Source organism: Ferrimonas gelatinilytica (genome assembly GCF_039544205.1).
In the GTDB taxonomy this organism is placed as follows: domain Bacteria; phylum Pseudomonadota; class Gammaproteobacteria; order Enterobacterales; family Shewanellaceae; genus Ferrimonas; species Ferrimonas gelatinilytica.
Map to the genome: position 1 here is coordinate 1 of NZ_BAABLF010000005.1, position 461,373 is coordinate 461,373.

Annotated in this window: 408 protein-coding genes, 8 tRNA genes, 2 pseudogenes and 2 riboswitches (1 of these 420 only partly in view); of the genes and pseudogenes, 227 read left to right on the forward strand and 191 right to left on the reverse strand. The window is 59.4% G+C overall.

The window, feature by feature from the left end; translation table 11 throughout:
• The first annotated feature begins 424 nt into the window (after positions 1-424).
• The 9 genes from ABD997_RS02370 (at position 425) to ABD997_RS02410 (ending at position 8,939) form a co-directional block, all read left to right on the forward strand.
• Positions 425-919, forward strand: coding sequence for a glutathione S-transferase family protein (locus ABD997_RS02370; protein WP_345315416.1), 495 nt, complete (start codon positions 425-427; stop codon positions 917-919).
• 147 nt (positions 920-1,066) lie between these two features.
• Entirely contained in the window at positions 1,067-1,336 is a 270-nt protein-coding gene (locus tag ABD997_RS02375; protein WP_345315417.1) for a hypothetical protein, read from the forward strand.
• Positions 1,337-1,643: 307 nt separating this feature from the next.
• Positions 1,644-2,450, forward strand: a complete 807-nt coding sequence (locus tag ABD997_RS02380) for a phosphate ABC transporter substrate-binding protein (RefSeq protein WP_345315418.1) — start codon at positions 1,644-1,646, stop codon at positions 2,448-2,450.
• A 95-nt stretch (positions 2,451-2,545) separates the two neighbouring features.
• A complete protein-coding gene (gene pstC / locus ABD997_RS02385) occupies positions 2,546-3,460 on the forward strand; it encodes a phosphate ABC transporter permease subunit PstC (RefSeq protein ID WP_345315419.1) in 915 nt (304 codons plus the stop codon).
• A gap of 2 nt (positions 3,461-3,462) precedes the next feature.
• Complete coding sequence (gene pstA, locus ABD997_RS02390; RefSeq protein ID WP_345315420.1) at positions 3,463-4,308, forward strand: phosphate ABC transporter permease PstA; 846 nt, start codon at positions 3,463-3,465, stop codon at positions 4,306-4,308.
• 23 nt (positions 4,309-4,331) lie between these two features.
• The gene (pstB, locus tag ABD997_RS02395; protein ID WP_345315421.1) at positions 4,332-5,081 is read left to right on the forward strand and encodes a phosphate ABC transporter ATP-binding protein PstB; all 750 of its coding nucleotides are present in this window, start codon (positions 4,332-4,334) and stop codon (positions 5,079-5,081) included.
• A gap of 308 nt (positions 5,082-5,389) precedes the next feature.
• Positions 5,390-6,553 (forward strand): dicarboxylate/amino acid:cation symporter, encoded by a 1,164-nt coding sequence (locus ABD997_RS02400; protein WP_345315422.1) that lies wholly within the window; start codon positions 5,390-5,392, stop codon positions 6,551-6,553.
• Positions 6,554-6,769: 216 nt separating this feature from the next.
• Positions 6,770-7,399 (forward strand): YchE family NAAT transporter, encoded by a 630-nt coding sequence (locus tag ABD997_RS02405; protein ID WP_345315423.1) that lies wholly within the window; start codon positions 6,770-6,772, stop codon positions 7,397-7,399.
• A gap of 160 nt (positions 7,400-7,559) precedes the next feature.
• On the forward strand, positions 7,560-8,939 hold the full coding sequence (locus ABD997_RS02410) for an FAD-binding oxidoreductase (protein WP_345315424.1): 1,380 nt from the start codon (positions 7,560-7,562) through the stop codon (positions 8,937-8,939).
• A gap of 57 nt (positions 8,940-8,996) precedes the next feature.
• Here the strand turns inward: ABD997_RS02410 and ABD997_RS02415 are convergent, their stop codons facing one another.
• The 9 genes from ABD997_RS02415 to ABD997_RS02455 all read right to left on the reverse strand — a co-directional run bounded on the left by ABD997_RS02415 (position 8,997) and on the right by ABD997_RS02455 (position 16,163).
• Positions 8,997-9,224, reverse strand: coding sequence for a hypothetical protein (locus tag ABD997_RS02415; protein ID WP_345315425.1), 228 nt, complete (start codon positions 9,222-9,224; stop codon positions 8,997-8,999).
• A 173-nt stretch (positions 9,225-9,397) separates the two neighbouring features.
• The gene (locus ABD997_RS02420; RefSeq protein WP_345315426.1) at positions 9,398-10,768 is read right to left on the reverse strand and encodes a DUF4397 domain-containing protein; all 1,371 of its coding nucleotides are present in this window, start codon (positions 10,766-10,768) and stop codon (positions 9,398-9,400) included.
• Between the two features lie 66 nt (positions 10,769-10,834).
• Complete coding sequence (locus ABD997_RS02425; RefSeq protein WP_345315427.1) at positions 10,835-12,169, reverse strand: anti-phage deoxyguanosine triphosphatase; 1,335 nt, start codon at positions 12,167-12,169, stop codon at positions 10,835-10,837.
• A gap of 10 nt (positions 12,170-12,179) precedes the next feature.
• Positions 12,180-12,791, reverse strand: a complete 612-nt coding sequence (gene yfbR / locus ABD997_RS02430; protein WP_345315428.1) for a 5'-deoxynucleotidase — start codon at positions 12,789-12,791, stop codon at positions 12,180-12,182.
• Positions 12,792-12,834: 43 nt separating this feature from the next.
• On the reverse strand, positions 12,835-14,049 hold the full coding sequence (locus ABD997_RS02435; RefSeq protein WP_345315429.1) for a pyridoxal phosphate-dependent aminotransferase: 1,215 nt from the start codon (positions 14,047-14,049) through the stop codon (positions 12,835-12,837).
• A 204-nt stretch (positions 14,050-14,253) separates the two neighbouring features.
• The gene (fldA, locus tag ABD997_RS02440; RefSeq protein ID WP_345315430.1) at positions 14,254-14,775 is read right to left on the reverse strand and encodes a flavodoxin FldA; all 522 of its coding nucleotides are present in this window, start codon (positions 14,773-14,775) and stop codon (positions 14,254-14,256) included.
• A 46-nt stretch (positions 14,776-14,821) separates the two neighbouring features.
• Positions 14,822-15,100, reverse strand: coding sequence for a LexA regulated protein (ybfE, locus tag ABD997_RS02445; RefSeq protein WP_345315431.1), 279 nt, complete (start codon positions 15,098-15,100; stop codon positions 14,822-14,824).
• A 16-nt stretch (positions 15,101-15,116) separates the two neighbouring features.
• A complete protein-coding gene (locus tag ABD997_RS02450; protein WP_345315432.1) occupies positions 15,117-15,332 on the reverse strand; it encodes a DUF2788 domain-containing protein in 216 nt (71 codons plus the stop codon).
• Positions 15,333-15,365: 33 nt separating this feature from the next.
• Positions 15,366-16,163, reverse strand: coding sequence for an alpha/beta fold hydrolase (locus ABD997_RS02455; RefSeq protein ID WP_345315433.1), 798 nt, complete (start codon positions 16,161-16,163; stop codon positions 15,366-15,368).
• A gap of 148 nt (positions 16,164-16,311) precedes the next feature.
• Between ABD997_RS02455 and seqA the strand changes: the two genes are divergently transcribed.
• Both seqA and pgm read left to right on the forward strand, forming a co-directional pair.
• Positions 16,312-16,881, forward strand: a complete 570-nt coding sequence (gene seqA, locus ABD997_RS02460; RefSeq protein ID WP_345315434.1) for a replication initiation negative regulator SeqA — start codon at positions 16,312-16,314, stop codon at positions 16,879-16,881.
• A 37-nt stretch (positions 16,882-16,918) separates the two neighbouring features.
• Complete coding sequence (gene pgm, locus ABD997_RS02465) at positions 16,919-18,556, forward strand: phosphoglucomutase (alpha-D-glucose-1,6-bisphosphate-dependent) (RefSeq protein WP_345315435.1); 1,638 nt, start codon at positions 16,919-16,921, stop codon at positions 18,554-18,556.
• A 60-nt stretch (positions 18,557-18,616) separates the two neighbouring features.
• Here the strand turns inward: pgm and ABD997_RS02470 are convergent, their stop codons facing one another.
• Positions 18,617-18,997: a MaoP family protein gene (locus tag ABD997_RS02470; protein ID WP_345315436.1), complete on the reverse strand. Its 381-nt coding sequence runs from the start codon at positions 18,995-18,997 to the stop codon at positions 18,617-18,619.
• 263 nt (positions 18,998-19,260) lie between these two features.
• Between ABD997_RS02470 and ABD997_RS02475 the strand changes: the two genes are divergently transcribed.
• Positions 19,261-20,838 (forward strand): MltF family protein, encoded by a 1,578-nt coding sequence (locus ABD997_RS02475; protein ID WP_345315437.1) that lies wholly within the window; start codon positions 19,261-19,263, stop codon positions 20,836-20,838.
• Here the strand turns inward: ABD997_RS02475 and ABD997_RS02480 are convergent.
• From ABD997_RS02480 to rmuC, 7 genes are all read right to left on the reverse strand, one after another.
• The gene (locus ABD997_RS02480; protein WP_345315438.1) at positions 20,759-22,777 is read right to left on the reverse strand and encodes a transglutaminase TgpA family protein; all 2,019 of its coding nucleotides are present in this window, start codon (positions 22,775-22,777) and stop codon (positions 20,759-20,761) included. The two genes, ABD997_RS02475 and ABD997_RS02480, sit on opposite strands and share 80 nt — an antisense overlap.
• A complete protein-coding gene (locus ABD997_RS02485; RefSeq protein WP_345315439.1) occupies positions 22,774-23,736 on the reverse strand; it encodes a DUF58 domain-containing protein in 963 nt (320 codons plus the stop codon). The genes ABD997_RS02480 and ABD997_RS02485 overlap by 4 nt, the downstream gene beginning before the upstream one ends.
• Entirely contained in the window at positions 23,733-24,644 is a 912-nt protein-coding gene (locus ABD997_RS02490; protein WP_345315440.1) for an AAA family ATPase, read from the reverse strand. Before ABD997_RS02490 ends, ABD997_RS02485 begins: the two co-directional genes overlap by 4 nt.
• A gap of 35 nt (positions 24,645-24,679) precedes the next feature.
• Positions 24,680-25,477: a slipin family protein gene (locus ABD997_RS02495; protein WP_345315441.1), complete on the reverse strand. Its 798-nt coding sequence runs from the start codon at positions 25,475-25,477 to the stop codon at positions 24,680-24,682.
• Positions 25,474-26,841 carry an NfeD family protein gene (locus tag ABD997_RS02500; RefSeq protein ID WP_345315442.1) on the reverse strand — a complete coding sequence of 456 codons (1,368 nt, stop codon included), beginning with the start codon at positions 26,839-26,841 and terminating at the stop codon, positions 25,474-25,476. The genes ABD997_RS02495 and ABD997_RS02500 overlap by 4 nt, the downstream gene beginning before the upstream one ends.
• A 63-nt stretch (positions 26,842-26,904) precedes the next feature.
• On the reverse strand, positions 26,905-28,884 hold the full coding sequence (locus ABD997_RS02505; protein WP_345315443.1) for a transglycosylase SLT domain-containing protein: 1,980 nt from the start codon (positions 28,882-28,884) through the stop codon (positions 26,905-26,907).
• A 189-nt stretch (positions 28,885-29,073) separates the two neighbouring features.
• The gene (rmuC, locus tag ABD997_RS02510) at positions 29,074-30,363 is read right to left on the reverse strand and encodes a DNA recombination protein RmuC (protein ID WP_345315444.1); all 1,290 of its coding nucleotides are present in this window, start codon (positions 30,361-30,363) and stop codon (positions 29,074-29,076) included.
• A 166-nt stretch (positions 30,364-30,529) separates the two neighbouring features.
• Here rmuC and msrP point away from each other — a divergent pair, with 166 nt between their 5' ends.
• From msrP to fadD (ABD997_RS02560), 11 genes and pseudogenes are all read left to right on the forward strand, one after another.
• Positions 30,530-31,540, forward strand: a complete 1,011-nt coding sequence (msrP, locus tag ABD997_RS02515; protein WP_345315445.1) for a protein-methionine-sulfoxide reductase catalytic subunit MsrP — start codon at positions 30,530-30,532, stop codon at positions 31,538-31,540.
• Positions 31,530-32,189 (forward strand): protein-methionine-sulfoxide reductase heme-binding subunit MsrQ, encoded by a 660-nt coding sequence (gene msrQ, locus ABD997_RS02520; RefSeq protein WP_345315446.1) that lies wholly within the window; start codon positions 31,530-31,532, stop codon positions 32,187-32,189. Before msrP ends, msrQ begins: the two co-directional genes overlap by 11 nt.
• Before the next feature lie 136 nt (positions 32,190-32,325).
• A complete protein-coding gene (locus tag ABD997_RS02525) occupies positions 32,326-32,883 on the forward strand; it encodes a hypothetical protein (RefSeq protein WP_345315447.1) in 558 nt (185 codons plus the stop codon).
• Between the two features lie 141 nt (positions 32,884-33,024).
• Positions 33,025-33,480: an energy transducer TonB gene (locus ABD997_RS02530; protein WP_345315448.1), complete on the forward strand. Its 456-nt coding sequence runs from the start codon at positions 33,025-33,027 to the stop codon at positions 33,478-33,480.
• Between the two features lie 306 nt (positions 33,481-33,786).
• Positions 33,787-34,221 (forward strand): annotated as a pseudogene (locus tag ABD997_RS14960) (tetratricopeptide repeat protein); the annotation flags it as partial.
• A 382-nt stretch (positions 34,222-34,603) separates the two neighbouring features.
• On the forward strand, positions 34,604-36,514 hold the full coding sequence (gene yoaA, locus ABD997_RS02535) for a DNA repair helicase YoaA (protein WP_345315449.1): 1,911 nt from the start codon (positions 34,604-34,606) through the stop codon (positions 36,512-36,514).
• Complete coding sequence (gene tsaB, locus ABD997_RS02540; protein ID WP_345315450.1) at positions 36,514-37,203, forward strand: tRNA (adenosine(37)-N6)-threonylcarbamoyltransferase complex dimerization subunit type 1 TsaB; 690 nt, start codon at positions 36,514-36,516, stop codon at positions 37,201-37,203. Before yoaA ends, tsaB begins: the two co-directional genes overlap by 1 nt.
• Positions 37,204-37,334: 131 nt before the next feature.
• Complete coding sequence (locus ABD997_RS02545; RefSeq protein ID WP_345315451.1) at positions 37,335-38,189, forward strand: alpha/beta fold hydrolase; 855 nt, start codon at positions 37,335-37,337, stop codon at positions 38,187-38,189.
• Positions 38,190-38,279: 90 nt separating this feature from the next.
• Positions 38,280-39,953, forward strand: a complete 1,674-nt coding sequence (fadD, locus tag ABD997_RS02550) for a long-chain-fatty-acid--CoA ligase FadD (RefSeq protein WP_345315452.1) — start codon at positions 38,280-38,282, stop codon at positions 39,951-39,953.
• Positions 39,953-41,080 carry a ribonuclease D gene (rnd, locus tag ABD997_RS02555; protein ID WP_345315453.1) on the forward strand — a complete coding sequence of 376 codons (1,128 nt, stop codon included), beginning with the start codon at positions 39,953-39,955 and terminating at the stop codon, positions 41,078-41,080. The genes fadD (ABD997_RS02550) and rnd overlap by 1 nt, the downstream gene beginning before the upstream one ends.
• 187 nt (positions 41,081-41,267) lie before the next feature.
• Positions 41,268-42,938 (forward strand): long-chain-fatty-acid--CoA ligase FadD, encoded by a 1,671-nt coding sequence (gene fadD / locus ABD997_RS02560; RefSeq protein ID WP_345315454.1) that lies wholly within the window; start codon positions 41,268-41,270, stop codon positions 42,936-42,938.
• A gap of 78 nt (positions 42,939-43,016) precedes the next feature.
• Here fadD (ABD997_RS02560) and ABD997_RS02565 read toward each other — a convergent pair whose 3' ends face one another.
• The 5 genes from ABD997_RS02565 to minC form a co-directional block, all read right to left on the reverse strand.
• Complete coding sequence (locus ABD997_RS02565) at positions 43,017-44,573, reverse strand: phospholipase D family protein (protein ID WP_345315455.1); 1,557 nt, start codon at positions 44,571-44,573, stop codon at positions 43,017-43,019.
• Positions 44,574-44,646: 73 nt separating this feature from the next.
• Entirely contained in the window at positions 44,647-45,840 is a 1,194-nt protein-coding gene (gene metC / locus ABD997_RS02570) for a cystathionine beta-lyase (protein ID WP_345315456.1), read from the reverse strand.
• Positions 45,841-45,902: 62 nt separating this feature from the next.
• Positions 45,903-46,160, reverse strand: coding sequence for a cell division topological specificity factor MinE (gene minE / locus ABD997_RS02575; RefSeq protein ID WP_345315900.1), 258 nt, complete (start codon positions 46,158-46,160; stop codon positions 45,903-45,905).
• 2 nt (positions 46,161-46,162) lie between these two features.
• Positions 46,163-46,972 carry a septum site-determining protein MinD gene (minD, locus tag ABD997_RS02580; RefSeq protein WP_345315457.1) on the reverse strand — a complete coding sequence of 270 codons (810 nt, stop codon included), beginning with the start codon at positions 46,970-46,972 and terminating at the stop codon, positions 46,163-46,165.
• A gap of 14 nt (positions 46,973-46,986) precedes the next feature.
• Positions 46,987-47,649: a septum site-determining protein MinC gene (gene minC, locus ABD997_RS02585; protein ID WP_345315458.1), complete on the reverse strand. Its 663-nt coding sequence runs from the start codon at positions 47,647-47,649 to the stop codon at positions 46,987-46,989.
• Between the two features lie 128 nt (positions 47,650-47,777).
• Here minC and ABD997_RS02590 point away from each other — a divergent pair, with 128 nt between their 5' ends.
• The 3 genes from ABD997_RS02590 to ABD997_RS02600 all read left to right on the forward strand — a co-directional run bounded on the left by ABD997_RS02590 (position 47,778) and on the right by ABD997_RS02600 (position 49,583).
• Positions 47,778-48,065, forward strand: a complete 288-nt coding sequence (locus ABD997_RS02590) for a YcgL domain-containing protein (protein WP_345315459.1) — start codon at positions 47,778-47,780, stop codon at positions 48,063-48,065.
• A gap of 14 nt (positions 48,066-48,079) precedes the next feature.
• Positions 48,080-49,057 carry a lytic murein transglycosylase gene (locus ABD997_RS02595; RefSeq protein ID WP_345315460.1) on the forward strand — a complete coding sequence of 326 codons (978 nt, stop codon included), beginning with the start codon at positions 48,080-48,082 and terminating at the stop codon, positions 49,055-49,057.
• Positions 49,058-49,121: 64 nt separating this feature from the next.
• Entirely contained in the window at positions 49,122-49,583 is a 462-nt protein-coding gene (locus ABD997_RS02600; RefSeq protein WP_345315461.1) for a YcgN family cysteine cluster protein, read from the forward strand.
• A gap of 86 nt (positions 49,584-49,669) precedes the next feature.
• On the opposite strand, the gene dsbB is transcribed toward ABD997_RS02600, so the two are convergent.
• Together dsbB and nhaB are read right to left on the reverse strand one after the other, a co-directional pair.
• Positions 49,670-50,203 (reverse strand): disulfide bond formation protein DsbB, encoded by a 534-nt coding sequence (dsbB, locus tag ABD997_RS02605; protein ID WP_345315462.1) that lies wholly within the window; start codon positions 50,201-50,203, stop codon positions 49,670-49,672.
• Between the two features lie 62 nt (positions 50,204-50,265).
• Entirely contained in the window at positions 50,266-51,834 is a 1,569-nt protein-coding gene (gene nhaB / locus ABD997_RS02610) for a sodium/proton antiporter NhaB (protein ID WP_345315463.1), read from the reverse strand.
• 274 nt (positions 51,835-52,108) lie between these two features.
• Here nhaB and fadR point away from each other — a divergent pair, with 274 nt between their 5' ends.
• Positions 52,109-52,828, forward strand: a complete 720-nt coding sequence (gene fadR / locus ABD997_RS02615) for a fatty acid metabolism transcriptional regulator FadR (RefSeq protein ID WP_345315464.1) — start codon at positions 52,109-52,111, stop codon at positions 52,826-52,828.
• Between the two features lie 11 nt (positions 52,829-52,839).
• Here fadR and ABD997_RS02620 read toward each other — a convergent pair whose 3' ends face one another.
• The 4 genes from ABD997_RS02620 to sodB form a co-directional block, all read right to left on the reverse strand.
• A complete protein-coding gene (locus ABD997_RS02620; protein ID WP_345315465.1) occupies positions 52,840-54,342 on the reverse strand; it encodes a SpoVR family protein in 1,503 nt (500 codons plus the stop codon).
• Positions 54,343-54,362: 20 nt separating this feature from the next.
• Positions 54,363-55,634 (reverse strand): YeaH/YhbH family protein, encoded by a 1,272-nt coding sequence (locus ABD997_RS02625; protein WP_345315466.1) that lies wholly within the window; start codon positions 55,632-55,634, stop codon positions 54,363-54,365.
• 18 nt (positions 55,635-55,652) lie between these two features.
• A complete protein-coding gene (locus tag ABD997_RS02630; protein ID WP_345315467.1) occupies positions 55,653-57,587 on the reverse strand; it encodes a PrkA family serine protein kinase in 1,935 nt (644 codons plus the stop codon).
• A gap of 381 nt (positions 57,588-57,968) precedes the next feature.
• Entirely contained in the window at positions 57,969-58,550 is a 582-nt protein-coding gene (gene sodB, locus ABD997_RS02635; protein ID WP_345315468.1) for a superoxide dismutase [Fe], read from the reverse strand.
• A gap of 209 nt (positions 58,551-58,759) precedes the next feature.
• Between sodB and ABD997_RS02640 the strand changes: the two genes are divergently transcribed.
• Positions 58,760-59,098, forward strand: a complete 339-nt coding sequence (locus ABD997_RS02640; protein ID WP_345315469.1) for a Grx4 family monothiol glutaredoxin — start codon at positions 58,760-58,762, stop codon at positions 59,096-59,098.
• Positions 59,099-59,162: 64 nt separating this feature from the next.
• On the opposite strand, the gene speB is transcribed toward ABD997_RS02640, so the two are convergent.
• The gene (gene speB, locus ABD997_RS02645) at positions 59,163-60,092 is read right to left on the reverse strand and encodes an agmatinase (RefSeq protein ID WP_345315470.1); all 930 of its coding nucleotides are present in this window, start codon (positions 60,090-60,092) and stop codon (positions 59,163-59,165) included.
• 186 nt (positions 60,093-60,278) lie between these two features.
• Here speB and ABD997_RS02650 point away from each other — a divergent pair, with 186 nt between their 5' ends.
• From ABD997_RS02650 to ilvN, 5 genes are all read left to right on the forward strand, one after another.
• Entirely contained in the window at positions 60,279-61,379 is a 1,101-nt protein-coding gene (locus ABD997_RS02650; protein ID WP_345315471.1) for a hypothetical protein, read from the forward strand.
• Between the two features lie 270 nt (positions 61,380-61,649).
• Positions 61,650-62,288 (forward strand): hypothetical protein, encoded by a 639-nt coding sequence (locus ABD997_RS02655; protein WP_345315472.1) that lies wholly within the window; start codon positions 61,650-61,652, stop codon positions 62,286-62,288.
• A complete protein-coding gene (locus ABD997_RS02660) occupies positions 62,275-62,937 on the forward strand; it encodes a GDSL-type esterase/lipase family protein (protein WP_345315473.1) in 663 nt (220 codons plus the stop codon). The genes ABD997_RS02655 and ABD997_RS02660 overlap by 14 nt, the downstream gene beginning before the upstream one ends.
• Before the next feature lie 270 nt (positions 62,938-63,207).
• Positions 63,208-64,923, forward strand: coding sequence for an acetolactate synthase 3 large subunit (locus ABD997_RS02665; RefSeq protein ID WP_345315474.1), 1,716 nt, complete (start codon positions 63,208-63,210; stop codon positions 64,921-64,923).
• Positions 64,920-65,420 (forward strand): acetolactate synthase small subunit, encoded by a 501-nt coding sequence (gene ilvN / locus ABD997_RS02670; protein ID WP_345315475.1) that lies wholly within the window; start codon positions 64,920-64,922, stop codon positions 65,418-65,420. The genes ABD997_RS02665 and ilvN overlap by 4 nt, the downstream gene beginning before the upstream one ends.
• A gap of 95 nt (positions 65,421-65,515) precedes the next feature.
• On the opposite strand, the gene asnS is transcribed toward ilvN, so the two are convergent.
• From asnS to pabB, 7 genes are all read right to left on the reverse strand, one after another.
• Complete coding sequence (gene asnS, locus ABD997_RS02675) at positions 65,516-66,916, reverse strand: asparagine--tRNA ligase (RefSeq protein WP_345315476.1); 1,401 nt, start codon at positions 66,914-66,916, stop codon at positions 65,516-65,518.
• Positions 66,917-67,028: 112 nt separating this feature from the next.
• Positions 67,029-67,625, reverse strand: a complete 597-nt coding sequence (locus ABD997_RS02680; RefSeq protein WP_345315477.1) for an NUDIX hydrolase — start codon at positions 67,623-67,625, stop codon at positions 67,029-67,031.
• Positions 67,626-67,714: 89 nt separating this feature from the next.
• Positions 67,715-68,602: an FAD:protein FMN transferase gene (locus ABD997_RS02685; RefSeq protein ID WP_345315478.1), complete on the reverse strand. Its 888-nt coding sequence runs from the start codon at positions 68,600-68,602 to the stop codon at positions 67,715-67,717.
• 1 nt (position 68,603) lies between these two features.
• Positions 68,604-69,896 carry a DUF3570 domain-containing protein gene (locus ABD997_RS02690; RefSeq protein ID WP_345315479.1) on the reverse strand — a complete coding sequence of 431 codons (1,293 nt, stop codon included), beginning with the start codon at positions 69,894-69,896 and terminating at the stop codon, positions 68,604-68,606.
• A gap of 44 nt (positions 69,897-69,940) precedes the next feature.
• The gene (locus ABD997_RS02695) at positions 69,941-70,180 is read right to left on the reverse strand and encodes a DUF4266 domain-containing protein (protein ID WP_345315480.1); all 240 of its coding nucleotides are present in this window, start codon (positions 70,178-70,180) and stop codon (positions 69,941-69,943) included.
• Positions 70,180-70,701, reverse strand: coding sequence for a TlpA family protein disulfide reductase (locus tag ABD997_RS02700; protein WP_345315481.1), 522 nt, complete (start codon positions 70,699-70,701; stop codon positions 70,180-70,182). Before ABD997_RS02700 ends, ABD997_RS02695 begins: the two co-directional genes overlap by 1 nt.
• A 121-nt stretch (positions 70,702-70,822) precedes the next feature.
• A complete protein-coding gene (gene pabB, locus ABD997_RS02705) occupies positions 70,823-72,259 on the reverse strand; it encodes an aminodeoxychorismate synthase component I (RefSeq protein WP_345315482.1) in 1,437 nt (478 codons plus the stop codon).
• Positions 72,260-72,451: 192 nt separating this feature from the next.
• On the opposite strand from pabB, the gene folD reads away from it, so the two are divergent.
• Positions 72,452-73,321, forward strand: coding sequence for a bifunctional methylenetetrahydrofolate dehydrogenase/methenyltetrahydrofolate cyclohydrolase FolD (folD, locus tag ABD997_RS02710; RefSeq protein ID WP_345315483.1), 870 nt, complete (start codon positions 72,452-72,454; stop codon positions 73,319-73,321).
• Positions 73,322-73,381: 60 nt separating this feature from the next.
• Here the strand turns inward: folD and ABD997_RS02715 are convergent, their stop codons facing one another.
• The 4 genes from ABD997_RS02715 to ABD997_RS02730 form a co-directional block, all read right to left on the reverse strand.
• Positions 73,382-73,861, reverse strand: a complete 480-nt coding sequence (locus tag ABD997_RS02715; protein WP_345315484.1) for a DUF6691 family protein — start codon at positions 73,859-73,861, stop codon at positions 73,382-73,384.
• A gap of 12 nt (positions 73,862-73,873) precedes the next feature.
• The gene (locus ABD997_RS02720; RefSeq protein ID WP_345315485.1) at positions 73,874-74,263 is read right to left on the reverse strand and encodes a YeeE/YedE family protein; all 390 of its coding nucleotides are present in this window, start codon (positions 74,261-74,263) and stop codon (positions 73,874-73,876) included.
• A gap of 85 nt (positions 74,264-74,348) precedes the next feature.
• Complete coding sequence (locus ABD997_RS02725) at positions 74,349-76,001, reverse strand: FAD-dependent oxidoreductase (RefSeq protein ID WP_345315486.1); 1,653 nt, start codon at positions 75,999-76,001, stop codon at positions 74,349-74,351.
• 193 nt (positions 76,002-76,194) lie between these two features.
• Positions 76,195-77,556 carry a DEAD/DEAH box helicase gene (locus tag ABD997_RS02730; protein ID WP_345315487.1) on the reverse strand — a complete coding sequence of 454 codons (1,362 nt, stop codon included), beginning with the start codon at positions 77,554-77,556 and terminating at the stop codon, positions 76,195-76,197.
• Between the two features lie 339 nt (positions 77,557-77,895).
• Between ABD997_RS02730 and ABD997_RS02735 the strand changes: the two genes are divergently transcribed.
• The 14 genes from ABD997_RS02735 to ABD997_RS02800 all read left to right on the forward strand — a co-directional run bounded on the left by ABD997_RS02735 (position 77,896) and on the right by ABD997_RS02800 (position 89,870).
• Entirely contained in the window at positions 77,896-78,390 is a 495-nt protein-coding gene (locus ABD997_RS02735) for a PaaI family thioesterase (RefSeq protein ID WP_345315488.1), read from the forward strand.
• A gap of 1 nt (position 78,391) precedes the next feature.
• Positions 78,392-78,823: a PaaI family thioesterase gene (locus ABD997_RS02740; RefSeq protein ID WP_345315489.1), complete on the forward strand. Its 432-nt coding sequence runs from the start codon at positions 78,392-78,394 to the stop codon at positions 78,821-78,823.
• 9 nt (positions 78,824-78,832) lie between these two features.
• Positions 78,833-79,222 carry a YcfL family putative periplasmic lipoprotein gene (locus tag ABD997_RS02745; RefSeq protein ID WP_345315490.1) on the forward strand — a complete coding sequence of 130 codons (390 nt, stop codon included), beginning with the start codon at positions 78,833-78,835 and terminating at the stop codon, positions 79,220-79,222.
• 105 nt (positions 79,223-79,327) lie between these two features.
• Positions 79,328-79,696 (forward strand): hypothetical protein, encoded by a 369-nt coding sequence (locus ABD997_RS02750; RefSeq protein WP_345315491.1) that lies wholly within the window; start codon positions 79,328-79,330, stop codon positions 79,694-79,696.
• A gap of 185 nt (positions 79,697-79,881) precedes the next feature.
• Positions 79,882-80,040 (forward strand): hypothetical protein, encoded by a 159-nt coding sequence (locus ABD997_RS02755; RefSeq protein WP_345315492.1) that lies wholly within the window; start codon positions 79,882-79,884, stop codon positions 80,038-80,040.
• Between the two features lie 97 nt (positions 80,041-80,137).
• Positions 80,138-80,246: riboswitch (TPP riboswitch) on the forward strand.
• A 49-nt stretch (positions 80,247-80,295) separates the two neighbouring features.
• Positions 80,296-82,428: a TonB-dependent receptor gene (locus ABD997_RS02760; protein WP_345315493.1), complete on the forward strand. Its 2,133-nt coding sequence runs from the start codon at positions 80,296-80,298 to the stop codon at positions 82,426-82,428.
• Between the two features lie 9 nt (positions 82,429-82,437).
• Positions 82,438-82,698 carry a hypothetical protein gene (locus ABD997_RS02765; RefSeq protein WP_345315494.1) on the forward strand — a complete coding sequence of 87 codons (261 nt, stop codon included), beginning with the start codon at positions 82,438-82,440 and terminating at the stop codon, positions 82,696-82,698.
• Entirely contained in the window at positions 82,682-83,323 is a 642-nt protein-coding gene (gene pnuC, locus ABD997_RS02770) for a nicotinamide riboside transporter PnuC (RefSeq protein ID WP_345315495.1), read from the forward strand. Before ABD997_RS02765 ends, pnuC begins: the two co-directional genes overlap by 17 nt.
• A complete protein-coding gene (locus tag ABD997_RS02775) occupies positions 83,316-84,170 on the forward strand; it encodes a phosphotransferase (RefSeq protein ID WP_345315496.1) in 855 nt (284 codons plus the stop codon). Before pnuC ends, ABD997_RS02775 begins: the two co-directional genes overlap by 8 nt.
• Positions 84,171-84,197: 27 nt before the next feature.
• Positions 84,198-85,034 (forward strand): DUF6279 family lipoprotein, encoded by an 837-nt coding sequence (locus ABD997_RS02780; RefSeq protein WP_345315497.1) that lies wholly within the window; start codon positions 84,198-84,200, stop codon positions 85,032-85,034.
• A 119-nt stretch (positions 85,035-85,153) separates the two neighbouring features.
• Positions 85,154-85,750 carry an HvfX family Cu-binding RiPP maturation protein gene (locus ABD997_RS02785; RefSeq protein ID WP_345315498.1) on the forward strand — a complete coding sequence of 199 codons (597 nt, stop codon included), beginning with the start codon at positions 85,154-85,156 and terminating at the stop codon, positions 85,748-85,750.
• Positions 85,751-85,771: 21 nt separating this feature from the next.
• Entirely contained in the window at positions 85,772-86,239 is a 468-nt protein-coding gene (locus tag ABD997_RS02790) for a methylated-DNA--[protein]-cysteine S-methyltransferase (RefSeq protein WP_345315499.1), read from the forward strand.
• 49 nt (positions 86,240-86,288) lie between these two features.
• Positions 86,289-86,837, forward strand: a complete 549-nt coding sequence (locus ABD997_RS02795) for an NAD(P)H nitroreductase (RefSeq protein WP_345315500.1) — start codon at positions 86,289-86,291, stop codon at positions 86,835-86,837.
• A 135-nt stretch (positions 86,838-86,972) separates the two neighbouring features.
• Positions 86,973-89,870 carry a DUF748 domain-containing protein gene (locus ABD997_RS02800; protein ID WP_345315501.1) on the forward strand — a complete coding sequence of 966 codons (2,898 nt, stop codon included), beginning with the start codon at positions 86,973-86,975 and terminating at the stop codon, positions 89,868-89,870.
• Positions 89,871-89,984: 114 nt separating this feature from the next.
• On the opposite strand, the gene ABD997_RS02805 is transcribed toward ABD997_RS02800, so the two are convergent.
• From ABD997_RS02805 to ABD997_RS02825, 5 genes are all read right to left on the reverse strand, one after another.
• Positions 89,985-90,061, reverse strand: a tRNA-Pro gene (locus ABD997_RS02805).
• 69 nt (positions 90,062-90,130) lie between these two features.
• Complete coding sequence (locus tag ABD997_RS02810) at positions 90,131-90,499, reverse strand: hypothetical protein (RefSeq protein WP_345315502.1); 369 nt, start codon at positions 90,497-90,499, stop codon at positions 90,131-90,133.
• A 397-nt stretch (positions 90,500-90,896) separates the two neighbouring features.
• Positions 90,897-90,973 (reverse strand) — tRNA-Pro (locus tag ABD997_RS02815).
• Positions 90,974-91,057: 84 nt separating this feature from the next.
• Entirely contained in the window at positions 91,058-92,851 is a 1,794-nt protein-coding gene (locus ABD997_RS02820) for a DUF3413 domain-containing protein (RefSeq protein ID WP_345315503.1), read from the reverse strand.
• 78 nt (positions 92,852-92,929) lie between these two features.
• Positions 92,930-93,151 carry a YejL family protein gene (locus ABD997_RS02825; RefSeq protein ID WP_345315504.1) on the reverse strand — a complete coding sequence of 74 codons (222 nt, stop codon included), beginning with the start codon at positions 93,149-93,151 and terminating at the stop codon, positions 92,930-92,932.
• A 74-nt stretch (positions 93,152-93,225) separates the two neighbouring features.
• On the opposite strand from ABD997_RS02825, the gene yejK reads away from it, so the two are divergent.
• From yejK to ABD997_RS02840, 3 genes are all read left to right on the forward strand, one after another.
• Positions 93,226-94,269, forward strand: coding sequence for a nucleoid-associated protein YejK (yejK, locus tag ABD997_RS02830; protein WP_345315505.1), 1,044 nt, complete (start codon positions 93,226-93,228; stop codon positions 94,267-94,269).
• A gap of 55 nt (positions 94,270-94,324) precedes the next feature.
• Entirely contained in the window at positions 94,325-94,894 is a 570-nt protein-coding gene (locus ABD997_RS02835; RefSeq protein WP_345315506.1) for a cysteine hydrolase family protein, read from the forward strand.
• A 147-nt stretch (positions 94,895-95,041) separates the two neighbouring features.
• On the forward strand, positions 95,042-96,391 hold the full coding sequence (locus ABD997_RS02840) for a YjiH family protein (RefSeq protein WP_345315507.1): 1,350 nt from the start codon (positions 95,042-95,044) through the stop codon (positions 96,389-96,391).
• Between the two features lie 372 nt (positions 96,392-96,763).
• On the opposite strand, the gene ABD997_RS02845 is transcribed toward ABD997_RS02840, so the two are convergent.
• Both ABD997_RS02845 and fadE read right to left on the reverse strand, forming a co-directional pair.
• Positions 96,764-99,601: a TonB-dependent receptor gene (locus ABD997_RS02845; RefSeq protein ID WP_345315508.1), complete on the reverse strand. Its 2,838-nt coding sequence runs from the start codon at positions 99,599-99,601 to the stop codon at positions 96,764-96,766.
• A gap of 336 nt (positions 99,602-99,937) precedes the next feature.
• Positions 99,938-102,385, reverse strand: a complete 2,448-nt coding sequence (gene fadE / locus ABD997_RS02850; RefSeq protein ID WP_345315509.1) for an acyl-CoA dehydrogenase FadE — start codon at positions 102,383-102,385, stop codon at positions 99,938-99,940.
• A 235-nt stretch (positions 102,386-102,620) separates the two neighbouring features.
• Here fadE and ABD997_RS02855 point away from each other — a divergent pair, with 235 nt between their 5' ends.
• The gene (locus tag ABD997_RS02855) at positions 102,621-103,397 is read left to right on the forward strand and encodes a class II glutamine amidotransferase (RefSeq protein WP_345315510.1); all 777 of its coding nucleotides are present in this window, start codon (positions 102,621-102,623) and stop codon (positions 103,395-103,397) included.
• A gap of 6 nt (positions 103,398-103,403) precedes the next feature.
• Here the strand turns inward: ABD997_RS02855 and ABD997_RS02860 are convergent, their stop codons facing one another.
• Positions 103,404-104,114, reverse strand: a complete 711-nt coding sequence (locus ABD997_RS02860) for a DUF3108 domain-containing protein (protein WP_345315511.1) — start codon at positions 104,112-104,114, stop codon at positions 103,404-103,406.
• Between the two features lie 8 nt (positions 104,115-104,122).
• The gene (locus ABD997_RS02865; RefSeq protein ID WP_345315512.1) at positions 104,123-104,491 is read right to left on the reverse strand and encodes an MGMT family protein; all 369 of its coding nucleotides are present in this window, start codon (positions 104,489-104,491) and stop codon (positions 104,123-104,125) included.
• A 143-nt stretch (positions 104,492-104,634) separates the two neighbouring features.
• Here ABD997_RS02865 and fghA point away from each other — a divergent pair, with 143 nt between their 5' ends.
• The 4 genes from fghA to ABD997_RS02885 all read left to right on the forward strand — a co-directional run bounded on the left by fghA (position 104,635) and on the right by ABD997_RS02885 (position 110,798).
• Entirely contained in the window at positions 104,635-105,483 is an 849-nt protein-coding gene (gene fghA, locus ABD997_RS02870; RefSeq protein WP_345315513.1) for an S-formylglutathione hydrolase, read from the forward strand.
• 149 nt (positions 105,484-105,632) lie between these two features.
• Positions 105,633-106,304, forward strand: coding sequence for a translesion DNA synthesis-associated protein ImuA (gene imuA / locus ABD997_RS02875; RefSeq protein ID WP_345315514.1), 672 nt, complete (start codon positions 105,633-105,635; stop codon positions 106,302-106,304).
• Positions 106,304-107,710, forward strand: coding sequence for a Y-family DNA polymerase (locus ABD997_RS02880; RefSeq protein WP_345315515.1), 1,407 nt, complete (start codon positions 106,304-106,306; stop codon positions 107,708-107,710). Before imuA ends, ABD997_RS02880 begins: the two co-directional genes overlap by 1 nt.
• On the forward strand, positions 107,697-110,798 hold the full coding sequence (locus ABD997_RS02885) for an error-prone DNA polymerase (RefSeq protein ID WP_345315516.1): 3,102 nt from the start codon (positions 107,697-107,699) through the stop codon (positions 110,796-110,798). Before ABD997_RS02880 ends, ABD997_RS02885 begins: the two co-directional genes overlap by 14 nt.
• 26 nt (positions 110,799-110,824) lie before the next feature.
• On the opposite strand, the gene ABD997_RS02890 is transcribed toward ABD997_RS02885, so the two are convergent.
• Entirely contained in the window at positions 110,825-111,442 is a 618-nt protein-coding gene (locus ABD997_RS02890) for a GNAT family N-acetyltransferase (protein WP_345315517.1), read from the reverse strand.
• A 325-nt stretch (positions 111,443-111,767) separates the two neighbouring features.
• Positions 111,768-113,726 carry an acetate--CoA ligase gene (gene acs, locus ABD997_RS02895; RefSeq protein WP_345315518.1) on the reverse strand — a complete coding sequence of 653 codons (1,959 nt, stop codon included), beginning with the start codon at positions 113,724-113,726 and terminating at the stop codon, positions 111,768-111,770.
• A gap of 155 nt (positions 113,727-113,881) precedes the next feature.
• Here acs and ABD997_RS02900 point away from each other — a divergent pair, with 155 nt between their 5' ends.
• Together ABD997_RS02900 and ABD997_RS02905 are read left to right on the forward strand one after the other, a co-directional pair.
• Positions 113,882-117,301 carry a hybrid sensor histidine kinase/response regulator gene (locus ABD997_RS02900; RefSeq protein ID WP_345315519.1) on the forward strand — a complete coding sequence of 1,140 codons (3,420 nt, stop codon included), beginning with the start codon at positions 113,882-113,884 and terminating at the stop codon, positions 117,299-117,301.
• A gap of 115 nt (positions 117,302-117,416) precedes the next feature.
• Positions 117,417-118,238, forward strand: coding sequence for a pirin family protein (locus ABD997_RS02905; RefSeq protein WP_345315520.1), 822 nt, complete (start codon positions 117,417-117,419; stop codon positions 118,236-118,238).
• A gap of 63 nt (positions 118,239-118,301) precedes the next feature.
• On the opposite strand, the gene ABD997_RS02910 is transcribed toward ABD997_RS02905, so the two are convergent.
• Positions 118,302-118,799: an MOSC domain-containing protein gene (locus tag ABD997_RS02910; RefSeq protein WP_345315521.1), complete on the reverse strand. Its 498-nt coding sequence runs from the start codon at positions 118,797-118,799 to the stop codon at positions 118,302-118,304.
• A 105-nt stretch (positions 118,800-118,904) separates the two neighbouring features.
• Positions 118,905-121,124 (reverse strand): catalase/peroxidase HPI, encoded by a 2,220-nt coding sequence (gene katG, locus ABD997_RS02915; protein ID WP_345315522.1) that lies wholly within the window; start codon positions 121,122-121,124, stop codon positions 118,905-118,907.
• A 306-nt stretch (positions 121,125-121,430) separates the two neighbouring features.
• On the opposite strand from katG, the gene ABD997_RS02920 reads away from it, so the two are divergent.
• Positions 121,431-122,108: an HAD family hydrolase gene (locus ABD997_RS02920; RefSeq protein WP_345315523.1), complete on the forward strand. Its 678-nt coding sequence runs from the start codon at positions 121,431-121,433 to the stop codon at positions 122,106-122,108.
• 101 nt (positions 122,109-122,209) lie between these two features.
• On the opposite strand, the gene ABD997_RS02925 is transcribed toward ABD997_RS02920, so the two are convergent.
• Together ABD997_RS02925 and ABD997_RS02930 are read right to left on the reverse strand one after the other, a co-directional pair.
• On the reverse strand, positions 122,210-123,751 hold the full coding sequence (locus ABD997_RS02925) for an MFS transporter (protein ID WP_345315524.1): 1,542 nt from the start codon (positions 123,749-123,751) through the stop codon (positions 122,210-122,212).
• 188 nt (positions 123,752-123,939) lie between these two features.
• The gene (locus ABD997_RS02930; RefSeq protein ID WP_425557034.1) at positions 123,940-124,314 is read right to left on the reverse strand and encodes a winged helix-turn-helix transcriptional regulator; all 375 of its coding nucleotides are present in this window, start codon (positions 124,312-124,314) and stop codon (positions 123,940-123,942) included.
• Between the two features lie 146 nt (positions 124,315-124,460).
• Between ABD997_RS02930 and ABD997_RS02935 the strand changes: the two genes are divergently transcribed.
• Positions 124,461-125,042, forward strand: a complete 582-nt coding sequence (locus ABD997_RS02935; protein WP_345315525.1) for an NAD(P)H-dependent oxidoreductase — start codon at positions 124,461-124,463, stop codon at positions 125,040-125,042.
• A 60-nt stretch (positions 125,043-125,102) separates the two neighbouring features.
• Entirely contained in the window at positions 125,103-125,666 is a 564-nt protein-coding gene (locus ABD997_RS02940) for a redoxin domain-containing protein (protein WP_345315526.1), read from the forward strand.
• A gap of 80 nt (positions 125,667-125,746) precedes the next feature.
• Here ABD997_RS02940 and ABD997_RS02945 read toward each other — a convergent pair whose 3' ends face one another.
• The 3 genes from ABD997_RS02945 to ppsR all read right to left on the reverse strand — a co-directional run bounded on the left by ABD997_RS02945 (position 125,747) and on the right by ppsR (position 128,553).
• Positions 125,747-126,397 carry a response regulator gene (locus ABD997_RS02945; protein WP_345315527.1) on the reverse strand — a complete coding sequence of 217 codons (651 nt, stop codon included), beginning with the start codon at positions 126,395-126,397 and terminating at the stop codon, positions 125,747-125,749.
• 124 nt (positions 126,398-126,521) lie between these two features.
• Positions 126,522-127,589 carry a 3-deoxy-7-phosphoheptulonate synthase gene (locus tag ABD997_RS02950; RefSeq protein WP_345315528.1) on the reverse strand — a complete coding sequence of 356 codons (1,068 nt, stop codon included), beginning with the start codon at positions 127,587-127,589 and terminating at the stop codon, positions 126,522-126,524.
• A gap of 151 nt (positions 127,590-127,740) precedes the next feature.
• On the reverse strand, positions 127,741-128,553 hold the full coding sequence (gene ppsR, locus ABD997_RS02955) for a posphoenolpyruvate synthetase regulatory kinase/phosphorylase PpsR (protein ID WP_345315529.1): 813 nt from the start codon (positions 128,551-128,553) through the stop codon (positions 127,741-127,743).
• A 129-nt stretch (positions 128,554-128,682) separates the two neighbouring features.
• Between ppsR and ppsA the strand changes: the two genes are divergently transcribed.
• From ppsA to ABD997_RS02980, 5 genes are all read left to right on the forward strand, one after another.
• Positions 128,683-131,070: a phosphoenolpyruvate synthase gene (gene ppsA / locus ABD997_RS02960; protein ID WP_345315530.1), complete on the forward strand. Its 2,388-nt coding sequence runs from the start codon at positions 128,683-128,685 to the stop codon at positions 131,068-131,070.
• Positions 131,071-131,185: 115 nt separating this feature from the next.
• Complete coding sequence (ydiJ, locus tag ABD997_RS02965) at positions 131,186-134,242, forward strand: D-2-hydroxyglutarate dehydrogenase YdiJ (RefSeq protein WP_345315531.1); 3,057 nt, start codon at positions 131,186-131,188, stop codon at positions 134,240-134,242.
• Between the two features lie 9 nt (positions 134,243-134,251).
• Positions 134,252-134,815 carry a DUF1285 domain-containing protein gene (locus ABD997_RS02970; protein WP_345315532.1) on the forward strand — a complete coding sequence of 188 codons (564 nt, stop codon included), beginning with the start codon at positions 134,252-134,254 and terminating at the stop codon, positions 134,813-134,815.
• A 142-nt stretch (positions 134,816-134,957) separates the two neighbouring features.
• Positions 134,958-135,908 carry a DNA-binding transcriptional regulator DsdC gene (gene dsdC / locus ABD997_RS02975; RefSeq protein WP_345315533.1) on the forward strand — a complete coding sequence of 317 codons (951 nt, stop codon included), beginning with the start codon at positions 134,958-134,960 and terminating at the stop codon, positions 135,906-135,908.
• 82 nt (positions 135,909-135,990) lie between these two features.
• Positions 135,991-136,830, forward strand: a complete 840-nt coding sequence (locus ABD997_RS02980; RefSeq protein ID WP_345315534.1) for a MaoC family dehydratase — start codon at positions 135,991-135,993, stop codon at positions 136,828-136,830.
• Between the two features lie 93 nt (positions 136,831-136,923).
• On the opposite strand, the gene ABD997_RS02985 is transcribed toward ABD997_RS02980, so the two are convergent.
• The 5 genes from ABD997_RS02985 to ABD997_RS03005 all read right to left on the reverse strand — a co-directional run bounded on the left by ABD997_RS02985 (position 136,924) and on the right by ABD997_RS03005 (position 141,922).
• Positions 136,924-138,612, reverse strand: a complete 1,689-nt coding sequence (locus ABD997_RS02985; RefSeq protein ID WP_345315535.1) for an NAD-dependent malic enzyme — start codon at positions 138,610-138,612, stop codon at positions 136,924-136,926.
• A gap of 122 nt (positions 138,613-138,734) precedes the next feature.
• Positions 138,735-139,439: a hypothetical protein gene (locus tag ABD997_RS02990; protein ID WP_345315536.1), complete on the reverse strand. Its 705-nt coding sequence runs from the start codon at positions 139,437-139,439 to the stop codon at positions 138,735-138,737.
• Positions 139,440-139,530: 91 nt separating this feature from the next.
• Entirely contained in the window at positions 139,531-140,130 is a 600-nt protein-coding gene (locus ABD997_RS02995; RefSeq protein ID WP_345315537.1) for a DUF3501 family protein, read from the reverse strand.
• A gap of 15 nt (positions 140,131-140,145) precedes the next feature.
• Positions 140,146-141,492, reverse strand: a complete 1,347-nt coding sequence (locus ABD997_RS03000) for a (Fe-S)-binding protein (protein ID WP_345315538.1) — start codon at positions 141,490-141,492, stop codon at positions 140,146-140,148.
• Between the two features lie 10 nt (positions 141,493-141,502).
• Positions 141,503-141,922, reverse strand: a complete 420-nt coding sequence (locus ABD997_RS03005; RefSeq protein ID WP_345315539.1) for a rubrerythrin family protein — start codon at positions 141,920-141,922, stop codon at positions 141,503-141,505.
• 183 nt (positions 141,923-142,105) lie between these two features.
• On the opposite strand from ABD997_RS03005, the gene ABD997_RS03010 reads away from it, so the two are divergent.
• The 5 genes from ABD997_RS03010 (at position 142,106) to ABD997_RS03030 (ending at position 149,545) form a co-directional block, all read left to right on the forward strand.
• Positions 142,106-143,446: an MFS transporter gene (locus ABD997_RS03010; RefSeq protein WP_345315540.1), complete on the forward strand. Its 1,341-nt coding sequence runs from the start codon at positions 142,106-142,108 to the stop codon at positions 143,444-143,446.
• 136 nt (positions 143,447-143,582) lie between these two features.
• Entirely contained in the window at positions 143,583-144,689 is a 1,107-nt protein-coding gene (locus ABD997_RS03015; protein ID WP_345315541.1) for an efflux RND transporter periplasmic adaptor subunit, read from the forward strand.
• A 3-nt stretch (positions 144,690-144,692) separates the two neighbouring features.
• Positions 144,693-147,833: an efflux RND transporter permease subunit gene (locus ABD997_RS03020; protein WP_345315542.1), complete on the forward strand. Its 3,141-nt coding sequence runs from the start codon at positions 144,693-144,695 to the stop codon at positions 147,831-147,833.
• Positions 147,830-149,251, forward strand: coding sequence for an efflux transporter outer membrane subunit (locus ABD997_RS03025; RefSeq protein WP_345315543.1), 1,422 nt, complete (start codon positions 147,830-147,832; stop codon positions 149,249-149,251). The genes ABD997_RS03020 and ABD997_RS03025 overlap by 4 nt, the downstream gene beginning before the upstream one ends.
• An 81-nt stretch (positions 149,252-149,332) precedes the next feature.
• A complete protein-coding gene (locus ABD997_RS03030) occupies positions 149,333-149,545 on the forward strand; it encodes an acetyltransferase (protein ID WP_345315544.1) in 213 nt (70 codons plus the stop codon).
• A gap of 129 nt (positions 149,546-149,674) precedes the next feature.
• On the opposite strand, the gene ABD997_RS03035 is transcribed toward ABD997_RS03030, so the two are convergent.
• Positions 149,675-150,358 carry a CAP domain-containing protein gene (locus tag ABD997_RS03035; RefSeq protein ID WP_345315545.1) on the reverse strand — a complete coding sequence of 228 codons (684 nt, stop codon included), beginning with the start codon at positions 150,356-150,358 and terminating at the stop codon, positions 149,675-149,677.
• Positions 150,359-150,626: 268 nt separating this feature from the next.
• On the opposite strand from ABD997_RS03035, the gene ABD997_RS03040 reads away from it, so the two are divergent.
• The 5 genes from ABD997_RS03040 (at position 150,627) to ABD997_RS03060 (ending at position 158,288) form a co-directional block, all read left to right on the forward strand.
• Positions 150,627-151,145 (forward strand): MgtC/SapB family protein, encoded by a 519-nt coding sequence (locus ABD997_RS03040; RefSeq protein WP_345315546.1) that lies wholly within the window; start codon positions 150,627-150,629, stop codon positions 151,143-151,145.
• A 125-nt stretch (positions 151,146-151,270) separates the two neighbouring features.
• Positions 151,271-155,143, forward strand: coding sequence for an ATP-dependent RNA helicase HrpA (hrpA, locus tag ABD997_RS03045; protein ID WP_345315547.1), 3,873 nt, complete (start codon positions 151,271-151,273; stop codon positions 155,141-155,143).
• Between the two features lie 99 nt (positions 155,144-155,242).
• A complete protein-coding gene (locus tag ABD997_RS03050; protein ID WP_345315548.1) occupies positions 155,243-156,697 on the forward strand; it encodes an NAD(P)-binding protein in 1,455 nt (484 codons plus the stop codon).
• A 93-nt stretch (positions 156,698-156,790) separates the two neighbouring features.
• Positions 156,791-157,264 carry an Hsp20/alpha crystallin family protein gene (locus ABD997_RS03055; RefSeq protein WP_345315549.1) on the forward strand — a complete coding sequence of 158 codons (474 nt, stop codon included), beginning with the start codon at positions 156,791-156,793 and terminating at the stop codon, positions 157,262-157,264.
• A 130-nt stretch (positions 157,265-157,394) separates the two neighbouring features.
• Positions 157,395-158,288, forward strand: a complete 894-nt coding sequence (locus ABD997_RS03060; protein WP_345315550.1) for a L,D-transpeptidase family protein — start codon at positions 157,395-157,397, stop codon at positions 158,286-158,288.
• 70 nt (positions 158,289-158,358) lie between these two features.
• Here ABD997_RS03060 and ABD997_RS03065 read toward each other — a convergent pair whose 3' ends face one another.
• The 4 genes from ABD997_RS03065 to ABD997_RS03080 all read right to left on the reverse strand — a co-directional run bounded on the left by ABD997_RS03065 (position 158,359) and on the right by ABD997_RS03080 (position 160,850).
• Positions 158,359-158,622, reverse strand: a complete 264-nt coding sequence (locus tag ABD997_RS03065; RefSeq protein WP_345315551.1) for an Lpp/OprI family alanine-zipper lipoprotein — start codon at positions 158,620-158,622, stop codon at positions 158,359-158,361.
• 185 nt (positions 158,623-158,807) lie between these two features.
• Positions 158,808-159,446: a PAQR family membrane homeostasis protein TrhA gene (gene trhA, locus ABD997_RS03070; RefSeq protein ID WP_345315552.1), complete on the reverse strand. Its 639-nt coding sequence runs from the start codon at positions 159,444-159,446 to the stop codon at positions 158,808-158,810.
• 43 nt (positions 159,447-159,489) lie between these two features.
• A complete protein-coding gene (locus ABD997_RS03075; RefSeq protein WP_345315553.1) occupies positions 159,490-160,053 on the reverse strand; it encodes a GNAT family N-acetyltransferase in 564 nt (187 codons plus the stop codon).
• A gap of 77 nt (positions 160,054-160,130) precedes the next feature.
• Entirely contained in the window at positions 160,131-160,850 is a 720-nt protein-coding gene (locus ABD997_RS03080) for a metallophosphoesterase (protein WP_345315554.1), read from the reverse strand.
• A 158-nt stretch (positions 160,851-161,008) separates the two neighbouring features.
• On the opposite strand from ABD997_RS03080, the gene ABD997_RS03085 reads away from it, so the two are divergent.
• Positions 161,009-162,346, forward strand: coding sequence for an alkaline phosphatase (locus tag ABD997_RS03085; RefSeq protein WP_345315555.1), 1,338 nt, complete (start codon positions 161,009-161,011; stop codon positions 162,344-162,346).
• 26 nt (positions 162,347-162,372) lie between these two features.
• Here ABD997_RS03085 and ABD997_RS03090 read toward each other — a convergent pair whose 3' ends face one another.
• A complete protein-coding gene (locus tag ABD997_RS03090; RefSeq protein WP_345315556.1) occupies positions 162,373-163,185 on the reverse strand; it encodes a M90 family metallopeptidase in 813 nt (270 codons plus the stop codon).
• Between the two features lie 316 nt (positions 163,186-163,501).
• On the opposite strand from ABD997_RS03090, the gene nrdD reads away from it, so the two are divergent.
• The 3 genes from nrdD (at position 163,502) to ABD997_RS03105 (ending at position 167,041) form a co-directional block, all read left to right on the forward strand.
• Positions 163,502-165,619, forward strand: a complete 2,118-nt coding sequence (gene nrdD, locus ABD997_RS03095; RefSeq protein ID WP_345315557.1) for an anaerobic ribonucleoside-triphosphate reductase — start codon at positions 163,502-163,504, stop codon at positions 165,617-165,619.
• A gap of 77 nt (positions 165,620-165,696) precedes the next feature.
• On the forward strand, positions 165,697-166,164 hold the full coding sequence (gene nrdG, locus ABD997_RS03100) for an anaerobic ribonucleoside-triphosphate reductase-activating protein (RefSeq protein ID WP_345315558.1): 468 nt from the start codon (positions 165,697-165,699) through the stop codon (positions 166,162-166,164).
• Between the two features lie 157 nt (positions 166,165-166,321).
• The gene (locus ABD997_RS03105) at positions 166,322-167,041 is read left to right on the forward strand and encodes a Rossmann-fold NAD(P)-binding domain-containing protein (protein WP_345315559.1); all 720 of its coding nucleotides are present in this window, start codon (positions 166,322-166,324) and stop codon (positions 167,039-167,041) included.
• 88 nt (positions 167,042-167,129) lie between these two features.
• Here ABD997_RS03105 and ABD997_RS03110 read toward each other — a convergent pair whose 3' ends face one another.
• The 7 genes from ABD997_RS03110 to ABD997_RS03140 all read right to left on the reverse strand — a co-directional run bounded on the left by ABD997_RS03110 (position 167,130) and on the right by ABD997_RS03140 (position 173,092).
• Positions 167,130-169,952 carry an FAD-binding and (Fe-S)-binding domain-containing protein gene (locus ABD997_RS03110; RefSeq protein WP_345315560.1) on the reverse strand — a complete coding sequence of 941 codons (2,823 nt, stop codon included), beginning with the start codon at positions 169,950-169,952 and terminating at the stop codon, positions 167,130-167,132.
• 176 nt (positions 169,953-170,128) lie between these two features.
• Positions 170,129-170,836 carry a murein L,D-transpeptidase catalytic domain family protein gene (locus tag ABD997_RS03115; RefSeq protein WP_345315561.1) on the reverse strand — a complete coding sequence of 236 codons (708 nt, stop codon included), beginning with the start codon at positions 170,834-170,836 and terminating at the stop codon, positions 170,129-170,131.
• A gap of 153 nt (positions 170,837-170,989) precedes the next feature.
• Positions 170,990-171,316: a TusE/DsrC/DsvC family sulfur relay protein gene (locus ABD997_RS03120; RefSeq protein WP_345315562.1), complete on the reverse strand. Its 327-nt coding sequence runs from the start codon at positions 171,314-171,316 to the stop codon at positions 170,990-170,992.
• A 4-nt stretch (positions 171,317-171,320) separates the two neighbouring features.
• Positions 171,321-171,611 carry a sulfurtransferase complex subunit TusB gene (gene tusB / locus ABD997_RS03125; RefSeq protein WP_345315563.1) on the reverse strand — a complete coding sequence of 97 codons (291 nt, stop codon included), beginning with the start codon at positions 171,609-171,611 and terminating at the stop codon, positions 171,321-171,323.
• Positions 171,608-171,964: a sulfurtransferase complex subunit TusC gene (gene tusC / locus ABD997_RS03130; RefSeq protein WP_345315564.1), complete on the reverse strand. Its 357-nt coding sequence runs from the start codon at positions 171,962-171,964 to the stop codon at positions 171,608-171,610. Before tusC ends, tusB begins: the two co-directional genes overlap by 4 nt.
• A gap of 21 nt (positions 171,965-171,985) precedes the next feature.
• Positions 171,986-172,375: a sulfurtransferase complex subunit TusD gene (gene tusD, locus ABD997_RS03135; RefSeq protein WP_345315565.1), complete on the reverse strand. Its 390-nt coding sequence runs from the start codon at positions 172,373-172,375 to the stop codon at positions 171,986-171,988.
• 60 nt (positions 172,376-172,435) lie between these two features.
• Entirely contained in the window at positions 172,436-173,092 is a 657-nt protein-coding gene (locus ABD997_RS03140) for a Bax inhibitor-1/YccA family protein (protein WP_345315566.1), read from the reverse strand.
• A gap of 200 nt (positions 173,093-173,292) precedes the next feature.
• On the opposite strand from ABD997_RS03140, the gene ABD997_RS03145 reads away from it, so the two are divergent.
• Positions 173,293-173,383: transfer RNA gene (locus ABD997_RS03145), tRNA-Ser, on the forward strand.
• Positions 173,384-173,437: 54 nt separating this feature from the next.
• Here ABD997_RS03145 and ABD997_RS03150 read toward each other — a convergent pair.
• The gene (locus tag ABD997_RS03150) at positions 173,438-175,264 is read right to left on the reverse strand and encodes an SLC13 family permease (protein WP_345315567.1); all 1,827 of its coding nucleotides are present in this window, start codon (positions 175,262-175,264) and stop codon (positions 173,438-173,440) included.
• A 110-nt stretch (positions 175,265-175,374) separates the two neighbouring features.
• On the opposite strand from ABD997_RS03150, the gene ABD997_RS03155 reads away from it, so the two are divergent.
• Positions 175,375-177,174 carry an ABCB family ABC transporter ATP-binding protein/permease gene (locus tag ABD997_RS03155; RefSeq protein WP_345315902.1) on the forward strand — a complete coding sequence of 600 codons (1,800 nt, stop codon included), beginning with the start codon at positions 175,375-175,377 and terminating at the stop codon, positions 177,172-177,174.
• Here ABD997_RS03155 and ABD997_RS03160 read toward each other — a convergent pair.
• Together ABD997_RS03160 and ABD997_RS03165 are read right to left on the reverse strand one after the other, a co-directional pair.
• The gene (locus ABD997_RS03160) at positions 177,154-178,056 is read right to left on the reverse strand and encodes a DNA replication terminus site-binding protein (RefSeq protein WP_345315568.1); all 903 of its coding nucleotides are present in this window, start codon (positions 178,054-178,056) and stop codon (positions 177,154-177,156) included. The two genes, ABD997_RS03155 and ABD997_RS03160, sit on opposite strands and share 21 nt — an antisense overlap.
• 274 nt (positions 178,057-178,330) lie before the next feature.
• The gene (locus ABD997_RS03165; RefSeq protein ID WP_345315569.1) at positions 178,331-179,236 is read right to left on the reverse strand and encodes a manganese-dependent inorganic pyrophosphatase; all 906 of its coding nucleotides are present in this window, start codon (positions 179,234-179,236) and stop codon (positions 178,331-178,333) included.
• Positions 179,237-179,962: 726 nt separating this feature from the next.
• Between ABD997_RS03165 and ABD997_RS03170 the strand changes: the two genes are divergently transcribed.
• Both ABD997_RS03170 and ABD997_RS03175 read left to right on the forward strand, forming a co-directional pair.
• Complete coding sequence (locus ABD997_RS03170; protein ID WP_345315570.1) at positions 179,963-180,736, forward strand: LytTR family DNA-binding domain-containing protein; 774 nt, start codon at positions 179,963-179,965, stop codon at positions 180,734-180,736.
• 199 nt (positions 180,737-180,935) lie between these two features.
• Positions 180,936-181,026, forward strand: a tRNA-Ser gene (locus ABD997_RS03175).
• Between the two features lie 65 nt (positions 181,027-181,091).
• On the opposite strand, the gene ABD997_RS03180 is transcribed toward ABD997_RS03175, so the two are convergent.
• On the reverse strand, positions 181,092-181,442 hold the full coding sequence (locus ABD997_RS03180; protein WP_345315571.1) for a DUF2750 domain-containing protein: 351 nt from the start codon (positions 181,440-181,442) through the stop codon (positions 181,092-181,094).
• A 145-nt stretch (positions 181,443-181,587) separates the two neighbouring features.
• On the opposite strand from ABD997_RS03180, the gene ABD997_RS03185 reads away from it, so the two are divergent.
• The gene (locus ABD997_RS03185; RefSeq protein WP_345315572.1) at positions 181,588-182,868 is read left to right on the forward strand and encodes a hypothetical protein; all 1,281 of its coding nucleotides are present in this window, start codon (positions 181,588-181,590) and stop codon (positions 182,866-182,868) included.
• Between the two features lie 323 nt (positions 182,869-183,191).
• Here the strand turns inward: ABD997_RS03185 and ABD997_RS03190 are convergent, their stop codons facing one another.
• The 6 genes from ABD997_RS03190 to ABD997_RS03215 all read right to left on the reverse strand — a co-directional run bounded on the left by ABD997_RS03190 (position 183,192) and on the right by ABD997_RS03215 (position 186,749).
• Positions 183,192-183,593, reverse strand: a complete 402-nt coding sequence (locus ABD997_RS03190; protein ID WP_345315573.1) for a DUF3069 domain-containing protein — start codon at positions 183,591-183,593, stop codon at positions 183,192-183,194.
• 307 nt (positions 183,594-183,900) lie between these two features.
• A tRNA-Val gene (locus ABD997_RS03195) sits at positions 183,901-183,977 on the reverse strand.
• Positions 183,978-183,994: 17 nt separating this feature from the next.
• Positions 183,995-184,071, reverse strand: a tRNA-Val gene (locus tag ABD997_RS03200).
• A 67-nt stretch (positions 184,072-184,138) separates the two neighbouring features.
• Positions 184,139-184,215: transfer RNA gene (locus ABD997_RS03205), tRNA-Val, on the reverse strand.
• 103 nt (positions 184,216-184,318) lie between these two features.
• Positions 184,319-185,413, reverse strand: a complete 1,095-nt coding sequence (locus ABD997_RS03210) for a DUF3080 family protein (protein ID WP_345315574.1) — start codon at positions 185,411-185,413, stop codon at positions 184,319-184,321.
• A complete protein-coding gene (locus ABD997_RS03215) occupies positions 185,391-186,749 on the reverse strand; it encodes an MATE family efflux transporter (RefSeq protein WP_345315575.1) in 1,359 nt (452 codons plus the stop codon). The genes ABD997_RS03210 and ABD997_RS03215 overlap by 23 nt, the downstream gene beginning before the upstream one ends.
• 44 nt (positions 186,750-186,793) lie before the next feature.
• Between ABD997_RS03215 and ABD997_RS03220 the strand changes: the two genes are divergently transcribed.
• The gene (locus ABD997_RS03220; RefSeq protein WP_345315576.1) at positions 186,794-187,408 is read left to right on the forward strand and encodes a riboflavin synthase subunit alpha; all 615 of its coding nucleotides are present in this window, start codon (positions 186,794-186,796) and stop codon (positions 187,406-187,408) included.
• Here the strand turns inward: ABD997_RS03220 and ABD997_RS03225 are convergent.
• Genes ABD997_RS03225 through ABD997_RS03235 form a run of 3 tightly spaced genes read right to left on the reverse strand, consistent with a single transcriptional unit; the run spans position 187,402 to position 189,237 of the window.
• Positions 187,402-187,608 carry a CPXCG motif-containing cysteine-rich protein gene (locus tag ABD997_RS03225; RefSeq protein ID WP_425557036.1) on the reverse strand — a complete coding sequence of 69 codons (207 nt, stop codon included), beginning with the start codon at positions 187,606-187,608 and terminating at the stop codon, positions 187,402-187,404. The genes ABD997_RS03220 and ABD997_RS03225 overlap by 7 nt on opposite strands.
• A gap of 14 nt (positions 187,609-187,622) precedes the next feature.
• Positions 187,623-188,381: a pteridine reductase gene (locus ABD997_RS03230; RefSeq protein WP_345315577.1), complete on the reverse strand. Its 759-nt coding sequence runs from the start codon at positions 188,379-188,381 to the stop codon at positions 187,623-187,625.
• Positions 188,374-189,237 (reverse strand): fructosamine kinase family protein, encoded by an 864-nt coding sequence (locus ABD997_RS03235; protein WP_345315578.1) that lies wholly within the window; start codon positions 189,235-189,237, stop codon positions 188,374-188,376. Before ABD997_RS03235 ends, ABD997_RS03230 begins: the two co-directional genes overlap by 8 nt.
• Positions 189,238-189,581: 344 nt before the next feature.
• Here ABD997_RS03235 and thrS point away from each other — a divergent pair, with 344 nt between their 5' ends.
• From thrS to rplT, 4 genes are all read left to right on the forward strand, one after another.
• The gene (gene thrS, locus ABD997_RS03240; protein WP_345315579.1) at positions 189,582-191,510 is read left to right on the forward strand and encodes a threonine--tRNA ligase; all 1,929 of its coding nucleotides are present in this window, start codon (positions 189,582-189,584) and stop codon (positions 191,508-191,510) included.
• Positions 191,511-191,513: 3 nt separating this feature from the next.
• On the forward strand, positions 191,514-192,059 hold the full coding sequence (infC, locus tag ABD997_RS03245; RefSeq protein ID WP_345315904.1) for a translation initiation factor IF-3: 546 nt from the start codon (positions 191,514-191,516) through the stop codon (positions 192,057-192,059).
• Between the two features lie 90 nt (positions 192,060-192,149).
• A complete protein-coding gene (gene rpmI / locus ABD997_RS03250; RefSeq protein WP_345315580.1) occupies positions 192,150-192,344 on the forward strand; it encodes a 50S ribosomal protein L35 in 195 nt (64 codons plus the stop codon).
• 24 nt (positions 192,345-192,368) lie between these two features.
• Entirely contained in the window at positions 192,369-192,728 is a 360-nt protein-coding gene (gene rplT, locus ABD997_RS03255) for a 50S ribosomal protein L20 (protein WP_345315581.1), read from the forward strand.
• Positions 192,729-192,811: 83 nt separating this feature from the next.
• Here rplT and ABD997_RS03260 read toward each other — a convergent pair whose 3' ends face one another.
• Both ABD997_RS03260 and ABD997_RS03265 read right to left on the reverse strand, forming a co-directional pair.
• Positions 192,812-193,660, reverse strand: coding sequence for a DUF1853 family protein (locus ABD997_RS03260; RefSeq protein WP_345315582.1), 849 nt, complete (start codon positions 193,658-193,660; stop codon positions 192,812-192,814).
• A 31-nt stretch (positions 193,661-193,691) separates the two neighbouring features.
• A complete protein-coding gene (locus ABD997_RS03265; RefSeq protein WP_345315583.1) occupies positions 193,692-193,991 on the reverse strand; it encodes a hypothetical protein in 300 nt (99 codons plus the stop codon).
• Between the two features lie 280 nt (positions 193,992-194,271).
• Here ABD997_RS03265 and ABD997_RS03270 point away from each other — a divergent pair, with 280 nt between their 5' ends.
• Positions 194,272-195,261 carry a 2-hydroxyacid dehydrogenase gene (locus tag ABD997_RS03270; protein WP_345315584.1) on the forward strand — a complete coding sequence of 330 codons (990 nt, stop codon included), beginning with the start codon at positions 194,272-194,274 and terminating at the stop codon, positions 195,259-195,261.
• Positions 195,262-195,276: 15 nt separating this feature from the next.
• The gene (locus ABD997_RS03275) at positions 195,277-196,032 is read left to right on the forward strand and encodes a Nif3-like dinuclear metal center hexameric protein (RefSeq protein ID WP_425557043.1); all 756 of its coding nucleotides are present in this window, start codon (positions 195,277-195,279) and stop codon (positions 196,030-196,032) included.
• On the opposite strand, the gene ABD997_RS03280 is transcribed toward ABD997_RS03275, so the two are convergent.
• Together ABD997_RS03280 and metG are read right to left on the reverse strand one after the other, a co-directional pair.
• Complete coding sequence (locus ABD997_RS03280) at positions 196,029-197,831, reverse strand: cation:proton antiporter (RefSeq protein ID WP_345315586.1); 1,803 nt, start codon at positions 197,829-197,831, stop codon at positions 196,029-196,031. The genes ABD997_RS03275 and ABD997_RS03280 overlap by 4 nt on opposite strands.
• Before the next feature lie 177 nt (positions 197,832-198,008).
• Positions 198,009-200,063, reverse strand: coding sequence for a methionine--tRNA ligase (metG, locus tag ABD997_RS03285; protein WP_345315587.1), 2,055 nt, complete (start codon positions 200,061-200,063; stop codon positions 198,009-198,011).
• 206 nt (positions 200,064-200,269) lie between these two features.
• Here metG and apbC point away from each other — a divergent pair, with 206 nt between their 5' ends.
• The 9 genes from apbC to ABD997_RS03330 all read left to right on the forward strand — a co-directional run bounded on the left by apbC (position 200,270) and on the right by ABD997_RS03330 (position 207,247).
• A complete protein-coding gene (apbC, locus tag ABD997_RS03290) occupies positions 200,270-201,382 on the forward strand; it encodes an iron-sulfur cluster carrier protein ApbC (RefSeq protein ID WP_345315588.1) in 1,113 nt (370 codons plus the stop codon).
• Positions 201,383-201,424: 42 nt separating this feature from the next.
• The gene (gene udk, locus ABD997_RS03295) at positions 201,425-202,069 is read left to right on the forward strand and encodes a uridine kinase (protein ID WP_345315589.1); all 645 of its coding nucleotides are present in this window, start codon (positions 201,425-201,427) and stop codon (positions 202,067-202,069) included.
• Positions 202,070-202,097: 28 nt separating this feature from the next.
• Entirely contained in the window at positions 202,098-202,682 is a 585-nt protein-coding gene (dcd, locus tag ABD997_RS03300) for a dCTP deaminase (RefSeq protein ID WP_345315590.1), read from the forward strand.
• Positions 202,682-203,494 carry an aminodeoxychorismate lyase gene (gene pabC / locus ABD997_RS03305; RefSeq protein WP_345315591.1) on the forward strand — a complete coding sequence of 271 codons (813 nt, stop codon included), beginning with the start codon at positions 202,682-202,684 and terminating at the stop codon, positions 203,492-203,494. The genes dcd and pabC overlap by 1 nt, the downstream gene beginning before the upstream one ends.
• On the forward strand, positions 203,485-204,498 hold the full coding sequence (mltG, locus tag ABD997_RS03310) for an endolytic transglycosylase MltG (RefSeq protein WP_345315592.1): 1,014 nt from the start codon (positions 203,485-203,487) through the stop codon (positions 204,496-204,498). The genes pabC and mltG overlap by 10 nt, the downstream gene beginning before the upstream one ends.
• Positions 204,498-205,133: a dTMP kinase gene (tmk, locus tag ABD997_RS03315; RefSeq protein WP_345315905.1), complete on the forward strand. Its 636-nt coding sequence runs from the start codon at positions 204,498-204,500 to the stop codon at positions 205,131-205,133. Before mltG ends, tmk begins: the two co-directional genes overlap by 1 nt.
• Positions 205,130-206,023, forward strand: a complete 894-nt coding sequence (gene holB, locus ABD997_RS03320) for a DNA polymerase III subunit delta' (protein WP_345315593.1) — start codon at positions 205,130-205,132, stop codon at positions 206,021-206,023. Before tmk ends, holB begins: the two co-directional genes overlap by 4 nt.
• 49 nt (positions 206,024-206,072) lie before the next feature.
• Positions 206,073-206,399, forward strand: a complete 327-nt coding sequence (locus ABD997_RS03325; RefSeq protein ID WP_345315594.1) for a PilZ domain-containing protein — start codon at positions 206,073-206,075, stop codon at positions 206,397-206,399.
• Between the two features lie 83 nt (positions 206,400-206,482).
• Positions 206,483-207,247 (forward strand): TatD family hydrolase, encoded by a 765-nt coding sequence (locus tag ABD997_RS03330; RefSeq protein ID WP_345315595.1) that lies wholly within the window; start codon positions 206,483-206,485, stop codon positions 207,245-207,247.
• Between the two features lie 254 nt (positions 207,248-207,501).
• Here ABD997_RS03330 and rsmF read toward each other — a convergent pair whose 3' ends face one another.
• Positions 207,502-208,914 (reverse strand): 16S rRNA (cytosine(1407)-C(5))-methyltransferase RsmF, encoded by a 1,413-nt coding sequence (rsmF, locus tag ABD997_RS03335; RefSeq protein ID WP_345315596.1) that lies wholly within the window; start codon positions 208,912-208,914, stop codon positions 207,502-207,504.
• Positions 208,915-208,974: 60 nt separating this feature from the next.
• On the opposite strand from rsmF, the gene ABD997_RS03340 reads away from it, so the two are divergent.
• A complete protein-coding gene (locus ABD997_RS03340) occupies positions 208,975-210,201 on the forward strand; it encodes a nucleoside recognition domain-containing protein (protein WP_345315597.1) in 1,227 nt (408 codons plus the stop codon).
• 61 nt (positions 210,202-210,262) lie between these two features.
• Here the strand turns inward: ABD997_RS03340 and ABD997_RS03345 are convergent, their stop codons facing one another.
• Genes ABD997_RS03345 through ABD997_RS03355 form a run of 3 tightly spaced genes read right to left on the reverse strand, consistent with a single transcriptional unit; the run spans position 210,263 to position 214,059 of the window.
• Positions 210,263-212,875 (reverse strand): MlaD family protein, encoded by a 2,613-nt coding sequence (locus ABD997_RS03345; protein WP_345315598.1) that lies wholly within the window; start codon positions 212,873-212,875, stop codon positions 210,263-210,265.
• Entirely contained in the window at positions 212,865-213,470 is a 606-nt protein-coding gene (locus tag ABD997_RS03350) for a paraquat-inducible protein A (RefSeq protein ID WP_345315599.1), read from the reverse strand. The genes ABD997_RS03345 and ABD997_RS03350 overlap by 11 nt, the downstream gene beginning before the upstream one ends.
• Complete coding sequence (locus ABD997_RS03355; RefSeq protein WP_345315600.1) at positions 213,451-214,059, reverse strand: paraquat-inducible protein A; 609 nt, start codon at positions 214,057-214,059, stop codon at positions 213,451-213,453. The genes ABD997_RS03350 and ABD997_RS03355 overlap by 20 nt, the downstream gene beginning before the upstream one ends.
• A 183-nt stretch (positions 214,060-214,242) precedes the next feature.
• Between ABD997_RS03355 and ABD997_RS03360 the strand changes: the two genes are divergently transcribed.
• The 18 genes from ABD997_RS03360 to rmf all read left to right on the forward strand — a co-directional run bounded on the left by ABD997_RS03360 (position 214,243) and on the right by rmf (position 243,942).
• Positions 214,243-214,719 carry a GAF domain-containing protein gene (locus ABD997_RS03360; protein ID WP_345315601.1) on the forward strand — a complete coding sequence of 159 codons (477 nt, stop codon included), beginning with the start codon at positions 214,243-214,245 and terminating at the stop codon, positions 214,717-214,719.
• A complete protein-coding gene (locus ABD997_RS03365; protein WP_345315602.1) occupies positions 214,716-215,015 on the forward strand; it encodes a hypothetical protein in 300 nt (99 codons plus the stop codon). Before ABD997_RS03360 ends, ABD997_RS03365 begins: the two co-directional genes overlap by 4 nt.
• Positions 215,005-215,685, forward strand: coding sequence for an RNA chaperone ProQ (gene proQ / locus ABD997_RS03370; RefSeq protein ID WP_345315603.1), 681 nt, complete (start codon positions 215,005-215,007; stop codon positions 215,683-215,685). Before ABD997_RS03365 ends, proQ begins: the two co-directional genes overlap by 11 nt.
• A 35-nt stretch (positions 215,686-215,720) precedes the next feature.
• The gene (prc, locus tag ABD997_RS03375) at positions 215,721-217,766 is read left to right on the forward strand and encodes a carboxy terminal-processing peptidase (protein ID WP_345315906.1); all 2,046 of its coding nucleotides are present in this window, start codon (positions 215,721-215,723) and stop codon (positions 217,764-217,766) included.
• A 126-nt stretch (positions 217,767-217,892) separates the two neighbouring features.
• Positions 217,893-219,266, forward strand: coding sequence for a sodium-dependent transporter (locus tag ABD997_RS03380; RefSeq protein WP_345315604.1), 1,374 nt, complete (start codon positions 217,893-217,895; stop codon positions 219,264-219,266).
• Between the two features lie 169 nt (positions 219,267-219,435).
• Positions 219,436-222,030: an aminopeptidase N gene (pepN, locus tag ABD997_RS03385; protein ID WP_345315605.1), complete on the forward strand. Its 2,595-nt coding sequence runs from the start codon at positions 219,436-219,438 to the stop codon at positions 222,028-222,030.
• Positions 222,031-222,571: 541 nt separating this feature from the next.
• On the forward strand, positions 222,572-224,725 hold the full coding sequence (locus ABD997_RS03390; RefSeq protein WP_345315606.1) for a DUF1302 domain-containing protein: 2,154 nt from the start codon (positions 222,572-222,574) through the stop codon (positions 224,723-224,725).
• 15 nt (positions 224,726-224,740) lie between these two features.
• Positions 224,741-226,105 (forward strand): DUF1329 domain-containing protein, encoded by a 1,365-nt coding sequence (locus ABD997_RS03395; RefSeq protein WP_345315607.1) that lies wholly within the window; start codon positions 224,741-224,743, stop codon positions 226,103-226,105.
• A gap of 51 nt (positions 226,106-226,156) precedes the next feature.
• A complete protein-coding gene (locus ABD997_RS03400) occupies positions 226,157-227,179 on the forward strand; it encodes a WD40/YVTN/BNR-like repeat-containing protein (RefSeq protein ID WP_345315608.1) in 1,023 nt (340 codons plus the stop codon).
• An 8-nt stretch (positions 227,180-227,187) separates the two neighbouring features.
• Positions 227,188-229,599 carry an efflux RND transporter permease subunit gene (locus tag ABD997_RS03405; RefSeq protein WP_345315609.1) on the forward strand — a complete coding sequence of 804 codons (2,412 nt, stop codon included), beginning with the start codon at positions 227,188-227,190 and terminating at the stop codon, positions 229,597-229,599.
• A 416-nt stretch (positions 229,600-230,015) separates the two neighbouring features.
• Positions 230,016-234,863: an NAD-glutamate dehydrogenase gene (locus ABD997_RS03410; protein ID WP_345315610.1), complete on the forward strand. Its 4,848-nt coding sequence runs from the start codon at positions 230,016-230,018 to the stop codon at positions 234,861-234,863.
• A 60-nt stretch (positions 234,864-234,923) separates the two neighbouring features.
• The gene (pyrD, locus tag ABD997_RS03415) at positions 234,924-235,955 is read left to right on the forward strand and encodes a quinone-dependent dihydroorotate dehydrogenase (RefSeq protein ID WP_345315611.1); all 1,032 of its coding nucleotides are present in this window, start codon (positions 234,924-234,926) and stop codon (positions 235,953-235,955) included.
• A gap of 312 nt (positions 235,956-236,267) precedes the next feature.
• Positions 236,268-236,807 carry a cell division protein ZapC gene (locus tag ABD997_RS03420; protein WP_345315612.1) on the forward strand — a complete coding sequence of 180 codons (540 nt, stop codon included), beginning with the start codon at positions 236,268-236,270 and terminating at the stop codon, positions 236,805-236,807.
• 452 nt (positions 236,808-237,259) lie between these two features.
• Positions 237,260-239,362, forward strand: a complete 2,103-nt coding sequence (rlmKL, locus tag ABD997_RS03425) for a bifunctional 23S rRNA (guanine(2069)-N(7))-methyltransferase RlmK/23S rRNA (guanine(2445)-N(2))-methyltransferase RlmL (protein ID WP_345315613.1) — start codon at positions 237,260-237,262, stop codon at positions 239,360-239,362.
• Positions 239,352-239,585 (forward strand): glutaredoxin family protein, encoded by a 234-nt coding sequence (locus tag ABD997_RS03430; protein WP_345315614.1) that lies wholly within the window; start codon positions 239,352-239,354, stop codon positions 239,583-239,585. The genes rlmKL and ABD997_RS03430 overlap by 11 nt, the downstream gene beginning before the upstream one ends.
• The gene (uup, locus tag ABD997_RS03435; protein ID WP_345315615.1) at positions 239,582-241,492 is read left to right on the forward strand and encodes an ATP-binding cassette ATPase Uup; all 1,911 of its coding nucleotides are present in this window, start codon (positions 239,582-239,584) and stop codon (positions 241,490-241,492) included. Before ABD997_RS03430 ends, uup begins: the two co-directional genes overlap by 4 nt.
• 9 nt (positions 241,493-241,501) lie before the next feature.
• Positions 241,502-243,565: a DUF3466 family protein gene (locus ABD997_RS03440; RefSeq protein ID WP_345315616.1), complete on the forward strand. Its 2,064-nt coding sequence runs from the start codon at positions 241,502-241,504 to the stop codon at positions 243,563-243,565.
• A gap of 200 nt (positions 243,566-243,765) precedes the next feature.
• The gene (gene rmf / locus ABD997_RS03445) at positions 243,766-243,942 is read left to right on the forward strand and encodes a ribosome modulation factor (RefSeq protein ID WP_345315617.1); all 177 of its coding nucleotides are present in this window, start codon (positions 243,766-243,768) and stop codon (positions 243,940-243,942) included.
• A gap of 113 nt (positions 243,943-244,055) precedes the next feature.
• On the opposite strand, the gene fabA is transcribed toward rmf, so the two are convergent.
• The 3 genes from fabA to ABD997_RS03460 all read right to left on the reverse strand — a co-directional run bounded on the left by fabA (position 244,056) and on the right by ABD997_RS03460 (position 247,290).
• Positions 244,056-244,592, reverse strand: coding sequence for a bifunctional 3-hydroxydecanoyl-ACP dehydratase/trans-2-decenoyl-ACP isomerase (gene fabA / locus ABD997_RS03450; protein WP_345315618.1), 537 nt, complete (start codon positions 244,590-244,592; stop codon positions 244,056-244,058).
• A gap of 78 nt (positions 244,593-244,670) precedes the next feature.
• Positions 244,671-246,383 carry a S16 family serine protease gene (locus tag ABD997_RS03455; RefSeq protein ID WP_345315619.1) on the reverse strand — a complete coding sequence of 571 codons (1,713 nt, stop codon included), beginning with the start codon at positions 246,381-246,383 and terminating at the stop codon, positions 244,671-244,673.
• Between the two features lie 214 nt (positions 246,384-246,597).
• A complete protein-coding gene (locus ABD997_RS03460; protein WP_345315620.1) occupies positions 246,598-247,290 on the reverse strand; it encodes a site-specific integrase in 693 nt (230 codons plus the stop codon).
• Positions 247,291-247,999: 709 nt separating this feature from the next.
• On the opposite strand from ABD997_RS03460, the gene ABD997_RS03465 reads away from it, so the two are divergent.
• The gene (locus ABD997_RS03465) at positions 248,000-248,227 is read left to right on the forward strand and encodes a hypothetical protein (protein ID WP_345315621.1); all 228 of its coding nucleotides are present in this window, start codon (positions 248,000-248,002) and stop codon (positions 248,225-248,227) included.
• Here ABD997_RS03465 and ABD997_RS03470 read toward each other — a convergent pair.
• The 3 genes from ABD997_RS03470 to ABD997_RS03480 form a co-directional block, all read right to left on the reverse strand.
• Entirely contained in the window at positions 248,224-248,625 is a 402-nt protein-coding gene (locus ABD997_RS03470) for a hypothetical protein (protein WP_345315622.1), read from the reverse strand. The genes ABD997_RS03465 and ABD997_RS03470 overlap by 4 nt on opposite strands.
• Before the next feature lie 381 nt (positions 248,626-249,006).
• Positions 249,007-250,308 carry a tyrosine-type recombinase/integrase gene (locus tag ABD997_RS03475; RefSeq protein ID WP_345315623.1) on the reverse strand — a complete coding sequence of 434 codons (1,302 nt, stop codon included), beginning with the start codon at positions 250,306-250,308 and terminating at the stop codon, positions 249,007-249,009.
• Between the two features lie 1,317 nt (positions 250,309-251,625).
• Positions 251,626-251,889 (reverse strand): hypothetical protein, encoded by a 264-nt coding sequence (locus ABD997_RS03480; RefSeq protein WP_345315624.1) that lies wholly within the window; start codon positions 251,887-251,889, stop codon positions 251,626-251,628.
• A 423-nt stretch (positions 251,890-252,312) separates the two neighbouring features.
• Here ABD997_RS03480 and ccoN point away from each other — a divergent pair, with 423 nt between their 5' ends.
• From ccoN to ttcA, 11 genes and pseudogenes are all read left to right on the forward strand, one after another.
• Positions 252,313-253,746 (forward strand): cytochrome-c oxidase, cbb3-type subunit I, encoded by a 1,434-nt coding sequence (gene ccoN / locus ABD997_RS03485; protein ID WP_345315625.1) that lies wholly within the window; start codon positions 252,313-252,315, stop codon positions 253,744-253,746.
• Positions 253,747-253,758: 12 nt separating this feature from the next.
• On the forward strand, positions 253,759-254,370 hold the full coding sequence (ccoO, locus tag ABD997_RS03490; RefSeq protein ID WP_345315626.1) for a cytochrome-c oxidase, cbb3-type subunit II: 612 nt from the start codon (positions 253,759-253,761) through the stop codon (positions 254,368-254,370).
• Positions 254,371-254,380: 10 nt separating this feature from the next.
• Positions 254,381-254,545, forward strand: coding sequence for a cbb3-type cytochrome oxidase subunit 3 (locus ABD997_RS03495; protein WP_345315627.1), 165 nt, complete (start codon positions 254,381-254,383; stop codon positions 254,543-254,545).
• A gap of 6 nt (positions 254,546-254,551) precedes the next feature.
• A complete protein-coding gene (gene ccoP / locus ABD997_RS03500; protein ID WP_345315628.1) occupies positions 254,552-255,505 on the forward strand; it encodes a cytochrome-c oxidase, cbb3-type subunit III in 954 nt (317 codons plus the stop codon).
• Positions 255,506-255,687: 182 nt separating this feature from the next.
• On the forward strand, positions 255,688-256,164 hold the full coding sequence (locus tag ABD997_RS03505; RefSeq protein ID WP_345315629.1) for a FixH family protein: 477 nt from the start codon (positions 255,688-255,690) through the stop codon (positions 256,162-256,164).
• A 9-nt stretch (positions 256,165-256,173) separates the two neighbouring features.
• Positions 256,174-258,552: a heavy metal translocating P-type ATPase gene (locus tag ABD997_RS03510; RefSeq protein WP_345315630.1), complete on the forward strand. Its 2,379-nt coding sequence runs from the start codon at positions 256,174-256,176 to the stop codon at positions 258,550-258,552.
• The gene (ccoS, locus tag ABD997_RS03515; protein WP_345315631.1) at positions 258,549-258,704 is read left to right on the forward strand and encodes a cbb3-type cytochrome oxidase assembly protein CcoS; all 156 of its coding nucleotides are present in this window, start codon (positions 258,549-258,551) and stop codon (positions 258,702-258,704) included. Before ABD997_RS03510 ends, ccoS begins: the two co-directional genes overlap by 4 nt.
• Positions 258,701-259,390: a sulfite exporter TauE/SafE family protein gene (locus ABD997_RS03520; RefSeq protein ID WP_345315632.1), complete on the forward strand. Its 690-nt coding sequence runs from the start codon at positions 258,701-258,703 to the stop codon at positions 259,388-259,390. The genes ccoS and ABD997_RS03520 overlap by 4 nt, the downstream gene beginning before the upstream one ends.
• 37 nt (positions 259,391-259,427) lie before the next feature.
• Positions 259,428-260,171, forward strand: a pseudogene (fnr, locus tag ABD997_RS03525) (fumarate/nitrate reduction transcriptional regulator Fnr); the annotation flags it as partial.
• A gap of 109 nt (positions 260,172-260,280) precedes the next feature.
• Complete coding sequence (gene uspE, locus ABD997_RS03530; RefSeq protein ID WP_345315633.1) at positions 260,281-261,210, forward strand: universal stress protein UspE; 930 nt, start codon at positions 260,281-260,283, stop codon at positions 261,208-261,210.
• Between the two features lie 122 nt (positions 261,211-261,332).
• Positions 261,333-262,268, forward strand: a complete 936-nt coding sequence (gene ttcA / locus ABD997_RS03535) for a tRNA 2-thiocytidine(32) synthetase TtcA (protein ID WP_345315634.1) — start codon at positions 261,333-261,335, stop codon at positions 262,266-262,268.
• A gap of 67 nt (positions 262,269-262,335) precedes the next feature.
• On the opposite strand, the gene ABD997_RS03540 is transcribed toward ttcA, so the two are convergent.
• Genes ABD997_RS03540 through ABD997_RS03550 form a run of 3 tightly spaced genes read right to left on the reverse strand, consistent with a single transcriptional unit; the run spans position 262,336 to position 264,538 of the window.
• On the reverse strand, positions 262,336-262,989 hold the full coding sequence (locus ABD997_RS03540; RefSeq protein WP_345315635.1) for a DUF2987 domain-containing protein: 654 nt from the start codon (positions 262,987-262,989) through the stop codon (positions 262,336-262,338).
• A 26-nt stretch (positions 262,990-263,015) separates the two neighbouring features.
• Positions 263,016-263,804 carry a glucosaminidase domain-containing protein gene (locus tag ABD997_RS03545; RefSeq protein WP_345315636.1) on the reverse strand — a complete coding sequence of 263 codons (789 nt, stop codon included), beginning with the start codon at positions 263,802-263,804 and terminating at the stop codon, positions 263,016-263,018.
• A 5-nt stretch (positions 263,805-263,809) separates the two neighbouring features.
• Positions 263,810-264,538 carry a hypothetical protein gene (locus tag ABD997_RS03550; RefSeq protein ID WP_345315637.1) on the reverse strand — a complete coding sequence of 243 codons (729 nt, stop codon included), beginning with the start codon at positions 264,536-264,538 and terminating at the stop codon, positions 263,810-263,812.
• A gap of 314 nt (positions 264,539-264,852) precedes the next feature.
• Here ABD997_RS03550 and potA point away from each other — a divergent pair, with 314 nt between their 5' ends.
• From potA to ABD997_RS03575, 5 genes are all read left to right on the forward strand, one after another.
• Positions 264,853-265,956, forward strand: coding sequence for a spermidine/putrescine ABC transporter ATP-binding protein PotA (gene potA, locus ABD997_RS03555; RefSeq protein WP_345315638.1), 1,104 nt, complete (start codon positions 264,853-264,855; stop codon positions 265,954-265,956).
• Complete coding sequence (gene potB, locus ABD997_RS03560; protein ID WP_345315639.1) at positions 265,949-266,797, forward strand: spermidine/putrescine ABC transporter permease PotB; 849 nt, start codon at positions 265,949-265,951, stop codon at positions 266,795-266,797. Before potA ends, potB begins: the two co-directional genes overlap by 8 nt.
• Positions 266,797-267,570 carry a spermidine/putrescine ABC transporter permease PotC gene (gene potC, locus ABD997_RS03565; protein WP_345315640.1) on the forward strand — a complete coding sequence of 258 codons (774 nt, stop codon included), beginning with the start codon at positions 266,797-266,799 and terminating at the stop codon, positions 267,568-267,570. Before potB ends, potC begins: the two co-directional genes overlap by 1 nt.
• A gap of 41 nt (positions 267,571-267,611) precedes the next feature.
• On the forward strand, positions 267,612-268,643 hold the full coding sequence (locus ABD997_RS03570; protein ID WP_345315641.1) for an extracellular solute-binding protein: 1,032 nt from the start codon (positions 267,612-267,614) through the stop codon (positions 268,641-268,643).
• A 121-nt stretch (positions 268,644-268,764) separates the two neighbouring features.
• On the forward strand, positions 268,765-269,718 hold the full coding sequence (locus ABD997_RS03575) for a zinc transporter ZntB (protein ID WP_345315642.1): 954 nt from the start codon (positions 268,765-268,767) through the stop codon (positions 269,716-269,718).
• A 42-nt stretch (positions 269,719-269,760) separates the two neighbouring features.
• Here ABD997_RS03575 and ABD997_RS03580 read toward each other — a convergent pair.
• From ABD997_RS03580 to cydH, 5 genes are all read right to left on the reverse strand, one after another.
• Positions 269,761-269,834, reverse strand: a tRNA-Cys gene (locus tag ABD997_RS03580).
• A 493-nt stretch (positions 269,835-270,327) separates the two neighbouring features.
• Positions 270,328-271,518 carry an amino acid aminotransferase gene (locus ABD997_RS03585; protein ID WP_345315643.1) on the reverse strand — a complete coding sequence of 397 codons (1,191 nt, stop codon included), beginning with the start codon at positions 271,516-271,518 and terminating at the stop codon, positions 270,328-270,330.
• Positions 271,519-271,633: 115 nt separating this feature from the next.
• Entirely contained in the window at positions 271,634-272,824 is a 1,191-nt protein-coding gene (locus ABD997_RS03590) for a methyltransferase (protein ID WP_345315644.1), read from the reverse strand.
• Between the two features lie 52 nt (positions 272,825-272,876).
• Entirely contained in the window at positions 272,877-274,229 is a 1,353-nt protein-coding gene (gene pssA, locus ABD997_RS03595) for a CDP-diacylglycerol--serine O-phosphatidyltransferase (RefSeq protein WP_345315645.1), read from the reverse strand.
• Between the two features lie 234 nt (positions 274,230-274,463).
• Complete coding sequence (cydH, locus tag ABD997_RS14965; protein WP_425557037.1) at positions 274,464-274,556, reverse strand: cytochrome bd-I oxidase subunit CydH; 93 nt, start codon at positions 274,554-274,556, stop codon at positions 274,464-274,466.
• A 79-nt stretch (positions 274,557-274,635) separates the two neighbouring features.
• On the opposite strand from cydH, the gene dacB reads away from it, so the two are divergent.
• Both dacB and ABD997_RS03605 read left to right on the forward strand, forming a co-directional pair.
• A complete protein-coding gene (dacB, locus tag ABD997_RS03600; RefSeq protein ID WP_345315646.1) occupies positions 274,636-276,036 on the forward strand; it encodes a D-alanyl-D-alanine carboxypeptidase/D-alanyl-D-alanine endopeptidase in 1,401 nt (466 codons plus the stop codon).
• Between the two features lie 240 nt (positions 276,037-276,276).
• Complete coding sequence (locus ABD997_RS03605) at positions 276,277-276,591, forward strand: hypothetical protein (protein ID WP_345315647.1); 315 nt, start codon at positions 276,277-276,279, stop codon at positions 276,589-276,591.
• 15 nt (positions 276,592-276,606) lie between these two features.
• Here ABD997_RS03605 and ABD997_RS03610 read toward each other — a convergent pair whose 3' ends face one another.
• The 11 genes from ABD997_RS03610 to gyrA all read right to left on the reverse strand — a co-directional run bounded on the left by ABD997_RS03610 (position 276,607) and on the right by gyrA (position 289,986).
• Entirely contained in the window at positions 276,607-278,349 is a 1,743-nt protein-coding gene (locus ABD997_RS03610) for an acyl-CoA dehydrogenase (protein WP_345315648.1), read from the reverse strand.
• A gap of 242 nt (positions 278,350-278,591) precedes the next feature.
• On the reverse strand, positions 278,592-279,293 hold the full coding sequence (pyrF, locus tag ABD997_RS03615; RefSeq protein WP_345315649.1) for an orotidine-5'-phosphate decarboxylase: 702 nt from the start codon (positions 279,291-279,293) through the stop codon (positions 278,592-278,594).
• Between the two features lie 18 nt (positions 279,294-279,311).
• Positions 279,312-280,472, reverse strand: coding sequence for a lipopolysaccharide assembly protein LapB (gene lapB / locus ABD997_RS03620; RefSeq protein ID WP_345315650.1), 1,161 nt, complete (start codon positions 280,470-280,472; stop codon positions 279,312-279,314).
• Positions 280,465-280,740, reverse strand: a complete 276-nt coding sequence (locus ABD997_RS03625) for a LapA family protein (protein WP_345315651.1) — start codon at positions 280,738-280,740, stop codon at positions 280,465-280,467. Before ABD997_RS03625 ends, lapB begins: the two co-directional genes overlap by 8 nt.
• A 111-nt stretch (positions 280,741-280,851) precedes the next feature.
• Positions 280,852-281,133 carry an integration host factor subunit beta gene (gene ihfB / locus ABD997_RS03630; protein WP_345315652.1) on the reverse strand — a complete coding sequence of 94 codons (282 nt, stop codon included), beginning with the start codon at positions 281,131-281,133 and terminating at the stop codon, positions 280,852-280,854.
• 72 nt (positions 281,134-281,205) lie between these two features.
• Positions 281,206-282,876 carry a 30S ribosomal protein S1 gene (gene rpsA / locus ABD997_RS03635; protein ID WP_345315653.1) on the reverse strand — a complete coding sequence of 557 codons (1,671 nt, stop codon included), beginning with the start codon at positions 282,874-282,876 and terminating at the stop codon, positions 281,206-281,208.
• A gap of 92 nt (positions 282,877-282,968) precedes the next feature.
• Positions 282,969-283,661: a (d)CMP kinase gene (gene cmk, locus ABD997_RS03640; RefSeq protein ID WP_345315654.1), complete on the reverse strand. Its 693-nt coding sequence runs from the start codon at positions 283,659-283,661 to the stop codon at positions 282,969-282,971.
• A 117-nt stretch (positions 283,662-283,778) separates the two neighbouring features.
• Positions 283,779-285,068, reverse strand: a complete 1,290-nt coding sequence (aroA, locus tag ABD997_RS03645) for a 3-phosphoshikimate 1-carboxyvinyltransferase (protein ID WP_345315907.1) — start codon at positions 285,066-285,068, stop codon at positions 283,779-283,781.
• Between the two features lie 16 nt (positions 285,069-285,084).
• Positions 285,085-286,188 carry a histidinol-phosphate transaminase gene (hisC, locus tag ABD997_RS03650; protein ID WP_345315655.1) on the reverse strand — a complete coding sequence of 368 codons (1,104 nt, stop codon included), beginning with the start codon at positions 286,186-286,188 and terminating at the stop codon, positions 285,085-285,087.
• 37 nt (positions 286,189-286,225) lie between these two features.
• A complete protein-coding gene (gene serC, locus ABD997_RS03655; protein ID WP_345315656.1) occupies positions 286,226-287,290 on the reverse strand; it encodes a 3-phosphoserine/phosphohydroxythreonine transaminase in 1,065 nt (354 codons plus the stop codon).
• A gap of 59 nt (positions 287,291-287,349) precedes the next feature.
• Positions 287,350-289,986, reverse strand: coding sequence for a DNA topoisomerase (ATP-hydrolyzing) subunit A (gene gyrA, locus ABD997_RS03660; RefSeq protein ID WP_345315657.1), 2,637 nt, complete (start codon positions 289,984-289,986; stop codon positions 287,350-287,352).
• Between the two features lie 189 nt (positions 289,987-290,175).
• Between gyrA and ubiG the strand changes: the two genes are divergently transcribed.
• The 5 genes from ubiG to ABD997_RS03685 all read left to right on the forward strand — a co-directional run bounded on the left by ubiG (position 290,176) and on the right by ABD997_RS03685 (position 295,604).
• Complete coding sequence (ubiG, locus tag ABD997_RS03665) at positions 290,176-290,892, forward strand: bifunctional 2-polyprenyl-6-hydroxyphenol methylase/3-demethylubiquinol 3-O-methyltransferase UbiG (protein ID WP_345315658.1); 717 nt, start codon at positions 290,176-290,178, stop codon at positions 290,890-290,892.
• Positions 290,889-291,560 (forward strand): HAD family hydrolase, encoded by a 672-nt coding sequence (locus ABD997_RS03670; RefSeq protein ID WP_345315659.1) that lies wholly within the window; start codon positions 290,889-290,891, stop codon positions 291,558-291,560. Before ubiG ends, ABD997_RS03670 begins: the two co-directional genes overlap by 4 nt.
• A gap of 365 nt (positions 291,561-291,925) precedes the next feature.
• Complete coding sequence (gene nrdA, locus ABD997_RS03675) at positions 291,926-294,208, forward strand: class 1a ribonucleoside-diphosphate reductase subunit alpha (RefSeq protein WP_345315660.1); 2,283 nt, start codon at positions 291,926-291,928, stop codon at positions 294,206-294,208.
• A gap of 8 nt (positions 294,209-294,216) precedes the next feature.
• A complete protein-coding gene (gene nrdB / locus ABD997_RS03680; RefSeq protein ID WP_345315661.1) occupies positions 294,217-295,353 on the forward strand; it encodes a class Ia ribonucleoside-diphosphate reductase subunit beta in 1,137 nt (378 codons plus the stop codon).
• A complete protein-coding gene (locus tag ABD997_RS03685) occupies positions 295,236-295,604 on the forward strand; it encodes a 2Fe-2S iron-sulfur cluster-binding protein (RefSeq protein WP_345315662.1) in 369 nt (122 codons plus the stop codon). Before nrdB ends, ABD997_RS03685 begins: the two co-directional genes overlap by 118 nt.
• Positions 295,605-295,610: 6 nt before the next feature.
• Here ABD997_RS03685 and ABD997_RS03690 read toward each other — a convergent pair whose 3' ends face one another.
• Positions 295,611-296,096, reverse strand: coding sequence for a hypothetical protein (locus ABD997_RS03690; protein WP_345315663.1), 486 nt, complete (start codon positions 296,094-296,096; stop codon positions 295,611-295,613).
• Between the two features lie 333 nt (positions 296,097-296,429).
• Positions 296,430-298,448, reverse strand: a complete 2,019-nt coding sequence (locus ABD997_RS03695) for an oxidoreductase (RefSeq protein ID WP_345315664.1) — start codon at positions 298,446-298,448, stop codon at positions 296,430-296,432.
• Between the two features lie 152 nt (positions 298,449-298,600).
• Between ABD997_RS03695 and sppA the strand changes: the two genes are divergently transcribed.
• A complete protein-coding gene (sppA, locus tag ABD997_RS03700; RefSeq protein WP_345315665.1) occupies positions 298,601-300,433 on the forward strand; it encodes a signal peptide peptidase SppA in 1,833 nt (610 codons plus the stop codon).
• A gap of 104 nt (positions 300,434-300,537) precedes the next feature.
• Entirely contained in the window at positions 300,538-301,557 is a 1,020-nt protein-coding gene (ansA, locus tag ABD997_RS03705; RefSeq protein WP_345315666.1) for an asparaginase, read from the forward strand.
• Between the two features lie 62 nt (positions 301,558-301,619).
• Here ansA and ABD997_RS03710 read toward each other — a convergent pair whose 3' ends face one another.
• The 5 genes from ABD997_RS03710 to ABD997_RS03730 form a co-directional block, all read right to left on the reverse strand.
• Complete coding sequence (locus ABD997_RS03710; protein WP_345315667.1) at positions 301,620-301,892, reverse strand: YeaC family protein; 273 nt, start codon at positions 301,890-301,892, stop codon at positions 301,620-301,622.
• Positions 301,892-302,215 (reverse strand): zinc ribbon domain-containing protein, encoded by a 324-nt coding sequence (locus ABD997_RS03715; protein ID WP_345315668.1) that lies wholly within the window; start codon positions 302,213-302,215, stop codon positions 301,892-301,894. Before ABD997_RS03715 ends, ABD997_RS03710 begins: the two co-directional genes overlap by 1 nt.
• Positions 302,216-302,285: 70 nt before the next feature.
• Positions 302,286-302,783: a TlpA family protein disulfide reductase gene (locus tag ABD997_RS03720; RefSeq protein WP_345315669.1), complete on the reverse strand. Its 498-nt coding sequence runs from the start codon at positions 302,781-302,783 to the stop codon at positions 302,286-302,288.
• A 95-nt stretch (positions 302,784-302,878) separates the two neighbouring features.
• A complete protein-coding gene (locus ABD997_RS03725) occupies positions 302,879-304,303 on the reverse strand; it encodes a glyceraldehyde-3-phosphate dehydrogenase (RefSeq protein ID WP_345315670.1) in 1,425 nt (474 codons plus the stop codon).
• A gap of 167 nt (positions 304,304-304,470) precedes the next feature.
• Positions 304,471-304,731, reverse strand: a complete 261-nt coding sequence (locus ABD997_RS03730; protein WP_345315671.1) for a hypothetical protein — start codon at positions 304,729-304,731, stop codon at positions 304,471-304,473.
• Between the two features lie 363 nt (positions 304,732-305,094).
• On the opposite strand from ABD997_RS03730, the gene gap reads away from it, so the two are divergent.
• Positions 305,095-306,105, forward strand: a complete 1,011-nt coding sequence (gap, locus tag ABD997_RS03735; RefSeq protein WP_345315672.1) for a type I glyceraldehyde-3-phosphate dehydrogenase — start codon at positions 305,095-305,097, stop codon at positions 306,103-306,105.
• A 153-nt stretch (positions 306,106-306,258) separates the two neighbouring features.
• Here gap and ABD997_RS03740 read toward each other — a convergent pair whose 3' ends face one another.
• From ABD997_RS03740 to zwf, 4 genes are read right to left on the reverse strand one after another with little or no spacing between them, the layout of a single operon-like run.
• Positions 306,259-306,906, reverse strand: a complete 648-nt coding sequence (locus ABD997_RS03740) for a bifunctional 4-hydroxy-2-oxoglutarate aldolase/2-dehydro-3-deoxy-phosphogluconate aldolase (protein ID WP_345315673.1) — start codon at positions 306,904-306,906, stop codon at positions 306,259-306,261.
• A 6-nt stretch (positions 306,907-306,912) separates the two neighbouring features.
• The gene (gene edd / locus ABD997_RS03745) at positions 306,913-308,718 is read right to left on the reverse strand and encodes a phosphogluconate dehydratase (RefSeq protein WP_345315908.1); all 1,806 of its coding nucleotides are present in this window, start codon (positions 308,716-308,718) and stop codon (positions 306,913-306,915) included.
• Positions 308,719-308,720: 2 nt separating this feature from the next.
• Positions 308,721-309,410: a 6-phosphogluconolactonase gene (gene pgl, locus ABD997_RS03750; protein WP_345315674.1), complete on the reverse strand. Its 690-nt coding sequence runs from the start codon at positions 309,408-309,410 to the stop codon at positions 308,721-308,723.
• Positions 309,411-309,413: 3 nt separating this feature from the next.
• On the reverse strand, positions 309,414-310,886 hold the full coding sequence (gene zwf, locus ABD997_RS03755; RefSeq protein ID WP_345315675.1) for a glucose-6-phosphate dehydrogenase: 1,473 nt from the start codon (positions 310,884-310,886) through the stop codon (positions 309,414-309,416).
• Positions 310,887-311,138: 252 nt separating this feature from the next.
• Here zwf and ABD997_RS03760 point away from each other — a divergent pair, with 252 nt between their 5' ends.
• Both ABD997_RS03760 and pyk read left to right on the forward strand, forming a co-directional pair.
• On the forward strand, positions 311,139-311,993 hold the full coding sequence (locus tag ABD997_RS03760) for a MurR/RpiR family transcriptional regulator (RefSeq protein ID WP_345315676.1): 855 nt from the start codon (positions 311,139-311,141) through the stop codon (positions 311,991-311,993).
• A 144-nt stretch (positions 311,994-312,137) separates the two neighbouring features.
• Positions 312,138-313,574, forward strand: coding sequence for a pyruvate kinase (pyk, locus tag ABD997_RS03765; RefSeq protein WP_345315677.1), 1,437 nt, complete (start codon positions 312,138-312,140; stop codon positions 313,572-313,574).
• A gap of 165 nt (positions 313,575-313,739) precedes the next feature.
• On the opposite strand, the gene serS is transcribed toward pyk, so the two are convergent.
• From serS to lrp, 6 genes are all read right to left on the reverse strand, one after another.
• Complete coding sequence (gene serS, locus ABD997_RS03770; protein ID WP_345315678.1) at positions 313,740-315,029, reverse strand: serine--tRNA ligase; 1,290 nt, start codon at positions 315,027-315,029, stop codon at positions 313,740-313,742.
• Between the two features lie 207 nt (positions 315,030-315,236).
• Entirely contained in the window at positions 315,237-315,611 is a 375-nt protein-coding gene (gene crcB, locus ABD997_RS03775) for a fluoride efflux transporter CrcB (RefSeq protein WP_345315679.1), read from the reverse strand.
• On the reverse strand, positions 315,604-316,932 hold the full coding sequence (locus ABD997_RS03780; protein WP_345315680.1) for a replication-associated recombination protein A: 1,329 nt from the start codon (positions 316,930-316,932) through the stop codon (positions 315,604-315,606). Before ABD997_RS03780 ends, crcB begins: the two co-directional genes overlap by 8 nt.
• Positions 316,929-317,534, reverse strand: a complete 606-nt coding sequence (gene lolA / locus ABD997_RS03785; RefSeq protein ID WP_345315681.1) for an outer membrane lipoprotein periplasmic chaperone LolA — start codon at positions 317,532-317,534, stop codon at positions 316,929-316,931. Before lolA ends, ABD997_RS03780 begins: the two co-directional genes overlap by 4 nt.
• Positions 317,534-319,984, reverse strand: coding sequence for a DNA translocase FtsK (locus ABD997_RS03790; protein WP_345315682.1), 2,451 nt, complete (start codon positions 319,982-319,984; stop codon positions 317,534-317,536). The genes lolA and ABD997_RS03790 overlap by 1 nt, the downstream gene beginning before the upstream one ends.
• A gap of 163 nt (positions 319,985-320,147) precedes the next feature.
• On the reverse strand, positions 320,148-320,657 hold the full coding sequence (lrp, locus tag ABD997_RS03795; RefSeq protein WP_345315683.1) for a leucine-responsive transcriptional regulator Lrp: 510 nt from the start codon (positions 320,655-320,657) through the stop codon (positions 320,148-320,150).
• 181 nt (positions 320,658-320,838) lie between these two features.
• Between lrp and ald the strand changes: the two genes are divergently transcribed.
• The 4 genes from ald (at position 320,839) to cydC (ending at position 326,428) form a co-directional block, all read left to right on the forward strand.
• Positions 320,839-321,957, forward strand: a complete 1,119-nt coding sequence (ald, locus tag ABD997_RS03800) for an alanine dehydrogenase (protein WP_345315684.1) — start codon at positions 320,839-320,841, stop codon at positions 321,955-321,957.
• 107 nt (positions 321,958-322,064) lie between these two features.
• On the forward strand, positions 322,065-323,024 hold the full coding sequence (trxB, locus tag ABD997_RS03805; protein WP_345315685.1) for a thioredoxin-disulfide reductase: 960 nt from the start codon (positions 322,065-322,067) through the stop codon (positions 323,022-323,024).
• A gap of 46 nt (positions 323,025-323,070) precedes the next feature.
• On the forward strand, positions 323,071-324,762 hold the full coding sequence (gene cydD, locus ABD997_RS03810; RefSeq protein WP_345315686.1) for a heme ABC transporter permease/ATP-binding protein CydD: 1,692 nt from the start codon (positions 323,071-323,073) through the stop codon (positions 324,760-324,762).
• Positions 324,755-326,428, forward strand: a complete 1,674-nt coding sequence (gene cydC, locus ABD997_RS03815) for a heme ABC transporter ATP-binding protein/permease CydC (protein WP_345315687.1) — start codon at positions 324,755-324,757, stop codon at positions 326,426-326,428. The genes cydD and cydC overlap by 8 nt, the downstream gene beginning before the upstream one ends.
• Before the next feature lie 9 nt (positions 326,429-326,437).
• Here cydC and ABD997_RS03820 read toward each other — a convergent pair whose 3' ends face one another.
• Positions 326,438-326,908, reverse strand: a complete 471-nt coding sequence (locus ABD997_RS03820) for an outer membrane lipoprotein (RefSeq protein WP_345315688.1) — start codon at positions 326,906-326,908, stop codon at positions 326,438-326,440.
• A 48-nt stretch (positions 326,909-326,956) separates the two neighbouring features.
• Between ABD997_RS03820 and aat the strand changes: the two genes are divergently transcribed.
• From aat to infA, 3 genes are all read left to right on the forward strand, one after another.
• A complete protein-coding gene (aat, locus tag ABD997_RS03825) occupies positions 326,957-327,676 on the forward strand; it encodes a leucyl/phenylalanyl-tRNA--protein transferase (RefSeq protein WP_345315909.1) in 720 nt (239 codons plus the stop codon).
• Positions 327,663-328,364, forward strand: coding sequence for an arginyltransferase (locus ABD997_RS03830; protein WP_345315689.1), 702 nt, complete (start codon positions 327,663-327,665; stop codon positions 328,362-328,364). The genes aat and ABD997_RS03830 overlap by 14 nt, the downstream gene beginning before the upstream one ends.
• 72 nt (positions 328,365-328,436) lie before the next feature.
• Positions 328,437-328,655 carry a translation initiation factor IF-1 gene (infA, locus tag ABD997_RS03835; RefSeq protein WP_013345495.1) on the forward strand — a complete coding sequence of 73 codons (219 nt, stop codon included), beginning with the start codon at positions 328,437-328,439 and terminating at the stop codon, positions 328,653-328,655.
• Positions 328,656-328,717: 62 nt separating this feature from the next.
• Here infA and clpA read toward each other — a convergent pair whose 3' ends face one another.
• Together clpA and clpS are read right to left on the reverse strand one after the other, a co-directional pair.
• The gene (clpA, locus tag ABD997_RS03840; RefSeq protein WP_345315690.1) at positions 328,718-331,003 is read right to left on the reverse strand and encodes an ATP-dependent Clp protease ATP-binding subunit ClpA; all 2,286 of its coding nucleotides are present in this window, start codon (positions 331,001-331,003) and stop codon (positions 328,718-328,720) included.
• A 24-nt stretch (positions 331,004-331,027) separates the two neighbouring features.
• Entirely contained in the window at positions 331,028-331,342 is a 315-nt protein-coding gene (gene clpS / locus ABD997_RS03845) for an ATP-dependent Clp protease adapter ClpS (RefSeq protein WP_345315691.1), read from the reverse strand.
• A gap of 193 nt (positions 331,343-331,535) precedes the next feature.
• Here clpS and cspD point away from each other — a divergent pair, with 193 nt between their 5' ends.
• Complete coding sequence (gene cspD, locus ABD997_RS03850) at positions 331,536-331,745, forward strand: cold shock domain-containing protein CspD (protein ID WP_345315692.1); 210 nt, start codon at positions 331,536-331,538, stop codon at positions 331,743-331,745.
• A 64-nt stretch (positions 331,746-331,809) separates the two neighbouring features.
• Here the strand turns inward: cspD and icd are convergent, their stop codons facing one another.
• Together icd and ABD997_RS03860 are read right to left on the reverse strand one after the other, a co-directional pair.
• Positions 331,810-333,063, reverse strand: a complete 1,254-nt coding sequence (gene icd / locus ABD997_RS03855) for an NADP-dependent isocitrate dehydrogenase (protein WP_345315693.1) — start codon at positions 333,061-333,063, stop codon at positions 331,810-331,812.
• 148 nt (positions 333,064-333,211) lie between these two features.
• On the reverse strand, positions 333,212-335,470 hold the full coding sequence (locus tag ABD997_RS03860; protein ID WP_345315694.1) for an NADP-dependent isocitrate dehydrogenase: 2,259 nt from the start codon (positions 335,468-335,470) through the stop codon (positions 333,212-333,214).
• A 147-nt stretch (positions 335,471-335,617) separates the two neighbouring features.
• On the opposite strand from ABD997_RS03860, the gene rluE reads away from it, so the two are divergent.
• From rluE to purB, 5 genes are all read left to right on the forward strand, one after another.
• Entirely contained in the window at positions 335,618-336,265 is a 648-nt protein-coding gene (rluE, locus tag ABD997_RS03865) for a 23S rRNA pseudouridine(2457) synthase RluE (RefSeq protein ID WP_345315695.1), read from the forward strand.
• The gene (locus ABD997_RS03870) at positions 336,262-336,723 is read left to right on the forward strand and encodes an NUDIX domain-containing protein (protein WP_345315696.1); all 462 of its coding nucleotides are present in this window, start codon (positions 336,262-336,264) and stop codon (positions 336,721-336,723) included. Before rluE ends, ABD997_RS03870 begins: the two co-directional genes overlap by 4 nt.
• An 83-nt stretch (positions 336,724-336,806) precedes the next feature.
• The gene (gene mnmA / locus ABD997_RS03875) at positions 336,807-337,910 is read left to right on the forward strand and encodes a tRNA 2-thiouridine(34) synthase MnmA (protein WP_345315697.1); all 1,104 of its coding nucleotides are present in this window, start codon (positions 336,807-336,809) and stop codon (positions 337,908-337,910) included.
• A gap of 10 nt (positions 337,911-337,920) precedes the next feature.
• Positions 337,921-338,535: a high frequency lysogenization protein HflD gene (gene hflD, locus ABD997_RS03880; RefSeq protein ID WP_345315698.1), complete on the forward strand. Its 615-nt coding sequence runs from the start codon at positions 337,921-337,923 to the stop codon at positions 338,533-338,535.
• Between the two features lie 28 nt (positions 338,536-338,563).
• Positions 338,564-339,931, forward strand: coding sequence for an adenylosuccinate lyase (gene purB / locus ABD997_RS03885; RefSeq protein ID WP_345315699.1), 1,368 nt, complete (start codon positions 338,564-338,566; stop codon positions 339,929-339,931).
• Between the two features lie 109 nt (positions 339,932-340,040).
• Here the strand turns inward: purB and ABD997_RS03890 are convergent, their stop codons facing one another.
• Complete coding sequence (locus ABD997_RS03890) at positions 340,041-340,460, reverse strand: DUF4826 family protein (protein ID WP_345315700.1); 420 nt, start codon at positions 340,458-340,460, stop codon at positions 340,041-340,043.
• Between the two features lie 202 nt (positions 340,461-340,662).
• Between ABD997_RS03890 and ABD997_RS03895 the strand changes: the two genes are divergently transcribed.
• The 4 genes from ABD997_RS03895 (at position 340,663) to ABD997_RS03910 (ending at position 343,535) form a co-directional block, all read left to right on the forward strand.
• Positions 340,663-341,697 carry a Glu/Leu/Phe/Val dehydrogenase dimerization domain-containing protein gene (locus tag ABD997_RS03895; RefSeq protein WP_345315701.1) on the forward strand — a complete coding sequence of 345 codons (1,035 nt, stop codon included), beginning with the start codon at positions 340,663-340,665 and terminating at the stop codon, positions 341,695-341,697.
• A 224-nt stretch (positions 341,698-341,921) separates the two neighbouring features.
• On the forward strand, positions 341,922-342,410 hold the full coding sequence (locus tag ABD997_RS03900; RefSeq protein ID WP_345315702.1) for a YbjN domain-containing protein: 489 nt from the start codon (positions 341,922-341,924) through the stop codon (positions 342,408-342,410).
• A 388-nt stretch (positions 342,411-342,798) separates the two neighbouring features.
• Entirely contained in the window at positions 342,799-343,218 is a 420-nt protein-coding gene (gloA, locus tag ABD997_RS03905) for a lactoylglutathione lyase (protein ID WP_345315703.1), read from the forward strand.
• Positions 343,215-343,535, forward strand: coding sequence for a DUF1294 domain-containing protein (locus ABD997_RS03910; RefSeq protein ID WP_345315704.1), 321 nt, complete (start codon positions 343,215-343,217; stop codon positions 343,533-343,535). Before gloA ends, ABD997_RS03910 begins: the two co-directional genes overlap by 4 nt.
• Before the next feature lie 92 nt (positions 343,536-343,627).
• On the opposite strand, the gene ruvB is transcribed toward ABD997_RS03910, so the two are convergent.
• Together ruvB and ruvA are read right to left on the reverse strand one after the other, a co-directional pair.
• Positions 343,628-344,635, reverse strand: a complete 1,008-nt coding sequence (gene ruvB, locus ABD997_RS03915) for a Holliday junction branch migration DNA helicase RuvB (RefSeq protein WP_345315705.1) — start codon at positions 344,633-344,635, stop codon at positions 343,628-343,630.
• 10 nt (positions 344,636-344,645) lie between these two features.
• Complete coding sequence (gene ruvA / locus ABD997_RS03920) at positions 344,646-345,257, reverse strand: Holliday junction branch migration protein RuvA (protein ID WP_345315706.1); 612 nt, start codon at positions 345,255-345,257, stop codon at positions 344,646-344,648.
• 223 nt (positions 345,258-345,480) lie between these two features.
• On the opposite strand from ruvA, the gene ABD997_RS03925 reads away from it, so the two are divergent.
• A complete protein-coding gene (locus ABD997_RS03925; protein WP_345315707.1) occupies positions 345,481-346,611 on the forward strand; it encodes an S-(hydroxymethyl)glutathione dehydrogenase/class III alcohol dehydrogenase in 1,131 nt (376 codons plus the stop codon).
• Positions 346,612-346,658: 47 nt separating this feature from the next.
• On the opposite strand, the gene ABD997_RS03930 is transcribed toward ABD997_RS03925, so the two are convergent.
• From ABD997_RS03930 to ABD997_RS03950, 5 genes are all read right to left on the reverse strand, one after another.
• A complete protein-coding gene (locus ABD997_RS03930; protein WP_345315708.1) occupies positions 346,659-346,967 on the reverse strand; it encodes a hypothetical protein in 309 nt (102 codons plus the stop codon).
• A gap of 120 nt (positions 346,968-347,087) precedes the next feature.
• Positions 347,088-348,035 carry a toxin-antitoxin system YwqK family antitoxin gene (locus tag ABD997_RS03935; protein ID WP_345315709.1) on the reverse strand — a complete coding sequence of 316 codons (948 nt, stop codon included), beginning with the start codon at positions 348,033-348,035 and terminating at the stop codon, positions 347,088-347,090.
• A 124-nt stretch (positions 348,036-348,159) separates the two neighbouring features.
• A complete protein-coding gene (folE, locus tag ABD997_RS03940; RefSeq protein WP_345315710.1) occupies positions 348,160-348,798 on the reverse strand; it encodes a GTP cyclohydrolase I FolE in 639 nt (212 codons plus the stop codon).
• 254 nt (positions 348,799-349,052) lie between these two features.
• Complete coding sequence (locus ABD997_RS03945; RefSeq protein ID WP_345315711.1) at positions 349,053-349,217, reverse strand: hypothetical protein; 165 nt, start codon at positions 349,215-349,217, stop codon at positions 349,053-349,055.
• 595 nt (positions 349,218-349,812) lie between these two features.
• Positions 349,813-351,873 carry a S9 family peptidase gene (locus ABD997_RS03950; RefSeq protein ID WP_425557038.1) on the reverse strand — a complete coding sequence of 687 codons (2,061 nt, stop codon included), beginning with the start codon at positions 351,871-351,873 and terminating at the stop codon, positions 349,813-349,815.
• Positions 351,874-352,194: 321 nt separating this feature from the next.
• Here ABD997_RS03950 and ABD997_RS03955 point away from each other — a divergent pair, with 321 nt between their 5' ends.
• The gene (locus tag ABD997_RS03955) at positions 352,195-352,374 is read left to right on the forward strand and encodes a hypothetical protein (protein WP_345315713.1); all 180 of its coding nucleotides are present in this window, start codon (positions 352,195-352,197) and stop codon (positions 352,372-352,374) included.
• A 104-nt stretch (positions 352,375-352,478) separates the two neighbouring features.
• Here ABD997_RS03955 and ABD997_RS03960 read toward each other — a convergent pair whose 3' ends face one another.
• Entirely contained in the window at positions 352,479-353,990 is a 1,512-nt protein-coding gene (locus ABD997_RS03960) for a fumarate hydratase (protein WP_345315714.1), read from the reverse strand.
• A gap of 246 nt (positions 353,991-354,236) precedes the next feature.
• Here ABD997_RS03960 and ABD997_RS03965 point away from each other — a divergent pair, with 246 nt between their 5' ends.
• Positions 354,237-354,875 (forward strand): hypothetical protein, encoded by a 639-nt coding sequence (locus ABD997_RS03965; RefSeq protein ID WP_345315715.1) that lies wholly within the window; start codon positions 354,237-354,239, stop codon positions 354,873-354,875.
• 169 nt (positions 354,876-355,044) lie between these two features.
• Here ABD997_RS03965 and ABD997_RS03970 read toward each other — a convergent pair whose 3' ends face one another.
• From ABD997_RS03970 to aspS, 4 genes are all read right to left on the reverse strand, one after another.
• On the reverse strand, positions 355,045-356,673 hold the full coding sequence (locus tag ABD997_RS03970) for a hypothetical protein (RefSeq protein ID WP_345315716.1): 1,629 nt from the start codon (positions 356,671-356,673) through the stop codon (positions 355,045-355,047).
• Between the two features lie 602 nt (positions 356,674-357,275).
• Positions 357,276-357,797, reverse strand: a complete 522-nt coding sequence (ruvC, locus tag ABD997_RS03975) for a crossover junction endodeoxyribonuclease RuvC (RefSeq protein ID WP_345315717.1) — start codon at positions 357,795-357,797, stop codon at positions 357,276-357,278.
• A 9-nt stretch (positions 357,798-357,806) separates the two neighbouring features.
• Complete coding sequence (locus ABD997_RS03980) at positions 357,807-358,553, reverse strand: YebC/PmpR family DNA-binding transcriptional regulator (protein ID WP_345315718.1); 747 nt, start codon at positions 358,551-358,553, stop codon at positions 357,807-357,809.
• A 99-nt stretch (positions 358,554-358,652) separates the two neighbouring features.
• The gene (gene aspS, locus ABD997_RS03985) at positions 358,653-360,419 is read right to left on the reverse strand and encodes an aspartate--tRNA ligase (RefSeq protein WP_345315719.1); all 1,767 of its coding nucleotides are present in this window, start codon (positions 360,417-360,419) and stop codon (positions 358,653-358,655) included.
• Positions 360,420-360,716: 297 nt separating this feature from the next.
• Between aspS and cmoA the strand changes: the two genes are divergently transcribed.
• From cmoA to ABD997_RS04010, 5 genes are read left to right on the forward strand one after another with little or no spacing between them, the layout of a single operon-like run.
• Positions 360,717-361,448, forward strand: a complete 732-nt coding sequence (gene cmoA, locus ABD997_RS03990) for a carboxy-S-adenosyl-L-methionine synthase CmoA (RefSeq protein ID WP_345315720.1) — start codon at positions 360,717-360,719, stop codon at positions 361,446-361,448.
• Complete coding sequence (cmoB, locus tag ABD997_RS03995) at positions 361,448-362,419, forward strand: tRNA 5-methoxyuridine(34)/uridine 5-oxyacetic acid(34) synthase CmoB (protein WP_345315721.1); 972 nt, start codon at positions 361,448-361,450, stop codon at positions 362,417-362,419. Before cmoA ends, cmoB begins: the two co-directional genes overlap by 1 nt.
• A 22-nt stretch (positions 362,420-362,441) precedes the next feature.
• Entirely contained in the window at positions 362,442-363,200 is a 759-nt protein-coding gene (locus ABD997_RS04000; protein WP_345315722.1) for an ATP-dependent zinc protease family protein, read from the forward strand.
• Between the two features lie 12 nt (positions 363,201-363,212).
• The gene (locus ABD997_RS04005) at positions 363,213-364,712 is read left to right on the forward strand and encodes an inactive transglutaminase family protein (protein ID WP_345315723.1); all 1,500 of its coding nucleotides are present in this window, start codon (positions 363,213-363,215) and stop codon (positions 364,710-364,712) included.
• Positions 364,712-365,662 carry an alpha-L-glutamate ligase-like protein gene (locus ABD997_RS04010; protein WP_345315724.1) on the forward strand — a complete coding sequence of 317 codons (951 nt, stop codon included), beginning with the start codon at positions 364,712-364,714 and terminating at the stop codon, positions 365,660-365,662. Before ABD997_RS04005 ends, ABD997_RS04010 begins: the two co-directional genes overlap by 1 nt.
• Before the next feature lie 127 nt (positions 365,663-365,789).
• On the opposite strand, the gene ABD997_RS04015 is transcribed toward ABD997_RS04010, so the two are convergent.
• Positions 365,790-366,389: an FMN-dependent NADH-azoreductase gene (locus tag ABD997_RS04015; protein ID WP_345315725.1), complete on the reverse strand. Its 600-nt coding sequence runs from the start codon at positions 366,387-366,389 to the stop codon at positions 365,790-365,792.
• Positions 366,390-366,488: 99 nt separating this feature from the next.
• Between ABD997_RS04015 and ABD997_RS04020 the strand changes: the two genes are divergently transcribed.
• The 5 genes from ABD997_RS04020 to ABD997_RS04040 all read left to right on the forward strand — a co-directional run bounded on the left by ABD997_RS04020 (position 366,489) and on the right by ABD997_RS04040 (position 374,170).
• Positions 366,489-367,385 carry a LysR family transcriptional regulator gene (locus tag ABD997_RS04020; protein WP_345315726.1) on the forward strand — a complete coding sequence of 299 codons (897 nt, stop codon included), beginning with the start codon at positions 366,489-366,491 and terminating at the stop codon, positions 367,383-367,385.
• Positions 367,386-367,524: 139 nt separating this feature from the next.
• Positions 367,525-368,904, forward strand: a complete 1,380-nt coding sequence (locus tag ABD997_RS04025) for an alanine/glycine:cation symporter family protein (RefSeq protein WP_345315727.1) — start codon at positions 367,525-367,527, stop codon at positions 368,902-368,904.
• Positions 368,905-368,991: 87 nt separating this feature from the next.
• A complete protein-coding gene (locus tag ABD997_RS04030) occupies positions 368,992-369,894 on the forward strand; it encodes a hypothetical protein (RefSeq protein WP_345315728.1) in 903 nt (300 codons plus the stop codon).
• A gap of 376 nt (positions 369,895-370,270) precedes the next feature.
• Complete coding sequence (locus ABD997_RS04035) at positions 370,271-370,933, forward strand: hypothetical protein (RefSeq protein ID WP_345315729.1); 663 nt, start codon at positions 370,271-370,273, stop codon at positions 370,931-370,933.
• A gap of 129 nt (positions 370,934-371,062) precedes the next feature.
• On the forward strand, positions 371,063-374,170 hold the full coding sequence (locus ABD997_RS04040) for a purple acid phosphatase family protein (protein ID WP_345315730.1): 3,108 nt from the start codon (positions 371,063-371,065) through the stop codon (positions 374,168-374,170).
• Between the two features lie 129 nt (positions 374,171-374,299).
• Here ABD997_RS04040 and ABD997_RS04045 read toward each other — a convergent pair whose 3' ends face one another.
• From ABD997_RS04045 to ABD997_RS04055, 3 genes are read right to left on the reverse strand one after another with little or no spacing between them, the layout of a single operon-like run.
• Positions 374,300-375,445: an ABC transporter permease gene (locus ABD997_RS04045; protein WP_345315731.1), complete on the reverse strand. Its 1,146-nt coding sequence runs from the start codon at positions 375,443-375,445 to the stop codon at positions 374,300-374,302.
• Positions 375,442-376,371, reverse strand: a complete 930-nt coding sequence (locus ABD997_RS04050) for an ABC transporter ATP-binding protein (RefSeq protein ID WP_345315732.1) — start codon at positions 376,369-376,371, stop codon at positions 375,442-375,444. Before ABD997_RS04050 ends, ABD997_RS04045 begins: the two co-directional genes overlap by 4 nt.
• Complete coding sequence (locus ABD997_RS04055) at positions 376,368-377,330, reverse strand: HlyD family secretion protein (protein WP_345315733.1); 963 nt, start codon at positions 377,328-377,330, stop codon at positions 376,368-376,370. The genes ABD997_RS04050 and ABD997_RS04055 overlap by 4 nt, the downstream gene beginning before the upstream one ends.
• Before the next feature lie 342 nt (positions 377,331-377,672).
• Here ABD997_RS04055 and ABD997_RS04060 point away from each other — a divergent pair, with 342 nt between their 5' ends.
• From ABD997_RS04060 to fusA, 9 genes are all read left to right on the forward strand, one after another.
• Positions 377,673-378,470: an SDR family NAD(P)-dependent oxidoreductase gene (locus tag ABD997_RS04060; RefSeq protein WP_345315734.1), complete on the forward strand. Its 798-nt coding sequence runs from the start codon at positions 377,673-377,675 to the stop codon at positions 378,468-378,470.
• A 143-nt stretch (positions 378,471-378,613) separates the two neighbouring features.
• Positions 378,614-381,037: an endopeptidase La gene (gene lon, locus ABD997_RS04065; RefSeq protein ID WP_345315735.1), complete on the forward strand. Its 2,424-nt coding sequence runs from the start codon at positions 378,614-378,616 to the stop codon at positions 381,035-381,037.
• A gap of 136 nt (positions 381,038-381,173) precedes the next feature.
• On the forward strand, positions 381,174-381,680 hold the full coding sequence (locus ABD997_RS04070) for a YgjV family protein (RefSeq protein ID WP_345315736.1): 507 nt from the start codon (positions 381,174-381,176) through the stop codon (positions 381,678-381,680).
• Between the two features lie 60 nt (positions 381,681-381,740).
• Positions 381,741-382,172: a hypothetical protein gene (locus ABD997_RS04075; protein WP_345315737.1), complete on the forward strand. Its 432-nt coding sequence runs from the start codon at positions 381,741-381,743 to the stop codon at positions 382,170-382,172.
• A gap of 146 nt (positions 382,173-382,318) precedes the next feature.
• The gene (locus tag ABD997_RS04080; RefSeq protein WP_345315738.1) at positions 382,319-382,972 is read left to right on the forward strand and encodes a transglycosylase SLT domain-containing protein; all 654 of its coding nucleotides are present in this window, start codon (positions 382,319-382,321) and stop codon (positions 382,970-382,972) included.
• Positions 382,973-383,079: 107 nt separating this feature from the next.
• The gene (locus ABD997_RS04085) at positions 383,080-383,802 is read left to right on the forward strand and encodes a pseudouridine synthase (RefSeq protein ID WP_345315739.1); all 723 of its coding nucleotides are present in this window, start codon (positions 383,080-383,082) and stop codon (positions 383,800-383,802) included.
• Positions 383,803-383,982: 180 nt separating this feature from the next.
• Positions 383,983-384,363, forward strand: a complete 381-nt coding sequence (locus tag ABD997_RS04090) for a septal ring lytic transglycosylase RlpA family protein (protein ID WP_345315740.1) — start codon at positions 383,983-383,985, stop codon at positions 384,361-384,363.
• Positions 384,364-384,630: 267 nt separating this feature from the next.
• A complete protein-coding gene (locus tag ABD997_RS04095; RefSeq protein ID WP_345315741.1) occupies positions 384,631-385,665 on the forward strand; it encodes a Vgb family protein in 1,035 nt (344 codons plus the stop codon).
• Positions 385,666-385,963: 298 nt separating this feature from the next.
• Positions 385,964-388,054, forward strand: coding sequence for an elongation factor G (fusA, locus tag ABD997_RS04100; RefSeq protein ID WP_345315742.1), 2,091 nt, complete (start codon positions 385,964-385,966; stop codon positions 388,052-388,054).
• 85 nt (positions 388,055-388,139) lie between these two features.
• Here fusA and ABD997_RS04105 read toward each other — a convergent pair whose 3' ends face one another.
• A complete protein-coding gene (locus tag ABD997_RS04105) occupies positions 388,140-388,850 on the reverse strand; it encodes a rhomboid family intramembrane serine protease (protein WP_345315743.1) in 711 nt (236 codons plus the stop codon).
• A 222-nt stretch (positions 388,851-389,072) separates the two neighbouring features.
• Between ABD997_RS04105 and fdhF the strand changes: the two genes are divergently transcribed.
• The 5 genes from fdhF (at position 389,073) to ABD997_RS04130 (ending at position 398,288) form a co-directional block, all read left to right on the forward strand.
• Positions 389,073-393,197 carry a formate dehydrogenase subunit alpha gene (gene fdhF, locus ABD997_RS04110; RefSeq protein WP_345315744.1) on the forward strand — a complete coding sequence of 1,375 codons (4,125 nt, stop codon included), beginning with the start codon at positions 389,073-389,075 and terminating at the stop codon, positions 393,195-393,197.
• Positions 393,198-393,384: 187 nt separating this feature from the next.
• A riboswitch (Lysine riboswitch) is annotated at positions 393,385-393,556 on the forward strand.
• 97 nt (positions 393,557-393,653) lie between these two features.
• Positions 393,654-395,048, forward strand: coding sequence for a lysine-sensitive aspartokinase 3 (gene lysC, locus ABD997_RS04115; RefSeq protein WP_345315745.1), 1,395 nt, complete (start codon positions 393,654-393,656; stop codon positions 395,046-395,048).
• A gap of 97 nt (positions 395,049-395,145) precedes the next feature.
• Complete coding sequence (locus ABD997_RS04120) at positions 395,146-395,916, forward strand: 2,3,4,5-tetrahydropyridine-2,6-dicarboxylate N-succinyltransferase (protein WP_345315746.1); 771 nt, start codon at positions 395,146-395,148, stop codon at positions 395,914-395,916.
• Positions 395,916-397,124, forward strand: coding sequence for a PLP-dependent decarboxylase (locus ABD997_RS04125; RefSeq protein WP_345315747.1), 1,209 nt, complete (start codon positions 395,916-395,918; stop codon positions 397,122-397,124). The genes ABD997_RS04120 and ABD997_RS04125 overlap by 1 nt, the downstream gene beginning before the upstream one ends.
• An 18-nt stretch (positions 397,125-397,142) precedes the next feature.
• Positions 397,143-398,288, forward strand: a complete 1,146-nt coding sequence (locus ABD997_RS04130; protein WP_345315748.1) for a M14 family metallopeptidase — start codon at positions 397,143-397,145, stop codon at positions 398,286-398,288.
• A gap of 133 nt (positions 398,289-398,421) precedes the next feature.
• Here ABD997_RS04130 and hinT read toward each other — a convergent pair whose 3' ends face one another.
• Positions 398,422-398,775, reverse strand: a complete 354-nt coding sequence (gene hinT, locus ABD997_RS04135) for a purine nucleoside phosphoramidase (protein WP_345315749.1) — start codon at positions 398,773-398,775, stop codon at positions 398,422-398,424.
• A 172-nt stretch (positions 398,776-398,947) separates the two neighbouring features.
• Here hinT and ABD997_RS04140 point away from each other — a divergent pair, with 172 nt between their 5' ends.
• Together ABD997_RS04140 and ABD997_RS04145 are read left to right on the forward strand one after the other, a co-directional pair.
• A complete protein-coding gene (locus ABD997_RS04140; protein ID WP_345315750.1) occupies positions 398,948-400,708 on the forward strand; it encodes a M61 family metallopeptidase in 1,761 nt (586 codons plus the stop codon).
• Positions 400,709-400,779: 71 nt separating this feature from the next.
• Entirely contained in the window at positions 400,780-400,959 is a 180-nt protein-coding gene (locus ABD997_RS04145) for a hypothetical protein (protein ID WP_345315751.1), read from the forward strand.
• A gap of 605 nt (positions 400,960-401,564) precedes the next feature.
• On the opposite strand, the gene can is transcribed toward ABD997_RS04145, so the two are convergent.
• Positions 401,565-402,206: a carbonate dehydratase gene (gene can / locus ABD997_RS04150; protein WP_345315752.1), complete on the reverse strand. Its 642-nt coding sequence runs from the start codon at positions 402,204-402,206 to the stop codon at positions 401,565-401,567.
• Positions 402,207-402,294: 88 nt separating this feature from the next.
• Positions 402,295-404,454, reverse strand: coding sequence for a diguanylate cyclase (locus ABD997_RS04155; RefSeq protein ID WP_345315753.1), 2,160 nt, complete (start codon positions 404,452-404,454; stop codon positions 402,295-402,297).
• Positions 404,455-404,602: 148 nt separating this feature from the next.
• Here ABD997_RS04155 and ABD997_RS04160 point away from each other — a divergent pair, with 148 nt between their 5' ends.
• A complete protein-coding gene (locus ABD997_RS04160; protein ID WP_345315754.1) occupies positions 404,603-404,986 on the forward strand; it encodes a GNAT family N-acetyltransferase in 384 nt (127 codons plus the stop codon).
• Between the two features lie 24 nt (positions 404,987-405,010).
• Here the strand turns inward: ABD997_RS04160 and pdxH are convergent, their stop codons facing one another.
• Entirely contained in the window at positions 405,011-405,649 is a 639-nt protein-coding gene (pdxH, locus tag ABD997_RS04165; RefSeq protein WP_345315755.1) for a pyridoxamine 5'-phosphate oxidase, read from the reverse strand.
• A 274-nt stretch (positions 405,650-405,923) separates the two neighbouring features.
• Here pdxH and ABD997_RS04170 point away from each other — a divergent pair, with 274 nt between their 5' ends.
• The 3 genes from ABD997_RS04170 (at position 405,924) to ABD997_RS04180 (ending at position 410,215) form a co-directional block, all read left to right on the forward strand.
• A complete protein-coding gene (locus ABD997_RS04170) occupies positions 405,924-406,820 on the forward strand; it encodes a DMT family transporter (protein ID WP_345315756.1) in 897 nt (298 codons plus the stop codon).
• Between the two features lie 200 nt (positions 406,821-407,020).
• Complete coding sequence (locus ABD997_RS04175) at positions 407,021-409,084, forward strand: M13 family metallopeptidase (protein ID WP_345315757.1); 2,064 nt, start codon at positions 407,021-407,023, stop codon at positions 409,082-409,084.
• Between the two features lie 255 nt (positions 409,085-409,339).
• Positions 409,340-410,215 carry an MliC family protein gene (locus tag ABD997_RS04180; RefSeq protein WP_345315758.1) on the forward strand — a complete coding sequence of 292 codons (876 nt, stop codon included), beginning with the start codon at positions 409,340-409,342 and terminating at the stop codon, positions 410,213-410,215.
• On the opposite strand, the gene ABD997_RS04185 is transcribed toward ABD997_RS04180, so the two are convergent.
• Positions 410,212-410,766, reverse strand: a complete 555-nt coding sequence (locus tag ABD997_RS04185; protein WP_345315759.1) for a lipocalin family protein — start codon at positions 410,764-410,766, stop codon at positions 410,212-410,214. The genes ABD997_RS04180 and ABD997_RS04185 overlap by 4 nt on opposite strands.
• 180 nt (positions 410,767-410,946) lie before the next feature.
• Here ABD997_RS04185 and ABD997_RS04190 point away from each other — a divergent pair, with 180 nt between their 5' ends.
• Positions 410,947-411,786: an endonuclease/exonuclease/phosphatase family protein gene (locus ABD997_RS04190; protein WP_345315760.1), complete on the forward strand. Its 840-nt coding sequence runs from the start codon at positions 410,947-410,949 to the stop codon at positions 411,784-411,786.
• Positions 411,787-411,858: 72 nt separating this feature from the next.
• A complete protein-coding gene (cls, locus tag ABD997_RS04195; protein ID WP_345315761.1) occupies positions 411,859-413,319 on the forward strand; it encodes a cardiolipin synthase in 1,461 nt (486 codons plus the stop codon).
• 95 nt (positions 413,320-413,414) lie between these two features.
• Here the strand turns inward: cls and ABD997_RS04200 are convergent, their stop codons facing one another.
• From ABD997_RS04200 to ABD997_RS04210, 3 genes are all read right to left on the reverse strand, one after another.
• Positions 413,415-413,762 carry a zinc ribbon domain-containing protein YjdM gene (locus ABD997_RS04200; RefSeq protein WP_345315762.1) on the reverse strand — a complete coding sequence of 116 codons (348 nt, stop codon included), beginning with the start codon at positions 413,760-413,762 and terminating at the stop codon, positions 413,415-413,417.
• Positions 413,763-413,956: 194 nt separating this feature from the next.
• Entirely contained in the window at positions 413,957-415,063 is a 1,107-nt protein-coding gene (locus tag ABD997_RS04205) for a M20/M25/M40 family metallo-hydrolase (RefSeq protein ID WP_345315763.1), read from the reverse strand.
• 143 nt (positions 415,064-415,206) lie between these two features.
• Complete coding sequence (locus tag ABD997_RS04210) at positions 415,207-415,947, reverse strand: GTP pyrophosphokinase (RefSeq protein WP_345315764.1); 741 nt, start codon at positions 415,945-415,947, stop codon at positions 415,207-415,209.
• 258 nt (positions 415,948-416,205) lie between these two features.
• Between ABD997_RS04210 and ABD997_RS04215 the strand changes: the two genes are divergently transcribed.
• Entirely contained in the window at positions 416,206-416,691 is a 486-nt protein-coding gene (locus ABD997_RS04215; RefSeq protein ID WP_345315765.1) for an Mpo1 family 2-hydroxy fatty acid dioxygenase, read from the forward strand.
• A 173-nt stretch (positions 416,692-416,864) separates the two neighbouring features.
• A complete protein-coding gene (locus tag ABD997_RS04220) occupies positions 416,865-418,007 on the forward strand; it encodes an iron-containing alcohol dehydrogenase (protein WP_345315766.1) in 1,143 nt (380 codons plus the stop codon).
• Positions 418,008-418,131: 124 nt separating this feature from the next.
• On the opposite strand, the gene ABD997_RS04225 is transcribed toward ABD997_RS04220, so the two are convergent.
• Both ABD997_RS04225 and ABD997_RS04230 read right to left on the reverse strand, forming a co-directional pair.
• Positions 418,132-418,398: a hypothetical protein gene (locus tag ABD997_RS04225; RefSeq protein ID WP_345315767.1), complete on the reverse strand. Its 267-nt coding sequence runs from the start codon at positions 418,396-418,398 to the stop codon at positions 418,132-418,134.
• Positions 418,399-418,619: 221 nt separating this feature from the next.
• On the reverse strand, positions 418,620-419,546 hold the full coding sequence (locus ABD997_RS04230) for a LysR family transcriptional regulator (RefSeq protein WP_345315768.1): 927 nt from the start codon (positions 419,544-419,546) through the stop codon (positions 418,620-418,622).
• A 210-nt stretch (positions 419,547-419,756) separates the two neighbouring features.
• Here ABD997_RS04230 and nfsB point away from each other — a divergent pair, with 210 nt between their 5' ends.
• Positions 419,757-420,410 carry an oxygen-insensitive NAD(P)H nitroreductase gene (gene nfsB, locus ABD997_RS04235; RefSeq protein WP_345315769.1) on the forward strand — a complete coding sequence of 218 codons (654 nt, stop codon included), beginning with the start codon at positions 419,757-419,759 and terminating at the stop codon, positions 420,408-420,410.
• Positions 420,411-420,503: 93 nt separating this feature from the next.
• Here the strand turns inward: nfsB and ABD997_RS04240 are convergent, their stop codons facing one another.
• Together ABD997_RS04240 and ABD997_RS04245 are read right to left on the reverse strand one after the other, a co-directional pair.
• Complete coding sequence (locus ABD997_RS04240; RefSeq protein WP_345315770.1) at positions 420,504-420,743, reverse strand: GlsB/YeaQ/YmgE family stress response membrane protein; 240 nt, start codon at positions 420,741-420,743, stop codon at positions 420,504-420,506.
• Positions 420,744-420,821: 78 nt separating this feature from the next.
• Complete coding sequence (locus tag ABD997_RS04245) at positions 420,822-421,673, reverse strand: hypothetical protein (RefSeq protein ID WP_345315771.1); 852 nt, start codon at positions 421,671-421,673, stop codon at positions 420,822-420,824.
• A gap of 255 nt (positions 421,674-421,928) precedes the next feature.
• Between ABD997_RS04245 and ABD997_RS04250 the strand changes: the two genes are divergently transcribed.
• From ABD997_RS04250 to hisIE, 11 genes are all read left to right on the forward strand, one after another.
• A complete protein-coding gene (locus tag ABD997_RS04250) occupies positions 421,929-422,210 on the forward strand; it encodes an HU family DNA-binding protein (protein WP_345315772.1) in 282 nt (93 codons plus the stop codon).
• 352 nt (positions 422,211-422,562) lie between these two features.
• Positions 422,563-423,306 carry an AAA family ATPase gene (locus ABD997_RS04255; RefSeq protein ID WP_345315773.1) on the forward strand — a complete coding sequence of 248 codons (744 nt, stop codon included), beginning with the start codon at positions 422,563-422,565 and terminating at the stop codon, positions 423,304-423,306.
• Entirely contained in the window at positions 423,266-423,622 is a 357-nt protein-coding gene (locus ABD997_RS04260) for a hypothetical protein (RefSeq protein WP_345315774.1), read from the forward strand. The genes ABD997_RS04255 and ABD997_RS04260 overlap by 41 nt, the downstream gene beginning before the upstream one ends.
• A 465-nt stretch (positions 423,623-424,087) precedes the next feature.
• On the forward strand, positions 424,088-424,984 hold the full coding sequence (gene hisG, locus ABD997_RS04265) for an ATP phosphoribosyltransferase (RefSeq protein ID WP_345315775.1): 897 nt from the start codon (positions 424,088-424,090) through the stop codon (positions 424,982-424,984).
• Positions 424,985-425,001: 17 nt separating this feature from the next.
• Positions 425,002-426,294: a histidinol dehydrogenase gene (gene hisD, locus ABD997_RS04270; protein WP_425557044.1), complete on the forward strand. Its 1,293-nt coding sequence runs from the start codon at positions 425,002-425,004 to the stop codon at positions 426,292-426,294.
• Positions 426,291-427,439 carry a histidinol-phosphate transaminase gene (gene hisC, locus ABD997_RS04275; protein WP_345315777.1) on the forward strand — a complete coding sequence of 383 codons (1,149 nt, stop codon included), beginning with the start codon at positions 426,291-426,293 and terminating at the stop codon, positions 427,437-427,439. The genes hisD and hisC (ABD997_RS04275) overlap by 4 nt, the downstream gene beginning before the upstream one ends.
• A complete protein-coding gene (hisB, locus tag ABD997_RS04280; RefSeq protein ID WP_345315778.1) occupies positions 427,436-428,503 on the forward strand; it encodes a bifunctional histidinol-phosphatase/imidazoleglycerol-phosphate dehydratase HisB in 1,068 nt (355 codons plus the stop codon). Before hisC (ABD997_RS04275) ends, hisB begins: the two co-directional genes overlap by 4 nt.
• 23 nt (positions 428,504-428,526) lie before the next feature.
• The gene (gene hisH, locus ABD997_RS04285; RefSeq protein WP_345315779.1) at positions 428,527-429,129 is read left to right on the forward strand and encodes an imidazole glycerol phosphate synthase subunit HisH; all 603 of its coding nucleotides are present in this window, start codon (positions 428,527-428,529) and stop codon (positions 429,127-429,129) included.
• Complete coding sequence (gene hisA, locus ABD997_RS04290; protein ID WP_345315780.1) at positions 429,126-429,863, forward strand: 1-(5-phosphoribosyl)-5-[(5-phosphoribosylamino)methylideneamino]imidazole-4-carboxamide isomerase; 738 nt, start codon at positions 429,126-429,128, stop codon at positions 429,861-429,863. Before hisH ends, hisA begins: the two co-directional genes overlap by 4 nt.
• A complete protein-coding gene (gene hisF / locus ABD997_RS04295; protein ID WP_345315781.1) occupies positions 429,845-430,618 on the forward strand; it encodes an imidazole glycerol phosphate synthase subunit HisF in 774 nt (257 codons plus the stop codon). Before hisA ends, hisF begins: the two co-directional genes overlap by 19 nt.
• Positions 430,615-431,235 carry a bifunctional phosphoribosyl-AMP cyclohydrolase/phosphoribosyl-ATP diphosphatase HisIE gene (gene hisIE / locus ABD997_RS04300; protein WP_345315782.1) on the forward strand — a complete coding sequence of 207 codons (621 nt, stop codon included), beginning with the start codon at positions 430,615-430,617 and terminating at the stop codon, positions 431,233-431,235. The genes hisF and hisIE overlap by 4 nt, the downstream gene beginning before the upstream one ends.
• Before the next feature lie 75 nt (positions 431,236-431,310).
• On the opposite strand, the gene deoD is transcribed toward hisIE, so the two are convergent.
• From deoD to ABD997_RS14970, 3 genes are read right to left on the reverse strand one after another with little or no spacing between them, the layout of a single operon-like run.
• Positions 431,311-432,024: a purine-nucleoside phosphorylase gene (gene deoD, locus ABD997_RS04305; RefSeq protein WP_345315910.1), complete on the reverse strand. Its 714-nt coding sequence runs from the start codon at positions 432,022-432,024 to the stop codon at positions 431,311-431,313.
• Positions 432,025-432,033: 9 nt separating this feature from the next.
• A complete protein-coding gene (locus tag ABD997_RS04310; RefSeq protein ID WP_425557039.1) occupies positions 432,034-433,032 on the reverse strand; it encodes a nucleoside transporter C-terminal domain-containing protein in 999 nt (332 codons plus the stop codon).
• Positions 433,033-433,042: 10 nt separating this feature from the next.
• Entirely contained in the window at positions 433,043-433,489 is a 447-nt protein-coding gene (locus ABD997_RS14970) for a Na+ dependent nucleoside transporter N-terminal domain-containing protein (RefSeq protein WP_425557040.1), read from the reverse strand.
• 517 nt (positions 433,490-434,006) lie between these two features.
• On the opposite strand from ABD997_RS14970, the gene ABD997_RS04315 reads away from it, so the two are divergent.
• On the forward strand, positions 434,007-434,660 hold the full coding sequence (locus ABD997_RS04315; RefSeq protein ID WP_345315783.1) for a pyrimidine 5'-nucleotidase: 654 nt from the start codon (positions 434,007-434,009) through the stop codon (positions 434,658-434,660).
• 108 nt (positions 434,661-434,768) lie between these two features.
• On the forward strand, positions 434,769-435,344 hold the full coding sequence (locus ABD997_RS04320) for an NAD/FAD-utilizing enzyme (RefSeq protein WP_345315784.1): 576 nt from the start codon (positions 434,769-434,771) through the stop codon (positions 435,342-435,344).
• Positions 435,345-435,470: 126 nt separating this feature from the next.
• On the opposite strand, the gene ABD997_RS04325 is transcribed toward ABD997_RS04320, so the two are convergent.
• The 7 genes from ABD997_RS04325 to ABD997_RS04355 form a co-directional block, all read right to left on the reverse strand.
• Positions 435,471-435,797, reverse strand: coding sequence for a cytochrome C oxidase subunit IV family protein (locus ABD997_RS04325; protein ID WP_345315785.1), 327 nt, complete (start codon positions 435,795-435,797; stop codon positions 435,471-435,473).
• Positions 435,798-435,807: 10 nt separating this feature from the next.
• Positions 435,808-436,476: a heme-copper oxidase subunit III family protein gene (locus ABD997_RS04330; protein WP_345315786.1), complete on the reverse strand. Its 669-nt coding sequence runs from the start codon at positions 436,474-436,476 to the stop codon at positions 435,808-435,810.
• Between the two features lie 38 nt (positions 436,477-436,514).
• Positions 436,515-437,180, reverse strand: coding sequence for a cytochrome c oxidase subunit 3 (locus ABD997_RS04335; RefSeq protein WP_345315787.1), 666 nt, complete (start codon positions 437,178-437,180; stop codon positions 436,515-436,517).
• On the reverse strand, positions 437,177-438,976 hold the full coding sequence (ctaD, locus tag ABD997_RS04340; protein ID WP_345315788.1) for a cytochrome c oxidase subunit I: 1,800 nt from the start codon (positions 438,974-438,976) through the stop codon (positions 437,177-437,179). Before ctaD ends, ABD997_RS04335 begins: the two co-directional genes overlap by 4 nt.
• On the reverse strand, positions 438,966-440,453 hold the full coding sequence (locus ABD997_RS04345; RefSeq protein ID WP_345315789.1) for a c-type cytochrome: 1,488 nt from the start codon (positions 440,451-440,453) through the stop codon (positions 438,966-438,968). Before ABD997_RS04345 ends, ctaD begins: the two co-directional genes overlap by 11 nt.
• A 326-nt stretch (positions 440,454-440,779) precedes the next feature.
• Positions 440,780-441,901, reverse strand: coding sequence for a hypothetical protein (locus ABD997_RS04350; RefSeq protein WP_345315790.1), 1,122 nt, complete (start codon positions 441,899-441,901; stop codon positions 440,780-440,782).
• Between the two features lie 154 nt (positions 441,902-442,055).
• A complete protein-coding gene (locus ABD997_RS04355; protein ID WP_345315791.1) occupies positions 442,056-442,358 on the reverse strand; it encodes a hypothetical protein in 303 nt (100 codons plus the stop codon).
• Positions 442,359-442,631: 273 nt separating this feature from the next.
• Here ABD997_RS04355 and ABD997_RS04360 point away from each other — a divergent pair, with 273 nt between their 5' ends.
• Positions 442,632-443,264: a deoxynucleoside kinase gene (locus ABD997_RS04360; RefSeq protein WP_345315792.1), complete on the forward strand. Its 633-nt coding sequence runs from the start codon at positions 442,632-442,634 to the stop codon at positions 443,262-443,264.
• 398 nt (positions 443,265-443,662) lie between these two features.
• Here the strand turns inward: ABD997_RS04360 and ABD997_RS04365 are convergent, their stop codons facing one another.
• A complete protein-coding gene (locus ABD997_RS04365) occupies positions 443,663-445,315 on the reverse strand; it encodes a peptidoglycan DD-metalloendopeptidase family protein (RefSeq protein WP_345315793.1) in 1,653 nt (550 codons plus the stop codon).
• 495 nt (positions 445,316-445,810) lie between these two features.
• Here ABD997_RS04365 and ABD997_RS04370 point away from each other — a divergent pair, with 495 nt between their 5' ends.
• The 3 genes from ABD997_RS04370 to ABD997_RS04380 are packed head-to-tail and all read left to right on the forward strand — an operon-like array spanning position 445,811 to position 451,349.
• Entirely contained in the window at positions 445,811-449,509 is a 3,699-nt protein-coding gene (locus tag ABD997_RS04370) for an ATP-binding protein (RefSeq protein ID WP_345315794.1), read from the forward strand.
• Entirely contained in the window at positions 449,506-450,138 is a 633-nt protein-coding gene (locus ABD997_RS04375) for a hypothetical protein (protein ID WP_345315795.1), read from the forward strand. Before ABD997_RS04370 ends, ABD997_RS04375 begins: the two co-directional genes overlap by 4 nt.
• On the forward strand, positions 450,135-451,349 hold the full coding sequence (locus tag ABD997_RS04380) for a phosphoenolpyruvate carboxylase (RefSeq protein WP_345315796.1): 1,215 nt from the start codon (positions 450,135-450,137) through the stop codon (positions 451,347-451,349). Before ABD997_RS04375 ends, ABD997_RS04380 begins: the two co-directional genes overlap by 4 nt.
• A gap of 15 nt (positions 451,350-451,364) precedes the next feature.
• On the opposite strand, the gene ABD997_RS04385 is transcribed toward ABD997_RS04380, so the two are convergent.
• Complete coding sequence (locus tag ABD997_RS04385; protein WP_345315797.1) at positions 451,365-452,120, reverse strand: MBL fold metallo-hydrolase; 756 nt, start codon at positions 452,118-452,120, stop codon at positions 451,365-451,367.
• 325 nt (positions 452,121-452,445) lie between these two features.
• On the opposite strand from ABD997_RS04385, the gene ABD997_RS04390 reads away from it, so the two are divergent.
• A complete protein-coding gene (locus tag ABD997_RS04390) occupies positions 452,446-454,362 on the forward strand; it encodes a hypothetical protein (RefSeq protein WP_345315798.1) in 1,917 nt (638 codons plus the stop codon).
• A 182-nt stretch (positions 454,363-454,544) separates the two neighbouring features.
• Here ABD997_RS04390 and ABD997_RS04395 read toward each other — a convergent pair whose 3' ends face one another.
• Entirely contained in the window at positions 454,545-455,321 is a 777-nt protein-coding gene (locus ABD997_RS04395) for a methyltransferase domain-containing protein (protein ID WP_345315799.1), read from the reverse strand.
• 147 nt (positions 455,322-455,468) lie between these two features.
• Here ABD997_RS04395 and ABD997_RS04400 point away from each other — a divergent pair, with 147 nt between their 5' ends.
• Together ABD997_RS04400 and cspE are read left to right on the forward strand one after the other, a co-directional pair.
• Positions 455,469-456,659, forward strand: a complete 1,191-nt coding sequence (locus tag ABD997_RS04400) for a class I SAM-dependent methyltransferase (protein WP_345315800.1) — start codon at positions 455,469-455,471, stop codon at positions 456,657-456,659.
• A 369-nt stretch (positions 456,660-457,028) separates the two neighbouring features.
• On the forward strand, positions 457,029-457,238 hold the full coding sequence (gene cspE / locus ABD997_RS04405) for a transcription antiterminator/RNA stability regulator CspE (RefSeq protein ID WP_345315801.1): 210 nt from the start codon (positions 457,029-457,031) through the stop codon (positions 457,236-457,238).
• 60 nt (positions 457,239-457,298) lie between these two features.
• Here cspE and ABD997_RS04410 read toward each other — a convergent pair whose 3' ends face one another.
• Complete coding sequence (locus ABD997_RS04410; RefSeq protein WP_345315802.1) at positions 457,299-457,754, reverse strand: putative ATP-dependent zinc protease; 456 nt, start codon at positions 457,752-457,754, stop codon at positions 457,299-457,301.
• Here ABD997_RS04410 and ABD997_RS04415 point away from each other — a divergent pair.
• Positions 457,753-457,893, forward strand: coding sequence for a hypothetical protein (locus tag ABD997_RS04415; RefSeq protein ID WP_345315803.1), 141 nt, complete (start codon positions 457,753-457,755; stop codon positions 457,891-457,893). The two genes, ABD997_RS04410 and ABD997_RS04415, sit on opposite strands and share 2 nt — an antisense overlap.
• 28 nt (positions 457,894-457,921) lie before the next feature.
• Here the strand turns inward: ABD997_RS04415 and ABD997_RS04420 are convergent, their stop codons facing one another.
• Positions 457,922-458,275 carry a hypothetical protein gene (locus ABD997_RS04420; RefSeq protein ID WP_345315804.1) on the reverse strand — a complete coding sequence of 118 codons (354 nt, stop codon included), beginning with the start codon at positions 458,273-458,275 and terminating at the stop codon, positions 457,922-457,924.
• Between the two features lie 193 nt (positions 458,276-458,468).
• Between ABD997_RS04420 and yfcE the strand changes: the two genes are divergently transcribed.
• Together yfcE and ABD997_RS04430 are read left to right on the forward strand one after the other, a co-directional pair.
• A complete protein-coding gene (yfcE, locus tag ABD997_RS04425) occupies positions 458,469-459,014 on the forward strand; it encodes a phosphodiesterase (protein WP_345315805.1) in 546 nt (181 codons plus the stop codon).
• Positions 459,011-459,619: a VOC family protein gene (locus ABD997_RS04430; protein ID WP_345315806.1), complete on the forward strand. Its 609-nt coding sequence runs from the start codon at positions 459,011-459,013 to the stop codon at positions 459,617-459,619. The genes yfcE and ABD997_RS04430 overlap by 4 nt, the downstream gene beginning before the upstream one ends.
• A 74-nt stretch (positions 459,620-459,693) precedes the next feature.
• On the opposite strand, the gene ABD997_RS04435 is transcribed toward ABD997_RS04430, so the two are convergent.
• Together ABD997_RS04435 and ABD997_RS04440 are read right to left on the reverse strand one after the other, a co-directional pair.
• Complete coding sequence (locus tag ABD997_RS04435; protein WP_345315807.1) at positions 459,694-460,860, reverse strand: MalY/PatB family protein; 1,167 nt, start codon at positions 460,858-460,860, stop codon at positions 459,694-459,696.
• Positions 460,861-460,882: 22 nt separating this feature from the next.
• A protein-coding gene (locus ABD997_RS04440) for a M23 family metallopeptidase (protein WP_425557041.1) crosses the window boundary here: on the reverse strand, positions 460,883-461,373 show its 3' portion. The gene runs 334 nt beyond the window's last position; 491 of the gene's 825 nt are visible here — the last part of the coding sequence; the start codon falls outside the window, past its right edge; the stop codon is at positions 460,883-460,885.

Below are 461,373 nucleotides of genomic sequence, written 5' to 3' on the forward strand. Positions count from 1 at the left end.
CACTCCGCCATTATTTCGATAAACCCAGCCTAGCGGCTGGGTTTTTTCGTTTGGGCGTATGAGTGCTCGAATGGTTCGGTGTTTTGTGAGGCCGCGCTTCGTGAGTGTGTGTTGCGAACAACACTTCCCTGAGGCAGCCGCTTCGGCGTTGCGGGGAAGGGGCTCTGCGCCGGCTCCGCCATGCTTTTTAGAACGCCTCATCCTTGGATGAGGCGTTTTTTGTTGTGGTCCGTAAATTGTGCGGTTGGGTGAATGGGAGCGTCCTAATTGATGACTCAGGTTGTTCCGCCACCCCGAAAATAGGGCTGCAGGTTTTAACGCGCTCAGTTTCATCAGGCACCCACGTTTTTGTACAGCCTGCGCTCCATAATGCCCGAAGCTCATCGCGGCTAAACTTGCGAACAGTCGGAGAGGAGGTGGAACTATGTTGCCGATCAGCCTGCATGGACGGATTACCGATCATCGTGTCTCTGCGCTGGCGCTTTGCTGTGAGGAGAAGGGCGTTGGCTATTGCCTGTTAGACGACTCAATTACCGAGAGTAAAACGGGACGACCCTTGCTCACTCATCAAGGGCAGAGCCTAACGGAGCCACTTGCGGCGCTTTACTACCTAAATGAGGGGATGCCGGGGCCGGATCTGATGCCTGACTCCCCCTGGTCAAGGGCATTGGTGCTTCAATTGTGTCAGCGTCTGCTTGCTTCGCATCCCCCTGAGGCAAGTGAGATACCCGAGTGGTGCACTTTGCCACTGCCGAGTGAGGTCGGCTTTGTTGTTGATGACCACCTGACCCTGGCAGATCTATCTCTTTTCGCCTGGAGCACGGCTTGCGGTATCACGGTATTGGAGGGGCCAATGGATCTGTGGTGGGCGGCGATGCGGCAACGCGAGAGTGTAAAGGCGATCTGGGGGCCCAATTGAGGCAGCGGATACACTTTTTCTTCGTTGGGTCAGGTACACTAGTGGCAGCTTGGTAAGGGGAAGTGCATGCTGCTTAAGGTTTTGTTTACACTAGCGTTGATCGCGTCTGTGCTTTGGTTCGTGCGTCGACGCCAAGGTAATAGCTTGGTGACCAGCCCGACTCCGGCCTTCGGGAACGGACGCTTCGTCTCGTTGATCGTAGGGGTTTTTGTCACCGCGGTGGTGGCAATGATCGGGTATCGTGTTTACGATGCCCAACAGCGTATCCGGGTGGTGGTTGTGGCTCCTAATGGGGATACCCAAAGCTACATCGTGAAAAAAGGTGACATCGACCGGCGCCGATTCGTAACGGAAGCGGGATTGGAGATCCAACTTGGTGCCGAAGACCGCCTCGAGCTGCGGCCCGTAGACCCCTGAGCCGAATGGCACCTTTACTGGTCTCCATCACCCCGACATCTTTTCTCCCCCCTTTTTTAGCTTGGTCTGTCCGCTGTGTTCCTTTGGCGTCAGCCCATCGTCGTGTTTTTTCATCTCTCACTCGTCATTGCCTCCACTTGATGGCCTTTTTGTCGCCTTAAAGAGCCGCATCAGTGTGTTCCTTACTCGTTGGGGACGCTGACACATTACTGGCATTAAAGTGAAATACCCCTGTCATCTCATCTTGGCCTAATGGCGTCGTCCCCCGGAAAGGGCGACAAAAACAAGGACAATTTGGGGTTTACCAATGAAAAAATTTGCTGCCGGTGCACTGGCACTGATCTCCGCCTTCAGTGTGAGTGCCGCTGAAACCATTACCGTCTCAGGTTCCAACTCCATGACCAGCCTGATGGAGGTGTTGGCGGAAACCTACACCAAGAAAACCGGGTACTTTGTTGAGGTTCAAGGGCCTGGCTCTTCCGCTGGTATTCGTGCAGCGAACCAGGGCACCTCTCACATCGGTATGGCCTCCCGTGCGGTTGCTGATAGTGAGATCGAAGCTGGCGTTGAGCGAATCACCATCGCCAATGACGGGATCGCTGTTGTCGTTCACCCGAGCAATAAAGTTGAAAACCTGACTACTGAGCAAGTCTCCGCCATCTACCGCGGTGAAATCAAAAACTGGGGTGAAGTCGGTGGGGAAAAAGGCCCGATCGTTGCGGTGACTCGTGATACCGCTTCCGGCACCCGTGCCGGTTTCGAGGATGTGCTGGGTCTTAAACAGAAGATTAACGGCATCAAGGTTTCTGCTATCTCCCCTCGTACCCAAGTGGCCAACGGTAACGGTATGGTGAAAACCACCGCCGGGCAAAACCCGAACGCCATCGGTTACATCTCCCTGGGTACCGTTGACAACACCGTCAAGGCTCTGGATATCAATGGTGTCGATGCTCTCGTCGGTAATGTCCAAAGCGGCAGATACCCAGTAGCTCGCTCATTCGTGCTGATGACCGGCCCGACTACGCCTGAGTACGCTAAGGCCTTCATCGACTGGATCCTGTCTGACGAAGGTCAGTCCATCGTAGCCAAGAAAGGCTACGTACCGGCGAAGTAAGCTGACGGCTCAATCGCAAGATTGAGCAAAATAATGGACAGGCTGTGGCAGGGGTGCCGCAGCCTGTTTGCGGGTTTAGTAGGGTTTAGAGTTTTATGTCAATTGTGAACGTCATTGTGCAGGCTGAGTCGACCGCAGAAGCACTGAAAAGTTCGCGTCGTCGTGATGTCATCGAACACGCGTTTCATGCACTGTTTATGCTCAGTGCGTTTATCGGTGTGCTGTCCGTCATTACCATCGGCTTCTTCCTGGTCAAGGAGAGTGCTCCTGCCTTTGCTGAAGCCGGTGTGGGTGGCATGGTCTTTGGCACTCATTGGTTGCCGCCAGCGTTGTATGGCCTGGCACCGATGATCGTCGGCTCCCTGATGGCGACTGCCGTCGCCGTTGTCTTGGGGGTGCCGGTTGGGATCCTCACCGCCATCTTCCTGGCTGAAATCGCGCCCGAGCGGGTGGTTAAGATCATACGCCCGGCCATCGAGCTGCTGGCTGGGATCCCCTCGGTTGTATATGGCTTTTTCGGCTTGGTGGTAATCGTCCCGTTGATCGAGCAGGTATTCGGTGTCGCCTCTGGGGCCAGCATTCTGGCTGGCGCAATCGTACTGGCCATTATGATCCTGCCGACGGTGATCGCAGTAACTGAAACCTCGTTGCGTGCGGTACCGAAGCAATATAAAGAGGGCTCTTTGGCACTGGGCGCGTCCAAGATCTACACCATCTTCAATGTGCTTATTCCCGCCGCACGCTCTGGCATTCTAACCGGTGTGATCCTCGGTATGGCCCGAGCCATTGGCGAGACAATGGCGATCATCATGGTGATGGGCAACACCCCGGCAATGCCTCAAGGGATCTTGGATTCGGCTATCACCTTGACCGCGAACATTGCCCTGGAGATGTCCTACGCCACCGGCGTTCATGCCAGCGCCCTTTACGCCTCTGGCGTTGTTCTGCTGGTCTTTGTGATGCTGCTCAACGGTACTTTGATGTACCTCAACCGTGAGAAGGCGAAATAACCATGTTCACCAACGACATCAAAGATAGGGTTCTCACCGGCATGATCTGGTCCTCCGCTGTGCTGACCATGGCCTTTCTCGCTTGGATCCTGTTCTACATCGTCAGCAACGGCCTCGCCTACGTGGACTGGAGTTTCATTACCGACAACTACACCCGTACCGGTGACGAGGAGGGGATTTGGCCGATGATCGTGGCCACCCTGTATATGGTGCTGCTGTCCATCGCCATCGCGGCCCCCGTGGGGATCATGACCGCCATCTACATGACGGAGTACGCCAGGCCCGGAAGCAAGATCGTCAAGTTGGTGCGTTTTTGCACCGAAGCCTTGGCAGGGATCCCCTCCATTGTGTACGGCCTGTTCGGCATGACCTTCTTCGTAGTGGCCCTGGGCCTGGGCTTCTCTGTTTTGTCCGGTGGCTTGACCCTGGCGATCCTGATCTTGCCGGTGATTATCCGCACCACAGAAGAAGCGATCATCGCCGTACCCATCTCTTACCGTGAAGCCTCCTTTGGCCTGGGTGCCTCACGCTTATACACCATACGTCGGGTGATCCTGCCCGCAGCCATGCCGGGGATCGTCACCTCGTTGATCCTTTCTATCGGTCGTATCGTTGGCGAGTCCGCCCCGGTATTTCTGACCGCCGGTATGGTTGCGCGGATCCCGGAGTCGGTGTTTGACTCCGGGCGAACCCTGACCGTGCACCTATATATGTTGACCACCGAGCTGTATACCCAGCACGACTGGAATATGGCCTTTGCGACGGCCACCGTGCTGGTTCTCGTGGTCCTTGGGATCAATCTGACCACCAAGTTCATCTCCAACAAATTCAGTAAAGCGACTTACTAAGCAGGCTTTTGCGGTAAATGATTATGAACACTTTTGAAATTAACGATCTGGACCTCTACTACGGCGACACCCAAGCGCTGAAATCCATCGAATTGGTGATTCCGCGCAACCAGGTGACTGCCTTTATCGGCCCCTCTGGCTGTGGTAAGTCGACGCTGCTACGCACGCTTAACCGAATGAATGATCTGATTGCCGGAGTGAAGATCAGCGGTGAGGTTAAGATGGACGGTGCGGATATCTACGCTGATGTGGATGTGCGCAAACTGCGGATGCGTTGTGGCATGGTGTTTCAGAAAGCCAACCCCTTCCCCATGAGCATCTACGAGAACGTAGCCTATGGGCAGAAAGCGCAGGGGTTGAAGGACAAGTTCCAACTCGACAGCATTGTGGAGGAGGCGCTGCGTAAGGCTGCGCTCTGGGAAGAAGTGAAGGATCGCCTGCACAGCCACGCCTTCGGCCTCTCCGGTGGTCAGCAACAAAGGTTGTGCATCGCCCGGACCATCGCCATGCGGCCGGACGTGATCCTGATGGATGAACCGACCTCCGCGCTGGACCCCATTGCCACCGCCCGTATCGAGGAGTTGATGGAAGATCTGCGTCGAGACTTTACCGTGGTGATCGTGACTCACTCCATGGCACAGGCCCGGCGGATCGCCGATAAGACCGCGTTCTTCCTGATGGGGGAACTGGTTGAGCACGGTGACACTGAGCAGATCTTCAATGCGCCGCAGGATAAACGTACCCACGGTTACATTACCGGAGACTTCGGTTAAACCCACCCGCAAGTCAAAGCACTCTTCGGAGTGCTTTTTTTGTGCCCGGTGTCAGCCGTTATTGAAGGGCTGCCTATAGGAACGCGGGCGGTGCCCTTACGGATGAGATGCGGGCGGGAATGCACAAAGGTTTCGTGAGTGTGAAGCGGATGCTGCTTCAGTGTTGGTGTTTATTGTCGGCGTTGGTCTGCATCTATTTTATTTATCAACTTAATGTTCTGTGAGGCTGGTCTCGTGTAGCGGAATTACGTAGTATCCCTCGGGCAAGAGTACCAATAAAAACAATATGCTCTCAGAAGGAATCTGTTATGAAACTGATTGTTCGACTCTTGGTTGGAATCTTGGTTGGCCTCCTGGCCGGTCTCTATGCACCGGATCTCTTGGTGCGATTGCTGCTGACGGTGAAGATGGCCCTTGGCCAGCTCATCAGCTTTGTCATTCCACTTATCATTCTCTTTTTTATCGCCTCGGGGATCGCCAACCTCAAAGCCAATGGTGGCCGGTTGTTGGGACGTACCCTCTCCATCGCCTATGGGTCAACCTTGCTGGCCGGCGTTCTGGCCTACCTGGTGGCTTCGATCCTGGTACCGGCCCTGGTGGAATCCCGGCCGCTGCAAGAGGTGGCAGGAAACAGTCTCACCCCCTTTGTTGTGATTGAAGTGCCTGCGCTGTTTGGCGTGATGAGTGCCCTGGCCGCTGCTTTCATTATCGGTCTTGGGATCTCGGTAACCGGGGCGACCAACCTGAAGAAGGTTGTGGACGAGGGTAAGGGGATCATTGATGTTGTGCTGGCCAAGGTGATTATCCCTGTCCTGCCGATCTACATCGCCGGTGTCTTCGCGGGCTTCGGTGCCGATGGTTCCGTATTTGAGACCCTGAAGACCTTTGGTATCGTGCTGGTACTGGCCATCCTGATGCACTGGTTCTACATCAGCTTGCTCTACATCCTGACCGGCCTGCGCAACGGCCGCTCGCCATGGGCCCTGATCCGCACCATGCTGCCGGCTTATGTCACGGCCCTCGGCACCATGTCCAGTGCGGCGACCATTCCGGTGACCCTTCGCCAGGCCAAGGCGAATGGGGTTAACACTGAAGTGGCGAACTTCTCCATTCCGCTGTTTGCTTCTATCCACCTGGCGGGCTCCACCATCACCCTGACAACCTGCTCCATCGCCGTCATGCAGATGATGCCGGATATGGGCATTCCAGGCCTGATGGAGATGCTGCCCTTCATCATGATGCTGGGTGTCGTGATGATCGCCGCACCGGGCGCGCCGGGTGGCGCAGTGATGTCTGCGTTGGGTCTGCTCACGGCGATGCTCGGATTTGGTGAAGCCGCCGTTGCCCTGATGATCGCCCTCTATATGGCGCAGGACAGTTTTGGTACGGCGTGTAACATCACCTGTGATGGGGCGCTCTCGATGTGGGTGGATGGCGCTGAAACGACCGAGGCGGTTCAAGCCAAGGCTTAATCGAGTAAATCTCATGTTATCAACGGCCTGCCATATGCAGGCCGTTTTATTTTTAGGCACTATACTTCATTCGTGTCCGCCCTTGGTGCAGTGAGCTAGCATTAGGATTTCTAATCCATCGCGGGCTCGGAATCAGGAAAAATTTCATTATTCCGTGACCGGGAATTACCGTAAAGTACGCCTGAATTTTTGACCCACTATCGAGGCAAATGTGCTGTGGATCTGACCCTATACCTCCAGTTTTTCTTGGGCTTGGTAGCAATCGTAAACCCCATCGGCTTGTTGCCGGTCTTCGTCAGTCTTACCAGTCACCAGAGTGATGCCGAGCGGCAACGCACCAATGCGGTGGCGAACTTTGCGGTGCTGGTGATCCTGATTGTGACCCTGCTGGCAGGCAATCATATCCTCGATATGTTCAGCATCTCCCTGCCGGCATTCCGTATCGCCGGGGGCACCCTGATTGTGGTGATTGCGATGTCGATGCTGCAGGGGAAGTTGGGCGAGGTGAAACATAACAAGGCGGAAGACCGCGAAGCCGCGGTGAAAGAGTCCGTGGCGGTGGTGCCGTTAGCACTGCCTCTGATGGCAGGCCCCGGGGCGATCAGCTCGGTGATCGTTTACGGTGCCGAGTACACCGGGGTGGTGAACCTGATGGGCATGATCGCGGCCATCCTGACCTTCGCGTTGATGAGCTGGGGGATCTTTCGGCTGGCCCCGGCAATCTTCCGCCTGCTGGGACAGACCGGCATCAACGTCATCACCCGGATCATGGGTCTGTTGATGCTCTCCATCGGCATCGAGGTGGTCGCAGCCGGGATCAAGGGACTCTTCCCGACCCTGGTGTAGAGGGAGTTTCCCACAGCTTGAAAAACCGGAGTCTTGGGCTCCGGTTTTTTTGTGTTTGCGCGTCGGCACAGAGCCGGGCGCGGAATGCCACCTTTATGGCAGTGTGCCACCTTGCGGGAGGCGATACTGACCGAACAGCGATCACCTGGGACTTAAAATCATGGAACAAAGGGATAGGGATCTTATCGCCCAGATTGAGGCGATTGTCGGGCCCAAGGGACTCTTACTGGGTCGGGATGTCACCGCCCGACCACACCTCAGCTGGGGACGGGGCCAGTGTCCCGCCAAGGCGATTGTCCGGCCCGGCAGTACCTCGGAGCTGTCACAGGTGATGGCTCTGTGTCATCGGTGGGGGCAGAGCGTGGTGCCCTGGGGCGGCATGTCAGGGCTGGTCAACGGGGCCCAGTGTGAGGCCGGGGATCTGGCCCTGTCGCTGGAGCGGATGAACAGGATCGAGCAGCTGGAGAGTGATGCGGGGGTGATGACGGTCCAGGCCGGCGCGGTACTGCAACAGGTGCAACAGGCGGCGGAGGAGGCGGGCTGGCAGTTTGCCGTCGATCTGGGGGCGCGGGGTAGCGCCCAGATCGGGGGCATGGTGGCCACCAATGCTGGGGGCAACAGCGTGGTTCGCTACGGCATGATGCGAGAACAGGTGCTGGGTCTGGAGGTGGTCCTGGCCGATGGTACCGTGCTCTCCTCCCTCAACGAGATGCTGAAGAACAACGCCGGTTATGATCTCAAGCAGATGTTTATCGGCAGTGAGGGCACCCTGGGGATCGTCACCCGGGCGGTGTTGCGACTGCGTCCCCGCTGCAGCTCGGTGCAGACCGCGCTGGTGGCACTGAGCCGGTTCGAGGATGTGGTTACGCTGCTTCGGCGTCTGGGGGGCGAGCTGGATGGTAAACTCACCGCCTTCGAGGTGATGTGGCAGAGTCATTACCACTGCCTGGTTGCCGAACTGGCCAAACATCCGGCGTTCCTGCCGACCGAGTATCCCTTTTATGTGCTGGTCGAGGCCAGCGGCAGCGATCCCAAGCGGGATGAGGCGCACTTCATGACCTTGCTGGAGTCCTTGCTGTCGTCGGGCACGATCCTGGATGCGGTGATCGCCCACGCCAGTGAGCAAGCGGCTCAGTTGTGGGCCCTGCGGGATGATGCAGAGAGTCTGATCAAGCACCTCGGTCCGGTGGCCGTGTTTGATATCAGCTTGCCGATCCGAACGATGGAGGCGTACATCACTCAGTTGGAACAGCGGCTGGCGGAGGATTATCCCGCGTCCCGTCTTATCACCTTTGGTCACCTTGGTGATGGCAACCTGCACCTGGGGATCGGGCCGGTTGAGGATAAAACGGGGGTCGAGTCCCTGGTCTACCGGAGCTTGTCAGAGGTGAACGGCTCCATCTCGGCGGAGCACGGCATCGGGCTGGAGAAAAAACCCTATCTGCATCGTTCGCGCAGTGAGGTGGAGATCCAACTGATGAAGAAGTTGAAGGCACTGCTGGATCCCAAGGGCGTCCTCAACCCCGGTAAGATCTTCTGAGCGCTTTTGCGTAAAAAGGCACCCTTGGTGGGTGCCTTTTTTTCACGCTCTCGAAGGTTAGGCGAGCCCAGAGTGCAGGGCTGCCTGGATCAGCGGGGCCAACAGCATGATGATGACGATGGCTACGCAGGTAAAGCGCACCCAATGGTCCTGCAGCTCATTGAGCCGCTCCTCCCGCTCACGTCCGTCAATGGTACTGTCCCCCTCAGCCTGGTGATATCGGTACCACCAGTAGAGATTGCCCGCCACCATGATCAGCAGGGCAATAAGTAAACGTGACTCCATCGCCTCTCTCCCTGAGTTGAACTTCACCTAAAAGATACACCAAGTTAACAAGCTGGTGGGCAATGCAGGCGCAGGTGGAAGCGTTGTCGCCAGGGGGATACTTGGCCTCTGTCCTGATGGCAAAAAAGGCGCTGACTTTCGTCAGCGCCTGGGTCTTCCTGAGGATTAAGTTTTTACTGCTGAGCGATGAAGTCATCCAGGAGAATGACGCCCAGGGGCAACCCACCCCCGACTTCATCTCGAGCGACGGCGGTGTAGAGCTTGCCGGCTTCCAGTTCCAGCATCAGCGGACCGATGGCACCCTCTTTGGTTCCCGTCGGGGCAACCGTAACGTAGTAGGTGCCTGCGGGCAGTGCCACACGTCCGGTTTCCGCGCCGATGGGAACGGCGGTGAAGGCTGGCTCCTCGTCACTGATGTCGTTGTCGGCGCCAACATAGATGTCCACCTCACCGGCAGTGGGCGAGGCATGGATCAGGCGCAGGCCCACCTCGGTAGCGATGCGGCGGCGATCATCGGTCAGCACCAGGGGCGCAATGTTGGCCACCTCGTTGATGGCGAGCACGGTGTAGGCGGTGTTCTTTACCAGCTCCACATCGGCATCGATGACATAGGTACCCGGGGCAGCGGAAGGTTCCACCTTCACGTTGTGGGCACCTTCAGCCAAACCTAGGTAGCCACTGGCTGCAGGGAAGGGCACGTCGGTCAGGGCAACCGCGTCATCCACCAAAACGTTCACCGCCGGGGCATCGGGCGAGGCGTGAACGACACGAACCTCGCTGCCGGACTTGACATCACTCACCAGGGCAACGCCCTCGCTGGACCAGGCCACTACGTTGATGGGTGAGGCGCCGGTCAGGGTGTTGTTGATGGCAACAAGCATCAGGTCGGTTCCGGCCTCGAGAGTGAGAGCCCCGGTATCGAATACGGGCTCTTTGCTGTCGGGCAGGGTGACCCGCACCTGGTAATCCCCGGAAGCTACCTCAATCAGGTCGCTGCTGGCTTTAAAGGGTACTGCCGCCAGGGCCGGGTCCATCATGCTGATGTCATCGCCGGGTGCAGTGAGATAGATATCAACGGCAGGGGCGTCCGGGCTGGCATGCAGCACCTGGAGGCGAATATTACCGGCGCCAAAGTCCGCCTTGGGTCGGGAAAGGATGAGCGGCTCGAGGGTGCCATCGCCAGCCTTGCCGACCGCGACCACAGAGTACTCGGTGTCGGCATCAATCGGGATGGAGGCGGGACCGACCACCGTGGTGGTGTCACCACCGGGAAGAATCGCATCGACCGCAATCTCATAGCTGTCTTCTTCAAGCGCGATGAAGCCACTGCCAACGGCGTAATCCACGGCTTCGAGTGCGGCGGCGCCATTTACCATGACGTTAACTTTCGGCGCATCCGGGGAGGCGTGGAGCACACGAACATAGCCCGTTCCCGGAGATGGGGTGGGCGGAGTGGTAATTACGACATCATCATCACTGTCGCTGCAGGCGGTGATTGCCAAGGAGGCAAAAGCTACTGCGACCAGTCTCTTAGCTGCGTTCATAGTGGTTCTCCATTAGGGTTTCGGAGAGGTTGAACGTGGCCTTTTGCGACATGGATCACATAAAAATCACAATCTTGACTGCAGCTCGAACAGGTTACCGCTGCCGGCGCCGAAGAGGTTGCCATGCAGGCGGGCGGCGAAGTCATCGGTGAGCCCGGAGATGTAATCGGCGATGACCCGGTTGCCCGAGGCGCCCTCGGCCACGTGCTGCTGCCAAAGTGTCGCCGTTGGTCGCGGTAGCAGCCGTTTGGGATCGGAACCAAAGGCCTCGAACAGCTCCATGACGATCTGCTGTCCCTTGAACTCCAGCAGTTGCACCTCCGGTTTCTGCACCACGTTTCGCAACACAAACCCTTTGAGCACCTTCAGCAGCACCCGGTAGTCATCGTCAAGGACCGCCCGCTGAGCCAGCAGTGGCGCACTCAGCCCCGGTTGTGGCTTGAGGGTGACGGCGCAGACCAGGCCGTTGACCAGGGTTCCGATCGCCTCTTTACGACGATACTGCTGGGGGCAGAACAGATCCCGGCTGAGCCGCTCAAGGGTCGGCGGGTCGAAGGGGCCGCGGGACTCGAGCTCGGTGACCACCTCCTCCTGCCAGAGGTCCGGCTGGAGGATCCCGAGCACGATGGCGTCTTCAAGATCGTGCACCGAGTAGGCGATGTCATCCGCCAGCTCCATGATGGAGCAGTCCAGAGAACGGTAACGAGCTCGGCGGTGGCCATTCTCTCCCGGGTGTTGACTGATGCTCTGGAACAGGGCTTTTTGTTCAGCTTCCAGGGGCGCTAGCACCCAATCGAGGATGTCGCTGTCTTCGTCAAACACCGCCTTGGCCGGCAGCCAGTCACTGGCCTTGAGCTGGCGGAAGTTGGCCGGTAGGCTGTGGCCCCCCTTGCTGGCGACCCGTCCATGCAGCACCGGATACTTGAGTACGCCCAGCAGGGTACGCCGCGTCAGGTCCATGCCGTAATCCTGGGTGTAGGGCTCCAACTGGGTCAGGATCCGGAACGTTTGCCCGTTGCCTTCGAAGCCCCCGTGCTCCCGCATCATGAAGTTGAGCGCCACTTCCCCGCCGTGACCAAAGGGGGGGTGGCCGATATCGTGGGCCAGGCAGAGCGCTTCGATCAGCGGGTCATCCAGCAGCGGGGCCACTTCCGGGTGCTTATCCCGCAACTGCGCGTTGAGCCCGGTGCCGATCTGCGCCGCTTCGATGGAGTGAGTGAGCCGGGTGCGGTAGAAGTCGTTCATCCCGACGCCGAGCACTTGGGTTTTCGACTGCAGGCGGCGAAAGGCTGCGGAGTGGAGCACCCGCCCCTTGTCCCTCTGGAACGGGGAGCGGCGGTCATCCTGGCGCTGGGTGCCACCGAAGCGCCGTTGCTGCCAAAGTGGATCGGTACTGATCATCCCTGCCTCCTTACGCTCTATGGCCGGTCTCTGCCAGGCTGTCCAGGGTCGAACCACAGGATGCCAGGAACACATCGAGAAAGTAGTCCACTTCCGGCTGCTGTCGTAACTGTGCGAGCCGGGGTTCCAGCTTCTCCACCACGTGACGAAACTCGTGGTTATGGTGGGCGAGCTCATCCATCGCCTTCAGGTAGGCGCAGATCACGTCAGCGGCCTTCACCACCTCGGCATAGGCCGGTGGCACTTCGCTCTGTACCAGCAGGGGCGCAAAGACCGACTGCAGCTCCGTTGGCAGGCTGGCCAGGCACTGCTGCTCCGCCGCCGCTTCCAGCTGTTTGAACTCCCGGGTCAGATCGGGATTGGAGTATTTCACCGGGCTGACGATGTCGCCGAGCCAGGTTTCTGAGCACTCGTGGTAGAGGGCGATGGTGGCGGCGCGCTCCGGCACCAGATCGCCGCCGAATTTCTGGTTTTTGATTACCGCCAGCAGGTGGGCAACGATAGCGACCTGATGGCTGTGTTCGGCCACGTTCTCCGATTTGACGCAGTACATCAGTGACCAGCGCCGGATCAGCGGCATTCGAAACAGCCAGGCGAGGAACGGGCTTGAAGGGGTATCCATGAAACCTCCTACATGGGTATTGAGGGGCGCTGGCGCCCGCAAGTCACTGGCGGTAACGGCTGAGGAAAGCGTCAAACTTGTCCATCGCCTTGTTGAGATCCTCGATGTGGGGCAGGAACACCACCCGCACGTGATCCGGCTCCGGCCAGTTGAAGGCGGTGCCTTGAACCAGCAAGATCTTCTCCTGCATCAGCAGGTCCAGCACCAGCTTCTGATCGTCCACCAGGTTGAACTTATTGATGTCGAGTTTGGGGAAGGCGTACATCGCCCCCTTGGGTTTGTAGCAGGAGACGCCGTCGATGGCATTGAGCCGCTCCACCACCAGGTCCCGCTGTTGACACAGCCGCCCGCTGGGCAGCAGCAGCTCGTTGATCGACTGGTAGCCGCCGAGGGCGGTCTGGATACAGTGCTGCATCGGTACGTTGGCACACAGGCGCATGGAGGCGAGCATCTCCAACCCCTCGATGTAGCCCTTGGCATGGTTACGATTACCGGACAGCATCATCCAGCCGGAACGGAAACCCGCCGCCCGGTAAGCCTTGGAGAGGCCGTTGAAGGTGATGATAAAGAGGTCATCCGCCAGTGAGGCGGTGGGGATGTGGCGCACCCCATCAAAGAGCACCTTATCGTAGATCTCATCGGAGAAGACGATCAGGTTGTGCTCCCGGGCGATCTGCAACAGCGCCAGTAGCATGGCGCGGCTGTAGACGGCGCCGGTGGGATTATTGGGGTTGATGATCACCAGGCCACGGGTTTTGGGCGTAATTTTGCGGCGGATGTCCTCCAGGTCCGGCATCCAGTCCGATTGTTCGTCACAGAGATAGTGACGGGCAACCCCGCCGCCCAAGTTGACTGCGGCGGTCCAGAGGGGGTAATCCGGCGCTGGCACCAGTATCTCATCGTCATTGTTCAGCAGGCCCTGCATCGCCATCACGATCAGCTCTGAGACCCCGTTACCGATGTAGATATCATCCACATCGACGTCGCGTAACCCATAGGGCTGGTAGTGCTGCATCACCGCCTTGCGCGCCGAGAACAGTCCCTTGGAGTCGCAGTAACCCTGGCTTTCCGGGATGTTGTGGATCATATCCCGGATGATCTCCTCCGGAGCATCGAAGCCAAAGGGCGCAGGGTTGCCGATGTTGAGCTTGAGAACCCGGTGCCCCTCCTCCTCCAGCCGCTTTGCCTCACGAGCCACCGGACCACGGATGTCGTAACACACGGTGTTGAGCTTGCTGGATTTGTTGATGGCGACCATGGCGTCCCTTACTGCTTGATATAAAAAAGAGAAGAATACCACCTTAGCCAAAAGCCGGGGGGCAGGGAAGGGGCTTGAGGTGGGATTGCGCGGTGTGGGGGGCACTCAACAGCCACGCGACATCGCGTTGGCACTTTTTGAGCTGGGTAAAAACAAAACAGGCTCCCCGTGGGGAGCCTGTTTCTCAGTGCGGGGTCGAAGGGGTTAACCCAGTTCGGCCAGGCACATCTCGTCGTAGATCTGTTTGACCCAGGCGTCGACACGGGCTTCGGTGAGCTCCGGTTGGCGGTCTTCATCGATGCCCAGCCCGATGAAGGTGTTGTCGTCCACCAGGGCCTTGGACGCTTCAAACTCGTAGCCTTCGGTGGAGGTGTGGCCGACGATGATGGCGCCGCGATCCCGCACGATGTCGCCCACCTGACCCATGGCATCGAGGAAGTACTCGGCGTAATCTTCCTGGTCACCGCAGCCGAAGATCGCCACCAGTTTGTCGTTGAAATCCAGTTGTTCCAACTCGGGGAAAAAGTCATCCCAGTCGCACTGGGCTTCACCGTAGTACCAGGTCGGGATGCCGAAAATCAGCAGGCTGAACTCGTCGATCTCCTCTTTACTGCTCTTGGCGATGTCTTTCACCTCGACCAGTCCACCAAGTTTCTTCTGGATCATCTTGGCAACGGCTTCGGTATTACCGGTGTCGCTGCCGAAGAACAGACCTACGCTTGCCATTCGTATACCTATGTTCTGTTAGAGAAAGCCGTGCTTACTAGGCACGTTAGGAGTCGAGATCAAACTGCGCCAGCAGGATCGACTCTATCAATTGACTGCGGGTGATATTACTGTCCAGGGCGCGGTCATTCAAGGCATTGTAGAGCCGTTCTGAGACCTTAAACTCAATACGCTTAAGCCCCTTGGACTTGTCCCGACGGATCTGGTTGCGCTTGTTGACACGCAACTGTTCCTCTCGGGGCAGGGGATTGGTTCTCGGACGGCCACGGCGCTTATCCGTGGCAAACATGTCCAGGGTGGTTCTGTCGGATTTTTCGATAGCCATGTGCGTAACGGTGGGCTCAGGCCTGGCCTTCCCAAAATAGTTGGATAACGCCTTTGGCGATGAAGCCGGCACAGCCTAAAAACAGTACTAACCAAACGATAAAGCGCCCAAAGGGGGGCACGTTACCCTGCTTGAGAACGTCCCTGATTGACATGCCGATAAGAAAAAAGATGGCCGCAAAAAACAGGTTGAGCCCTAGGGCTTCGAGCTGTTCAAAATGGCTGTTCAACATGCTTCAACCTTCCTGGCACCAATGGGGCGCGCACTATACCACAGCCGTTTGGGTGTCGCCATGTGGATGATGGGCACGGAAAAATTCAGCGGCAAGGCGGTTGAACTGGACCGGTTTCTGAGCGTGCAGCCAGTGGCCGGCGCCGAGCAAAATCTTCATCTGCGCCTCAGGAAAGCGGGCCTGAATATCATCTCGGTGGCGCGATTGAAGGTAGTCTGAGTAGCCCCCTTTGAGAAACATCACCGGGCCCAAATAGGGCGGTGCCTCGGGGATCGCATCGATCAGGCTGGGATAGGCATCGATGATCGCATCTAGGTTCAGGCGCCAGTAAAATCCGCCCGCCTCCAGAGGACGCAGATTTTTGACCAGGAAGGCGGCAGTGGGCAGATCGATGCCCGCTTGCGCCAGCTGTTGCTGGGCCTGTTGGCGGTTGTTCAGTGTCGCCGGCTCAAGTTGGCGCAGGGCAGTGAAGACGGTGTCGTGGCGTCTCGGGTAGGCGCCCGGGGCGATGTCCGCCACCAGCAGGCCCCAGCAGTGCTCGGGATGGGCCTGGGCATAGGCCATGGCCACCTTGCCACCGAGACTGTGGCCCAGCAGTGCCCAGCGTGAAATCGACAGCTGCCGGCGCAGCCGTTCGAGATCCTCGGCCATCTCCGGAAAGCTCATGGTCGCTTCGGGCGGGTTGCCCCCGTGGTTACGCAGGGAGAGGCGCAGGGTCTGGAACCCCTGTTCACGCAGGGCACGGGCACAGCCGGCGAGGTTGTCCAGGTCACCAAAAAGTCCGTGGATTAGCACGATCACCGGTCCGCTGCCCTCTAACTGGTATTGCATCAGCTACTCCCCCTGTTGCCTGCCGTTTCTGCGATGGGCGGCCATTGTCGCTGGCGGATCCGCTCCTTGGCAAGTTTTGACATGGTGGTGTCTTGAGGCTGGCGTTATAATGGCGCTGATTTAGTACAGGAAAATCACCCGAGCCGATATGAAATACATCGAAATAGACGACGAGCTGTACCGCCACATTGCCCGTAACACGCAACATATCGGGGAAAGTGCCTCCGATATTCTTCGCCGAATGCTCGGCCTTGAGCAGTCCGCGTCAACCCAAGCGGCTCCGGTGACCATCAGCCAGCCCAGCCTGGAACGCCCCGCGGTGGAGCAACCCGCAGAACAAGAGTCGACACCGGTTGCGGTGCGCTCCTCCATGGCGGAAGCGGGGGTCTTCGAGGAGCTGCTCGATGATCCCATGCTGAATCAGCAGAAGGGGGCAGTGGGTCGGTTCCTCTACCTGCTCGATTGCCTCTACCGTCAGCATCCGAGTGCCTTCAACCGGGTGCTGGAGATCCGCGGTCGGGATCGTCTCTATTTCTCCACCGATAGGGAAGCCCTGCTCGAGGCCAGTAAAACCGCCAACCCTAAGCAGATCGGTGACAGTCCCTACTGGGTCACGGCGAATAACAACACTCGAAAAAAACAGGCCATCCTTGATGAGGTGCTGGTGCAACTCGGCTGTCCGGGCGATCTGGCCAGCCGGATCACCCAGCGGGTCTGAACGTCCAAAGACAAACTCACGTTATTAAAGGTCACCCATGAGCCTTCACCCTCGCGCAGGTACTCTCGCTCAATCTGCTGATCTGGTGGATATTCCTCACTTGATCAGCGCCTACTACACCCACTCGCCCCGGGCCGACAAGCCCGGTGAAGCGGTGAGCTTTGGTACCTCCGGCCACCGGGGCAGTGCCCTGGCCAGAAGCTTCAACGAGAGCCACATTCTCGCCATCACTCAGGCGGTGGTGGACCACCGTCGGTCGGCGGGGATCACCGGCCCCCTGTTGCTGGGTTTCGATACCCATGCCTTGAGTCAGCCGGCGTTTTACTCCGCCCTTGAGGTGCTGGCGGCGAACGGGGTGCAGGTGCGGATCCAAAAAGATCATGGCTTCCTGCCGACCCCGGTGCTCTCCTTTGGCGTGATCCGCCACAATCGGCAGCATGCGACCCAGGCGGATGGGCTGATCCTTACCCCCAGCCACAACCCACCCCAGGACGGCGGCATCAAGTACAACCCCCCCCATGGCGGACCTGCCGATACCGACGTGACGGATTTCATTGCGCAAAGAGCCAATGCCTACCTGGCTTCCGGCCTGGACGGGGTTCGACGGGTCAATCGGGATGTGGCGCAAGCCACCGGGTTGATTACCCCGGTGGATCTGATCGGCGATTACGTCGAGGCGCTTTGCGAGGTGGTGGACATGGCGGCCATTGCTCGTTCCGGGTTGAAGCTGGCGGTGGACCCCCTCGGCGGGGCTGCGGTGTCGGTATGGTCCCGGATCGCCCAGCGTTATGACCTGGATCTGACGGTCATCAATGATCGGGTCGATGCGGCGTTTGGTTTTATGGCGTTGGATCGGGATGGCAAGATCCGCATGGATTGCTCCTCCGCCTGGGCGATGGCGCCGCTGCTGGATCTCAAGTCGCGGTTTGATCTGGCGCTGGCCAACGACCCCGACGCTGACCGTCACGGCATCGTTTGCCGCGATGGTGGCCTGATGGATCCCAACCACTACCTGGCGGTGGCCATCGATTATCTGCTGGCCCACCGTCCACATTGGCCCTCCGAGAGTGCTATCGGTAAGACCCTGGTTTCCAGCGCGATGATCGATAAGGTGGTCGCCAAGCACCAACGGCCTCTGATGGAGGTGCCGGTGGGCTTTAAATGGTTCGTACCTGGTATGGCCAGCGGTGAACTCGCCTTTGGCGGAGAGGAGAGTGCCGGTGCCAGTTTCCTGGACTTCAACGGCGAAGCCTTCTCCACCGACAAGGACGGTTTTATCCTGTGCTTGCTGGCAGCGGAGATCCAGGCGGTAACGGGGCAATCACCCGCTGCACGCTACCAGGCTCTGGAAGCGGCGTTTGGCCAGCATCACTATCGCCGTGTGGATGCGCCTGCCAACGACAAAGTGCGCGCGGCGCTCAAGGCACTGAAGCCTGAGGACCTGGACTCCGGCACCCTCGCCGGTGAGCCGATCAGCGCGACGCTGACATCGGCACCGGGCAATGGCGCGCCCATCGGTGGGTTGAAGGTGGTGACTGAGCACGGGTGGTTTGCTGCCCGCCCCTCCGGCACTGAGCCCATCTATAAGATCTATGCGGAGAGTAGTCTTACTCCAGATCACCTGGCGCAACTGCTTGAGGATGCTCAGGCGTTGATCAGCTCAATCACGCGTTGACTGCCTAGGTGATAAAAAACGGGTGCCCTCGGGCACCCGTTGTTGTTTCAGCTTCAGCGATCAATCTTCATCGTCCAGCAACTCGATATCATCGTCATCGGAGCCGGCACTGGTGCTATGGCTGGTAAAGGGCCTTGAGGTCAGCGTGTAGCTGCGCCGCTGCAGGGTTTTCTGGTACTTCATCCAGACCTTTTCGTGAGGCGTTTCGGCCTCCGCCAAGCCGTGTGCGACCTGAACGAAGTGGCGCTCCTCCTCGTTCACCGGCTGACGGGCACCGGTGGAGAGCGCCTGGTAAGCCTCACCGAACTGTTCCAGACGTTGGGCTTCGCTGATGGTAAAGCTGCCGCTGCGGGAGAGTCCGCGCGGATAGCGAGGGTCGTTGAAGAGACCATGAGCATGGAAACTTTCAAAGTTTGATGTGGTTGCAGTCGCAGTAGTCACGGAGTCGCTCCTGAGTCGTGGGCGTTTTCGCGTAATATAGGCCAGCTTTCTTTTCAGAGATAAAAAATTATATTGGCCTCGACAACAAAAATATTTAATCCACATTTGGTCGGATCTGGCATGGCTCGGTTCTTGTGATTGCCCATGCAGCGCATCTCTGTGGGCGGTCGACAGGAGGGACCCATTGAGGCCCTGGGGTCTACACTGAACCCCATGAATCGCTCACTAATGCTGCGGTGGTGATAACTGCGGCTGGAGTCTCCATGACGCGTTCCGTTTTCTTAATACTGCTCCTATCGATGTTGGTGGTCGCCTGCTCTCCAGCCCCCCCCGAGAAGGGCGCCGAGGCCACCCCGGACGAGCTGCCGGCGGAGCAGTCGGTGCCAGCGAGTAAACCCGGGGGTGCGAAACGTCATGTTTACCGGGATGTCTGGCCGGTCCTGTCCAAGCCCAAGGGGGGTGACCTGCCTCAGATGCTGGAGCGGGGCGAGATACGCCTGCTGACCAGTTTTACCCTCGGCTGGTTCTACATCGATGGCGGCCAACCTTCGGGGATCACCTATGAAAGTTCCCGCCTGCTTGAGCGTTTTGTTCGTCAAACGTACGGCGATAAGGCGGACCACCTCAAGGTGACGGTGATCCCGGTCCGGCGCGATCAACTGATCTCCCACCTGCTGGCGGGCCACGGCGACCTGATTTTTGCCAACTTGACCATCACCCCCCAGCGGGCTGAGCAGGTACATTTTTCCCGTCCCGTGGTCGATGACGTGAGGGAGCTCGTGGTGACCAGCGACAGCATACCGCGGGCGCAACGCCTGTCGGATCTGGTCGGGACGCCGATTGTGGTCAGAGAGGAGTCCAGCTACTTCCAGAGCCTTGAGGCGATCAATGCCCAACGCCGGAGCAATGGTCGGGATCTTTTGACGGCAGAGTTGGCGGATCCCCGGCTAGAGGATGAGGATCTCCTCGAGATGGTCGCCTCTGGGATCATCACGGCCACCGTCGTGGATGACCATAAGCTGTCCGCCTGGTTAGAGGTGCTGCCCAATCTTCGTGCTCATGAAGCGGTTCCGCTGCGGGAAAATGGCCAGCTGGCGGTGGCGATGCGACCGGACAGTCCGGAGCTAGAAGCCTTGATCAATGACTATATCGCTGCTTACCCGGTGGGCGGCAAGACGGCCAACCTGGTGATCCAGCGTTACCTTGAGAGTCACCGCTGGATCACCCGGGTGATGCAGGAGGAACCCTTTGAAAATGCGGACACCCTGATCCCCCTGTTCAAAAAGTATGGCGAGCGCTACCAGTTTGACTGGGTGCTGCTGATGGCGTTTGCTTTCCAGGAGTCCCGGTTTGATACCGGTGCCCGCAGTTCGGTGGGTGCGGTGGGGGTGATGCAGGTGATGCCGGATACTGCCCGGGATAGGCGCATCAACATTGATGACATCGACCAGGATGAGAACAATATCCACGCCGGTACCAAGTACCTGGCCCTGTTGCGGGATACCTACTTCGATGAACCCGGGTTGTCGGAGTTTAACCGGATGATCTTTGCAATGGCCGCTTACAATGCTGGCCCCAATCGTCTCAACCGCATGCGACGTGAAGCAGAGCGGCGGGGATTGGATCCCGATGTCTGGTTTGGCAACGTCGAGCATGTGGCCGCCGCACAGATCGGCAGCGAGACGGTCAACTACGTGGCCAATATCTATCGCTACTTCGTCAGTTACAAACGGGTGATCTCGGAGCAGAAGGATAGGGAGATCATTCGGGACCGGCTGGAGCAGGCTTCCGGCGACGCAGAGCCCGGTGAAATCGCCGACGATGGTGTCGAAACGCCTTAAGCTGCTGCTCTACATCACCCTTATCGTCGGTGCTATCGGTTTCATATCGCAGTGATACAAAAGCCTGGCAAAGCGGTGCCAGCGCCGCTGCCAGCTCGGGATGGCCTCGACGCAGCCGTGCCAGGTGCGTCAGCGGCCCCTCGCCGGGCAGGATCCCGGCGCCGAGCCGTTCAAGGCGTTTAAGCGTTTGCCGATAGAGTCGAACCGGGGTTTCAACCCGGGGCGGGCGCTGACGCCACAGGGTTAACGCTAACTGACCCAGTGCCAGCAGAACCAGCGCGGCAAGGATCACACCCACCCCTTTGAGCAGTGACAAGCCGCCCAGCCAGCGCTGCCACAGCGCCAGCTGGCGGTGCTCATCAAAGCCCATGACCCATTGACTCCACTGGTAATCCAGTTGTGCCAGCCAACCCCGTATCTGAACGGACCAGGCACTGCCTCGCCCACTCAGCCAGGCGTCCTCTGAAAGCAGGTGCGCCTCCTCCCCCAGAGCCGCCTCCGGCCCCTGTTCGATCCGCGCCGGGGCGACGGCGGCGGTGGGGTCGATCCGCTGCCAGCCGGTTTGCTCCAGGTAGACTTCGGTCCAGGCGTGGGCGTTGAATTGATACACAGAGAGCAGCTGACCGCTGGGGCTGAGCTCGCCGCCCTGGTACCCGCTGACCATGCGTGCCGGGATCCCGGCCGCGCGGGCAACGAACACCATTGCCGAGGCGTAGTGGGCACAGAATCCGGCCTGATGGTCAAACAGGAAGCCGTCGATGGGATCTGGCCCCAGGGCAGGGGGCTTCAAGGTGTACCGAAACGGTGCCTGTGAAAACGGCGCCATGATGGCGTTCAGGCGCGCATTGGCGTCGGGGTATTGATCCCTGAGCTTTTCAGCCCAGGCGCGGGCCCGGGGCTCTCCCTCCGCGGGCAGTTGCAGCAGCCGCTGTCTGGCCGCCTCGGTGAGCGGCGGTGCCTGAGCGGATGTTGATGGCCACAAAAGAGCGATGGCGGTGCGACTGTGTCGGGGCACCCGCCAGTTCAGAAGCTGATCCTCCAAGGCAATCACCTGGGGATCTTCGCTGATACTGCCTTTGAGCGATGGTAACCAAGGGTTGGGGTTCGGCTCCACCAGGAGCTGGTACGCCTGCCACGGTGTGTCTGGCCCGCCGGAGGGCCAATGTTCGAGGTCGGGGCGTGACCCGGTTCGAGGTGGCGGCGTATTGGCTTGCCAACGTGTACCGTCATAGTGCTCCAACACCAGGGCGCGCCAGTAACGTGCCTCCGGCGGCGGTGGCGGGCCGTCGAAGCGGGCGCGAAAGACGAGACGGTCGGAGCGGCTAAGCTGCGCCAGGTCGCCCAGTGCCAGGCTGTCGGAGAGTCCGGTTCGGGCCAGTGCGGGAGACTGGATCTGCCAGATGGGCGACAGTCTGGGCACCACCATGAACAGCAGCAGTGCCAGGGGCAGGCTCATCAGGATCATCACCATCGCCTGCCGGACGACCCTGAGGGGCGTATCCGGTCGGTATTGGGCCAGCAGCGGCGTGGTATTGAGCACGGTCAGCAGGATCAGTTGCAGGGCGATGGCGGGGTTGAATTGATGGATAAGCTGCATGCCGATCAGGAAGTAGCCGGTGATCACCACCACGGTAAGATCGGCCCGGGTGGTGCTCTCAATCGCCTTCAGGGCATAGGCCAGCAGCAGTAGGTTGATCAGCGCCGACATGGTCCCGAGGGATTCCATGACCCCCACCAGGGTCAGGATGGCGCCGAGACCCAGCAGGTTGATCAGAGCTCGGGGCGGACGGGCCACGCGCCCCAGGTAGATCCCGACACGCCAGAGCAGGCAAAGCGCGAAGATCCCCAGGGTCCAGGGGGGAGTGTGATGGGCCAGGGGGAGTACTACCCCAAGCTGGCTTACCAGCAACCACCCCTGGGCGGGGCGGTTGAGGGTCATGGGGCCCTCCGGTGGCGGGCCAGGGAATCCAGGCAGCGTTTCAGGTGACTGGCGCCCTGGGCCATGGGCAAGCGTGCGTCGGCCAGCGTCAGACTGTAGGGGGTACCCTGGGCTTCCAGGGTCTGAAGTTCCGCGGCCAGAGCGCTTAAGCCGGTTTCCAGCGGAACGCTCTGGGCGAGGGCCAGGTGGCAGGGCTGCCCCTGGGGCGAACAAAACGCCTTGCTCTGCATCTGCCCGGTCTGCGCCAGCTGTTTCCAGGCGATGCGGCTGCGTCCATGGCCAGGCTGCCAACGCGCCAAGCCATGAAAGTCTTCCAATCCGGGCTGGGAATGCCGGCTGTGCTCTGTCTGGCCCTGCAGCTTAGTCTCCTTTCGCACGGTACCCGGTACCGCTCGGGGCCACACCAGGGCACTCTGAGTCAGATCCAGGTGGGACCAGACCCGACAGAGCCCCAAGGGGTAGCGACTTTCAATGCGGATCCGCCCGGGACGCAACACGCCACGCCGTTGGGTCGGGTGCAGCAGTTGCAGCTTGGAGGCCTCCGGGCGCACCCGCTCCAGGCGCCGGGCGGGACCCTCTGCGTATCTCAGGCTGATCTGGTAAAGAGGACGGGGCGCGCTGACGCTCAGGTCAAAGGGGACCGGGGACCCCGCATGGCGGTGATGGCCATCGCCTGCGGCCAGCGTCAGTCCCGCAAGGTTACGAAATGCCAGCAGCAGGGCGGTGTTGAACAGACTTAGGAGCAGGAAGGCCAGGATCAGGACCAGGTTGTTTTGGTAGTTGGTGCCGAGCAGAAAAAGCATCAGCGCCATCGCCAGGAACCCCATCCCGCCTTTGGTCGGCAGGATAAAGATGCTGCGGTGGCTGAGGGTCTGCCGTGGTGAGGGCGGCAATCTTCGCCGCAGCCAGCGCAGGTAAAGGCGTTGCCCGAGACCGCTTGTTGGCGGGTTGGTACTCATTGAATGGGGTTGATCTGGGCGAGGATGTGGTCGGCGTGCAGGCTGCCGTCGCTGGGCTGTCCTGCGCTGAGTCGGTGCTCGGTTACCGCTGCGAACACCGCCTGGATGTCATCGGGAACCAGGTAGTGTCGGCCGCTGAGACAGGCCCAGGCCTTAGCGGCAGCGAGCAGAGCCCGGCTGGCCCTGGGAGAGAGGGGTGCACTGCGGCGCTCCTGACGTCGCGAGTAGTGGACCAGCGCCAACAGGTAATCCAGTACCGCATCGGACACCTTCACGCTGGCGACCTCCTGCTGCAGCCGGGCCAGCTGTTGTCCCTCCAGGCAGGGGGTGAGTTCGCTGACCCGGTCCGCACGGTGATCCCCCTTGAGCAGGCGCCGCTCCGCATCCAGGCCGGGGTAACCGAGGCTGAGTCGCATCATGAAGCGATCCAGCTGCGATTCAGGGAGGGGAAAGGTGCCGGATTGTTCGCTTGGATTCTGGGTGGCGATAACGAAAAAGGGGGAGGGCAGAGGGTGGGTGGTGCCATCGACGCTGATCTGCTGCTCCGCCATCGCCTCCAGCAGGGCGCTCTGGGTCTTGGGACTGGCCCGGTTGATCTCATCGGCCAGCAGCAGCTGGCAGAAGATGGGACCGGCGTGGAAGCGAAACTGCTGCTCACCGGGATCGAAGATATTTACGCCGATAAGGTCCGTCGGCAACATGTCAGCGGTGAATTGAACCCGCTGATAGCTGAGCCCCAAGGTCCTGGCCAGAGCGGCTGAGAGGGTGGTTTTGCCCATCCCGGGCAGATCCTCCAGCAGCAGGTGGCCGCCGGCGAGCAGGCAGGCCAGGGCCAGTTGCAAAGGCTGTGGTTTGTCCAGCAGGACCTGCCCCAGTTGGTCTAACACTGCCCTGTGTTCGTTCGCCATAAAAAGTCCGCTTTAAATACATTGATTATGCACAACTATTGGTGATCTTCCGGCTTGTCGCCAGCTGGGCTTTGGGTCGCCGCTGGCGTCTTGCTGGCAAACCGGCTGATGAGGTCCATCGGGACCGGGAAGATCAGGGTGTTGGTGCGGTCGCTGGCCACCTCGGTCAGGGTCTGCAGGTAGCGCAACTGCAGGGCATTGGGCTGGCGGGCCAGCACCTCAGCGGCTTCGGAGAGCTTGCGGGAGGCTTCCAACTCGCCGGTGGCGTGGATCACTTTGGCTCGCCGCATCCGCTCCGCCTCCGCCTGCCGGGCCATCGCCCTTACCATCGACTCGGAGATATCTACATGCTTGATCTCTACGTTGGCGATCTTTATCCCCCAGTTGTCGGTATGTTGGTCCAGGATCGCCTGTAGATCCCGGTTGAGGGTTTCCCGCTCAGACAACAGTTCATCCAGCTCATGCTGACCCAGCACCGATCTCAAAGTGGTTTGGGCCAGCTGTGAGGTGGCCTCCAGATAGTTTTCGACGTTGTTAATCGCCATCTCCGGATCCAGTACCCGGAAATAGACCACCGCATTGACCCGCACCGATACGTTGTCCCGGGTGATCAGATCCTGAGTCGGGACATCCAGTACGATGGTGCGCAGGTCTACCCGAACCATCTGCTGAACCACGGGGATGATGATGATCAGCCCAGGCCCCTTGACCGCCTGGAATCGGCCGAGCATGAACACAACGCCGCGCTCATATTCGCGCAGGACCCGGAACATGCTGACCAGCAGTGCTATGACAAGGACGGCGATACTCAGCAGGGTGTATGTGGTGATCATGACTCCTCCTCGGTGGGGGCAACGTGCAGGGTGACACCGTCACGGCGGATCACGGTGACTTTTTGTTGGGGTTTGAGCGGGTCCGGGCAGTGGGCCTGCCAGATCTCGTTGGCGAAGCGGACCCGCCCGGTGCCGGGAAAGCCATCCAGCACCCAAGCCTGGCTCTGCTGGAACTGTTGGTCGCCGGTGCTGACCGGCCGTTTTCGCACCTTGAGCAACAGGCTTAGCACCAGGGTGAAGAGGCCCAAGGAGGTGATGGAGAGGGCAAGGATCAGCGGCAGGGCGATCTGATAACCGGGCAGGTCGGAATCCATCAGCAGGGTGGAGCCCAGTGCGAACGCGATGACACCACCAATCCCGAACAGCCCGAAACTGGGACTGAGGGCCTCGAGGATCATCAGGGTGATCCCCAGCAGCATCAGCCCCAATCCGGCATAGTTGATCGGCAACATCTGCAGGGCGTACATCGCCAGCAACAGGCAGATCCCCCCAAGGACGCCGGGTAGGCCGACTCCCGGATTGTAAAACTCCAGGATCAGGCCGTAGATCCCCACCAGCATCAGGATGTAGGCGACGTTGGGGTTGGTCAGCACCGCCAGCAGGCGATAGCGCCAGTCCGGTTCACGCTCGATGGTGGCACCGGTGACCTCTAACCGTTCGGTGCGGCCTTGAAGTTGAATCTCACGTCCCTGAAGCTGGCGGATCAGGTCCGCGCGATCCGTGGCGATTAGGTCGATCACCCCCTGTGCCAGTGCGTCGCTGGCCGCAAGGCTGGCGGCCTCGCTCACCGCGGTTTCCGCCCAGTCAGCGTTGCGGCCATGAAGCTCGGCGAGGGCACGGATGTAGGCGACAGCGTCATTGAGTGCTTTCTTCTCAAGGGTAGTGGTGGCCTTGACCCGCTTGTCCTCGTCGGCCTGGCCCGAGCTGGGTTGATCCGTGGTCGCATCCGGTCGCTCACTGGGCTCCTGCGCTGGCGCTGGGCCAGGTCCACCGATGGCAACAGGGCTGGCGGCACCGAGGTTGGTTCCCGGGGCCATGGCGGCAACGTGGCTGGCCATCAACAGGAAAGTGCCGGCGCTGGCCGCGCGGGCTCCAGAGGGGGTGACGTAGGTCGCCACAGGAACCGGGGACTGGGTGATCGCCTGGATCATGCTGCGCATGGCACCGTCGAGGCCGCCAGGGGTATCCAGCTCGATGATGATGACCGAGGTATCTTGCTGCTGGGCCTGCTCGAGCTCACTGACCAGGTAGTCGGCGCTGGCGGGACCGATCACTCCCTTGATGGGGATCACCCAGACATCGGCGCGAAGGCCGGACGAGAGGCCGATAAAACTGAGCAACAAGATGGTCAACGCGATGCGCATGAACGCTTCTCCATATACCCGCCTGAAGTAACTGTAGTTCAGGGGCGTGGCCCCGTTTTGGCCTCAGTAGCGACGCTCATGCTCCGACTCCGTCATCAGGGGCAGGCTGCGCTGGTTCAGGTGGGCGTAGATCAGCTGGTAACTGAGGATCGCCTGGACATATTCCCGGGTCTCACGGTAGGGGATGGTGGCGACGAAGCGCGGCGCATCCAGTTGCCCGTCGGCGCGTTGGAGCCAGCGCTTCACTCGGTGAGGACCGGCGTTGTAGGCCGCACTGGCGAGCAAGCGGTTGCCATCGTAGTCTCGGGAAAGTTGTTGATAATAGGCGGAGCCGAGCTGGATATTGCGTTTCGGCTGGTAGAGATCCCGAAAATCCCGGTAGGGGGCGCCAATACGGCGGGCGGTGCTCTTGGCGGTGCTGGGCAGCAGTTGCATCAGGCCGTGGGCGTTGGCGTGGGAGTGGGCGGCGGGGTAGAGGGCGCTCTCGCGCCGGGCGACTGCCTGCAGCAGCGCCGGATCCAGTCCACGAAGCTTGGCGAAGTGCTCAAACAGCTCCTGATGGGCGTTGGGAAAGCGCCAGGGCAGCGCGTCCCACATCTGGGCGGCGATGGTGCCCTCCACGGTCAGGAAGTGCCACTGTTGCTGGTGGCAGTGGGCCAACAGGGCGGCCTGCTCGGACCGCTCAAGTCTGGGCATCAACCAGCGGATCTCCGCCCTGGCATCGGACCATTTATCCAGGGCCATCAGTTCGGTGAGACGAGCGGTGGCGGGAAGGGCCTGGACCGCATCGCGTGTTGCCGCGTCACTGGTGGGCAGTGTGGCTTGCAGGGCATAGGGAGCATTCAGATGCTGTGCCGCTAGGAATCCGTAAAAGTTTCTGCGTTTGGCGAGTTTGGCGTAGATCTGCTGGGCGGTATTTTCCTGGCCCAACTGCATGGCACTGTAGCCTTTCCAGAAGCGCCACTCACTCTCGTTCTGGCGGCTGTCGCTCAACAGGGCAAGGTAGGTCTGCAGGTGCGCCCAGTCCCCCTCAAAGATGGCCCTGCGGACCCTTAGGATCACCAGGTCGTCTGTGGGTAGGGTCAGCAGCAGGTTCTCCTTGTCACTGCTCCATTGGTTGTCCAGCAGCGCCTGGAACAGCAGATCCTGACCGACCGTCTCCCGATGATCGCCCAAGTGGGCCTCCCAGCGTTGCCATTGACGCCAGGCAATCTCGATATCCCGACGGGCCTGGCGCCGGATCACTACGGCGGCGATGGCGCTGCCCGGCTCCCCGGCACGCAGCAGTCGTGCCCGGGCGCTGTGCAGCTCCCGGGGATGTCGGTAGAGGCGCAGCAGGAGATCCCCAGCGCCGCGATAGCTCGGTCCCAGCAGGCTGTTGAGGTAGTTGAGCAGGCCGGACTGCCCGGCTTTATAGGCCAGCAGCATCCGCTGAAAAACCAGGGCGTCGCTGCGTTGTCCGCTCTTGTGCCAGGCATCGAACAGGGGATCGCAGGCATCATCACGGCTCTTGCCATGCAGCCAGAGTGTTTCGGCACCCTCCCAAGCCTCTTCGGTTTCTCCTTGCGCCAGGCGGGCGCGGTAGTAGTAGCAGCGCAAGTGTTCTGAGTTGGGCGACTCTGGACTGATGACCAGAAAACCAGGCCAATCCTGACGGCGCCCGCGATCGGTGAGGTAGTGGTGTTTGAAACGTTGGTAGAGCGGGGTATCGGAGAGGCGCTGCAGAACCTCGACGGCCTGTTGAGCGGAGAGCTGGGACAGTTGGCCGCGGCGGTAATGGTAATCAAGGTAGGGTGTTAGGGGGTAGTGTTCCAGCTTGCGCCTCAGGGCGTAGAACTGGTCCTGATTTCCCCTGGCCAGCGCCGAGCGGGCGTCCTGGTACCAGCGTTGCTGCTCGCTCAAGCTTTCCGATGCCAACGCCGACGGGGAAACCGCAAAGGAGCAGAGCAGCCAGGTGAGCAGGCAAAGCCTGAAAAAGGCTGTCCGGGGCTGCATCCACTTCGGTTGGCGGGCCACATCGTTGTCGGCGATCTGCGCTGTCATGAACCGGCCCCCTCCTTGTTTGCTGTGAGGGATCCCGCGCTGAAGCAACGCCACTCTGGTTACCGTTGTGGGTCGGTTACCGTTGCGCGCTTTCGGATGGTCAGAGCCGGATCCCGGATATTCAGCTTAGCAAGGGGAAGGTCCGCCGGGTGGGAGGGGCGGATAATTTTGCCGCGTTTTTGCCCCGCCTTACTCCTCGGTCTCCATCGCTTTTTTTATCAGGGTGGCGTCGGCCTGCTTGCTGCTCTCAATCCCCAGTTGGCGCATCTGCTCGCCCTGTCGAAGCAGGTTGCCGCGGCCCTCAGAGAATTTGCCCATGGCGCTGTCGTAGCTGTTTTGTGCCGTTTCCAGGGCCCGGCCCACCTTCTGCAGATCCGCGGCGAACCCTATCAGCTTGTCGTAAAGTCGGCCGGCCTGGAGGGCGATCTTCTGCGCGTTCTGGCTCTGATGTTCGAAGCGCCACAAATTCTGGATGGTACGCAGGGCCACCAGCAAATTGGTGGGGCTGACCAGCAGGATGTTGTGGTCCAGTGCTTCGTTGATCAGGCTGGGGTCCTGGTCCACCGCGGTGAGAAAGGCCGGTTCCACTGGGATAAACAGCAGTACGTAGTCCAGGCTGCGGACCCCCTCCAGCTTGTGGTACGCCTTCTGGCCCAGGCCGCGGATGTGCCCCCGCACCGAGGCGACATGCTCGGCCAACGCCTGCTGCTGAAGTTTGGGATCCTCGCTGTTGAAGTAGCGCTCGAAGGCACGCAGAGAGACCTTGGCGTCGATGATCACATCTTTGCCATCCGGCAGTCGGACAATCACATCCGGTTGGTACCGCTTGCCACTGGCCTGGGTCAGGCTGGTCTGGATCTCATACTCCCGCCCCTGGCTTAGCCCGCTCTGCTCCAGCAGCCGGGTCAGGACCACTTCGCCCCAGTTCCCCTGGGCCTTATTATCCCCCTTGAGGGCACGGGTGAGGTTGACGGCGTCTTCGCTCATTTTGAGGTTCAGCGCCTTGAGATCGAGCAGCTGCTGCGCCAGGGCACTGCGCTGTTTGACCTCCTCGGTGTGGCTTTGCTGGACCTGCTGGCGAAACTGCTCCATCTGCATCCTGATGGGGGAGAGCACCGCGTCCATATCTTTCTGGCTCTGCTGAAGGAAACTCTGCTGTTTCTGTTCGAAGATGCGGTTGGCCAGGTTCTCAAACTGGGCCTGAAGCCGTTGTTCGCTGGCTTTCTGCTCGTTGAGTTGTTGCCGCAGCAGCTGCTCCTGGCTGCGCAGTTGCCCGAGGGCACCGTGCAGACGGTTAAGCTCTTGTGCCCTGATCGCCAGCTCGGTGTTTAGGGTGTCGTTGTGCTCGCGCTGCCACCGCTCTGCCGTAACAGTGGTCTCCAGGCGGCGATGAAGCTGGTTCAGTCTCAGGATCAGGACCAGGCAAACGAAGCTGACTGTGGCGGCACCCAGCACGGCGATCCAAAAAGGGGTGAGCATAGTAAAAAGAGTTCCAAATGAGGCCGATAACGCAAGCTTGTCACCGCCATCCCTGCGGCGCAAGAGGGGAGCCGGCGAGTGCTCAAAGTGGATGCGGTGAAAGATTAACCGGCCTGTGCGGTTCCAGTAACAGGGAACCTTGATATCGACAGCGAGGAGGCACGTCATGGGCAAAGGCCTGGGGAAAAACGAGAAATGGCAGCTGCCCAACGAGGCGGTGACTCCGGAGGCGGTGTTTCGGCAGCGTCGACGTATCCTGCAGTGCCTTGGACTCTCTGCCATCGGCGCCAGTGTGCCCCTTGGGGTCCAGGCGGGGTTGTCGGAGTGGTTCGGCAAGCCAGCCCAGGCCGAGCGCAAAGCCCTCACCTACGAGGGAAGTCGGCGCTTCGGGATCCGCGATACGCTGACGCCGGAGGATAAGGTGATCAGTCACAACAACTTCTACGAGTTCGGCACCGCCAAGACCGATCCTCAGCGCTATGCCCAAGAGCTTCAAACCGATCCCTGGTCGGTGGAAGTCAGCGGTGAGGTGGAGCGCCCCGGGACCTGGACGGTGGAGAGGTTGTTGCAGCGTTTTCCGCTGGAGGAGCGGATCTACCGTCTGCGCTGCGTGGAAGCCTGGTCGATGGTGATCCCCTGGTTGGGGTTTGAACTGCGGCAACTGCTGGAGCAGGTGCGACCCACCGGCCGGGCCCGTTACGTGGCATTCCAGACTCTCTATGACCCAAAGCAGATGCGGGGGCAGAGCAGCCGCGCCATCGGCGGCGGCATCGATTACCCCTATGTGGAGGGGTTGCGGCTGGATGAGGCGATGCACCCCCTGACCATCCTCAGCCTGGGGCTCTACGGCAAAACCCTGCCGCCGCAGAACGGCGCCCCCATCCGCCTGGTGGTGCCCTGGAAGTACGGATTCAAGAGCATCAAGTCCATCGTTCGGATCCACCTCACCGAGCAGCGCCCTCCCACCACCTGGAATCAGTTGGCCAGTCATGAGTACGGCTTCTACGCCAATGTGAACCCTGCGGTGGATCATCCCCGCTGGTCGCAGGCCAGTGAGCGCCGGATAGGCGAGGGGGGACTGCTCTCTGCCCGACGTATCGCCACGGAACCCTTCAATGGCTATGGGGAGTGGGTCGAAGGACTGTACCAGGGGATGGATCTTCGCCGTGACTACTGAAGCGAGGAAGCGTCGTCCCTGGGGGCTGTGGGGGTTGAAGAGTGCGCTTCATCTGGCCTGTGGCGTGCCACTGCTCTATCTCTGGGCCAAGGTGGCGGCGGGCGCCGCCGGAGGGGATCCGGTCCAGTACATCATCCACTTTCTTGGCATGGGGATCCTCCATACTCTGGCGGCCACCCTGCTGGTTTCACCCCTGGCGAGGTGGCTTCGGGCCGGCATCCTGATCCGCACCCGTCGCCTGCTGGGCCTGTGGTGCTTCACCTACGCCGTGTTGCATCTCACCGCCTTCGCGACCCTGGATCTGCTGGGGGATCTCTCGTTGCTGGGGTCGGAGATCCTCAAGCGTCCCTACATCACCGTCGGTATGGCGGCCTTCGTTATCCTGCTGCTGCTGGCGTTGACCTCCACCCGCGGGATGCAGCGCCGTCTGGGGCGCCGATGGCAGCGGTTGCATCGCTGGGTTTACCTTGTGGCCGTGTTGGGGCCGGTGCACTTTTGGTGGTCGGTGAAATCCGGCAACCTGGAACCGGCACTTTACCTCGCAGCCTTCCTGGCGTTGCTGTCACTGCGCCCCTCCTTGAACCCTGCAGCGCTGTGGGCGCAGTTTCACCAGCAGCGGGCTCAATTTCGGCAGGGAAAGCGCAGATAAAGGACCGTTAAGCGATTGATTTAGCTGGGTTCGCCTGATAGCTTGGTCATACTTTCACCGGTATTAGTGCGAATTCTCGATTTCACCCTGTTATTCGGAATTCGCACTAATACACTGTTAAATGGCTCTCAGGAAAATGCGTAACCTAATAGTTTCTTTAGTTATTTTATTCTCTTTCGCTGTGAAGGCTGACACAGATCCATGTGATGTTGATAGTTACCCAATAAAAGGTGAGAAAGTATTACATCATGCAAAATCCTTTTCACTACCAGCCATTTATTATAAGCAAGGCAATGTTAGGGTAATTATTTCCAAGGAAAAGGCGATCGATTTTGTTAATAATAACATGACCGACAGTAAAGCTTATTTAGCTAAGGCCAAAAGTCACATCATCAATTCATTAATGAATATAAGTGACTCTGAAATGGTTGATCAGTCAAGTTTACAAATACCATTGGAAGGATTGGTCTCTGCAGAGCTAAATGTTGGAATTCATGTCATGGCGGGTTACCAAGGGCTTTTCGAAGGTGTATTGTTTAATAACGAGGCCGTTGTGGAAGTAGATAAAAAGCTAGTTCCTGAAACAACAGCGACTTACATGGTCGGCGAAGATCCTCAGCCCATTGATGAGTTTAAAGTGGTTCACAAGCTTAAAGTTGTTTATAAAAGTAGCCTTGTGTTAGAAAATTGTTAGCTTGACGTGAAGTAGCCATTTAACAAGCCAAGTCAATGAGACAATGTTAAGCTGGCTCCCGTCGCTTCGCTCCTAATTTTAGCCAGCTTAAAATTAGCTCCTGCTTGGGGCGTTATATTTCTTAATGAAAAGGAGGTTTCTATGAGACTTGTTTCAATAATTACATCATGCCTACTTCTTTTGGGTATCCCGACCTATGCATCTGAGCAACAAGAGCTATTAAACGTCGGATATTTTGAAAAGCTATCCTACTGGCAGCCTGTAAAGAATATTAGATTAACTAGAAGTGCGCAGAATATTCGAAAGAAAATTCATAAGAAAATTCATAAGTCGGGTGGTGTACTAATTTATAGCTACGACATCGGTTCGAATGGCGAAACTAAAAATATCACTCTTATTAAAACAATACCTGAAAACTTAATAGACAAAGAGGAATTGATTAAATCTAAGCTCATTTATAATAGGTTTAAGCCTGCAGAGGACAATGCTAAAAACAAGCCTGTTAAAGTGACTGAGCGTATTATTTTCCAAGGTGGAGGGCTGGCCATACCGCCAGATGATATGACTATTGAAGAGTACTTCAATGGTTCTAAATGATGGCAGCTTAAATTATCATTGTAGAATATAACCAGCAAGTTAAGCGAGACAACCAAAACGCTGCCTCGCTTGCTATCACCGAAATTTTAAATCAAGCTCAGGCAGCTTATTTGTCTGTCCCTTACTTGAGACGTTAGCTTTCAGAGGAAACTGATGCGAGTCTTACTATCGGAATTGATATTGGTTGCACTGCAATCTGGATGCAGTATTACGCTAGGTGACGCGGCATGAAATAGCGGGCACCCAGAGCATGCCGCTGATCTTTATCGGAAAGGCGCGGAACAGGGGGATTCCGTTGCTGCATTCAAACTCGCTGCAATGCTGGAGGATGGCGCGGTTTCGGTTGCGAAATACGGAGCCGCCGGAAGCTGGTACAACAAAGCCTGTCGGCTCGGTAATACCGTAAGTTGCCACAATGCCGGCGTTGGGTATGAGTATGGGAAACTCGGGTTGGAAAAAGACTACGAGAAAGCGCGTGATTCTTATCAACGCGCTGCGGAGCGCGGTTACATGCAGTCCCAATACAATCTCGGGTCGCTCTATTCGAATCAATATTTTTCCGACGACGCGGAGGGATTAAGGTGGCTTCTCGCGTCACAGGCCAAAGCTAGGGAATGTGCTAAGGAACCTCTGTGCAGGTGGATTCTCGAAGATCCGCTTGGTCACATAGCAAAACTAAAAGCGCGGATGTCCCATGAAGATTTAAAAAATGTGGACTCATTACCAGTGGAGGAGAAATGAAAGCTAATAACAGCACCAAGCGTGGGCCCTTGTGCTGGGCGTTAGCTGTACAAGGAGTTCCATTTAATTTTAACCACCTTTTGCCTATTTATTCCATACAGCATTTTCTTTCCTGCTTGGCTTTTTGAGTACCTGAACGTTTGGGAAAGAACTCCCGATTACACAATGATGTTCTTGTTACTTGGTGCAGGGGTGCTTTTAACGTCGATGTTAAAGGCCGGTTCGATTGAGTCCACGTCATAAGGCGCGACAGCCGATCATAAAGCGCCTCGGTGGTCATGGAGGGCGCAAAACGACCAGCCAGGTTAGACGAAGCTATTTAGCGCGTCGTCTGGCTGGGGCGCTTATGCCATAATGCCTGCCGCATCAGGTTGGGAGTGGCATGAGTCGATTAGAGAAAGAGGTGGCACTGGCGCTGGGCAGCGAAGGGCTGCTGGCCGAGGGGCTGCCGGGGTTTCGTCCCCGGGCTGTCCAGCAGCAGCTTGGCGCGGCGGCCGCCGCCAACATTCAACAGGGGGGCACCCTGGTCGCCGAGGCGGGCACCGGCATCGGTAAAACCTTTGCCTACCTGCTGCCGGCGCTGCTCAGCGGTAAAAAAGCGCTGATCAGTACCGGCAGTAAAAACCTCCAGGACCAGCTGTTTTTCAAAGATCTGCCCACCCTGCTGGCGCTGATGGAGCGGCCTCCCAGCGTGGCCCTGCTTAAGGGGCGCAACAACTACCTCTGTCACTACCACCTCAATCGCCGTCTGGCGGATCTGCCTGCGGATCCCGAGCTGGTGGATCACCTGATGCGGATCCGCGCCTGGTCCAGCGGGTCGCACTCCGGGGACTTTGCCGAGTTGACCTCGGTGCCCGAGGACAGCCTTGCCCTGAGCATGGCGGGCTCCCGCCACGACAACTGCCTGGGCCAGCGCTGCCCGGAATTTGACCGCTGTTGCCTGCATCGCGCCCGTAACCGGGCCGCCGAGGCCGACCTGGTGGTGATCAATCACCACCTGTTCTTCGCTGACATGGCGCTCAAGGAGACCGGCTTTGCCGAGATATTGCCCAGCGCCGACCTGTTCGTGTTCGACGAAGCCCACCAACTGCCGGACATCGCCCTGGGCCACTTTGCCGAAACCCTGAGTACGCGCCAGCTCAATGACCTGGTTCGGGAGATGCGCCGCGCCTACCAGGGGCCGCTGCGGGATTGCCGTCAGCTGGAGAGCGCCGCGGCCCGGGTGCAAGCTGCGGCGGCGGATCTCTACGAGGTGGTGGCGCAGCATGGAGGACGAGACTGGGCCGCGATGCGCACTCTGGCGCCGGTGGCCTCGGCCCTGGCCAGCCTGGAGGAGGCTTTACGCTTTGCTCAGCGGGTCTTGGTCGGTCAGCTGGGCCGGGATGAGATGCTGGATCGGGTGTTCGAGCGTCTCGATCCGATGCTGGCCAGGCTGCAACTCTTTATGGTACCCGGTCATCACTCACTGACTGTGGAGTGCCACCGCGGTCAGCTGACCCTGCGCGCCTGCCCCCTGTCGGTTGCGGAGCGCTGCCAAGCCTTTTACCGTCGCCTGAAAGGAAGCTGGCTTTTTACCTCGGCCACCCTCACCGTGGCGGGCCGGTTTGAGCACTTTAATCGTCAGCTCGGACTGACCTCCCCGGTAGAACTGGTACTGGACTCCCCCTTTGACTATGGCCGCCAGGCGTTGCTCTGCGTCCCCCGCGGGTTGCCGCAGCCCGGCGAGCCGCAGCTGCCCGAGGCCCTGGCTCGTATCGCCCAGCAGCTGGTGGAGGCGGCGGATGGGCGCACCTTCCTGCTGTTTACCAGCCACAGCATGATGCAGGCGGTGGGCGCGCTGCTGAGCCGCCGACTCAGCCAGCCTCTGCTGATGCAGGGGATGGGATCCAAGCGCAGCCTGTTGCAACGCTTTAGTCGTTACGGCAATGCCGTGCTTCTGGCCACCGCCAGTTTCTGGGAGGGGGTAGACGTTAGAGGGCGTGCGCTGGTGTGTGTTATGATCGACAAACTTCCTTTTGTTTCCCCGGAAGATCCCTTGCAAAAAGCCCGTTGTGACGCCGTTACCCTGCGGGGGGGCGATCCCTTTAATGAGGTGCAGTTGCCCCTGGCGGTGATTGCGCTGAAGCAGGGGGTGGGGCGGTTGATCCGCGGGGAGCAGGATCGGGGGGTGATGGTGATCTGCGATCCCCGCCTGGTGCATCGTCCCTACGGCGGCCTTTTCCTGGCCAGCTTACCGCCGATGTCCCGAACCCGAGATCTGGGCCTCGCCCTAGCTAGATTGAGAGAGCTGTAATGTCTGAAAAGATCCTGGTGATCGATACCGCCACCGAAAACTGTTCGGCGGCCCTTCTCCACAACGGTCGCATCACCGAGCAGTCGGTTGAAGCCCCCCGTGAACACAGTCAGCGTATCCTGCCGATGGTGGCCTCCCTGCTGGAGCAGGCCGGACTGGCCCTGGATGATCTCGACGCGGTCGCGTTCGGTCGCGGCCCCGGCAGTTTTACCGGGATCCGGATCGGCACCTCCATCATGCAGGGGCTGGCCTTGGGTGCCGACCTGCCGGTGCTGCCCATCTCCAATCTCGCCGCCATGGCCCAGGGGGCCATTGAGCAGGGGGCCAGCGAAGTGGCGGCCGCCATCGATGCGCGCATGGGCGAGGTCTATTTTGGCCACTTTGTTGCCGAGGATGGTCTGGCGCAGCTCCAGGGCGATGAGCAGGTTCTGGCGCCGGAGGCCCTGATGCAACAGTGGCAGCTCGGCAGCGACGTGGTCGCGGTGGGCACCGGGTTTGAGACCTACCCCCAGCTCGCCCAAGCCCAGAACCTGCGCCTGGAGCCCAGCTGTCGCCTGCCCACTGCGGCGATGATGGTGCCGCTGGCGCTGCAGATGTGGCGGTCGGGCGCTGCGCGGTCGGTCACCGAGGTGGAACCGGTCTACCTGCGAAACACCGTGGCCTGGAAGAAGCTGCCGGGTCGGGAGTAGAGCGGTTGCGCGCAGCCCCTTGTACCTTACCCCGGATCGGCGCGCTCTCCCCTTAACCTTACCGCAACTGGCCTTACCAGCAGGACGGCGGTGACAAACTGTGAAGCGAGACCGGAAAGATGCACTCAGCTATGGCACCCTTGCCGCCCTTGATGGATAGGCGGTTCACCCTCGATGGCCTTGAGCTCGCGGCTCAGCAGTGGGGAGAACCCTCGGCGCCGCAGATCCTGGCCCTCCATGGCTGGCTCGACAACAGCGAAAGCTTTGCCCCACTGGCCCGGGCCCTGACGCCGCTGGGCTGGCAACTGCTGGCGCCGGATTGGCCTGGACACGGTCACTCCGGCCATCGTGGCGCAGCCAGCGATTACCACTTCCTCGATTACCTGTATGAGTTGCACCAGCTGATTGAGCAACTGGGGGACCGGCCGGTGATCCTGCTGGGCCACTCCATGGGCGGGATCCTGGCGACCCTCTATGCCGGTGTCTACCCCGAGCGGGTATCGGCCTTGATCTCTATCGAGGCGCTTGGGCCCCTGACGGCCGGGGCGGAGGAGACCGCCGAGCGCCTGCGTCAGGGGTTCGCCAGTCGCCGTCCCGTGGTGCCCAAGCCGGTCAACCTGGCGGCAGCGCTGCGGGCACGCAGCCGCATCAACGAGCTGGATCAAGCGATCTTGGAGCCGATGGTGATGCGGAACCTTCGGGCAACCGAAGCCGGTTGGTACTGGCGTTCCGATCCCCGGGTCAAACGGCTCAGTCCCTGGCGGATGAGCCCGGAACAGGGTGAGGCGATCCTGAACGCCATCACCGCCCCAACCCTGGTGATGTTGGCGCAGAAGGGGTTTTCTACACTCAAGGAGCGCTGGCAGCATCGACCCGCCGGGCTTGCCGGGGCAACGCTGGTGAATGCGCCCGGGGGCCATCATGGCCATATGAGTGCGCCAGAGGCGTACGCATCGGCCATCCACAGATTTTTGCGTCCCGATTAAGTCGGGGCCTGGTTTACCGGGGGAGTTTCCCCCAACACAAGATGTTTGCAGTACCCCATATGCAGTACTGTTCCAACTAAGGAGAACAGAGTGGACAAACCCTGGCTAAACAGTTACGCCGAAAACGTACCGGCAGAGATCGATCCGGACCAGTATGACAACCTGCTGGAGCTGTTTGAACAAAGCTGTCGAGACTATGCGGATCAGGTGGCCTTCATCAACATGGGCGCTGTATTGACCTTCCGACGTCTCGAGGAGCAGAGCCGAGCCTTCGCCGCTTACCTTCAGGACGAACTGAAATTGCAGCCGGGCGAGCGGGTGGCCCTGATGATGCCCAACCTGCTCCAATACCCCATCGCCCTGTTTGGGATCCTCCGGGCGGGACTGGTGGCGGTGAACGTCAATCCCCTCTATACCCCCAGGGAGTTGAAGCACCAACTGCAGGATGCCGGTGCCAGCGCCATCATCGCGGTCACCAACTTCGGTTCCAGCCTGCAGAAGGTGGTGAATGAGACTCCAGTGAAGCATGTGATCCTGACCAAGATTGGTGACCATCTCTGGGCGCCTAAACGCACCTTGGTCAATTTCGTGGTCAAGTACGTCAAAAAGATGGTGCCCAAGTACCACCTGCCTGGGGCGGTGTCGATGCGCCGGGCCCTTAGCAAGGGAAAGTACCTTCAGTACGTAAAACCGCGGCTCAAGGGGGAGGATATTGCCTTCCTGCAGTATACCGGTGGCACCACCGGGGTGGCCAAGGGGGCGATGCTGACCCATCGCTCACTGGTGGCTAACATGCTGCAGTGTGAAGCGTTTTATGGCCGCGCCCTGACGCCAGGTGCCGAGATGATCGTCACGCCGTTGCCGCTCTACCACGTCTTTGCCAACACGGTAAATCTGCTGCTGTTCCTGCGTCTGGGGGCGCAGAACCTGCTGATCACCAACCCGCGGGACCTGAATGGCTTCATCGGCGAGCTAAAGAAGTATCCTTTCACCGCCCTGACCGGCGTCAACACGCTGTTCAACGCCATGATCAACCACCCGGAGTTTGCCCAGCTGGACTTCAGCCAGTTCAAGCTCACTGTGGGGGGCGGGATGGCGGTTCAGCGCGCGGTGGCCGAGAAGTGGAAGGCGATCACCGGCGTGCCCCTGGTGGAGGGGTATGGTCTCACCGAAGCCTCACCTGTGGTGGCTGGTGGACGTCATGATCAACAGGAGTACACCGGTGCCATCGGTTTGCCCCTGCCCTCCACCGAGGTGCGTGTAGTCAGTGAAGAGGGCGAGGTACTGCCCCAGGGCGAGATCGGCGAACTCCAGGTCCGGGGCCCGCAGGTGATGAAGGGTTACTGGCAGCGTCCGGAGGAGACTGCCAAAACCATGGACAGCGACTGGTTGCTCACCGGCGACATCGGCTACATGGATGAACTGGGCCAGTTTTTCATCGTTGACCGCAAAAAGGATATGATCCTGGTCTCCGGTTTCAACGTCTTCCCCAACGAGGTAGAGGATGTGGTGGCCCTGCACAACAAGGTGCTGGAGGTGGCGGCGGTGGGGGTACCCCACGAGGTGTCCGGTGAATTGGTGAAGATCTTCGTGGTCAGAAAAGAGGCGGGCTTGACCGAGAAGGAGCTGATCAGCCACTGCCGTAAACACCTGACCGGTTACAAGGTGCCCAAGCTGGTGGAGTTTCGGGATGAACTGCCCAAGTCCACCGTGGGCAAGATTCTGCGACGTGAACTGCGAGACGAGAGTAAGGAGAGCGCTTGATGACGATGCCCCCGTGGCAATGGATCGATTCTGAGGCGGCGTTGAAGACGCTGTGCGAGCAGTGCCAGCAACGGGAGTACGTGGCTCTGGATACGGAGTTTGTCCGAACCCGCACCTACCATGCCCAGCTGGGATTGGTGCAACTCTATGACGGTGACACCCTGGCGTTGATCGACCCGAAAGCGATCAACGACATGGGGCCTTTTTGGCGTCTGTTGCTGGATGAGCGGGTGGTCAAGGTGCTGCACTCCCCGAGCGAAGATCTGGAGATCTTTGCGCATCTTGGCGGGGTCACGCCGAAGCCGCTGTTCGACACCCAGGTGGCGGGGGTTTTGCTTAACCTCGGTGGCGCCATGGGGTATGGCAAACTGATCCAGCACTACCTGGATATCGAGCTGGATAAAGGCGAGTCCCGTACCGACTGGCTCAAGCGCCCGCTGTCGCCACAGCAGCTGAGTTACGCCGCGGCGGATGTCTACTACCTGCACCAGATCTACCCACGGATGCGCGAGGCGATCGAGCAGTCCGGGCGCCTCACCTGGTTGTGGCAGGAGGGGGAGCGGGCCTGCCGCGGCCGGTTGAGCCCGGAAGATCCCGCCAAGGCCTACCTGAAGGTGAAGAACGCCTGGCAGCTCAAGCCGATACAGCTTGCGGTGCTCAAGGAGCTGGCGGCCTGGCGGTTGGGCGTGGCCCAACAGCGGGACTTGGCATTAGGGTTCGTAGTGAAAGATGCCCTGCTGCTGAACCTGGCTCGCCGTGCACCGCGCTCCATGGCATACCTTTCCAAGCTGGAGGGGATGGATGAGCGCACCCTGGGTCGCCATGGGCGCTCCATTCTGCGCTGCATCGAGCGAGCAGACGTGGACAATCCGCCGCCGGCGATCGATCCCCTGGGGCAGGATCCTGAGTTCCGTGAGTGCCTGGCCGAGGCCCGTGCGGTGCTGCTCAAGGTCGCGGAAGCTCAGGAGGTGGCGCCGGAGTTGATGGCTTCCAAACGTCTGGTCAACCAATACCTGACCTGGCTATGGAACGACCAATTCGGGGAAACCCCGGAACTGCTTCGTGGCTGGCGTGGCGAGCTGTGTGCCGATGCGCTGTCCCAAGCGTCGCTTCGCCCGCACCGGTGAGGTGGCTCACCCTGTGAAGCCCGGCCCTTGAGGCTGGGCTTTTTTGTTTCAATTGTTTGGGATTTGTGACCCCCCTCTTTTCTGATCCACAAGTTCGTGACATAGTACAAAAGCTCTATTCAAACATCTGTTTAGCACTACCCGAATTAAGGAATGACCCTTCGCAGAAAGGGCACAAGGAGAGACCATGGATAAGCGCTGGCTTAACAGCTACCCGGACGATGTTCCCCATGAAATCGACGCGGATCACTACGCCTCACTGGTGGATTTGCTGGAACGCAGTGTCGAACGTTTCGGCGACCGGCCGGCCTTTACCAGCATGGGCAAGACCCTGACCTACAGGACCCTGGATACCCTGAGTCGGGATTTCGCCGCCTACCTCCAGGAGGATCTGGGTCTGGTCCAGGGAGACCGTGTCGCCCTGATGATGCCCAACCTGCTGCAGTACCCGGTGGCACTTTTTGGAGTCCTGCGAGCCGGTATGGTGGTGGTAAACGTCAACCCCCTCTATACCCCCCGTGAGCTGGAGCATCAGCTCAAAGACTCCGGCGCCAAGGCGATCGTCATCGTTTCCAACTTTGCCCACACCCTGGAGCAGGTGGTCGACCATACCCCGGTGGAGCATGTGATCCTGACCGGCATGGGGGATCAACTCTCGCTGCCCAAACGCACCCTGGTGAACTTCGTGGTCAAACACGTCAAGAAGTTGGTGCCCAAGTACCACCTGCCCCACGCCCGCTCTTTCCGGGCGGCCCTGGCCAAGGGCAAACACCTTCAGTATGTCCGCCCCACGGTGAAGGGGGAGGACCTGGCATTTTTGCAGTACACCGGGGGGACCACCGGCGTTTCCAAGGGGGCGATGCTGACCCACCGTAACCTGGTGGCGAACTTGGAGCAGGTTTGCGCCATCATCGGCCCGATCCTCAAAGAGGGGGAGGAGACGGTGATCACCGCGCTGCCTCTCTACCATATCTTCGCCCTGACGGCGAACTGCCTGCTGTTTATGAAGCTCGGTGGCAACAACGTGCTGATCGCCAATCCCCGGGATATGCCGGGCTTCGTCAAAACCCTCGCGCAGCATCCCTTTACCGCGATCACCGGGGTCAACACCCTGTTTAACGGCCTGCTCAATACCCCGGGCTTCGAACAGCTGGAGTTTAGCCAGCTGAAGGTGGCCCTCGGTGGCGGCATGGCCACACAACGCTCGGTGGCTGAGCGGTGGCAGTCGGTGACCGGCACCCGCCTGCTTGAAGGGTATGGGCTGACCGAGTGTGCTCCGGTGGCCTCCATTGCGCCCTACACCAGCAAAGGGTTTGATGGCACCATCGGCCTGCCGGTGCCCTCCACCGAGATGCGACTGGTGGACCCCTACGGAGAGGTGGTGCCCCTGGGGGAACGCGGTGAGTTGCAGGTGAAGGGGCCACAGGTGATGTTGGGTTACTGGCAGCGGCCGGATGCTACCGAGAGCACCATCAAGGATGGCTGGCTCAGTACCGGCGATATCGGGATCCAGGACGAGCGAGGCTACTTCACCATCGTGGATCGACTCAAGGACATGATCCTGGTCTCCGGCTTCAACGTCTTCCCCAATGAGATTGAGGAGGTGGTGGTGGCACACGCCGGCGTCTGTGAAGTTGCTGCAGTGGGGGTGCCCGATGAGCGTTCCGGCGAAGCAGTGAAGATCTTCGTCGTCCGCCAGGACCCGAAGCTCGACAAGGAGACCCTGCTGGCGCACTGCCGTGACAACCTAACCAACTACAAGGTGCCCCGCTTTATCGAATTCCGGGAGGAGTTGCCCAAGACCAACGTGGGCAAGATCCTGCGCCGGGCGTTGCGGGAGGAGAGCCGGGCGGCCTGAGTCGCTGGCGTTTGGCATTGAGTCCTGTGAGCTAAAAAGGGAGCCCAAGCGGCTCCCTTTCTGTTTTATTCAAGGGGGTTACAGCATCCGTTCAGGGACAAACCAGGAGAGGATGCGTGCCTGGGCCCGCTGCCACCAGCCGGTGTTGGGTTCATGACGGTAGACTACCGCCTCGCCATCCTCCTGTCCGCGCCAGCGCAGCCGCCCATCCACAAGGGTGACCTGGTAGGCGAGGGCAGGCAGATTACGATCAAATGCCTCCGCCAGCAGCCTGGCATGTTCGGGGCTCTCAAAAATCACGCCGATCTCCGTATTGAGCAGCGCCGAGCGGGCATCCAGGTTGAAGGAGCCGATGAAGAGGTAGCGCCGGTCAACACCAAAAGCTTTGGCATGCAGGCTGGCTTTGGAGGCACCCAGCTTGCGCCCCTCGCGCCGGTCGTTGTTCTCATTCATCACCTTGTATTCGTATAACTCCACCCCGGCTTCGAGCAGCGCCTTGCGGTAGCGCATGTAGCCCGCGTGGACCATGGGAACGTCGTTGGCTGCCAGAGAGTTGGTGAGGATCCGTACCCGGATCCCCTCTGAGACCAGTTGGCTTAACCGTTCCGTCAGTTTTTTTCCCGGGACAAAATAGGGGGAGACGATCACCAGTTCCGATTGGGTCTGGGTTAATGCCTGGGCCAGTAACGGAGCCAGGTGCGTACGGGGGGAGACCTTGTCCCGGGCGATCTTCGCCGGCTTATCCACCAGCAGCCGCCAGTCGCTCCAGACGTAATCCAGATCAGAGAGCCGCTGGTGCGCGACCAGAGGGGAGGTTTTGAGGGCTTCGGCGTAGTCGGTTTTCTGAGCCTGCGCCAGAGCCTGCTCGGAGCGCTGACGGTAAGTGGCCAGGGCGCTGTCGCTTACTTGCTCCGCCAGATCCGAGAGCGGCCAGCTGTGCTCACTGTTCCAGTACTGGTCAAAGCTGACGGAGATGTCAAAGACCACGGGGCCGATGGCAATGACATCCGCATCACCGAAGGCCACTGTCTCGGTGGCGTTGAAATACTCGTCACCGATGTTGCGGCCGCCGAGAATGCTGGCGCGGTTATCGGCGGTGAGGGTCTTATTGTGCATCCGGTGGTTCACCCGCGACAGGTCGGTGACAAAATCCCCCGCACGGCCGTCCCGGTCGGTGAAGGGGTTGAAGAGCCGGATCTCGATATTGGGGTGGTGGTCCAGGGCCCGCAGGATCTCGCTCTTGCCGGTGGTGTCGAGATCGTCCAGCAATAGCCTGACCCGTACCCCGCGATCAGCCGCCTGGAGCAGGCGGTTGTGCAGCGTCTGACCGGTCAGATCGTCGTGCCAGATGTAGTACTGCAGATCCAGGCTCAGCTCGGCCCGTTCGATGAGGCTGTAGCGGGCCACGAAGGCGTCTTTACCGTCGTTCAGCAGATAAAAACCGGAATGCCGGGGATGGGTCAACAGCAGCGGGTCAATCTGCTGGGCCAGGGTAGTGGCGGTGGTGTCGGTCAGCTGGTAGCTCTCAGTAGCCTGACGTGGAGGGAGGCTCTGGCAGCCCGCCAACAGCAGCAGGGAGGCCAGCAGCAGGGCGCTGGTGCGGGAGAGGGCGCGGTGTAGTGGGTTGGCGATCATAGGTGTCACAGCGAAACAGGTGTACGGAAAAGGTAGCTTACGGCGACGCCTTTGCCTGCACCGCCGAGTGAGGTCAGCTTGCCCCGATGCGGGCAAAGCCATCGGCCAAGTCGGCAATGAGATCCGAGACATCCTCAAGCCCGATATGCAAACGGACCAGGGTGCCCTCGAATGCCACCGGGCCAGCCGGTCGTATGGCGTTGAGTTCCTCGGGCTGATTGGCCAGGATCAGCGATTCGTATCCGCCCCAGGAGTACGCCATGGCAAAGTGACGGAAATGATCCAGGTAGTGGGCCAGCTGCCGATCACTGAGGCGCTGCTTAAGGACAAAGGAGAACAGGCCACTGGCGCCGTGAAAGTCACGCAAAAAGATCTCGTGACCCGGACACTGGGGGAGGGCAGGGTGGTTGACGGTCGCAACTTGGGACTGTTGTGACAGCCAGTTTGCCACCTGCAAGGCGTTCTTCCCCTGTTGTGCCAGGCGCACAGCCAGAGTCCGTAATCCCCGGCTCGCCATGTAGGCGGTATCCGCATCCACCATCTGGCCCATCAGGTAGGAGTGTTCCCGAAGTGCGGCCCAGCAGCGCTCGTTGGCGACGGCGGTGCCGAGCATGTAGTCGGAGTGACCGATGAGATATTTGGTACCGGACTGGATGGTGATGTCGACGCCATGTTGGAGCGGCTTGAACAGGATGCCGCCGGACCAGGTGTTGTCCATGATGATCACCGCATCCGGTGCCGCTTCGCGGATGGCGTCGACGATGGCTGGCACATCCTGGATCTCCATGGTGATGGAGGAGGGGGACTCCAGAAACACCACCTTGGTGTTGGACTTAACCTGCTGGGCGATGTTGCCCCCGACTCGGGGGTCATAATAATCGGTCTGCACGCCGAGTTTGGTCAGTACCTGATCGCAAAATCCCTGGGTGGGCTCGTAGGCCGCCCCTGTCATCAGCAGGTGATCGCCGTTGCCGATAAAGGCGAGGATGGCGTTGCTGATGGCGGCCGCACCGCAGGGGTAGAGGACACAGCCGGCGCCCCCCTCCAGTTCCGTCAGCGCCTGTTGCAGGGCGAAGTGGGTCTCGGTACCCCGTCGACCGTAAAACAGGGCGCCCTCGGCCCGACCCGCTGTGGCGGTGCGTTTGTGTGCCAGGGAGTCGAAGATCAGGGAGGAGGCCCGTTGAACCACAGGGTTGACGGCGCCATGGCCGAAGGCGTTATGGCGTCCGGCCTGAACCAGTCGGGTTGCGAGTTTCTCTTTGCTCATGCAGACATCCTGTCGCAGCGGGTAAGGGGAGTTAGGCTTTTAGTTTGTGCGGCGTCGCCGGCTCAGCGATCCGACAGGGTTACGTTCACCTCAAGAACCGCCAGCTCGCCGTCGTTGTGATCGATCTGGATCTGGACCTGGTCGGGCTCGATCGACACATACTTGCTTATCACCGCCAGCAGATCCTGCTCCAGTTGGGGCAGGTAGCTGGGCCCGCTGCGGTGGCTGCGCTCATGGGCTACGATGATCTGAAGCCGCTCCTTGGCGGTTCGGGCACTGTCGCCTTTGTTATCCCGCTTAAAGTAGTCGAGCAGTGACATCATTAGCCTCCAAACAGTTTTTTCAGCCAGCCCTTGCGCTCTTCACTGACAAAGCGCAGCGGGCGCTCTTCGCCCAGCAGCCGGGCGACGGTATCGGCGTAGGCCTGACCGGCGGGGCTGGTTTCATCCAGGATAACCGGCGTACCGCCGTTGGAAGCCTTGAGTACGGAGCCGCATTCGGGGATCAGGCCAATCAGGGGGATCGCCAGGATCTCCGTGACGTCCTCCAGGCTCAGCATGTCGCCGGCATCGACCCGGCTGGGAACGTAGCGGCACAGCAGCAGGTGCTCCTTGACCGGCTCCAGCCCCTGTTCGGCCCTTAGGGAGCGGCTTTGCAGCATTCCCAGGATCCGGTCGGAATCCCGTACGGACGAGACCTCTGGGTTGGTGGTGACGATCGCCTCGTCGGCAAAATAGAGTGCCATCATGGCGCCGTGTTCGATCCCGGCGGGGCTGTCGCAAAGGATGAACTCAAACTGCGTTTTGAGCTGGTCCAAAACGCTTTGTACCCCTTCGATGGTCAGCGCATCCTTGTCCCGGGTCTGGGACGCGGGAAGGATGTAAAGGTTATCGCAGCGCTTGTCCTTGATCAGAGCCTGGTTCAGGTTAGCTTCACCATTAACCACGTTGACGAAGTCATAGACCACCCGGCGCTCGCACCCCATCACCAGGTCCAGATTGCGCAGGCCTATGTCGAAGTCGATGACTACGGTCTTGTGGCCGGATTTCGCCAGCCCGGTGGCGATAGAGGCTGATGTGGTGGTTTTCCCGACTCCGCCTTTACCGGAGGTCACGACGATAATTTTGGACATCTACTGTTAGCTTCCTATTCGAATGGGCGGAGCAGGCTGTGACAAAGACGGTTTTGCTCCAGTCGGATCATGGTGGGCTTACCCCAGAATTTTGGATCCCGCTCCTCCGCCAGGTGGTAGGTGCCGGCGATCGCCAGCAGCTCCGCCTGCAGGTCATGGCAGAAGATCCGGGCATCGCTGTTTCCGGTCGCCCCGGCGAAAGCACGACCCCGCATCGGGCCGTAGACGTGGATGCTGCCATCGGCAACCAGTTCGGCGCCGGCGCTGACGCCCGCCATCACCACAAGATCCCCGTCTTTGCCATAGACTTGTTGCCCGGAACGGACCGGCTGCTCAATGACTGTGGTTCGGCCGTGTCGGCTCGGCGTATGACGATGACCGCGGATGCAGGGCAGCGCCAACTGCTCCGCCTGCTGACGGTAAGGAGCAGCAGGGTCCAACACTCCCATGGGCGTCAACTGGCTGGCCTGAACCTGGGACAGGACCTGTGAAAGCGAGAGGTTTGACGGATCCAAGGCGCTGAGATCCAGCAGCACTGGCATCTGGTGGAACAGCCTAGGTGCCCTTTCCACGTGGGAGTTGAGTTGCTGCTTGAGTTGGTCCAGAGTGTGGCCGCTGAGTTTCAGCACCGACAGGGTAAAGCTGGCGCCTTTGAATTCGACACTTGGACGTTGCATGAAGGCCTCGAACAGCTGGAACAAAGCGCTTTTTTGCGCCCCGTTCAGGATTTATTTCACTCTCTGGCATGGTATAGTCGGCCACAGTATGCCGCAACCGCTAAATGGCGTTAAGTAGTTAAATAACCATGATTTGTGCAGTATATAAAAGCACCCGCAAAGCGGACACTTACCTTTATGTGAATCGTCGTGACGACTTCTCGGCGGTGCCGGAATCCCTGATGGCGATTTTTGGCAGCCCGAAATTCGTCATGGTGTTACCACTGGCCAAGCTGACCCATCTGGGTCAGTCGGATCTGGCCAAGGTGAAAGCGGCCCTGGCCGACCAGGGTTTCTACCTGCAGCTGCCACCGCCGCCGGAAGACCTACTGAAACAACACCGTGCCCAGCTTGGGCATGACAACGAGAATCAATAGTGCGAGGAGCCTCCATGCTCAAAAGGACTTTACTGTCAGCCATTCTGATGGCAGCCGCCAGTACCGCCCAAGCCGACCAGAATGACGATTTCAACACCTATGTAGAAACGCTGAAGGGGGAGGCCATCGAAGCGGGCATCGCCCCGGCCACCGTTGAGGCCGCGTTCAAAGATGTGAAACTGTTTAAGCGGGCGATTGCGGCGGACCGTAGTCAGCCGGAGCAGGTGAAGACCCTGGACACCTATCTGCCCCAGGCAGTACCTCAGTGGAAAGTGGATAAGGCGATCCGACTCTACAGGGAGCATGAAGCTCTGCTCACCGAGGTGGGGGAAGCTTATGGAGTTCAACCCCGTTTCATCGTTGCCCTGTGGGGGATCGAAACCAATTTTGGCAGCTACACCGGGAACTACTCGGTGATCGGTGCCACCGCATCACTGGCGTTTGAAGGACGGCGTGAAGCCTTCTTCAAGGAGCAGCTGATGGCGGCGCTGAAGATCATCGAGCAAGGGCATGTGGCGCCCAAAGATATGAAGGGCTCCTGGGCCGGGGCGATGGGTCAGACCCAGTTTATGCCCACCTCCTTCTTGAACTACGCCGTGGACTACGATGGCGATGGTCGCAAGGATATCTGGGGAACTCTGCCGGATGTGTTTGCCTCGGCGGCCAACTACCTCCAGCAGGTGGGTTGGCGCGACGACCAGACCTGGGCCCGTCAGGTGACAGTGGCGGAGTCCATCGACCCGGCTTTGACCGGGCGTGAAGTGAAGAAGTCCCTCTCAGAGTGGCAGTCACTGGGTGTCCGTCGTTTCGATGGCAGCGCGCTGCCGGAGCGGGACGATATCACTGCATCCTTGGTCTATCCGGATGATGTGTCCGGTCGGATCTACCTCACTTACGACAATTACGACGCTCTGATGCGCTGGAATCGCAGCAACTACTTCGCGGTTGCGGTGGGCTACCTGGCAGACCGAATCAAGTTCACTGACGGTTGAGGCCAGATCGGGTATAATGTGCGCCCCCAAGTATTGGGGGCGCATTGGATCTGGAGAGTTGTTGATGACCGAGCCGACGCCGTTTTGGCACAAACCCCTGACCGAGATGAGCGACGCCGAGTGGGAAGCGTTGTGTGATGGCTGTGGAAAGTGCTGTCTGAATAAGCTCATCGATGATGACACCGAAGAGGTGCATTTCACCAACGTTGCCTGCCAACTGCTTAACCATAAAAGCTGTCAATGTACCCGCTATCCGGACCGCTTCAAGTACGTGCCCGAGTGCTACAAGGTGACGGTTGAACACCTGGATGAGCTTTACTGGTTCCCGCCCAGCTGTGCTTACCGTCGGCTCCATGAGGGACGCGGATTGCCGAGCTGGCACCCCTTGCTTACCGGCAGCGCCTCCGCCATGCATGCGGCCGGGATGTCGGTACGAAACAAGGTTCTGGATGAGCGAGACGTGGGCACGGATAGCCAGATCTTGATGGGATGCATTGTCTCCTGGCCGGCGAACGAGATTGACTGAGCCGGAATAGGATCAAAAAAGGGAAGCCGACAGGCTTCCCTTTTTGTTTGTCACGGGAGGTACACCTTGGTATTGCCCGGGAGGGCTCAGTGCGGTTGGCGTGAGGCCACAGTGCGGGCAAGGGCGAATAAAAGGGCCAAGGCCAGATAGAGGGCGAACACCCCAACCATCCATTGCGCCATGGTCACACCCAGCCACTGCCAGGCCTCATCGGAACACTGTCCTTGGGGTTGAAACAGCGCCGGCCACCACTGGTGCAGTGGCATCCAGGCCGGGAAGTTGGGAATGTAATCGCAGCTGGCGCCGAACAGCCCAGTGGGCGCGTTGCCAGATTGCTTCTCCACCAACTCCAGGGCGAGCCAGAGGCCCCAGGCTGCGCTGACGATCCAGCTGACAAAGCTCAGCCAGGCGGTTATCAGGGTTCTTGGCTGCAAAAGCCCTATCAACGCGGAGAGCGCCACGGCAATAACAGCAACCCGGATATAGATGCAGTAGAGGCAGGGCTCCAGCGCCATGCCGTGTTGGAAGTACAGCGCAATGGCAAATAGGAGGACGCATGAGAGGAGCAGCAGTGACCAGCTGCTCCTGTGTTGACTGAATTGTGAAAGCACTTGCACCACGGGGAACTCCTGTTCCTTTGAGACGCGGCGCCAGGGGCGCCTCGTCGGGAATGATATCCTGATCAGTGTCCCGGGATCGGGACTGCATGGTCAAAGAGGAGGCCCATCTCGTGCATCGATTCTGTTAACTCAGAGAGGATACCGAACTCAATCATTGCGAGGCCTACCAGGGTCATCACTATGGTGTAGGGTAAAGCGTGCCAGACCATCTTGCCATAGGAGAGGCGGATCAGTGGCGAGATTGCGGAGGTCAGCAGGAAGAGGAATGCGGCCTGACCGTTGGGTGTCGCCACTGAAGGCAGGTTGGTGCCGGTGTTGATAGCCACTGCCAGCATCTCAAACTGAGCCAGGGTGATCTCGCTGGCCAGCAGTGCGGACTTCACTTCGTTGATGTATACCGTGCCAACAAACACGTTATCGGACACCATTGAGAGCAGGCCGTTTGCCAGGTAGAACATCACCAGCTGGTTATTGCCTTCGAACTGGAGCACCCAGGCGATAACAGGATGAAACAGCTGCTGATCAATGATCACACCCACAACGGCAAAGAAGACCGCCAGCAGCGCGGTGAAGGGCAGGGCCTCCTCGAACGCTTTGCCGATCGAGTGTTCATCGGTGATGCCGTTGAATGAGGTACAAAGAATGATGACCGACAACCCAATGAGACCCACCGCCGCCAGGTGGAAGGCGAGGCCAGCGATCAACCAGATCCCTACCAGGGCTTGGACGATCAGCTGCAGAGTCTCTCTCGGCGTACGTTTGCTGTCTTCGTAGCGGGCAAACTGCAGCAGGATGGCATGCACCGGCTCCGGCAGGGGGGCACCGTAACCAAACCAGCCGAAGCGCTCCACCAGGTAACAGGTGGTCAGGCCGGCGACCAGAACGGGCATGGTGATGGGCGCCATGCGCAGGAAAAACTCACCAAAGTCCCAGCCAGCCTGTGCAGCGATGATGAGGTTCTGGGGCTCTCCAACCAAAGTGCAGACCCCCCCTAGGGCGGTGCCCACCCCGGCGTGCATCATCAGGTTACGCAGGAAGGCACGAAACTGCTCCAGATCCTCCTTCCCCACTTGGATCTCGTTGTCTTCGTTGTAGTTGTGCTGCTGGCCGAAATCCTTGCCGGAGGCCACCTTGTGGTAGATGGCGTAGAAACCCACGGCCACACTGATCACCACGGCAATCACCGTCAGGGCATCAAGGAAAGCGGAGAGAAACGCGGCTGAGGCACAAAAAGCCAGTGAAAGCAGACGCTTAGATTTTAGCTTCGTGATCAGCTTGGTAAAGGCAAACAGCAGCAACTGCTTCATGAAGTAGATACCGGCCACCATAAAGATCAGCAGCAGTAACACCTCCATGTTGGCCTCTAGTTCATGCAAAACCTGGTCCGCCGAGGTCATACCGATGGCCACTGCCTCAATGGCGAGCAGGCCACCGGGTTGAAGCGGATAACATTTGAGTGCCATCGCCAGAGTGAAGATAAACTGGATCACCAGCACCCATCCGGCAATAAAGGGGTCGGCATAGAAAAGGAAGGGGTTGATCAACAGGAAGATCAAAATGGCCGCTTTGTACCACTTAGGGGAGTTTCCTAGGAAATTGTGGAGAAATGCTTGCCGTAGCGTTAGCGCCATAGCGTCCTCGATTTTTACTCTACACCAGCCGTTGGGTAACAGCGGGTTAACAACGGTGTCGGGGATTTTAACCACCCCGAATGAGAGCGCAAGCGACAATTTCAGAATCTGTAGATTCTTTTGTGTAATGACTTAAGTCGAAGGAGATTTTGTCATCGAATAGATACATTAGGGGGAGTTAGCAGCACAATTGCGTGACTTTCTATTTCAGGGGGCTCTGGTATGATCAGCCGACAACTATAAAGTGATAACAAGATGCACAGGCGAGCGCTGAATGATTATTAAAGCCCAAAGTCCGGCTGGATTTGCCGAGGAATATATCGTCAAGTCCATCTGGAATAACAAGTTCCCTCCGGGTTCCATTCTTCCGGCAGAGCGTGAGCTGTCCGAGTTGATTGGCGTTACCCGCACCACTCTGCGTGAAGTGTTACAGCGCTTGGCCCGAGATGGCTGGCTAACGATCCAGCACGGAAAACCAACCCGGGTGAACAATTTCTGGGAAACCTCCGGCTTGAACGTGCTGGAGACCATTGCTCGCCTCGATCAGGACGGTGTGCCGGAATTGATGGACCAACTGCTGGCCGCTCGGACCAATATCAGCGGGATCTACACCCGTTCCGCCGTGCGCAATAACCCGGCAAAGGTTCGGGAACTGCTCGCCCAGGCAGAGGAGGTTCCGGAGGAGGGCGCGGCATTTGCGGATTACGACTACCGCTTGAATCACTCGTTGGCCTTTGCCTCCGGCAATCCTATCTACTCCCTGATTCTCAATGGCTTTAAGGGACTCTATTCAAGAGTTGGTCGTTACTACTTCAGCAACCCGGAAGGTAGGGCGGTGGCGCGGATCTACTACCGAGATCTGGACCAACTGGCCCGGACCGGAGATGTGGATGCTGTGCTGCCGCTGGTACGTCGTTACGGCGTCGACTCTGGCCGACTCTGGCAAGAGATCCGCAGCGACATGCCTAAGGATATCGCTGAAACCAAGATGTGAGCGCACCCCGTTCACTCACCGAGGGGGCAACGGGCGAGCAGTTCGACGTTGCCGTTCTCCTTCTCCTCCTCCAAACGCACATCGAACCCCCAAAGCCGATGCAGGTGTTTCATCACTTCGTGATGGCTCTCCGCTAGGGGGGTTCGATCCTGCGGTACGTAACGCAGGGTCAAGCTACGGTCACCTCGGACTTTCACATCCCAAACCTGAATATTGGGCTCCAAATAGCTTAAGTTGTACTGCTTCGCCAAGGCGGAGCGAACCTCCCGATAACCGGTCTCATCATGGATGGCGCCGACCTCCAAGTAGTTTTTCCTATCATCGTCACGAATGTGGAACAGTCTGAACTGGCGCATTAATCGTGGCGACAGGTACTGGGCGATGAAGCTTTCATCCTTGAAATTCGCCATGGCGAAATGCACGGCGTCCAGCCAATCGGTGCCGGCCAAGTCGGGAAACCACTCGCGGTCTTCATCGTCGGGATCTTCACAGATCCGGCGAATATCCTGAAACATGGCAAACCCCAGTGCATAGGGATTGATGCCGTTGTAGTAGGGGCTGTTGTAGGCAGGTTGGGCGACCACGTTGGTGTGACTGTGGAGAAACTCCATCATGAAACGGTCGGTGACCCGCTTCTCGTCGTACAGGTGGTTCAAGATGGTGTAGTGCCAGAAGGTGGCCCAGCCCTCGTTCATCACCTGTGTCTGTTTCTGCGGGTAAAAGTACTGGCTGATTTTGCGCACAATGCGCACCAGTTCACGCTGCCACGGCTCCAAAAGTGGGGCGTTCTTCTCGATAAAATAGAGCAGGTTCTCCTGGGGTTCCTCCGGAAACCGCTTGGCTTCCGACTCCGACTTCTCCTGCTGCTGCCGAGGCAGGGTGCGCCAGAGATCGTTGACCTGGCTCTGCAGGTACTCCTCCCGCTCCTTCTGTCGCTGTTTCTCCTCCCTCAGGGAGATCTCACTGGGCCGTTTGTAGCGGTCCACTCCGAGATTCATCAGGGCGTGACAGGAGTCCAAGATCTCCTCGACCGCGTCGATGCCATGTTGTTGTTCGCACTGAGCAATGTAGTTCTTGGCGAATACCAGGTAGTCGATGATGGAGCCGGCATCGGTCCAGGTTTTAAACAGGTAGTTACCTTTGAAAAAACTGTTGTGGCCGTAGCTGGCGTGGGCCATTACCAACGCCTGCATGGTGATGGTGTTCTCCTCCATCAGGTAAGCGATGCAGGGGTCGGAGTTGATCACGATCTCGTAGGCCAGTCCCATCTGACCGCGCTTGTAGTGACGCTCGGTTTCAATAAATTTCTTGCCAAAAGACCAGTGGGCGTAACCGATGGGCATTCCCACGCTGGCGTAGGCGTCCATCATCTGTTCCGCAGTGATCACCTCTATCTGGTTGGGATAGGTATCAAGCCGGTAATGCGCGGCAATCCGGGCGATCTCTTTGCGATAGGCTTCCAGCAGGGGAAAGGTCCAGTCCGGTCCATCGGACAGCACGGTGTGTTCGGTCATGCGGGCCTCCCAAAAATTGGTTACGCCGCCTGCTGCTTTTTGAACAGCTCGCGGAAAACCGGGTAGATATCTTCGATGGAACGGATATGTTGCATGGCGAAGTGGGCGTTTCCGGCGGCAAGGGATTCATACTCACGCCACAGGGTCTGGTGTGCCCGGTTGGTGATCTCGATGTAGGTGTAGTAGCGGCACACCGGCAGGATGCTTTTCTCCATCAGTTGACGGCACTGGGGGGAATCATCTGCCCAGTTGTCACCATCAGAAGCCTGCGCGGCGTAGATGTTCCACTCGTTGGCGGGGTAGCGTTCAGCCTGGATCTCCGCCATCAGTTTGAGTGCGCTGGAGACGATGGTCCCGCCGGTTTCCTGGCTGTAGAAAAATTCGTGTTCGTCCACCTCCTTTGCCTGGGTATGGTGACGAATAAACACGACGTCCAGGGACTTGTAGGTCCGGGTGAGGAACAGGTAGAGCAGGATGTAGAAGCGTTTCGCCATATCCTTGGTGGCCTGATCCATAGAGCCGGATACATCCATCAGGCAAAACATCACCGCTTTCGAGGTGGGTACCGGCCTCTTACAGAAGGCGTTGTAGCGAAGGTCGAAGGTGTCGATGAAGGGGACGGCATCGATTTTCCGCTTCAGTTCCAGGATCTCCTCCTTAAGCTGCCCAATCTGCTCTGCGCTGGATCCCGGGGTGTCTTCAAGCTCAGTCAGCTGCGTTTCCAGCAGCGCCAATCTCCGCCGTTTGCTGGCGCTCATTGCGGTGCGCCGGGCCAGGGACTGGCGCAGTGAACGGACGATATGGATGTTGGCGGGGACGCCGTCGGTGGTGACCCCGGCACGGAAAGTTTTAAACTCCACCAGCTTATCGAGACTGTTTCTCTGCAGGTTCGGCAGCGCGAGATCGTCGAACAGCAGGTCGAGGTACTCGTCCTTGGAGATGTCGAAGACGAAATCGTCATGACCTTCGCCGGAGTTGGAAGCCTGCCCCTGACCGGCTCCCTGTCCCCCACCGGCCGGAGGCCTATCGATGCGATCCCCACGGATAAATTGGTCGTTGCCCGGATGGACCCGCTCCCGATCACCGCCTTTGCCGTGGTGGAACACGGGTTCGGTGATGTTTTTTGCCGGTATGCTGATCTTCTCACCGCTGGTGACGTCGGTGACGCTGCGCTTGGTCACCGAGTCGGACACCGCTTTTTTGATCTGCGACTTGTAACGGCGCAGGAAGCGCTGCCGATTAACGGTGCTTTTCCCCTTGGAGTTGAGTCGTCGGTCGATAAAATGCGCCATACCTACTCCTTGCCCGGATCAGCTGGATTTGCGTACGCGCAAATACCATTCAGAAAGCAGACGGACCTGTTTACGGGTGTAGCCCTTCTCCATCATACGATCCACGAAGTCGTCATGTTTCTTCTGTTCATCGGCGGAGGTCTTGGTGTTAAAGGAGATCACCGGCAACAGGTCTTCGGTGTTGGAGAACATCTTCTTCTCAATCACCGAGCGCAACTTCTCGTAGCTGGTCCAGTTGGGATTCTTGCCGCCGTGGTTGGCCCTAGCCCTCAGTACGAAATTGACGATCTCGTTGCGGAAGTCCTTGGGATTGCTTATCCCGGCGGGCTTCTCAATCTTCTCGAGCTCGGAGTTGAGGGCCGCCCGGTCAAACAGCTGGCCGGTCTCTGGATCGCGGTACTCCTGGTCCTGGATCCAGAAATCCGCGTAGGTCACGTAACGGTCGAAGATGTTCTGGCCGTATTCAGAGTAGGACTCGAGGTAGGCGGTTTGTATCTCCTTGCCGATAAACTCGACGTACTTGGGAATGAGGTAGCCCTTGAGGTGCTCAAGATACTTCTCCGCCTGTTCCGCTGGGAACTGCTCGCGCTCGATCTGTTTCTCCAGCACGTAAAAGAGGTGCACGGGGTTGGCGGCCACCTCGGCGTGATCGAAGTTAAATACCCGCGACAGGATCTTGAAGGCAAAGCGTGTCGAGAGGCCGCTCATCCCCTCGTCCACACCGGCAAAGTCCCGGTACTCCTGGTGCGACTTGGCCTTGGGATCCGTGTCCTTAAGGGTTTCACCGTCGTAGACCCGCATCTTCGAGTAGATGGAGGAGTTTTCCGGGTCCTTCAAGCGGGACAGCACGCTGAACTGGCTGAGGATGTTGAGTGTGCCCGGGGCACATTGGGCATTGAACAACTCGGAGTTTGACAGCAGCTTCTCGTAGATTTTGCGCTCCTCTGAGAGACGCAGGCAGTAGGGCACCTTGACGATATAGACCCGGTCCAAGAAGGCTTCGTTGTTCTTGTTGTTACGGAAGCTCTGCCACTCCGACTCGTTGGAGTGGGCCAGGATGATGCCGCTAAAGGGGAGGGCGGAAAGGCCTTCGGTGCCGTTGTAGTTACCCTCCTGGGTTGCAGTCAACAGGGGGTGGAGCACCTTGATCGGGGCCTTGAACATCTCTACGAACTCCATGATCCCCTGGTTGGCTTTACAGAGTGCGCCGGAGTAGGAGTACGCGTCGGCGTCATCCTGGGAGAAGTGTTCAAGTTGCCGAATATCCACTTTACCCACCAGCGAAGAGATGTCCTGGTTGTTCTCATCCCCGGGCTCGGTCTTGGCAACGGCGATCTGGTCGAGGACTGAGGGGTAGACTTTGGCAACGCGGAACTGGCTGATATCGCCGCCGAACTCGTGAAGCCGCTTGGCAGCCCAGGGTGACATCACGCTTCGTAGGTAGCGTTTGGGAATGGAGAACTCACTGTTGAGGATCTCCCCATCCTCCTCCACGTCAAAAAGGCACAGCGGATGGTCATTGACGGGGCTGCGTACGCCGTTGGCGGTCAGGACGTAGATGGGAACTTTGCAGATCAGTTTTTTGAGTTTCTCTGCCAGTGAGGATTTACCCCCGCCCACCGGGCCCAGAAGATAGAGGATCTGCTTTGACTCTTCGAGTCCCTGCGCGGCGTGCTTCAGGTAGGAGACGATCTGCTCTATCGCATCCTCCATGCCATAGAACTCGGAAAAGGCGGGATACCGGGCGACGACCCGATTGCTGAAGATACGGGAGAGCCGGGGATCGAGCGCGGTATCGACCATCTCAGGTTCGCCGATGGCCATGAGCAAGCGCTCGGATGCGGTCGCGTAAGCGCTGCGATCCTGCTTGCACAGCTCCAGAAAGTCCTGAAGGCTGTAGTCCTCGTCTCGGGTTTGCTCATATCGATGTTGATAATGATCAAAGATGCTCATTGGCTACCCCCAAAATTCGTTTTGTCTGGTGCGAAGATGACCGCCAACAGCCCCTTCACAATCAAGCGTAGTCGCAAAAACTCCTAAAAGAATCAAACGATACGAAAAGTGTCGGCCCCTTTCGGCCCCCTGGATCCTCGAACAGAACGGCTACTGTCGCCGCCATCCCAATTGACCCTTTTTTACGCTCATCGGTTTCATTTAGATCCAATGAGCCTGGCAAATGAATCCACCCATGACTCCTACTATTGCGCGTTTTAGCGACAGAATTCCAGTGGAAAATCGCTGGGAGGGCCGTGCGAGTTTGGATCCGCGCGGTGGCAATTTGGGAAAGAGGCAATAAAAAAGGAGCCTTTCGGCTCCTTAGGGTCGTCCGTGGGATCAGCCAGCGAAGTTGGCGTTCACGAAGTCCCAGTTGACCAAGTTCCAGAACGCTTCCATGTAGTTCGGACGCGCGTTACGGTAGTCGATGTAGTAGGCGTGTTCCCACACGTCGACAGTCAGCAGCGGAGTGACGCCGTCGGTCAGGGGGGTGCCGGCGTTGGAGGTGTTAACGATGGCAACGGAGCCATCGGCTTTTTTCACCAGCCAGGTCCAGCCGCTGCCGAAGTTGTTGACGGCAGAGTTGGTGAACTCGGTCTTGAATGCGTCGAATGAGCCGAACGCTGCGTTGATCGCCTCGGCAACGGCGCCGGAGGCTGCGCCGCCACCGTTGGGGCTCAGGCAGTGCCAGTAGAAAGTGTGGTTCCATACCTGAGCGGCGTTGTTGAAGATGCCGCCGTCGGAGCTTTTCACGATCTCCTCAAGGGACTTACCGGCAAACTCAGTACCCTCGATCAGACCATTCAGCTTTACCACGTAGGTGTTGTGGTGTTTGCCGTAATGAAACTCCAGAGTCTCGGCAGAGATGTGGGGCTCCAGTGCGTCTTTGTCGTAAGGCAGGGCAGGTAGTTCAAAGGCCATTGCTCGTCTCCTATTATGCTCGTAACAAGTTGTTTTTAGATTCATGTGACGAGGCTCAGTCTACCTGACCAAATCGTGATAAGCATCCGTTTTGCCCCGTTTGGGCGCCCCAAGCGGTTAAATTTTTACCCCTACAAAACTTGGTGTTTTGTGACAGACCTCGGATGACGTAAAATGGGGCCACGACATGAATATGAGACAAGCGATCCATGGAAACGATTGAAAAAATCAAGAGTCAGATCGAGCAGAATCCCATTCTTCTTTACATGAAAGGGTCACCGAAACTGCCCAGCTGTGGTTTCTCCTCCCAAGCCTCCCAGGCCCTAATGCAGTGTGGCGAGAAGTTTGCCTACGTGGATATCCTGCAAAACCCGGATATTCGCGCTGAGCTGCCGGCATATGCAAACTGGCCGACCTTTCCCCAGCTGTGGGTGGATGGTGAGTTGGTTGGTGGCTGCGACATCGTGATGGAGATGTTCCAGCGCGGCGAGCTGCAGCAGTTGATCAAGGAAACAGCGGCGAAATACGCCTCGGAAGATGAAGCCTGATCCCACTGCAAGTAGGGAATAGGTTTGGAACAGAAAAGGCGGAGCCCGAGGGCTCCGCCTTTTTTTAGCGCTGCTTTAGTCTCAGTGCCGCCTGGAGGTGCAGCATCTCCGTCGCCAGGGTTGCGCCGGCCAGGGCGGTGATGTCCGCGTGATCATAGGCCGGTGATACCTCTACCAGGTCCATCCCGACGATGTTGAGCCCCTGCAGGCCACGGAGGATCTTCATCGCTTTGTCGGTGGAAAGGCCGCCACATACCGGGGTGCCTGTACCCGGCGCGAAGGCGGGATCCAAGCAGTCAATGTCGAAGCTCAAGTAGACCGGGAGGTCACCGACTCGGGCGCGGATCGCTTCAACGATAGCGGCGGCTCCGAGGTCATTGGCTTCGTCCGCTTCAATCACCTGGTAGCCATGGTTTTGCCGGACGTACTCGGTGCGGATCCCGATCTGGATTGAGTGGTTGGGATCTACCAGCCCCTCCTTCGGTGCATGATAAAACATGGTGCCGTGATCGTAGCGGCTGCCGGCACTGTAGGTGTCGGTGTGGGCGTCGAAATGCACCAGAGCCAGCTGGCCAAAGTGGCCCGCGTGCGCGCGCAGCAGCGGCAGGGTGATGAAGTGATCGCCGCCAAAGGTCAGCAGCGATTTGCCCTGGGCCAGCAGGCTCTGGGCATGCTGGGTAAGGCCCGTCATCATCTGTTCGGCATCGCCGCAATCGAACACCAGGTCGCCGCAGTCAACCATTTTCAGCTCATCTTGGAGGTCGAACTCCCAGGGCCAACGGTTGCCCTCCCAGGCCAGGTTGACGGAGGCCTTGCGCAGCGCTTCAGGACCGTGACGGGCGCCGCTGCGTCCCGTGGTCGCCAGATCGAAGGGGACACCGGTGATCACCAGGTCGGCATCGCTCTCCTGGGGGCGAAAATCCAGGGGTAAACGCAGGAAACCAAAGGCATTGGCATACAGAGAGTAATCGGGCTTATCGGCTAAGGTGGCCATAACACTCCAGCACAGGTCAGTGCAAAGGGTTGAAGAACGGCGCGTATTGTCGCCTGCACCGGGTCCTTTGTCATCCATCTCCTTGGATAAGTGTAAATGTCATCCGGCAGATTGCTCATTGGACAGATCCCGGGCCAAGGCATAAGGTCAAAAGATTGACGCCGTCACGAATTGGACGCCATGCCTATGCGTAAGTTTCTTTTTGTACTCCTGCTGTGCGGCTGCGCATCGGTTCCAACCCATACGGTCGATAGGTCTGATACGGCACCCTCTGACCAGGTTCTGCGTTTGACCCGGGCGTTGAATGATGGTGATCTCGCCCTCCTGCAGAGCGTATTCCAGCCCTCCCATCCCTTGGCCGAACTTGGCCCAAGCTTCGCTAACGAGGCTAACTGGCATGCGCTGAGCCGGGAGTGGATGGCGGATCTGCTTCTCCATAGTCAATATGGCCACTGGAATCTGCGCCATGTCCGTCCATTGTCCGCTGGTGGAGACCGAGTGGAGTACCGGCTTGTTCATGAGGATTACAGCGTCGAGTATTTCTACTTTGACCTGGTGACCCAAGCGGGTGGACTTAAAATCGACGATATGGGTAACCGGCTTTTCGTGCTCAGTCAGGTCGGACTGATGGAGGCCCTCTACCGGCGCCTGATTTTGCCGCCCAACATGGAGGACTTGGTGTTTGCTGAGTTCTTTACCCAGTTGGGCCCCTTCAACCGGGGGGAGATCTCGCTGGAGACCCTGTTAAGCGATTACCTGGCACTGTCGGAGTCGCTGCAGCGGGATGGTTTGACCCGGGACCTGCTCCTGCGGGCGCTGATGGCGCAAGGGGGGAATTGGTCTTCGCTGATGCCGCCGTTGTCCGCCTCCCGCCTGGTGGGAACCGATTATCCCCTGTTGGATGCCACGCTTTGCCTGCAGCAGTTGGCGAAAGATTGTGATCGTGAGTTCCAGCGGTTGCCGGAGGATCTCAAGCAGGATATCGCCCTCCAGGCAGAGATGGGGATCCGGGCGCTGCAGCGCCATGACATCAGTCGTGCCCGCCGTTTCGCTGCATTGGCACTGGTCAATGATACGGATTACTTTCCTGCCTACTGGTTGCAGATGCAGCTTGGGATCGTCAGTGGTGACCATCAGATCGCCGTCGATGGACTCGACAGCCTGGTGCAGCGCTTCGACGTGCCCATCGACAAGCAGATGCTACTACAGCTCTACCCGGAGCAGGGGCAGGCGTTTTTGCAATCCGCCCAGTTCCGGCGCTGGGCAGAGCAGTTTCCCGAGGAGTAGGGGGCCTGGTCTCTTGACTGCCCTCTAAGCCTAAGGCGACAGACTTTCATTTAGCGTGTTCTGCGGGAACACCGCGATGCCCATCCCAACGTCTGCTTTGTACTTTTTCGGGGTGGTATTTTAACTGCACCTTCCCTCGCGTTACGCCGGTTTCGGATCCGGTTGCCGATCTGGGACTCTCACCGATAAGATGGACCGCCAGCGGGGAGGAAGCTGAGTCGTCGGACGGTGACTGCTCCCCAGGCACAGATCCCCTCAAAGGATGAATGGATGCAGTTGAACCTGAAAACTTTTTTCACTCCCATCGCCCTGACTCTCGCGGCGTGTAGCAGCGAGCCGAACAAGGCCGAAATCCCCCCTGTCACTTATCTGCTGGAGTGCGACACCTTTGAGTATGTTGCCCGGTCAGATGGTGAGAGGCTCTGGCTGTTTTTGCCTGGCGAAACCCTGGCACTGCCAAGGGTGTCTCAGGGCCGATACCAAAACGAGGATCTGGCCTGGCAGGCGGAGGGGGAGGCGTATCGGCTCAGTGGCTGGCAAGGTGTCGATCATCTCTGTCGCAATAATCCCCGCAAGGCGATCTGGGAGCATGCCAAGCTCAACGGTGTCGATTTTCGTGCAGTGGGTCAGGAGCCGCCCTGGGTGCTGGAGATGAGCGGAACGTCGGTCCACCTTTGGCAGGGCTACGAGCGCACCGAGCGGGTGCTGCGGGTGATGGAGCAGACCCAGAGTAGTGCCGAGCGGCCACAGACCCGCTACCGGCTCGAAGATCGCGACGGGCAGACCTGGCTCCTACGTCTTTCACCCGGGCATTGCGCGGATCCCATGAGTGGCGAGCGCTTCGAAACACGGGTCGAGCTTGAAACCGAGGGGACGCAATATGCGGGGTGTGGCCATGCCCTGCATTGATTCGCAGCGACGCGGGCGAGGCCTGCTGCTCATGGGAACCGCCAGGTTCTGGTGCGTCGGTTTGCTGTTTGGACTTCTTCTGCTCAGCGGGTGCTCCAAGGCCCCGCTACCACCCTTGCCCAGTGATGGCGTAATTCTCGCTTTCGGTGACAGCCTGACCGCTGGCGTGGGCGCTGGCCCGGCACAGGACTACCCCAGTGAGCTGGCCCGCCTGACCGGATTGGCGGTGGTGAATGCCGGAGTCTCCGGGGAACTGGCACAACAGGGGCGACTGCGACTGCCGGAAGCGCTGGCGCGCCATCGGCCAGACCTTCTGGTTCTGCTGATGGGGGGGAACGATATCCTCAGGAATAGGCCGGAGGCGGCGATTAAGGCAGACCTGGCTGCCATGATTGAGCAGGCAAGGGGTACCGGTGTGCCGGTGCTGCTGGTGGGGGTGCCGAGTAAGCGTATCCTGCTTCGCACCTCACCCATCTACCGGGAGCTGGCGGATCAGTACGGCGACGGCGTGGTGCTGGTGGAGGACCCCCTCACGGAGCTGTTGCGATCCCCGAGCCACAAATCCGATGCGGTACATCTCAACGCGGATGGGTATCGACGCCTGGCACAGGCACTGCATCAGCGCTTGATCGAGACCGGCGCGCTCTGAATCGCTGTTTCCGGAGAGCCGGTATCACGCCGAGACCGGCTTCCTCATAAGCAATCAACAAATTCGCATAACTAATTCTTCTTTTGTGGCGCTTTTGCCACGAAAACTGCGCAGAAATGCACCCCTTCCACTATCGACTTTTGTTTCGAGAGGGTAGTCTGGAAAGACCTCCTTTCGGAGGTGGGATTTGGCGTGGTCAGAGCAAGAAAGGCCAAGCCTCTTAATCAGTTAGGCTACGAATAAGCCCTAAATGTATGTCTTGGAGGCAGCATGGAGCAGTTGTCAGGTGCGGAGATGATTGTCCGCTCGTTGATCGATCAGGGGGTTAAGCACATCTTTGGCTACCCCGGCGGGTCGGTATTGGATATTTATGACGCGTTGCACGAGAAAAGCCACATCGAGCATGTGTTGGTTCGACACGAGCAGGCCGCGGTTCATATGGCAGATGGCTACGCCCGGGCCACCGGGGAGGTCGGTGTGGTGCTGGTTACCTCAGGACCGGGTGCCACCAATGCCATCACCGGCATCGCCACGGCCTATTACGACTCCGCCCCGCTGGTGGTGTTATCGGGACAGGTGATGTCACACCTGATTGGGAACGATGCTTTCCAGGAGTGTGACATGGTGGGGATTTCCCGCCCGGTGGTGAAACACAGCTTCCTGGTACAGGACCCAGCCGAGATCCCAACCATTCTGAAAAAGGCGTTCTACCTGGCGGCCAGCGGCCGTCCCGGCCCTGTGGTGGTGGACCTGCCCAAGGATATGCTCAACCCCGCCAACCGTTACCCCTATCAGTATCCGGATGCCATCAGTCTGCGCTCCTACAACCCGAAGCAGCAGGGCCATAAGGGTCAGATCAAGCGGGGGCTTCAGGCCCTGCTCGAGGCTAAACGGCCGGTGCTCTACGTCGGTGGCGGCGCCATCATCTCCCGCAGCGAAGCGCAGCTGCTTGAGCTGGCGAAGCGATTGCGTCTGCCGGTGGTCTCTACCCTGATGGGGCTGGGTGCCTTTCCCGGCAGCCATCCGCAGTCGCTTGGGATGTTGGGGATGCACGGCACCTACGAAGCCAACATGGCGATGCATCATGCGGATCTGATCTTCGGGGTCGGGGTACGTTTCGATGATCGCACCACCAATCACGTGGCCAAGTACTGTCCCGATGCCACCATACTCCACATCGATATCGACCCCTCCTCCATCTCCAAGACCATCAACGCTGATATCCCCATCGTGGGCTCTGCAGAGAAGGTGCTCAGCATGATGCTGTCGATGATGGCGGAGCAGTCCGAGACGGATCGTCTGGCCCCCTGGTGGGACGAGATCGCCACCTGGCGTGCCCGGGAGTGCCTGCGTTACGAGTCTGATGGCAGCAGGATCAAGCCCCAGCAGGTGATCCAAGCCCTCTACCGGTTAACGGAGGGGGATGCCTACGTGGCATCGGACGTGGGCCAGCACCAGATGTTTGCTGCGCTCTACTACCCCTTCGACAAGCCCCGGCGCTGGATCAACTCCGGAGGCCTCGGCACCATGGGGTTCGGTTTGCCCGCTGCAATGGGGGTGAAGTTTGCACTGCCGGACGCCCAGGTGGTGTGCGTGACCGGCGATGGTAGCATCCAGATGAACATTCAGGAGCTGTCCACGGCGCTTCAGTACGCCATCCCGGTTAAAATCATCAACCTTAACAATCGTTTCCTGGGGATGGTAAAGCAGTGGCAGGATATGATCTACCAAGGCCGCCACTCTCACTCCTACATGGACTCGGTACCGGATTTTGCTGCCATTGCCGAAGCCTATGGCCACGTCGGGGTGCGGATCTCGGATCCCAACACCCTGGAGTCACAGCTGGAGGCGGCACTGGCGATGAAGGATAAACTGGTGTTCGTGGACATCAGCGTGGATGAATCGGAGCACGTTTACCCGATGCAGATCCGCGGTGGCGGAATGAACGAGATGTGGCTGAGCAAAACCGAGAGGACCGAATCATGAGACGCAGTATCTTATCTGTCCTACTGGAAAACGAGTCCGGCGCTCTGTCCCGTGTGGTGGGTCTCTTTTCACAGCGGGGGTTTAATATCGAGTCGCTGACGGTGGCGCCGACGGATGATGCAACCCTGTCGCGACTGACCATCACGACTCAGGTGGTGGATGATGCTGCCTGTGAGCAGATCGAGAAGCACCTTCATAAGCTCGTGGATGTCCTCAAGGTTAGCAACATCAGCGAGGCGGCCCATGTGGAGCGGGAACTGATGCTGGTGAAAACCAAGGCGGCGGGCAGTTTCCGGGCCGAGGTGAAGCGGATGGTGGATATCTTCCGCGGCCAGATCGTGGATGTCACCGCCACGCTCTATACGGTGCAGCTTTCCGGGGACAGCGACAAACTGGACGCCTTCCTTCGTGCCCTGGCGGAGGTATCCGAAATCGTAGAGGTGGCCCGAAGCGGGGTGGTGGGGATCGCCCGGGGGGAAAAGGCATTGCGAGCCTAGCGTCGCCAACTGTCCAGCCATGAAAAAGAAAACCGGCCGCTCCCAAAGGAGCGGCCGGTTTCATAATCCCGCCACGGTGGGCGTGTGCCGATGGCTTAGAAGCTGGCGGAGCGCGGTGCGCGGGGGAAGGGGATCACGTCACGGATGTTGGAAACACCGGTGACGTAGCTGACCAGGCGTTCGAAGCCGAGGCCAAAACCGGAGTGGGGGATGGTGCCGTAGCGACGCAGGTCGCGGTACCAGTACATCTCCTCTTTCGGCAGGCCCATCTCCTCCATCCGCTGATCCAGCACCTCGAGGCGCTCTTCACGCTGGGAGCCACCGATGATCTCGCCGATCCCCGGCGCCAGTACGTCCATTGCGGCGACGGTTTTGCCATCGTCATTGAGGCGCATGTAGAAGGCTTTGATATCTTTGGGGTAGTTCTTTACTACCACCGGGGCCTTGAAGTGCTCCTCCGCCAGATAGCGCTCATGCTCGGAGGCGAGGTCGATACCCCACTCCACCGGGAACTCGAAACGCTTGCCGCAGTTTTTCAGGATCTCGACGGCGTCGGTGTAATCCACCTGGGCAAAATCTGCCGCGACGAAGTCCTGCAGGCGCTGGATGACGGTTTTGTCGACCCGTTGGGCGAAGAACTCCAGGTCATCCATACGCTCCTCCAGTACGGCATTGAAGCAGTATTTGAGCATCACTTCGGCCAACTTGGCGTTATCTTCCAGATCGGCGAAAGCCACCTCGGGCTCCACCATCCAGAACTCCGCCAGGTGGCGGGAGGTGTTGGAGTTTTCAGCACGGAACGTGGGGCCGAAGGTGTACACCTTGCTCATGGCGCAGGCGTAGGTTTCGGCGTTCAGCTGGCCAGAAACGGTCAGGAAGGTCTCCTTGCCGAAGAAGTCCTTGTCGTAATCCACCTCGCCGTTTTCCAGCCGCGGCAGGTTGTTCATATCCAGGGTGGAGACGCGGAACATCTCACCGGCGCCTTCACAGTCGGAAGCGGTAAGGATCGGGGTGGAGACCCAGATAAAACCGTTCTCATGGTAGAAGCGGTGGATTGCCTGGGAGAGGCAGTTGCGCACCCGCATCACCGCACCGGTGATGTTGGTACGGGGGCGCAGGTGAGCCACTTCCCGCAGGAACTCGATGGAGTGGCGCTTGGCGGCCATCGGGTAGGTGTCGGGGTCTTCCACCCAGCCGACCACGTCGACGCTGGACACCTTGAGTTCGAACTTCTGCCCCTTGCCGGGGGACTCCACCACTTCACCGGTCATGATGACGGAGCAGCCCGCGGTCAGGCGAAGCACTTCATCGCTGTAATTGGGCAGCTCATTGGGGACCACGCCCTGGATCGGGTCAAAACAGGAGCCGTCGTACACGGCCAGGAATGAGATGCCAGCCTTGGAGTCGCGGCGCGTGCGGATCCAGCCGCGCACGGTCACTTCGCTGCCGACAGCGTGAGCGCCCTTGAGGACGTCAGCAATGGTTGCCAGGGTCATACTTGGAATGATCTCCAATGAGTCGAATAGTTATCACTTTTCGGCGTTTGCCGGGAACCCGTCATCTTACCGTGAACCGCCATTTTCTCAAGGGTTCCGTGCGTTTCTTGGCTTAGGGGCCCGGCGGTGCGGCACCAAAGCCAAGCTGGCGCACCAGCTGTTCGATCATAGCCGCTGTCGCTCCCCAGACCCGGTGGGGCATGAAGTAGACCCCTTGGGTGGTCTGCATCCGCCGAACCTGCAGCTGCCAGCGTCCGCGATGATCGAAAAAATCCTCCAGCGGCGCATAAAACATCCTGGCGACCTCCCGCTCCGACAGCACAGGCACAAAGGGCTGGGTGATGAGGGCGATCTGCGGGAAGATCCGGAACCGGGTGATGGTATGGAACACCGGCAGGGCACCGAGACGCTCCACTTGTGAATCACGCAGGCCGATCTCCTCCCAGGACTCGCGCAGGGCCGTATCCCAGGGGGTGGCATCACCAGGATCCATCTTGCCACCGGGGAAGGCGATCTGTCCGGCGTGGGTCGGCAGCCCGGCGGTACGCTCGGTCAGTAACAGGTGCAGCCGGCCCTCGATCTCCTGCAGGCCTATCAGGACAGCGGCATCCCGCAACTGGGGGTGGTTGCCCAGCTCCGCCGCCAACTGGTCCATGGGGTCCGGCGGCGCAGCCAGCAAAAAGCGGGTAACAAACTCCTGACGATCCATAACTCTCAATTCAGACGGTGACTTCAGCACCAGATTGCCAGATTTCGGGGGGGTAAGGCCAGCGCCAGACCTCCTGCGCGCACGGTCGATCAGGGCTGGATCCAGTAGGGAACCTGCTGGGCCCGGATAAAGGCCTCGGCCTCGGTCTCATGGAGCAGGGCTAGGGTCGCCAGGAGCCCCGCCTGGAGGCAGCTTTGTCCCGCCACCGTCACCTGCGCCGGGCCGCTCCGGGTGGCCCAGCCGGTCTTGGGGTTGAGAATGTGGCTGTAACGGACCCCGCCATGACGCAGGAAGCGTTGGCTGTCACCGCTGGTGGCCAGGGCACCGTGGCGCAGGGTAAGGGGATAGCTAGCCTGTGTCGGCTTAGAGGGGGTGGCTATGCCCACCTGCCAGGGGGGGCGCTCAGGGGCTCGGGGCACCGAGATCGCGATGTCGCCGCCGAAGTTCACCAGCACCGACAGTGACGGTGCCTGCCGGGCCAGCTCGGCTGCCACCTGGTCCACCGCGTACTCTTTGCCGATACCGCCAAAATCCAGCTCCATCCCCGCCGGCAGCGAAAGCGTGCTGTCGTCATAGCGCACCCGCTCCCAGCCGATCAGCGGCAGCAGGGCATCGATCTCGCCCTGGCTGGGCAGCCGGTCACAGCCGTCGAAGCGCCAGGCCCGTCGCAGCACCCCAGAGGTGAGATCGAACAGCCCGTCACTGAGCCGGTAGCAGTGATCGGCAAAGGTCAACAGCGACAGGGTTTCACCATCGATGGCAACCGGCTTCCCCTCGGCTCGATGCAGCCTGGCCACCAGGTTGTCCTCTCGATAGCGGCTGTATTTCTGTTCGATGGCCCGGACCCGGCGCTCAGCCGCCACCAGCAGTGCCCGGGCCCGGGATTCGGGGCAGGGATCGATTAGCAGTTCACAGTCGCTGGCCATGGCGATGAAATGACCGCGCCAGTAATCGGGATGGCGTGTCAGGGAAGTCATGTCAGAAGCGGTAGCCCAGCTGCAGCATCAGGGCTTCCAGCCGGGGGTAGAGGTTGAGCCCTGCCAGCTCCCCCGGGCCGCCTGGTCCCTCGGGGTTTTGTACGTAGTAGGCGATGCGGGCGGAGGCGGAACGGGCCCCGGTCAGAGGGATCCGGTATCGAAAACCCAGGGTGTAGGTGGTCATCTCGGCCAGGCGGTAATCGGCGCTGGCGTAGGTCGGTGTCTCCTGCTGCAGGTAGGGGCGGTAAAAGTCCGCGGCAGATTGATGGTAGAGGCGCAGCTGGGGTTCCAGGGTGTGGCCGGAAGGGAGCATCAGGTTGAGCCGCAGCTCCAGGGTATGGGAGTCGATCCCCCAGTCATCGTGCATGAAACGGTAGGCACTCTCCAGCACCGGGGCTCCGAAATGCATCTTGGTCTGCCAGAAGAGTGCCTGTTTACGCCGACGCTCTGGCCGGGACTCATAATTTTGTGCAATGGCCCGCCCCTGGGCATCGATGCGGCTGACCAGTTTGAAAGGGTCGCTTTGGTACCCGCTGACCTCTGCATAGCTGTAGTTGAGCAGCATCAGGGTTCGGCGATTGATCACCTGAGTGATCCCCAGTTGCAGCTCGGCGGTGTCCTTGTGCTCCTTCGCAGCCCCACGGGTGGCATTGAACGCCTGGATGAAGGCTTCTTCATCGGGGTAGTCGCTGCGCAGCGGCATCACCGCAAGAGGCAGGGGGATCTGACCCTCAGGCTCGATACTGTCGGCGTAACCGGCCAGACCCAACCTCAGGGTGGTGTTGTTCCTATCCAGGCTGTGGGACAGAGCACCGCTCACTCCCAGCGAGAGATAATCGTACTCCTTGGAGAGGTGTGCCCCCACCTCGAAACCGCTGTTATCCCCAAAGGGGGCAGCCCAGCCAGCATTGATCTGTACCCGAGTGTCCCTGAAGGTGTCGTCCAGTGGGGTTTGGCCCGCCGCGGTGGTGTACTCGCCAAGGCCGGAGGGGCGGGTGAAGGTCTGTGCCCTGCGCTGAGGAACGGCCCCGGTGGCGGAGGCACCGGTGAGGGCATCGAAGGTGAGCATCAGGCTGAGTCGCTGGTCGTCACCGTCGCTGCGCACCCCTTGAATACTGCCCTCCAGGGCTTTGACCCGGTCGCCGCTCTCTCCGTAAGCCAGCAGGGCAGTATCAAACTGCCACTGGTGTTGGGATGGGGGAGCTTCCTGGGCGTTTATTGGTGCAGCGATAAGGGCGCTGCTGGCCACCGCAAGGGCGGCTGAGATGTTGGTAAAACCCGTGTTTTTCGGCACAGGTGGGCCAGGTGTGGAAGTGTCCGGCAACGATGGACGATGGCTCAGTTGCATCCACATCCCCCGCCGGCGCTGCCCCGGCCGCCACTGCTCGCCTCCTTGGAAAAGTAGACGTGGTCATCCACCCGTTTATCGGTGGCATCGGACTCCGGGGCCATGCGGGGATCCGCCAGTTTTTCCCGTTGCCAGGGTTCTACCCCCAGGGTGCCGCAGCCGCTCAGCCCCACGACCGTCAAGAGCAGCAGTCGGTGGGCCCAGCGGCATTGCCAGATTGGGCGAGTCATCACTCATCCTTGAGCAGGTGCTGGGCGATGGCGGCCTTGAGCTCCTCCGCCTGGCTGGCGCGAAAGCCGATATGGCGCTCGATGATCTGCCCCTGATGGATCAGGTAGCTGGTGGGCATGCCGGGTACAGCGTACGCCTCAGCGATCTTGCCATCCGGGTCGTAATGGATGGGGAACTGGGCCGGATACTTCTCCAGGAAGGGGAGGGCATCGGCGGGCTCAACATCCACATTCACGGCGATGATCGCCAGCCCCTGGGGGCCCAGCTCCGCCTGGAGCGTATTCATAAAGGGGAAGCTGTAGCGGCAGGGGCCGCACCAGCTGGCCCAGAAATCCAGGTACACCCACTGCTGGTGAGAGAGTGCCACCAGGGATTGGCCGGACTCCAAGGTGAAATCCGGTGCGGGCTGGGCCAGGCTGCGGGCGCTGGGCAGACTCCAAAGCAGCAGCACCAGCAGGGCGGCGCGTAGTGAAATGGGCGGGGTTCCACGACGCAGTTTGGCAGGTTCTCGCCTCGACACAGGTGCACTCCTTATTTTGGCAATCAATCCCTTTCTCTTTGCAGTAATACCCTAACCGGGACCGATTGAGAACAGCTTGTTGCGAAAAGGTGTTGCCCTTGTGTTGTTTAAGTCGATGCCATTACGTCGTGGGGGATTCAAGCAGCGGCAGGATCCGGCTGATCTTATCGAAGCACTCCTGGTACTCCTCGTCACAGTCGCTGTCCGCTACGATGCCGCCGCCGGCCCAGCAGTGGATCGCTCCCTGTCGGGCCACCAGCGAGCGGATGGTGATGGAGGTATCCATCTGGCCATCCTGGCTCAGGTAGCCGATGCTGCCGCAATAGAGGCTACGTCGTGCCGGTTCAAGCTCTTCGATGATCTCCATGGCCCGGATCTTGGGAGCACCGGTGATGGAACCACCGGGGAAGGCGCCCCGAAGCAGATCCAGAGCAGAGCGATTCGGCGCCAGAGTGGCGGTCACGGTGGAGACAAGGTGATGGACTGCGGGAAAACTCTCCACCGCAAACAGGCTTGGCACCCGGACACTGCCGGGGGCCGCCATCTTGCCCAGATCGTTGCGCAGCAGATCCACGATCATCAGGTTTTCCGCCCGGTCCTTCTGAGCATTTTTCAGGGCCGCCTTGGCGGCACGGTCCTTGAGGGGATCCTGGTGGCGGGGACGGGTTCCCTTAATTGGCTTGGTCTGGATGCTGGAACCGCGAACTTGCAAGAAGCGCTCCGGTGAAAGTGACAGCAATGCCGCATCGGGAAGACGGATGAACGCGGAGAAGGGGGCCTGGTTTTTGGTTCGCAGTCTCTGGTAGGCCTGCCACTCATCCCCACGGTAACCGGCGCTGAAGCGCTGAGTCAGGTTGATCTGGTAACAGTCGCCGCTGCGAAGGTACGCCTGCACCCGTTCGAAGCGGTCGCGATAGGCGGCTTGACTGAGCTGGTGCTGCCAGGGAGTGGTCAGTGCAAAGGGCTCTATCTGTCGCGTTTTTTGCTCGGGGCTAACGTGATCACGCAGCCAGTTACGACGCCGTAGCCAGGCGGCTTCATCGCCGCGAACCAGCAGAAAGAGTCTCTGGCGTTGGTGATCCAGCATCAGGGCCCAGTCGAAGATCCCCACCGCCATCTGCGCCAGATCGATATCATCCTCCGCCTCGCTGGGGAGACGCTCGAAGCGGCGGCCGAGATCGTAGCTGAAGTGGCCCAAGGCACCGCCGGTGAAGGGTAGCCCGGTAGCCCTGGCTGCGCTGTACGCATCTTTTGGGCCGAGCAGGCGGCGTTGCAACTGTTCCAGCAGGGCCAGCGGGTCGGCGTCGCTCAGTGTTGGCGCCTCGGAGCGGATCTGACACTGGGTATGAGACCCCCGGGTGGTGAGGGTGGCCATGGGGTCGGCCACCAGGATGTCGAACCGGGCATCCGGGTGGCGTGTGTCGTCGTGACAGGCGGAGTCCAGCAGCATCGCCCAGGGCCGCTGCGCGAGCGGGGCAAAGAGGGCGAGGGCGCAGGTCGGAGTCTCAGTGGGGTAGCCCAGCTGAGCGGGCGTGACGGTACGGCAGATCAGGGCCATGAAGCAGTGCATCGAACAGCGATTGGGGCGGCCAGAATAGCACAACTGGCGGCGGGTGTGCCTCCGCCACCGCCAAACCGATAACCAGGCAGGGGCATTGTCCTCGCCCTAAAAGGAGTTGGAGCTGCTGGGCAAAAGTGCGCCCGGTGACTTACCCTGAAGGCCAACCGATCTCTTAGTGAGGAGGGCGCGATGCAGGCGACCCTGATCGATGGCAAGGCGTTGGCCGCTGCCGAGCTGGCACAGATTAAGCGTGAGGTAAATGCCTTGGAGGAGTCGGGGGCACCGACGCCCTGTTTGGCGGTGATCCTGGTGGGGGAGGATCCCGCCAGCCAGGTGTATGTGCGCAACAAGTTGCTTAAGTGCGAACAGACCGGGATCCGCTCTCACTGTTACCGCCTGGACTCCGGCGTTGAACAGGGAGAGCTGCTGGGGTTGCTGGCACGGCTGAACGCCGATCCCGCCGTCCACGGGATCCTGGTGCAACTGCCGTTGCCGGAACAGATCGATGAAGCTGCGGTCATCGCTGCCATTGATCCGGACAAGGACGTCGATGGCTTTCACCACGAGAATATGGGACGGCTGCTCGCCGGCGATCCCGATGTTTTGGTGCCCTGTACCCCCCTGGGCTGTCTCCTTCTGCTGAAGTCTGTCCTTGGCGACAGTCTGGCCGGACAGCACCTGGTGGTCGTGGGACGATCCAATATCGTCGGAAAGCCTGCCGCGCTCCTGGCCCTGCAGCATCACTGTACCGTCACTATCGTGCACTCCCGGACCCAGGATATTGCTGCGGTCTGTCGCCGGGCGGATATTCTCATCGTGGCGGTGGGTCGGGCTCGGATGGTGACCGAGGACTGGGTCAAGCCCGGTGCGGTGGTGCTGGATGTGGGGATCAACCGGGTGGAGCATGAAGGTCGCGCCCGTCTGGTGGGAGATGTGGACTTTGATTCAGTGGCGAAGGTAGCCGGCGCGATCACGCCGGTACCCGGTGGGGTGGGCCCAATGACCATCGCCTGCCTGCTGCGCAATACCCTGCAAGCCTACCGTCATCAGCGGGGATGAACCCACATGTGACGGTGGCTTGGTACGACAGGGGGAGCTGCTTGAGGATCGTTGTACGGGTCAGTTTGCCTGCACAGACTCGGGGGTCGCTTCGCGGGGCTTCAGCGCACAGCCGGTTTTTATGCCGACCAGCATCGCAGCCACAAACAGCAGAACCGACAGGCTGCCGCTGCCCAGGTTAGCCAGGGCCGGGCCGGGGCAGATCCCGGCAATTCCCCAACCGAGGCCAAAGAGGGCCGAACCCGACAGCAGACGCCGGTCGATGCGGGTACGACGGGGCAGGTGATAGCTCTGCGCCGCCAACGGGGCGGCCTGGGCCGCCAGGCGAGGTTTCACCAGGAAGTGGAAGCCCGGAAGATAGACCGCCAGGGCGCCGGCCATCACCAGCATCAGTGAGGGGTCCCAACGACCGTCGAAGAGGCCGGTGAGATCCAAAAAGCCGATCACCTTGGCGGGATCCGCCATGCCGGACAGGAAAAAACCGGCGCCGAACAGGATGCCGCTCAGTAGCGCGACCACAAAAGCCAACAGGGATTTCATCTGTACACTTCCTTAACCGTGAAAGAGGATGGCGGTTAGCACGGCGGTCGCCATGAAAACGGCAGTAGCGGCCAGGGAGCGTGTTGAGAGGCGCCCGAGGCCGCAGATCCCGTGACCACTGGTGCAGCCGTTACCCAGGTAAGCACCGAGGCCCACCAGGAATCCGGCGATCAGCATCAGTGGTGTGGAGGTGGTCAGCTCGGGGCGGGTGACCCAGCCCAGCGTCGTCAGGGTGAAGCCGCTGCCGATCAGGCCGAGCAGGAAGGCGAAACGCCAGCCGTCTCCGGGACGGGGCTTAAGGGCACCGGTGAGGATCCCGCTGATCCCGGCGATGCGCCCGTTGACCAGCATTAAAATCAGGGCAGCGAAGCCAATCAGCATGCCACCGAACAGGGCGTTCATGGTGAACTCCTTCAAGAAAGGTTAACGAAAGTTCGCACCCCGCCGGATCCGGCGGGGTGTCAGGACACTGGGCCGCTCAGTCCGATCAGAAGCGGGCGGTGGCAGCCAGGTAGGTTTTGTAACCCCCGGTCAGGTTTTGGGCGCTAAAGCCGTGGTTGACCAGCATGCGGTAGGCCACGTGTCCCCGTAACCCCACCTGGCAAAACACCAGGATCTCCTTGTCTCGGGGCAGCTCATCAAGCCGGTCACGAAGTTGGTCCACGGGGATGTTGATGGCGCCCTCCAGGGTGCCGGTTTTGCTCAGCTCCCCGGGGTTGCGAACATCCAGCAGCAGCTGGTCGGCGGTGGGGTTGGCCACCTGCTCGCTGTGGCAGAGACGAACGTCGCCCTTGAGCAGGTTACTGGCGAGGAAACCGGCCTGGTTGAGCACGTCCTTGGCGGAGCCAAAGGGCGGCGCGTAGGTCAGCTCCATATCCTGCATGTCGAACACCGTGAGACCGGCCCGGATCGCGACGGCCAAAACGTCGATGCGCTTATCGACACCGTCCCTGCCCACCGCCTGGGCACCGAGCAGCTTACCGCTGTCCGGCGCAAACAGCAGTTTCAGGGAGACCGGATGGGCCCCCGGGAAGTAGCTGGCGTGGCTGGCGGCGTGGACGTAGACCTTCTCGAACGGGATCTTAGCGCGCTGAAGGCGCTTCTCGTTGAGCCCGGTACTGGCCACGGCGAGATCGAAGACTCGGCAGATGGCCGTCCCTTGGGTGCGGTTGTAGCTGTCATTGGCCCCGAAGACGTTATTCGCCGCGATGCGTCCCTGGCGGTTGGCGGGGCCAGCCAGTGGGATTAGCATCGGCTCACCGGTGATCAGGTCCACCTCCTCCACGGCATCGCCGACTGCGAAGATAGCGGGGTCTGAGGTGCGCATCTGCGGATCCACCTGGATGCCGCCCAGTTCGCCGATGGCGAGTCCGGCATCGACGGCCAACTGGATCTCCGGTTTGACGCCGATGGCACTGATCAGCATGCCGGTGGTCAGGGTGTCGCCGTTGCTGAGGCTAAGCTGCAGTCCCTGTTCGGTGTTTTCTACCGATTGCAGGCCACAGTTCAGGCGCAGATCCACGCCATGACCCACGATGGTTTCATGCACCATGTTGGCCATCTCGAGATCCACCGGGGCCATCACCTGGTCGGAGAGCTCAAGCAGGCTGACGGCGATGCCGCGTTCCCGCAGTGCTTCCATCATCTCCAGGCCGATAAAGCCGCCGCCCACCACGGTGGCGTGAGTGGGCTTGTTCTGGTCCAGCGCTGCGATGATGCGGTCCATGTCCGGCAAGTTACGCAAAGAGAATACGCCGGGGCTTTCGAGTCCCGGGATCGGCGGACGCACCGGGGCTGCCCCCGGGGAGAGGATCAACGCATCGAAACTCTCTTCGTAGGTTTCGCCGGTGACGCGGTTTTTCACCCGCACGCATCGTTGCTGGCGGTCGATGGCCAGGACCTCGTTGTGCAGGCGCACATCGACGTTAAAGCGGGCTTTGAAACTCTGTGGGGTTTGCAGTACCAGGGCATCCCGGTCGGCAATCTCACCGCTGACGTGGTAGGGCAGGCCGCAGTTGGCAAAAGAGATGTACTCTCCGCGCTCAAACAGGACGATCTGCGCCTCTTCATTCAAACGACGGGCACGGGCGGCGGCAGAGGCGCCCCCGGCGACCCCACCAATGATCACGAGTTTCTTCACTTTGTCACCTCAGAAGCAATGGGACGGCACCCCGGGATCTCCGGAGTGGGGTCGCTAATTTAGCACTGGCTAAATTAGGACTCAATGGGAGTTATCTCCGGCTGGGGGGCGGCTCACAGTTTGGGTGCAGGAGTGTGGCAGGGGCGGGGGAGAGAAAAAACACCGCAGCCTCGGGGGCTACGGTGTCAGTCGGTCAGCTGTTGCTGGGCTTGCGGTTGCCCGACGGCCGGCGTCGACGGCGTCCGGGTTGCCCATCGGCACGACCGGCGCCCTGGCCGCGGCGCTCACTGTTTCGGTGCTGCTGGTCTGCACCGTGATCACGGACGCCGCGTTGACCATCCTGATGTTCGGAGTCGGCCCTGGGCTTCTTCGGCTTCTTGGGTTTGCGGGGAGCCCTGATCGGCTTGGACTCCGGCAGCGGGTGGGCCATCGGGTAGGTCTCGACCGCAACCCGATCCAGATGGCGCTGGATCAGCTGTTCGATCTTAACCAGCAGCTCATGCTCATCGGCACACACCAGGGAGATCGCCTTGCCCGTGGCACCGGCCCGGCCGGTACGTCCGATACGGTGGACATAGTCCTCCGCCACCTGGGGCAGTTCATAGTTGACCACCTGGGGCAGCTGGTCGATATCCAGGCCACGGGCCGCAATATCGGTGGCCACAAGGACGCGGATGCTGCCGTCTTTGAAGTTGGCCAGCGCCTTGGTCCGGGCCCCCTGGCTCTTGTTGCCATGGATGGCGGCGGCGCTGATCCCCCCCTCGTCGAGGTAGCGGGTCAGCCGGTTGGCACCGTGCTTGGTCTTGGTGAATACCAGGACCTGCTGCCACTGGTTGTCGATGATGAGATCCGTCAGCAGCTTCGGCTTCTGTTTCTTGTCCACCGGGTGCAGCCACTGCTCGACGGTGTTGGCGGTGGCGTTTCGCGGCGTTACGGAGATCTCAACCGGGTCGTTTACCAGCCCTTTTGCCAGGGCGCGGATCTCATCTGAGAAGGTGGCGGAGAAAAGCAGGTTTTGTCGCTGCTTAGGCAAGAAAGCCAGGATCTTCTTGATGTCGCGGATAAAGCCCATATCGAGCATGCGGTCCGCTTCATCCAGGATCAGCACTTCAAGCTGATCAAAGCGGACGGCGTTTTGCTGGTAGAGATCCAGCAGTCGGCCCGGGGTGGCCACCAGGACGTCGACGCCGTTGCGCAGGGTCTGCATCTGGGGGTTGATCTTGACTCCACCGAAGACCACGGCGCTGCGCAGCGGCAGGTTCTTGCCGTAGACCACGACGCTTTCGCCCACTTGGGCGGCCAACTCCCGGGTCGGAGTCAGCACCAGCGCGCGGGCCTGGTTATGGCGTGGCCTTGGGCCATCGGCGAGGCGCTGAAGCAGCGGCAGGGTAAAGCCCGCGGTTTTACCGGTGCCGGTCTGTGCCGCTGCCATCACGTCCTTGCCCGCCAGGACAGCAGGGATCGCCTGGGCCTGGATCGGGGAGGGGGTGTCGTAACCTTTCTCGGCCACGGCGGACAGGATGGGGGCGGACAGGCCCAGCTGATTAAAGTGCATAGAGGGTCTCATCTGATGAACGGCGACAGGCCGTTAACGGGGGGCGCAGCGTACCCTATCGACCCGGGCAGTGCAAACCAGGAGGCGGCTGGTCAGGCCCGACGAGGGTATAGATCTCGGCTTCAGAAGGAGAGAGCGGGCGTGACGGTCGCTTAAGAATGGTCCGCCCTTCACTCATTAGGCGATTAAACTCACTGTCCGTGTGGAGTTTTCTCTACAGGGCGATCGTTGGCGGGCGGATGAGGCTGGCCAGAGAAAGGCGTACAATTTTGCCGCCCCGGCATTCGACATCGAGACTGCTCAGTGAACCGGGGCCTCAGAGGCTGGATGTGAACAATAATGAAACCTGATAATCGAGACTTTTTTCCGTTAACCGCCTTCGCCAAACGGTTCGTTGATCAACTGGCTCAGTGCCGTGAACTCGGGGTGAATACCCTGGAAGCCAGTGAGCATCATGTGTTGCTTGAGTTGCCCTATAACCCCCAGGTGATCGGTTACCCCGACAGCGGGGTGATCCACGGTGGTGTGATCACCACCCTGATGGATACTGCTTGCGGCGCGGCGGTGATCACCGCCATTTACCACCAAAGTGGTGAAGTGGAGCTCAGCCCGACGCTGGACCTTCGGGTTGATTACATGAAATCCGCGACCCCTGAAAAGCCGGTATTCGGTTTTGCCGAGTGCTTTAAGCTGAGTTCCAGCGTGGCTTTCGTTCGTGCTATCGCCTACCAGGATTCCATGGATGCCCCCTTGGCGCAGGCGGTTGGGTCCTTTATGCGGATCGGATCAGAACTGATGACCGACGAGTTTCGTCGCGTGATGGAGGGAAACTGAGATGAGCGTAGCCAATGAAGTGGCCGCCGCCGCGGCCCGTAACGATTATGCCGGTGTCCTGGCCCGGGTTCCCTATGCCCAGTTCATCGGGATGGAGTGCGAACGTTTCGGCGATGAACTGGTGTTTCGCCTGCCACCCAAGAAGAGCAATTTAGGTAATCCGATGTTGCCGGCACTGCATGGGGGGGTGATCTCCGGTTTCATGGAGATGGCGGCCAGTGTTCAGTTGATGGTGATGATGCAGGTTACGCGGGTTCCCAGGATCGTCGATTTCTCCGTGGATTATCTGCGGGCAGGGTACGCTCGGGAAGCCTATTGTGAATGTAAGATCACCCGGCAGGGGCGGCGGGTTGCCAACGTGAGCATCAGTGCCTGGCAGACCAACCGCAAGCAACCTATCGCCACCGCCCGGGCCCATTTTCTGCTCGATTAGGGGGTTCCCATGAAACGGGGTATCACTTTACTTTGCGTCCTGACGCTTTGTGGCTGCTCGGCGATGACCGCCGGGATCGCGGCTCGGTCCGATGAGCCCAACCTGAGGGTGGACTCCACCTCAGTAGCGCGGCAGGTCAGCATTGAGCAGGTGCGTAAGCGCCGGCTCAATGATCGTCTGCAGGGCTCGGCACTGCTGGTTTCCCGCATCACCCGGGACAGCTACCTGCAATACAAATTTACCTTCTTCGACCGGGAGGGCCTGGTGGTGGAGGGGGAGAGCAGCAGCTGGCGCCCCGTCAACCTGCACGGGGGGGAACAGCGCCAGGTCACGGCGACCGCGCTGCGACCGGAAGCGGTGGAGTTTGAGATCGCCTTGCGAAGAGTGACGGACGAATAGGCTTTACTCCAGGGTGGCCCCTTTCGGGGCGGCGGCCAGCCGTGGTTGCCAACGGCGTTCCCTATACTGTTTTGGAGATGGGATCGCCCTTGCGCGGAGGCCGTGATGAAGCTCAAAACGGTGTGTCTGGTGTTGTTGTGCACCCTGCTGCTGACCCATTGCCGAATGCTGCGCCGGACGACGGAGGTGTCGAGGGAGCAAAGGTTTGAGATGCCGAAGTCGGGGATTGTCTATTACGTGGTGGTGCCCATGGAACAACTCCCACTACTGGGGTGTGAGGCGCATGCCATGGGGTGCGCGATGGGGATCGGTACCAACAGGGTTACCCTGTATATCGGGGATGGTGGGTGGCCGGATGAGACCAAACATTGGGCGGAACACGAATTCAACCACGTTGTGTACGGTCCGCTGCACACCCGAAGAAGCGAAAGGGCGGCTGGTACGGTGAACGCGCTCGAGGACACATGTCATTAGCGACGGATGATGCCGCGACAGGGACGCCAACAAAAAGCTTGACCTCTCAGCGAAGGAGAGTGGTAAGGATTGTGATCGGGATCGGCGTACGTCCGTACAATTTACGTACAATGCGTCGCCAGTAACGGCCTTCATGGATGCACGTTTCGCTTGGCCGATCCCCATTTCCCGTTTGGAGTCCGACAATGACTGACCTGATGTTTGAAATCTATCCGGCCCTGTTTTCCACCCCCGTGATGCACACCGTAGTGACCGGTATGTTGACGGTCGGTTTGGCGTTTTGGCTGATGCTGGCCATCGACTATGTGCGGCTGGAAAAATCCGAGAAACTTTGGAAGCGTTAATGCCCGGCGGGCGTTGAAATCGGCTCGGAAACGGGGCCACTCCTCTTGGGAGTGGCCCCGTTTTTTGTGGACTCGCTCACGGATATGGGTATACTCGAACGCTGCCACGGGGTGTCATTGCTTACCGCAAAATGACTGAGATCCAAAGGAAACCCGTTGAACCTGATCCGGATCGTACCGGCGTAGGGATGGCCAAACCTGCCTATCGCTGCCCGTCCGATCGCATGATTCTCACTTAGGAAGAGATTGAGCACAGTGCGTCGACATGTCTTATCCCTGGCCACCCTGGCCACGTTGCCCGTGATGGCCGAAGCGCCCATCGAAACCCTTACCGTGACCGCAGACTTGCGCCAAAGCGCGTTGGAGCGTCTGCCCACCTCCGCCACCGTCCTCTCGGTCGATGAACTCAAAGATGAGGGAGCGGAACACCTGGAGCAGGCCTTGGGGCGCATTGCCAACCTCAACTGGTCCGGCGGCAGCTCCCGTCCCCGTTATTTCCAGATCCGCGGTGTCGGTGAGCAGGAGGAGTATCGCGGGGCCCCCAACAGCTCAGTTGGTTTTATTGTCGATAATATCGATCTTTCCGGTATTGGCATGGCCGCGAGCCTCTACGACATTGCTCAGCTCGAAGTGCTGCGCGGCCCCCAGGGGACACGCTACGGGGCCAATGCCTTGGCGGGATTGATCTACGTAAAAAGCCAGGACCCGACCGAGCTGTTTGAAGCCGGTACTGAGCTGAGTTTTGGCGAGGATAACCAGCAGACTTATGCCGGCTATGTTTCCGGCGCCGCGGACGAGGACGCCCGCTGGCTCTACCGCTTCTCGGTCCAGCAGCATAGCCAGGATGGTTTTCGTGACAACCTCTACCTGGGCCGAAGCGATACTAACCAGCGTGATGAGTTGACCCTCAGGGCGAAATGGCGCTGGCAGCCCAGTGAGCAGTTCCAGGCGGATCTCGCCTTTTTGCATGCGAACCTAGATAACGGTTACGACGTTTGGACGCTGGATAACAACGGCTTCGATACCCTGACCGATGAGCCCGGTGTGGACAGTCAGCGCACCAATGGCGCCTCGCTGGATCTGCAGTGGGCGATCAACGACCGGGTCAGCCTGCAGTCGATCACCAGCTGGGCCAACACCCACGGGCGCCATGCTTACGATGGCGACTGGGCCAACGATGAATACTGGCAGGGGCGGGAGTGTCCGCTGTACGATGAAAACTGGAATGTCATCGGCACCGGCCCCTGCGAATACAGCTACTTCTGGGATAAAAGCGCCAAGCGCGATACCCTCACCCAGGAGTTGAGGCTGGCCTCTGCAGACGCGGGCCGGATCTTTGCCGACACCACGGATTGGCTGGTGGGGATCTACTTCAACGAGCTTCAGGAGGGGAATGATCTGGATAGCCGCTACAACGGTTGGCCAGACCAGGTGCTCAAGAGCGATTACCGGGCTAAGAACCTGGCACTCTTTGGCCAGTTGGACCTCAACAAGGGGCGCTGGGATGCTTCCGCGGGTCTGCGCCTTGAGCGTCGGCAGTCGGACTACCGTGACGATGCTGGTGAGGCGTTCAGCCCCGATGAGAACATGTGGGGTGGCCACCTTTCCCTGGGTTACCAGCTCAGCGACAGTCAGCACGGCTACCTGCGCCTCGCGCGGGGCTACAAGGCGGGGGGATTCAACATGGGGTTGCCTGAGGTGCTCAAACCCCATGCCCAGTTCGATACTGAGACTCTCTATAACCTTGAGCTTGGGTTGCGCGGCCGCTGGCTGGAGGGACGGCTGCGATCCGACCTGGCGCTGTTCTACATGGACCGCCGGGATCAGCAGGTGGAGGCTTCGTTGCAGGACCCGGATAACCCGCAGCGTTTCTTCCTCTACACCAACAATGCCGGCAGCAGTGACAGTTATGGCCTGGAGTGGGAGCTGAACTATCAACTCAGTACGGTCTTGGAGCTCTACGGCAGCCTGGGCCTGCTCAAAGCCCGTTACAAAAGCTACCGGGTGACCGAAGCGGATGGCAGTGAAACCGATCTCTCCGGCCGTGAGCTGGCCCATGCCCCCAACTTCCAGTATGCGCTCGGGGCGACCTACCGAGGCGAACAGGGGCTTTTTGCTAACCTCAACCTCAATGGCAAAGACGCCTTTTACTACTCAGACAGCAACGACTCCCGCTCCGACGCTTACGCCACGGTCAACGCCAAGATAGGCTACGAAGCAACCCGGTGGGCACTCTACCTTTGGGGGCGCAACCTCACGGATGAACGCTACGGGGTGCGGGGGTTCTATTTCGGCAACGAGCCGGATCTGGACTGGGCCCCCAAGCAGTACGTTCGCTACGGCGATCCGCGCCAGTTGGGGATCACCTTCAACTACGACTTCTATTAAGGAAACGCGATGCAACTCTCTGTTGAAATTAGCCTCTACCCTTTGCAGGACAACTACCTCTCGATCATCAAGTGGTTTATCGGCCGACTGGATCAGTACCCGGATATCCAACGGATCACTAATGGGATGAGCACCCAGATCGGCGGCGACTACGATACCGTGATGGCACTGCTGGCCACCGAGATGAAAGCATCCCATGAGAATTGGGGGCGTGGCGTGTTCGTCTGTAAATTCATACCCGGCGGCGTGAATCTTGACCACAGTGAGTGAGTTTCTTTCTGGAGTGTGGGCCGATGCCCACGCTCTCACCGGCTGGGAAGCGCTGGCGGTGGCGTTGGCGGTGGCTTACCTGCTGCTGGCCATGCGCCAAAGCCAGTGGTGCTGGGCCTGCGCGGCGCTCAGCACACTCATATTCACCGGGCTGTTCTGGCATGTCTCCCTGTTGATGGAGTCCCTGCTTAACCTGTTCTACCTGGTGATGGCCGCTTACGGTTATTGGCAGTGGCGCAGCGGTGGGGAGAATGGGAACGGTGTTGCCTTGGTGCGTTGGTCCTGGCGGCGCCATGCAGTGGTGATCAGTGCCACCGCAGGATTGGCCTTGCTGATGGGGTACCTGATGGATACCCATACCCATGCGGATTTGGCCTACCTGGACGCGATGACAACCTGCTTCGCCGTGGTGACCACCTTCATGGTGGTGCGCAAGGTGGTGGAGAACTGGCTTTATTGGATCGTCATCAATAGCGCCTCCATCTACCTCTATCTCAGTAAAGGCCTGGCATTGAGCAGCGGCCTCTACCTGCTCTACGTGGTTCTGGCATGGATAGGGTATCAACAATGGCGCCAGCAGTTTAGGCTGCAGCCGTGCCCCTCTTTGGCGAAGCGCAGTGCCTGATAGTGAGCCTGAAGACGCGTTGCTGTTTCACTGTCTCCGACAGGCGGGCTGGGATCCTGCCCAGTGCCGACTGGTGCCGATCCCCGGTGCGACCGTTAACCGGCTTTTCCGGGTGCACCGCCGCGGCGGTGACGGGGTGCTGCGCCTGCATGGGCAGGTGAGCAACTTTTCTGTCTCCCGGCCGCAGGAGGCTCGGGCCTGGCGGGCGGCCGCAGGCATTGAACGCGCTCCGGCATTGATCCACTGGGCACCGAATCACCGTTTCTGTTTAAGTGCCTACGCGAAAGCTGCCCCCTCCATGATTCAGACGGAGCCCTTGGTGGCGCTGCTGGTGGATCTGCACCGACTTCCAGTCAAGCTGCCAGAGATAAGGCCTGAGGAGAGGATCGAACGGTACCTGGCGGGGCGCCAGCCGAGGGAACTTCGCCTCTTCCTTCCTCTCATACCGGTATGGAGCCTGGCGTTGCAGCGCAGTGCGCTGCCGCACAGTTTCTGCCATCATGATCTGCACCGGGGTAACCTGCGACAGAGTGAGAGTGGGCACCTGGTGGCGCTGGATTTCGAGTACGCTGGGCTCGGCCACCCATTGATAGACCTTGTCGGCGCCGGTCACTGTGTGCCGGACTCTGATGTGCTGTGGCGCGGTTATCTGGATCGACGCGGCGTGCGAGCCGATGACCGGGAGCGCCAGGCTTGGCGTGCGGCCCATGGGTTGAGTGCGATGATGACCCTGGCCTGGCTGGTGAGGATCCACGCGGGGGAGCTGCCCGATAGCCCCGAACGACTGGCGCCGTGCTGGCGTCCTTGGTGGAGTTGGGCGATGGGCGTCTTACGGGACTTGGCGTAAGACAAGGTTGGTTGAGCGGGAGGTATGATGCGACGGTTCATCTGGATTGGTCTCATGGTGCTGGCGTTAAGCGCTTGCTCCACCCGTATGCTCTACAACTGGCTCGATTGGCTCATCCCCTGGGAGGTCTCCGATTACGTTACCCTGACCCCCGCCCAGGAGCGCCAGCTCGACAGCCTGGTGGCTAAGGCGTTGGCGTGGCACAAAGCGGAGGAGCTGCCCCGATACGTGGATCACCTTGAGTCCCTCAATGGGGAGGTGGCTCGCCCCATGACCGCGGAGCAGGTCCGCGCCCACTTCGACCGCAGCCATGCCCACTGGGATCGTCTTTTCACGGAACTGATCCCGATGATGGTGCCCTTCATTCAGTCCTTCTCCGATGCCCAGGTTAATGAGCTGCTCGCTGAGGCGCGTAAGCAGGAGCGGGAGCGACGTGAAGAGTACGCTTCGCTGACCGAAGAGGAGCGGGTTGAAAAGGCCAACGAGCGGATCGAAAAATCGATCAGAAAGCAGATCGGGCCGCTGACATCGGAGCAAAAAGCGATCATCGACAGGTACAACCGGGACCGAAATCAGACCCTGGAGCAGTGGCTGGCGTACCGGAATATCTGGTTGGCCCAGCTTCGGGACGCCCTGTTGATGCGGGCCGATACCGAGCAACTGACGGCGGCACTCCATCGGTTGCTGGTCTCTCCCGATACGCTCAAATCAGAACAGTACCTGACGCTTATCGAGGAGAACCGGCAGAGTTTTGCCCTGGGTATGGCCCGGATCCAGCAAAGTATGACCTCCAGACAGAGACAAAAGCTCCACACGGCGTTGGGCAAGCTGCAATCCGACTTTGATGCCCTGGCTAAGGGGTAGGAGCCTCAAGCGACGGTTCTCCATAAGGTTGAAAGGGGAGGAGGCGACCGCCGGTCCTCCTTGGCATCGTTCGACAAGGGCGTCCTAAGGGCCCCAAGGTGATAGGTAAAGGAGCTTTCATGTTGACCGAAGCGATCGCCCTGTTTCAACGAATTTACCGTGCCACGACGGTGGTGGAGGGGGTCGCACCGCTGCTAATGCGCCTCTATCTGGCGCCTGTCTTTCTGCAGGCGGGTTGGACCAAGTGGCAGAGTTTTGATGATACCGTGGCCTGGTTTGGCAATCCCGATTGGGGCTTAGGCCTGCCTTTTCCTTTGCTGATGGCCTCCCTGGCGGTGGCCTCCGAGTTGATCGGCGGGGCATTGCTGTTGCTGGGTTTGGCCACCCGCCTCGTGTGCATTCCCCTGATGATTACCATGGCGGTGGCTGCCTGGACGGTCCATTGGCAGCATGGCTGGCTGGCGATCGCCGACAGCAGCTCCTGGCTGGCCAATGACCGGGTGCTGGCGGCCTCGGAAAAATTGGAGCGTGCACGCGCCATCTTGACCGAGCATGGCAACTACGAATGGTTGACCAGCTCTGGCAACCTTGTGATCCTCAACAACGGGATTGAGTTTGCTGCTACCTACTTCATCATGCTGGTGGCGCTCTATTTTCTCGGCGGTGGGCGCTATACCAGCCTCGATCACTGGTTACTGTCACGCTTATCCCACTGACCGAAACCGAGGTTACTGTTCATGTTTTACCGTCAAATTGATTCGCCCCTTGGCCGCCTGCTGCTTGCGGGTGACCGACAGGGGCTTCGCTACCTTGGGCTTCAGGAGGGCGCACAGCCGGTTGAGATCAGAGAGGATTGGGAGAGGCAGGAGCGTGCCTTCGAGGATGTGGTAGCCCAACTCGGCGAGTACTTTGCGGGCCAGCGGTATTGCTTTAGCCTGTCTCTTGTCCCGGAGGGCACCCCGTTTCAGCGTGAGGTTTGGCGGGCCCTGGCTACGATCCCCTACGGAGCGACCCGCAGCTATGGTGAGATCGCTCGGCAGATAGGCCGCCCCCGGGCAGTGCGGGCCCTCGGCGCAGCCAACGGGCGTAATCCACTACCTGTCCTTTTGCCCTGCCATCGGGTTATCGGTGCAAAGGGTCAATTGACCGGCTACTCAGGTGGCTTGGAGATAAAGACGCAGCTGTTGGCTCTGGAGCAGCGTTGATCGCCGCTTTAGACTGAGTCAAAATATAAAAAACAAGGAAATCAGATAAATGGATATTGAGCAGTTCCTTCTCTCCCGCCACTCCAATCCCCGTTTGACCCAGCCAGGGCCCAGTTCAGAGCAGCTGGAACTCCTATTCCAGGCCGGGTTGCGCGCTCCGGATCACGCCAATCTCAAACCCTACGAATTTGTGGTGGCAGAAGGGCGCGGCCTCGAGCGCCTGGGTGAGATTTTCTTCGCCGCCGCCCGGGAAGATGGGGCCGAGGGAGAGGCCCTTGCCCGGGCAAAGCTGCTGCCGACCCGGGCTCCCATGGTGATCACCGTAATTGCCCGCTGCAAGCCTCACCCTAAGGTACCCGCCATCGAGCAGCACCTTGCGGCGGGGAGCGCGCTGCTGATGATGCAGCAGATGGCACAAGCGATGGGGTTGGGGGGGATCTGGCGAACCGGGTCCTACGCCCGCCACTCCAGAGTGTGTGAGGCGCTCGGGGTTCACGGAGAGGATGAGATTGTCGGCTTTCTCTACCTGGGCACGCCAATCAAGGCGGTGACACCCCAGCGTCAGATAGACAGCAGCGCGTACGTCCGTTTCCTCTGACCGAATAGAAGCGGACCCTCTGCAGAACAGCCGGAATAGGGGCGGGGCTCGTTAATTTTTTCCGTGCTTTACCCCACAAAGTGCAGGTTTAGTGGTTACGCTTTTTACTTCTTAGGTTTGAGGGAACAGGCTGCAATGACCCCCATTTTATCGCGCCGCTGGATTCGTAACTCTCTCATCGTTATCGGTGTTTTCATTCTCTACCTGTTGCTGGCGGGCTTGGCCCTGCCGGCATTACTGCAATCCCAGGCACCCAAGTGGGTGGCAAAGACGCTGGATGGGGAGTTACGACTGGGCGAGGTGCGATTCCATCCTCTTCGCTGGGTGCTCACCCTGGAGCAGCTGAGCCTGCTTCAGTCCGGCGAAGTGATGGCCGGGGCTGAGCGGGCGATGGTGGATCTGGATCCCTGGCGCTCCCTCTTTGCCTGGGAAGGGCGGTTTCATGACGTGGAGGTGGATGGCCCGGTATTCCATTATCGGGAGTACAACGATGGCAGCTCCAATGTGGTCCGCCTCTTGGCGCCCCTGCCGGCCGCCGATGCGGAGCAAGGTGGGGAGTCCGATGAGGGGATGGGGGCACCGGCTCTGAGGTTTCGCGAGATCGCGATACGAAATGGGGAGTTGGCCTATCACGTCGAGGAGCAGGTGGTGCTGGACTTCGACGATCTTTCTCTCGACTCGCGCGATCTCTACCTGGCGGGGGAGGACAACCGCATACAGTTGGCTCTCACCGGTCCCGGCGGTGGACGATTGACGCTGGATCTCTCCGCCAGTTTCCATCCCCTGGCGCTGCAAAGCCAGATTGATCTAAAGCAAGCGCACTTGACCCGCTATTGGCCCCTGTTGGCTTCTCAGTTTGCGTTTGACCTCACGGACGGAAAGCTGGATTTCAGCACCGAGCTGCGCATGCGTGCTGAGGCGGATGCGCCGCTTCAACTGGCGCTCCAGGGTAGCCAGATCCGGTTTACCGATCTGGCCCTGAACCATGATCGCCAGCCCCTGCTGGCTCTGGCACAACTGAGCCTGTCACCGGTGGATCTTTCCCTTGAAGGGCGCACCCTGAAGGTGGGCAAGGTGGCTCTGGGGCCGGGTAGGGCGGATCTCACCCTCAACAACGGCCAACTGGACTGGGTGGGCATTTTTACCCCTCGCGGAAACGATGGGGCCACCCAGGTTGACGAGGCGGTGCCCAGTGAACCCTGGCAGTGGCGCGTCGACCAGATTAGCGCCGAGGAGTTTCAGTGGCAGCTGACAGACACCACCCTGACGTCGCCAGTGATCTGGCATCTGCATCTGAGCGAACTCACCGCAGGACCCGTGAGTCAGGATCTGAGTCAACCTCTGCCTCTGAGCCTGGAAGCCGTGCTGGCCGAACAGACCCGCTTCTCCCTGAGCGGCGAGCTGGTGCCCGAGACGCTCACCGCCCAGTTGGAGCTGGCATTAAGGGATTTTGACCTGATGGATGCCAAGCCCTATTGGCAGGACCATGTGCCTGTCGCGCTGGAGCAGGGTCTGATCAGTACCTCAGGCAGCCTTGTCCTTAATCAGCTCACGCCGCTGGATCTCACCTATGAAGGGAACTTTCAGTTCAATGAACTCCGCGTGGATGATCCCACAGCCGATGACGCACTCTTTCAATGGCAGCAGCTGCTGGCTGAGCCACTCAGGCTGACGACAGAGCCGATGGCGCTCAGTATCGAGCGGATCCTGATCAGCGAACCCTTCGCCCGGGTGATCATCAACGAAGATGGCACGACCAACCTTGGCAGCGCAGCCACCGGGCCACAGGACTCTTTGCAGGCAAATGCAAGCCCCCAGGGCGAGGAGGGCACCATCCCGGCGATCTCGGAAGCGCCAGAGGTGGAGGCGGCTCAGGGGCTGCCACTGGCGCTGGAGATCGGGGTGATCGAGATAGAACAGGGGACGGCGTTTTTTGCTGACAACACCCTCATTCCGAAATTCGCCACGGATATCGAGCAGCTGTCAGGCGAGGTCCAAGGGCTGAGTTCGGCACCGGAGGCCATTGCACGGGTCGATATCCGGGGCCAGGTGGATCAATATGCGCCGGTCAGCCTGCGGGGCGAGCTGCAGCCTCTGGCTGCCGCGCCCTATCTGGATTTGGCCCTCAATTTCGATAATGTGGAGCTGACCTCGCTCAACCCCTATTCGGGCACTTACGCCGGCTATTTTATTGATCAGGGCCAGATGGACCTGGCGTTGAAGTACCGGCTGGAGGGCACTCAGCTCGAGGGGAACAACAAGGTGGTGCTGGACCAGCTCAAGCTGGGTCAGCGCAGTGACTCCGAACAGGCGACCAGTTTACCGGTGTCCCTGGCCGTGGCGCTGCTCAAGGACAGCAATGGGGTGATCGATCTGGAGCTTGGGATCAGTGGTGATCTGGAGGATCCGGACTTCTCCATCGGCGCCCTGGTGTTCCAGGCCTTGGGGAACGTTATTACAAAGATAGTCACCTCCCCCTTTACCCTGCTGGGGAACCTGTTGGGGACGGACCCGCCGGATAACAAGGTCACCTTTGCCGCCGGTTCGGTGGAAATTGCGCCGGAACAAAAGCAAAACATGGCGCAGATCAGCCAAGCCCTGGCCCAGCGTCCCGGACTCACGGTCAGTATTCTCGGCGGAGTAGGGCCCAGCGATGAAGCCGCGCTGCGGCACCAGGCCCTGGAGCAGTGGCTGGGCGGTGAACTGGGCGCAGTCGATAACCTGGGCGATCCACAGAGGGCACTGCTGGCCCGTCGTTACGATGAACAGTTTGGCGAGGGGAAGTCAGAGCGTCTGATGGCACAGATAGCGGACCCCCAAACCCAGCTGGCGACCCTATACCAGGCGCTACTGGGTCAGGTGACAGTGCCGCAAGACGCCCTGGCAACCCTGGCGGTTAACCGGGCCGCGGCGGTGAAAGAGGCCCTGACCCAGGAGTTTGGTCTCTCTGCCGAGCGGGTGTTTCTCCGTGAGAGTCGTGTCGAGCTGGCACGCGGTGGCGCACAGGCGACGCTGGAACTGGGGGCGGATTGAGCCCCGGGCGTTGATAGGCTTGATCAATGAGTAGGCATAAAAAACCTCCGCTTAAGCGGAGGTTTTTTGCTTCAGCGCGTGGGGTACGCATGAATGGCTGAAGCTGAATCGATATGGTCGGCCAGAGAGGATTTGAACCTCCGACCCCCGACACCCCATGACGGTGCGCTACCAAGCTGCGCTACTGGCCGACAACGGAGCCCATTCTATGCAGAACCGCCTGACATGCAACTCTTTTTGGCCAGAAGATCTCTGACTGACTAGGCATTAACCAAAATGGCGCTATTGCGTTCGGGTTGCGCTTTTCTGGCCCGCTTCACCGCACAGCGACAGAGTCCCTTGTCCAGCGCAGGGCAGCCCTTGCAGGGCTTCTCCTTGAGAGGTCGGTCAAAGTCGAGGGCGGTGTCTTGATAGAGCGGGATCACGTTGTCGGACTGGCCCAGGTACTGCGTGGCCCACTGTTTCGCCAGCGCCTTTCGCTGCGCCTTGGTCAGAGAGGGCGCCTGGTCATTCGCCTGGCTCGGGATCTGCTGTGCCAACTCCTTGGCAAGGGACTTAAACAGCTGCTTCAGTGCCTTCTGATGCTGCTTGTCGACCTTGCCGTACTGTTTCTTCTCTGACTTGGACATCTACCACTCCACGCTTACCGGACTTCGGCGCCAAGGCCCAGTCGATTACTGTGACCTATCATAGAGCAGTTTAACCTAAATGAGAATGGATACCATTGCTGTTCCACTTCCGATTGCACGTTGTGTGATCGGAGGCAAATTTGCTGACCGGCAACGCCGCAATGAACAGTGCGAAATCACACGCTAAAGAGATGGTGCCGGGCTGGGTAAGACTGAGTGTGAAAGGTTTGTAGGGGAGGTTACAGAGAGGCTGGGTGTTAAGGTTTGGGAGGCATCCTGCTGTGAGGGTGGCGAGAGGGCAACAAAAAACCTCCGCTTGGCTTGGACAGGGGACTGTCCGGCAAACGGAGGTTTCTGCGCTTCAGCCTGGGATGCGATGGCTGAAGCAGAGTGAATATGGTCGGCCAGAGAGGATTTGAACCTCCGACCCCCGACACCCCATGACGGTGCGCTACCAAGCTGCGCTACTGGCCGACTACGGGGCTCATATTACTGCGCCCCGCGTTAATTGCAAGTCACCGCAGGTTCAACCGTTGGTTCTTTGCGCAAAGGTCGCGATCATTGGCTGCGAAATCGCCGCCCCTCCTCCATCATACCGAGCAGGGTCGGGACATCCAGGCTGACATCCCGCTGCCGTTGATAGGTGGGACCGAAAACCCGGAACTCTCCGGCGTCGTTAATCACCGTCGTCCCCTCATCGTTGCGGATGGCAAAGCTGTGCCCATTCCCCATAACCAGGTAGGGCAGCGCCTGGGGCTGGAACAGACTCTCCCCAAGGCTGTATTGGCGGATAGGGTTGTGACAGTTGAGCAGGTCACTCATTAGGGCCGGCACCAGGCCATAGTGGCTGGTTGGACGATTGAAGCGACGGGCTTTCGCACCGGGCCAGTGGATCACCAGGGGCACCTGGACGGCTGGCTGGGAGTAGTTGTCGTGATTACCGCGCCCCATGTCCGTGGTGAAGACCTTGCCGCGACTGCCGGTGAGGATCACCAGGGTCTGCTCATCGGTCCCGGCCAGCAATCGCGCCAGCTCCTCGTCCAGGAAGGAGAGGGATTGGCGATACTGGTTGTATAGGATCTGCTCAGCGTAGTTGAGCTGGCTCTCTGGGCGGGTCGTGGGGATCCCCAGGTAGCCGACCGGGGTGCTGTAGAGCGCCGGAGAACGGTAGGTCACCAGCCGGAACTGGGGATCCGTGTCGGCAATCATGTCGGCGAGGACCTGGTTGGTGGTCGCGATATCCCGCTCTGCGGCCACATCACTCTCCGGAGGCAGCTTCTGATCAAAACCGCTGAACAGGGCCACCATATGACGGCCACCGCTGAGCTCGTGATCCCCGTACAGGGTCAACCGGTAGCCCGCCTGCTGCAACTGCTGATTGAGAACCGGTGGCTTGAGGTCGGCGCTCAGGGAAGGCTCGTAGCTCGGCAGCATGCTGTAAAGCAGGGTGAAAAGTCCGTAGTGAAACTCGTTGCTGCCGCTGTAATGCTGGCTAAACCACTGATTTTTTTCCCCGTATGCCAGCAACCTGGGCATGGTGGTGTTGTCCACCAGGTCAGCCCGCCACCCGTCGACGACCACCATCAGGATATCGGGACGCTGCTGGGGCCGGCACTGAAGTGGGGCGGTCGGGTAGTTGAGCTGGTGCGTTGGCGCTGCGGTTAACTCCCGCTCGGTAACGCTTTCGTCGTCGAGCAGCCCCTGACGGGCCATGAAGCGCTTGGCCGTGAACGGGTAGTGCAGCGGGAAGATCTCATCCTGAGTCGTGATGGGACGGTATACCGTGGCATCTGCCCAGGCGTGAACCAGGTGGGAAAAGCCGAAACAGCACACCAACACCGTGGTCACTTTACTGCCGATCCGGCGGCGCTGGAAACGTTTCAGACGTTTCCAGAGCCCGTTGGCGATCAGTAACTGCAACGCCATGATGGCGACGGGAACCAGAAGCAGTACCGGATTTTTCAACAGGGCGTTGAGATCATTGGCCGCCAGGTCAAACACGAAAGGGTTGAGGTGGAGCCGGTAGTGCGCGAACACCTGGGTGTCGAACAGCAGCGCGCTCTGGGCCAGGGTCGCGATCGTCGCCCCGTAGCCGCGCAGGATCCGAGAGTAGGGCAGCAGCAGCGTGACAGGGAACAGGGCGATGAGGTAGGTGATAAATCCAAGGAAGGCAAAATGGCCTATCCAGTTGGTTACCATGTAAACCTGGCCCAGCGGAGTGTCTGGCCAACCCTCGGCGACGAGGTAGCGGCTGGCCACCAGCATCGCCAGCAAAATGTTGATAAACGTGAACCAGTGCCCCCAGAGGACCAGAGGAGACACGGGATCTTTACTGATGTCGTTGCTGTTCATTGAAAGGCTTTTGGGCCGAATGGATGCCCCTATCGTAAGGGGTTGAACGCGACTTAGCCAGCCTGTTAGTTCAGCGGCTTAGGCTTTGGTTTCGATGGAGGCGGCCAGGGCCTTGGCAAACTGCTGGGCCAGGGTAGCTCGATGCTCCGGCGCGATCTTGCCATTAATGATGACAGTGGCGGCGTTACCCAGAGCCATCAGTGCCAGATCGGTGTTGGCGTGATGCTTTTCCAACACCCCAAGCAGATCACTCATCAGGGTTTCCACCTGCTCATTGCTGTACTTCGATACGATAGCCATTGTATTTCCTGTGATGTTGAAAATTGGGCGGCATATAATAGCGACTTTTCCCCCTAACCACTATTGCAGAAGCCATGAGTATTAAAATAGAACAAGCCATTATCCATGCGGTACGCCAGGGCCAGGATGGGCAGCTGGAGTGTCGGCTGCGTCCCCAGCCGCTCAACCACTCCGTTGCTCTGGATGACCTGGTGGGTGAGCTGCACCGGCTCTATACCGCCAAGGCGGGTAAAGGTTACGGCCACTTTGGGGTGCCGCTCAATGCCGAGGGCGAGCCGGACGGGGAGGCCAACGAAGCCTTCCTAAACGCCATGACCCGGTGGCACAAGGGGGAGCTGGGCTTCGTGGAGTTTTCCGCCCAGGCTGGGGAGCTGCTGGGCCAGGAGCTCAGCAAGTACGATTTTGCCACCGGCGGCTACCTTCTGCTGGCCTCCTACAGCCACATCGCCACCCAATATCTCTTTGTTGCCTTGCTGGCGCCCAAGCCTTCAGTCAGTGTGTCCGACGAGATGGAGGTGCTGGGGACTGAGCACCTGGACCTGTCCAATATGCAGCTGGCCGCCCGCTTGGATCTGACCGAGTGGCAAGCAGACCCCACTTCGAAAAAGTACCTCTCTTTCGTCAAGGGGCGGGCAGGGCGCAAGGTGGCGGATTTCTTCCTCGATTTCATGGGGTGCGTTGAGGGAGTAGACCCCAAGACACAAAACCGTCAGCTAATGAAAGCGGTCGAAGACTACGTGGGCCAGGAATCCCTGGATAAGCATGAAGCCCAGGAGGCCAGGGAGGCGCTGTTCGACTACTGTAAGTCCCAGCACGATGCGGGCAGCGCCATCGCCATGAAAGATGTGGCCGATGAACTGGCTGACAAGGGTCTGGAGAGCTTCTACCAGTTTACCAGTGAGGGGGACTATGGGTTGGAGGAGACCTTCCCAGGGGACCCCTCGACCCTGCGCCAGTTGAAAAAGTTCAGCGGTACCGGCGGCGGTGTCTCGGTCAGTTTTGATGCGGCCCATTTGGGAGAGCGGGTGGTCTGGGATCCGATTAAGGACACACTGACCATCCAGGGCGTACCGCCTAACTTGCTGGATCAGCTCCAGCGGCGGGCGGGCAAGGCCTGATCCGATCTGCCCACCGAGGTCCGTTCGGCTCCCTGCGGCTTAGTTAGGAGACACTATGAAAACCGCGTTCATCGGTCTGGATTACATCGTCGATATCATGCATCCCTCGGGGAAAATTGCCCGCAGCGCCGAGCACGCGCGCGAGCGGGAGATCATCCCGGTGGCTAACCGCCTGCTGGCACATGCCAAGGCCCAGGGGTGGCTGTCGATCCTGGTCAAGGTGGGGTTTTCTGCCGGCTACCAGGAGCAGCCCAAGGGGTCGCCGATGTTTGGTCGGGCTCACGAGTTTGGGGCGTTGCGACTGGATGGTCCGGGCTGTGCCTTCCATCCTGATCTGGTCGTGCCCGATGGTACGGTCGAGCTGCACAAGCCCAGGGTCAGTGCGTTTTACGGCACGATTCTGGAGCCGCTGCTGCGCGCCAACGGGGTCGAACGGGTGGTGCTGGCCGGTGTCAGCAGTGTCTGGGCGTTGCAAAGCACCGCCCGGGATGCCCATGACCGGGACTACCAGGTGGTGATCGTGGAGGACGCCTGTGCGGCCGCCAACCAGGAGGAGCACCAGGCGTCGATAACGATGCTGGAGACCATCGCCGAGGTGGTCAGCGCCAAACAGCTCGGCGCCTGAGATTTCACCGGTTCTGCGCACGTGCTCCGTGGGCGCCTTGTTGTTGCTCCCGAGCGAAGGTAGGATGTGCCGCTAAGATCTGAGCGGCAATGTCCGCGTCCATGGGTGTCGGCTGGATGCCGGCCACAAACAGAGAGCCTCGATTCGATGCCAGTACACTCCGCCAGTCGAAATGCCTGGGTTTTTTTGCTTCCCTCCCTGTTGGGGATTTTCCTCTTCATGACGCCGGTGCCCTTTGAGGGCAATGTCACCATCCCTATTGCCATCATGGCGAAGTCGCTCCTGGCACACCTTGGGGATCATGCGGTGCCGTTGATCACCGGCTTGGTGGTGCTCTCCGCGCTGTTGACGATCCTGACTAAGCTGTTGCGCCCGGCGTTCGTGATGAAAAGCCCGGTGCTCCAGGGTCTGTTTAACCCCTCCTGGCTCTGGAGCCTGACCCGCATTGCGGGGGCGTTGGCCATGGTGCTGACCTTCACCCAGGTGGGGCCGGCGATCATCCACTCGGAAAATACCGGTGGCCTGGTGCTGAACGACCTGTTGCCGACCCTGTTGTGCGTGTTCCTCTTCGCCGGTTTGCTGCTGCCGCTGCTGATCAATTTCGGCCTGCTGGAGCTGATCGGGGCGCTGCTGACACGCCTGATGCGTCCGCTCTTTAACCTGCCGGGACGGGCAGCGGTGACCAGCTTTGCCTCCTGGCTGGGGGATGGTTCCGTCGGCGTATTGATGACCTCCAAGCAGTATGAGCAGAATCTCTTTACCGAGCGCGAAGCGGCGGTGATCGGCACCACCTTTACGGCGGTATCGGTGACCTTCTCCCTGGTGGTGATCAGCACCGTTGGCCTGGAGGCCTATTTCCTGCCCTTCTACGGCACCGTTTGCCTGGCTGGCCTGGTGGCGGCCATCATCGTACCGCGCCTGCCGCCGCTCTCCCGCAAGGCGGATCGTTTTGCCGATGGCCGGCTGCGTGAGGGGGACGATGAGGTGGTGCCGGCGGGGCAGAGCAGTGTGGGCTACGGCTACCGCATGGCGTTGGCCCGGGCGGACCAGATCAAGGGGGCCAAGGGGGTCGTCAAGGAGGGGGTGATCAACGCCGCGGACATGATTCTGGGTGTCCTGCCGGTGGTGATGGCCATCGGCACCCTGGCTCTGATCATTGCCGAAACCACGCCCCTGTTCCAGTGGCTGGGAGCCCCCTTCGTTCCGCTGCTGGAGTTGTTGCAGATCCCCGACGCCCACCAGGCCAGCACCACAGTGGTGGTGGGTTTTGCCGACATGTTCCTGCCCGCCATCATGGCCGCCAGTATTGACAGCGAGTTGACCCGCTTCGTGATTGCTGCCCTGTCGGTGAGCCAGCTGATCTTTATGTCGGAAACCGGTGCGCTGATGCTTGGCTCCAAGGTGCCTGTTACCCTGTGGGAGCTGTTCCTTATCTTTATCCTGCGCACCCTGGTGGTGCTTCCGGTCATCGCCCTGATGGGGCATTGGCTGTTCTAGCGGTCGAACGTCGCAATCAAACAAAAAACCGGCCCTGGCCGGTTTTTTTGTGGGTTGTCTCCCCACTTTGTGGCGCATTCATAGGTGCCAAGCCAAGCCAAGCCAAGCCAAGCCAAGCCAAGCCAAGCCAAGCCAAGCCAAGCCAAGCCAAGCCAAGCCAAGCCAAGCTACTGACTATAAAACGGCGGATAGTTTCACCCGAGAGAGTGACGAAGTCCGCACAAGCTGGCGCGGGTTTGATGGAGTGGGCGCCGGTTAGGGTTCTCATGCTCAGGGCCGGGTGTTGCACAGTGGCAGCGTCCTTCGTGTTTCTCAGGCACGAAAAAACCGCCCCGAGGGGCGGTTTGCTGATTACCTGGCCAGATGGCGCAATTACATGTCGTAACGCAGGCTCAGGTAGTAGAAGCGGCCGATGTTGTCGTAGGCGGCGCTGCCGGTGCCAGTACCTGTGGTGTTGGCCGGCAGATCCCGGTCAAAGACGTTATCGACACCCAAGTCAATGCTCAGACCCATGTCGAAGGTGTAGCCAAACTGCACATCGGAGACGGCGTAGCTGCCGTACTTCATGATGTTGGAGTAGGGCTTGTCATAGTTTTCGCGGAACTGCTTAGTGTAGAGATCCACGTCAGACAGGTAGCGAGTCTTCCAGTTAACGCCCCAGCCATCGATGGCGTAGCCCAGGTTCAGCAGGCCCTGCCACTTGGACTCACCCACGGTGCCGGCGTACTCCTCGACCTCGTTGTTATCGTCCTGGAAGGGGTACTCGTTACGCTCGATCAGGTAGGTCCCGATCAGGCTGGAGGTGAAGTCACCGCGGCCGATGCCGGTATCGTAACCGATCTCGAAATCCACCCCGGAGGCTTCCTGCTTGGCCACGTTCTGCATGGTCTGAACGATGTTGGTGATCTCAAAGTTGCTGGGATCCCGGGTGATCAGGCCACAGTACTGGTTGTTGATCCCGCTCGGCGAGTCCACACAGCGATCGATGATGTCCTGGGCGCCGATGTAGGCGATGGCATCCTCGATCTCGATGTCCCAGTAGTCGACGGTGAAGCTCAGGCCATCGACATAGCCGGGCTGGTAGACGAAGCCCACGGTGAAGCTGTCGGACTCCTCCGGATCCAGCTCCGGGTTACCGCCGGACAGGCCGGACAGAGTGGCGCTGTCGTAGTCGGAGTCGAAGTCCGCCGGTACACCCAGGGCGGCACAGTTGGCTCCCCGGATGGCGCGCTGCTCTTCGGTCAGATCCGCCAGGTTGGAGGCTTTACAGCTGTCGTCAACGCGGAAGAAGTTCTGGGACTGGGCACCGAACAGCTCGCCGATGTTGGGAGCGCGCAGGGCGGTGGAGAGGGTGGAGCGGAAACGCAGGTCGGAGAACAGGGTCCAGTCCAGGCCCACTTTCCAGCTGGTGGCATCGCCGATGGTGCTGTAGTCGGCGTAGCGTACCGCACCGTCGAGCACCAGCTCATCAAACAGCAGCACGTCGGAGATCAGCGGCAGGGAGAGCTCGGCGTAGATCTCTTTCACATCGAAGTCACCGCTTTCGCTCTGGATGGCGTTGAAGAAGGTGTTGCCTTCAGCGGCGAAGGGATCCTCTTTAGTCGCGCTCTTCTCTTTGCGGTACTCAATACCGAAGGCGCTGCCAGCATACCCGGCGGGCAGCTCAAACAGGGCGCCGTTGGAGACGGAAGCACCGGCGACGTACTGCTCGATGGTGGCCTTACCCACGGTGGTGCGGGTGAAGTAGTCGGCGGCGGCGTCGTTGATGGCGCCGTGGCCAAACAGGCTGGTGGCGATACAGCCTTCCGCCTGGGCATCGGCATCGCGGCAGACGATGTTGCCGTTGCCGTCGTCTACGGCATCGATGGAGTTGTAGAAGTTGTCGATGATCACATCATTGAGGTTGGAGCGGGTCAGATCGGTTTCGCCGTAGAGAGCGTAAGCGTCCAGGTCCCAGTCCTGGGCGATGATTCCCTCGACACCCAGTACGTAGCGCTGGGTTGTCCGTTCGTTCTCCTCGATGCGGGGACCTACATCGCTGAGGAAGCGAGACATCACCAGGTAGGGGGCACCGGCGTCATCCATCAGCTGGCCCAGGTCGTCGCCGATAAAGGCGTTGTCGCGCATCAGGGCGATGCTGCCAAAGAAGAAGGCAGGTTGACCTTCGGTCTTGGCGTTGGTTTCAGACCACTTGGCCTGGAAGTAGCCGTTGAGGTCGTCGGTCAGCTGGTAGTTGACCTTGAAGTTGGCGGTGGTGCGGTCAAACTCTGGCTGCAGCTCTTCCCACTGACGCAGGTTGATGTAGTCACAGGGGCCTTCACACTTGAGGCCGTTGGTGTTGTCACCAAATTCAACGGGACGGGCGTTACCATTCTCATCGAAGGTGTACGGGCGACCCAGGGGATCCCAGACGCCAACCACGCCGGCGTTGGTGATGCCCCAGTAGCCAGCGTTGGGCAGCAGGCTGATTACTGTGTCGGCATCCCGGCCATTGTTGAAGGAGGTCCAGGAAACGGCGGTGCGGTCACGCTCCAGCATCCCCAGGGAGGACTGACGGTTGTGCTCCACGGAGATGGCGGCGTTGCCCTTGTCTCCGTTGAAGTTGCTGCCGTAGGAGAAGGTGTAGCGCTGGTTGTTGTAGTCGCTATCTTCCGCGGTGCCGCCGGTGGCGGAAACGCTCAGGCCGGTGATCTCGCGCTTGAGGCGGAAGTTGACCACACCGGTCACGGCGTCCGCACCGTAGACGGCGGAGGCACCACCAGTGATGATCTCAACGCTCTCCAGCCACTCGGTGGGAATGGTGTTGATATCCACGGCGGCGGAGCCGGGGCTTGAGGCCACGTGGCGCTTGCCATCCACCAGTACCAGGGTACGGGAGGTACCCATGTTGCGCAGATCCAGCATGTTCAGGCCGGCGGTGCCGATGTAGTTGCCGGAGTTGGACAGCGACAGGGTGTTACCCAGTGCGGGCAGCTCGTTGAGCACCTCACCCAGGTTAACTGCGCCAGTCTTGGCGAGGGTTTCTGCGGAGATGACAGTCACCGGTGAGGGCGCGATGGCGCCTTCACGCAAGATGCGGCTGCCGGTCACTTCAACGCGTTCAATGTTGCTGTTGGTTTGCTCTTCTGCCCAGGCCGTGCCGGAAGCACTGGCGACACCGGCAAAGAGTGCCACGTGTATAGCCTGGGATATCCTTTCCTTGGTAAACATAAACCTCTCCTGCATATAGTTTGCAAGTTGATTGTTTTTGGAGTTGTGTTGGGTTGCCTGTCTTTGCGCTCGGGTCAGGGCGCCGGGGCAGGTTGACGTTAACTCGTTGTTACTTCGTTGTAAAGTATCGAGGTCGAGATTGTTTATGCCTGAAAGGTATCTGTGCCCAGTTTGTGCCTTTTAAGTTAATGGTCATTGGGCGGGGCACTGTCTGCGGGTGTCGGGGAGGGGAGCGGTCGCCAGTATCGGGAGGGTTCGGAAGGTGAGAGGGAAATAAAAAAGCCAGTCACAATGTGACTGGCTTTTTCGACGTCTTAACGCGGCAGTAATGGGCGATTAGGCCGCTTTACTCTTCTTGGCTTTGACCGCAGGCCGGCTTGCCTTCAGTTCATCGGAGTCGAAGTCGCTGACGTTGATCGCCTTCAGGCGGCCCTGCTCGGCGTCGCGCAGCAGCTGCGCTTCCTCTTCGCTGATGGCGCCTAGGGTCAGGCCACGCTCGGCGACCTTGTCCAGGAAGATGAAGGGCAGCTTTTCGCCGCTGGCCTTGCAGACTTTGTCGAAGATCGGCTCTGCCGCAAGGATCAGTCCCAGCGTATGCTCCAGCTGGCCCAGCGCGTTGTTGGCATGGTTCTCCAACCACTGACCCTCGATAAGACGGTCGCGTGCGGCGCAAGGGGTCTGCAGGATGCGGGCAACCTTATGATCCAGCACGTCGGAGGGACGCTTCATCGGCAGTCCAACCGGGAACAGCAGGAATTTCAGTACGCCACCGAAGGCGGGGAAGTTGTCCAGCAGCTCGACCAGTGCGGTTTGCAACTTGTGCAGGGAGTCTTCAACGGCCCACTGCAGCAGCGGCAGGTCATCGCTCTGACGTCCCTCATCGTGGAAGCGCTTGAGGGCGGCAGAGGAGAGGTAGAGCTGGCTAAGCAGATCACCGAGACGTGCGGATACCCGCTCCTTGCGCTTGAGGCTGCCGCCGAGCAGACCCATGGCCAGGTCAGACAAGAGGGCCAGGTTGGCGGCAAAGCGGTTCATGTGCTGGTAGTAGCGCTTGGTCTTATCGCCGAACGGGCTGGCGGAGAATCGTGACGAGGTCAAACCCAGCCAGAAGCTGCGAACCAGGTTGGAGAACACGAAGCCCACGTGGCCCCATACAGCCTTATCAAACTCCTTCAGGCCCCGCTGACGGTCGCTATCAAACGCCGCTTCCATCTCCTTCAGGACGTAGGGGTGGCAGCGAATGGCACCCTGGCCGTAGATGATCATGGAGCGTGTCAGGATATTGGCCCCTTCCACGGTGATGGCGATCGGCGCCCCCTGGTAACCGCGGCCGATGTAGTTATCCGGGCCCAGGCAGACACCTTTACCACCATGGATATCCATGGCATCGATCAGGCACTTCTGCATCCGGTCGGTCAGATGCATCTTGACGATGGCGGAGATAACGGAAGGCTTTTCACCCAGGTTCAGACCGGTGGTGGTCAGGGCGGTGGCGCCATCCATCAGGTAGGCGTTGCCACCTAAGCGTGCCAGCGGCTCTTCGATCCCCTCCATCTTACCGATGGGGAGTTTGAACTGACGGCGGATCCGAGCGTAGGCACCGGTCGCGCCAGCGGCGGTTTTGATCCCACCGGCGGAGTTGGAGGGCAGGGTGATGCCACGGCCAACGGAGAGGCATTCCACCAACATGCGCCAGCCCTGGCCAGCCATCTTGGCCCCACCGATGATGAAGTCCAGCGGCAGGAACACCTCTTCGCCCCGGGTTGGCCCGTTCTGGAAGGTGCTGTTCAGCGGGAAGTGGCGGCGGCCGATCTCCACGCCGGGGATCTGGGTCGGAACCAGGGCACAGGTGATACCCAGCTCCTCCTTGTCGCCCAGCAGGTGGTCAGGGTCACGCAGCTTAAAGGCCAGACCCAGTACCGTGGCGACGGGCGCCAGGGTGATGTAGCGCTTGTTCCAGGAGACCTTCATGCCGAGGGTCTCTTTGCCTTCCCACTCGCCCTTACAGACAATACCGAAGTCCGGGATGGCGCCAGCATCGGAGCCAGCTTCCGGAGAGGTCAGGGCAAAACAGGGGATCTCGTCGCCAACGGCCAGGCGCGGCAGATAGTAGTCTTTCTGCTCTTTTGTGCCGTAGTGTTGCAGCAGTTCGCCCGGACCCAGAGAGTTGGGAACGCCGACGGTGGAGGCGAGCACGGTGGAGTGGCCAGCCAGCTTCTGCAAGATGCGTGACTGGGCATAGGCACTGAACTCCAGGCCGCCGTACTGCTTCTTGATGATCATGGCGAAGAACTTGTTGTCCTTCAGGAACTGCCACACCTCTTGGGGCAGGTCCGCCAGCTCATGGGTCACCTCGAACTCGTTGACCATGCGCATCACCTCTTCTACCGGGCCATCGAGGAAGGCTTGTTCCTCATCGGTCAGGGTAGGTTTGGTGTAGTTGTGCAGGGTGTTCCAGTCCGGAGCACCGGAAAACAGCTGCGAATCCCACCAGGTGGTGCCGGCTTCGATAGCGTCTTTTTCGGTTTCAGACATCTCCGGCATGATGCCGCGGAACGTCTTGAGGATCGGCGCGGTCAGCAGTGCCTTGCGAACCGGCGCGATGTTGAGGGGGGCGAAGATCAGGACAAAGGCCGTCCAGGCCAGTTCTCCGGTGATCCCCAGTACCGAGCCAACCACCATAAAAGCGGCAGTGACGGCGGTAAAGATGAACAGCGATGCGCGCTGATAGAGCAGCGCACTTAAAACTATGATGGCCGCGAGGCTCCAAATCAGAGTTGTCACGAGCATTCTCCTTGTCGTTTCCGGGCTCGCCATCCCAGTGGTCGGATGTGCGATGGATCCCAGTTTACGCAGAATTGGTCGGGCCTGTCACGATTTTTTTAAACGCCCGTTTTATTTTTCCCGAGCGGTGGTGAGACAGGGCTAATGGACGCCGAGGTAAAGGCATACTTGGGGTGATCGGCGTAACTCGCTATCCTGTTGCCTCAAAGGGTTTAACGGGTAAAAGAATCCCCTCATGTGTGAATTGCTGGCGATGAGCGCCAATGTACCGACGGATATCGTGTTCAGTTTTACCGGCTTGGTGGAGCGGGGCGGAAAAACCGGTCCCCATAAGGATGGCTGGGGGATCACTTTTTATGACGGTTGGGGCAACCGGACGTTTAAAGACAGCGATCCCAGCTGCCACTCCGAGGTGGCGAGCCTGCTCAAGGCGTATCCTATCCGGTCGAAAACCGTGATCAGCCATATCCGCCAAGCCAACCGGGGCAAGGTCTCGCTTGAGAACACCCACCCCTTCGGCCGTGAACTGTGGGGACGGAACTGGAGCTTTGCCCACAACGGGCAGCTCTCCGGCTACAAGGAGAAATTGACGCCGCTGCGCTTCCTTCCGGTGGGGGCAACCGACAGTGAACTGGCGTTTTGTACCCTACTGGACAAGTTGGCGCAGAAATATCCGACCCCGCCGGCGCGCCGCACCACGGCGTTTCGTTTCCTGGCCCGGGAGGGCAAGAAGCTGCAGAAGTTGGGGGTGTTCAATATGCTGATCTCCGATGGGCGCTACCTGCTGGCGCTGTGTGGCAACCACCTGCACTGGATCACCCGCCGGGCTCCCTTTGGCGAAGCCCGTTTAATCGATACTGAGATGGTGATCGACTTCCAGAAAGAGACCACCCCCGATGACGTGGTGACGGTGATCGCCACCCGGCCACTGACCAGCAACGAGCATTGGCACCGGATGGCACCGGGCAGTTGGTGCCTCTTTAAAGATGGCGAGGTGGTGGCAAAGGGATGAGCGGCCCTAGGGCTCGAACTCCACCTGCTTAAGCTGCATGTCGGCTTTGAGTTTCCCCTCTTCGAAATGGGCCAGCCGTGCCACGATGTAGTCCAGCTCCGGCACCAACCAGAAGATGGTCTCTTTCTCGCTGTTGGGGTCACGGATCCGTTCGATCTTCACCGTCTCCAGTGTGCCGAAGGGCAGCTTGAGGGTTTCGGTACCGGTCACCTTGAAGTGGTATTCCCGGCGACCGGTTTTCTGGATGAAGGGGTAGTACATCTCGGTCACGCCGTTGGCCACATCCAGGCGCAGCTGCTGCTGGTAGAGCAGGGAGTCGTAGATGGGGGGCGTCAGTTCGAACTCCGCCTGGCGTTTCTTGTACTGGGCGTGGATGTTGTCGCTGCCGTGATCGAAGGTGATCTCGGCGCCGAAATCTGGTCCGCTGCCGCTGCGCTCCATGCGGTAGTGCTGGGGCATCAGACCCTCATCCGTGACGGTAAATTCCGTATGTTCGGTGCGCTTGTCGGAGAGGAAAAGGTACTTCACCGCACTTTCATACCCCAGCCGGTAACGGTTTTCGGCCAGCTTTTCCAGCTCATAGCGGCCGCCCCCCAGGGAGCTTGAGCCGTGGTACACCTCGTACTGGGCCTGGAAGGGAGTGTAGAGATCCGCCCGGGCCACCGCAGAGGCGGCCAGGGCGCAGGTGCAGAGCAGGGTTACCAGGATAGCGCGCATGAGTTTCCTTAATAGTCCAGTTGCCAGAGTAGCTCGGCCAGATCCGGCTGCCACTGATATTCCGACATTTTTACCCGCCCTTGGTTCACCGTTACCCCCTCATTGCGCAGATGTTCTATCTGTCGTTGATAGCCTGGTGAGGTTTTGGGAATGGTAATTTTTCCCCCGGCACCGATCACCCGGTACCAGGGCAGGGATCGTTCGGTCGGGGCCAGTTTCAGCGCCCGGGCGGCAAGCCGGGCACGGCCGGGTTGGCCGGCGAGATCCGCCAGTTGACCGTAGGTGACCACCCGACCATAGGGCACCTGTTCAAGGGTATGCCATATCTTCTCCAGCGCCGAGGGTTGTGGCGGGCAGGGGTCATCAAGGGGGTGCATGCAAGGCTATGGTTTCGGTTTGGGTGTCTCAGACTAGCAAGTTTACCCGGCCGTGACCACAAACGCGGGGTCGTCATGAGGTTTCCACGGATCCTCGCTGGCTGGGTTCGTGCTATGGTCGCAGTGGGGAAATCTAACAGGAGATGTCCATGGAACTGCTCTCTCAGCAGGCCGTTTTTGATGGCTGGCTAAGGCGTTATCGTCACCACAGTGAGTCAACGGGCACGGAGATGGTGTTTGCGGTATTTCTGCCACCGGCGGTGGCGGCAGCTCGGATGCCGGTTCTCTACTGGCTGTCGGGCCTGACCTGCACCGATGAAAACTTCTGCCAGAAAGCCGGTGCGTTCCGGCTGGCGGCGAAGTTGGGGCTGGCGATCGTCTGCCCGGACACCAGTCCGCGTGGGTTGGATCTGCCTGGAGAACACGAGGAGTATGATCTGGGCTCTGGTGCCGGTTTCTACGTCAATGCCACCGAGGCTCCCTGGTCCGGGCATTACCGTATGTACGACTATGTTACCGATGAGCTGCCATCCCTGGTGGAGGCGATGCTCCCAGTCAGTGCCGACAAGGGGATCGCTGGTCACTCCATGGGGGGCCATGGCGCCCTGATCGCGGCGTTGAAAAATCCGGGTCAGTACCAGTCGGTCTCTGCCTTTGCGCCCATCGTCCATCCCAGCGCCGTACCCTGGGGCCGCAAGGCGTTTCGTGCTTACCTTGGCCCCGATGAAACCCAGTGGGCGGAGTACGATGCCACCTTACTGGTGATTGACGCTAAGGAGCGGCTCCCCATCTTGATCGATCAGGGCAGTAAAGATGCCTTCCTGACAGAGCAGTTGCAGCCGGAGCGATTCCAGGCCGCCTGCCAGTCGGTGGATCATCCACTGACCCTGCGCATGCACCCTGGGTACGACCACAGCTACTATTTCATCGCCAGTTTCATTGACGACCATCTGCGTTTCCACGCCGAGGCGCTCGGGCTGGCCACCGGATAAGGTTACGTCGCTCCTACCGAGTCCAGAGACACCGCGGCCCCTCAGGCGCCGCGGTGTCTCTTTTTCTCCTGACCCCCTTGCCTCTCTCCGGGTGATCTTCGCTATACTGTATATATGTACAGCTATTGAGTTGTGGAGAGCAACACAAAATGAACCCGGATGTTTCCCCCCTGCTTCGACGCCCCGACATCTGGCTTGGGCGGCAGTGCCAACCGGAATCGACTGGGATACCCAGCGGGTTTGCGAGTTTGGATCGTCAGCTGGCCTGGCAGGGCTGGCCCCCCTGTGGGGTGGTGGAGCTGATCGGTGATGGCCACGGGGTCCTGGGGATCACCGAACTGCTGCTGCCCCTGTTCAAGGCCCGTCAGCGGGGAGACCGCTGGCAGTTGCTGGTGGCGCCGCCGGCGCTGCCCTATGCTCCGGCCTGGGCAGACAGTGGCATCGAATTGTCACGGTTGATCTGGGTCTCCTGCGAAGCGCGCAAGCAGCAGCTCTGGACACTGGAGCACAGCCTCAAATCGGGGTGCTGCAGCCTGATCCTGGCCTGGCTGCCATCATTAACCGCGCCGGAAGCCCGGCGTTTGCAGCTGGCGGCCCAGCAGGGGGAGACCCTGCTGTTGCTGCATCTGCCGGAGTCGGTGCTGGCTCAGCAACATGCCGTGGCGCTGCGGCTGCAGTTGGGGCCCCAGCCCCAGGGATGCACCGTACAGCTGCGCAAGCAGCGGGGCGGCTGGCCCACACCGGCGATCCCGCTGACCCTGCCTCATCGGCCTGAACCCGAACCGCCTCGAAACCGCTCTATCTTGCAGGGACCCTGGTGATGTGGCTGGGACTGCACTTCCCGGACCTGAGCCTGCATCAGCAGGTGCGTGCCCAGTTGGCACCGGAACAGCCGGTGGCGCTGCTGTCCGGGTACCCCCTGACGGTCGCTCAGTGTAACGCTGCCGCACGGCGCCAGGGGGTAGCCGTGGGCCAGAAGGTGGCCACGGCCACGGCACTGTGCGAGGGGCTGCAACTGCTGCCGTCGGATCCGGATCGGGATCGGGAGGGGCTGGAGCAGCTGGCGCAGTGGGCGTATGGCTTCAGTGCCCAGATCAGCCTGGAGCCTCCCCAGGGGCTGGTGCTGGAAGCCCGCTCCATGCTGCGCCTGTTTGGCGGGATCCCCCTCTGGCTGGCGCAGTTGCAGCAGGGGCTCCACGCCATGGGGCTGCCCTGGTCGGCTGCCTTGGGGCCAACGCCGCTGGCGGCATGGCTGCTGGCCAGTCAGGGGGAGGAGGGCTGCTGCCAGGTGGAATCGGATAAAGCCTTGGCACGGCTCTTTGGCTGCTCCCTTCACCAGCTGGGCCGGCCCGAAGCCGCCAGCCTGGCTCAGATGGGCGTGAAAAGTCTGGGACAACTGATGGCGCTGCCCCGAGCCGAGCTGGGGCGACGCTTCGGGGCAGAACTGCTGCTGTGGCTGGAGCGTCTGCTGGGAACCCGGCCGGATCCTCGCCCGGACTATGTGCCACCCCAGGCGTACCGCCGCAAGCTGATCCTGCTGGAGGAGGTGGTGCATCTGCAGGGTCTGCGCTTTCCACTGAAGCGCCTTTTTACGGAGTTGGGAGAGGTGTTGCGCCGACGCCAACTGGCGTTACCTGTACTGCAGGTGCGCCTGCATCACCGTCATCGCCCCTGCACCGAGATCGCCCTGCGGGGAGCGGGCAGTGAGCATCGGGCCGAGGCCTGGATGGCGCTGTGCCAGCTGAAGTTGGAGCGTCAGGTGCTGTTTGAACCGGTGACGGAGATCGAACTGGTGGGGGCGCAACTGCAGCCCCTGCAGATCCGAAACGGCGCCCTGTTCACCACAACCGCCCCGGATGGGAAGGCGGAAGATCTGCTGGCCCAGTTGGCAGCCCGACTGGGCAGCTCCCGGGTGCGTGGCCTCTGTGCTCTGTCGGAGCATCGACCGGAGTATGCCGTGGATCCGGTGACGCCGGGCCAGGGTGGGGACAAGCGCAGCGAGCAGTCTGAGAGTTATCCCCTTCATCGACCCCATTGGCTGTTCAGGGAGCCGCAGCCCATCGTCCGGGAGGAGTATCGCTTGTTACGGGGGCCGGAGCGGCTCGAATCCTGCTGGTGGGAGGCGCAGCCGGTGGCCCGGGACTATTTCCTCGCTCAAGCCCGCTGTGGTGGGCTGTGCTGGCTGTTTCGCAGTGCTGAAGGGTGGTTCCTCCATGGCTGGTTCTGATCCCCTGGCCTACGCCGAGCTGCACTGTTTCAGCAACTACAGCTTCCTGAAGGGGGCCTCCCATCCGGATGAGCTGGTGGCAATGGCCGCCGAGTTGGGATACCGGGCGCTGGCGCTGACCGATGAGTGCTCTGTAGCCGGGGTGGTGAAAGCCCACGAAGCGGCCAAGGAGCGGGCGCTGCCCCTGATCGTCGGCAGCCATTTTCGCCTTGGTGAGGCGCATCAGGGCGATACCCTGGTGCTGTTGGCACAGAGTCGCTGCGGTTACGGTCAGCTCTGCCGTTTGATCACCACCGCCCGGCGCCGTTGCGATAAGGGGCGTTACCGGCTGACGTGGAAGGATGTCGACGCAACAGACCTCAGCGATTGCCTGCTGCTGTGGCAACCTCGCGCCCCTGCCGTCGCCGGCGCGCAGGCCGCTGCCTTGGCAAAAGCCTGGAAAGACCGCCTCTACCTGCTGCTGGAACGTGTGCTGGTCCCCGGGGAGGGGGCTCAATTGGCCGACCTTCTGACGCTGGCGGAGCGGGCCGGGATCCCGCTGGTGGCGGCGGGTCAGGTACGGATGCACCGGCGGGAGCGCAAGCCGTTGCTGGATGTGCTGGAAGCCATCGATCATGGCTGTACTCTGGCCCAATCCGGGGATCGCCTTGCGGCCAATGCGGAGGCCTACCTGAAGCCTCTGGCACTGCTTGAGAAGCGCTACCAGTCCCAGTGGCTGGCACAGAGCGTGGCCATCGCACGGCGCTGCCGGTTCAGTCTGGACAGCCTGCGTTATGACTACCCGGCGGAGCTGGTGCCCGAGGGGATGACGGCATCGGAGTATCTGCGCCAGGAGGTGACAGCGGGGGCGCATCGCCGCTTTGGAGAAAGGGTCCCCGATGGCATCGCCACGCAGATCCAGCGGGAGCTGACCCTGATTGATGAGCTGGATTACCACCCCTTCTTCCTGACCATCTACGACATCGTCCGCTTTGCCCGCTCCCGGGGGATCCTGCATCAGGGGCGGGGCTCGGCGGCCAACTCGGTGGTGTGCTACTGCCTGGGGATCACCGAGGTGGACCCAACCAAGGTGAACCTGCTGTTTGAGCGTTTCCTTTCCCGGGAGCGTAATGAGCCACCGGACATTGATGTGGATTTTGAACATCAACGCCGTGAGGAGGTGATCCAGTATCTCTATAGCAAGTACGGGCGGGATCGGGCTGCCCTGGCGGCAACGGTGATCCGCTACCGCTTTAAGAGTGCCCTGCGGGACGTGGGTAAAGTGTTGGGACTGGATCCGGCTTTCCTGGAGCACCTGGTGCGGCGAACCGACCGGCGGGACCCGACGCTGCCCTGGCAGGCACAGCTGCGTCGACTGGGGCTGGATGCGCAGGAGGGGGCGGCAGCCCACCTGATACCACTGGTAGAGCAGCTGCTGGGATTCCCCCGCCACCTTTCCCAGCATGTGGGGGGCTTTGTGATCGCGGCCGGCCCCCTGCATGAGCTGGTGCCGGTGGAAAACGCCGCCATGACCGGGCGGACGGTGATCCAGTGGGACAAGGAGGATCTGGAGGCGCTGGGGCTGTTGAAGGTGGATATCCTGGCGCTGGGGATGCTGACGGCGATCCGGCGCTGCTTCGACCTCATTGGCCGGTGGCGCGGCCAGCCCATGGGCATGGAGGAGGTGCAGTGGGAGCAGCCACAGGTGTACAACATGTTATGCCAGGCGGACAGTGTCGGGGTGTTTCAGATCGAGTCCCGGGCCCAGAGCAACATGCTGCCCCGACTGCGGCCTCGCTGTTATTACGATCTGGTGGTGCAGATCGCCATCGTCCGTCCCGGTCCCATCCAGGGTGACATGGTTCACCCCTACCTCCGTCGGCGCAACGGGGAGGAGGCGGTCAGCTACCCCAGTGAGGCGGTCAGGGCGGTGCTGGATCGCACCTTGGGGGTCCCTATCTTCCAGGAGCAGGTGATCAAGCTGGCGATGGTGGCGGCGGGATTTTCTGGTGGCGATGCGGACCGGTTGCGTCGCGCCATGGCGCGCTGGCAGCGGCCCGGTGAGCTGGCGCAGTTTGAGCGCAAGCTTAAAGCCGGTATGGCCGAGCGGGGTTACAGCGCCGAGTTTGCGGACCAGATATTTCGTCAGATCCGCGGTTTCGGAGAGTACGGTTTTCCCGAGTCCCACTCCGCCAGCTTTGCCCTCCTGGCCTACGTCTCCGCCTACCTGAAATACCACTACCCGGTGGCCTTTACCTGCGCCTTGTTGAACAGCCAGCCGATGGGGTTTTATACCCCCTCGCAACTGGTGCAGGATCTGCGTCGCCACGGAGGGAACGTCCTGCCGGTGGATGTGCAGTTTAGCCACTGGGATCACCGGCTCGAGTCGGTGGCGGGCAAGATGGCGTTGAGGCTCGGGTTTCGTCTGGTTCGGGGCCTAGCCCAAGAGGCGGGGCAGCGGCTGCAGCGGGTCCGGCCACCGGGTGGGTTTACCGACCTGTCCCAGCTGGTGCGGCTCAGTGAATTGAGTCAGGGGGCGCTGGCGGCGCTGGCGGCGGCAGACGCCCTGAAGGGCGTTGCCGGTGATCGGCACCAGGCCCGCTGGCAGTTGGCGGCCCATGCGCAGCAGCTGCCGTTGTTCCATGAGCTGGGCGAGGGGGAGGGTGAGTCGGTCAGCTTGCCGGCCCCGTCGGAGTCGGAAGCGGTCCTGGGGGACTACCGCCATACCGGGTTGACCCTGGGGCGTCATCCCCTGAGCTTGCTACGACAGCAGGAGGCGCTGGCAGGGTGCCTGACGGCAGAGCAGCTGCCACAGTGTCGGCATGGCCAGGTTGTAACCCTGGCGGGATTGGTGGTGGGAAGGCAGCGGCCGGGGACCGCCAGTGGTGTCACCTTTATCACCCTGGAGGATGAAACCGGTAACGCCAACCTGGTGGTCTGGGCGGACACCGCCCGTTATCAGCGCCAACCCTATCTCACCGCACGGCTGCTCAAGGTTAAGGGGGTGGTGGAGAAGGCGGGAGAGGTGATCCACCTGGTGGCGGGCCGTCTGGAGGATCGAACGGATCTTATTGAGGGGTTGGACTCACGCTCCCGGGATTTTCACTGAAGGTGGCAGCACCGGAGCCGTTCCCATCAGGGCTCGATCCCCTGGTGCATGGCGGTCAGGGTAGCGTGGTGCGTGGCATTGTCCCGACAGGGCGGGTTGTGGGTATCCAGGGTGACGGTGAACTCACCCTCGTCGTAAACCAGCTCCGTGGGGTAGCCCAGGCCTTTGAGCAGTCGCAACATCGGCGTGTTCTCCGAGTGAACCAGGGCGATAACCCGAGTGATCCCCCAGAGCCGACCCGCCTCTACCAGCTTGGTGTTGAGCAGTCGTCCCAGTCCGCGGTGTTGCAGTTCATCGATCACCAGGCAGGAGAGCTCCGCCACATCGGAATCCGGGGTGGCCCGGATCAGCCTGCCGGCGGCGCCTAAACGCTGCTCCGGGCCCCAGAGGGCCACCAGGGCCAGGTGGGTTTTCGGGTCGACACGGGTGTAACGCTCAATCTCGTCCAGCGTCGGTTGCTGGATAACGCGGAAGAAGCGCATGTAGAGGCTGCGCTGAGACAGGGTGGGGTAGAGTGCCAGCATCTCATACTTGTCGTCCGGCTCTATGGTGCGGATCACCACAGGGGCACCCTCCCGGGTCTGGCAGTTGAGGTAGAACCGCTCAAGATCGACGCCCTCTAAGGGGTTGATTGCTTTTGCCATTACCATTGAAATCTCCCTTGTCACAGGGTGCCAGTATAGACCTGGTCAGTGGGTTGTTATCGAGATCCCGGCCACAGATAGTGCGCAATGATTGCGCGACAAAAGGTGCTGCTTATGCCCATCTCATTCACTATACGCCCTGCCGAGCCACTGGCAGCAGTCAAAGGGGCCTGCCTCCCTTTCGCCTTCGAGCCGTGAATGGCTAATGGCAACAGTGCCGCTATTTCAAACTTTTCAATAGGAATGTATTCGCCTGCTCCGGAAGTCCGCGAAGAACCCAAAAAAAGCCCGCGGGTGCGGGCTAATTGTTGGGAAAGATTCCGACTTACTCGCGGGCCCGGTTGAGTCGCGTGTCGATGAGGCTATCGAGCACCGAGGGATCCGCCAGGGTGCTGGAGTCGCCCAGGGCTCCCACCTCGTCGGCAGCGATCTTGCGCAGGAAGCGACGCATGATCTTACCGGAGCGGGTCTTTGGCAGGCCAGGGGCCCACTGGACCAGATCCGGCGAGGCTAGGGCACCGATCTCGTTACGCACCCATTGACGCAGTTGCTGACGCAGCTCCTCGGTCTGCTCAACCCCCTGGTTCAGGGTGACGTAGGCGTAGATCCCCTGACCCTTGATATCATGGGGGTAGCCCACCACCGCGGCCTCGGCCACATCAGGGTGCGCCACCAGCGCCGACTCGATCTCGGCGGTACCGAGGCGGTGGCCGGAAACGTTGATGACGTCGTCGACCCGACCGGTGATCCAGTAGTAGCCGTCCTCGTCGCGCTTGGCACCGTCACCGGTGAAGTACATGCCTCGGAACGTCTTGAAGTAGGTCAGGACGAAGCGCTCATGATCTCCGTAAACGCTGCGCATTTGGCCCGGCCAGGAGTCGAGCAGGACCAGGTTGCCCTCGCCGGGCCCTTCGATCAGGTTCCCCAGGTTGTCCACCAGTGCCGGTTGGACACCGAAGAAGGGGCGGGTAGCACTGCCCGGTTTGAGATCCGTGGCGCCGGGCAGCGGCGTGATAAGACAGCCACCGGTCTCGGTCTGCCACCAGGTATCCACGATGGGGCAGCGGGACTTGCCAACCACCTCGTAATACCAGCGCCAGGCCTCCGGGTTGATGGGTTCGCCCACGGAGCCCATGATCCTCAAGGTGCTGCCGTCGAGCTGGTCGAAGTGCTCTTTGCCTTGGGCCATCAGGGCCCGGATCAGGGTGGGTGCGGTGTAGAGGATGTTGACCTTGTGGCGATCGATCATCTCCGCCAGGCGGCTTGGGCCCGGGTAGTTGGGCACACCTTCGTGCATCAGTATGGTGGCACCGTTGGCCAGCGGCCCGTACACCATGTAGGAGTGGCCGGTGATCCAGCCCACGTCGGCGGTACACCAGTAAACTTCGACATCGCGGTAGTCGAAGACGTACTCGTGGGTCATGGAGGCGTACACCATGTACCCGCCGGTGGTGTGCAACACCCCTTTGGGTTTCCCGGTTGACCCTGAGGTATAGAGGATGAACAGCGGATCCTCCGCATCCATCTCCCGGGCTTCGCAGTGCTCCGAGGAGAGTGCCATCAGGTCGTGCCACCAGATATCCCGTCCTTCGACGTGCTTGACCGCCTCGTTACCGGTGCGCTTGAGTACGATCACCTTTTCGATGGTGGTGACATCGGGGCTTTCCAGTGCCGTGTCGATGTTGGCCTTGAGGGGGATCACCCGCCCGCCGCGTACCCCTTCATCGGCGGTGATGATCACCTTGGACTGGCCATCGTTGACCCGGCTGGCGATGGAGTCCGGGGAAAAGCCACCAAAGATCACTGAATGGATGGCGCCGATGCGGGCACAGGCCAGCATGGCGACTGCGGCCTCCGGCACCATTGGCATGTAGATGGTCACCACGTCGCCGCGACGCACGCCCTGGCTCTTCAAGGCGTTGGCAAAGCGGCACACCTCGGTATGAAGCTCGGTGTAGGTCAGGGTGCGCTGCTCGCTGGCATCATCCCCCTCCCAGATGATGGCGGTCTGATCACCACGTTTCTCCAGGTGGCGGTCCAGGCAGTTGTAGCTGGCGTTGAGAGTGCCATCGTAAAACCACTTGATGAACAGGTTGTGGTCGTCAAAGGAGGTTTTGCGGACCTTGGTAAAATCCTTGAACCAGCTGATCCGCTGGCCGTGCTCGCGCCAGAACCCCTCGGGATTGACGATGGACTCCTGGTACATCTTGCGATACTGCTCGTCATTGAGCTTGGTGGATCCGGCCAACTCGGGGCTGACGGGATAGAGAGACTGCGTACTCATTCGGTTTTCCCTCTCCTTTCGACTGGGGTAGAGCAAGTTTTCCAGTCCCTTGCCGGGCTCACCATTAGACGATAGTCGGTGGCTTGCGGCCACTTTGCGATATCGGTCTTTGCTGGCACACTGGTCGCAAGGAATTTTTTGCCAGTGATCGGCCCATGCTCTCCTCCTACAGTGTGTTACTCATCTGCCTGCTTTACATCACCCTGCTGTTCCTGGTGGCCTGGGGTGGAGAGCGTTGGATGGGCCGGCTCAGCCGTCGGCCGGCGGCGATGATCTATGGCCTCTCTCTCGCGGTGTACTGCTCCAGTTGGAGTGTGCTGGGAACCGTGGGTCAGGCTGCCGAGGATCCCTGGGCGTTTCTGCCCATCTACATCGGCCCCATTTTGCTGTTCACCGTGGGTTTTGGCTTTCTGCGTCAACTGGTGACCGTCTCCCGCAACCAAAGTATCACCTCGGTGGCAGATTTTATTGCCGCCCGCTACGGCAAGTCCCAGTTGCTGGCGGGCTTTGTCACCCTGATTGCCACTCTGGGCTTGATGCCCTACATGGCGCTGCAGTTGAAGGCGTCGGTGTTCTCACTGGGACTGTTTCAGAGCGGCGCTCTGCTGGATGATGATCTCCTTGCGCTGCTGATCGCCGCGACCCTGGCGCTCTTCGCGATCCTCTTTGGTACCCGAAAGCTGGACGCGACTGAGCATAACCCGGGGATGATCCTGGCGGTGGCCTTCGAGTCTGTGGTCAAGCTTTCCGCCTTTTTGCTGGTGGGGATTGTGGTGATCTTCACTGCCTTTGCGGGGCCGTCGGATGTGATTGCTCAGGCTCAGTCCCTCGGGGTGGCGCCCTCTTTGCAGTTGGACCTGGCAGAGATTGGACCCGAGCTGCTGATCGCCACCGCCGCCTTTGTCTGCCTGCCCCGGATGTTTCATGTGATGGTGGTGGAGTGCGAGGACACCGGTTTTGTCGACCGGGCCCGCTGGGTACTGCCGGTCTACCTGGTGCTGATCTCCCTGTTCGTGATCCCGCTGGCGCTCTCCGGCCGGGTGCTGCTGGGTGACACTGTTGCCGCCGATACCTACGTCATCAGCCTGCCGCTGGCACTGGGCCAGGAGTGGTTGGCGGTGGTGGCGTTGTTGGGAACCATCTCCGCCGCTACCTCCATGGTGATCGTGGCGGTGGTGAGCGTTTCGGTAATGATCAGCAACGAATGGCTGGTGCCACTGCTGCTGAGGACCGGGCAGATCCGCGGCAAAAATTACGATCAGTTCGCTTCTCGCCTGCTCAATGCCCGACGGGTGATCATCGTTCTCCTGCTGGCGGCGGCCTACGGCGCCTACCAGAGTCTTGGTCATGAGGGGTCGCTGGCGCGGATCGGGATGCTCGCCTTCGGTGCCTTTGCTCAGCTGGCCCCGGGTTTGATGGGGGCCCTGTATTGGAAGCGCGGCCACCGTAATGGCGTACTAGCCGGTTTGCTGGTGGGCTTCTTTGGCTGGCTGCTGGTGATGTTTAAGCCGATGCTGGAAACGGCAACCTTTACCCTTTTTGGGGTGGCCGATGATATGGGCCAGCTGGCCCTGGTTCTGCTGCTCAATACCCTCTGTTTCATTGTGGTTTCGCTTTTATCCCGCGCGTCGGTACGGGATCGTATCCTCGCCTCCAACTTTGCCCAGCAGCCCGGTGGTGAACGGGAGGGCGGACGTCGGGTGGGCAGCGTCAGCCAGCAGGATCTGTTGTTGCTCTCCAGCCGCTTTGTCGGCCCCGGCCGGGCCTACCAGAGCTTCGCCCGGGCGTTTCCCTCCGCCGTGGCCCGGGATACCTGGAACAAAGTGGCGGACCAGAGCATGGTGGCCCACAGTGAACGCATGATCGCCTCGGTACTGGGTGCGTCCTCTGCGGCGATGGTGATGGACAGTGTCCTTCAGGGGCGGGATCTTGCCCTAGAGGAGGTGTTTACCCTGGTGGATGAGGCCAGTGCCAAGATCCTGATGAGCCAGGATCAGATGCGTGGCGCCATCGAGCATGCCTTCGAAGGGATCAGCGTGGTGGACTCGGATCTGAATGTGGTGGCCTGGAATCGCCGTTACGAGGAGCTGTTTGATTATCCCGAGGGCTTTCTTCAGGTGGGGATGCCGGTGGCCAGCATCATCCGATACAACGCCCGGCTTGGTCGTTGTGGTCCCGGTGAGGTGGAGGCGCATGTCGCCAAGCGGGTCGAGTACATGAAAGCGGGCTCGGCCCACACCTCCGAGCGCAAGCGCAGTGACGGCCGGGTGATACGGATGCGGGGCAATCCCATGCCCGGTGGCGGCTTCGTCATGACCTTCTCCGACATCACCGACTTCAAGGCCCAGGAGGCCGCGCTCAAGGAGGCCAACGAGACTCTGGAGGCGCGGGTGGCGGAGCGGACCTCGGAGCTGGCGGCGGCCAATGCCCGCCTGCTGGAAGCCAAAACCGCCGAGGAGCAGGCAAACCAGTCCAAGACGCGGTTCCTGGCCGCCGTTGGGCATGACCTGATGCAGCCCCTCAATGCCGCCCGGCTGTTTACAGCGGCCCTGATGCAGGGCGGAGCCCTGACCGAGGCGGATCGCAAGAGCGTGGCCAATATTGCCGGTTCACTGAAAGGGGCCGGCGAGATGCTGTCGGACCTGCTGGATATCTCCAAGTTGGAGGCGGGGACTTTGGCCGTCAACCGCCGCAGCGTCAACCTGGGCACCGTCCTGAAGCCGTTGACGGTGGAGTTCGAGGCGATGGCGACGGCCAAGGGGCTGCAATTCTCCCACGCCCTGCGGGATCTGACCATCGACACGGACCCCAACCTGCTGCGCCGCATCGTACAGAATTTCCTCACTAACGCGTTGCGATATACCGATAGCGGACGGATCCTGCTTGCCTGCCGTAAGCGCGGGGAGCAGGTGGAGATCCAGGTGCTGGACACCGGCTGCGGCATCGATACAGCGGACGTGGAGGAGATCTTCAAGGAGTTCCGCCAGCTGGATCGCAGCGGTGAGCGCACTGGCCTGGGCCTGGGCCTGGCCATTGCCGAGGGGATCGCACAAGTGCTTGACCATCCGCTTAAGGTCCGTTCGGAGTTAGGACGGGGCTCCCTCTTCTCGGTCCAGGTGCCCCTGGCCCGTGTCGCGGTGGCGGCGGAGGGAATGGCGGCGCTGACCGCCCGCTCGGCGCCGCTTAAGGGGGTCAAGGTGCTCTGTATCGATAACGAGGAGCAGATCCTGGCAGGCCTCTCCTCCCTGCTGGGCCGATGGCAGTGCGAGGTGGTTATCGCCCGGGATCTCAATGATGCCCGGATCCAGCTTGGCCTGAACGGCTTTGCGCCGGACATCATCCTGGCCGACTACCACCTGGACCAGGGGCAAACAGGCCTGGAGGCGATGGAGCGGCTCAGGGAGCGTTACGGGCTGGATCTGCCGGGGATCCTAATCACAGCCGATACCCGCAAGGAACTGATGGAGGAGGTGGAGTCCAAGGGCTTCGGTTTCATGGCCAAGATGGTCCGGCCTGCAGCCCTACGGGCGATGATCTCCGCCTCGCTGCGAAGCACCGCCGCCACTGGCCGTTGATCGTCGCTGAGCGTCCTAATAAGTCGAACGTTATGGCCAAATTAACGCGGTATCATTTCGATTGGGTTGGGGATACATTGAGCTCATTGTCAACGAACCTGATCAGGAGAAGATCATGACGCTGCGACCACTGCTTCACGTGGAGTCCGCCCGCCCCACCCAGGATGGGGACGGGGTCAAAATCCGCCGTATCGCTGGCTTTACCCAGCATAAAATGGATCCCTTCCTGATGCTCGATGAACTCAAGGCGGACGAGGCCAAAGATTACATCGGCGGCTTTCCGCCTCACCCTCACCGGGGGATCGAGACCCTCACCTACATGCTCCAGGGGCATTTCCGTCACCAGGACCACATGGGCAACGTCGGTGAACTTCGAGATGGCGGGGCCCAGTGGATGAGTGCCGGTCGCGGGGTGATCCACTCGGAGCTGCCTATCAGCACCGAGGGTCAGCTGCATGGATTCCAGCTCTGGATCAACCTGCCGGCGGCGAAGAAGATGCAAGCCCCAGCTTATCGTGATTTCCAGCCGGAAAGCGTCCCTGAGGTCGCCCTGGGTGATGTCCTCTCCGCCCGCGTGATCAGTGGTGAGTTAGCGGGAACCCATGGGCCGCTGCGGGATCCTGCAGTGCCGATCCTGGTCGCAGATCTTCGGGGTAGCGGCTCAGTGACCCTCCCTGTCACCTCCGACTTCAAGGTGATGGCCTACCTGTACCGGGGTCAGGTTCGCTGCGGCAACCAGGTGATTGACGCGGGCCAGATGCTCTTTTTCGGCGAGGGCGACCAGTTGGCGCTCGAAGGGGAGGGGATGGGACTCTTGCTGATGGCCGGGCGTCCCATCGGTGAACCGGTGGTTCACTGGGGACCTTTCGTGATGAACACCCAGGCGGAGATAGAGCAGGCGGTTCGGGATTACCAGTCCGGTACGCTTACCGATTAACGCAACTTTCCTGTCACGGGAGGACACTGGTGGAGGCGCCGGTGTCCGATGACGTGTCCTGGACTAAGGTTCGCGATCCAATACGCGCACCGGATCCCCCGGCCGCAGGACCCCCCCTGACAGGATACGTGCACAGATCCCTCCGTGGCCCCGCATCGCCTGGTAGCCGCCAGGTCCCAGGGCGGCCTCCATCTTGCGGCAGGGTGCGCAGGCCGATGTCCCCTCCAGCAGGGTTTCCCCAATGAGAAAGCGCCGCTCCTTCAATGCCAGGAGATTGATGCCGGTGACCACCAGGTTGCGGCGCAACTGCTCCGGCATCACCATCCTTACGCCGGTCAGCGCGGCGATCACCCCGAGGTGCTCCGATTGAATGAGCGTGACCTGGCGTTTACTGCCGGGCCGAGAGGGGAAGTGATCGCCCTGGATCCCCTGACCGGTGAGCAGGATGGCCTCGGTGAGGGCGAGCATGGGGGCGTTTCTGGCGGGGCGGACCCCGATCCAGGTCAAGCTGCCCTGCTGGGGCAGGGGCAGGTCCCGGGTACTGAGGGGGTGTGGGGCCATGGCGTTGCCACCCTGTGACGATGGGCGCGGCATGCCCGTCGTTTCGCGAAGGGGAATAGAAAAGGGGCGGCATTCAGCCGCCCCTTTGTCATTGTAGGTTAAGGATCACTGCAGATCGAAACGATCCAGCTGCATCACCTTCACCCAAGCCGCGACAAAGTCGTCGATGAACTCGGCTTCGGCGTCATCGGCGGCGTAAACCTCGGCGATGGCGCGCAGCTCGGAGTTGGACCCGAAGATCAGATCCACCGGCGTCGCCGTCCACTTCTTGGTGTTGCTGCTGCGATCCCAACCTTCATACAGGGCATCACTGCCCTCGGCTTTACGCCACTCGGTCGACATATCCAGCAGGTTCACGAAGAAGTCGTTGGACAGGGTGCCAGGACGCTGGGTGAACACACCGTGGTTGCTGTCGCCGCTGTTGGCACCCAGAGCACGCATGCCCCCCACCAGTGCGGTGGTTTCCGGCACGCTCAGGGTCAGCAGGTCGGCTCGCTCCACCAGGCTTTGGGTGGGGGAGAGGCGGCTCTCACCGCTGTAGTAGTTGCGGAAGGCGTCAGCCTTGGGCTCCAGTACGGCAAAGGCGACGGTGTCGGTTTGTGCCTGGCTGGCGTCGGTGCGTCCCGGCGTAAAGGGCACTTCGATCTGGTGGCCCCCCTGCTTAGCGGCCTGCTCAATAGCCGCGGCACCGCCGAGGACGATGAGATCCGCGAGGGATACCCGAGTGCCATCACTCTGCTTACGGTTAAAGGCGGTTTGGATCTTCTCTAGGCGCTTGAGAACCTTGGACAGTTGGTCCGGCTCGTTTACCGCCCAGGTTGCCTGAGGTGCCAGGCGCAGGCGAGCGCCGTTGGCACCACCACGCATGTCGGTACCGCGGTAGCTGGCGGCGGAAGCCCAGGCGGTCAACACCAGCTGCTGAGTGCTCAGCCCGGAGTCCAGCAGTTCCGCTTTCAGCTGGCGGATGTCGCCCTCATCGATCAGCGGGTGATCCACTGCCGGGACGGGATCCTGCCAGATCAGCACCTCGCTGGGGACTTCACTGCCCAGGTAACGGGAGAGCGGGCCGAGATCCCGGTGGGTCAGCTTGAACCAGGCCTTGGCGAAGGCCAGCTCAAACGCCTTGGGATCTTTTTGGAAGCGCTTGGCGATCTCACGGTAGCTGGGGTCGAATTTCAGCGCCAGATCCGTGGTGAACATGATGGGGGCATGCCGCTTGGCAGGGTCATGGGCATCGGGCACCAGGTTGGCGGCATTTTTATCCGTGGGCACCCACTGCGTGGCTCCCGCCGGACTCTTAGTCTTGACCCACTCGAAGGCGAACAGGTTGTTCAGGTACTGGGAGCTCCAGCTGACCGGGGTTGCTGTCCACGCCCCCTCCAGGCCACTGGTGATGGTATCCGCCCCTTTTCCCGAGCCGCATTTGTTGGTCCAGCCGAACCCCTGCTCCTCGATGTCCGCAGCAGCAGGCTCAGGTCCGACGCAATCCTCCGGGCTGCGGGCACCGTGGGCCTTACCGAAGGTGTGTCCACCGGCGATCAGGGCCACGGTCTCCTCATCGTTCATCGCCATGCGACCGAAGGTCTCGCGAATGTCCTTGGCGGCCAGAAGGGGATCCGGATTGCCGTTGGGGCCCTCCGGATTGACATAGATGAGCCCCATCTGCACCGCAGCCAGGGGGTTTTGCAATTCGCGGTCGCCTTTATAGCGTTCGTCCGCCAGCCAGGACTGCTCCGGGCCCCAGTAGACCAAGTCAGGCTCCCAGTCATCCTCACGGCCACCGGCAAAGCCGAAGGTGTTGAAGCCCATGGACTCCAAAGCGACGTTACCAGTCAGTACCATGAGATCCGCCCATGAGAGGCTCTTGCCGTACTTCTGTTTCACCGGCCACAGTAAGCGACGGGCCTTGTCCAGGTTGGCGTTATCCGGCCAGCTGTTGAGGGGTTCGAAACGCTGCTGACCCCCCCCGGCGCCTCCGCGCCCATCGGCGACCCTGTAGGTACCGGCACTATGCCAGGCCATGCGGATGAAGAAGGGGCCATAGTTGCCATAATCCGCTGGCCACCAATCCTGGGAGGTGGTCATCACGGCTTCGATATCCTTTTTCACCGCGGCCAGATCCAGCGCCTTGAAGGCTTCGGCGTAATCGAAGTCATCATCCAGGGGGTTGGACTCTGCGGCGTGCTGACGCAAGGGGCTCAGGTCCAGCTGTTGGGGCCACCAGAAACTGGGTGACTTGGCTCCGGGCTGAGCGCCCACGTAAGTGACCGGCGCAAAAGCCAAAGTGACGGCTATGGCGCTGGCGGTTAACGCTTTTTTGAACATGATCATTTCCTTTCCTGAGGATTCGCAATTAGTTATAGCTTCTTTGCGTTGATGTTTTGGCTTTTTTGCCCCGGGGAAAAGGGATTGAGTCGTTCGAGATTTCTAATCGATGAATTGGTTTGATTCTGCCGGGCTGGCAATCTTGAGTCGATTATGCCGCGATGTTCGCCCTGTTAACCCGCCGGTATCGCCCGGTGCCGTGGTAGGCTATGACATCTTGCTGGGCGGTGCTAAACCGGTCACCGCTAAAAAATGCCGTGGCGGCCTGTTTTGCCGCATGGATCGATTCTGCTTTGGGAGAGAGTAATGAGTGTTTCCGCGGCCATTTTCGATATGGATGGGCTGCTGCTGGATACCGAACGGGTCTGCATGTCCATTTTCCAGCAGACTTGTGAAGCACAGGGGTATCCCTTCCTGGAGCCGGTGTACCTCTCCATTATCGGATGCAACGCCGGCGGGATAGAGCGGCTCTTGCGCCAGGGGTACGGTCCGCAGTTGGACTACCCCAAGCTCAGACAGGCCTGGCGCCAGCGCTATCATGCACGGGTGGCCGAGAGTGCCATCCCCATCAAGCCGGGCGTGCAGGCCCTGCTAACCTGGTTGCGTCAGCAGGGCGCCCCACTGGCGGTGGCCACCTCTTCGGATCGGGAGCTGGCAGAGGTAAAACTGAGACTGTCGGGCCTGGCCCCCCTGTTTGATTCTGTGACTACCGGCTGCGAGGTGGTTCATGGCAAGCCACATCCGGAGATCTACCAGTTGGCTGCGCGCCGGCTCGGGGTGGATCCCCGCCACTGTTTGGCGTTTGAAGATTCCAACAACGGCAGCCGAGCGGCCGTTGCGGCGGGGATGATCACCTACCAGATCCCGGACCTAGTGCAGCCGGACGAGACCACCCGGGCACTGGGACACAGGGTGTTACCCAACCTCTTTGCGGTGCTGGAAGAGTTGCAGCAGGCCAATGGCAGGGTTCCGCTGCCAGCTTAGATCTTAGGATTGGTCGTATAACTAGAAGGCCGCCCGAGTTGATGGGCGGCCTTTTAACGTGGCTGGAGGGGGGGGCGGTCAGCCATCGTATTCGCGAACTGTTACTGTATCGCGCTGCGTGACTGCAACCCTTTGAGCCACCGGCCGTAGAGTAGGATCCCCAGGGCGGAGAAGCTGCCGATGGCGGCGATCAGATACCAGGCGAAGCCGATGTTGTGCATTTCGTACAGGGTTTGAGTTAACACTTGGGCGCTTTGCCCGCTTACCTGCACCAGGGTGGTAAATGCCTCGCCGTGGGGAATGGCAGCGATGGCATCCGGCGTCAGCCCCTCCTGAGCCAGCATCTGGCGGGAGAAGGTCTCCTTCGAGGCGTAGATCTCGTAGAGTTTCGGTCCCCAGTAGCCCTCCAGACCCCAGCCGATTCCCTGGGGCAGCATCACAAACCCCAGGTACATCGCTTTTTTGCCCACCGGGGCGATGTTGCCCATGAACTCGTTTTTCTTGGGACTGATCATCATCTCGCCAAGGCTGAACAGGGCAATGGCAAAAACCATAGCCCAGGCAAAATTGGAGCTGCCGATGATCAGGAACGCTGCGATGCTGGCCAGCGCGCCGGCGACCATGGCGGAGGTGATGCGAAAGCGGGCGGTTAATGCGGCGACCAGGAAACAGCTGGTCATGATCATGCCGGCATTGAGGTTCAACATCCCTTCCGGCATCACGCGCGTACCGCTGTTGTCCAAGCCGAGCCAGAACTGGGCAATGCCGTTTTGGGTGCCCTCCGGGCCGAACAGGTCCCGTACGATGACGCTGGTATCCACCCATTCGGAGATGTGTACCGGCAAGACATCAAACAGGGCATTGAAGAGGAACCAGAAACCGGAAAAGACGATCATGTACCAGAACACCACCGGTTTTTTCAGCTCCTGCCAGGCATCGCGCCAAAGAGGGGTCTGGGTCAACTCCCCACTTTTTATCCTGGCCTGGCGGGCCAGACGCTCCGCTTTGCCAGGCTCTTTGTAGGTCAGCAACAGCAGGAAGTTCAGGGAGATGATGGCGGCACAGGCAAAGAAGACGTTTTCCCACGCCAGCTGGCGCAGGTGCACCGCCATCAGCGGGCCGAGAAAGCCGCCGATATTGACGGTTTGGTAGAAGATCCCCCAGGCCATGGAGCTGTTATCCCGACGTGTCGCCAGTACCAGGGTGCCCTGGATCCCGGGTTTGAACACACCGGTACCACTGGCCAGCAGCACGGCGCCGGCCATGAAGCCCCAGAAACTGGGGAAAAAGGCCATCAGCAGGTAACCGCCGATCTTCATCACCGTGGAGAGGAAGATGGTCTCCTTATAGCCGATCCGGTCGGACACTCCGCCGGTGAAGACCGGAATGAAGGTCTGCAGTAGGGCCCAGACCATCAGGATGATGCCGAAGTCCCCCATGGTGATCCCCAGACCGCCGGCGGAGGCTGGGGCCTGGGCGTAGAGGGCGGCGGAGCTTTTGACGCCGTAGTAAGCGAGACGTTCGATCAGCTCCATGCCACCGACCAGCCAGAAGACATAGCTGAGGCTGGCGATGGAGGCCCATAATCCCAGTTGCTTTACTTCCGTAAGGTCATTGCTGCTGTTTGTATTGGTTGTTGTCATCCTGAAGCGGCCTTGATTCGGCGTTTTGTTATAAAAATTTCGCCATAGCCTACATGGGGGTAACAGCCGAGAAAACCTTTCATCACCACTCCGTCACGGATCTGCTGTAAGGGTGGCGCACCGGCTGGCGGAATTCGCTTCAGCGGTGCGCAACTTATCTCGCATCGGACGCTCAGCCGGCTGAAGGATCAGATATCGTGCTTCTCGGCCCAATACTTCAACTGTTCCAGTATCGCCAGTGAGGAGCGGCCAAACTCAGTAATGGTGTAAGAGACGGCGATGGGGCGATCATTGAGGACAGTTCGGACCAGCAGCCCCTGCGCCTCCATCTCCTTGAGGCGCTGGTTGACCATTTTCTTACTGGCACCGCCGAGCATGCGGGTGAGATCGTTAAAACGTACCGGCCCCTCTTTGAGGTGCCAGAGAATAGAGCCTTTCCATTTTCCCCCGATGATGCGCATTCCTCGTTCGATGGGACAGGGCTCCATGCAAGGTTCTATGGTCACTTTGTGTTCGGCTTTCTCTACTTTGTCGCCGGGATAATGGGGGATGGGAGTTGGCATGGTGACCTCACTTTTATCTGGGCGCTGCACTGTCGGCAGATTTCAGCGATGGGCGAAATGGTGGTTACAAAAAGTATACTGGTTGATTATGGTTTCTTGCAACGTCAGACTGCCTCCAAACCGTGAAATCCGATTTGGAGACAGAGATGAATTTACTGATCATCAACACCCACCAGCCCTATCCCTTTTCCGAGGGCAAACTCAGTGCCGCCCTGGTTGAACTGGCGCAGCAGCAAGCACAAGAGAAGGGGTACCAGGTACGCCATACCGAGATGACGACGAACTATGACGTGGAGGAGGAGATCGAGAAGCACCTCTGGGCGGACCGGATCCTGCTGCAGATCCCGGTGAACTGGATGGGGGTGCCCTGGTCGTTCAAGAGATACATGGATGAGGTCTATACCGCGGGGATGATGGGGGCATTGTGTGATGGCGATGGCCGCAGCCGTGAGGACGCAAATCGGCAGTACGGCACCGGTGGCAAGCTTGGTGGTAAGGCGTACCTGATGTCGCTGACCTTTAATGCGCCGGCGGAGGCCTTTGACGATCCTGACCAGTGGCTTTTCAAGGGTAAGGGCGTGGATGACCTGCTCTATCCGCAGCATATGAATTTTCGATTCTTCGGTATGGAGCCGCTGCCGACCTTTGCCGCTTTTGATGTGATGAAGAACCCCCAGGTAGAGCAGGATCTACAGCGCTATCGGGAACATCTGCAACGCTACTTGTGACCAGCTCGTACTATTCTCAATAACCTAAGCTTTTTCTCTTTCTCAATGACGGAGCTAAATATGGAGAAGAATCAGAAACTGCAGGCTGGCGCGATCTTTCCTCATGTCATGGTGACCACTTTGGACGGCGACGAGGTGACGCTCGGTGTACCCCGCGGCCACTGTGAATGGCAGCTGGTGGTTATCTACCGTGGTCGGCACTGTCCGTTGTGTACTAAGTATCTCAATGCGCTCGAGGGGCATGTCGAGGCGCTGAGCGAAAACGGCATCGATATCATTGCCGTGACCGCTGATCGCCGTGACCAGGTGGAGGAACACCTTAGCCGCCTGACGGTCTCCTTTCCCATCGCCTATGGTCTGACGGAGGAGCAGATGGAGACCTTGGGCCTCTACATCTCCCTGCCACGCTCCGAAGAGGAGACCGACCATAACTTTCCTGAGCCGGGCCTGTTTGTGGTGAACGAAGAGGGGCACCTGCACGTGGTGGATATCTCCAATAACCCCTTTGTGCGTCCTGAGCTGGAGTCACTGGTTAAGGGGCTCGCCTGGATCCGGGATCCGGAGAACCATTACCCCATTCGTGGCACCTGGCAGGATGCGGAGTCAACGCTGCTATACCGCTAGCAGGGCGTCGTCTAAAGGCAACAAAAGGGGAGAGCACAGGCTCTCCCCTTTTTGCGAGATCACGCTTGCTCAATCGAGCTTTACAACGCTTTTTTGGCCATCTCCAGGCCCTGCAGGGCGATCACCGCCTGGGTCCGGTTGCGCACCCCAAGTTTGCGAAAAATCGCGGTGGCATGCGCTTTGATTGTGGCCTCAGACACGCCAAGGTCGTAGGCGATCTGTTTGTTTAGCATCCCTTCGGCGAACATCTGCAGCACCCGGTACTGCTGGGGGGTGAGGTCCGCCAGCCGGTTGCCGATGTCATCCATGGGTGCATCGCAGTCCGCGAGCATGGCGACATTGTCGGGCAGATAGGTATCCCCATCCAGCACCTGCTGAATCGCCTCGGTCAACTGGTCCGGGCTGAAGGACTTGGGGATAAACCCCTGGCAGTCGTAGGAGAGTGCCTTGCTGATGGTATTGGGATCCTCATGGGCGGAGATCACTACCACAGGGACAGCCGGGTGGTGGCTGCGTAGGTGGATAAGGGTCGAGTAACCGTGGCTGTCGGGCATCTCCAGGTCAAGTAACACCAAGTCTACCGAGGTCTGCCTGAGGAGGGTATCGAGACGGGTGGCGCAGTCCGCTTCCAGCCAGCGGGCTTCGATGCGTCCCATGAGGGCCTGACGCAGGGCGCCTCGAAACAGGGGATGGTCATCGGCGATCACTATCGTCAGTTGCGTGTCATCCATGTCCGTCTACGCCTTATCTCATTGTTATCAATTGAGTTACCTGAAACTACTTTAGGGGATTTTTTCGCCTGATAAAAGTCAACCCGGCAAATTGCCGGGTTGTGATTGGGGGTGCGACGAGGGTTCAGCGGGGAAGCTGGGTCCGCCGTGCTCGACTGGCCTTGGCCAGTTTGCGCAGCAGTGCTTCCGAGTCTTCCCAGTTTAGACACGCATCGGTAATGCTTTGTCCGAAGGTCAGGCTCTTACCGGGCACCACCTTTTGACTGCCCTCTACGAGAAAGCTTTCTGCCATCACACCGGCGATGGCGTAGCCATGCGGCGACACCATCTGCTGGCAGATGTCATCTGCGACCTCCAGCTGACGCTGATGCTGCTTGAGGCTGTTGCCGTGGGAGAAGTCCACCACCACGCGGGGGAGCACACCATAACTTTTCAGAGTGTCATGGGCGGCGATAATGTGTGGCGCTTCATAGTTGGGGGCTTTGCCGCCGCGCAGGATGATGTGGCCGAAGGGGTTGCCGTGGGTGCGATACACCGACATATGGCCATCTTTGTCTGGGCTGTAGAAGATGTGGGGTTCCCGGGCCGCGCGGACGGCGTCGATGGCGATCTGTATATTGCCATCGGTGCCGTTCTTGAATCCCACCGGGCAGGAGAGGGCGGATGCCATCTCGCGGTGAACCTGGGATTCTGTGGTACGGGCGCCGATGGCGCCCCAAGTGATCAGATCGGAGATGTACTGACCGTTCACCATATCGAGGAACTCGGTGGCGATGGGCAGTTTCAACTCGGTGATCTTGACCAGCAGTTCACGGGCCAGGCGCAGACCTTTATTGGCGCTAAAGCTGCCATCCAGGTCCGGATCGCTGATCAGGCCCTTCCAGCCGACGATGGTACGGGGTTTCTCGAAGTAGACCCGCATCACAATCAGCAGGTCCTCCTTGAGTTCCTCGTGCAACTTCACCAAGCGCTCCGCATAGGCGATGGCGGCAGTGGCGTCATGAATGGAGCAGGGGCCGATGATCACCAGCAATCGGGGATCCTCGCCGCTGATGATCGCCTCGATATCGCGTCGGGCTTGCAGCAGTGAGTTCGCCCCCGATTCGCTCAGCGGATATTGGCTGGCGAGCTCGGCCGGGGAGATCACTTTGGAGAGTAGGGTGGTGCGTAGTTCGTCAGTCTTAAAGGTCATGGGCTCGGTATACAGGCGATGCGTGGCGCGGTAAAGCGACAGATTCCCGGGAGTATACCGAATTTTCCCCTGGAATGGGTGGCTGAGGTTTGGGAATTTGGCCGCGCTGGTGCTGCGCGGCCAGAGGTTTTTGAGGCGCTTGGCGCGTCGATTAAAACATCTTCCGCTGCATCCCGGTCATGGAGAGGATCTTGGCGGCGATCTCCTCCACCGAGTGGTAAGTGGTATTGATGTAGGGGATGTTCTCCTTGCGATACATCGCCTCCACCTCTTTGAGTTCCATGCGGCACTGGCGCAAAGAGGCGTAGGTGCTGCCCTCAAGGCGCTGGTTACGGATCTCCCGCAGCCGCATGGGATCGATCGTCAGGCCAAACAGTTTGTGTTTGTGCTTTTTCAGCTCCGACGGCAGTCGGAGGTTGTCCATATCTTCCGCTATGAAGGGGTAGTTGGCGGCCTTGATACCAAACTGCATCGACAGATAGAGGCTGGAGGGGGTCTTGCCGCAGCGGGAAACACCCACCAGGATGATCTCTGCCTCCTCGAGGTTCTTCATGGTGATGCCGTCGTCGTTGTCCATGGCGAAGTGGATGGCATCGATACGACTGTCGTAACTGGCATTGTTAATGGAGTGGGTACGGTGGGTTTTTGGTTCGGCTTTGATCCCCAACTGCTCCTCCAGGGGGGCAACAAAGGTGTTGAGAAAGTCATATTCCAGCGCTTCGGTACTCTTTACGACCATCCGGATCTCCGGATTGACGATGGAATGGAACAGGAGCGGCCGCTCTCCTGTAGTAATAAAACAGTTATTAATGCGCGCTTTTACCTCTTCAGCCTTATCCAGCGTTTCCACGAATGGGATCGTAGTTTGTTCAAACTCAAGGGGAAATTGGGAAAGCACCGCATGACCAAACACCTCCGCTGTGATCGCGGTCCCATCGGAGATAAAGTACACTTTTCGCGCCATTTCTTGCCTCGTGTGGTAATAAAATTACAAATAAAAATAACGTTTTACGCGTTGTTTTGGGGGAGTGTAAGATGTGTCCGCCCCTACCGGAAGGGGCCATTGAAAATCTGAGGTAACGAGGAAAGAGCTGTGACCCAATACGTACTCTGGTACCAGGAACTTGGCATGCACGATGTGGGCCGAGTGGGCGGTAAAAACGCTTCGCTGGGTGAGATGATCAGTAACTTATCGAATGCGGGCGTGAAGGTGCCGGGCGGTTTTGCCACCACCTCCGACGCATTTATGGAGTTCCTTGAGCAGAGTGGTCTGAACGAGAAGATCTACAGTGTCCTGGATACCCTGGATGTAGATGATGTGAATGCCTTGGCCAAGGCCGGCGCCCAGATCCGACAGTGGATCATCGATACCCCCTTCACCCCGGCGCTGGATGCTGCCGTGGAAGAAGCTTTCGCCGAACTGTCCAAAGAGGGCGGAGATGAACTCTCCTTCGCCGTTCGCTCCTCCGCAACCGCGGAAGATATGCCCGATGCCTCCTTTGCGGGCCAGCAAGAAACCTTCCTCAACGTCCGTGGAATCGGCGCCGTCAAGCTGGCGATCCACCACGTCTTTGCCTCCCTGTTTAATGACCGCGCCATCTCCTACCGTGTGCACCAGGGTTACGATCATCGCGGTGTGGCCCTCTCCGCCGGTGTCCAGCGCATGGTTCGCTCGGATCGCTCCTCCTCCGGGGTGATGTTCTCCATCGATACCGAGTCTGGCTTCGAGGATGTGGTGTTCATCACCTCCGCCTACGGCTTGGGTGAGATGGTGGTACAGGGCGCGGTTAACCCTGACGAGTTTTATGTTCACAAGCCGATCCTGGCTAAGGGGCACAAGGCTATCGTGCGCCGCAACCTGGGTTCCAAGCTGATTCAGATGGTTTATTCCGCCGATGAAGCTCACGGCAAGCAGGTTGAGATCGTCGATGTGCCGGCGGATCAGCGTGGCCGTTTCTCCATCACCGACGAAGAGGTGCAGGAGCTGGCGAAGCAGGCGGTGGTCATCGAGCAGCACTACGGTCGTCCCATGGACATCGAGTGGGCCAAAGATGGTCTGGACGGTCAGCTCTACATTGTCCAGGCACGTCCTGAAACCGTGCGCTCCAACGAAGATTCCCAGATGATCGAGCGTTTCGCCCTGAGCCAGCGCACTGATGTGTTGGTTGAAGGTCGCGCCATCGGTCACAAGATCGGTGCCGGTACCGCCAAGGTACTGGACTCCATCGAGGAGATGGACAAGATCCAGCCCGGTGATGTGTTGGTGACTGACATGACGGACCCGGACTGGGAGCCGATCATGAAGCGGGCTTCTGCCATCGTGACCAACCGCGGCGGCCGCACCTGTCACGCGGCGATCATCGCCCGTGAGCTGGGGATCCCGGCGGTTGTGGGCTGTGGCGATGCTACCGACAAGATCAACACCGGCGACGCCATCACCGTCTCCTGCGCCGAGGGGGATACTGGCTTCATCTATGAGGGTGAACTGGAGTTTGACGTGACCCGCTCCCGGGTGGACTCCCTGCCGGAGCTGCCGATGAAGATCATGATGAACGTTGGCAACCCGGATCGTGCCTTCGACTTCGGTCGTCTGCCTAACGCCGGCATCGGACTGGCTCGCCTGGAGTTCATCATCAACCGGATGATCGGCGTGCACCCGAAAGCGCTGCTGAACCTGGACGATCAGGACGCCATGGTGCGGGCCGAGATCGAAGAGATGATGGCCGGCTACGACGACCCCAAGGAGTTCTACATCGGCCGCCTGGCGGAAGGCGTTGCAACCCTGGCTGCCTCTGTCTACCCGCAGCGCATCATCGTACGCCTGTCTGACTTCAAGTCCAACGAGTACGCCAACCTGGTGGGTGGCAGCCGCTACGAGCCGGAAGAGGAAAACCCGATGCTGGGCTTCCGCGGCGCGTCCCGCTACATTGACGACAGCTTCCGTGAGTGCTTTGCCCTGGAGTGTGAGGCGATCAAGCGGGTGCGCGGTGAGATGGGCCTGACCAACGTCGAGATCATGATCCCCTTCGTCCGCACCCTGGGTGAAGCGGAAGCGGTGATTGCGGAGCTGGGCAAAAACGGCCTGGAGCGTGGCAAGGATGGACTGCAGGTGCAGATGATGTGCGAACTGCCCTCCAATGCCCTGCTGGCAGACCAGTTCCTCGATTACTTCGACGGTTTCTCCATCGGTTCCAACGACATGACCCAGCTGACCCTGGGCTTGGACCGGGATTCCGGCATCATCAGCCACCTGTTTGATGAGCGTAACCCCGCCATCAAGGCACTGCTCTCCATGGCAATCAAGGCCTGTAAGGCCCGCGGCCGCTACGTGGGGATCTGTGGCCAGGGCCCGTCCGATCACGAAGACTTTGCCCAGTGGCTGGCGGAGGAGGGGATCGACTCCGTCTCCCTCAACCCGGACACCGTGGTGGACACCTGGCTCTACCTGGGTAAAAAACTCAACAACGCCAATGCGCAATAAGCGCAGGGGATAGGTTGATAAGCACCGACCGGTGCTGCAACAAGAAGCCGCCGACAAGGCGGCTTCTTTTTTTTATCCTAGCGGGAAAGGCACTCAACTCGTAAAAGGATCCATCATGCTGCCAGCCTTAGACCCTCGGGCGACCCTGGATCCCCTCTACCAGGGCTACCTGACGGCGCTCAAAGGCGCCGGATTTCAAGGCGAGATAGAGACCCGCTACGGCCATCGCCTGGCCTATGCCACCGACAACAGCATCTACCAGTTGCTGCCGCAGGCGGTGCTGTGCCCCCGCAGCATCGAGGAGTTGCAGATCGCGCTGCGCCTTGCCAGTAACGAAGAGTATGTCGGTATTACCTTCTCTGCCCGGGGCGGTGGCACTGGCACCAATGGGCAGTCACTGAACCGGGGCATCATCGTCGACACGGCCCGCCACCTTACCCGGGTGCTGGAGGTGGACAGTGCCAGCCGCACCGCCCGCGTTCAGTGCGGGGTGATTAAGGATGCCCTTAACGACGAGCTTCGCCCCCACGGCCTCTTCTTTTCGCCGGATCTCTCCACTTCGAATCGTGCCACTCTAGGGGGGATGATCAACACCGACGCCTCCGGTGCCGGCTCCCTGGTGTATGGCAAAACCTCCGATCATGTCCATTCGGTCACCGCGATCCTGGACGATGGTAGCCGCATCGAGACCGGCCCCTGGGACGCCGAGCAGCGGGCCCAGCTTCGGGGGCGGGCGGCGCAGCTGGCAGAGCTGGTGGTCGCCCTGTGTCGGGAGCAGGAAGCAGCGATCGAGTCCCGCTTTCCCAAGTTAAACCGCTTCCTCACCGGGTATGACCTGAAACACTGCTATGACCCGCAGCGGGACGTGGTGGACCTGACCCGGTTATTGTGCGGCAGCGAAGGGACCCTGGCCTTCATCGTCGAGGCGACGCTGGATCTGGATCCCATCCCAGCCCAGCGGGTACTGGTCAACCTGCAGTACGACAGCTTTGATGCGGCCCTGCGTCATGCCCCGACGCTGGTGGCCGCGGAGGCCACCGTGGTGGAAACCATCGACTCCACAGTGCTGAACCTGGCCCGGGAGGACATCATCTGGCATCAGGTCGCGGACTTGGTGGCGCCGGATGACGACGCGGCTCAGGCCCGCTTTGCGGGGATCAACATGGTGGAGTTCTCCGGCGCCGCCGCGCAGGTGACGGCACGGCTTGAGGCGCTGCTGGCGCGCCTGGGGGCCGGGCACCCGGGGGTACTGGGCTACAAGGTGTGTCGGGATGCGGCCAGTATCGGCCGGGTCTACGCCATGCGCAAGAAGGCGGTAGGGCTGCTGGCCAACACCAAGGGGGCGCGCAAACCCCTGGCCTTTGCCGAGGACACCGCGGTGCCGCCGGAGACGTTGGCGGACTTCATCGCCGAGTTTCGGGCGATGCTCGATGCCGAGGGACTCAGCTACGGCATGTTTGGTCATGTGGATGCGGGGGTGTTGCATGTTCGGCCCGCCCTGGATCTGTGCGATCCCGCCGACGAGCAACTGCTGCTGAGCCTCTCCGACAGGGTGGCCAAGCTGACCGAGCGTTACGGCGGGCTGATGTGGGGCGAGCATGGCCGCGGGATCCGATCCAAGTACGGCCCCGATGTGTTTGGGCCCCTGTTCGAGACGCTGCGCCACATCAAGGGGGCGTTTGATCCCCACAATAAGCTCAACCCGGGCAAGATCTGCACCCCAATGGACAGCGATGCGTCGCTGTTGCCGCTGGACAGCGTCACCCGGGGCAGTTTCAACCGCACCATCAGCCCCCTGAGCCGAGAACAGTACGAACGGGCGCTGCGCTGCAACGGCAACGGCCTCTGCTTCAATTACCAGAGCAGTACGCCGATGTGCCCCAGCTTTAAGGCGAGTGGTGACCGGGTGGAGAGCCCCAAGGGGCGCGCGGAGCTGATGCGGGCCTGGTTGAGGTTGTTGGCACGGGAAGGGGTGGATCTTTCCAGCTACCCCCCAAAGCCGGCTTCCCTGTGGCAGCGTTGGCGCAACAGTCGCGATGGGGCAGCGGATTTCTCCCACGAGGTGTACGCCGGCATGCAAAGCTGCCTCGCCTGTAAGGCGTGCTCCGGGGCGTGCCCGGTGAAGGTAGACATTCCAACCCTCAGGGCGGAGTTTCTCCATCACTACTACGGTCGCTATCTGCGCCCAATGAAGGACTACCTGGTAGCCCGTCTGGAAGACACCCTGCCGTTGCAGGCCCGCTTCGCCGGACTGTTTAACCTGCTGACGCAAAACCCCGTCAGTCGCTACCTGGTAAAAACGCTGCTGGGCTACGTGGATACGCCAGCCCTCTCCGTGCCCACCCTTAGGGCGCGGCTGGGACGGAGCCAGCCTGCGACGATGACGGAGCTGGAGCAGCAACTGGCCGACATGAGTGATCAGCAGCGGGCAGACGCGGTGCTGCTGGTGCAGGACCCTTTCAACAGCCATTACGATGCGGCGGTGGTGGAGCAGGGACTGAGGCTGCTGAGGCTGCTGGGGTTTACCCCCCTGCTGGTGCCCTACCTGAAAAACGGCAAACCGGAGCACATCAAGGGGTTTCTCGACCGTTTTCGTCAGACCGCCGCTGGCACCGCCGATGCGCTGAACCGCCTGGCCCGTTACCAGGTCCCTATGGTCGGGCTGGATCCTGCCCTGGTATTGACCTACCAGGATGAGTACGTTGAGGCCCTGGGCGCGGAGCAGGTTCGGTTCCAGGTGCAGATGTTGCCGCCATTCTTGCTCAGTCAGCGCCATCGCTGGCGCCAGCAGGCTTGTGGACGGGGACACTATCGGTTGATGGGGCACTGTACCGAGAGCAGCGTGCGGCCCCAGGGCGGTCAGGAGTGGCAGCAGCTGTTTGCCCATTTTGGCCTGACCCTGGATCTGGTCAGTGTTGGCTGCTGTGGCATGGCGGGAACCTATGGCCATGAGAGCGTCAACCTGACGCGCTCCCGGGCGCTCTACCAGATGCATTGGCAGGCTGAGATCGAGTCGGATGCGCCGGAAGCCCTGGTCAGCGGCTACTCTTGCCGTAGTCAGGTGAAGCGGATCGCCCATCAGCGCCTGCGCCACCCGCTGCAAGCGCTGCTGCAGCAACTGGAGGGGGTCAACCTGGCCCTGGATGAAACCACCCGATCCCGCACCGGGTAAGGAGATGCCATGCTGGAACGTCTGACCACCCAGGTGGGGGAGCATCCTAAGCTGGCGCTTTGGGATCCTCCCCTGTGTGGCGATATCGATATCGAGATCGATCGCGAGGGAGTGTGGCACAGCCAGGGCAGTCCCATCACCCGGGAGCGACTGGTGCGATTACTGGCCAGCGTGCTGCGCCGGGAGGCGGACGGTCACTACTACCTGGTCACGCCGGTGGAGAAGTGGCGGATCCGGGTTCAGGACAAACCCTTCCTGCTAACGGAGCTGCGCTATGGCAAAGACCCCGAGAGTGCCGCTGAGGTGCCGGAAACCGATCTGGCCACCGTCCAACAGGATGATAGCGGGGGCCGGCGCTGGTGGTTGATGGGTCCCCTGGGTGTTGCGCTCCCCGTGGGCCCTTCGCACCCCTGGACCCTGGCGGGGGAGCTGCCCTGCATTTTGTTGTGGCACGGTAACCAGGGGCGGCTTGGACGCAACCTCTACTATCGATTGGCGCAGCAGGCCAGTTTGCGTAATGGGGAGTATGGTGTTGAGCTCAATGGCCAGTGGTGTCCCCTTGGGCGGGCTTGAGCGCTTTGCTGCCATGCCCGTTCGAACTGCCGCTGTGTGATCCCGCTCCCGAACCCATCACCGCGTCATCGCTCTGTCTGGTGCCGCCGGGGGCGTGAATTATGATGGAGGGAAGATCCATTGAGGTTATGCGAACACCATTATGCTGAGTAGCGCTATTCTCTCCTCCATGCACTGCTTCGCCAGCGCGGCCCGTCACTTGAGTTTTACCCAGGCGGCCCAGGAGTTGCACCTGACCCAGAGTGCCGTTAGCCACAGGATCAAGAAGCTGGAGGAGCAGCTGGGATTCAAGCTGTTTCTGCGCTTCAACCGCCGGCTGCAGTTAACCGAGCAGGGAGCTGGTCTTTTGGCGGTACTGGAGAGCTCCCTGGGAGAGCTGGACGCCGCCATCCGGGATCTGCGCCAGCAGGAGTTCACCTCCTCACTGAGTATCGCCGTACCCCACAGCTTTGCTCGCTGCTGGTTGGCGGAGCGTCTTGGGGATCTTCATCGCCGCTACCCCAAGCTGACCCTCAAGGTGCGCGCCCAGAATCGCACCACGGATTTTCAGCATGAGCCGGTGGATGTGGCGGTCTATTATGACTTGCCCGGCCAGCACAAGCTGCACCAACATGAGTTGTTTGACGAATACCTGGTGCCAGTGTGCAGTGCCGAGTATGCCGACGAGTACCGGCTGTGGCAGAACCCCGATGGGTTGGAGGCATGCCTGCTGCTTCATGACGAGACGGTTTGGAAGGGAACCGGGATGCACACTGAGTGGGTGTACTGGGCGCGGGATGCTGGCCTCACCCACCTGGATATGGAGCGGGGCTATGTCTTCAACCGGGCGGATCTGGCCTATCGAGCCGCCATGTCTGGCCAGGGGGTAGCGTTGGGACGTTGGCATATGGTCGCGCCCCAGCTGACTGCAGGGAATCTGGTGGTGCCCTTTGATGCCTTTGTCCGTGCCGCCCAACGCTACCTGGTGGTGTGTCACCCGGATCGGCGGGATGTCCCCTCCATCCGGGCGATGTTCGATTGGTTGGAACAACAAGCCCAACTCAGTGTTGAGCAGCGCCAGGCACAGAGAAAAACGTTAAGCTTCCGCCGTTAACCGTTGTGGTCGGGCCTCTGCATGGGGGGAAGGCGGGTATGCTAGCGACGCCTTAACCTCAGACAGTGAAATAGGAAGTGTCATGCAGCAGTCGATCCGCACCGATCAGATCCCCTCGAACTTAACCCTGCTGTGGAAGGGATTCACCAAGCGTTGCGATAATGCTGAGCTGCCGGATGCCCAGATCGAGGTGGCCAACTTTCGCCTGGACCCCGCCAAACTCAAGCGCTACAACGCATTTTGTGGTTTCGAGTCCGGTGCGCTGCCCCTGAGCTTCCCGTTCGTGGCCACACAGCCGCTGCAACTGATGCTGCTGACGGATCCGGATGTGCCGGTCAAGCCTCTTGGGATGATCCACATGGGAGTAAGGTTCGTGCAGTCTGCCCCGATGGATACCGACAGCGACTACCGCTTTGTCCTCAATGTCGGCACGCAGCAGCGCACCGATGCCGGTTTGGAGTTTGAACTGGTGGGACGTTTCTTCGGTGCGCAGGATCAGGAGGTGGCAGCGTACTACAGTCGCTGCTTGCTGCGGATGCCGCCGCCGGAAAATAGCCGCCGTCGCCGACCGGCTCGAACTCCGAGGGTGACCCGGGATTGGCAGGCACTGGCATCGCTGACGCTGGATACCGCCTCGGCCAGGGGATACGCCAAGATCTCCGGCGACTATAACCCCATCCATCTGCACAGGTTCACCGCCAAGCCGTTTGGCTTTGATGCGCCCATTGCCCACGGGATGTACATGGTTGCCAAGGTACTATCAACGGTCAAAACGCCGCTTAAAGCGGCCGAGTTTGATTTCAAGCGTCCCGCACTGCTGCCGATCAGCGCAACGGTGGAGGGGGAAGGTGAGGCGCTCCGGCTGGTCAATGAGGGCGGAAAACCGTTGCTCGAGGGCCAGGTGAGCCCCCTGGAGGCGTGAGCGGGCACAAACCGCCTACCGGCTTGCCCACAGCGTCAACCAGAAAAAACGCCACCCCGTTGGGTGGCGTTTTCGATTCCCGGTCAGGAAAATTTAGAACGCTGAGCGCTTGTAGCTGCGGTATTCCGGGGTCCAGTAGACCGAGTCGATCGCCGCGCGCAGATCATCCAGTTTGACCTTCATGGCAACGCCATCGGCCATGGCCGCTTTACCCACGGCAAAGGCGATCTGCTTGCTCACCTCCTGAATCGACTCTAACGACGGCAGCAGCGGGCCTTCCCCCTTCTGGCCAAGGGGCGAACACTCCGCCAGGGCACGACTGGAGGCCATCAGCATGTTGTCGGTAATGCGGCTGGCCCCGGCGGCGAGTGCGCCCAGTCCTACGCCTGGGAAGATGTAGCTGTTGTTGCACTGCGCGATGGGGTAAACCTCGTCGTTCAGGTGGACCGGCGTAAAGGGGCTGCCGGTGGCAACCAGGGCCCGCCCGTCGCTCCATCGCAGGATGTTTTCCGGCGTCGCCTCCACCCGGCTGGTGGGGTTGGAGAGGGGGAAGACGATGGGGCGGTCGTGGTGCTCGGCCATGGAGCGGATCACCTCTTCGGTGAACAGTCCTGGTTGCCCGGAAACGCCGATCAACACCGAGGGCTTGGCATTACGGATCACATCCAGCAGGGCGATGTTGTTGTCCTCCAGGGCCCAACCCTTGATCGCTTTCTGCTGCTGCACCAGTTTTTGCTGGAAATCCAACAGGTTGACCATCCCTTCCTGCAACAGGCCCCAGCGGTCGACCATGAAGATCCGGGCCCGGGCGGCGCTTTCCGAGAGCCCCTGAGCCACCATCTCCGCGATGATCGCTTCGGCGATGCCGCAACCTGCGGAACCGGCGCCGAGGAAAGCGACGGTTTGGTCTTTGAGCTCCTGCCCCTGAGCTTTACAGGCGGCCAGCAGGGAGCCCACGGTAACCGCGGCGGTGCCCTGGATGTCATCGTTGAAGCAGCACATGCGATCTTTGTAGCGCTCCAGCAGGGGCATGGCGTTTTTCTGGGCGAAATCTTCGAACTGGACCAGGGCATCGGGCCAGCGCCGCTGGATCGCCTGCATCACCAGTTCAACAAACTCCTCGTACTCCTCACCGGTCACCCGCGGTTGGCGCAGGCCCATGTACATGGGATCTTCGAGCAGTTGGGCGTTATCGGTGCCCACATCGAGCACGATGGGCAGGGTATAGGCGGGGCTGATCCCACCGCAGGCGGTGTAGAGGGAGAGTTTCCCGATCGGGATCCCCATGCCGCCGATCCCCTGATCGCCGAGGCCCAGGATCCGTTCCCCATCGGTGATCACGATCACTTTGGCGTGTTGTGGCACGGTGTTGGCCAGCAGATCATCGACGCGATTCCTATCCGAATAGGAGATGAAGAGCCCACGGGCACGACGGTAGATGTCTGAAAACTGCTGACAGGCGGCCCCGACCGTGGGGGTGTAGATGATCGGCATCATCTCGCTGATGTGGTCCTGCACCAGGCGGTAGAACAACGTCTCGTTAGTGTCCTGGATGTTACGCAGGTAGACGTGGCGGTCCATGTCGCTGGTGAAGTTGGCGTACTGCTTGTAGGCTCGCTTGGCTTGTTCCTCAATGGACTCTACGGCGGCGGGCAGCAGGCCGTGCAGGTTAAAGGAGTCTCGCTCCTCCTGGGTAAAGCCGGAGCCCTTGTTAAGCAGGGGGGCTTCCAGCAGTACTGGACCAGCGTAGTGGATATAAAGTGGGCGTTTGTTGTCGTCCATGAAAGACCTTCTACGACAAGAGGTTGTTGGGCGGTTTATTGGACGCAGAGTGTACCACAGCTTATGGCGTGACGAAGGGCGTGAAACGGCTTTTTCCTGCTTTGGCAGTGGATCGGTCTGGCTCAGGGATGAGCCGTTTTTTTAAAGAGCAGAGGATCGGGACTGGAGGGGGAAGGGAACAGAGTCGGTGATGCAGCCTCAGCCGCATCAAGACGGTAGTGGACGCGGTAAAGCGTCCGCCAGTAAGGCTCTCTGTCATCAAGGTAATCGAGTCGTGCGTGCTCTTGGAGGGTGCTGCCCTGGCGGGTGAAAACCCGGCGCAGGCGCACGGGCCTGTCGCGTAGTCGACAGAGCTGATCGAACGCTGCAGTCCAGATTTGACTGGAGAGGCGTTGCCAGCGTACCAACTCGGCAGACACCGCGTCGGAACCGGTACAAGGAAGAGCAGCGGAGAATGGGCGCGAAGCGTTCGGGATAACCAGCGTTAGGGTGTCATCAATAATGCGCGGCTGCGGTCTCTGTGCATTGCTCAGCTGCAAGGAGAAGCGGTAGTGCAACGTCAGGGATGGGAGGTTTGGCATCAGTGCGTTCCCCGAGGAGTGCCCGGTGGAGGGGAAGGCCATCAGGATTACCGATGATCGCTTATCCGTGTGCGAAGAGTTGGGGCCAAGCAGAGTGCCCTGCCATCGGCCCTCCAGGGCGCGGAGCAACGCCGTCTCAGGTTGGGCTTCTGCGCCGGCAGGAGAGAGGCTCCCCCATGCCGGCAAGGTGGCGAGCGCCAGGGCAAGAAACAGAAGCCGCATGGGGGCATTGCGAGGAGGGTTCATGAGGCCTTTGACGAAACCTGAGCGCCCGCTGGGGCCGCTTTGTCCAAGCGAATTACGATGGCTGCACTCTACCCGAAACGCCCGTGACGGCTCAGTGGGGACGCAGGGGATCAAGGGTCTGGATCAGGGCACTGCGCGTTGGTTCGCCAAGCGGCTCTGTTCGGGCGGCCAATGCCGGATGTTCACAGCTAAACCAGACCGGCGCACCTTCACTGAGTGCCTGTCGCATTTCGTCACTCAGTTGCCAGCGCAGGAAATGGACGCTGGAGGTCTTGCCCGGCTCACTTCTGTCCATATCCTCGTCAGCCACGGGTGCCACTGCCGGTTCATCGCCCACATGCAGCATCACCTGCTCCTCTATCCCCACCAATTGACTGAGGGCTTCACGACGCTCATCGATATCCGGGTACTCCAGCATCATGGTGGCTTTCCAGTTGTCCCCGTCCGGGATCAACGGGTTGTATGCATCCAGCTCCTGCTGTATCTCCTCGGCTTCAAACAGCTTCTCGATACGCAGCATCTCCTGCACCTGGTACTGAATGGTCAGTCGGTCCTCGAACAGCAGGCGCAGGTGGGGACCCAGTGACAGTTGCAGCGACTGCTTGTGGCCCATCACCCGGGCTCGAAAGCCGTCACGTTGGGCCGCGTAAGACTCCAGAGACAAAAGATCATCCCGTTGCAGTTTCTTCATCGTCTCCTCCGTTGCTCATAGGCCATAGGCCTGACGCAGCAGTGTCATGGGGTGAGGAATGGCGGTAGGTCGGTCCAGCTGGCTGCCGATGTGACTGGCCGCCATGGGACAATCGCTGGTGTGGTGATCCGGTTGGGTCTCGTTGACCCGCCGAACCACCGGTCTGGCGATCTTCACCGAGGCATCCCGGGTTTCCAGTTTGACCGCGTAGGTTCCGTCGTGCCCGGAGCAGCGCTCTATGGTGGTGATCTCCGTATCCGGGATCAGTGCCAGGAGATCTCGCGTACGGGGGCCAAAGTTCTGCACTCGTTGATGGCAGGCGGGTTGGTAGCTGATCTTTCCCAGTGAGCGGGCGAATTCGGTATTGAGGGCGCCCGCCTTGTGCCTGAGCCAGAGATACTCAAAGGGATCGAAGAAGGCCCGGGCGACCAAGGCCACCTCCTCGTCGTCCGGGTACATCAGCGGCAACTCCTGCTTGAACATCAGTACACAGGAGGGGATCGGGGCGGTCAGGTCCCACCCCTCCCGAACCCAGCGGGCCAACAGCGGAATATTGTGGCGTTTGAGCCGGTCGACGCTCTCCAGATCGCCCAGTTCCAACTTCGGCATGCCGCAGCACTGCTCACTCTCAATGGCAGTAAACTGGACCCGGTTGTGGGTAAAGACTGCAATGAAATCTTCCGCCAGCTCCGGGGCGGTGTAGTTGGCAAAGCAGGTAGCGAAGATCGCCAGCTTGCCGCTGGTCTCGCCAACCGCGTGTGCCTCAATCTCGTCGGCCTGAGCTTTGGCGTTCGTGTGATGGTTAACGCGTTGGACCAAAGTGGGGCGCTGATAGGCGGGCAGCTGTGCTGACCGGTGGATCCCCAGCCCCTTCTCCAATGCCACACGAAACACCTGAATATCCCTCGTTGCGTTGAGAGTGTGCCTGATGCCGGGAGCGCTGGCCCAGCGGCCGACGCTGTCGGTGCTGGTCAGAAGGCGGTCACGCGCCCCGGCGCCATGGGCTTTGAAGTGCTGCGCCTTGGCCTGAAGCATCAGATGTGGGAAGTCTACCGCCCATTCGTGGGGAGGCACGTAGGGACACTTGGTCATAAAGCAGAGGTCGCACAGGTAGCAGTGGTCGACCACCTTCTTGAAGTCCCGCTTATCGACCCCGTCCACCTCCATGGTGTCAGACTCATCCACCAGGTCGAAGAGGGTAGGGAAGGATTGGCAGAGGCTGACGCAGCGTCGGCAACCGTGGCAGATGTCGAAGACCCGCTCCAGCTCCTGCTCAAGGACCGCCTTATCGTAGAACTTCTCATCGCGCCACCGGATGGGGTGGCGCACCGGCGCTTCAAGGCTGCCCTCTTTACGACTCATGAGATGCTTCCTACTCGTCCAAATTATCCAGCGCTTTCTGGAACCGGTTCGCGTGGGAGCGCTCCGCCTTTGCCAGGGTTTCGAACCAGTCGGCAATCTCATCAAACCCTTCGTCGCGGGCCGTTTTCGCCATCCCGGGGTACATATCGGTGTACTCGTGGGTCTCGCCGGCGATCGCCGCCTTCAGGTTACTGCTGGTGCCCCCGATGGGCAGACCGGTGGCGGGATCGCCGACCGCCTCAAGGTACTCAAGATGCCCATGGGCGTGGCCCGTTTCCCCCTCAGCGGTGGATCGGAAGACCGCAGCCACGTCGTTGTATCCCTCCACGTCGGCCTTGGCGGCAAAGTAGAGGTAGCGGCGGTTGGCCTGGGATTCGCCGGAGAAGGCGTCTTTCAGATTTTGCTCGGTTTGTGACCCTTTCAACGACATGGGAACCTCCTCAAACGGTCAAAGATGTCGATGCATCTGTAACGATAGACCGCCGGGATGAGGAGGATGATTGGATTTATTAGCTGGGTTAATCGGCTAAGGCGAATGATCCTTGGGAGTGTCATTTGGAAACATCGAACATGCCAGGACCTACTTCCATGGTGTAGCCTGAGCATTAATTTTATGAAACAGGGCGTTGCCATGGATGAGCGAAAGCGGATGGCCGGCAGAAAACGGGAGATCTTCGGCTGGGCGATGTTCGATGTGGCCAACTCTGCCTACACCACTGTGGTGATCACCCTGGTCTACAGCGCCTTCTTTGTCGACTACCTGGTGCCGGAGCAGAGCCCCTGGCGCAACAGCCTCTGGGGTTTTGCGATGGCTGTATCCAGCCTGTTGGCGATGATGTTGGCGCCCATAATGGGCGCCCTGGTGGATCTCTATGGCGGCAAAAAGCGGATGCTGATGATGAGCCTCTGGCTCTGCGCCCTCGCCACCGGGCTGCTCTATTTCGTCGGTCCCGGCGGTCTGATCTGGGCATTGGGCCTGATCGTGATAAGCAATACCGCCTGGATGCTGTCCGAGGTGTTTTGTGCCGCTTACCTGACGGATCTGGCGGACGAGCGAAGTATGGGGTGGATCTCCGGCCTGGGGTGGGGGCTGGGCTACTTGGGCGGTCTGGCCAGCCTGGTCTGGGTGCTGTTTGGGATCATCCAGGTGACCCCTGAGAGGGATCTCAATCTCTATATTCATCAAAACCAGTTGGCGATGGTCGCGGTGGCTGCCTTTCTGGTGCTGGTTTCTCTGCCCTCATTGTGGTGGCTCAGGGAGAGGCGCCCTATGGCATCGAACATTCGTTGGCAACGAATTTGGCCCAGGTTGCACCAACGCTTGAATGCTAGCTGGCACCTTCGCCAATCACTGCCCGTCCTGTGGCGTTTCCTCGGGATCTTTACCCTTTACAGCGCCGGCATGGCGATCATCATCAAGTTCTTCGGGATCTACCTGGCCTCGGAGCTGAGTCTTACCCCGGGCGAGAAGACCGCGATCTTTCTTGCCCTGCAGCTTTCAGCCCTTTTGGGTGCACTGCTTTTCGGCGTGCTGGAGCGCGCCATCGGGCCCAAGGCCACGGTGATCCTGACCCTGCTCTGGTGGGCCGCGGGTGTCCTTTGCATCTTCTATCTGAAACCCCTGGCACAGTGGACGGGCCAAACGCAAAACGACCTCTTCATGCTCTGCTCCGTAATGGCCGGCGCTGGTCTTGGTGCGACACAAAGTGCCAGTCGAACCCTGGTGGGTCTCCTGGCGCCTCGTGGCTGGAGCAGCCTAGTATTCGGGCTTTGGGGGGTATGCAGCCGAGCGTCGGCGATCCTCGGCAGCCTGGCTTTTGCCTTGGTGGCGGATCTCCTCTCTTTGCGCCAAGGCCTGTTGGTTATCCTGGCTTTTTTCCTGATAGGTGCCTTGTTGCTGCTGTTTCTGCCCTATCAGCGGGGGCGTGAGCAGGCCCTGACCCTGGTGCAATAAAGTCTCACCGGACCTAGGACATCCCGAGCAACATTGCCTAAGTTTGCTACGTTTTGAATGCCGTGATCTTTTTCGGCAAACTTCTTGGGAGCAACGGCATATGGCATTTCGGGACTGGGCATGGCTTGTCATGTTAATGGCGGCGTTTACGCTGTCTGCCTGTGGGGATTCGGATCAAGTAACCGGCGGGCCCCCGCCCATTGAGGTCGGTGCCCTCACGCTTAACGCGCAACCCGTGACGCTGACCTCCGTCCTGGCTGGACGTACCAAGGCCTCGCTGGAAGCGGAAGTACGGCCCCAAATCAGTGGCATCATCCTGGAACAGAACTTCCGCGAAGGCGCCCCGGTTGAGAAGGGACAACAGCTTTATCTTATTGATCCTGCCCCCTTTGAGGCTCGCCTGGTGCAGGCCAAGGCCGCCCTCTCCCGGGCAAGAGCGAATCTCAAGACCGCTCAGGCCCGCGCCGAACGTTACCAGATCCTGGTGGACTCCCGTGCGGTCTCCCGTCAGGACTTCGATGACGCCCAGGCACAATATTTCCAGGCGTTGGCGGACGTGGAAACCGCGTTGGCCCAGGTGGAAACGGCGGAGATCGATCTGGACTATACGCGGGTTTACAGCCCCATCACCGGCCTGGCGGGTCGTTCGACGGTGACACCCGGCGCTTTGGTGACGGCCAGCCAGGCCCAGCCGTTGGTCACCGTGCAGCAGTTTGATCCCATCTTCGTGGACGTCACCGAATCCAGTCGGGAACTCAACACACTACGACGCGCCTGGGCCAGTGGCGACATCGAGCGGGTGGATGAGGATGCTGCCGCCATCGTACTCTATTTTGACGATGGCTCGCGCTACCAACATCCGGGTGAATTCAAGTTTGCGGACATCAACGTGGATGTCACGACCGGCACCTTCACCATACGTACTACCTTCCCCAACCCCGATTACCTGCTCCTGCCCGGCATGTTTGTTCGGGCCGAGCTGGTTCGTGGGCGCATGTCGAAGGGCTTTCTGGTTCCGGCCCGTGGGGTATCCCGAAATGCCAAGGGGCAAGCCACGGTAATGGTGCTCGATAAGGACAACAGGGTGGAGCAGAGGGTAGTGGAGGCCGCTCAGCTGATCGGTCAGTCCTGGTTGGTGACCGACGGGGTGGTGGAGGGTGAGCGAGTGATCCTGGAGGGGCTGCAATACGTGCGACCCGGCGTAACCGTGACCCAGGTTAATCCCATCGAACCGGAGGCTTGAGCCATGGCGCAGTTCTTTATTGACCGACCGGTTTTTGCCTGGGTTCTGGGGATCCTGCTGATGTTGGCGGGGCTGCTCTCCCTGGCACAACTGCCGGTGGCCCAGTATCCAGATATTGCCCCCCCTGCCATTGAGATTACCGCCCGTTACCCCGGCGCTTCGGCCAAGACCGCGGAAGAAACAGTGACTCAGGTGATTGAGCAGCAGCTGACGGGGCTGGATAACCTGCTCTACATCGCCTCAAACTCCGACTCCTTTGGTAATGTCAGCATCGTCCTGACCTTTCTGGCGGGGACGGATCCGGACATTGCCCAGGTCCAGGTACAAAACAAGGTGTCCGCGGCGATGGCTCAGCTCCCGGATGCGGTTCAGCGGCAGGGGGTCACCGTGGCCAAGGACAGTGCGGGTTTCCTGATGGTCCTGGCACTGTACTCCGAAGATGGCAGCATGGGCTTTGAGGATCTCTCTGATTACATCGCCAGTAACCTTCAGGACCCTCTGGGCCGGGTGAACGGGGTGGGGTCGGTGCAGCTGTTCGGCGCACCCTACGCGATGCGGATCTGGCTCGACCCGACCCGGCTGGAGGGTTTCGGGCTGATGCCCGGGGATGTCAATGCCGCCATTGCGGCACAGAATATCCAAGTCTCGGCAGGACAGCTCGGGGCTGCGCCTTTGTTGCCGGGCCAGCAACTCAACGCCACCATCTCGGCGCAGTCTCTGCTGACCACACCGGAGGAGTTTGAACAGATCCTGCTGAAAGTGAACCCCGACGGGTCACAGGTCCGGATCAAGGATGTGGCCAGAGTGGAGTTGGGGGCCACCAGCTATACCTCCAAGGCCACCTACAACGGCAAGCCCGCCTCGGGTCTGGCCATCAGTCTGGCAACAGGGGCCAATGCCCTGGATACCATGGCGGCTGTGCAGAGCAAGTTGGACGAGCTCAAACCCTACTTCCCTCCCGGCGTCCAGATGGCGGTGCCCTATGACACCACCCCCTTTATCCGTATCTCGGTTGAAAACGTGATTCACACCCTGATAGAAGCCGTGGTGCTGGTATTCCTGGTGATGTTCCTTTTCCTCCAAAGCGTCCGGGCTACCTTGATCCCCACCCTGGCGATCCCGGTGGTGGTGCTGGGCACGGCGGCGGTACTCATGGTGCTCGGCTACTCCATCAATACCCTGACCATGTTTGCCATGGTGCTGGCTATCGGCTTGCTGGTGGATGACGCCATTGTGGTGGTGGAAGGGGTAGAGCGGGTGATGGAGGAGGAGAACCTGCCTCCGCGCGAGGCAACCGAAAAGTCGATGAAGCAGCTTTCCGGTGCCCTGGTGGGGATCGGCATGGTGCTCTGTGCGGTGTTTGTGCCCATGGCCTTTTTCGGTGGCACCACGGGAATCATTTATCGCCAGTTCTCCATTACCATCGTGACGGCGGTGGCAATCTCCGTCCTGGTGGCCCTTATCCTGACGCCGACTCTCTGCATTCAGTTGATGAAGCCCGGGCACACGGCCGAGAGCACGACCACAGGCTTTTTCGGTTGGTTTAACCGTACTTTCCATCGCATGACCGAAAGTTATGTGGACGGGGTGGGCAAGTTGGCGAAAAAGATGTGGCTGGTCGGGGGAGCGTTTCTCCTCATCGTGGTCGTTGTGGGGGTCCTGCTTTCACGATTGCCCACCTCTTTCCTGCCGGATGAGGATCAGGGGGTGATGCTGGCAATGACCTTCCTTCCCTCCGGGGCCACTCAGGACCAAACCCAGGCGGTGCTGGATAAGATCGAAACCTACATCCTGGAAAACGAATCCGACTACGTTGAGTCGGTGTTTGGCGTGGCGGGCTTCTCCTTTGCCGGCGCGGCTTCCAACTCCGGCATGATGTTTTTGAACATGAAAAAGTGGGATGAACGAAGCGCTCCAGAGGGCCATGTCAAGTCGGTGATGGCGCGGATCCAGAGGTTCATGTCTACCATCCGAGAGGCGATGGCATTCGCCTTCGTACCACCGGCGATCATCGAACTCGGTACCGCGTCCGGCTTTGACATGCACCTGCAGGATCGCAGTGCCCAGGGGCATGCCGCGATGACGGAGGCACGTAACCAGTTGCTGGCAAAGGCCAACCAGCACCCCCTGTTGCAAAATGTTCGCCCCAACGGGCTGGAGGACACGCCACAGTTTGTCATTGACATTGATAACCTGAAGGCAGAGGCCCTGGGGGTGTCCATCTCCGACATCAATACCACCTTGATCACCGCGTTTGGTTCCGCCTACGTGAACGATTTCGTGGATCGTGGGCGGGTCAAGCAGGTGTATGTGCAGGCGGATGCGCCGTATCGCATGACGCCCTCTGAGATCAACGAGTGGTACGTTCGAAACGCCTCGGGAGAGATGGTTCCGCTTAAGGCGTTCAGTACCACGCGCTGGGATTATGGTTCACCACGCCTGGAGCGGTACAACGGGATCTCCTCCATGCAGATCCAGGGAGAGCCCAGCCCAGGGGTGAGTACCGGGGCGGCAATGGACACCATGGAAGCCCTGGTAGCCGAATTGCCCGGGGGGATGTCGCTGGAGTGGACGGGCCTCTCCTACGAGGAGCGTCTCTCCGGTAACCAGGCTCCCATGCTTTATGCGCTGTCGATCCTGATCGTATTCCTCTGCCTGGCGGCACTCTATGAAAGCTGGACGGTGCCTTTCTCCGTGATTCTGGTGGTGCCTCTTGGGGTCCTGGGCGCGGTGCTGGCAACGGGACTTCGCGGACTGGAAAATGACGTCTACTTCCAGGTGGGGCTGCTTACCACCGTGGGACTCTCGTCGAAGAATGCCATCATGATCGTGGAGTTTGCCAAGCAGTATTACGACGAGGGCCAGGGCGTCCTGGAGGCGTCGCTGCATGCTGCCCGGGTTCGCTTGCGCCCTATCCTGATGACTTCATTGGCCTTCGGTTTCGGCGTGTTGCCGCTGGCGCTCTCCACCGGCGCCGGCTCCGGGGCGCAAAACGCCGTAGGGACCGGGGTGGTCGGAGGGGTACTGACCGCTACCTTTATCGGTATCTATTTCATTCCTCTGTTTTTCCTTTTTGTCATCAAGCTGTTCAGCGGCCGCAAGAGCCCAGTGAGCGAGAAAGAGTCTCTGGAGGGGCAGTCATGAAACGATGGCTAGTGATTGCCGGTTCCGCCCTGCTGACCGGCTGTATGAACCTCGCCCCGGATTACGAGCGTCCGGAGGGCGCCATGCCCGAGTTTTGGGCCGAGCCCTCGGCGATGCCGTCTGAAATCAGCAGTGCGGCACTGGATTGGCGCAGTTTCATCGTGGATCCCAAGCTGCAGCGCCTGATCGAGATCGCCTTGGAACATAACCGGGATATCAAAGTGGCATCGGAAACGCTGCGTCAGGCTGCCGCCCTTTATGGCGTGCAGCGCTCTGAACGTTTTCCCAACCTGGATCTGACCGCCGGTTTCATCAATCAACGGGTTCCGGAGGCCCTCTCAGGCGTACCGGACAGTGTTAACCGGCAGCACAGCATCGACCTGGGGTTGCTTAGCTATGAGCTGGATTTCTGGGGGCGGGTAGCCAGTCTCGAGCGTCAGGCCTTGAACGCTTACCTGGCGACGGAGCAGGGCAGGCGCAATATCCAGATCATCGTCATCAACCAGGTTGCCGCAACCTTCCTGCAACTGGCGGCGGACGAAGCCCTGTTGCTTCTGGCAGAAGAGACGATGGAGAGCCAGATGGCGTCCCTGGCGCTGACCCAGCAGAGCTTCGATAACGGCGTGGTCTCCGGGCTGGATGTAGCGCAGGCGGAGGTCACCGTGGCGATCGCTCGCGTGGATGTGGCGAACTACAGTAACCGGGTGGCCGCGGGCGTTAATGCCTTGGTGTCTCTGGTGGGAACCGGCTTTGATCCCGTGTTGCTGCCAGAACCCGGTCAGATGGAGGTGCTGGCACCGGTCCAGGTTGGCCTGCCATCGATGTTGCTTACCCAGCGCCCGGACGTGGCGCAGGCGGAGTACAACCTGATTGCTGCCAACGCCAGCATTGGGGCGGCCCGCGCCGCCTATTTTCCCAACATCAGCCTGACCGCGACCGCGGGACTGCTCAGTGCCGATCTGGATGATCTTTTCAGCGGCGACGCCGGAAGTTGGAACTTTACCCCGAGTCTCTACCTGCCGATCTTCAACTGGGGCCGGGTACGGGGCAATGTGGAGGTGGCCAAGGCGCAGGCTGCCATCGCACTGGCCCAATATGAGCGCACCATTCAGATTGCCTTCCAGGAGGTATCGGACGCCCTCTCCGGTCAGCGTTATCTGGCACAACAATATGAAGCGCAATCGCAGTTGGTGGACGCAACCGGCACCAGCTTTTCCCTGTCGGATCTGCGTTTTCGTCAGGGAGTCGACAGCTTCTTCACCGTACTCGACTCGCAGCGTGGCTACTACAGTGCGCAGCAGGGCCTGATCAACCTTGCGCTGGTGCAACAAAATAACCGGCTCAACCTGTTCCGTGCCCTAGGCGGCGGCTGGGTAGGCAGCCCGACGGCGGATGAGATACCGCCGAGATCCGATTGACAGGGATATCAGAGTAAAAGAACTAATGCCCTTGGGCGTTATCTAATCACCATGGCGTAGTTTCAACAGGGGAAAGTGACGATGCTATTACGGGATAAAAACACGGGGGATTTGGTTGAGGTGATGGACGACAATGGCCTGCATAATCCCTTCGTAGACAGAGTAAAGGTGCAATACCAGTGTGGACAGGATCTGGCGGATCCGGAGCTGTGCGATAAACAGAGCCTGGTGTTTCCCTCCGGAGAAGCCCTGCCGGAGTGTTGGATCAACGGCCATTATCGAACACGCACCTGAGTCTTGGTTCCCAGTTTGCCACTGTCCAATCCCGGTGACGAAAGGCCACTGAAGGATTGATATCGAAACACCGCCCCGGCGGTGTTTTTTATTCCAAAATCAAACCGGCGACCGAGATCCAATGCTTGTCTAAGGGGCATGGTCCCGGAACTCGGCGGCGAAATTCTGCACCAGCATGTGGCCGTAGAGAGGGTGGGGGCCGTAGGCAACGCCAACCCAGCGGTAGCGATGATCCAGGATCACGTTGCGATGTCCCCGGTCCGCCACGCCATCGTCAATCAGCAGTGACATCACCGCATGGCGGGCCACCATGCGCTGGGCATCGCCATAAAACAGGTTTTCACCTACGGCGATATTCCATTCCCCCTGGGCGCGGATCCGCTCCTCGGGGGTTGAGCCGTTGCTGCCGATGTGCCCAATGCTCCGTTCCCTGGCCTGCGCCTCGCGATGGCTGCGAGCCGAGAGTGTCAACCCGTAAGAGGGCTGCAGAGGTCCGGCGGGCTGCGCTGCCAACAGCGCCTGGATCGCCTCCTCCAGTGCAGGACGTCCCTCTTTGGTCACAACCACCTGGATACGGTTGGGAACTGGGGAAAACCAGGGCGGGTCAACAATATCCAGGCCCTGGTAATAGGCACGCATCGGGATCAGGACCTCCCGGGCGTACCGCGCTGGCTCCGTCCGAACGTAGTTGAGCTCCTCGATCACCTGGGCCTCGACCGGTGAGAGCTGCAGGGTGTTGGCCCCCTGAAGCGGGGCGGCCAGGATGAGCAGGCAGAGCCCAGCCCAGAGCGCCGGCAGAGAGGAAAAACTCATCGTGTCCCTTAACGGCCTCGGTGTCGCCGTGATAAGCAAGCGGTGCCGCCCGGAGTTGGGCGTCCATCTTATTGGTTACCATAGCAGTGCCTGTGTTCGGTGAGAAAGCTTGTCCGGGCACAGCAAGAGAGAAAAGGGCGGCGGAGGCAATGGAAAAGCGGCGACGGCGATCCACGGCGGTGGCATACTGGCGGCTCAATGTGTAACGACAAGGTTCCCATGCAGGGGGCTGCGTCACTTTGGCCGCGCGGGGCGGTGAGGAAAGAGCATGGAGAGTTGGTGGTCGATCGAGCCTTTTGACTGGCAACAGATTGTTATCGCGCTGTTTTGTGGCGGCATTATCGGCCTGGAACGGCAGCTTCGGGGTAAGCCAGTGGGGATCCGAACCGCCTCCCTGATCGTGCTCGGCACCCATATGTTTATCGTTGCCTCCACCAGCCTCAATAACGAAATGACCGATACCTCCAGGATCATCGGTCAGGTCGTCACCGGCGTAGGCTTCCTGGGGGCGGGTGTGATGCTGGCCAAAGATGGGATGGTTGTGGGCGTGACCTCCGCCGCGACCATCTGGGCCCTGGCTGCCATCGGCGTCTGCCTCTCTGTGCTGGACCCTCTGGTGGCGGTCAAGCTCTCCGTCGTGGTGGTGGCGATCCTCTGGGGTGTGGATGTGATGGAAGCGTATTCGTCGGCATTAAGCCGAGGGGTCTACAGCCGTTACTATGAGCTGAAAACCCGGTTACGGCGCAAACATATGCCCACACAGGAAGCCGTTCCCCACAAGGATTGACGCCGGTTGCGTATGAATAGTGCAAAATTGCGGCAATGCTTTGGAGGGCGGTGGCCAGGGGCTTAACCTCAGTGGTGGTGCCTGATAGGATCCCCCGGTTAACGCATGACCCACAGGAAGCTGTCTTGAGCAACGCCAACCCCTTTACACCGCAAGAACTGCATCACTGCATGGTCAGTGATGCAGCCACCATTCGTCGTCGGCTCGCCGGCCTGAAGCGGGTGAAGCACGCCGATAAAAGAGCGGCCATCACCGAGCAGCTAGTGGCACTCAAGCTCAAGAGCCACGAGCGGGTCGCCCAGCGTACTATCGACCTGCCGAAGCTGACCTACCCGGACCTGCCGGTATCGGATCGCCGGGAGGAGATCGCCCGCGCCATCGCCGAACACCAGGTGGTGATTGTGGCGGGGGAGACCGGCTCCGGTAAAACCACTCAGCTGCCCAAGATCTGTATGGAGCTTGGGCGGGGCACCCGGGGGGTGATAGGCCACACCCAGCCGAGGCGTTTGGCGGCTAGGGCGGTGGCATCACGGGTGGCCGAGGAGCTTCAGTCGGAGTTGGGTCAGCACGTGGGCTTCAAGGTGCGTTTTGCCGATCAGATCTCCTCGGACAGCTACGTCAAACTGATGACCGACGGGATCCTGCTGGCGGAGATCCAGCACGATCGCTGGCTAGACCAGTACGACACCCTGATCATCGACGAGGCCCACGAGCGTAGCCTTAATATCGACTTCCTGCTGGGCTATCTCAAGCAACTGCTGCCCAGGCGCCCGGATCTCAAGGTGGTGATTACCTCCGCGACCATCGATGTCGAACGCTTCTCCGCACACTTTGATAACGCCCCGGTGATCGAGGTGTCCGGCCGTACCTATCCCGTTGAGCAACGCTACCTGCCGCTGGTTCGGGATGAGGGGCCAGATCTGGAGCCGCTGGAGGGGATCTTCGCCGCCGTGGATGAACTCTGCGCCGAGGGCCCGGGGGATATCCTTATCTTCATGAATGGCGAGCGAGAGATCCGGGATGCCGCCGACGGTCTGCGCCGGCGCAACTTGCGCGACACCGAGATCCTGCCACTCTATGCCCGGCTCTCCCATGCTGAGCAGGCGCGGATCTTTTCCGGTCATTCGGGACGGCGAATCGTGCTCTCCACCAACGTGGCGGAAACCTCTCTGACGGTGCCGGGGATCAAGTATGTGGTTGACCCCGGGACGGCGCGGATCAGCCGCTACAGCTATCGTACCAAGGTGCAGCGGCTGCCCATTGAGCCGATCTCCCAGGCCAGCGCAAACCAGCGTGCCGGTCGTTGCGGCCGTGTTTCCGAAGGGATCTGTATCCGCCTCTACAGCGAGGAGGATTTTCTCAATCGTCCCGAGTTTACGGATCCGGAGATCCTGCGCACCAACCTGGGTTCGGTGATCCTGCAGATGCTGAACCTGGGACTCGGCGATATCGCCGATTTCCCCTTCGTTCAGCCACCGGATAGCCGCCACATCAAAGATGGCATCAACCTGCTGGTGGAGCTGGGGGCGATAACCCTGCACAAGGGGCAGCCGCAGATGACGGCGCTCGGGCGTAAACTGGCGCGCTTGCCCATCGATCCTCGCCTGGCTCGGATGGTCCTGGAGGCGGACGGCAACGGCTGTGTTCATGAGGTGATGGTTATCACCGCCGCGCTCTCGATCCAGGATCCCCGGGAGCGGCCTATCGACCGCCAACAGGCCGCCGATGAGAAGCACCGGCGCTTTGCCGATAAGGACTCCGACTTCATCGCCTTTTTGAATCTTTGGCGCTACCTGAGGGAGCAGCAAAGGGCGCTCTCCTCGAGCCAGTTTCGTCGCCTCTGCAAGGCGGAGTTTCTCAACTACCTCAGGGTGAGGGAGTGGCAGGACCTGTACGCCCAGCTGCGTCAGAGTCTCAATGATCTGGAGATCCGGATAAGCCTGGACAAAACACCGGAGTATGACGCGATCCACCGCGCCCTGCTGGCGGGGTTGCTCTCCCACATCGGGCAGAAAGAGGCGGACGGCAGTTTCAAAGGTGCCCGCAACGCCAAGTTCTATGTGTTTCCCGGCTCCCAGCTGGCGAAGAAGTCCCCCAAGTGGCTGATGGCGGCGGAGTTGACGGAAACCAGCCGTCTCTTTGCGCGTACCGTGGCGAAGATCAGTCCCGAGTGGGTGGAGCCCCTGGCGCCGCACCTGGTCAAACGCAGCCACAGTGAGCCGCACTGGGAGAAGAAGCCCGGTGCGGTGATCGCCAGTGAGCAGGTTAGTCTCTTCGGCCTGGTGGTGGTGCCCGCCCGAAAGGTTCAGTTTGGCCCCATCGACCCGACCACGGCTCGCCAGATCTTCCTTCGCGAGGCGCTAGTCCAGGGTGAACTGGGGATGGATGCGGACTTCCTGAAGCGCAACCTGGCACTGCTGGAGGAGGTGGAAACCCTGGAGCATAAGTCCCGCCGCCGGGATATCCTGGTGGATGAGGAGAGCTTGCTGGCCTTCTACGATGAGCGCGTCCCCCCTGAACTGCTCACCCGAGCCCAGTTTCAGGGGTGGTGGCGCAAGGCGCAGCGGGATCGTGCCGATTGGCTCGATTTCTCCAAAAGTGCGCTGATGAAACGGGATGCCGAGCACGTGGGGGAGTCGGATTTTCCCGACTTCTGGACCCAGGGCGACATTACCCTACCGCTCTCTTACCGGTTCGAGCCCACGGCGGAGGACGATGGGGTCTCCCTTCACCTGCCTATCGAGCTGCTTAACCAGTTTTCCCCCGAGGGGTTTGACTACCTGGTGCCGGGACTGCGGCATGAATTGGTGGTGGCTCTGATCAAGACCCTACCCAAGGCGCTTCGGCGCCAGTTCGTGCCGGCACCCAACTACGCCTCGGCGGCGCTGGCGAACATTACCCCCTTTGAACAGCCCCTGCTGGAGGCGCTCTGTAAGCAGTTTCTGCGCATGTCGGGCACCCGGATTCGGCCTGAGGATTTCGAGGTGACGGAGCTTCCTAAGCACCTGCTCTTTAACTTCAAGATCGAGGACGACAAGAGGGAACTGCTCGCCCAGGGACGGGATCTTCTGGCGCTCAAGGCCGCTCTCAAAGGCAAGGTAAAGCAGGTGATTGCTAAGGTGGCGGACTCCGGTATCGAGCAGTCCGGCCTGACTGACTGGACCCTGGGGACCCTGCCCACAAGTTACGAACAGAAGCGGGGCGCTTACGCGGTTAAAGCCTTCCCTGCGCTGGTCGACGAGGGGGAGAGCGTGGCGGTGAAGCTGTTTGACAGCGAGGAGCGGGCGCGGGCGGCGCATCGCGCGGGTTTGCGCAAGCTGCTTCTGATCAACGTGCCCAACCCGGTGAAGTACCTGCAGCAGAAGCTACCGAACAAATCGAAGTTGGCGATGTACTTCAACCCCTTCGGCCGGGTTGACCTGCTGATCGCCGATTGCATCGACGCGGGGATCGACGAGATCCTGGCCACTCACCACTTGACGGTCGAAGATCCCGCCAGCTTCGCCGAGGCCCGAGAGCGGGTGAGGGCAGAGCTCGATGATACCGTGGTGGCGATTGGCACCAAGGTTGAAGCGGTACTGACCACACGGGGCGCTATCGCCAAGAAACTGAAAGGGCGGATCGCGCTGGAGCTGGCTTTCGCCATGGCGGATATCCAGGCCCATCTGGATAAGCTGGTGTACAAGGGTTTCGTGGCGGATACCGGCTGGGATCGTCTGGATGACCTGGCTCGCTACCTGAAGGCGATAGAGCGCAGGCTGGAGAAGCTGCCGGTGGATCCCCAGAGAGACAAGCTCCAGTTGCTGAAGATCCAGAAGGTGGAGCAAGCCTATCAGCAGGCACTTAACAAGCTCCCCAAGGGGCAGGCGGTGCCCGAGGCTTACTCGGCGATCCGTTGGATGCTGGAGGAGTACCGGGTCTCCTGTTTTGCCCAGAACCTGGGGACTAAGTACCCCATCTCAGACAAGCGGATCATGAATGCAATCCACGAGTTGTGATCTCATACCGCGGTTTTGCGTAAGAGTTTCAATCGTCATGTCGAGGGGCGAAAACGCCGTTTGGCACTCTTTTAACCTATCAATGGATCATTGCTTATCATGACCCGGGGCCACGCTCTAAACACCAAAGCGGTGAGCAAAAAGCCGGTGATCGGCATCGTGGGTGCCGGCGTGGCGGGCACCACCATCGCCCTTTACCTGTCGCAGCATTACCGCTGCGAGGTGCGCCTGCTGGATAAAAACGACACTGTGGTCAACGGTCCGCCAATCTGTCACCTGCATGCCGGTGGCAACCTTTACCGGGAGATCCCCGATGAGGAGTGCCTGGCACTGCTGGAGCAGTCCGTGGAAACTCTGAGGTTCTATCCCCACTGCGCCAATGTTCGACCGACGGTACTGGCGGTGCCTACCCGGGATCCCGGTTCGGTGGATGATCTGCTGCCGCGTCTGGCCAAGCTCCAACAAAGATATCAAGCGCTTATCGACGAGGACCCGGCCAATGCAGTGCTCGGGCCCGCCGAGGCGTACTATCGGCTCTACACTCGAGCGCAGATGGCGCAGTTGGCCGGGCAACCGCTACCCCGTACGCCCCTCAGTGCCGATGACTGGATGATCCCGGTGGCCCGTAGCCTGGATTTTAACCGGGTGAAGTGGCCGCTGATCCAGGTGCAGGAGTACGGGCTCAGTGTCTTTCGGTTGGCGGCCAACGCCAGTCTGGCGTTGGCAAATCAGCCCAACTGCCAGGTACTGCTCAATACCCGGGTGACTGGCCTGCGACCCCAGGCACAAGGGTGGCAGCTTCAGGCCGAGAAAAGCGGGAAAGTTACAGCCCCGCTTACGGTCGATTACCTGGTCAATGCCGGGGGGCACCGAAGCGGCGAACTGGATGATTGGGCGGGTTTGCGACGGCCACGCTGGGTGGAGTTCAAGGCGGCTTACCTGACCCGTTGGTCCGATGTGCCCGGTAACTGGCCGGAGCTTGTATTCCACGGTGCCCGGGGCACACCGGAAGGGATGGCGCAACTGACCCCCTATGCCGACGGCCATTTCCAGCTCCATGGCATGACCGATGAGATCACCCTGTTTCCCGGTGGTCTCAGCGCCAGCACGGATCAGAGCGCACAGCCGGTCCTCGCCCCCCTGCTGGCACGCAAGTTGTCTCAGGGCTGGCAGGCGGGGGAGATCGGTCAGCGAAGCCGACGGGCGATCGCGCATCTCGCTCACTTCATTCCCGCTTTTGCCAGTGCGGAAGTGGCGGGAAAGCCCCTGTTTGGAGCCCAACAGATCCCTGGCAGTAACGCCGATCTTCGCGCCGCCGGGATCTCCTTTGCCGGCCATGACTACGCCCGGGCGGAGATCGTCAAAGCCAACTCCGCACTGCCCGTTGCCCGCGCCCTGGCCGAATACTTGATGGCACAGGGCCGTCTCCAGCCTCTTTCTCGCCCATGGCAAACGGCGTTGTCCGCGGATGCCGTAGAGCGGACCGCCTGTGAGTTGGCACTAAGACGTGATTACCCCGAAGCACTGGCGCGGCGCACCGGCCAAAGTTTATAACCAGGTTGATCGGGATCAATCGCTGCCCTTGCATCTTCGCGCTGCTGGACCCATATCAGTAATGAGGTTCAGGAAAAGCGATAGGAGGTGCGTATGCGTCGTGGATTTCCCAGCCTCTTCGGTCATCGCCGCGCTGTGACCCCGTTTCAGCGTGACTTTGCTGACCTGTTCGAGGCTTTCGATCAGAACTGGCCCTTTGCGGGTCAGAATGGGCATCAGGACTCAGCGATGCCCGCCGTGGATGTCCGGGAGTTGGAGGATCACCTGGAGGTGACCGCCGATCTGCCGGGACTGGCCAAAGAGGACATTGAGCTCCAGTGTGCCGGTGATCGCCTGCTGTTGAAAGCGGAGCGAAAAGGTGAGCGCACAGAGGAGAAGGAGAAAGGCTATCGGGTTCTCGAGCGTCATTTTGGCAGCTATCAGCGACTTATCCCGCTGCCGTTCGTTGTCAAAGATGATGCAGCGATTGAGGCTCGCTACAAGGATGGCGTGCTGACCGTTCATATCCCCAAACCTGAGGGTGAGACCGAGGCGCACAAGCCTATCCCGATCCGGTTCGAGCATTGAACTGTCCAGGGCAATGCGCTCCCATCATGGATGGGGGCGCTTTCGTTTGTTCGGCGTTTCCGGGGATGGGCTGTCTTTTGAAAGCAGGATTGATAGACTATCACACCGTATTTTTAATAGAGTTGGATCCGTGCGTTCACTGCTGCTGTTTCTGCTTATGCTTTCGTTGCCGTCTCACGCGGCCATCTATTCTGCCCCGCAACCCCAGAGCCGTCTGATCGGTTTTGCTATGGAACACCGGGTTCAGGTTGGCCAGACGCTGGACGACATTGCCGAGCAGTACAACATGGGCTTTTTGAGCCTGATTGCTGCCAATCCGGGGGTTGACCCCCTGCTGCCGACACCGGGCTCCATACTGAAACTGCCGTCGCAGATGCTGCTGCCGGACGTGGAGCGGGTGGGCATCGTGGTTAACCTGGCGGAGTTGCGACTCTACTATTTCGAGAACGCCCGTCAGCGGGTGCATGTCTACCCCATCGGCATCGGGGTGATTGGGCGGGAAACCCCGATCGGAAAGACCCGGGTAAGTCAAAAGCGCAAGGATCCTACCTGGACCCCCACCGCCACTACGCGCAAGAAGTGGCTGGAGGAGAATGGCGAGCCGCTGCCTCCGGTGGTGCCGCCGGGCCCGGACAATCCGCTGGGCCACCGCGCCCTACGCCTGGGTTTTGGCAACGGTGAGTACCTGATCCACGGAACCAATAAAGATTTCGGCATCGGCATGCGGGTCTCCGCCGGTTGCATCCGTCTGCGTCCAAACGACATCGAACACCTGTTTGACCTGGTTCGGCGGGGGGAGCCGGTGCGGGTGATCAATGAACCGGTTAAACTCGCGGAAGAGGCGGATGGCTGGTATATCGAAGTGCATGAACCACTCTCGGAGGAGGTGGCGCTGGACAGGGAGGAGAAGGAGATCCCGGTAAGCTCTGAACTGCAATCAAAACTCGAATCTTTACGCCTGCCTCCACAGCGGCTTCAACAGGTGTTTGAAGAGCAAAGTGGCCTGCCGCAACGCCTGTTGTAGGACTGCTTTAGGAAACGTTGACACAAAAAAGGCTCGCCATAGGCGAGCCTTTTACTAACCAGCGGTCCAATTACTTCTTGGAGTAACCGCTAGCCATGTTGTCGATGCGAGCATTGGCACGTGCCGCTTCTTCCTGGGCTTCCATGGAAGCAGACTTAGCTGCGTTGATGTCAGCATTCATCTGGGCGTGATCGGAACGCAGGGCGCCCACTTGATCGGCCAGGGAATCAACCTTGTTAGACAGAGTCTCAACCTGGGTTTCCAGCTCTGAGTTGTTTGCACAACCGAACAGCAGGCCGCTCATGGCCACAACGACCAACAGTTTTGCTTTCATATCCTCTCCTTAATTTTTTTTACGGCAACGTGGCGAGTGAGTTGAATCCACATCGCTTAAAATGTTGCGCCGACAAGTATGGCATAAAACCTCATCTACTCAAGCCTTCAGTTTGGCTAACTCTTTGCTCAGTAAGGGATTGGTTAAGTTCTGCCCTTTCCAACCGGGTTAATTCGGTAGGGATATCAGGGGATCACGTAAAGGCCAACGGCAACGCAGTGACAGGCGGCTCCGCCGAGAACAAACAGGTGCCAGATCGCATGGGTGTAGCGCTGACGCTTGGCCACGTAAAAGAGCGTACCTAGGCTGTAGCTGAGCCCACCCGCTACCAGGAGCAGAAAACCGGGACGGGGCAGGGTTTGGTAGAGTTGCCAGATCACCACTAGGCTGGACCAGCCCATTACCAGGTAGGTGAGCAGTGCCAGCTTTTTAAAGCGGTCCACGAACAGGGCTTTGAACATCACACCGGCCACGGCCATCGCCCAGATGAGCGTCAGCAGAAGGGTACCTGCCTCGCCATCGATGGTGATCAGCATGAAAGGGGTGTAACTGCCGGCAATCAGGAGATAGATGGCGCAGTGATCGAGGCGTTTGAACACCGCCTTGGCCCCCTGGTGGTGGATGGCGTGGTAGAGGGTGCTGCAGAGAAAAAGCAGGATCAACGTGGCTCCGTAGATGCTTATCCCGGCGATCTCTGCGGGAGTTAGAACCGGGATCCCCTTGACCAGCATCAGGGTTAAGCCGACGATGGCGGCTGCGACGCCGATGCCGTGGGAGAGGGCATTGGCGATCTCTTCATTGACCGAGTAAGTTTGAACGCGCATGAGATTCCTTCCTTGATGTCTGCCGCTCATCTTACCAGCTCATCTACAGCGTACAAGTGTTCGCTGAGTGATTCTCTCTGTCATCCTGCATGAATGTTTCCCGCTCGATCTGAAAGAGATCCACCGGGTGGCCGCAAACACGGGTCGGCCGGCAGTAGTGCAGTCCCAGGGCTAGTGCCACCGAGCGGGAGCGAAGGTTCTCCTTGTGGATCAAACTGATGACCCGGTCGAAAGGGCGTTGCCGAAATCCCCACTCCAGTGCGGCAGCGGCGCCTTCACGGGCGAAGCCCTGGCCCCAAACGGGGCGTGCCAAGGTCCAGCCGATCTCGACGCCGGGCCAGCCCTCAGGTTGCCAGAGCCCAATCCGCCCGATCACGGTAGCGCTATCGGAGTGTTCGACAGCCCAATGCCCAAAGCCCTTTAACTGCCAGTGGCCCACCATCATCGCCAGGTGGCGCCAGGCGTCATTGCGGCTTAAGGGGTCCCCACCCAGATAGCGCATCACTTCGGGGTCGGCGCAAAAAGCGGCGTAGGCATCAAGGTCCTCTGCACGCCAGGGTCGCAAACAGAGACGGTCGGTATGCAGGATCGGTATCAAAGTGGCCATTGAGAATCAGTTCCAGCACTAAGGTATTGGTGATGAATGGGAATTCGGAGTATTGGCTTGAGCAACGATCGGGATGATCAGCACAGGCATTGCATCAACTGCTCTGCGCTGAGCAGCGTCAGCGAACCTTTCGGGTAGCCGGCACCAGTATCGATCCAGATCCGGTTCGCCAGTTTGTGCAGGTTGGGTTGTGGCGTGTGGCCCATCACCACCGCATCGATGCCGGAGATCGGTTCGGGGTGAGCACCCTTGCGGGCCTGGTTCAGAGTGTTGCGGGACCACTGACAAAAGGCGATCTCCTCGGCACAGAGGCCTTCATGGCAGGCATTAGCAAACTGGCCCCAGCTCCTGCCCGGCAGGTCCGCATGGACAACACCGATTCGGGCTTTAAGAGCTGGGATCTGGATCTCCAGAGCGATCGGCATCTTGGGCAGCAGCCTCAGCGCCAGGCTGGCGATGGCATCTTGTTGCGGCCCGGGTAAGCGCTGGTACCAGTCTCCGCCGGCGTTTTGCCATAGGCTCATTGTCTCAGGAGGCCCCGTCAGGGCATCAAGCATCATTTTTTCATGGTTGCCTTGAACTGCAACGAACCAGGGTTTTTCCAACAGGGCGAGACAGGCAGGGCTATCGGCGCCACGGTCGATAAGGTCACCGACGCTGATCAGGCGATCCCCCTGGTCAGGGTCAAACCGGTGGCGTGCCAGTGCACGCTGCAACTGGTGGATCTCGCCATGAAGATCCCCCAAAAAGAAGGTCCGCAACGGGCAGGTTAGGGTGAGTAACTGTTTTTGCTTCATAGAGTAAGGCTAATTCATTTGAACGAGTTTGCCCCATCCTTAGCGACGCCTCCTCGGTGACCCCCTTACTTGGTCCGGCCGCGTCGCTGTTATACCCTTGCCAAGACCAGAAACGGCGGGCGCCAACACCGCCTTGATCAAAAAGCAGAGGAATGAGGATGGGGAGGAGAAAAGCCTGGCTCGCGGGCCTGATGATGATGGTTTTGGGGGCGGCGTTGCCCGCATCAGCCCGGGATGAGGTGCGTAATGTTATCTTCATGATCGGCGATGGCATGGGGCCCGCTTATCTCACCGCTTACCGCTATGCGTTGGCGGGAGAGCCCGGTGGCGCGATCGCGCCGACCATCTTTGACCAACTTCTGGTGGGCAGTGCTTCGACCTACCCCATGGATGACACCTTCGTGACCGACTCCGCTGCTGCTGCCACCGCGTTGGCGACGGGGGTGAAAAGTTACAACGGCGCCATCGGGGTGGACAACAATCAGGTCCCGCTGCGTTCCATTCTTGAACAGGCGCGACTTCTGGGCAAAAGCACCGGTGTTGTGACCACCTCCCAGGTGAATCACGCCACTCCGGCCAGCTTTCTGGCCAACGTTAAGCGTCGCAGTCTCTATGACGCCATCGCCGAGCAATATGTGCATAAGCGTATCGCTGACAAAACTATGTTGGATCTGATGTTTGGCGGTGGCGAGCGCTATTTTTCCCGCGCCCCGGGCGGGTTAGCACTGCAGCTGAGGGAGATGGGCTGGCAGCAGGCTTGGGAGATGGCAGAGTTGGAGCAACTGGAGCGCTTACCGGCGATGGCGCTGATGGCTGAGGTTGCGCTGCCCCACGCCATCGACAGTGCGCACCCAGACCGCTTGCTGCGAATGACCGATAAGGCATTGGCCCTGCTTTCGTCCCAACCCAACGGATTCTTCCTGATGGTGGAGGGAAGTCAGATCGACTGGTGTGGCCACGCCAATGATATCCGCTGCGCCCTGGGGGAGATGGCGGACTTCGCCAAAGCGGTGGAGCGTGCCAAAGCCTTTGTGGAGGAGAATCCGGACACCCTCCTGGTGATAACGGCGGATCACTCCACCGGTGGCCTCACCCTTGGGGCCGGCGGTACCTACCAGTGGCTGCCTGGGCCGATCCTACAGGTGGAGCGGACCGCGGGCTATATCGCCCGTAAGATGCTCGAAGCGCCGGAGTCGCCGGTGGAGGCGGTCTGGTCTCGTTACGCGTCGCTGCCGCTTTCGTCGCAGGAGTTGGCGATGCTGGCGCTGGCCCGTAAGGCGCAGCTTGACGGGGAGGGGCCCTACCATCTTTCCTCGCGAATTGGCCAACTGGTGGCCAAGCGCTCCTTTACCGGCTGGACCACCAGCGGCCACACCGGTGAGGATGTCAGCGTCATGGCCTACGGAGAGGGCGCGGACACCTTTATCGGGTTCCAGGACAATGCCGATATCGCCCGGAAAATTATGAGCCTTCTTGGCGAAGCTCAGCGCCCATGATGGCCCTTGGGTGTCGGCAGTGGCCTTTAGCCTTGGTTGGGCTTGGGCGCGCGTTGGCGGGGATCCTGCCCGTAGTAGGATTGCAGGCAGTGATACCAGTGGGGTAGAGCCTCGGCGAGCCGGTGGGGCTGGGTGAAGAAGCTTTCGCTGCTGACGGCAAAAAACTCGCCCCTGTTGGTCAGGGCGTAAGGATCCATCGGCAGCCGCTGTTGGATCGTTGCTTCCCCCCACTCCTGTTCAAGGGCCTCGTGGTATTGCTGCTCCAGGGTTTGAAATGCCCGTTCGAGCGTCTGTTGCCACACGGAGAGTGCATTCAGGCTCAAGGGCGGTGTACCGTTCACCTCACCACTGGCCATGTCCAGCTTATGGGCCAACTCGTGGATCACCACGTTGTAGCCGCTCCAGTCGCCACTGGCATCGATATCCACCACGGAAAACTGGACAGGGCCCTGCTCCCAAGCCTCTCCGGCGAGCAAGTCTGTTTCCTCATGCACCAGTCCGAGCTCATCCTGCCATTGGGCGTCGCCTTCGAAGAGGTCGGCGTGGAAACGCACCTCGTAGAAGGTGGCGTAGTGGGAAAGGTTTTTGGTCAAAACAGGCAGCGACGCCATCAGGGCGGTACGGATACAGAGCCGATCGGTCAGTGTGACACCGGGGCCGGCAACGACGAAGCGTTTCTGAGCCAGGAACGCCTGGCCCAGAGCAATCAGGCGGTCGGCGTCCACCTGGCCAAGATGGGTCAGGATCGGTACCGCTTCCAGCTCTTTTTGCCAGCGTCGACGGCGCTCTTCTGCATCCTGAGCGGGTCGTAAGCGACGCAAAAAATGGCAGAACCTCACGGCCGTGCTCCCTGCCGAGGGTGATGGATCCGACAGATCAAGCTTGATTTCTCCTAAGGGTGATCGCCCCCAAGTATCCGGTTTCTCGGCGTGATCGCCAAGTGCTAGTTCGCTATAGTTCGCGCCCCTTTATGGTGGCGTGCAAGCCCTCGCCATTTCCTGTTCGGTTACTGAGCCATCGCACCCTATATTGATCCCGGTCACGGTCAATGGGTGAGGGTAATGCTCCAATGTATCCTATATTTTGTGTTGTGGGTGTCCGGAAGCACCATATCTGGTGTTGTCAGGGAGGCGCCTGTTGAGAGGAGTGAACTTGATGCCAGTAGTGATTAAGCGGGACGGATGCCGCTCAAACTTCGACGGTGAACGTATTCGGCAAGCGGTGCTTCGGGCCGCAGAAGCCGTGGGGCAGGGCGATAGCGCCTATGCCAACCAGGTGGCCGAAACCGTAACCCGACAACTGGCAGCGGAGCAGGAGGTTGCGATCCATCGCATTCAGGACGCCGTTGAGGACGCCTTGATGGCCGGCCCCAACAAGGCGATCGCCCGGGCGTACATCGAATATCGCCATGATAGGGATCTGGCCCGTGAGCGCGCCAGCCATCTCAACCGGGAGATCCGCGGCCTGGTGGAGCAGAGTAATTCGGATCTGCTCAATGAGAACGCCAACAAGGACGCCAAGGTGATCCCGACCCAACGGGATCTGCTGGCGGGGATCGTAGCCAAGCATTACGCCTGTCGCCATATCCTGCCCCGTGACGTCGTGACGGCCCACGAGCGGGGCGAAATCCACTACCACGACCTGGACTACGCGCCCTTCTTCCCGATGTTCAACTGCATGCTGATCGACCTCCACGGAATGCTCACGGGGGGGTTCAAGATGGGCAATGCGGAGATAGACACGCCGAAGTCGATCTCCACCGCGACAGCGGTGACGGCCCAGATCATCGCCCAGGTGGCCAGCCATATCTATGGCGGGACCACCATCAATCGCATCGACGAGGTGCTGGCGCCCTATGTTCAGGCCAGCTACGACAAACACCTGGCGGTGGCCAGGGAGTGGCAGGTTCCGGATCCGCGCGCTTACGCGCAGGCACGCACGGAAAAAGAGTGTTATGACGCCTTCCAGTCGCTGGAGTACGAGGTGAACACGCTGCACACCGCCAATGGACAAACGCCCTTCGTGACCTTCGGGTTCGGACTCGGCAGTGGCTGGCAGGCTCGGCTGATCCAGCGCTCAATTCTGCGCAACCGCATCGCGGGGCTGGGTAAGAACCGCAAAACGGCGGTGTTCCCCAAGCTGGTGTTCGCCATCAAGGAGGGCCACAACCACAAGGCGGGGGATCCCAGCTACGACATCAAGCAGCTGGCCCTGGAGTGTGCCTCCAAGCGGATGTACCCGGACATCCTCAACTACGACAAAGTGGTGGAGGTCACGGGCTCCTTCAAAAACCCCATGGGGTGTCGCTCCTTCCTGGGGGTGTATGAAGAGGGGGGACAGTTGCAGCATGAGGGGCGCAATAACCTGGGTGTTGTCTCGCTCAACCTGCCGCGGGTGGCGATGCAGGCCAAAGGCTGTGAATCCCGATTTTTCTCGCTGTTGGATGAGCGACTGGCGCTGGCCCACAAGGCGCTGATGACCCGCATCGAGCGTCTACAGGGGGTCAAGGCCCGGGTCGCGCCGATCCTCTACATGGAGGGTGCCTGCGGTGTTCGCCTGCAGGCGGATGATGAGATCACCGAGATCTTCAAGGGTGGTCGGGCCTCCATCTCGCTGGGTTACATCGGTTTGCATGAAACGGTGAATGCCCTGTTTGGGGCCCAGACCCATCTCTACGACAGCGACATCCTCAGGGAGAAAGCGGTCAATATTGTCCGCCACCTGAAAAAGGCGGTGGATCGCTGGAGTCAAGAGAGCGGTTACGGCTTCAGCCTCTATGCGACACCCAGCGAAAATCTCTGTACTCGCTTTTGTAAAATCGATACCCAGGAGTTTGGCCTGGTGGATGGCGTAACCGACAAGGGATACTACACCAACAGCTTCCACCTCGATGTGGAGAAGCGGGTGAATCCCTATGACAAGATCGATTTCGAAATGGTCTACCCCGCGATCAGTTCCGGCGGGTTCATCAGCTACGGCGAGTATCCCAATATGCAGCACAACCTCGAGGCGCTGGAGGATGTGTGGGATTACAGTTACGCCCGGGTGCCCTATTACGGCACCAATACGCCCATCGATGAGTGTTACGAGTGTGGGCACTGCGGTGAGTTTTCCTGCACCAGCAAAGGCTTCGTTTGTCCCCAGTGCGGTAACGCCGACCCTGCCAGGGTGTCGGTGACGCGCCGCGTGTGCGGCTACCTGGGGAGTCCGGACGCACGCCCCTTTAATGCCGGAAAGCAGGAGGAGGTAAAGCGGCGGGTCAAGCACCTTTGAGTCCGCCCTGCCGATCCGTACGGAGTGCCTGCGCCGTGCGGGCGCCCAGTGCGGGTGGCGCCATACGTGGAGTAACCATGCATTACCATCAGTACTTCCCCGTGGACGTGGTGAACGGGCCCGGAACCCGTTGCACGTTGTTTGTTTCCGGTTGCGAGCACCAGTGCCGTGGCTGCTATAACCAGTCAACCTGGCGGCTGGACTCCGGTCATCCCTTTGACCAGGCGATGTCGGACAGGATCATCCAGGATCTGAACGATACCCGCATCCGTCGCCGCGGTCTGTCGCTCTCCGGCGGTGATCCCCTGCATCCGGCCAACGTGGGCGCCGTTTTGGCCCTGGTTCGTCGTGTCAGGAGAGAGACTCAGGGGAAAGATATCTGGCTCTGGACCGGCTACGAACGGGAATCGCTCAGCGAGGCACAACTGGCGGTGATCGATTACGTGGATGTGCTGGTGGACGGGCCCTTCATCGAGGCGCAGAAAGATATGACGCTTCAGTGGCGCGGCAGCCGAAATCAGCGGATCCATGCCCTGACGCTTTAGTCGCCGGTCTTAGGTCCAGTCGGTCGGTGCGTACCGAATAGGGTTCACTTACCGCAAGTCCCTCACTATTAGTCTGATTTTTATACCTACGGTGCTCCATCACCGTTAGGATAGGCAGAAACACCAATCGGGATTAGGGATGGAAACGCAGGGAAGAGTGGTAGGAAACAGTGTGGTGGTGGCTGGCGCCACCGGTGCGACCGGCCGCGAGCTGATGGGTCGGTTGCTGGCCGATGAGCGCCTCCACAGGATCCACCTTCTCACTCGCAGTATGACTCCCTGGTGCGATAACCCTAAAGTTATCGAGCATCACTGGGCGCCGGTTCCAGCTCCGTCCGGTCAAAAGGTCACCCTCAAGCGTATCGAACTTCCAGCCTCCCTCGAGCGACTGGCCCTAGATGAACCTGTGACAGCGCTATTTTGCTGTCTTGGCACCACCTTGGCCCAGGCCGGGAGCAAGGCGGCATTTCGAGCGCTCGACCTGGATGCGGTGGTGGCCTTGGGGCAGTGGGCGAAAAAGCATGGGGTCGGCACGATGCATGTGATCAGCAGTAAGGGAGCAAATCCCCAACGGCGTGCTTTTTATTTGAGATGCAAAGGGGAGATGGAGCGGGCGCTGATGGACCTTGAGCTACCCAGCCTCTATCTCTATCGTCCCTCACTGCTGGCGCGTCCTCAGCCCCGTTTTGGCGAACATCTGGGTGAACGGATACTGAATCTCCTCACCTGTCTGCCCGGCAGTGCTCACTGGCGCCCGGTTCCGGTGGCAAGGTTGGCGGCGGTCATGGTGGAGAGGGCCCGTGAGGCGAAGGCCGGTGTTCACTGCATCGAGTCGGGGCAGCTTTGGGATGAGAAGGGAAGCGGAGCCGCTGAATGAGCGGGTCTACACCAGGTTTCGTGGGGGGTTAAGTAGGGAACATAAGCGTGGCCCGGCGGTGTTGGGCCGCCGGGCCACGTTGGTTTTTTTAGCTTCCCGCCGGGCGGGTGCACTCCTCGACCAGATACGCCAGGTGGCGGTAGCTGATCCCGCTGTGGCGTGTCAGGCCCAACTCACACATACGGTTGGCGTAATAGCCCTCATTGAGCCCCTCTGGCAACTGGCTTTTCAGGTTTCGCAGGGCATCGGCATTGATCTCCGGCTTGAACAGCCCTTTTTCACCGGCGAAACCGCAGCAAAATATCCTTTCCGGACGGATCACCTGGTCGGCACACTGCTCGGCGATGGCGTTCATCTTGCTGCCCGCATTGAGATGCTCGGCGCTGCAGCCGACGTGAAGGGCGACTTGGGCCTTACGATTGACCAACTCCAGCTTGTCCAGTAGGTGGTCGTGGATGAAATCGACCGCATCCACCAGGGTGTAGTCGACACCGGCGTCCTGCAGGGTCCGCTTGGTGCAGGAGAGGGCGTCGATGATCACAGGATGCTGGCCGCCATCGGTCATCGCCTCGAGGGCATCGATCAGCTCCTTTCGTTTCCCGTCGGCGTTTTTGTAATCCCCTTTGGATTCCCACATCTGACCGCAGCAAAGCTGGCGGGTATTGTCCGGGACCCGAACCTCGTAGCCAGCTCGCTCCAGCAGGGTGACCATGACGTCGGGCAGGGTGGTGTGATCCGGATCTTCCGGGGTCGGGCCGAAAGTTCGGCCACCACAGGCGGCAAAGTAGACGACGACGGGACGCCCCTCACCGGACTGTGTCGGTTTGGGCAGATTTCCCCCCTTCGGGAACGACGGATCCCAGTAGGGGACCTCCTTGGTGATAACACGTCCGACCTTCATCAGGCCTCCGGTGATGGTGCTACCGGTAAACTTGTGGATCCCGTGCAGCAGGTCAAAGCCCGTGCTCAATACCTGGTTGACCCCTTTGTAGTGGTTGGCCTGGAAATCCAATACCTTCTGAGCGGTACTGGTGAGCTGTTCGCTGCGCAGTTTCCGGGTGAGCATGCCCATGTTGTTGTCGACGGGGCAGGCGATGGTGCAGAGTTGGCAGGCCACGCAGGTATCGATCACGTCGTATTGGGCCGCCTCCCGCATTTTTTGCGCCTTGGCGTGCTCACCGGCCTGATCCAATCGTTCAATCTCTCGCAGGGTGGTAATACGGTGGCGTGGGGACATGTTGAGATTGTTGGTGGGGCAGGTGCGTTCGCAGAAGCCGCACTCGATGCAGCGGTCCACGTAATCATCTACCGCGGCGGAACTTTTGATCTGCTTGACGTGCACCTCCGCATCCTCATTGAGGATCACGCCGGGGTTGAGCAGACGGTCGGGGTCGAAGGCCTCTTTGAGCTTTTTCATCAGCGCATAGGCTTTGGGTCCCCACTCCAGCTCAACAAAGGGGGCCACGGCGCGCCCGGTACCATGCTCAGCCTTCATGGAGCCATCGTATTTGTTGATCACCAGATCGGCGATGGCCTGCATGAAGCGGTCAAACTGCTCCACGTCGGATTTTCGCCGGAAGTTCGGGGTGATAATGAAGTGGAAGTTGCCGTCGAGGGCATGACCGTAGATCACCCCCTCGGGATAACCATGGACCTGGAACAGCTCTGACAGATCTGCGGCGGCGTTGGCCAGATCCTCTACCCGAAACGCCACGTCTTCGATGATGACGGAGGTCCCTTTGGGGCGTTCACCACCGATAATGGGGAAGAGCCCCGAGCGCATCGCCCAGTACTGACCAAACACCGCGGGATCGGAGCTGAACTCGATGGGCCTGAGGGTTTCAATATGGGCGATCGATTGGGTGATCTGTTCGGTGTAGGCTTGGAGCTGTGCCTCATCGTTGGCGCGGCTCTCGATAAGCAGGATGGCGGTGCCCTCTGGCAGCTCGGATAACCACTCCGGCATCCCTTTCTTGCCAGTAACCGCTTTGATCGACGCCCAGTCAAGTAGCTCCGCCGCGGCAACGGCATCGGTTTTCAGTGGCGGAATCGCCTTGGAGGCGTCAACCATGTTGTGAAACACCGCCATGGCGGAAGCCTTGTTGCGCGCCTCTGGCACCGTCCGGTAGGTGACCTCCTCCACAAAGGCAAAGGTGCCCTCGGAGCCCACCACCAGGTGGTTGATAAGGTCGAAGGGGTCTTGGTAGTCCACTAGGGCATTCAGGCTATAGCCGGTGGTATTCTTGATGGCGTACTTCTGCCGGATCCTGTCCGCCAGTTCCGTGTCCGCCTGGGTGCTTTTCGCCAATTCGGTCAGCGTTGCCAGCAGCTCGGGCCGAGCCTGGGTAAAAGCGTCCCGGGAGTCAGGATCACCGGTATCCAGGCGCGTGCCATCCGCAAACAGCAGCTTGGCGCTCTCGATGGTCTGGTAGCTGTTTTGGGTGGTACCGCAGCACATGCCGGAGGCGTTGTTGTTCACGATCCCCCCGACCATGCAGGAGGTGAGGGTCGCCGGATCCGGCCCGATTTTGCGATCGAGCGGTTTGAGTTTGGCGTTCGCTTCCGCGCCGATCACGGCGGCACCAAGGGTGATATGGTTGGCATCGTCACTGATGCTGATGTTGCGAAAGCCATCGTAGCCGAGCATCAGCAGGATCCCTTCGCCAACTGCCTGGCCTGAGAGGCTGGTGCCGGCAGCACGAAAGGTGACCGGTGCCTTGTGGGTGCGGGCGACGGCGAGAACCTTGGCGACCTCTTCGGTCTGGTTTGCGTGCACCACGATCTCTGGCACGATGCGGAAGTAACTGCCATCCGTGGACCAGGCAAAACGGCGTACGGGATCGTCCGTGACGGCCTCTTTGCCAAGTTGTGCCCGCAGATCGGCTAACACTTGCTGGTAATCGACGCTCATCCTTACCCCTTTCAACTGATGCTATGACTTTGACCCTTAAAAAGCGTAGCGGAGCGGACGAGGTTCTTCCGCTTAATCTTTTGAACCGGCTGTGACCTTTTGGGCGGCAGGGTTGGCTTGGGGAGGTTGCGCTGAGGAGTAGAGCGGGGATGGGGACAGTCGTTGCGAGGATGCGTTCAGGCCTGCCCGTGGGCGTAGATCACACTGCCACCCTTGATGGTGTCTATCACCTGCTTGGCCAATTGGGGCGGCAGGGCGGGGCAGCCCAGGCTGCGCCCCAGCATCCCTTGGTGCGCCAGCCGGGTAGGATCAGCGTAGTCGGCGCCGTGAATAACGATGTAGCGTTGGCGAGCATTGTCATTCACGCCCGGATCCAGACCATCAAGGCGCAGGGAGTAGCCGTTGCTGCCGACATAGGTTTCGCCGGTGATGAAGGTTCCCAACGAACTTTGGTGAGAGCTCACCCGGTTTGAGAAGGTGTCGGCATAGAGTGCCCCGCTTTGACGTCCGTGGCTGACAAAGGTGTCGTAGAGCAGCGCCTCGTTGGCCATGTCGATAACGAAAAACCGCTTCTCGTTGGAGGGCTTGCTGTAGTCGATGATGGTGAGTATCGGGCTGCTGACCCCCGGTGTGGTCCGGTAGCGCGCCAACGCCTCGGAAAATACGTCGGGATCCAAGCGCCCCTGCAACCCAACCCGGGCTAACAGCAGTTGATCCGACCCCTGTTGTCCCTTTGCGGATGCGGCATTACTGCGATCCAGCCCCTGCGCTGACTTTGGCACGTTGATGGCCGCAGCCGGGCGGCTGTCAGCGCGGCTCAATGTCGGGATCAGGAACGTGAGCAGGGTCAGCAGGGTCAAGCAGAGAGAGCGCAGCGAAAGCATGGCGTACCGGTGGAGTTAGGATCATTTTACGGCCGGTCACCATAATAGACTGCTCAATGTGTCGCCAATTGGCCGCCAAAAACTGTGCGCTTGATCATATTTCACTGCGCCGAACGCTGCACAGCGCGCAGTGCTCCCTTACGAGTCTAAGGATCAGATGCAGCGGGCCGGTTTGGGCAATCCGGCGATCTTGGTCGCCTGTTTGGCCGGCCCCTTGGGAAAGAGTCTGTACAGGTACTTGCTGTTGCCCTTCTCCTCGCCCAGTTTCTGTGCCATCGCCTTGACCAGCACCCGGATGGCCGGGCTTGTCTGGTACTCCTGATAAAAGTCGCGAACAAAGTGCACGACCTGCCAGTGCGCCTCGGAAAGTTCGATCCCCTCCTCCTGTGCTAACTGGGGCGCCATCTCAGGACACCATTGGCTGGGGTCCAGCAGGTAGCCCTGTTTATCGGTGGGGATCTCTTTACCATTGAAAATCATAGGGTCACCATGCGATCTGGTTTTGAGTTTGCAGGGTCAGTTCGACGAAGCCGTAGTAATCTACCGTTTTTAGGCCCTTTTGGATACGGGACACTAATCCCCGTGCTTCAACGTCAGGCAGCAGTAGATAAGCGTCGAAGCGGGCCAAAATGGTCTCGAAGCGGGGCTGGGTTGCCATCACGACGGCGTCCTGGAGCAGCAGTAGGGGCGCCCCGGGGGGCAGATGACGCAGGTGATGGGCCAGTTGGGCCGGCGTGGCGCAGGCCGCAGTCAGGGTGGTCAATGTGGTGGTCAAAACGTCAGTACCTGTTTGCTTTGCTGGATCTGCCTATGTATTTGCACCCGCGGCAGTGTTTTGGCCTTAATGACTAGGTCATCCGGGCTCAGTCCCCGCTCCTGCAGTGACTCCTCGCAGATAAAGACCTTGTCGACCTCATAGAGCGGCAGTGCGCCGAAGGTGGCGATGTGATCCTTGCTGGCGATGATCTTGGGGGATTGCCCCTTGACCAGTTGATAGACACCCTCATCGATAAAGCAGACAGCGGTGTCGACCTCGTAACTGGCACTGAGCAGAACAAGGTCCAGCGCTTCACGGCCGCTGGCATTGCCGTGGGGTACCTGACGAAAAACCACGGTCAGTTGTGTCATGAGGCCTCCGGTTGTGAGGGGTTAACCAAACTGCACCACCCGATCCACCTCGGCGGCGGCAGTCACAAACTCCCCCAGTCCCCCAAGGGTAAAGCAGGCTGCAAGGTTGGTGCTGTCGTGTTCGGCATCTTCGGCGGCTTCGGCATCGATCACCCCACGACGCAGGCTGGCGGAGACACAGCTGACCAGCGGCACGCCCTGATGGTGCAGTCGTTGCCAGGCGGCAGCGATATCAAACTCATCCGCAGCGGGGCTCAGCAGTCGGGACGCGTTAAGCACGCCCTCCTGGTAGAAAAATATCTGGCGAACCTCATGGCCCGCGGCCAGTGCGGCCTCGGCGAAGCGCAGTGCGGTGTAGGCATCTTCACGACCATAGGGGGGGCCGTTGACAAAAAGTACAAAGGTGCTCATATCGGGATCGAAAAGGCCCACGGCAATCAGCAGTGGGCCTGAGTTTACCTCAAAAGGGGATCAGTCGTTGGAGAGCCCCAGCAGGCTCAGGAGACTGATAAAGATGTTGTACAGCGACACGAACAGGGTCACGGTGGCATTGATGTAGTTGCGCTCGCCGCCATGAATAATGGCACTGGTTTGCATCAGGATGGCACCGGATGAGAACAGGATAAAGAGTGCACTGAGCGCCATCTGGAGTGCCGGTACCGCCAGGAAAATGTTCGCAATGAACATCGCCACGATCACCCAGAAACCGGCCTGCATCATGCCGCCCATAAAGGACATGTCCTTACCGGTCATCAGCACGTAGGCAGAGAGTCCAAAGAACACCAGCGCGGTGCCGGCAAACGCCATCAGGACCACGTCGCCCATCCCTGCTCCCAGGAACATGTTAAGGATGGGGCCGATGGTGTAGCCCATGAAACCGGTCAAGGCGAACACCAAAGGCACACCCGCAGCACTGTTGGCATTCTTGGCCACAAGGAACAGCAAACCGTAGAAGCCAACCAGAACAAGGGCCCAGTGTGGACGAGGCAGGTTCATGGCCATGGCGATACCGGCAACCACGGCGGCAAAAGTTAAGGTCATGGCCAGCAGCAGGTAGGTGTTGCGCAGCACTTTGTTGACGGCCACGCCGGAACCGGTTTGGACGGTTTCGATACGACGGGTTTGCATAGTGTAAAGCTCCATTGTTTGGGGCGAATAGGTACCTGATAAGACTACCGCAAAATGAGGAAGTTTCGTAACTCCTTGTTCTGGATCGGTTCAGATCCGGTTTACCCAGGACTTTCTGCTTAAACATCGCTCACTTAACGTGTTCGGCACCACTTTGTACTTTACAGTCCAAAGGGGAGTCACTAATATGCACACCCGTCGGAGGGATGGCAGAGCGGTTGAATGCACCGGTCTTGAAAACCGGCATACGTTAGTAGCGTATCCAGGGTTCGAATCCCTGTCCCTCCGCCATATAGGAAAAGAAAGCCCGCACCTGTGCGGGCTTTTTTGCGTCTGGCGTTTGGGTTAAAGCGGCCAGATCCAGAGCAGCATGGGGACACCGACGGCGATGACCATCAACTCCAGCGGCAAACCAAGCCGCCAATAGTCGCCAAAGTGCAGCCCCGCGGGGCCTAGGATCAGGGTGTTGTTCTGGTGGCCGATGGGGGTTAGGAAGGCACAGGAGGCTCCAATCGCCACTGCCATCAGGAAACTGTCGGGGTTGACTCCCATGGTGTGAGCCCCCGCCAGGGCGATGGGGCACATCATGGCGGCGGTCGCCGCATTGTTCATGAAATCCGACAGGGTCATGGTGATCAGCATCAGCAGGGCAAGAAACGCGGCCGGCGGCAGCTTATCGGGCTGGAGCAGGCGTTGGGTGATCGCCTCGGCAGCGCCTGAGTCCCCCATCGCCTGGGCCAAAGGGAAAAGCGCCGCCAGCAGGACAAGGATGGGCCCATCCAGGGGCTGATACAGCTCCCTGACCGGCAGGATCCCGCTGAGCACAAACGCCAAAACCCCCAGGATGAACGCAACGGGCGCCCCCAGCCAGCCCATCAGCATCGTGAGTACCACCGACGCCATGATGGCGACGGCCAGCAGAGGGCGTCCCCGGCTGTTCAATGGGATGACGCCGGTATCCAGGGGGAGCAGACCGAAACGTTGGGCAAAGGGGGCAAACCCCTCCTCGACACCCTGCAGCAGCAGGACGTCTCCCGCGGCGAAGGGGGTCAGGCGCAGGCGCTTATTGGTCGGTTGGCCTTGCCGCGAAAGGGCCAGGAGTTGAAGTCCGTACCGTCGAAATACGCCTATCTGACGGGCGGTTCGCCCGACCAGCGCGGAACCCGGGACCACCACCCACTCTTTGAGCAGCGTGTTCGGTTCCTCTTTTGGGCTTGCTTTGCCCTCGTCTTTTGATTCCGGCTCGGACTGATCCGTCTCACCTGTTGGCAGGTCCGACTCCGGTTGGGTGACCTCCATCTCCAGCGGCAAACGCTCAAGTAACTCGGAGAGGGCCTTGGGATCTGCGTCCATCAGCAGGACGTCCTGCTGTTGCAGACGCCGTCCTGGCAAGGGGGTTAAGATCTGAACCTGGTTACGCACCAAGGCGATCAACTGAACATCGCTGTCCTCTAACGTTTGTTCCAACTCGTATATGGTGGTGCCGATAAGCTCGCTCCCTGGCTCCAGGCGTACCTCGAAGCGGTAGTCGCCAGCCTGGTAGTGCTGAAGTGCCGGCCCGGATCGGGCGGGAACGAGCCAACGGGAGGTAATCAGAATGAGCGCCAGCCCGAACAGGGCGACAACCACGCCAACCGGGGTGAAGTCAAAGAGCCCGAAAGCCAGCCCCAGGGTTTCGCTGCGATAGCCGGCAACGATGAGGTTGGGCGGTGTACCGATGAGGGTGGTCATCCCTCCCAAAATGGTGGCGAAGGAGAGGGGCATCAATATCAGCGCGGGCGGCAGCGATCGTTTGCGTGCCATATCCAGTGCCAGGGGCATGAGTAATGCCAGGGCACCGACATTGTTGATCACCGCAGAGAGGGCGGCTGCCAATACCATTAGGATCAGCAGTTGCAGCCAGGGAGGGCGCTTGCCCGGTTCCAGCAGGCGAAGGAGGGGAGTGACGACGCCGTTGCGCTCCAACCCCTGACTCAAAATCAGCACACAACCGACGGTGATCACCGCCGGATGTGAGATCCCGGAGAAGGCCTCGGCCATCGGGATCAGACCGGTAAGCAGGCCCACGACCAATGCGGTCAGGGCCACAACGTCGTGGCGCCAGCGTCCGCTGAGAAAGGCGATCAGGGTCAGGGCGGTCAGGACCAGTAGGCCCAGTTGCTGAGGCTGCATGGCGGTTCCAGGGTAGGACGTTGAATCAAGCTTAGATCCTAAAGGTTATGCTGAAGCAGAATTGGCATGTTAACGTGCCGTTTTTCAAGGATGGAAAATGGAAGTGAATGATGCGCCGAGGTAGTCAAACCCAGGTCCCCTTCTCCGAAGTCAACTGGCGAGCGCTCTCCAGCCTGCTTCCCTATCTGACCGAGTTTCGGGGCCGTGTCGCCCTGGCCATGCTTTGCCTGGTGGCCGCCAAGATCGCCAGCGTGGGGTTGCCTTTTCTCCTCAAAGCGATCGTCGACACCCTGGACCAGGGGCAGGAGATGGCGCTGGTCACCATGCCACTGGGTCTGCTGCTGGCCTATGGCAGCGTGCGTTTTGCCAATGTGCTGTTCGGAGAGCTGCGCGATACCCTGTTTGGGCGGGTTACGGAGCGCGCGATGCGCCGGGTGGGCCTCAAAGTGTTCAGGCACCTGCATTCGCTGGATCTCGACTTTCATCTCAACCGTCAAACCGGCGGGCTCTCCCGGGACATCGAGCGCGGCAATGCCGGAATCAGCTTTTTGATGCGTTTCATGGTGTTTAACATCGGGCCGACACTGCTGGAGGTTGGCATGGTTCTGGTGTTGTTGGGATGGAACTACCACCTGGGTTTTGCGGCGATCGTGGCGGTGGCCGTGGTTCTTTACATCGGTTTTTCCGTACTCGCCACCGAGTGGCGTACCGGCTACTTGCGACAGATGAACCAGGCGGAGTCCGCTGCCAGTACCCGTGCCATCGACAGTCTGCTCAACTTCGAGACGGTGAAGTATTTCACCAACGAGGAGGACGAAGCGGCCAGATACGACAGCGGTTTGGCGCAGTGGGAGCAGGCACGACGCCGTAATCGATTGTCCCTGTTCGCCCTCAATGGTGGCCAGTCCCTCATCATCGCCGTGGCGATGACCGCCGCCCTAGTGTTGGCGGCCAGCGATGTCCAGCGGGGGGAGATGACCATCGGCGATTTTGTCCTGATCAACGCGTTCATGATCCAGGTGTTTCTGCCGCTGAATTTTCTGGGCTTCGTTTATCGAGAGATGAAGGGCTCCATGGCCAATATCGAGAAGATGTTTGCCATTTTGGAGCAGCGCCCCAAGGTGGTGGATGCCCCGGATGCCAAGCCCCTGGTGGCAGGCCCGGGTGCGATCGAGTTTGACCAGGTGAGCTTTCGCTATGAGTCCAGCCGACCCATCCTGGCGGGGATACAGTTTCGGGTAGCGCCGAAGCAGAAGGTGGCAATCGTCGGAGGAAGCGGTGCGGGCAAGTCCACCCTGTTCAAGCTGCTGCTGCGCTTTTATGACGTGGATGGCGGAGCCATCCGGATCGATGGCCAGGATCTCCGCGACATCACCCAGGCGTCATTGCGCCGGGCGATCGGCGTCGTACCCCAGGATACGGTGCTGTTTAATACCAGTTTGCGCGAGAACATTCGCTACGGCCGGCTCGATGCGGATGATGATGCCGTGGAAGAGGCGGTGCGGTTGGCGCATCTGTCCGGGTTCGTCGCCAGCTTGCCGCAGGGCCTGGAGACCCAGGTTGGCGAACGGGGGCTGAAGCTCTCCGGGGGGGAAAAGCAGCGCGTGGCGATCGCCCGCGCGATCCTCAAACGCCCCCCTATCATGGTGTTCGATGAGGCCACCTCATCGCTCGACAGCCAATCGGAACGAAGCATCTTGCAGGCGCTTCGGGAGATCAGCCGGGAGCAGACGACCCTGGTGATTGCCCATCGCCTCTCCACGGTGGTCGATGCGGACACCATTTTGGTGTTGCACGAGGGGCGGATCGTGGAGCAGGGGACTCATGAACAGCTGCTGGCGGCCGGCGGGCAGTATGCGGCGTTGTGGCAGTTACAGCAGCGGGCCCGCTCAGAGTCGGTACAGGTGTAGGCGGGGGATCAGGCATTCCCCTTTGGCGGCGGGAAATGCCCGAGCCTGCCAGGGGGGAAGATCGACAACCTCCACCGGCTGGGGTTGGGCCAGCAGCAGGGGCAGGTTCGCCGGCACCTGGCGACGGTGTCCCTCGGCAAAATGGATAAACGCCGTGGGACGCAGCCCCCCGGGTCGATCGATACGCAACTTAGCGTTGGCAGGAAGCGCTTGCACCGCGCGATACTCCCGTGCCACATGTTCTTGCCAGGCAACCATGTCCACCACGGCTTGTCCGGGGTTGGTCAGGGCGTTTTCGAGCCTGCTTAATACCGTATCACGATCCGTTTTGGCGATGATGCGCTTGGCCACCCAACCAAAGCGGATCCGTCGTACCTGTGGCTCAAGCAGCATCGGTGTGCGGTAAAAGTGCATGGTAAAGAGGTGCGGCGAGAGCTGATGGAGCAACTCAAAGCGCAGATCCTGGACGTTGCTGGCCCCCTGAGTCAGCGCATGAAGCCGGGCCTTGAATTCGGTTAGGCCCTCTTCGAGGCGCTGGATCGAGGCGGCCAGTGATGCATTCGGGTTTGAGCTGGGCTGAAATCGCAGCAGGCCGGGATAGCGCCGCACCCTCTGACTTTGTTCATCATCGGTCCTGCGATGGAGATCCTTGAGGGCAGCGACGGCTCCCTGATGCGCTGCCACGCCACTTAGCCGGTGGGGTTCAATTGCCTCAATACGCTCAAGTGGCCGGGTTTGTAACCACTCTGGCAGTTGGAACTGCAGGGCCTGGAGCGGTCCCTCCCCGGCGACCTGCGCAATCAGGGCGGCGCGCGCCTGCTGCGCGCCTTGAAACGCCCTCTGCAGTGCCACCATTGCTGCGCCATTGTCGACTTGTGCCATCGAGGCCTCCTTTCTCGTTGATACGTCGCCTTACTGTAGCGTTTTCCTGTTCCGTTTCCTACATACCTTTAGTGATTGCAAAAAGTGGGGCGCCTCGCAGCGACGATTACCCATGGATTTGGCGTGATTGGGGTAAAACGAGCGGCATAAATGAGGGGCAGCCGGGAAGCGTTGTTTTGCGAGGCCGGGATGGAAGCTCGGTTAGCGTGGGTTTAGTAGGCTTCAGAGCATGCTTAGAGCTTGTGGGGCGAAACGCCCCACAAGCTCACGGCTGTCAGGCAGTGAACACCTGGTTGAGCCAGGGCAGCATCTGCTTTTTCCGGCTGAGGCAGTTTTCAAACACCAGTTCACCCTGCTTGGCATCACGAAGCAGGGTGGCGGCGGGCCCGGCAACAATGAGTCGGGTCTGTTCGCTGCGGATGTTGGTGAGCATCAGTACGGCAACATCGAGTCCGCTGGCAGCGACCCGGGCCTCCAGTGTGCTCGCCATCTCAGCTTCCACAGCCTCGGTCTGGGAAAAGTCGGCCAATTCAAGCTGGGCAACGGTCAAGGATTTTCCGCCAAATTCGAAACTTTTTACATCTTTATCCAGCAGAGCGTCGACGCCCATTCCCGCCAAATCGGTTTTAGCAACCAGGAGCTCGGCGGTGAAACGCTCCACATCCAGGCCCGCGATGGGGCCCAACAGGTCGACCAGTTCTCGATCCCGCGCTGTCGTGGTGGGGGACTTGAGCCCAACGGTATCCGACAGCAGCGCCCCTAGCATCAGGACTGCCAGTGGCTGGGACAGTTCCACCTTGTGGATCTGGTAAAGCTCGAACAGGACCGATGCGGTGGACCCCAGGGGCATCATCCAGGCTTCGAGGGGTCCCCGGCTTTGCAACGTGCCCATTCGATGGTGATCCACCAGCCCGACCAAACGGGCGTCGACCAGATCCGCCGGCCCCTGCTCCTGCTCACAGAAATCCACCAGATAGACAGATTCCTCTTTGAGCGGTTTGTCCAGCAACGGCGGCAGGGCCAGGCCAGCCTGCTCGAAGATAAATCGTGTTTCGCGGCTGGCGTCACCGGGGCGAAAGCCTTGGGCGTCAAAACCGCGCGCGTTGAGCCAGTGGGCGGCGAGCACTGCACTGCAGATGGAATCGCTGTCTGGGCTTAAGTGACCAAAAACATGGATCATGGAGCTTACCTTTTACGGGTGCGTCAAAAGGACACAGGGGATGGGTTTTGGCCCGGGACAAGGCCAGAGCAAACCGGAGAAGGTAAGGGCTTATTCGGGGGCTGTCCAAGGTTTCGGTGCGGGAATGTTAACTGGATCCCTTGGTGACGGACGTTGCTGTTTGATCGAGGTGGTTGTCGACCTGTTCCTGCACGAATGAAGAGCGTCAACTGGCTGAATGTTATTGGGATGACGTCAGATGACGGGATATAGCGAATATCCTTGTAAGAGATCTCCCTTATCAGGACGCCTGTGAGTGCTGTCAGGGTGGTGAGGCGTTGCCCATCCTGGTGGCGCACTCGGCCTTTTGTCGGCATATATATTTGTTCGAACGAAACCTATCCATATGAATTTTAAAAAATATTTGCCTGTGGGGGAGGGGCATAGCCGCAGGGGGGAGAGACGTTTAAGCATCGCTGCTTGGCAGGGACGGAGCGAATACGATGGAAACTGAACCTTGGCGTGCGCTGGCGGAAGTGTTCAGCTTGGCTAAATTTCAATGGGTTGTACACCGAGCTAAGTCGTTACTCTCGATGCCCTATCCTGCGCGGATTGCGGGCGTGTCGGTAGCGAGAGTTGAGCGCGGTTTAGCGGATCACAAGGGATGCGGCCTCCAATCAGTGTCCGTTTGAAGAGGCAATCATGGAGGCCGGTTTTGTCGCGGTGGACAAAAACAAGGAGAACGGGATGAATGAAGCGAGCGGTGAACCGACTGTCAACCCTGTTGGAATGGCAAAGGATTGGACTGGCTGTCAACGCCTGATGACCGCGGTGCCCGGGATCTTACGAATTGAGAACACCTCGGAACAGTTGGAGTCCATTCGTCAGCTCTTTAACGAGGTCTGGCCCCAATGGCAGCTGGTGTGGTGTTGGCGGGGGAAATTCCTCAGTCCTGAGCCACGAGAAGTGCGTCCTGTTCGTAAAGTGACCTGCTCCAACATTCTCTCTGGTTATCTCTACAGCCTGATTGAAAAGCCCCAGTCCGAGAGGCTTCATGCCATCAGCTGCTGGGTGTCATCAGCCGCTGAAATTGTTATTGCGGCCAACCGAAGTCGTGTTTCCCGAGCGGATTTTGCCGCACTGGCAGAGCTAAGGGAACACATGGGCGAGTGCGCGTACATCAAGGCAGCAAACCAATATGTCGAACTCTTCACTCCTCTTGGTCGCAACCATCTCTTTCGTTTGAACCTCCACCAGGTGGAGTCACTGTTCTCGCCGGATCCCTTAGTCCGGGTCCATCGCAGTTACATGGTGAACCCCGTCCATGTTCGTGGCCTGCATAAAAAGCGAAACGGCCGGCTTCGGTTGAAGCTTGGCCAAACCGAGATCCCCGTCGGAGAGTGTTATGGGGATCGGCTGCGCGCCGCCTTTCCCCACTGGTTTGAGTCTGTGGAGCGTGAACCTCAGGGTGCACAGTGGCTGCGCCGAATTCAGTGCGATGGTGAAACCGAAGATTCATAGGGGAAAGTCACACTATCGACCGTGCCGATCGAAGCGACACGACGGGGATCAGACAGGGATCGTAGTATTGCTCGTGACGGCTTTCGCGGTTAGCGAAGAGGTTAGGGCGGATATTTTCGAAGCAATCTGGCGATGAGATAGGCAGTTGAAGTCACTGGACTTTACTCTATGCTCAGCCCCTTCTATTATCCTCGGCGTCGGAGGGATGGCAGAGCGGTTGAATGCACCGGTCTTGAAAACCGGCATACGTTAGTAGCGTATCCAGGGTTCGAATCCCTGTCCCTCCGCCATATACAAGAGAAGGCCCGCAGCAGTGCGGGCCTTTTTGTTTATTGTGAGCTTTTCGCGCCTGGAGTCAGATCTCTTTGTCGGCCAATTTTTTGGCCAGTTCAAAAGGATCACACTCAATGCCGTTGAGCGCTTCATCCCAATCCAGTCCCACCATCACCTTGTCTTCATCCAGACTCGGCAGCCAGTGCTCGAAAAAGTCGTCCATCGCCACGGCAACCGGTTGATACTGAGCCCAATCCTCTTTACACAGGGCTTGAGCTTTTTCCTGGGAGGAAAACAGCGGCATCACGTCGGTATTTTCAAACTCTATCGAGTCACAAACCACGTACTCCTCATCGCTGCTGAGTACCCAGAGTTGTCGGTGCTCGCTGACGGCGTCGGCAAAGGCTTGAACTGTTGGGGTGATATCGCTCATGAAGAACTCCTCTATGTGATTGATGGATCCTTGCCTATTGCGCCCCCAATCGCAAGTAAAAGAGGTCCGTTATCTGGGTATCTACTTTTGCATGGTGTCCAGGATTTTGTCAGGATCTCGGCAACGTTGGCCAAGGACTGGAAACATGACAATTGAGCGGGGAAGGGGAAGCCCTAAGCAGCAAGTCTTGATGCTGCTGGATGAGTGCCTGCAAACGGGGATCCGCGGTCGTGTCGCCCAGATCATCAAACAGGCGAAGGCGGAGATCGAAGGGCGTGGTGATCAGGATGATGCGTTCTTCCGGCGGGTCGCCACCCATACGCCGGTGAACGGTTGCCCGGGCCTGGTTCTAAAGGTGGGGAAACGTCATCGTCGTTGGGTTTATCGCTTTACGCCGAAGGGCGCGAGCTCTACACGTCAGATTACCCTGGGCTACTTCCCACAGATTGGGATGGAGGAAGCGAAAGCACTTTGGCAGCAACACCGCGGAGCTATGCCACAAAGTATGCGCTTTGAGGTATTGGTGGAACATTATCTTCACTATGCCAAAACGCATAGGCGGGGATGGCGTCGTGAACAGAGCCTGCTGGAAAAACACATCGTACCGCGCTGGAGTGAGAAAGCCGCGGGATCCATCACTAAGGAGGATGTGGAGGAACTGCTGGGTCAATTGTCGACACCGTCTGCCAGGAGGAGCGTTAGGACGCAGGATGGACGCGGACTGCGTCTGGCTCGGGATAGCTTAACCTTGCTTCGCCACCTTTTCGATGTCGCCCGTGGAAAAGCGCATTGGCAGGGGCCCGAGCTGCCCTGGATCTCAGCAGAGCAGGTAAATCCCTGTGAAGGGGTTCGGGTGCAACGGCCAACCCTTTTCCCTAAGGTCGTACCCTTACCTGAGCTGGTGGCCTATCAAAAAGCGCTGCTGACTCTTCCCATCAATGAACGGGTCCGCCCCCTTTTGCAGCTACAGATGCTGTTGCTGGCGCCCTTCAGTGTGCTGTGTCGCATGCTCTGGGACCAAACGCTGCTGCAGGAGGGCAGGGCGGTGGTCCCGATGGGGGATGGAGAGAGCCGGGTACTCTACCTCAGCCCCGCGGCGATTCAGATCATCCAGCAGCAGCGACGCCATTCAGCCAACTCGCCTTGGGTATTTCCGGCAATGAAAAAGGCTGATCGGCCCATGCCGGTACGTTACCCCAGTCAGATGATGCGAGTGATCCGACAGCACCTTTCGCTGTCTGACCAGTTTACCGCCGGCGGGATCGTGAAGATTGGTCATGGCTTTTTAAGGCGCAAGGGCAGTGTCATGGCCGACATCAGGAACCCGATCCCGATGGCTCAACATAATCCACTGACACAGGCGCAGCTTCAGCAGAATATCGAACTTTGGCAACGCCACCTCGCGGATCTGCGAATTTCCGGCTGAATTACCAAGTGCAACCGGTTTTGTAACGAAGGCGGATTTGTTGACTAGTCAGCGCGAAATTACGGGGCGACAGCACAAATAATGTGCGGTTCGCCTCTGGGCGTATCGCGATAGCGTGGGTGCTGTGGTTCGCGCCAAACGCCGGCAGACACAGGACAGCGAAAACCCGTTCGCGCTGGCCGGTCAGTGCGGGGTTGTTGAGACAACGCGACCCATGGGCGGCCCGTTGTCTCAGTTGGCACGGTGTGATGATTGGTAAGACCAACGCACCCTTAGGGTGCGTCGTGTCGAAGTGGTTTCGAAGCGAGGAGTACCACGGTGGGTCAGGAAGTGCGGAACGGGGCGAGGAACTCGTTGCGCAGGGAGGCATCCCGGCGGGCTTTTTTCAGGTCCTTGATCATCATTTTGATCCCTTGTGAGAAGAGTTGCTGCAGCATCGCATCGGTCTGCGCTTCACTTGACTCTTCTCCCTTCTCCTCGTTGTTTTTGACCATGGTCAGCAGCTCTGCGGTTGGGCCGGCCAAGGTGTAGGTGACGACTGCGTGAAACTGCTCGAAGCTCTCCATGACATTGCGGGCACTTTCCGGCTGCGTATCCCAGGCTTCACGCAGGGGAGCCTGCAGCGCAACATAGATGCTATGCAAGCCCTCATGCTGGGCCTGTTCGACCTCCATGTAATTCATGACCTGCATCAATTCGGCCGGGATGGCGGTGTTTTCGCTCATAGTGGGAGTTCCATGGTTTTAAAGCCCCTATCTTAGCGGATCGGAGGCAAAAGTCAGCGCCAGGGCGCCGTTGTGGGTCCTTTGGAGCAGTATGCGGTCAAAGTCCGTGCATAAGTTAGTCGATGGTGAAAGTGCGGCCTTTGTGGCTTGCGCGCAGATATACGTCGCTGAGGCTTCGAGGCGAGGCAGCGGGGATTGTGATAGTCGGGTTTTGGCTGCGCTGTCGGGACCCACAGAAGTTCTGAAGTCGTCCGACATGCACAAAGCCCGCTCAATGAGCGGGCTTTGTGTCTCAATTAAGAGAATATGGTGCGTCTAAGTAGACTCGAACTACCGACCCCCACCATGTCAAGGTGGTGCTCTAACCAACTGAGCTATAGACGCATCTCTTTCGAGAAAAGTGGTGCGTCCGAGTAGACTCGAACTACCGACCCCTACCATGTCAAGGTAGTGCTCTAACCAACTGAGCTACGGACGCACATCAAATTGTCGTTACACCGGCGTTTATAGCCCATGTAGATGATGAGGTTTTATCATCAAAATTGTGGTGCGTCCGAGTAGACTCGAACTACCGACCCCTACCATGTCAAGGTAGTGCTCTAACCAACTGAGCTACGGACGCACGGCGTTGTTCTTAACAACGAGGCGTATAGTAATCACGGCCTGGGATGGGCGCAAGCCTATTTTCGGGCAAAAACGACTGACTGGCGAGGCTTTGCGCAATGCTACCCATTCGGGCCGCGGGCCTGGGGTTGGCGTTGACAACGCTGCAGTAAAGCCTGCCAGGCTTCCGTATGCTGCCGGATCCGGACATAGAAATGCCCGCGTAAACTGCCTTCCTGCTCGGAAAGGTAGAAATCAAAATAGGGGTGCTTCGGCCAGGGGTGGAGAAGTTGGCGCAGCGGCGGCGAAAGGGTACGGTCGACCTGCTGGATGCGGCTCAGCAGGGGCTGAACTCGCTTGCCATATATTTGGGTGAGGATATTGCTGAGGATCGGGACAGCCGGGTCATCGCAAGGCAGAGTTTGGGCTTGCTGCAGCAGTGACAGTGTCCCACCGAGCTGCCCTATCGTGGTCAGCATGGTTCGGTGCAGGCCGGCGATGCTGGCAGAGCCGTGAAGTCTATGGAGAAGGCGCTCAAGCTCTCCGGGGGCGAGCGCCTGACCGAGATCTTCGCTGGCTTCGCGCAGGCGGTTTAGTGCAATAAGCGCCTGTTCGCTGTGCTCTACGTCGCCGAATTGCCACGAAGGTGCGGCGGCGCCGATGGCGAACCAAAGCTCGTCGCCAAGCAGCAGGCTACGGGCAAACCAGGCGTCCAGCTTCGGGCGCCGCTGGTTAAGCAGTGACTCCTTAAGCACGTTTCCCTCTTGGGTAAGTGTATCTGCCGGGCATCGGTAAAGGTGATGAAGCAACTCCCGCTGATAAAGGAAGTGCTGTGAGGGCGTCGCCAGCTTGCCCATGGGCGCATTGCGGGCGGCGATGAGCGGCAACACGCCGCAGGGTTTGAGCGCCAGTGGCGACACGAGATCAACGGTCAATACGGACCCCGACAGCGCGTAGTCGCTCCGTGGCGGCCGCTTAGGCGGGACTATCTTGGCGCTTGGAATGGGCACCTCTTCGACGTCTAAGACCCGGGCAAGGCGTTCGTTATAGTCGTCGAGGGCGGCTTCCGGGGCTCGCTGACAGCCGGTGAGCGTGATGACAAGGAGAATCACACAGAGCGTTGCCGCCGCGCTCATCAAGGGCGTGTCCAGGCCCGCTGTGGCGGGCCCTTCGGGAGAGATTGCGTGATAGGGCTTACGCGGTTGCTGACGGTTCATAGCGGGTTTGAACCTGTTTGAGCCTCAGGTGCAGCAGCAGGGCGGCGCAGGAGAGCCCGGAGATAAAGCCGATCCAGTAGCCTTGCGCCCCCATGGCGGCCACCACCCAATCGGTACTGCCGAGCACATAGCCACTGGTGAAACCGACCCCCCAGAAGGAGATGAGGGCGATCCAGAGTATCGGCATGGTGTCTTTATAGCCCCGCAGGCAGGCGGTGGTCACGACCTGAATCGCATCGGAGATCTGATAAAGGGCACACAGCAGCATCAGGTGCAGGGCCACCTCGATCACCCCGGCATCATTGCTGTAGAGGTCGGCGATGGGGTGGCGCAGCAGCACGGTAAGGATGGCGGTAAACAGCGATACGGCAATACCGAACAGCACCCCGATCTTCGCCACCATCCTGGCCAGTTTTGGCTCCTCACGGCCGAGGTAGTAGCCAACCCGGATGGTCACGGCCACACCGATGGAAAGCGGCAACATGTAGATAATGGTCGAGAAGTTGGCCGCCACCTGATGGCCGGCGACGACCACGGGGCCAAGGGGGGCAATCATGATGGCAACGCCGGTGAACATGGTGACCTCGAAAAATACCGCGGCGGCAATGGGTAAGCCCAGGGCCCAGATTTGACGCTGCGCTTGCCAGCTCAGGGCGCGAAAATCCCGAAACAGCTGGTAGGCGCGGAAGCGCCGGCTCAAGAGCAGATAGAGCCCCATGGTCAGCGCCATGCCCCAGTAGACAATGGCGGTGGCGACCCCGCATCCTGCGCCCCCCATTGCTGGCATACCGAAGTGCCCGTTGATGAAGATGTAGTTGGCGGGGATGTTGATCGCCAGGCCCACGAAACTGATCACCATGGAGGGGGGAGTGAAGGAGAGCCCCTCATTGAAGGAGCGCAGGACCTGGAACAGTAAAAATGCCGGCGCCCCCCACAAGATCGCTTCCATGTAGCCCACAGACAGCCGCTCCAGCTCAGGGTCCAGAGCCAGTGGTGCCAATAGCGAATCCCCCTGTGACAGCACCCCCATGGCGATAAGGGCGCAGATCAGCGCGAGGTAAAAAGCCTGATGGATCAGCGGCCGGACCGCGGCCTCCTGCTTTGCACCATGCAGGTGGGAGACCAATGGTGGTACCGCCCAGATCACCCCTGAGAACAGCAGGATCACCGGCAACCAGATGCTGGTTCCGACGGCCACGGCGGCCATGTCCACGGCACTGACCTGACCGGCCATCACCGTATCGATAAAGCCCATGAGCGTCTGGGCGACCTGGGCCGCGAATACGGGCAGGGCAAGTTGTACCAGTTTCTTGATCTGGTAGCCGGAGTTATGCATGGTGTGAGCCGAGTTGATTGTCTTTAGGTTTACGCGAGAGAAGTATGTTTACAGGCATAGTGCAGTGTACCGCACCCGTGGTGTCCCTGACCGATCACGATGGCGTGCGCACCTTTGCGGTCTCCCTGTCGCCAAAACTGCGTGAGGGATTGCAGATTGGCGCCAGTGTCGCCAACAACGGCGTTTGTCTGACGGTGACAAAGCTGGTGAATGATAAGGTGTTTTTTGATGTGGTGCGAGAGAGTTTGGAAAAAACCAACCTAGGGGCATTGTGCTTAGGGAGTCGGGTCAATATTGAACGCTCTTTGGTGTTTGGGCAGGAGATCGGCGGGCATCTGGTGTCCGGCCATGTGGTGTCCTGTGCACAGCTGATGGCGATAGAGCGAGGCGAGGGCCAGGTGAGGATGCGACTGTCACTGCCCAGCCAATGGATGAAGTATGTGCTGCACAAGGGGTTTATTGCGGTTAACGGTTGCAGCCTCACCGTGGGGGAGCGATTCGATGATGGTTTCTCTCTCTACCTCATTCCGGAGACCCTTGCGATCACCAACTTGTCGGACAGTCAGGTGGGGGACCGACTCAATATCGAAATAGACAGCCAGACCCAGACCATTGTTGATACGGTCGAGCGTGTGATGGCCGCACGTCAGGATCAGTAGTTCTGCTCGTCGTCCGCGTCCACAAAGAGCTGGACCTGTTGATGCAGCTCGTCGATATGGAGTCGAAGGTGGATGGGGCTGCAGCAGGCGCTGCAATCCTCGTAAAACTCCTGATCTCCGGCACTTGAGTCCACATCAACGCGAGTGTGGTAACCACAATGTGGACAGACAATGTTCTCGTTGTGTTGGCCCAGTTTCATGGTTTTGGCTCCGGTTATGCCCCCGCAAGGGGCGAGAGGGAGCGGCCGCCATCCACCGCCAGGATCTGGCCAGTGATATAACGGCCCTCGTCGGCAAGAAACGCCACAGCCTCGGCAATCTCATCCACGCTGCCGAGTCGCTGCAGCGGGATCTGAGAGAGCACCCGTTGTTGAGCATCGACATCAACCCCCTGGCTGGGCCACAGGATCGCGCCGGGAGAGACCGCATTAACCCGGACCTGCGGTGCCAGTTCCAGCGCCAAGGAGCGCGTCATCATGCTCAGTGCCGCCTTTGCCATACAGTAAAGTGTATGCCCTTTGAGGGGGGACTGGGCATGAACATCCAACAGGTTGATGATGGCGCCCTGTTGCTGGCGCAGGGGGGCCATCAACTGCTGTGACATGATGAGTGGTGCATACATGTTTGGCCCCACCAAAGCGTCCCAGGCGCTGTGGTCGATCTCGCCCACAGGGGTGGGGAAAAAACTGGAAGCATTATTGACCAGCAGGTCCAGCCGCTGCCAGGCATCACAGGCCTCGCTGGCCAGGCGACGCACCTGTTCCGGCTGACAGAGATCGGCGATTAGGACGCGGGCACTGCCTGGGCGAACCTGGTTGAACTCCGCGGCCAACAACTGCGCCTCATCAACCGACTGGTTGCAGTGGATTAGCAATCGATAGCCCCGCCGATGCAGAGTCCGGTTGATGGCGGCGCCGACGCGTCGGGCACTGCCGGTGACCAGCGCAACCTTTTCCTGTTTTGCCTCAGTCACAGAACAGCTCCTGCAGTTTCCTCTGGCACTGTTGCAGGTAGCTGCCGCCAAAGAGGTTGAGGTGATTCAAAAGATGGTAGAGCTGGTAGATCCCCTCCCGGTGCCCGTAGCCGGGATCCAGTGGCCACTCGGCGTCATAACCTTTGTAGAAGTCCCGGGGCAGGGGGGAGAAGAGGGTGGACATTGCCATGTCCGTTTCCCGATCGCCGTAGTAACAGGCGGGATCGAACAGGCAGCCCTGGCCATCAACAAAGGCCAGGTTACCGCGCCAGAGATCGCCGTGAAGCAGGGAGGGGAGAGGCTGATGCCCTCTTAGGGCTTCGGCGCAGGAGTCGATCCATTGGGCACTATTACCCAGCCGGTAACCTCGCTCCTGTGCCAGCTTGAGCTGCCAGCCGATGCGCTGCTCGGCAAAAAACTCGGCCCAGTTTTTCTGCCAGCGATTGGGTTGAAGGGTGGTGCCAATATAGTTGTCGTCGTCGTAGCCATAGAGGGACTGGGCGTGGTCCCGATGCATCGACGCTACCGCCTGGCCAAACTGATACCACTGGGCATCACTGCCGTTGCCCATCTCAAGGTATTGCAGTGCGATAAAGGCCCCTTCGGCACAGTCGCCAACGGTGATCACCTCGGGCACGGTGAGTAGGGGCGATTGCGCCAGCAGACCCAGGCCATGTGCCTCTGTCTCAAACAGTTCCACCTGGTCCCGTCGATTCACTTTGACGAACAGGGCGCAATGATGATCCGCTACCCGGTAGGCCTGGTGAATGTCTCCGCCGGAGATCCGCTGTCGCTCGCGGATCTTAAAGTCCCGGCCGATGGCGTCGGAGATCTGTTGGGCAATGGCGTTCCACATGCGGTCTTCTCCCTGGTCAATGGACCCCTTTATCATAGCGATCAGTGCCCTGTTGCCAAGCAAACCCCGTCGGAAGTTTTCTCTTTAAAGGGCTAAAGAGTGCGGCTTGGATCAATCTTAGGGTCGAAGTGCGGGTCGGGATGGAGCGGTGCAGATCAACACCGCTGCGGTTAAAGCCCTTTGGGGCTCAGGGCGTCTTGAGACTGGCGAGCCAAGTCGATACACTTACTGCGCGTTCTGGCTCACCTTGCTCTCGTACGGCTAAGCCTCCAGTAACGCCGATTCTTTTCCCAAATTTATGCTTCATGTGGCCCTTGGTGTGGGTCACCACTGACGGAGTTATTATGCCAATCATTACCCTTCCCGACGGCAGTCAACGCCAGTTCGAACAACCTGTATCCGTTATGGACGTGGCCATGGACATTGGTCCCGGTCTGGCCAAAGCCTGCCTGGCGGGCCGTGTTAACGGTGAACTGGTCGATGCCTGCGAGCTGATCGCCGATGACGTTGAACTGGCGATCATTACGACCCGGGATGAAGAAGGCCTCGAGTTCATTCGCCACTCCTGCGCGCACCTGTTGGGACACGCTATCAAGCAACTTTGGCCGGAAACCAAGATGGCCATCGGTCCGGTTATCGATAACGGGTTCTACTACGACGTGGATCTTGAGCATCGACTGACAGATGAGGATCTGGTGGCGCTTGAGAAGCGGATGCTGGAGTTGGCCAAAACCAACTACGACGTGGTGAAAAAAACCGTCAGTTGGCAGGAAGCGAGGGATACCTTCGAGGCACGGGGTGAGTCCTACAAGATGGCGATCCTGGACGAGAACATCAGCAAAGAGGATCGTCCGGGGCTGTACCATCACGAAGAGTACATCGACATGTGCCGGGGTCCCCATGTGCCCAACATGCGTCACTGCCACCATTTTAAGTTGATGAGTGTGGCCGGTGCCTACTGGCGTGGTAACTCCGACAATAAGATGCTCCAGCGGATCTACGGTACCGCCTGGGCGGACAAGAAGCAGCTCAAGGCGCACCTACAGCGCCTTGAGGAGGCAGCCAAGCGGGATCACCGTAAGATCGGTAAGGCGCTGGACCTGTTCCACTGGCAGGAAGAGGCTCCGGGGATGGTGTTCTGGCACAACGACGGCTGGAATATCTATCTGGAGCTGGAAAAGTTCGTTCGCGGCAAGCTGCACCAGTACCGCTACGACGAGGTGAAAGGGCCGCTGATGATGGATCGTGGCCTGTGGGAGCGTTCCGGCCACTGGGACAAGTACGCCGACAACATGTTCACCACCGAGTCGGAGAAGCGGGAATACGCCATCAAGCCGATGAACTGCCCGGGTCACGTACAGATCTTTAACCAGGGGCTGAAGTCCTACCGGGATCTGCCGCTGCGGATGGCGGAGTTCGGATGTTGCCACCGTAACGAGCCCTCCGGCGCGCTGCATGGCCTGATGCGGGTTCGAGGTTTCACCCAGGACGATGCCCACATCTTCTGTACCGAAGATCAGGTGCAGCAGGAGGTGACCGATTGCATCAAGATGGTGTTCGATACCTACTCAACCTTTGGCTTTAACGAAATTGCGGTGAAGCTCTCGACCCGTCCTGAGCAGCGCGTTGGTTCCGATGAGATGTGGGATCGAGCGGAAAAAGGCCTGATGGATGCCCTGGAAAGTAACGGTATTGACTACGAAGTCTTGCCTGGTGAGGGGGCGTTCTACGGGCCGAAAATTGAATTTACCCTGCATGACTGCTTGGATCGTGCCTGGCAGTGCGGTACCGTGCAGTTGGACTTCGCCTTGCCTGAACGTCTGGGCGCGACCTACGTCGCCGAGGACAACAGCCGCAAAGTTCCAGTGATGATCCACCGTGCCATTCTGGGCTCTCTCGAGCGATTCATCGGTATTTTGATCGAAGAGTTCGCCGGGAAACTGCCCACCTGGCTTGCTCCGACTCAGGTCGAGGTGATGAACATCACTGATAATCAGGCAGGTTACGTACAAAAAGTGGTCAATATTCTGAGTCAGCGTGGCATTCGTGCCAAGGCGGACTTGAGAAACGAGAAGATTGGCTTTAAAATCCGCGAACACACTTTGAAGCGAGTCCCGTATCTGCTGGTCTGTGGAGACCAGGAGATGGAAAACGGCGAGATCGCGGTTCGTACAAGAAATGGCGCCGATCTGGGCAAAATGAGCATCGAGCAGTTCGCCGATGCGCTGTCCACAGAGATCCGCGACCGTAGTCTTAAGATGCTGGAGGAATAAGCGATTAAAGGCGGAAAAAAACAAGGTCCGGTAAATAAGGACCGTAACCGTATTAACGGCGAAATTCGCGCTCGTGAAGTGCGTTTGATCGATGCGGAAGGCGAGCAGGCCGGTATCCAGTCTTTGGCGGATGCCCTGGCAATGGCGGCTGAGGCACAGATGGATCTGGTTGAGATCAGCCCGAACGCGGAGCCGCCAGTCTGTCGCGTGATGGACTACGGTAAGTTCTTGTACGAAAAGAGTAAGGCTGCCAATGAGCAGCGCAAGAAAACCAAACAGATCCAGGTTAAGGAAGTTAAATTCCGGCCGGGAACTGATGTAGGCGACTATCAGGTAAAACTACGCAACCTGACTCGCTTCTTGGAGAGCGGAGACAAAGTGAAAGTGACACTGCGTTTTCGCGGGCGTGAAATGGCCCACCAACAGTTGGGTTTTGACCTGCTGAATCGGATTAAAGACGATACGGCAGAGATGGCCCAGGTGGAAGCCTTCCCGAAAATGGAAGGCCGTCAAGCCGTCATGGTGCTTGCGCCCAAAAAGAAACAGTAAGGCCTACAAGTAACAAGCCAGCCGGGGCTGACCCCGGCTGTTTTTGTTCGCCTTGCAGTTCATTTACTTAACAATGCGGAGTTTCTTCCAATGCCGAAGATGAAAGCAAACAAAGGCGCTGCTAAGCGCTTTAAAAAGACTGCCAATGGCTTCAAGCGTAAGCAGTCTCACCTGCGTCACATCCTGACCAAGAAGTCCACCAAGCGTAAGCGTCACCTGCGTGCAGGCATGATGGTTGCCAAGGTAGACGTCGCTCAAGTGCAGCGCATGCTGCCTTACGCGTAATTGACTGGTTTAGGAGAGTAAACAATGGCTCGTGTAAAACGCGGTGTGACCGCTCGTGCTCGTCACAAGAAAGTTCTCAAGCAAGCTAAGGGTTACTATGGTGCCCGTAGCCGTATCTATCGTGTAGCATTCCAAGCCGTTACCAAGGCTGGTCAATACGCTTACCGTGACCGTCGCCAGAAAAAGCGCGTGTTCCGTCAGCTGTGGATCGCCCGTATCAACGCTGCTGCTCGTCAGAACGGCATGTCTTACAGCCGTTTCATCGACGGTCTGAAGAAAGCTTCTGTTGAGATCGATCGTAAGATCCTGGCCGACATTGCTGTTTTCGACAAAGTGGTTTTTGCCGCTCTGGTTGAGAAAGCGAAAGAGGCCCTGGCTAAGTAAGCGATACGCTTCCTTATCCGGAAAAAGGGGAACCCGTTTGGGTTCCCCTTTTTCGTTGTCTTAGAGTGTGTTTGACTCTGGAGTCAAGGCGCGGCATCGGCGATGGGTGGCGTTGCCCATCCCGCAGGAACGACGAAAATCCGTTGCAAAGAGTTCTCATTGATCAGATGAAGCGGCCACGCCAACGGGGGCCCGGGGCGATGGCGCGGCAGTAGGGACGGGGGACGGCCCGCCAGCCAGTCGATACGTGCCAATGTTCGCCACCGAGCCGTCGGCAGGGCTCCCTCTTCAACCCAGCTTGCCTCGGCGCAGGCTGGGTTGATCCCATCTGGTAGCATCGCTTCCGGGCTGGGCCGGTAGAGTCGGCCTTGTAGGATGATCCGCTGCCGCCCTACCTGCCACCCACGCTGGCGAAGCTGGCGCTGGGTCTCCACTGCGCGGAGCAGTGGCAACTGGTGCTGCTCAAGCCGCTTGAGCTTGTCCTGAAGGCAATCCTGGCGGCCGGGGCCTATCCAGTTTTCACTGTCTCGTGTGTCCAGCGTCCCCAGATAAAACTTGATGGCCAACTCCCAGTGCTCCTGTTCGCCGGAGGGCCGATGCTCAACCAGCAGGTCCAGCGCCCCCAAGGTACGACGCTGACGAGAGATCAGCAGGTCCTTGGCCAGAAGCCGGTAATCTGGGTGTAGGGTAAGTGCGCAGATCCAGAGTTGTTCGTAGTAACTTCCGAGGCGACCATGACGGTTTAATTGCGCCAGCAGCCTATCCAGTCTGTGCTCGAGTTTCGGCAGCTGCGCCAGCAGCGGCTCGCGGAAGCTGCGAAGGAATTCATCGTCGGCATAGTCCGACTTGCGCTGACATAGCATGGGCGCGTGCAGCAGCCAATACAGGTCGCGAAGTAGGGGATGGTGGAGGGAAGAGGGGATCGTAGGCATAAAAAAGCCGACCCGGGGGTCGGCGTTGGACTCAGAAACCGCGAGGCAGTTTCCCGCCGTTGGCGATCCTGTCCGCCCAAAGCTGCTTGGCCGTTTTGCCGCCGTGACTGGCAACGGACTTTACAGGAGCCGTTTTTGGGCTGGCTTTCTCGACACTTGGCTGGTCGGCCAGTGACTGAGCCATCTCGGCCAGGTCACCCAGACGAAGGGATTTACCACCGTCGACTTTGAACCAGCTGCCTTTTTGCTCAATGGTTGGCTCATTGCCATGCTTCGCGAGGTACGCCTCAGTGAACTGGGCGATCACCTCTTCCTTGATCAGTTTTGACATAAAAAAGGTTTTGATTGATTGAAAATTCAGCCGTTAATAATACCCATATGCACCTCCGGGTTCAACTTGGTTGGTGATTTTTGGCCTGGTTGTATTTTCACCGCATGGTAAAAAATTATCTACCTTTCTGAGTCTTAGGGACGGCTTGCTCGAGGAGGAGGCGGCCAGGTGAGCGACTGGCTGCAAGAGGGTTCAGCAATCGCTAGCAGATCCATTACTGTTAAGGAGGCGGAGTCCTCGGCGCCCCTTTATCTCAATAGCATCATCAAGAGGCACAGCTATGAAGCGGATCGCGATTTTTTCCAGTAAGCCGGACGATAAGCAGTTTTTAGCTCTGGCCAACCAGGACAAGAATTACGAGCTGGTACATTTTGAGAACCGTCTGAAGCCGGAAACCGTTAAGCTGGCCGAGGGGTTCGATGGTGTCTCCTGTTTCGTGAATGATATCGTGGATGAAACGGCACTGACGGAGTTGCATCGGCTGGGGATAGGTATCATTGCGTTGCGCTGCGCCGGCTTCAACAATGTGGACCTGGAAACGGCGCAACGCCTTGGGATCCAGGTGTCGAGGGTACCGAGCTACTCGCCGGAATCGGTGGCAGAGCATGCAGTGGCGATGATTCTGGCGCTGAATCGGAAAATTACCCGGGCGCACCTCAGGGTCAAGGAGCACAATTTTAACCTCGATGGCCTGATGGGTTTTAACCTACAGAGTTGTACCATCGGGGTGATCGGGACGGGTAAGATCGGACTCGCCACCCTCCGGGCCCTAAGCGGCTTTGGCTCCCGCCTGCTTTGCTACGATCCCTTCCCCAGCGAGGCAGGCGCCGCCTTGGGAGAATACGTCGATCTTCCGACCCTCTATCGTCTATCTGATGTGATCACGCTGCACTGCCCACTGACGGAGGAGACCTATCATCTGATCAACCGAGAAGCCATTGCACAGATGAAACCTGGTGTGATGCTGGTCAATACCTCACGGGGAGCGCTGCTTAACGCCCAAGATGCCCTGGACGGAATGAAACAGGGTAAGATTGGTTATCTCGGGCTGGATGTGTATGAGATGGAAGGCGAGATATTTTTCCGCGACTTGTCGGGGCGGGTGCTGCACGACGACGTGTTTGCATTGTTGCTGAGTTACCCGAATGTTCTGGTGACCGGTCACCAGGGCTATTTTACCCGAGAAGCACTAACCGAGATTGCACAAACTACCCTGGCGAATTTCGATGCTTACTATGCCGGCCATAAGACCGGCAACGAACTGTTTTAAAGGAACCCTATGGCAATACAACGCGACGAACTGCTGCGCTACCTGGAGACGCTGCTGCAGCCACATCGGTTTAAAGACTACGCCCCCAACGGCCTGCAGATCGAAGGTAAAGAGCGGGTCCAAACCCTTGTTACCGCGGTGACCGCAGACCAGTTTGCCATTGATGCTGCCGTCAATGCCGGTGCCGATGCACTGCTGGTGCATCACGGTTACTTCTGGAAGAACGAAGCTCCGGTGATTACCGGCATGAAGAAGCGACGGATCCAGGCACTGCTCAAGCATGATATTAATCTCATCGGTTACCACCTGCCATTGGACTGCCACCCGACACTGGGTAACAACGCTCAGCTGGCGGCACTGCTTGGGATTGAGCAGAGTGAGCCCCTGGAGCCGGGCGAGGAGCTTCACCTGGTGCATCGGGGCGTGCTGGCCGAGCCGATAAGGGGCGCGGCGTTGTCGGCTTTGTTAGCGAGGCGATTAAATCGCGAACCGCTTCATATTGCCGGGCATGACAGGCCGATCCGCACCTTGGCATGGTGTACCGGGGGCGCCCAGGATTATATTGATGTGGCGGCTGCTCATGGGGTCGATGCCTTTCTTTCCGGTGAGGTGAGCGAGCGTACTTATCACAGCGCGGTGGAGCAGGGGATCGATTACTTTGCCTGTGGCCACCACGCGACGGAGCGTGGTGGCGTTAAAGCCCTGGGGGAACATTTGGCGCAGATGTTCGATTTGGATGTCACCTTTGTCGACAGTCCCAACCCGGTTTAACTTTCCCTCTCTGAGTTGCTTTCGGCCTTGCTTCCTTTCGGGTGCAGGGCTAACACCTCCCAATCTGCCTGGGGCTCGAAGGGCGCATCGGCGGTAAAAGTGCGGAGCTTCCCTTTCTGAGTGCGGGCAAATAGGGGCAGTGAGTCCGGGTTGTCTTGACAGTACTCGGCCCAGCCGTAACTGTCGGAGAGCCGTGTCTGACGGATCTGTGCCCCCTGTTTTATCCGGTTGATCAAGGTGCCGTACTGGGCCGACTCTCCAAACAGCTTCTGGTGGCGGTCCCGAACCTGACGCCGCTGGCTTTGCTCCTTTTGCTGTTCCGCAAGACGGTACACTTTGTCCGCACCAAACCTGTCCTGGTAGTGATAGGCCACCTCGGTATTGAGCTGACGGTAGGGCGAGAGGATCAATACACGGCGCAACTGGGAGAGATCCATGGCGCTGTCGGCATGCTCAGAAACGGGATTGCCGTAGTAGACCGGCAGGTTTTTCATCCGTGCCTGGCTCAGGTAATCCCAGTTGGTGTCCGATAAAAGAACCGGCACCTTCATCTTCTGTAGGGCTTCCGCGACGGCTACGGCGAAAGGGTTTGCCCCAAATATCAGGTAACCGGTCCGCTCCGGTGCCTGCAGCCCCATCAGCTTGACCAGGGGGCGGGTGAGCACGCTCTGAAGGATCACGGTGGTTACAATGACCACGAAGACCAGTGCCACCAGCGGTGCGGCCACGGTGACGCCTTGCTGTTCCAGCTTCAGGGCGAAGAGGGCGGATACGGCGGCAGCCACGATCCCCCGGGGGGCAATCCAGCCGATGAGCAGACGCTCCTTTGCATTGAAGGGCGTTCCTATGGCACTGATCCATACTGCGACGGGGCGGGCGACCAAAATCAAAAAGGCGATCCAGAGCCCCGTATGCCAGTTCAACTGCGCCAGCTCTTCTGGCCGGATCCGCGCCGCCAGGAGAATGAAAAGCCCCGATAGTAGCAGGATGGTAAGGGTCTCCTTGAACTCCATGATCGGTTCCAGATCCAGGCCCCGGCTGTTGGCCATCCAGATCCCCATGATGGTGACCGTCAGCAGGCCGGACTCGTGGGTCAGTTCATTACTCAGGGCGAATGCGGTCAACATCAGTAGCAGGGTGGCGATGCTCTCCAGGTAGCGGGGGAACACCCTTTTTCGCAGGGCCTTGGCCATTAACCAACCGGCCAGCACCCCTATGGTTAGCCCGGTAAGTACCGTGAGCGCAAACACCTGTATTGCCTGGGTTTGACTGACAATCAGGTATTCGAACACCAGAACCACTAAAAGGGCACCGATGGGATCGATTAAGACCCCCTCCCAGTGAAGTACGGTAGCGACGTTTTCCCTCGCCCGGATGGTGCGCAGCAGGGGCGCAATCACGGTCGGCCCGGTCACCACCACCAGGGCGCCGAGCAGGGCGGCGATCCCCGGGGGCAGGGAAAGGATGAACCAGGCGGAAACGGCTGCCAGGGCGAAGGTGATGAGCATACCGGGGCCAACCAGGTTGCGTACCATCTTGCCCCGCCCCTTAAGGTCACGAAAGTTGAGCGTCAGGCTGCCCTCGAACAGGATTACCGCCACCGAGAGCGAGACGATGGGAAAAAGCAGCTCACCCAGCAGCGCGTCCGGGTCAAGAAACGCGGTTGTTGGACCAAGTAGCAGGCCGGTCAGCAACAGGGGCAAGATCGCAGGGATCTTAAGGCGAAAGGCGAGCCACTGGCACAGTAGGGAGAGCAGGCCGATCAGGCTCAAGGCCATCACAGGGGAAAGGGTGTTCATCAGTGACTCGGTGTTGGAGTTTGGCTTTACACTAAGTTAGCACCGGGGGATGCACAAGTGACCGCGCGTGAAACGCAACCAGCACCGGCGCCCTGCCAGCAATAGTGCTAGTCAGGGGATGTTGGGGAGGCGGGCAATGGATAAAAAAACCGAAGCCTAAGCTTCGGTTTTGTGTGGTTACATGATGCGCTGTCCGGGCTTGGCGCCCTCATCGGGGTTCAGGATGTAGATCTCTTCGCCACCAGGGCCAGCGGCCAACACCATACCTTCGCTGAGTCCAAACTTCATTTTGCGCGGGGCCAGGTTTGCCACCATGACCGTCAGTTTACCCTCGAGATCCTCGGGCTGGTACGCCGATTTGATCCCGGCGAACACGTTGCGAGTCTCGCCGCCGAGGTCCAGCGTCAGCTGCAGCAGCTTCTTGGCGCCCTCCACATGCTCCGCCTTGGCAATACGGGCAACCCGCAGATCCACCTTGGCGAAGTCGTCGAAGCTGATGGTGTCCGCGATGGGCTCTTTCTCCAACTCGTCATTTTTCTCCAGGGTTACCGCGGGCGCCGATGCGGCTTTCTCTGCCGCCACTTCCGCCTTGGTCTGCTCGACGATCGCCTCGATCTTGGCCGGTTCAATGCGCTGGATCAACGCCTTGAACTTGTTAATACGGTGTCCGGTCAGCACAGTATCGATACTCGCCCAGGTCAGTTCGGTGTTAAGAAACTGCTCCACGTTAGCGCTCATCTCAGGTAACACTGGCTTGAGGTAGGTCATCAGGATCTTAAACAGGTGCAGGCCCATCGAGCACACCTCATGGGTCTTCTGCTCCATCCCCTCCTGCTTGGCCAATGACCAGGGGGCCATCTCGGCAATGTAGGCGTTGGCTTTGTCCGCCAGTGCCATGATCTCACGGATCCCCTTACCGTACTCCCGGCCCTCAAATAGGGTCTCGATCTCCGCCTTAGCGTTTTGGAACTCCGCCAGCAGTGCCGGGTTGTCGATGGCATCGGCCAGGGTGCCATCGAAACGTTTGGCGATGAAGCCAGCGGTGCGGGAGGCGATGTTGACCAGCTTGCCCACCATGTCTGAATTCACCCGCTGGGCGAAGTCCTCAAGGTTGAGGTCCAGATCATCAATGCGATCGTTGAGCTTGGCGGCGTAGTAGTAGCGCAGGTATTCCGGATGGAGATTGTCCAGGTAGGTGCGGGCTTTGATGAAGGTGCCGCGGGATTTGGACATCTTTTCACCGTTCACCGTCACGTAGCCATGGGCAAACACATTGGTGGGTTTACGCAGCTGGGCCCCGTGCAGCATGGCCGGCCAGAACAGGCTGTGGAAGTAGATGATATCCTTGCCGATGAAGTGGTAGAGCTCCGCTTTGGAATCCTGACCCCAGTATTCGTCGAAGTTGAGGTCGTCGCGACGATCGCACAGGGCCTGGAAGGCCCCCATGTAACCGATGGGGGCGTCCAGCCAGACGTAGAAAAACTTCTCGCCGTTGGTGCCGGGGATCTCGAAACCGAAGTAGGGGGCATCACGGGAGATGTCCCACTGCTGCAGGCCGGACTCGAACCACTCGGAGAGCTTGTTGGCCATCTCGGACTGAAGCGCACCGGAGTGGGTCCACTGGGCTAACACCTCTTTGAACTGGGGCAGGTCAAAAAAGAAATGCTCGGATTCTTTGAGCACCGGGGTGGCACCGGAAACGACCGACTGGGGATTGATCAGTTCCGTCGGGCTGTAGGTGCTGCCACAGCTCTCGCAATTGTCCCCGTACTGGTCTTCGGTTTTGCACTTGGGGCAGGTGCCCTTGACGAAGCGGTCCGGCAGGAACATCCCCTTCTCAGGGTCGTAGAGCTGCTCAATAACCCGGGTGGTGATGTATCCGTTCGCCTTGAGGCGGGTGTAGACCTCGCTGGCCCATTTGCGGTTCTCTTCCGAGTGGGTGGAGTGGTAGTTATCGAACTCCACCAAGAAGTCGGCAAAGTCTGCCTTGTGCTCCTCGGCAACCTTGGCGATCATCGCTTCCGGTGTCATCCCCAGTTGCTGTGCTTTGAGCATGATGGGGGTGCCGTGGGTATCATCGGCACAAACGTAGGTGCAGGTGTTGCCCCGCAGTTTCTGGAAGCGCACCCAGATGTCGGTCTGGATATACTCCAGCATGTGACCCAGGTGAATGGGACCATTGGCGTAGGGTAACGCACTGGTCACCAAAATTTTTCTGCTTTCGGTTGCCATGGTGTCTCGGTACTTAGGTGAGAAAGTGGGGGCAGGCCAAGGATCAGCGTGCCAAGTAAAGCGCAAGTCTAACGGAACACCAGCGCATTTTCATCCATCTGACCGCTGCCCGCCTGCTTTGCCGCCATCGGCGTGCGCCATAGCGCTCAGGCTTCTGGTACACTCAGTTGAGTTTCGGAAATTCGGCAGCAAAAAGGAGCCAGCGAGTGACCCAAGAAACCGCGATCCGCAATACCCTTCCCGAGTCCCTTTCCCACGTTGTATTGGCCCGTCTGGATGCCTTGGAAGATCCTGAGCTCAATCAGGGGCTGGTATCCGCTAATATCGTTCGCAGCCTTGGTTTGGATGGGCGCTGCCTGCAGATCGGCCTGGCCTACCCCTATCCCTGCCAGTCACAGTACCGCGATCGGGTTATGAGCATTACCCAGGCGATGGCGGATATTGAGGCGATCGATGAGGTGGAGTGTGAAGTGGGGTTGGCGATCCCCGCCATTACGGCCGGGTCGGTGGCGGCGTTGCCGACAATCCGCAACGTCATTGCGGTGGGCTCCGGTAAAGGGGGAGTGGGGAAATCCACCACTGCCGTGAACCTGGCGCTGGCACTCGCCGCTGAGGGGGCGCGCGTGGGCGTGCTGGATGCAGATATCTACGGCCCCTCGATTCCCATAATGCTCGGCTGCTCCGACTTTGAACCCAGCAGTGTGGATGGGAAAACCATGGAGCCGGCTTTCGCCCACGGCGTGGCCGCCAGCTCCATGGGCTTTATGGTGACCGAGGGCAATGCGGCGGTGTGGCGGGGGCCCATGGCGGCGGGTGCGCTGGTGCAGTTAGTCAACGAAACGCGCTGGCCGGAGTTGGATTATCTCGTGATCGACATGCCGCCGGGAACCGGGGATATTCAGCTGACACTGTCACAGAAGATCCCAGTCTCCGGTGCGGTGATCGTGACCACCCCCCAGGAGATCGCCACTGCCGATGCCCGGAAAGGGATCACCATGTTTAACAAAGTGAATATTCCGGTACTGGGGATCGTGGAAAACATGAGTTATCACATCTGTCACAATTGCGGCAGTAAGGAGCATCCCTTTGGCTCCGGTGGTGGACTGGCGACGGCGAAACGTTACAATGTGCCGCTTTTAGGGGAGTTGCCGCTGGATCTGTCCGTGCGTGAGCATGTCGACGGCGGCAACCCCAGTGTCGTGGCCGAGCCGGAAGGGGCCATTGCGGAGGCTTACCGCGCCATTGCTCGCAAGACCGCGGCGGCACTGGTGACCCGTTCCGAGCCGCAATCTCTGGCGATTGAGATCACGACCGACTGATGGGGCCTCGCCCCAAGTGTTAGATATATTGTTGAGACCCCTATGACCTCAAAGCAAGAGTGCGTCATCATCGGTATCGCCGGTGCTTCCGCATCAGGGAAGAGCCTGATCGCTCGTACCATCTATAACGAGCTGCGTCGCGATCTTGGGACAGATCAGATCGAAGTGATCAATGAAGACGCCTACTACAAGGATCAGACCCACCTGACCATGGAGGAGCGGGTTAAAACCAACTACGATCACCCCAGCGCGTTGGACCACAGGCTGCTTTGTGACCATCTTAAGCAGCTCAAGCGGGGCGAAAGCGTTGAGGTACCCACCTACAGCTACACCGAACATACCCGGCTGGCGGAAACCGTTACGGTGACACCCAAGAAGGTGATCATTCTCGAGGGGATCCTGCTGCTGACGGAGCCGGAGCTCCGGGCGCAGATGAATGCCTCCATCTTCATGGATACGCCGCTGGATATCTGTTTTATCCGCCGACTGAGCCGGGATGTGGAGGAGCGTGGTCGCTCCATGGAGTCCGTGATTGAGCAGTATCAGCGTACTGTCCGGCCCATGTTTCTGCAGTTCATCGACCCCTCCAAGCAGCACGCCGACATTATCGTGCCCCGGGGCGGTAAAAACCGTATTGCTATCGACATTCTCAAAGCCAAGATCCGACAGCTTTTGCACACGGATTGAGCTCCATCACCGCGTTTAAGGACCAAGGATGCGCCTGACCGACATTGAAATAGAAGAGTACTTGGATCACGGCAAGATCGTCATGGAGCCGCGCCCGGCCAGTGAAAAGATCAGTGGCGTAAGCGTGGATGTGCGCCTGGGTAACAAGTTCCGGGTGTTCGAGGACCATACGGCCCCCTATATTGACCTCTCCGGTCCGCGGGAGCAGGTCCAGCGGGCGCTGGAGAACGTCATGAGTGACGAGATCTGCATCGCCGATGGGGACGCCTTCTTTCTGCACCCTGGAGAGCTGGCACTGGGTATCACCCACGAGTCAGTCACCCTGCCGGCCAATGTGGTTGGCTGGCTGGATGGCCGCTCCTCACTGGCGCGCTTGGGCCTCATGGTTCATGTGACGGCACACCGGATCGACCCGGGCTGGAGCGGGAATATCGTGCTGGAGTTTTTCAATTCCGGTAAGTTGCCGCTGGCCCTGCGTCCGGGGATGCCCATCGGTGCCCTCAACTTCGAACGCCTGGCTCACGACTGTGCTCGCCCCTACAGCAAGCGTGCCAATGCTAAGTACCGGGACCAGACCGGCGCGGTGGCCAGTCGGATCAGCCAGGACAGCTGATGGCGAATTGGGTGGATGGTGTCGCCGAAGACAGCATCTCGGTGAAGGATCGCGGTTTACTGCTGGCGGACGGGCATTTCACCACCGCCTACGTCGCGGATGGGGCGGTGAGCCTGTGGCCGGCGCACCGTCAGCGTTTGGCCGACGGTTGTCGTTTGCTGGGGTTTTGTGCACCGGATTGGAGCGCCTTGGAGCGGGAGGTGGCCTCTGCGTGCCGCGGTTATTCCCAGGCGGCAATCCGCATCACCCTGACCCGCGGGGACTCCGGCCGGGGCTACGAGGGAGAGTGGCCGGCGCGCCCGCGCCGGCTAATCCAGATCGCCCCCTTCCCAAAGCGCTATCGAGCCTGGCAGCAGGCGGGGATCCGTGTTGCCTGCGCCAGGCAACGGCTGGCAAGCGGTGGGGCCCTGGCCGGCATCAAGACCCTGGCTCGAACCGAGCAGGTACTCCTTAAGCGGGAGGTCCAGGTTCGGGGAGTGGAAGACCTCCTGGTGTTGGATCCGAACGGCTATGTGGTGGAGGCGACCGCAGCCAACCTCTTTTTCCTTATCGACGGTGTTGTTGTCACACCCAGCCTAAGCCATAGCGGTATCGCGGGCGTGATGCGGAATCATGTGATCAGTTTGCTGGCCGAGCAGGGAAGGCCGGTCCTGGCCCGTCCGATGCACGGCAACGAAGTGGCGAGCTGCACGGCCGCCTTTATGACCAATTGTTTGATGGGTATCGTGCCAATCCGGCAACTGGACCAGCGCATCCTTAAGGATCGATCGCTGGCCGATACCCTGCTTGATGTGGGAGTGTTATGGCGTTGAAAGTTTGGATCCGTGCGGCTGTCTGGAGCGTGAGCCTCGCCATCAGTGGTGTGGTGGCGGTCGTGGGATATGGCTATTACCGTATACAGCAGGCCTTAGCGTCCCCGGTGGCTATCAGCCTGGCGCAGGAGGTGAAAGTGCAACCCGGAGATACCAGCTACGTGCTCCTGGCGCAGTGGGAGAGGCAGGGTTGGATAGATTCGGCTTTTTGGGGCCGTCTCGGTTTGCGAATGGAGCCGAAACTGACGCAGCTGAAGACGGGTACTTATGCGCTGGAACCGACCATGTCACTGCGCCAGGCATTGGCGCACCTTGCCAGTGGTGAGGAGATCCAGTTTCAGATCACCCTGGTAGAGGGCGGCACCGTTGCCGAGTGGTTATCCCAGATCCAGGCCCATCCCCGGATCCGAGCCACCCTTGATGACGTTGCCGCGCTGGCCGAGGCGTTGGGGACTGAGCAGGAAAACCCGGAAGGGTGGCTGTTTCCGGATACCTACGCGTTTACTGACGGCACCGAGGACAGGGCCGTGCTACTTCGGGCCTACCGCCGTATGACTCGGGAGCTCGAGAAAGCCTGGGCAGCGCGTCAGCCGGATCTTCCGCTGGCCACGCCTTACGAGTTGCTGATTCTGGCCTCCATCGTGGAGAAGGAGACCGGTGCCCCCGGGGAACGTTCGCTGGTCAGTTCGGTATTTGTGAATCGATTGAACAAAGGGATGCGATTGCAGACGGACCCTACGGTGATCTACGGTGCTCATGACTACCAGGGGCGTATTACGCGCAAGCACTTGGACACCTGGACACCCTACAACACCTACAGGATCAACGGCCTGACACCGACGCCTATTGCAAACCCCTCGTTGGCATCGCTGCAGGCAGCGGCGCAGCCGGCGCAGAGTGATTACCTCTACTTCGTCTCCAAAGGCGACGGTAGCCACCAGTTTTCCCGGACCCTGCGAGAGCACAATAACGCGGTTAATCGGTATATAAGAAATCGGAAATGATGAATCAACAAGGGATCTTTATTGTCATCGAAGGCCTGGAAGGGGCGGGTAAGAGCAGCGCAGTGGCGCTGGTGAACGCTTATCTGGAGGCGCGCTTTCCTGGCCGTGAAATCGTCAATACCCGCGAGCCGGGCGGGACGCCGCTGGCGGAGGAGATCCGGGCCATCTGGAAACGGCCTCGCGAGGAGGCGATGGCGCCGATGACGGAACTGCTGATGGTCTACGCCTGCCGGGCACAACTGGTGGAGGGGGTGATCAAGCCGGCTCTGGCCCGGGGCGCTGTGGTGCTTGGCGATCGCCATGATCTCAGCTCCCAGGCGTATCAGGGCGGCGGGCGGGGTCTGAGCGAGCAGGTTGCGGCCCTGGCGAAGATCACCCTGGGTGGGCTGAAACCGGACCTGACCCTCTACCTCGATATTGACCCCGCACTTGGGCTTAGCCGAGCACAGGCACGGGGAGCGCTGGATCGCATTGAACAGGAGACGCTGTCCTTTTTTCAGCGCGCCCGGGCACGCTACCTGGCCGAGGCCGCCGCGGATCCCGACATTGTGCTCATTGACGCCAGCCAACCGATTGAGAAGGTTCACGAAGCTATCGTCGACCAGTTGAACCAGCGGCTTGGAGTTTCGGCTTGAGCTTCGTCGATGCCATGCCTTGGCTCGCCTCGCCATGGCAGCAATGGCAGCGCAGTCGTGACACGGGGCGCTTGGGCCATGCTCTCCTGCTTCAGGGCGAGGAGGGGTTGGGCAAAGGGCGCTTGGCTGCCGAGATGGCGGCGAACCTGCTGTGTGAACAGGGCATCCACTGCGGTCGTTGCAAGGGCTGTCGGTTGCTGCAAAGTGGCCACCATCCCGACCATATTCTGATTCAGCCGGAGGGGTTGCAGATCAAGGTCGATACTGTCCGGGCCCTGATTGCTACCCTGACCGGCACCGCCCATCAGGGGGGAAGTCGGGTGGTGGTGATTGAGCAGGCAGAACGCCTCAACGGTGCGTCCGCCAATGCCCTGCTCAAAACTCTTGAAGAGCCGATGCCCGGGGTATATCTCATTCTGGTCAGCGCCATCCCCTCTGCGCTCCCTGCGACCATCGTCAGCCGCTGTCAGCGCCTGAACGTTCCGTCGGCGACCCCGGCGCAGCTTAAAACGTACCTCGGTGAGGGGGCCCAGGCTTTGCCGGATTGGCCCTACTGGACACGTTTGGTCGGTGGGCCGATGGCGTTAAAAAAGGCGCTGGCGCAGGGTACCGTTGACCAGGTGGAGCGCTGGCGTTTGGCGTGGCAACAGAGTCTTGAACAAGGGTTTCTTGCCCCGGAACTGGCTTCTGTGGAGTCGGACAAGGGTGCTATCGTACTAAAAGTATTGTACTTTGAACTGATGTGTCGTGGCCGTAACGTCCCAGAGTCGCTCGCGGTTACCTTCCCGGTGATGCAGGAGCTTCTGGCCGAGATCCGATGGCTGGAGCAGCAATCCGGTGTCAACCTTCAGGTTCTCTGTCAGCGCTTTGTGCGGCAGCTTTGTTCGTAGTGTAAGGGTTAAATCTATGTCTGAAGTTTTTCATCCAAACAGGACCTCCATGACCTGCCTTGAAGCCCAGTTTGATACTCCCGCGCAGCTTTATCGCGCCTACATGCCCTTTATTCGCTTTGGCGGCCTGTTTTTTGTTACGACCCGGGATCACCATCTCGGCGAACTTTTGGTCGCCCGCTTCTCCCTGCCGGACAGCGATGAATGGTACACGTTCGAAGGGGTCGTGGTCTGGTGTAATCCCCTGGGCTCTCAAGGGGGAAGACCCCCAGGTGTGGGCCTGGCCTTCCAGGCGGAGGATAACCCGTTCAAGCCGCATATCGAGCGTCTGCTCGCCGGTGAGTTGGGCTCAGGGCAACTCACCTCCACGATGTAACCCGTGACCCAGCGACGAAACTAGAATCCGGCTCCGAATCGGTTTACCCTGACCGGCTTGTTAGTTAAATCGGGGATCGGCGTGTGTTAATTGACTCCCATTGCCATCTGGATCGCTTGGTAGAGGGCGATGACCCAACCTCTCTGGAACCCATCTTAAAACAGGCCCGGGAGCGCGGCGTTCGCAAAATTTTGTGCGTCTCCGTCAGCCAAGCGGGCTTTGCGCGCATGAAAGCGCTGACCGCACCCCACGAGGACGTGCGGATCTCCTGCGGTGTCCACCCCCTGGACGTTGAGGACGGCTACGATGCCGATTGGTTAGCCCGGCAGGCAGCAGATCCTGCAGTGGTCGCTCTGGGGGAAACTGGACTTGATTACTACTACAGCAAAGAGAGCGTGGCCCTTCAGCAACAAGCCTTTCGTGACCACATCGAACTAAGCCGCCAACTTAAAAAGCCGCTGATCATCCACACCCGTGACGCCCGGGAAGACACTATCGAACTGCTCAGAGAGGGGCAGGCGGAGCAGGGCGTATTGCACTGTTTCACAGAAAACTGGGCGATGGCCAAGGCGGCACTGGATCTGGGGCTTTATATCTCCATCTCCGGAATTGTCACCTTCCGTAACGCAGAGTCCCTGCGGGATGTCGTGCGAAAACTGCCAATGGACCGGCTATTGGTCGAGACCGATGCACCTTACCTGGCGCCGGTACCTTACCGGGGCAAGACCAATCAGCCAGCGTACGTCCATGAGGTGGCGCAGTTTGTTGCGGATCTTAAAGGCGTCAGTCATCAGGAGATGAGCCGGATCACCGGTGAGAATTTCCATCGCCTATTTTCCCTGGCGTAACCACTGAGATGAAACCGGCGCAAGCGGGAGGGGTAAAAAGGCAAAAAAAAGCCCGCAACTACTCCAATGTCACAGGCTTAGGGGAACATCACGCGTCGGATCTTTGTCACGGGAGATGAAGGGCGCTTGTTATCGCTGCACCGCATCCTGTGCCAAGGCTATCGCTAAGACAGCTTAATTTTCTAGTCTAGTCCAAGGAGAAAAGCGCAGCCAGTGACTGCGCTTTTCTATTGCCGGCGGCTTGGACGTTGGTACTAGACCGAGACGATCTGGTCCCTGACCAGTTCCCGAGGCAGGCCATTTTTCAGCTTGCTGCCAACCCACTTTGCCAGCCCCAGTGGCTGTCCCGTCCAGCGGACGATCACTTCGCCCTTACCCGCTGGGGTGTCCATGGGAAGATCCCGTCCCATCAGGTAGGTCGTCGCCTGTTCGTCGGTAAGCTCAACGCATTTCGTTGGTGTCAGGGGTAGCGCCATGATCGCCTCGTGTTGAATTTTGAAACCGTGCTTATGCACCTGTGCGATTTTTATCCCCAGCCGGTTCATGCGGATCTTGCCGATAAAGTCATTCAGTGCTTGGGGAAACCACCAAAGTTCCTGATCCCTTGCCATCACCTGGCCTTCGTCGGGTAGGCTGAGGCCTAACTGTGTCTCGAGGTAGTGTCGTAACTCGGCGACGGTCCTGGTTGGGGCCGGCGTAAAGGGGAAACTTTTAAGCTTGGGTGGTTTCGCCTGAGCCTGCATGGAGCCGCGCTTTCGGATCGCGGCAACGAAGAACCCTTCCGAGTCGTAGATCTGCGGCCAGATATGCAGAAAACCCTCCTCGGTCAAAGCCCTCTCTGCCCCGGGAAACAGGGCTCCCAGCGAAATGAACTCCACCAGTTCCGGGTGGCGCTCGCGGAGCCAGTGGCACACCGCTTGGTTCTCCTCAGCCAGCAGGGTGCAGGTGGAGTAGACAAGGGTGCCGCCGGGTTTAAGAGCGGTGAAGGCAGACTCGATCAGGGTCTTCTGGACGGCGGCGATCTGCTCAATGGCGTCGAAGCTCCAGTTGGCCATCGCCTGTGGATCTTTTCTCACTGTCCCCTCGCCAGAGCAGGGCGCATCCAGGAGGATGGCATCGAAGCGCTCCGGCAGGGTAGGGCCGAATACCTTGCCATCGAAATGGGTCAGGGCGACGTTGCGGATCCCCAAGCGTTGAAGGTTGGCGTGGAGGCTTTTTAAGCGACTGGATGAGTACTCGTTGGCGATCAGCACCCCCTGGTTGTTCATCCTGGCGGCCATCTGGGAGGTTTTAGAGCCGGGTGCCGAGGCGACATCCAACACGGTCTGCGGCTGGCCGGCAAGGGCAAACAGGGCGTTGGGGGGCATCATCGAGGATGCCTCCTGGATGTAAAATAGGCCGGCCAGGTGTTCCGGTGTATTGCCAAGCTGTGCCCCGGGTTTATCCCAGTTAAGCCAGAACCCCTCATCACACCAGGGGATGGGCTCCAGGTGCCAGCCCTTGCCCTCCATCCTCTGCACGAACTCCTCTACGCCTATCTTCAGGGTGTTGACCCGGATCGAACGACGCAGCGGTGTTTGACTGATGGCGATAAAGTCGTCAAGTTCGAGTTGGGGCGGTAAGATGGCGGCGATGCTGTCGAGAAATGCCTTTGGGAACTTGACCATAAGAGGATCCTGAGGGAAAAATCGGCGGCAAGCATAGCACAGCCAGGGAGGGAGCAACGAGTGCTGAATCGGGTTTGGGCAGCCATGTTGCTGCTGTCGGCGCTGGCCTGCTTGGGACGCTGGTACGGCGGGGATCCCGAGGTGTTCGCGCGCTGGGTGGAACAGCTCTTTGCAATGGCCAAGTTGGCGGTGGAGATCGGTATCGGCCTGGCCGGGGTCATGGCGATGTGGATGGGCCTGATGAAAATTGGCGAGCGCAGTGGCCTGATAGATGGCCTGGCTCGGCTGCTGTCTCCTCTGTTCGCCCGTCTGATGCCAGAGATCCCCCGGGGGGATCCAGCCTTGGGCGCCGTCACCATGAACCTGTCGGCAAACGTGCTGGGCTTGGATAATGCCGCGACGCCCATGGGGATCCGGGCGATGGAGTTGATGCAGCGACTCAACCCGGTTCCGGAACGGGCGATGAACGCTCAGATCCTGTTTTTGGTGCTCAATACCTCCTCGGTCACCCTGTTTCCCATCGCAGTCCTTCTTTACCGAGCTCAGCAGGGCGCAGCCCAGCCGACCGATGTGTTCCTGCCGATCCTGCTGGCCACTACCGCGTCCACCATGACGGGGCTCCTGTTCACCTGCGTGGTTCAGCGGATCCGACTCTGGGACAAGGTGCTGCTGCTCTGGTTTGGCACCGGCCTCGCGTTGATGATCAGTCTGCTGGCAAACCTGGCAGCCTACTCAACGACGCAGCTGCAGGCGTTTTCGACCCTCTGGAGCAACTTTGCCCTGTTTGCGCTAATCATCACGGTGATCGCCGTCGCGTCCTGGCGTGGGGTGGCGCTGTTTGATGAATTTGTGGAGGGGGCGAGAGAGGGGCTGACGACCACGGTGCGGATCCTGCCTTTTCTCCTGGCGATGCTGATGGCCATCGGCAGTCTGAGGGCGTCGGGGATCCTGGATGCGCTGCTTGACGGGATCCGAAGCCTGGTCGCGTCGGTGGGCTGGGACAGCCGCTTTGTCGATGCGCTTCCGACGGCCTTGATGAAACCCTTCAGTGGCAGTGGTGCCCGAGCCATGATGCTGGAGACCATGGAAAGCGCCGGCGTCGACTCCTTTGCGGGTCGCCTGGCGTCCATTTTCCAGGGCTCGACGGAAACCACATTCTACGTTCTTGCGGTTTATTTTGGTGCTGTGGGGATCCGCCGTACCCGCCACGCGATCCCCTGCGGACTGGCGGCGGATCTGGCTGGCGCCCTAGCCGCCATCGCCGTGGCCTACTGGTTCTTCGGTTAACCGGTCTGGTAAAAAAATGCGCCGCTGCAAGGGCAGCGGCGCGACGGATCAACTGCCGGGATCAGAACCGGGTTTGCCACTCCAGCCAGGCGCTCTGCGCCTGGTTGTGCAGTGGGAGCCGGGTGCCATCTGCCAGCAGGTTTTCGCCGTTGCTGCTCTCCTGCGTAGCAAAGGCGACGCCACCCGCGAGGATGGTTTCCAGAGACTCGGCGCTGATCTGCGCACCGGAGAAGAGCCCCACATCGACGTTGATCCCGGACGCGTTCCAGAAACGACTGCTCTGATTGACCAAGTGCTGATAGCGGGGCATCAGCTGGATCTCGATGTCTACCGAGGCACCATCTGCCGCCAGCCCGGTCTTGATCACCTCTCCCACCTTGATCTGCCGGTAGAGCACTGGGCTACCCACTGCCAGGGAGCCCAGGTTGGGCTGGTTCAGGACCAGAGTCAGTCCGTCATCGAAGGGGAGGGTGGTGGGGGGCGCCATGGCGACCAGGAAACTGTCGCTGCGTTGTTCCGCTGTGCCGGGCATGGCGGCGATGTAGTTGCCGGTGATCAGGGTATCGGGATCCCGTACACCGGAGAGCCGGATTTCGGGGCTGACCAAGTAGAATTGGCTGTCCTGGGCCAAAAAGCGGTCAGCCCAGGGACGGTCCAGCTGAGCCTCCAACCGCTGGTTGGCCAGATCATCGCTCAATGACACCGAGCGGATCTTGCCGATGGTGTGGCCCCGGAAGCGGATTGGTGCGCCGGCGGGGATTTGGGCTGCACTGTCGATGAACAGACTGAGGTGTTCGATGCCCTGAAGCGCGCTGTGGCGATCGGGGTAGATATGGCGATCCTCCGGCAGGCCGGGCTGGGTGTTCTCGTGGCCCTTGATCGCCGTATCGAAACTGAGTCCGCCGCGCAGCAGCGTGGTCAGCGGCGCGGCCTGAATGTTGATGCCGGCCAGAGAGCCCTCGACCTTGATGCCGCTGTGGTGCCAGAAGCGGGTATCGGTATTGATAAGATGCTGGTAGCGCCGTTCGATGCCGACCTGCACAGTCACCCCGTCCTTGCCGAGGGAAAGTGACTCAATGGTGCCCACTTCGAGGTCCCGATACAGCACCGATGCGCCCGCGGCGAGTCCAGCGGGGGTTTCGGTTTGCAGCGAAAGATGGACCCGGGGACCGGATTTCGCGGCGCTTTCACTAACCGCAAGGGCGAAACGGCTCTGTCCAGCCGCCTCTGTGCCTTCCCCACCGGAAAAGGCGATGCCGCCGCTGAGGATGTCGGCAAGGGGACGGCTGCGAACACTGAGTTTGGCCAGATCCGCCTCCACTTCAACCGCGGATTGCAGCCAGAAGGCGGCATCCTGGCGGACCCGCTGATGATAAGGCGCATCGATCCAGATGCGACTCTGTACCCCTTCATCGGTCAGCGTCACCTCGACGACCTCCCCGACCGGCACGCCGCGAAAACGCACCGGCGCTCCGACCCCTGCGCCCTCGAGGCTGTCGTGCTCCAGCAGGAAGGCACGGCCTTCACGGTGCAATTCGCCCTCCTGGGACAGGGAGAACTCGGTGTGAGGCTCGCCATCACCGGGCCACAGACGGATAAAGTCTCCAAACAGGAGGGTATCCAGATGGGCGACACCATCGAGGCCAAGCTGAGCGCCAACTCTGGCGAAACGGGTGTTTTTGCGCAACAGGTGCCGGTATTCAGTATCGATGTAGGCGTGCAGGATCACCCCTTGCTCGGTCAACTCGATATCCTGAACCTGGCCCAGGTCCAGGCCGCGGAAGCGGATGGGCGTACCCACTGAGAAGCCATCGGCACTCTCCACCCATACTTGGAACTCCGCCCGGGGACGCGCATCCCGAGCGCGCTCGTGAAGCTTGAACCGGGTACCATCGGTCACGGGTTCACCGTCTGCGGGGGAGGAGAGCACTACGCCCCCGGATAACAGGCTGGCGAGGCTTTCCAACTCGACATCGATGCCGGATCGGCTGGCGTGTATGGCGACACCGGAGCTGTTCCAGAACTGACTGTTGTGGCGAACCAGTGACTGATAGCGCGACTGAATGTGGACGTCGAAGACCACCTCCTGCGTTTGGTTATTCAGCCTGAAGTCCACCACTTCACCGATCTGGACCTGCTGGAAGTAGACCCCACTGCCGATGTTGAGTGAACCCCGGTTCGGCGCTGTCAGCCTCACCAGCAGGCCCTCGGTATGACGGCTCAGGGTCGGAGGGGCTTCCAGGGTGGCCTGGAACTCGTTTCGACGGGGGCCCTCGCCGGGCTCCATGGCGATGTAGTTTCCAGAGAATAGGGCGTCCAGGCCTTCGAACCCGGTCAGCGAGGCCTTGGGTGAGACCAGCCAGAATTGGGTGCCGCGCCGCAGCAGGTTCTCCACCGTGTGGTTCATGTTGATATTCACCAGCACCGATTTCTGATCCTCATCCAGCTTCACCCCCTTTACCTGGCCGACCACGATCCCCTGGTATCGGACCAGCGTCTTGTTGGCGGTGATCCCGTTGGCACTGGGGAATTTTACCGTGATGGTGGTGCCCCGCTCGATGATATAGCTGTAGAGCAGCCACAGGCCGAGGACGAAGGCCAGAACCGGCAGGATCCAGATGGGGGAGAGGTTTTTCTTCCGGCGAACCACCGGATGTTGGCTGTCAGAGGTCATTGTTATCTTTTTCCAGGTCCCACAGCAGGCGGGTGTCTAGGCACTTGGCGGAGAGTTGGGTGAACAGGATCACCAGGGCAAAGTAGGTGGCAGCGGGGGCGGGACGTGCGTCGAGCAGTTGCCCCATGTTGATGAGGCTCGCCATGATGGAGATCACGAAGAGATCCAGCATCGACCAGCGCCCAATAAACTCAATGATGTGGAAGTAGAAGCTCAGCCGTTTCTTAGACAGGGGCCACCGAAGAGAGATGGTGCTGAGGATCACCAGTAACCCCACCACCTTGGCGGCGGGGACTGCTACTGACGCGGTGAACACGATAATCGCGATCAGCGTCATGTCATTGGCAATCAGCGACAGTATGCCCGAATAGATGGTGTCGTAGCTGACGTTACCCTGGTTGATCAACTGGGTAATGGGGAGCAGGTTGGCAGGCAGAAGCAAACAGGCGGCGGTGATCAGCAGTGCCCAGCTGTACTGAAGACTGAATGGGCGCCGACGGTAGAGTCGACTCCGGCAGCGGGGGCAGTGGGGCTGCAACGGCGTCGTCAGGGCGCAGCCCGGGCAGAGACACAGCTCAGGGGTGGAGTTGCTCATAACGCTGCCACATCCGGTTGGAGTTATATTCATACTGCACATAAAAGGTCATGATAAACAGTAGTGTATAACAGAGCGTGCCCCAGCCGTAGGTCAGATCTGCGATGTCGGTCAATTTGAAGATCGAAACAAGCAGGCTGATCATGTAGATCTCCACCATGCTCAGCTCGGATAGGCCTTGATGGTAGAGCAGTAAGCGCCGAAGCAGCTTTGGCGCCTGGCCGGTTTTCAGCAGGTAGATTTGAACCAGGATAGAGACCAGCAGTAGCAGCGGAGCGAGGATCCCGGTCACGATGACGGCGATGCCCACCAGCCAGTACCCCTGCTCCAGTACGGTCAGGGCGCCATCCAGGACCGTTGTGGTGCGCAGACTTCCCACCAGGTTCACCTGAACCAGGGGGATGAGGTTGGCGGGAAAATAGATCAGTAGCGCGGCCAGAGCCAGGGCGGCCAAACCGTCCAGATCGCAATAGGGCACGTCATAGAGTCGGCTTCCGCAGCGCGGGCAGTGCGCTCGAACGCCACTGGGCAGCGCTCGCTGATGTACACTCGCGTCACAGGTTTTGCAGAGAATCAGGTTAGAAGACAAAGCGCTAACTCATGATGTCCATTTCCATAGGCGATCCAGTTTACCACTTCTCACGCTAAGCTGTCGGTGGTTCTCCCCTCTGCTCATAAAGTGCTCAGCGTCACCGTCCCGCTCTTGCACTCCTTGACTCACAGGGAGGAAACTGGGTTAATGGCATGCTGAATACTTCTCTATGTTTTGACCATGCTGTCTGTCCAACAACACGACTATGCCCTAATGGCGCAACAGGCGCGCAGCCTGATTGCCGACGAGCCCAATCTCATCGCTAATCTGTCCAATCTTTCCGCCTTGATCTATCACAATGTCGAGCGTGTGAACTGGGCCGGTTTTTACCTGATGGAGGGTAAGGATGAGCTGGTATTGGGGCCGTTCCAGGGCCAGGTCGCCTGCGTCCGTATTCCTGTCGGTCGCGGCGTGTGTGGGACGGCTGTCGCCACCGGTGAGGACCAGCGTATCGATGATGTCCACCAATTCCCGGGGCATATCGCCTGCGATGCCGCCAGCGAGTCCGAACTGGTGCTGCCCATACGCCGTCACGGCGAGATCATCGGGGTGTTGGATATCGACAGTCCAGAGCAAAACCGCTTTACCGAGCAGGACCGGGCGGGGATGCGTCTGATTGTCTCTGAGCTGGAACAGTACTTGGAGCGCCAACCATGAAGGAGTTGGTTGCTATCCACACCTACCTGATGGAGCCTGCGGAAGTGGGCGAGTGGGAAGGTCGTGAAGCGGAAGCTGCCGAGAATATTAATGAGATTTTTCATGCGGTCTATGACCGTGCCGATGAGGATATCGATACCGACCTGTTGGCATTGATGTTGGAGGCCATCTGGCCCCATTGGCAATTTAACCCCCAGTTGTTAGAGCTGGACGAAGACGCGCTTGATGCCTTCGTTGAAACTCTGTTTACCCATTTTGACCCCAGTAAGGGCCAGGAAACGTTTGATGACCACTGAACAAAACAACACCCCGGAAACACAGCCGGAAAACCCGGAAAAGCTGAAAGACGTGAAGGAGGTCCTGGCTTACCTGGCTGAGAAATTCCCCTCCTGTTTTTCCCTTGAAGGGGATGCCAAGCCGCTGAAGATCGGTCTTTTCCAAGATCTTGCAGAACGCCTGGAAGGTGATGAAAAGGTCAGCAAGACTCAGCTGCGTCAGGCGATCCGCCGCTACACCAACAGCTGGCGTTACCTGCGCAGTGCCCAGCCGGGCGCCGTGCGGGTCGATCTGGACGGAAACCCGTGTGGTGAGCTGGATGCGGAACACATCGAGCACGCCCAGAAGACCCTGCAGGAGAGCCAGGAGCGCGCCAAGGCCCAACGCCAGGAGCGTCAGGCAAAGAGCCCCAAGGGCGAGAAAGCCCCGGCTCGACGTCGTCCGGCCCGAGCCGAACATGCCGGCAAGGTGAAAGCGGCTAAGCTTAAACAAAAAGTGGAGCCGAAGCGGAACCTGCCGCCCATGGAGAAAGTCTCATCAGATAAGTTGAGCGCAAACCAGGGTGTTATGGTGATGCTCGGCAGTGCGCCGGCGAAGGGTGTTATCGTTGACATCAACCGTGATGATGTCATGGTTCGTCTGGAGTCCGGTTTGACCGTAAAAGTTAAGGTCGACCACATCCGCATCTGATTGAACAGCAAGATGCCAGAAGGAGTTGCGAGTTGATGATAAAGAGAACCCTATCCGCTTTGGTTGCTGGACTCCTGCTCAGTACCTCAGTGATGGCCGGCAGCTCGGCCCCGGCGCTGAGTGACTTGCCCACGCTCCAACAGGAGTCCCAGCATAAAGTGGCCAGTAAGCGGATAACCGATCTGTTTACCCGCTCGCACTATCGTCAGGTTGATTTCGACCAGTCGTTTTCGGCCCAGGCGTTTGAACGTTACCTTCAACAGCTGGATTTCAACCGCACGAACCTGCTGGCGTCCGACATTGCCAAGTACGATCGTCTTCGCTCCCGCTTTATCCCCCAGATCACCAAGGGGGATCTTGACCAGGCTTACGAACTCTACGAGCTTTCGATGAAGCGCCGTTTCGAGCGTCTTCAGTATGCGCTGACATTGCTGGATAAGCCCTTCGATTTCGATCAAGCGGGCGACAAGTACTACTTTGACCGTGAAGAGGCGGCCTGGCCGACCACCACGGCTGAGCTCAACGAGCTTTGGCGTCAGCGGGTCAAGTACGACGCTCTGAATCTGGCCATGACCGGTAAAGCGTGGGACGAGATCCAGCCGATGTTGACCAAGCGTTACCAGAACGCCATGAAACGCCTCACTCAGACCCAGAGTGAAGATGTTTTCCAGGCGGTGATGAACGCCTTTGCCTACACCGTTGAACCCCATACCAGCTACCTCTCGCCTCGAAACGCGGACCGCTTCCAGCAGGAGATGAACCTGTCGCTGGAGGGTATCGGCGCGGTACTGATGATTGATGACGACTACACGGTTATCCGCTCTCTGGTGACCGGTGGACCCGCCGATCGTCAGGGCGAGCTGAAACCTGACGACAGGATCATCGGTGTCGGCCAGGAGGGCGAGGAGATTGTTGACGTGATCGGCTGGCGACTGGATGACGTGGTCGACCTGATCAAAGGTCCCAAGGATACCCAGGTTACCCTGCAGGTGTTGGCCGCGAAAGATGGTAACAACGCCCGGCCCAAGTTGATCGAGATCGTGCGTGACAAGGTGCGCCTGGAAGACCGTGCGGTGAAATCCGGGGTGCTTAAAGTTGAGCAGGGGAATGGTCAGACACGTCGCGTAGGGGTGATAGAGATCCCCAGCTTCTACATGAACATCAGTCAGGACGTCGCCGCCGAGCTCAAAACGCTCGAACAACAGGATGTCGAAGGGATCATCATTGACCTAAGGGGCAATGGTGGCGGTGCGCTTAGCGAAGCCAGCCTGCTGTCCGGCCTCTTTATCCGGCAGGGGCCGGTGGTTCAGATCCGTGACCAGCGTGGACGTATCACCGTCAATGGCGACAGTGACGGTCGCCTGGCCTACGACGGGCCACTGACGGTGCTGGTGGATCGTTACAGTGCGTCCGCCTCCGAAATCTTCGCTGCTGCGATGCAGGACTATGGTCGAGCCCTGGTGCTGGGTGAACAGACCTTTGGTAAGGGAACCGTGCAGCAGCATCGTCAACTGGGTCGGATCTACGATCTCTACGACAAGCCGATGGGCAACGTCACTTACACCATTGCCAAGTTCTACCGTATTAATGGCGGCAGCACCCAGCTTCGTGGCGTCGTTCCCGATCTGACTTTCCCTAGCTACGTCCGTGATGGCGAGTTCGGGGAATCTCAGGAGGACAATGCGTTGCCTTGGGACTCGGTGCCCGCGGCTCGCTATGGCTCTCTTGACTGGATCGCCCCTGAACTCTTGACCCAGCTTGAGCGTCGACACGAGCAGCGGGTACAGGACAATGTCGAATTCCGCATGTTGCAGGAGGACATTGCCCGTTATCGTGAACACAAGGACCGTAAATGGATCTCTCTGGTGAAAGCGGAGCGCGAGGCGGAGGAGCGTGAAGACGATGCCAGAGCCCTTGAGCGGACCAATGTTCGTCGCGTGATGATGGGTATGGAACCGGTGGAGTCCCTGGCCGAGGCAGAGGATATGGAGTTGGAGGACTTCCTCCTTGATGAAGCCGGTGCCATTACGCTGGATATGGTGGATTGGACGCTGACCGCGAAGCGAGCGCCAGACGCCTGAACCCGATAATCGTTGGCTCGAATAGGCCGCTCCGATAGGGGCGGCTTTTTTTTGTGAGCTTGCCCAAGTGCGCCGTAACCTGTAGAAAAGAAAGAGATTACAAGTTAACAACATCAGGGATGTGTGATGAGCCGAGAGAAGACCTCGACCGTGCGCTGGTCCAGTCGTTTGAGTTATGTGTTGGCCGCCACCGGGGCTGCCGTAGGCCTGGGAAACATCTGGAAGTTTCCCTACATCATGGGGGAGAACGGCGGCGGCGCCTTCGTGCTGGTGTACCTAGCCTGCATCCTACTTATCGGGATCCCGATCATGATGGGGGAGGTCATGATTGGTAAATTCGGCCGTCAGACCCCCGCACGCAGTGCCCGCCTTTTGGCCGATGCTTCCGGGGCGAGGAAGGGGTGGTCCGCTGTGGGGTGGTTCGGGGTGCTTACTGGCTTTTTGATCCTCAGTTTTTACGTGGTGATCGCTGGCTGGGCTTTGGCCTACACCTACTATGGATTTATCGGCAGTTTCAGTGGCCAGGATGCGGATCAGATCGCCGCACTCTTTTCTGATCTCAACAGTGAACCCAGCCGCTTGATGGGGTGGAGTTTTCTCCTTCTGGCCGCCACCGTATTGGTAGTCGGTAACGGCGTCCGTGATGGTTTGGAGCGCGCCGTGAACGGGATGATGCCGGTGCTCTTTGTCCTGCTGGTCATTATGGTGATCTACGCCTACCAGAGGGGCAATTTCGAAGAAGCCTACCAGTTCATGTTCAACGCAGATTTTTCCAAGTTAAGTTGGAAGGGGGTGTTGGTCGCACTCGGTCATAGTTTCTTCACCCTATCGCTTGCCTCCGGGATCATGACCATGTATGGCGCCTATCTGCCGGATGGCACATCTCTGGTTAAGACCTCGCTCTGGATCGCCTTCATGGATACTCTGGTCGCCATACTGGCGGGCCTGGCGATCTATCCCATTGTCTTTGGGAACGGGCTGGAACCTGGGGCCGGGCCCGGTCTTATCTTCATGACACTCCCCATTGCGTTTGGCGAGATGCCCTTTGGGCAGCTGTTTGGCGGCCTCTTTTTCCTGATGCTGGTGGTGGCCGCCTTTACCTCCGCGCTGGCGTTGATTGAATCATCCGTGGCGTGGTTGGTTGAGCGGCACGGTTTTGGCCGTATGAAGGCGGCCCTGTTGGCCGGGGGCGCGATTTGGGTGGTCAGCCAACTGACCATCTTTTCCCTCACCGGCGCCAGCTGGGCTGAATTCCAGCTGGGGAGCAAGACGGTGACCCTGTTCGATGGTATCGATTACCTGACCTCGAGCATCATGCTGCCGCTGGGGGGATTGATGATCGCGCTGTTCGTTGGTCGCGTGGTGACTCGGGATATCAGCGTCCGCACCTTGGCGACCTCCCCGCTGGTGTACAAGGTTTGGCGGCTCTGTGTGCGCTACATCGCTCCGGTGGCGGTGGTGTTGGTGTTCCTTCAACAGCTCGGCTTATTCTCGCTCTAGTCGTCACGCACAACTGTGTACTGCCCGTTGCGCAGAGGTTAAACAGTCAGACAGATGGCGCGCCACAGGGCGCGCCTCTTTATTGGCAGCCTGATATACTGCAGCCCTCTTCACCGTCCCGACCCCGAGTCGATGACGTTATGCCGCCGATATAAGGAGACTGCCTTCGATGCAGCAGATTCAAGCGAAACGCCGAATGGATTACCAGGCCCCGGACTTCACCGTGGAGCAGATCGACCTGACATTTGAACTGGACGATCACGCTACTCGTGTTACCGCGGTCTCCCAGCTACGTCGCTGTCGTGAAGGTGCCACCGAATTGCGGTTGGATGGTGAACAGCTGACCCTGGTCAGCGTGAGTGTCGACGGCGAGTCATGGCCTCACACCCTCGAAGAGGGGCAACTCGTCCTCGCCCTAGATCAGGCTGAGTGCGAACTGACGGTGGTGACCGAGCTTGATCCGGCCAACAACACCTCGCTGGAAGGCTTGTACCAGTCCGGTGGTGCCTTCTGCACCCAGTGTGAAGCAGAGGGCTTCCGTCGGATCACCTACTTCCTCGACCGGCCGGATGTGCTGGCTCGGTATCGCACTCGCATCGAAGCGGACCGGACGCGCTTCCCGTTCCTGCTCTCCAACGGCAATAAGGTGGCCAGCGGCCATCTGCCGGACGGCCGTCACTTCTGTGAATGGGAAGATCCCTTTCCGAAGCCCAGCTATCTCTTCGCCCTGGTTGCCGGGGATTTCGACCGGCTGACGGATACCTTTACCACCGCATCCGGGCGCGATGTGGCTCTTGAGCTTTATGTGGACAGGGGCAACCTGTCCCGGGCGGAACACGCTATGGTCTCCCTGAAGCGGGCCATGGCATGGGATGAGGCCCGTTTCGGCCTGGAGTACGATCTCGATATCTACATGATCGTCGCGGTGGATTTCTTCAATATGGGCGCGATGGAAAACAAGGGCCTGAACATCTTCAACAGCAAGGCGGTCCTGGCGGATCCCCAGACCGCCACCGATGATGAGTACCACAGGATCGAATCGATCATCGGTCACGAGTACTTCCACAACTGGACCGGTAACCGGGTGACCTGTCGGGACTGGTTCCAGCTCAGTCTCAAAGAGGGCCTGACGGTCTTTCGCGACCAGGAGTTCTCCTCCGACGTTGGCTCCCCCGTGGTCAACCGGATCCTGGCGGTAAAAACCATCCGTAACCACCAGTTCGCTGAGGATGCGGGGCCGATGGCGCATCCGATCCGGCCGGAACAGGTGATCGAGATGAACAACTTCTACACGGTTACCGTCTACGACAAGGGGGCGGAGGTGATCCGCATGATGCACACGCTCCTCGGCGAAGCGGCGTTCCAGGCAGGCATGCGCTGCTATTTCGAGCGTCACGACGGACAGGCGGTGACCTGTGATGACTTCGTGGCCGCCATGGAGGATGCCAGTGGCGTGGACTTGAGCCAGTTCCGGCTCTGGTACAGCCAGTCCGGCACCCCGGTAGTGACGGCGCAGGAGCACTATGACGCTGAACAGGGCCGTCTGCGACTGGTGTTGAACCAGCATACGCGGCCCACCGCCGACCAGGGAGAGAAGCACCCGTTGCACATTCCGGTTCGCATCCAGCTTATCGACAGGGAGGGCAGGGATGTCCCCCTTATCTGCGATGGTCAGGTGACCGATCCGGTGCTCAATTTCACCGAAGCCAGCCAGGAGTGGTGCTTTGAGCAGTTGCCCGGGCCGGTGGTGCTTTCCCTGTTCGATAACTTCTCGGCGCCGGTCAAGCTGGAACAAGCACTGGAGCGGGATGCCCTGGCGCTGCTCCTGGCTCACGCAGGGAACGATTTCGCCCGTTGGGATGCGGGTCAACGTCTTTTGAGCGACGAGGTGTTCGCACTGGCTGAGCAGGCGCAGGAGGCGGTATCCGATATCACCCTGGATGCTCTGCGCGCGGTGTTGCTCAATGACCAACTGGACCCGGCGCTGTCGGCCCAGCTTTTGACCCTGCCGGCGGAGGCGACCCTGGCGCAGGCGAAAGGTGGCCTGGATCCGGAAACCCTGCATCTTGCACGTCGTCAGGCGATGGAGCAGATCGGTTGGCATTTAGAGGATGAACTGAACGCCCGTTACCGCCAGTGTGTCGACCCTGCCTACCGCAGCGATGCCGAGGCGGTTGGCCGCCGCGCCCTGAAAAATGCTTGCCTGTTCCTGTTGGCGCAGAGCGGAAAGGTGCAGGCGCAGCAGCTTTGTGAGCACCAGTTCAAAACCGCGGATAACATGACCGACCGTTTGGCCGCACTCAACGCGCTTAACCAGGCCCAACTGCCGGCCGCCGCGTCTGCGATGGCCGAGTTTGAACAGCAGTGGCGTAATGACCCCCTGGTCATGGACAAGTGGTTCAGCCAGATCGGCACCTTGCCCGGTGGTGATGTGGTGGCAAAAATCCGTGGCGCGATGGACCATCCCGCTTTCGACCTGGCCAATCCGAACCGGGTTCGTGCCCTAATCAGTGCCTTCGCCGCCGGTAACCGCCAAGCGTTCCATGCGGAGGATGGCAGCGGTTACACACTGCTGACCGATATCCTGATTAAACTCAACGGGATCAATCCTCAAAACGCGGCCCGCATGATGACGCCACTGCTCGAATGGCGGGACCAGGATGCCGAGCGCCAGGCGCTGATGAAGGCCCAGCTTCAACGCCTGGCTGAGTTGCCGGATCTCAGCCGGGATCTTTATGAGAAGGTGAGCAAAGCCCTCGGCTAGACGCGCTTTGGTGTGACACCTGGAAAAGAGGAGCCCTTGGCTCCTCTTTTCTATTTTTAAGGCCCTCGGCCGCTTAGCTATTGCTCGCTGCAGGGGGCCAGTGCGGCAGCGGCAGCCCGATATTTATGTACTCTGTATAGGTTACTTTTGTGAACTGGCCTGGCCCATATGGGATGGCGGTTTTGCTGGTGCTTAAACAGAGGTCACGCGCCCGAATCGCGGGTCAAAATTGCCACGTGTAGAGTAATTGCTTCAAACGATGAGGTGCGAACTTCTGCTCCCCAAATGACCGCCGCATCTTCAATTTATCTGTTTCCTAACAAAGCTTTAGTTACTGTTTGCGCGATCTCATCCGATGAGTTGAGCTTCCTTTCAAATTGGTACCCCGCCACTGATCGTGTCACAAAGTGTAAGTTGTTAAATACAAAGCCATTTTAATTTGCAAAATGGTTGCTTGCTGGTTGCCTTTTGATAACAATGGGGCAACTCCCGAATAAGGGAATAAAACGGACAGAACAACAGGGAAGGGAGAGAAGCGACGATGACAGTCAGTCCAATCCGCTTTCGACGCTCGGCAGTGGCAGCAAGCTTGGCAACGGTGTTGGCTGCGCCAGCCGGTGCCGTATCGTTTTCTTGGGGAGAGGTTGAGGGCAGTTTTGACTCCACCTGGACCCTGGGTGCTGCATGGCGCGTGGAAGATCGAAATCTGGATAACATCGCCAAGAGCAACCGTTTCAGCTGGCTGGATGACCAGGGCCAGAGGCAGTATGGCTTCGTTAACAACAACGGCATCGCCGTTGGGTTTAACGATTTAGGCCTGGAGAGCAGCCAGATATTCCAGTTGCCGGGCTCCTACTCGGCCAACGGCGATCTCGCCAACATGCTGTATGACCAGGGCAACACCTTCTCCGAGATCTTTAAGGGTGTCCATGAGCTGGAACTGGTGTACGACAACATCGGGATCTTTGCTCGTGGGATGTATTTCTACGATAACAAACTCAAAAACGGCAGCTTTGACTACCGCAACCCGATGACCGGGAAAGAGTTTGATATCTGCGAAGACAGTAAGGCGGATGAGTACGCCTGTTCCGATGTGCGCCTGCTGGACGCTTACTTTTTCGCCGAATGGGAACTGGGCAGCATGCCGTTTTCCTTCCGCGTTGGTGAGCAGGTGGTGAGCTGGGGGGAAAGTACCCTGATCTCTCACGGGATCAACAGCATTAACCCTGTCGATCTGGCCCGTTTGCAGGCCCCGGGCGCCGAGCTTAAAGAGGCGTTTATTCCGGTGGGAATGGTCTGGGGTAGCCTTGGGGTGACCGAAAACCTGACGTTCGAAGGCTTCTACCAGTACCGCTGGGAGGAGACCCGTCTTCCGGTGACCGGCACCTACTTCTCCAGTAACGATTTCGCCGGGGCCGGGGGGTATGTCAACAATGCCCAGCTGGGCTTCGCTTCCAACCCGGACATCGGCCTCGATCACCTGCTCGAGGAGTACAACCTGCTCGCGGCGACCGCCGGCTCCGGTTTGCTTTCCGCCCAGCAGTTGTCACAGCTGGCGCTGGCCTATCCCACCAAAACCACTTTGGTGGATCATGCCCTGGAGCCTGATGACCAGGGTCAGTACGGTATCAAGCTGAGCTACTTCTCTCCGGAGCTGAACTTCACCGAGTTTGGCTTTTACTTCATGAACTACCACAGCCGCCGTCCGCTGATCTCCGGCGAAGCCGCAGACTTCCGTGCCGCGGCAATTGGTGCGGATCTGCAGACCTTGGCGGGAATCGTACAGTCGGGTGGTGAAGTGGGGCGCAATGACCTTCTGGCCCTGAACAGCTTTTCCAAGGCGCAGATCCAGTACCCGGAAGACATCAAGCTCTACGGTTTCTCCTTTAATACCACCGTTGGGGACACCTCGGTGGCTGGGGAGATCGCCTATCGCCAGGATGAGCCCCTGCAGATCGATGACGTGGAGCTGCTGTTTGCCGCCATGCCGGAGCAGCTGAATCTGGCGGGGATCTACGGAGTCGAGCAGGGTTACCTGCCGAGTAATCCCTACGAGGTGTTTGATGGTCTCTCCCAGTTCCAGGCCGGCCAGCGCAACTGCGAGGGATTCAGCGGCCCGGTGAATGCCGGCTTGTGCCCCGGAGAGCGCGGAGAAGGTTTCATCCTGACCGACTCCACCCAGGCCCAGGTGACCTTCACCCACATCTTCGGTCCCACCCTGAACGCCGATAACTTCCTGATTCTGGCAGAAGTGGGCGGGGTGTGGCTGCACGACGTGCCCCACGAATCGGTGCTTCGTCTCAATGGTCCGGGTACCGAGCGGGCGGGCCTTGCCGGCCGCGAGGATAAGGCGGGTGTGCTGCAGTTGATCCACAACGGTCCGGAGGAGGATGCCTTCCCCACCGATAACGCCTGGGGCTATCGCCTTATCGCCAAAGCGGATTACACCAACGCGTTCAAGGGCTGGAACCTGTCGCCGCGCCTGGTGTGGTCACACGATGTCCACGGGACGACCCCGGATCCGCTCTTCCTGTTCGTTGAAGACCGAAAGTCTGCGGCCCTGACGCTCTCCGCCGATTACCTCAATAAGTGGTCCTGGGATGTGAGCTATAACGCCTTCTGGGGTGGCAAAGGGTCGACTAACTCTCTGGATGACAAAGACTTTGTCTCCTTTAATGTCAAATTTTCAATCTGATTCAGGGGTATCATCATGAATCGAATTACTCTTATCGCATCCGCGCTGAGCCTGGCATTGAGCTCCGCCTCTGCGCTGGCCAAGGTAGACGCCGCTCAGGCGGCTGAACTGGGCAAGACACTCACTCCCATTGGTGCTGAGATGGCCGGCAATACGGACGGCTCCATCCCGGCATGGGATGGCGGCATCACCCAGGCGCCTGCGGGCTATAAAAAGGGACAGTTTCACCCGGATCCTTATGCGGATGATCCCGTTCTTGCGACCATCACCAGCGCCAACCTGGCGGAGCACGAAGCGTACTTGACGCCGGGTGTGAAGGAGATGTTTGCCCAGTACCCGGATACCTTTAAGATCAAGCTCTATCCGACTCGACGCAGCGCCTCCTATCCGCAGTTTATCTACGATGCCAGCATCGCGAACGCCACTCAGGCGGAGCTGGTGCCTAGCGGTAACGGTCTGATCGGCGCCGCTGTCGGCGTGCCTTTCCCGATTCCGCAAAATGGCCTCGAGGCGATCTGGAACCACATCACTCGCTATCGTGGTGCCAACGCTGAGATCCAGCGTAACCAGGCGGCGCCGACACCGTCCGGCAGCTACACCCTGGTGGAAACCAATGAACAGATTAAGTTCCTTTACGGGGTGCCGGGTACGGATCCCGCGGTGCTGGCCAAGGAAAACCTGCTGTTCTACTTCAAGCAGGTGGTGACGGCCCCCTCACGCCTGGCAGGGACGGCGCTGCTGGTTCATGAAACCATGGATCAGAGCAAGAAGCCGCGTCAGGCCTGGACCTACAACACCGGCCAGCGCCGCGTGCGCCGAGCACCGAACGTGGCGTTTGACACCCCTGGTACCGCCTCCGACGGTCTGCGTACCACCGATGACTTCGATCTCTACAACGGCTCTCCGGAGCGGTACAACTGGACCCTGGTGGGCAAGAAAGAGATCTACATCCCTTACAACGATTACAAGCTGCACTCCAGCGACTTGGAGTACGACGAGATTGTGAAGCCCGGTCACATCAACATGGATCTGGTGCGTTGGGAGAAGCACCGGGTTTGGGTGGTGGAAGCCGAGCTCAAATCCGATGTGCGTCACCTCTACAAGACCCGGACCTACTACCTTGATGAGGACAGCTGGCAGATCGCCCTGGCGGATCTGTACGATAACCGTGACCAGATGTATCGGGTTGGCATGGCCCATACCATCAACTACTACGATATGCCGCTGGTCTGGACCACCCTGGAGGTGTTCTACGACTTGAACTCCCGCCGCTATATCGCCATGGGGCTGGATAACCAGGGTGAGGTCGCCAACTTCGATGCGGAATTGAGCGAAACCGACTTTACCTCCAACGCGTTGCGCCGCTCGGGTCGACGCTGATCTTGTGTTATATCGGGTGGCCTTCGGGCCACCCTTTCAGGTTTATATCCCATGCAGTATCAAACACTTTCAAAAGCAGTGACCCTGGGCTTAGCGATAATCGCCGGCACGGCCACGGCCGAAACCTTCGCCACCGCTGAGTCCTATATGGCGGTTCGCGCCGACCAGGCACCGGTGCTCTCACTCACCGAACTGAACTCCGGTTTATTGGCGGTGGGGGATCGTGGCCACATCCTGGTTCAGGAAGGCGACGCCTGGCGTCAGGTGATGGTTCCGACCCGCACCTTGCTCACCGCCGTTACCCATGTCGGTGAGCGGGCCTGGGCCGTTGGGCATGATGCGGTGATCCTCAGCAGTGACGCGGTTACCCAGCAGTGGCGTTTGCGCCAGCAGTTGCCGGAGCGGGACAAACCCCTGCTGGATGTGCTGGCGTTGTCGTCGGAGCATATCCTGGCGGTGGGCGCGTACGGCTTGATGTTCCGCAGCCTGGATGGTGGCCAGAGCTGGCAGGAGGAGTTTCATGATGAGCTTCTTTACCCGGAAGACCGGGAGTATCTGAACGAGCTGAAAGAGGAAGACCCCGGGCTCTACCTGGATGAACGCAGCGCCATTTTGCCTCACTTTAACCGCATCCGTCGTCTCAGCGATGAGCGCCTCGTTCTGATGGGCGAACTTGGCCTGATGGCGCTATCCGATAACGATGGCCGTAGCTGGTACCCTGTAGAGTCCTTCTACGATGGAAGCCTCTATGAACTGGTGGAGACCGCCGCCGGCACCTGGCTGGCTGCAGGCCTGCGGGGGCACATCTTCCGCAGTGAGGATCAGGGTGAGAGCTGGCAAGAGATCGACAGCGGGGTGGATGGCACCATCAACCAGGGCCGGATTCTGACTGATGGGCGGATCGCCCTGGTGGCCAACGGCGGCTACCTGCTGATCAGTGACGACGATGGGCAGAGTTTCACAGTGACCGAGGTCGCCAAGGGCCAGGATCTGGTGGCCCTGGCCCAAACCCAAGACGGTGAGGTAGCGATCGCGGGCAGCGATGGCATCCGCCGCGTGCAGTTGCCCCGATAGGAAGCGGTATGTTGGAAAAATGGACTAACACAATTGAACAGGTGCTGTTTCGTCATCGTATTTCGGTGCTGTTCCTGTTCGCTGTGATCACCGTCGGGCTGGGGATCGGTGCCAGCCAGTTGAGAATGGATGCGGCGTTTACCAAAAACATCCCGTTGAACCATCCCTACATGAAAACCTACATGGAGCACCGGGAGCAGTTCGGTGGCGCCAACAGCATCATGGTGGCGGTGGAGGATGTCAGCGGTAACATCTACAACCCCAAGTTCTTTGATGTCCTGCGCCAGGTGCATGACCAACTGTTTTTCATTCCCGGTGTCGATCGAACCCAGGTGAAATCCCTCTTTTCCCCTTCGACTCGCTTTACCGAGGTGGTGGAGGACGGATTCCGCGGCGGGCCGGTGATCCCGGCGGACTTCCAGGCTGATGATGTGGGCCTGGCTCAGGTAAAAGCTAACGTCGAAAAATCCGGCGTGATAGGGCGGATGGTATCCGATAACTACGGCGCTGCCATGGTAACGGCGCAGCTGTTGGACTGGGTGCCGGTGCCGGAAGAGGAGCAGGTCGCGGGGCAACCGACTACGCGACCGATGGATGTGCTCGCTTTTGCAGAGCAACTGGAGCGGGAGATCCGCGCCCAGTACCAGGATGACGATATTAAGATCCACATCATCGGCTTTGCCAAGATGGCTGGCGATGTGGCGGACGGTGCCAAGGATGTGGTGCTGTTTTTCCTGATCGCCATCGCCATCACCGCGGCGATGGTATACGCCTTCTCGCGCAGTATCTCCCTAACGGTACTTCCCCTGGCGTGCTCTCTGGTCGCCGTGGTCTGGCAGCTTGGTGGGCTCACCGTGCTGGGCTTTGGTCTGGACCCGATGTCGATCCTGGTGCCCTTTTTGGTGTTTGCCATCGGTGTGAGCCACGGCGTTCAGATGATCAACGCGGTGGGTCGCAAGGTGGCGGAGGGCCTCAGTGCCAAGGTGGCGGCAGAAGCGGCGTTTCGGGGCCTTCTGGTACCGGGCATGGTGGCGCTGTTATCGGATACGGTCGGCTTCCTGACGCTCCTCTCCATCGATATCGGCATCATTCGAGAACTGGCGATCACGGCGTCTCTCGGTGTGGCGGTGATTATCCTCACCAACCTGGTGCTGTTGCCGGTGCTGCTCTCCTATACCCGCTTTAGCGATCGCTATCTGCACAGGCTGCAAAGAGAGCACGATAAAGCGCACCCGCTGTGGGATCGCCTGGCCGGCGTGGCGCAGCCCCGGGCTTCGGTGGTGGTGATTGTCCTGACGGCGGTACTTTTCGCGTTTGGTTATATGCAGGCTCAGACGATGAAGATCGGTGATCTGCATGCGGGGGCCCCGGCGCTGAAGTCGGACTCGGTCTACAACCTGGATACTGCGTTTATTACCGAAAACTTCTCCATCACCACAGATGTACTCACGGTGATCGTCGAGGCGTTTCCGGAGGCCTGTACCTATCACGATGTGATGACGCAGATCGATCGGTTCCAGTGGCGTATCGAGAACGTCAAAGGTGTCCAGTCCACCGCTTCCCTCAGTTCCGTGTCTAAGATGGTCAACGGCGGTTACAACGAGGGTAACCCCAAGTGGCGCGTGCTGCCGCGAACCACGGCGACCCTGGTGCAGGCCACCTCTAGGATCCCGACCTCATCCGGGCTGCTTAACGGTAACTGTTCGGTGATGCCGGTTTACCTGTTCCTTGAAGATCACAAGGCGGAGACCTTAAGCCGGGTTGTTGAGGCGGTGAAACGGGAGGCAGAGCTGTTCAACAGCGATCGTCTCAAGTTCCGCTTGGCCGCCGGACCCGCCGGGGTCATGGCGGCGACCAACGAGGCAGTGGCGGCGGCGCAGACACCGATGATGCTCTACGTCTATGGGGCTGTTTTCGTTCTCTGTCTGCTCAGTTTCCGCTCCCTGCGGGCCACCTTGGCGGTGATCCTGCCGCTTTACGTGGTTTCGACGCTGGCGCAGGCACTGATGACCTACCTAGAGATCGGGTTGACGGTGAGCACCCTGCCGGTGATCGCCCTTGGGGTCGGGATCGGGGTGGATTACGGGATCTATATCCTCTCCACCATGACCCCGCTGCTGCGTGAGGGCGTGACGCCGCAAACGGCCTTCCGTCAGGCCCTGCATGAACGTGGCAACGCAGTGATCTTCACCGGTATCACCCTGGCAGTGGGGGTGAGTACCTGGGCGTTCTCCAGCCTTAAGTTCCAGATGGACATGGGGATCCTGCTGACCTTCATGTTCCTGGTGAACATGTTGGCGGCGATCCTGGTGTTGCCGGCACTGGTCCAGCTTTTCTGGCGTGGTCGCCATCGTGGCAACGGCATCAAGGTTCAGGCCGGCGATGACGCACAGGAGGCGCCGCAGGGTAGGGCAGCCTAATTCGTTGACGGTAAGACCTCCAGTTGCGAAAGCCCCGGCCATGTTGCCGGGGCTTTTTTCAGTTTGTTTCGCATTTCCATTCCGTTCTCTTGCTCTTGCGCGCTGAGCCCCTGAACTGCCCCGATGGGTCAGGGGGGCCGATAGCCGGCAGACTGGTTGGATGAGTGGGTAAACCTTGGGGAATCTGCTGCATAGATGGTCGCAGAATGGGCTAAAGAATGCATAAACAAACAGTCAGTTAGAATGCTGACGCAGGCGGGTTTGTGATCTTGCTTCCCGGTGGCCAAAATGGCGAGGGTTATGGCTCACATTAGGAAAAAAAGGGTGATAAACTTCGCCACGGGTGGCCCATGGCAGGCCGACTCGACGATAACGACAACAAAAAATATTCAGCCTGTGCGATAGGAATAACCACAATGGCGACAGTCCAATCCAGCCCCTCCGTTTTGCTCGATAACGTGGTGGATCTGATCCACCGTAAAAACGATGTTTACGATGCCGCGCTGCTCGAACGCTTTGCGCGCATCCTGCTCGGCACACTGTCCGCAGATGACCTCAATCAGCGTAAGGACAGCGAACTTTACGGTGCCACCCTGAGTCTTTGGAACCACCTGAACCAGGCGGATCCCAAGAAAAGCAGCAATCACATCTATAACCCCGCGCAAAGTACGCACGGTTGGAGCTCGCCGCACACCATCATCGAGTTGGTTCAGCCCGATATGCCGTTCCTGGTGGACTCTGTCGCCATGGTGTTGAACCGTTTCAACATTACAACTCACCTGACCATACACACCCCCATCGCGGTTGAGCGTGATGAGAAGGGGCGGATCCAAGCCATCTCCCGGGTGAATGAGGCATCCGCCGAGGCACAGCGGATCTCGGTGTTCCTGGTGGAGGTAGATAACCAGGCGGAAGGCGAGGCACAGAAGGCCTTGTCCATGGAGTTTGATTCTGTACTGGAAGATATCACCGCCGCGGTCAGCGATTGGCGACCGATGCAGAAGAAGCTGGCCCAAATCACTCAGGAAATGCGGACCTCTGTGCCATTTGGACCGGAGTCGGAGCGTGAGGAAGCGTTGGCGTTCCTGGATTTCATCTCCGATCACCACTTTACCTTCCTGGGTTACCGCTACTACCACCTGAACAAGGTGGAGGGGGACCTGGCGCTTGAGCCGGACCATGAAACCAGCCTCGGCACCCTGGCTCTGCGTCCCAGCCAGCACGCGAGGCTGATGCTCTCCTCCTTGCCCCAGGCCGCCCGCAAGGCCGCGCTCAACAGCGAGCCGCTGTTGCTGACCAAGACCAATGCCAAGAGTCGCGTTCACCGCCCTGCCTATATCGATTACATCGGCATCAAGCGGTTTGATGATCAGGGCCAGGTGATCGGAGAGCATCGATTTATCGGTCTCTATGCCTCCACCATGTACAACCGCAGCCCCAGCCAGATCCCCGTGTTTCGTGCCAAGATGCAGCGGGTGATCGACATGTCCGGTATGGCGCCGCGCAGTCATGACTATAAGGCGCTGCTCAATATCCTCGAGACCTTCCCGCGGGATGAGCTGCTTCAGTCAACGGACAAGCAGCTTTACCACACCGCTATCGGGATCCTGCATATGCAGGACAGGGACAAGGTGAAGCTGTTCGTGCGCAAGGACCTGTTTGGCCGCTTTGTCAGTGCCTTGGTTTACACCTCTAAGGATCGTTACAACACCGAGTTGCGGATCCGGACCCAGGCTTTGCTGGCAAAAACCTTCCAGACCGACGATCCGGTCGAGTTCACCACCTACTTTTCCGAGTCCCCCCTGGCACGCACCCTCTATCTGGTAAAGGTTGACAGCAACGAGATGGAAATTGATACGCAAGAACTGGAAACCAACCTGATGGAATTGGCCCGCACCTGGGAGGATAAGCTGGACAGCGTCCTTTTGGAGACCCACGGCGAAGCCATGGGCAAAAAGCTATGCCGCAGCTTTGTTAACGCCTTTCCCCGCAGCTACAAGGAAGATGTGCTGCCCAGTGCGGCGCTGGAAGACATTCATCAACTGCAAGCACTGGATGACGATAATACGCTGGGGATGCTGTTTTACCGTCCCCAGGAAGCCGGTGCCAGCAAGCGCCGTGTGAGCCTTAAGCTCTACCGCAAGGATGAGCCTATCCCCCTCTCTGATATCCTGCCGATGCTGGAAAACTTTGGCCTGCGGGTGATCGGCGAGCGCCCCTACCGGGTGATCAGCGCCGAAGGGGATGAGTTCTGGATCCTCGACTTCTCCATGATGCTGACCGAGGCGATAGAAGAGGAGATCGGCAGTTACCAGAAACGCTTTGAGCAGGCGCTGGAGTCGACCTGGACTGGTATCTTCGAAAACGATGCTTTTAACCAGCTGGTGCTCAGTGCCGGCCTGAGTGGCCTAGAAGTCACCATTTTCCGTGCCTACGCCAAGTACATGCGTCAGCTCGGCAGCACCTTCTCCGGCCGTTACATTGCCGAGACTCTGGACAGTTATCCAGCCATCACTCGGGAGCTGATGGCGTTGTTTAAGAAGCGGTTTGACCCGGCTGTCAGCGGCAAACGAGATGGCGACCGGATCCGCAACCGCATCATCGAGATGCTCGAAGAGGTCGCCAACCTGGATGACGATCGGATCATCCGCCGCTACATCGAACTGGTGGATGCCACCCTGCGGACCAACTTCTTCCAGCGGAACGAGCAGGGGCAGCCCAAAGATTATCTCTCGTTCAAATTCCAGCCCAACCGGATCCCGGAGATCCCGCTGCCGGTGCCGAAGTTCGAGATCTTCGTGTACTCCGCCCGCATCGAAGGGGTGCACCTGCGTGGCGGCAAAGTGGCCCGCGGTGGCCTGCGCTGGTCCGACCGCCGGGAGGATTTCCGTACCGAGGTGCTGGGGCTGGTTAAGGCGCAGCAGGTGAAGAACACCGTCATCGTGCCTTCCGGTGCGAAAGGCGGTTTCGTTTGTAAACAGTTGCCGTCGGAGCGTGATGCGATGCTCACCGAAGGGCAGGCGTGTTACCGCACCTTCATCCGTGGCTTGCTGGACCTGACCGATAACGTGGTTCAGGGCGAGTTGGTTCCCCCCCAAGATGTGGTTCGTCATGACGAAGAGGATCCCTACCTGGTGGTGGCGGCGGACAAGGGAACCGCAACCTTCTCAGATATCGCCAACGCGATCTCTGAGGAATATGGGTTCTGGCTGGGGGACGCGTTCGCCTCAGGTGGTCAGTACGGCTATGACCACAAGAAGATGGGGATCACCGCACGCGGTGCCTGGGAGTCGGTGAAACGTCACTTCCGCGAGCGCGGCATCGATTGCCAGAGCACCGAGTTTACCTGTGTCGGCATTGGTGACATGGCCGGTGATGTGTTTGGTAACGGCATGCTGCTGTCGGAGAAGATCCGGCTGCAGGCGGCGTTCAACCATATGCACATCTTTATTGATCCTACTCCCGATGCGGCAGCGAGCTTTGTGGAGCGCCAGCGCCTGTTCGCGTTGCCGCGTTCCAGCTGGGAAGACTACGACGCCGAGCTGATCTCCAAGGGGGGCGGCATATTCAGCCGCACCAGCAAGTCCATCAAGCTCACGCCTGAGATCAAGTCGATGATCCGCACCAAGCGGGCGCAGATGACGCCGAACGAGCTGATCCATGCGCTGCTGCAGATGGAGGTGGATCTGCTTTGGAACGGTGGGATCGGCACCTACGTAAAGGCCGCGTCCGAGACACATGCGGATGTGGGCGACCGTGCCAATGACGCGGTGCGGATCAACGGCGGTCAACTGCGGGCTAAGATCGTGGGTGAAGGGGGTAACCTCGGCCTCACCCAGCTCGGCCGCATCGAGTACGCCCGCGCCGGTGGACGCATCAACACCGACTTCGTGGACAATGTGGGTGGGGTGGATTGTTCCGATAACGAGGTCAACATCAAGATCCTGCTCAACGCGCTGGTGACCGAGGGGGACATGACCACCAAGCAGCGTAACGGGCTGCTTGAAGCGATGACCGACGAGGTGGCGGAGATCGTACTGGAGGACTGTCGCGACCAGACTCTCTCCATCTCGGTCACGGAGATGCGCAACGGCGAGCAGATCAAGGAGCAGACCCGCTTTATCCACTACCTGGAGCGGGAAGGGAAGCTGGACCGGGCACTGGAATTTTTGCCTAATGATGATGAGCTGGCGGAGCGGCTGGCATCCGGCCAGGGGCTTACCCGTCCGGAGCTCTCCGTCCTGGTGGCCTACGCCAAGATGGTGCTCAAGGAGCAGCTGGTGGACCCGGTCATCACCGATAATGCCCATCTTTCTCAGCGGATGTTCCACTACTTTCCGCAGCGCCTCCAGGATAAGTTTGGCGACTGGATGGGTCGCCACCCGCTGCGTGGCGAAATCGTGGCGACCAGCCTGGCTAACAGCCTGATCAACGACATGGGCCTCAATTTTGTACAGCGGATGCAGGATGAGACCGGTGCCTCTGTCGCCGAGGTTGCGATCAGTTACACTATCGCCGCACAAGTTTTTGATTTTGAAAGGATCAAAACGGAAATTGTGGCGCTGGATAACGACGTCGAAAGTGACACGCAATACCGTATGTTATACGAACTGCAGCGTACCGTTCGTCGTGCGAGCCGCTGGTTCCTGCGTCACCGTGGCGGCAGCCTCGATATCGAACAGGGGATCGCCATGTACCGGCCGGTGGTTGGTGTCCTCAACGAGCAGTTTGAGCGGATCACCGAGGCGGATGAGGTGCAAGCGCTGGCGCAACGGGCGCAAAAGTTCATCACCGCCGGCGTGCCGGAGGGGCTCGCAAACTACGTTGCCCGCTTGAGCACGCTGTTCTCCGCCCTGGATATCGCAGAAGTCGCCGAGGCCAGGGGGATGCCGGTTCCCTTGGTGGCGGAAACCTATTACCGCCTCGGAGCCCGGATCGAGCTGCACTGGTTCCTCGAGCAGATCAACGAGCAGGTGGTCTCTAACCATTGGCAGGCCCTGGCCCGCGCCGCTTTCCGGGAGGAGCTCGACTGGATGCAGCGTAAGCTGGCGGATGTGGTGCTGGATCACTGCCAATCGGAGTGTGACGCTCAAGCCATCATCGATCGCTGGGTGGGTGACAATGACATCAGCCTGAACCGCTGGATGCATATGATGGCAGAGTTCAGAACTTCTAAGAGCCACGAGTTCGCGAAGTTCTCGGTGGCCCTGCGGGAGCTGAACCTGATGATCATGCGTTGCGACACGGTTGCCGAAGCGCAATAAGAGACAATTTGGATGGGAAGCCCCGGTGTTGACCGGGGCTTTTTTTGAACAGGAGATACGATGTTTTACTGCCTTGCTCAGAAAGTGCTGTTTCAAACACAACCGGAACTGGCCCACAACCTGGCGATGACGGGGATCCGCTGGACCGCCAACACCCCTTTGGATCGCCTTTACCGACAGGATGTGGCATCGGCACCGGTGGAGTTTATGGGGATCCAGTTTCCTAACCCGGTGGGCCTGGCGGCGGGTATGGACAAAGATGGTGAAGCGATCAACGGGTTTGCCGCCATGGGCTTCGGTCACGTCGAGGTGGGCACCGTTACCCCCCGGCCGCAACCGGGCAATGAGAAGCCGCGCTCTTTTCGTTTAAAACCGGCCCGGGCGATCATTAATCGAATGGGTTTCAATAACAAGGGCGTGGATAATCTGGTTGCCAACATCAAGGCGGCGAACCCGGGTAACTGTGTTATCGGCGTAAACATCGGGAAGAACAAGGACACACCGTTGGAGCAGGGCAAGGAGGATTACCTCTTCTGCATGGAGCGGGTTTATGAGGTCGCCGGCTACATTACCGTGAACATCTCCTCCCCCAACACCCCGGGGCTGCGTTCACTTCAGTACGGTGAGATGCTGGATGATCTGTTGAGCAGCCTGAAGGCGAAGCAGGCGGAGCTGGCAGAACAACACGGCAAATACGTGCCCGTGGCGCTGAAAGTGGCCCCTGACTTGAGTGACGAGGAGATCGCCGCCGTGTGCGATTCCCTGCTTAGAAACCGTTTCGATGGCGTCATCGCCACCAACACCACACTCAGTCGGGAAGGGGTGGAAGACCTGCCGGAACACAGCGAGGCGGGGGGGCTCTCCGGGGTTCCGCTGCGTGAACGAGCCACCGAGGTGGTGCGTAAACTGCACCAGAACCTGGGTGATCGGCTTCCAATCCTGGGTTGTGGCGGCATCGACTCCGGTGCAGACGCCATGGAGAAGATTAAGGCGGGTGCCAAGATGGTTCAGATCTATACCGGCTTTATCTATAACGGGCCGGCCCTGATTAAATCGATCACCGATGCCTACCTTTCGCAAAAAAAACAATGAAGTCATTAACCGGGAAGGGCGGCTTATAAAAATTAGCGCAGAGGCGATGCTATTTTCCCCGCTGCCTTTCCATTTTGATCTTGCTTAACGGTTCTTTGAAAGGGAGGCTATCAGGCCTCCCTTTCCCTTGTTACTATCTAGGTTCGACAGCACCATAAAACGATCATGAAACGATCCTTTCTCGGATCGTTACGATCCCGAGAGCGTAATAAAAAACTAATTAGGTCAATTATTTGACGAGCGTCAAATAACCTTGCATATTTTAGAAAAAGTAAACTAGCATCAGGCGGAACACTGAAAGGATTGCCCGATATGTTATTAATGCCCGCGCAGAATTGGCTCTGGTATTACGAAAAGGAACATGACCGCTTCGCCCTGGCTTTGGGTGAGGAGATGGTGTTCCTGACGCCATATTCGGATAAGCAACTGACGCCCGACTGTCACTTTGATACCGCGTTTTCCACAGAGCATGCGGACTTTTACCAACGGGCGCTCTCCCGGTTACAAGGCGAATTAGACCTGATGGACGCGGTGTTGGTCCAGATCGCCCTCAATATCACGGCGGCGCGCTTCTTCGCACTGCCGAGGATGCCCAAAAGCTGGCACTTTGCCCCCAGTGACCAGATCGTTTATGCCTGTGAAGGCAAGCGGGTCTCCTTGCAAAGCCCGAGCGGTCATCACCAGTTTGTGGTGGTGGAAGCCCTCGAGCAAAGTACCCTGGTGATGCTGCTGGATCCCCTTTGTGCGTTGACCGGCGGACGGGAGATGCGGCAATTTGACCTGATCAAGGTGATGAATGACCGCCTTGCCCCTGCGTCCGAAGGCCGTCATGTGCGGATCGTCGCCGCCTGAACCTGTTACTCACGTTTTCGCAGCTACCGTCCCCCACGCGTTAGTGGCTTTGCCACTCCCCGTGTGATGTCACTATGGACCTCCCATATTCAGACCCGCTTCACCCTAATCTGACGCTGTTGCTGCCACGGCAGAGTTCACTTCACCGAGGGTGTTTACCCCGGTCATGCCCTGGGTGATGTTATCCCAATCTCGCTCGAGCAAGGTTTCACCTTAATTGCGGGCTACCAGACCGGGCCGCTGGGAACATGGTCTTTGTCGATCGAGGGAGTGGGCACCGGCTCGTGACCTTGAGAGATATCGATGTGTTGGTTGCGGGGGGCCGTGATGGAAGAGGGAAGCGCGCTCGGAGCTGGGTGAGCGAAACGGCGAGAAATCCGGTGCTGTAGCGGTTATCGGCAAGAAAAAACGGTATAATGTGGGACTTTTGCCAGTCACTAAGATCCTACCTAATGAAGCGTTTCTATGCCGCAGTGCCGAAAGGCCTTGAATATCTCCTGGTCGATGAACTCAAGGCTCTTGGCGCCGAGTCCGTTCGTGAAGGCCAAGCCGTGGTGCATTTTGAGGCGGAGTTGTCTACGGCCTACCGGATCTGCCTCTGGAGTCGCCTGGCCAGCCGCGTGGTCTTGGTCCTGGCGGAGGTGAGCGCGAAAACGGCAGATGAGCTCTATGAAAACGTCAAGTCGATCTTCTGGCCCGCGGTGTTCAGCCATCAGCAGGAGTTCATGGTTGACTTTCATGGCGGGAACCGCGAGATCCGCAACAGCCAGTTTGGTGCGCTTAAAGTCAAGGATGCCATTGTGGACGCTTTCGTAGAGGAGAGCGGTACCCGCCCCTCGGTGAGCCGCACCACACCGACCATCAAGATCGACTGTGCATTGCGTGCGGACAAACTGCTGGTGGGGCTCAATTTCAGTGGGGCACCGATGCATCAACGCGGTTACCGTCTCGAGACCGGCAAGGCCCCCCTGAGAGAGAATCTGGCGGCGGCAATCCTGTACCGAAGCGGCTGGGTTCAGCACACCGACGCGCCCCTTATCGATCCCTTCTGCGGTTCCGGTACCGTGGTGATCGAAGCGGCGCTGATGGCGACGGATACCGCACCGCTGCTGCATCGTGAGCATTGGGGGTTCGCCTTCTGGGCAGGCCATCAGGATAACCTGTGGCAAGAGGCCTTGGCAGAAGCCCGGGTACGCTCCCGCCGTGGCATGCAGCAGTGCCAAACCAAGTTCTTTGGTCGTGATATCAATCGCCGGGTATTGGCCCTGGCCAAGGAGAATGCCGAACGGGCGGGCGTTGATCACCTGATTCAGTTCGAGGGTGGGGATGCACTGACGATGCCGCTGCCCCCGGCTCAGCCTGGCTACGTGGTCAGCAACCCGCCTTACGGCGAGCGTCTCGGGCAGCTGCCGATGTTGCTTCATCTTTATGCGGCCCTGGGGCGTCAGTTCAAGGCCCATTTCGCCAACTGGAAAGTCAGCCTGCTGTGCAGCGAGCCGATGCTGTTGAGCGCGCTGCGTCTGAAAGCCGATAAACAGTACAAGTTGTTTAACGGGGCGCTGGAGGTCCAACTCGCCAACTACCAGATTGGCGAGGGTGGTAGCGGCCGGGTATTCGGCGAAGATTTTGCCAACCGCCTGCGTAAAAACCGCAAGCAACTGGCCAAGTGGGTGAAGCGGGAAGCGATCGAGTGTTATCGCGTCTATGACGCGGATCTTCCCGACTACAACGTGGCGGTGGACTGTTACCAGGATTGGGTGGTGGTACAGGAGTACGCACCGCCAAAGTCGATCTCACCGCAAAAGGCGCAGCAACGTCTTATCGATGTGCTGCTGCACCTGCCGGAAGTGCTCGAGATCGATCCGGAAAAGATTGTGTTGAAAACCCGTCAGCAGCAGAAGGGCAAGGAGCAGTACCAGCGCATGGCGGAGCGCGAGCAGCAGCTCCAGGTGCGTGAATACGGGGCGACTTTCCTGGTGAACCTCACCGACTATCTCGATACCGGCCTGTTCCTCGATCACCGCCTGGCTCGCCGCTATATTCAGGAACACGCCAGGGACAAGGATTTCCTTAACCTCTTCGCCTATACCGGCTCGGCGTCCGTTCATGCGGCGCTGGGAGGGGCGAAGACCACCACCACGGTGGACATGTCAAAAACCTACCTGCGCTGGGCGGAGGATAATTTCCAGGTGAACCGCTTGCGTGGTCGTCAGCATAGGTTCGAGCAGGGTGACTGCCTGGCCTGGCTGACCCAGTGCGATCAGCAGTTTGATTTTATCTTTATCGATCCTCCGACCTTCTCCAACTCCAAACGGATGGAGCAGACCTTCGACGTTCAGCGTGACCACCTTTGGCTGATGACTCAGCTTAAACGGCTGCTGCGCCCAGGGGGCGAGATCCTGTTCTCCAACAACAAGCGTGGTTTCAAGCTCGATGACGAGGGTGTGGCACAGTTGGGGCTGACTGCGCAGAACATTACGGAGCAGACCCGCTCGCCGGACTTCGCCCGTAACAAACATATTCACAACGCCTGGTTGATCCGACATGCCCAGTGACCTAACCCTGTTTCACAGCGATGGCTGCCACCTGTGTGAGCAGGCCGAAGCCTTGCTGGGCCAGTCCGGCCACGCCTATCGGCTGGCGGAGATCTGTGATCGCCCTGAGTGGGTGGAACGTTACGGCGTGCGGATCCCCGTGGTACGTCGTGGCGATGGCAAAGAGCTCGGCTGGCCCTTCACCCTCGATCAACTCATGGAATTTCTAAAGGACGCGGTATGAGCCTGATCCGATTACAGAACGCCCAACTGGCTTTTGGGCATATCCCCTTGCTGGATAACGCCGATTTCGTGCTCGAGCCCAAAGAGCGGGTCTGCCTGGTGGGGCGCAACGGTGCCGGTAAATCCAGCTTGATGAAAGTACTGGCGGGGCTGCAGCAACTGGACGATGGACAGCTTGGGATCAACAGCGGACTGAAAATTGCCTATTTGCCCCAGGATCCCCCCCGGGACCAGGGTGGCAGTGTTTTCCACTATGTCGCCGAGGGGCTGGCGGAGGTAGGGCGCACCATCGAGGAGTATGAGCAGGCGAGCCAGCGTGTGATCCAGGATCCCAGTGAACAGAATCTGGCAAGCATGGCCCGGGCACAGGAGGCGATGGATCACCACAACGGCTGGCTGTTTGAAACCCGGATCCAGCAAACCTTGAGTCACCTGGAGCTGGATGGCCAACAGGCGATGTCCGCGCTTTCCGGCGGCTGGCAGCGCCGGGCGGCACTGGCACGGGCGCTGGTGCAGGCTCCGGACGTCTTGCTGCTGGATGAGCCCACCAACCACCTGGATATCGACGCCATCGAGTGGCTTGAGACGCTGCTACTCGGCTATGAGGGGGCCATTATCTTCATCAGTCACGACCGGGGCTTCATCCGCAAGATGGCGACCCGGATCGTGGATCTCGACCGCGGCCAGATCCTCAGCTTTCCCGGTGATTACGCCAGTTACCTGGCGGGTAAAGAGGAATCGCTGCGGGTCGAGGAGGAGCAGGCGGCGGAGTTCGACCGTCGTCTTGCCAAGGAGGAGGCGTGGATCCGCCAGGGGATCAAGGCACGGCGTACCCGTAACGAGGGTCGGGTGCGTGCGCTGAAGGCGATGCGGAACGAACGCCAGGCCCGCATAGGTCGACAGGGCAGCGCGAACATGGCGATGAACCAGGCAGAGCGCAGCGGCAAGCTGGTGTTCGACGTTGAGGAGCTGGGCTATCGGTATGCTGATAAGGTGATCGTCAAGCACCTGACCACCGCGGTGATGCGTGGTGATCGTATCGCCCTTGTGGGCCCAAACGGCTGCGGCAAATCGACCCTGATCAAACTGTTGCTGGACCAACTCTCCCCCCAGGAGGGGCGGGTTAAGCAGGGGACCAAGTTGCAGGTGGCGTACTTTGACCAGCATCGCATCGCACTGGATCCGGACAAGACCGTACAGGAGAACGTCGGTGAGGGTAAAGATACCGTCACCGTGGGGGGCCGCGACCGCCATGTCCTGGGTTACCTGCAGGACTTCCTGTTCGCACCGGCCCGGGCCCGCAGTCCGGTCAGCTCCCTGTCCGGAGGGGAAAAGAACCGCCTTCTATTGGCCAAACTGTTTCTGAAACCGGCAAATTTGCTGGTGATGGATGAACCTACCAACGATCTGGACGTCGAAACCCTGGAGTTGCTGGAAGCAAAGCTGGCGGAGTTCGAAGGCACCCTGCTGCTGGTGTCCCACGACCGGGAGTTCATCGATAACACCGTGACCGCCACCTGGTGGTTTACCGGTGACGGGGGCTGGACGGAGTATGTTGGCGGCTACCAGGACGCGGTGCGTCTCGGGGCCCGTTTCTACCAGGAGCCTCAAAGCCCGCAACAGACGACGAAACCGGCGGTTGAAGCACCGGCAAACACCACTTCTGTTAGCAAGCCGAAAAAGCTATCCTACAAGCTTCAACGGGAGCTGGACGCCCTGCCTGCAAAACTCGAAGCCCTGGAAGCGGAGATCGACGCGCTGCAAGCGCGCATGGCGGAGCCTGGTTTTTATGAGCAGGATCCTCAGACGGTCAGTGACGCATTGAGTGCATTGGCCGATAAAGAACAAGAATTGGAACACGATCTGGAACGCTGGGAAGAACTCGAAGCGATGTCCGATCAGGCTTAAGGGGAAAGTATGAGCCAAATGCCTTATCGCGCTCAAAGCGTGGCGGCCGCTGTTGCGGCCGCGTTGTCACTGAGCGTCAGCGTAAGCGCCGAAGAGGGGGCGCTACCGACCTACGAGATCACCAACCTTGACGAGTTGTTCTCGGTCAAGGGCACCCTGCAGTACACCCGTAACGGTTATGGCGCGGCCATCAGCAACGGTGTGGCCATCGGGATCGCCAAGGGAGTCAACGACGGCAGTACCGCCGATGATGAGAACCTGATCGATGACGTGGTCGATGCCATCCTGCCGGAGAACGGGATCACTGCCAACTCCATCCGCCGTCCCTTTATCGGTAACAACTTCCTGTTTGAACATGACAGTGTCGATGGCACCCCCATCTACGTACCACTGCTTGAAAACACCCCGCCGGTGCTCAACCCTGATGGCGACGATGAAGCGACCCCGCACACCGATGCGTTCTACTTTGGCGCCGGTGCCGAGGCGTTCGGCCTTCGGATCGGCTCCGTCACTGCCCTGCAAGAGCAGGTAGCCAACCCGAACTACAACCCGACTCCGGAACAGGAGGAGGATGTTGAGGAGGGGGTCAGGTACGACGACGACGAGTTCTTCTTCGTGCGTGAGTGGGAAAACCGGGCTTTCGTACAGCGCAGCGGTGACCCTACTGACTTTGTCACCCTGGCGCCGCCTGTCACGTCGTTTGTGGGTGAGAAACCGGAAGCGACCGATGAGGAGTGGCCGTCGGTCACCATCGGCGGCATCAGTGTCGCCGCCGCCCTGAATGACAACGGCACCGTGGTGGGCTATGCCAGCACCGAGCTGTCCAGCGGCAGCGAGGAGCGCCTGCAAGCCTGCTACGATGCGAAGTACCCGGAAGAGGCACCGGAGGAGGGCGCGCTCGAGCCCTTCCCGCTGGAGGTCTGCATTCAGAGCGCGCAGAACAGCGGCAATCTGGCCTACCAGACCCGGGCGTACCGATGGGATCTCAATTACGGGGATTTCTCGGTGCTCTCCGAGCAGGCATTGCCGATGCACTTTGCGCTTGAAGAGGATGACACGGCGATCTACACCACCCAGGCGTTGGGCGTAAACAACGCCGGTTGGACCGTGGGTCGTGGGCAGGCGGCGACTAACCCGGAGGCCGCGCCGGAAGATGTGAAGTTGATCAACTCGTCGCTCTGGGCACTGGCCTGGAACGGCACCGAGAAACCCACGTTGATCGGACCGACCCGCGAAGACAGTGAGCGGATCATCGAGTCCATCGCCTATGACGTGAACGACAACGGCATCGCCGTTGGTGCCGTGCGTCGCTACCTCAGTGGCTACGCCCGGGTGAAGTTCGGTTGGGTGGATCTCAATGAGACGCCGGCGGACGGGGAGCAGTTCACCTTCACCCAGCCGCTGGACTTTTTTGATTACGAGTCTGATCTCTCATCCCGAGCCCGCTCCATCAATAACCACAACCTGGTGGTGGGGAACATCGAGATTGATCGGGTGCGTAACCTGCCCCGGCGACTGCGTGCCTTTATCTACGATCAGAACCGTGACCAGTTCGCCAACCTTAACGCCCAACTGACCTGTCGTGCCCGCGGACTGGAAGTGGTGGGGGAGGGGGAGGATGGTAGCCCGATCTATCAAAAGGCCACCATTACCGATGAGAATAACTTCTCGGTACCTGTGACCTACGAAGCCGACATTGTCCTGGTGGATGCCAACTACATCGATGACGACGGCAACATTGTCGCCACGGCACTGGTGGATCTGCCCAAGGTGAAGACGGAACGGATTGAAGTAGAAGATGAAGAGGGTAACTTCGTCGGTTACCGCACCGTGATCGTCACCGATGAGGATGGTAAACCTGTGGTGGATACCAATGCCAATGGTGAACCTACCACCAACCAGGTGCCACGTTCGGTGATCCTGCGTCCGTTGGCGGTGGATGATCCGCCGTGTGAAGTACCGCTGGATGACGGTCTGAATATCCCGCCGAACGAGCGTCAGGGGGCAGGCGTCGGTTTCGCCTGGCTGCTGGGGCTGCTGCCGCTGGCTTGGCTGCGACGTCGCCGGGGTTAAGGCGGAAAGCTGACAATGGAAAGGGGCCAGACGGCCCCTTTTTTTATAAAAAAGTAACCTATTTGTCTCATGCACTTAGCGCAGTTGTGCCGACAATTGCGCACTCAGGTGTTGATCTTGGCATACGAACAGGCAAGTATTGATAAAGGCCCTTGGCCTGACTTCACTGAAACATCACTGTGTAAAGGGATGGAATGCCAATGAAGAGACAGAAACGAGATAAAATGGAGCGGGCTTTTTCCCGCGGTTTCCAAGCCGGACTTTCCGGTCGCTCTCGCGAAGACTGCCCCTATCAGTCAGTCGACATCAAAATGCAATGGTTAGGAGGATGGCGGGAAGCCATCGACGGACGATCCGTCGGACTCTTCAACAAATAGATCCCTGTCGGCCCGCACTTGCGGGCTTTTTGACGCGTCAATATTGAAATCCACTGAACAAAAAATGCGGCCCGAGGGCCGCGTTTTGCTTGGTATAAGAGGCAACGGGACGATTAAAAGCTGGAAACGTCCTGGAACACGCCGACCTTGAGATCCGTGGCACTGTATATCTCACGGCCATCCACCGACAGGGTGGCATCCGCCAGTCCCATGATCAGCTTGCGGTGGATAGTGCGCTTGAGGTGAATGTGGTAAGTCACCTTTTTGGCTTGGGGTAACACCTGTCCGGTGAACTTTACCTCGCCCACGCCCAAGGCACGGCCCTTGCCTTCAGCACCCTGCCATGCAAGGAAGAAGCCCACCAGTTGCCACATGGCGTCGAGGCCCAGGCAGCCGGGCATTACGGGATCGGACTCAAAGTGACAATCGAAGAACCAGAGGTCCGGCCGGATATCGAGCTCGGCGATCAGTTCGCCTTTACCGTATTTTCCGCCGTTTTCATTGATCTCCACGATGCGGTCGAGCATCAGCATATTGTCCTTGGGCAAACGCGGAGAGGCGGAGCCAAACAGCTGTCCGTAACCGCTGCGGACCAGCGCTTCCTTGTCGTAATGGTTGGCTTTGCTTTGTTGTTCGAGTGCCGCTTGCATCTGATTCATTTTCCTAGCTGAGTGACTGGCGCCAGAATAGCGAACAGGTGTACGCCAAACAACTCCAACCAGATGGGGTTAGCGGCTAAACCAGCGGCGCCAAAATGGTGGCAGAGGTGCTTCGTTACCGGCCATCGCATCGAGCCGTTGCTGAACGCGGCCGTACAGACTGGTATCCTCGAAGCGATCCTCTTCGTCGGCCTCGCCAACAGGGATCCCGGTGAGCAGTTCAAGAGCGTCCTCGACCTTATCGACGTGGTAGAGGTGGAACTGACCGTTTCTCACCGCATCGATTACGCCGTCACTGAGATTGAGCTGACTGAGGTTTGCGGTGGGGACGATGACGCCCTGATCACCGGTTAATCCGCGATAACGGCAAAGGTGGAAAAAGCCCTCGATTTTTTCGTTGATTCCGCCGATCGCCTGGACATTACCGAACTGGTCGATGGCGCCGGTCAGAGCCAGGGATTGCTTCACCGGGGCCTGGGCGATGGTGGAAATAAGGCAGCAGTACTCCGCCAGTGAGGCGCTGTCACCGTCGATGGTCTGGTAGGACTGTTCGAACACAATATTGGCACTGAGGTGCAGGGGCTCATCCTGGCCGAAGATGCGGTAGAGGCATGCAGAGAGGATCATCATCCCCTTGGCATGAATGTTACCGCCCAGCTCGGATTTACGCTCGATGTCCGCGACTTCACCGTCACCGTAGTGCACAGAGCAGGTGATGCGCGCCGGTTCCCCGTAGCTGTGGCCAAAGTAGTCCACGACGGTTAGGCCGTTGATTTGACCCACCTTATCCCCCTCGGTATCGACCCGAACGAGCGCCTCCTCGACGTTACGCTGGGCGTAGATCTCCACACTGTTATGGCGCTGGCGCTGTGCCTCCAGAGTTTCGCAGATCCGTTCTCCATTGATGGGGGCGGCGCCTCCGTCACACTGGGCGAGCGTCTGCCCCAGCTGGTGCCACGCCAGAGAGAGGCGCTGTTGATGTTCGCATAGGCGACTGGCATAGCGTGCCATCTCCGTGACGCCGCAAGGGGTCAATTCACGCTGGCAATAGAGCTGGGCGATGGCACGAAGCGCAGCCCCCCAAGCGTGGGTATCCTGTGGCTGGTCAATGAACCACTCTCCCTGGGCTTCCGCTAGCAGACTGATCTGGTCGGCAAACTCCGGGTCAAACCCGTTGAGGGTATCGTAAGCTAGGGGATCTCCCATCACGACGACTTTACAGGTTAGGGGGATCTGGATCGGACTCCCACTGAAGGCGAGGTAACCCCGCTTCAAGGCCTCCTTTATCAGGGTCCAGCGTGAGGGCTTATCCAGAAGCCCCTCTGCGGGGACGACCAGTACCTCGCAGCTGGCCAGGAGGCCGGGGTGGTAATGCCCCTCCTTGTCGATAGTGCCCAGTAGCGTTTTACGAGAGAGGGGTTGATCAACAAACCGCAGACCCTGCAGCGCGGCCAGCAGTGTCTGGCCAGGTCGTTCGGCGTCGAATTGTGCATGGGTGCACTTGACCAGTCGTTGACCCGAGGATTGCTCCTCGGCGATCAGGTAGCCAGGATGCGCCACCTGGGGCGCGTGGGCGTAGACCGAGAGTAGCATCGCCTCGGCATCAAAGCCGGGGAAGGTTGATACAAAGAGATGTTGCCCCGGGCAGCGGCAAAACAGCGCCCATGCATCGCTGCAACGTTGCTGACCCAGTAGCCAGGGGGACGCGCCGGCTTGCACATCTGCGTCATTGAAGGAGAAGCGGGGGGAGAGGCGATGGGGCTCTAGGCGCAAAGGGTGCAAGGAACGACTCCGGTCGGGCAAAAGCGTCAATATACCATAGGCGTAGCGTAGGATTCGGTAGTATGTTGGCGCTATTTCGGAACTCAGTGAAAAGAACCGTACCTGATTCTCCTTAAGGATTGCTTACAATCGGGAACGTGACTCCGTTGCCTACATACCATAGGGGTTGAACTCCATAAGTGCATCGACCAAGTCCGTCTAATAATCAAATACCTCACCCGAACCAAAGTGAATCAATAAAGCCGCGACGCAGGCTGTGGCCGGTAAAGCGACCTTTCCGAGTCAGGAACCCCGCACCGCGACGCTCGATGATCCTTGCGATAGATTGAGGGTGTAGGGCCTTGGGCAGGGGATCGCCATTGCGGTTGGCGCGACGAAAAAGTGGCCCAGTGAAGCTCCCCAGCGCGGAAAGATAGGACTGCAATAGCGCGCGAGGACAACAGGCGGGATGCTGGCCCGCGATGATGCTGATCTGGGAAAAGTGACTCTTTCGCTTACGCTGCTCAAAGCCGAGTACCAGGCCTTGGGCGAGGATCTGCACATCCTCTATCTGTAAGGCGGCAAGATCACTGATCCTTAGCGCACCGGCAAAGCCCAGTGAGAGCAGCAGCCGGTCCCGGCGAGGGATGAAGTCATAGCCCTCGATCCCCTTGATGATCTCGGGAAGATACTGGTTCGTGAGGCCGGGCGCCCGTTTGGGTTTGCTGGGCAGCAACCGGGTTATCCCCGCCAACTGCTGATTGACCAGGGGATCCCGGGCCGGGTTCGCGCCTATGCGATCTTTACCAACAACATCGAGGAACCAGAGGATAGAGCTGTAGCGTCGTCGAATGGAGCGCACGGAGAGGGCAGGGCCGGCAAACAGGGAGGATTGACCTGTTTGCGACTCATATCTGAGTCGGTTCATTCTCCCGTCCGTGGCCATGTGAGCCAACCAGAGACATAAGTCCGCCGGCGTGGGCGCCTTCGCTTCGATTCGGTGGTGGCTACACCAGACAAGGTACTGATTCAGGTCGGATTTCCTTGCCTGCCAGGAGGCTGGGGCCAACCTGGCCTGGTGAAATTCGCTCAAGCGGGCGATATCCTCAGGATCGACCAGGGTACTGAACGACGCCAACTCGGGTGCTAAATGGGCAGGGGTTAGATCAACCAGATCCGTCATGGTGACCAATCACTAAATAAAACAACAGGTTGAGCATGGTACTGGAGCGATCCTTTTAGATCAACTAACGGTAATTAGTGGATCTAATCTACTTCTGCTCAGTGTGATAGCGTTTATGGTTCCCAACCGGCTTTTGGGCAAGGGGGAGGGTACGGGGAGATTAGCAGCCCGTGTTATGGCGCATGTTTCATCATGAAGTTGGAGTCAAGAAACTACCCTTAGATCAGGTGCTGTTAAACCCTTCCATATGCAACGGCGGGCCAATGTGTTTCTACCCTCCGGCGTCTTGAAGCGTTGGATATTTACAACCAGTCACTGGGGTTTGACTCGAAAAATGCAAGGCTGGGCGTACGGTTATGGAGATGGACGCCGCATTTACCATAACGCAGATTTGGTTCAATTTATAACCGGCCAGGCCACGGAGGTAGGGTATGGCCAATAAGAGGAGCGTGTCATGGATCTGAGATTTACTCTGTTGGCAAAACGGGCTGCTCAGTCCGGGTATGGTATTAAAACCCTGCCAGAACACGCAGCGGGATACTGGCTCTACCCGCTGGATAAGCAATCTCAGGGGCAGTGTGCCCGAGATATGGATGAGCTGGTGTGTGAGTTGGAGCAGATAGAGCAGCGGTTAGGTATGGCGCACCCGGTACAGGATCTCGAAGACGATATTCCCCTTTAACCTGGCTTTGAAGCACGCTGGCAGAGCCAGGCAATCGCCTCCGAGTAGCTCGACAGTGCCTGTTCCGCTTTGATCTGCTCCAGTTGGTTAATGGCGTCCACCTCCAACTCCACCGTTTTCGTGAGTTTGGCCCGCCGGTGGCGCTCCGTCGCATAGCGGCGACGCAGCATGGGTAAACGGCCCGGCCCAAAGGTCAGGGCGACAAATGCCGCTATCTGCTCCGACAGTCCCTCGGGACCATGAAACTCCAACTCCTGCCAGTGTGGCAGGTACTCCTGCTCGATACGCCTTCGCCAAGCGCCAACCTGGGTCAGACTGGCGTAACGGGTTAAAAACAGGTCGGAACGGCTCAAGATGAAGCGGACAAAGTGGCAGTCAAGAGGCAGGGCTTTAGGCATGAGAACACGTCGTGGGCAATTAATGCGGCCAAGTTACCACATGTGGTAGTGCTCATGTGCGCTAAGTCATCATCAAGTGGGTACCTAGGGTTCCCTTGCCTGATCCGAGGTGCTTTATCTTTAACAAAACTCGTCTCCAGGCAACCCCCTAATTACCTCATGTGGTAATTGGGGACTAACAGCCTGTCCGCCTCGGTGACCCTCTACGGGAAGCGCACTGTGCTCATCTGGCTTAAAAGACGATAGATGAATGATGGAACGATGGCGGGAACATCCAGCTCCATCCCCCAATGGGCAAACCCTCATTGTCAGGTCACCTAACGAAAAGCCGGCAGTTCGATGCCGGCTTTTACATCCGCCTGGGAAAATCGAGGCGCAGGTTTAATCCAAGCCCTTATGTTTAGCGCTTTCATACTTTTCCACAAAGGAGGCGCTAATGTAGCGGGAGGTGATCCCGATATCCTGATGCCCGGCGTCCACCATCACATGGTGCAGGGAGCGTCCCTTTTCCAGATCCGCGCTGATCCCGGTATGGCGCAGCGAATGCACCGTCATGGTTCGCAGCTCCGCCGCATCGTGGGGCCGTCCCGCTGCGTCCAGCATCAACGCAGCCTCGCGGTAGACACGGTCCACTTCGTCGCGGATGGCGTTGATCCCCAGGTTCGCGTTCAGCGTGTGGGGTTCCCGGCCATGCTGCGCCGCCCTTTGCCGAACCAGTAGCGGGAAATTTTCGTTCGGGGACGGCAGTTCACTTAAGCCCAAGTGGCTGCGATAGCGCTTTACCGCAGCAAGCAAGGCATCACTGACCGCCACGGTGCGGGCCTTACCGTTTTTTGACATGGGAATGTAGAAACCCCAGGTTTCTCCGTTCTTGTCCCGCCTGATCTGCGCCATCACCGGCGAATAACCAGGGCGGGCGGCAATCTCGGAGATCCGCGCATAGGTGGAAAACAGCAGGATAATCAAAAAACGGGTACGCTCATGCCGGGCCGGCTCCGCCTCGGCCAGATGGTCCGCGGCTCTAAACAGGTAAGCCAGTTGCAGTGGGTTCAGTGCTTTGATCTCCTGGTCCCCATCGTTCCAATCCAGTGGTGAGCGTTGATCGCTGAATCGACTTCGCCGCATCGCCAGGGCGGCCGGGTTGCGATCGCAATACTCTTCATCGTTAAGAAACTGATAGAAGGCGGACAACACTGCCAATTGGTTCTTCGTTGCTGAGGCTTTACGACTGTAGGGCAGGGCACTTGGGAGATCCACGCCCTTGGGCAGGCGGTTCACAAAGGGGCGCCAGAGGGGGTTCGGCACGCGCATCGCCAAGGATTTACTCTCAATAAAATGGGCTCGTTGCGTGTTGCTGATCAGCAACGTTGGCGGACTCGCACACCAATTGAGGAAACGGTTCATATCGTTGCGAGTTACCTCAGAAAGCTGCAAGCCCTCAATCTCCCAACACCAGATCAGGAACGTCGTGATCTCCGAACGGGCGGATTTGAAGTTATTGGGACGACTCTTCAGCTCATCCAGATAGGCGATAGTCAGTTCATAGAGGTAGCCGGCATCGCCAATGCCACCGGCACTCAGACGCGCGACATGCTGATTGACCAGCGGATTGCCCAGATCAAAGTGTTCGAGGGATTCAAAGTAGGGTAGATAGGGGGGAAGTTCGAGCTCTTGGGTTGGCATGGGGATATAAACTCAGGTTTCGAAGATCTCATGCTATACGCCGTACCTTAGGGACTCAAGTTAAACTGTATAAACATACAGTTTAACTAAAAGACAGGAGATGTGTACTCGAGTGCAAGTGGCCCGGACAGCAAAAAATAAGCCGGATAGAAACGGATGCTCACCGCAACCCCGACTTATAGGAAAGTCGGGATTGAGCCCGAATTCCTGCGTCCGTCTTGGTAACTACTGAGCCCGTTCTTATCGGCGTTTCATGGTCCACCGGCAAAACCTGCGCATTTCCCCGACCGCTCGGCTCGCCAACCTGGCCGCTTCTTATCCAAACCTTGGTGGACGTTTTTGATGCGCGCTCATCCGTTACCAGTACCATTCGCATCACTAAACAAACACCTTTCTCGCTGGCCATCAACCAGAAGACGGGATAGGCCCGGACGGGAGTGATACCGAGAAACGTCCTGGAGCCGTTAATCACCGAGGCCACCAATCGTTCAGAACCCTTACCGCACCGGCATGGCCAAAAGGCATTAAGCCCATCGGTAATTAGACTCTGGTGATGCGCAGCACAACGCCAAAGATACACGCTAGAGCGAAATGCCGAGTGCGTATCTCGATTTGCCAGTAACCAGAAGCTTCGGCAGTACAGATCAACAAAGCCATCCCGGGGATCGCACTTGAACCGCGACGCCCAGCTGACAAACACTGTTGTGAATTTTACGTGTACAGCCTTATCGGGCACCGTACCCTGGTCTGGCCTACCTGACACCACAGTGCGCACAATGTATATTATGTTAAATAAGATCTGGTAATGCTTCTTTAAGCCAACTCTGTCCGCATTGACCACTGCATATCGGCCTACGCCCACCCCCATTCCCTCTCGCCCAACAGTTAAAAGTGCACCACCGCCCGACATGAGGAGATCCCGCCGGTGAGGAGCCGCTCGCTTGAGGCTGTTACCGCCGCGACCCAATAGGCCCCACCTGCGCCACAAGCACAACCACCTTAATGTAGGGTCAGCAACCTAGCTCCACTGGCGTAACGGAAAAGCGCTTTAAAAGATGATTGTTCGATATCGATCGGATAATTAAAGCGCCAAGGAAGGCAGCATGATAATGAAACTTGGGAGCACCGCACTCTGCCTGCTCGCCGCCTTAGTGTGTTACACACCGGGCATACCAGATGGGACCATCGGCTTTGTGATCACCGACGCCATGTTCGAGCTGTTGTTCTGGCGACGCCTGTTTCGAGTCCCCACTCCAGGCGACAGTAAACTCCGATATTCCTCGTCCATCAAACAAGGCGCTGCTGGGGGTATTCCGGTTATTGCGGTGACCCGTCAGCCCGCCAGTCGAAGAAACGGATCCGCTCCTCTCCCTCGGCGTTTTCCAGCGTCACCCAAAGGCGCCACACCATATAGTCGGAGCTGCAACTGCCGTACATCACCGTAGCCCGGCCCTGGGTATCAAAACGAACCGGGATCACCCCCATGAACATATCACGCCCCTCGATACGGGCACCGCGAACCTGCCATCCGTCCGGCGATGTCAGCGTCAGCGCCAGGGATTGCTCGCTGGGCGCATGCACCGGCGTGAGCCCCAGCGTAAGTTCCGACCGCGCGCAGGGGCCTTCGGAAAAATTGCATAAAACACCCTCTTCGCTCGCCGTTTTCAATGAAGCTCGCTCATTGTCGCAACCAGCGAGCCAAAGCATGGCGGTAAGCGCCAGACATATGTGAAGAAGTATGTTTTTTATACGTTGATTAGCCATGCATTTTCTTTGTGAAGCGCCATATCACAGTGGCGTGGCGATAACTTGATCCGGATCAAGTTTGCCAACCGCCTTTCCATTGGGTTTTTTGATACTACTCAAGTATGATGGCGGAGCCTTGATTTACATCACGTTTCAGGCAGCAGCCCGGTAGAAAGTCACTAATGCGCCAAATTGGCCGGTTTCTTCCGCCGACGCCGCAGAACCATACAAAAGCAGATAATGCAGTGGAAGCATGATATGAACCAAACCTCTCAGGGGCATCCTGACTACAACTACACCGTAGTTCGCCAGTTTGCCATCATGACCGTCATTTGGGGTATTGTCGGAATGGCTGTTGGCGTGCTGATCGCCGCGCAGCTGATCTGGCCTGCCCTAAACTTCGATACCCCCTGGCTGACCTACAGTCGCCTTCGTCCTCTTCACACCAACGCCGTCATCTTTGCGTTTGGTACCAGTGCCCTGTTTGCCACGTCCTACTATGTGGTTCAGCGCACCTGCCAGACAAGGCTGTTCTCCGACAAGTTGGCCTCCTTCACCTTCTGGGGATGGCAGGCGATCATCGTCGCCGCTGCGATTACCCTGCCGCTGGGGATCTCCACCAGCAAGGAGTACGCCGAACTGGAGTGGCCGATCAAGATCGCCATCGCCATCGTGTGGATCTGTTATGCCCTGGTGTTCTTCGGCACCCTGATCAAGCGTAAAGTTAGCCACATCTACGTGGCCAACTGGTTCTTTGGCGCTTTCATCATTACCGTCGCCGTATTGCACATCGTTAACTCCATGTCCGTTCCGGTCAGCATGTGGAAGTCCTACTCCATCTATGCCGGCGCGGTGGATGCGATGGTACAGTGGTGGTACGGACACAACGCCGTTGGCTTCCTGCTCACTGCGGGCTTCCTCGGGATGATGTACTACTTCGTTCCCAAGCAGGCTGGCCGTCCGGTTTACTCCTACCGTCTTTCCATCGTGCACTTCTGGGCGCTGATCTCCCTCTACATCTGGGCCGGTCCGCACCACCTGCACTACACCGCCCTGCCGGATTGGACCCAGTCTCTGGGGATGGTGATGTCCCTGATCCTGTTCGCGCCCTCCTGGGGTGGGATGATCAACGGCATCATGACCCTCTCCGGTGCCTGGCATAAGCTCCGTACTGACCCCATTCTGCGCTTCTTGATCGTGTCGCTCTCCTTCTACGGAATGTCCACCTTCGAAGGCCCGATGATGTCCATCAAGACGGTGAACGCCCTCTCCCACTACACCGACTGGACCGTTGGTCACGTGCACTCCGGTGCTCTGGGTTGGGTCGCCATGATCTCCATCGGTGCGCTCTACCACCTGATCCCGAACCTGTTCGGCCAGGCACGCATGTATTCGGTGAAGCTGATCAATGCCCACTTCTGGCTGGCGACCATAGGTACCGTACTCTACATCGTGGCGATGTGGATCTCCGGTGTTATGCAGGGCCTCATGTGGCGTGCAGTCAACGCTGATGGCACTTTGACCTACAGCTTTGTCGAGGCGCTGTCTGCCTCCTACCCGTTCTACTTCGTCCGCTTTATCGGTGGTGTCTTCTTCCTGGGCGGAATGCTGCTGATGGCTTACAACGTCTACCGCACGGTGAGCGCGCCGAAGGGCTCCATCGCCGCCGAACCGACACCGCAAGCGGCCTAAGGAGAAGCAGCAATGAAATTTTCACACGAACTTGTTGAGAAAAACGTCGGCCTGCTGGCCATCCTAATCGTGGTGGCCATCAGCTTCGGGGGTGTCGCAGAGATCGTACCCCTGATCTTCCAGGATGAAACCACTCAGCCGGTAGAGGGCCTGACCCCTTACACCGCGCTGCAGATGGAGGGCCGCGACATCTACATCCGTGAAGGCTGCGCCAACTGCCACAGTCAGATGATCCGCCCCTTCCGCGCCGAGACCGAGCGCTACGGCCACTACTCCGTTGCCGGTGAGCACGTCTGGGAACACCCCTTCCTTTGGGGCTCCAAGCGCACCGGGCCGGACTTGGCCCGGGTCGGCGGACGCTATTCGGACGTTTGGCACCGGGTTCACCTGATCGATCCCCGCGCCGTAGTGCCGGAGTCCAACATGCCGGGCTTCCCCTGGTTGGCGGAGAACGAGGTCAACAGCAAGCACACGCTGAAGAAGCTGCAGGTGTTCCGTGACCAGTTCGGCGTCCCCTACGGAGACGACGAGGCGCTGCAGAAGGACGTGGACAGCCTGAAGGGTAAAACCGAGATGGATGCCCTGATCGCCTACCTGCAGTCCCTGGGTACAGCCCTCAAATAAGGAAGAGAAAATGGATTACGGTACATTCCATGGGATCTACACCTCGGTTTTGCTGGTCTGCATGATCGGGATCATCGCCTGGGCCTACTCAAGACATCAGAAAAAATCGTTCGACGAGGCCGCCAACCTGGTGTTCGCCGATGAGCAACAAGGCCAGGATGGCGGCAAGGAGTAAACACGGATGAGTAACCTCTTAAGCTTTATCGTCATCTTCTGCGTGGCGGCGGTCATTATCGGCTCCCTAGCCTGCCTTATCTGGTGCATCAAAGATAAGATGGGCAAGAACGAAGGTGAGTCCATGGGGCACAACTTCGACGGCATCGAGGAGATCAACAATCCTTTGCCGAAGTGGTGGAGCTACATGTTCGTCGTCACCATCGTGTTTGGCGTGGCCTACCTGGCGCTCTATCCGGGGATGGGCAACTACCCCGGCTTGCTGAACTGGTCCTCTGCCAACAAACAGGTACTGAGCATGGAAGAGTCCAATGCTCAGGCAGAGCAGGCGCGCAGTGGCGATGCCGTGGTGCAGTACGAGCGTGAGATCGCCAATGCGGAAGCGCGGTTTGGTCCCATCTTCGAAGCCTATGCGGCACGTTCCATCGAAGACCTGGCCCAGGATGAGGAGGCCCGTAAGATAGGCCAGCGCCTCTTCCTGCAAAACTGTGCCCAGTGCCATGGCTCCGATGCCCGCGGCAGTGCCGGTTTCCCCGACCTGACCGACAGTGCCTGGCTCTACGGCGGCGATCCGGCGAGCATCAAGCTGACCCTGATGAACGGTCGAAACGGCTACATGCCGCCCAAGGGTGGCCTGCCCATCGATGACGCCGAGATCCCGGACCTGGTGGAGTACGTGCTGAGCCTCTCCGGGCGTGATCACGACAGTGACGCCGCGGCTCGTGGTCAGGGCAGCTACATGAAAGGCTGTTTTGCCTGTCACGGCATGAACGGAGAAGGCAACCAGATGCTCGGCGCCCCTAACCTGAGTGACGACGCCTGGGTCTACGGTGGCAGCCGTGGTGTGATCGCCGAGTCCATCAAAAATGGGCGCTCCGGTCAGATGCCGGCGTGGAAGGAGATCCTAGGCGAGGACAAGGTTCACCTCATCAGCTCCTACGTCTACAGTCTTAACCAGTAAACGTGTTAATAAAGCCCCGCACTGCGGGGCTTTTTCGCTCTATTACTCCGCTTTTTCCTCATCTCTTACCGATTTCTGCCCAGGCCTTGAGCAAAGTCACTATATTGCGGCAGCTGTTCCTAGATCTGCCTCCCACAGCCGGTTAGGATGAGACCCAGCTCCCAACGGAAGGTATAACAATAATGACTCCACAACCTTGGTATAAGCAGTTCTGGCCTTGGTTCCTGATTATCCTCCCCTGCTGTGCAGTGGTCGCGTCGGTGTACACCTATTTCATCGCCGCCAACACCCCCTTTGCCATGGTCTCCGAGGACTATTACAAAGAGGGTAAAGGGATCAACCAGGACCTCTCAAGGATCCGCACCGCTCAAAAGCTGGGGCTGCGCTTCTCCCTCGATATCGAGGATAACGCCATCTTGATCCGTCAACACGGCGGTGAGCCGGTCAACGGTGCCGTTGAAGTGGAATTTCACCACGTCACCCTGGCAGATCGCGACTTTACCCAGATGCTGACCCGCGACGGCCACGGCGCCTATCGTCTGCCACTAGAGGGTCCCTTGGAGGGCTCCTGGATGGTTCAGATCGACGCCTATGACCAGAGCTGGCGCCTGCAGAGCCGGGTAACCCTGCCCAGCGAAGACACCCTCTGGTTTCAGTAAGGTACGGTCATGAGCGCGCACCTCTGTTTCCACTGCACCGAGCCTGTGCCAGAACAGGCCGGTTTTTCCAGTCACATCGATGGCATCAAGCAGCCGATGTGCTGCCCGGGCTGCGCCGCGGTGGCCGATGCCATCGTTGCCGCCGGCCTCTCCGACTACTACCGCTATCGCACCGAAACCGGTAAACAGCAGGACGTACCGCCGCAGCTGGCCTCGCTGATTGCCTACGACCTGGATGAAGTGCAGCAGGAGTTCGTGGCCGCCCGCGGGGATCTCAAGGAGGTGCTGCTGTCGGTAGAGGGGATCAGCTGTGCCGCCTGCGCCTGGTTGATTGAGAAGCACCTGGCCGGCCTGCCCGGTATCGCCAAGATCAACGTCAACACCACCACCCAGCGCGCGGTGCTGGTGTGGGACAGCAGTCAGCGAAAACTCTCGGAGATCCTCTCTGCCATGGCCGCCATCGGTTACCAGGCCTCCCCCTTCCAGGTGGACGCCCAGGAGCTCAAAAACGCCAAAGAGAGTCAGAGTTTCCTACTGCGTGTCGGGCTCGCTGGCCTGGCCACCATGCAGGTGATGATGCTGGCAATCGCGCTCTATACCGGCTACTGGCACGACCTGGAAACGGAGTTTCGTGACTACTTCCGCTGGGTCAGCCTGCTGTTCGCCACCCCGGTCGTACTCTACTCAGCCCAACCTTTCTATTTCAGTGCCCTGCGCGCCCTGTTCAGCTTGCGGGTGAACATGGATGTGCCGGTCTCCATCGCCATCCTACTGGCCTACGTGGCCAGCTGTGTGGCCACCGTCAAGGGCACCGGAGAAGTGTTCTTCGAGTCGATCTCGATGTTTACCTTCTTTTTGCTGGTGGGGCGCCTGTTTGAGCAACGGGCCCGGCGAAAGGCCTCCGAAAACGCCAGCAACCTGCAGAAACTGGTGCCCGCCACCGCGCAGCTGGTTGAGGGCAACGATAGCCGTCAGGTGGCCGCCCGAACCCTGAAACCCGGCCAGATCTGTCGGGTGTTACCCGGCGAGCGGATCCCTGTGGATGGCCGCCTTCTCAGTGCCCAAACCCAGCTCAACGAGTCGATGCTCACCGGTGAGCAGGAATCGGTTACCAAACTCAAGGGGGACGAACTCTTCGCCGGTACCGTCAACCTGGACCAGCCTATCGAGCTTGAGGTATTGCGCACCGGTGCCGACCAAAGGATCAACACCCTGGTAAGGCTTCAGGAGCAGGCGGTAGCCGCCAAACCGGCCATCGCCCAATTCGCTGACCGAGTCGCGCGCTACTTCGTGCCGGCGATACTGGTGATCGCCGCCCTGACCTACGGGATCTGGCTGCAACTGGCCCCCGACGATGCGTTCTGGATCATGCTGTCGGTCCTGGTGGCCACCTGCCCCTGCGCCTTGGCGCTGGCCACCCCGGCAGCCCTGACCTGCGGCACCAACCGGATGATGCAGCAGGGCCTGCTGGTAAAAAGTGCCCGGGCCCTGGAGGCCCTGCCGACCATCGATACCCTGCTGTTTGATAAGACGGGGACGCTGACCGAGGGACGCTTCAGCCTGGCTCACACTGCAATATTGAGCGACCGGCTCAGCGAGAACGACGCCCTGGGGATCGCTGCCGCCCTGGAAGCCCACTCATCACACCCTTTTGCCCAGGCGTTTCTGCCCTACCGGCGCGCCGGCCTCCGTGCCATTGAAGCACGCTACCACACCGGCGAGGGGATCACCGGCGTGGTTAAGGGCCAACCTTACCGTATCGGCAAGGCCCGATTTGTGGGGGATGCCAGCCTGCCGGCGGAAAGCATCTACCTTGCGGATCAACAGGGGGTCGTTGCGGCATTTTCCCTGACAGACCGGTTGCGCAGCGACGCCGGTGCCACCATCAAGAAACTGCGTAGCCAGGGTCTTCGCTGCGAGATGCTTTCCGGTGACCCCAACCCCAGGGCTAAAGCCATGGCACAGTCGCTGAATCTCGACGATGTCCACTTCGATCACAGCCCGGAGCAGAAGCTCGCCTACCTGGCGGCGCTGCAGGCTGACGGAAAGAGCGTGGCGATGTTTGGCGACGGCATCAACGATGGCCCGGTGCTGGCCGGGGCCAACGTGTCCGTGGCGATGGCCGGGGGCACGGATCTGGCCAAGTGCCATGCGGATCTGGTACTGCTGGGTGAGAAGTTGCAGCCGGTGGTCGATGGCATCTTTACCGCCCGTGCCACCAACCGAGTGATCCGTCAAAATCTGGCGATATCCCTCTGTTACAACCTGCTGATCCTGCCTCTGGCGGTGACCGGGCATGTTCCCCCCTACCTGGCCGCGGCGGGCATGTCCCTGAGCTCCCTTGTGGTGGTCGCCAACAGCATCCGTTTATTAAGGCGCCTTTCATGAGCATCCTTTACATCCTAATCCCCATCGCCATGCTGTTCGTCTGTGCGGCAGTGGCAGTGTTTTTCTGGTCCGTTCGCAGCAAGCAGTACGAGGACCTGGATCGCGAGGGCTACTCCATCCTCTTTGACGACCCGGACAACAAGAAAAAATGACCGAATACGGCTTCTGGGCCGCGATGTTGGTGGGGTTACTGGGTGGCGGTCACTGCCTTGGGATGTGTGGCGGCATCGTCGGCGCCTTCAGCCGGGCCCTGCCCAACCACGGGGTTATCGACCTGCAGCAGCGGATCGCCTTTGTTCTGGCCTACAACGGCGGCCGGATCTTTAGCTATACCCTGGCCGGGATCCTGGTGGGGTTCGCATCCGGTATGCTCGCAGCCCTGTTCCAGCTGGATGCGGCACTCTCCGCACTGCAACTGCTGGCTGCGGTGATGCTCGTCCTGCTGGGGCTTTATATCAGCCAGCTATTTAGGGGGCTGGCGTACCTTGAACAGCTGGGCCGGCCGCTGTGGCAGCGATTGTCGCCCCTGGCTCAACGACTGTTACCGCTACACAGTCCTGGCAAGGCGTTCGTCGCCGGTACCCTGTGGGGTTGGTTGCCCTGCGGCCTGGTCTACTCCACCCTAACCTGGGCCCTGGCCAGCGCGGATCCGATTCAGGGCGGACTCATTATGGCGGGGTTTGGCCTTGGTACCCTTCCGGCCCTTTTGGCGATGGGGGCCGCAGCTGATCTGCTCGAACGCCTATTAAATAATAAAAAGTTTCGTTTTTTGAGTGGCTTAGTCCTGATTGCGTACGGTGTTCAAATGGCATATATTGCGCTAAGTCACCTTTTGTGACGGGCGTTCGGGATATACGCTCTTATGATTTGCACCGCAAGCCACCAAAAAAGGACGTACTATGACTCAAGGCTGCGCCATCCACTGTCAAAATTGCAGTATGTCGGAGCTCTGCATCCCCTTCACGCTCAACAACAATGAGCTCGACGAACTGGATGCGATCATCGAACGCAAGCGCCCTATTCATAAGGGAGATTTGCTGTTCCAGTCCGGTCAGCCGCTACGCTCCCTGTTTGCCATCCGCTCGGGCTCCATCAAGACCTACACCCTGACCGAGTCTGGCGAAGAGCAGATCACCGCCTTTCACCTCGCCGGTGATGTGGTCGGTTTCGATGGCTTACATGAGCAGAGCCACCACAGTTTCGCCCAGGCACTGGAAACCGCCATGGTGTGTGAGATCCCTTTCGACATGCTCGATACCCTCTCTGCCACCATGCCTGCCCTTAGGCGGCAGATCTTCCGCATGATGAGCCAGGAGATCGTCTCCGACCAGGAGATGATCTTGACCCTCTCCAAGAAGACGGCGGACCAGCGCATGGCAACGTTTCTGAGCCAGCTGTCGTTTCGCTTCGGAGATCGTGGCTTCTCCTCCCGGCAGTTCCGCCTCTCCATGACCCGAGGCGACATCGGGAACTACCTGGGTTTAACGGTGGAGACCATCAGCCGTCTGCTCAGCCGTCTACAGAAGAACCGGGTGATTGAGGTGGACGGCAAATATGTCACCATCCTGGATATTGAGACACTAACCCGGATCGCTGGTGTCAACCGCAACAAGCCCTGACTAAACCACGCCCGGCCTTGCCGGGCGTGGTTGTCTATGCTGATCTGAAACAAGGAATTTTCAATCAAAGGTGCCACCATGAAGAGGTGGATCTGGTAAGGAGAACACTATGACTCAGTACAAAAGCATCTTGGTGGCGGTGGATCCCAATCACGATGCCCAGCCGGCCATTGAACGGGCGGCGTACCTGGCCCAGCAAAGCCAGGGTAACCTGGTGCTGTCCCTGAGCGTGTTTGATTTTTCGTACGAAATGACCTCGATGCTCTCCTCGGATGATCGTGAAAACCTGCGCGCCAGCCTGGTGAATCAGCGGAAGGCCTGGCTCGAAGAGCTGGCGCAGCCGGTTCGGGAGAAAGGGCAAAAGGTGGACACACACGTCACCTGGCACAACCGCCCCTATGAGAGCATCATCGAGCAGGCGCTGCGTATCGAGGCAGATCTGATCGTCAAAAGTACCCATCACCACGATAAGCTCAAGTCGGTGATCTTCACCCCCACGGACTGGCACCTGTTGCGCAAATCCCCCATTCCGGTGTTACTGGTAAAGGACCATGACTGGCCTGAGGCCGGCAAGATCCTGGTGGCCGTCAACGTCGCTGCCGAGGATGATGATCACCAGGCGCTGAACAACAAAGTGGTGACCCAGGCGCTTAAACTGGCCAATGCGGTCAAAGCCGAAGTCCACCTGGTGAATGGCTACCCGGGGACGCCGGTCAACATCGCCATCGAATTACCGGACTTCGATGCCCATGCCTACAATGAGTCCCTCAAATCACACCATGAAAAGCGCCTTGCCGAGATGGCCAAGCATCACGGCATCAATGAGCAGAACTGCCATGTACTCGAGGGGCTGCCCGAGGATGTGATCCCGGACCTCGCTGAACAGCTGGACGCAGAGCTGGTGGTGATCGGAACCATTGGCCGGACCGGCCTCTCGGCCGCCTTGATCGGTAACACCGCCGAGCATGTGATCGACCAGCTGCAGTGCGACCTGCTGGCCCTCAAGCCCGACGGGTTCGAGTCGCCCATCACTCTGTGAGCCCAGAGCATCCGATCGCGGGCCCTGTTAGGGGCCCGCTTTTTTCACGCCAGACTTTACCCTGCCCCGCCGTGCTGGAATAATGCCGCCCCTGATCTCAAGTTGCCGTTAAGGAGCACCGGGTGGAAGCGCTGAGCCAAAAGCAAACAACACGCCTGAACAAACTGCAGAAGCGACTGCGTCGCGAAATGGGCAGTGCCATCGAAGACTACGCCATGATCGAAGAGGGTGACGTAGTCATGGTGTGTCTGTCAGGCGGAAAGGACAGCTACACCATGCTGGACATCCTGATGAACCTGCAGCATCGTGCTCCGGTGCAGTTCCAGCTGGTCGCGGTCAACCTGGATCAGAAGCAGCCCGGTTTCCCGGAAACCGTTCTGCCGGCCTACCTGAAATCCGTCGGCGTCCCCTACCACATCCTGGAAAAGGACACCTACTCGGTAGTGAAGGAGAAGATCCCGGAGGGGAAAACCACCTGCTCACTCTGTTCCCGCCTCCGTCGCGGCACCCTTTATGGCTTTGCCCAGAAGATTGGCGCCACCAAGATTGCCTTGGGCCATCACCGGGACGACATCATCGAGACTCTGTTCCTCAACATGTTCTATGGCGGCAAGATGAAAGCGATGCCGCCAAAGCTGCGTTCCGACGACGGCGCCAATCTGGTGATCCGCCCCATGGCTTACTGTCGTGAGAAAGACATCGCTGAGTATGCAGAATTAAAACGCTTCCCCATCATCCCTTGTAACCTCTGCGGCTCCCAGGAGAACCTAAAGCGTAAAGCGGTCAAGGAGATGCTCAATGATTGGGACCGGCAGCATCCGGGCCGCATCGAAACCATCTTTACCGCGCTACAGAATGTGGCCCCGTCTCAGATGGTGGATCGTGGCCAATTCGATTTCGTCAGCCTGAAGCGGGATCCCGACGCCAAGTTCGAGGGCTCGGTGGCCGAGGCGGACCTTCCTGCGTTCGACTTTCTTGATGTGAACAACTCTGGCCACCTAAAGCTGGACCGGAAGCCCGATAACGCCCTGGACGTGGTCAACGTTTACGAGCCGTGAAACACGGGTAACGACAAAAAAGCCACCGTATCTGCGGTGGCTTTTTTGACTGTCCGGGACGACCGCCTCAGCGGACGATATAGGGCCCTATCCAGCGCGGTGGCGCGCTGAACGCCATGGACCCAAGGGCATCAAGCTGGTCGAGGGTCAGGGTGATCCGTCCGCGTTCATCGACCGCCGCCATCAGCGCCTGACCTGATTCACCGGTCGCCAAACTGTCCGGAGCAAGCTGGATCACCACACCGGTGACATCCGGCTGGAGAAGTCGAAAGGGAAAACCGGCAAAGCCCTTGAGTACCTGATCGAACTGCTGGATAAGAGCGGCCAGCTCAACCGGGCTAAAGGTGCTCTGCAGGGGATCGGCGTAGCGCAACTGCATGGCGAAATCGCATTGCGCCCCCTCCTCTACCGTCAGATCCAGCACCGCCTTATCCGTTTTGAACTCTGCTTTGAACGGCAGCAACAGTTCGTTGTGGGTATTGACCCCCAGCGGCAGGATCTCGCCCTTGAACCTCAGGGCGGCATGGGTGATCTCGCAAGGCACCATGCGCGCCCTGTGGTTGAGATAAAACGCGATGGAAACCAGCGGATAATCCGCCTTGTTAACCACCTTCATGCGATCATAAAAACCGCCATAATCCAGCATCAGCGCCTGGCTTGGCGCGCTGGCCAGCATCAACAAGCCCGCCGCCAGCGGTCGCCAAAATACACCCTTTCCCATGAACTTCCCTATGTATTCATTCTGGTTTACAGATAGATGTGGTTGTCGCCCAGCATCTGGAGCAGCTCCGCCACGTAGGCTTCTCTACGTTCGGAGTATCGGATAAGGGTCGGGATCAGGTCCTCGGCAGTTACCGGCTGACCCGCCTTTCGCAGGCCGCGACGAACGTCGCGCAGATCGTCATAGGCCCCATTTGTGTTGATGTTAAGCAGGTAAGCCGCCACCGAGGCGCGGGGATCGGCAAACTTGGCGACCTCGTGGCTCAGTCCGCTGTCGCGGGAGTTGGGCACCAGGCCGCAGCCTTTACTGAAGCACCACTGGCCGAAATAGTTATTGCCCTCTACCGCAAAACGCGAGGTGCCCCAGCCGGACTCGTTGGCGGCCTGAATCAGCACCATATCCTCGGGGACTTCGTCGACCCGCTCAAGCAGGGCCTTTAGGCTCTCCTCATCGAGGTGACGCAGTTCATAGCGGTAGTCCTCCGCCAGCTCAGTCAGGCGCTGCTCCTCGGTACTGTCCAGGGTTTTTCCCGCCTGTACACGTTCAAGTACGGAGTTCAGCCACTGGCGCTGCGCCAGGATTTTTTGGTTTTCCTCCGCAACCAGGGGGCGGAGAAAACCGAAAAAAGCGGCTTTCTTTGCCTGCACATCGGTGTAAAGAGAGAAGTCCGGCGCCTGCATCCGGGTCGGGTTTTTCTCCAGCCTCGGAAACGACGACGAGGTCACCTCCGGCGGCAGCGAGGTCTGAATGACAATCATCGCCAGCGCGACTGCTGCCAGCCCGAGGGTAATGCGTCCGATACGTCCACTTCTCATACCGGTTAGGCCTCGAAGCTGTCTGGTTTCGATACCGGCGTGCTTTCACCGGCGTGCGCCGGCTCCTCGGTCGCAGGCGTGAGCTCCGGGAAAAGCTCACGGAACAGCACCCCTTTGCCATAGAAGTAGTAAGGGACGGTAACCACCAGCGCCACCCCCATGGTCATAAAGGAGGCCACCATCAACACCGCCATCACCACGTAGAAAGGGAACACCAGAAGAAGGTTACGATGAACCACCTTGGCGGAATTCAACATTGCCCGCAATGGAGAGCCACGATGAAACAGGTAGTAGAGGTTGGCCTGACTCAGCACTGCCATCAGGTAGAGCCCGGGCAGCACCATCATGTAGGTTCCAAGGCTGGTCAAGACTTCGGTTACCAGTGCGATCAACACCAGGGGAACCGCCATTGCCCAGGTATTAAATACCTGCATGACGCTGGCATCCTGCCCGGTGGCGCGACGCCAACCCAGGTAGGCCAAACCCGCGCCAAACGGCGCCCACAGGGTGAGCATCAGCATCTGCAGTGGCAACGTCTCGTTCATCAGGTTCGCGACGGCCTCTTCATCGGCCAGATCCATCGGCAGTTCGATGCCCAACAACGATAATCCCAGCGTCAACACCCCCATAGTGATGGCGAAGACCAATAGCGACGCACCCAGTATGGGTTGGAGGCCAGCCTTAGTGTGCAGCCAAGTCTCTTTGAGGATGGAGAGCAGGTCGGGGTTTCGCATGAAAGTCTCTAATGCCTTACTGGAAAATTCAGGGCGGCATTATAGCGCGACCCGGGCTCCGGTAAAAACCGCACCACGAACCAAACCGTTAGCGATCAGGAAAGGTTCATAAATCCGGCGTCAATGTGACACCCTGACGCTAAACTTGCACTTTTGGCAACGAAAACGTTACCAACTTTGCATTCAGGTTTCCATCGGGGAACGATGACGTCGTTAGGCGCATAGAAGCGCTTTGGTCTTGGCCTGAACGCCAGTAAGATCCGCCTCTTATATGTTTAACTCGGAACCATGCGTCAATACGCAGACACAGGCTGATGACAACCGATTTCCCACAGGCGGTGATCCGCTTAAACGCCATCGACAAGGCATTCGACAGTAAAGCGATCCTGACGCAATTCGATCTCACCATTTACGACGGTGAGTTTGTCACCCTGCTGGGCCCTTCCGGCTGCGGAAAAACCACCGTGCTGCGTATCATCGCCGGTTTGGAGCAGCAGGACAGTGGCACCATCATGCTGGGCGGAGAGATAATCTCCGATCTTCCCGCCGAAGACCGCAGCGTCAACACCGTGTTCCAGAGCTATGCCCTCTTCCCTCACATGACGGTTTACGACAACATCGCTTTCGGTCTGCGCACCAAGCGGGTGCCCGAGACGGAGATAGCGGCCCGTATCACCGAGGTACTGGCGATGGTGCAGTTGACCGGCTTCGAACGACGCAAGCCCGCCGAGCTCTCCGGCGGTCAGCAACAGCGGGTGGCAATTGCCCGGGCAGTCGTCAACAAACCCAGGGTCTTGCTGCTGGATGAAAGTCTCAGCGCGCTGGATTACAAACTGCGTAAGCAGATGCAGCTGGAGCTCAAGCGGATACAACGTCAACTGGGGATTACCTTTGTGTTCGTGACTCACGACCAGGAGGAGGCCTTGTCGATGTCGGACCGCATCGTGGTGATGAATGAGGGACGGATACAGCAACAGGGCACACCCCGCGAGATCTACGAAACGCCGGCCAATCTGTTTGTTGCCCGTTTTATCGGCGAGTCCAATATCCTCGATGCCACCATTGAGCGCCTGCTTGAACCCGGCACCTTCCTCGCCCGCATAGAGGGTGGCAGTTACCCGATCCACAGTGAGCTGCCGCTATCGACGGGGGATCGGGTTCACGTCCTGTTACGCCCGGAAGATCTGCGGCTGCAGGAGATCAACAACGGTGATAACCAAACCGGCCTTTCCGGCACCGTGCTTGAGCGCAACTACAAAGGTATGACACTGGATTCACTGATCGCCCTCGACAGCGGTAAGCAACTGCAGATCTCTGAATTCTTCGACGAGGATGATCCGGATTTTGACCACCGTCTGGGCCAGCGCGTTGCCATTACCTGGGTCCCAAGTTGGGAAGTGGTCCTGCCCCATGAATAGACAAGGCTTCAAGTGGCTGAGCCTGGGTCTGTTGACCGGCTGGCTGGTGATCTTCGTGCTTTTCCCCAACCTGATGGTGCTGGCGGTCTCCGTCATGACACCGGACCTGCGTGAACTGGTGCGTCCCGAGTTCAGCCTCGAAAGCTACCTCAGATTGGTCGATCCGCTCTACCTGGATGTGGTGCTCCACTCCTTTTACCTGGCGGGGATCTGTACCTTGATCTGCCTTTTGGCCGGTTACCCGGCAGCCTGGATCATCGCTCACACCAGCAAACGGATGCAGGCGTTTTTACTCTTCCTGTTCATCATCCCCTTCTGGACCAACTCCCTAATCCGCACCTACGCAATGAAGGTGATCCTCGGCAATCGGGGCATCATCAACAAAACCTTGATGGAGCTGGGACTGATCGACAGCCCCATCCGGATGCTGTACACAGAAACCGCGGTGATCCTGGCGCTGGTCTATATCCTGTTGCCCTTTATGATCCTGCCGCTTTACGCCAGCATCGAGAAGCTGCCCAGCAGCTACCTGGAGGCCGCACGGGACCTGGGCAGCCGGAAATTCCGCACCTTCCGCACCGTGGTCTGGCCCTTGACCCTTCCGGGCGTGATCTCCGGTTGTCTGCTGGTCTTCCTACCCGCCATGGGCATGTTCTACATTGCCGATCTGCTCGGCGGTGCGGGCAACCTTTTGATCGGAAATATCATCCGTGATCAGATTCTGGTCACCCGCAACTGGCCCTTCGGTGCTGCCCTGTCGGTCACACTGATTGCCACCATGGCACTGATGCTCTGGATCTATCAACGGACGCTCAAGGCGATGCAGGGAGGGAGAGTGTGATGAAAAGGTTCGCCAAATGGGGTTTCATCGGCCTGCTGATCTTCTACCTCTATCTGCCCATTGCGGTATTGGTGGCCAACAGCTTTAACAGCACCAAGAGCGGGATCCGCTGGGGGGGCTTCACCACCAAGTGGTACGACGCCATGTGGGCCAACAGTGGCTTAATGGAGGCCGCCCTGCACTCCCTGACCATCGCGACCCTCGCCGCCACCCTGGCCACATTGATAGGCACTCTGGCAGCGGTCGCGCTGTATCGCTACCGGTTCCGCGGCAAGATGGCACTGAATGGCATGCTGTTTGTGGTTATGACCTCGCCTGATATCGTCATGGCGGTTTCGCTGCTGGCACTCTTCGTGGCGGTCGGGGCAACGCTGGGGTTCTGGTCGCTGCTGGCCGCTCATATCACCTTCTGCCTCCCCTTCGTGGTGATCACGGTCTACAGTCGTTTATCCGGCTTTGACCGAACCGTGTTGGAGGCTGCGCGGGACCTGGGTGCCAGCGAGTTTCGGATCTTCCACCGAATCATACTGCCAATGGCCTTGCCCGCCATCGCCGGTGGTTGGTTGCTCAGCTTCACCCTAAGCTTGGACGATGTGATCATCAGCTCCTTTGTCACCGGCCCGAGCTACGAGATCCTGCCCATCAAGATCTTTTCCATGGTTAAGGTGGGCGTAACACCAGCGGTGAATGCCCTGGCCACCCTGATGCTGCTGCTTTCTCTGCTGTTGGTGGTCATCTCACAATTTTTACTCAAACAGAAAGTCACCGACTGATACGGCGGTGCAGGAACAACGAGGGACAGGTAATGCTTGGAATGAAGAGAGTGCTGGCAGCTGTGGTGCTGGCCGCGGTGGGCGGGTTAGCCCAGGCTGACGATGACGTGGTCTACTTCTACAACTGGTCAGAGTATATCCCTGATGGCTTGTTACAGGAGTTCGAACAGGAGACGGGGATCCGCGTGATCTATACCACCTACGACTCCAACGAGGCGATGTACGCCAAGCTCAAGCTCACCGGCTCTGAGGGCTATGATCTCGTGGTTCCCAGCACCTATTACATCGCCAAGATGGCGGAAGAAGGGATGCTCAAGCCCCTGGATAAGACGCAGCTGAGCAACCTGGTGCATTTGGATCCGGCGCTTCTGGACAAGGAGTATGATCCCGGCAACCATTACTCCCTGCCCTACATCTGGGGCGCCACCGGCATCGGCATCAATACCGATGAGGTGGATCCTGCCACCATCACAGGCTGGAAGGACCTCTGGGATGAGCAGTGGCGCGGCGAGCTGATGCTAATGAACGATCCCCGCGAAGTGTTCCATATGGCTCTGAAAATTCTGGGCTACAGCTCCAACAGCCGGGATCCGAAAGAGATCGAGGAAGCTTACCAACTGCTGACTGAGTTGATGCCCAATGCGCTCACCTTCAACTCCGATAACCCGGGCGCTCCCTATGCCGCCGGGGATACCGTGCTCGGCATGATCTGGAACGGGTCAGCGTTTGAAGCGCAGAAGGAGGATCCCGCCATCAACATGATCTATCCCAAAGAGGGGGCGATCTTCTGGATGGACAACCTGGCGGTCCCGGCAGGGGCAAAGAACGTCGAAGCTGCCCATAAACTGATCAACTTCCTGCTGCGCCCCGAAGTGGCGGCCAAGGTGTGCGAGGAGATTGGATACCCGACACCGAACAAGACTGCCAAGTCACTGTTGGATAAAGATTTCGCTGAAAATCCCATGGTCTTTCCCCCGGCCGACGTCATTGAAGCAGGGGAGTTCCAATCCGACGTCGGTGAAGCCGTGGAGATCTACGATCGCTATTGGCAACGTCTGCGCACCGGTCGTTGACGCGACACGCGCCGCTCAAGGCTGCTTCGGCAGCCTTTTTCGTCTCTGACACCCTCACGGTGGCTGTTCATTCCCACAAGTCATGTTAACGTCAGAAGACTCGATCCATGTGAAGATCTCTATGTCACTCTTTCATCACTGCTTATTACTGGATGGCCTGGGTGGCGCGCGGCCAACGCACTCGGCCGCGCCGCCGGCCGGCGGGCTCACCTGGCTTCACCTTGACTATCGCCATCAAGATGCCCGCGAGTGGCTCTCCCAGCAGGAGGACCTGCCGCAGTGGGTCCGCCATGCCCTGCAGGATGAAGACACCCGGCCCCGTATCCAGGAGGATTCTCAAGGGGTACTGATCTGCCTGCGCGGACTCAATTTCAACGGCGGACAACCGGTAGAGGATATGGTGGCGATCCGACTCTGGATCACGAAACATCGGGTGATCAGCAGCCAGTCCCGTGCGCTGAAATCGGTGGACGATCTGGTGGAGCGCCTGGCCCAGGGCAAGGGGCCACATACTAGCGCAGAGCTGGTTATCGCATTGACACGGAGCCTGATCCTGCGCATGAGCGATACCCTGGATACACTGGAAGAGACCGTTTCCTCCATGGAAGCGCAGATGCTGGATGATCTGGTACTGGATACCCGAGTGCCGCTCACGGAGCTGCGTCGCCAGGTCATCACCCTTAAGCGCTATCTGGGCCCCCAACGGGAGGCGCTGGCGCACTTAGAAGAGCTGGAGGTGGATCTCTTCAGTCCGGCTCAGCAGCACTATCTAAGAGAGTTGGGGGCACGTCTTTCCGCCCACCTGGACCTACTGAGCGAGGTTCGTGAGCGCGCAACGGTGGTTAATGAAGAGAACCTCAGCCGCACCACGGACCGCATGGACCAGCGGATGTACCTGCTCTCTTTGATCGCGGCCGTATTCCTGCCCCTGGGCTTCCTTACAGGGCTGTTCGGCGTCAATATTGCCGGGATGCCGGGTACGGACTCCCCGATGGCATTTTGGTGGTTTGTTGCCAGTATGACCCTTATCGGCGTGGTGGTTACCGTGGCGTTCCGACTCAAACGCTGGCTCTAATACGCACAAAGCGACCCTAGAGGGTCGCTTTGTCGTCGAATATGGAGGCGCGTCCCGGAGTCGAACCGAGGTCCACGGATTTGCAATCCGCTGCATAGCCACTCTGCCAACGCGCCATATTGAACTGATGAAGCTTGAGCGTTCGCTCTCTCCTTCAGCGGCCGCCATTAAGCCAGAGACAACGTGTGCATGCAATGGAAAAGCACAGCGAATTTGAGCTGGATCCGATATTTAGCCTCGTTAACTGTCCGTGGCGGTCAAGCTTTGTCCATCATGGTCGTTACTCATTCCTTGCCCCATAAACCTACACTTTGCGCCATCTCATGCCCTGCCAAAGGGGTACGCAGACCAGGGCGTATCTTTGCCCGTTCGGCATCGCTTTAGCCGGCGGCGAAGCGAGTGGCTGGCCCCACTTCCAGACCCAAGGTATCGAGAACACGACATTCATAGATATCGATGATGCGTGCTACCGGGTATCCGACCATCTGCTCTATCGCCCTCCTCCGTCCCGACACGACACTGTGCCCTGAACGGAGTGATGGTGAGGACACCAGAAACACAAACACCACGCCCGGGAGCGTGGTGTTGATGTTAATGATTCGACGAGGCTTAGCTGACGGCGGCGATCGCCTTGATGATCAGCGGCAGGTTCTGCTCTGTAAGCCCTGCGACATTGATCCGCCCGGAACCCACGATGTAGATACCAAACTCCTCTTGCATCGCCTTCACCTGCACCGGGCTCAACCCAGAGAAACTGAACATGCCATTCTGACGTTCGATGAAGCTGAAGTCGCCAGCGACACCTTCCGTTGCGAGCCCCGCGACAAAAGCGTGACGCATGGCGTGGATCCGTTCTCGCATCTGTCCGAGTTCCTCCAACCACAACGCCTTCAGGGCGGTGTCCCCAAGGATCGTAGCCACCACCGCGGCCCCGTGGCTTGGCGGGTTGGAGTAGTTAGCCCGTACCACCCGTTTGACCTGAGACAAGGCCCGGTCAGCGGATGCCCCATCGCCGGCTATCACCGTCATGGCGCCGATGCGCTCATTGTAGAGACCGAAATTTTTGGAGAAAGAGTTCGCAATAAGCAGCTCATCCAACTGCGCAGCAAACTGGCGCAATCCGGCGGCATCCTGCTCGACATCAGTGGCAAAGCCCTGATAGGCGAAGTCAAATAGCGGTAGCCAGCCCCGCGCTTTCGCACTTTGCGCCAAACGGTCCCACTGTGAACCACTGGGATCGATACCGGTCGGGTTGTGGCAGCAACCGTGCAGCACGACTAGGTCCTCGGGCCCGAGGGTATCAAGATCCGCCAGCATGCCGTCAAAATCCAGCGCCCTCTCGGCTTTGTCGTAATAACGGTATTCCCGCACTTCGAACCCGCAAACCTCGAAGATCTGTCGATGGTTTGCCCAACTTGGGTTGGAGATCCAGACGCGCCGAACCTCGGTATTGCCCTTAACGAAGTCTCCTGCGATCCGCAGTGCGCCCGTGCCACCGGGCGCCTGAACGGTGCGGGCCCGCCCCTCAATGAGCACGGCATGATCGGCACCGAGCAGCAAGGGTTGGACCAAGGAGCGAAACTGGGCATGACCATCGATCCCAAGGTAACTTTTCGTCTGCTCATCCGCCAACAGACGCGCCTCTGCCTGCTTAACGCAGTGCAACACCGGCGTGTCGCCTACCTCGTCCTTATACACCCCGACACCGAGATTTACCTTACCCTCGCGAGGGTCGGCACGAAACGCTTCGTTGAGGCCCAGGATGGGATCGGCAGGTGCTAATTCTATCTTTTCAAACATAGGCTTAGAGGCTACTTCTCGTTATGGTTATCGGCAGGTAACTCTACCATTAAAGCGCTGTTGAGTCTCTCCTCAGCGACGGGCAAAAGCGATAGACCAGTCCCAGAGTCGAGTCTTAGCGACGAACGGCCCGGATAAGCAGATTGCGCGGGGTGGTGTCACGTTCTGCAAAGGTCAATACGCTGACCTCATAGCCCTGCTCCTTCAGGTACAGAGCCCTGTCCAACACCAGGTAAAGCTCCAATGGACGCCGAAAGGTGTGGCGTAACAGCTCCAGACGGATCTGGCGCTGCCAAGCCATTTCACCAAGGCTCTGGTAGTGGTTCCAATCTATCGGGGCGGTCAGGCTCAGGCCACGCTGCGCGTCCGCCCACTGGCAAAACGCCGCGAACCCCTCGCCGAGGATAGACTTGGCGCAGGATGGCACCTGCAGACTCGCCACTTCCCCCTTTTGATCCTGGTAGAGCGCCTTAAGCCCCAGACGATAGGAGACCTCAATGCGGCGAAGCCGGCGCACCTTTGCCGGTGCTGTCGCCGTTTCCTCTACCGCCAGGCGCAGTTCCGACTTGCTCAGCGCCAACCCCCGACGCTTGGCATGTGCAGAGAAGTGTTGGTAGTGAGGTTGGGCTGTAAGGTGGTAGCAGCAAGGACTAACGAGCAGGTTAGGGATCCGTTCGGCAACGCCCAGTTGCAGCAGTTGGCCATGCAGGTCGCCACAGGCGTGCAGCGCCATCGCCGTACCTACCCCTGGAAGTTGGTTTGCCACCGAGGGGGCCATCACATCCTGGCAAACGAAGCGCTGTGCGGTGCCATTGCGCTGTGCCAAGCGGGCGCCCTCTTCACACAGCGCGCCATCGTATTCCAAAGAGCAGACGGGTTGTTGGAAGCGGTGGGACGTCAAACGACCCAAATGCCCTTTTCCGGCACACCATTCGAGATAGGTGCCTTCATGGTGTTCCAAGTTGGCGCAAAACGCCTGAATTTGAGACCACTTGCGGCCGGGAATATGGGCAAACTGCCGGGGGTTGGGGATAAAGTCCAACTCGGTGACGCCCCGAGGCACCTTGATCAGAGGAAGCAGTGATGACAGAGCCGGCAGGTAAGGAGCGAGCCAGTGGATTCTGCGCTCGTCATCCTGCTCGAGGTGCTCAAGCTCGCTGTCACTGAGCGCCATCAACGCGGTCGCCAGTTCAGGAAAACGCGTTAACCACACCGGGTATGGATCGACAAATGGGGGAGAACGCCAAAAGGGTTCACCAGCGATTAACGCCTCCCGCAGGCGGTCAAATCTCTGCTGCAGATCCATATCGATGCACCTATCCAAGAGCAATCCAAGCGATCACGGGGCAAGGTAGGCTTCAAAGCATCCGCTTAAGAAGCAGGTCAGCCCTTACACGCTGGAGGCGTTTAAGCAGCCGGGTAACCTGGGCCGGGTACTCATTGAGCGACTCCAGTTCCTGGTGGTTATTCAGACGCGTCGTGTGTTGAAGGATGGTTTGGCGCTCACGTTCAAACTTGGCCTTTAGCTGCCCCCGGTTATCCTGCAGCAGTAGACCATTTTCCAGGTCCAGGGCCCAGGCACGAGGATTCAGGTTATTGCCGGTCAGCAGATAGTGGCGGTCATCGACCTGAATGCCTTTAAGGTGGAAGCTGTTGCTGTTATCAAACCACAGTTGCAGATCCAGCAGACCATGGTCGATAGCCCCCTGGTAACGCTTGGCGAACCGTTTGAGGTTCTGCTCATACAGGTAGGGCAAGGCGCCTACCGATGAGAACCCCTGCTCCGGCGGCATGTAGAAATCATTGGCCGTTTTGTCACCCACCACGATCTGGACTCTCACGCCCCGCTTCAACAAGCGGCCAATCACCGAGCTTAACTGGCTAGGCAGGTTGAAATAGGGGGTACAGATGAAAACCGAGCTGCGCGCCCCCTTAAGCATATCGATGATGGTGCGGTTCAACTGATTGGATTGACGCCCAAGTCCAATCAGCGGGAATACGGTCACCGAACCTGTGCCGTTATCTTCCGGTAAAGCGTAACTCGCTCGACTCAGGCGCATCTTCAGCTGTTTAATGCTGCGCCGCAGCGCCTTGACACTGGGGATCGGAGTATCGAGGAGGGAGACAACCGCTTCACTGCCGATCAAATCCTCAAGCATGAAGTTAGAAAGGCTGTCCGACAGGACCGGATCATGGATCAAATGGTAACGATCATACCGGTAGCGCTCTTGCCACTGCAGGTAGACATCATTGATGCTGGCACCGCTATAAACCACGGTATCATCGATGACGAAGCCCTTGAGGTGCAGAACGCCAGCCCACTCCCGGCTTTTGACCGGAACACCGTATAACTCGATCTGAACCGGCGCGTACTTCTGGGCTACCTCACGGTAAAACTGATCATTGCCAACCTGCGGCCCCTTGCCGATGAGCCCCCGCTGTGCCCGGTGGAAATCCACCAGTACCCGGACATCAAGATCCGGTGTCCTCTTTTTCGCTTCGTACAGCGCCTCCATAATCGCCCGGCCAGCATCGTCATTTTGCAGGTACAGCGCGGCAATATGGATTCGGCGGGTAGCGGAAGCGATGAGTTGAAACAGGCGGTCTCGATACTCGGCGGTGCTAGTCAGCACTTCGATACTGGACGCCTCCAGGGTACGTCCGGAAAGCGTTTGCTGCCAGCGATCAGGGGATTGGGATGCCAATTGCATAGTATTCTTTTCCCACCCAGTTAGCCGGACGGGGTAATGAGGTCCATATGTTTCGGCCAGCGTTACGCCAGAATCATCGGCAATCGCGGCAACAGAGATTGAAGAACTAGCGCGCTAGTAAAACAGACCCCCTTAACTTGAGCAAGTCTATTAGAAAAATGACTGACAGCACTTGCACTTAGCAGTGCTGCCAAGAGATTATTTGTGGACCGGATCACCCGGGAGGAAATTCGTTCAGGCGAACGTCACGGCCGTCACGGCTAGAAGCACGATAACACCCAGAGCGAAGACGGTTGTGTATAACGCGTAGCGTAGATTGTCACTCATCAGTCTTTACCATAGCTATCTCAATGTTATTTCATTATGGTCAACGCTTTCCTTCAGTATCAAGTCAGGCAATAACTCTATGCGCATCCTAGCCATCGTCCTAATTCTGCTCAGCCTCAACAGGGCTTACGCCGATTACGCAGATTTTAAGACCCTGCTGCCCCTTGGCAGCCAGATGGCACTGTTGATCACCGATACGGACGGTAACCCTCTCTACGAATTCAATGCCGATCGGCAGATGATCCCTGCCTCCACCCTGAAACTGGTCACAGCGACGGCTGCCTGGCTCGAACTCGGCGAGTCTTTCCGTTTCGTGACCGAATTCCGGGGTCCGAGGCCGGTGATGGATCAACTGCCCGGGGATCTTGTTTTGATGATGCGTGGCGATCCTACCCTGCGCAGGGCCGATCTTTCCTACATGGTGCAGACACTGGCTCGGGAGGGAGTCAGGCAGATCAATGGTGATCTGATCCTCGACGGACACCTATTTGACGGGTATGACCGCGCCCCGGGTTGGCCCTGGGATGACTTGGGGATCTGTTACGCCTCCCCTGCCTCTGCCGTTATGCTGGATAAAAACTGTGCCACGGTGGCGATCCGAAAGCGCGCTAACCGGTTGAGCCTGCAGAAGCCAGCCCACCTTCCGATCTCCGTCGAACAGGAGCTGAGACTGGCCCCCACCTCCTCTCTCTGCCCGCTGGAGATGGACAGGAAGCCCGAGAACCATTACACACTGCGCGGCTGCCTCAACGAGCCAACGACGCTGGCCATTGCGGTAACCGATCCCCACCACTATGTCACAGAGATCCTTTACCAGCAGCTCAGCGCAGCAGGTATCCGTCTGCATGGTGAGATCCGGGTAGGTGAAGGCCAACCAGGGCAGCCAGTCTTGGCGCAACATCAGTCTGCACCCTTGAGCACTCTACTTAGGAGGGTGCTGGAGGATTCGGATAATGCCTTGAGCGAGGCGTTACTGCGGACCATTGCCCACTCATTTCACCATCAGGGAGGAAGCTTTCCGGGAGGCATTGTCGCGGTTAAGCAGATCCTGCGCAAACAGCTCGGAATAGATTTAAGCAACAGTGATCTCTTCGATGGCTCCGGGCTCAGCCGTTACAACCTGATAAGCGCCCGTCAACTGGCACAGGTACTTATGGCCTGGCAGCAGGATCCACGCCTCGCTGAGTTGCGCAACCTGCTCCCCATCGCAGGTGAAAGTGGCACTCTGAAGTGGCGGTCTGGTCTCAAACCGATCAGCGGGAAGCTCGCAGCGAAAAGTGGCAGTTTCAAACAGGTGCGAAACCTTGCCGGATACCTGCAACGGGAGGGAGACTCCCCGCTGATTGTAATCCAGCTGATCAACGGCCTGGTCGGTGATCAGAAAACCATCGCCATGGAGTTATCTCAGTTCGAGCAGAATCTCTACCGCTGCATCACTGAGGACTGCATGAGCAGTTTGAATCAGGCACAGACTCAGTAGACTCAAGTAGTCATTCACAGGCGCACCTAAATCGAGTTTTTATTGAGCTGGCCGATAAAATCCTGAAGTTCATTTTCATCGGCTGACTCAAACTCCCCCTTGGAGCCACCACACCCGACCCTTAACCACACCCTCTGCTCACCACGTTTGAGTTGCGCAAAGTTTTTTCACGTTCAGTAAAGTCGACTATAACTTACTCATTGGCCGTCAAAATCGGCCATCATGGGGGAGTGACCAATTATGTCGATGAAAAGCGCTAAGGAATTTGCCGCCTGGATGATTGATCGATTTGGCGACTATGAGGAAGGGGTTTATTTAGACAAAGAGGATCTGAAAAGCCTGTCAGGACGCCATACGTTAAGGCAGGATTTTATTGCCGACGTTCATTTCGAGCTCACCCGGCGCGGCATGGGATTTGTCACCGACACGCTCAGGGAAAAGTATTACCTGTTTTACTTACCCGAACTCTATTGGAAAGAGGTGGCGGATCACTATAAACCCGCCGCCACCATCCATGAGATCCCGGCCAGAAAAATCCAGGGCCGGCGTTCTTAACCGCCGGCCTCCGCTTTAGAAGAGGTCGGCGGGCATCCCCTTGGTGATCTCAACGTCCGAGAGTGCGGACGCCAGATGGGCGTCAAATCTTGGGAAGATACGGGCAAAAAAGAATCGCATTAGATGTGTTTTGCGCGCTGACAAAGCGGGCTCCGCATGGTCAAAAACCGTGGCCATCTTTAACCACATCAGTCCGTAGACCGCGTAACCCATGGCGTGCAGGTAATCAACCGCTGCCGAGTTAAGCGCATCCGCCGCCTCATCGCTGGCTTTGAGCGTCATCGCCGCATCCAGCAGGTCGCCAAAGGCCTGACGAATCCGGGATGCCTCAGTGTCCCACTGCGCCGGAAGTTCAGCACAGGTGCTCTCCAGCTCCTGGACCAGCAATTTGAGCACCGCCCCGTCGTGGGGTTGGACCTTACGCCCGAGCAGATCCAGCGCCTGGATCCCATTGGTGCCCTCATAGATTTGGGCAATGCGCACATCCCGAACCAATTGCTCTACCCCGGTCTCACGGATATAACCGTGACCACCGAACACCTGCTGACTCAGTACGCTGCACTCAAGCCCCAGATCGGTGAAAAAGGCCTTACACAGTGGTACCAACAGCCCCACTAAGGACTGAGCAGCTGACTGCTCCCCTTCGCCAAACTTAGTTTTATCCAACTGCAGGCCGGTAAATACCGCCAGCGCGCGACCCGCTTCCGTCAAGGCCGCATTAGTCATCAGCATCCGGCGCACGTCGCCATGAGCCAGAATCGGCAGGGCTGAGCCATCCTTACCCTGGCCCTGGTTACGCTCCTTGGCGTAGGAGGCCGCCATCTGGTACCCCGCTTCCGCACACCCCAGTCCCTGGATCCCGATAGAGAGACGCTCGTAATTCATCATGGTGAACATGGCATGCAAACCACGATTCGCCTGACCCACCAACTCACCTCGGGCGCCATCAAAGTGCATGACGCAGGTAGCAGAAGCCTGGATCCCCATCTTGTGTTCGATGGAGCCACAGGTCACCCCATTGGCTTCACCAAGGGCTCCATCCGCCTTGACCTGATATTTGGGCACCACGAACAGGGAGAGACCACGGCTACCCGCCGGGGCATCGGGTAATCGCGCCAGTACCAGGTGGATGATGTTTTCAGCCAGGTCATGGTCGCCACCGGTGATAAAGATCTTGGTGCCCGTGATCCGATATTGGCCATTCTCATCGAGCTCCGCCTTGGTTCGCACCGGACTGAGATCGGAGCCCGCTTGCGGTTCCGTCATGTCCATGGCGCCGGTCCACTCGCCACTGTAGAGCTTGGGAAGATAGAGGGCTTTCTGCGCTTCAGTGCCATGGCTGGCCAAGCAAAGTGCAGCACCTGCCGTCAGGGAACTGTAAAGTGCGAACGCGTTTGAGGCGCTATAGCACATCTCTTCAAACAATACCCCCAGCATCTTCGGCATCCCCATCCCGCCATACTGAGGATCGCCGCCAAACCCCACCCACCCGGACTGAGCATAAAGCTGATAGGCTTCCTTATAACCATCCGGCGTAGTGACTACACCATCTAGGATCCGCACCCCCTGCTCATCACCAGGTCGGTTGATTGGCGCAATCACTTCTGAGGTCAACCGCGCGCCCTCGTCCAAGATGGCCATCGCCGTGTCCATCTCGATGGCGTCTGCCATCGCGGGCATCTTGGCCCACTCTGATTCCGCCTTGAAAACGTCCTTGAGTAGAAACTGCATATCCTTCAGTGGCGCGTGGTAGTTCATGGGGGATCCCTTCAGTAGTAACTAACGGTCAATTTAAACGCTCGTTTCATATTAAGCGACTTCGGGATGAAAGCAAGCCTTGGCTGCATCATGACCAGCCACCCTATCAGGGGCAATGGCTCACCGACGAAACTGCGAGTTGTGACCGCGCTGACTAAGCGTTGGCACGCCTGAAACGGGTCCGAAAAGGTATAAAAAACGCCAAAGCCGACAGGGCTTTGGCGTCCGTGTATGCAACCTGCTTACGCAGATATGGAACGGTTGATCTCGCGCAGCGCAGCCAGGGGGTCCAAAGCTCGGGTGATGGGGCGACCAATCACCAGATAATCGCTGCCAGCAGCCAGTGCTTGTGCCGGTGTCATGACCCGCTGCTGATCGCCCAGTTCCGCCCCCTCAGGGCGGATCCCCGGCGTAACCAACTCAAATTCAGGACCCAGTTCGCCTTTGAGCATCGCCGCCTCTCGCGCCGAGCATACGACGCCATCCAGACCGGAGGACTTTGCCAAGGTGGCCAAACGCAGCACCTGGGCATCCCCATCGGGGTCAATACCGATCTCAGAGAGCTCTGACTCATCCATGCTGGTCAACACGGTGACCGCGATGAGTTTGGGAGCCCTCTCTCCGAACGGTTCCAGCGCCTCGGCGGCAGCCTTCATCATTCTACTGCCACCGGATGCATGAACATTAACCATCCAGACCCCTAGCTGGGCCGCCGCCGCCACGGCGCGGGCCACCGTGTTCGGAATATCATGGAACTTGAGGTCGAGGAAAACATCGAAGCCCTGCCCCACCAGGGATTTGACGAACTGTGGACCAAAAAGCGTGAACATCTCCTTGCCCACTTTCAACCGACACTCGCTGGGGTCCAACTTATCAACAAACGCCATCGCCTCAGACTCATTTGAAAAGTCCAAAGCAACTAACACTTTAGCGCCCAGGTTCATCTATTTTCTCCAATATTATTATTCACCGTCCAAACCACGGATCCGAAGGATCTGCCCCCAGGACTTACAAGATGGACACTGCCAGTACAAGCTATGGCCGGGAAAGCCACACTGCTGACAGCGATATTTCGGTCTAAGTTTGATCTGCTGCTTTACCAGATCACCCAATAAAACGAGGCTGTTGCTGGCGGAGGCATCAGGAAGTGCTTCCGCCTGCACCGTAATCAAACGGTGGAACACCCGCATTGAGGGGTGCCGTTTCAGTTGGTTCATAACGAGTGCCTTAGCCTCGTCCTTGCGTTGTAGCTCGACCAGGCAATCTGCCATCTCCAGGGCCGTGCTCGCCAGCGGCTGCTTCTGCCAAACCCTTTCCAACAGGTGCAGATATTGATTCAGCTGTTGATGACCAGAAAAGCAGCCGTGCGCATCTGGCAGGGCTTCCACAAACCATTCAGGGCTATGCTCTGCAAGCCGCTCCAGCACCTTCACCGCTTCGTCGTTGTTGTCCGTCTGAAGTGCAATGCGAAACAGTTCCAGGTTGGCCCGCCCGCATGCGGGATCGACCTTAAGCGCCTTAAACCAATGTTTTACTTTCTCAGAGTGCGCCTCTTCCAATTGCGCGAGTTCGCAGTAAAAGTGCGCAACCTGAGGTATCAACCGCTTTCGATCAATGCGTTTGAACCGCTTTACCAGACGTATCGCCTTCCACCACTCCTTGTTCGCCTGGTAGATCGACAGAAGTTGGATCTCCGCTTCCTCACTATGATCCGGCTCTTTAACCAACTGCAGCAAGATCTCCTCGGCACGGTCAAACAGTCCTGCGGCGAGATAGTCCTTCGCCAGCTCCATCATCGCAAGATCGCGCTGTTCCAGAGTCAGGTTTGGCCTTGCAATCAGGTTTTGATGCAAACGAATACTTCGATCGACTTCGCCGCGCTTGCGGAAGAGATTGCCTAAGGAGAGGTGGGTATCGAAAGTCTCGGAGTCCACCTGAAGCAGCTCGATAAAACGATCCACCGCTTTGTCGGGCTGATCCGACAGGAGGTAATTCAAACCTTCGACGTAATTTTTCGAGAGACTAGACTGGTTTCGCTGTTGTGACAGCCTGACACTGCGCCGCCCCATGTACCAACCATAGGCGGCGGCAACAGGTAGCAGCAGAAACAGCAGTTCAAGCATTGGTGTTGGGGGAGTTCTGATCTTGTGGGCGCGGGTACTGCGCTCTGGCCCGGCGCAAGGCGAGTTTCAGTTTCACGACCACCAGCAACGACAATACCCAGCTAATCAGGAAACCGAGCAGGAAGGTTGCCGCCAGTACCCAAGGCAGTGGGAACGTGCCTTGGGCAATAAAGTAGTTGATGGTGACCATCTGCTCATTACGGGCACCAAAAGCCAGTGCCAGTACAAACAATGCCGCCACGCAGGCTGCGACTAAAAATGCTTTCACACCAACCCTTTTCTTTATCGCGAGTTAGCCTGAATTATCCAACAAAAAACAGACGCAGGCTACCGAAGATAAAAAAACCCCGCCGTTGTGGCGGGGTTTTGTTCGACGTGATTACGCGTTATTCACGCGTTCGCGCAGTTCCTTTCCAGGCTTGAAGTGCGGAACATACTTGCCATTGAGCTCAACCGATTGTCCCGTCTTCGGGTTTCGGCCGACGCGAGGCGCACGATAGTGCAAAGAGAAGCTTCCAAAACCTCGGATCTCGATACGATCACCGTGTTCCAGAGTCGACGCCATCTGCTCGAGCATCTCTTTAATGGCACCTTCCACATCTTTACCGGAAAGGTGCGACTGCTTGCTGGCAAGTCTTTCAATCAGTTCGGACTTCGTCATCCTCGCTCTCCTGAATAGCCAATACAGTCGCCTTATAAGGGAGGGGTTTCCCCTCCCTCAAACCGCAGGCGATCAGTCGTTGCGGGCTGCCTTGAAGGCTTCGGCCATGGCGCTGGAGAACACAGTTTCTTCTTTCTGGTTCAGAGCGTCGATAGCTTCTTTCTCTTCCGCTTCGTCTTTAGCGCGGATAGACAGAGAGATAGTGCGGTTCTTACGGTCAACGCCCATAATCTTCGCTTCTACTTCTTCGCCGGCGCTCAGGACGGTGCTGGCATCTTCGATGCGGTCACGAGAGATGTCAGCAACACGGATGTAACCTTCAGCATTCTCGCCCAGCTCTACAGTGGCGCCCTTGGCGTCAACTGCAGTGATGGTACCCTTAACGATAGCACCCTTCTTGTTGTCAGACAGGTACTTGTTGAAAGGATCTTCTTCGATCTGCTTAACACCCAGAGAGATGCGCTCGCGCTCAGGGTCTACGGAGAGAACCACTGCGTCAATTTCATCACCTTTCTTGAAGTCACGAACGGCGTCATCACCGTTGGCGTTCCAAGAGATGTCTGACAGGTGAACCAGGCCGTCGATGCCGCCTTCCAGGCCGATGAAGATACCGAAGTCAGTGATAGACTTGATCTTACCGGAAACCTTGTCGCCCTTGGCGTAGTTCTGACAGAAGTCTTCCCACGGGTTGGACTTGCACTGCTTGAGGCCCAGAGAGATACGACGACGCTCTTCGTCGATGTCCAGAACCATCACTTCCACGGAATCGCCCAGGTTAACAACCTTGGACGGGTGGATGTTCTTGTTGGTCCAATCCATCTCAGAAACGTGTACCAGACCTTCAACGCCCTCTTCGATCTCAACGAAGCAGCCGTAGTCGGTCAGGTTGGTAACACGACCGGTCAGCTTGGCGCCTTCCGGGTAGCGGTTAGCGATGGATACCCACGGATCTTCGCCCAGTTGCTTCAGACCCAGGGAAACACGGGTGCGCTCACGATCGAACTTCAGAACCTTAACGTTGATCTCGTCGCCAACATTTACGATTTCGCTCGGGTGCTTAACGCGCTTCCAAGCCATATCGGTGATGTGCAGCAGGCCGTCTACGCCGCCCAGATCTACGAAAGCACCGTAGTCGGTCAGGTTCTTAACGATACCCTTAACTTCTTGACCTTCAGCCAGGTTCTCCAGCAGCTGCTCACGCTCTACGCTGTTTTCAGATTCGATAACGGCACGACGGGAAACAACCACGTTGTTACGCTTCTGGTCCAGCTTGATAACCTTGAACTCCAGATCTTTGCCTTCCAGGTGCGCAGTGTCGCGAACCGGACGAACATCAACCAGAGAGCCGGGCAGGAACGCACGGATGCCTTCGAGCTCAACGGTAAAGCCACCTTTGACCTTGCCGTTGATGACACCGATAACGGTTTCCTGGTCGTCGTAAGCTTTTTCCAGACGAACCCAAGCTTCGTGACGCTTGGCTTTTTCGCGAGACAGCTGAGTCTCACCGAAACCGTCTTCGATTGCGTCCAGGGCAACATCTACCTCGGCGCCAACTTCGATTTCCAGTTCGCCTTTGGCGTTCTTGAACTGGTCAGCCGGGATAGCAGACTCAGATTTCAGGCCAGCGTCAACCAGAACGATACCGTTCTCGATGGCGATTACAGTACCCTTTACGATGGCACCCGGGCGGGTTTCCAGATTCTGCAGGGACTCTTCAAACAGCTGAGCAAATGATTCAGTCATGTAATTTCAATTCAAATAGGTCATCCACGGCCATCCTGGACGCGGGGTTGTTGTCCTTTGCCTGCGACATCCATGCTGCAGACTCCTGAGGTTCAAACCGGCTTGGTTTGTTCCAAACTTTTTTCCACGTGGCTTAGCACCGAAACCAGAACCTGGTCGATGCTTAACCCTGTGGTATCAACTTCCAGAGCATCCTCGGCGGGCTTTAGCGGCGCCACCTTGCGGTTGGCATCTCGCTCGTCACGCTCGCGGATCTCTTCTAAAAGGCGGTCAATGCTAACATCATAGCCCTTTTCCTTCAACTGGGCGAAGCGACGCTCAGCGCGCTCTTCGGCGCTGGCGGTCAGGTAGATCTTCGCCTGTGCTTGGGGAAAGACCACGGTCCCCATGTCGCGACCGTCGGCAATCAAACCGGGCTTTTGGCGAAACGCTCTTTGACGCCGCAACAGAGCTTCACGAACTCTTGGGAAAACAGCAACTTTGGAGGCCGCATCGGCACACTCCTGGCTGCGGATCGACTTGGAGACCTCCTCCCCTTCCAGCACCACTCGAACGCCCTCTGCCGAGGGGTGGAACTGCACGTCGAGGTGCGCCGCGAGCAGGGACAAGGCGTCTTCATTATCCAGCGCGACATCATGGTGCAACGCCGCAAGGGCCAGCACCCTGTAGATGGCTCCAGAGTCCAACAAGTGCCAACCAAACTGCGTCGCCAGCAACTGGCAGATGGTTCCTTTGCCGGCCCCACTGGGTCCGTCAATGGTAATAACCGGTGCCTGTTCAGGCATAGTTATCCTCCAACCTTTGGTTTGGTGCCCGACGCCAATGTCCGGGCCCTTATGAAATCGGGGGGCATTATACACAAGGCCCCCAAAGTTCACAGTGTCAGCGCCGAGGTTATTCCTCTAATGACTGATACTTTTAAGTTTTTCAAAGTAATCGGGAAAGGTTTTCCGGGTGCAATCCGGGTCACGTATGGTGACCTTTTGCCCCCCAACGGCCAGCAGCGAAAAGCACATGGCGATGCGGTGATCGTTATAGGTGTCGATCTGAGCATGGCGCAATGACGGAACCGGGGTGATCTTAAGGTAGTCGTTGCCCTCCTCTACCTGCGCACCCACTTTGCTCAGCTCCTTAGCCATGGCGGCCAAACGATCAGTTTCCTTGACTCGCCAGTTGTAGACATTGCGGATGGTGGTTGGGCCCTCGGCAAAGAGGGCTGTCGTCGCGATGGTCATCGCCGCATCGGGGATGTGGTTAAGATCCATGTCGATACCCACCAGCTTTCCACCTTTGGCGACAATCTTGTCATCAAACCACTGGATCTCCGCACCCATGTCTGCCAAAACATCCGCGAAATACTTATCGCCCTGGAGGCTCAAGCGCCCAACGCCATGTACTGTCACTGGCCCGCCGCCCAATGCTCCCGCAGCCAAAAAATAGGATGCCGAGGAGGCATCCCCCTCGACCATAAATCGACCCGGGCTGATGTACCTTTGCCCGGATTGGATCCGGAAGCTTTCGTAACCCTGGTTGTCCACCCGAACGCCGAAACGCGCCATCAGTGCCAGAGTGATATCGATGTAGGGCTTAGACACCAACTCTCCGCGCACCGAGATGGTCAAATCGTTCTTACACAACGGCGCAATCATCAGCAACGCGGTGAGAAACTGGGAGGAGATGCTGCCGTCGATAGACACCTCACCGCCTTTGAGGGCACCCGCAGTGATCGCCAACGGCGGAAAGCCCTCCTCTTCTAGGTAACGGATCTGAGCCCCCAACGCACTCAGGGCCTCGACAAGATGGCCAATGGGACGCTCTTTCATCCGGGGCTCACCGGTCAGGACAAACGCCCCATCACCCACGGTCAGTGCCGCGGCCAACGGACGCATGGCGGTGCCGGCATTTCCCAGGTAAAGTTCAAGCGGCTTCGCCGGGCTGCCCTGGGCCAGCGGCTTACCCTGCCCCTTCACCTGGATCTCCCGCTGTTCCGGCCTCCACTGGTACTCCACGCCCAGGCGCTCAAGTGCGTCGAGCATATGCCGAATATCGTCGGAGTCCAGCAGGTTGGTCAGCGTCGTCTCCCCCTCTGCCAGCGCCGCCAGCAGCAAGGCACGGTTAGAGATGCTCTTGGAGCCGGGAAGGTAAATCTCGCCCGATACGGAGGCGATGGGGTCGAGGGTAATCTGTTTCATCATGCTCTTTCGATGGTTAGGGGCGGGCTTCAACCAAGAGTTCGTCCAGCGCGGCCATAAAGCGGTCGTTCTCCTGCGGCAATCCGATGCTCACCCGCAGATGATCTGGCATGCCGTAACCGGCAATGGGGCGAACGATCACACCGCGTGTCAACAGCGCCTGGTAGATCTCATCCGCCGGCGTCAGCTTCATGGTAATGAAGTTTGCGTAGCTTAGGATGTAATCAATCCCCCGCTCTTGGCAGTAGCTTTCAAGGCGCGCCATTTCAGTTCGATTCAATTCAACGCTGCGGGTTACAAATTCCTGGTCTGCCAAGGCAGCCTGGGCCCCGGCAAGGGCAAGACTGTTGCAGTTAAAAGGCTCCCGTACCCGGTTCAGCAGATCGGCAATCTCCGCGCTGCTCACCAGGTACCCAACCCTCAGCCCAGCCAATCCATAGGCCTTGGAGAAGGTGCGACTGACGCAGAGATTAGGGTACTGTGCCAGCCACTCGACGGTGGGTGCCCGCTCCTCCACGGGGACATACTCGAAGTAGGCTTCGTCCAGCACCACCAGAACCTGCTTCGGTACCTGGCTCATAAAGGAAGCCAGCGCCTCTTTGCTGAGAAACGTCCCGGTCGGGTTATTAGGGTTGGCGATGCAGATGAGCTTAGTCTGTTCGGTGATCGCCAGGAGCATGGCATCAAGATCGTGGCCCCAATCCTGTGAGGGGATCGCAACGGCGGTAGCCCCGCTGGCCTGAGTCAGTAGTCGATACACGATGAACGCATGGGCATCAAATATCACCTCGTCGCCGGCACCGACGAAGGTGCGAAACAGGATCTCCAACACCTCGTTAGAGCCGTTACCTAGGGTGATTTGATCCCCGCCCACACCCAGGATGGCCGACAGCGCCTGCTTGAGATAAAACCCATTGGCATCCGGGTAGCGGCAGATCTGCTCAGACTGCTCAGCGATGGCGGCAGCGACTTTGGGGCTCGCCCCCAACGGGTTCTCATTGGAGGCCAGTTTGACGATCTCCCGGATCCCCATCTCCCGTTCAAGCTCTTCCACCGGTTTTCCGGGCTGGTAGGGGTGAAGGCCGCTGACGCCGGGTTGTGCTAATGCCAAAATATCCATCTTATCTTTCTACTCCTTTATGTTTTTCAGGAACCGGTTAAACGTGTTCCTGTTCAAATCTGCTCATGAAAGCGATCAGGGCCTCAACGCCCGCCATCGGCATGGCGTTGTAAAGACTGGCCCGCATACCGCCAACCATCCGATGTCCCTCCAGCGCCATCAGCCCTGCCGCCTCGGCTTCCCGTAAAAAGCGGGCATCAAGCGCTGTATCCTGAAGCTGGAAGGTGACATTCATCTCCGAGCGGCAATGCGCTGCGACCTCATTACGGTAAAAGGGACTGTCGTCGATAAACTGATAGAGTCTGTCGGCCTTCGCCCGATTATTCTCCGCGACGGCCGCTACCCCGCCCTGGGTTTTCACCCACTTGAACACCTCGCCGGCGAGATACCAGGGGTAGGTCGGCGGTGTGTTGTACATGGAGTCGGTTTTATCCGCCAGAGCGTAATCCAGGATGGCGGGCGTCTTGGGATCCGCCTGTCCAAGCAGATCCCGACGGACGATCACCAAAGCCAGGCCCGCCGGCCCAGCATTTTTCTGCGCCCCCGCGTAGATAAGGCCAAACTTGGAGACCTCCACCTCACGGCCCAGAATGCAGGAGGACATGTCCGCCACCAATGGGGAGTCCACTTGGGGAAGATCGAATAGCGCAGTGCCATTGACCGTCTCGTTAGGGCAGTAGTGGACATAGCGGTAACCCCGGGTATCACCGAGATCGCCCAAGTCCAGATCCCCGGCGCTGCGGCGCAGATCCCGGGTTTCAACCGTACCGTATTTGGCCGCTTCCACGCCCGCCGCGTCGGACCACTGACCGCTGTTCAGGTAGAGCGCCTTGCCCTCCCCCAGCAGGTTCAGCGGCACGGCGGAAAACTGGCCCCGGGCCCCGCCATGCATGAACAGCACCGCATAATCATCGGGGATCCCCATCAGATCACGCAGGTTCTGTTCGGCCTCTTCCGCCAAGGCGATATAGGGGCTGCTACGATGGGAGATCTCCATCACCGAGACCCCCAAATCCTGAAAGTTAAGAAACTCGTTTCGTGCCTTGGTCATCACATCTGCGGGCAGCATCGCCGGACCCGCGCAGAAGTTGTATACGGTCATTGCTCTGTCCTGAAAACAGTACGGGCGCCACATAGGGCGCCCGCACAGAACCGCGAATATTAATCTTCGCCTTGATTATCCTGAGGGTCTTGCTCAGCCTGGGCCTCAGCAGTGTTGCCCTCCTGCGAGGATGCGTCAACCCCCTCCTCGCCTTCGAGCATCTCCTCCTCTGGCATCTCCTCGATGCGCTGGAGTCCCACCACCTGCTCATCATCGGAGGTACGGATAAGGATCACCCCTTGGGTGTTCCGCCCCACCTCGGAGACTTCGGAGACCCGGGTACGTACCAGAGTACCGGCGTTGCTGATCATCATGATCTCGTCATTTTCGTTGACCTGCACCGCACCAACCACCGGACCGTTACGCTCGCTCACCTTGATGGAGATCACCCCCTTGGTGGCGCGGCTCTTAGTCGGGTACTCAGCCTGATCAGTTCGCTTACCGTAACCGTTCTCGGTCACCGTCAGGATTGCCCCGTCGCCACGAGGTACGATGAGCGACACCACACGACCGGCGTCATCCAGGGAGATCCCCCGAACACCGGTAGCGGTCCGGCCCATCTGACGAACCTGGTCCTCATTGAAGCGCACCACCTTGCCCGCGTCGGAGAACAGCATCACCTCGTCATCACCATAGGTGATATCGACGCCGATCAGTTCATCGTCATCCGCCAGGTTGATCGCCCGGATCCCCGAGGAGAGCGGACGGCTGTAGGCATCCAGTGCGGTCTTCTTGACCGTACCCTTGGCGGTGGCAAAGAGGATGTTGCGATCCGCAGAGTACTCGGACACTGGCAGGATCGCGGTGATCCGTTCACCCTCACTCAGGGGGAGCAGGTTGACGATAGGACGTCCTCGTGCAGCACGGCTGGCCAAAGGCAACTGGAATACGCGCATCCAGTACACCTTACCAATGGTCGAGAAGCAGAGGATGGTGTCGTGTGTATTGGCCACCAGCAGACGTTCGATGAAATCTTCGTCCTTCATCTTGGTGGCCGATTTACCCTTGCCACCGCGACGCTGTGCTTCGTAATCCGACAACGGCTGGTACTTGACGTAGCCTTCATGAGACAGGGTGACGACGACATCTTCCCGGGTAATCAGGTCTTCCATGGAGATATCGGCAGAAGAGGCGGAGATCTCCGTTTGACGCTCGTCACCAAAGTTGGCCTTGATCTCTTCGAGCTCCTCACGGATCACCTCCATCAGGCGCGCCGTGGAGGCCAGAATATGCAGCAGCTCCGCGATCTGATCGAGCAGACCACGGTACTCCTCCAGAATGGACTCGTGCTCCATGCCGGTGAGTTTGTGCAGACGCAGATCCAGAATCGCTTTGGCCTGCTCTTCGGTCAGGTAGTACTTGCCATCGCGAATGCCATACTCCGGCGCCAACCATTCCGGACGTGCCGCGTCGTCGCCGGCCCGCTCCAGCATGGTGGCCACATTGCCCAGCTCCCAGCCCTGGTTAAGCAGGCCTTCGCGTGCTTCCGCCGGTGTTGCCGCCTTTCGGATCAGCTCGATCACCGGGTCGATATTGGCCAGGGCGATGGCAAGCCCTTCAAGGATGTGGGCCCGATCCCGCGCTTTGCGCAGCTCGAACACCGTGCGCCGGGTCACCACCTCTCGACGGTGGCGGATAAAGGCCTGCAGCGTCTCTTTGAGGTTGAAGATCTTCGGCTGATTGTTGGCCAGGGCCACCATGTTGATACCAAACACGGTCTGCATCTGGGTCTGTGCGTAGAGGTTGTTGAGCACCACCTCCGGCACCTCACCGCGCTTGAGCTCGATCACGATCCGCATACCGTCCTTGTCGGACTCATCACGCAAACCGCTGATCCCTTCAATCTTTTTATCTTTCACCAGCTCGGCGATCTTCTCGATCAGCCGCGCCTTGTTCACCTGGTAGGGGATCTCATTAACGATGATCGCTTCGCGACCTTTGGGGTCGGTTTCCACCTCGGTCTTGGCCCGGACATAGATCTTACCCCGACCGGTACGGTAGGCATCGAAGATCCCTTTACGGCCGTTGATGATGCCACCGGTGGGAAAATCGGGACCGGGGATAATCTCGATCAGCTCATCGATGCTGGCGTCTTCGTTGTCGATCAGGTGGAGACACCCATCGACCACTTCAGAGAGGTTATGGGGCGGGATGTTGGTGGCCATCCCCACGGCGATACCGGAGGCTCCGTTGACCAACAGGTTGGGAACCCGGGTCGGCAACACCGCCGGGATCTGTTCTGTGCCGTCGTAGTTGGGCACATAATCCACGGTGTCTTTATCGAGATCCGCCAGCAGCTGGTGGGCGATCTTATCCATCCGGACTTCGGTGTATCGCATCGCCGCCGCAGAGTCGCCATCCACCGACCCAAAGTTGCCCTGGCCATCGACCAGGGTGTACCGCAGTGAGAAGGGCTGTGCCATACGGACGATGGTGTCGTAAACGGCACTGTCACCGTGCGGGTGATATTTACCGATCACATCACCGACCACACGGGCAGATTTCTTGTAGGGCTTGTTCCAGTCATTGCCCAGTTCATTCATTGCAAACAGCACGCGACGATGCACCGGCTTCAGGCCGTCACGTACATCAGGCAAAGCACGCCCGACGATCACGCTCATGGCGTAATCCAGGTAGGAGCTTTTGAGCTCCTCCTCAATGTTGATAGGCGTGATTTCTTTGGCCAGATCAGTCATAAAATGCTCGATCCCCTCACAGCGGTTTCCACAACGGTCTCCGCCCCGGTCCTACCGGTAAAAACAGTGGTTTGGGATTCTAACACAAGGATTCTGCAAAAGAAGGCTTACAAGAGTTTCGACCATCCCTCTCGCTCGATATAATCGAGACGCAACGTTGCAATGGCTATCAAGGCAGAGATAAGAACAATGACAAATACCCAGAATGTGGATGCTCAAGAGGTCGCCAAATTTGAACAGCTCGCCGCCACCTGGTGGGATCCTGAAGGCCACTCCGGCCCGTTGCACAAAATGAATCCGCTTCGTCTGGGTTACATAGAGCGTCACAGCGAAGGACTCTTCGGCAAGAAAGCGGTCGATGTCGGCTGCGGTGGTGGTCTGCTCAGCGAAGCCATGGCCAAGTGTGGCGCCAAGGTTACCGGCCTGGATATGGGGGAGGATCCACTGGAGGTCGCCCGTCTCCATGCGCTCGAGAGTGGCCTGGATATTGATTATCTCCACAGCACCGCAGAGCAACACGCCCAGGGCGAGCGGGGCAAATACGATGTGGTGACCTGCATGGAGATGCTGGAGCATGTACCCGACCCGGCCTCCGTGGTCTCCGCCTGTGCCGAGATGGTAAAGCCCGGTGGCCATCTGTTTCTCTCTACCATCAACAAGACTCCGCAGGCTTACCTGCTTACCATCGTCGGTGCCGAGCGGATCGCCAAGGTACTGCCGAAGGGCACCCACGATTATGAGAAATACCTCCGCCCCTCCCAGCTGATCCGCTGGTGCGAAGAAGCGGGACTGGTGGTGCACCACGCCGACGGGGTCCGCTATAACCCCCTGACCCAAACCTTCAACATGACCCACTCCACCAAGATCAATTACATGATCCACGCCTACAAACCGGAGCTAAGATGAGCCAGGGCTATGACGCTGTGCTGTTCGATCTGGACGGCACCCTGCTGGACACGGCGCCGGATCTCGGGCGGGCAGCCAATGTTGCGTTGGCACAATACGGCTATCCCCCCATCAGCTCACTGCTGGCCAGCCAGGTCAGTTCCCACGGTGTCGCCGGTTTGCTCGGTGCCGCCCTCGGGGCACGACTGGACGCGGTGGACATTCTGCCGATGCGCCGCGTTCTGCTTCAGGCCTATCGGGAAGCAATCAGCATCGAGACCCGGCTGTTCGACGGCATCGACACGCTTATCCACACGCTGGACGACGCGGGATGCCCCTGGGGCATTGTCACCAACAAACCTCAGTGGTTGACCGATCCCCTGCTGGCTCAATGGCCCCTGTTCGCCCGGTCCAGGTGTCAAATCAGTGGCGATACCCTACCCCATTCCAAGCCGCACCCCGCACCTATGTGGGCCGCATCTGAGGCGTTGGCGATCGCGCCGGATCGGATCCTCTACGTCGGGGATGCAGAGCGTGACATGGAGGCGGCTCAGCGCGCCGGTATGGCGGGTGCCGTGGCGCTATGGGGTTACCTGAGGCCGGAGGATCAACCCCAAAAATGGCCCGGCCAACATGCGGCCGATCATCCGCTGGATCTCATCGATCTTTTATCGCTGGTTCAGGGATAAAAAAAACGCAATCAAACCGGGCGTCAAAAAAATTACGCGCCCTTATGATCTTAACCAATCCATCACAAAGTCATTCTGGCCTCTACTTTAGCCGGTTAGGTGATACTAACATGCCAAAAGCACCCACCGGTTATACACACTCTGTCCACATTGAGGGCTATTGAATCCCGAGGGATAACGCCCTATCTTGTAGTCATCATCACAAGACGCACTACATGTTGTGGCACGGCAGCAAACACAACACTACTGCGATAGCCCAAAAGGGGCGCGGGTAACGGGGTACCGTCCGGCAGTTTTCCACGGAAACGTCGCCACAGGTCACCCCGTTTTTCACTTTCACAGGGAACAGGCAGAGCACGTCGCCAATGAATAGTAACCTTCTCGTAACCAAACGGAACGGTCGAAAGGAACCGATCGATCTGGAAAAGATCCACCGGGTGATCTATTGGGCCGCCGATGGCCTGGATAATGTCTCGGTCTCCCAGGTGGAACTGGCCGCGCATATCCATTTTTACGATGGCATCGAGACCGAAGCGATCCATGAAACCATCGTGAAAGCGGCAGCCGATCTGATCAGCGAAGAGTCACCGGACTACCAGTATCTCGCCGCCCGCCTCGCGGTATTCCATCTGCGCAAGAAGGCCTACGGCCAGTTCAAGCCCCCTCACCTATACGACCATGTGGTGAAACTCTGCGAGGCGGGCCGTTACGACCAGCATATCCTCGCGGATTACAGTGTCGAGGAGCTCGACGAGCTGAACCGCTACATCGATCACTGGCGGGATATGAAGTTCTCCTATGCGGCGATCAAACAGCTGGAGGGGAAATACCTGGTGCAGAACCGGGTGACCGGCGAGGTTTATGAAAGCGCTCAGTTCCTCTACATGCTGGTTGCCGCCTGCCTGTTTGCTCACTACCCGAAATCGACGCGGATGGCGTTCGTCAAGCGGTTCTACGACGCCACGTCACTGTTTAAGATCTCCCTGCCTACCCCGATCATGAGCGGTGTGCGAACCCCAACTCGTCAGTTCAGCTCCTGTGTACTGATCGAGTGTGGGGACAGCCTGGACTCCATCAACGCGACCTCCGCGTCCATCGTCAAGTATGTCAGTCAGCGGGCAGGCATCGGCATCAACGCCGGTAACCTGCGTGCCCTGGGCAGTCCCATCCGTGGTGGCGAGGCCTTCCACACCGGTCTGTTGCCGTTCTTCAAGCACTTCCAGACTGCTGTCAAATCCTGCTCCCAAGGGGGAGTGCGGGGTGGTGCGGCTACCCTGTTCTATCCCATGTGGCACCTGGAGGTGGAAGACCTGCTGGTACTTAAGAACAACCGCGGGACCGAAGCAAATCGGATCCGCCACATGGATTACGGGGTCCAGATCAACCACACGCTCTATCAACGCCTCGTCAGTGGCGGCAACATTACGCTGTTCTCACCCTCCGATGTACCCGGGCTGTACGACGCCTTCTTCGCCGACCAGGCCGAGTTTGAGCGTCTCTACTGCCAGTACGAGCAGGATCCCAGCATTCGCAAGAAGAGCATCAAAGCGGTCGAACTGTTCAGCTTAATGATGCAGGAGCGGGCCAGTACCGGACGCATCTACATCCAGAACGTGGATCACTGCAACACCCATAGCCCCTTCGATCCCAAGGTGGCCCCCATTAAGCAGTCCAACCTCTGTCTGGAGATCGCCCTGCCCACCAAGCCGCTGCTGCACACCGAAGATGAGAATGGTGAGATCGCCCTGTGCACCCTCTCTGCCTTCAACCTCGGTGCCATCGACGACCTTGATGAGTTGGAAGAGCTGGCGGAGCTCGCCGTTCGCGCACTGGACAACCTGCTGGATTACCAGGATTACCCGATCAAGGCGGCAAAGATCAGCACCATGAACCGCCGTACCTTGGGCGTCGGGGTGATCAACTTTGCCTACTACCTGGCCAAGCATGGAAAACGCTACTCCGATGGCAGCGCCAACAACCTGACCCACAAGACGTTCGAGGCGATCCAGTACTACCTGCTCAAAGCCTCTAACCGCCTGGCCCAGGAGAAGGGCGCCTGCCCCGCCTTCAATGAAACGACCTACGCCCAGGGGATCCTCCCCATCGACACCTACAAGAAGGCGCTCGATGAGATCTGCGATGAACCCCTGCATCTGGACTGGGAGGGTTTGCGTGCTGACATTCTCGAGCACGGCCTGCGCAACTCGACTCTCTCCGCCCTGATGCCCTCAGAGACATCGAGCCAGATCTCCAATGCCACCAACGGCATTGAGCCGCCCCGCGGCCTGATCAGCGTCAAAGGCTCGAAAGATGGCGTCATGAAGCAGGTGGTCCCCGGGATCGAGAGCCTCGCCAAGGAGTACGAGCTGCTGTGGAGCATCCCCAACAACGAGGGCTACCTGCAGCTGGTGGGGCTGATGCAGAAGTTCGTCGACCAGGCGATCTCGGCCAATACCAACTACGACCCCGGTCGTTTCGAGGGTAACCGAATGCCGATGAAGGTACTGCTCAAGGACCTGCTGCTGGCGTACCGCTATGGCCTCAAGACCCTGTATTATCAGAATACCCGTGACGGCCAGTCCGATTCACAAACTACTGTCAAAGCGGAAGCCGAGGACGATTGTGCCGGCGGCGCGTGCAAGATCTAGGAGCGATCATGAGCCATCAATACAGCACCTTTTCGCGCATCAAAAACGATGCCACCGCGGAGCCGATGTTCCTTGGCAACCCGGTGAACGTGGCGCGCTACGATCAGCAGCGCCACCGCATCTTTGAAGATCTGATCGAGAAGCAACTCTCTTTCTTCTGGCGACCGGAGGAGGTTGATGTAACCCAGGATCGCATCGACTTCAATGCGCTTCCTGCACACGAGCAGCACATCTTCCTCTCCAACCTGAAGTACCAGACCCTGCTGGATTCCATCCAGGGCCGCAGCCCCAACGTGGCCCTGCTGCCTTTGGTTTCTCTGCCGGAGTTGGAGACCTGGATCGAGACCTGGTCCTTCTACGAGACCATTCACAGCCGCTCCTACACCCACATCATCCGGAATATCGTTAAGGATCCGGGCGTCATCTTTGATGATATCGTGGTCAACGAGGAGATCCTCAAGCGCGCCGGGGACATCAGCCACTACTATGACGAGTTGATCCACGCCACTCAGCGTTATCAGCAGTTTGGAGTGGGTGAGCACGAGATCAACGGCGAAACGGTCTCACTCTCCCTGCGGGATCTGAAAAAGAAGCTCTACCTTTGCCTGATGTCGGTCAATGTGCTTGAGGCGGTGCGCTTCTATGTCTCCTTCGCCTGCTCCTTCGCCTTTGCGGAGCGCGAGAGGATGGAGGGGAATGCCAAGATCATCCGCCTTATCGCCCGAGATGAGCAGCTTCATCTGGTCGGTACTCAGCACATGATCAACCTGATGGCCGATGGCCGGGACGACCCTGAGATGGCCGAGATCGCCCTCGAGTGTCACAGCGAATCCATCGAGATCTTCCGTCGGGCGGCGGAACAGGAGAAAGCCTGGTCCCAATATCTGTTTAAAGATGGCTCCATGATGGGACTGAACCAGCAGATCATCAGCGATTACGTCGAGTTCATCACCAATGAGCGGATGGCCGGCATCGGCTTGGCCCCCATCTTCGACAAGCGCAGCAACCCGCTTCCCTGGATGAGCAAGTGGCTGGAGTCCGATGCAGTACAGGTGGCACCGCAAGAGGTGGAAGTCAGTTCCTACCTCACCAACCAGATCGACAACGAGATCAGCAGCGACGATCTGATCGGTTTCAAACTTTGAAGCATCGCGTCACCCAAGGTCACGACCACTTTGACCACCAAGAAGGCGAGCCGTTGCTCGCCTCTTTAACGCCCCTTGGCCACTACAGCGAGTGCCGCAGTGGCTATTGCGGCGCCTGCAAGACAAAGTTGATCAGCGGCGAAGTTCGCTATCTCACGCCGCCGATGGCCTACACCCGATCCGGTGAAATCCTCCCCTGTTGCTGCACGCCGATCAGCGACCTGGAGCTGGCGCCCACGGCGCAAGATTAAGGGGAACTAAGCCACCTCACGAGTCGCCTTGAGGTGCGTCACCTGCTGGTACTGCAGCTCATATGCCCTGCTTTTCGCCCGCCGATACCCTGTTTGCCATTGCTTGGCGTACGCCGCCTGCTCCTCGCAATCGGGATCAAAAGGACACTGCGCCTCCCCAAACTGCTGCGCCTGCCATCCCGCATCGTGTGCCAAGTGAAAACCCACCCGCATCTCCTGATATAGAGGATGGGAATAACGCGACAGCACGAAGCGAAACAGCTTCAGCAGCAGCTCGACGGTGATAATAAACCCCGCACCCAGCAACAGCGTGTTCAGAACATTGGCCTCACCAAGCAGATAGCCGGCGCTCATAGCCGCCAACGTGAAACCCCAGCGGCACAGGCGGTCAAAACCCGTTGTCGGCTCCAAGCTCACGCGGGAAAACCAACGCTGCAACCGGTTATAGCGCTGGGCAAGCGCAAAGTAGTGCTGTTTCTGTTGTTCGGTCATCGTGGGATCCGTCTCTATGTTTCAGGGGCCTAACCGAGGCCGCTGTTACTGTTCGTTATCCGGTCACTGCCTGAGTCGCTTTCAGGCAAACATGCGCATTCCGGTCGCGCACCTTGTACCATGCCAACGGATTGAATGCCAAACAAAGTGCTAATAATCAATGGTATACGGCATATTGTCAGCAATGAATGGTGACTGCGAATTAGGATGCCGAAGCCACTCAGGGCAGCGCCATCCGCGCCGAAACCGATGCGCTGGCGCCCGAACAGGGGCGTTGAAACGCAAAAAAGGGCTTCGCACCAAGGTGCGAAGCCCTTTTTCATTGGGCCGGCCTTAGAGCGCTGCCACGATCTCTGCAGCCTGGCGGATCGCCCGCTTGGCATCAAGCTCAGCGGCCACATCCGCTCCGCCCACCAACTGGTAGCTGACACCCTGCTGATCCAGCATGCCCGCCAAGCCACGGTTCGACTCCTGACCGGCACAGAGCACTACGGTATCAACCGGCAGGCACTGAGCCTCCTCGTTGATCTTAAGGTGCAGGCCCTGATCGTCGAAGCGCTCATACTGGACCCCGGTGAGCATCTTGACCTTACGATCCTTCAGCACCGTACGGTGGATCCAGCCGGTGGTCTTACCCAGGCCAGCGCCCGGCTTCGTGGTCTTACGCTGGAGCAGGTAGATATCACGCGCAGACTCAAAGGCACTGCTGTGTCGCTCGGTCAGGCCCGCATTCTGCTGATAGTCCAGATCAACCCCCCACTGGGCACGCCACTGCACCGGATGGAGCGTCGGTGATTCATGGGGCTCGGACAAGAACTCCGCCATATCGAAACCGATGCCACCGGCGCCGATAAGCGCCACCTTCGACCCGACCTCCACTTCGCCGCGCAGCACCTGCTGATAGGTGACCGCACGGTCACTGCCGGGGAACTGGGGAACCCGTGGCACCACGCCGGTCGCCAGCAGTCGATGATCGAACGCGCTAAGCTCCTCCAAAGTCGCCTCACAGCCCAGCCGGACCTCGACGCCAAGCTGGTCGAGACGATGACGGAAGTACGCCAGGGTCTCCTTGAACTCCTCTTTGCCGGGGATCTGTGCGGCCAGGTTGAACTGCCCCCCCAACTCTTGCCGTTGCTCAAACAGGGTGACCTTGAAACCGCGCTCGGCGGCAAAGCAGGCGCTGGCCATGCCGGAAGGTCCGGCTCCTACCACCGCAACCCGCTTGCTGCTGTCGGTGGGGGTCAGGGTCAACTCCGTTTCATAGCAGGCCATCGGATTCACCAGGCAGGTGGCACGCTGGGCCTTAAAGATGTGGTCCAGGCAGCCCTGGTTACAGCCGATACAGACATTGATCTGCTCAGGCTTGCCCTCGGCGGCTTTGCGAACAAAATGCGGATCCGCGAGCATCGGCCGGGCCATGGACACCAGATCGGCCTGGCCGTCCTGGAGAATCTGCTCCGCCACATCCGGCGTGTTGATCCGATTGGTCGCTACCAGAGGGACCGACACCTCCTGACGTAACCGCTGAGTCACCCCACTAAAGGCAGCGCGAGGAACGCTGGTGGCGATGGTGGGGATCCGTGCCTCATGCCAGCCAATACCGGTATTGATGATGGTGACACCACCCTCTTCCAGCCATTTGGCCAGCTGAACCACCTCCTCCCAATCGTTACCCCCCTCGACCAGATCGAGCATCGACAAACGGAAGATGATGATGAACTCCTTGCCCACAGCCTCGCGAACGGCACTCAGCAGTTCGCGGACGATACGGGCGCGGTTCTCAAGGCTGCCGCCATATTGGTCGGTACGGTGGTTCGTTGCCCGGCAGAGGAACTGGTTCAGGAAGTACCCTTCTGAACCCATGATCTCGATGCCATCGTAACCGGCACGCTGTGCCAGCTTGGCCGACTGAGCGTAATCGTTGATGGTCTTGCGGATCCCCTTGATGCTCAGTGCCTTGGGCTTAAACGGTGAGATCGGTGCCTTGATAGCACTAGGGGCCACCGAGAAGGGATGGTAGCCATAGCGACCGGCGTGCAGGATCTGCATGCAGATCTTACCGCCAGCCTGATGCACCGCATCGGTCACTATCCGATGCTTGTTCACCTGCCAACCAAAGGAAAGCTGACTGGCATGGGGGTTGAGGCGCCCACGAAAGTTCGGCGCGATACCGCCGGTCACAATCAGGCCAACGCCGCCCTTCGCACGCTCTGCGTAGAAGGCAGCGAGTTTTTCGAAACCGCCCTTCTCCTCTTCCAATCCTGTATGCATCGAGCCCATTAGGACTCGGTTCTTTAACTGGGTAAAACCCAGGTCCAGTGGCGCCAACATCTTGGGGTACACGCTGCTCATCCTTAAACACCTGTTTGAATTTTTTCCTAGCCTACTTTGACCGCGCATCAACCTCAAGCCGGACCAGAGATAAAAAGGGTTACAATTGCCCCTCCCTAGATCCCTCCGTGTGCGATAGCATGTTGAACAGACTCAGAAACCGATGGATCTCCATGGCTAAGCAACCTTCTCTTATTGTCCGTTTCTTCAAACTGTTGGGCTCCTTGCTCAACGGCGTTCGCCTGCTGGTAGTGAACCTCCTGTTCTTCCTCGTCCTCGGTGGCCTCCTGGTGCTGTTCAGCGACAGTGACACCATCCCCCTGGAGTCCGGCTCGGCACTGGTGCTGCGTCTTGATGGTGTACTGGTGGAGCAAAAGCAGGAGTTGGACCCCTTTGAGATGCTGACCGCAGACCAGGATGCGCCGAAGGAGATCCTGCTTTCCGACGTCCTTTTTGCCATCGAGCAAGCCGCAAAGGATGACAGGATCAGCGGTCTGGTGCTGCGTCCCGGTGATCTGGTGGCCGGTCTGACCAAGCTGGATGACATCGGTCAGGCCCTGGCTGACTTTAAAGGCAGCGGCAAGCCGATCATCATGCAGGCAGGTTGGCTCGACCAAAAAAACTACTACCTCGCCAGTTTTGCCGACGAGATCCAGCTCAATCCCGGTGGCATGGTGACCATCGAGGGACTTGGGATCTACCGTCTCTATTACAAAGAAGCCCTGGATAAACTGAAGATCCACACCCACCTGTTCCGGGTCGGAAAATACAAGTCCTTTGCGGAGTCCTTCACCGAAACCGGCATGTCGGACCCCGCACGCGAGGCCAACCAGGAACTTCTGACCGATCTTTGGCAGCGCTTTACCGGCGTTATCGTCGACAACCGTGGTATAGATCCTGAGGTGCTTAACCGCGATCTCAACGAGTTAGCACAGGCGCTGGAATCCGTGCAGGGCGACTTTGCCCAGTTGGCGCTGCGATCCGGGCTGGTGGACAAGCTCTACACCGACGTGCAGATGCGCGATGACCTCTTGTCCCGCTTCGGGCACTCTACCGTTGAGCCGAATCAGCCCAAGATGGTGGGGCTCACCACCTACCTGACCCGGGTCAAACCTGTCCTGACCGATAAAAGCACCGCCCCCATCGGCGTGATCGTAGCCAAAGGCACCATCCTCAACGGGGAGCAGCCCTCCGGCAGTATCGGTGGGGTTAGCACCGCCCGCTTGATCCGGGAAGCCCGTCTGAATGACCAGATCAAAGCCGTCGTCCTGCGCATCGACAGTGGTGGCGGGAGCGCCTTCGCCTCAGAACAGATCCGACAGGAGCTGTTGGCTCTACAGCAGGCCGGCAAACCCGTGGTCGCTTCCATGGGTAGCGTGGCCGCCTCCGGCGGTTACTGGATCGCCGCAAACGCGGACCGGATCTATGCCCAGCCCAACACCATCACGGGCTCCATCGGGATCATCAGCCTGATCACCACCTTCGAAGATGCCGCCGATGCCCTGGGGATCGGCATGGATGGGGTCGGCACCAAGGAGATGGCGGGGTTGAGCGTCCTGAGGCCGCTGCCGGACAGCTTCAAAACCATTTTGCAGATGAACATGAACAAGGGCTACCGTGAGTTCATTCAGCTGGTCGCCGATGCTCGGGGCATGAGCCCGGAGGCGGTCGATGAGGTCGCCCAGGGGCGGATCTGGAGCGGCCAATCGGCAAAGGCGCTGGGGCTGGTAGACCAGCTCGGGGATCTGGATGATGCCATCGCCAGCGCCGCTGAACTGGCCAACGTGGACCATCCCGAGTACCGAATTGTCGCGCCTGAGTTGACACCGGAACAGCAGCTGCTGCAAACCCTGATGGGGCAGGCTCAAAGCTGGCTGCCCCAACCGCAGTCCAATGCCCTCTCCCGCCTGGGACGTCGGCTGCTGGCACCACTGACGCAGCAGCTTCAACTGGATGACCCGCAACACCTCTACCTGCTCTGTCTGGAGTGTCAGGCGACGCTCTGATCGGCACTGACCACGTATTCCCAAGCCCGGCGTCCTGCCGGGCTTTCATTTATTAGGTCCCTCGCTATAATCCCGCCATCTTTCCACGGTTTGGTCACCCCTCAATGCAAACTGAGCATCGTAAACGGATCTATATCGCCTACACCGGCGGCACCATCGGCATGCAGCGGACCGAGCATGGTTACGCGCCGGTAGCGGGCTTTTTGACCGATAGCGTCCGCGCCAACCCGGAGTTTCATCGCCCTGAGATGCCCGAGTTCGAACTTCATGAGTATGAGCAGCTGATCGACTCCTCCAACATGAGTCCGGCGGACTGGCAGCTCATCGCCGATGACATCCAGTGCCACTACGATGAGTTTGATGGTTTCGTTATTCTCCACGGTACCGACACCATGGCGTTTACCGCATCGGCACTCTCCTTCATGTTGGAGGGGTTGAACAAACCGGTGATCGTGACCGGCTCGCAGATCCCCCTGGCGCAACTGCGCAGCGATGGCCAACAGAACCTGCTGAACGCCCTCTACATCGCCGCCAACTACCCTATTGCCGAAGTCTGCCTGTTCTTCAATAACGTGCTACTGAGGGGCAACCGAAGCACTAAGGTACACGCCGATGGCTTCGCCGCCTTTGACAGCCCCAACATGGCGCCCCTGCTCGAAGCAGGGATCGCCATCAAGCTGGGGCCGGAATACATGGCGCCACAACCCGGCCGAACCTTGCAGGTGCATCCCATCACACCCCAGCCCATCGGCGTGGTTACCCTCTATCCGGGGATCAGCATCGAGGTGATCGCCAATATGCTGCAACAACCGGTTAAGGCATTGATTTTACAATCTTACGGGGTCGGCAATGCGCCACAGAGGGAGGATCTGCTGTCGCTGCTAAAGGAGGCGCAGGACAGGGAGATACTGGTGGTCAACCTGACGCAGTGCCTGCAGGGGAAGGTGAATATGGCCGGTTATGCCACCGGCAACGCCCTGTCACGGGTAGGGGTGATCTCCGGCTACGATATGACCATTGAGGCGGCCCTGGCCAAGCTGCACTACCTGCTCTCACGCCCCCTGAGCTTCAAAGAGCGCCAGCAACTGATGCAGCAGCCTCTTCGGGGGGAGCTGAGCCAATAAGCGAGACGTCGGGATGCCGCGGTCTCCGAGCTGCCCGCGGCGCAAGCGAGTTAGCTTTGTTGTTACTGGGGTTTGAGCGTCGCCAGGTGTTGCTCCTGAAACTGGCGCTTTAACTCCTGCTTCGAAAGGTGGTTTATCCGGCCGTCGGCACCCACAGTCAGGTGCTGCGTCTGCTGCCCGAAGCGCGCCTGCCAGAGGATCAGCGCCTGCATCGCACTTTCACGCTGCTGTTCGGTCAACGGCGTACCATCTTCCCACTTGCCCAGTTCCACACCCTGTTGCAACCGGGCAGCCATCTCCGGGGTCAGGCTGTCGACCATCTTGTTCCAATCCATTAGGCTCTCCTTCTCGCCAGAATGATGCGCACCCGGGTCACCAGGTAGAAGACGAAACCCAGCGCCATGGCACCGGTTCCTACTGGCTCACGCCACCCCTCGGCAGCTTCCCCGCCCCACCACCAGAGTGCGAAACCGCCCACAAACAGCAGCAAGGCGATAAAGCTGTGGGTCATCAGGGTCTGATTATGCCGGATCGCTCGGATCCGCCCGGCCCGCTCAGCGACCTCGGGATCCGAGTCCCGGGCGTACTGGCAGTGGGGGCATGTAGGGGCTTTATCCGAGATGCGTTTGCCGCACCCGGCACAGTGGATCAACGCCATTGGGCACTCCATGTTGATGGTGTTGCCCGACAATATACTGATGTCCGCGAAACACGGCAAAATTTCCGGGTCAGATCACACCATACCAGTGTAAATAGAGACGAAGCAGCCAACCGGGCATGTACCCACTGCGCCGTGCCACCACCACGCCTGAGCCGTCAACCACCAGGTAGCTGGGGAACGCCTGCACCTTGAGTTCCCGCCCCAGGGCGCTCGTCCCGAGGAGGATCCCACGAGGATCGGCGTGTGGGCCGACAAATTCCCGAACTTCGCCGACGGAGTCGTAACTGAGCGCCACCGGCCGGATGCTGGAATTGGCCTGTTGCAGGTCATTGATGCCGTCGATGGTCAGATCGCATATCGTGCACCAGGGGGCAAAAAGATAGAGCAGTTGTGCCTGGCCGGATTCCGGTAACGGCTGCCATCGGCCTTGAAGATCCTGAACCTCAACGGGCATCAACGTCGTTCCGACCGCTACCATCCCCTGGGATCGCCACCAACCGGCAAGCCAAAAAACCAGGATGATCAGGCCAGCATAGCGCACCCCGGAGAGTAAAAGCGTTCGCATGGTACCTCGCCTATCAAAAGCATTAGAGCATGCCCAAGCGTGCAGCAAAAGAAAAGGCCGGCCACATTGGGCCGGCCTAAACCTTTCACTGATTATCAGGGCAGCGACAGGGCGTTAACGCCCAGCATCTTCTGCATCACCTGGACAACCTGGCAGCTGTAGCCAAACTCGTTGTCGTACCAGACGTACAGGACGGCACGATCCCCTTCCACAATGGTCGCCTGGGAGTCGACGATGCCGGCAAAGCGGCTACCGACCAGATCCGTGGACACGATCTCGGTGGAGGCGGTGTAGTCGATCTGGTTTTGCAGCTCAGAGAACAGCGCCGTGTTACGCAGGTGCTCGTTCATCTCGTCCCGGGTGGTACTTTTGCCGAGGTTCAGGTTCATGATCGCCATGGAGACGTTTGGAGTCGGAACCCGGATGGCGTTACCCGTCAGCTTACCCTGCAGTTGAGGGAACGCCTTGGCAACGGCCTTGGCTGCCCCGGTGGAGGTGATCACCATGTTCAGGGGCGCGCTGCGGCCTCGGCGGTCGGCTTTGTGGTAGTTGTCGATCAGGTTCTGATCATTGGTGTAGGAGTGTACCGTCTCTACGTGACCGCTGGTGATACCGAACTTGTCATAGACACTCTTCAGCACCGGCGTGATGGCATTGGTGGTACAGGAAGCGGCAGAGAGGATGCTGTCCTCTTCCAGGATCATGTCATCGTTGACACCGTACACGATGTTCTTGATCTCCCCTTTGGCCGGCGCAGTCAACAGCACCTTGGCGGCGCCCTTGGACTTCAGGTGCTGACCCAGGCCCGCTTCATCGCTCCAGATCCCGGTGTTGTCCACCACCAGGGCATTCTCGATACCGTACTGGGTGTAATCCACCTCTTCGGGGCTGTTGGCGTAGATCACCTGGATGTAAGTGCCGTTGGCGATCAGGGCATTGTTCTCTGCGTCTACCTCAATGGAGCCATTGAAGGGCCCGTGAATGGAGTCACGACGCAGTAAGCTGGCGCGCTTCTCCAGGTCACCCTCACGGCCACCACGAACGACAATGGCGCGCAGGCGCAGGGTATTAGACACACCGGTGCGCTCAATAAGCAGGCGCGCCAACAGGCGGCCGATGCGACCAAAGCCGTAAAGCACGACGTCACGGGGGGCCAACTCTTTGTCGACCGCGGGCGCCAACTGCTCTGCCATGTAGGCTTCCACTTCGCTGTCGTCACTGTGGTTACGCCAGTAGTTCACCGCCAGCTTGCCAATGTCGACACGGGCATGTTTCACGTTCAGATTGGACAAGGCCTGCAGGAAGGGAAAGCTCTCCCGAAGACGCAACTTATCGCCTTCGTACTTCATGACCAGGCGGTGCGCTTTGGTGATCTCGATGGTCGATGCATTAAGCAGTGGACGACCGTAGATCAGCACCTCCACTCCTTGGTTCCGATACAGCTTCCCCAGCAGTGGCTGCATGGCTTCGGCCAACTCAAAACGTTCCTGCCAACTATGAAGGTACTTATCCGCGGTCATTACGATTTTCCTAAAAGATGCCCCAATGGAGGGCAGATACAGGGTGTCAGTAGAGGAGTTAGGATCGTCGACGTCTGGACGTCGAGGCCCGTTATTGCGCCGCTATTCTACAAACAACCGGCGTACTCTGCCATGCAATGGCAAAACGCAAGATGTTGCTAAATAACTCATTTACCCTTAATTGGCGCCAGCATGTGGTAATTCGACACCACGCAAGCAGCCTCGATACAACCCGCTTTGCCAAGGAACGTCTCATCTATCCTCCCTACCCCAAGCGGTTTCCAGCCCGCAACGGTAGCAAACGGACCGGACTCAGGGCTTGTCTCCATCGGTACGCCAAACGAATCCCAGAAGCCCGCTTCTTGGGTGCTGGCTGACAGATAGGCATCGCCACCTAAAAGGGTGCCACACTGGTCAACGCGCTCCATCTTTGCTCGCAGTGAGCTTTACAACGGGATAATCACCGATGGGCATCCGCTGCGAGGTGTCGAATCTGCGACAGCGGCTGGCGCCGACGGCATCCAGTTTGCTGCGAAAGCTGTAAGTGACTTTCAATTCGTTTGGTCAATTTGTGAGCGGAACGCGCTAACCAGCGGGGTCAATAACGGGAAATTTACACCGCCGGTAGATCACGCCGCGCTCTAAGCTGTACTAGAGTTGTAGCGCATAGGCCGGCGCACCTTTTTTAGGTTGGTTTACCAATATTTTCTCCTCTCAGCCTTTGCGCAGCGGCCAAGTTATTGTAACTTTACTACATAATCGAATCGCTAACCCAAAGTAGGACTTTCAGGATGATTAAGGTTGCCATTAACGGTTACGGTCGCATCGGTCGTAACATTGTCCGTGCCCTGTACGAGAGCCCCAAAAACTATCCGATCCAGATTGTGGCCATTAATGACCTCGGTGATGCCGCCATCAACGCCCACTTGACCAAGTACGATACCGTACACGGCCGCTTCAATGCCGAGGTCGAACAGGTAGAGGGCGGGATTAAGATCAACGGAGATCTGATCAAAACCTTCTCCGAGCGCAACCCTGCTGCCCTGCCCTGGTCCGAACTGAATGTCGATGTGGTATTCGAATGTACCGGGATCTTCACCACCAAAGAGAAAGCGTCTGCGCACCTCGATGCGGGTGCTAAGAAAGTGATCATCTCGGCACCGGGCAAAGAGGTGGACGCCACCGTAGTTTATGGTGTCAACCAGGATATCCTCTCCGCAGATATGACGGTGATCTCCAACGCCTCCTGCACCACCAACTGCCTCGCACCCTTTGCCAAGGCACTGCACGATACCGTCGGTATCGAGAGCGGCCTGATGACTACGGTCCACGCCTACACCAACGACCAGCGCCTCTCCGATGTGTATCACTCCGATCTGCGTCGTGCCCGCGCTGCTGCGGCCAACATGATCCCCACCAAGACCGGCGCCGCGGCGGCGGTTGGTCTGGTGATCCCGGAACTGGCCGGTAAGCTCGATGGCGGAGCTGTGCGGGTGCCCACCCTCAATGTCTCCCTAGTCGACCTCTCCTTTATTGCCAAAAAAGAGACCAGCGTCGACGAGATCAATCAGGTGATCGAAAAGGCGGTTGCGGCCGATCCCGTGCTGGCAGAGGTGCTGCATGTTAACCACGAGCCGCTGGTCTCCTCCGACTTTAACCACTGCCCCGCCTCCTCCACCTTTGATGCCACCCAAACCCGCGTCAGCGGCCGCTTGGTCAAGGTGATGGCCTGGTACGATAACGAGTGGGGCTTCTCCAACCGCATGTTGGATAACGCCGTTGCCCTGATGAACGCCAAGTAACGTTCGCCTTAAGGTACAAAGGCATCGCCTCGGGCGGTGCTTTTTTGTATCCAGCCCAGCTTTTCCCAGCGATAAGCTCCTTAAGATCGGCTTCGGCGGGAGAAAGAAAAAGCGCCCAGAGGGCGCTTTTTACTGTATCGATGATCCTGTGCGTTATTCAGAAACCCCCTCCAGGGCTTCCCGTGACAGCTGGGTAATACGGTCCCAGTCACCCTGCTCTATGGCGTCCGTGGGGGCAATCCAGGAGCCACCGCAGGCTTTGACCTGGGGAATGGCAAGGTAATCGCGATAGTTGTGCAAACCAATCCCCCCGGTTGGACAGAAGGTCAGTTGCGGCAGCGGCCCCAGGATTGACTGCAGCGCCTTCACCCCGCCATTAGCTTCGGCCGGGAAGAACTTGAGGTGGTCATAACCCAGCTCCAGCGCCTGCATAGCATCGGAGACCGAACCCACACCGGGGATCAGCGGAATCGAGCGCTCATTGGCAGCCAGGAGCAGCGCCGGAGTGGCGCCGGGGGAGATAGCAAACTGGGCACCCGCTTCAATGACCCGATCCAACTGGTCCGCATTCAGCACGGTACCGGCGCCCACCAGGGCTTCGGGCACCGCATCGCGGATTGCGCGGATCGCCTCGATGGCACAGTCGGTACGCAGAGTCACCTCCAGGATCTGGATCCCACCGGCGACCAGCGCCTTGGCCAGCGGGATGGCATCCTCGAGCTTATGGATCACCATTACCGGAACCACTTTCGAACGTGCAAACACCTCGGCGGGCTGCATCTTCCATTGGTTAGTCATCACAGATCCTTATTTGATTACCGCAGAGGCACCGATATCAGGACGCCCCAGCATGGTACGGAAACGGGTGAAGAGATCGCGGCCACAACCGGTATCGTTGGCACTGAGATCCACCTCGGGCAGCGGACGCTGCGCCAACGTTTGCACATCCACCAGCAGGCTCAACTCCCCCTTCTCAGCATCCAAGCGAACCCGATCGCCGGTCTGGATCTTCGCGATCAGGCCACCATCGAGTGCCTCCGGGGTCAGGTGGATGGCTGCGGGGACTTTCCCCGAGGCACCGGACATCCGCCCATCGGTCACCAGCGCAACCTTGTAACCTCGGTCAAGCAGCACCGCCAGCGGGGGCGTCAGCTTGTGCAGCTCCGGCATCCCGTTCGCCTTGGGCCCCTGGTGGCGAACAACCACCACGCAATCACGATCCAACTCACCAGCCTTGAACAGCGGCTCAAGCTCATACTGGGACTCCAGTACCACCGCCGGTGCCTCGATGACCCGGTGTTGTGGCTGGACCGAGGAGACCTTCATCACTGCGCTGCCCAGGTTACCCTGCAGCAATTCGAGCCCGCCAGTGCTTTGGAAGGGGTTCTCGATGGGACGCAACACCTCTTCATCGCCAGAGTGCTGCGGCCCCTCAACCCAGACCAGCTTGCCCTCCTTCATGGTGGGCACCTGGGTGTAGAGCGACAGCCCCTCTCCGACAATGGTCAGCACATCCTCATGAACCAGACCCCCCTTACGCAGTTGAGCCATCAGGAATGCCATCCCCCCGGCCTGGTGGAAGTGGTTGATGTCGGCGTGACCATTGGGGTAGACGCGAGCCAGCAGCGGTGTCGCAGCGGAGAGTTCGGCGAAATCTTCCCAGGTAACAATAATGCCTGCGGCCCGTGCCATCGCCACCAGGTGCATGGTCAGGTTGGTGGAACCGCCGGTGGAGAGCAACGCCACAATCCCGTTAACCACTGACTTTTCGGAATAGATATCCGCCATGCGAGCGGTGTGGTTCTGTGCATTGCGGCAGACCTGCTGCGCCGCCGCATCGGTCAGTGCCTCGCGTAGGTTGCCGGAGGGCGGAACAAAGGAGGAACCGGGCAGTTGAAGACCCATCGCCTCGACCACCAACTGGTTGGAATTGGCAGTACCGTAAAAGGTGCAGGTCCCGGGACTGTGGTAGGAGGCGGACTCCGCCTCGAGCAGGGCCGCTTCGCCCACCTTGCCCTGGGCAAAGTCCTGGCGAACGCGTGCTTTCTGTTTATTGGGGATCCCCGATGGCATCGGGCCGGCGGGCACCAGGACCGTCGGAAGATGGCCAAACTGCAGTGCGCCCATTACCATGCCGGGAATAATTTTGTCGCAGACACCCAGTTGCAGGGTACCGTCGAACATGGCATGGGACAGCCCCACCGCCGTGGCCATGGCGATCACCTCGCGGGACAGCAGGGACAACTCCATGCCTGGCTGGCCCTGAGTCACCCCGTCACACATCGCAGGAACACCGCCCGCCACCTGAGCCACGGACCCCACTTCCCGGCAGGCTTGTTTGATCTGCTCCGGATAGGTCGCGTAGGGCTGGTGGGCGGAAAGCATGTCGTTATAAGCAGTAATAATGCCGATGTTGGACTTATTCAGTGCCTTGAGATCCGCTTTATCCTGCTGCCCACAGGCGGCAAAGCCATGGGCCAGGTTGGAGCAGCCCAGCGTGCCTCGAACAACGCCCTTGGACGCCTGTGCGTCCATGTTGGCCAGGTATTCTGCGCGGGTCTCACGACTGCGCTCGATGATACGGTCGGTGACCGCCTTGATGGTCGGGTTCAGCATTACGCTTCGCTCCAGTAAACGTCAACATGGGCTTGCTGCAAAACAGCGCGGATAGGCAACTCGTAGGGATCGGATCCGGCGAGTGCCTGGTCCAGTACCGCTTTTTTTCCTTGCCCTGAGATGTGCAGGTAGAGATGCCGTGCTGCCAGGATCGCCTTCAGTGACAGGGAGATCCTGGCATGCGGGGCCTTGGTGGGGTGGGTCGCGAGCAGAAGTTCGTCAGTGGTAAAACCCTGCTCCAATTGATCGCAACAGGGAAATAGGGATGCCGTATGGCCATCCCCACCCATCCCCAGGATCACCACATCGAAGGGCTGCGCCATCGAAGATAGCCGCTCTTTCGCGCCGCTTAGCCCCTGCTCCGGCGTTTCATCCCCGGTGTAGGGAGAAAGGTAGTTTGCCTTGGCGGCATGGTTTTGCAGCAGGTGTTCCCGAACCAGGCGGTCATTGGCGTCCGCGTGGTCACCGGGTACCCAGCGCTCATCCACCAATGAGATGGTCACCTTGCTCCAGTCGAGCTCAGCGTGACTCAAGGTTTTGAACAGCGGCAGGGGCGTGCTGCCTCCGGAAACCATCAGTGACGCCGAACCCCGCTGCTCAATCGCTTCACGAAGCTGAGCGCAGAGGGTATCTGCGAAGGTGGAAACCAGTGACTGCGCACTGGTGAAGCTATGCATATGGGCTGTCATCGGTTACTCCTCCCAGGCCCGGCCGTCCCGGGTAATCATCGCCACCGAGGCTACCGGCCCCCAGCTGCCGGCCGGGTAACGTTTCGGCGGCTCGTTGGAGCGTTGCCACGCCTCGATAATGGAGTCGCACCAGGTCCAGGCCTGCTCCACTTCGTCCCGACGGACAAACAGGGACTGGTTACCAAGCATGCACTCCAGCAACAGGCGCTCATAAGCGTCGGCGATGCGGGCATTTTTAAAGGTGTCGGAAAAGGAAAGATCGAGCTTGCTGGTTTGCAGGCGGGTGCTGGAGTCCAGCCCCGGCACCTTGTTCATCACCTGGATCTCAACCCCTTCATGGGGCTGCAACCGGATGGTCAGCTTGTTCGGCGGCAACTCCTTGTAGAGATCCTTGTAGAGGTTGTGGGGCGGGTTTTTAAACTGCACCACGATCTCGGAGTGCTTGGTCGGCATCCGCTTACCGGAACGCAGGTAGAAAGGTACCCCCGCCCAACGCCAGTTATCGATATCCACCCGAAGGGCCACGAAAGTCTCACAATCGGACTCAGTATTGGCGCCCTCCTCCTCCAGGTATCCAGGAACAGACTCGCCCCGCAGGAAACCACGGGCGTACTGTCCACGGACGCTGTTCTCATACACATTGGTGTGATCGATGGGTCGAAGCGACTTGAGTACCTTGACCTTCTCATCACGAATCGAGTCGGCGTCCAGGTTCACCGGCGGATCCATCGCCACCAGAGAGAGAACCTGCAGCAGGTGGTTCTGGATCATATCGCGCATCTGCCCGGCGCCATCGAAGTAACCCCAACGCCCCTCGATCCCAACCTCCTCCGCCACGGTGATCTGCACGTGGTCGATGGTCCGGTTATCCCATTTGGAGGCGAAGAGAGAGTTGGCAAAGCGCAGGGCCACCAGGTTCTGCACCGTCTCCTTCCCGAGGTAGTGGTCAATCCGGTAGATCTGGTTCTCTTCGAAGTACTCCGCCACCTGATCGTTGATCACCTTGGAAGAAGCCAGGTCGTTGCCGATCGGTTTTTCCAACACCACCCGGGTATCGGGCTGGATCAATTCATTTTCTTTGAGACATTTACCGATGGCGCCATAGATGGAGGGGGGGGTTGCGAAGTAGTTCACCATCACGCTGCCCGGGGCGAGGTGATTCTTGAGGTCGGCAAAACCAGAAGGGTCGGTAAAATCGGTGCTGTAGTAGGTCAGGCGGGACAGGTAACGGGATAGCACATCGGGTTCAAGGGACTCCTTGACGAAGGTGTTCAGTGCAGTTTGCACCGCATCCAGGAACTCCTGCTGACTCATGGCGGAACGGGCCACCCCGACGATGCGGGTATCCTCATGCAATAAGCCTGCACGATCCAGCTGATACATGGCGGGCAACAACTTGCGTCGAGCCAGGTCCCCCAGGGTGCCAAACAGAACGAAGTCGCAAGAATTGACCGATGAATCTCTGTTAACAGCCACGTCCATCTCCTTATCCGGGTGTCTTCCGCACCCATTTGTAATTTAGCTACATTTAAATGAAATTTAGCCACCAATGCAAGGCCGAAAGGCTGACTCATACTGGCTAAATTACAATTGTGTTAGTAATATACAAGCTCCGACCCGGCCCCCGCTGCGGAAGCTTGTCGGACGCAGTGTGAAGCGGCATCGGCGCCCTTGCAATGCGGGTAATCCAATAAACCATAGCCCACGGATTAGAGTCTCAGCCGCATTATGAATACGATCGATAAGATCCAGAAAAATCTGGCAAATTTCAGTAAATCGGAACGCAAGGTTGCGGAAGTTATCTTGGCAGATCCCCCACTGTCGATCCAATGCAGCATCGCCACCCTGGCTAAAATGGCCGATGTCAGCGAACCAACCGTCAACCGATTCTGCCGCCGCCTCGACACCAAGGGGTTTCCAGACTTCAAGCTGCACCTGGCCCAGAGTCTCGCCAACGGCACCCCCTACGTTTCCCGTCACGTTGAATCCAGCGACAGTGCCGAGGCCTACACCAACAAGATTTTCGAGTCCTCCATGGCGGCGCTGGACAGCGCCAAACAGACCATCGATGCTCAAGTGATCAACCAGGCGGTCGACATGTTGACCCAGGCGGACCAGATCTCCTTCTTCGGCCTCGGTGCCTCCTCGGCGGTCGCCCACGATGCGGAGAATAAGTTTTTCCGCTTCAACATCCCCGTCTCCTGCTTCGACGACGTACTGATGATGCGAATGAGCTGCATCAACGCCCGTGAGGGCAGCGTCATCGTGCTCTTCTCCCACACTGGCCGAACTAAGGCGCTGGTGGAGATCGCCCGCCTGGCCCGGGAAAACCATGCCCAGGTGATCGGGGTCACCGCCAAGGACAGTCCACTGGCGAGAGAGTGCACCATCGCCGTCACCATGGATGTGCCGGAGGACACCGACCAGTACATGCCGATGGCTTCGCGCTTGGCCCAGATGGTCGCCGTGGACGTGCTGGCCACGGGCTTTACCCTGCGTCGGGGGCCGCGGTTCCGAGAGAATCTCAAGCGTGTGAAAGAGGCGCTGAAAGAGTCGCGTTTCGACAAGTCCGCTCAACCTTAAATCACCACGGCTAAAATGTAGACATTACCGGTCTGAATACGTATTCAGGCCGGTAATGTGGCTTGCACTGCTTGTTGTTTTATTTCAGAGTTGTAGTCAATTTCTGTTTGAACTTTCCATACTCATACGCCGACGGAGCCCCTCATGCCCAGACGTACAAAGATCGTCACCACCCTAGGTCCGGCCACGGACCGCGACAATAATTTAGAGAAGGTGATCCTGGCGGGCGCCAACGTGGTTCGGATGAATTTCTCGCACGGCAGTCCCGAAGACCACATTCAGCGCGCCCAACAGGTTCGCGATATCGCGGCCCGTCACGGCAAGCATGTCGCGATATTGGGGGATCTCCAGGGGCCGAAGATCCGGGTATCCACCTTTAAAGAGGGTAAGATCCAGCTCGCCCTCGGTGATCACTTCATTCTCGACAGCGAACTGCCCAAAGGCGAAGGGGATCAAACCCGGGTTGGCCTGGACTACAAGGCGCTGCCGCAAGATGTCAGCCCCGGGGATATCCTGATGCTGGATGATGGCCGGGTTCAGCTGCAGGTCGAAAAAGTGGTCGGCAACGCCGTCCACACCCAAGTGACCGTTGCCGGCCCGCTCTCCAACAACAAAGGGATCAACAAACTCGGTGGCGGCCTCTCTGCCCCTGCACTTACCGACAAGGACAAGGCGGACATCCTGACCGCCGCCAAGATCCAGTGTGAGTACCTGGCGGTCTCCTTCCCGCGCACCGGTGCGGATCTCGATTACGCACGCTCACTGGCCCAGAAAGCCGGTCTCAATGCCGCTATCGTGGCCAAGGTGGAACGGGCGGAAGCGGTGGCCAACGACGAGGCGATGGATGATGTCATCCTCGCCTCCGACGTCGTGATGGTGGCTCGGGGCGACCTCGGTGTCGAGATTGGCGATCCCGAGTTGGTCGGTGTCCAGAAAAAACTGATCCAACGCAGTCGTCAGCTGAACCGGATCGTGATCACCGCCACCCAGATGATGGAGTCGATGATCTCCAGCCCGATGCCGACACGTGCCGAAGTGATGGACGTCGCCAATGCTGTCCTCGACGGGACAGATGCGGTAATGCTCTCCGCCGAAACCGCCGCAGGCGACTTCCCTGAAGAGACGGTTCAGGCGATGGCCCGTGTCTGTCTGGGTGCAGAGACCCACCCTCAGGTGTCGGTTTCCAAACACCGTATCGACGAGATGTTTGACTCCGTCGAGGAGACCGTTGCCATGGCGACCATGTATGCCGCCAACCATCTGGCCGGCGTTAAGGCGATCGTGGCGCTGACCGAGTCCGGCACCACGCCCCAGTTGATGAGCCGGATCACCTCCAATCTGCCCATCATCGCCCTCTCCCGTCATACCAACACTCTCAACCGCCTGGCCCTGGTACGCGGTGTGATCCCATTGGAGTTTGACTCCAGCAGTCACAACGAAGATACCGTGGTTGCGGCCTCGCTGGAGTGTGCCAAGGCGGCGGGCCTGGTTCAAACCGGTGATCTGCTGCTGATGACCAAGGGCGACATGATGGAAACCATCGGTGGCACCAACACCTGTAAAGTCATCACGGTAAGCTGAACCGCGCATCCTGTCCCAAGAAAAAACCGGCTTGTAAGCCGGTTTTTTTAGCCCTTCAGATCCGACGGCGTCAGCAGAAAGTCAAGAAAAATCCGGGCCATAAGGCCCGGATCCGTCATTCTCTTTGGCAGGGAGATAGCTTTATCCCACCGCCGAGAGGCTGCCTTAACCGATGTGGCTGACGCCGCCCATGTAGCTGCGCAGGGCCTCGGGGATCTCAATACGACCATCCGCCTGCTGGTAGTTTTCCAGGATGGCTACCAGGGTACGGCCAACCGCCAGGCCAGAACCGTTCAGGGTATGGAGCAGTTCAGGCTTCTTCTCCCCGCTGCGGCGGAACCTAGCCTGCATACGACGAGCCTGGAAATCCCCCATGTTGGAGCAGGACGAGATCTCACGGTACTTGTTCTGGCTCGGTACCCACACCTCGAGATCATAGGTTTTGGTGGCACCAAAGCCCATGTCACCGGTGCACAGCACCACTTTGCGATAGGGCAGACCCAGGCGTTGTAGGACCTGCTCCGCTTGACCGGTCAGCTCTTCCAGGGCAGCCATAGAGTCTTCCGGCTTCACCAGCTGGACGAGCTCGACCTTGTCAAACTGGTGCTGTCGGATCAGGCCACGGGTGTCACGGCCGGAGGAGCCCGCCTCGGAGCGGAAGCAGGGAGTATGCGCAGTCATTTTCACCGGCAGCTGCGCTTCATCCAGGATCTCGTTACGGGCAAAGTTGGTCAGGGGGACTTCGGCGGTCGGTATCAGTGACAGCACCCGATCGCTGTCTTCGGACAGCGGCTGGGTATGAAAAAGATCTTCACCGAACTTGGGCAACTGGCCGGTGCCATAGAGGCTGTCCGCGTTCACCAGGTAGGGGACATACATCTCCTGGTAGCCATGCTCGGTGGTGTGCAGGTCCAGCATGAACTGAGCCAGCGCTCGGTGCAGCCGGGCCACCTGGCCGCGCATCACCACGAATCGGGAGCCGGAGAGCTTGGCCGCCATGCCAAAGTCGATGCCGTTAATCGCCTCGCCGAGATCCACATGATCTTTGACCTCGAAGTCGAATTCACGAGGCGAGCCCCAGGTGAACACCTCGACATTCTGATCCTCATCATCGCCCAGGGGCACGGACTCATGCGGAAGGTTCGGGATCCCGGCGGCGATGTTATCCAGCTCGGTCAGTAGCTCGGCCAGCTCTACCTTCTTGGCATCCAGCTGTGCACCCAGTTCGGAAACCTGTGCCAGCAAGGGCGCGATATCCTCTCCCCGGGCCTTGGCCTGTCCGATGGATTTGGAGCGACTGTTGCGATCCGCCTGAAGCTGTTCCGTCTCCACCTGCAAAGATTTGCGGCGCTCTTCCAGATCGGTCAAACGGGTAACGTCGAGAATGTAGCCTCGGCTGGCCAGCCGCTCGGCGGTTTGCGCCAGATCGGCGCGCAGAAGTTTGCTATCTAACATAGTGCTTAAAGTCGCTTAAGTGGTGAACCTTCGCCCTCCTTGCCAACGGGACAGTACCGCATCACGCAGACAGGCGCTCAGACTCGAAATGGGCAGAACACAAAGTGCCTGAACTTTACCATACAACAGGCGGGAACGACATCGGGGCTGACACAACTAATGCTGCTTCACTAGGCAGTTAACCCCCTTGTCCCGGGGTCTGCACCGTCACTGCTGCGTAGCGACCCACTGCTGACCGATGTACACCATGGTGAAGCAGACGCCGAGGTTAAGCACGACATTGAGTAGCGCCCGCAGTCCGTGCCCCTGTTGCATCAAGAGGACCGTTTCATTTGAAAACGTGGAAAAGGTGGTCAATGCCCCCAACAGTCCAACGCCGATAAAGGCCTTAAGCGTCGGGGAGAGTGCCACCTGCATCGATAGGGCATACAGCGCCCCCATGGCCAGCGAGCCCAGTGCGTTAACCAGCAAGGTGGCCAGGGGAAAACTCGTGCCGACAAGGCGTAGCATCAATAACGAGGTGCCATAGCGCAGCGTCGCCCCCAGCGCGCCGCCGAGCGCCACCGCCAACCAGTTACTCATAGCGTTTCTTCCCGCTGGCCGCGTTCCACTGGGCGAGCAATCGCAGCTTCTCGGAAATTTTCTTCTCCAGGCCCCGGTCGCTGGGCTCATAGAAACGGCGCCCCTTAAGCGGCTCGGGCAGGTAGACCTCCCCCGCCGCATAGGCGCCCGGCTCATCGTGTGCATAACGGTACTCACTGCCGTGGCCCAGCGTCTTGAGCAGCTTCGTCGGCGCATTGCGCAGGTGAATGGGCACCTCGAGATCGCCACTGTTGCGGGCCATCTCGCGGGCAGCAGCAAAGGCGCGGTAAACCGCGTTACTCTTAGGCGCACAGGCTAAGTACACCAGGGCCTGGGCAATGGCGCGCTCCCCCTCCGCGGGACCGACACGGTGGAAGCAATCCCAGGCGTCAAGGGCCACCGACATGGCGCGGGGATCCGCATTCCCCACATCCTCAGAGGCGATCGCCAGGGCCCGCCGGGCCACGTAAAGGGGGTCACCGCCGCCCTCCAGAATGCGGGCATACCAGTAGAGGGCCGCATCAGGGTCACTGCCGCGCACCGATTTATGCACGGCGGAGATCAGATCATAAAACTGATCGCCCCGGTTATCGAAACGGGCCACCGGCTCGCCGGCCACCTCCGCCAGGTGTGCCAGGGTAAGGTTCCCCTGCCCCGCCAACTCCGCCATCAACTCCAGCAGGTTCAGGGCCCGACGGGCATCGCCATCCACCAGGGAGGCCAACGCGCTGGCCACCTCCTCCGGCAGAACCAGCCCACGGTCCGCCAAGCCACGTTCACGGTCGGACATCGCCTGGCGAAGGATCTGAACAATCTCATCCGACGTGAGCCGCTTTATCAGGTGGACTCGTGCTCGGGAGAGCAGCGCATTGTTGATCTCGAACGATGGGTTTTCGGTGGTGGCACCGATGAAGATCACCGTGCCGTCCTCTATATGGGGAAGGAAGGCGTCCTGCTGACTCTTGTTGAATCGATGCACCTCATCCACGAACAGCAGGGTCTGACGGCCATGGGTGCTGGCGATCTCCTTGGCTTTTTCAATCGCCTGTCGGATCTCCTTCACTCCGGAGGTGACCGCGGAGATCCGCTCCACATGGGCATTGCAATGGCTGGCCACCAGTTCCGCCAGGGTGGTTTTCCCAGTACCCGGGGGACCCCAAAGCAGCATGGAGTGGGCTCGGCCCGCTTCCAGTGACTGACGCAACGGCTTGCCCGGCGCCAGCAGGTGCGCCTGACCAATGTACTCACTCAGATCCCGGGGACGCATTCGCGCCGCCAGAGGGCGAAAGTCCGGACCGAACTGGAAGCTGAGTGTACTCATGATCCCCGTTGATCGTCGATCAGGGTCCCTTCCGGTGGGGCAAAAGTAAACTGGGCGCTATCGACCGCCTCAGTCGAGAAGTTCTGCAACTCCATCACGGTCGAGGTGCCCTGGGCATCATCGAGTTGAAGCGAACGGATCGCATCGCCCTCAAAGCAGACCGTCATGCTTACCGCCGGGTGCGCATCACTGGTCAGGCGGTAGCAACTCGCCTGCTGCTGAATTTGCCACTGTGACCAGATCTTAGGATCCTGCGAGGCCAAAAGGGTCAGTGGCGTCTGTGCAACGGCCTGATCCACGGAGGTGACCGTCACCTGCTCCACGTAGGGGTCATGAAACCAGACCGCATCACCATCGCTCACCAGCAGCAGCGACTCCGGCGTGTCCTGCTCCCACCGAAACCGCAGCGGCGCGGACAGTGCCAGGCGGCCTTGGCTTTCCTGTACCAGGTTGTCATCGAAATCCCGGGCCTGCTGGTGAAACTCGGCAGAGAAGTGGGGCAGTTGGCTCAGCCGCTGCTGCAGCGACTGGGCATCGTCATCGCAGACAGCGGTGACGGGGAAAAGGGACGCGATAAGCAGCGTCGGTATCACTTTGTTCATCAATTCTGTCCTGGTACCAATACTTCGCGGTTGCCGTTATGGCCGGGCGCACTCACCAAGCCGCTCTCCTGCATCTGTTCTACCAGACGCGCCGCGCGGTTGTAACCGATTTTCAGCTTCCTCTGTACGCTGGAGATGGAGGCCCTTCGCGACTCAATCACAAACTGCACCGCCTCATCGTAGAGCGGATCCTGTTCGCTGTCGCTCTCATCACTCTCCCCGGGCAATAGGATCGACTCCCCGCCACTTTCACCGGAGAGGATCTCATCCACGTATTGCGGTGTTCCCCGGGCACTCCAGTCCGCCACCACCTTATGCACTTCGTGATCATCCACGAATGCGCCGTGAACCCGGATCGGCACACCGGTTCCCGGCGGCAGGTAGAGCATGTCCCCCTGCCCCAGCAGCTGCTCAGCGCCCTGCTGATCCAAGATGGTTCGGGAGTCGATGCGACTGGAGACCTGGAACGCGATGCGGGTCGGGATGTTGGCCTTGATAAGCCCGGTAATCACATCCACCGAGGGGCGCTGGGTTGCCAGGATAAGGTGGATCCCGGCCGCCCTCGCCTTCTGGGCGATGCGCGCGATCAGCTCCTCCACCTTTTTGCCGACAATCATCATCATGTCGGCAAACTCGTCCACCACAACCACGATGGAGGGGAGTTTTTCCAATGCTGGGGCTTCGGTCTCCATCGAGTGTTCCGGTTTCCAGAAGGGGTCGGTCAACGGCACGCCGGCCTCCTGGGCGGAAACCACCTTGGCATTATACCCCTTCAGGTTGCGCACGCCGAGGGCCGACATCAGCTTGTAGCGACGCTCCATCTCCCCGACACACCAGCGCAAGGCGTTGGAGGCCTCTTTCATGTCCGTCACCACTTCACAGAGCAGGTGCGGGATCCCCTCATAAACGGAGAGCTCCAACATCTTGGGATCGATCATGATCAGGCGAACATCTTCCGGCTTGGACTTGTAGAGCAAGCTCAGGATCATCACGTTGACGCCGACGGACTTACCGGAGCCTGTGGTGCCCGCCACCAGCAAGTGGGGCATCTTCGCCAGGTCCACCACCACCGCCTGGCCGGAGATGTCCTGTCCCAGCACCATGGTGAGGTTGGACTTGGCCGCATCGAAGGCAGGGGACGCCAACACATCACGCAGGTAGACGATCTCGCGAGAATTGTTGGGCAGCTCCAGGCCGATCACCGATTTACCCGGTATCACCTCCACCACACGTACGCTGACAGCGGAGAGGGCACGAGCCAAGTCCTTGGAAAGGTTGCTGATCTTGGAGACCTTGACCCCGGGTGCGAGGTCCAGCTCAAAACGGGTGATCACCGGGCCGGGATGCACATCGACAACGGTCGCCTGGATGTTAAAGTCCAGCAGCTTGGCCTCCACCAACCGCGCAATCCCATCAAGCTCTTCACGGGTAATAGGGTTTTCCGTCTTGTTCGGCCGATCGAGCAGCTCCAGGGTGGGCATCGGGGCCGAAGGGGCCTTGGGCAGCTCACTTCGCCCCCGCGCGTTGCGATCCCGGTTCAGAGCCTCTGCCAGATAGGGCTCCAGCGCACCATCGATCTCCGTTTCCCCGTTATCGGCTTCCCCCTTGGACTCATCGGTCTGCCAGGGGGGGGTCACTACGGGTTCTATCATTGCATCCGCCGGAGACACGGCCCCTTCAGCCGGCTCAGAAAGCGCCGGTTCGACCCGTCGTGCGCTCTCATTGCTTTGCTTTCGGGTCGAAGCAAGCGCTGTGGCCACCGGCTCCTGCTCGCCCGGCTCCTGCGGCTGCTTGAATCGCTCAAACACCTCCATGAACCCGCGAGTATCATCACTGTCGTCAGCATGCCGCGCCAGCCTTTGAGGCAGCCGCCACAGGCCCAGCGCCAACGACGTGACCCCTCTGCCAACCCACTCCGCCAAGGTAAGCCAACTGACGCCGGTCATCAGGGTGAACCCGGCGGCAATCGCGCCCAAAAGCAGCAGTGTGGTGCCCGTCAGGTTAAAAACGGGGATCATCATCCCGGCAACCACGTCTCCTAGGACGCCGCCAGAGGAGAAGTAGTGCACATCGTCGGCATTCAGAGCCGCCAGGGCGGCGATGCTCATGGTGGTAAGCAGGAAACCGATGAGACGCAGTCCAATGGAAAAATAATCCAGCTTGGTCAGATGGTAAGCCTGATGGAATACCAACCATCCGACAATGGCCACAACGAAGGGAATGACAAAAGCGGTGATGCCAAACACAAACAGCAAAACATCGGCGACCCAGGCACCGGCCATCCCCATGATATTGCTGATCTGGCCATCCCAGGGTACCTGGCTCCAGCCCGGGTCGGCCGGATGGTAGGTCGCCAGGGCAAAGAGGGTGAAGAGCGCCGCCAGAGTGGTGATGATAAGGCCGCCCTCGAGCAATCGCTGCCAACCAGTCAACGGCGCTAACTTAGTCATCTGAGTCCTTGAAGATAAAAGCTATTATTAGGCGCTACCTTAGCAAACTCCCTGTCAGTATGCATGAGGGCGGGGGCGTCAGTGAGCAACAAAATAACAGTGGCCAATAAAAAAGTGCCCATGCGGGCACTTTTTTATTGCTCTGGCAACGCTGGGCGCGGACTCAGGCCACCATGGGGGCATTAGAGGCAATCTGTACGCGGCTGGTTTGCTTGACCTCTTCCATCACCACATAGGTGCGGGTGTCCTTCACCGATGGCAGCTTAAGCAAGGTTTCAGACAGCAATCGGCGGTAGGCGGTCATATCGCTGACACGGGTTTTAAGCAGGTAGTCAAAATCACCAGAAACCAGGTGACACTCCTGAACATCCTCCAGTGTCATCACCGCCGCATTAAAGTCGTCAAACACATTGGGGGTATCCCGGTTGAGGGAGATTTCAACGTATACGAGCAGGGAGGCACCGAGGTAGTGGGGGTTAACCTGCGCAGTGTATCCAAGGATGAATCCTTGGCGTTCCAAGCGCTTAACACGTTCGAGGCAAGGGGTTGGGCTGAGACCGACTCGCTTGGACAACTCAACATTGGAGATCCGACCATCCCTTTGCAGTTCATTCAGGATGTTTCGGTCGATTCTATCAAGTTCTTTCAGCGGCTTTTTCTTGTTATATGCCATACAAAACTTCCTTAACTCCCGTCTAAGGCGGGATTTTACTCCATTAGCACCCAAATATAGTGGGAGAAATCCTCCCAGACGCAGAATATACTAACTTCGCGCCCAAGGCCAAGAAAAACATAACAAATATGTTCACAGGCCAGCAAATAGAACATAACGAATAACAGAGGCAAACTTCACAATGATTATCGGTGTACCCAAAGAGATTAAAAACCACGAATACCGTGTCGGCATGGTACCCGCGAGCGTTCGCGAACTGGTTCAGCGCGGCCATCAGGTACTGGTGGAAACCCAGGCTGGCATCGGCATTGGGTGTAGCGATGAAGACTATGTGAGCGCCGGTGCCACCATCCTGCCCAGCGCTGTCGAGGTGTTTGCCCAGGCTGAGATGATTGTGAAGGTAAAGGAACCGCAGGCAGTGGAACGTGCCATGCTGCGCCCCGGGCAGATCCTCTTTACCTACCTCCATTTGGCGCCGGATGCGCCGCAAACGGAAGACCTGGTGCACAGCGGTGCCATCTGCATCGCCTACGAGACCGTTACCGATGCCAAAGGCGGCCTGCCCCTGCTGGCACCGATGTCCGAGGTTGCCGGCCGCATGTCTATCCAGGCCGGTGCCCAGGCACTGGAAAAATCTCACCAGGGCCGCGGCATGCTGCTTGGGGGTGTTCCCGGCGTTGAGCCGGCGAAAGTTGTCGTGATCGGCGGTGGCATGGTTGGCCGTAACGCTGCCCTGATGGCGGTCGGCATGGGCGCCGACGTGACTATCCTGGATCGCAACATCAACGTACTGCGGGATCTGAACCAGCAGTTTGAAAATCGCGCCAAGGTGCTCTACTCCACCGCCGAAGCGCTGGAATCACACATCACCGGCGCCGACCTGGTTATTGGCGGGGTACTGATCCCCGGCGCCGCAGCCCCCAAGCTTATCACCCGTGAGCACATCCGTAACATGAAGCCCGGCGCAGCCATTGTGGATGTGGCCATTGACCAGGGTGGGTGTGCAGAAACCTCCAAAGCCACCACTCACCAAGATCCGGTGTACCTGGTTGACGATGTGGTGCACTACTGTGTAGCCAACATGCCCGGGGCTGTGCCACGCACCTCCACCTTCGCACTGAACAACGCCACCCTGCCCTACATCATTGCACTGGCGGAAAAAGGGTATGCCAAGGCGCTGCTCGACGACGCTCACCTGATGAAGGGGCTTAACGTCATCGACGGTAAGATCACCTGTGAGGAGGTCGCCGAGGCACTCGGTTACGAGTACCACGATCCCTACGGATTGGTTAAAGCCTGATTAGGGCAATCGGTTATTCATCGCAACGGGAGCCTAAGCTCCCGTTTCTTTTATCCGGCCATTTACTTACAATCGCCGCAACGCGAATGCACAACACGGAGTAACAGATGAGCGAAGTCAAACACTGCCAACTGTTGATCCTGGGCTCAGGGCCTGCCGGCTACACCGCCGCAGTCTACGCCGCCCGGGCAAACCTCAATCCGGTGATGATCACCGGCATGCAACAGGGCGGACAGCTCACCACCACCACGGAAGTGGAAAACTGGCCCGGTGACGCTGCCGACCTCACCGGCCCGGACCTGATGCAGCGCATGCACCAGCATGCGGAGCGCTTCGAGACGGAGATCCTGTTCGACCACATTAATGAAGTGGACCTGAACCAGCGTCCCTATCGCCTCAAAGGAGACAGTGGCGAATACACCTGTGACGCCCTGATCATCGCCACCGGGGCCAGCGCCAAGTACCTGGGCCTGCCTTCCGAGGAGGCGTTTAAAGGTCGCGGTGTATCCGCCTGTGCCACCTGTGACGGTTTCTTTTACCGCAACAAGCCGGTTGCCGTGGTCGGAGGCGGTAATACTGCGGTAGAGGAAGCGCTTTACCTCGCCAACCTTGCCTCCGAGGTGCACCTGATCCATCGCCGTGATAGTTTCCGCGCCGAAAAGATCCTGGTAGACCGCCTGATGGATAAGGTTGAAAACGGCAACATCGTGCTGCACACCGACCGCGTCCTGGATGAAGTGCTGGGAGACCAGATGGGCGTAACCGGGGTCCGGATCAAAGCCACCGACAGTGACGCCACCGAAGAGCTTAGCGTCGACGGCGCCTTCATCGCCATCGGCCACAGCCCGAATACGGGGATCTTTGAAGGTCAGTTGGCAATGAAAGATGGCTATATTGTGGTAAACAGCGGGTTGAACGGCAACGCGACCCAGACCTCCATTCCCGGCGTATTTGCCGCCGGAGATGTGATGGATCATGTTTATCGTCAGGCCATCACCTCCGCCGGCACGGGTTGCATGGCGGCGCTGGATGCCGAACGCTATCTCGACGGCCTGAAACAATCCTAATCACAACCGTGAGCAGACAGGGGCCCATTCGGGCCCTTTTTGTTGTATGAACAAAACGACTGAACAATCCAGCCTCGCCTGGTTAAAACAGGGTGCCCAAGCCGGGCGCCGCTGGATCGCCCTGGCCACCCTGTGCGGCTATGGCAACGCACTGCTGCTTATCCTGCAGGCGTGGCTGCTGGCGCATACCCTGCACAGCCTGATCATCGATAAGCTGTCACTGGCCCAGCTGCAATCGACACTGATCGCCCTCGCCCTGCTCTTTCCCGTTCGGGCGCTGCTGCTCTGGGGCAAGGAGGTCGCCGGATTCCATGCCGGCGCCAAGGTCCGTCAGGCGCTTCGTCAACAGCTCCTGACCCAATTGCATGCGCTGGGACCCGCCTACCTGCAACGTAAGGCCGCAGGCAGCTGGACCAGTGTATTGCTGGAGCAGGTAGAGAAGCTGCAGGAGTTTTACAGCAAATACCTGGTGCAGATGCGGCTGGTGATGCTGATCCCACTGACCATTTTACTGATGGTCTTTCCCCTCAACTGGGCCGCTGGGCTGGTGTTCCTGCTCACTGCCCCGCTGACCATCCTGTTTATGGCGTTGGTCGGCATGGGCGCCGCGGACGCCAACAAGCGCAACTTCCTTGCCTTGTCGCGCCTCTCAGGACACTTTCTGGATCGCCTCAAGGGCCTGTCCACCATCCGTTTGTTTGACCAGATGGAAACCGAAGCCCAGAAGATGGATCACGCCTCCGAGGCCTTTCGACAGCGCACCATGGAGGTATTACGGATGGCGTTTCTCTCCTCCGCAGTGCTGGAGTTCTTCGCTTCCATCTCCATCGCGGTGATCGCAGTCTATTTCGGTTTCAGCTACCTGGGAGAGCTGAATTTTGGTCACTACGGCGCCGGCGTCACGCTGTTCAGTGGTCTGCTGGTGCTGATTCTGGCACCCGACTTCTTCCAGCCCTTTCGGGATCTTGGCACCTACTACCATGCAAAAGCAGAAGCCATTGGCGCCGCCGACGAGCTCCGCCGGCTGATGGAAACGCCAAGCCATGACACCGGGGCCGAAGGCACAATGGTCGACGAAGGGCCTATCACCCTCGAAGCACATGATCTTGTCGTCCTCGCCCAGGATGGCACACCACTGACCGAGCCGCTCTCCTTCCACCTGCCCGCTGGCCATACACTGGCCCTGGCCGGCCCAACGGGGTGCGGTAAAACCTCTGTTATGCAGGCGGTCATGGGTCTACTGCCTTACCAGGGAAGCCTGCAGGCCAATGGTAGGGAGATTCGAGAACTGCCTCGGGACCCCTGGCTGGCGCAGCAGACCTGGCTGGGTCAGAATCCGAAACTTATCTTCGGCACCATCGCCGACAACCTGCGCATGGCCAATCCAGGTGCCAGCGATGATCGCCTGTGGCAGGCGCTCGATGCCGCCCACGCCAGTGAATTTGTCCATCGCCTCCCCGCTGGACTGGCCCACCCCATCGGAGACCGGGCTTCCGGGCTCTCTGTCGGTCAGGCCCAGCGCATCGCCCTCGCCCGGGCCCTGCTTAAACCCACCCCTTTGCTGCTACTGGATGAACCCACTGCCAGCCTAGACAGGCATAGCGAAACCCTGTTACAGCAGAGCCTGCGCCAGGTTCGGCAGGACCGCACCTGCCTCCTGATCAGCCACCGTAGCGACCAGCTTTCGGACGCCGACCACTGCCTAACCCTGCGCCCAAAGGAGGCTCAACGTGACTGAGCTTATCCCCTTCCTTCGGCTTTTCCAGCAACACTGGCGCCGCCTAGCCCTCGGGGCCCTGTTATCCCTGTTGACGCTGCTGGCCAGCATCGGGCTGCTGTCGCTGTCCGGCTGGTTCATCGCTGCCAGTGCCGTGGCCGGACTGGTGATCAGCCGCTCCGCCGACTTTAACTACATGATGCCGGCCGGTGGGGTACGAGCCCTGTCCGTGCTTCGAACCGCGGCACGCTGGGCCGAGCGTGTGGTCAGCCACGATGCAACCTTCCGCCTCCTCGCCACGCTTCGCAGTTGGTTTTTTCGCCACCTCGGCCGTCTCGCACCGGCCCGCCTTGGCGGGCTGCGCGACGCCGATCTGCTCAATCGCATGGTGGCGGACATCGATGCGCTGGATCACCTCTACCTGCGTCTGATCACCCCGGTGGCGGCGGGTTCCCTGTCGATCCTCGCCGTGACCGTCTTTCTGAGCTGGATCGATCCCCTGTTGGGGGCGGTGCTCGGCGGCGTTCTGCTGGCCCTGCTCCTACTGTTGCCGCCGCTGTTTTATCGACTCGGTCTGCGTCCCGGCGAGCGCCTCAGTCACCATCATGGTGTCTATCGCCAACAACTGGCGGATTACATCGACGCCCAGACGGAACTGCTGCTGTTCCAGGCCGAACGTCAGCAACGGGAAAAGCTGGCCCATACCGAGCAGGCTCTGCTCTTGGCCCAGGGAAAAATGGCCCGGCTCACTGGCCTATCCCAAGGGTTACTGACCCTCTTTAATGGCTGGCTGCTGCTGGTGATGGTGGTGCTTGCACACCACCAACTGAGCCAGGGCGGAGCGCCGGGGCCCCTGCTGGCACTGGTGGCCTTCGCCACCCTTGCCAGCTTCGAAGCCCTCAATCCCGTGACCACCGCCTTCCAACACCTGGGCCATACCCTGGCAGCGGCGAGGCGCTTAACTCCGATGTTAAGCGCCGATGGGGCCATGGCATTCGGCGGCCAGACTCAACCCGGCGAGGAGCGCGGTTTGGCGATCCAGGGCCTCAACTTCCGCTATCCGGGGGCTTTGGACCCTACATTAGACGGGCTGAACTTGACCCTGGAACCGGGTGAGCGCGTGGCGCTGATTGGACAAACCGGATGTGGTAAGTCGACCTTGCTTCAGATCCTCTGCCGCGAGCTTGAGTCCGACAGCGGCTCTGTGTGCCTAAATGGCCACGCCCTGGACAGCTATTGTGAAAACAGCCTGCGCCAGCAGCTCTGCGTGATTAGCCAACGGGTGCACATCTTCAATGACTCCCTAGCCAATAACCTGAGGCTGGCCAGCCCCGGCGCCACAGATGATCAGCTTGAGCAGGCATTGCGACAGGTAAAACTGGACAAGTTGCTTGAGGGCCAGGGGCTGGCTCAGTGGCTTGGCGAGGGCGGCAGGCAGCTGTCCGGAGGCGAGCAGCGACGCATCGGACTGGCACGGGCCCTGCTGCACCCGGGTTCGCTATTGCTGCTGGATGAACCGACAGAGGGGCTGGATGACGCTACCGAGCAGGAGGTGATCAGCTGCCTTCTCAGTCACCGACCCGAGCGGACTTTGCTCTACGTGACCCACAAACCGGCGGCGCTGGCACAGATGGATCGCGTTCTAATGATGGAGGCGGGAAAGCTTAAGCCGGCTCATGACAAATAAAACAGACGGTTAATATACCCGGTCAACCCGTACCAGGCCGCCGGACAGGTAGACAATACGGACCGAATCACCGGCGTGGTGCACCATGCCGGGATCGTAATCCTGGACCACCATCACCCGCTCTCCGGCTTCCGTCAATATGATCAACTCCTGGAGTCGATATTGGACCATGTTGTAGCCTGGCGAGCGCCGATCTGCCACCCCGGCGCCGGCCAGGGCACCGAGGACAGTGGCCACGTCCCGTCCGGACCCACTGCCAAACTGGTTACCGATAAGACCACCAAGCAGCGCGCCCCCGAACACTTTCCAGCCGCGGTGCCGGTCTTCCACCAATTCGCTGCGCTGGATATCCCGCACCGACTCGACCTCCCCGTAACTGACCTGCTCAACAGGAACCGCCCGATTACGGTTATACTGGGCCCAAGCGGGTAGACAGAGGCTCACCGCCAGTATGAGTATCGACAAAGGTTTCAGGCTCATGTCATGCTCCCGTCCATACAAATTCGCTTGCAGAGTTATCAGCGTATCATGCTCAACGCCGTCGAGTACCTTGATCACCCGGATGCCGACTTCCCGTCGCCGCAACAGGCGCTGGAGGAGCCCAACGGTCTGCTGGCCATTGGGGGCGATCTCTCTCCCGGTCGCCTGCTCCATGCCTACCGGAACGGGATCTTTCCCTGGTTTAATGACGGGGACCCCATTCTCTGGTGGAGTCCGAACCCCCGAGCCGTGTTCGACCTCAGCAGCCTCAAGATCTCCCGCTCAACCCAGCGCAGTGCCCGTCGGGGGCAGTGGCACTACAGCGTCAATCAGGCGTTTGAAGCGGTGATCGCCGCCTGCGCCGAGCCTCGAAATGGCGATCCCAGCACCTGGATCTGTACGCCGATGAGACAGGCGTACCTGCAACTCCACAGGCTGGGCCATGCCCACTCCATTGAAGTCTGGCATCAATCCAGACTGATAGGCGGTCTTTACGGCGTCGGGGTGGGCGGTGTCTTCTGCGGCGAGTCGATGTTCCACCGCTGTACCGATGCCTCCAAGGCCGCAGTCTGGGCACTCAGCCGGGAAGCAAAAGTACTCGGAGTGGAACTTATCGATGCCCAGATCCTCAACCCCCACCTGATCGCTCTGGGGGCACAAAGCGTCAGCCGGAGTCAGTTCCTTGAACGGCTCACCCAGCTGCGCAATCGCCCTGTGCCCTGGTCCAACTGGCGCCATCCGGTCCGACATTTCCATGAGCCAGATTGAGCATATCCCCCTTGGGATCACCGCAGTATTTCCCTGCAGCTACCTGCCGCAGCGCCAGGAGCGCCTGCTGGTTGCCGGCGAACCCCTCGATGTCAGCCAGTTTTCCCAGTTAGTAGCCCTGGGCTTTCGCCGCTCCGGCGATCAGGTCTATCGACCCCACTGCCCCGGTTGCCAGGCCTGCCAGCCGCTCAAGGTCCCGGTGGCGACCTTTCGCCCCAGTCGTTCGCAACGGAGGGTGCTCGCCAAGAACCGGGACCTTCACTGGCGGGTCGTGATGCAGCCCAAGCCTTACCACCGGCCACTTTACCATCACTACATCCGTGGCCGGCACGCCGACGGCGCCATGTCACCCCCATCGGACAGCCAGTTTGATCGCTTCATCCCCTGCCGCTGGCTCGACATCCTCTATCTCGAAGCCTGGCTTGACGGGGAGCTGTTGGTGGTCGCCGCGACGGATCTGCTGACCGATGCCCTGTCCGCGACCTACACCTTTTTTCATCCCGGCTACCCCGCCCGCTCACTGGGCGTCAGGGCCATCCTGGCGCAGTTGCAGTTGGCCAAGCAGCTGGGTCGGAACTACCTATACTTGGGCTACCAAATCGATGCCTGTGGCAACATGGCGTACAAGCGCAACTTCCAGCCCGCACAACATTTTGACGGCGTAAGCTGGCGCCCCTACCGGGGCTAATGGCTTTACAGAGGGCGTTATTTGCGGCATGATACGCGCGAATTTTTATTACCTGATGGGATGAATTGCTCGATGGCAAAAGAAGACAGTATCGAGATGCAAGGCACCGTCCTTGAGACTCTGCCTAACACCATGTTCCGAGTGGAACTGGAAAACGGACATGTGGTGACCGCGCACATCTCCGGCAAAATGCGTAAGCACTACATCCGCATTCTGACCGGTGATACCGTAACTGTGGCGCTGACCCCTTACGACCTGACCAAAGGTCGTATCGTGTTCCGCTCTCGTTAATTCGGTCGTCCCAACAAAAAAGCCCGGCAATCGCCGGGCTTTTTTGTTGGGCCACACCAGGTTCAGCTGGTCACCGCGGTTTTATCACTTTGGTAGTTGAAACGAAGCTGGCCGTCGACCACATCGATGGCGACATCCCCTCCCCGCTGCAGTTGACCGAACAGGATCTCATTGGCCATCGGCTTCTTGATCTCCTCCTGCACCAAACGGGCCATGGGACGTGCCCCCATGTTGCGGTCATACCCCTTCTCAGCCAGGTACACCCGCGCTTCCGCAGAGACCTCCATGTGCACACCCCGGGCATCCAGCTGCGCCTGCAACTCCACCAGGAACTTGTCCACCACCTTGGCAATCACCTGCATATCCAGATGATTGAACCAGACGATGCTGTCCAGGCGGTTGCGGAACTCCGGCGTAAACACGCGGTTGATCTCGCTCATGGCATCATGGCTGTGATCCTGCTGCTTGAAGCCGATCGACTTACGAATGGTTTCCTGTACCCCGGCGTTGGTGGTCATCACCAGGATCACGTTACGAAAATCCGCCTTACGACCGTTGTTGTCGGTCAGGGTACCGTGGTCCATCACCTGCAGCAGCAGGTTGTAAACGTCGGGGTGCGCCTTCTCTATCTCATCGAGCAGCACCACGGAGTGCGGGTGCTTGATCGCAGCATCGGTGAGCAAGCCGCCCTGGTCGTAACCCACATAGCCCGGAGGGGCGCCCACCAGGCGACTGACACTGTGACGCTCCATGTACTCCGACATATCAAACCGGATAAGCTCTACCCCAAGCTGACGGGCCAACTGCTGGGTCACCTCGGTTTTGCCCACCCCGGTGGGGCCGGCAAACAGGAAGTTACCCACGGGTTTGCCCTCGTTACCGAGGCCGCTTCGGGCCAGGCGAATGGCCGCAGTCAACGCATCAATGGCCGCATCCTGACCGAACACCACCATCTTGAGATTACGATCCAGGTTCTCCAGCACCTCCTTGTCCGAGGAGGACACCGACTTCGCCGGAATACGGGCTATTTTGGCCACAATCTCCTCGATATCGGCGGCAGAGATGGTCTTTTTCCGCTTGGACAGAGGCAGCATCGCCATCCGCGCCCCGGCCTCATCAATAACGTCAATCGCCTTGTCCGGCAGCTGGCGTTCATTGATGTGCTTATCCGACAGCGCCGAAGCGGCGCTGATGGCGGAGTTGGTATAGCGAACCTGGTGATGGTCTTCGTAACGACTCTTGAGTCCCATCAGGATCTGGGTGGTTTCGGCGACACTGGGTTCGCGCACGTCGATCTTCTGGAACCGTCTGGCAAGGGCCCGGTCCTTTTCGAAGATCCCCTGGTACTCCTGATAGGTGGTGGAACCGATGCAACGCAGCTTGCCACTGGAGAGCAACGGTTTGAGCAGGTTGGAGGCATCCATCATGCCACCGGACGCCGCGCCGGCCCCGATAATGGTGTGGATCTCGTCGATGAACAGGATCGCCTTAGGGTCTTTTTGTAACTGCCGCAGCACCGCCTTGAACCGCTTTTCAAAATCACCGCGGTATTTGGTACCAGCCAGCAGGGCACCCATGTCCAGGCTGTAGATGGTGCAATCGGCCATCACCTCGGGAACATCATCTTCGGTGATGCGGTAGGCCAGGCCCTCGGCAATGGCGGTCTTACCGACGCCCGCCTCGCCAACCAACAGGGGGTTGTTTTTACGCCGGCGACACAACACCTGGATGGTGCGTTCGACCTCCTCCTGCCGCCCAATCAGCGGGTCGATCTGACCGGCTTGCGCCTGCTTGTTGAGGTTGGCAGCGAAATTCTCAAGACGGTCTCCGCCACTCTCCTCCTCCCGCTCGACGCCCAGTCCGGGGTTCTCTTGTGATTCTCCCTCGCTGCCAAGATCCGGTTCCTGCTGATCGCGCTTCACGACGCCGTGGGCAATAAAGTTGACCACATCGAGGCGGGTCACCTCCGACTTTCTCAACAGGTAAACCGCCTGGGACTCCTGCTCGGAGAAGATCGCCACCAGCACGTTGGCACCGGTCACCTCGTTTCGGCCACTGCTTTGCACATGGAAGACCGCCCGTTGCAGCACGCGCTGAAACCCCAGCGTCGGCTGAGTCTCCCGCTCGCTGTCATCTTCGGGGATCAGGGGAGTAGTCTGTTCGATGAAAACTTCGACCTCATTGCGCAGCGTATCCAATCGTGCGCCGCAGGCCAGCAGGGCTTCCTTGGCGGAGGGGTTATCGAGTAGAGCAAGCAACAGGTGCTCGACCGTCATAAACTCGTGACGATTGCGTCTGGCTTGCTGAAATGCGTTGTTCAGCGTGACTTCCAGATCTTTATTCAGCATGTCGCTACCTCCCCCAGTGGTCGTTTAGGCCTGTTCGGTCGAGCACAGCAACGGATGCTGACTCTCCCGTGCGTAACGGTTTACCTGTGCCGCCTTGGTTTCTGCGATATCCAAGGTAAACACGCCGCACACGCCTTTCCCTTTATAATGGACTGTCAGCATCACCTCTGTCGCCTTTTCTTCATTCATATTGAAGAAGCGCGTCAGCACCTCCACCACGAACTCCATCGGTGTGTAGTCGTCGTTGTTCAGGACCACTTTGTACAGCCTGGGTGGCTCCAGTTTCTGTTCCTGCTTCTCCCTTTCGACAACGTTTTCCATCTGTTCCTGCTTGCTCATAGCAAAAGCCTGGCGTCTCCATTTGGTGTGGACGGATTAAATACGGTCGCAAGTTAAACTTGACGACCATGTTATCCTTTTGTTAATTGATAGATGTGTAGCGCGAAAGCGTGACACTTCCTCACCCGTTATAGGGTTTGCGGGAAGTGATTACAAGCGATATAGAAAGGTCACAGCAGAAGGATGTCGAGGTATGGCTCAAGGAACGGTTAAGTGGTTCAATAACGCGAAAGGTTTCGGTTTTATCTGCCCTGAAGGGGGCGGCGAAGACGTGTTCGCTCACTATTCAACCATCGATATGGATGGCTACCGCACTCTGAAGGCGGGACAGGAGGTGCAGTTCGAAATGGAGAAGGGCCCCAAGGGGATGCACGCGTCCAACATCCAGCCGGCGAACAAGTAGCGCAGGACAGTTGCAAAGAGAAAAGCCGATCATCTGATCGGCTTTTTTATGCCTGAGCGAACGGCTACATATTACTGATCACCGCATCGCCAAAGGCGGAGCAACTCAGCAGTTCAGCGCCCTCCATCAAACGCTCGAAATCGTAGGTCACCGTCTTCGCCGCGATGGCCCCTTCCATCCCCTTGATCACCAGATCCGCCGCTTCGATCCAGCCAAGATGACGCAACATCATCTCCCCGGAGAGGACCAGTGAACCGGGGTTGACCTTATCCTGTCCGGCATACTTCGGCGCGGTGCCGTGAGTCGCCTCAAACAGGGCAACGCCATCACCGATGTTGGCACCGGGTGCGATGCCGATCCCCCCGACCTGTGCCGCGAGCGCATCCGAGACGTAGTCACCATTGAGGTTCATGGTCGCGATCACGTCGTACTCTGCCGGTCGCAGCAGGATCTGCTGCAGGAATGCGTCGGCAATCACGTCTTTTATCACGATGGTTTTGCCGCTTTTGGGGTTAGTCAGCTCACACCAGGGGCCGCCATCGATCAGGCGGGCACCGAACTCACGCTGTGCCAGGGCATAGCCGAAGTCCTTGAACGCCCCCTCGGTGAACTTCATGATGTTGCCTTTGTGCACCAGGGTCACCGAGTCCCGATCGTTATCGATGGCGTACTGGATCGCGGCGCGAACCAGGCGCTCGGTGCCCGCCCGGGAGATCGGCTTGATGCCGATGCCACACTCCTGGGTAAAGCGGATCTTGGTGACGCCCATCTCCTCGGTCAGGAAACGGATCACCTTGTCCGCTTCCGCAGTGCCGGCCTGCCACTCCACCCCAGCATAGATGTCCTCGCTGTTCTCCCGGAAGATCACCATGTCGGTCAGCTCCGGTTGCTTGAGCGGGCTGGGTGTCCCCTGGTAGTAGCGAACCGGGCGCAGGCAGATGTAGAGATCCAGCTGCTGACGCAGTGCCACATTGAGAGAGCGGATCCCTCCGCCCACCGGGGTGGTCAGCGGCCCCTTGATGGCAACGCGAAAATCGCGGATCGCGGCCAGAGTCTCCTCCGGCAGCCAGGTATCGGCCCCATACGTCTGGGTCGCCTTTTCACCGCAGTAGATCTCCATCCAGTGGAGTTTACGGCGATGGCCATAGGCCTTCTCAACCGCCGCATCGAGTACCTTGCGCATGGGCGGGGTAACGTCCACACCGATCCCGTCGCCCTCGATAAAAGGGATGATCGGATGATCAGGCACCTGCAACGCGCCGTCGGCGGCGACGGTGATCACCTCGCCTTCGGTGGGACGTTCGATCTTAGATTCCATGAAGCACTCCTTGTTCAGGTTCGTTCTAAAACCCCGGACTCGGGGAACGGCTCGTTCTTAGACTACTGCGCTTTTTTTTTCACCGCCAGAAAGAAAAAACCGCCGGATATCCGGCGGTTTTGTCTATAGCACTTTGGTCTTTACCGACTTAGGCCAGCTCGGCCAAAGGCCGGGTCACTCCGAAAGAGGCCAGAAACGACTCGAGGATCCCGTTAAAGGTCGGGCTCGGCCGCATCGCCGCGGTCAGCTTGCTGCGATCCGCGTGGTAGTAGCCACCCATCTCGACCTTACGACCCTGGACCTCGTTGAGCTCCTTAACAATGGTCGCCTCGTTTTCCGACAATGCCTCGGCCAGCGGCGCAAACAGGGCCTGCAGCTCGGCGTTGTCCGACTGGGCCGCCATCATCTGTGCCCAGTACAGCGCGAGATAGAAGTGGCTGCCACGGTTATCCAGTTCACCCACCTTGCGGGAGGGCGACTTGTTCTGCTCCAGGAAGCGGCTGTTGGCAACGTTCATCGCCTCAGCCAGCACCTTCGCTTTGGCATTACCACTCTTAGCCGCCAGGTCTTCCAGCGACACCGCGATGGCAAGAAACTCACCCAGGGAGTCCCAGCGCAGGTGATTTTCCTCGACAAACTGCTCAACGTGCTTGGGGGCGCTGCCGCCGGCACCGGTTTCAAACAGGCCACCACCGGCCAGCAGGGGCACGATGGAGAGCATCTTGGCGGAGGTGCCCAGCTCCAGGATCGGGAAGAGATCCGTCAGGTAGTCCCTGAGCACGTTGCCGGTCACTGAGATGGTATCCATGCCAGCCTTGACCCGCTCCAAGGTGAAGCGCATCGCGTCAACCGGGGCCAGGATGTGGATCTGCAGATCCGAGGTGTCGTGATCGGCCAGGTAGTGATCCACCTTGGTAATGAGGTTGGCATCGTGGGCACGGGCACGGTCCAGCCAGAACACCGCGGGTTGACCGGTCGCCCGGGCACGATTCACCGCCAGCTTAACCCAATCCCGGATCGGCGCATCCTTGGTCTGGCACATACGCCAGATATCCCCGGCCTCCACCTCATGCTGCATCAGCAGGGTGCCAGAAGCATCCACCACGCGCACCACACCGGCTTTGGTGATCTTGAAGGTCTTGTCGTGGGAGCCGTACTCCTCCGCCTTCTGGGCCATCAGCCCGACGTTGGAGACATTGCCCATGGTCGTGGGGTCGAAGGCACCGTGTTGCTGACAGAAGGCGATGGTCTCCTGATAGATGCCGGCGTAACAGCGATCCGGGATCACCGCTTTGCAGTCCTGCAACTGGTCATCCCGGTTCCACATCATGCCGGAGCTGCGGATCATCGCCGGCATGGAGGCGTCGATGATCACATCGCTGGGCACATGCAGGTTGGTGATCCCCTTGTGGGAGTTCACCATCGCCAGATCCGGGCCCTGGGCATAAGCCGCATCCAGATCGGCCTCGATCGCCGCACGCTGAGCGTCGGGCAGCTGGGCGATCTTACGGTAGAGATCACCCAGACCGTTGCTCACATCGACGCCGAGTTGCTTAAAGAGCTCGCCGTGTTTGGCAAAGAGATCGGCAAAAAAAGTTTCCACGCAGTAGCCAAACATGATGGGGTCGGACACCTTCATCATGGTCGCCTTGAGGTGCAGGGAGAAGAGCACGCCCTTCTCCTTCGCATCGACGATCTGCTCAGCGAAGAAGCGCTTCAACGCCTGGCTGCTCATCCGTGCCGCGTCAATCACCTCGCCCGCTTGCAGCGCGGTCGCGTCCTTGAGGACGGTGACCTCACCATCCGCCGCGGCCAGCTCGATGCGCACTTCGGTTGCCTGCTCGGCAACATAGGATTGCTCGCTGCCGTAGAAGTCTCCGGACTCCATATGGGCGACGTGGGACTGGGAGTCTTTGGACCAGGCCCCCATGGAGTGGGGATTGGCCTGGGCATACTGCTTCACCGCCTGGGCGACGCGACGGTCTGAGTTGCCCTCCCGAAGCACGGGATTGACCGCACTGCCGAGGACCTTCGCGTACCGGGCCTTGATGGCTGATTCGGCGTCGTTTTTGGGCTCATCCGGGTAGTTAGGCAGGTCATAACCCTGGGCCTGGAGTTCCGCGATGGCCGCGTTGAGCTGGGGGATAGACGCCGAGATGTTCGGCAGCTTAATGATGTTGGCTTCCGGCGTTTTTGCCAGTTCACCCAGCTCTGCCAGGGCATCATCCAGGCGTTGCTCGGGGCGCAGACGCTCCGGGAAAGCGGCGATGATCCGACCGGACAGAGAGATATCTCGGGTCTCCACATCCACGCCGGCAGCGTGGGTGAAGGCATTGACGATCGGCAACAGTGAATGGGTCGCCAGGGCTGGCGCTTCGTCGGTGTAGGTGTAGATGATCTTCGACATACTGAAGGGTGTCCTTGTTATCCTTATCCCGTGGTGCTTTTGCGTTGTTATTATCCATAAAGCGGCCACATGATAGATCAATCACAGTTTCAGTGAAACGGTGCGCTAGGCTGGCGTCCAGTGAGTCAAAAACGATAAAATCATAAGATGCATCAACGTAGTAAACGCAATCACGGACAGGGCGAGGCCCGCCCTGCCAGAGACCGCCGGTACCCAAAGGCCCGGCGCGACCGCGAGCCGGCACCCAAAGGCCCGCGTAAAGTGGTGCTGGTCAACAAGCCGTTTGACGTCCTGACCCAGTTCACCGATGGCCAGGGCCGTCAGACCCTGGCGGATCTTGTCCCCATCAAGGGGGTCTACCCCGCCGGGCGGCTGGACCGGGACTCCGAAGGGCTGGTCCTGCTCACCAACGATGGGCAACTGCAGGCCAAACTGACCCAGCCGGGCAAGAAAACCAGCAAAACCTACTACGCCCAGGTGGAGGGGGAGCCCAGCGACGAGGCCCTTGCCGCATTGTGCGAGGGCGTGACGCTGAAGGATGGCCCCACACTGCCCGCTCGGGTGCGTCGGGTAGCCGAGCCGCAGTGGCTTTGGCCGCGGGTGCCGCCAATACGGCAGCGCCAGAACATCCCGACCTGCTGGCTGGAGATCACCCTCACCGAGGGACGCAACCGACAGGTGCGTCGCATGACCGCCCACATCGGCCACCCCACCCTGCGACTGATCCGCTACCGCATCGGAAGCTGGACTCTCGACGGGCTCGCCCTGGGTGAGTTTCGAGAGTGTCTGGCGTGAACGGGCGTTTCCTGCCCCACACTACGGTGGCCTGCGTTGTGCGCAGCGAAGAGCGCTACCTCCTTGTAGAGGAGTGCATCGACGGCGAGCCGAAGCTCAACCAGCCCGCCGGTCACCTCGAAGCCCAGGAGAGCTTGCTCGCCGCCTGTCAGCGAGAGCTTTTTGAGGAGACCGGGTTGGCACTGGCACCCCAGCGGCTGCTGCGCATCTACCAGTTTGTCGCCGCCGATGGCACGCCCTTTGTCCGTTTCACCTTCGCCCTGACGCTTCCGTCGATACCACCCACCGCCCCCCAGGATCCCGATATTCTCCGCTGCCATTGGCTGACCAAGGCCCAGGTGCTCAGTCGCCGTCATCAGCTGCGCAGCCCCCTGGTGCTGCAGAGCATCGAAGATTTTGAGCGGGGTGCCGGGGTGCCGGTCGACCGGGCGCTGGACCTGACTCTGTATCATGGCTGAGTGCATTGGCGGTCGCCCAAGGGTCCGTGGTAGAATGCGCCCCCAAAATTCCCGAAGTTCGATCATTGAAACCCGAATTCGTTATGTCAGAAAACCGCGATAAAAAGGTGATTGTCGGCATGTCCGGCGGTGTGGACTCCTCGGTGTCCGCCTATCTGCTGCTGCAGCAGGGCTACCAGGTGGAAGGCCTGTTCATGAAAAACTGGGAGGAGGACGACTCCGACGAGTATTGCGCCGCATCCGAGGATCTGGCGGACGCCCAGGCGGTGTGCGACAAACTGGGGATCGAGCTGCACAGCGTGAACTTCGCTGCCGAGTACTGGGATAACGTATTCGAGTACTTCTTGGCGGAGTACAAAGCCGGACGCACCCCCAACCCGGATATCCTCTGCAACAAAGAGATCAAGTTCAAAGCCTTCCTGGAGTTCGCTGCCGAAGCGCTGGGGGCGGATTACATCGCCACCGGGCACTATGTCCGCCGTCGTGACACCGCCGATGGCCAGGTACAGATGCTACGTGGTCTGGATGGCAACAAGGATCAGAGCTACTTCCTCTACACCCTGGGTGCCGACCAGGTGGCGCAGACCCTGTTCCCCGTCGGTGAACTGGAGAAGCCCGAGGTACGCCGTATCGCAGAAGAGCAGGGACTGGTCACCGCCGACAAGAAGGACTCCACCGGGATCTGCTTTATCGGTGAACGTAAATTCAAGGATTTTCTTGCCAAGTACCTGCCGGCCCAGCCGGGCAACATCGAAACCTGCGAGGGAGAGGTAATCGGTCAGCACGATGGCCTGATGTATCATACCCTGGGTCAGCGCAAAGGGCTTAGGATAGGTGGCATGAAGAACGCCGGGGATGAGCCCTGGTACGTGGTCGACAAGGATATGAAACGCAACGTACTGGTGGTTGGCCAGGGGCATCGTCATCCCCGCCTCTTCTCCGACGGCCTCATCGCAGGGCAGCTGCACTGGGTCGACCGCAAGGGGCCACAGCAGGCCGCCGAGTTAACCGTTAAGACCCGCTACCGCCAACAGGACGTGCCCTGCACTGTGACCCCGCTGGCGAACGGCGAACTGGAGGTTCGTTTCCACGAGCCGGTGAGCTCGGTGACCCCGGGGCAATCGGCGGTCTTCTACCAGGGTGAAATCTGCCTCGGTGGTGGCGTAATTGAACGCGTGATCCGATAAGGGACTGAGCATGAACCAACTGCAACAACGCACCCTGGCCTTTGCCGGGATCTGCCAGGCGATTCACCAGGTAAGGGAGATCGCCCGCCACGGCAAGGTGGAGGAGCCGCTGCTGGAAGCCACGGTGGCCTCCATCCTTAATACCGATCCCGAGCAGCCTCAGGATGTTTACGGCGACAGCAGCCTGGAGCACGGATTCCAGGTGATCATCGACCAGCTTGGCGATGGCCAGCGCAAAGATGTGGATCTCACCCGCTACCTCGTCGGTATCCTTGCCCTCGAGCGCAAGCTCAGCCGCAAGCCCGCCGCCCTCGCCGCCCTGGCGGAGCGTCTCTCCCAGGTTAAACGCCAGACCCACCATTTTGCCCTGACCGACGAGCAGGTTCTGGCCAATCTGGCCTCCATTTACGCGGATGTGATCAGTCCGCTGGGTGCCCGCATCCAGGTGGTGGGTAACCCCACCCACCTGCAACGTACCCAGAACCAGTATCGAATTCGTACCCTACTGCTGGGCGCCGTGCGATCCGCCGTTCTCTGGCGCCAACTCGGCGGCAAGCGCCGTCAACTGGTGTTGTCACGCAAGGCGGTGGTGATGACCGCCCAGCAAGCATTAAAAAACCAATAAGCCTCTACCCATTTCTCAAGGAGTCATCATGGAACTATCTGCCCTGACCGCCATCTCCCCGGTCGATGGACGCTATGGCAGCCGCACGGTCGAGTTGCGAGGGATCTTCAGTGAGTTCGGCCTGATCAAATACCGTGTGCAGGTTGAGATCTCCTGGCTGAAACTGCTGGCGGCCTGTCCGGAGATCGCCGAAGTCCCCTGCTTCAGCGAAGCGGCCCTGGCCCGGCTGGACGCCATCACTGAGCAGTTCTGTGAGGCCGATGCGGCGCGGATCAAAGAGATCGAGCGCACCACCAATCACGACGTCAAAGCAGTGGAATACTTCATCAAGGAGCGGATCGCCGATAACGCCGAACTGGCGGCGATCGATGAGTTCGTTCACTTTGCCTGCACCAGTGAGGACATCAACAACCTCTCCCACGGTTTGATGCTGCATAACGCCCGCGAGCAGGTGATTCTGCCCCAGCTGCAACAGGTGGTGGACGCCATCTTCGCCCTGGCCAAGCGTTACGCCCGTGTCCCCATGATGGCCCGCACCCATGGTCAGCCTGCCTCACCCACCACCATGGGTAAGGAGATGGCCAACGTTGCCATCCGCCTGGAACGCCAACTCAAGCAGGTGGCCGAGGTGAAACTGCTCGGCAAAATCAATGGTGCCGTCGGCAACTACAATGCCCACCTGTCCGCCTATCCGGATGTGGACTGGCATCAGCTGTCCGAGCGCTTCGTCGCCAGCCTGGGCCTGACCTGGAATCCCTGGACCACCCAGATCGAGCCCCACGATTACATCGCCGAGCTGTTTGACGCCCTGGCGCGCTTTAACACCATTCTGATCGACTTCGACCGGGACATCTGGGGCTACATCGCCCTGGGGCACTTCAAACAGAAGACCATCGCCGGCGAGATCGGCTCCTCCACCATGCCCCACAAGGTCAACCCCATCGACTTCGAGAACTCCGAAGGCAACCTGGGCCTGGCCAATGCCCTGTTCCAGCACCTGGCGGCCAAGCTGCCCATCTCCCGCTGGCAGCGTGACCTCACCGACTCCACGGTGATCCGTAACTTGGGGGTCGGTGTGGGTTACTCCAGCATCGCCTACCAGGCCACCCTGAAGGGGATCTCCAAGCTGGAGGTGAACGAGCAGAGCCTGCTGGATGAGCTGGACAGCAACTGGGAACTGCTGGCAGAGCCGGTTCAGACGGTGATGCGCCGCCACGGCATCGAAAAGCCCTACGAAAAACTCAAGGAGCTGACCCGTGGCAAGCGCATCAACCAGCAGATGATGGCCGAGTTCATCGACAACCTGGCGTTGCCCGACGCGGTGAAAGCGGAGCTCAAGCAGCTGACCCCGGCCAACTACATCGGCCGCGCCGTCGAGTTTGTCGAGTCCCTGTAAGCACTCGCTTTCCGAACGTTCACGAGTAAAAACGCCGCCCCGGTTACCCGGGGCGGCGTTTCTTGTTCTTTGTGGCCCACCAGAAACGCTGGCAGGCCGAGCTTCATGCTCAGACCGTCTCCTGCTGGCTTGGCACGCCCCAGAAACGATCTTCCCGGTGCAGGTCCGACAGGCTCTGGGCCCGACTGATCATCAGCTGGGCCAGCTTCTGCTGCGTGGCGTCGTTGCTGCGCAGCAGGTTCTCCGCCTTGAGTTGCCAGGACAGGGCAAAGTGCCGCACCGCTTCCCGGGGATCCGCGGCGGCGGAGTCCGCCACCATGTCGGTGGGCAGATCGCCACTGAGTACCCAGTACTGGCGTTTGCGAGGACCCTGCTCCTCCATCTTCCAAAGCGCGATCAGCGGCGGCAGCACCCGGCTTTGCTTATCCAGCACCTTGCCCGGCATCACCCCCTTCTCCGCCATAAACCGGTTGGCCTTTTGAAACTGCTCTCGGACCCAGGCTTGTTCTTGTTGTCCGGCTTGCGACATGATCAATTCCCTCTTGCTCTACTTCACACTTCCAAGCGGCCAATTTCCCTGACGTTCACGTTATTGTCAAGTTGGCTTTCCAGCCCGATTACTGTCACCAAGGGATGGATGCTGTGTGATAGCGGGTCCCACTGTTAAGGTTCACACAATTTTGCACGCAAGCGGCCGAACGGATCGGCGCGTCTATCACGGAGTAATCACGGTGGCGATATTTTCACACCCCTCTTTCGACCAACATGAGCAGGTGATGTTTGTTCATGACCAGGCATCCGGCCTCAAAGCGATCATCGCGGTCCACGACACCACCCTCGGCCCCGCCGTGGGCGGTTGCCGGATGTGGCCCTATGCCAATGAAGAGGAAGCGCTGAACGATGTCCTGCGTCTCTCCCGGGGCATGACCTACAAGAACGCCCTGGCGGGCCTCGAGTTCGGTGGCGGTAAGTCGGTGATCATCGGCGATCCCAAAAGCGACAAGTCCGAAGCCCTGTTCCGCGCCTTCGGCCGTGCGGTCCACAGCCTGGGTGGTCGTTACTACTCGGCCGAGGATGTGGGGATCACCACCGGCGACATCATGATTGCCCACCAGGAGACCCCCTACATGGCAGGACTGGAAGGCAAGAGTGGCGACCCGTCGCCCTACACCGCCCTGGGTACCTTCCTCGGTATCAAGGCGGCCATCAAGCATCAGCGCGGCAGCGACTCTCTGGAGGGAGTAAAAGTGGCCGTCCAGGGACTCGGCCATGTGGGCTACTACCTGTGTGAGCACCTGCACAAGGCCGGTGCCAAGCTGGTGGTGTGTGACCTTAACCCTGAGCAGCTGGACCGCGCCGCCACCGAGCTCCAGGCGGAGATCGTCGATCTGGATGCGATCTACCACCAGGATGTCGATGTCTACGCTCCCTGCGCCCTGGGCGCCACCATCAACGACCACACCATCCCCCAGCTCAAAGCCACCATCGTGGCCGGTTGTGCCAACAACCAGCTGGCGGAGCCGCGCCATGGTGAAGCCCTGCGCGACCTGGGGATCCTCTACGCCCCGGACTACGTCATCAACGCTGGCGGCATCATCAACGTCTCCTTCGAGCGGGATTACGATGCGAATGCGGCGGAAGCCAAGGTCCGCAACATCTACGATACCCTGTTGCAGATCTTCCGTCAGGCGGACGAGAGTGGCAAAACCACCGCCGTGGTTGCGGACGAGATGGCCCGAGCCATCATCACCGCCGCTCATCGCTAACCCTTAGGTAATCTTTTCAGGGCGCCCTACGGGCGCCCTGTTTCATTGAGTCGCCCAAAACGGTTCGATAACCAAAGAGTTGGTAAAGCGCTCGGTAAAGGCTGACTGACCGCCATGGTCAACGGCCCGTCCGGACGCCGGCCGCAGAGGCCCTGCAGGGTGCATTTCCCGGGGCTAACCGGTATCCTATGCCCCGTTATTCGTCCCCTTAGAGAACCCTTTTCATGCCCAACTTGCCGGTCCCCAACCACGATACCCTGAGATCCTGGCTGGAACAGAGTCAGATTGAGTATTTCCTGTGCGGCTCCTGTGAAGGCTTGCACCTGCCACAGTTGCAGGAGATCAACGGGATCTATGATGCCAAGATCGAGATCGAAGGGGAGTTCGTCTATCTCTCTGCCTCCATCGAGATCCGTCCTACCGGTCTGATGACCGCCTTCGCCAAGATGAGTGAGCTCAACAGCCAGTACCCGACGCTTAAGATCTTCGTCGAGATGGTGGATGACACCCTGCCGCGGATCCTGCTTTGCCACAACCTGGCGCTCACGCCGGGGATCAGCCCGGACCAGTTCCACTTCTTTGTCAGCGACTGCATCGAACAGATGAGCCAGGCCGCCAAGGAGATCGAGGCACTCAACGTGGTCTTTTATGGTGAAGAGGAGGAGCCGGAGCAGCCCTCGCCCCCGGTTCAGTCCGCCGTCATCATGCACTGAACGACAGATAAAAAAACGCCGGCAAAAGCCGGCGTTTTTACTTGGACATACACACTCGGGATCCCGCATTAGCTGAAGATGAGGGCACCCATCGCCACGATCCCACTCAGGATCGCGGCCGCCGCCATCACCGCGTATTTCACATCGGTATTCACAGTCTGCTTCTCCGCAAAGGGTTGGTATATCCCCCCGCGACCAAGGTTACGGAAACCCGACGATAAATGGGATCGGGATTGGCCCCACCGTGAACCAGATCACAGAGTTTTTCCCATCCCCAGCGCCCCAGTCAACAGTGCCGCAATCCCCCTCGCAACTTCATAGCGCATCGTTATTTTTTCTCCGAGCATCTGTTACCCTTGAGCGGTTGTTCATTTTCAAGGAAAGTCCCATGTCTCAACTCCTGCATACCATGCTCCGCGTAGGCGACCTGGATCGCTCCATCGCGTTTTACACCGACGTACTCGGCATGAAGCTGCTGCGAAAGTCGGTGAATGAAGATTACAAGTACACCCTCGCTTTTGTTGGTTACGGCGAGGAGCGCGAGGGGCATGCCGTTATTGAGCTGACCTACAACTGGGGTGTCGAAGAGTACGAGATGGGAAATGCTTTCGGGCACATCGCCCTGGGATTTGCCGATATCTACGGGGCCTGTGACGCCATCCGTGCCGCCGGTGGCACCATCAGCCGCGAACCCGGCCCGGTATTGGGCGGCTCCACCCACATCGCTTTTGTAGAAGATCCGGACGGCTACAAGATCGAGCTGATCCAGCGCAGCCAGGCCGGCGAGGGGTTAGGCAAAGCGGAATGATCGGCCTGGCTCTCTCATTGCTTTGGGTACTGATGCTGATGCTGATGGGGCCGCTCAACATGCTACCCCATTACCTGGCGGTGAGCATGATTACCCTGCTGCTGTTCGGCCTGGATAAACGCCGTGCCCTGACCGGCGCCCGGAGGGTTCCCGAGGCCCTGCTGCACGGATTTGAGCTGCTCGGCGGCTGGCTCGGTGCCTTCCTCGGCGCACAGATGTTTCGCCACAAGGTCCGTAAAGTTGAGTTTATGACCCGGCTTTACGGGATCACCGCCCTGCACTTCCTCGGCTACGGTGGCTGGCTTATCCTGGCCTGAACCATGCCTAGAGAAAGAGAAAAGCGCCGCAGATCTGCGGCGCTTTTTTACTTTGTCTATCCAGTGGCACAGCCCACCGGGGCAGGTCTTGCTTAGTCGTTTCGGCTCAGACCAAAGTGCTGGTACGCCCGATCCGTCGCCATGCGCCCCCGGGGCGTGCGTTGAAGGAACCCCTGTTGGATCAGGTAGGGCTCCAGCACATCCTCAATGGTTTCTCTCTCCTCACCGATGGCGGCAGCCAGGTTCTCCAGCCCTACGGGCCCGCCGGCAAACTTATCGATGATGGTGGTCAGCATCTTCCGGTCCAGGTAGTCAAACCCCTCCCTGTCCACATCCAGCAGGTCCAGCGCCTGGGCGGCGACGGACTCAGAGATGACACCGTCAAACCGGACCTCGGCAAAGTCACGCACCCGCCGCAGCAGGCGGTTTGCGATACGCGGTGTGCCCCGGCTTCGGCGGGCGATCTCCACCGCACCGGCCGGCTCCATCGAGAGCCCCAGCACCTCGGCGCTGCGTCGGACAATGTCGGTGAGGTCCCGCACATTGTAGAACTCCAACCGCATCGGGATCCCGAAGCGAGCCCGCAACGGCGATGTCAGGGCGCCCGCTCGGGTAGTGGCTCCTACCAGGGTAAAGGGGGGCAGATCCAGTTTGATGGAGCGGGCGGCCGGCCCTTCACCGATCATGATATCCAGCTGGTAATCCTCCATCGCCGGATAGAGCACCTCCTCAACCACAGGGCTAAGACGGTGGATCTCATCGATGAAGAGAACATCATTGGGTTCCAGGTTGGTCAGCAGCGCCGCCAGGTCCCCGGCCTTCTCCAGCACCGGGCCTGAGGTGGACTTAATGCTGACTCCCATCTCGTTGGCGACGATGTTGGCCAGGGTAGTCTTACCCAGCCCAGGTGGGCCAAATATCAGCAGGTGATCCAGCGCCTCAGCCCGGTTACGCGCCGCCTGGATAAAGACCTCCAGCTGTGCCTTGGCGTCATCCTGACCGGTGTAATCGGTCAGCATCTTCGGGCGCATCGCCCTGTCGATCACCGCTTCTTCCCGGCTTTCTACCGGTGCCGCCACCAGGCGATCCGCTTCAATCATCGTTGTTCCCTCAGAGCATCGCCTTCAGGGCGTCTTTAATCAGCTGCTCGGAGCTGACTCCCGGTACAGCCACCTTACCCACCAACTTGGCAGCCTGGGTCGACTTGTAGCCCAGCGCCACCAGCGCGGCAATGGCGTCATCTTCCGGATTGATTGGCGTGGCCAACGTGTCATTGCCCGCCAGGCGGTCTGCGTAGGGTGTAAGCAGCGGCGCACCAAAGTTTTTCAGCCGATCACGCATCTCCACCACCAGGCGCTCGGCGGTTTTCTTCCCGACACCGGGGATCTTGGTCAGCCCAACCACGTTTTCCGCCTGTACCGCATCGATAAACTGTTCCGCCGACATGCCGGAGAGGATCGCCAGCGCCATCTTGGGACCGACACCATTGGTCTTAATCAGCTCTCGAAACAGGGCGCGCTCCTCTTTGGAGGCAAAGCCGTAGAGCAGCTGGGCGTCCTCCCGTACCACAAAGTGCGTGACGATCACCGTTTCAGCCCCAACCTCCGGTAACTGGTAGAAGCTGGACATCGGCATCTGGACCTCGTAACCCACCCCGGCGCACTCCAGCACCACTTCAGGCGCGGTCTTCTCCACCAGCACCCCTCGTAAGCGTCCAATCACAGGAAACCCCTTATCGTTGGCGGCTTCACCGGGCGACACCGGCAAACCACTGTCATTATTTACAGTATAAGTGGGATCCTAACGGCTTTTTCCCTCAGCGTCACCTTTTGTGCACGTTTCTCGCGCTGCCATCCACAACCGGCATGTGCAATGCCCATATCGGTTCGGATTTCACACTATGATAACTTGGCTACTTCCCTCACGGACGTAAGGAATCTTCATCATGACCGCCAAAACCATCAAAGCCCGTGCCGCCGTCGCCTGGGGCCCAGGGCAACCCCTCAGCATCGAAGAGATCGACGTCATGCCGCCGCAGAAAGGCGAAGTGCGCGTGCGGATCCTCGCCAGTGGGGTCTGCCACACCGACGCCTACACCCTCTCTGGCGACGATCCGGAGGGGCGTTTTCCCGCCATTCTGGGCCACGAAGGGGGCGGCGTTGTCGAGTCCGTCGGCGAAGGGGTCATCAGTGTCGCCGTGGGCGATCATGTCATCCCCCTCTACACCCCGGAGTGCGGGGAGTGCAAATTCTGCCGCTCAGGAAAGACCAACCTCTGCCAGCGGATCCGTGAGACCCAGGGACAAGGCCTGATGCCCGATGGAACCTCGCGCTTCTCCAAAGACGGCAAAACCATCTATCACTACATGGGCTGCTCCACCTTTTCCGAGTACACGGTCCTGCCGGAGATCGCTCTGGCCAAAGTGAATCCTGAGGCACCGCTGGAGGAGATCTGCCTGCTGGGCTGCGGCGTCACCACGGGAATGGGGGCGGTGCTCAATACCGCCAAGGTGCAGCCCGGTGATACCGTGGCCATTTTCGGCCTTGGTGGTATCGGCCTGTCGGCGGTGATCGGTGCCGTCATGGCAAAAGCGGGCCGCATCATCGGCATCGACATCAACAACGGCAAGTTTGAGCTTGCCCGTCAGCTGGGCGCCACCGACTGCATCAATCCGAAGGAGTATGACAAACCGATCCAGGAGGTGATCATCGAGATGACCGACGGCGGTGTCGATTACTCCTTCGAGTGCATCGGCAACGTCAACGTGATGCGAAGTGCGCTGGAGTGCTGTCACAAGGGCTGGGGTGAATCGGTGATCATCGGGGTTGCCGGGGCCGGCGAAGAGATCGCTACCCGACCCTTCCAGCTGGTCACCGGTCGGGTCTGGCGGGGTACGGCGTTCGGGGGGGTCAAGGGCCGCTCCGAACTGCCCCAGTTGGTCGAAGACTATCTGGCCGGAAAGTTCCCCCTAACGGATTTCATCACTCACACCATGGAGCTGGAGGCGATCAACGACGCCTTTGACCTGATGCACCAGGGTAAGAGTATCCGCTCGGTTATCCGTTTCGAACAGTGACAGGTCAGGCTGCTCTGATAGCCTCAGGCGGCCCCCTCTTGGGAGCGTCATCGCCGTCGCGACGCGCCAATACGGGCGACCGCCTCTTCGGGCAGATCGTATTGGCGCTGGATATATTCGAGGTTATCGGTCTGGAATCCCACCGCCTCGCGCTGGATCATCAACTGCCGGCAGCATTGGGCTATCTCATCGAGCATCGCCTCTTTGCGCGCCCCTCTGACACCGGCCATGGCGCGATACCGTTCAATGGCACGGGTTAACGCCTGGCCTGACAGGCCCAGCGCACCGCTTTGCTCCCGCATCATCAGGGTTGAGACCCCCTGCTCCTGACGCTCTCGCATCCGACGTACCGACATCCTCCCCCCTTGGCGAACGGGCCGACTACCCTCCAGTGTATCTCAACCGCCGCGGCAGCGTCTCATCGACACTCACTCCGCACGCTGTGACGACCATCGGACAACCCGCGTCGCTTAGAGCTAAGGCGCGTCTCGTGTCTGAGACTCGAGGTCACTCAGGGTCAATACGGTAGCAACCGGTTTACCCCTGACTGTGGCAGGCAGCCACGACGGCGCTTGCGCCAGCCACTGCTGCCACCCATTGCGGGTCTTTTCGGCCACTGCCTCGTTGGAGGTGTCCAGCCAACTTAACCGGCCATCAGGGGCCAGGGTCACCAGGATCTCTGGCAGGGGCAATTTAGTGGCGGCGCCGGGACGGCTGGCCCAGTACTCGGGCCAACTCTTTGGCGGCTGAGCCTCCGTGCGCACCTCGGTGTAACGAATACTCATCCCATCGAGGATCCGCCAGCCCACCTTGAAGGTGCCGACGTCGTAGACTTCGCGATAAACCACCGTTCCGGCCTCGTCAAAGTAGCTCCACTCGCCATCGCGCAGGCCCTGGCGGTATCGCCCGAGGATCTTCACCTGGCCCGAGGGGAAACGACTCTCATAAACCCCCTCTCCGTCCATGGTGAGCGCCTCGCCCTCGGCATTCCAAACCGCCTCGACGACAAACTGGCTCTGAGCACTCGCTTCGCTCTCCTCGGTCGCGCCGGCGTCCGGATGTTGCCCCTCCACTCCCTGCCAATGGCCGACGAGCTTCAACTGCCCATTGGGGTACCACCAGCGCCACTCCCCCTCTTTGCGCCCATTGCGATAGTGCTTCTGGGCCCGCACCGCGCCGTCCGGAAAGTACTCCACCAGCAGACCGTCCCTTTTACCCGCCACCAGGCGCCCCTCCCGGAGTTTGACCTGCTGTAAGTTGATATCCACGAAGGCGCCGTCAGCCAAAAAATGGCGCTCAAGTACCGGCTCAGAAGCCTCGTAGGCCGGATGTCGATCCGCATCCAAGGTATCGGTCGCCGGATCATGCGGCGTCGCAAGCACGGAAAGGCAGAAAAACAGGGGCAAAAGGGGGATTAAGCGCATTTGGGCTGCAGCTCTTAGTCAGAGGAGCCGACAGCCTAGGGGGTGCAGCAGTTCGGCGCAAACGGGAAACCAGAAAGTGTGCCTTGTGTAACAGTTGTTATCCCAAGGCACAACATTCCGGGCCTCAGCGGAGAAACTCTGCCCGGGTTCGCAGATCATCGCGAAAGGCTCCACCGAGCGCAGTAGTGGTGGTGTGAGAGTTGGTATCCATAATCCCGCGTGCCTTAACGCAATAGTGGGTGGCGCGGATGGACACCGCCACATTGTCGGTTTCCAACAGGGTCTGCAGCGCGACCAAGACCTGTCGGGTTAGTCGCTCCTGAACCTGGGGACGCTGGGCAAAAAACCGCACGATGCGGTTAATTTTGGACAAGCCGATGATTTTATCCGTCGGGATGTACGCCACCTTGGCCGTGCCGTCGATGGTCACAAAGTGATGCTCGCAGGTACTCGTGAGGTCGATGTCCGCCACGGTAACCATCTCATCGATGCCCATTTTGTTGTCGATCAGGGAGAGCGTCGGAAACTGCTGATAATCAAGACCCGCGAAGATTTCGTTAACGTACATCTTGGCAATCCGTGCCGGAGTACTTTCGAGGCTGTCGTCGGTTCGGTCGAGGCCAAGCAGATCCATCACAGCCGCCATGTGCTGGGCGATCTCCTCACGCTTCTGTTCAGCACTGAGCCCGATGTTGATCATCGGGGTTTCCAAACCGGCGGCTTCGAGGGCGCCGCGAACTTTATTCGCATATTCCGAAACCATTGGAGCTCCCGTTTTTCTGCTAGCAGTCGTCAATGTACGCACAGTGTAACCCTAAGGTTCACAGCGACGACAGTTCAGTGCGGAATTTTTCAAAACCGCTACGAATTAAGGGATTATCGGTCTGGGACTCACAAACCGTTGGCTGGCTTCCTGTGCATCGGCCGCGGATTCAAGCTTTGGCAACAGGGAATATCACAAAGTAGGAGCAAGGCCTGAAACACCCGAAGTATCAGGCCAGCGCTCAGGTTTTACTCTTAGCCGGCTTCCCGGCCCAGGGCCTCCATCATAATGAGGCCGATAAACAAAACCGCCGCGATAACGTAGGGCCAAGAGGTCAAGGCTTCCGACTCCAGAGTGGCATACAGCCCCAGTCCCACCACGATGGTTCCCAATACTGCACTGCTATCTTTGATGCTCATATTCCCGCTCCCTGAATGGCCGGCAGCGTCCACCGGCAAACCTTAGTAATTGTCGGGCGCAGCTTATTCCCGCAACTAAAAGCAAACAAGAACAACATCAATTTCACAACATTGAGTAAACTTCCCGGCTGTAAAACAGGGTTGCCACCCCAAAACGGACAGAAGAGCCATCCTCTGCAAATTCATTAATGACTTACCCATTTCACCGCCAGAACTGATTAAGTCAGGGCAAAGTGTGTCCCGAGGTATTGCGACCATTTCCTGTCGAGTGAAACGGAATTAAGGAAAACACCATTCAGGCCCATTTGTGGGCTAGGATACTCCCGCCTTGAAGTCGCCCGGCAATAACAGTGCAAAAGCCTCCTGAACAGAATTTAATATGCTCTTGATTCAATTAGACATCGATTCAGGCCTGAGTCATTCGCCACCGTGAGACCCAGATTGCGATTTCCCGGCCCCGTCTGCGGAATGAAAAAAACGGGCCTGGGCCCGTTTTTTATTTGATGCCCCGAAATGGGACTCTGTACCTGTGCGCAGTTCAGGGTGTCGTTAGGGCAGATTCCCATCGGCACGGGAAGACCGATAACATCGCGCCCTAATCAACACCCTTTTGCGAGTGCGCTCCGGGCTTAGCGGTCCAACGCTGCATCCAGCCCAGGACATGGTGATACCACTGCGCCAAGTTATCGGGGTCGAGGATCCAGTGATTCTCGTCCTCCCACACCACCATCTCGGCAGGGATATTCTTGCGCTTCAGCACCGTAAAGGCGGCCAATCCCTGCTCCAGGGGTACCCGGTAGTCCTTGGCACCGTGCAGAACCAGCATCGGCGTACGCCAGTTGTCGATAAGATTCACCGGGTTAAAGCGCTCATAGCGCTCAGATTGCTCCCAATAGGGGCCACCAAACTCATACTCCGGGAACCAAAGCTCCTCGGTGACCATGTAGAAGCTGCGCATGTCGAACAAGCCCGCATGGTTCACCAGACACTTAAACCCCTCTGGCCAGTTCCCGGCGATCCAGTTCATCATGTATCCACCGTAGGACCCCCCGGCGGCGCAGGCATTAGCAATATCCAGCCAGGGCTGCTGCTCGCCCACCGCCTTTAACCCTTTCTGCAGGTCCTCCAACGGCTTTCCGCCCCAATCCTTGGAGATAGAGTGGGTAAACTCAGCGCCATAGCCGGTGGAACCATGGAAATCGATCATCACGGTACCAAAGCCCGCGGCCGCCCACAGTTGGGCGTTCCAACGTCCATGCCAGCGGTTACCGAAACTGCCCTGAGGGCCACCATGCACCAGGAAAGCCACCGGATACTGCTGTCCCTCCTGGTAACCTACCGGCTTGATCCAGTAGCCGTGAACCACTTCATTGTTCCAGCCCTTGAACTGGAACTGCTCAAACTCTCCCACCTGCAGATCGGCCATTTTATCGGCATTGATGGCGGTGAGCGGGGTGACCTGCTGGCCGCTGCTCGTTGCCATGTAGAGATCCGTCGGGTTGGCCAGATCATTTTGGGTATACACCAGCTTGCCACCGGCGGCGCCCACCAGGCGATTGCTGCCTTCGGTGAGCAGGGGGCGCACATCACCGAAGCGTACGTCGATGGCGAAGAGGCTGACCTGACCAACGTCCTGTGCGGTGACATAAAGGGTGTGGCTATCCTCACCGAAGGTGATGCTGGCGGCGCTGCGATCCCACCCCGGTGCCACTTCACTCACCTCGCCGCTGCGCAGGTCTTTAAGCATGATGCGAAAGCGATCCGACTCGTAGCCGGGAATGCTCATGGCGGTCCAGGCCAGGTAGCGCCCATCCGCTGAGAACACCGGATGGGCATCCCAGGCCGGGTTATCCTCGGTCAGGTTCACCGGCTCACCACCACCGACGGGCACCTGCCAGAGATCGTAGTTGGTATGCCAGGCCTGATCGGTCCCCGGCGCCTTGGCGGAGAACACCAGGTGCTGACCATCTGGGCTGAAGGCCACCTCCTCCATGCCGGAGAAGGGCCGGGGCGGAACTTCCGTATCCCAACCCGCCGTGACCACCACGGGTTCACCCAGGCGCTGCTCCAACAGCGGCGCCACCAACAGTTGGTTGCGCAAACCATCGTTCCACTCGTCCCAGTGACGCACCATCAACTCGGTATAGTGGCGACCCTGAGCCGCTCGCTCATCCTGTTGTGTTGCCTTTTTCTCCGCACAGACCAGGTCTGCACAGGTAGGATGGAAGCGCACCTGCAACGCCACCTGCTCGCCGCTCGGGTCCAGTTTGAAGCCGTCGACGGGGAGTGGCAGATCGGAGATCTGACGGGCCTCGCCACCGCCAAGAGGCAGGTACCAAAGCTGGCTGGAGCCGGAGCGACCGGCGAGGAAGTAGATCCCCTCACTGTCGGGCGCAAACTGGACACTGTGCTCCCTCCCTTCGTCGAAGGTCAGTTGAGTGACCCGGTCCGGTGTCGCCAGTGATCGAAGGTAGAGCTCGGAGCGCTTGGTTTCCCCCTGCACCTCCGTTACGCCGTACACGACCTGACTGCCGTCCGGTGACAGGGCAGCAGAGTGCAACTTGTTTAACTGGTTGAGGGCCTCCACCGTCAAGGGGGCCGCGCCCGCAGAGAGCGCTGCCAGGGTCAGCGGCAGCGAAGCGATCCATGGATTCATCGTCATGTCCTTTTGACTGCCCGCGCACGAGCAGAACTGAAATAGCGTTTACGGATTGAAATCGAAAGAAACTTTTCCACAGGTATTACGGGGATTCAAGTCGGGAGGGGGAGTGCGCTCTCACGGCGCTGGCAACTGTGCTATCCAGCGTGAGTGCAGAGGGTTTTCGATGATGCCACTGGCAGCACAATGAAAAAAAGTTTCATCCGTTGGCATGAAATTCGCTGCAATGACAACAACTTTCCATCGTGGCTCTGGCACGGCCGGATAAGATCGGTAGAGTCCTGACTTTTGCTTTTGGACCCGAGAGCCTTACCCTCCATGATCTTCGCTGTCTTCGCGTTCTGCGGGATCGTCTCCCTGCTGGCCTGCTGCACCTTCACCCTGATCACCCTGCACCGACAGTGGGAGCTTCTGGAAATCTTCCTGGGAATCATAGTGACCGCCGCCACCGTGGGGGGCTCCAGTCTCGCCTGGCTGTGGCACCATCTACTGGCCTGATGGACCCATTCACAGCCATCTCTTTCGGTTACAGAAACGAAAAAGCGGCCCCTTATCGGGGCCGCCTGAGGTTTATCCATTGACGGCTTGCCGTCCCCGGACACTCAACCCATCTGGGCGATCTCGCCGCGCCAGAAGGCGGGGCCGGTTTCATGGACGTTGTTCCCTTCGGCATCCACGGCCACGGTCACCGGCATGTTCTCCACTTCGAACTCGTAGATCGCCTCCATGCCCAGATCTTCGAACGCCACCACGCGGGCCTTCTTAATCGCCTTGGCCACCAGGTAAGCCGCGCCCCCTACCGCCATCAGGTAAGCGGACTTGTGGCGGGCGATGGACTCGACCGTCGCCGGGCCGCGTTCCGCCTTGCCGATCATCCCCATCAGGCCCGTCTCCGACAGCATCTGCTCGGTAAACTTGTCCATCCGGGTGGCGGTGGTGGGGCCAGCCGGACCCACCACCTCGTCACCCACCGCGTCGACAGGGCCAACGTAGTAGATAAAGCGGCCACGGAAATCCACCCCTTCCGGCAGGCCTGCGCCGGAGTCCAGCATCTCCTTGATCCGCTTGTGGGCAGCATCGCGTCCGGTCAGGATCTTGCCGTTGAGCAGCAGCACATCACCGGCCTTCCAGCTGCGCTGCTCCTCGGGTGTCAGGGTATCCAGGTTGACCCGCTTGACCTTCTCCCCCACCTCCTGGGTGATCTCAGGCCAGTCCTCCAGGCTGGGCACCGGCAGCTGCGCCGGGCCGCGGCCGTCGAGGTGGAAATGCACATGGCGGGTGGCGGCACAGTTGGGGATCATCACCACCGGCTTGGAGGCCGCATGGGTCGGTGCCGTCTTGATCTTCACATCCAGGACGGTGGTCAGTCCGCCCAGGCCCTGGGCACCGATCCCCAGTTTGTTGGCACGGTCGAAGATCTCCAGCCGAAGCGCCTCATCGGCGTCCTTGGCACCTCGGGCCTTGAGCTCATGGATATCGATATGCTCCATCAGCGCCTCTTTGGCCATCACCGCCGCCTTCTCGGCGGTGCCACCGATCCCGATCCCCAGCATGCCCGGGGGACACCAGCCCGCACCCATGGTCGGCAGGGTTTTCTCCACCCACTCGGCCACGTCGTCGGAGGGATTGAGCATCACCATCTTGGACTTGTTTTCTGAGCCGCCTCCCTTGGCGGCGATCATCACCTCGACCTCGTCACCGGGAACCATCTCGATATGAACGACGGAGGGGGTGTTGTCCTTGGTGTTTTTGCGAGCGCCGGCGGGATCGGCAACGATGGAGGCACGCAGCGGGTTATCCGGGTTGGTGTAGGCGCGGCGTACCCCCTCATCCACCATCTGCTGCACCGTCAGATCACTGTCCCACTGCACCTGCATCCCAATTTTAACGAAACAGGTCACAATCCCGGTGTCCTGACACAGGGGACGGTGCCCCTCGGCGCTCATTCGGGAGTTGATCAGGATCTGTGCCATGGCGTCCTTGGCCGCCGGGTTCAGCTCCTTTTCATAGGCGGCATTAAGCGCCTGGATGAAATCTTTCGGGTGGTAATATGAGATGTATTGCAGCGCGTCAGCGACTGAGCTGACGAAGTGCTCTTTCTGGATCACAGCCATTGAATACTCCAGGGCTTCCAAGCCCGCATCACGGTTTAACCGGTTGGTGAACCGGCCGTTTTCGGTGCGGCTATGATAACCGAGCCCCCCAATGGCGCCAACACCCGTGAGCCAGGTCACGCCTCCGTGATAAACTGCCCAAGGATAGGGCCACCCGGATCGCTGAGGATACACCGCTCAGAGCACCACTTGAGTCATTGTCTGGAACGGCGCTGACGCCCGTGGTGGGTAGCATGGGAGGAGACAATGCCCGCTCGAGGTTCTCACTGTACGCCGCCATCGAACACCCGGGGCTTCACGCCCTTTGGGGCACGATCACTGGCCGAGCCCCACTGGCTGACCCTGCCACTTTTACTGTTTATCCTCGGGACAGGGTGCAGTGCCAATCCGGCACCGGCGCAACCTACCGCCCCAACAGCGGTCACCCACTGGAGTATCAGCGCCGCTCCGGAACCTTTGCGCTACACACCGCAGCGTGGTCTTGCGCCCCTGCCACAGAGCCCCCGCTACGGTCCGCCAAGACCGGGGTACGCCCCGTTTCACCTCTATCCCCCCTACTCGCCCGCAACGCCGCCGATCCGGGGGCTAATCCCGCTGCAACGCCCCACGGGTCCCATCCAGTGGGATCGCAACCCAACGACTCTGCCCTCGATCGAGCAAAGGCCAGCGTTACCGCACCGCTATGTGCCCGGTCGTCAGCCGGTTCAACCCGTCCCCGAGGTGATTACGCCGGCCAATCAGCCCCCAGACTACCTGACGCCCAAACCCCCGGTGCCCGCAGTTATCGGACCGCCAAGGCGCAGCCCGGTCCAGCCGCGCCCCTTGTTGCGTCCGGTCCCGCCTGTGGTGGTGCCCCGCCCGACCTCCCCGGTGCGACCGCGTTAGCCCAGAGGATTAAGCTCCTTCGACCTCAGTGTTGAGCAACTGACGCTATGACATTCAACGCGCTTTGGGCCAAAGACACCTATCACCGCATACACGCACCGCACACGAAAAAGGCGCCCACATAGGGGCGCCTTCTGATGACAATGCCAGAACCTCTTCTTCGGAACCCTTAGAACCGGTAGTTCAGGTTGAGGGTGAAGGAGTCGCGGCTCGGCCCCAGGTTGTAGATCCCGGTGATCCGGTAGTGTTTACCAAACTGCTTGTTAAAACCGATCAGGCCGGTCCAGCGATCCACGTTGACGCCAACGTCGAAGGTAAAGTTGTCGAAGGGGCCCACGGGACCCAACTCGCCTCGCATGTAGTCCTTAAGGCCCTGGTACTCCGCACCCACGAAGATCTGGGCGCCCCAGTCCACCATCTGGTAGCCCACCATCGGTTGTGCCGTTACAACGGCCGAGCCATCGCCGGTGCCCCCTTCGAGCTTGGTCCGGGTGTAAGTACCGGTCAGTGACGCGAAGAACTGCTTGTAGCCAATGGAGAGCGTGGTGCCAATCCCGGTGAGGTTGTAGGTCAGATCCAGCGGCACGTGCAGCATCTGCTCCTCGACAATAGGCTTGATGCACTGACCAGCAACCTCAATCGCGCAGATCCCCTTAAACTTGGCAGCCACATCCGCGTCGATATTTACCTTACCCACCAGGCCGTAGACGTTCCAAAACGGAAGAATGTTCACGTCACCACGGAAGGTCACGCTCTCCGCGTTCACCGAGGCGGTGGACTCGGCAGGATCGAAGAACACCTCAAGGACCTCCGGGGGCAGGTCCAGGACACTGAAGCTGTTAAAGCCCACATCCATGTTCTGATTACGGTAGGACATGGACACACCGAAGGGCAGCGGCAGGTCAATGCCCTTGCGGCGCACCATATCACCCATCAGCGGGAAGGTACGACGCAGTTTGACCTTGGTTTCGCGGACCCGCGGGTCAGATACCCGACTGAGCAGATCCTCGTCAGCCACCAGGGGTTGACTGTCGCTGTCGTAGTAGGCCACGGGCAGCACTTCAATATGCTTGGTTACCGGCTTTCCTTTCACCGTGCCTTCGAGTCGAACCCGTTTCCTCTTTACAACCACCTTACCACTGGGCAGCTGCGCGAACTCGGTGCGCTGGTGGTAGCTGTCCACCTTAATGCCCGCGAAAGTAAAGGGTTTGTCATTGGTCAACTCCATGCTAACCACTTCACCGTCCACTACCCGCATCTCGGCACGAACGTGACGGAAATAGCTGATATCCTGCGGCAGAGCGAAGCGTGAATAGCTGAATTTGATGAGGGTTTCACCGCCACCGAGATCCGTCACCTGCAGCGACTTCTTGTCGTAGGTCTCCGCGTATTGGTTGAGTCGATACTCCAACCGGACCATCTGCTCGATGTTCTCTACCAGGCGCTCGTCCTTATGGACAAGACCCGGCTCATACTTGATCCGCAGATCGATATTTCCCTTTTCATCAGTGCTTTGCACCAGGAAGGCCTGGGTTCGGGCCTCCTCCCCATCGGTGATGGTGCGCTTGTCCACGAACTGCACCAGATGGGCGTCGGTCGCCAGGCTGGTGAGGCCCAGAGTCGGAACGTACTCAGGCACACCAAGGGTCTCAAGCGCCAACTCGGCTGCTTCTTGCTCCTCGGACTCCTCGCGACCCTCACTACGACTGGTCTTGGCTTCAGCGGCAGCCTGGAACAGCATCAGGCAGGCGGTGACAAGGAATAGGTAGAGATATCGAACAGGTTTCAGATCGGTCATTACATACTCGGTTAGTGATGCGAAATGGTGACGCTCGTCGCGGCGGGGCCCGACGGAAAACCTCCCCTTTCTCCGCGGCTGGCTGCAAAGCGATGGCGGGCGTGGAAGGCGATATCCCTATCTGTGGTGGGAGCAACCGACGGTGCTGTGAGTCCGGCTTACGCCAATCCCTTCGACCTGAAGCGTTCGAGGTTCAATGTCGCTGCTCTATGCCTCTGAAAAGGCGTGCGTACCTTACCGATCGCATTGGCCAAAAACCAATCGATATGCCATTTCTGTGACATGGTAAACATTTTTTACCAGCGGGATTGGGCCATACAGTTTCCATACAGTTCAATCACATAGGGAGAGGTTGAGTCGCTTGCGCATCGAAATGGCGAGCAACACACGTCCGTGTGTCGAGGGGCTTATCCGGGATGGCCGAAAGGGTTATCTGACCTCGCCTGGGGGATCCCAAGCGAAGTCGCTTACCAGTTCAAAATGAAAGCTGTGGATACGAGTTTGGCGCCAGCCCGGGGTCTTTGGTGGGCCAATCCCAAGCCAGTGAGCCAAAGCCCTCCTCAACCCGGGGGCAGAGGTGAGCCAATCATGGAAGGGAGGGCCTAGCGGTACCGCCCGCCGATACGCACCGAGGCTCTGCCCGCCAGGGCCACCAGGCCGCGCTGCATATGGGCATGAGTGATGGCGATCGCCAGGGCATCCGCCGCGTCCGCCTGGGGGGCGGCAGGCAGTTTCAGCAGCTGGGTAACCATATGCTGGATCTGCGGCTTGCTGGCACCGCCGGTACCCACCACGGCATTTTTGATCTGGGTGGGGCTGTATTCCGACACGGGCAGCGCGGCGTTCATCGCCGCCACGATGGCTGCCCCCCGGGCCTGGCCCAGTTTCAACGCCGAGTCCGCATTGCGCCCCATAAACACCCGCTCGATGGCAAACTCGTCCGGCTGGAACTGACGCACCAGCTCCGAGACACCGTCGTAGATGATCTTCAGGCGCTCTGGCAGATCCTGCTCCGGCAGCCGGATGCAGCCACTGCCCAGGTAGTCGAAGTGACGACCACGGAAACGAACCACGCCATAACCGGTCAGGCGCGAGCCAGGGTCGATCCCCAGGATGATACTCATCCGACCGCCCTAGCCCAGCTGCGCCATGACGTCATCGGAGATATCGCCGTTATGGTATACCTCCTGGACATCGTCATTGTCTTCCAGCACATCGATCAACCTGAGCAGCTTGTTGGCAGTATCCAGATCCAGGTCGGTTTTGGTCGCCGGTACCAGGGTGACCTCGGCGTTGACCGCCTCCAGTCCCGATGCGTCCAGTGCATCCTTTACCGAGCCGAACGCTTCCGGCGTGGTATACACATCGATGCTGCCATCATCGCTGCGGATGACGTCATCGGCACCGGCCTCAAGGGCCAACTCCATCACCCTGTCCTCATCGGTACCGGGCCCGTAAGAGATCACCCCTTGCTTGCTGAACAGGTACGCCACGCTGCCATCGGTCCCCAGGTTGCCACCGGCCTTGGTAAAGGCACTGCGGACCCCGGACACGGTACGATTGCGGTTATCGGTCATGGTCTCCACCATCACCGCGGTACCCCCCGGCCCGTAACCCTCGTAGATGATGGTTTCCAGTGCCTGACCTTCCAGCTCTCCGGCTCCCCGCTTGACCGCTCGCTCGACGGTATCCCTGGGCATGTTGTTGGAGAGAGCCTTGTCGATGGCAGCACGAAGCCGGGCGTTGGCATCCGGATCGGAACCGCCCTCACGGGCCGCCACCGTAAGCTCACGAATGAGCTTGGTGAAGATCTTGCCCCGCTTGGCGTCTTGTGCCGCCTTGCGATGTTTGATGTTGGACCATTTACTGTGTCCGGCCATAAAAAATTTCCTCCATAGATTTCCTTAGGTTAAGCCTGTTCCCAAGGAAAACAAACCCGGCGCGATGGCCGGGTTTGTGGGCACTCAGAAACGTCTGAGTCAGTCTTGCTGATCCTTGGCGATGGTCTGGATCCCCAGCTCCATCAGTTGCTCAGGATTGGCCTGGCCCGGCGCATTGGTCAGCGGGCAGGCTGCGGTGGTGGTTTTCGGAAACGCCATCACTTCACGGATCGACTCGGCACCGACCATCAGCATAACCAGGCGATCCAGCCCGAAGGCGAGGCCGGCATGAGGCGGAGTACCAAACTTGAGCGCATCCAGCAGGAAGCCAAATTTCTCTTTGGCTTCCTCATCGGAGATCCCCAGCACGCGGAAAGCTGCGGCCTGCATATCGGCCTGGTGGATCCGGACGGATCCCCCACCAACTTCACAGCCGTTGAGCACCATGTCGTAGGCATCGGAGATCGCACCGTCCGGATTGTCCTCCAGCTCCTGCGGGGTCATGTTCCGGGGTGCGGTAAAGGGGTGGTGCAGGGCATAGTAACGACCGTCTGCCTTTTCAAACATCGGGAAGTCCACCACCCAAAGGGGTGCCCAACCATCGGCCACCAGGCCAAACTCTTCACCGGCCTTGAGTCGCAGTGCGCCCATGGCATCCGCCACCACCTTGGCGCTGTCGGCACCGAAGAGGATGATGTCCTCCCCCAGGGCACCGGTGCGTTCGACGATCCCGTTGACGATCTCGTCCGAGAGGAACTTGGCCACCGGGGACTGCACCCCCTCGATCCCCTTACCGGGCTGGTTGATCTTCATCCAGGCCAGACCCTTGGCACCGTAGATCGCCACGAACTTGGTGTACTCGTCGATCTGCTTGCGGGAGAGGGACGCGCCTTTGGGGATCCGCAGCGCCGCTACCCGACCTTCCGGGTCGTTGGCGGGACCGGAAAACACCTTGAACTCAACGTCTTTCAGCAGGTCCGCCACGTCCACCAGTTCCAGTGGGTTACGCAGGTCCGGCTTGTCGGAACCGTAACGGCGCATCGCCTCCTCGTAGCTCATGTGCGGAAACTTCGGCAGATCCACGTTGAGCATCTTTTTGAAGATGGTGCGGATCATCGCCTCGGTGGTCGCCATCACCTGCTCGGCGCTCATGAAGGAGGTTTCGATGTCGATCTGGGTGAACTCCGGCTGGCGGTCGGCACGCAGATCTTCGTCGCGGAAGCATTTGACGATCTGGTAGTAGCGATCCATGCCGGACATCATCAGCAGCTGCTTAAACAGCTGGGGCGACTGTGGCAGGGCAAAGAACTGCCCCTTGTGGGTCCGGCTGGGTACCAGGTAATCCCGTGCACCTTCCGGTGTCGCCGCAGTGAGGATCGGGGTTTCCACATCCAGGAAGCCCTCTCCATCGAGGAACCGGCGCACTTCGGAGGTGAACTGGGCGCGGAACTTGATCTTCTGTGCCATCTCCGGTCGACGCAGATCCAGGTAACGATACTTGAGGCGCTGCTCTTCGGAGACATCGGTGTTGAAATCGATGGGGAGCACATCGGCCTTGTTGATGATGCTCAACTCTTTGCCCAGGATCTCGATCCCCCCGGTGGCCATGGTCTTGTTCACCTGGCTTTCCGGACGCAGACGCACACGGCCTTTTACCTGAACGCAAAACTCTGCCCGCAGGCTCGATGCAGTTTCAAACACTTCCGGCAGATCCGGATCATAAACCACCTGAACCACGCCCTCACGGTCGCGCAGATCGAGGAATACGACGCCACCCAGATCACGGCGGCGGTTGACCCAGCCGACCAGGGTGACTTCCTGGCCATCCAGGGCCTCTGTGACTTGTCCACAATAATGGCTGCGCATCGACAGCTCCTGTTTCTTAATGCGATGAGTCGACGACGCCCAGGGGCACCGTCACGGGAATTTTCAAAGCCGGCATTATAGAGAAAAGCCCTCAGGATCAGAAGCGCCCCGGCCCGCTTAACGACCTCTTTGCGCGTATAGTCGGCAAGGGATCGGCGATGGCCGTCGCAGTTTAAGCGGCGTAATGGTCGATTTCGGTACAAAATGAAGGGATGTCAGGCCTCTGCGTCCGGCCGTGCTTGCTGCCAACCGAACCAGCGAGATAAAATCGCGCCCTTGTTTTACAGGAAGGCTGTTATGACCGTCGAACAGGACAAAATTTTCTCCAAGCCGTTAGATCAGATTGGCGATTTTCGCTTCGATGACACCGTGGCGTCGGTGTTTCCTGACATGATCTCCCGCTCCATCCCCGGTTATGGCGAAATTCTTCAGACCCTCTCCAAGCTGGCACGCAAGGCGGTGACGGCGGACAGCCAGGTGTATGACCTCGGCTGCTCCCTCGGGGCCGCGACCCTGGCGATGCGGCGCGGGATCCGAGAAACCGGGGTGAAGATCATCGCGGTCGATAACTCCGAGGCGATGATCAACCGCGCCCAGTCCCACCTGCAGGCTTACGTCAGCGATGTGCCGGTGGAACTGGTTTGCGCCGATATCCGCGATGTGGCCATCGAGCACGCCTCCATGGTGGTGCTCAACTTTACCCTGCAGTTCCTCGCTCCCGAGGACAGGGACCGTCTCGTCACCAAGGTCTATCGAGGCATGTGTCCTGGAGGCTTACTGGTGGTCTCAGAGAAGCTGGTCTTTGCCCAGCCCCAGACCCATCGCCTTATGGACGACCTGCACCTGGATTTTAAGCGGGCCAACGGCTATTCGGAGCTGGAGATCAGCCAGAAACGGACCGCACTGGAGAATGTGATGCGTCCGGATACCCTGGAGCAGCATCAGGCGCGCTTTGCCAAGGCGGGCTTTCGCGAGTCCAGCCTCTGGTTCCAATGTTATAACTTTGCCTCCATGGTGGCGATCAAGTAATGGATTTCAGTGATTTTTTTAAGCGCATCGCCGGCAGCCGACTCAACCACTGGCTGGAAACGGCCCCCGGTCAACTGGCCGAGTGGCGCAAATACCACCGCAATGGTCAGTTCCCCAAGTGGGAAAAGGTGCTGGCAAAACTGCCCGGCGCCAAACCCGATTACCAGGATATCCAGACCCGGGTCGCGTTTGGTCAGCCCGAAGAACTCAGCCCCGGCGAGCAGAAAAAACTCCACAACCTGCTGATGTGCTTAAGCCCTTGGCGAAAAGGGCCGTTTCATCTTTACGGGATCCATATCGATACCGAATGGCGCAGTGACTGGAAGTGGGATCGCCTGCTACCCCACATCAGCCCACTTAAGCACCGCACTGTGCTGGATGTGGGCTGTGGCAGTGGCTACCACATGTGGCGGATGCTCGGCGAGGGCGCCGAACTGGTGATCGGCGTGGATCCGTCGGACCTGTTCCTGGCGCAGTTCGAAGCGGTACGCAAGATTGCCGGGGGAGCGGAAGATATCCACCTGTTACCACTGGGAATCCAGCAGCTGCCCGCCCTGCATGCGTTCGATACGGTTTTCTCAATGGGGGTCCTCTACCACCGGCGCAGTCCCATCGATCACCTGTTACAGCTGCAGGACCAACTCAAACCCGGCGGTGAATTAGTGCTGGAAACCTTGGTAATTGAAGGAGATGCGAATCAAGTCCTTGTGCCTGAGGAGCGATATGGGAAAATGAACAATGTCTGGTACCTGCCTTCCTCTGCGGCGCTGTTACTTTGGCTGCGTAAATGCGGCTTCGAAAACGCCCGTGTGGTCGATGAGGCGGATACCACGCTCGATGAGCAGCGGCGCACCGACTGGATGACCAACGAATCCCTGAGCGACTACCTGGACCCAGAAGATCCGGGCCGTACTGTCGAAGGCTATCCCGCGCCCAAACGCGCTATTATCATTGCAAATAAAGCTGGCTAAACCACTTAAGGATTTTCTGCCGATGAGATCTCACATCCTGATCGCCGTTACCATGATTAGCCTGCTGGGCGGCTGTGCCCAGAAGCCAGAGCCCGCCACCCAAGCCCAGCTGACCAACGTTATGGAGCAACAAAAAGCACAGATTGCGCAGTTGCTCAATCAACGCTGTGCCGAGGAGTTTCAGTTGGATGCCGCCGAGCAGGCGTATCAGACCCAGGTGATCGAACAGTTGACCGGCGTCAATACCGCCATGGCGGCCTTAGTCGCCAGCAGCCAGCGCCCCCCCGTCGAGTGCCCGGAGGTCAAACCCGATCCCCTGGGGGAGAAGATGGTGCTGGGTGAAGTGGAGCATGTGTATGTCCAGGAGGTCGGCCGTGCCTTCGATGCCCGGGTCGACACCGGCGCGGTCAGCTCCTCCATCTCTGCGCAAAACATTCAAGCCTTTGAGCGTGACGGTAAGGAGTGGGTGCGCTTCGAAATCCCGCGAAACGGCGAGCCTCAGGCCGACGAAAAGGATGAGAAAACGCCCGAAGCCAACACCGTAGAGGCGCGCATCGCCCGCTACGTTAATATCAAGCGTGCCTCCGCCGAAGGAACGGAGCGCCGCCCGGTTATTTTGGCCCGGTTGAAGGTCGGCGATTACGTGGCGGAAACCGAGCTCAACCTGACCGACCGCAGTCACATGGAGTATCCCCTGCTACTCGGCCGCAAGTTTTTCAAGGACATTGCCGTGGTGGATGTCAGCCGCAGTTACATTCTGTCCGACTCAAACAGCCAATAAAAGGAATCCCCAGTGTCGCGTAAGCCATTTTACCTGTTCGTGTTCCTGCTGATTGCAGGCGGCATCGGCATCAATGCCTACCGCCATAAGGTGGACAGCATCCCCTTCCTGCCCGGCAGCGTTCAGACCACCTGGACCGTAGAGGCCCGGGTAACCTTTAACGCCAACGGACCGGTGGAAGCGTCACTGGCACTGCCCTCGGACCCGGCCTTTACCCTACTCTCCGAGTCAGCGGCCTCCCCGGGCTACGGACTGTCGATGGCGCGCAGTAACGGCGACCGCCGGGCCCAGTGGACGGTGCGGGATGCCCAGGGCAACCAGGAGCTGTATTACACCGCAAACCTGGTGCCCACCGGCGATCTGGCACTGGAAGACGAGATGGCAACGACCACCAAGCGGGATCTCGTATGGGACGAAGGGCTGGATACCGCCGCCAAGGCGGTGATCGATCAGGCCTGGGAACTCAGTGCCTCCAATCGCTCCTTTGCCCAGCAGTTGGCCAAGATAGTCGCCAATCCACAGCAACAGCAGAATGTTGCCCTGCTGCTGGCGCGTTATGAGCCGGCCAAGCTACTGTCTCGCCTGCTTCAGAGTGCCGGCGTTCGCGCCAATATCGTATTGGCGCTGAAGCTGGAGGATGGCCGCCGTCGCCAGAGCCTTCGGCCCTGGGTGGAGGTGATGGACGGTGGTCAGGGCTACCTGTTTGATCCTGTCACCGGCAAGGAGGGACGAGAGGACAACATCCTGCTTTGGCAGCGTCACGGCCACTCGGTGCTGGAGCTGACCGGCGGCAGCAACTCCAACGTCACCTTCTCCATCATCAAAGACACCCGCTCGGCCTTGGCCACTGCCATCGACATGATGTCCGGTGATGGGCGTGGCATGTCGCTCTATAACCTTCCCCTGGAGGAGCAGTCCCTGCTTCGAGGACTTTTCCTGATCCCTATTGGCGTCCTGGTCGTGGTCTTCCTGCGCGTCCTGATCGGCGTAAAAACCTCGGGAACCTTTATGCCGGTGCTTATCGCGCTGGCGTTCATCCAGACGAAGCTGGCCACAGGCTTGATCGGCTTCTTGCTGATCGTCGCCTTCGGCCTGGTCATTCGATCCTATCTTTCCAACCTCAACCTGTTGCTGATATCCCGGATCTCGGCGGTGGTGATCGTGGTATTGGGGATCATCGCCGGCTTTACCCTGCTGGCCTTCAATCTGGGGCTAACCGAGGGTCTGACCATCACCTTCTTCCCGATGATCATTCTCGCCTGGACCATTGAGCGGATGTCTATCCTCTGGGAGGAGGAGGGACCCAAGGAGGTGATGATCCAGGGGGGCGGCAGCCTGCTGGTGGCCACCATCACCTACCTGGCCATGGACAACGAACTGGTTCGCCACTGGGCATTCAATTTCCTGGGTATCCACCTGATCGTCCTCGCCCTAGTCCTGGTGATGGGTCAATACACCGGATACCGGCTGCTGGAACTGCGGCGCTTCCGTCCACTGGCCGAGGATAAGTGATGATATTTTGCGATCCTCGGCGACTGCGCCAGCGCGGCATTATGGGGATGAACCAACGTAACATCTCCTACATCGGCCGCTACAACCCCCGTTCGCTCTACAAGCGGGTGGATGACAAGCTGATCACCAAGAAGATGGCCCTGGAAGCGCACATCAGCACACCGGATCTGATCTCGGTGATCACTGAGCAGCATGAGGTCGCCGAACTCACAGAGCGACTCGCAGGACAGACCGGCTTCTGTATCAAGCCTGCTCAAGGCTCCGGGGGCAAAGGGATCCTGGTGGTGACTAAAGTGGAGAATGGACGCTACTTCAAACCCTCCGGGGACGAGGTGACCCTGACTGACATGGAGCGCCACTGCTCCAACATCCTGGCGGGGCTGTTCAGCCTCGGTGGCAAGAACGACGTGGCAGTGATCGAGGCACTTATTCGCTTCGATTCGGTATTCGAGGGGATCTCCTACGAAGGTGTACCGGACATCCGTCTTATCGTGTTCAAGGGGTTCCCGATTATGGGAATGCTTCGCTGCTCGACCCACGCCTCGGACGGCAAAGCAAACCTGCACCAGGGCGCGGTAGGGATCGGCGTCGATATCGCCACCGGCAAAGCCCTGCGCGCAGTACAGTACGATGAACCTGTGCAGACTCATCCGGACACCGGCAAGGATCTGTTCGAGGTACAGGTGCCCCATTGGGACAGACTGCTGGAGCTGGCTTCCGGCTGTTACGAGATGTGCGGCCTGGGCTACTTGGGCACCGACATGGTGCTGGACTCAGAGCGGGGGCCTCTGCTGCTTGAACTCAACGCGCGTCCAGGATTGGCGATCCAGATCGCCAACAATCAGGGCCTGCTGCCGCGACTGCAGAAGATTGAAGCCCTGGGCGAAGAGCGCTTCGAGGTCAAAGATAGAATCGCCATGGCCAAAGAGTGGTTTGGCAGCGGCCGCTAACCGGCCCCATGAACCAGAACCGGCGCCCATCTGGGCGCCGGTTGTTTTTTAGCCCAACCCTAAGGGGATTCAGGGTACTGAAATTGGGGCATTCCCGCGGGAACCATCACTCCTCGCACTTTCTTACTTAGGCGCCAAACAGCGCATCCACTTTAGCTTTCGCTTCCGCCATCCCAGCATCGGCATTCCCCGCCATTCCTTGGGCCGCGACCACCTCAACCTCTTCGATGCCGATGAAGTTGAGCAACTGCCGCAGGTAAGGTGCCTGATGGTCCATGGACGCCCCCTCCTCGTAACGCCCGCCCCGGCTCAACAGCAACACGGCGTGCTTTCTTGGCAGCAAACCCTCGGGCCCGTTGCTGCCGTAGCGGAAGGTCACGCCGACCCGGCAGATATGGTCAAACCAGGCCTTGAGCGGCGTTGGGATGGAGAAGTTATACATCGGAGCGGCGATCACCAGATCGTCCGCCGCCTTGAGCTCCTCGATCAGGCTATCAGACAGGGTAAGTTGCACCCGCTGGGCTTCGCTACGCTCATCAGCCGGCGTATAAAACGCCGCGAAGGTGGCTTCATCCAGGTGTGGCGGCGGGTTCGCACCCAGATCCCGATGCAACACCCGGCCATCAGGATTCACCCTGCGCCATTGCGCTTCGTACTGTTGCGCCAGGGTGCGGCTATGACTGTGCGCCAAGCTGGCACTGGCATTGATGATAAGTAGGGTTCTCATAACGGGCTCCTTCGCTCTGACTAAACTCGAGAATACTTGCATCGAGACGAAAGAAAACCCCATAATTTCGCTCATTCCTTTCTAACAAATGAGACGCTTATGTATCGGCCCCACACGACGCTTGAGCAATGGCGGATCCTGCAGGCTGTGGTCGATCACGGCGGCTATGCCCGGGCCGCCGTCGCCCTAAACAAGAGCCAATCCTCCCTCAATCATGCGGTGGCCAAGCTGCAACAACTGCTCGGCGTTACCCTGCTGGAGGTGAAGGGACGCAAGGCAGAGCTCACGCCCCAGGGACGGGTGATGCTAAGGCGTTCCCGGTCCTTAACGGCGGAGATAGAGCAGTTGGAGCTGCTGGCAAACAATCTGGAGCAGGGCTGGGAGCCGGAGATCACTCTATCTCGTGAGATCCTCTACCCCACCGATGCCCTCTACCGGGCGATGAGTCACTTCTATCCCGAGAGCCGGGGTACCCGGCTAACAGTGATCGACAACGTCCTCTCAGGCACCCTAGACGCCATCAGCGGGAAACGCTGTGATATCGCGATTACCGCGCAATCGCTGCCAGGACATAGAGGGCGCCCCCTCGGCACGGTGATGATGCTTCTGGTGTGTCACCGGGATCACCCCCTGAGCAAGGAGGCGGTGATCGATGAAGCCCGGCTGACCAAGGAGCTGCAGATCGTGATCCGGGATACCGGCTCCCAGGCAGACAAAGATCTGGGCTGGCTGAAAGCGGAGCAGCGCTGGACCTTCTCGAATTTCCATGAGGCGCTGGCGATCCTGCAACGGGGAGTTGGCTTCTGCTGGGTTCCGCAACACCTGGCGCAACCAGCGTTACAGGAGGGGTCCCTGGTCCATCTCCATCAAGCCCAGATGCACAGCACCGAGTTGCCCCTCTCGATGGTGTTCCCCAGCCCGGATACCCTGGGGCCCGCGGCCCGGCGATTTGCCGAATTGATAGAGAGTTACTGTCCGGCCCAACAGCGTTCATAGGTGCGGTTATCCGTCGTTAGCTATTAACAAATAAACAGTTTTTATCTCAGGTAACGGTGCAAGGGTGGGTTGAAATGTGGTACTGATCGTCGCTGTTTTAATTTAACGCTAACAACTCTAAGGAATAAGGAGCGCAAGGATGACCTGGCTTACGGATCTCATCAGTGCCATCAATGGCGTCGTCTGGGGCGTACCCATGCTGGTGCTGATCCTCGGCGTCGGCCTCTATCTCACCCTAGGGCTGGGATTCATGCCGCTGCGCAAGCTGGGCACCGGTTTTCGCTTATTGTGGCAGGGGCGAGAAGAAAAACAGGGAGACCAAGGCGACATCAGTGCCTTCAATGCCCTGATGACCTCCCTCTCCGCGACCATAGGCACCGGCAACATCGCCGGGGTGGCAACCGCCGTCGCCCTGGGGGGCCCCGGCGCCCTGTTCTGGATGTGGTGCACGGCCTTGGTGGGGATGGCAACCAAGTACGCGGAGGCGGTATGTGCAGTCAAGTACCGCGAAACCGATGCCAACGGCGAATTTGTTGGCGGCCCCATGTACTACATCAAGAACGGACTGGGGCCCAAGTGGGGCTGGCTGGCCACGGCGTTCGCATTCTTTGGCGCCGTAGCCGGTTTCGGTATCGGTAACGGTACCCAATCCAACTCAGTGGCTCACGCGCTGGAGAGCAACTTTCAGATCGATCCCCTGCTCACCGGCATCGTGCTGATGTTGGCGGTGGGTGCTGTCCTGATGGGCGGGATCAAGCGCATTGCCGTTGTCGCCGGTAAACTGGTACCCCTGATGGCCCTGTTCTATATCGCCGGCGGTTTGGTGATCCTGGCGCTGAACTTCAGCGCCATCCCGGCGGCGCTGGAGCTGGTGATCGTCAGCGCCTTCACGCCGGTAGCGGCGCAAGGTGGCTTCGCTGGGGCCGCGGTCTGGGCGGCCATTCGCTTCGGGGTGGCCCGAGGGGTGTTCTCCAACGAGGCCGGCCTGGGATCTGCACCCATCGCCCATGCCTCAGCCAAAACCAACAACCCGGTCCGCCAGGGCCTGATCGCCATGCTCGGTACCTTTATCGACACCCTGATCGTCTGCTCCATCACCGGCCTTGCGATCATCCTGACCGGCGTCTGGGACAGCGGCGAAAGTGGCGCCGCCCTCACCACCGCGGCCTTTGGCAGCGCCATTCCCTACGGCCACCTGGTGGTGTCACTCTCCCTGGTGATCTTCGCCTTTACCACCATCCTGGGCTGGAGCGTCTATTGTGAACGCTGCGTACAGTACCTGCTGGGGAGTTGGGCGGTGAAACCCTTCCGGTTGCTCTTTACCTTGGCCGTGCCCCTGGGTGCCGTGGCCAAACTGGATTTTATCTGGCTGCTGGCAGACACCCTCAATGCGATGATGGCGATCCCCAACCTGATCGCCCTGGTGCTGCTCAGTCCGGTGGTGTTTCGTCTGACCCGGGCCTACTTTGCCAAACCTGAAACTCTGGCAGAGGTGACATCGGTGAAGACACCCCGGTAATCGCACTCGGTGGAGGCTGCGACCTCCCCCAGTGTCTCCGACGGAGGTTGGGCCCGAGCCTCTTTGCCCACCGTTCAGAGGCCGGATGTGGCCGATTTCAATGAGGAGTGGAGTGTGCTGTTTTCGCCAATAACCCTCACAGACTCCCTACGGCACCTAGCCCCCTTGAAGTGGGTGGCGACCGCCCTACTCCTTCTGCTCGGTGGCTGCAGTTCGACGCCGTCCACTCAAAGCGGGGGCGAACGTAGCCCTCTGGTTGCACTTCTCGCCCCCAGCAACGCCACGCCCCTAGTTCCCCTGGCCGCCGGCATCGAGCCACCCCAGGCGGTGACCCTGCTCTGGGTCGCGCCCCCCGCCGCCCTTCACACCCCTATTGGCGCTGAGGAGCGCACTTCACTCCCAACAGCTCATCGGGTGCTCAACCTGATCGCCCCTGTGTTCGCCCACTCCCCCCTGATCCATCGGGTGCAGCTGATTGAGGAGCACGTCAGCGTCGGCCCAGTGCAGCCCGCATCCACGCACTCCCCCTACCACACGGCCCTGCCAAAACTGGATGACCAGAACGGTCGCTGGCTGGCCCTTGTCACGGTGGATCTCGTCTCTCATGGCCCCTACCAGACCCTTACCGGCATGCAATCCCTGCCCAAGGACAGCCTGGAGTACCGCGCGGAACTGGCGCTGTTTGACTATCCACGGGGACAACTCTTGATCTGGGCACAGGGACGCTCGGCTTGCACCGGGCTCCACTCCGATTCAGCGGTTTCCACGCCAGCGCCAGGCTGCAGCGTCACCATGACACTTCAGGATCTTGCCCGTGGGCTGGCACTGGAGCTTGACCGCATGCCACAGCGGATGATGCAGGAGAAAATTGTGGAGGCGCCGCTTCGGGCCCGGCTGGAAAGTGGTGCCCTAGCCAACCTGCTCCTGTTGCTTGTGATGTTGACGCTCTGGCGACGCCAGAACGTCACTGACCCTCAGGCGCCTCGCTGAAAGCCCTTGGGAAGCTGGCGTGAAAGCCGGCCGCGCCGGCAATGCGGCACAAACCGTTCCTGGCTGCGCTCCCCCGCCAGAAGCCGGTCAGTGCGGTACCCCTCAATGTCGTAAAAGCATGGTAGGTCAGTCTTCTACCCAGATTGCTTCGTTTTGGCTTTATGTGCCGACCTCCAGATCACGGGTGTTGGTTCGCCATTTTCTCCCAAACGACTCGGCCACATTGGCCCAACGCTGAAGTTGCATCCTGGCAACAGCAATGGCATTGTCTTGCGCTGTCGGGGGGCTTTGTTCCCCGCTCAATGGCGCAGCAGGGATGCATGCCAGCAGGAAGATTCAACCATACTGAAGATGTAATCCCCTTTAAGAGGTGATGATGCGAGGCTCCCTATTTGCCCTGTGTGCCCTGGCTTTGCCGGTGGCGGCACTTGAACTGCTGCTGTCCCACTCCCCCGAACGTGCGCCCGCCCTGCCACTGGACGGCCAAAGCGTCGAAGGGGAGATCTACGTCTTCGTGGATCCCCCCCATGAGATCGCGCAGATCGACTTCTCTCTCGACGGTCACCCATTGACGACAGAGGAATACCCCCCTTTTGACCTTCAGGGTACAGATAACCAGGGTAATGCCCTGCCCTTTGCCACCGAGAGCCTGGAGGAGGGGCATCATACCCTCACTGCCCAGATCGCACTGGTTGACGGCCATGAAGTGCAACTGAGCGCCGATTTTCGGGTTACCAACGTCCCTGCCAGCCTCTACCTGTCGGAGCCCAGCGTGGTGATCGCCACAGATCCCGAGACCCCAATGACCGAGGAGGTGACGCTGACGGAGTCCACCGGCGAGAGCCTTCCCTTTACACTGGATTATTTTGCCGATTGGCTGGTGGTCAACATCACCGAAGGGGAGACACCACAGGTGCTCGAACTGACCGCGGACCCGACCGGCCTGGTACCGGGGTTATACGACACCCAGGTCTACATCGACGTACCCGGCTACGATGCCCTGATGTTGGAGGTCACCATGACCGTGGGCGACAGCTAAGCCCAGAACCGTTCAAGGTCGCCCCACCGGGAAGCGACCGGGCCCCCTCCCTGCATTGCCCGGCGCTGGGTAAAAACGACAACTAATCTTACTGCTTACCCAGTTGTCCGTTGTATGGGGATCCCCGCCATGTGCCGTCGCCTTCTCCTGCTCTGTCTGCTGTTTGCCGCTCCCCTCTTCGCCAGCGAGCTGATGGTCTCAAGCCAGCCCGACCGATCCAACGCCGTGCCGCTTCAAAACCAGATCCTCGAAGGCCAGCGCTTTATCTTCTACCCCGATGAGGCCGGCTTGCAGCAGGTCAGATTCTTTCTCAACGGCACTTTCGAGAAGGAGGAGAATCGGGCCCCCTGGGATCTCGGTGGCACAGACAGTGACAGCGCCCGCTCGGCGCTGGCGTTTGATACTGGTGATCTTGCCGAGGGCAGCCAGGAACTGGAGGCCCGGCTACGTTTTGACGACGGCAGCACCAGCTCGGTGTTCGCCACCTTCCAGGTACAAAGTGACACCACCCCAATTTTGCTGGCCGACCCCGGTGCTATTGACGTTGCCCTGATGCCGGAGCAGACCACCACCACATCGCTTCAACTCAGCACCAGCGATGGTCAGGCAACCCCACTGATCCTGACCGAGAACAGCCCCTGGCTTTCGCTCAGTTCTTACTCCGGTGTCTCCCCTCTAACGCTCGAGGCTGGGCTCGACGGAAGAGGACTGGAACCTGGGACCTATAGCAGCAACATCGCGGTGAACGCCGACGGTTACCCGCCACTGACGCTGCCGGTAACCCTAAGGATCGGTGATGTCTCTGGCGATGACGCGCCGCAACTGCACCTGGCCTGGGATCGCGGTGCCGATGGCCTGACCGTCGTCTGGTTCAGCCCAGACCCTGCTACGCCAACCCAGCTGCAACTGCGAGCCGCGGGCCAAAGCCAGTGGCTGAACCTTCAGGGCCAACCAAGGCACAGCAACGACGATGGGATCTACCACCAGGTCGGTGCTGACAATCTCACCGCCTCCACCCGCTACGAGTTCCGCCTGCTGCTGGCCCCACAAAGGTGGAGTCGCATCTACACCACCCTGAGTCCGCCCGAACCCGGCAGTGCGTGGGAGGCGGCCTTCGTCGCCGACACCGGCCTGATTGGACGGGAGGATGGCCTGGCCACCGGCACCGCTGCGGTGATCGGGGCGCTCGCCAACCAGCCACCGGACCTTCTGTTGCTCGGCGGCGACTACGCCTACTACGACACCGACAAACGCTACGGGACCCTGGAGCGGACCATCGATGCCTGGTTTAACCAGATGGCCCCCCTCGCGGAAGTGGCGATGATGCCGGCCTGGGGTAACCATGAGATCCGGCTCGGCGAAGGGTTTGCCCCCTGGGCCGCCCGCTTTCCCCTTCCCGCTGGTTATGACGAAGGACGCATGTACGCCTTCGACGTCGGTGATGTTCACTTTATCTCCGTCTACGCCTTCCACGAGAAGGAGTCGATGCCCCAGTCCGCCGTCGACTGGCTCAGCGATCACCTGGATGCCATCGCCGGCCGTGAGTACCGCTGGGTGATCCCCTTCATGCATGTCGCCCCCTTCTCCGACGGCACAAACCACCCCTCCGCCCATCTTATTCGGGCCCAGCTCGGGCCCCTGTTCGAAAAGCATGGGATCCGCCTGGTGCTCACTGCTCACGACCAGAATTACGAGCGGACCTGGCCACTGGTGGACGTACCTGAGAGTAACCAGCCCACCAGTGAGCGGCTTGACTGCTACGGCCCCGCAGACGGCACCATCTATATGAAGATCAGCCCCGGGGGAAAACGCAGCAACATCAACGGTGATTTCTCCCAGTGGCGCACGGTACCGGCCCCAAGCTGGACCGCGTTTCGCAACAACGATGCTCATCACTTCGCTCGCCTGGCCTTTACCGCCGCGGGCGAGCTCAACGTCAAAGTGTACGGTATCGACGGCGATCAGCCACTCAGGCAGATCGACAGTTTCTCCCTAAGAGCGGGCTGCGGCGGCGCCATCAGCGCAGTGCCTGCGAGCCTGAGCTTTAACCTGGCCCCCGGCGAGTCCGCCACCCAAACTCTGCAACTCTCGTTGACCGAGGGCAGCGGCGACCTCAGGGTTGACACCGACCAGCCCTGGCTCAGGGTCGCGCCGGCCCAGGGCCCCAGCCCCTTGGTCACTGACGTGGAGGTGGATACTCAGGGGATGGCACCGGGTAACTATCAGGGTCAGCTTAGGGTCGAGTCCAGCGAGGAGCTCAGTCGCACCCTGGGGGTAAACCTGTCACTGTTCGACGATCAATACCGCGTCCTCATCGCCGACAATCCTGAGCGTGCGAGCCCGATCCTGATGGAGGACGCCAGAGTATCCGGCGAGATCTTCGCCTTTATCGATCCCCCGACCGGCCTGGACCAGGTCAATTTCCTGATTGATGGCGTCCAACAGCAACAGGAGAATCGCGCCCCCTGGGACCTGGGCGGCACGGCTGGCGATGGCAGTGCTCAACCCTTTGACACGGCTTTCTTAAGTGACGGTCTCCATACCCTCACCGCGCGCCTGATCCTTGCCGATGGCGGTGAAATGGAGCAGATATTGGGCTTCACCGTAGCCAACGAGATCCGCGACGGTGCCCCGGTGTTCACCCCAGCGCAGCTTCAGATCCCCTTAACCCTGCCCGAGGTTAGTGCCGAGTTGAACGTATCGGTCAGCGCGAGCCCGAGCAGCACCGTCACCCTTGAAACTCCGACCCCCTGGCTATCCGTGGCGCCCGGCAGCGGCCAGACCCCGCTGGCCGCCACCGTTACCGTGGACGCCAGTGGCCTCACAAGCGGCAACTACCAGGGGCTGGTGCGCGCCAGCAACGCAGTGGGCAGTGATGAGCTACCGGTTACCCTGGTCCTCACGGAGGCGGGCAGCGCCACACCGCTCTGGTGGTCCACCCGTGCGGATCGCAGCGCCCCGATAGCGCTCGAAGGGTCAAGTGTCGAAGGCATTGGCTACGTTTTCGTAGCGGATGATGGCCTGATCCGACGAGTTCGCTTCTACATCGATGGCATCGAGGTACAGACGGAGAACAATGCCCCCTGGGATCTCGGGGGCACGGCCAATGACAGCAATCGAAATGCACTGCCCTTTGACTTTGCCACCCTGGGTGCGGGGTCACACTGGGTGGAAGCGCGAATCGAAAGACCCGCGGGTGAGGAGCGAACCGGGGCGACCTTCACGGTGACGCCCTGAGGCAGTGCCCGGGCCCGGCGATGGGAGCAGGCGCGTCAGGGGGCCCTCGTGATAACCGGCGCAGGTAAACCAACCCGGGTTCTTGAGGTGGCACCGGCACCTGGGATGGTGCCGGTGAGTTGGCCATGCCTAGTCGAGGGTTTTGCGAAACCTCATGGAAGCCAAAAGCAGCCCGGCGAGGGTAAACACGCCGAGCCAGATGAGGTCCGGTACCAGATCGCCAAGTTCGGCCTGGCGCAGCAGGACGCCGCGGATGCAGCGCATGAAGTGCGTCGCCGGGAGGGCCTCGGCGATGATCTGCGCCGCGACCGGCATCCCCTCGTAGGGGAACATGAAGCCGGAAAGCAGGATCGAGGGCAACAGGATAAACACCGTCATCTGCATCGCCTGCAACTGACTTTTCGCCAGGGTGGAGATAAGCAGTCCTAGGACCAGGCTTGCGGCGATGAACAGGAGCGTGATCACCAGCAGATCCAGTGCGCTGCCACCGAGTGGGATCCGAAACAGCACCCGCCCCAATCCCAGGATGATCCCCGTCTGCAGCAGACCGACAAAGATGTAGGGAATGATTTTGCCCAGCATCAACTCCAGGGGGTGGATCGGGGTGGTAATCAACATCTCCATGTTACCCCGCTCCTGTTCGCGGACGATCGCCAGGGAGGTAAAGAGGATCATGGTCATGGTGAGGATCACCCCCACCAGCCCCGGCACGATGTTCACCGCCGTCCTTTGCTCCGGATTGTAGAGCAGTGTCACCTCGAACGTCGGCACCGTGTGCAGGGAGCTCTGGCGAAAGAGATCCGGCAGCGGCATGGAACGTAAGCTCTGTATCGCCCCGGCCACCACGTTATCGGAGCCATCCACCAACCACTGGGCGATGGGCCGACTGAGGGGCTCGTCACTGGATGCCGGGGTGGACAGTCCGGCAACGCTGTGACGTGCCAGGCGATCATCCACGTCCGGCGGGATGATCAATACCGCCCGCACCCGCCCTTCGGTCAGTGCCGCCTGACCCTCGGCCAGATCCACGCCCCGGCTCACCACCTCGACCACCTGGGTCGCGATGACACTCTGGATCAGCGCCCGGCTGAGCCCGGTCTGGCTCTGATCCACCACCGCCACCGGCAGATCCCGTACCCGGTTATTGATGGCGTAGCCAAACAGCACCAGCTGGATAAGCGGGATCATAATCACCATCGCAAAGGTCATGCGATCCCGTCGCAGCTGCATCAACTCCTTAGCCAACACCGCCCAGATCCGCCTTAACCCCTTCATTGACGCCGGGCTCCCGCGGTACGCATAACGAACACATCCTCCAGGCTGGGGCGAACCTCCACCCCATCGTGAAGCCCCTCGCAGCCCGGCTGAGCCAGCAGCCAGGCGACGGGGTCCGGCTGCTGCCGGTCCACCAGGATCCGCAAACGGCTGCCCAACTGGGCGGCACTGCGAACCTGGGGGAGTGAGATGAGCTGCTGCTTCACCTGGCGCAGGTCCGCCCCGGCCAACTCCACCACCCTGCCCCCCATCGAGGCCATCAGCGCCTGCGGCGCATCGTCAGCACGTTTGCGTCCGCTCTGAAGGATCGCCAGCTTGTGGCAGCGCTCCGCCTCATCCATGTAGTGGGTGGAAACCAGGATGCTGGCACCGGCGGCACAGAGATCAAACAGCTGCTCCCAGAAATCCCGCCGGTTTTCCGGATCCACCGCCGAGGTAGGCTCATCGAGAAAAAGCAGGCGCGGGCGATGCAGCACCGCGGCGGCCAGGGCCAGGCGCTGCCGTTGGCCGCCGCTCATGGAGCCCGCCAGCTGCCCGGTCAGGCGATCCAGCCCATACACCGCCAAGAGTTCATCTATGCGGCGGCGGGTCTCGCTGCCGGAGAGTCCATGGATCCGGGCCATGAACTTCAGGTTCTCCCTCACCGTAAGATCGCCGTAGAGGGAGAAGCGCTGGGTCATGTAGCCGATCTCCCGCTTCAACGCCTCGGCGGCCTGTGGCAGCCGGTGACCAAGCACCGTCACCTCCCCCTCCGTGGGGGCCAGAAGGCCGGTTAGCAGGCGGATAGCGGTGGTTTTCCCGCTCCCGTTGGGGCCCAGGAAGCCATAGATAATCCCGGGCTCTACGGTCAGGTCCAGCCCATCGATGGCGGTGAAATCGCCAAACTTTCGCACCAGGCCACGAGCCTGGATCACCGCTTCGGTCATGGCAGGACCACCTGGGCCGGCAAACCGTTGGGCAGCGCCGCGGCCTCGGCCGGGAGTTGTACCTCCGCCAGGTACATCAAGCGGCTGCGTTCAGACTCATTGAGGGCATAGTAGGGGGTAAAAGCCGGCTCGTTGCTGATCCAGCGCACTCGCCCTTGCCAACTTTGCGCCACCCCATCGACCCGGACGCTGAGACTCTGTCCGGTGCGAACCGATGCCCGGTAGGGCTCAGGTACGTAAACCCGGGCATAGGGGGCTTCTCCTGCCAGCACCACCGCCACCGGGCTGCCGATCCGTACCCGCTCACCCAGGTTCCAGGGCAGGTTATCCAGGCGACCGCTGCGAGTGGCGGTGATGGTGAGCTCCGATAGGGTCTGCACCTGTCCTGCCAGCTCCGCCCGGGCCGCTGCCAGCTGGGCCTCCCCCATGCGCAGATCCTCCTCACGGGTGCCGTTGGTCAGCTCAAGCAACCGCTCCTGCGCACTGCGCAGCGCAGCCTGGGTGGAGTCGCGCTGCGCCCGACTGTGATCCAGCTCCGCAGTGCTGGCCAATCCTCGGCTTACCAGATTGTCTATCCGGGCAAAACTGCGCTCCGCTTCGCGCAGTTCCGCTTGCGCCCCCACCACCTCCGACTGGGCCTGCCCCACCGCTTCCGGGCGGGCACCGTTGCGCAGCTTATCCAGGTTGGCCTCGGCGGCCGCCACATCGGCACGGGCCTTATGCACCCGGGCCTGCTGCTGACGATCGTCCAGCTGCGCCAACAGGTCTCCCTGCTCAACCCAGCTGCCCTGGGCCACCGGCAGTGCCACCAGCACTTCGTTGATGGTGGCCGAGTGGGTGATGCGATCTCGCTCCAGGCTGCCCAGTGCTAGGCGCTCGCCCTCACCGGTGCCACAGCCAGCCAGGATCAGCACCGCGACCGGCCACACGCGGATAAACCAAAACCCAAGTTTTTTCATTGGCTTCCCCTGTCTCAACCTCCTTATGTATTGGATAAATATCGCACACCCCACCTCGCTTTACGGGAAAACCTGCGTACCAAAGGGGAGTGTCTCGCATCGGTGCCTCGATTTGGGCCTACCTCTCTTACCGCTTTCGCTCCGATGCGGGTTGGGTCTGCTGCCAAGCCGCGTGGTGACCCGGTTAGCACAGACGCTGAGGTGGCGCTTGCTACCCTTTGGTATGTAGGTAACTTACTGTTGACCTCGGCCGGCGGCGCAGATCACCATAGGCAAATCTGTCTCGGCATCGGCTCAGGCACTAGACTGTATCGAACTCCCCCTGCAGTGCGAGGTATCCCCATGGATCTGCAACTTCACGACAAGCGGGTACTGGTGACCGGCTCCACCGGTGGCATCGGTAAAAAGATCGCGGAAAAGTACCTGTCGGAGGGGGCGGTTGTTTACATCAACGGCCGCAATGAAGCCCGCTGCCAGGCGGTGGCCACGGAACTCGAAGGCCTGACCGGCAGCAAGGGCCGGGCCCGGCCGGCAGCTGCGGATCTGTCCGACGCCGAGCAGACCGATGCCCTACTGGCCAGGCTGGCAGAGGATGGCGGGATAGACATCCTCATCAACAACACCGGCATCTTCGAGGTGAAACCGTTCGAGCAGATCAGTGACGAGGAGTGGCTGCACTACTTCAACGTCAACATCCTCTCTGCGGTGCGCCTATCCCGTGCCCTGCTGCCGGCGATGCTCAGACGTGATTACGGCCGTATCGTCAATATCTCCTCCGAGTGCGCCATCAAGCCCCTGGGTCAAATGGTGCATTACAGCGTGACCAAAACCGCCCTGCTCTCCCTCTCCCGTGCCCTGGCGGAACTGACCAAGGGGAAAAATGTCACGGTGAACTCCGTGCTGCCCGGCCCCACCTGGACCGAGGGGGTAGAGCACTACTTCGATACCCTGGCTGCCGAGGAGGGCAAACCCCTGGAATCCCTGACTCGTAACTATTTTGCCGATCACGAACCTACCTCGCTGCTGCAGCGGTTTGTCGATGTCAATGAGGTGGCGGAAGCCACCGTCTACCTGACCAGCAACCGTGCGATGAACGGCCAGGGGCTGCGGGTCGAGGGGGGGATCATTCGCGCCCTATGAGGCGTCTACCGACGTTTTGGGGACGCAACGCCAAGGGACGAGGGAAGCTGGCGGCCGATTGGCCGGTTTACCGCTCGCCCCCCTTGGATTGCCCGGGCCCCATCCCCATCTAGTGGACAACAGCGAGCAACAACGACGGACTCATGAGCCACAACGCCATCGACGAATTCAGCGCCAACTTTCATATCGAGCTGGACGGTGAGAGCAGCAGCGACCTGCTCCCCGCCCTGCCCCAGCATCCGGATGTCCTGCCGGTCATGCCACTGCAAAACCGCCCCTTCTTTCCCGCCCAGATCATGCCGGTGGCAGTCAAAGGCGGCGCCTGGTCTCACACCCTGGAAGCGGTGGACAAAAGCCCCCACAAGATGATGGTGCTCTTTCATACTGCGCAGCAGGATGCGGCGGAGGGAGAGCTTCAGCGCGATCTGCTGGCACAAACCGGCACCCTGGTGCGGGTCCACCAGATCAACAAAACCGAAGATGGCCAGTTCCAGTTTATTGCCGAGGGGGTCTGTCGTGCCCAGATCCAGCGTTGGATCACTGACGCTCAACCCTACCTGGCGGAGATGAGCTACCCGCTGGATGAACATCCGGACAGCAAGGAGATCAAGGCTTACGCCATCGCCCTCATCAGCGCCCTGAAGGAGCTGGTCCCCCTCAACCCGCTCTACAGCGAGGAGCTGAAACAGTACCTGGAGCGCTTCGGGCCCCACGAGCCCTCGCCTTTGACCGATTTTGCCGCCGCCATCACCACGGCGAAGGCCGAGGCCCTGCAAGGGGTTCTGGACACGGTGACCCTGCTTCCCCGGATGCAGAAAGTGCTCGCACTGCTGAAAAAGGAGCTCGATGCCGCCAAGCTGCACAGCGAAATCAGCGAACAGGTGAACCAAAAACTGGAGCAGCGGGAGCGGGAGTTTTTCCTGCGGGAGCAGCTCAAGGTGATCCAGCGAGAGCTGGGGGTCGCCAAGGATGATAAAACCGCCGACATCGAGCAGTTTAAGGCGCGGATGATCGGCAAAACCCTGCCGGAGCCGGTGTCGCAACGTTTCGCCGATGAGTTGCAGAAGCTTTCGGTACTGGAGACCGGCTCCCCCGAGTACTCGGTCACCCGTAACTATCTCGACTGGCTGACACAGGTCCCCTGGGGGGTCTTCTCCCAGGACAGTATCGATCTGGCCAAGGCCCGCAAGATCCTGGATAAAGGCCATGATGGCCTGGTGGATGTGAAGGACAGGATCCTGGAGTTCCTGGCGGTCGGTGCCTTCAAGGGGGAGATTGGCGGCTCCATCATCCTGCTGGTGGGCCCGCCCGGTGTCGGCAAAACCTCCATCGGCCGCTCCATCGCCGAGTGTCTTGGCCGCCCCTTCTACCGTTTCAGTGTCGGTGGCATGCGGGACGAAGCGGAGATCAAGGGCCATCGACGCACCTATATTGGTGCCATGCCGGGCAAGCTGGTGCAGGCGCTGAAGGAAACCGAGGTGATGAACCCGGTGATCATGCTCGATGAGATCGACAAGATGGGCAAGAGCTACCAGGGCGATCCCGCCTCCGCGCTGCTGGAAACCCTGGATCCGGAGCAGAATGTCGATTTCCTCGATCACTATCTGGATGAACGCCTGGATCTCTCCAAGGCCCTCTTTGTCTGCACCGCCAACACCCTCGACAGCATCCCCGGCCCCCTGCTGGACCGGATGGACGTGATCCGCCTGTCCGGTTACCTGGCAGAGGAGAAGGTCGCCATTGCCAAGCACCACCTCTGGCCCCGCCAGCTGGCCAAAGCCGGGCTCAAACGCAGCCAACTGCGCCTCTCGGAGCCCGCACTGCGCAAGGTGATCGATGGCTATGCCCGGGAAGCCGGCGTCCGCGCCCTGGATAAGCAGCTGGCCAAATTGGTGCGCAAATCCGTGGTTACCCTGCTGGAGAGCGGCGCAGAAAAAGCCAGCATCGGCGTCAAAGAGGTGGAGTCCCTGCTTGGTATGCCCCGCTTCAGACCGGATGACCTGCTCAGCGGCAAGGGGATCGTCACCGGGTTGGCCTGGACCTCAATGGGCGGCGCAACCCTGCCCGTAGAGGCGCGCCGGGTTCATCAGCAGGCGCGGGGGCTGCACCTGTCCGGTCAGTTAGGTGACGTAATGAAGGAGTCGGCGGGGATCGCCCTGAACTTCGTAGCCGGCGCCATTGCCGAGGGCGGCTCGCTGGCCCACCTTAAGGCCGACGCCCACTTCTTTGACAAGGCCCATATCCACCTCCATGTTCCGGATGGTGCGACCCCCAAGGATGGTCCCTCCGCCGGTGTCACCATGGCGACCGCGTTGCTGTCACTGGCACTGGATAGGGCCCCAAGGTCGGGGCTGGCGATGACCGGCGAGCTGAGTCTGACCGGCAAGGTGATGGCCGTGGGCGGGATCCGCGAGAAGGTGATCAGCGCCAAGCGCCAGAAGATCTTCGAGGTGATCCTCCCCGAGGCCAACCGTGGCGACTACGAGGAGCTGCCGGATTACGTCAAAGAGGGGATGGCCGTTCACTTCGCGGACCGCTACGAGCAGGTGGCCGCTCTGGTTTTTTAGATACTGCACTCTTCCCAAGCGCCTGATCCCATCAGGCGCTTTTTTCATCACCGCTTTCTCCAGATCTGGGTTTGGTCACAGACAAGTCGGTCAAAATATCGACAATGGCGCCTTTTTGACCGCAAAGGCGTCCTCCATGTCCGATCTCGCACCGTTGTTTGCCCAGGCCCTGGGATTTGTCGCCATGGCGGTGGGCTGGTGGGCGGCCGCGCAGCGGTGTGACCAGCGCCTGCTCAGGGGCAACCTCCTGTCCGCAGTGCTGACCGCCGGCCACCTGGGCGGGCTCGGCAGTTCGTTGGGGATGAGTAATCAGCTGGTGAATGCCGCCCGGTTTGGGCTGGCCCAGCGGGTTCGCCATCGCCGATGGGCACACCTGTTTGCGGGCGTGGCACTGCTGCAGGGCCTGGCACTGGCGCAACGCCCCGCCGAATGGTGTGTCGTGCTCGGGTCGGTGCTCTCCAGTTACCTGCTGTTTTGCTGCCGTGGCGATCTTTTGCGCTGGGGCCTGGTTGGCGTCAACCTGCTCAACCTGACCCTGTCGGTAACCCTGCTCTCCTGGTCGGGGATCCTCTACCAGAGCGTCACCCTGACTTTACTGCTTCGGAGCCTGCTCAAGCCTCGACCGACGCCCATCTCCATCTAAGCGAATCAGATCCGGCTCAAACTGTTACACTTAAATAAATCTGGCATGGGGGACAGCGGTATGTCCATGCGCTTCTATCTGCTCGACTTGGATACCATGCACTTCGAGGGCATGGTGGCTGCAGATGGCCCCCATATAAAACAGATGGGCGGCGTCAGTATTCCCATCGGGGAAGCCTCCCTGCACTTTGGTGATCCCATCTCCCCGGGCTGGCGACTTCACGGCCCCCACTGCACCCTGGAACTGCCCACCCTGGACAAGGAGCAGGTGCTCGCTCTGGCCGCCCACTTCGGTCTGCCCATCCGCACTTCCCCCGCCGAACGGCCCTCCGGCGGTGACTTCCTGCGCAGTCCCGCCTTTGCCGGACTCTGCCACTGGGTGCGACGACACCCCGATAAAGCCAAGAAGATCTACCAGGGTGCCCATCAACGTACGCCGGGCTGGCTCGATGTGTGTAACGCGGCCAACGCCATCGCCGACGACGAAGCCTGACGGATGCGGAAATAACACCGGAGCGAGTTAACATTCTGAGAGCGCTGATCGCCGAAGGTAAAGGCAGGGTGACCATTGGGTAACAGTTGAAGGCTTTTTCGCTGAAATACGGGACGCTTGCCCCCGATTCTGGCAAAGTCCGCGCGATGAAATTGACTCTGCCCAAGACCATACTCGCCGTCCTGTCACTTCTGCTCTTCGTCATGGTGCTGGTGGAGCGCTTTAACAGTGGCCAACCACCGCGCATCGCACTGCGCCTGCCGCCGCTGCACAGCGACAGCCCGCCGTTTTCTAAAGAGGTGGCAGATTACGCCCCCAGGCTCGCCAATGCCTACCACCTCGAGCCGGAGACCGCGGAAACCTTCGCAGCCTACATTCTCGAATCGGCCGCTTACTCCGGCGTACCCAAAGAGCTGCTGGCCGCCCTGATCCAGATCGAGAGCCACTTTCGCGACGATGCCGTCTCCTCCGTCGGTGCCGTCGGTCCAGCCCAGATCATGCCCAATATCTGGGGGGAGAGCTGCGGTGACGTCCATGAAACCCGTAACAACGTCCTCTGCGCCGGCGTCGTGCTCAGCCACTACAAACAGCGTTTTTGCGAAGGGGACGCCTCCCCCTACGCCTGCGCGCTGAGCCTCTATAACGTCGGGCCCGGTAATCTACGCCGGGCACCGGATCAGGGAACCGCTGCAGCCACCCGCTACCTGAACAAGATGTCACGCTCACTGGGGCGCTTCGATTATTCGACCCTCATTGAACCGCTGGGATCGGGCACCCCGATGCTGGCAGAGCATTTCTGACGCCAGAGGGTAAAAAGCCCTTGCTAGCACAACCCTTGTCTGGCCAACATTGGGGCATTAGCATGGCATCGGCTTACCCTACCCCATCAATCTCTCTGAGCGACGCCATGCCCCTGAACATCCTCCATCTCGACCCTGACCTGGTTGCCATCGACAAACCCGCCGGAATGCTGGTCCATCGCGGCGAACGAGCCAGCCACGGGGGCGAGCCGGTGCTGCAGGCGTTGCGCCGTCAGTTGGGGCAACGTCTCTACCCGGTACACCGTCTGGACAAGGCCACTTCCGGCGTGCTGATCATGGCACTCTCCCCCGAGGTAGCATCAAGGCTGGTGGCCCAGTGGTCAGAGGTTGAGAAACACTATCTGGCGGTTGTCCGCGGTCACCTGTCGGACTGCCAGCTGGACCTTCCCTTGGCAGCCCCGAGGGATCGCTTTGACCCCCACTGGACGCCGGGGCCGGAAAAGCCGGCCCAGACCCGCTTCACGGCTCTGGCCCAGGTAGAACTGCCCCTGGCCATCGATAAGTATCCCTGCTCCCGCTACTCCCTGGTCCGCTGCCAACCATTGACCGGACGAAAACACCAGATCCGCCGTCACCTGCGTCATCTTGGCCATCCGATCCTGTGCGACACCCGTTACGGCAAGAATCGCCACTACCACCACTTCCGTGATCAGGTGAGGATAGACCGGATGCTGCTGCACTGCGAGCAGCTCCGGTTAACCCATCCGGTAAGTGGCGAGCCCATGATCCTGAGCGCAGAGCCGGACCCGGTCTTCCTGCGCGCTCTGACCTATCTCGGTCTCAAACCCAACGGCGAAAGCTCAGGTTAAATCAAACGCTTGTGCTTCTTTTTGGTTGTTACCCTTGGCAACGGCGCAACGGGAGATGAATCACAAGAATGTGACGGCAGCGCCCCGGCGCGATCAAGAGTTGAGCAGTCAGCATTCTTGCCCGTGACAGTGGCTCCGCCGCACTGCTATGGTCGGCGGCCATTGTTATGAGAGACCACGATGAAACAGCTTGTTCCAGTTTTGTTTTTGGCCTTAGGCCTGGCCGGTTGCAGCAGCCTGGGCGAGGATCTGCGTGACGGTCGTACCGGTACCGTCGAGCGCGGGCTCGCCTCCTACTACGCCAACAAATACCAGGGCCGGACCACCGCCAATGGCGAGCGATTCGATCAGAATGCCATGACCGCCGCGCACAAAACCCTGCCATTCAATACCCGGGTGCGGGTGACCAACGTGGACACCGGCAAGAGCATCGTCGTAAGGATTAACGACCGCGGACCCTTTGTCAGCGGGCGGATCATCGATCTCAGCCGCCGGGGCTTTGGTCAGTTAGGAAACCTCAATGCGGGCCTGGTCGAGGTAACAATGGAGGTGCTGCCCTAACCTCCTGCTTCGCCATATCCGTCTCGCTTGAGGCAGAGATTGTTGCCCCAGCGGGGGCCGGACGATATAAGGGGCGGGTGACAGTCACATGGGCAAAGGTTCACACCCTGTGGATTTGGCGCTGTTCCGGTCGAAGCCCCGGTAGCCAGGGCTTACCTTTACCTCTGCCCCTGTGGTATGCCCTGTCGAGAAAAAAATTCCCAATTCGGGCGCACGGGTGCTAAGCCAGTAGGAGGCAATCTCAGTCCCTTGGCACAAGGAGAGGCAATGACACCGCGGCACACCCCCTTTTTCACACTCCTGACCCTGCTGCTCACCCTGTGTCTGCTGCCTTCCGGTTCGGCGCAGGCCAACCCCAGCGAGGAACCTGCCCTGTCCGAATGGCGGGTCCCCTGGGGAGGCCGTCCGCGAGACCCGGCTGTCGCGCCGGATGGCAAGGTCTGGTTTTGTGGCCAGGCCGGCAACTACCTGGGCCGGTTCGACCCGCATACCGAAGCCTTTACCCGCTTCGAGCTGCCCGAGGGTACTCACCCCCACAACCTGATCATCGACGAGGCCGGGACCGTCTGGTATGCGGGAAACCAGAATGCGCATATCGGGGCCCTGGACCCCGCGTCGGGCCAGATCCGGCAATACCCCCTGCCTGCGGGCGTGACGGATCCCCACACTCTTATCTTTGGCGAGCCTAATCAGATCTGGTTTACCGCGCAGTGGAGTAATGTCGTGGGCCTTCTGGAGACGGACAGTGGCAAGGTCACCGTCTACCCGATGCCAACCCCCCAGGCCCGTCCCTACGGTATAAAGCGAGACAGGGAGGGCACCGTCTGGGTGGTGTTGCTGGGAACCCATAAGCTGGCGAAGATCAGGCCGGAGAGCTTCGAGGTCACGGAGATCCCTCTGCCCCACGTGGACGCCCGCCCCCGCCGGTTGGAGATCGACCCCAGGGGGGATATCTGGTACGCCGACTATGGCCGCAGCACCTTGGGACGCTACCAACCCGCCCGGCGAAAGGTGACCGAGTTTCCCCTCTCGCCCCAGCCCCACAGCCTCCCCTACGGTACCGCTTTGGACCACCTTGGCTGGGTCTGGGTCGCACTGACCGGTGAAAAGCCCAACGTCCTGGTGGCCTTTGATACGGCCGAGACTCGCATCGTCTACCGTCTCGGTGTCCCCAGCGGCGGTGCGGTACGCTACATGATCCACCACGGCCAAAACCTCTGGTTTGGGGTCGACACCGGCTACCTGGCCCGGGTCACGCTGCCCAGCTCAGCCCCAGCATCCAATCTGCACCCGAGCGAGTGAGCCCACAGCCGCAGGTTTCAGCCATAAAGCACTCTGGGCGGTTTTAAGGGAGTAAAAGGCTATTTTTCCGGATTATTTTCCCATTTTTAGGCGAAAAAAGCATCACTAATGGGTCAAGGCACGTGGGCAATCCTGCGGAGAAAACCGCAAAATATGGGGCTTTGCGCCCATACTGGAGAGGCAATCCGGGACAAATTCATCGGTTGCTGCCAGTAAACTTCAGATTGCCCATAACAATGGGACAAAAATCTTGTATACTTGCGCGGAATTTTGGCGCTGATTTTTTATAGAGTGAAAAATGGCTGACTTATCCAAGTACCGTAACATTGGTATCTTCGCACACGTAGATGCCGGTAAAACCACCTCCACCGAGCGTATCCTGAAGCTGACCGGTAAGATCCACAAGACCGGTGAAGTACACGATGGCGCCGCCACCACCGACTTCATGGAGCAGGAAGCTGAGCGTGGTATTACCATTCAGTCTGCTGCCACTACCTGTTTCTGGAACGATCACCGTCTGAACATCATCGACACCCCTGGGCACGTTGACTTCACCGTTGAAGTTTACCGCTCCCTGAAGGTACTGGATGGTGGTGTTGGCGTATTCTGTGGTTCCGGTGGCGTTGAGCCCCAGTCCGAAACCAACTGGCGCTACGCGAACGAATCCGAAGTAGCTCGTCTGATCTTCGTGAACAAGCTGGACCGTATGGGTGCAGACTTCTACCGCGTCGTTGACCAGGTGAAGAACGTACTGGGTGCCCGCCCGCTGGTGATGACCCTGCCGATCGGCATCGAAGACGACTTCAAAGGCGTAGTCGACGTTCTGTCTCAGAAAGCTTACATCTGGGATGACTCCGGCCTGCCGGAGAACTACGAAGTGGTTGATATCCCGGCCGAACTGGTTGACGACGCTGCCGCTTACCGCGAAGAGCTGATCGAAACCGCGCTGGAAGCCGACGAAGATCTGCTGATGGAGTACCTGGAAGAGGGCACTGAGCCGTCCATGGACGAGATCAAGCGCTGCATCCGTCAAGGTACCCGCGACCTGATGTTCTTCCCGACCTACTGTGGTTCCGCGTTCAAGAACAAAGGTATCCAGCTGGTTCTCGACGCCGTTGTTGACTACCTGCCCTCCCCGACCGACGTACCGCCGCAGGATCTGACCGATCCTGAAACCGGTGAAGCGACTGGTGAGGTGGCTACCGTATCTGCCGAAGAGCCGCTGCGCGCCCTGGCGTTTAAGATCATGGACGACCGTTTCGGCGCCCTGACCTTCATCCGCATCTACTCCGGTGTATTGAACAAGGGTGACACCATCCTGAACTCCGCCACCGGCAAGACCGAGCGTATCGGCCGCATGGTAGAGATGCACGCTAACGACCGTACCGAGATCACCCGCGCACAAGCCGGTGACATCATCGCGGTTGTGGGCATGAAGAACGTGCAGACCGGTCACACCCTGTGTGATCCTAAGCATGAGTGCACCCTGGAGCCGATGATCTTCCCGGAGCCGGTGATCTCCATCGCCGTTGAGCCGAAGGACAAAGGTTCCGTCGAGAAGATGGGTATCGCCATCGGTAAGATGGTTGCCGAAGATCCCTCCTTCCAGGTTGAAACCGACGAAGAGTCCGGTCAAACCATCCTGAAGGGCATGGGCGAACTGCACCTGGACATCAAAGTAGACATCCTCAAGCGTACCTACGGCGTAGAGATGGTAGTGGGTCAGCCGCAGGTGGCCTACCGCGAAACCATCACCACTCCGGTTGAAGACAGCTACACCCACAAGAAGCAGTCTGGTGGTTCCGGTCAGTTCGGTAAGATCGACTACCGCATCAAGCCTGGCGAGCAGGGCTCCGGCTTCAAGTTCACCTCCACCGTTGTGGGCGGTAACGTGCCGAAAGAGTTCTGGCCTGCCATTGAGAAAGGCTTCAAGGGCATGATGGAAACCGGTCCGCTGGCTGGCTTCCCGGTTCTGGACGTTGAAGTTGAGCTGTTCGACGGTGGCTTCCACGCCGTTGACTCCTCCGCCATCGCGTTCGAAATCGCCGCCAAAGGCGCCTTCCGTCAGTCCATGCCTAAGGCCGGCCCGCAGCTGCTGGAGCCGATCATGAAGGTGGACGTCTTCACTCCGGAAGATCACGTGGGTGACGTTATCGGTGACCTGAACCGTCGTCGCGGCATGATCAAGGACCAAGAAGCGGGCGTTACCGGCGTTCGCATCAAGGCAGACGTACCGCTGTCCGAGATGTTTGGCTACATCGGTCACCTGCGTACCATCACCTCCGGCCGTGGCCAGTTCTCCATGGAGTTCAGCCACTACGCCCAGTGCCCGCAGAACGTTGCCGAAGCAGTTATCGCCGAAGCCAAAGAGAAAAACGCTAAGAAGTAATTCCTGGCCGTTGACCCTTTGATAAACCCCGCCATCTGGCGGGGTTTTTTATTACCCGGATAACGACAACAACCTGGCTAAAGGCTCACTGCGATTCTCGATCCCCTCTTTCCTGCTTCTCCAACGGCCGCTCCGGCCCATCAGCCTGCCGCCACAATTCGCCAATGCAATCCTCCTCAACCGGATCGGCCGGCGGGTCATATTCCCAGTCATAGTGCTTACGCCTTGGCAGGGGGTCATCACGCCAAAACCACAACGCGCCGAGAACGCCTCCCACGGCGCCAAACAGGTGTGTTTCGAAGGAGATCCCTTCGTACCTTGGCAATATGCCGTAGATCATCCCTCCGAACATGAAAAATGCCGCCATCATCAGGGCGAGGGAGCGCGGATCCCTTCGCAGCAGGCTCGCCACCAACAGAAAGAAGAAGATCCCATGGGTCAGGCCACTGGCGCCAAAGTGAAAGCTCATCCGCCCCACCAGCCAGACCCCAGCACCTGAGACCAGCCAGATCAGGGCGATCACTTTGAACCGGCAGCGGGGGTAACCGTAAAGCAGCGCAGTGCCCAAGATAAGCAAACCGGTGCTGTTGGCCGCCAGGTGCGCCGCATCCCCGTGGATCAGCGGTGCAGTCAGGATCCCCAGCAGACCAGCGGTATGGCGGGGCAGCACACCGTAATGACCCAAATAAAGACCAAACAGCTGCTCCCAGAGCCATATCCCCCAGAGCACCAGGGTAAAGGCAGTGGCAATCAACAGGCTTTGCTTAAACTGGGTGAGGTGGTGCGCCACTCTCATCGGTACGCCTCCCCCCACGCACTGCCGCCGCAGCGCATTGATCCATTGAGCGCGTGGTGTATCACCCACCACCTCCCTGCATCCTTGTGACGCCCCCGGGATAAGAGCCATTCAGCCCTTAAAACGAGACAAGGCTCACAGGCCTGAGAGGGATCTCCACGCCGTGCCCACCAAAGCGATATCATCTGTGACAATTTGTGAATCAACTTTCGATCCTCGCCCATGACCTCAAGCCCCTCCGCGTATACCCTCACACTGGATCACCAAACCCACGATGTCGAGCACGGCGTCCGCCTGCTGGACTGGTTGAAAATCCAGGGCGTACAGGTTCCCGCCCTCTGCCAACACAATAGTAACGGGCCTAAGACCGCCTGCGATCTCTGTGTGGTCGAGGTCGATGGTCAGCTGCAACGCAGCTGTGAGGTGCGGGTGAACCGGGAACTGGTGATCGTCTCCGAATCCGATGCCATCACCGCCCATCGCCAGGCGGCGCTGAAACGGATCCTCAAAGACCATACCGCAGATTGCGACGCCCCCTGCCAGACCGCCTGTCCCGCCGAAGTGGACGTTCAGAGTTACCTGCATCACATTGCCGCCGGCGAGCCGGTGCAAGCCAATGCGGTGATCAAGCAGACCCTGCCGATGTCTCTCTCCATCGGCCGCGTCTGCCCTGCCTTCTGTGAACGTGATTGCCGCCGCTCCCTGGTGGATGAGCCGCTGGCCATACGCCAGCTCAAACGTCACGCGGCGGATTGTGACCTGGCACAGGAAACGCCGGTTCTGGCGCCCATCGCGCCCTCAACCGGCAAGCGCGTAGCAATCATCGGTGCCGGCCCCGCCGGCTTGTCCGCCGGTTACTTCCTGAGCCATGCAGGCGTCGCGGTGGATATCTTCGAGGCCGCCGACGAACCCGGCGGCTGGTTGCGCTATGGGATCCCGGAGTACCGTCTTCCTAAGGCGATACTGGCCAAGGAGATCGCCCTGATGTGCCGGGCCGGCATGCAGATCCACACCGGTTTAAAGCTGGGGCGGGATCTGGAACTGGCGCAGCTGAGTCAACAATACGACGCGGTCTGCCTGGCGGTCGGGGCCCAGAAAGCGGTAGCACTCGACTACCCGGGCAGCGAACTGGACGGGATGCTGCTCGGGGTGGATTACCTGCGTGCCGCCAATGCCGGCCAACCCACGGCGCTGGGCAAGCGGGTGGCGGTGATCGGCGGCGGCAATACCGCCATCGATTGTGCCCGCACTGCGCTGCGCCAGGGGGCGGAGGTCACCCTGGTCTATCGCCGCACCAAGGCAGAGATGCCGGCGGAGGATTACGAGATCCATGAGGCCGAGGTGGAGGGGGTGAACTTCCTTTTCCTCGCCAACCCGGTAGAAAACCGCGCCGATGATGACGGACGCATCGCCCAGGTGGGATTTGAGACCCTTCAACTGGGGCCTGAGGACGCCTCAGGGCGCCGCCGTCCGGAACCCACTGGCGAGGTGCAGTGGCACGCGTTCGATACGGTGATCGCCGCCGTCAGCCAACAGACACAGATCGACTTCGTCCCCGAGGGTAGCCTGCCCCTGACCCGCTGGCGCACCGCCGACGCCTGCCCCGACACCTTCCGGCTCGGGGAGGATGGTCTGTTTGCCATCGGCGACTTCCGTCTGGGTCCCGCCACCGCCGTCGAGGCGATCGGGGATGGCCGGCGCTGCGCCGAGGCGATGCTGGACTACTTCAGACAGGGCGAATTCCAGCCCCGTCAGCCCGGCTATAACGCCCGCAAAGCCAAAACTCTGGCCGAGGTTGAGGTGCGCTGCTTCGAGGGGGTTACTCCGGCGCCTCGAAGCATCATGCCAGAACAGGCTATCGGCGAGCGGACCAGCCGTTTCAGCGAGGTGGAGCTGGGTTTTAGCGTCGATGACGCCATCGCCGAAGCCGCACGCTGTCTCGCCTGCGGCTGCCAGAAAAGCCAGGCATGCGGCCTGCGTGACGCCGCGAGCCTGTACCGGATCAAGGATGCGGATCTCGATAAGCGTTGGTCACCGCAACGGCCGGTGGATGATAGCAGCCCCTTCATCCGCTTCGATCCCAACCGCTGCATCCGCTGTGGTGCCTGCGTGGAGGCCTGCCAGAACCAGGGGGTTCACAACGTCCTGAACTTTGCCGACGGGGAGTGTCAGCAGCCGGTCCGGATCGGCGACGGCACCCTGATGGCCAACTCCGCCTGTGTCCAGTGCGGACTCTGTGTCCAGGCCTGCCCGGTTGGCGCCCTGACCGAGAAAACCCTCAATCAGTACGGGGCGCGGCCAGCGCTGAAAACCGTCGATACCCTCTGTACCTATTGCGGCGTCGGTTGTGGCCTGACCCTGCATGTCGACGAGGTAAAGAACCGTGTTGTGAAGATCACCGGCAACGAGGCCTCCCCGGTCAACCAGGGAATGCTCTGCGTAAAGGGACGATTCGGCTTCGACTTCCTTCACTCCCCCGAGCGCCTTACCCAGCCCCTGGTCCGCAAGGCGGGACAACTGGTGCCGGTTTCCTGGGAGGAGGCGCTGGTTACCCTGGCCGAACGCCTCGGCGCCATCAAGGCGAAGCACGGCGGCAACGCCCTGGCCGGACTCTCCTCTGCCAAGACCACCAACGAGGAGAACTTCCTGTTCCAGAAGTTTGTCCGCACCCTACTTGGCAGCAACAATGTGGATCACTGTGCCCGCCTCTGCCACGCCACCACGGTCACTGGCCTGGAGCCAGCCATCGGCAGCGGCGCCATGACCAACGACCTGGCCACTCTGGACCAGGCGGATCTCATCGTGCTGATCGGCAGCGACACCAGCAATGCCCATCCCATCATTGCCTCCCGCATCAAGCAGGCGGTGAAGCAGGGCAAGATCCGTTTGGTGGTGGTGGACCCCCGTCGCATCGACATGGCAGAGCATGCGGAACTGGTGGTCAATCAGCGCAGTGGCACCGACGTCATGCTGATCAATGCGGTGATGCAGCAGATCCTGGTCAACAACTGGCAGGATGAGGCGTATATCGCTGCACGAACCCAGGGGTTCGACGGGCTCAAGTCTGAGGTGATGCGGGAGGAGTACGGCCTCGACAATGCCGCCACCCTCACCGGGGTCCCGGCAGAGAAGATCGCCCAACTGGCTCGCCTTATCGGCACCAGCGGCCGCACCGCGGTCTACTACGCCATGGGGATCACCCAGCACAGCAACGGCACCAATAACGTGCGCTCCCTGGCCAACCTGCAACTTCTGTGCGGTAACATCGGCGTCACCGGTGGCGGCATCAACCCGCTGCGGGGCCAGAGTAACGTTCAGGGGGCCTGTGACATGGGTGCCCTGCCCAACTACCTGCCCGGGTACCAGAAGATTGGCGAAGCCGATAACCTCGAGCGGTTCGAGGCGTTTTGGCAACAGAGCCTGCCGACACAGCCGGGCCTGAAGCTGACCGAGATGATCGACGCTATGGGCAGCGGCGCGCTCAAGGGACTCTACATCATGGGGGAGAACCCGGTGCTGTCGGACCCCGATCAGCAGCATGTGCTCTCAGCCCTCGCCAAGTTGGATTGCCTGGTGGTCCAGGATCTCTTCCTGACCGAAACCGCGCAGTTGGCGGATATCGTTCTGCCGGCGGCGGCCTTCGCGGAGAAAAGTGGCCACTTTACCAACACTGAACGCCGGGTTCAGCGCCTCAATCCCGCCCTCAAACCGCCAGGCGAGGCCCTGCCGGACTGGGCCATCATTCAGAAGGTGGCCCAGGCGATGGGCGCAGATTGGGATTACCGCGCCCCCAGCGACATTACCGCCGAGATCTGCCAGGTAACCCCCAGCTACCGGGGCATCACCTGGGCGCGGGCCGCAGCGGGAGAGTTGCAGTGGCCCTGCCCCTCGGAGCAGCACCCGGGTACGCCGATCCTCCACCAGGCGCAGTTCATCCGACGCCAGAAGGCCCAGTTCGCCGCCGTGCCCCATCGCCTGTCGGCGGAGGCCCCCTGCGAGGCCTACCCGCTGATCCTCAGTACCGGGCGGCAGTTGGCCCAGTTCCACACCGGCACCCTGACCCGAAAGACCCAAGGGCTGGACCAGATGGCCCCCCCCCAGGTGATGGTTTCCATCGAAGATGGCGAGGCCCTGGGGATCCGCAACGACACCCAGGTCACCGTGACCACGCGACGCGGCGCCTTGACCCTGCCGGCGCGGCTCAGCAAACAGGTGCCCAAGGGGATGCTGTTCCTGCCGTTCCACTTTACCGAGTCGCCGGCCAATGTGCTGACCCATGCGGCGCTCGATCCCTATGCGAAGATCCCGGAGTTCAAGGTCGCCGCGGCACGGCTGGAGGTGGCCTGACCGCGCCGCATTCACCACCAACACGACAGCAACAAAGGGGTCACTTCCGGTGACCCCTTTTTCATCGGTGCCCTTCGGGACAGCATGGCGATCCACTCACGGCTCACTGCATATTTGACACTCAGTTAACACCGTGATTGAATGCGGCAGTTCCCTATCCGTGGCTCGCTGCAGATGCGACCACCAAGGGACCAGAAGAGGAGCGTCAACCAGGTAGGCTGTTCGAGGTGACCAAACACCGATGATGACAGTTGAGGGGGATTGATGCCGAGGCAGAGGGTCGATTTGGCCAGACCCGCCGCCGGTTGTTGAGGCTGAATCCTCGCAACTGTCACCTTTGGTGGAGAGCTTCTGGTCTTTGCGTTACCCAAGTGGCGCCGCCTAGATGCGCCCCTGCTCGCCGCAAAAACCAGGCTTTCCGAACTTAAATAGGATTTCTAAGTTCGAGAGAGGCCCATGTCACAACCTCATTTCCAGCATCACCATGCTGCCCTGTCCGTTGCCAAGTTCGGTGGCACCAGCGTGGTGGATTACGCGGCCATGCAGCGCTGCGCAAAGCTCGTTGCCTCCCGTCCCCAGGTTCGCCTGGTGGTGGTCAGTGCCAGCGCCGGCGTTACCAACGCCCTGGTGGCACTGGGTAACCAACCCGATGCCGCCGAGCGGCAAGCGCAACTGGACACCATACGTCGGATCCAGATGGGGATCTGTCGACCGCTCAACGAGCCGGAGATCGCCACCCAGATCCAGTGCTGGATCGATGAGTTGACCACCCTGGCCGAGATGGGTCCGCAAAGCAGTGACCTCGCGGCGTGGCGGGATCAGATCCTTGCCTTCGGAGAGCGCTTCTCCTCCCTGCTGTTTAGCCGCATCCTCAACCGTGAACTGAGCCAACATGGCGGTGCCGCCTGCTTCGATGTGCGCCAGGTGATGCGCACCGACAGTCAACACGGTAAGGCGATCCCCCAACAGGAGAGCATCCGCGCCCTCTGCCAGGGTGCCCTGCTGCCCCGCCTGAGCCAACAGGTGATCGTTACCCAGGGCTTCGTCGGTGCCGACGGTAACGGTTACACCACCACCCTGGGCCGGGGCGGTTCCGACTACAGCGCCGCCCTCCTGGCTGCCGGCATCGGTGCCCAGGAGGTTGAGATCTGGACCGATGTCCCGGGGATCTTCAGCACCGATCCCCGTCTCTGTGACGGTGCACGAGCCATCCGCGAGATCAGCTTTGCCGAGGCGGCGGAGCTGGCCACCTTCGGGGCCAAGGTGCTCCATCCCGCCACCCTGATCCCGGCAGTGGCCAACGACATCGCCGTGTTTGTGGGTTCCAGCCGAGAACCGGCGCTGGGGGGCACCCGGATCCTGGCCAGCACCGAGGAGCGGCCGCTGGTGCGGGCGGTGGCCCTGCGTCGTCAGCAGACACTGGTGACGGTGCACAGCATGAACATGCTGCACGCCACCGGTTTTCTCGCCGAGGTATTCGCCATCCTGGCGCGCCACGCCATCAGCGTAGACCTGGTCACCACCTCAGAGGTCAGCATTGCCCTGACCCTGGACGAAGCGGGCAGCAGTGCCAACGGCCACGCCCTGCTCACTGACGAGGTCTTGGCGGAGCTGGGCCAGCTGGCTCGGGTGGAGGTGGAGCGCAATCTCGCCCTGGTCGCGGTGATCGGCAACGATGTCCACCGCAGCGGTGCAGTCAGTGAGCATACCTTCGCCACCGTGGTACCGGATCCGGTCCGGATGATCTGCCAGGGCGCCAGCCCCCACAATCTCTGTTTTTTGGTCGATGAAGCGGCGGCGGACCAGGTGGTTCGCCGGGTACACGACCGGTTTTTAAGCCAGCCGGCCTGAGGCCGCGCGACAGTCCAGGGCGTTTCGGCGCCCGCAGTCGACGCTTAAATCCCAAGCCAGAACCCAACAAAAAAATTAAAACGATAAGGATTCCCTCATGTCCGAAGCCCTTTCTCTCCCGGCCTGGGAGCAACTGCTGAATCAATTGGAAGCGGGTACCCTGCGCGCCGCCTACCAGGATGAACAGGGTCAATGGCACGCCAACACCGAAGTCAAAGCCGGGATCCTCTCCGCTTTTCCCGCCGGCGAGATGATCAGCTTTGACGCCGACTTTCCCGGGGCCGTCGATAAACACAACCTGGCACCACGCCGCTTCCATCCCCGCGACCAGGTACGCCAGGTCCCCGGCGGCTCGGCGGTACGCCGCGGGGCCCACGTGGCGGCCGGGGTGGTGATCATGCCCCCGGCCTACATCAACATCGGCGCCTTTATCGACAGCGGCACCATGGTGGACTCCCACGCCCTGGTCGGGTCCTGTGCCCAGATCGGCAAGCAGGTGCACCTTTCCGCCGGCGTACAGATCGGCGGTGTGCTTGAACCCGTGGGGATGGCGCCGGTGATCGTGGAAGATCACGCCTTTATTGGGGCCGGTTGTGTGCTGGTGGAGGGGGTGATCGTCAAGCGCGGTGCCGTACTGGCCCCGGGTGTTCAGCTCTCCGCCTCGGTACCAGTCTACGACCTGATCAATGAATGCCAGCTGGAGAGGGGCGCGCCCATCCCGGAGAACGCCGTCGTGGTCCCCGGCAGCCGTCCCGCCAGCAGCGGATGGGGCCGCCAGATGGGACTTAGTGTCCAGTGCCCGGTGATCATCAAGTACCGCGACGCCGGCTCCGACGCCGCCCTGGTGCTGGAAGAGGCGCTGCGCTGATGACGCCAACCACTCTCCCCCACGCATTGCTGCGGCGCGCGACGGACGCACTCGGCAGCTCGTTCTACGCCTACGACCTCGACGGACTTGCGGCGCACCTGGGCGAGCTTCAGGCTGGGCCGGCCCGCCTGTGGTACGCAGTCAAAGCCAACCCGTTATCTGCGGTGATCCAGACCTTGGCAGAAGCGGGATTTGGCTTCGATGTCGCCAGTCCCGGTGAACTGGACCAAGTGTTGGCCCAGGGGGTCTGCCCATCACGCATTCTCAACACCGGTCCGGTCAAGACCCCGGCAATGCTGCGTCACTTCCTCGAACGGGGAGTGCGGATCTTTGTCCTGGAGAGTCATCGGCAGCTGACGGATCTGGCCACCCTGTGCGAACAAACGGGGATCCAGGTCGAGGTGCTGTTTCGGGTACAGCTCTCCTGGCCTAAGCAGGACGATGGCAAGATCAATGTCCTTGGGGGCAGCGATGCTACCCCGTTTGGCCTCACTCCAGAGCAGTGGGACCCGGAGTGCACCACCTTGCCCCCCTCCATGACACTGCTGGGGGTGCACTGCTTCCAGTGGGGCAATATCCTCGATGCCGACACCCTGATCGCCCACTGGCAGGCCGCCCTGCCCCGCCTCGCCAGACTGCTGGATCGCTGGCAGCTGGAGGCTCCGGTGGTGGATCTCGGTGGCGGCCTTGGGATCCCCTACCACGGCGAATCAGAGACCCTCGACTGGACGCGGGTGGTGGAGGCTCTTACCACCCTGAAACGGCAATACCGGTTGGGCCAGTGCTGGCTAGAGCTAGGTCGTTACGCGGTCGGACCCTACGGCTACTACCTGAGCCCGGTGGCGGACATCAAAGAGAACCAGGGAGTGCGTTTCGCTGTGATCGAAGGGGGAAGTCAACACGCCCTGCGTCCCGCCCTTACCGGACAACCCTTCCCGGTCGCCGCCCTGGACACCACTCAGGGCCCAATGCAGCCCTATCAGATCCGCGGCGCGCTCTGCACCGGGCTGGATAACCTGGGGGATGTCCAGTTGCCTGCCGGCCTGCAACCCGGCCATTGGCTCTGCTTTGGTCAGGCCGGCGCCTACGGTTTTACCGAGAGCATGCCCTACTTTCTCTGTCACACGCTGCCGGCGGAGATCACCCTGAGCAACGGGGAGTACCAGGTTCTGCGCCCTGCCAAAGCGGCCCAACACTACTTAGCTTAAACGCGAGAAGGAAACACCATGATCCAGACCCGCCAGCTTGCGGTGGCCCAACACCCCACCGGCGTTGAGCTGACTATCCCGGTGATCACCGTCGATGCCGGGGTGCCCGGCCCCAGTGTCTACATCCAGGCCAACCTCCACGGTGCGGAGGTCCAGGGCAACGCGGTGATCCATCACCTGCTGGAGGCACTCTCGCTCCACCCACCCGCAGGCCGTATCACCCTGGTGCCACTGGCCAACCCGCTGGGGATCAACCACAAAAACGGGGAGTTCACCCTGGGTCGCTTCGATCCCGTCACCGGCAACAACTGGAACCGGCAGTACCATTTTTGCGGTGACGACATCGCCGATTTCGTTGCAACAGAGATCGACAGTGACGAGGACCGGATTAAAGCCGCCTTCCGCGACAAGCTCAAGGCCCAGTTACGCCATCGACTCGAGGATCCCTGGGGGCTGCCGGTGGGACAACACCTGGCGCTGCGGCTCCAGCAGTTGAGCCTGGACGCCGATATTGTCCTAGATCTTCACACCGGCCCGGTCTCCGGTCGCCACCTCTATGTCCCGAAGTATGCCCGGGAGCGGGCCCGCGCCTTCAATATTCCCCTCAATATTCTGATGGGCAGCGAGTTTGGCGGCGCCCTGGATGAGGCCACCTTCAGTCCCTGGTGGCAGCTGTCCGAAGCCTTTGCCGCACTGGGTCGACAGGTGCCCGTTTGGGTGGACGGCTTTACCCTGGAGCTGGGTTCACAGGAGCAACTGGATCTCACGGCCGCCAAACGGGATGCATTGGGGATCCTCAACTACCTGCAGCACAGCCACCAAAGCGCCCCCTGGGGCCCGCTGTGGTCGCTTCCTCAGTGGCAAATAGAACCCGTCCCGCTTCATGCCTGTGAACTGGTAGATTACCGTGCCTATTACAGCCCCCGCGGTGGTCAGGTAGAGTACCTGGCGAAGCCTGAGCAGCCACTGGCAGCGGGCGCCCCCCTTGCTCGCCTGTGGCATTTTGACCGACTAGGTGCATCGGAGTCTGAGCAGCACGATCACCCCCTGAGCGAGACCCTCTCCCTGCCCTGTGACGCCATTCCGGTACTGCACTTTGCCTCCGCCAGCGTCCAGCAGGGCACCGAACTGTACAAGGTGCTGACCAACACCTTCCCGCTTTGAACAGCTGTGAGCCGATGGCCAGAACCCGCGAACCCCGTGGCAGTAGCGGGTGCGGAGCCTACATAGTGACGCCATCACGAAAAAGGGGCGACAACCAAACGGATGTCGCCCCTCAACACTGAACCACACGCCTTCAGGAGACGCTGAGCATGGGTCCCAGGGGCTTGCCGCCGAGCAGATGCATATGGATGTGGTACACCTCCTGGCCGCCGTGGCGATTGCAGTTGATGATGAGGCGGTAGCCATCCTCGTCGATCCCCCGCTGCTTGGCTAAGGTGGCCGCCACGGTGATCATGCGTCCCAGGGCGGCTTCATCCGCTTCGGTGACGTCGTTGACGGTGGCGATCACCATGTTGGGCACGATAAGTACATGATGGGGCGCACGGGGATTGATGTCATTGAAGGCGGTCACCAGTTCATCCTGGTAGACGATATCGGCGGGGATCTCCTTGCGGATGATCTTGCTAAACAAGGTTTCTTCAGCCATCGGCAACTCCGGTTTCGTTGGGCCTGAGGGGGTGGTGACCAGTATACGAGTGTTTGAGCGTTAAGAAAAAACCGTTTGGGGCAAACGGATTCACTGGCGGCTGCGTGGCTGACAATAGGGTAACACTGCCTCTACAATCGGTAACCCTAACCCGTCACAGAGTGCTTTACGGATGATCCACTACCAGATCCAGCCCCAGGACCCCCTGGCCCACCTCTTCGCCGTCTCCCTGCGCGTACCACAGGCGCAACAGGGGCAACGCTTCAGCCTTCCCGCCTGGCTCCCGGGCAGCTATATGGTGCGTGACTTTGCCCGCCACCTCATCGGACTGCACGCCCGGGATGGGGCCGGCAACCCGGTTGCCCTGACCCAGTTGGACAAGCAAACCTGGCAAGCCCAGGATCATGACGGTGTGCTGGAGTTGAACTACCAGGTCTATGCCTGGGATCTCTCCGTTCGAGGCGCCCACCTGGATCAAACCCATGGCTTCTTCAACGGCAGCAGCACCTTCCTCGCCGTTGAGGGACAGGAGCAGCAGCCGGTTAGTGTCGACATTTTGGCGCCGGAAGGGGCGGCTTACAAGGACTGGCGCGTCGCCACGGCGATGACCGAAGCGGGGGCACAACGCTACGGCTTTGGCCGCTACCGTGCCCATAACTACGACGAGTTGATCGACCACCCGGTGGAGATGGGTACCTTCACCCTGGCCCGATTCGAAGCCGCCGGTGTGCCCCATGATCTCGTTCTTACCGGTCGGCACCTGGCGGACACCGACCGGATCTGCGCCGACCTCAAGAAGATCTGCGAAGCCCAAATCGCCCTTTTCGGTGGCAAAGCGCCTTTCGAACGCTACCTCTTCATGACTCAGGTGGTCGGCGAGGGGTTTGGTGGCCTGGAGCACCGCGCCTCCACGGCGCTGGTCTGTGGCCGCGGTGATCTGCCCTCCGTCACCGAGCCACAGATGAGCGACGGCTATCGAACCTTCCTGTCACTCTGCAGCCACGAGTATTTCCATAACTGGAACGTCAAAAGGATCAAGCCCGCGGCGTTCCTTCCCTACCAGTTGCAGGAGGAAAGCTACACCCGCCAGCTTTGGGCGTACGAGGGGATCACCTCCTACTACGATGACTATTTTGTTTACCGAGCGGGCTGTGTGGATGAAGCCACCTACCTGACCATGCTCAGCGAGGGGATGACCCGGGTCACCAGGGGGCGCGGGCGTTTTAAGCAGACCCTGAGAGACTCCAGTTTCAACGCCTGGACCAAGTTCTACAAACAGGATGAGAATGCCCAAAACGCCATCGTCAGCTACTACACCAAAGGGGCGATGTTTGCCCTGCTGCTGGACCTGACTTTGCGTATAGAAACCCAGGGGCGCCACAGCCTCGATTGCGTCATGCAGCGCCTCTGGCAAGAGTATGGTGAGGCCGGGATCGGTACCGACGATCAGAGCCACCAGAGGATCGTTGCCGAACTGCTCGGCCGCGATGTCTCCGACCTGTTCGCCTACCTGGACAACACCGAGGATCTGCCACTGGCGGAACGACTCGAACAGATCGGGGTGACCCTCACCCTGCGCGCGGCCGCAGGGCAAAACGACAAGGGCGGTGTCCGTGATACCACCCATGGCACGACGTTGGGTGCACGTTACAAGGCTGCACCGCAGGGCGTGACCATCATCAGCGTCGCCGAGGGCGGCCCAGCACACAGGGCGGGACTGGCTGCCGGCGATAACCTGATCGCCCTCGATGGGCTGCAGGTGGGAAGCAACCCCGATGCCTTTATTGAGCGCTACGGCCCGGGTCAAGAGCTTACCGCCCACTGGTTCCGCCGTGACGAATTATTGACGGGGAAACTTGCGCTTAGCGAACCTGCGAAGGATACTGTGGCTATCCACGTGCACAACAGGGAAGGAAGTCGCCTGTGGTTATGATGAAATCAGAGACTCCAGTCGTTAACCGGCAGAGAAGCAGTAATATCGTCAGGGGTCCGGGAGGTAGTAATATGGCAACACATCACTCCGAGTTGGCCAGCTTGTTGCACAAGCACTTCAATGATGCGGACTCCATCGCAGAACTGCGCGAACGGTTAAGGGACGCCGAAGAGGAGCTGCACGCCGTCTTCGCCGATGAGCTCTCCCGCCATGTCAAAGAGGAAGAGCTGTCACACCGCAAACAGGCCTGAGCGTTGGCCCGTGCTCCGCAACCCGTGACACACCCTCTAACCAGCAAGGCCAACCCCTCGGGATTGGCCTTTGTTCATTCTGGGCTTAACGACATTTGAAAAACTTCACCCTGTCATCATGAACATGGGAATGGCCACGCATCACCCCTAACGGAAAGAATCAAACTGATACAAGGGGTCCATCACGCCACCATTACCCGCTGCGACCAAGCCCGATCAGCCACCTTCTACAAACAAGAGCCTGGTCCTCACCATCCTGACCAAGCAGCCTTAGCCGCATCGTAACGCCCATAACATCGACCTGGACGGGCAGGATGGCAGCCAAATCGAGCGTTTCATCTTTCCCGATGCGTGCCAACGCGCCAGTCATCCGGCAGCCTATGGACTTCGCCACATTACGTTTCGTTTCAGTATGGGGATCTCGTCGCAGCCCTTGACTGGCTGCGCGCCCAGGACTGGAAGTGGCGCTTGTACGGTGGGATCCGGACACGGGAAAGCGCTTAACGCTTCTTTCGACCCCGATAGGTTGCCACCTGAGCAGAATAACCAGGCGGGGCCCCAACCACACTGGCGAAAGCAGGCGCAACTACGATGATGTTGGACGCTCAATCCAGGCTTAAGATCGCCCGGTTCGCGGTGTTGGCCAGCGGGGTATCCGCATCGATACGCATCTTCAGATCCTTGAGCAGGCCATCAGCCACATCGTAGATCCAGCCATGGACCGTCAGCGGTTGGGAACGGCTCCAGGCATCCCGCACCGTGGTGGTCTGACAGGTGTTGATCACCTGGGCAATAACGTTAAGCTCACAAAGACGGCGAAATCGCACGGGTTCCGGCAAGGTTTCCAGTGCCGTTCGATGAGCGTCGTAGACATCCCTGACATGCCGAACCCAGTTCCCCGCCAAGCCAATCGGCAGGTTATCCAGCGCCGCTTTCACCCCACCACAGCCGTAGTGGCCCACCACCATGATATGACGCACCTTAAGGTGCTCAACCGCGTACTGGATCACCGACAGCGCATTGAGATCCGAGTGCACCACCACATTGGCAATATTGCGGTGGACGAACACCTCCCCGGGGGCCAGATCAACAATTTGATTGGCCGGAACCCGGCTGTCAGAGCAACCGATCCAGAGAAACTCCGGCGTCTGCTGCAGGGCCAACTCTGAGAAAAACGCCGGATTCTGTTTAGTGATCTCTTGCGCCCAGGCCCGGTTACGCTCAAACAGTTGATCGATTTTTGACATGTCAGTCTCTTACTACAGGGGTTCGCAGAGTGTACCCCAGCTTTGCCCCTGGCGGTGATTGTCCCTGCTTGACCGTAAGACCGTTCGCTCAACTTCTCGTCAAAGAAGGAGTAAGGCTCTTGAATATCATCCTGTTGCGTCCCTCTTGCTTGGCCCTGTAGAGACAGCGGTCCGCTTCAGATAACCAGTCTGCCAGGGTGGGACTGAAGGAGGCCGGTGCCAACACGGCCCCAAGGCTAACGGTGATCGTCAACGGCTGCCCGGTCGAGGTTGTCGCCATCGGTTGCTCCGCGACCGTGCTGACCAGCGTCGCCAGCAAGTTTCGGGCGTCCCGCTCCCCCAGCCCCGGCAGCAGCAACACAAACTCTTCGCCGCCGAAGCGGGACAGAAGGTCATTGTGTCGGCCAAACTGAGCCTGCATCAGGGCCACCAGACGTTGCAGGCATTCGTCGCCCACCAAGTGGCCGTAGGTGTCATTAACCTGCTTAAAATGGTCGATATCCAGCATCACCATCAGCAGGGCGTGATCGCCTCTGATACACCACTGTCGGATCGACTCGAAGTTTTCCACGAAGTAGCGCCGGTTATAGGCTCCAGTCAACCCGTCGCGGCTGGCCAGGATGGCCAGTTTTCGATTGGCTTCCGCCAGCTCCTCGGTGCGCGCCATCACTTGGGCTTCCAGCTCATCCTGGTGTGCCCAAAGCGCTGACCGGTGTATCGCCATCTGCTTCTGCAGCTGCAAGATCTCCCGGGCTGACCCCTGAGGCAGTCGACGCAGGGGACGGCGCTCCGCCTCCGGCTGCTCAACATCTTTCGCCAGAACCTCCAGGGGAAGGGTCAGGTAGCGGCTTTGGTGGGCAGCGAGCGCCACCGCAAGCAGTAAGGCAACCACCATCACCGCCGTACCCACGCCAAATTGCGATTCCGCCTGTTTTACCAGCGGCAGATAGGGCACCACCAGGTTCAGAGTCCAGCCGCTCTCCAGTTCCCGTTGATGGCGCAGATAATCGGTGAAGGTGCCAAACGCACTCTCGAGCCGGATCAAGGAGGGGTCACCGAGTTCGACCGGGCGCAAGGTAGACCAGCCAGGTCGACTTAAAGGGGCAAGGCCCAACGAAGCGGAGGCTACGACGATCCGACCGGTCTTATCCTGCAACACCCATTCGAAGGGCAGTTGTTGCGCCAATTGCTGGTTTAACGCCGACAGATCCAGTGCCCCTTCAACTGTCCCCACAACCTCGCCCGCTTCGCTGAACCTGGGTGCACTGACAGTGACGATGGGCGCTCGGCCAAAAACCCGATCTCGTATCACGTCGGAAAGATAAGGCTTAGAGGTCGCCATCACTGCCTTGAAGTCGGGCCAAGCAGAGACATTTATGCTGCGATAGGCCGCAAGCCGTCTCGGCGGAGACGCACCAAGCACCTGCCCCTCGGAGTCGGTGATAAACAGGCTGGCAAATCCCGGGTAGGAGCGATGCAGGGCAGCCAGATCAGCCTGCGCATCCTCGCCAGAATGGGAAAACCAGCGGCCCGCCAGCATCAGGGCCCCCTTGTGACGTTCAAGATAATCTTCCAACTGTCGGGCAGCCCCTTTGCCGACGGCACTCAACTGGGCGTAGTGCATTACTTTCTGCGTCGCCATCAGTTGACGATTGTGGGCCAGGAGCATCACCATCAGGGTTACACTGAGCAGGGCAACCATAGCGTGAACCTGTTTCTGCCGGAAGGTACGCACCAGGACTGGCTGCTGCCGGATCCTTTTGAGCCAGCCTTTGGGGATCCCCATCAACAGCAGACTGGCAAAGGCGCTGTAAAGCACCCCATTAAACCCCTGCTTCCAGATGGTGAACCAGCCGTACTCCTGAGGCAGATCGACCCATTGAAAGATGGCGATGGCGGTGATCGGCATCCCGAAAAAAATCCAGTAAACGATATCGGCGTAAAGCAGATACCAACCTCGTTTGCGCAGCAGGGCGAGGCACACCGCCTCCAAACCGAAAATCAGGTAGGCGATGCTGACGTCCCAGGTTAAGTGGAGACCCGTCACCGCCAGAGCCGCCGTCCATAGTACCCAGGGCAGCCCCAACCGGCTGGCGCAAAGCAGAATCACCATGTTACCCAGTATCAACTGGAGGTTTGCGAACAACGGGATGGGGTAAAGGTTAAGAAAGAAGCCTACCGCGCCCAGCGTCGAGGCAAAGGCGGCTCGCTGCAGCACCGGCCTCACGGTCATCTTTCCGGGCATCATCAGTGACATCCTGTCTTAAAGAATTCGTTACACTGCTCAACACTTTAACACTATGACAACAGGAGTGAACCCTTAAGTCGCGGCCCTCGATCTGTTGACCCTCAATCGCCGCTCACCTAAACCTACTGGGATCGAGGGAGGAACTCCGATGCAGCTGCGTCAAGCCACTATGCGTGATCTCCCCGCCATCCTGGCGTTATGGCCACAGCAAGGGGTGTGCGGCCAAGAACCCCTGCACCCTTATATTGCCAGCCGTGGCCGTACCTATGTCATTGTTAACGGACGCAACTTGATCGGCTTTGTATGCATCAGCCGCGTCGATGCCCGTATCGTTGCGCTCTGTGTCGCGCTTCCCTATCGCCGTTGCGGCTTGGGTCGGGCCCTGTTGATGCGCGCCCAGCACTATCTGCACTGGTTGGGTGCCCGCACGGTTCGGCTATCACCGGCGCCGGACAGCCAAGCCTTCTATCGTGCTCTGGGCTGGCAACCCATGTCCCACTGCACGCATCAATGGTGTCGGCGCCTAAAGTAATCCCCCTTCGCGCGCCTCAGCGTCTTAGGGGGCAAGGCGGTCGTGACGCCATCCCTTGCCGGTTCGCTGGTAGAGAAAGCGGTCATGCAGCCGCCGGGCACCGCCCTGCCAGAACTCCAAACTGTTCGGTTCGATACGATAGCCCCCCCAGAAATCCGGCAGAGGCACCTCACCATTGGCAAACTTCTCCTTCATCTTCATGAAGCTCGACTCCAGCACGCTGCGGGCCGAGAGCTTATGGCTCTGGGGAGAGGCCCAGGCCCCCAGTTGGCTATCTCTCGGGCGAGAGGCAAAATATTTGAGTACTTCACTGGTCGAAAGACGGGTGGCACGACCGGTGATGGCAACCTGACGTTCCAGATCCTGCCAGGGAAACAGCATGCTGACTTTCTGGTTGTGGGCGATCTGCTCGGCCTTGCGACTGCCCAGATTGGTATAAAAAACAAAGCCCCGCTCATCGACCTGCTTTAACAGTACGATACGCTGAAACGGCTGCCCATCGCTGTCTACGGTCGCCAGGGAGAAGGCGGTGGGATCCTTCAATCCAGCCTCTTTCGCCTGTTCAATCCAGCGCTCAAACAGCTCCATCGGGCTCTCAGGCAGATCTTTGCTGTGCAGGCCACCGCGCAGGTATTCTCGTCGAATATCAGTCAAATCTCGCACAAAAACTCTCCTTAAATCAGGGGTGTCATAGTTTACCTTATCAGCGGCCCCACCCCACGGGTTGGGTGGACGAAACCGTTCAATAGCCGGCGACGCCCTGGTTGAGATCGGCGCCAACACGACCGGAACAGTAGGAAGCACAGGGAAGCCCTGCGGTCACTGTCATTCTTTCAGACATAGGCTCCCTAAATCGGCTAAGACACTATACAATGCGCGCCGCTCACCGACGTCGCTCGGATTCAACCTCTATCCATTTTGCTGTAGGAATCCCACAATGCCCGCCATCGTCTTCCCCCTGATCGCCGTTGTTATCTGGGCAGGTAACAACCTTGTGGGCAAACTCTCGGTGGACGTCATCTCCCCGGCGGCGATCGCCTTCTACCGCTGGTTGCTGGCGGCGATACTGCTGACCCCCTTTATGCTGCCATCGGTGTGGAAATTGCGACACTTTGTGCTTAGAAACCTTTTCAAGTTCAGCCTATTAGCAATACTTGGTGTGGTGGCCTTTCAAAGCCTTGGCTACGTGGCCGCCGCTTCCACCTCCGCGACTCACATGGGTCTTATCGGTGCTACGGTGCCACTGCTGACGCTGCTGATAAGCCTTATTGTCCTGCGCGAAGCGCCCACACTCGGCGCGATGCTGGGCGCTGCCCTCTCCTTTATCGGCCTGGCGATACTGCTCTCAGGGGGCCACCTCTCCAACCTCACCCGAGACGGGATCAATCAGGGTGACCTCCTGATGCTTATCGGTGCTACCGCCTATGCCCTTTACGGGGTGTTGATCCGCCACTGGCAGATACCGATGAGCGTTTGGCAGTCACTCTACGTTCAGATCTTGCTGGGTTTGCTCTGGCTAATGCCGGCAGTGCTCATGAGCCCATCGATGGCCATAAGTGAGTCAGCACTGCCCCTGGTGCTCTACGCCGGTATTGCCTCTTCTGTCGTCGCGCCATTTTGCTGGATGAGCGGGATCCAGAAGCTCGGCGCCAGCAATAACGCCATCTTCATGAACCTGATCCCCCTGTTTACCACCGCCAGTGCGGTGGCCATTCTGGGGGAGAAGCTCCACTCAGGCCACCTGGTCGGCGGCCTGCTGATCATCAGCGGCGTCATGCTCTCCCAGTGGCTGCGGCAGCCCCTGAGACTGTTTACCCGGCGCCCGACCGCCTGAGCTCTGCCCCGCCCGGAGAGGCAGTTGTGCTTGGGCCTTTAAGAGGCCCAATTTTGGCCGCTCAAGAGTGTGCCCTCACCGCAGTATTTCCCGCAGACAAACTCTTTTACACCTAAAGGCCCGAGGGGCTTTGACCCCCTGTTAACGGATGGTTAGTATCGCGATGGACCTTTTCCGATCAAAACCATAGGGATAATTGGATGAAAAAGTTTGTGTATGGTGGCTTGTGTGCCTCCGCGCTGATCCTGGCCGCCTGCCAGAGCGGAACCGACACCCAGCCGACCGCCAGCGCGGCCGCGGTTAAGCAGGCCCTCACCTCCGGTATCGACCTGGAAAATTTCGATACCAGCGTTCGCCCCCAGGATGACTTCTACACCTACGTCAACGGAACCTGGCTGAAAGAGACCCAGATCCCGGCGGATCGTACCAATACCGGTGCCTTCTACGATCTGCGTATCAAGGCCCAGGAAGACGTCCAAGCGATCATCGCCGAACTGGCAGAAACCGAGGGGCTCAAGCCCGGCAGCGACGAGCAGAAAGTCGCAGCGCTCTACCAGTCGATGATGGATGTCGATACGGTGAACGCCCTGGGCGTCAAACCGCTTCAGGGCGAGTTTGAGAAGATCGCTGGCCTTGAGAACCACGCCGATGTGGCCGCCTACTTCGCCCATGCACAGATGATTGGCGTCAACTCGCCGTTCGTTTTCTATGTTTCCGTCGATGCCAAGAACTCCAGCGCCTACGCCGGACACCTTTGGCAGACCGGCCTCTCCCTGCCGGATCGCGATTACTACTTTGACGAAGGTGAGCGCTTCGCCAAAATGCGCGCCGACTTCGTTAAACACATCGCCACCATGTACGAATTGGCCGGACTGGAAGGGGCCGACAGCGCCGCCAACACCATTCTGGAGATGGAAACCGCACTGGCGAAGCATCAATGGACCAAGGTCGAGACCCGCGACAGCGAAAAGCGTTACAACAAGTTCGCCACCTCTGAACTCAATACCCTGGCCGACGATTTTGACTGGGGCGCCTTCCTGGGCACCCTGGGGGCCGAGGAGCTGGACAACATCATCGTCAACCAGCCCAGCTACATCGAGGGTTTCAACGATCTGTTCAGCCAGTACAGTGTTGACCAGTGGCAGACCTACCTGACTTGGCAGGTCCTCACCTCCTTCGCCAGCCAACTTAGCGAACCGCTGGACGAAGAGAATTTCGATTTCTTTGCCCGCAAACTGAACGGCCAGGAGCAGCAGCAGGCTCGCTGGAAGCGCGCTGTTGACAAGGTCAACGGCGATTTGGGTGAGGTGGTCGGCAAGGTCTACGTCAAGAAGCACTTCTCACCGGAAGCCAAGGCCCGCATGGGCGAGTTGGTTGAGAACCTGCGCAAAGCTTACGCTCAGTCTATCGATGAACTGGACTGGATGGGTGAAGAGACCAAGAAGAAAGCCAAGGTTAAGCTGGCCGCCTTCACGCCGAAAATCGGTTACCCGGACAAGTGGAAGGATTACTCCAGCCTGACCGTTAAAGCCGATGATCTGGTGGGTAACTCCATGCGTGCTGCCCAGTGGGCGCACGAGGAGCAGATGTCCAAGCTGGGCGGCCCCATCCGTAAGTGGGAGTGGTTTATGAACCCGCAAACGGTTAATGCCTACTACAACCCCACCATGAACGAGATCGTGTTCCCTGCCGCCATCCTGCAGCCGCCGTTCTTCAACATGGAAGCGGACGATGCCGTGAACTATGGCGGTATCGGTGCGGTCATTGGCCATGAGATGGGTCACGGTTTCGACGACCAGGGCTCACGCTATGATGCTGAAGGTAACCTGGTGAACTGGTGGACCGAAGAGGATCTGATGGCGTTCCAGCGCCGTGGTCGCAAGCTGATCAAGCAGTACAGCGAGTACAAGGTGTTCGACGACCTCTCGGTCAACGGCCAACTGACCCTGGGCGAGAACATCGGGGATCTTTCCGGTGCTACCATCGGCTATAAGGCCTACCAGCTGGCGCTGGACGGCGAAGAAGCCCCGGTGATCGACGGCCTGACCGGCGACGAGCGTTTCTTCATCGGCTTCACCCAGATCTGGCGTGCCAAGTACAAAGAGGAAGCACTGCGTAACCGGGTACGCACGGATCCGCACTCCCCCTCCCACTTCCGTGCTAACGGCCCGCTGGGCAACATGCCGGAGTTTTACCAGACCTACGATCTGAAACCCTCGGATGCGATGTACATCCCGGAGGAGGATCGCGTTAAGATCTGGTAACAGGGTATCAGCGAACCACGCAAAAAGGGCATGCCAGTCGGCATGCCCTTTCTCCTCCCGAATTCGCTCTCAGCCCGCTTTATCGAGGAAACGCTCCGGCCTCTTCCGAAACCCCAACTGCCTTTAACCCCACACTCACCAAGCTAAGCGCCGGAGACGGTCGCGCATGGGGCCTATCGCGATTTCTCAACAGCAGAGAAGTCCCGCTTCATCTACATTCTGAGCCATCAGCTTCGAAAACCTTAAGGCGTGCCGATGCACCAACGCTCCATTTTGCCCATCCTCTGTGTCGTGATCTCCCTGTTTCCTATCACCCTGCAGGCCGCGCAGGGGGAAACACCCTGTTCCGGGAATTGGCAACGATACGTTGAAGCCAACCTGCCCAGTGGTGATGGCGCCGGACACGGGCCGGATCTTGGCTCTGTCGAGTGGCAGTCGGTGATCGAGTTTCATCTTGGGGTGAGGGGCGATGGATCACTGCCGTCAAAGGAGAGCGAGGCCTGGTGTCACTACATCGACCGGGCACTGACCGAAGCGCTCTACCCGGACAACGCCACGGCTCCTGGCCCCGCCTTTGACTGTGGGACAGTCGAAACAGGCAGCATCGAGGCGATGATCTGCCAATCTCCTGCCTTGGCGGCACAGGACCGTACCCTCAACAACCTCTATCATGCGGCGCGCAACAAGGCGCACAATGAACATCCTCCCCGCCTGGCAGCCGAGCAGCGCGGGTGGATCAAGGGGCGTGACGCCTGTTGGAAAAGTAACGACCCGACGGACTGCGTGACCCGGAGTTACCGGCGCCGTACAGCGGAACTGCAGGCCCACTACCGCCTGGTCCCTTTCGGGGCACCGCATCGTTTCCTCTGCGCCGACAATGACGCCGATGAGGTGATCATCACCCACTTTGATACCCAGCCCCCCACCCTGATAGCGGAGCGCGGCGACCAGGTTTCCCTGATGTTTCATCAGCCCAGCGCCAGTGGCAGTCACTACCAGGGGCGCAACGAAAGCTTCTGGGAGCACTCAAGTCCAGATCCGCACAGCCCGACGGAAGCGACGGTGACCTGGGGCTACGAGGCCAAGCCGATGCGCTGTCGCCGGGATATGAGCGTTAACTCCGGGTTCTAACCCTTGGGTGATGTGGCGGTAGGAGCTTTATCCAGCCAGATCAACTCCCCCGTGGCAAAGCCCAGTTCGTCAGCACGTTCAATGAAGCGGGCCTTCACCTCGTCGGACACCTCCGGCATGCGGGCCAGCAACCAGAGATAATCGGTACTGTTGCCGGAGATAAAGGCGTACTGGTAGTCAGGATCCAGCTCAAACACCGCATAGCTGCCGTAGAAGGGGCCGAAAAAAGAGACTTTCAGATGGCCGATATCCGGTTCCGCGACGAAATAGGCCTTCCCCTGTGCCTCCTCCCACTGCCCGGTTCCGCTGTCAAACCCGCGATTGATGACGGTGATCCCACCATCTTCCCGTAGCCGGTATTCCGCAGTGACCGGCGCAAGGCCCCGCTCGAAGCTGTGATCCAGTCGCGCAATTTCATGCCAGGTTCCCAGGTAGCGCTCCAGTTCGAACCCACTGACGGGCTCCACCTTCTCCGGTAACCCGGTACAGCCTCCGAGTCCCAGAAACAGCGCGATGGCCGCTCCCTGCCCCATTTTTTTTACCCAGTCCATCCCATCCTCTCTGCCAAGTTGTTCTTATTCATCATGGCTAAGCTACGACAGAACAGGCAAAAAGATCACATCCAAAGGGTTCCCGGCGATGGTTCAGGGGCCCATCAGGCGCCGCATCGGGTTTGCTCCGGGGCCTGCAGGAGCGTAATCTGGCTTCAAAGAACCCTTATCTGGTGTACCGTGGTAAAACGTGTTCTGCGCTGGGGCCTGTTCCTGGCGATCCCCCTCCTATCGGCGCTGCAGATGACCGAGCTGCCGCAGCCAGTCATCGAGGCGCAAACCTACCAGCTGGGTCACTACCAGCATCAGGTGATCGACGGCGATCGCCTGGTGCTGCTCAACTGGAACATCCATAAGGAGCTGAATGCGGCCGGGTGGCGTGCGGATTTGGCCCAGATCCAACAGGATCACCAACCCACGCTGATCACTCTGCAGGAAGCCAACCTGGATATCTCCGATCCTAACCTCCCGCTGCCGGCGGGTTTTGGCCTGGAGTTTGCCGCAAACCTGGTTCTGAATGACAGTGAACATGCTGGTGTAGCCACCGCCAGCCGGGAGGCTCCGAGTGCCAGCCAGGCGGTATTCTCCTCCGTCACTGAGCCACTGTTGGCAAGTCCCAAGTTGTTCCTACTGTCCGAGTACCCCCTGGCCGGGCGCAAAGAGACCTTGCTGGTGGCAAATATCCACGCCATTAACTTTGTCGATAAGGAAGATTACGGCACCCAATTGGGGCAGTTGAGCATGGCGATCAGCGCGCACGACGGGCCGCTGCTGGTGGTGGGGGACTTTAACAGTTGGAACCCGACGCGCCTTACCCATTTGGCGCAGTTGATGGCACAGCATCAGCTGCAACCGGTTCCCTTCCCCAACCCGGTTTCCAGCTTTATGGGTAATCCTCTTGACCACGTGTTCTTCAGTCGTCACTTTGAACTGACCGCGGCGGACACTCTTGATCGTTACGACAGCTCTGACCATCTTCCTCTGCTCGTCGACCTGAAGCTGATGCCCGAAGTGCAATAAATCGCGATACCCCTTGTCGCCATCCCTTTGATGACTTTAAATTACTGCGCTTTTACCTAACATTTGGATGGCATGGATAAGGTTTATCAACTCATGGGCTGGCTTAGCGTCGGCGCCTACTGGCTACTGGTTGCTGCGGTCTCCCTGAGGGTCGTGCTTAAGCGCCGTACCGTGGGTGTTTCCGCGGCCTGGTTGATGGTGATCTATATCCTGCCGCTTTTCGGAGTCGGCCTCTACCTGCTGATCGGGGAGCGCAACATCGGCCGGGCGCGCCAGCGCCGGTCCGCCGAGATGGCAGACGCGTACCGTCAATGGTTTGGTCAGCTGGAACAGAGCCTTCACCATCATCAACATCACCTAGGACGACATGCCCACCCGCTTCACCATCTCTGTTTCCAGCAGATGGGGATCCCCGCCACCCTCGGCAATAACCCCACCCTGATGCAGGACCCGAAAACCATCTTCGAGAGCCTGTTGCGGGACATCGAAGGTGCGCGCCACACCATTCAGATGGAGTTCTACATCTGGCACCCCGGCGGCCACGCGGACGAGGTCGCCCAGGCCCTTATCGACGCCGCCCAGCGGGGCGTGGAGGTGAAGCTTCTTCTGGATGCCGCCGGCAGCCGGGACTTTTTCAAGAGCCACTGGCCGCGCCAGCTAAAAGAGGCCGGCGTCGCCCTGATCGCGGCGTTGGAGGTAAGCCCGCTCCGGATGTTCCTGCGGCGGATGGACCTGCGTCAGCATCGAAAGATCATCGTACTGGATCACGAAATTGCCTACAGCGGCTCCATGAACCTGGTGGATCCCCGCTTCTTCAAGCAGAAAGCGGGCGTCGGCCAATGGGTCGATGTGATGGTGCGCCTCACCGGCCCGGCGGTGACCGCCCTTGCGGCCATCCACGCCTGGGACTGGGAACTGGAGGGCGGAGAGCGTGCCCTACCGGAACTGCCAAGTGGGGAAACCGCGCCGGATCCCAGCCACATCAGCGATGCGCTGCAGGTGATCCCCTCCGGGCCGACCCAGCCAGAGCGGGTGATCCAAAAGGTGCTGCTGCTCGGGATCTACCATGCTCGTCGACAGATCACCCTCTGCTCGCCCTACTTTGTTCCCAGCGAGCACCTGCTGGAAGCCCTGATCACGGCAGCCGAGAGTGGGATCCGGGTCGAGTTGATCGTTCCGGATAAAAACGACTCCATGATGGTGGATTGGGCCAGCCGCTCCTACTTCACCGAGCTGCTCAGGGCAGGGGTGAAGATCTACCGTTTCCAGGGTGGGCTGCTTCACACCAAAGCGGTCCTGATCGACGACGACCACTGTCTTATCGGCAGCGTTAACCTGGATATGCGCAGCCTGCATCTGAACGATGAGATCACCCTGGCGCTGGATGATCCGACGTTTTGTGCCGAGTTGCAGACCCTGATGGGCCACTACAAGGGCGACTCCTATGCCCTGGATCTGACGATCTGGCGCCAACGGTCGCTGCGTAAAAAACTCACCGAGCAGTTTTTCTACCTCTTTGCGCCGCTGCTGTGAGCCATTTTCACCCTTTCCAGTAGTCACAAAACCGGTGTGGAAACAAAAAGGGCACCCTTGGGTGCCCTCTGCGGTTCCAGTGCGGTTAAGCCCGCTCAGTCTGCCTTTTTCACAAACTGGGATTTGAGCCCCATGGGCCCGAAACCGGGCACCTTGGCATCGATATCATGATCGCCATCCACCAGGCGGATATTTTTCACCTTGGTGCCTACTTTAACGACGGAGTTGGTGCCCTTGATCTTCAGATCTTTGGCCACGGTCACCGTATCCCCATCCTGCAGCAGGTTACCCACCGCATCGCGGACCACTTTCACATCCTCATCCTCGGCATCCGCCGCGGCATCTTTGGACCACTCATGGGCACACTCAGGACAGATCAGCATGGTGCCGTCTTCGTAGGTGTATTCGGAGTTGCACTTGGGGCAGTTCGGTAAGCCACTCATGTTTTAACCTTTTACTATCTGGGTCAGCCCCGCAACGGCGGAGCGAACGGGCGCGGCATAATGCCAGCTAGTTGCAAGTATTGTCCATTCTTCCCGTGACAACCGGTTGGCGCAGGCCGCGGGGTTGCCAGAGGCATTGCGACGCAGCACCTTCCCACCACTGACGGATACGCCGATGGGGAAGATGCCTTGGCTCAACGGCTCAGGTAAGCGTGGAGAAATTCGGTGATCTGGGTCAGATCCGAGACAGTGATAAACTCATCGCAGGTATGCACTTTCGCCATCCCGGTGGAAAGGTTCACGGTCTTGAGTCCCTTGCTGTTGAAGATGTTGGCATCAGAGCCACCACCAGTGGAGGCAGTTTTGCCCTCGATGCCGATCCCGGCGAACGCCTCCTTGATACCACACACCAGCGGGTCCTGATCGTCGATGGCGTAGGCATCGTAGGAGCGCGTCGATTCGATGACGACCTTGGCACCATGACGTGCAGCAGCGCGCTCAAAGGTCTCCACCATGTGTGCAACCTGGGCAGCCAGTTTTTCGTCGTCCAGGGAGCGCACCTCCGCTTTCAACGAGAGGCTCGGCATCACGATGTTGGTGGCCAGACCGCCCTCGACCACGCCGATGTTGGCGGTGGTTTCCCCATCGATCCGTGACAGCTTCATGGTGGAGATCGCCTCCGCCGCCACGGTAAGGGCGTTGATCCCCTCCTCCGGTGCCAGCCCCGCATGTGCCGGTTTACCAGTGAATTCGACCTCAAGGCCCTGTTGGCCCGGTGCCCGGGTAATGATGGTACCGATGGCACCACCGGAGTCCAGTACGATCGCCTCGGTGGCCTCGATGCTACCCATCTCAAACAGGCGAGAGCCGTGCAATCCCCCCTCCTCATGCACCGTGAAAGCCAGTTCAATCGTGGGGTGGGCCATGCCCTGCTCCTGCAGCGTCCGTACCGCTTCCATGATCGCCGCGATACCGGATTTGTCATCTCCACCGAGAATGGTGTTGCCGGCGGAACGGATCACGCCATCCTCGATCACCGGCTCGATCTCGTTGCCCGGTGCGACGGTGTCCATGTGACAGCTGAGCAACACCGCGCCCGGCTTGGTACCGGGCAGCTTGGCGTAGAGGTTATGGCCGTTGGAGATCGCCTCGGGGACCGGCTGCTTGGCCACCCGAAAGCCCAGCGCCCCAAGCTGCTCCGCCAGAGTTTCGCTGATCGCCTTTTCGTTGCAGGACTCGCTGTTGATTTTCACCAGATCGATAAAGTGCTGGATCAGGCGTTGTTGATTGATCGTGGACATAATTCACTTCACCATCGCCAAAATGGGGCGATAACATGGCGCCATTGCGCACTTAGAACAGTGCATTCCACCTTAGAGGATGGGGTGTGATCGCCGCAAATAAGCGAGCTCAAACTGAGATCTTGCGCAGGCTTGCATCGATATCACCCCTTCGAGGGCGATCCGGTGTCGGATAACCGGGTACTCTCATGGCCATGCTCCGGTGCCGTTGCCAACCTCTGGTAGGCGTTTCGGATCTGCATCAAGGCCCCATCCTCCTCGGCCAACCGGGCGGCAATCTCGGCCAGCACCTGCTCATAAGCCTGCTGCTCCAACCCCTGGCCCTTGGCCTTGTAGTGAAACTCGTGGGTGATATCCCCCCAGGCGTCCTGAAGTTTGCTGCGCACCTGGATCTCGGCAGGGATCTCCGCAGCAACGATCTTCGCCGCCGCCTCGTCCCCCTGGACACAATCGTAGCTAACGTGAGCAGTAAGATGGATAGCCCGGTAACCGGAGGCTTTGGGATGGCGAATGTAGTCCTCCACCTCACGCTCAAACCTCAAATGCTTCGAAGAGGAGATCAGCGCTAGCATTCCGTTGCAATCATCCACAAACCAGCACACCACCCGAGCTCCGATGATGTCCGCGAGCACGTCGGTGGGGGACTCAAAGCGGGGCCAGCCCTTTCGGGCCAGCTTACTGAGCACGCTCGTAAGGGGCTTTACCCGCGTGAGGACCCATACCGCTTCCGGTGGCAGGCGGTGACGGCGACAGTAGGCTCGGGCCAGCTGGTCAAGTCGGATCTGAAGCAGTGCCCGCACCTGCTCAAGCGACTCCCCCTGATGCTGGTAAAACTGCATCACGGCAGCACGGGTCCAGGCCACCGCCTGCTCTGTTGACGACACGGCATTCTCCTTATCCGATGACGGCTCTCTCCGTGGGAGTATGCGCCATACCGGGGCAAAGGGCCTCTTCCGCGCATCGTTGAGCCCCCGGCCCAGAGGATATTCCGTTGAAGCGCCGTCCTACCGCGCCGGTCGCGCCTCGTGATTATAAAAACCCTGACCAGAGGGCTGGTGACCTAACCCTCTCGCTGGATGGATTATTGGACAACGCTGAAGTAAGGTGTGATCCAGATCTCATCTGGCCGGCAAGGAGCCCTCATGATGCAACGAAATATAGACCAGTGGCTGGATGCCTACGGCGTCAGCCACCGGCATCCTATCAACAAACTGATCCACTGGATCTGCGTCCCGGTGATCGTCTGGACAGTACTGGCGCTGCTCTGGGGAGTGTCGCTGCCGGGGCTGCCTCTGCTCAACCTGGCTACGGGGCTGATCCTCATCGCCCTGCTGTTCTACTGGTACCTGTCGCCCAAGTTGGCATTGGGCATGGTGGTGTATACCGGCATCAACGTCGGTCTTATCCTCTGGCACCAACAAGCCCTGGATCTGCCCCTCTGGCAAAGCGCCCTGGTGCTGTTCGTGATCGCCTGGATTGGCCAATTCATCGGTCATCTGCTGGAGGGCGCCAAACCCAGCTTCTTCGAAGATGTGCAGTTTCTGCTGATCGGCCCCATCTGGCTGTTGAGCTTTCTCTACCGTAAGGCCGGCATCGACTATCGCCCCGGGCAACCCTCGCCCCATTGATTGAATGCCGCCGCCCGTCGGTTAGCCGACGGGCGGCGACCTCTATAAGCATTGCGTATATCCCGCTCCATCACCTCAGCCCTTGACTCGGGGTGGCATTCAAGGACGGTGCGCCGCACAATATCCCCGACCCATCTCGCAGGCCGCGTTGGCGGCATGGCCAAGGAGTATTCATGCAGTTCAGCTTTCATAACCCCACCCGTATCCATTTCGGGCAAAACCAGATCGCGCAGATCACCCGAGAGATCCCCAGTTCCGCCAAGGTGCTGGTGCTTTATGGTGGTGGCTCCATCAAACAAAATGGCGTCTACGATCAGGTCACTCAGGCCCTGTCTCGGCATAAATGGGGGGAGTTCGCCGGTATTGAACCCAACCCCTCGGTGGAAACCCTGGATCGGGCGGTCGCCATGGTTCGGGAGCAGGGGTTTGACTACCTGTTAGCGGTAGGTGGCGGGTCAGTGATCGATGGCACCAAATATGTCGCTGCCGCTGCCCGCTACGAGGGCTACGGCTGGGATATCTTGGAGGGGAAGCACCGCGTTCGCGAGGCTCTGCCCCTGGGCGCGATCCTGACCCTGCCGGCAACGGGCTCGGAGTCCAATGCGGCGTCGGTGATCACCCGAACCGCCACCCATGAGAAGCGCTCCTTCTATGCGCCGGCAGTACACCCGAAATTTGCCGTACTGGACCCCTCTGTGATGCGTACCCTACCAGAGCGTCAGTTGAAAAACGGCATCGTCGACGCCTTTGTACACGTCTGCGAACAGTACCTGTCCCATAACGACCAGGCCCTGGTTCAGGACGGTTACGCCGAAGTGCTGCTGCGTAACCTTAAGCAGTTAGCGGAGCAGTACGATCAACACGAGACCCCTCAGTGGCGGGAAAACCTGATGTGGACCGCCAACCAGGCGCTGTCCGGACTGATCGGTGCCGGCGTCCCCCACGACTGGGCAACCCATGGCATCGGCCACGAACTGACCGCCCAATTCAACCTGGATCATGCCCAGACGCTGGCGGTCGTTCTGCCGGCCCTTCTGCGCGAGCTACAGCCGCAAAAAGAGAGCAAGCTGCGCCAGATGGGGAAAAATGTCTTTGGTTTGAGTGGTGAGGCCCTGGCCGAGCGTACCATCGAGGCCATCGAAGCCCTGTTCCAGTCCCTTGGCGTCAAGACCCGGCTGTCAGAGTACGCCATCAACCGCAACGACATTGTGACCCAGGTGGTGCCGGCCCTGGCGGATCATGGCACCCTGCCCATGGGTGAACAGCGCAACGTGGATCTGGCCTGCTGTGAAGCGATCCTTTTGCGGGCGGTATAACCCCGGCGCTGGCAAACCCGTTTTCGCCCGATAAAAGAAAAAGGATGCGGCTAAGGCCGCATCCTTTTTCACTGGCATCACTCTCGCTCAATCAGAGAACGAATACCGGGATCTCGAGGGGCCCTTAACCGAGCATGGACTCATAGGCCCATAACAAACCCGCCACAACAAGAAGGAGCGCTGCCCCTTTGAGCCAGCGTCCCCGGCGCCGCTCATACTCATGTTTCAGCCAGATGAAGGGCGCCCCATGGTGATAGCCCCTGGCGTTGGACTCCCGCATCGCTTTCCAGATAAGGCCCGATCGAATGCGTCGGATCTCCTCCCTGTCGCGGGTACCCAGCCTCCGGTAAACCTCTTGCGTCTGCTTACTCAGCGCATCCCACTGCGACATATCACATCCTTGTGTTGTCTTGACCTAAGTTGCCCCTCTGTCGCTCACCCCGTGCCTGCACAACAAAGTCGCGCACGAGCAAAACCCCACAGAGAAAGATACAACCTAATGTAACTAAAAGAAAAACTGATGAAAAGTATTAGCAAGACTATGCCCTGATGCGTCCCTGCGAGCCCCAACCAAACTGCCAACAGGGGCCGCGCATATTCCCAGCCCCACCATCACAGCGCCATAAACTGCGTCAGCTGCGACGCCACCTTCTGCTGCAAAAAGAGCTTCAAAGCCTGTATGGACGGGCTGAGTTGAGCCCGGCTGGCACACAACAAGCTCAGTGGAACCGGTTCGCCGCGCCAGGCGGGACAGAGCCGCACCAGCCTCCCCTGGGCCAGGTCTTCGCCGATATCCAGCAGCGACTTGAAGGCGACCCCCCTCCCAGCCAGGGCCCAGCGGTGAACCACATCCCCATCGTTAGCCGCCCGGTTTCCCGATACCTGGACAACCACACTCTGGCTTGTGGCCGCCTGTCCGGACACAAGCCGCCAGCTCTGGTGCAGTCGGTCACCCAGGGCAAAGCAGAGACAGTTGTGGCCAACCAGGTCCCTCGGCGTGCTTGGCGGCGGGTGCTGACGCAAGTAGGACGGCGAAGCGCAGAGAACCCGAAAGTTCTCCTGGCTGATAGGGAGGCACACCAGGCTGGAGTCCTCGGGTTTGCCATAGCGCAACACCAGGTCCAATGGCTGCCGATAGAGATCAGCCAGGCTGTCAGAAAGGTGGAGACGAACCGAGAGACTGGGGTGGTGCTGCATAAACTCATCCAGCCAGTCCACCAGCCAGCGTCGTCCCAGATCCGAAGGCGCCGACAGGTTAATCTGGCCAGATAAGTGCAACTCATCCTCCCGCAGTGAGGCGCTTCCCTCGTCCAGCAGGTCCAGCGCCGGCTGGCAACTCTCCAGAAAACGCTCTCCAGCCCGCGTCAGACGGAGTTGCCGGGTTGAGCGCACAAAAAGCGGCTGGCCCAACTCCCCTTCGAGGCGTTTCATCGCGGCACTGGCCACCGCGGGACTCAGCGCCAATGCCCGCGCTGCTGCGGACAGGCTACCGAGCCGGGCCGTCTCGACAAATATTCGAAGATCCTGCAGTGCCTTCATTTTTAATTATTGATTGAAAGTGTTTCGCTCTGGCGTGGGTTTTTCAATGATAACGACAAGCCTAAACTGGCGCCATCCTGGAGAGGCGGCTGACTTGCCGACGGTCGGCTAAAATCAGCGCCCTTGCTCCAGTCCAGTGTCAGTAAACCCGAGCCGAATTCCCGACGGCGACCCCGCGCCGTTTGTGCCTTAACAAGCAGGACAGAATCCATGAACCTCATCGACGTTGCCCACTATCGCTACTCCACCAAGCAGTTTGATCCTAACAAGCGGATCCCGGAAGAGCAGTTCGAGCAGATCAAAGCGCTGCTGAGACTGAGCCCCTCAAGCGTGAACTCTCAGCCCTGGCACTTTGTGATCGCCAACACCCCGCAAGGGCGAGAGCGATTGAGTAAAGGCACCCAAGGGCCCTATGCCTTCAACGAAGCCAAGGTAAAGGACGCCTCGCATGTAATTTTGTTCTGTGCCAAAACCGGCATCGACAATCACTACCTGACCCACTTGCTGGAGGTGGAGGAGAAGGATGGCCGTTTTGCCGAGCCGCAATTTCGGCAAACGGTCAACCAGGGCAGAACTCTATTCGTCAACATGCACCGTTTTGACCTTAAGGATGCACAACACTGGATGGAGAAGCAGGTCTATCTCAACATGGGCACCATCCTGCTGGGTGCCGGGGCACTGGGTATTGATGCCGTGCCGATCGAGGGGTTGGACCCCAAAGCCCTGAACCAAGAGTTTGGTCTTATTGAGCAAGGCTATACCGCCGTCGCCATGGTGGCCCTGGGCTATCGCAGTGGCTCTGACTTTAATGCCGCACTGCCCAAGTCCCGTTTACCCGTCGAGGAACTTTTTACCCTGCTCTGAGCTGCGCTGCGCTGCGTTGCCAGTAAGAGAGGTAGCAAAATGGAAAAGGCGAGCGGTGACCGCTCGCCTTTTTTTCATCAGGATCCTCGCCTCTCAAGATTTCAGCTTGCCGATCACGAAGAGCAGGATCACCGCCCCGACCGTGGCGGTGACGATCGATCCCGCCATGGTGCTGCTGTGAAGCCCCAACAGCTTGAAGGTAAAGCCGCCAATAACCGATCCCACCACACCGATGACCATGTTACCGAGCAGACCGAAGCCACGGCCCTGTGCCAACTTCCCCGCCAACCAGCCGGCAATGGCACCGATCACTAAAAAGGCAAGCAACGACATAACAACCTCGCGAACATCTGAACCCTCTCAATCAACTCCAGCCTGATCTTAAACGGGGCGATAAACGCCCCATCCTGTCTAGAACCGCCGTCCCAGAGAGAGGAACCACGAATCCCGCTCACCAAAGCCGCCCTCGAGGATCACTTCCCACTTCTTGTCGTAGACGTACATTGCGCCCACCACGGTGTTCCAGGGATCGGAGAGATGTTGGGTCACTTCGAAACGCCCATCTGGGGTGATCTGGTTAATGGTTTCACCGAGCCCGAGGCTGGCGATGCGCCCCTTAAACACCTGGTCCACATCCTGATACATCGCCCCGACCCAAAGACGGTATTCGTTTATCCCCAGGGGCCAGCGGTAACCGACTCTTGGGGTGGCGGTGAAAGCGTCGATCTTACCATCGAGGATATTAAGACTAGTGGCCGTGAAGTTGACGTCGACCAGGCCAAACCAGTTATCGCCCCCCCCCGCCAGGGTAGTACCGAGACCGTAGCTGGGGCCGGAAAACTCAAGATTAAAATTGGTACTGAACGGCGCCGGAGAGATGGGACCCAAGTTCACCTGAACATCCACCGGAGCAACGCTGTCGCCGTCGGTGTACCCCACCACCGCATAGATGTTCCAGAAAGGGAGGACCCACATGTCCCCCCTGAGGGTGTAGGTGGTCGAGGTCTGCTGAGCTAAGTTAGCGTCGATGGTCACCAACTGCTCTAACGGCAAAACTGGATCGGTCAGAATGATCTCATCGATAATCAGTGGCTGATCCATATCAAACACACTTATCGTCAAGCCAAAGGGCAGAGGCAGATCGTACCCGCGCTCGTAGGCTTCTTTTCCCCAGATGGGAAAGGTCCGGTCGTACTCCGCCGCCTGAGCTGCCGGCACCATTATGGCACACCCCAATACCGCCCCAATCACCTGCTTCATCATTGACGCCCCCTTGCGCTTAACAAGCTATTAACATAGTTCCGTTTGTTTCAAACAGCACACTTTCCAACGCTTTATCCTTGAGTTTGCGTTCGCATCATCCAACTGGCCATTTGTCCGCCATTTTCCAGACAATTTCTGCCTGACAGAGACGGTATGGCACACTAATCGTCTGTTTCCTGGGCGCTTACCGGCAGAGATCTCGATTTATGTCCACCCGCGGTGTATAAAAGCGCTTTTTCCCGGGAGCCCAACAAGATGACACGCAAAGAGCTAATCAGGCGGATCACCGACGAGGGGCAACTGACGCCGGAACAGGCCAAAGTGTTCCTGGACCGTTTGGTCACAACCATCACGCAAGCGCTGCACGAGGGCGAGCGGGTCTACCTGCCGAAGTTCGGCATCTTCGAGATCCGCCATCACCTGCCACGAACCGGTCGCAATCCAGTGACCGGAGAACCGGTGAGCATTCCACTTCGGACAGTGCCGAGCTTTCGACCTGCCGAGGCACTGAAAAAGCAGATCCATTCACCGCACTGAGGCAAGCTGACGAACGCCATCACCGGCATTGAAGGTGATCGGCCCCCCGCTGTGCCGACCACCACAAGTCCCCCTACGCCGGTATCACCCTGCCGTTCCCGTCATTGTGCTTAGGCAACCCCAAGACCAAGGTCACTTGCTATTTCGTCACTAACCGCGGCTGCTCTAAATCCCCCTTCGCCAACTTTACGTCGGCGCCATCATTTTGACTTTTTCTTTATTTTATAATTACTTACGTGATTCTTATGCGATTTCAGTCTTAAAATCGCGATGATCAATTTGTTAAGCGCCCGTATACTTTCAACTCGTAGATTCACCCTAAGCACGTTGACCACGTATAAGGAAAGCGCAGATGATTATTCTCATTGGAGGAGAAAAAGGCGGCAGTGGTAAAAGCTGCCTAGCACAGAACCTCGCCGTCTACCTAGCCACTGAGTGCCAGCTCTCGGTCATGTTGGTGGATTGCGATCCCCAACGCACCACCTCGAACTGGATACAGGCCCGCAATGACAACCCTTCGTTGAAGAAAATCAATTGCGTACAGATGTTTGGTAAAATCCGGGATGACCTGATTAGCCTCGGCAACCATTACGAAGCCGTGGTTATTGACTGTGGTGGCCAAGATACCGTTGCGCTGCGCGCATCCCTGTCCGTGGCTGACTTTGCCCTGCTACCTCTGCGGCCCAAGCGTCGCGATCTCCAGACGGTTCCCCATGTTGATGACCTGCTGAACAACGGCATGATGTTCAACCCCAATCTGGATGCCGCTTTTGTACTGACCCAGTGTCCCAGCCTCCCCAACCAGGCTAACCGCATCCTGGAAGCCAAAGAGGTCTGCCAGACCTGGGGACACCGTGTTCTGGATGCCTTTACCTATCAACGCAATATCTACGACGACTCCGAGGAATCCGGCAGCTCGGTGATGGAGTTCGAGCCCAAGGGCAAGGCGGCCCACGAACTACGCCAGATTTTCAACCAGCTGCTTAAACAGGAAAACCAGCGTGCCATCGAAGTAACCTACGCCCAAAGCGCCGCCCAACTGGAGAGAGAACAGTATGTCCTTAGCCGATCTGCGCCGACAACCTACGGCCACTAAGAAGCCACCACTCTCCCTGGATGACTTCCTTGAGGGTGCCCATAGATACGCGTACGGCATGGAGGATCGACCAAGCGCTGTAAAAAGCCCGAATCATCAAGCTGAAATGTATCTGGAAGCTCGATTCTGCGACGAGGCTAAGCCGTTACATCAAACCCACGTCATGCTGAGCGAAAAGACTCGGGAAATTCTGACCAAGGCCGCCGATGCCACCGGTCACTCCCGCTCTCGGTTGATACGTATTCTGGTCAATCTGTTTGACCACCTGCCCCATGCAGAGCAAGAAAGAATTCTGCGCCGCTTCCTGGTTCGCTAGCGCAACCACTTTGGCTTAGGGGAGCCTGTTAGGGGGAGATACTTGTATCTCCCCTTTTTTTGTTCCTATATTGCGGTTTCGGACACTGATGATCATAACCCCAAACGACCCGCACCCTGTTACGTCCCTATATCGGTTTCTACTTGAGATATAAGTGGAAAATGTAAATGCGATAACACCATAACTTTTCGGCGTTGCGCGCTAAATCACTGACAAATGACTGTTGCAATGCCCACCGCCCTGTATTAGCGTTAATAACAACTCAGTTATAAATCGTGTATTTGGACTCAAGAGAATGAACCAGGGCTGCCACTTTCGACATCACCATTGCCACATGACGCGGTAGCCCATGCGCGTACGCTGGTGGCTGCCGTTCAGGCGCCGCCAGTGGTCGAAGTTCTAGAACTTGCAAACCCCTGGCCCTAGCGCCAGGGGTTTTTCATTTCAACACAGGGATCACATCGCATGACCACTCAACGACTTCGAATCGCCATTCAAAAATCCGGCCGACTCGCCACCGAAACCCAGGCGCTTCTCAAAGCCTGCGGCATGAGGCTCAATCTCAGGGAGCAGCGGCTTATCAGCCATGTTGAAAACATGCCCGTTGACATTCTTCGTGTCCGGGATGATGACATCCCCGGCCTGGTGATGGACGGAGTGGTGGATTTGGGGTTTGTCGGCGAGAACGTGCTGGAGGAGGAGCGACTCGAGCGGCAGAGCAAAGGTCAGAGCGCCGATTTCCTGACCCTGAAGCGACTCGACTTCGGCGGCTGCCGCCTCTCCCTGGCCGTGCCGGAAGAGTTTGATTACGCAGCCCCCGACTCGCTAGAGGGATGCCGCCTTGCCACCTCCTATCCCTACCTACTGAACCGCTTCATGAAAGAGAAGGGGGTCAATATCAGCAGCGCCATGCTCAAGGGATCCGTTGAGGTGGCGCCCAGAGCGGGACTGGCCGATGCCATCTGTGACCTGGTCAGTACCGGTGCCACCTTGGAAGCCAATGGTCTGAAGGAGGTGGAGGTGATCTTCCAATCCATGGCAACCCTCATCCAGGGGCACCGTCCCCTCGACGCCCCCCTGCAACGCCTTATCGATAAGCTGCAGCTTCGGATCAATGGGGTGATCCAGGCCAAAGAGTCCAAGTACATCATGCTGCATGCTCCGAAAGAGCAAGTCGAGGCGATCATCGATCTGCTTCCCGGCGCCGAACGCCCCACCCTGCTTCCCCTGGCAGAGGACAATAGCCGGGTCGCCCTGCACTCCGTCTCCAGTGAAACCCTGTTCTGGGACACCATGGAACAGCTCAAAGCCCTGGGAGCCAGCTCCATCCTGGTTCTGCCCATTGAGAAGATGCTGCGCTAAAAGGAGAGACCCGTATGTTGCAACGCATCCACTGGTGCCAGTGTGGCCAAAGCGAACGTAAAGCCGCCCTACAACGCTCAGATATTGTCACTGACCCTGCCCTGGTCGACCGGGTCAGCCAGATCCTGAAACAGGTAAAGTGCGAAGGTGATGTGGCCCTAAGAGCATTAACCGAGCAGTACGATGGCACCCTGCCCGAGTCCTGGCAGTATGATAGTACCGCCCTGTCCGAAGCGGGCGAACGCCTGTCAGCCCCGCTAAAACAAGCCATCGACACCGCCATCAAAAATATCCGTGCCTTCCACCAGGCTCAGGCGCTGCCGCCGGTCAGCCCACAGATTGCGCCGGGGATCGCCTGTGAACTGCGTACCGAGCCATTGCAGCGTGTCGGGCTCTATGTTCCCGGCGGCAGTGCACCACTGATCAGCACCGTGCTGATGCTGGCCCTGCCGGCGCAGATCGCCGGTTGTGAACTTAAGGTCATGGTAACGCCCCCGCCGGTGAACGACGCCATCCTCTACGCCGCAGCGCGCTGTGGTATCGACCGCCTCTACGCCATCGGGGGAGCCCAGGCGATCGCAGCCCTGGCCTACGGCACCGAGCAGGTGCCCAGGGTCGATAAGATCTTCGGCCCCGGCAACCGCTTCGTCACCGAAGCCAAGCGCCAGGTAAGCCAGCAGGGGATCGCCATCGATATGCCGGCAGGCCCGTCGGAGGTGCTGGTGATCGCCGATGAACTCGCCAACCCGGAGTTTGTCGCCGCCGACCTGCTCTCCCAGGCGGAACATGGCGCCGATTCCCAGGCGATCCTGGTCACACCGTCCACGGACCTCGCCGATGGGGTAGACCGCGCCTTGAAGCGCCAGCTGGCTACCCTGCCCCGGGCGCAGATCGCCAATGCTGCCCTTAGGCAAAGCCGCACCATCGTGGCCCAGGATCTTCCCGAAGCGGCAGCCATCAGCAACGCGTATGCCCCGGAACACCTGATTGTGCAGACCCGCGACCCCAGGGCGTTACTGCCCGTTATCAGATCCGCCGGCTCCATCTTCCTGGGGCCCTGGACACCGGAGTCCGTTGGGGATTACGCCAGCGGCACCAACCATGTGCTGCCCACCTACGGTGCCGCACGCACCGTTTCCAGCCTCTCCCTGGCAGACTTCCAGCGCCGCTTCACCGTTCAGGAGCTCACCCGCGGTGGCCTCGATGCCCTGGGCGACACCGTCATCACCCTGGCTCAGGCCGAGGGGCTGGAGGGCCATGCCCGGGCGGTGGCCCTGCGACTGTCAGCCAACAGGGAGGGATCCGCATGAACGGCGTCGAACAGCAAGCACAAAAATTGGCGCAGCGGCTGGTGCGCCCGGAGATCGCTGCTCTTACCCCATATGCCTCCGCACGCAGGGAGCACAGCGGCGGGCGCCTATGGCTGAACGCCAACGAATCCCCCTGGAACAACACCAATATCGACGGGGTGAACCGTTACCCGGACTGCCAGCCCGAAGGGGTACGCACCGCATACGCGGTCTATGCCGACGTACGGCCGGAGCAGCTGCTGATCAGCCGCGGGGCCGACGAAGGGATCGACCTGCTGATCCGCGCCTTCTGCCGACCCGGGCAGGACTGCATCGCCACCTTTGCCCCCAGTTACGGCATGTACGCCATTAGTGCCGCCACCAACGGGGTGGCGTGCAAAACCCTGGAATGGGGGCCTGGCTACACGCTGCCGGAGGATACCGCAAGCCGGGTCAATGACTGCAAACTGTTGTTCCTGTGCAACCCCAATAACCCCAGCGGCACCACACTCGCGCCCGAGGCGATCATAACGTTGGCCAAAGCGCTGCCACACAGCTTGTTGGTCGTGGACGAAGCCTACATTGAGTTTTGCCCCGAACTGAGCCTGGTCCCGGCTCTGGCACAGTGCCCCAACCTGGTGGTGCTTCGCACCCTGTCCAAAGCCTTTGCCCTGGCCGGCGCGCGCTGCGGTTTCACCCTCGCCAACAGTGCCATCATCGAGATGCTGCTCAAGGTGATCGCCCCCTATCCCGTACCGGCGCCGGTGGCTCAGCTTGCCGTTGCGGCACTCGCCCCCGAGGGGATCGCCCGTATGCAGGCGCAGGTTCAAAGCCTCAATACCAGCCGCGATGCCCTCAGTCTTCGCCTCTCCTCCCTGCCCGGGGTTCGCCGGGTGCTGCCCTCAAGCGCCAACTTTCTGCTGTTTGAACTGGAGGATGCAAAGGGCTGTTATCAGCAGTTGGTGCAACAGGGTTTGCTGATCCGCGCCTACCGTGATCCGGCGCTGGACGCCTGGCTCAGGATCAGCATCGGCAGCGACCGCGAATTGGCACAGCTCGAGCACGCCCTCGGGGCGATCCTGCAAGGCAGCGAAGATCAACGAACCCTAGAACAAGACAATAACCGAATCTCTGCCAACCGATTGGCCAAGGAGCGCCCGCAGTGAGACAACCCATCCTTTTTATTGATCGTGACGGGACCCTGGTGGAGGAACCGCCTTTGGATAAGCAACTGGATCGACTCGACAAACTCAAGTTTGAGCCTGACGTGATCCCGGCACTGCTGCAACTGCAGTGCGCAGGCTTCCGGCTGGTGATGGTGTCGAACCAGGATGGTTTAGGCACCGAAAGTTTCCCTCAAGCGGATTTTGACCTCCCCCACGATGCGATGATGGCCCTATTTGAAAGCCAGGGGATCCGCTTCGATGAGGTGCTGATCTGTCCGCACTTCGCCGAAGATGGCTGCAGTTGCCGCAAGCCTAAGCTGGGGCTGGTCCAACCCTACCTGGTTGAGGGCCGGGTGGAGTTTGAGCGCTCCTATGTGATCGGTGATCGGGAGACCGACCTTCAACTCGCCCAGGCGATGGGGATCCGGGGGATCCGGTACGATCCAAAATCCAGAAACTGGGCCATGATCGCCCGGGAGTTGACCGGCCAGAACCGCACCGCCGAGATACGCCGCACCACCTCGGAGACCGACATTCTCGTCAAGGTCAACCTGGATAAGCCGGGCGCGAGTGAGATCGACACCGGTATCGGGTTTTTCGACCATATGCTGGACCAGATCGCCACCCACGGCGGCTTCCAACTGCAGCTGCAGCTAAGGGGGGATCTTGCCATCGATGATCACCACAGCATCGAGGACGCCGCCCTGGCACTGGGTAACGCCCTGCGCAAGGCGCTCGGTGACAAGCGGGGTATCGGACGCTTCGGTTTCTCCCTGCCGATGGACGAAACCGAGGCGCACTGTTTGCTGGATCTCTCCGGTCGCCCCTACCTGGTGTTTGACGCCGAGTTCAGCCGCGACCGCGTCGGTGGCCTCTCCACGGAGATGGTGCCGCACTTTTTCCGCAGTTTCGCCGATGGCCTCGCCTGCACCCTCAACCTGAAGGTCAAGGGAGACAACGAGCACCACAAGGTGGAAGCCCTATTCAAGGCCCTAGGCCGCACTCTGCGCCAGGCGATCCGCAAGGAGGGCGACACCCTGCCCTCCTCCAAGGGCGTACTCTGAATCGGTAGCTGGGAGATCCTATCATGACCGTTATTATCGACACCGGCTGTGCCAACCTTGCCTCCGTACGGTTCGCCCTGCAGCGGTTGGGAGATCACCCGCTGATCAGCGCCGACCCCGCCGCCATCCTTTCCGCAGACAGGGTGATCCTGCCCGGCGTTGGCGCCGCGCAGGCTGCGATGACACAGTTGGAGCAGCGAGAGCTTCTCTCCGTGCTGCACAAGATCGAGCAGCCGCTGCTGGGGATATGCTTAGGAATGCAATTGCTTGGTGCCTCCAGTGAGGAGGGGGCTGCACCGGACAACCCCATCCGACTGCCCAACCTGCTTCCGTTGCACACGGCACGCCTTAAAGCCGACGGCCAACCACTGCCGCACATGGGCTGGAACACCATCACCCCGACGGAGCACCCTCTGTTTGCCGGCGTCGTTGCCGGCGATTACCTCTACTTTGTTCACAGCTACGGCATCGCCGAGGGGCCGCTGACCCTGGCCAGTTGCACCTACGGCAGCCCCTTCTCCGCCGCCGTGGGCCGGGGCAATATCATGGGCGTGCAGTTTCACCCCGAGCGCTCCGGGGCCGTCGGCGCTCGAATCCTGAAAAACTTCCTGGAGTACCCGGCATGATTATCCCGGCCATTGACCTGATCGGCGGCAAGGTCGTCCGTCTTGAGCGCGGCGATTTCAACGCCGTCACCGAATTTTCTTACGACCCACTGGCCCAGCTGACCGCCTACCAGGAGGCCGGCAGTCCCCTGCTGCATCTTGTGGACCTGGACGGCGCCAAGGATCCCGACAAACGCCAACTGGACACCATCGCTTCGCTGGTTCAGCAGCTCTATGCCCCGATCCAGGTTGGTGGTGGAGTGCGCAGCGAGCAGGATGTGGAGGCCCTGCTCTCAATTGGCGTTGCCCGGGTGGTGGTAGGTTCACTCTCGGTGAGCCAGCCAGAGCGGGTAGCAAGTTGGCTCGGCACCTTTGGTCCAGACCGGATCACCGTTGCACTGGATGTACGCCTCACACCAGATGGCGAGCCCGAGGTGTTGACCCACGGCTGGCAGAAAGGCTCCGGGCAGGGACTGGATCGGGTGATCGCACCGCTTCTGCAAGCGGGCCTCTCTGACGTGCTCTGTACCGACGTCGATCGAGACGGCATGCTCAGTGGCCCAAACGTGGCGCTCTATCGCCATCTGGTGACCCGCTACCCCAGCATACGCTGGCAGGCGTCCGGCGGCATCGCCAGCTTGAGTGACCTGTCGGAGCTTAAAGCGATAGGGATCGGCGGTATCATCATTGGTAAAGCGCTGCTAAACGGCAATTTTTCCATCGAGGAGGCGTTATCGTGTTGGCAAAAAGGATAATTCCCTGCCTCGACGTCAAGGCGGGTCAGGTGGTTAAGGGGGTCCAGTTTCGCAACCACGAGATCATCGGTGACATTGTCCCTCTGGCTGCCCGTTACGCTGCCGAAGGGGCCGACGAACTGGTGTTTTACGACATCACTGCCAGTGCCGATGGTAGGACGGTAGACAAAAGCTGGGTAAGCCGGGTGGCGGAACGGCTCGACATCCCCTTCTGTGTGGCGGGTGGGATCCAGTCCATCGACGATGCGCAGCAGATCCTCGCCGACGGTGCAGACAAGATCTCCGTCAACAGTCCGGCCCTGTCCGACCCCAGCCTGATTGACCGTCTCAATGATCGCTTCGGTCGCCAGTGCGTGGTGGTGGGGATCGACTCCTGGTATGACGCCGACAGTGGCCGCTACCGGGTCAAGCAGTTTACCGGCTCTGAGGCCTCGACCCGGGACACCGGCCTGGACACCCTGGAGTGGTGCCAAACGGCGATCGCCCGGGGTGCCGGTGAGATTGTCCTCAACGTCATGAACCAGGATGGGGTCCGCCAGGGCTACGACATCGCCCAGCTCAAAGCGGTGCGCGAAGTCTGCTCCGTGCCCCTGATCGCCTCAGGCGGAGCCGGTACTCCGCAGCACTTTGCCGAGGTGTTCCAGCAGGCCCGGGTAGACGGAGCCCTGGCCGCATCGGTCTTCCACAAGGGGATCATCCCGATCCCGGAACTGAAACAATTTCTTCTGGAGCAACAGGTGGTGGTACGCCCATGAGTAATCCCACAAGTCCCAAGGCAGCGATGCCAGTCATCGACTGGGAGAAGATGAACAACCTGGTGCCGGCGATCGTGCAACATCACCTGACCGGCCGGGTCCTGATGTTGGGCTACATGAATGCCGATGCCCTGGCCACCACTCTGGAGGGTGGCCTGGTCACCTTTTACAGCCGCTCAAAACAGCGTCTGTGGACCAAGGGGGAAAGTTCCGGCGACAGACTGAAACTGGTGACACTGGGCAGTGATTGCGACCAGGACGCCATCCTGATACAGGCCCGGCCGCTCGGCCCCACCTGTCACAAAGGCAGCGAAAGCTGCTTCGATGACGATGCCAATCAGCCCTTTCTCAACCACTTGGCAAGCCTGGTACACCAACGTCGCGATGCCCCTAAGGAGTCCAGCTACACCGCGTCGCTGCTTACGGGGCCACCGCGCCGGGCAGCGCAGAAAGTCGGTGAGGAGGGGGTGGAGGTGGCCCTGGCTGCCGCCACCGGCGACCGGGAAAACCTGATCGATGAAACGGCGGATCTGCTTTATCACCTGACGGTCCTGCTGGAGCAGCAGCAGGTCCCCATGAGTGAGGTGGTTGCCCGGTTGGTGGAGCGTCACCGCTAAGCGGCCACCCAAGCGCCGTCAGGTCCACCAAAAAAGCCCCCGGAAACGGGGGCTTTCTCACAAGCTGTGTGGTTCTCAGTCCAGGGTGCTGACCGCGTCCAGGGTCAGGCGGATCATCTCGTTGAGCGTCAGCTGACGCTCCTCCGGAGTCAGGTGTTCACCACGAATGATATGATCGGTCACCGTCATCATCGCCAATGCGTTGGCACCATACTCCGCGGCAACCCCATACAGGCCCGCCGCCTCCATCTCCACGCCCAGCATGCCGTATTTCGCCATGGTCTGGTACCGGCTCTCATCCGGGCTGTAGAAAAGATCCGAGGTGTAAACATTGCCAACGTGGTAACGGGTACCCAGCTTACTCGCCGCGTTCACCGCCGCAGAGAGCAGGCCAAAGTCCGCGATCATAGCAAAATCGGTTCCGGGGAAACGGCTGCGATTGACACCGGAGTCAGTCGAAGCCCCCATAGCCAGAACCACATCCATCATCTGCACCTCATCGGAGATCGCCCCGCAGGAGCCAATGCGGATCAGGTTCTTCACACCATACTCGGTGATCAACTCCTTGGCGTAGATGGAGATGGAGGGCACCCCCATGCCGGAGCCCATCACGGAGATCCGCTTGCCCCGGTAGGTACCGGTAAAGCCCAGCATGTTGCGAACGTCACAGACCGGGATGACCTCCTCCAGGAAGTTCTCGGCGATGTACTTCGCTCGCAGGGGGTCGCCCGGCATCAGCACGGTGTCAGCGAAGGCCCCCTCTGGGGCATTGATATGAGGCGTCATCAGAAATCCCTGTTATTGCAAGGTAAAGAGAAGGCCGGCAATGGTGCCGCTCATCAGGTTGGCCAAGGCTGCGGCCAACAGGCATTTCAAGCCGATCTGGCCAAGCAGGTGGCGGCGCTCAGGCGCCATCGCCACCAGACCACCAATCACCATGGCGACGGAACTGAAGTTGGCAAAACCGCACAGGGCAAAGGTGATGATGATCTGGGTCTTGGGACTCAAGGCATCGGCGACCGCGACAAAATCGACGTAGGCAACAAATTCGTTGATCGCCAGCTTCTGACCGATGAAGGTCGCTGCCACGTGAGCTTCCGACCAGGGCACGCCCATCACCCAGGCCAGAGGGGCCAGTAGTACACCCAGCAGGGACTGAAGTTGCATTTTGGCGTCAGCCGCGGCAACGACCGCCTTGACGGCATCGGCATGGGCCACACCCAGATCCAGCGCACTAAACTGTGCAACCAGGACAGAACGTTCCACCTCCGTGAGCCAGTGGATCACCGGGGCGCTACCCTGGCCCGCCTGATGGGCCAACTGAGCAATGAACTCGGCAAAGGCGGGCAGATGACCGGCACTGGCTTGCAGCGCAGTGTAACTGGCCATCAGGTCAGCATTGCCGTAGCCAAAGAGCGCGCCGGTGGCAGCGATGATGCCGTTAAGCATCGCGATCAACCCGACAAAAGCCAACAACAGGGCGGCGACCTGCATCACCTGCTGAATGCCCATCCCGGCGCCCTGGGCAGCCGCGTCCAGAACATTGGCAGGACGATCCTCGTCCTCCGCCACGACCTTGTTCAAGTCCTCCTGCGCTTTCTCCGTCTCCGGGCAGATCAGCTTGGCAAAGAGCAGACCCGCAGGAGCCGTCATGAAGCAGGCAGTGAGAATGTACGTAGGATCGATGCCCAGCGAGATGTAACCGATCATGGTGCCGCCGGCCACGGATGCCAAGCCTCCCGTCATCACCGCAAACAGTTCTGAGCGGGTCATCTGTTTCACGAAGGGACGCACCATGGAGGGCGCTTCAATGGGTCCAACAAAGATGTTGGCAGTGGCAGAGAGAGATTCCGTCCGGGAGGTTCCCAAGAATTTTTCTCAGCACCCCGCCGATGCCGCCGATGATCCTCTGCATCCATCCCAGGTAGTAAAGAACGGAGATCAGCGCACTGATAAACACCAGTGGACCAAGCACGTGGATAACGAAGATAAAACCCAGAGAGAAGTTAGCCAGGTCCCCCAACAGGAAGCTCAACCCCGCGTTGGCATAGCCAATCACGTTATTTACCCCATCGGAGGCCGCCTGAAGAATGCGCTGTCCAAGAGGAACAAACATAACAAAAGCGCCGAACGCCACCTGGAAACCGAGGGCACCGGCCACAGTCCGAATCCGGATCGCCTTTCTATTTTCCGAGCAGAGCACTGCGATACCGATGAGCACCATCATGCCCACCAGACTGATCAAAACTTCCACAAAACACCACGACATCACAAAATTTAACGGCGATAGTAATGACGTTCACGAACATGTCGAGTGACCCCGATCACGGTTAGCGATGCATAGCCCATTTGCGTGAAGCTCTGATGCCAACGCACCCTGCCCCGCAACCTCCGGCTCCCTAATTAACGCCATCGACAACCAGGAATCTTGACAATCAAAACAGCATGGAGATGCTCGCAACACCATAGCAACACCAATCCGTGGCGTGAATCGGCCAGCGCCATGGCGATCTTGTGGAAGAAAGTGACAGTTTCGTTACTCATCAGTCCTAAAAAAGCCCTATCGAAACCGGGTCTGAGCACGAGCGGGGATAACAGACAAAGATTCGATAAAGCGGTTCATCCGCTCATAGTTTCACAGGGGTGTCCACCAGGTCAGCACGGAGGCGGGGGTGAATCATCCGCTTCAGCGTTGGAGATAGAGGGGCGACAGTTGCGAGTTAAAAAGTGGACTGATACTCTGCCACGCCCGCGCCAAAGAGAGAGCCAAAGTGACCCCGCTTCTAGAACGTGACATCTACCTGTTTGATCTGGACAACACCCTGTATCGACCGGAGAACCAGATCATCGAACAGATTATCCGCCGGTTTCGTGACTACGTTTCCGAGGCCCTGGGGCTCACTCCCCTGGCGGCAGATGAGCTGTGCCACCACTACTACCTGACCTACGGCGGCACCTTGCGGGGAATTCAACTCCATCACCCGGACGTCGACCTTCTGTCGCTCTCCTCCTACGCCCACGATGTGGACCTCAGCTCCGTGACGGGTTGTGAGAACTTGGTGGAAGCACTGGAGCAAAACGGGAAGAAAAGATACGTGTTCACCAACTCGCCACGCCCCTACGCAGAGCGAGTATTGGAGCACCTGGGATTGCGTCACTGCTTTGATGAAGTGTTCTCCGTTGAGCAAACCAACTATAAGATGAAACCCCATCCCCATGCCTTTCGCACCATCTGCGATCACTTTGGTTTCGAGGCGGATAACGCCGTCATCTTCGATGACCAGCCGAGCAATTTAACGACCGCCCAAACGTTGGGGATGCGCACCGTTTTGGTCAATCGTGACGATCTCGAGAGCCACACCGCCTGCTTTCGAACCGAGCAGTTGGCACAATTCGTGGGGCAACTTAACCAGCAGCAGAGCTGAATTTGCCGCCATAGAAACTGACTCATATACTTTGCCGACAGGTCCTCGATACGCGAACATGGACGTTGCCATCACTGACATGCGCCCCGGGAGGGTCGCAGCCGGGGGATGAAATTTATGGTTCGGCACTACTACCTGAGTGACAGTCTCTGGGAGTTAGAGTGGATTGAGCGTCAACTGGAAGGACAGGGGTTCTCTCCGGCGCAGATACACGTGCTCAGTCAGCAGCCCGGTCTGGCTGCCCGCTTTCGACTTCTCCCCCTGTCCGAGTTCTGGCTTTACGACCTGCCCCATTACCTGACCCGCGGCCTCGCACTTGGGCTGGTTCTTGCTGGCGGGGTGCTGCTTGGTGTCGCCTATTCCGGTTGGCACGAAGCGGTAGGCAGTTGGCTTCCGTTCACCATGTTGGCACTAATGGTCCTCGGTTTTTGTACCTGGGAGGGAGGACTGATCGGCTTACAATCTCCCCACCATCACTTTGGCCAGTTCCACCGGGCTATCGACTCGGGACAACACTTGCTGCTCGTGGATGTCGAGGATCGACAGGAGAGCACCTTGAACGGCATTATGCGCTCCCATCCGATGATCCGGCCAAGGGGCACTAGCCGGGGCGCCCATCCCGGCTGGGTAAAAATGGAACACTGGTGGTTGCAGAGGCGTCGACCGGTTCAGGCGAAGGATTGAACTGTGCACTGGCGCTGAGAAAGCACCATTCGAGCCCGGAATTCTATCACTCGGGGCTATCTGCCTCCGACTTTAGAAGGTCCCGTCACACACTTCCTCCCAGGATCCGCGTGTCGCCAGAGAAGGCTAACCTCCACCGAAAGCAAAATTCGCTAACCGGTTCAGATGGGTATAGTTGCCCTCCAGGGCCATCATCAAGACCAGCACCAAAATCATCAGTGGCGGCAATAACATCGAATAAATCAGCGCCATCCGCTCCCACATCATGTGCATAAAGACCGCCACGATCAGCCCCGCCTTGAGCACCATGAAGATCAATATCAGGCTCCAGCGAAGCGCTCCCTGGACCTCAAGGTAATCCACCATGTAGGACAGGGCACTGAGCAAGAAAAGCAGGCCCCAGATCTTGAAATATAGGGCCAGCGGCGGATGCTGGTGTTGTGTCTGCTCCATGGGTGACTCCTTACCAGAGGTAGAAGAAAGCAAAGATAAAGACCCAAACCAGGTCAACGAAGTGCCAGTACAGCCCGACGGTTTCAACAATACCGTAGTCCCCACTGCGGTCATAATCGCCTCGTCGAACCTTGTTGGCGTATATCAATAGCAGCAGAACCCCGACGGTGACATGCATTCCGTGAAAACCGGTGATCATGAAGAAAGATGCACCAAACTGCGCCGCCCCCATGGGGTTACCCCAGGGGCGCACCCCCTCTTCGATCAGCTTGCTCCACTCAAACGCCTGCATCCCAACGAAACTGGCGCCGAGCACGGCAGTGACAACCATCAGAGTCACCGCTGTCTGCTTGTTACCCCGGTAACCGTAGTTCACCGCCAGTGCCATGGTGCCGCTGGAGCTGATCAGGATGAAAGTCATGATGGCGATCAGCAAAAGCGGAATCTGATGGCCGGCGATGGTGAGGGCAAACACTTCGGTGGTGAGTGGCCAAGCCTCGGGGGTCGCCATCCTGGTGCTCATGTAACCCACCAGGAAGGTACCGAAGATGAAAGTATCACTGAGCAGGAAGATCCACATCATCGCCTTTCCCCAGGACACCTTGAAGGCCTGGCGATCGTGGGAAAAGTCCTCAGTAACGCCGGCCCAGCCGGTCTTGCTGTGTAGATCACCACTCATGACGTTCTCCTCGATTCAACTGCGACAGGAGCAAAATCTCAGGGTACAGATACCCCGCACAGTGCCGCCAGCGCCCGATAGGTTTGCGGCGTGCTGGTCAACAGGGCAAAAAGTGCCAGCCAGATCAGCGCCAGAAAGTGCCAATAGGTCAGCATCAGTGCGAGCCGCTCTCGCGCCAGCTGAGATTTACCGCGCCACAAGGCAACAAAACTTCGGGGCCAGAACAGTAGGCCCACCAATAGGTGAAGCCCATGTAGTCCCGTCAACAGATAGAAAAAACTGGCGGATACGGAGCTCTGTACACCGAATTGGCGGGCGGAGAACAACTCCCAGAGCTCCCATTGGCCGTAAAGAAACAGCAGTGCCGAGGCCGCCCCAAATACCATCAATCCCTGGGCCAGAACCGGTGCTGGGCGCACAGAGAAGTAGGCCACCTGAACCAGCACACTGCTCGCCAAAAGGCAGGCGGTGTTTCGCCACAGTGGGCCGGTATCGAAAAGCGGCTGCCATGGTTGCTCGGTGAGCGGCTGCCAATCGCCCAACTGGGTGCGCATGATCATGGCGACCATAAAGAGCAGAAACATCGATCCGATGACCGCCAGCAGGAAGCGCAGGCCGGTGAGTTGACGACGGTAGCGGCATTCATTGTCGGGCCACGCCCCCATCTCCTGTGCCAGCCAGGGTTTCTCGGTCAGAATGCTCATGACTTGGCCTCCCCTTCAGCCTGTTGCTGAGTCTGCGCCCCAGCCTCCCAGTCATCGGTTTGAAGAAGGTAATCCTTGGGCGCCCCAGGGACACTGTAGTCGTAGGCCCAGCGGTGAACCACCGGCAGTTCTGGCCCCCAGTTGCCATGTCCGGGTGGCGTCTTGGGCGTGCACCACTCCAAGCTGGTTGCCTGCCAGGGGTTGTCACCACTGGGTCGGCCTCGCCAGGCGCTCCAACCCATATTGAACAGAAACAGCAACTGGGCCGCCGCCACCACCAGCGCCATCACGGTAATAAACGCATTCAGAGTGACCGCCTCCGGTGGAATAAAATCGTAATTCTCGTAAGCGTAGTAACGCCTCGGCATGCCGAGCACGCCGAGATAGTGCATCGGGAAGTAGATCGCCCAGGTTCCCAGGAATGTCAGCCAGAAGTGCAGTTTGCCCAAGGTCTCGTTCATCATGCGACCGGTTACCTTGGGAAACCAATGATAGAGGGCGGCAAAGATCACCAAGATCGGCGCCACTCCCATCACCATGTGGAAATGCGCCACCACGAAGTAGGTATCCGATAACGGCAGATCCACCACTACGTTCCCTAAGAACAGTCCGGTCATCCCGCCGAAAACGAAAGTAAGAATAAAAGCCAGGCAGAACAGCATCGGAATATTGAGGCGGATGTTGCCCCGCCACAGCGTCAGCACCCAGTTGTAAACCTTAATCGCCGTCGGTACCGCGATAATCAAGGTTGAGGCGGCGAAGAAGAAGCCGAAATAGGGGTTCATGCCGGAAACGTACATATGGTGTGCCCAAACAATGAAGCTGAGCCCGCCAATCACCAGGATCGCCCAGACCATCTGTCTGTAGCCGAAGATGTTTTTTCTCGCGTGGATACTGATAAGATCTGAGACGATCCCAAACGCGGGCAGTGCGACGATATACACCTCAGGGTGGCCAAAGAACCAGAACAGGTGCTGAAACAGCACCGGACTGCCCCCCCCGTAGTCCAGTGACTGGCCCAAAGACACGATCTCCGGCATGAAGAAACTGGTGCCCAGAAGCTTATCGAACAGCATCATGACGGCGGAAACGAAAAGTGCCGGAAACGCCAGCAGTGCCATGATGGTGGCAGTAAAAATCCCCCACACCGACAACGGCATTCTCATTAGGGTCATGCCCTGTGTCCGTGCCTGAAGTACCGTTGTGACGTAGTTCAGCCCCCCCATGGTGGCGGCCGCGATGAAGATCGCCAGGGACACCAGCATCAGGATGATGCCGCCATCCACCCCGGGGGTACCGGGCAGGATCGACTGTGGCGGATAGAGGGTCCACCCTGCGCCGCTGGGCCCGCCGGTGACAAAGAAGCTGGCCATCAACACCACGACGGAGAGGAAGTAGAACCAGAAACTGAGCATGTTCAGGTAAGGAAATACCATGTCCCTGGCGCCAACCATCAGTGGGATCAGGTAGTTGCCAAAGCCGCCGAGAAACAGCGCCGTCAGCAGGTACACCACCATGATCATCCCATGCATGGTTACGGCCTGGTAATACTCGCTGGGGTCGATGAAATTAAAGTGGTCCGGAAAACCCAGTTGCAATCGCATCACCACGGAGAGGGCCAAGGCCACCAGGCCAACGGCGATCGCGGTCAGCATGTACTGGATGGCAATGGTTTTATGATCCTGACTAAAGATGTAGCGCTGCCAGAATCCCAAGGGCGCGTCATGGCCGTGGTGATCGGCCTGGGCGTCGTTGGCCGCTAGAATGCCCGCTCCCTGGGTGGTTTCACTGCTCATCGTTGCCCCCTAAGCTCATCATGTACTCGACTAAGGTATCGACCTCCTGTGCCGTCAATGGCACCACTGGCATCACGGGTGGATAGCCTTCAACAATCTCCTCCGACGGTGCTACAATGGCACGCCGCAGGTATGCCGCGTCCGCGACCACAGTCTCCCCGCTCACCAGCGTGCGCTCACTGCCTGCCAGTCCCCCCCAGGCCGGGCCAACCATCGCCTCTCTCCCAGTACTGTGGCAGGCCAAGCAACCCTTGCTGGAGGCCAGAGTCGCTCCGTCACTGGTGGCACTCTGCGCCGATGTCTCGGGTGCGCTATTCTCTGCGTGGCTCCTACTGTCCCCCAGATCTTCAGCGGCGTCCCCGAAAGGGACCGCCTCACTGGAGGTACCACCAGCCTCACGCATGTAGGCGATCAGGTCGGCTATCTGGTTATCATCAAGATCATAAGGTGGCATCACGTTGCCGTAGCCGTCGACAATACGTGCCGCAGGCTGTCGAATCGACTCGGCAAGGTAGGCCTCGTCGACCGTCAGGCGCTCGCCACTGGCCATCAGCTCTTCACGTCCGTAGATCCCTTTCCAACTCGGGCCTAGGGGGCTGTTATCGAAACCATGGCAGGCCAGGCACCCTTGGGACTGTGCCAGGGACTCGCCACGCTGTGCCGCGGGGCTGAGCCCGGTCACGGCCACCTTCTGGCTCTGTGCGAAGGTCGGTTGGCTGGCGAGCCAGGTGTCGAATGACTCGGTACTGGCCACCTCCAATCCGCCGCGCATGTTGTAATGCCCGACGCCACAGTACTCCGCACAGAGGATCTCAAACTGCCCAATCCGGGTGGGCGTGAACCAGAGCGATGAAACGATCCCCGGCACCGCATCCATCTTGTTGCGGATCTGGGGGATATAGAAATCGTGCAAAACGTCTATGGAGCGCAGCTTGACCAGCACAGGTCGGTCGACTGGCAGGGTAAACTGGTTGGCATTGATCAGGCGGTCATCCTGGCCGGCGGGATCTTTGGGGTCGAGGCCAAAAGGGTTGCTGCCGGAGATAAAACTCACTCCGGCTCGGCCAAGTACCCCGTCGTCACCGGGAAAGCGGAAGCCCCAGGTCCATTGCTTGGCCAGCACCTCCACCTCCAATGCCTCCTCTGGCACCGTCACCACATCGGAGTAAACCACCAGGCCTGGTGCCAGCATTGCCACGATGCCGACGGTGGTTGCGCCGGACAACCAAAGCTCCAGCTTTCGGTTCTCTGGCTCGTAGCTCGCTTGCCGGTCAGGGCGATAACGAAACCGGTAGACGGCGTAAGCTGTGAAGAGGATCACCGCGATAAACACGATGCCGGTAAGGGCCAGAGTGATCCCGATGGTGAGGTCGATATCTTTCCAGTTAGAGGCCAACTCGGGCAATACCCAAGGGCCGGAGAAGTGAAAGATGATGGAGATAACCAGGATCAACACCAAGATGATGGCGATGGCCATAGATCTGCCGCTCCCTACTGGTGGCCCCGGGGGCCGCTCACGCTTGTCCCGCCGGCCCCGCTACTACGTATTAAGAGCCAAGGGGTAAAGACTAAACCTTAGAGAGTAGAGCCAAAATGTGCCAACTACCGAGTGTAAAATCCTTGCAATTTTAACGGTTAGGTGAATTCCCTATACATGATAAATAGGACGGCCATCGCAAGAACTGGGTTACCAAGCCTCGTATCGCCGCCTTTTAACCCGGCAGGCAGCCATAACGTGACCCAACAAAAAAGGCGCGACCTATACAGCCACGCCATGTTGTGCCCAAACGGGCAAAGCGATACTTAGCCGGGATTGCGGGTGTAGGGTGCAAAGGCAGGATTTGCCCTGAGGATATCCATACTGCCGCTGAGGCTGAAATCGTAGCCACAAAGCTGGAAACTCCCCCTCATCGCCACATCGTAGAGAAACCTATGGGTATCCAGCGGTGAGAAGAAGGCGTAGTAGTTGTCCTCCCCCCACACCTCCACCTTCACCGGCCGATACTCACTGCCGCTGTTGAACTTCGCGCTTCGACACTGTCGATCCCCCTTCGCGGTGAGCAGTGACCAATAAAGGCCAGTCTCTTCCGGGTCCCCCGGCCAGCGTAGGATCACGCCCTCATTATTGAGTAGCAGTTCGTAAGTATCCGGCATCTCGACGCCATGCTGAAACTCCGGTACCTGGCCACCCTGAGGCATAGCCATCTGAGCATGCTCCGTCTGAGCGGCGATTTCGACCTGCGATTTTGACGGCCAAAGTCCCCACACAATCATCAGGACCAGGAGCATGACCGCAGCCAATTGAATACTTCGATGACGCAGCCACGGGGGCATTTGCTGTGGCCACCTCTTTAGGAGCGCCGAGCCGAGGTGAGAGAGCGACTCTCCCCCCGTTTCCCTGTCCTCCCGGTATGAGGAGAACTCCAAAGACTCAGACTCCTGCGCCAAAGGTTTTGAAATGACAGCCGGCGGTCGACCATCCAGCGAGGGTTCAACACGCCGGGGAGGCAGAGTAGCGTCGCGCGACAACGCCGGGCCACGATAGCCCATCTTGCCGTGATGTCCGGTGGGGGCAGGCTTGCGCGGCAGGAGCGCCAACCCCAGTGCCACCGCACTGGGCAACAGCAGCAATCCGAAACTCCAACTGGCCCCTGTACTGCCCCACTGGGTGAGGGCAAATATGAACCAGGTTACCGGGCTGGCAACCGCCAGGGCCAACTGGTATCCCGCATCATTGAGCCTTCGCCGCGCGGCACAATAGCCGACACCAGCCATCAGCAACGCCATCAGCGACACCGCAACGGGCTGGGCATCGAGACCATAGAACAACCCGGCAGTGATGAATATCAGCATCACTGAGAACGCCTGAATAAGCAGCGTACGTACCGGCAGGTCCCGCCCACGAAGACACAACAAGGTCTGCACTAATGACACCCCTTTTCCCCCAAAATTAAACGCAATAGCGGCAGATTACCCCATAACTGACTGTTCGAACACGGTTACTGCGCCAGCTGCTTAAACTCTCCGCAAAAGTGCACATTTTCAGGCCAGAGAACCCTCTGGCCAGAGTGCACCGATTTCAGTCCTCACGGATCTGAACAGTGAAAACCGGCACCGGAACCACAACGTTCTGTACTGCCTTGTGCAGCCAGGCCAGCTCATTCTTCACACCGCCATCGGCGCTGAAATACACTAGCTCCAACGTCATCCGGCCATTCTGGTAACCGCAAGTAACGATCTCCGTCGACACCTGAGGGTGATCCACGTAGGCAGAGAGTGCCTTCTCTACCGGGGCGACCAGATTGGGCGTCAGCTCAAACGACACGTCGATACGCATCAGGGAAAAGGGGGCTGGCTGCTTGCCTTTAAACTCAATCGCCATTGTCTGACTCCTTCGGATTCCAGGATCTCCAGTGTACCCCAAGCCACCCCAAGCCCAAGCCCCTTGATGGGTAAATTTCCACCAATTAAACAGCGATAACGCGACACAAATGCAACCGTTTATCAGGGTAAATTTTGATGAAAATCGGCGAATCTGGCTTGACTCGACATGACGCTCAATTTGGATTGGAAACCGCCCTGAGATGCCGTTAGTATGCCCGCCGTTTTGGCCGGAACCGGTAATCGGTGTGCCGAATTAAGTAAAGGGCGAGAGATGAACCAAGAGCAATTTGAACTGGTCGCAGTCGAGGGCAACATTGGTGTGGGCAAATCCACCCTGGTTCCCAGACTGGTGGACCACCTGAACGAGATTGATGACCGTCCGTGGAAAATGATCCTGGAAGACGTGGACAGCAACCCGGAGTTCAGGCGTCTGCTCGCGGAATTCACCCAAGATCCGACCAAACGGATTAACTTCCAACGCTTTATCACCAACCACCGTGCGTCGCTCTGTGCGGATCTGGATCCCGCGTACAACTACGTGCTTGAGCGGTCACTCTACTCGGATCTGGTGTTTTGCCAGGCCAACTTGCAGGAAGCTTGCCGGCCCGATGGTGAAGATCTCACCTATTACTACGATATCTGGGACAAGCTGGATGACTACCCCAAGGTCACCTCAGTACTCTACCTGCGCTCTAACCCGCAGATCGCCTACCAGCGCATGCTCAACCGGGCCCGCGCTGCCGAGGATGGCACCCCCTTTGAGTACATTAAGCTGATCTCCGATTGCCATGACGCCTTCCTGCCGCACATCTGTAATCGCAAAGAGACCCTGCTGCTGACCGAGCAGTGGGATCATTTCGGCTGTGCCGAGCGCCTGGCTAGGCGGATTAAACATCGGGTCTGACCCCTCGCCCTATCGCCGCCCCATCAACGCCCCGACTACCGGGGCGTTGTGCTTTTTGGCGCCCTGTACCCTTCTCTGATCCGCTAAAGACCCCTTCCGCCGTTTTACTCCCTGTACAACCGGTTCATCGCGTCCACACAAGGGTTTGCCCAGACAGGTCCACGTCTGCCATCCCGGCAAGGGCACCACCGTTTCAGCCAATACCGGAAACCGCGCTCACCTCGCATTCAACGCGTCAAAGATAACAGCGGTGGGGTTCCCGCAATGTTGCAACCAGACCCACCGCTCTTTCCCGCGCAGAAACCGAGCCCACAAGGCCGACCTGCGACACCGATTCTATTTTCTCGGCACAAAAAAACGCGCCCTTGGGCGCGTTTGGGTGGTTACCGAGATGGGCGTCAATTGGCCCGTTCCGGAACCGCCTCCGTCTCCACCTTTGCCAGCAGTTCGTTCATGTCGCGCTGGTAGCGGTACACTTCCGCCAGGAACGCCTGGCGCTCGGAACTTGGCACCGAGGTGGCCATGGGGATGTTGGCAGTGAGCGAGTTCACGGCTCGGCCATTGATATGAAACTCGTAGTGCAAGTGCGCTCCGGTCACACGACCGGTGGCGCCGACGGTACCGATCCGCTGTCCGCGCTCCACCGTTTGGCCCCGGCGCACATCAATGCGCGCCATATGCAGGTAGCGGGTGCGATAGCGACCACCGTGGTCAATCACCACGTACTTGCCGGCGATGGGGTGATTCTCAACACGGGATATCACCCCATCCCCGGCAGCCAGGATAGGCGTTCCTGTGGATGCGGCATAATCGGTCCCATTGTGTGGCGAAACCCGTCGGGTCACCGGGTGCAGGCGCCGGGGGTTGAAGCGGGAACTGACCCGATAATTGCCCGAGATGGGGTGACGCATGAACGCCCGGTTCAAACTCTGCCCATCCTCGTCGTAAAAGCTGCCATCGCTGTGCAGGTAAGCCGTCGAGGTCCAGTTACGACCGGCGAACTCCACCGCCAGCAGTCGCTGATTGCCGGTCGGCTTGCCATCGATATATTGCGACTCGCGCAGAATTCGCGCCCGATCCCCGGCGCGCAGTTGGCGACGAAAATCCAGTTTGTCGTTGAACAGCGCCGTGATCTGCTGAACCTCGGAGGCTCTCAGGCCCGCTTTGGATGCCGCCAATGAGAAGCTGCCCTGGATCTCAACCTCGGAACTCGAGGCCATCCAGTCCCCCTCCAGCAAAGTTTCGGTGACCTCGAAGGTCTCCTGGTGACGTTGATACGCCACCTTATGGGCAGGATCGAAGACCACCGCCATCTTCTCCAACCGCTGGCTGTCGTGATCGATCCAGAAGCGCAGTTCATTGCCGGGGATCAGGGTATCCAGCGCCAGGTAGGCGTAGTCTGCCTCGAGAACCTGGTACATCTGGCTCTGGCCCACATCGAAACGGCTGAAAATATCGCTCAGGGTGTCCCCCTTGGCGACGATATAGCGATCGGTCGGTGGGCCCAGTACCAGGGGGATTCGGGTATAGGGGCCAAGATCCAGCGCCAGCTGCGGCAACCCTTCAGACGCCCGCGCCATGGCGGTGTCATCGTTGGCTGACCGGGAGAAGGGCCACCAGGAGCCGGAGCGCTCCTCCTTCGCCAACGCCTCACCCTGTGGCCCGTCAAGCTGCTCACGGACACTTGATTCCCCGTTTACCTCCGCGGGACTGTAAGCCACCTCTGGCAAAGCCACGTCCGGCGTTTCTGCAGTGCCCTCTTGCGGTACCGGTGCTTCGCGCCGCTCCCCCTGACGCAGGGGTTGACCCAGCCCCGGCCCATAGGCTTGCCGCTCCAGGATCCCTAAAGGTGGATCATTTGATGGCAGTTCCTCGGTCGGACTCGTCTGCAGATCAGCTGACTGTAAGGTCACAGGAGAGGCGACAGGGGACTCGACATCTTTGCTGGGAAGCAATAATCCAACACTCAAGGCGATGATCACCAGGGCCAGTGATGCCGAGGCCAAAGGACGTTGCTGTGCCAAGCGAACGCCCGCACTCAGCAGGGCCATCAGGGTTCGACGATTCTGTCCAAGCGGCCGACGACGAGCCTGGGAGGCCCCCGTTCTGCGCAGTGTCGGCTGTCGACGCGACTGACCATAGGAGCGCCCCGCTCCATTGCCTTTATTGCTCGACCCCAACACCGCCACACCTCGAAAAAATGAAAATGGGGTTCAAAATGCGATGTTCTGGGCAAACTGTCAAATTTGGCGGCAGGATTTTGGATCTCCTCCACACCTTGATCCCGGCCGCTTTTAAACTGCTTGAAAAAATTAAGATCATTAAAATCAAACACTAGGCCAATACCTGTCCAAAGATAGTGCAATCGACCAAGGTTTTAATGCGGCACGGCATGAAGGTGATAAGATGGCCTTTTGCAGCATTGAGGCCAACGCCCCCGAAAGGCGGGCAATTTACGATATTATCGGCCTAAGACCTATCGTTCAGGCCCCGTGCCTGGCCCCTCAACCGAGAGGGCGAACCTCCATATTTCGGGCAAGCCAACTATGTCGACTCTGAACCGGATCATCTTGATCAATACCCACCTTCCCGGCGAGGTGGAGCTGAAAACCCAGGGCCACACCAACATCTGCGGCACCAACGCCTCAGGAAAAACCACCCTACAGCGCCTGGTGCCGGTGTTTTACGGTGAGTACCCAAGCCGGGTCGTACCGGCCACGCGGGACAGTTTCGAGCGCTGGTACCTGCCCACGGAGTCCAGCTTTATCATCTACGAATACCTGCGCCCGGGCGGCAAGCCGGCCCAGGCGGTACTGCACTCCGCCGGGGATGGCAAAGGGGTTCAGTACCGGTTTATCGACAAAGCGTTCGAGATGAGCGACTACATCAAGGCCCGTACCGATGACAACCGCGTCATCTGCCACAACGCCAACGAACTCAAGACGGTCTTTCGTCAGCAGGGGGTCGCCTTCTCTAACGCCGTTGGCAACGTCAAGGACTACCGCGCGGTGATTCAGAACGACAGGGGTCTCATCGCGGCCGCCGGCAACAGCGCTGAACTGCGCCGTCTTGCGGACCAATACGCCCTGTGCGAACGCAGCACCTCCCTGCGCCACATGGAGAAACTGGTGCGTGCGGTTCACTCGAAAGAGGGCAAGATGGAGACCATCCGCCAGATGGTGGCCGCCATCCTGGAGGAGGATGGTGTCGAGACCCCACAAACCCGCCTCAATCCGCAACGGGTCGATGAGTGGATCCGGGAGAGCGCCCTGGTGCAGCACTTCGACACCATTCGACCGCAGTTCGCCAAGCTGGAGCAACGCTTTGACCAGCTTCAGATCTGCCAGTTACAGCTTAAGGGCCTGGCCCAGGGCTTTGCCAATGACAAGATCATCCTGGAAGCCCGGCTCGAGCAGCTGGGACGGGAGAAGCGCGAGGCGGAGTACCAGTTGGGTGAGCTGGCCAGCCAGTATGAGCAGGACACCACGCAAAAACGGGCGGAACGCGCCGATGCCAAGGCGGACGCCGACACCCTGGAGCGTCGGCTGGAGGAGATCGAGGATGAACACCAGCACTGGCTGGAGCTGGATATCGAACGGGTCAAGCGGGATCTGGACACCCTACCCCAGTGGCGCGCCGACCTTCACTCCCTGCGGGAAAGGGCAAAACTGCTGACGGAAAAACACTCCGATATCGAAGCCACCTACAACGAGCGGCGGGGGCAGATCGAGATCACCAACAACGCTGCGCTTGAAGCCCTTCGCGAGCGGCAGGACCAGGCACGGCGACAGCACAGTGACCTCAGAAACCAGCAACAATCTGAGCTGCAGGCGTTGGATGACGGGTTTCGGCAGCAAAAACGCCAGGCTGAGCAGCGCCACCATGAGGAGGGCAAGACACTGGAGCTGGCGCAACAGAAGTGGCAGTTGCAGATCGACAACGCCGGCTACAGCAGTGACGAACGCCGTGCCGTCGATGTTTTGGAGGCCCGTATCGACAGCGCCTACCAGCAGCAGCAACAGGCCGAAAAGGCCCTGGAGCAGGCGCGGGAGCTGGAACAGGCAGGCAAGCAGGAACGAAGTGACCTTCAATCCCAGCTAAGCGAGCAGCGGCGCCAGGTCGCCCGCTGTCAGGAGCAGTACGACGCCATCGACCGCCTACGCTTTCCCAAAGATCACACCCTGCTGAAATTCCTGCGCCAGGAGCGGCCAACCTGGTACCACTCCCTGGGCAAGGTGATCCGGCCCGAGCTTCTGCAACGCAGTGATCTCAAGCCTGCACTGTTAGAACAGAGCGAGACCCTTTACGGCATTGCTCTGGAGCTCAGCAATATCGAAGCGCCGGAGCACGCCCTGGATGAAGCGGCCCTGGCTGCCCAGGCGGAACAGGCTCGCAGCAACCTGGAGCAGGCACACGCCGAACAGCAACAAACAGAGAGCCAGATCGCCACCCAGCAGCAGACGCTTCAGGCCCTGACCGAAGGGGTGATCCGTGCCCATACCCAGTACCAGAATGCAAAATCTCAGTACACCCGACTGCTGGAGGAGAAGAAGCAGCAGGCGGAGCAGTTCCGTGCCGCCGTCGCTGAGCGGCAGCGCGCATGCCAGAAGCAGCTCAAAGTGGCGGAAGCGGATCTGGCGCGGCTCAGTTCCGAGTTCGATCTCTACATGGAGCGGCTGCAGGAGCAACATACCGAAGCGCGCATGGACAAGGCGGTCTTCTGGCAGGATAGGGTCGGAAACCTGGAGCAGCAGTTGACCCAGCTCAGTGAAGATCTGGCGACGCGCCGGGCCCGGAAACAGGAGGAGCTGAGCGAGTGCGAGCGCTGGTACCGCAACGAGCTCAAGGCCCGTGGTGTGGATGACAGCCAGATCAGTGCGCTTAGGCAGCAGATCACCGACATGGAGTCCGCCATTGAGCGGACGGAGTCGATGCGGGACGAAGTCAAAAACTACGAGATCTGGTTCAAGGGGCCCTTCTCTCTGGAGAAACCTAAGAAGCAGGCCCAGTTGAACACGGTTCGACAGGAGTTGCTGGAGCTGGATGACCGCCTCGGCGCACTGGAGCGCCAGTTCAAGTCAGTGCGCAAGGAGCTGACCGATGCCCGCACCCTCGCCGATCGCGGCCTGACCCAAGGTCAGGAGCAGTTGCAGCAACTCAATGAACGTCTCGTAGAACTCACCAAACTGCGGCTCGCCGGTGAAGTCCCCACCGAACTGCTGCCCAGCGGTGAGCTTGATGAGCGGCTGCGTGAGGCCCGCGACAAGCTGCAAGAGCGCGACGAGCACCGCCGCATCATCAAAGAGCAGATCGACCACTTCGACAGTCAGATCGGTCAGAAGGCGGGCGCAGAACTGCAGGCGACCTGGGAGGAGGCCCGCAGTCGCTGCCTTGAACCGGCGGACGATGGGATCCCGCGCATGGACCATATGAAGATGATGGTGGAGCTGCGACACCTGATGCATCACCTGGTGCCGCAAAGGATGGAGGTACTGCGGGGGACGGGACAGAACTTCGGGATGGACCTGGAGAGCTATTACCATGTGCTGGCGGATATCGACAAGCGCATCGGCACTCAATCCAAACGGATCACCCATGAGGTGGGTGAAGAGCTGTTCCTCGACGGGGTATCCGATTCGGCGGTTCAGATCCGATCCCGGATCAGCGACCTGGAGTTCTGGGATGAGTTGACCGCCTTTATCCAGGCGCATCAGGCCTGGCGCGACCAGGGCTTCGTCGGCTTGCCCGGAGAAACCTACGCCTCGCTGCTGCGCCGTGCCCTTGAGGTGATCGGCCGCACCGCCCTGACCGGTTCGGTGGCCAAGCTGCTGGAGATCGAACTGAGACTTCGGGAGGGTAACTCCGATTTGGTGATCCGAACCGACCGTCAGTTAAACGAATCATCAAGTCACGGAATGGCTTACCTCATTCTGTGTAAATTCCTGCTAGCCTTTACCCGCTTACTGCGCGGAACCTCCGAGGCCACCATCCACTGGCCGATCGATGAACTGGGCACCCTGCACCACGTCAACGTGAAGAAGATCTTCGATGCCTGTGAAAAGAATAACATCAGCGTACTGGGCGCCTTCCCTAACCCGGAGTCCGAGGTGCTGAACCTTTTTACCCATCGTTACATCATCAACAAGCAAACCCGCCAGCTGCAGGTCGTACAGCCTAAGGTGAATGCCATTGCCGAGCGCCTCAAGGCACGTCAGGGGGAGTTGCAACCGGAGTTAACCGCATGAAAACCGAAACTGGACGTGTGATTGAGGCCCTGCTGCGGGGCGCCTTTATCTGCCGGATCAGCGACGAAGCCGCCTGGACCCTGCTCAACAGTGAGGAGCGACGGGCCCTGATCAACGAACACCTGTCGGTGCTCAACCGTAAGGTCGCCTGTGCCGCCGGTGAAGCGGTCTATTTCTGCAGCTACGTCGATCTGGGGGACGAGGAGCGCAAAGCGATCTCCGGACAGTTCCAGGACCTGGTCAGCCACCTTCAGCCCCTGGTCCAGTTCATGGTACTGGTCCAGGAAGCCGGAGGCGGCGATGAACCGCTGAGCGAGGGGGTGCGGGTACGCCTCAATGAGCTGCAAAGCACCATCGAGGATGTCCCCGCCCTGTCGGAGCAACTGGCCAGGATCGCCCGCTTGCGCCTGTTCAACTCCACCGCCACCGGCGTGGATGGCCAGCTTAAGCAGGTGTTCAAGCGCCTGTGCGAGATGGGTTACCTGATCCGTCCCAACATCGAAAAGCAGATCTACCAGGCCACGGGAAAGATCGAGTACCTCTACGAAGTGCTGCGCTTTATCGATGAAACCGAATCCCTGGCCCTGGAGCAGAAGGCCGAAGCGATGCAGCAGGAGGATCTGCTGTGAGCCAGCAGCTGCACAAGGCGGGCAAGGCGCTGCTCAACCAGCTGGCCCGCCATGCGGACCTGCTGATGGATACCTATCTCAGCGGCACCGTCAACGAGACCGAGGAAAACGCCAAGGCCGTGGCCAAACTGACCACCGCCGGGTTGCTGCGCCGGGGCGATTCCGAGGAGCCCCTGAGGTTGGCGCCCGGGCTTCGGGCGCTGCTGGAGGAGGGACTCAAGGATGAGAAGGGGCGGCAGGTCGATACCAATATCGGCTCCGCCCTGGCCACGATCAAAACCGTGGCGCGACACTACAAGGAGGCGGTCCATCTTGGGGATCATCCCGCCGCGGAAGCCTACCTGGCACAACTCTCCGAGCAGGTCTTCAGCCTTAAAGAGGGGTTGCGACTGAGCACCCGTAGCCTATGGTCCCGGATCAATAATGAGTTCGGTTACGTGGGCACCATGGACGCCAAGATCCGGGAAAACGAGCTGGCCCAGTCCCAGGTGGCGGAGCTGCTCGCCAGCCTGGATCTGTTCCGCTTCGATGAACTGGCGGCGCTCTCCGGCGATCTGCGCGAGCTCCGTCGGCTGCTGGTCAACGGCCTCCAGCACACCCTGGTGGAGTGCGCCGGCGAACTGGCGGTGGTGCAGGGACGGCTGCTCACGCTGCTGGGACGCTTTCGCGAGATCCAGGGCCGGACCCGGCTGCTCAAAGGGTTCCTGCTGCATTGCCAGCAACATCCGGACTATCTCCCCGGCGCCCACACAGAGCGGGTCACCGTCCCTACCCTGTTCAATCTGGGGGAAGGCTGTGTGCAAACTGCCGCCGTTGATGTCCAGGATGGGGATGAGGAACAGACCCTGATTGCCCTGGTCAATCAGCTGCGCCGACGGCCTGCCCCGGACAACAATGCACTGGCCGAGGCGTCACCTTTCCTTTTGACCCCGGCAGAACCCTTCGAATTAGGGGATGAGGGGCTCAAGCGGGATGTGGATGCTTTTTTCATCGCCGTTATCGACCAGGCCGCTCGTCTCTCCGCATTGGAGTATCGGCACCAGCAGGCACTGCCATGGCCCCCGGAAGCCTGGCTTTATCAGGTGATCGGAAATTTCGACAGCCTGCCGCAGGCGCAACGCCACTGTTTCGAACTGGAACCCATGCTCAGGGACGACCCCATCTTCAGCGGCAACAAGTACATCGAAGATGTGCGGGTGGATCTGCGTTAATCCGGGGGCGCTCGCTTAAGAGCGCGGCAAGGGTATAAAACGCTGGAAACGGGCTTTGATCGCCCGCCAGTGGGTCTTGGGTTGCTGGGGCGCCTTGGCCAGCAACTTGGCCATATCGATATCCTCGGCCGGTACCTCGCCGCCGTGGGCTAGGATCACAGACACCGGCGCCAGCGCCTGAAGCCGCATCAACGATGCGCGATAGCGGTTGGGGTGGTAGATGGGCCAGGGCGGCAGGAATCGGGTTTTCACCTTGACGAAAAGATCCGCCACGTAGATCCGGCGCTCATCACGATGCAGCAGAGAGATATCACGGTCGGTATGCCCGGAGGTCGACACCACCTGCCAATCCGGGAACTCCGGCAGGAGATCACCGTCGTTGAGATGAAGATCCGCCGACAAACAGGCCGGATACCAGATGTTGCGCAGCGGCCTTTGTTGCCGGGAAGCCACGTACTGCGCCAGCCCCACGTCCGCCAGGTGCATCAGACGACCGAGAAACCCGCCGTACCATTGCCCCGGCGCCGCTCCAGCGGCGATGCGGCAGCCGGTTATCTCGCGCAGTCGGGTCGCCGCACCGGCGTGGTCCGGATGCATGTGGGTCACCACCACCAGCTTGAGATCGCCGATGGGCCGCTGCAGTTGATCCCGGATGAAGCGTAGGATCCGTCCCACATCCACCCGACACCCGCCGTCGAGCAACAGCAGTCCCTGTGGATACTCCACCAGGTAGAGCGATTGAATGTACCCCTCAAGGCGATGTAACTGCATCTCTCTCTCATACAAAGGTTTTCGAATCGCCACAGTATGACCGTAAGGTTGGCCAGTTAACAACCTTGTTACCTTCTGTGTGTCGCCCCGCGACCTTGCCCGGCAGCACAGGCACCCTGATACAGCGCCGCCTACCAACCTGAGCGTAAGTCATTCACTCTTGGTAAGCCTTATCCCAGGCCGCTCCCGGGGCTATGGCTGAACTCCGGGACGTCGCTCACCAGAAGCGGTGATGAAGTTCACAAAGCACGCAACGGCTCACAAGGCAGCAGCGAAAATCGATTAATATCCGCCCCCACATTTTCACCTGCGAGTTCAATTCCTGATGCCGTTAAGCCCACTTCGCTACGCGACGGTTGCCATCTTTACCTCTTTTATGATGGTCAGCCATGTCAACGCCAGCAACGAATCAACACAGATAACCAAGCCGGCGGCAAACGGTCATCACAACCGGTCGCCTCAATCCGGTGAGGAAACCCTGTTCCTTCAGGCCAAGCCGACCAAGCCTGAGCCTTGCAAAGATAAAGAGAACTGCAGCGACAAACCGAAACCTATCGGCGGAAAGCCTGATAAGCCGGTAACCGAACCTCTGGAGTGCGCTCCGGGTGACGTTGAACAGGAGATCCGTGAAGATGAGCACACCTGGCTGCGGCAATGCGACAGCTCTGGCCATTGGGGCGAGTGGCTGATTCAACCCAACCTGGTATTGGCCGGGCCCACCGAGGCCGCCAGTGTGCCGGTGTCATTGAGCTACACCGCAGCGCTCAACACCGAGGCGATCGACCCCAGCCAGCTGGAGTGGCAACAGCTGAGTAACCTGGAGATTGAAACGATCACCGAGGGCAGCGAGGTGCAGGTTTCCGTTGGGCAGCTGGTGCAAGCCGCCACCTTGCGGATGCAGGCGCGCTACCGCAAGGAGAACGGGTACGAGGCGCAGCAAGTGATCGAAACCCCGCTCTACCCCGACCTTAAACCATTCGTGCCGCAGAATATTCGCTACGGTGATGAGCCTGTTCAGCTGGAAGTGACCGGTGGACACACCGGAGCGTATCGCTACACCAGCCTGACTCCCGATGTGGTGAGTATCGACGCATCCGGGATGCTCTCTATCAAGTACGTGGGCCATGCAGAGATCCAGGTGATCCAACTGGCCGACGGGGTGTACCCTCAGCTGGAGAAGAGCATCGCTTTTGAAGTCGGCAAGACCGCCGGTGAGCAGCTGGAACTGGACTCCCTGGAGCTCTATTTCGGTGATCCGGAGGTCACCCTCGAACTGCCGCCACTGGGCGACCAGCAAGAGGTGGTAATCGCGTCCAGCGATCCCTATGTGGTCGCCCCCTACGAGGCAGAGAACCAACAGCTCCTGGCCATTCGCGGCGAAGGGGAAGCGCTGTTGCACTACGAGTTCTCCGAAACCGACACCCATGAAGCCGGTGAAGCAACCCAGGCGGTGACGGTTCACTACGCCGTGTTCAGCGAGCCCCGTGTGGAAGCGCCCATCAGCGAACTCAGTACCAACAGTATCCAGACCTACTACCAACCGGGCGACACCCTATCCTATCGCTACCGTGCCCGTCTGATCAACACGACCCAGGATCGCACTCAGTGTGCCAGACGTTGGACCGATCAGCGGGACGAGCAGGGCTACTGGATAACAAAAGAGTACTGCGTCGAGCCGGGCGAGCAGATCGACCTGCCCGGTGGGGAGTTCTCCGCGCGCCAATCCTCCGAAGGGCCGCTGAAAATCATCTGGGATACCGAACCACTTTACTTACCCTTTACTCCACAGATGATGAGCCTAGATTGGAACCGTTGTTATTGGGAGGAGAGCCAGCACACCTATGTGGGATACACCAAAAATTCCACATCTTATAGTGGGAAACGCACCTGCGCCCTGCTCTACCACCCTGAACCCCTGGAGTGGCGCTCATGGCGGGTCGAGGGTGAAGATCTCTCTGTGACAACCTTCACTTTCTCGCAGGGCAACTACTCAGGAATGATTGAAACGGTCGCCCTTGACCAGCACAGCCTTGCCTACCTGAAGGTGAATCGTACAAGGCTGGATACCCTGCGTCGCAACTCAAATGGCACGGAAGAACCTGAAACCTGCAAGCTGTGGTTCAATCCGGAAGTGGGGCCGGTGCGGGCGATCTGTGACGACAAGAGCAAAGATGACTCCCGTCGTTCATCTCCCAGGTTAGAGGTGCGTCTGGAGCTGATTGGCATCGCCCAACAGCAATGACCGGTCAGTAATGAAAGCGCGCGGCTTTGTTAAGCCGCGCGTTTTTTATGGGCTGTGAACGCTCCCACAACGGGGGAAAAGCAAGAGCCTGCAGTGAAAGGCTCCTTTCGGGAGGTCAACTTCGATAACCGCAAGTCGGCACCTTTTCTCGGCGTCCGCTCTAATTGGCTCTGGATCAACCCCTAGCCGGGTTTTCGCACCAGGAAGTGGGTGTAGCGACCGATATCCCGGTACAGCGGCCTGTCGCAGTAACTCAGCTCCAGCTCAATTAAGCGGTCCAGCTGGGTGTTCTGCTGGGATTTATCACGCAGGTAATCGTGGATCACCCGCACCCCGCACTGGTGTTCTATGGTCAACCCCAGTGCCGTCAGCCATCCGGCGACCTCCTCGTTGCGAAGCGGGTTCTGGGGCACCATGCGCACTCGGCGCGTTTTGCTTTGGGTCATCGCCGCCCCCAGGTTATCGAAGTTACCCGCCACCAGGTTATGCAGCTCCGCCCCCTGGTAGTTGAAAAAAGCCAGCGACAGGGCGCCACCGGGGCTGAGATGATCCGCCAGTGCCGCCAGCACCTCCCGGGGGTTGGCGCACCACTCCAGTACGGCGTGGCACAGCATCACCTCAAACTGACCCAGCTTATGGGCATCCAGAGACTGGATCGGCCCAGGGAGAAAGCGAAACCGCTGCGCCAGCCCCAGCGCTTGTGCACGCTCTTTCGCCGCCGCCAGCATCTCTTCGGAGAGATCCGTCAAGACAATATCGTGGCCCTCTGCCGCCAATCGCATCGCCATCTGCCCCTGGCCGCCCCCGGCATCCAGCACCCGGGTCGATGGTGCCATCGTAGGCAGCAGGTGCGTAGAGATCTGGTGCCAGAGCACCGCCTCGCGCACCTTGCCCTTGCTGGTGCCATAGATATTGCTCGCAAACTTCGCACTGCGACCATTGAAACTGGTGTCTTTCACTGTCGTCCCACCATCCAAATTCTCAGCGCCATTGTGCCACACTCCCCGCCCCACAAGCAGCCAGAGAGGCAGTGCGATCACTTGCCTGACGTCCCCATGGGGCCTACAATCCGCCCTCTTTTCCTGCAAGCGACCGGACCTGTCACCATGACCGCCAAAATCATCCTCAAACGCGCCCGTGAAAAATCCCTGCTGCGCCGACACCCCTGGGTCTTCTCCAATGGCGTTGCCGACGTCCAGGGTAAACCGGGTCTGGGTGAAACCGTTGAAGTGTTGGCCAGCGACGGTCGCTGGCTGGGTCGGGGGGCCTATTCGCCCCATTCGCAGATCCGGGTTCGGATCTGGACCTTTGATCCCGATGAGATCATCGACGAGGCGTTTTTCAGCCGTAAACTAGCGCGTGCCCAGGCAGGAAGAGAGGACCTGATCGAGCGAGACGGGCTGACCGGTTACCGCCTGGTGGCGGGAGAGTCCGACGGCTTGCCGGGGATCACCATCGACCGCTTCGAAGATGTGCTGGTGTGCCAGTTGCTCAGCGCCGGTGCCGAAGCGCAACGGGAGGCCCTGGTGGCGGCCATCAAGGCCCAGTACCCCCAGTGCGCTCTCTACGAGCGTAGCGACGTGGAGGTACGCAAAAAGGAGGGACTCGCCCCCGTTAAAGGACTGCTGTACGGAACCCTCCCCCCCCAGCCGATGACCTTCGAAGAGAATGGGCTGAAACTGCTGGTGGATGTGGTTCAGGGCCACAAAACCGGTGCCTACATCGATCAGCGGGATAACCGTCTTGCCGCCAGCCGCTATGTCCGGGGCAAACGGGTCCTGAACTGCTTCAGCTACACCGGTGGCTTTGGCACCTACGCCCTCCATGGCGGTGCCGCGGAGGTGATCAATGCCGACGTTTCCAAGCCTGCGCTGGCCCTGGCACAACAAACTGCCGAGCTTAATGGCCTCGATACCGCACGTTTGACCAACCTGGAAGCGGACGTTTTCAAGCTGCTTCGACAGTACCGGGACAGCGGCGAGCAGTTCGATGTCATCGTTCTGGACCCGCCGAAGTTCGCCGACAACAAGGCCCAGCTTCCCGGTGCCTGTCGCGGCTACAAGGACATCAACATGGTGGCGATGAAGTGCCTGAAACCCGGTGGGATCCTGTTGACCTACTCCTGTTCCGGGCTGATGGACGCGGCCCTGTTCCAGAAAATTGTTGCCGACGCCGCACTGGACGCCGGGCGGGAGGCGCAGATCCTGGAGAAGCTGACCCAGGCCGCGGATCACCCCATCGGCAGCGCCTATCCGGAAGGGTTTTACCTCAAGGGACTGGCGCTGCGGGTCTGGTAAAACCCATCGAATTCATAGGCCTGAACACAAAGCTCTCGAGATAGTTGAAACAAAGCTATCTCTTTAGCACCACTGTGTTATAGTGCTCGGCGTCGGACAAGGATGATGCCCGATAGAATTATGCACGAAGTCAACAACAGCAGAGTGTTTGGCAAATTACTATTAAATGCCCGGCTCTGTGCTATAGTGCTCAAGTCCGCCAAGGACAAGGCAGCGACAATTTGAAATTTGAACCTTCCGCTCAACAGTTCCAACTGCTAGACCTGTCGTCGAGAAGCGATTCACACCGCTCGGAGATCTGCTTATCCAGAGGTCCCAAGCACAAATTGCGTGCTATCTGTAACAACTATTCTCGATTCAGGAGAGGCTATGTCTCAAGCAACAGGTACCGTTAAGTGGTTTAACGACGAAAAAGGCTACGGTTTTATCAGCCAGGACAACGGTGGCGGTGACGTATTTGTTCACTTCCGCGCTATCCAAGGCGACGGCTTCAAGTCTCTGGCCGAAGGTCAGGCAGTGAAGTTCGACATCGAACAAGGCCCGAAAGGCCCGCAAGCTGCTAACGTGACTCGCATCTAATTCGACGCGATAATCGTAAAGAAACAGGACGCCAAGGCGTCCTGTTTTTGTATCTTCAATTTACTGCTCCGGGGGCAGCTCCACATCCACCCGATAATCCCCTTCCAGCCAATCCCTGCCAATTAAAAGCTTGTAATCCATCGGGGAACGATCCTTCAGGGTCACCTTAACCCGCTTATTCAGATCGCCGTGACCTATGGTCATCCACACCACGTAGCGATCTTCACTGCCCTGTGCATTGCGAATGTGGCTGACGTCCGCGATCGTCGCCTCAATTTTTGATGGTTTGCCCACGGCGTTGCGGGTCACGAAGCGGATTGACTTGCCAATGTTATCGTCCCAATCGGACAGCTCGCCGCCCACTATCTCCATCTGCTCCGCATGCAGCGACGTCTTGGCCGCCCCCGTATCGATGCGGGCTAGCATCGTCATGCCCACTTCCTCCACGTGCAGTCGAGCGATAGGCCCGATAACCCGTTTATCCTCTGCTACCAGGGGAGCGGCAAGAACGACCATGAGTAATGTTGTCGATATGAGTTTTTTCACCACACTTTTTCCTCAACCGATTTTCGATACAGGTAAGTGTGGGAAAGAGATGGGAAAGAAACAAGCGAGCGGCGCGGCGGTGCTTAGCCCGTCACTGAATTGTGCTTAACGGGCGTCAAAAATGTGGGCTGAATAACTTAATGCAGTTGCGATTGCGCCGTATCCGCCATCTGGTAATGCAGCGCCACGCGCTCTCCCAGGGTCATGCTCGGTAGGCTCAGGCAGAGGCGTTCATTATAAAATTCAAACACCTCTGCTAACATTGCTGCCAGCGGGACCTGATCATCGCTGGCCACCTGAGCCGCAATTCCCAGGTCGAAGGCGACCGCCATGTTGCACTCCTGTAAGGCTTCCAGGTGTTCAGGTTCGAGCCCTTTGAGCATGCAGAGCCACATGGTGGCCACCATGGCGCTGGGCAATTGTTCGTCTACCTCTTCCGTGCGCTGATACCAAGGGCCGATGAGTGCTTCGCTGTCGATATCTCTGTCCATCCCTGGCCTCCACCGCTAACCATCTGTTAATTTTTTGTTTCACTGATGAGCAAACGGTACACCAGCAAACTGGGCAATAACAGGAATTTTTAACCTCGCCGGTGAGTGCACCCAAGGTCGAAGCAGGGTCTACTGGAGTAAGCCACACTCTGCCATTACACTGCCTGCAAAACTTCAATAATGCGAAATGAACATGCTGTTTATCTCAGATATTCATGGCTCTGCCACTGCACTCGATCAAGCGCTCGCCTGGAAACAGAGGCTCGATTCAAATGTCCTTGTTTTATTGGGAGATTTGCTCAATCATGGCCCCCGAAACCCGATCCCCGACGGGTATGACCCGCAGGCGGTAGCGTCCACACTCAGTACCCTGGCAGATCAGATCATTGCGGTCCGGGGAAACTGTGACAGCGAGGTGGACCAGATGCTGTGCGGATTTCCCCTGTTGGCTGAGTACAACTGGCTCCTGCTGGAGGGGCGCAGGCTCTGCCTGACCCATGGGCACCGTCTGGGGCCGGATAATTTGCCACCCTTGGCGCCGGGAGAGGGGATCGCCTTCGGCCACACCCATATCCCGATGGCCGAGTGGCGGCAGGATCGACTGCACTTTAACCCCGGCTCCGTCACGCTGCCCCGTAATGGTCAGCCCGCCAGTTTTGGTCACTTCGACGGTGAGCGGCTCCGGGTCATGGACATGGCTGGCAACACTTTGGCCAGCGCCAGCTGGAAGCGAGAATGAACTACTCAGAACTGATGCAACAACTGCCGGCTTTTGCCGAGCGCGCCGGGGCCCTCGCCGATCGACTGGGACTGGTCCGGCGACAACTTCAGGCCGATCATATCGCCTTGAGGGTCACCGAACTGTCCGATGCCATCGCCCTGAAATCGGCGTTCATGGAGCGAGGTCGCTTGCTGTCGGAAAAGCAGATCAATGGCCGTCCCATTGCGCTGATCCAACTCGACCTGCCGATCCAGGTCGGCCCCTGGGCGATCGAACTGGTTGAGCTGCCCTTCCCCGATGGGCGCAAGCGCCCCGACGGCTGGGAGCACGTGGAGCTGGTTCTCCCCTGCCAGGCCGAAACGGAAGAGGAGATGTTGCGGGAGGTTCGTTCCCTTCCCGCCATCATCGCCAAATGGCCTGTGCTCAAGGATGGCAGCCTGGGGATAACCATCAAGACCCGCTGCCCGACCGGCGAAGGGGAGCCGTTGCCCAATCCCACCGTCTCCTTCAGCCAGGATGGGATCAGCGTCAAGATCCACCCCCATGATATTCGCGATGTACTGGGCTTAGGTACCAAGGGCCTTGAAAACACGGAACGCCAGGATAGCTCAATGCCCGGTTAAGGGGGTGCGATACCGCCACAGGGCAGGTGCGGCACAAAGCCCATCACCCTGATGCTCCCCCCTTTTCAGGCGCGTCAGGCGCGCTGTTCAAACGCGCGCCGAAAGCGCTGCAGCCCCTCGTCCAGAAGCTCGCGGGGGCAGCCAAAATTAAGGCGGACGAACCCCGGCGCGCCAAACTCCGTCCCGTCGGACACCCCGACCCCCGCCCGCCGTAACTGTTCCGCGGGGCGGGCACTGCCCGTGCCGCGACAGTCGATCCAGGCAAGGTAGGTGGCATCCGGTTGATGAACACGCACGCCGGCCAACCCAGCCAGTTGCGAGCTGACCCGCTCACGGTTGGCGGCCAAGTAGTCGAGCAGGCCATCGAGCCAAGCTCCCCCCTCACGCCAGGCCGCCTCCGTCGCCACCATCGCCAGTACGTTGTGCGCCGGGGCCTGACCCCGCAGGCTCTGCTTAAGGGCTTGGCGCCACTTGGGATCCGGAACCACGGCGAAGGCAAAAGGCAGCCCCGCCAGGTTAAAGCTTTTGCCTGCGGAGAACAGCGTGGCCGTGCGCTCCGCCAGGCGAGGGTCCTTGGCCAGGGGACAGTGTCCCAAACCATCCAGGATAAGATCCCCATGGATCTCATCGCTGATCACCCGCATGCCGTAGTGCGCCACCAGTTCTGTCAGCGCTTCCCGCTGCTGCGGGTCAACGCGCTGACCGATGGGGTTGTGGGGATGACTCAGCAGTAGCGTGTCCGCCCCCTGTTCACAGGCGCGTGCCAGCTGATCCAGGTCCCAACCGCCCCGGTTGCCCTGCGCCAGCGTGACGCTTCGGGTGGGAGAAAAAGGGAAGGGGTACGCATTGAGCCCGAGATTTTGGGCAACCTGGCGAATGGGTGGGTACACCGGGCTCGGGTAAGCGAGCCCGCCCACACAACCAAGCCGCCCCAGCGCCCGCACCAGGAAGTGGATCCCGGGTACCACCGCAGGAAGGGCAACCAGATGGGCCTCGGGCACCGACCATCCCCAGCGCTCGGCTAACCAGTCCTGGGCCGCCGCCTTGAGGCTGCTCGGCACCGACGCATAACCGTAGACCGGATGGGCAATCCGTCGATTTAGCGCCTCTTGGATCGGCGCAGCGACAGCAAAGTCCATATCCGCCACCCACATCGGGATCACCGCTTCCCCGTCGTAACGGCGCCACTTGATGCTGTCACTGCCCTGGCGGTCAGGGAGGCGATCGAAACGGCTATCCATCGTTGTCAGCTCCTGCTGATTCTCAGCGAGATTCGGGCATGGGGCCCACCAGCAAAGCGGGATCCAGCCTGACGTGGTGCCAGTTCAACCGCCAGTCCAAGTGCGGCCCGGTAACCCGACCGGTCGCCCCCACCTTCGCAACCACTTGGCCTTGTTTCACTTCACTCCCCTCCGCCACCAGCAGTTCACTCAGGTGAATAAAGGTGGAGCTGACTCCATAGCCATGATCGATGATCAGAGTGCCGCCGGAGTAAAACATGTCCGGCACCGCCAGAGTAATAACACCGTCTGCCGGTGCCACCACCGGGGTCCCTGTGGGTCGGGCAATATCCACACCGAAGTGGGGGTTACGGGGCTCGCCGTTGTACACCCTTTGGCTGCCATAAACACCACTGATCCGTCCGGTCACCGGCCAGATAAAAGATTGCTGCCAATCCAGCCGGGGCTCGAACCGCTCCCGGGCAGCCCGGGAAGCTTGGGCATCCTGCACCGCCCGGGCCTGGTCTTCCGGCG

Bases quoted from the DNA above. Each gene is read 5' to 3' on its own strand.
- ABD997_RS02740 (WP_345315489.1), top strand. From the start codon at position 78,392: ATGAGCGTAGCCAATGAAGTGGCCGCCGCCGCGGCCCGTAACGATTAT.
- ABD997_RS02420 (WP_345315426.1), bottom strand. From the start codon at position 10,768: ATGAACGCAGCTAAGAGACTGGTCGCAGTAGCTTTTGCCTCCTTGGCA.
- ABD997_RS02660 (WP_345315473.1), top strand. From the start codon at position 62,275: ATGCCCTGCATTGATTCGCAGCGACGCGGGCGAGGCCTGCTGCTCATG.
- ABD997_RS04345 (WP_345315789.1), bottom strand. From the start codon at position 440,453: ATGGCCATCGCCATCATCTTGGTGTTGATCCTGGTTATCTCCATCATC.
- ABD997_RS03590 (WP_345315644.1), bottom strand. From the start codon at position 272,824: ATGGATCTGCAGCAGAGATTTGACCGCCTGCGGGAGGCGTTAATCGCT.
- mnmA (WP_345315697.1), top strand. From the start codon at position 336,807: ATGTCAGAAAACCGCGATAAAAAGGTGATTGTCGGCATGTCCGGCGGT.
- ABD997_RS02650 (WP_345315471.1), top strand. From the start codon at position 60,279: ATGCGTAAGTTTCTTTTTGTACTCCTGCTGTGCGGCTGCGCATCGGTT.
- ABD997_RS03830 (WP_345315689.1), top strand. From the start codon at position 327,663: ATGAGCCAGATTGAGCATATCCCCCTTGGGATCACCGCAGTATTTCCC.
- ABD997_RS04040 (WP_345315730.1), top strand. From the start codon at position 371,063: ATGTGCCGTCGCCTTCTCCTGCTCTGTCTGCTGTTTGCCGCTCCCCTC.
- ABD997_RS03025 (WP_345315543.1), top strand. From the start codon at position 147,830: ATGAAACGATGGCTAGTGATTGCCGGTTCCGCCCTGCTGACCGGCTGT.
- ABD997_RS03120 (WP_345315562.1), bottom strand. From the start codon at position 171,316: ATGATTTTCAATGGTAAAGAGATCCCCACCGATAAACAGGGCTACCTG.
- ABD997_RS04020 (WP_345315726.1), top strand. From the start codon at position 366,489: ATGTATCGGCCCCACACGACGCTTGAGCAATGGCGGATCCTGCAGGCT.
- pssA (WP_345315645.1), bottom strand. From the start codon at position 274,229: ATGCAATTGGCATCCCAATCCCCTGATCGCTGGCAGCAAACGCTTTCC.
- ABD997_RS03715 (WP_345315668.1), bottom strand. From the start codon at position 302,215: ATGGCGTTGATCCACTGTGCCGGGTGCGGCAAACGCATCTCGGATAAA.
- ABD997_RS03725 (WP_345315670.1), bottom strand. From the start codon at position 304,303: ATGACCGCGGATAAGTACCTTCATAGTTGGCAGGAACGTTTTGAGTTG.
- rpsA (WP_345315653.1), bottom strand. From the start codon at position 282,876: ATGACTGAATCATTTGCTCAGCTGTTTGAAGAGTCCCTGCAGAATCTG.
- ABD997_RS04260 (WP_345315774.1), top strand. From the start codon at position 423,266: ATGTCCTTAGCCGATCTGCGCCGACAACCTACGGCCACTAAGAAGCCA.
- ABD997_RS03185 (WP_345315572.1), top strand. From the start codon at position 181,588: ATGACAATTGAGCGGGGAAGGGGAAGCCCTAAGCAGCAAGTCTTGATG.
- ABD997_RS03720 (WP_345315669.1), bottom strand. From the start codon at position 302,783: ATGCGAACGCTTTTACTCTCCGGGGTGCGCTATGCTGGCCTGATCATC.
- ABD997_RS02400 (WP_345315422.1), top strand. From the start codon at position 5,390: ATGAAACTGATTGTTCGACTCTTGGTTGGAATCTTGGTTGGCCTCCTG.
- ABD997_RS04400 (WP_345315800.1), top strand. From the start codon at position 455,469: ATGACCGCCAAAATCATCCTCAAACGCGCCCGTGAAAAATCCCTGCTG.
- ABD997_RS02750 (WP_345315491.1), top strand. From the start codon at position 79,328: ATGAAGCTCAAAACGGTGTGTCTGGTGTTGTTGTGCACCCTGCTGCTG.
- ABD997_RS03345 (WP_345315598.1), bottom strand. From the start codon at position 212,875: ATGACCTCTGACAGCCAACATCCGGTGGTTCGCCGGAAGAAAAACCTC.
- ABD997_RS03075 (WP_345315553.1), bottom strand. From the start codon at position 160,053: ATGGCCACTTTGATACCGATCCTGCATACCGACCGTCTCTGTTTGCGA.
- fadD (WP_345315454.1), top strand. From the start codon at position 41,268: ATGGATAAGCGCTGGCTTAACAGCTACCCGGACGATGTTCCCCATGAA.
- ABD997_RS02500 (WP_345315442.1), bottom strand. From the start codon at position 26,841: ATGCGCATCGCGTTGACCATCTTGTTGCTCAGTTTTATCGGCCTCTCG.
- ABD997_RS02735 (WP_345315488.1), top strand. From the start codon at position 77,896: ATGAAACCTGATAATCGAGACTTTTTTCCGTTAACCGCCTTCGCCAAA.
- serC (WP_345315656.1), bottom strand. From the start codon at position 287,290: ATGACCGTATACAACTTCTGCGCGGGTCCGGCGATGCTGCCCGCAGAT.
- ABD997_RS02885 (WP_345315516.1), top strand. From the start codon at position 107,697: ATGGCTGGTTCTGATCCCCTGGCCTACGCCGAGCTGCACTGTTTCAGC.
- fdhF (WP_345315744.1), top strand. From the start codon at position 389,073: ATGACCTCAAGCCCCTCCGCGTATACCCTCACACTGGATCACCAAACC.
- fadR (WP_345315464.1), top strand. From the start codon at position 52,109: ATGATTATTAAAGCCCAAAGTCCGGCTGGATTTGCCGAGGAATATATC.
- ABD997_RS03350 (WP_345315599.1), bottom strand. From the start codon at position 213,470: ATGAGCAACTCCACCCCTGAGCTGTGTCTCTGCCCGGGCTGCGCCCTG.
- rpmI (WP_345315580.1), top strand. From the start codon at position 192,150: ATGCCGAAGATGAAAGCAAACAAAGGCGCTGCTAAGCGCTTTAAAAAG.
- ABD997_RS02905 (WP_345315520.1), top strand. From the start codon at position 117,417: ATGACGCTGCGACCACTGCTTCACGTGGAGTCCGCCCGCCCCACCCAG.
- ansA (WP_345315666.1), top strand. From the start codon at position 300,538: ATGCAAACTGAGCATCGTAAACGGATCTATATCGCCTACACCGGCGGC.
- ABD997_RS02950 (WP_345315528.1), bottom strand. From the start codon at position 127,589: ATGACCTTTAAGACTGACGAACTACGCACCACCCTACTCTCCAAAGTG.
- hisG (WP_345315775.1), top strand. From the start codon at position 424,088: ATGACCACTCAACGACTTCGAATCGCCATTCAAAAATCCGGCCGACTC.
- ABD997_RS02840 (WP_345315507.1), top strand. From the start codon at position 95,042: ATGCCAGTACACTCCGCCAGTCGAAATGCCTGGGTTTTTTTGCTTCCC.
- ABD997_RS03085 (WP_345315555.1), top strand. From the start codon at position 161,009: ATGGGGAGGAGAAAAGCCTGGCTCGCGGGCCTGATGATGATGGTTTTG.
- metC (WP_345315456.1), bottom strand. From the start codon at position 45,840: ATGAGCAAAGAGAAACTCGCAACCCGACTGGTTCAGGCCGGACGCCAT.
- clpS (WP_345315691.1), bottom strand. From the start codon at position 331,342: ATGAGCAAGCAGGAACAGATGGAAAACGTTGTCGAAAGGGAGAAGCAG.
- ABD997_RS04130 (WP_345315748.1), top strand. From the start codon at position 397,143: ATGATCCAGACCCGCCAGCTTGCGGTGGCCCAACACCCCACCGGCGTT.
- ABD997_RS04245 (WP_345315771.1), bottom strand. From the start codon at position 421,673: ATGATGAAGCAGGTGATTGGGGCGGTATTGGGGTGTGCCATAATGGTG.
- katG (WP_345315522.1), bottom strand. From the start codon at position 121,124: ATGTTCAAAAAAGCGTTAACCGCCAGCGCCATAGCCGTCACTTTGGCT.
- minD (WP_345315457.1), bottom strand. From the start codon at position 46,972: ATGTCCAAAATTATCGTCGTGACCTCCGGTAAAGGCGGAGTCGGGAAA.
- ABD997_RS04060 (WP_345315734.1), top strand. From the start codon at position 377,673: ATGGATCTGCAACTTCACGACAAGCGGGTACTGGTGACCGGCTCCACC.
- ABD997_RS04045 (WP_345315731.1), bottom strand. From the start codon at position 375,445: ATGAAGGGGTTAAGGCGGATCTGGGCGGTGTTGGCTAAGGAGTTGATG.
- ABD997_RS02940 (WP_345315526.1), top strand. From the start codon at position 125,103: ATGGAGAAGAATCAGAAACTGCAGGCTGGCGCGATCTTTCCTCATGTC.
- ABD997_RS03730 (WP_345315671.1), bottom strand. From the start codon at position 304,731: ATGGAGCGCGTTGACCAGTGTGGCACCCTTTTAGGTGGCGATGCCTAT.
- ABD997_RS02980 (WP_345315534.1), top strand. From the start codon at position 135,991: ATGCAGCAGTCGATCCGCACCGATCAGATCCCCTCGAACTTAACCCTG.
- rplT (WP_345315581.1), top strand. From the start codon at position 192,369: ATGGCTCGTGTAAAACGCGGTGTGACCGCTCGTGCTCGTCACAAGAAA.
- cls (WP_345315761.1), top strand. From the start codon at position 411,859: ATGGATAAGGTTTATCAACTCATGGGCTGGCTTAGCGTCGGCGCCTAC.
- fusA (WP_345315742.1), top strand. From the start codon at position 385,964: ATGGCTGACTTATCCAAGTACCGTAACATTGGTATCTTCGCACACGTA.
- ABD997_RS02505 (WP_345315443.1), bottom strand. From the start codon at position 28,884: ATGACAGCGCAGATCGCCGACAACGATGTGGCCCGCCAACCGAAGTGG.
- hisH (WP_345315779.1), top strand. From the start codon at position 428,527: ATGACCGTTATTATCGACACCGGCTGTGCCAACCTTGCCTCCGTACGG.
- ABD997_RS02820 (WP_345315503.1), bottom strand. From the start codon at position 92,851: ATGAACAGCAACGACATCAGTAAAGATCCCGTGTCTCCTCTGGTCCTC.
- ABD997_RS03610 (WP_345315648.1), bottom strand. From the start codon at position 278,349: ATGAACTACCACGCGCCACTGAAGGATATGCAGTTTCTACTCAAGGAC.
- seqA (WP_345315434.1), top strand. From the start codon at position 16,312: ATGAAATACATCGAAATAGACGACGAGCTGTACCGCCACATTGCCCGT.
- ABD997_RS02925 (WP_345315524.1), bottom strand. From the start codon at position 123,751: ATGACAACAACCAATACAAACAGCAGCAATGACCTTACGGAAGTAAAG.
- ABD997_RS03110 (WP_345315560.1), bottom strand. From the start codon at position 169,952: ATGAGCGTCGATTACCAGCAAGTGTTAGCCGATCTGCGGGCACAACTT.
- ABD997_RS03605 (WP_345315647.1), top strand. From the start codon at position 276,277: ATGTCGATGAAAAGCGCTAAGGAATTTGCCGCCTGGATGATTGATCGA.
- ABD997_RS03430 (WP_345315614.1), top strand. From the start codon at position 239,352: ATGCCCAGTGACCTAACCCTGTTTCACAGCGATGGCTGCCACCTGTGT.
- ABD997_RS02715 (WP_345315484.1), bottom strand. From the start codon at position 73,861: ATGAAATCCCTGTTGGCTTTTGTGGTCGCGCTACTGAGCGGCATCCTG.
- ABD997_RS03470 (WP_345315622.1), bottom strand. From the start codon at position 248,625: ATGCCTAAAGCCCTGCCTCTTGACTGCCACTTTGTCCGCTTCATCTTG.
- ABD997_RS02495 (WP_345315441.1), bottom strand. From the start codon at position 25,477: ATGATCACCACATACACCCTGCTGAGTATCGCCGTCCTTGTCATAGCA.
- ABD997_RS02865 (WP_345315512.1), bottom strand. From the start codon at position 104,491: ATGCACCCCCTTGATGACCCCTGCCCGCCACAACCCTCGGCGCTGGAG.
- ABD997_RS02380 (WP_345315418.1), top strand. From the start codon at position 1,644: ATGAAAAAATTTGCTGCCGGTGCACTGGCACTGATCTCCGCCTTCAGT.
- ABD997_RS03010 (WP_345315540.1), top strand. From the start codon at position 142,106: ATGAAACAGGGCGTTGCCATGGATGAGCGAAAGCGGATGGCCGGCAGA.
- ABD997_RS02435 (WP_345315429.1), bottom strand. From the start codon at position 14,049: ATGGTCGCCATCAACAAATCCAGCAAGCTCAACACCGTGTGTTACGAC.
- ABD997_RS04325 (WP_345315785.1), bottom strand. From the start codon at position 435,797: ATGGAGCAGACACAACACCAGCATCCGCCGCTGGCCCTATATTTCAAG.
- ABD997_RS02910 (WP_345315521.1), bottom strand. From the start codon at position 118,799: ATGGCCCCACACCCCCTCAGTACCCGGGACCTGCCCCTGCCCCAGCAG.
- pstB (WP_345315421.1), top strand. From the start codon at position 4,332: ATGAACACTTTTGAAATTAACGATCTGGACCTCTACTACGGCGACACC.
- purB (WP_345315699.1), top strand. From the start codon at position 338,564: ATGGAACTATCTGCCCTGACCGCCATCTCCCCGGTCGATGGACGCTAT.
- ABD997_RS02855 (WP_345315510.1), top strand. From the start codon at position 102,621: ATGTGTGAATTGCTGGCGATGAGCGCCAATGTACCGACGGATATCGTG.
- ABD997_RS04335 (WP_345315787.1), bottom strand. From the start codon at position 437,180: ATGAGCATTCTGACCGAGAAACCCTGGCTGGCACAGGAGATGGGGGCG.
- ABD997_RS03015 (WP_345315541.1), top strand. From the start codon at position 143,583: ATGGCGGCGTTTACGCTGTCTGCCTGTGGGGATTCGGATCAAGTAACC.
- cmoA (WP_345315720.1), top strand. From the start codon at position 360,717: ATGACCGTCGAACAGGACAAAATTTTCTCCAAGCCGTTAGATCAGATT.
- ABD997_RS04435 (WP_345315807.1), bottom strand. From the start codon at position 460,860: ATGGATAGCCGTTTCGATCGCCTCCCTGACCGCCAGGGCAGTGACAGC.
- ABD997_RS03000 (WP_345315538.1), bottom strand. From the start codon at position 141,492: ATGAGTCGTAAAGAGGGCAGCCTTGAAGCGCCGGTGCGCCACCCCATC.
- ABD997_RS04120 (WP_345315746.1), top strand. From the start codon at position 395,146: ATGTCCGAAGCCCTTTCTCTCCCGGCCTGGGAGCAACTGCTGAATCAA.
- ABD997_RS02765 (WP_345315494.1), top strand. From the start codon at position 82,438: ATGCAACTCTCTGTTGAAATTAGCCTCTACCCTTTGCAGGACAACTAC.
- ABD997_RS03460 (WP_345315620.1), bottom strand. From the start codon at position 247,290: ATGAACCGACTCAGATATGAGTCGCAAACAGGTCAATCCTCCCTGTTT.
- cydH (WP_425557037.1), bottom strand. From the start codon at position 274,556: ATGAGTGACAATCTACGCTACGCGTTATACACAACCGTCTTCGCTCTG.
- dsdC (WP_345315533.1), top strand. From the start codon at position 134,958: ATGCTGAGTAGCGCTATTCTCTCCTCCATGCACTGCTTCGCCAGCGCG.
- ABD997_RS03035 (WP_345315545.1), bottom strand. From the start codon at position 150,358: ATGAGTTTTTCCTCTCTGCCGGCGCTCTGGGCTGGGCTCTGCCTGCTC.
- lysC (WP_345315745.1), top strand. From the start codon at position 393,654: ATGTCACAACCTCATTTCCAGCATCACCATGCTGCCCTGTCCGTTGCC.
- ABD997_RS03930 (WP_345315708.1), bottom strand. From the start codon at position 346,967: ATGTCGGTACGTCGGATGCGAGAGCGTCAGGAGCAGGGGGTCTCAACC.
- ABD997_RS03955 (WP_345315713.1), top strand. From the start codon at position 352,195: ATGATCTTCGCTGTCTTCGCGTTCTGCGGGATCGTCTCCCTGCTGGCC.
- hisC (WP_345315655.1), bottom strand. From the start codon at position 286,188: ATGGATATTTTGGCATTAGCACAACCCGGCGTCAGCGGCCTTCACCCC.
- ABD997_RS04410 (WP_345315802.1), bottom strand. From the start codon at position 457,754: ATGGTCGTTCTTGCCGCTCCCCTGGTAGCAGAGGATAAACGGGTTATC.
- can (WP_345315752.1), bottom strand. From the start codon at position 402,206: ATGTCAAAAATCGATCAACTGTTTGAGCGTAACCGGGCCTGGGCGCAA.
- sppA (WP_345315665.1), top strand. From the start codon at position 298,601: ATGGCTAAGCAACCTTCTCTTATTGTCCGTTTCTTCAAACTGTTGGGC.
- rmuC (WP_345315444.1), bottom strand. From the start codon at position 30,363: ATGCTCACCCCTTTTTGGATCGCCGTGCTGGGTGCCGCCACAGTCAGC.
- ABD997_RS03065 (WP_345315551.1), bottom strand. From the start codon at position 158,622: ATGAAAGCAAAACTGTTGGTCGTTGTGGCCATGAGCGGCCTGCTGTTC.
- proQ (WP_345315603.1), top strand. From the start codon at position 215,005: ATGACCACTGAACAAAACAACACCCCGGAAACACAGCCGGAAAACCCG.
- ABD997_RS04310 (WP_425557039.1), bottom strand. From the start codon at position 433,032: ATGGTGCGTCCCTTCGTGAAACAGATGACCCGCTCAGAACTGTTTGCG.
- ABD997_RS03210 (WP_345315574.1), bottom strand. From the start codon at position 185,413: ATGAACCGTCAGCAACCGCGTAAGCCCTATCACGCAATCTCTCCCGAA.
- ABD997_RS02790 (WP_345315499.1), top strand. From the start codon at position 85,772: ATGTTTTACCGTCAAATTGATTCGCCCCTTGGCCGCCTGCTGCTTGCG.
- ABD997_RS03710 (WP_345315667.1), bottom strand. From the start codon at position 301,892: ATGGATTGGAACAAGATGGTCGACAGCCTGACCCCGGAGATGGCTGCC.
- ABD997_RS03020 (WP_345315542.1), top strand. From the start codon at position 144,693: ATGGCGCAGTTCTTTATTGACCGACCGGTTTTTGCCTGGGTTCTGGGG.
- ABD997_RS04375 (WP_345315795.1), top strand. From the start codon at position 449,506: ATGAAAACCGAAACTGGACGTGTGATTGAGGCCCTGCTGCGGGGCGCC.
- ABD997_RS03420 (WP_345315612.1), top strand. From the start codon at position 236,268: ATGTTATTAATGCCCGCGCAGAATTGGCTCTGGTATTACGAAAAGGAA.
- ABD997_RS02795 (WP_345315500.1), top strand. From the start codon at position 86,289: ATGGATATTGAGCAGTTCCTTCTCTCCCGCCACTCCAATCCCCGTTTG.
- ABD997_RS02565 (WP_345315455.1), bottom strand. From the start codon at position 44,573: ATGATCGCCAACCCACTACACCGCGCCCTCTCCCGCACCAGCGCCCTG.
- ABD997_RS03030 (WP_345315544.1), top strand. From the start codon at position 149,333: ATGCTATTACGGGATAAAAACACGGGGGATTTGGTTGAGGTGATGGAC.
- yejK (WP_345315505.1), top strand. From the start codon at position 93,226: ATGAGTATTAAAATAGAACAAGCCATTATCCATGCGGTACGCCAGGGC.
- ABD997_RS02835 (WP_345315506.1), top strand. From the start codon at position 94,325: ATGAAAACCGCGTTCATCGGTCTGGATTACATCGTCGATATCATGCAT.
- hisA (WP_345315780.1), top strand. From the start codon at position 429,126: ATGATTATCCCGGCCATTGACCTGATCGGCGGCAAGGTCGTCCGTCTT.
- ABD997_RS03260 (WP_345315582.1), bottom strand. From the start codon at position 193,660: ATGCCTACGATCCCCTCTTCCCTCCACCATCCCCTACTTCGCGACCTG.
- gap (WP_345315672.1), top strand. From the start codon at position 305,095: ATGATTAAGGTTGCCATTAACGGTTACGGTCGCATCGGTCGTAACATT.
- hinT (WP_345315749.1), bottom strand. From the start codon at position 398,775: ATGGCTGAAGAAACCTTGTTTAGCAAGATCATCCGCAAGGAGATCCCC.
- ABD997_RS04360 (WP_345315792.1), top strand. From the start codon at position 442,632: ATGAACCAAGAGCAATTTGAACTGGTCGCAGTCGAGGGCAACATTGGT.
- ABD997_RS04215 (WP_345315765.1), top strand. From the start codon at position 416,206: ATGATGCAACGAAATATAGACCAGTGGCTGGATGCCTACGGCGTCAGC.
- ABD997_RS04180 (WP_345315758.1), top strand. From the start codon at position 409,340: ATGCACCAACGCTCCATTTTGCCCATCCTCTGTGTCGTGATCTCCCTG.
- pyrD (WP_345315611.1), top strand. From the start codon at position 234,924: ATGTTTTACTGCCTTGCTCAGAAAGTGCTGTTTCAAACACAACCGGAA.
- ABD997_RS03390 (WP_345315606.1), top strand. From the start codon at position 222,572: ATGACAGTCAGTCCAATCCGCTTTCGACGCTCGGCAGTGGCAGCAAGC.
- uspE (WP_345315633.1), top strand. From the start codon at position 260,281: ATGACTCAGTACAAAAGCATCTTGGTGGCGGTGGATCCCAATCACGAT.
- cspE (WP_345315801.1), top strand. From the start codon at position 457,029: ATGTCTCAAGCAACAGGTACCGTTAAGTGGTTTAACGACGAAAAAGGC.
- ABD997_RS03965 (WP_345315715.1), top strand. From the start codon at position 354,237: ATGCCCGCTCGAGGTTCTCACTGTACGCCGCCATCGAACACCCGGGGC.
- ABD997_RS04160 (WP_345315754.1), top strand. From the start codon at position 404,603: ATGCAGCTGCGTCAAGCCACTATGCGTGATCTCCCCGCCATCCTGGCG.
- ABD997_RS03570 (WP_345315641.1), top strand. From the start codon at position 267,612: ATGAAGAGAGTGCTGGCAGCTGTGGTGCTGGCCGCGGTGGGCGGGTTA.
- ABD997_RS03960 (WP_345315714.1), bottom strand. From the start codon at position 353,990: ATGGCTGTGATCCAGAAAGAGCACTTCGTCAGCTCAGTCGCTGACGCG.
- ABD997_RS03055 (WP_345315549.1), top strand. From the start codon at position 156,791: ATGCGTCGTGGATTTCCCAGCCTCTTCGGTCATCGCCGCGCTGTGACC.
- ABD997_RS02920 (WP_345315523.1), top strand. From the start codon at position 121,431: ATGAGTGTTTCCGCGGCCATTTTCGATATGGATGGGCTGCTGCTGGAT.
- ABD997_RS02860 (WP_345315511.1), bottom strand. From the start codon at position 104,114: ATGCGCGCTATCCTGGTAACCCTGCTCTGCACCTGCGCCCTGGCCGCC.
- ABD997_RS02630 (WP_345315467.1), bottom strand. From the start codon at position 57,587: ATGAGCATCTTTGATCATTATCAACATCGATATGAGCAAACCCGAGAC.
- ABD997_RS04330 (WP_345315786.1), bottom strand. From the start codon at position 436,476: ATGAGTGGTGATCTACACAGCAAGACCGGCTGGGCCGGCGTTACTGAG.
- aroA (WP_345315907.1), bottom strand. From the start codon at position 285,068: ATGAAACAGATTACCCTCGACCCCATCGCCTCCGTATCGGGCGAGATT.
- tusC (WP_345315564.1), bottom strand. From the start codon at position 171,964: ATGACACAACTGACCGTGGTTTTTCGTCAGGTACCCCACGGCAATGCC.
- tmk (WP_345315905.1), top strand. From the start codon at position 204,498: ATGAATCAACAAGGGATCTTTATTGTCATCGAAGGCCTGGAAGGGGCG.
- nfsB (WP_345315769.1), top strand. From the start codon at position 419,757: ATGAACCTCATCGACGTTGCCCACTATCGCTACTCCACCAAGCAGTTT.
- pyk (WP_345315677.1), top strand. From the start codon at position 312,138: ATGCCCAGACGTACAAAGATCGTCACCACCCTAGGTCCGGCCACGGAC.
- ABD997_RS02665 (WP_345315474.1), top strand. From the start codon at position 63,208: ATGGAGCAGTTGTCAGGTGCGGAGATGATTGTCCGCTCGTTGATCGAT.
- ABD997_RS04075 (WP_345315737.1), top strand. From the start codon at position 381,741: ATGTCCATGCGCTTCTATCTGCTCGACTTGGATACCATGCACTTCGAG.
- ABD997_RS02995 (WP_345315537.1), bottom strand. From the start codon at position 140,130: ATGAAGAAACTGCAACGGGATGATCTTTTGTCTCTGGAGTCTTACGCG.
- ABD997_RS03790 (WP_345315682.1), bottom strand. From the start codon at position 319,984: ATGACTAAGTTAGCGCCGTTGACTGGTTGGCAGCGATTGCTCGAGGGC.
- ABD997_RS03140 (WP_345315566.1), bottom strand. From the start codon at position 173,092: ATGCAAACCCGTCGTATCGAAACCGTCCAAACCGGTTCCGGCGTGGCC.
- pabB (WP_345315482.1), bottom strand. From the start codon at position 72,259: ATGGCCCTGATCTGCCGTACCGTCACGCCCGCTCAGCTGGGCTACCCC.
- ABD997_RS03540 (WP_345315635.1), bottom strand. From the start codon at position 262,989: ATGGGAAAGGGTGTATTTTGGCGACCGCTGGCGGCGGGCTTGTTGATG.
- ydiJ (WP_345315531.1), top strand. From the start codon at position 131,186: ATGCTGCCAGCCTTAGACCCTCGGGCGACCCTGGATCCCCTCTACCAG.
- aat (WP_345315909.1), top strand. From the start codon at position 326,957: ATGCTCAACGCCGTCGAGTACCTTGATCACCCGGATGCCGACTTCCCG.
- trhA (WP_345315552.1), bottom strand. From the start codon at position 159,446: ATGCGCGTTCAAACTTACTCGGTCAATGAAGAGATCGCCAATGCCCTC.
- ABD997_RS03050 (WP_345315548.1), top strand. From the start codon at position 155,243: ATGACCCGGGGCCACGCTCTAAACACCAAAGCGGTGAGCAAAAAGCCG.
- pabC (WP_345315591.1), top strand. From the start codon at position 202,682: ATGGCGAATTGGGTGGATGGTGTCGCCGAAGACAGCATCTCGGTGAAG.
- ABD997_RS02485 (WP_345315439.1), bottom strand. From the start codon at position 23,736: ATGAGTACCAACCCGCCAACAAGCGGTCTCGGGCAACGCCTTTACCTG.
- ABD997_RS04255 (WP_345315773.1), top strand. From the start codon at position 422,563: ATGATTATTCTCATTGGAGGAGAAAAAGGCGGCAGTGGTAAAAGCTGC.
- ABD997_RS02890 (WP_345315517.1), bottom strand. From the start codon at position 111,442: ATGGCAAAAGCAATCAACCCCTTAGAGGGCGTCGATCTTGAGCGGTTC.
- ABD997_RS02825 (WP_345315504.1), bottom strand. From the start codon at position 93,151: ATGGCTATCGTATCGAAGTACAGCAATGAGCAGGTGGAAACCCTGATG.
- ABD997_RS03440 (WP_345315616.1), top strand. From the start codon at position 241,502: ATGAGCCAAATGCCTTATCGCGCTCAAAGCGTGGCGGCCGCTGTTGCG.
- ald (WP_345315684.1), top strand. From the start codon at position 320,839: ATGATTATCGGTGTACCCAAAGAGATTAAAAACCACGAATACCGTGTC.
- ABD997_RS03670 (WP_345315659.1), top strand. From the start codon at position 290,889: ATGAGCCAGGGCTATGACGCTGTGCTGTTCGATCTGGACGGCACCCTG.
- crcB (WP_345315679.1), bottom strand. From the start codon at position 315,611: ATGAGTAACTGGTTGGCGGTGGCGCTCGGCGGCGCGCTGGGGGCGACG.
- dcd (WP_345315590.1), top strand. From the start codon at position 202,098: ATGCGCCTGACCGACATTGAAATAGAAGAGTACTTGGATCACGGCAAG.
- ABD997_RS04125 (WP_345315747.1), top strand. From the start codon at position 395,916: ATGACGCCAACCACTCTCCCCCACGCATTGCTGCGGCGCGCGACGGAC.
- gloA (WP_345315703.1), top strand. From the start codon at position 342,799: ATGTCTCAACTCCTGCATACCATGCTCCGCGTAGGCGACCTGGATCGC.
- ABD997_RS04205 (WP_345315763.1), bottom strand. From the start codon at position 415,063: ATGTCCACGATCAATCAACAACGCCTGATCCAGCACTTTATCGATCTG.
- ABD997_RS04095 (WP_345315741.1), top strand. From the start codon at position 384,631: ATGACACCGCGGCACACCCCCTTTTTCACACTCCTGACCCTGCTGCTC.
- ABD997_RS02970 (WP_345315532.1), top strand. From the start codon at position 134,252: ATGCTGGAACGTCTGACCACCCAGGTGGGGGAGCATCCTAAGCTGGCG.
- icd (WP_345315693.1), bottom strand. From the start codon at position 333,063: ATGGAATCTAAGATCGAACGTCCCACCGAAGGCGAGGTGATCACCGTC.
- ABD997_RS04080 (WP_345315738.1), top strand. From the start codon at position 382,319: ATGAAATTGACTCTGCCCAAGACCATACTCGCCGTCCTGTCACTTCTG.
- ABD997_RS02590 (WP_345315459.1), top strand. From the start codon at position 47,778: ATGATTTGTGCAGTATATAAAAGCACCCGCAAAGCGGACACTTACCTT.
- hflD (WP_345315698.1), top strand. From the start codon at position 337,921: ATGAACCAACTGCAACAACGCACCCTGGCCTTTGCCGGGATCTGCCAG.
- folD (WP_345315483.1), top strand. From the start codon at position 72,452: ATGCAGGCGACCCTGATCGATGGCAAGGCGTTGGCCGCTGCCGAGCTG.
- ccoS (WP_345315631.1), top strand. From the start codon at position 258,549: ATGAGCATCCTTTACATCCTAATCCCCATCGCCATGCTGTTCGTCTGT.
- ABD997_RS04035 (WP_345315729.1), top strand. From the start codon at position 370,271: ATGCGAGGCTCCCTATTTGCCCTGTGTGCCCTGGCTTTGCCGGTGGCG.
- hisC (WP_345315777.1), top strand. From the start codon at position 426,291: ATGAACGGCGTCGAACAGCAAGCACAAAAATTGGCGCAGCGGCTGGTG.
- ABD997_RS04085 (WP_345315739.1), top strand. From the start codon at position 383,080: ATGCCCCTGAACATCCTCCATCTCGACCCTGACCTGGTTGCCATCGAC.
- ABD997_RS04415 (WP_345315803.1), top strand. From the start codon at position 457,753: ATGAGTAATGTTGTCGATATGAGTTTTTTCACCACACTTTTTCCTCAA.
- ABD997_RS04170 (WP_345315756.1), top strand. From the start codon at position 405,924: ATGCCCGCCATCGTCTTCCCCCTGATCGCCGTTGTTATCTGGGCAGGT.
- ABD997_RS03550 (WP_345315637.1), bottom strand. From the start codon at position 264,538: ATGCGAAACCCCGACCTGCTCTCCATCCTCAAAGAGACTTGGCTGCAC.
- ppsR (WP_345315529.1), bottom strand. From the start codon at position 128,553: ATGGCGCGAAAAGTGTACTTTATCTCCGATGGGACCGCGATCACAGCG.
- ABD997_RS02600 (WP_345315461.1), top strand. From the start codon at position 49,122: ATGACCGAGCCGACGCCGTTTTGGCACAAACCCCTGACCGAGATGAGC.
- ABD997_RS03165 (WP_345315569.1), bottom strand. From the start codon at position 179,236: ATGATCCATGTTTTTGGTCACTTAAGCCCAGACAGCGATTCCATCTGC.
- ABD997_RS02480 (WP_345315438.1), bottom strand. From the start codon at position 22,777: ATGACCCTCAACCGCCCCGCCCAGGGGTGGTTGCTGGTAAGCCAGCTT.
- ABD997_RS03465 (WP_345315621.1), top strand. From the start codon at position 248,000: ATGGATCTGAGATTTACTCTGTTGGCAAAACGGGCTGCTCAGTCCGGG.
- lolA (WP_345315681.1), bottom strand. From the start codon at position 317,534: ATGAACAAAGTGATACCGACGCTGCTTATCGCGTCCCTTTTCCCCGTC.
- ABD997_RS03115 (WP_345315561.1), bottom strand. From the start codon at position 170,836: ATGCTTTCGCTGCGCTCTCTCTGCTTGACCCTGCTGACCCTGCTCACG.
- yfcE (WP_345315805.1), top strand. From the start codon at position 458,469: ATGCTGTTTATCTCAGATATTCATGGCTCTGCCACTGCACTCGATCAA.
- minE (WP_345315900.1), bottom strand. From the start codon at position 46,160: ATGTCACTGCTCGACTACTTTAAGCGGGATAACAAAGGCGACAGTGCC.
- ABD997_RS04250 (WP_345315772.1), top strand. From the start codon at position 421,929: ATGACACGCAAAGAGCTAATCAGGCGGATCACCGACGAGGGGCAACTG.
- ABD997_RS03005 (WP_345315539.1), bottom strand. From the start codon at position 141,922: ATGTCGTTGAAAGGGTCACAAACCGAGCAAAATCTGAAAGACGCCTTC.
- ABD997_RS03900 (WP_345315702.1), top strand. From the start codon at position 341,922: ATGCCCAACTTGCCGGTCCCCAACCACGATACCCTGAGATCCTGGCTG.
- ABD997_RS04090 (WP_345315740.1), top strand. From the start codon at position 383,983: ATGAAACAGCTTGTTCCAGTTTTGTTTTTGGCCTTAGGCCTGGCCGGT.
- ABD997_RS04140 (WP_345315750.1), top strand. From the start codon at position 398,948: ATGATCCACTACCAGATCCAGCCCCAGGACCCCCTGGCCCACCTCTTC.
- ABD997_RS02785 (WP_345315498.1), top strand. From the start codon at position 85,154: ATGTTGACCGAAGCGATCGCCCTGTTTCAACGAATTTACCGTGCCACG.
- ABD997_RS04365 (WP_345315793.1), bottom strand. From the start codon at position 445,315: ATGGCCCTGCTGAGTGCGGGCGTTCGCTTGGCACAGCAACGTCCTTTG.
- ABD997_RS03925 (WP_345315707.1), top strand. From the start codon at position 345,481: ATGACCGCCAAAACCATCAAAGCCCGTGCCGCCGTCGCCTGGGGCCCA.
- ABD997_RS02695 (WP_345315480.1), bottom strand. From the start codon at position 70,180: ATGACTCGCCCAATCTGGCAATGCCGCTGGGCCCACCGACTGCTGCTC.
- ABD997_RS03890 (WP_345315700.1), bottom strand. From the start codon at position 340,460: ATGTCGCAAGCCGGACAACAAGAACAAGCCTGGGTCCGAGAGCAGTTT.
- gyrA (WP_345315657.1), bottom strand. From the start codon at position 289,986: ATGACTGATCTGGCCAAAGAAATCACGCCTATCAACATTGAGGAGGAG.
- ihfB (WP_345315652.1), bottom strand. From the start codon at position 281,133: ATGACGAAGTCCGAACTGATTGAAAGACTTGCCAGCAAGCAGTCGCAC.
- ABD997_RS03325 (WP_345315594.1), top strand. From the start codon at position 206,073: ATGACCTGCCTTGAAGCCCAGTTTGATACTCCCGCGCAGCTTTATCGC.
- ABD997_RS02620 (WP_345315465.1), bottom strand. From the start codon at position 54,342: ATGACCGAACACACCGTGCTGTCCGATGGACCGGACTGGACCTTTCCC.
- ABD997_RS04070 (WP_345315736.1), top strand. From the start codon at position 381,174: ATGTCCGATCTCGCACCGTTGTTTGCCCAGGCCCTGGGATTTGTCGCC.
- ABD997_RS02745 (WP_345315490.1), top strand. From the start codon at position 78,833: ATGAAACGGGGTATCACTTTACTTTGCGTCCTGACGCTTTGTGGCTGC.
- ABD997_RS02720 (WP_345315485.1), bottom strand. From the start codon at position 74,263: ATGAACGCCCTGTTCGGTGGCATGCTGATTGGCTTCGCTGCCCTGATT.
- ccoO (WP_345315626.1), top strand. From the start codon at position 253,759: ATGAAATTTTCACACGAACTTGTTGAGAAAAACGTCGGCCTGCTGGCC.
- ABD997_RS02490 (WP_345315440.1), bottom strand. From the start codon at position 24,644: ATGGCGAACGAACACAGGGCAGTGTTAGACCAACTGGGGCAGGTCCTG.
- ABD997_RS04390 (WP_345315798.1), top strand. From the start codon at position 452,446: ATGCCGTTAAGCCCACTTCGCTACGCGACGGTTGCCATCTTTACCTCT.
- udk (WP_345315589.1), top strand. From the start codon at position 201,425: ATGACCTCAAAGCAAGAGTGCGTCATCATCGGTATCGCCGGTGCTTCC.
- pstA (WP_345315420.1), top strand. From the start codon at position 3,463: ATGTTCACCAACGACATCAAAGATAGGGTTCTCACCGGCATGATCTGG.
- ABD997_RS03505 (WP_345315629.1), top strand. From the start codon at position 255,688: ATGACTCCACAACCTTGGTATAAGCAGTTCTGGCCTTGGTTCCTGATT.
- ruvB (WP_345315705.1), bottom strand. From the start codon at position 344,635: ATGATTGAAGCGGATCGCCTGGTGGCGGCACCGGTAGAAAGCCGGGAA.
- ubiG (WP_345315658.1), top strand. From the start codon at position 290,176: ATGACAAATACCCAGAATGTGGATGCTCAAGAGGTCGCCAAATTTGAA.
- ABD997_RS02655 (WP_345315472.1), top strand. From the start codon at position 61,650: ATGCAGTTGAACCTGAAAACTTTTTTCACTCCCATCGCCCTGACTCTC.
- fghA (WP_345315513.1), top strand. From the start codon at position 104,635: ATGTCCATGGAACTGCTCTCTCAGCAGGCCGTTTTTGATGGCTGGCTA.
- ABD997_RS02680 (WP_345315477.1), bottom strand. From the start codon at position 67,625: ATGGATCGTCAGGAGTTTGTTACCCGCTTTTTGCTGGCTGCGCCGCCG.
- nhaB (WP_345315463.1), bottom strand. From the start codon at position 51,834: ATGGCGCTAACGCTACGGCAAGCATTTCTCCACAATTTCCTAGGAAAC.
- thrS (WP_345315579.1), top strand. From the start codon at position 189,582: ATGCCAATCATTACCCTTCCCGACGGCAGTCAACGCCAGTTCGAACAA.
- ABD997_RS03190 (WP_345315573.1), bottom strand. From the start codon at position 183,593: ATGAGCGAAAACACCGCCATCCCGGCCGAATTGATGCAGGTCATGAAT.
- ctaD (WP_345315788.1), bottom strand. From the start codon at position 438,976: ATGAGCAGTGAAACCACCCAGGGAGCGGGCATTCTAGCGGCCAACGAC.
- trxB (WP_345315685.1), top strand. From the start codon at position 322,065: ATGAGCGAAGTCAAACACTGCCAACTGTTGATCCTGGGCTCAGGGCCT.
- ABD997_RS04200 (WP_345315762.1), bottom strand. From the start codon at position 413,762: ATGAGTGGCTTACCGAACTGCCCCAAGTGCAACTCCGAATACACCTAC.
- mltG (WP_345315592.1), top strand. From the start codon at position 203,485: ATGGCGTTGAAAGTTTGGATCCGTGCGGCTGTCTGGAGCGTGAGCCTC.
- ABD997_RS04385 (WP_345315797.1), bottom strand. From the start codon at position 452,120: ATGCAGTTACATCGCCTTGAGGGGTACATTCAATCGCTCTACCTGGTG.
- sodB (WP_345315468.1), bottom strand. From the start codon at position 58,550: ATGGCCTTTGAACTACCTGCCCTGCCTTACGACAAAGACGCACTGGAG.
- ABD997_RS02810 (WP_345315502.1), bottom strand. From the start codon at position 90,499: ATGTCCAAGTCAGAGAAGAAACAGTACGGCAAGGTCGACAAGCAGCAT.
- ABD997_RS03950 (WP_425557038.1), bottom strand. From the start codon at position 351,873: ATGAATCCATGGATCGCTTCGCTGCCGCTGACCCTGGCAGCGCTCTCT.
- ABD997_RS03400 (WP_345315608.1), top strand. From the start codon at position 226,157: ATGCAGTATCAAACACTTTCAAAAGCAGTGACCCTGGGCTTAGCGATA.
- ABD997_RS03690 (WP_345315663.1), bottom strand. From the start codon at position 296,096: ATGACCGAACAACAGAAACAGCACTACTTTGCGCTTGCCCAGCGCTAT.
- ABD997_RS02545 (WP_345315451.1), top strand. From the start codon at position 37,335: ATGGCACCCTTGCCGCCCTTGATGGATAGGCGGTTCACCCTCGATGGC.
- ABD997_RS02455 (WP_345315433.1), bottom strand. From the start codon at position 16,163: ATGCAATACCAGTTAGAGGGCAGCGGACCGGTGATCGTGCTAATCCAC.
- pgl (WP_345315674.1), bottom strand. From the start codon at position 309,410: ATGACAGCCCATATGCATAGCTTCACCAGTGCGCAGTCACTGGTTTCC.
- tusD (WP_345315565.1), bottom strand. From the start codon at position 172,375: ATGAGCACCTTTGTACTTTTTGTCAACGGCCCCCCCTATGGTCGTGAA.
- acs (WP_345315518.1), bottom strand. From the start codon at position 113,726: ATGAGTACGCAGTCTCTCTATCCCGTCAGCCCCGAGTTGGCCGGATCC.
- ABD997_RS02900 (WP_345315519.1), top strand. From the start codon at position 113,882: ATGCTCTCCTCCTACAGTGTGTTACTCATCTGCCTGCTTTACATCACC.
- ABD997_RS03945 (WP_345315711.1), bottom strand. From the start codon at position 349,217: ATGAGCATCAAAGATAGCAGTGCAGTATTGGGAACCATCGTGGTGGGA.
- ccoN (WP_345315625.1), top strand. From the start codon at position 252,313: ATGAACCAAACCTCTCAGGGGCATCCTGACTACAACTACACCGTAGTT.
- clpA (WP_345315690.1), bottom strand. From the start codon at position 331,003: ATGCTGAATAAAGATCTGGAAGTCACGCTGAACAACGCATTTCAGCAA.
- folE (WP_345315710.1), bottom strand. From the start codon at position 348,798: ATGGTTTCGGAATATGCGAATAAAGTTCGCGGCGCCCTCGAAGCCGCC.
- yoaA (WP_345315449.1), top strand. From the start codon at position 34,604: ATGAGTCGATTAGAGAAAGAGGTGGCACTGGCGCTGGGCAGCGAAGGG.
- ABD997_RS02730 (WP_345315487.1), bottom strand. From the start codon at position 77,556: ATGCACTTTAATCAGCTGGGCCTGTCCGCCCCCATCCTGTCCGCCGTG.
- ABD997_RS02475 (WP_345315437.1), top strand. From the start codon at position 19,261: ATGACGCGTTCCGTTTTCTTAATACTGCTCCTATCGATGTTGGTGGTC.
- ABD997_RS04010 (WP_345315724.1), top strand. From the start codon at position 364,712: ATGATATTTTGCGATCCTCGGCGACTGCGCCAGCGCGGCATTATGGGG.
- ABD997_RS04220 (WP_345315766.1), top strand. From the start codon at position 416,865: ATGCAGTTCAGCTTTCATAACCCCACCCGTATCCATTTCGGGCAAAAC.
- cydD (WP_345315686.1), top strand. From the start codon at position 323,071: ATGAACAAAACGACTGAACAATCCAGCCTCGCCTGGTTAAAACAGGGT.
- speB (WP_345315470.1), bottom strand. From the start codon at position 60,092: ATGGCCACCTTAGCCGATAAGCCCGATTACTCTCTGTATGCCAATGCC.
- ABD997_RS04355 (WP_345315791.1), bottom strand. From the start codon at position 442,358: ATGGCGATTGAGTTTAAAGGCAAGCAGCCAGCCCCCTTTTCCCTGATG.
- ABD997_RS02685 (WP_345315478.1), bottom strand. From the start codon at position 68,602: ATGACTTCCCTGACACGCCATCCCGATTACTGGCGCGGTCATTTCATC.
- uup (WP_345315615.1), top strand. From the start codon at position 239,582: ATGAGCCTGATCCGATTACAGAACGCCCAACTGGCTTTTGGGCATATC.
- ABD997_RS03160 (WP_345315568.1), bottom strand. From the start codon at position 178,056: ATGGCACAAGTCGACAATGGCGCAGCAATGGTGGCACTGCAGAGGGCG.
- ABD997_RS03235 (WP_345315578.1), bottom strand. From the start codon at position 189,237: ATGTGGAACGCCATTGCCCAACAGATCTCCGACGCCATCGGCCGGGAC.
- ABD997_RS03220 (WP_345315576.1), top strand. From the start codon at position 186,794: ATGTTTACAGGCATAGTGCAGTGTACCGCACCCGTGGTGTCCCTGACC.
- ABD997_RS03910 (WP_345315704.1), top strand. From the start codon at position 343,215: ATGATCGGCCTGGCTCTCTCATTGCTTTGGGTACTGATGCTGATGCTG.
- ABD997_RS04420 (WP_345315804.1), bottom strand. From the start codon at position 458,275: ATGGACAGAGATATCGACAGCGAAGCACTCATCGGCCCTTGGTATCAG.
- fabA (WP_345315618.1), bottom strand. From the start codon at position 244,592: ATGCAAGCGGCACTCGAACAACAAAGCAAAGCCAACCATTACGACAAG.
- ABD997_RS04105 (WP_345315743.1), bottom strand. From the start codon at position 388,850: ATGAGAGTGGCGCACCACCTCACCCAGTTTAAGCAAAGCCTGTTGATT.
- ABD997_RS04320 (WP_345315784.1), top strand. From the start codon at position 434,769: ATGAAATTTATGGTTCGGCACTACTACCTGAGTGACAGTCTCTGGGAG.
- infA (WP_013345495.1), top strand. From the start codon at position 328,437: ATGGCAAAAGAAGACAGTATCGAGATGCAAGGCACCGTCCTTGAGACT.
- ilvN (WP_345315475.1), top strand. From the start codon at position 64,920: ATGAGACGCAGTATCTTATCTGTCCTACTGGAAAACGAGTCCGGCGCT.
- nrdG (WP_345315558.1), top strand. From the start codon at position 165,697: ATGCATTACCATCAGTACTTCCCCGTGGACGTGGTGAACGGGCCCGGA.
- ABD997_RS03410 (WP_345315610.1), top strand. From the start codon at position 230,016: ATGGCGACAGTCCAATCCAGCCCCTCCGTTTTGCTCGATAACGTGGTG.
- yfbR (WP_345315428.1), bottom strand. From the start codon at position 12,791: ATGGATACCCCTTCAAGCCCGTTCCTCGCCTGGCTGTTTCGAATGCCG.
- ABD997_RS02985 (WP_345315535.1), bottom strand. From the start codon at position 138,612: ATGGACGACAACAAACGCCCACTTTATATCCACTACGCTGGTCCAGTA.
- ABD997_RS02755 (WP_345315492.1), top strand. From the start codon at position 79,882: ATGACTGACCTGATGTTTGAAATCTATCCGGCCCTGTTTTCCACCCCC.
- ccoP (WP_345315628.1), top strand. From the start codon at position 254,552: ATGAGTAACCTCTTAAGCTTTATCGTCATCTTCTGCGTGGCGGCGGTC.
- potB (WP_345315639.1), top strand. From the start codon at position 265,949: ATGAATAGACAAGGCTTCAAGTGGCTGAGCCTGGGTCTGTTGACCGGC.
- ABD997_RS03380 (WP_345315604.1), top strand. From the start codon at position 217,893: ATGAGCCGAGAGAAGACCTCGACCGTGCGCTGGTCCAGTCGTTTGAGT.
- asnS (WP_345315476.1), bottom strand. From the start codon at position 66,916: ATGACCCTGGCAACCATTGCTGACGTCCTCAAGGGCGCTCACGCTGTC.
- cspD (WP_345315692.1), top strand. From the start codon at position 331,536: ATGGCTCAAGGAACGGTTAAGTGGTTCAATAACGCGAAAGGTTTCGGT.
- ABD997_RS03760 (WP_345315676.1), top strand. From the start codon at position 311,139: ATGAATACGATCGATAAGATCCAGAAAAATCTGGCAAATTTCAGTAAA.
- ABD997_RS03780 (WP_345315680.1), bottom strand. From the start codon at position 316,932: ATGAGTACACTCAGCTTCCAGTTCGGTCCGGACTTTCGCCCTCTGGCG.
- ABD997_RS03150 (WP_345315567.1), bottom strand. From the start codon at position 175,264: ATGCAGCCTCAGCAACTGGGCCTACTGGTCCTGACCGCCCTGACCCTG.
- ABD997_RS02415 (WP_345315425.1), bottom strand. From the start codon at position 9,224: ATGGAGTCACGTTTACTTATTGCCCTGCTGATCATGGTGGCGGGCAAT.
- ABD997_RS02800 (WP_345315501.1), top strand. From the start codon at position 86,973: ATGACCCCCATTTTATCGCGCCGCTGGATTCGTAACTCTCTCATCGTT.
- ABD997_RS03080 (WP_345315554.1), bottom strand. From the start codon at position 160,850: ATGAAGCAAAAACAGTTACTCACCCTAACCTGCCCGTTGCGGACCTTC.
- fldA (WP_345315430.1), bottom strand. From the start codon at position 14,775: ATGGCAAGCGTAGGTCTGTTCTTCGGCAGCGACACCGGTAATACCGAA.
- ABD997_RS02595 (WP_345315460.1), top strand. From the start codon at position 48,080: ATGCTCAAAAGGACTTTACTGTCAGCCATTCTGATGGCAGCCGCCAGT.
- lon (WP_345315735.1), top strand. From the start codon at position 378,614: ATGAGCCACAACGCCATCGACGAATTCAGCGCCAACTTTCATATCGAG.
- imuA (WP_345315514.1), top strand. From the start codon at position 105,633: ATGAACCCGGATGTTTCCCCCCTGCTTCGACGCCCCGACATCTGGCTT.
- serS (WP_345315678.1), bottom strand. From the start codon at position 315,029: ATGTTAGATAGCAAACTTCTGCGCGCCGATCTGGCGCAAACCGCCGAG.
- ABD997_RS03215 (WP_345315575.1), bottom strand. From the start codon at position 186,749: ATGCATAACTCCGGCTACCAGATCAAGAAACTGGTACAACTTGCCCTG.
- ybfE (WP_345315431.1), bottom strand. From the start codon at position 15,100: ATGGCTATCGAAAAATCCGACAGAACCACCCTGGACATGTTTGCCACG.
- ABD997_RS03265 (WP_345315583.1), bottom strand. From the start codon at position 193,991: ATGTCAAAACTGATCAAGGAAGAGGTGATCGCCCAGTTCACTGAGGCG.
- rsmF (WP_345315596.1), bottom strand. From the start codon at position 208,914: ATGGTCAAGTTCCCAAAGGCATTTCTCGACAGCATCGCCGCCATCTTA.
- ABD997_RS03575 (WP_345315642.1), top strand. From the start codon at position 268,765: ATGTCACTCTTTCATCACTGCTTATTACTGGATGGCCTGGGTGGCGCG.
- nrdA (WP_345315660.1), top strand. From the start codon at position 291,926: ATGAATAGTAACCTTCTCGTAACCAAACGGAACGGTCGAAAGGAACCG.
- ABD997_RS02780 (WP_345315497.1), top strand. From the start codon at position 84,198: ATGCGACGGTTCATCTGGATTGGTCTCATGGTGCTGGCGTTAAGCGCT.
- pyrF (WP_345315649.1), bottom strand. From the start codon at position 279,293: ATGAACCTGGGCGCTAAAGTGTTAGTTGCTTTGGACTTTTCAAATGAG.
- rluE (WP_345315695.1), top strand. From the start codon at position 335,618: ATGCATCAACGTAGTAAACGCAATCACGGACAGGGCGAGGCCCGCCCT.
- ABD997_RS04230 (WP_345315768.1), bottom strand. From the start codon at position 419,546: ATGAAGGCACTGCAGGATCTTCGAATATTTGTCGAGACGGCCCGGCTC.
- ABD997_RS03180 (WP_345315571.1), bottom strand. From the start codon at position 181,442: ATGAGCGATATCACCCCAACAGTTCAAGCCTTTGCCGACGCCGTCAGC.
- rmf (WP_345315617.1), top strand. From the start codon at position 243,766: ATGAAGAGACAGAAACGAGATAAAATGGAGCGGGCTTTTTCCCGCGGT.
- ABD997_RS04000 (WP_345315722.1), top strand. From the start codon at position 362,442: ATGAGATCTCACATCCTGATCGCCGTTACCATGATTAGCCTGCTGGGC.
- ABD997_RS03980 (WP_345315718.1), bottom strand. From the start codon at position 358,553: ATGGCCGGACACAGTAAATGGTCCAACATCAAACATCGCAAGGCGGCA.
- ABD997_RS02410 (WP_345315424.1), top strand. From the start codon at position 7,560: ATGGAACAAAGGGATAGGGATCTTATCGCCCAGATTGAGGCGATTGTC.
- ABD997_RS03155 (WP_345315902.1), top strand. From the start codon at position 175,375: ATGCGCCGAGGTAGTCAAACCCAGGTCCCCTTCTCCGAAGTCAACTGG.
- ABD997_RS03280 (WP_345315586.1), bottom strand. From the start codon at position 197,831: ATGAACACCCTTTCCCCTGTGATGGCCTTGAGCCTGATCGGCCTGCTC.
- ABD997_RS02930 (WP_425557034.1), bottom strand. From the start codon at position 124,314: ATGCCAACTCCCATCCCCCATTATCCCGGCGACAAAGTAGAGAAAGCC.
- aspS (WP_345315719.1), bottom strand. From the start codon at position 360,419: ATGCGCAGCCATTATTGTGGACAAGTCACAGAGGCCCTGGATGGCCAG.
- potC (WP_345315640.1), top strand. From the start codon at position 266,797: ATGAAAAGGTTCGCCAAATGGGGTTTCATCGGCCTGCTGATCTTCTAC.
- ABD997_RS02425 (WP_345315427.1), bottom strand. From the start codon at position 12,169: ATGATCAGTACCGATCCACTTTGGCAGCAACGGCGCTTCGGTGGCACC.
- ABD997_RS04025 (WP_345315727.1), top strand. From the start codon at position 367,525: ATGACCTGGCTTACGGATCTCATCAGTGCCATCAATGGCGTCGTCTGG.
- hisIE (WP_345315782.1), top strand. From the start codon at position 430,615: ATGAGTAATCCCACAAGTCCCAAGGCAGCGATGCCAGTCATCGACTGG.
- msrP (WP_345315445.1), top strand. From the start codon at position 30,530: ATGGGCAAAGGCCTGGGGAAAAACGAGAAATGGCAGCTGCCCAACGAG.
- rlmKL (WP_345315613.1), top strand. From the start codon at position 237,260: ATGAAGCGTTTCTATGCCGCAGTGCCGAAAGGCCTTGAATATCTCCTG.
- ABD997_RS03360 (WP_345315601.1), top strand. From the start codon at position 214,243: ATGCTGTCTGTCCAACAACACGACTATGCCCTAATGGCGCAACAGGCG.
- ABD997_RS03365 (WP_345315602.1), top strand. From the start codon at position 214,716: ATGAAGGAGTTGGTTGCTATCCACACCTACCTGATGGAGCCTGCGGAA.
- ABD997_RS02450 (WP_345315432.1), bottom strand. From the start codon at position 15,332: ATGTTGAACAGCCATTTTGAACAGCTCGAAGCCCTAGGGCTCAACCTG.
- ABD997_RS03395 (WP_345315607.1), top strand. From the start codon at position 224,741: ATGAATCGAATTACTCTTATCGCATCCGCGCTGAGCCTGGCATTGAGC.
- ABD997_RS04155 (WP_345315753.1), bottom strand. From the start codon at position 404,454: ATGATGCCCGGAAAGATGACCGTGAGGCCGGTGCTGCAGCGAGCCGCC.
- ABD997_RS03970 (WP_345315716.1), bottom strand. From the start codon at position 356,673: ATGACCGATCTGAAACCTGTTCGATATCTCTACCTATTCCTTGTCACC.
- minC (WP_345315458.1), bottom strand. From the start codon at position 47,649: ATGCAACGTCCAAGTGTCGAATTCAAAGGCGCCAGCTTTACCCTGTCG.
- ABD997_RS03520 (WP_345315632.1), top strand. From the start codon at position 258,701: ATGACCGAATACGGCTTCTGGGCCGCGATGTTGGTGGGGTTACTGGGT.
- ABD997_RS02945 (WP_345315527.1), bottom strand. From the start codon at position 126,397: ATGGATGACACGCAACTGACGATAGTGATCGCCGATGACCATCCCCTG.
- ABD997_RS03225 (WP_425557036.1), bottom strand. From the start codon at position 187,608: ATGAAACTGGGCCAACACAACGAGAACATTGTCTGTCCACATTGTGGT.
- ABD997_RS02530 (WP_345315448.1), top strand. From the start codon at position 33,025: ATGAGACTTGTTTCAATAATTACATCATGCCTACTTCTTTTGGGTATC.
- ABD997_RS04430 (WP_345315806.1), top strand. From the start codon at position 459,011: ATGAACTACTCAGAACTGATGCAACAACTGCCGGCTTTTGCCGAGCGC.
- ABD997_RS02640 (WP_345315469.1), top strand. From the start codon at position 58,760: ATGGAAACGATTGAAAAAATCAAGAGTCAGATCGAGCAGAATCCCATT.
- pepN (WP_345315605.1), top strand. From the start codon at position 219,436: ATGCAGCAGATTCAAGCGAAACGCCGAATGGATTACCAGGCCCCGGAC.
- dacB (WP_345315646.1), top strand. From the start codon at position 274,636: ATGCGCATCCTAGCCATCGTCCTAATTCTGCTCAGCCTCAACAGGGCT.
- ABD997_RS04225 (WP_345315767.1), bottom strand. From the start codon at position 418,398: ATGTCGCAGTGGGATGCGCTGAGTAAGCAGACGCAAGAGGTTTACCGG.
- ABD997_RS03405 (WP_345315609.1), top strand. From the start codon at position 227,188: ATGTTGGAAAAATGGACTAACACAATTGAACAGGTGCTGTTTCGTCAT.
- ABD997_RS04240 (WP_345315770.1), bottom strand. From the start codon at position 420,743: ATGTCGTTGCTTGCCTTTTTAGTGATCGGTGCCATTGCCGGCTGGTTG.
- lapB (WP_345315650.1), bottom strand. From the start codon at position 280,472: ATGCTTGAACTGCTGTTTCTGCTGCTACCTGTTGCCGCCGCCTATGGT.
- nrdD (WP_345315557.1), top strand. From the start codon at position 163,502: ATGCCAGTAGTGATTAAGCGGGACGGATGCCGCTCAAACTTCGACGGT.
- ABD997_RS04050 (WP_345315732.1), bottom strand. From the start codon at position 376,371: ATGACCGAAGCGGTGATCCAGGCTCGTGGCCTGGTGCGAAAGTTTGGC.
- ABD997_RS03270 (WP_345315584.1), top strand. From the start codon at position 194,272: ATGAAGCGGATCGCGATTTTTTCCAGTAAGCCGGACGATAAGCAGTTT.
- ABD997_RS02935 (WP_345315525.1), top strand. From the start codon at position 124,461: ATGAATTTACTGATCATCAACACCCACCAGCCCTATCCCTTTTCCGAG.
- potA (WP_345315638.1), top strand. From the start codon at position 264,853: ATGACAACCGATTTCCCACAGGCGGTGATCCGCTTAAACGCCATCGAC.
- cmoB (WP_345315721.1), top strand. From the start codon at position 361,448: ATGGATTTCAGTGATTTTTTTAAGCGCATCGCCGGCAGCCGACTCAAC.
- cmk (WP_345315654.1), bottom strand. From the start codon at position 283,661: ATGCCTGAACAGGCACCGGTTATTACCATTGACGGACCCAGTGGGGCC.
- ABD997_RS02625 (WP_345315466.1), bottom strand. From the start codon at position 55,634: ATGGCGCATTTTATCGACCGACGACTCAACTCCAAGGGGAAAAGCACC.
- ABD997_RS03545 (WP_345315636.1), bottom strand. From the start codon at position 263,804: ATGAGAAGTGGACGTATCGGACGCATTACCCTCGGGCTGGCAGCAGTC.
- ruvC (WP_345315717.1), bottom strand. From the start codon at position 357,797: ATGAGTATCATCCTGGGGATCGACCCTGGCTCGCGCCTGACCGGTTAT.
- ABD997_RS03695 (WP_345315664.1), bottom strand. From the start codon at position 298,448: ATGAGCAGCGTGTACCCCAAGATGTTGGCGCCACTGGACCTGGGTTTT.
- ABD997_RS03495 (WP_345315627.1), top strand. From the start codon at position 254,381: ATGGATTACGGTACATTCCATGGGATCTACACCTCGGTTTTGCTGGTC.
- ABD997_RS04055 (WP_345315733.1), bottom strand. From the start codon at position 377,330: ATGAAAAAACTTGGGTTTTGGTTTATCCGCGTGTGGCCGGTCGCGGTG.
- ABD997_RS04175 (WP_345315757.1), top strand. From the start codon at position 407,021: ATGAAAAAGTTTGTGTATGGTGGCTTGTGTGCCTCCGCGCTGATCCTG.
- ABD997_RS03170 (WP_345315570.1), top strand. From the start codon at position 179,963: ATGAATGAAGCGAGCGGTGAACCGACTGTCAACCCTGTTGGAATGGCA.
- ABD997_RS03475 (WP_345315623.1), bottom strand. From the start codon at position 250,308: ATGCCAACCCAAGAGCTCGAACTTCCCCCCTATCTACCCTACTTTGAA.
- nrdB (WP_345315661.1), top strand. From the start codon at position 294,217: ATGAGCCATCAATACAGCACCTTTTCGCGCATCAAAAACGATGCCACC.
- tsaB (WP_345315450.1), top strand. From the start codon at position 36,514: ATGTCTGAAAAGATCCTGGTGATCGATACCGCCACCGAAAACTGTTCG.
- lrp (WP_345315683.1), bottom strand. From the start codon at position 320,657: ATGGCATATAACAAGAAAAAGCCGCTGAAAGAACTTGATAGAATCGAC.
- ABD997_RS02525 (WP_345315447.1), top strand. From the start codon at position 32,326: ATGCGTAACCTAATAGTTTCTTTAGTTATTTTATTCTCTTTCGCTGTG.
- ABD997_RS03510 (WP_345315630.1), top strand. From the start codon at position 256,174: ATGAGCGCGCACCTCTGTTTCCACTGCACCGAGCCTGTGCCAGAACAG.
- ABD997_RS04145 (WP_345315751.1), top strand. From the start codon at position 400,780: ATGGCAACACATCACTCCGAGTTGGCCAGCTTGTTGCACAAGCACTTC.
- ABD997_RS03860 (WP_345315694.1), bottom strand. From the start codon at position 335,470: ATGTCGAAGATCATCTACACCTACACCGACGAAGCGCCAGCCCTGGCG.
- ABD997_RS04185 (WP_345315759.1), bottom strand. From the start codon at position 410,766: ATGGACTGGGTAAAAAAAATGGGGCAGGGAGCGGCCATCGCGCTGTTT.
- ABD997_RS02370 (WP_345315416.1), top strand. From the start codon at position 425: ATGTTGCCGATCAGCCTGCATGGACGGATTACCGATCATCGTGTCTCT.
- pstC (WP_345315419.1), top strand. From the start codon at position 2,546: ATGTCAATTGTGAACGTCATTGTGCAGGCTGAGTCGACCGCAGAAGCA.
- ABD997_RS03585 (WP_345315643.1), bottom strand. From the start codon at position 271,518: ATGTTTGAAAAGATAGAATTAGCACCTGCCGATCCCATCCTGGGCCTC.
- prc (WP_345315906.1), top strand. From the start codon at position 215,721: ATGATAAAGAGAACCCTATCCGCTTTGGTTGCTGGACTCCTGCTCAGT.
- ABD997_RS03820 (WP_345315688.1), bottom strand. From the start codon at position 326,908: ATGAGCCTGAAACCTTTGTCGATACTCATACTGGCGGTGAGCCTCTGT.
- ABD997_RS02880 (WP_345315515.1), top strand. From the start codon at position 106,304: ATGTGGCTGGGACTGCACTTCCCGGACCTGAGCCTGCATCAGCAGGTG.
- ABD997_RS03935 (WP_345315709.1), bottom strand. From the start codon at position 348,035: ATGCGCTTAATCCCCCTTTTGCCCCTGTTTTTCTGCCTTTCCGTGCTT.
- pgm (WP_345315435.1), top strand. From the start codon at position 16,919: ATGAGCCTTCACCCTCGCGCAGGTACTCTCGCTCAATCTGCTGATCTG.
- ABD997_RS02990 (WP_345315536.1), bottom strand. From the start codon at position 139,439: ATGAACCCTCCTCGCAATGCCCCCATGCGGCTTCTGTTTCTTGCCCTG.
- rnd (WP_345315453.1), top strand. From the start codon at position 39,953: ATGACGATGCCCCCGTGGCAATGGATCGATTCTGAGGCGGCGTTGAAG.
- ABD997_RS03040 (WP_345315546.1), top strand. From the start codon at position 150,627: ATGGAGAGTTGGTGGTCGATCGAGCCTTTTGACTGGCAACAGATTGTT.
- ABD997_RS04015 (WP_345315725.1), bottom strand. From the start codon at position 366,389: ATGAGAACCCTACTTATCATCAATGCCAGTGCCAGCTTGGCGCACAGT.
- ABD997_RS02845 (WP_345315508.1), bottom strand. From the start codon at position 99,601: ATGTTTACCAAGGAAAGGATATCCCAGGCTATACACGTGGCACTCTTT.
- metG (WP_345315587.1), bottom strand. From the start codon at position 200,063: ATGGCAACCGAAAGCAGAAAAATTTTGGTGACCAGTGCGTTACCCTAC.
- ABD997_RS04370 (WP_345315794.1), top strand. From the start codon at position 445,811: ATGTCGACTCTGAACCGGATCATCTTGATCAATACCCACCTTCCCGGC.